Origin of the sequence: Streptomyces sp. BBFR51, from assembly GCF_044591655.1 — a bacterium.
GTDB lineage: Bacteria > Actinomycetota > Actinomycetes > Streptomycetales > Streptomycetaceae > Streptomyces.
On record NZ_CP172448.1, the window covers coordinates 8230609 to 8686144 of the forward strand.

General features: G+C 70.9%; 399 protein-coding genes, 27 pseudogenes and 1 riboswitch (2 of these 427 running past the window's edge). Of the genes and pseudogenes, 219 read left to right on the plus strand and 207 right to left on the minus strand.

What is annotated here, in order from left to right; genetic code table 11:
• Positions 1–662, minus strand: partial view of an endo alpha-1,4 polygalactosaminidase gene (locus ACGH7X_RS37420; protein WP_399894491.1) — the 5' portion only. Its footprint begins 166 nt before the window's first position; only the first 662 of its 828 coding nucleotides appear in the window; it begins with the start codon at positions 660–662; its stop codon lies beyond the left edge, outside the window.
• A gap of 372 nt (positions 663–1034) precedes the next feature.
• On the opposite strand from ACGH7X_RS37420, the gene ACGH7X_RS37425 reads away from it, so the two are divergent.
• A complete protein-coding gene (locus ACGH7X_RS37425; RefSeq protein WP_399894494.1) occupies positions 1035–1256 on the plus strand; it encodes a hypothetical protein in 222 nt (73 codons plus the stop codon).
• Between the two features lie 15 nt (positions 1257–1271).
• Here ACGH7X_RS37425 and ACGH7X_RS37430 read toward each other — a convergent pair whose 3' ends face one another.
• From ACGH7X_RS37430 to ACGH7X_RS37450, 5 genes are all read right to left on the minus strand, one after another.
• Complete coding sequence (locus ACGH7X_RS37430) at positions 1272–2693, minus strand: cellulose binding domain-containing protein (protein WP_399894497.1); 1422 nt, start codon at positions 2691–2693, stop codon at positions 1272–1274.
• Entirely contained in the window at positions 2690–4264 is a 1575-nt protein-coding gene (locus ACGH7X_RS37435) for a beta-N-acetylhexosaminidase (protein WP_399894500.1), read from the minus strand. The genes ACGH7X_RS37430 and ACGH7X_RS37435 overlap by 4 nt, the downstream gene beginning before the upstream one ends.
• Before the next feature lie 114 nt (positions 4265–4378).
• A complete protein-coding gene (locus ACGH7X_RS37440; RefSeq protein WP_399894503.1) occupies positions 4379–5230 on the minus strand; it encodes a carbohydrate ABC transporter permease in 852 nt (283 codons plus the stop codon).
• The gene (locus ACGH7X_RS37445) at positions 5227–6207 is read right to left on the minus strand and encodes a carbohydrate ABC transporter permease (protein ID WP_399894506.1); all 981 of its coding nucleotides are present in this window, start codon (positions 6205–6207) and stop codon (positions 5227–5229) included. Before ACGH7X_RS37445 ends, ACGH7X_RS37440 begins: the two co-directional genes overlap by 4 nt.
• A 39-nt stretch (positions 6208–6246) precedes the next feature.
• Positions 6247–7515: an extracellular solute-binding protein gene (locus ACGH7X_RS37450; RefSeq protein WP_399894509.1), complete on the minus strand. Its 1269-nt coding sequence runs from the start codon at positions 7513–7515 to the stop codon at positions 6247–6249.
• 247 nt (positions 7516–7762) lie between these two features.
• Here ACGH7X_RS37450 and ACGH7X_RS37455 point away from each other — a divergent pair, with 247 nt between their 5' ends.
• On the plus strand, positions 7763–8608 hold the full coding sequence (locus tag ACGH7X_RS37455) for a GntR family transcriptional regulator (protein ID WP_399894512.1): 846 nt from the start codon (positions 7763–7765) through the stop codon (positions 8606–8608).
• 136 nt (positions 8609–8744) lie between these two features.
• The gene (locus ACGH7X_RS37460) at positions 8745–10160 is read left to right on the plus strand and encodes a Gfo/Idh/MocA family protein (protein WP_399894515.1); all 1416 of its coding nucleotides are present in this window, start codon (positions 8745–8747) and stop codon (positions 10158–10160) included.
• A gap of 132 nt (positions 10161–10292) precedes the next feature.
• Here ACGH7X_RS37460 and ACGH7X_RS37465 read toward each other — a convergent pair whose 3' ends face one another.
• A complete protein-coding gene (locus ACGH7X_RS37465; RefSeq protein WP_399894518.1) occupies positions 10293–11057 on the minus strand; it encodes a hypothetical protein in 765 nt (254 codons plus the stop codon).
• A gap of 330 nt (positions 11058–11387) precedes the next feature.
• Here ACGH7X_RS37465 and ACGH7X_RS37470 point away from each other — a divergent pair, with 330 nt between their 5' ends.
• Positions 11388–11591: a cold-shock protein gene (locus ACGH7X_RS37470; RefSeq protein WP_003978336.1), complete on the plus strand. Its 204-nt coding sequence runs from the start codon at positions 11388–11390 to the stop codon at positions 11589–11591.
• 99 nt (positions 11592–11690) lie between these two features.
• Here the strand turns inward: ACGH7X_RS37470 and ACGH7X_RS37475 are convergent, their stop codons facing one another.
• From ACGH7X_RS37475 to ACGH7X_RS37485, 3 genes are all read right to left on the minus strand, one after another.
• Complete coding sequence (locus tag ACGH7X_RS37475) at positions 11691–12524, minus strand: alpha/beta fold hydrolase (protein WP_399894521.1); 834 nt, start codon at positions 12522–12524, stop codon at positions 11691–11693.
• 36 nt (positions 12525–12560) lie between these two features.
• Positions 12561–13376, minus strand: a complete 816-nt coding sequence (locus ACGH7X_RS37480) for an SAM-dependent methyltransferase (RefSeq protein WP_399894524.1) — start codon at positions 13374–13376, stop codon at positions 12561–12563.
• 96 nt (positions 13377–13472) lie between these two features.
• Positions 13473–14381: an SMP-30/gluconolactonase/LRE family protein gene (locus tag ACGH7X_RS37485; protein WP_399894527.1), complete on the minus strand. Its 909-nt coding sequence runs from the start codon at positions 14379–14381 to the stop codon at positions 13473–13475.
• Positions 14382–14466: 85 nt separating this feature from the next.
• Here ACGH7X_RS37485 and ACGH7X_RS37490 point away from each other — a divergent pair, with 85 nt between their 5' ends.
• A complete protein-coding gene (locus ACGH7X_RS37490; protein WP_399897614.1) occupies positions 14467–14904 on the plus strand; it encodes an Lrp/AsnC family transcriptional regulator in 438 nt (145 codons plus the stop codon).
• 42 nt (positions 14905–14946) lie between these two features.
• Here ACGH7X_RS37490 and ACGH7X_RS37495 read toward each other — a convergent pair.
• Positions 14947–15606 (minus strand): annotated as a pseudogene (locus tag ACGH7X_RS37495) (LuxR C-terminal-related transcriptional regulator); the annotation flags it as partial.
• Between ACGH7X_RS37495 and ACGH7X_RS37500 the strand changes: the two are divergent.
• Positions 15605–15847: pseudogene (locus tag ACGH7X_RS37500) on the plus strand (MBL fold metallo-hydrolase); the annotation flags it as partial. The pseudogenes ACGH7X_RS37495 and ACGH7X_RS37500 sit on opposite strands and share 2 nt — an antisense overlap.
• Positions 15848–15869: 22 nt before the next feature.
• On the plus strand, positions 15870–17357 hold the full coding sequence (locus ACGH7X_RS37505; protein WP_399894530.1) for a carboxylesterase/lipase family protein: 1488 nt from the start codon (positions 15870–15872) through the stop codon (positions 17355–17357).
• A 45-nt stretch (positions 17358–17402) separates the two neighbouring features.
• Here ACGH7X_RS37505 and ACGH7X_RS37510 read toward each other — a convergent pair whose 3' ends face one another.
• Complete coding sequence (locus ACGH7X_RS37510; RefSeq protein ID WP_399894533.1) at positions 17403–17987, minus strand: TetR/AcrR family transcriptional regulator; 585 nt, start codon at positions 17985–17987, stop codon at positions 17403–17405.
• 135 nt (positions 17988–18122) lie between these two features.
• Here ACGH7X_RS37510 and ACGH7X_RS37515 point away from each other — a divergent pair, with 135 nt between their 5' ends.
• Positions 18123–18860 carry an SDR family oxidoreductase gene (locus ACGH7X_RS37515; RefSeq protein WP_399894536.1) on the plus strand — a complete coding sequence of 246 codons (738 nt, stop codon included), beginning with the start codon at positions 18123–18125 and terminating at the stop codon, positions 18858–18860.
• A gap of 105 nt (positions 18861–18965) precedes the next feature.
• On the opposite strand, the gene ACGH7X_RS37520 is transcribed toward ACGH7X_RS37515, so the two are convergent.
• The 3 genes from ACGH7X_RS37520 to ACGH7X_RS37530 all read right to left on the minus strand — a co-directional run bounded on the left by ACGH7X_RS37520 (position 18966) and on the right by ACGH7X_RS37530 (position 21791).
• Positions 18966–19619 carry a maleylpyruvate isomerase N-terminal domain-containing protein gene (locus ACGH7X_RS37520; protein WP_399894539.1) on the minus strand — a complete coding sequence of 218 codons (654 nt, stop codon included), beginning with the start codon at positions 19617–19619 and terminating at the stop codon, positions 18966–18968.
• Positions 19620–19704: 85 nt separating this feature from the next.
• A complete protein-coding gene (locus ACGH7X_RS37525; RefSeq protein ID WP_399894542.1) occupies positions 19705–20796 on the minus strand; it encodes an AI-2E family transporter in 1092 nt (363 codons plus the stop codon).
• An 80-nt stretch (positions 20797–20876) separates the two neighbouring features.
• On the minus strand, positions 20877–21791 hold the full coding sequence (locus ACGH7X_RS37530; RefSeq protein ID WP_399894545.1) for an AraC family transcriptional regulator: 915 nt from the start codon (positions 21789–21791) through the stop codon (positions 20877–20879).
• Between the two features lie 117 nt (positions 21792–21908).
• Here ACGH7X_RS37530 and ACGH7X_RS37535 point away from each other — a divergent pair, with 117 nt between their 5' ends.
• On the plus strand, positions 21909–22874 hold the full coding sequence (locus ACGH7X_RS37535; RefSeq protein ID WP_399894547.1) for an SDR family NAD(P)-dependent oxidoreductase: 966 nt from the start codon (positions 21909–21911) through the stop codon (positions 22872–22874).
• Between the two features lie 12 nt (positions 22875–22886).
• On the opposite strand, the gene glpK is transcribed toward ACGH7X_RS37535, so the two are convergent.
• Positions 22887–24410, minus strand: coding sequence for a glycerol kinase GlpK (gene glpK, locus ACGH7X_RS37540; RefSeq protein ID WP_399894550.1), 1524 nt, complete (start codon positions 24408–24410; stop codon positions 22887–22889).
• Positions 24411–24435: 25 nt separating this feature from the next.
• Entirely contained in the window at positions 24436–25281 is an 846-nt protein-coding gene (locus ACGH7X_RS37545) for an MIP/aquaporin family protein (protein WP_399894552.1), read from the minus strand.
• Positions 25282–25627: 346 nt separating this feature from the next.
• Between ACGH7X_RS37545 and ACGH7X_RS37550 the strand changes: the two genes are divergently transcribed.
• Positions 25628–25822, plus strand: coding sequence for a fibronectin type III domain-containing protein (locus ACGH7X_RS37550; protein WP_399894555.1), 195 nt, complete (start codon positions 25628–25630; stop codon positions 25820–25822).
• 24 nt (positions 25823–25846) lie between these two features.
• On the opposite strand, the gene nadE is transcribed toward ACGH7X_RS37550, so the two are convergent.
• From nadE to ACGH7X_RS37575, 5 genes are all read right to left on the minus strand, one after another.
• On the minus strand, positions 25847–26683 hold the full coding sequence (gene nadE / locus ACGH7X_RS37555; protein WP_399894558.1) for an ammonia-dependent NAD(+) synthetase: 837 nt from the start codon (positions 26681–26683) through the stop codon (positions 25847–25849).
• A 134-nt stretch (positions 26684–26817) separates the two neighbouring features.
• Positions 26818–29787 carry a family 16 glycoside hydrolase gene (locus ACGH7X_RS37560; RefSeq protein ID WP_399894561.1) on the minus strand — a complete coding sequence of 990 codons (2970 nt, stop codon included), beginning with the start codon at positions 29785–29787 and terminating at the stop codon, positions 26818–26820.
• Between the two features lie 161 nt (positions 29788–29948).
• On the minus strand, positions 29949–31370 hold the full coding sequence (locus ACGH7X_RS37565) for a DEAD/DEAH box helicase (protein ID WP_399894564.1): 1422 nt from the start codon (positions 31368–31370) through the stop codon (positions 29949–29951).
• A 183-nt stretch (positions 31371–31553) separates the two neighbouring features.
• Positions 31554–31976 carry a PGPGW domain-containing protein gene (locus ACGH7X_RS37570; RefSeq protein WP_399897617.1) on the minus strand — a complete coding sequence of 141 codons (423 nt, stop codon included), beginning with the start codon at positions 31974–31976 and terminating at the stop codon, positions 31554–31556.
• A gap of 209 nt (positions 31977–32185) precedes the next feature.
• Positions 32186–32611: a MarR family winged helix-turn-helix transcriptional regulator gene (locus ACGH7X_RS37575; RefSeq protein ID WP_399894567.1), complete on the minus strand. Its 426-nt coding sequence runs from the start codon at positions 32609–32611 to the stop codon at positions 32186–32188.
• An 86-nt stretch (positions 32612–32697) separates the two neighbouring features.
• On the opposite strand from ACGH7X_RS37575, the gene ACGH7X_RS37580 reads away from it, so the two are divergent.
• The 3 genes from ACGH7X_RS37580 (at position 32698) to ACGH7X_RS37590 (ending at position 35836) form a co-directional block, all read left to right on the plus strand.
• Positions 32698–33381: an MBL fold metallo-hydrolase gene (locus tag ACGH7X_RS37580; protein ID WP_399894570.1), complete on the plus strand. Its 684-nt coding sequence runs from the start codon at positions 32698–32700 to the stop codon at positions 33379–33381.
• 311 nt (positions 33382–33692) lie between these two features.
• The gene (locus tag ACGH7X_RS37585) at positions 33693–35558 is read left to right on the plus strand and encodes a CocE/NonD family hydrolase (RefSeq protein ID WP_399894573.1); all 1866 of its coding nucleotides are present in this window, start codon (positions 33693–33695) and stop codon (positions 35556–35558) included.
• A 38-nt stretch (positions 35559–35596) separates the two neighbouring features.
• Positions 35597–35836, plus strand: a complete 240-nt coding sequence (locus ACGH7X_RS37590; RefSeq protein ID WP_399894576.1) for a DUF5302 domain-containing protein — start codon at positions 35597–35599, stop codon at positions 35834–35836.
• A gap of 78 nt (positions 35837–35914) precedes the next feature.
• Here the strand turns inward: ACGH7X_RS37590 and ACGH7X_RS37595 are convergent, their stop codons facing one another.
• Entirely contained in the window at positions 35915–36862 is a 948-nt protein-coding gene (locus ACGH7X_RS37595) for a methionyl-tRNA formyltransferase (RefSeq protein WP_399894579.1), read from the minus strand.
• Positions 36863–37038: 176 nt separating this feature from the next.
• On the opposite strand from ACGH7X_RS37595, the gene ACGH7X_RS37600 reads away from it, so the two are divergent.
• From ACGH7X_RS37600 to ACGH7X_RS37635, 8 genes are all read left to right on the plus strand, one after another.
• Entirely contained in the window at positions 37039–38397 is a 1359-nt protein-coding gene (locus ACGH7X_RS37600; protein WP_399894582.1) for a lysine N(6)-hydroxylase/L-ornithine N(5)-oxygenase family protein, read from the plus strand.
• Between the two features lie 11 nt (positions 38398–38408).
• A complete protein-coding gene (locus ACGH7X_RS37605; RefSeq protein WP_399894584.1) occupies positions 38409–39467 on the plus strand; it encodes a FecCD family ABC transporter permease in 1059 nt (352 codons plus the stop codon).
• 11 nt (positions 39468–39478) lie between these two features.
• A complete protein-coding gene (locus ACGH7X_RS37610) occupies positions 39479–40570 on the plus strand; it encodes a FecCD family ABC transporter permease (protein ID WP_399897619.1) in 1092 nt (363 codons plus the stop codon).
• 38 nt (positions 40571–40608) lie between these two features.
• A complete protein-coding gene (locus tag ACGH7X_RS37615; RefSeq protein ID WP_399894587.1) occupies positions 40609–41472 on the plus strand; it encodes an ABC transporter ATP-binding protein in 864 nt (287 codons plus the stop codon).
• An 87-nt stretch (positions 41473–41559) separates the two neighbouring features.
• Entirely contained in the window at positions 41560–42621 is a 1062-nt protein-coding gene (locus ACGH7X_RS37620; protein WP_399894590.1) for an iron-siderophore ABC transporter substrate-binding protein, read from the plus strand.
• A gap of 2 nt (positions 42622–42623) precedes the next feature.
• Positions 42624–44411: an ABC transporter ATP-binding protein gene (locus tag ACGH7X_RS37625; RefSeq protein WP_399894593.1), complete on the plus strand. Its 1788-nt coding sequence runs from the start codon at positions 42624–42626 to the stop codon at positions 44409–44411.
• A 70-nt stretch (positions 44412–44481) separates the two neighbouring features.
• Entirely contained in the window at positions 44482–55440 is a 10959-nt protein-coding gene (locus ACGH7X_RS37630) for an amino acid adenylation domain-containing protein (RefSeq protein ID WP_399894596.1), read from the plus strand.
• Positions 55427–57127 carry an ABC transporter transmembrane domain-containing protein gene (locus tag ACGH7X_RS37635; protein WP_399894599.1) on the plus strand — a complete coding sequence of 567 codons (1701 nt, stop codon included), beginning with the start codon at positions 55427–55429 and terminating at the stop codon, positions 57125–57127. Before ACGH7X_RS37630 ends, ACGH7X_RS37635 begins: the two co-directional genes overlap by 14 nt.
• A 47-nt stretch (positions 57128–57174) precedes the next feature.
• Here the strand turns inward: ACGH7X_RS37635 and ACGH7X_RS37640 are convergent, their stop codons facing one another.
• Positions 57175–58266, minus strand: a complete 1092-nt coding sequence (locus tag ACGH7X_RS37640; protein WP_399894602.1) for an alpha/beta hydrolase-fold protein — start codon at positions 58264–58266, stop codon at positions 57175–57177.
• Between the two features lie 89 nt (positions 58267–58355).
• Here ACGH7X_RS37640 and ACGH7X_RS37645 point away from each other — a divergent pair, with 89 nt between their 5' ends.
• The gene (locus tag ACGH7X_RS37645) at positions 58356–58568 is read left to right on the plus strand and encodes an MbtH family protein (protein WP_399894605.1); all 213 of its coding nucleotides are present in this window, start codon (positions 58356–58358) and stop codon (positions 58566–58568) included.
• A gap of 63 nt (positions 58569–58631) precedes the next feature.
• Here ACGH7X_RS37645 and ACGH7X_RS37650 read toward each other — a convergent pair whose 3' ends face one another.
• Both ACGH7X_RS37650 and ACGH7X_RS37655 read right to left on the minus strand, forming a co-directional pair.
• Positions 58632–61856, minus strand: a complete 3225-nt coding sequence (locus tag ACGH7X_RS37650; protein WP_399894608.1) for an alpha-L-rhamnosidase — start codon at positions 61854–61856, stop codon at positions 58632–58634.
• A gap of 108 nt (positions 61857–61964) precedes the next feature.
• Complete coding sequence (locus tag ACGH7X_RS37655; protein ID WP_399894611.1) at positions 61965–65264, minus strand: family 78 glycoside hydrolase catalytic domain; 3300 nt, start codon at positions 65262–65264, stop codon at positions 61965–61967.
• A gap of 368 nt (positions 65265–65632) precedes the next feature.
• On the opposite strand from ACGH7X_RS37655, the gene ACGH7X_RS37660 reads away from it, so the two are divergent.
• Complete coding sequence (locus tag ACGH7X_RS37660; RefSeq protein WP_399894614.1) at positions 65633–66352, plus strand: DinB family protein; 720 nt, start codon at positions 65633–65635, stop codon at positions 66350–66352.
• A 33-nt stretch (positions 66353–66385) separates the two neighbouring features.
• Here ACGH7X_RS37660 and ACGH7X_RS37665 read toward each other — a convergent pair whose 3' ends face one another.
• A complete protein-coding gene (locus ACGH7X_RS37665) occupies positions 66386–66892 on the minus strand; it encodes a MarR family winged helix-turn-helix transcriptional regulator (protein ID WP_399894617.1) in 507 nt (168 codons plus the stop codon).
• Between the two features lie 171 nt (positions 66893–67063).
• On the opposite strand from ACGH7X_RS37665, the gene ACGH7X_RS37670 reads away from it, so the two are divergent.
• Together ACGH7X_RS37670 and ACGH7X_RS37675 are read left to right on the plus strand one after the other, a co-directional pair.
• Positions 67064–68287 (plus strand): FAD-dependent monooxygenase, encoded by a 1224-nt coding sequence (locus ACGH7X_RS37670; protein ID WP_399894620.1) that lies wholly within the window; start codon positions 67064–67066, stop codon positions 68285–68287.
• A 243-nt stretch (positions 68288–68530) separates the two neighbouring features.
• Entirely contained in the window at positions 68531–69340 is an 810-nt protein-coding gene (locus tag ACGH7X_RS37675; protein WP_399894623.1) for a hypothetical protein, read from the plus strand.
• Between the two features lie 6 nt (positions 69341–69346).
• Here the strand turns inward: ACGH7X_RS37675 and ACGH7X_RS37680 are convergent, their stop codons facing one another.
• Positions 69347–69970, minus strand: coding sequence for a TetR/AcrR family transcriptional regulator (locus ACGH7X_RS37680; RefSeq protein WP_399894626.1), 624 nt, complete (start codon positions 69968–69970; stop codon positions 69347–69349).
• Positions 69971–70117: 147 nt separating this feature from the next.
• Between ACGH7X_RS37680 and ACGH7X_RS37685 the strand changes: the two genes are divergently transcribed.
• A complete protein-coding gene (locus ACGH7X_RS37685) occupies positions 70118–71302 on the plus strand; it encodes an FAD-dependent oxidoreductase (RefSeq protein ID WP_399894629.1) in 1185 nt (394 codons plus the stop codon).
• A 414-nt stretch (positions 71303–71716) separates the two neighbouring features.
• On the opposite strand, the gene ACGH7X_RS37690 is transcribed toward ACGH7X_RS37685, so the two are convergent.
• The 3 genes from ACGH7X_RS37690 to ACGH7X_RS37700 form a co-directional block, all read right to left on the minus strand.
• On the minus strand, positions 71717–72451 hold the full coding sequence (locus ACGH7X_RS37690) for a chitinase (protein WP_399894632.1): 735 nt from the start codon (positions 72449–72451) through the stop codon (positions 71717–71719).
• 66 nt (positions 72452–72517) lie between these two features.
• Positions 72518–73036: a lytic polysaccharide monooxygenase auxiliary activity family 9 protein gene (locus tag ACGH7X_RS37695; RefSeq protein ID WP_399894634.1), complete on the minus strand. Its 519-nt coding sequence runs from the start codon at positions 73034–73036 to the stop codon at positions 72518–72520.
• A gap of 273 nt (positions 73037–73309) precedes the next feature.
• Entirely contained in the window at positions 73310–74266 is a 957-nt protein-coding gene (locus ACGH7X_RS37700) for an alpha/beta hydrolase family protein (protein WP_399894636.1), read from the minus strand.
• Between the two features lie 138 nt (positions 74267–74404).
• Between ACGH7X_RS37700 and ACGH7X_RS37705 the strand changes: the two genes are divergently transcribed.
• A complete protein-coding gene (locus tag ACGH7X_RS37705) occupies positions 74405–74782 on the plus strand; it encodes a MerR family transcriptional regulator (protein WP_399894639.1) in 378 nt (125 codons plus the stop codon).
• Between the two features lie 46 nt (positions 74783–74828).
• Here ACGH7X_RS37705 and ACGH7X_RS37710 read toward each other — a convergent pair whose 3' ends face one another.
• From ACGH7X_RS37710 to ACGH7X_RS37730, 5 genes are read right to left on the minus strand one after another with little or no spacing between them, the layout of a single operon-like run.
• The gene (locus ACGH7X_RS37710; protein WP_399894642.1) at positions 74829–75611 is read right to left on the minus strand and encodes a class I SAM-dependent methyltransferase; all 783 of its coding nucleotides are present in this window, start codon (positions 75609–75611) and stop codon (positions 74829–74831) included.
• 17 nt (positions 75612–75628) lie between these two features.
• Positions 75629–77191 (minus strand): ABC transporter ATP-binding protein, encoded by a 1563-nt coding sequence (locus ACGH7X_RS37715; RefSeq protein ID WP_399894645.1) that lies wholly within the window; start codon positions 77189–77191, stop codon positions 75629–75631.
• Positions 77179–78015, minus strand: coding sequence for an ABC transporter permease subunit (locus ACGH7X_RS37720; RefSeq protein WP_399894648.1), 837 nt, complete (start codon positions 78013–78015; stop codon positions 77179–77181). The genes ACGH7X_RS37715 and ACGH7X_RS37720 overlap by 13 nt, the downstream gene beginning before the upstream one ends.
• A complete protein-coding gene (locus tag ACGH7X_RS37725) occupies positions 78012–78956 on the minus strand; it encodes an ABC transporter permease (RefSeq protein ID WP_399894651.1) in 945 nt (314 codons plus the stop codon). Before ACGH7X_RS37725 ends, ACGH7X_RS37720 begins: the two co-directional genes overlap by 4 nt.
• 1 nt (position 78957) lies before the next feature.
• A complete protein-coding gene (locus ACGH7X_RS37730) occupies positions 78958–80493 on the minus strand; it encodes an ABC transporter substrate-binding protein (protein WP_399894654.1) in 1536 nt (511 codons plus the stop codon).
• A gap of 225 nt (positions 80494–80718) precedes the next feature.
• A riboswitch (cobalamin riboswitch) is annotated at positions 80719–80847 on the plus strand.
• Positions 80848–80899: 52 nt separating this feature from the next.
• Between ACGH7X_RS37730 and ACGH7X_RS37735 the strand changes: the two genes are divergently transcribed.
• The 5 genes from ACGH7X_RS37735 to ACGH7X_RS37755 all read left to right on the plus strand — a co-directional run bounded on the left by ACGH7X_RS37735 (position 80900) and on the right by ACGH7X_RS37755 (position 86659).
• Positions 80900–82462 carry an ABC transporter substrate-binding protein gene (locus ACGH7X_RS37735; RefSeq protein ID WP_399894657.1) on the plus strand — a complete coding sequence of 521 codons (1563 nt, stop codon included), beginning with the start codon at positions 80900–80902 and terminating at the stop codon, positions 82460–82462.
• Between the two features lies 1 nt (position 82463).
• Entirely contained in the window at positions 82464–83411 is a 948-nt protein-coding gene (locus tag ACGH7X_RS37740) for an ABC transporter permease (RefSeq protein WP_399894660.1), read from the plus strand.
• Positions 83408–84247, plus strand: a complete 840-nt coding sequence (locus ACGH7X_RS37745; RefSeq protein ID WP_399894663.1) for an ABC transporter permease — start codon at positions 83408–83410, stop codon at positions 84245–84247. The genes ACGH7X_RS37740 and ACGH7X_RS37745 overlap by 4 nt, the downstream gene beginning before the upstream one ends.
• A complete protein-coding gene (locus tag ACGH7X_RS37750) occupies positions 84244–85836 on the plus strand; it encodes an ABC transporter ATP-binding protein (protein WP_399894664.1) in 1593 nt (530 codons plus the stop codon). The genes ACGH7X_RS37745 and ACGH7X_RS37750 overlap by 4 nt, the downstream gene beginning before the upstream one ends.
• Before the next feature lie 67 nt (positions 85837–85903).
• On the plus strand, positions 85904–86659 hold the full coding sequence (locus ACGH7X_RS37755) for an SDR family NAD(P)-dependent oxidoreductase (protein WP_399894666.1): 756 nt from the start codon (positions 85904–85906) through the stop codon (positions 86657–86659).
• Between the two features lie 8 nt (positions 86660–86667).
• On the opposite strand, the gene ACGH7X_RS37760 is transcribed toward ACGH7X_RS37755, so the two are convergent.
• Positions 86668–87165, minus strand: a complete 498-nt coding sequence (locus ACGH7X_RS37760) for a MarR family winged helix-turn-helix transcriptional regulator (protein ID WP_399894667.1) — start codon at positions 87163–87165, stop codon at positions 86668–86670.
• 185 nt (positions 87166–87350) lie between these two features.
• Between ACGH7X_RS37760 and ACGH7X_RS37765 the strand changes: the two are divergent.
• Both ACGH7X_RS37765 and ACGH7X_RS37770 read left to right on the plus strand, forming a co-directional pair.
• Positions 87351–87524: pseudogene (locus ACGH7X_RS37765) on the plus strand (phosphatase); the annotation flags it as partial.
• A gap of 240 nt (positions 87525–87764) precedes the next feature.
• A complete protein-coding gene (locus tag ACGH7X_RS37770) occupies positions 87765–88838 on the plus strand; it encodes a ferritin-like protein (protein ID WP_399897622.1) in 1074 nt (357 codons plus the stop codon).
• Positions 88839–88853: 15 nt separating this feature from the next.
• Here the strand turns inward: ACGH7X_RS37770 and ACGH7X_RS37775 are convergent, their stop codons facing one another.
• Entirely contained in the window at positions 88854–90359 is a 1506-nt protein-coding gene (locus tag ACGH7X_RS37775) for a SulP family inorganic anion transporter (protein ID WP_399894670.1), read from the minus strand.
• A gap of 281 nt (positions 90360–90640) precedes the next feature.
• Between ACGH7X_RS37775 and ACGH7X_RS37780 the strand changes: the two genes are divergently transcribed.
• Complete coding sequence (locus tag ACGH7X_RS37780; RefSeq protein WP_399897625.1) at positions 90641–91039, plus strand: MerR family transcriptional regulator; 399 nt, start codon at positions 90641–90643, stop codon at positions 91037–91039.
• An 18-nt stretch (positions 91040–91057) separates the two neighbouring features.
• On the opposite strand, the gene ACGH7X_RS37785 is transcribed toward ACGH7X_RS37780, so the two are convergent.
• Genes ACGH7X_RS37785 through aztA form a run of 3 tightly spaced genes read right to left on the minus strand, consistent with a single transcriptional unit; the run spans position 91058 to position 92525 of the window.
• Positions 91058–91444: a VOC family protein gene (locus ACGH7X_RS37785; protein WP_399897628.1), complete on the minus strand. Its 387-nt coding sequence runs from the start codon at positions 91442–91444 to the stop codon at positions 91058–91060.
• Positions 91441–91734, minus strand: coding sequence for an ArsR/SmtB family transcription factor (locus tag ACGH7X_RS37790; protein WP_399894673.1), 294 nt, complete (start codon positions 91732–91734; stop codon positions 91441–91443). Before ACGH7X_RS37790 ends, ACGH7X_RS37785 begins: the two co-directional genes overlap by 4 nt.
• A gap of 32 nt (positions 91735–91766) precedes the next feature.
• A complete protein-coding gene (gene aztA, locus ACGH7X_RS37795; RefSeq protein WP_399894676.1) occupies positions 91767–92525 on the minus strand; it encodes a zinc ABC transporter ATP-binding protein AztA in 759 nt (252 codons plus the stop codon).
• A gap of 14 nt (positions 92526–92539) precedes the next feature.
• On the opposite strand from aztA, the gene aztB reads away from it, so the two are divergent.
• Genes aztB through aztD form a run of 4 tightly spaced genes read left to right on the plus strand, consistent with a single transcriptional unit; the run spans position 92540 to position 96839 of the window.
• A complete protein-coding gene (gene aztB, locus ACGH7X_RS37800) occupies positions 92540–93391 on the plus strand; it encodes a zinc ABC transporter permease AztB (protein WP_399894679.1) in 852 nt (283 codons plus the stop codon).
• A 15-nt stretch (positions 93392–93406) separates the two neighbouring features.
• Positions 93407–94648, plus strand: a complete 1242-nt coding sequence (locus ACGH7X_RS37805) for a hypothetical protein (protein ID WP_399894682.1) — start codon at positions 93407–93409, stop codon at positions 94646–94648.
• The gene (gene aztC, locus ACGH7X_RS37810) at positions 94645–95640 is read left to right on the plus strand and encodes a zinc ABC transporter substrate-binding protein AztC (RefSeq protein WP_399894685.1); all 996 of its coding nucleotides are present in this window, start codon (positions 94645–94647) and stop codon (positions 95638–95640) included. Before ACGH7X_RS37805 ends, aztC begins: the two co-directional genes overlap by 4 nt.
• Positions 95637–96839 carry a zinc metallochaperone AztD gene (gene aztD / locus ACGH7X_RS37815; RefSeq protein WP_399894688.1) on the plus strand — a complete coding sequence of 401 codons (1203 nt, stop codon included), beginning with the start codon at positions 95637–95639 and terminating at the stop codon, positions 96837–96839. The genes aztC and aztD overlap by 4 nt, the downstream gene beginning before the upstream one ends.
• Positions 96840–96916: 77 nt before the next feature.
• Here the strand turns inward: aztD and ACGH7X_RS37820 are convergent, their stop codons facing one another.
• The 6 genes from ACGH7X_RS37820 to ACGH7X_RS37845 form a co-directional block, all read right to left on the minus strand.
• The gene (locus ACGH7X_RS37820) at positions 96917–98002 is read right to left on the minus strand and encodes a P1 family peptidase (RefSeq protein WP_399894691.1); all 1086 of its coding nucleotides are present in this window, start codon (positions 98000–98002) and stop codon (positions 96917–96919) included.
• 11 nt (positions 98003–98013) lie between these two features.
• Positions 98014–99633 carry a dipeptide ABC transporter ATP-binding protein gene (locus ACGH7X_RS37825; RefSeq protein ID WP_399894693.1) on the minus strand — a complete coding sequence of 540 codons (1620 nt, stop codon included), beginning with the start codon at positions 99631–99633 and terminating at the stop codon, positions 98014–98016.
• On the minus strand, positions 99630–100628 hold the full coding sequence (locus ACGH7X_RS37830) for an ABC transporter permease (protein ID WP_399897630.1): 999 nt from the start codon (positions 100626–100628) through the stop codon (positions 99630–99632). Before ACGH7X_RS37830 ends, ACGH7X_RS37825 begins: the two co-directional genes overlap by 4 nt.
• 5 nt (positions 100629–100633) lie before the next feature.
• Positions 100634–101632: an ABC transporter permease gene (locus tag ACGH7X_RS37835; protein ID WP_399894696.1), complete on the minus strand. Its 999-nt coding sequence runs from the start codon at positions 101630–101632 to the stop codon at positions 100634–100636.
• 4 nt (positions 101633–101636) lie between these two features.
• Positions 101637–103361: an ABC transporter substrate-binding protein gene (locus tag ACGH7X_RS37840; protein WP_399894699.1), complete on the minus strand. Its 1725-nt coding sequence runs from the start codon at positions 103359–103361 to the stop codon at positions 101637–101639.
• Positions 103362–103557: 196 nt separating this feature from the next.
• The gene (locus ACGH7X_RS37845) at positions 103558–103650 is read right to left on the minus strand and encodes an Ms4533A family Cys-rich leader peptide (protein ID WP_399894702.1); all 93 of its coding nucleotides are present in this window, start codon (positions 103648–103650) and stop codon (positions 103558–103560) included.
• Positions 103651–103995: 345 nt separating this feature from the next.
• Here ACGH7X_RS37845 and ACGH7X_RS37850 point away from each other — a divergent pair, with 345 nt between their 5' ends.
• Positions 103996–105255: a sulfite oxidase gene (locus tag ACGH7X_RS37850; RefSeq protein ID WP_399894705.1), complete on the plus strand. Its 1260-nt coding sequence runs from the start codon at positions 103996–103998 to the stop codon at positions 105253–105255.
• Positions 105256–105456: 201 nt separating this feature from the next.
• Here the strand turns inward: ACGH7X_RS37850 and ACGH7X_RS37855 are convergent, their stop codons facing one another.
• The 7 genes from ACGH7X_RS37855 to ACGH7X_RS37885 are packed head-to-tail and all read right to left on the minus strand — an operon-like array spanning position 105457 to position 109691.
• Positions 105457–106344 (minus strand): helix-turn-helix domain-containing protein, encoded by an 888-nt coding sequence (locus ACGH7X_RS37855; protein ID WP_399894708.1) that lies wholly within the window; start codon positions 106342–106344, stop codon positions 105457–105459.
• A 9-nt stretch (positions 106345–106353) separates the two neighbouring features.
• Complete coding sequence (locus ACGH7X_RS37860) at positions 106354–107190, minus strand: alpha/beta fold hydrolase (protein WP_399894711.1); 837 nt, start codon at positions 107188–107190, stop codon at positions 106354–106356.
• A gap of 55 nt (positions 107191–107245) precedes the next feature.
• On the minus strand, positions 107246–107575 hold the full coding sequence (locus ACGH7X_RS37865) for a putative quinol monooxygenase (protein WP_399894714.1): 330 nt from the start codon (positions 107573–107575) through the stop codon (positions 107246–107248).
• 31 nt (positions 107576–107606) lie between these two features.
• Positions 107607–108632 (minus strand): NAD(P)-dependent alcohol dehydrogenase, encoded by a 1026-nt coding sequence (locus ACGH7X_RS37870; protein WP_399894717.1) that lies wholly within the window; start codon positions 108630–108632, stop codon positions 107607–107609.
• Positions 108629–109258, minus strand: coding sequence for a metal-sulfur cluster biosynthetic enzyme (locus tag ACGH7X_RS37875; protein WP_399894720.1), 630 nt, complete (start codon positions 109256–109258; stop codon positions 108629–108631). The genes ACGH7X_RS37870 and ACGH7X_RS37875 overlap by 4 nt, the downstream gene beginning before the upstream one ends.
• Positions 109258–109401 carry an iron-sulfur cluster assembly protein gene (locus tag ACGH7X_RS37880; protein ID WP_399897633.1) on the minus strand — a complete coding sequence of 48 codons (144 nt, stop codon included), beginning with the start codon at positions 109399–109401 and terminating at the stop codon, positions 109258–109260. The genes ACGH7X_RS37875 and ACGH7X_RS37880 overlap by 1 nt, the downstream gene beginning before the upstream one ends.
• On the minus strand, positions 109335–109691 hold the full coding sequence (locus ACGH7X_RS37885; protein WP_399894723.1) for an amidohydrolase family protein: 357 nt from the start codon (positions 109689–109691) through the stop codon (positions 109335–109337). The genes ACGH7X_RS37880 and ACGH7X_RS37885 overlap by 67 nt, the downstream gene beginning before the upstream one ends.
• 8 nt (positions 109692–109699) lie before the next feature.
• Here ACGH7X_RS37885 and ACGH7X_RS37890 point away from each other — a divergent pair, with 8 nt between their 5' ends.
• A complete protein-coding gene (locus ACGH7X_RS37890; RefSeq protein ID WP_399894726.1) occupies positions 109700–110479 on the plus strand; it encodes a helix-turn-helix domain-containing protein in 780 nt (259 codons plus the stop codon).
• 32 nt (positions 110480–110511) lie between these two features.
• On the opposite strand, the gene ACGH7X_RS37895 is transcribed toward ACGH7X_RS37890, so the two are convergent.
• From ACGH7X_RS37895 to ACGH7X_RS37915, 5 genes are all read right to left on the minus strand, one after another.
• Positions 110512–111585 carry an ABC transporter ATP-binding protein gene (locus ACGH7X_RS37895; protein WP_399894729.1) on the minus strand — a complete coding sequence of 358 codons (1074 nt, stop codon included), beginning with the start codon at positions 111583–111585 and terminating at the stop codon, positions 110512–110514.
• Positions 111582–112448 carry a molybdate ABC transporter permease subunit gene (gene modB, locus ACGH7X_RS37900; RefSeq protein WP_399894732.1) on the minus strand — a complete coding sequence of 289 codons (867 nt, stop codon included), beginning with the start codon at positions 112446–112448 and terminating at the stop codon, positions 111582–111584. The genes ACGH7X_RS37895 and modB overlap by 4 nt, the downstream gene beginning before the upstream one ends.
• Positions 112445–113272: a molybdate ABC transporter substrate-binding protein gene (gene modA / locus ACGH7X_RS37905; protein ID WP_399894734.1), complete on the minus strand. Its 828-nt coding sequence runs from the start codon at positions 113270–113272 to the stop codon at positions 112445–112447. Before modA ends, modB begins: the two co-directional genes overlap by 4 nt.
• Positions 113273–113440: 168 nt before the next feature.
• Positions 113441–114079 (minus strand): HD domain-containing protein, encoded by a 639-nt coding sequence (locus tag ACGH7X_RS37910; RefSeq protein ID WP_399894737.1) that lies wholly within the window; start codon positions 114077–114079, stop codon positions 113441–113443.
• A gap of 121 nt (positions 114080–114200) precedes the next feature.
• Positions 114201–115205, minus strand: coding sequence for a GlxA family transcriptional regulator (locus tag ACGH7X_RS37915; protein WP_399894740.1), 1005 nt, complete (start codon positions 115203–115205; stop codon positions 114201–114203).
• A gap of 155 nt (positions 115206–115360) precedes the next feature.
• On the opposite strand from ACGH7X_RS37915, the gene ACGH7X_RS37920 reads away from it, so the two are divergent.
• Both ACGH7X_RS37920 and ACGH7X_RS37925 read left to right on the plus strand, forming a co-directional pair.
• Positions 115361–116191, plus strand: coding sequence for an alpha/beta fold hydrolase (locus ACGH7X_RS37920; protein ID WP_399894743.1), 831 nt, complete (start codon positions 115361–115363; stop codon positions 116189–116191).
• 13 nt (positions 116192–116204) lie between these two features.
• Positions 116205–117896, plus strand: a complete 1692-nt coding sequence (locus ACGH7X_RS37925; protein ID WP_399894746.1) for a SpoIIE family protein phosphatase — start codon at positions 116205–116207, stop codon at positions 117894–117896.
• A 13-nt stretch (positions 117897–117909) separates the two neighbouring features.
• Here ACGH7X_RS37925 and ACGH7X_RS37930 read toward each other — a convergent pair whose 3' ends face one another.
• Positions 117910–118524, minus strand: a complete 615-nt coding sequence (locus ACGH7X_RS37930; RefSeq protein ID WP_399894748.1) for a CGNR zinc finger domain-containing protein — start codon at positions 118522–118524, stop codon at positions 117910–117912.
• Between the two features lie 49 nt (positions 118525–118573).
• Here ACGH7X_RS37930 and ACGH7X_RS37935 point away from each other — a divergent pair, with 49 nt between their 5' ends.
• A complete protein-coding gene (locus ACGH7X_RS37935; RefSeq protein WP_399894751.1) occupies positions 118574–119503 on the plus strand; it encodes a ketopantoate reductase family protein in 930 nt (309 codons plus the stop codon).
• Positions 119504–119516: 13 nt separating this feature from the next.
• Here ACGH7X_RS37935 and ACGH7X_RS37940 read toward each other — a convergent pair whose 3' ends face one another.
• Positions 119517–120386, minus strand: a complete 870-nt coding sequence (locus tag ACGH7X_RS37940; protein WP_399894754.1) for an alpha/beta fold hydrolase — start codon at positions 120384–120386, stop codon at positions 119517–119519.
• A gap of 93 nt (positions 120387–120479) precedes the next feature.
• On the opposite strand from ACGH7X_RS37940, the gene ACGH7X_RS37945 reads away from it, so the two are divergent.
• Complete coding sequence (locus tag ACGH7X_RS37945; protein WP_399897636.1) at positions 120480–120998, plus strand: CGNR zinc finger domain-containing protein; 519 nt, start codon at positions 120480–120482, stop codon at positions 120996–120998.
• An 18-nt stretch (positions 120999–121016) separates the two neighbouring features.
• On the opposite strand, the gene ACGH7X_RS37950 is transcribed toward ACGH7X_RS37945, so the two are convergent.
• From ACGH7X_RS37950 to ACGH7X_RS37985, 8 genes are all read right to left on the minus strand, one after another.
• A complete protein-coding gene (locus ACGH7X_RS37950; RefSeq protein ID WP_399894757.1) occupies positions 121017–121838 on the minus strand; it encodes a siderophore-interacting protein in 822 nt (273 codons plus the stop codon).
• Between the two features lie 14 nt (positions 121839–121852).
• Positions 121853–124141, minus strand: coding sequence for a glycoside hydrolase family 3 N-terminal domain-containing protein (locus tag ACGH7X_RS37955; RefSeq protein WP_399894760.1), 2289 nt, complete (start codon positions 124139–124141; stop codon positions 121853–121855).
• Positions 124138–126072 (minus strand): cellulase family glycosylhydrolase, encoded by a 1935-nt coding sequence (locus ACGH7X_RS37960; protein WP_399894762.1) that lies wholly within the window; start codon positions 126070–126072, stop codon positions 124138–124140. The genes ACGH7X_RS37955 and ACGH7X_RS37960 overlap by 4 nt, the downstream gene beginning before the upstream one ends.
• Positions 126073–126137: 65 nt before the next feature.
• Positions 126138–127181 carry a LacI family DNA-binding transcriptional regulator gene (locus tag ACGH7X_RS37965; protein WP_399894764.1) on the minus strand — a complete coding sequence of 348 codons (1044 nt, stop codon included), beginning with the start codon at positions 127179–127181 and terminating at the stop codon, positions 126138–126140.
• A complete protein-coding gene (locus ACGH7X_RS37970; protein ID WP_399894766.1) occupies positions 127178–128005 on the minus strand; it encodes a carbohydrate ABC transporter permease in 828 nt (275 codons plus the stop codon). The genes ACGH7X_RS37965 and ACGH7X_RS37970 overlap by 4 nt, the downstream gene beginning before the upstream one ends.
• A gap of 14 nt (positions 128006–128019) precedes the next feature.
• Positions 128020–128961: a carbohydrate ABC transporter permease gene (locus ACGH7X_RS37975; RefSeq protein ID WP_399894769.1), complete on the minus strand. Its 942-nt coding sequence runs from the start codon at positions 128959–128961 to the stop codon at positions 128020–128022.
• Between the two features lie 73 nt (positions 128962–129034).
• Entirely contained in the window at positions 129035–130324 is a 1290-nt protein-coding gene (locus ACGH7X_RS37980; RefSeq protein ID WP_399894772.1) for an ABC transporter substrate-binding protein, read from the minus strand.
• A gap of 169 nt (positions 130325–130493) precedes the next feature.
• Entirely contained in the window at positions 130494–131393 is a 900-nt protein-coding gene (locus tag ACGH7X_RS37985; RefSeq protein ID WP_399894774.1) for an NAD-dependent protein deacetylase, read from the minus strand.
• A gap of 493 nt (positions 131394–131886) precedes the next feature.
• On the opposite strand from ACGH7X_RS37985, the gene ACGH7X_RS37990 reads away from it, so the two are divergent.
• Together ACGH7X_RS37990 and ACGH7X_RS37995 are read left to right on the plus strand one after the other, a co-directional pair.
• Positions 131887–132717 carry a PP2C family protein-serine/threonine phosphatase gene (locus ACGH7X_RS37990; protein ID WP_399894777.1) on the plus strand — a complete coding sequence of 277 codons (831 nt, stop codon included), beginning with the start codon at positions 131887–131889 and terminating at the stop codon, positions 132715–132717.
• Between the two features lie 50 nt (positions 132718–132767).
• A complete protein-coding gene (locus tag ACGH7X_RS37995; protein ID WP_399894780.1) occupies positions 132768–133760 on the plus strand; it encodes an MASE1 domain-containing protein in 993 nt (330 codons plus the stop codon).
• 84 nt (positions 133761–133844) lie between these two features.
• On the opposite strand, the gene rhaS is transcribed toward ACGH7X_RS37995, so the two are convergent.
• From rhaS to ACGH7X_RS38015, 4 genes are all read right to left on the minus strand, one after another.
• The gene (rhaS, locus tag ACGH7X_RS38000; RefSeq protein WP_399894783.1) at positions 133845–134924 is read right to left on the minus strand and encodes a rhamnose ABC transporter substrate-binding protein; all 1080 of its coding nucleotides are present in this window, start codon (positions 134922–134924) and stop codon (positions 133845–133847) included.
• Positions 134925–135232: 308 nt separating this feature from the next.
• Positions 135233–136654 carry an MFS transporter gene (locus ACGH7X_RS38005; RefSeq protein WP_399894785.1) on the minus strand — a complete coding sequence of 474 codons (1422 nt, stop codon included), beginning with the start codon at positions 136652–136654 and terminating at the stop codon, positions 135233–135235.
• The gene (locus ACGH7X_RS38010; RefSeq protein WP_399894787.1) at positions 136647–137093 is read right to left on the minus strand and encodes a MarR family winged helix-turn-helix transcriptional regulator; all 447 of its coding nucleotides are present in this window, start codon (positions 137091–137093) and stop codon (positions 136647–136649) included. The genes ACGH7X_RS38005 and ACGH7X_RS38010 overlap by 8 nt, the downstream gene beginning before the upstream one ends.
• A gap of 67 nt (positions 137094–137160) precedes the next feature.
• On the minus strand, positions 137161–138069 hold the full coding sequence (locus ACGH7X_RS38015; RefSeq protein WP_399894789.1) for an NmrA/HSCARG family protein: 909 nt from the start codon (positions 138067–138069) through the stop codon (positions 137161–137163).
• A gap of 133 nt (positions 138070–138202) precedes the next feature.
• On the opposite strand from ACGH7X_RS38015, the gene ACGH7X_RS38020 reads away from it, so the two are divergent.
• Together ACGH7X_RS38020 and ACGH7X_RS38025 are read left to right on the plus strand one after the other, a co-directional pair.
• Positions 138203–138766, plus strand: a complete 564-nt coding sequence (locus ACGH7X_RS38020; protein WP_399894790.1) for a TetR/AcrR family transcriptional regulator — start codon at positions 138203–138205, stop codon at positions 138764–138766.
• Between the two features lie 112 nt (positions 138767–138878).
• Entirely contained in the window at positions 138879–140354 is a 1476-nt protein-coding gene (locus ACGH7X_RS38025) for a hypothetical protein (protein ID WP_399894793.1), read from the plus strand.
• Positions 140355–140359: 5 nt separating this feature from the next.
• Here ACGH7X_RS38025 and ACGH7X_RS38030 read toward each other — a convergent pair whose 3' ends face one another.
• A complete protein-coding gene (locus ACGH7X_RS38030) occupies positions 140360–141235 on the minus strand; it encodes a class I SAM-dependent methyltransferase (protein WP_399894796.1) in 876 nt (291 codons plus the stop codon).
• Between the two features lie 71 nt (positions 141236–141306).
• On the opposite strand from ACGH7X_RS38030, the gene ACGH7X_RS38035 reads away from it, so the two are divergent.
• Positions 141307–141909: a TetR/AcrR family transcriptional regulator gene (locus ACGH7X_RS38035; protein WP_399894798.1), complete on the plus strand. Its 603-nt coding sequence runs from the start codon at positions 141307–141309 to the stop codon at positions 141907–141909.
• A 26-nt stretch (positions 141910–141935) separates the two neighbouring features.
• Entirely contained in the window at positions 141936–142364 is a 429-nt protein-coding gene (locus ACGH7X_RS38040; protein WP_399894801.1) for a DUF2809 domain-containing protein, read from the plus strand.
• Between the two features lie 28 nt (positions 142365–142392).
• Here the strand turns inward: ACGH7X_RS38040 and ACGH7X_RS38045 are convergent, their stop codons facing one another.
• From ACGH7X_RS38045 to ACGH7X_RS38055, 3 genes are read right to left on the minus strand one after another with little or no spacing between them, the layout of a single operon-like run.
• Entirely contained in the window at positions 142393–143250 is an 858-nt protein-coding gene (locus ACGH7X_RS38045) for a biotin-dependent carboxyltransferase family protein (protein ID WP_399894804.1), read from the minus strand.
• The gene (locus ACGH7X_RS38050) at positions 143247–143909 is read right to left on the minus strand and encodes an allophanate hydrolase subunit 1 (RefSeq protein ID WP_399894807.1); all 663 of its coding nucleotides are present in this window, start codon (positions 143907–143909) and stop codon (positions 143247–143249) included. Before ACGH7X_RS38050 ends, ACGH7X_RS38045 begins: the two co-directional genes overlap by 4 nt.
• Entirely contained in the window at positions 143906–144658 is a 753-nt protein-coding gene (locus ACGH7X_RS38055) for a LamB/YcsF family protein (RefSeq protein ID WP_399894810.1), read from the minus strand. Before ACGH7X_RS38055 ends, ACGH7X_RS38050 begins: the two co-directional genes overlap by 4 nt.
• A 243-nt stretch (positions 144659–144901) precedes the next feature.
• Here ACGH7X_RS38055 and ACGH7X_RS38060 point away from each other — a divergent pair, with 243 nt between their 5' ends.
• The 4 genes from ACGH7X_RS38060 to ACGH7X_RS38075 are packed head-to-tail and all read left to right on the plus strand — an operon-like array spanning position 144902 to position 148307.
• Positions 144902–145621 (plus strand): DUF969 domain-containing protein, encoded by a 720-nt coding sequence (locus ACGH7X_RS38060; protein WP_399894813.1) that lies wholly within the window; start codon positions 144902–144904, stop codon positions 145619–145621.
• Entirely contained in the window at positions 145618–146586 is a 969-nt protein-coding gene (locus tag ACGH7X_RS38065) for a DUF979 domain-containing protein (protein WP_399894816.1), read from the plus strand. Before ACGH7X_RS38060 ends, ACGH7X_RS38065 begins: the two co-directional genes overlap by 4 nt.
• Before the next feature lie 57 nt (positions 146587–146643).
• Positions 146644–147294 carry a pyroglutamyl-peptidase I gene (gene pcp / locus ACGH7X_RS38070; RefSeq protein ID WP_399894819.1) on the plus strand — a complete coding sequence of 217 codons (651 nt, stop codon included), beginning with the start codon at positions 146644–146646 and terminating at the stop codon, positions 147292–147294.
• Positions 147294–148307: a DUF2891 domain-containing protein gene (locus ACGH7X_RS38075; protein ID WP_399894822.1), complete on the plus strand. Its 1014-nt coding sequence runs from the start codon at positions 147294–147296 to the stop codon at positions 148305–148307. The genes pcp and ACGH7X_RS38075 overlap by 1 nt, the downstream gene beginning before the upstream one ends.
• 12 nt (positions 148308–148319) lie before the next feature.
• Here ACGH7X_RS38075 and ACGH7X_RS38080 read toward each other — a convergent pair.
• The 6 genes and pseudogenes from ACGH7X_RS38080 to ACGH7X_RS38105 all read right to left on the minus strand — a co-directional run.
• Positions 148320–148718: pseudogene (locus ACGH7X_RS38080) on the minus strand (alpha/beta fold hydrolase); the annotation flags it as partial.
• A gap of 58 nt (positions 148719–148776) precedes the next feature.
• Positions 148777–148947 (minus strand): 50S ribosomal protein L32, encoded by a 171-nt coding sequence (gene rpmF / locus ACGH7X_RS38085; RefSeq protein ID WP_399894824.1) that lies wholly within the window; start codon positions 148945–148947, stop codon positions 148777–148779.
• Positions 148948–149048: 101 nt separating this feature from the next.
• Positions 149049–150257: a MalY/PatB family protein gene (locus tag ACGH7X_RS38090; RefSeq protein ID WP_399894827.1), complete on the minus strand. Its 1209-nt coding sequence runs from the start codon at positions 150255–150257 to the stop codon at positions 149049–149051.
• Between the two features lie 2 nt (positions 150258–150259).
• Positions 150260–151921 carry a maltose/glucose-specific PTS transporter subunit IIBC gene (gene malX, locus ACGH7X_RS38095; protein ID WP_399894830.1) on the minus strand — a complete coding sequence of 554 codons (1662 nt, stop codon included), beginning with the start codon at positions 151919–151921 and terminating at the stop codon, positions 150260–150262.
• Positions 151922–152172: 251 nt separating this feature from the next.
• Positions 152173–153177 carry a helix-turn-helix domain-containing protein gene (locus ACGH7X_RS38100; protein WP_399894833.1) on the minus strand — a complete coding sequence of 335 codons (1005 nt, stop codon included), beginning with the start codon at positions 153175–153177 and terminating at the stop codon, positions 152173–152175.
• Between the two features lie 104 nt (positions 153178–153281).
• Positions 153282–157040 carry a S8 family peptidase gene (locus ACGH7X_RS38105; RefSeq protein WP_399894835.1) on the minus strand — a complete coding sequence of 1253 codons (3759 nt, stop codon included), beginning with the start codon at positions 157038–157040 and terminating at the stop codon, positions 153282–153284.
• A gap of 296 nt (positions 157041–157336) precedes the next feature.
• Here ACGH7X_RS38105 and ACGH7X_RS38110 point away from each other — a divergent pair, with 296 nt between their 5' ends.
• On the plus strand, positions 157337–158665 hold the full coding sequence (locus ACGH7X_RS38110) for an SGNH/GDSL hydrolase family protein (protein WP_399894838.1): 1329 nt from the start codon (positions 157337–157339) through the stop codon (positions 158663–158665).
• Between the two features lie 14 nt (positions 158666–158679).
• Here the strand turns inward: ACGH7X_RS38110 and ACGH7X_RS38115 are convergent, their stop codons facing one another.
• Positions 158680–159303, minus strand: coding sequence for a TetR/AcrR family transcriptional regulator (locus tag ACGH7X_RS38115; protein WP_399894840.1), 624 nt, complete (start codon positions 159301–159303; stop codon positions 158680–158682).
• 84 nt (positions 159304–159387) lie between these two features.
• Between ACGH7X_RS38115 and ACGH7X_RS38120 the strand changes: the two genes are divergently transcribed.
• Complete coding sequence (locus tag ACGH7X_RS38120; protein ID WP_399894843.1) at positions 159388–160332, plus strand: aldo/keto reductase; 945 nt, start codon at positions 159388–159390, stop codon at positions 160330–160332.
• Positions 160333–160407: 75 nt separating this feature from the next.
• Here the strand turns inward: ACGH7X_RS38120 and ACGH7X_RS38125 are convergent, their stop codons facing one another.
• The 4 genes from ACGH7X_RS38125 to ACGH7X_RS38140 all read right to left on the minus strand — a co-directional run bounded on the left by ACGH7X_RS38125 (position 160408) and on the right by ACGH7X_RS38140 (position 163350).
• Positions 160408–160941 carry a TetR/AcrR family transcriptional regulator gene (locus tag ACGH7X_RS38125; protein ID WP_399897639.1) on the minus strand — a complete coding sequence of 178 codons (534 nt, stop codon included), beginning with the start codon at positions 160939–160941 and terminating at the stop codon, positions 160408–160410.
• Between the two features lie 22 nt (positions 160942–160963).
• On the minus strand, positions 160964–161800 hold the full coding sequence (locus ACGH7X_RS38130; RefSeq protein WP_399894845.1) for an alpha/beta fold hydrolase: 837 nt from the start codon (positions 161798–161800) through the stop codon (positions 160964–160966).
• An 87-nt stretch (positions 161801–161887) separates the two neighbouring features.
• On the minus strand, positions 161888–162118 hold the full coding sequence (locus tag ACGH7X_RS38135; RefSeq protein ID WP_399894847.1) for a hypothetical protein: 231 nt from the start codon (positions 162116–162118) through the stop codon (positions 161888–161890).
• 188 nt (positions 162119–162306) lie between these two features.
• Positions 162307–163350, minus strand: a complete 1044-nt coding sequence (locus ACGH7X_RS38140) for a LacI family DNA-binding transcriptional regulator (RefSeq protein ID WP_399894850.1) — start codon at positions 163348–163350, stop codon at positions 162307–162309.
• Positions 163351–163598: 248 nt separating this feature from the next.
• On the opposite strand from ACGH7X_RS38140, the gene ACGH7X_RS38145 reads away from it, so the two are divergent.
• The 11 genes from ACGH7X_RS38145 (at position 163599) to ACGH7X_RS38195 (ending at position 175673) form a co-directional block, all read left to right on the plus strand.
• Complete coding sequence (locus ACGH7X_RS38145; RefSeq protein WP_399894853.1) at positions 163599–164801, plus strand: Gfo/Idh/MocA family protein; 1203 nt, start codon at positions 163599–163601, stop codon at positions 164799–164801.
• The gene (locus ACGH7X_RS38150; protein ID WP_399894856.1) at positions 164798–165721 is read left to right on the plus strand and encodes a PmoA family protein; all 924 of its coding nucleotides are present in this window, start codon (positions 164798–164800) and stop codon (positions 165719–165721) included. Before ACGH7X_RS38145 ends, ACGH7X_RS38150 begins: the two co-directional genes overlap by 4 nt.
• A complete protein-coding gene (locus tag ACGH7X_RS38155; protein WP_399894858.1) occupies positions 165715–166443 on the plus strand; it encodes a cupin domain-containing protein in 729 nt (242 codons plus the stop codon). The genes ACGH7X_RS38150 and ACGH7X_RS38155 overlap by 7 nt, the downstream gene beginning before the upstream one ends.
• A gap of 116 nt (positions 166444–166559) precedes the next feature.
• Positions 166560–167900 carry an ABC transporter substrate-binding protein gene (locus tag ACGH7X_RS38160; protein WP_399894861.1) on the plus strand — a complete coding sequence of 447 codons (1341 nt, stop codon included), beginning with the start codon at positions 166560–166562 and terminating at the stop codon, positions 167898–167900.
• Positions 167897–168865 (plus strand): carbohydrate ABC transporter permease, encoded by a 969-nt coding sequence (locus ACGH7X_RS38165; protein WP_399894864.1) that lies wholly within the window; start codon positions 167897–167899, stop codon positions 168863–168865. Before ACGH7X_RS38160 ends, ACGH7X_RS38165 begins: the two co-directional genes overlap by 4 nt.
• Positions 168862–169698 carry a carbohydrate ABC transporter permease gene (locus ACGH7X_RS38170; RefSeq protein WP_399894867.1) on the plus strand — a complete coding sequence of 279 codons (837 nt, stop codon included), beginning with the start codon at positions 168862–168864 and terminating at the stop codon, positions 169696–169698. The genes ACGH7X_RS38165 and ACGH7X_RS38170 overlap by 4 nt, the downstream gene beginning before the upstream one ends.
• Positions 169699–169702: 4 nt before the next feature.
• Positions 169703–170353 carry a hypothetical protein gene (locus ACGH7X_RS38175; protein WP_399894870.1) on the plus strand — a complete coding sequence of 217 codons (651 nt, stop codon included), beginning with the start codon at positions 169703–169705 and terminating at the stop codon, positions 170351–170353.
• A gap of 90 nt (positions 170354–170443) precedes the next feature.
• On the plus strand, positions 170444–172669 hold the full coding sequence (locus ACGH7X_RS38180) for an MMPL family transporter (protein WP_399894873.1): 2226 nt from the start codon (positions 170444–170446) through the stop codon (positions 172667–172669).
• 92 nt (positions 172670–172761) lie between these two features.
• A complete protein-coding gene (locus ACGH7X_RS38185) occupies positions 172762–173940 on the plus strand; it encodes a sensor histidine kinase (RefSeq protein WP_399894876.1) in 1179 nt (392 codons plus the stop codon).
• Positions 173937–174608 (plus strand): response regulator, encoded by a 672-nt coding sequence (locus ACGH7X_RS38190; RefSeq protein WP_399894879.1) that lies wholly within the window; start codon positions 173937–173939, stop codon positions 174606–174608. The genes ACGH7X_RS38185 and ACGH7X_RS38190 overlap by 4 nt, the downstream gene beginning before the upstream one ends.
• 57 nt (positions 174609–174665) lie before the next feature.
• Positions 174666–175673 (plus strand): homoserine dehydrogenase, encoded by a 1008-nt coding sequence (locus ACGH7X_RS38195; RefSeq protein WP_399894882.1) that lies wholly within the window; start codon positions 174666–174668, stop codon positions 175671–175673.
• A gap of 35 nt (positions 175674–175708) precedes the next feature.
• On the opposite strand, the gene ACGH7X_RS38200 is transcribed toward ACGH7X_RS38195, so the two are convergent.
• Together ACGH7X_RS38200 and ACGH7X_RS38205 are read right to left on the minus strand one after the other, a co-directional pair.
• Positions 175709–176698: an NAD(P)-dependent alcohol dehydrogenase gene (locus tag ACGH7X_RS38200; RefSeq protein WP_399894885.1), complete on the minus strand. Its 990-nt coding sequence runs from the start codon at positions 176696–176698 to the stop codon at positions 175709–175711.
• 558 nt (positions 176699–177256) lie between these two features.
• Positions 177257–177322, minus strand: coding sequence for a 4Fe-4S binding protein (locus ACGH7X_RS38205; RefSeq protein ID WP_399897642.1), 66 nt, complete (start codon positions 177320–177322; stop codon positions 177257–177259).
• A gap of 73 nt (positions 177323–177395) precedes the next feature.
• Here ACGH7X_RS38205 and ACGH7X_RS38210 point away from each other — a divergent pair, with 73 nt between their 5' ends.
• The gene (locus tag ACGH7X_RS38210; protein ID WP_399897645.1) at positions 177396–177500 is read left to right on the plus strand and encodes a peptidoglycan-binding protein; all 105 of its coding nucleotides are present in this window, start codon (positions 177396–177398) and stop codon (positions 177498–177500) included.
• Between the two features lie 79 nt (positions 177501–177579).
• On the opposite strand, the gene ACGH7X_RS38215 is transcribed toward ACGH7X_RS38210, so the two are convergent.
• The 3 genes from ACGH7X_RS38215 to ACGH7X_RS38225 all read right to left on the minus strand — a co-directional run bounded on the left by ACGH7X_RS38215 (position 177580) and on the right by ACGH7X_RS38225 (position 182395).
• Complete coding sequence (locus ACGH7X_RS38215; RefSeq protein WP_399894888.1) at positions 177580–180726, minus strand: discoidin domain-containing protein; 3147 nt, start codon at positions 180724–180726, stop codon at positions 177580–177582.
• A gap of 82 nt (positions 180727–180808) precedes the next feature.
• Positions 180809–181684, minus strand: a complete 876-nt coding sequence (locus tag ACGH7X_RS38220) for a GNAT family N-acetyltransferase (RefSeq protein ID WP_399894892.1) — start codon at positions 181682–181684, stop codon at positions 180809–180811.
• 96 nt (positions 181685–181780) lie between these two features.
• Positions 181781–182395: a dihydrofolate reductase family protein gene (locus ACGH7X_RS38225; protein WP_399894894.1), complete on the minus strand. Its 615-nt coding sequence runs from the start codon at positions 182393–182395 to the stop codon at positions 181781–181783.
• Between the two features lie 123 nt (positions 182396–182518).
• Between ACGH7X_RS38225 and ACGH7X_RS38230 the strand changes: the two are divergent.
• From ACGH7X_RS38230 to ACGH7X_RS38255, 6 genes and pseudogenes are all read left to right on the plus strand, one after another.
• A pseudogene (locus ACGH7X_RS38230) lies at positions 182519–183266 on the plus strand (DUF1838 family protein).
• A gap of 140 nt (positions 183267–183406) precedes the next feature.
• Positions 183407–183691: a hypothetical protein gene (locus ACGH7X_RS38235; protein WP_399894897.1), complete on the plus strand. Its 285-nt coding sequence runs from the start codon at positions 183407–183409 to the stop codon at positions 183689–183691.
• Between the two features lie 21 nt (positions 183692–183712).
• Complete coding sequence (locus ACGH7X_RS38240; protein ID WP_399894900.1) at positions 183713–184327, plus strand: transglutaminase-like domain-containing protein; 615 nt, start codon at positions 183713–183715, stop codon at positions 184325–184327.
• Positions 184328–184376: 49 nt separating this feature from the next.
• Entirely contained in the window at positions 184377–184910 is a 534-nt protein-coding gene (locus ACGH7X_RS38245; protein WP_399894903.1) for a GNAT family N-acetyltransferase, read from the plus strand.
• Positions 184911–185176: 266 nt separating this feature from the next.
• Positions 185177–186511: a diacylglycerol/lipid kinase family protein gene (locus ACGH7X_RS38250; RefSeq protein ID WP_399894906.1), complete on the plus strand. Its 1335-nt coding sequence runs from the start codon at positions 185177–185179 to the stop codon at positions 186509–186511.
• A 46-nt stretch (positions 186512–186557) separates the two neighbouring features.
• Positions 186558–187169: a DUF998 domain-containing protein gene (locus ACGH7X_RS38255; RefSeq protein ID WP_399894909.1), complete on the plus strand. Its 612-nt coding sequence runs from the start codon at positions 186558–186560 to the stop codon at positions 187167–187169.
• A gap of 3 nt (positions 187170–187172) precedes the next feature.
• On the opposite strand, the gene ACGH7X_RS38260 is transcribed toward ACGH7X_RS38255, so the two are convergent.
• Positions 187173–187535, minus strand: a complete 363-nt coding sequence (locus tag ACGH7X_RS38260) for a hypothetical protein (protein WP_399894912.1) — start codon at positions 187533–187535, stop codon at positions 187173–187175.
• Between the two features lie 105 nt (positions 187536–187640).
• Between ACGH7X_RS38260 and sigJ the strand changes: the two genes are divergently transcribed.
• On the plus strand, positions 187641–188540 hold the full coding sequence (gene sigJ / locus ACGH7X_RS38265) for an RNA polymerase sigma factor SigJ (RefSeq protein ID WP_399894915.1): 900 nt from the start codon (positions 187641–187643) through the stop codon (positions 188538–188540).
• Between the two features lie 182 nt (positions 188541–188722).
• Here sigJ and ACGH7X_RS38270 read toward each other — a convergent pair whose 3' ends face one another.
• The gene (locus ACGH7X_RS38270) at positions 188723–189121 is read right to left on the minus strand and encodes a GNAT family N-acetyltransferase (protein ID WP_399894917.1); all 399 of its coding nucleotides are present in this window, start codon (positions 189119–189121) and stop codon (positions 188723–188725) included.
• A gap of 110 nt (positions 189122–189231) precedes the next feature.
• Between ACGH7X_RS38270 and ACGH7X_RS38275 the strand changes: the two genes are divergently transcribed.
• Positions 189232–189834 (plus strand): GPP34 family phosphoprotein, encoded by a 603-nt coding sequence (locus ACGH7X_RS38275; RefSeq protein ID WP_399894920.1) that lies wholly within the window; start codon positions 189232–189234, stop codon positions 189832–189834.
• A gap of 30 nt (positions 189835–189864) precedes the next feature.
• On the opposite strand, the gene ACGH7X_RS38280 is transcribed toward ACGH7X_RS38275, so the two are convergent.
• Complete coding sequence (locus tag ACGH7X_RS38280) at positions 189865–190248, minus strand: toxin Doc (protein ID WP_399894922.1); 384 nt, start codon at positions 190246–190248, stop codon at positions 189865–189867.
• Complete coding sequence (locus ACGH7X_RS38285; RefSeq protein ID WP_385962930.1) at positions 190248–190487, minus strand: hypothetical protein; 240 nt, start codon at positions 190485–190487, stop codon at positions 190248–190250. The genes ACGH7X_RS38280 and ACGH7X_RS38285 overlap by 1 nt, the downstream gene beginning before the upstream one ends.
• 199 nt (positions 190488–190686) lie before the next feature.
• Here ACGH7X_RS38285 and ACGH7X_RS38290 point away from each other — a divergent pair, with 199 nt between their 5' ends.
• Entirely contained in the window at positions 190687–191772 is a 1086-nt protein-coding gene (locus ACGH7X_RS38290; RefSeq protein ID WP_399894925.1) for an NAD(+)/NADH kinase, read from the plus strand.
• A 72-nt stretch (positions 191773–191844) separates the two neighbouring features.
• Positions 191845–192516, plus strand: coding sequence for a YoaK family protein (locus tag ACGH7X_RS38295; RefSeq protein WP_399894928.1), 672 nt, complete (start codon positions 191845–191847; stop codon positions 192514–192516).
• A 38-nt stretch (positions 192517–192554) separates the two neighbouring features.
• Here ACGH7X_RS38295 and ACGH7X_RS38300 read toward each other — a convergent pair whose 3' ends face one another.
• Positions 192555–193295 (minus strand): alpha/beta fold hydrolase, encoded by a 741-nt coding sequence (locus ACGH7X_RS38300; RefSeq protein ID WP_399894931.1) that lies wholly within the window; start codon positions 193293–193295, stop codon positions 192555–192557.
• Positions 193296–193345: 50 nt separating this feature from the next.
• Between ACGH7X_RS38300 and ACGH7X_RS38305 the strand changes: the two genes are divergently transcribed.
• Positions 193346–193723 carry a winged helix-turn-helix transcriptional regulator gene (locus tag ACGH7X_RS38305; RefSeq protein WP_399894934.1) on the plus strand — a complete coding sequence of 126 codons (378 nt, stop codon included), beginning with the start codon at positions 193346–193348 and terminating at the stop codon, positions 193721–193723.
• Positions 193724–193895: 172 nt separating this feature from the next.
• Positions 193896–194360: a spore-associated protein A gene (locus ACGH7X_RS38310; protein ID WP_399897648.1), complete on the plus strand. Its 465-nt coding sequence runs from the start codon at positions 193896–193898 to the stop codon at positions 194358–194360.
• Between the two features lie 55 nt (positions 194361–194415).
• Here ACGH7X_RS38310 and ACGH7X_RS38315 read toward each other — a convergent pair whose 3' ends face one another.
• Positions 194416–194778, minus strand: coding sequence for a hypothetical protein (locus tag ACGH7X_RS38315; protein WP_399894936.1), 363 nt, complete (start codon positions 194776–194778; stop codon positions 194416–194418).
• A 381-nt stretch (positions 194779–195159) separates the two neighbouring features.
• Between ACGH7X_RS38315 and ACGH7X_RS38320 the strand changes: the two genes are divergently transcribed.
• From ACGH7X_RS38320 to ACGH7X_RS38335, 4 genes are all read left to right on the plus strand, one after another.
• The gene (locus tag ACGH7X_RS38320; RefSeq protein ID WP_399894939.1) at positions 195160–195939 is read left to right on the plus strand and encodes a DUF427 domain-containing protein; all 780 of its coding nucleotides are present in this window, start codon (positions 195160–195162) and stop codon (positions 195937–195939) included.
• A 94-nt stretch (positions 195940–196033) separates the two neighbouring features.
• Entirely contained in the window at positions 196034–196984 is a 951-nt protein-coding gene (locus ACGH7X_RS38325) for an alpha/beta hydrolase (protein ID WP_399894942.1), read from the plus strand.
• A 105-nt stretch (positions 196985–197089) separates the two neighbouring features.
• On the plus strand, positions 197090–197809 hold the full coding sequence (locus ACGH7X_RS38330; RefSeq protein WP_399894945.1) for an alpha/beta fold hydrolase: 720 nt from the start codon (positions 197090–197092) through the stop codon (positions 197807–197809).
• 140 nt (positions 197810–197949) lie between these two features.
• Positions 197950–200748, plus strand: a complete 2799-nt coding sequence (locus ACGH7X_RS38335; RefSeq protein WP_399894947.1) for an AAA family ATPase — start codon at positions 197950–197952, stop codon at positions 200746–200748.
• Between the two features lie 56 nt (positions 200749–200804).
• On the opposite strand, the gene ACGH7X_RS38340 is transcribed toward ACGH7X_RS38335, so the two are convergent.
• From ACGH7X_RS38340 to ACGH7X_RS38350, 3 genes are all read right to left on the minus strand, one after another.
• The gene (locus tag ACGH7X_RS38340) at positions 200805–201545 is read right to left on the minus strand and encodes a class I SAM-dependent DNA methyltransferase (RefSeq protein WP_399894950.1); all 741 of its coding nucleotides are present in this window, start codon (positions 201543–201545) and stop codon (positions 200805–200807) included.
• Between the two features lie 94 nt (positions 201546–201639).
• The gene (locus ACGH7X_RS38345) at positions 201640–202644 is read right to left on the minus strand and encodes a MerR family transcriptional regulator (RefSeq protein WP_399894953.1); all 1005 of its coding nucleotides are present in this window, start codon (positions 202642–202644) and stop codon (positions 201640–201642) included.
• 3 nt (positions 202645–202647) lie between these two features.
• Positions 202648–203319, minus strand: coding sequence for a HEAT repeat domain-containing protein (locus ACGH7X_RS38350; protein ID WP_399894956.1), 672 nt, complete (start codon positions 203317–203319; stop codon positions 202648–202650).
• Between the two features lie 130 nt (positions 203320–203449).
• Here ACGH7X_RS38350 and ACGH7X_RS38355 point away from each other — a divergent pair, with 130 nt between their 5' ends.
• From ACGH7X_RS38355 to ACGH7X_RS38390, 8 genes are all read left to right on the plus strand, one after another.
• The gene (locus ACGH7X_RS38355; protein ID WP_399894959.1) at positions 203450–204268 is read left to right on the plus strand and encodes an SAM-dependent methyltransferase; all 819 of its coding nucleotides are present in this window, start codon (positions 203450–203452) and stop codon (positions 204266–204268) included.
• Positions 204269–204272: 4 nt separating this feature from the next.
• Positions 204273–204782 (plus strand): 2'-5' RNA ligase family protein, encoded by a 510-nt coding sequence (locus tag ACGH7X_RS38360; RefSeq protein WP_399894961.1) that lies wholly within the window; start codon positions 204273–204275, stop codon positions 204780–204782.
• Between the two features lie 89 nt (positions 204783–204871).
• Positions 204872–205237, plus strand: coding sequence for a hypothetical protein (locus tag ACGH7X_RS38365; protein WP_399894964.1), 366 nt, complete (start codon positions 204872–204874; stop codon positions 205235–205237).
• A 251-nt stretch (positions 205238–205488) separates the two neighbouring features.
• Entirely contained in the window at positions 205489–206241 is a 753-nt protein-coding gene (locus ACGH7X_RS38370) for a (5-formylfuran-3-yl)methyl phosphate synthase (protein WP_399894967.1), read from the plus strand.
• A gap of 8 nt (positions 206242–206249) precedes the next feature.
• Positions 206250–207653 (plus strand): aldehyde dehydrogenase family protein, encoded by a 1404-nt coding sequence (locus ACGH7X_RS38375; protein WP_399894970.1) that lies wholly within the window; start codon positions 206250–206252, stop codon positions 207651–207653.
• A 1-nt stretch (position 207654) separates the two neighbouring features.
• Entirely contained in the window at positions 207655–208743 is a 1089-nt protein-coding gene (locus ACGH7X_RS38380; protein WP_399894973.1) for an NAD(P)-dependent alcohol dehydrogenase, read from the plus strand.
• Positions 208744–208769: 26 nt separating this feature from the next.
• Complete coding sequence (locus tag ACGH7X_RS38385) at positions 208770–209678, plus strand: class I SAM-dependent methyltransferase (RefSeq protein WP_399894976.1); 909 nt, start codon at positions 208770–208772, stop codon at positions 209676–209678.
• A 213-nt stretch (positions 209679–209891) separates the two neighbouring features.
• Positions 209892–211646 (plus strand): lysyl oxidase family protein, encoded by a 1755-nt coding sequence (locus ACGH7X_RS38390; protein ID WP_399894978.1) that lies wholly within the window; start codon positions 209892–209894, stop codon positions 211644–211646.
• A 29-nt stretch (positions 211647–211675) separates the two neighbouring features.
• On the opposite strand, the gene ACGH7X_RS38395 is transcribed toward ACGH7X_RS38390, so the two are convergent.
• Genes ACGH7X_RS38395 through ACGH7X_RS38410 form a run of 4 tightly spaced genes read right to left on the minus strand, consistent with a single transcriptional unit; the run spans position 211676 to position 213763 of the window.
• Positions 211676–211801: a VOC family protein gene (locus ACGH7X_RS38395; RefSeq protein ID WP_399897651.1), complete on the minus strand. Its 126-nt coding sequence runs from the start codon at positions 211799–211801 to the stop codon at positions 211676–211678.
• Positions 211802–211825: 24 nt separating this feature from the next.
• Positions 211826–212815 carry a sterol carrier protein domain-containing protein gene (locus ACGH7X_RS38400; protein ID WP_399897654.1) on the minus strand — a complete coding sequence of 330 codons (990 nt, stop codon included), beginning with the start codon at positions 212813–212815 and terminating at the stop codon, positions 211826–211828.
• A complete protein-coding gene (locus ACGH7X_RS38405) occupies positions 212809–213003 on the minus strand; it encodes a hypothetical protein (RefSeq protein WP_399894981.1) in 195 nt (64 codons plus the stop codon). Before ACGH7X_RS38405 ends, ACGH7X_RS38400 begins: the two co-directional genes overlap by 7 nt.
• A 58-nt stretch (positions 213004–213061) precedes the next feature.
• On the minus strand, positions 213062–213763 hold the full coding sequence (locus tag ACGH7X_RS38410; protein ID WP_399894984.1) for a haloacid dehalogenase type II: 702 nt from the start codon (positions 213761–213763) through the stop codon (positions 213062–213064).
• Between the two features lie 168 nt (positions 213764–213931).
• On the opposite strand from ACGH7X_RS38410, the gene ACGH7X_RS38415 reads away from it, so the two are divergent.
• The 8 genes from ACGH7X_RS38415 (at position 213932) to ACGH7X_RS38450 (ending at position 223544) form a co-directional block, all read left to right on the plus strand.
• Entirely contained in the window at positions 213932–215122 is a 1191-nt protein-coding gene (locus tag ACGH7X_RS38415; RefSeq protein WP_399894987.1) for a cytochrome P450, read from the plus strand.
• Positions 215123–215351: 229 nt separating this feature from the next.
• Complete coding sequence (locus tag ACGH7X_RS38420; RefSeq protein ID WP_399894989.1) at positions 215352–215828, plus strand: nuclear transport factor 2 family protein; 477 nt, start codon at positions 215352–215354, stop codon at positions 215826–215828.
• Positions 215829–215882: 54 nt separating this feature from the next.
• A complete protein-coding gene (locus ACGH7X_RS38425) occupies positions 215883–218063 on the plus strand; it encodes a hypothetical protein (RefSeq protein ID WP_399894992.1) in 2181 nt (726 codons plus the stop codon).
• A gap of 359 nt (positions 218064–218422) precedes the next feature.
• Positions 218423–219787 (plus strand): bifunctional o-acetylhomoserine/o-acetylserine sulfhydrylase, encoded by a 1365-nt coding sequence (locus tag ACGH7X_RS38430; protein ID WP_399894995.1) that lies wholly within the window; start codon positions 218423–218425, stop codon positions 219785–219787.
• On the plus strand, positions 219784–220929 hold the full coding sequence (locus ACGH7X_RS38435) for a homoserine O-acetyltransferase (protein WP_399897657.1): 1146 nt from the start codon (positions 219784–219786) through the stop codon (positions 220927–220929). The genes ACGH7X_RS38430 and ACGH7X_RS38435 overlap by 4 nt, the downstream gene beginning before the upstream one ends.
• Positions 220930–221025: 96 nt before the next feature.
• Positions 221026–221949, plus strand: coding sequence for a TIGR03564 family F420-dependent LLM class oxidoreductase (locus tag ACGH7X_RS38440; protein WP_399894998.1), 924 nt, complete (start codon positions 221026–221028; stop codon positions 221947–221949).
• Positions 221950–222015: 66 nt separating this feature from the next.
• Entirely contained in the window at positions 222016–222840 is an 825-nt protein-coding gene (locus ACGH7X_RS38445) for a DUF1684 domain-containing protein (RefSeq protein ID WP_399895001.1), read from the plus strand.
• Positions 222841–222938: 98 nt separating this feature from the next.
• Positions 222939–223544 (plus strand): hypothetical protein, encoded by a 606-nt coding sequence (locus ACGH7X_RS38450; protein ID WP_399895004.1) that lies wholly within the window; start codon positions 222939–222941, stop codon positions 223542–223544.
• On the opposite strand, the gene ACGH7X_RS38455 is transcribed toward ACGH7X_RS38450, so the two are convergent.
• Positions 223513–224082, minus strand: a complete 570-nt coding sequence (locus ACGH7X_RS38455) for a TetR/AcrR family transcriptional regulator (RefSeq protein ID WP_399895007.1) — start codon at positions 224080–224082, stop codon at positions 223513–223515. The genes ACGH7X_RS38450 and ACGH7X_RS38455 overlap by 32 nt on opposite strands.
• A gap of 78 nt (positions 224083–224160) precedes the next feature.
• On the opposite strand from ACGH7X_RS38455, the gene ACGH7X_RS38460 reads away from it, so the two are divergent.
• On the plus strand, positions 224161–225045 hold the full coding sequence (locus ACGH7X_RS38460; RefSeq protein WP_399895010.1) for a hypothetical protein: 885 nt from the start codon (positions 224161–224163) through the stop codon (positions 225043–225045).
• Between the two features lie 21 nt (positions 225046–225066).
• Here ACGH7X_RS38460 and ACGH7X_RS38465 read toward each other — a convergent pair whose 3' ends face one another.
• On the minus strand, positions 225067–227346 hold the full coding sequence (locus ACGH7X_RS38465) for an RICIN domain-containing protein (RefSeq protein ID WP_399895013.1): 2280 nt from the start codon (positions 227344–227346) through the stop codon (positions 225067–225069).
• 75 nt (positions 227347–227421) lie between these two features.
• On the minus strand, positions 227422–228807 hold the full coding sequence (locus ACGH7X_RS38470) for a ricin-type beta-trefoil lectin domain protein (protein ID WP_399895016.1): 1386 nt from the start codon (positions 228805–228807) through the stop codon (positions 227422–227424).
• A gap of 246 nt (positions 228808–229053) precedes the next feature.
• On the opposite strand from ACGH7X_RS38470, the gene ACGH7X_RS38475 reads away from it, so the two are divergent.
• Genes ACGH7X_RS38475 through ACGH7X_RS38485 form a run of 3 tightly spaced genes read left to right on the plus strand, consistent with a single transcriptional unit; the run spans position 229054 to position 231475 of the window.
• Positions 229054–229863: an alpha/beta fold hydrolase gene (locus tag ACGH7X_RS38475; RefSeq protein ID WP_399895019.1), complete on the plus strand. Its 810-nt coding sequence runs from the start codon at positions 229054–229056 to the stop codon at positions 229861–229863.
• The gene (locus ACGH7X_RS38480; protein WP_399897660.1) at positions 229863–231131 is read left to right on the plus strand and encodes a PP2C family protein-serine/threonine phosphatase; all 1269 of its coding nucleotides are present in this window, start codon (positions 229863–229865) and stop codon (positions 231129–231131) included. Before ACGH7X_RS38475 ends, ACGH7X_RS38480 begins: the two co-directional genes overlap by 1 nt.
• A complete protein-coding gene (locus tag ACGH7X_RS38485; protein ID WP_399895023.1) occupies positions 231128–231475 on the plus strand; it encodes an STAS domain-containing protein in 348 nt (115 codons plus the stop codon). Before ACGH7X_RS38480 ends, ACGH7X_RS38485 begins: the two co-directional genes overlap by 4 nt.
• Positions 231476–231488: 13 nt before the next feature.
• Here the strand turns inward: ACGH7X_RS38485 and ACGH7X_RS38490 are convergent, their stop codons facing one another.
• Positions 231489–231917: a VOC family protein gene (locus tag ACGH7X_RS38490; RefSeq protein ID WP_399895025.1), complete on the minus strand. Its 429-nt coding sequence runs from the start codon at positions 231915–231917 to the stop codon at positions 231489–231491.
• A 159-nt stretch (positions 231918–232076) separates the two neighbouring features.
• Between ACGH7X_RS38490 and ACGH7X_RS38495 the strand changes: the two genes are divergently transcribed.
• The 8 genes from ACGH7X_RS38495 (at position 232077) to ACGH7X_RS38530 (ending at position 240765) form a co-directional block, all read left to right on the plus strand.
• Positions 232077–233168: an MDR family NADP-dependent oxidoreductase gene (locus ACGH7X_RS38495; protein WP_399895027.1), complete on the plus strand. Its 1092-nt coding sequence runs from the start codon at positions 232077–232079 to the stop codon at positions 233166–233168.
• Positions 233169–233205: 37 nt separating this feature from the next.
• On the plus strand, positions 233206–233655 hold the full coding sequence (locus ACGH7X_RS38500; RefSeq protein WP_399895030.1) for a MerR family transcriptional regulator: 450 nt from the start codon (positions 233206–233208) through the stop codon (positions 233653–233655).
• Between the two features lie 36 nt (positions 233656–233691).
• A complete protein-coding gene (locus ACGH7X_RS38505; RefSeq protein WP_399895033.1) occupies positions 233692–235611 on the plus strand; it encodes an ABC transporter ATP-binding protein in 1920 nt (639 codons plus the stop codon).
• 341 nt (positions 235612–235952) lie between these two features.
• Positions 235953–237113 (plus strand): NAD(P)/FAD-dependent oxidoreductase, encoded by a 1161-nt coding sequence (locus tag ACGH7X_RS38510; protein WP_399897663.1) that lies wholly within the window; start codon positions 235953–235955, stop codon positions 237111–237113.
• The gene (locus tag ACGH7X_RS38515) at positions 237110–237364 is read left to right on the plus strand and encodes a (2Fe-2S)-binding protein (RefSeq protein WP_399895036.1); all 255 of its coding nucleotides are present in this window, start codon (positions 237110–237112) and stop codon (positions 237362–237364) included. Before ACGH7X_RS38510 ends, ACGH7X_RS38515 begins: the two co-directional genes overlap by 4 nt.
• Complete coding sequence (locus ACGH7X_RS38520; RefSeq protein WP_399895039.1) at positions 237357–238820, plus strand: FAD-dependent oxidoreductase; 1464 nt, start codon at positions 237357–237359, stop codon at positions 238818–238820. Before ACGH7X_RS38515 ends, ACGH7X_RS38520 begins: the two co-directional genes overlap by 8 nt.
• 44 nt (positions 238821–238864) lie before the next feature.
• Positions 238865–239761 (plus strand): dihydrodipicolinate synthase family protein, encoded by an 897-nt coding sequence (locus ACGH7X_RS38525; protein ID WP_399895042.1) that lies wholly within the window; start codon positions 238865–238867, stop codon positions 239759–239761.
• A 2-nt stretch (positions 239762–239763) separates the two neighbouring features.
• On the plus strand, positions 239764–240765 hold the full coding sequence (locus ACGH7X_RS38530; RefSeq protein WP_399895045.1) for a proline racemase family protein: 1002 nt from the start codon (positions 239764–239766) through the stop codon (positions 240763–240765).
• Here the strand turns inward: ACGH7X_RS38530 and ACGH7X_RS38535 are convergent.
• From ACGH7X_RS38535 to ACGH7X_RS38545, 3 genes are all read right to left on the minus strand, one after another.
• Complete coding sequence (locus ACGH7X_RS38535) at positions 240741–241475, minus strand: GntR family transcriptional regulator (RefSeq protein WP_399895048.1); 735 nt, start codon at positions 241473–241475, stop codon at positions 240741–240743. The two genes, ACGH7X_RS38530 and ACGH7X_RS38535, sit on opposite strands and share 25 nt — an antisense overlap.
• A gap of 299 nt (positions 241476–241774) precedes the next feature.
• On the minus strand, positions 241775–242923 hold the full coding sequence (locus ACGH7X_RS38540) for an RNA polymerase sigma factor (protein WP_399895051.1): 1149 nt from the start codon (positions 242921–242923) through the stop codon (positions 241775–241777).
• Positions 242920–243327: a YciI family protein gene (locus tag ACGH7X_RS38545; RefSeq protein WP_399895054.1), complete on the minus strand. Its 408-nt coding sequence runs from the start codon at positions 243325–243327 to the stop codon at positions 242920–242922. The genes ACGH7X_RS38540 and ACGH7X_RS38545 overlap by 4 nt, the downstream gene beginning before the upstream one ends.
• 166 nt (positions 243328–243493) lie before the next feature.
• Here ACGH7X_RS38545 and ACGH7X_RS38550 point away from each other — a divergent pair, with 166 nt between their 5' ends.
• On the plus strand, positions 243494–244135 hold the full coding sequence (locus ACGH7X_RS38550) for a nucleotidyltransferase domain-containing protein (RefSeq protein ID WP_399895057.1): 642 nt from the start codon (positions 243494–243496) through the stop codon (positions 244133–244135).
• Between the two features lie 33 nt (positions 244136–244168).
• Here ACGH7X_RS38550 and ACGH7X_RS38555 read toward each other — a convergent pair.
• The 3 genes and pseudogenes from ACGH7X_RS38555 to ACGH7X_RS38565 form a co-directional block, all read right to left on the minus strand.
• A pseudogene (locus ACGH7X_RS38555) lies at positions 244169–244846 on the minus strand (fumarylacetoacetate hydrolase family protein).
• A gap of 119 nt (positions 244847–244965) precedes the next feature.
• Positions 244966–245079: pseudogene (locus ACGH7X_RS38560) on the minus strand (oxidoreductase); the annotation flags it as partial.
• A gap of 72 nt (positions 245080–245151) precedes the next feature.
• Positions 245152–246078 carry a zinc-binding alcohol dehydrogenase family protein gene (locus ACGH7X_RS38565; protein ID WP_399895060.1) on the minus strand — a complete coding sequence of 309 codons (927 nt, stop codon included), beginning with the start codon at positions 246076–246078 and terminating at the stop codon, positions 245152–245154.
• Between the two features lie 92 nt (positions 246079–246170).
• On the opposite strand from ACGH7X_RS38565, the gene ACGH7X_RS38570 reads away from it, so the two are divergent.
• Positions 246171–246629, plus strand: a complete 459-nt coding sequence (locus ACGH7X_RS38570; RefSeq protein ID WP_399895063.1) for a MarR family winged helix-turn-helix transcriptional regulator — start codon at positions 246171–246173, stop codon at positions 246627–246629.
• Here ACGH7X_RS38570 and ACGH7X_RS38575 read toward each other — a convergent pair.
• From ACGH7X_RS38575 to ACGH7X_RS38585, 3 genes and pseudogenes are all read right to left on the minus strand, one after another.
• Complete coding sequence (locus ACGH7X_RS38575) at positions 246598–246834, minus strand: hypothetical protein (protein WP_399895066.1); 237 nt, start codon at positions 246832–246834, stop codon at positions 246598–246600. The two genes, ACGH7X_RS38570 and ACGH7X_RS38575, sit on opposite strands and share 32 nt — an antisense overlap.
• 28 nt (positions 246835–246862) lie before the next feature.
• Positions 246863–247081: pseudogene (locus ACGH7X_RS38580) on the minus strand (nuclear transport factor 2 family protein); the annotation flags it as partial.
• Between the two features lie 23 nt (positions 247082–247104).
• Positions 247105–248874: an ATP-binding cassette domain-containing protein gene (locus tag ACGH7X_RS38585; RefSeq protein WP_399895068.1), complete on the minus strand. Its 1770-nt coding sequence runs from the start codon at positions 248872–248874 to the stop codon at positions 247105–247107.
• A gap of 472 nt (positions 248875–249346) precedes the next feature.
• Between ACGH7X_RS38585 and ACGH7X_RS38590 the strand changes: the two genes are divergently transcribed.
• Positions 249347–250222, plus strand: coding sequence for a glycosyltransferase family 2 protein (locus ACGH7X_RS38590; protein ID WP_399895071.1), 876 nt, complete (start codon positions 249347–249349; stop codon positions 250220–250222).
• A 231-nt stretch (positions 250223–250453) separates the two neighbouring features.
• Positions 250454–251188 carry a maleylpyruvate isomerase family mycothiol-dependent enzyme gene (locus ACGH7X_RS38595; RefSeq protein ID WP_399897666.1) on the plus strand — a complete coding sequence of 245 codons (735 nt, stop codon included), beginning with the start codon at positions 250454–250456 and terminating at the stop codon, positions 251186–251188.
• A 79-nt stretch (positions 251189–251267) separates the two neighbouring features.
• Here ACGH7X_RS38595 and ACGH7X_RS38600 read toward each other — a convergent pair whose 3' ends face one another.
• Positions 251268–251612 (minus strand): hypothetical protein, encoded by a 345-nt coding sequence (locus ACGH7X_RS38600; protein WP_399895074.1) that lies wholly within the window; start codon positions 251610–251612, stop codon positions 251268–251270.
• Between the two features lie 131 nt (positions 251613–251743).
• Positions 251744–252232: a MarR family winged helix-turn-helix transcriptional regulator gene (locus tag ACGH7X_RS38605; RefSeq protein ID WP_399895077.1), complete on the minus strand. Its 489-nt coding sequence runs from the start codon at positions 252230–252232 to the stop codon at positions 251744–251746.
• A 64-nt stretch (positions 252233–252296) separates the two neighbouring features.
• Here ACGH7X_RS38605 and ACGH7X_RS38610 point away from each other — a divergent pair, with 64 nt between their 5' ends.
• Positions 252297–252677 (plus strand): 4-oxalocrotonate tautomerase family protein, encoded by a 381-nt coding sequence (locus ACGH7X_RS38610; protein ID WP_399895080.1) that lies wholly within the window; start codon positions 252297–252299, stop codon positions 252675–252677.
• Positions 252678–252821: 144 nt separating this feature from the next.
• Here the strand turns inward: ACGH7X_RS38610 and ACGH7X_RS38615 are convergent, their stop codons facing one another.
• On the minus strand, positions 252822–253547 hold the full coding sequence (locus ACGH7X_RS38615) for an SDR family NAD(P)-dependent oxidoreductase (RefSeq protein ID WP_399895083.1): 726 nt from the start codon (positions 253545–253547) through the stop codon (positions 252822–252824).
• 150 nt (positions 253548–253697) lie between these two features.
• Between ACGH7X_RS38615 and ACGH7X_RS38620 the strand changes: the two genes are divergently transcribed.
• The 4 genes from ACGH7X_RS38620 (at position 253698) to ACGH7X_RS38635 (ending at position 257486) form a co-directional block, all read left to right on the plus strand.
• Positions 253698–254330, plus strand: coding sequence for a TetR/AcrR family transcriptional regulator (locus ACGH7X_RS38620; RefSeq protein ID WP_399895086.1), 633 nt, complete (start codon positions 253698–253700; stop codon positions 254328–254330).
• 246 nt (positions 254331–254576) lie between these two features.
• On the plus strand, positions 254577–256007 hold the full coding sequence (locus ACGH7X_RS38625) for a hypothetical protein (RefSeq protein WP_399895088.1): 1431 nt from the start codon (positions 254577–254579) through the stop codon (positions 256005–256007).
• Between the two features lie 523 nt (positions 256008–256530).
• Positions 256531–257031, plus strand: a complete 501-nt coding sequence (locus tag ACGH7X_RS38630) for a MarR family winged helix-turn-helix transcriptional regulator (RefSeq protein ID WP_399895091.1) — start codon at positions 256531–256533, stop codon at positions 257029–257031.
• Positions 257028–257486: a MarR family transcriptional regulator gene (locus ACGH7X_RS38635; protein WP_399895094.1), complete on the plus strand. Its 459-nt coding sequence runs from the start codon at positions 257028–257030 to the stop codon at positions 257484–257486. Before ACGH7X_RS38630 ends, ACGH7X_RS38635 begins: the two co-directional genes overlap by 4 nt.
• A gap of 321 nt (positions 257487–257807) precedes the next feature.
• Here ACGH7X_RS38635 and ACGH7X_RS38640 read toward each other — a convergent pair whose 3' ends face one another.
• Complete coding sequence (locus tag ACGH7X_RS38640; protein WP_399895096.1) at positions 257808–258554, minus strand: phosphotransferase family protein; 747 nt, start codon at positions 258552–258554, stop codon at positions 257808–257810.
• A 296-nt stretch (positions 258555–258850) separates the two neighbouring features.
• On the opposite strand from ACGH7X_RS38640, the gene ACGH7X_RS38645 reads away from it, so the two are divergent.
• On the plus strand, positions 258851–259456 hold the full coding sequence (locus ACGH7X_RS38645; RefSeq protein WP_399895099.1) for a hypothetical protein: 606 nt from the start codon (positions 258851–258853) through the stop codon (positions 259454–259456).
• 662 nt (positions 259457–260118) lie between these two features.
• On the opposite strand, the gene ACGH7X_RS38650 is transcribed toward ACGH7X_RS38645, so the two are convergent.
• The 3 genes from ACGH7X_RS38650 to ACGH7X_RS38660 all read right to left on the minus strand — a co-directional run bounded on the left by ACGH7X_RS38650 (position 260119) and on the right by ACGH7X_RS38660 (position 262212).
• Positions 260119–260622: an SRPBCC domain-containing protein gene (locus ACGH7X_RS38650; protein WP_399895102.1), complete on the minus strand. Its 504-nt coding sequence runs from the start codon at positions 260620–260622 to the stop codon at positions 260119–260121.
• 54 nt (positions 260623–260676) lie between these two features.
• Positions 260677–261171 (minus strand): SRPBCC domain-containing protein, encoded by a 495-nt coding sequence (locus tag ACGH7X_RS38655; protein WP_399895105.1) that lies wholly within the window; start codon positions 261169–261171, stop codon positions 260677–260679.
• A 108-nt stretch (positions 261172–261279) separates the two neighbouring features.
• Positions 261280–262212, minus strand: a complete 933-nt coding sequence (locus ACGH7X_RS38660; protein ID WP_399895108.1) for an NAD-dependent epimerase/dehydratase family protein — start codon at positions 262210–262212, stop codon at positions 261280–261282.
• Between the two features lie 132 nt (positions 262213–262344).
• Between ACGH7X_RS38660 and ACGH7X_RS38665 the strand changes: the two genes are divergently transcribed.
• Both ACGH7X_RS38665 and ACGH7X_RS38670 read left to right on the plus strand, forming a co-directional pair.
• Positions 262345–263286 (plus strand): LysR family transcriptional regulator, encoded by a 942-nt coding sequence (locus tag ACGH7X_RS38665; RefSeq protein ID WP_399895111.1) that lies wholly within the window; start codon positions 262345–262347, stop codon positions 263284–263286.
• A gap of 17 nt (positions 263287–263303) precedes the next feature.
• The gene (locus tag ACGH7X_RS38670; RefSeq protein WP_399895114.1) at positions 263304–263723 is read left to right on the plus strand and encodes a hypothetical protein; all 420 of its coding nucleotides are present in this window, start codon (positions 263304–263306) and stop codon (positions 263721–263723) included.
• Between the two features lie 281 nt (positions 263724–264004).
• Here the strand turns inward: ACGH7X_RS38670 and ACGH7X_RS38675 are convergent, their stop codons facing one another.
• Positions 264005–264712 (minus strand): TetR/AcrR family transcriptional regulator, encoded by a 708-nt coding sequence (locus ACGH7X_RS38675; RefSeq protein WP_399895117.1) that lies wholly within the window; start codon positions 264710–264712, stop codon positions 264005–264007.
• A gap of 61 nt (positions 264713–264773) precedes the next feature.
• Between ACGH7X_RS38675 and ACGH7X_RS38680 the strand changes: the two genes are divergently transcribed.
• Positions 264774–265784, plus strand: coding sequence for a hypothetical protein (locus ACGH7X_RS38680; RefSeq protein ID WP_399895120.1), 1011 nt, complete (start codon positions 264774–264776; stop codon positions 265782–265784).
• A gap of 89 nt (positions 265785–265873) precedes the next feature.
• Here ACGH7X_RS38680 and ACGH7X_RS38685 read toward each other — a convergent pair whose 3' ends face one another.
• A complete protein-coding gene (locus tag ACGH7X_RS38685) occupies positions 265874–266806 on the minus strand; it encodes an NADP-dependent oxidoreductase (protein ID WP_399895123.1) in 933 nt (310 codons plus the stop codon).
• A gap of 75 nt (positions 266807–266881) precedes the next feature.
• On the opposite strand from ACGH7X_RS38685, the pseudogene ACGH7X_RS38690 reads away from it, so the two are divergent.
• A pseudogene (locus tag ACGH7X_RS38690) lies at positions 266882–267199 on the plus strand (winged helix-turn-helix transcriptional regulator); the annotation flags it as partial.
• A gap of 6 nt (positions 267200–267205) precedes the next feature.
• Here the strand turns inward: ACGH7X_RS38690 and ACGH7X_RS38695 are convergent.
• Positions 267206–268120: a LysR family transcriptional regulator gene (locus ACGH7X_RS38695; protein ID WP_399895126.1), complete on the minus strand. Its 915-nt coding sequence runs from the start codon at positions 268118–268120 to the stop codon at positions 267206–267208.
• Positions 268121–268218: 98 nt separating this feature from the next.
• Here ACGH7X_RS38695 and ACGH7X_RS38700 point away from each other — a divergent pair, with 98 nt between their 5' ends.
• Positions 268219–268710 (plus strand): GNAT family N-acetyltransferase, encoded by a 492-nt coding sequence (locus ACGH7X_RS38700; protein ID WP_399895129.1) that lies wholly within the window; start codon positions 268219–268221, stop codon positions 268708–268710.
• 27 nt (positions 268711–268737) lie between these two features.
• Here ACGH7X_RS38700 and ACGH7X_RS38705 read toward each other — a convergent pair whose 3' ends face one another.
• Positions 268738–269619, minus strand: a complete 882-nt coding sequence (locus ACGH7X_RS38705; RefSeq protein ID WP_399895132.1) for an SDR family oxidoreductase — start codon at positions 269617–269619, stop codon at positions 268738–268740.
• Positions 269620–269910: 291 nt separating this feature from the next.
• On the opposite strand from ACGH7X_RS38705, the gene ACGH7X_RS38710 reads away from it, so the two are divergent.
• The gene (locus tag ACGH7X_RS38710; protein ID WP_399895134.1) at positions 269911–270639 is read left to right on the plus strand and encodes an SDR family oxidoreductase; all 729 of its coding nucleotides are present in this window, start codon (positions 269911–269913) and stop codon (positions 270637–270639) included.
• 52 nt (positions 270640–270691) lie between these two features.
• Positions 270692–271315 (plus strand): NADPH-dependent F420 reductase, encoded by a 624-nt coding sequence (locus tag ACGH7X_RS38715; protein WP_399895137.1) that lies wholly within the window; start codon positions 270692–270694, stop codon positions 271313–271315.
• A 17-nt stretch (positions 271316–271332) separates the two neighbouring features.
• Here the strand turns inward: ACGH7X_RS38715 and ACGH7X_RS38720 are convergent, their stop codons facing one another.
• The 3 genes from ACGH7X_RS38720 to ACGH7X_RS38730 form a co-directional block, all read right to left on the minus strand.
• Complete coding sequence (locus ACGH7X_RS38720) at positions 271333–271911, minus strand: TetR/AcrR family transcriptional regulator (protein WP_399895141.1); 579 nt, start codon at positions 271909–271911, stop codon at positions 271333–271335.
• A gap of 420 nt (positions 271912–272331) precedes the next feature.
• Positions 272332–273249, minus strand: a complete 918-nt coding sequence (locus ACGH7X_RS38725) for a class I SAM-dependent methyltransferase (protein WP_399895144.1) — start codon at positions 273247–273249, stop codon at positions 272332–272334.
• A gap of 255 nt (positions 273250–273504) precedes the next feature.
• Entirely contained in the window at positions 273505–274476 is a 972-nt protein-coding gene (locus ACGH7X_RS38730; protein ID WP_399895147.1) for an SDR family NAD(P)-dependent oxidoreductase, read from the minus strand.
• Between the two features lie 62 nt (positions 274477–274538).
• Here ACGH7X_RS38730 and ACGH7X_RS38735 point away from each other — a divergent pair, with 62 nt between their 5' ends.
• The 9 genes from ACGH7X_RS38735 (at position 274539) to ACGH7X_RS38775 (ending at position 282542) form a co-directional block, all read left to right on the plus strand.
• Entirely contained in the window at positions 274539–275111 is a 573-nt protein-coding gene (locus ACGH7X_RS38735) for a TetR/AcrR family transcriptional regulator (RefSeq protein ID WP_399895150.1), read from the plus strand.
• 183 nt (positions 275112–275294) lie between these two features.
• Complete coding sequence (locus tag ACGH7X_RS38740) at positions 275295–275588, plus strand: hypothetical protein (protein WP_399895152.1); 294 nt, start codon at positions 275295–275297, stop codon at positions 275586–275588.
• Between the two features lie 565 nt (positions 275589–276153).
• Complete coding sequence (locus ACGH7X_RS38745) at positions 276154–276894, plus strand: DsbA family protein (RefSeq protein WP_399895154.1); 741 nt, start codon at positions 276154–276156, stop codon at positions 276892–276894.
• Between the two features lie 384 nt (positions 276895–277278).
• Complete coding sequence (locus tag ACGH7X_RS38750; protein ID WP_399895157.1) at positions 277279–277704, plus strand: hypothetical protein; 426 nt, start codon at positions 277279–277281, stop codon at positions 277702–277704.
• 137 nt (positions 277705–277841) lie between these two features.
• Positions 277842–278282 (plus strand): OsmC family protein, encoded by a 441-nt coding sequence (locus ACGH7X_RS38755; RefSeq protein WP_399895160.1) that lies wholly within the window; start codon positions 277842–277844, stop codon positions 278280–278282.
• Between the two features lie 374 nt (positions 278283–278656).
• Positions 278657–279643: a hypothetical protein gene (locus ACGH7X_RS38760; RefSeq protein ID WP_399895163.1), complete on the plus strand. Its 987-nt coding sequence runs from the start codon at positions 278657–278659 to the stop codon at positions 279641–279643.
• Between the two features lie 414 nt (positions 279644–280057).
• Positions 280058–280932 (plus strand): IS5 family transposase gene (locus tag ACGH7X_RS38765; RefSeq protein WP_399895166.1). Its coding sequence is split into 2 segments (ribosomal slippage): positions 280058–280796 and positions 280796–280932, totalling 876 coding nucleotides; the frame shifts between segments, so codons are not numbered across the junction.
• Between the two features lie 67 nt (positions 280933–280999).
• Positions 281000–281488, plus strand: coding sequence for a DinB family protein (locus ACGH7X_RS38770; RefSeq protein ID WP_399895168.1), 489 nt, complete (start codon positions 281000–281002; stop codon positions 281486–281488).
• Positions 281489–282317: 829 nt separating this feature from the next.
• Positions 282318–282542 carry a hypothetical protein gene (locus ACGH7X_RS38775; RefSeq protein WP_399895171.1) on the plus strand — a complete coding sequence of 75 codons (225 nt, stop codon included), beginning with the start codon at positions 282318–282320 and terminating at the stop codon, positions 282540–282542.
• A gap of 100 nt (positions 282543–282642) precedes the next feature.
• On the opposite strand, the pseudogene ACGH7X_RS38780 reads toward ACGH7X_RS38775, so the two are convergent.
• A pseudogene (locus ACGH7X_RS38780) lies at positions 282643–282785 on the minus strand (IS5/IS1182 family transposase); the annotation flags it as partial.
• Positions 282786–282894: 109 nt separating this feature from the next.
• Here ACGH7X_RS38780 and ACGH7X_RS38785 point away from each other — a divergent pair.
• From ACGH7X_RS38785 to ACGH7X_RS38795, 3 pseudogenes are all read left to right on the plus strand, one after another.
• Positions 282895–283248 (plus strand): annotated as a pseudogene (locus tag ACGH7X_RS38785) (transposase); the annotation flags it as partial.
• Positions 283249–283293: 45 nt separating this feature from the next.
• Positions 283294–283696, plus strand: a pseudogene (locus tag ACGH7X_RS38790) (IS5 family transposase); the annotation flags it as partial.
• Between the two features lie 271 nt (positions 283697–283967).
• Positions 283968–284351: pseudogene (locus tag ACGH7X_RS38795) on the plus strand (ATP-binding protein); the annotation flags it as partial.
• Between the two features lie 437 nt (positions 284352–284788).
• Here the strand turns inward: ACGH7X_RS38795 and ACGH7X_RS38800 are convergent.
• Positions 284789–285745 (minus strand): alpha/beta fold hydrolase, encoded by a 957-nt coding sequence (locus ACGH7X_RS38800; protein WP_399895174.1) that lies wholly within the window; start codon positions 285743–285745, stop codon positions 284789–284791.
• A 233-nt stretch (positions 285746–285978) separates the two neighbouring features.
• On the opposite strand from ACGH7X_RS38800, the gene ACGH7X_RS38805 reads away from it, so the two are divergent.
• On the plus strand, positions 285979–286173 hold the full coding sequence (locus ACGH7X_RS38805) for a hypothetical protein (protein ID WP_399895177.1): 195 nt from the start codon (positions 285979–285981) through the stop codon (positions 286171–286173).
• 13 nt (positions 286174–286186) lie between these two features.
• Here the strand turns inward: ACGH7X_RS38805 and ACGH7X_RS38810 are convergent, their stop codons facing one another.
• Entirely contained in the window at positions 286187–286660 is a 474-nt protein-coding gene (locus ACGH7X_RS38810) for a MarR family winged helix-turn-helix transcriptional regulator (protein ID WP_399895180.1), read from the minus strand.
• A 197-nt stretch (positions 286661–286857) separates the two neighbouring features.
• Here ACGH7X_RS38810 and ACGH7X_RS38815 point away from each other — a divergent pair, with 197 nt between their 5' ends.
• The 3 genes from ACGH7X_RS38815 to ACGH7X_RS38825 all read left to right on the plus strand — a co-directional run bounded on the left by ACGH7X_RS38815 (position 286858) and on the right by ACGH7X_RS38825 (position 290083).
• On the plus strand, positions 286858–287661 hold the full coding sequence (locus ACGH7X_RS38815; protein WP_399895183.1) for an SDR family oxidoreductase: 804 nt from the start codon (positions 286858–286860) through the stop codon (positions 287659–287661).
• Between the two features lie 35 nt (positions 287662–287696).
• Complete coding sequence (locus ACGH7X_RS38820) at positions 287697–288521, plus strand: hypothetical protein (RefSeq protein WP_399895186.1); 825 nt, start codon at positions 287697–287699, stop codon at positions 288519–288521.
• A 143-nt stretch (positions 288522–288664) separates the two neighbouring features.
• Positions 288665–290083: a sugar porter family MFS transporter gene (locus tag ACGH7X_RS38825; RefSeq protein ID WP_399889532.1), complete on the plus strand. Its 1419-nt coding sequence runs from the start codon at positions 288665–288667 to the stop codon at positions 290081–290083.
• Between the two features lie 63 nt (positions 290084–290146).
• Here ACGH7X_RS38825 and ilvC read toward each other — a convergent pair whose 3' ends face one another.
• Positions 290147–291145, minus strand: a complete 999-nt coding sequence (ilvC, locus tag ACGH7X_RS38830) for a ketol-acid reductoisomerase (protein ID WP_399895189.1) — start codon at positions 291143–291145, stop codon at positions 290147–290149.
• 336 nt (positions 291146–291481) lie between these two features.
• Here ilvC and ACGH7X_RS38835 point away from each other — a divergent pair, with 336 nt between their 5' ends.
• Both ACGH7X_RS38835 and ACGH7X_RS38840 read left to right on the plus strand, forming a co-directional pair.
• Positions 291482–292048: a ferritin-like protein gene (locus ACGH7X_RS38835; RefSeq protein WP_399895192.1), complete on the plus strand. Its 567-nt coding sequence runs from the start codon at positions 291482–291484 to the stop codon at positions 292046–292048.
• Complete coding sequence (locus ACGH7X_RS38840; RefSeq protein WP_399895195.1) at positions 292045–293907, plus strand: FUSC family protein; 1863 nt, start codon at positions 292045–292047, stop codon at positions 293905–293907. Before ACGH7X_RS38835 ends, ACGH7X_RS38840 begins: the two co-directional genes overlap by 4 nt.
• A gap of 14 nt (positions 293908–293921) precedes the next feature.
• Here the strand turns inward: ACGH7X_RS38840 and ACGH7X_RS38845 are convergent, their stop codons facing one another.
• From ACGH7X_RS38845 to ACGH7X_RS38880, 8 genes are all read right to left on the minus strand, one after another.
• Positions 293922–294755: an amidohydrolase family protein gene (locus ACGH7X_RS38845; protein ID WP_399895198.1), complete on the minus strand. Its 834-nt coding sequence runs from the start codon at positions 294753–294755 to the stop codon at positions 293922–293924.
• A gap of 9 nt (positions 294756–294764) precedes the next feature.
• Positions 294765–295547, minus strand: coding sequence for an SDR family NAD(P)-dependent oxidoreductase (locus ACGH7X_RS38850; protein ID WP_399895200.1), 783 nt, complete (start codon positions 295545–295547; stop codon positions 294765–294767).
• A 64-nt stretch (positions 295548–295611) separates the two neighbouring features.
• Positions 295612–296553, minus strand: a complete 942-nt coding sequence (locus tag ACGH7X_RS38855; RefSeq protein WP_399895203.1) for an aldo/keto reductase — start codon at positions 296551–296553, stop codon at positions 295612–295614.
• Positions 296532–297347: a ribonuclease activity regulator RraA gene (locus tag ACGH7X_RS38860; RefSeq protein ID WP_399895206.1), complete on the minus strand. Its 816-nt coding sequence runs from the start codon at positions 297345–297347 to the stop codon at positions 296532–296534. Before ACGH7X_RS38860 ends, ACGH7X_RS38855 begins: the two co-directional genes overlap by 22 nt.
• On the minus strand, positions 297344–299362 hold the full coding sequence (locus ACGH7X_RS38865) for a hypothetical protein (protein ID WP_399895208.1): 2019 nt from the start codon (positions 299360–299362) through the stop codon (positions 297344–297346). The genes ACGH7X_RS38860 and ACGH7X_RS38865 overlap by 4 nt, the downstream gene beginning before the upstream one ends.
• A 1-nt stretch (position 299363) precedes the next feature.
• The gene (locus ACGH7X_RS38870) at positions 299364–300323 is read right to left on the minus strand and encodes a carbohydrate ABC transporter permease (protein ID WP_399895211.1); all 960 of its coding nucleotides are present in this window, start codon (positions 300321–300323) and stop codon (positions 299364–299366) included.
• Between the two features lie 2 nt (positions 300324–300325).
• Positions 300326–301258, minus strand: a complete 933-nt coding sequence (locus ACGH7X_RS38875) for a sugar ABC transporter permease (RefSeq protein WP_362101779.1) — start codon at positions 301256–301258, stop codon at positions 300326–300328.
• A complete protein-coding gene (locus ACGH7X_RS38880; protein WP_399895215.1) occupies positions 301255–302532 on the minus strand; it encodes an ABC transporter substrate-binding protein in 1278 nt (425 codons plus the stop codon). Before ACGH7X_RS38880 ends, ACGH7X_RS38875 begins: the two co-directional genes overlap by 4 nt.
• A 136-nt stretch (positions 302533–302668) precedes the next feature.
• Here ACGH7X_RS38880 and ACGH7X_RS38885 point away from each other — a divergent pair, with 136 nt between their 5' ends.
• Positions 302669–303331 carry a GntR family transcriptional regulator gene (locus tag ACGH7X_RS38885; RefSeq protein WP_399895218.1) on the plus strand — a complete coding sequence of 221 codons (663 nt, stop codon included), beginning with the start codon at positions 302669–302671 and terminating at the stop codon, positions 303329–303331.
• A gap of 416 nt (positions 303332–303747) precedes the next feature.
• Positions 303748–306108: a carbohydrate-binding protein gene (locus ACGH7X_RS38890; protein ID WP_399895221.1), complete on the plus strand. Its 2361-nt coding sequence runs from the start codon at positions 303748–303750 to the stop codon at positions 306106–306108.
• A 129-nt stretch (positions 306109–306237) separates the two neighbouring features.
• Here the strand turns inward: ACGH7X_RS38890 and ACGH7X_RS38895 are convergent.
• Positions 306238–306595, minus strand: a pseudogene (locus ACGH7X_RS38895) (VOC family protein).
• 968 nt (positions 306596–307563) lie between these two features.
• Here ACGH7X_RS38895 and ACGH7X_RS38900 point away from each other — a divergent pair.
• On the plus strand, positions 307564–310305 hold the full coding sequence (locus ACGH7X_RS38900; protein ID WP_399895223.1) for an ATP-binding protein: 2742 nt from the start codon (positions 307564–307566) through the stop codon (positions 310303–310305).
• Positions 310306–310355: 50 nt separating this feature from the next.
• On the opposite strand, the gene ACGH7X_RS38905 is transcribed toward ACGH7X_RS38900, so the two are convergent.
• The 4 genes and pseudogenes from ACGH7X_RS38905 to ACGH7X_RS38920 form a co-directional block, all read right to left on the minus strand.
• Complete coding sequence (locus tag ACGH7X_RS38905; protein WP_399895225.1) at positions 310356–310859, minus strand: hypothetical protein; 504 nt, start codon at positions 310857–310859, stop codon at positions 310356–310358.
• 547 nt (positions 310860–311406) lie between these two features.
• A pseudogene (locus ACGH7X_RS38910) lies at positions 311407–311496 on the minus strand (S8 family serine peptidase); the annotation flags it as partial.
• A gap of 28 nt (positions 311497–311524) precedes the next feature.
• Complete coding sequence (locus ACGH7X_RS38915; RefSeq protein ID WP_399895228.1) at positions 311525–311716, minus strand: S8 family serine peptidase; 192 nt, start codon at positions 311714–311716, stop codon at positions 311525–311527.
• 182 nt (positions 311717–311898) lie between these two features.
• A complete protein-coding gene (locus ACGH7X_RS38920) occupies positions 311899–312162 on the minus strand; it encodes a DUF2630 family protein (protein WP_399895231.1) in 264 nt (87 codons plus the stop codon).
• 313 nt (positions 312163–312475) lie between these two features.
• Between ACGH7X_RS38920 and ACGH7X_RS38925 the strand changes: the two genes are divergently transcribed.
• The gene (locus ACGH7X_RS38925; RefSeq protein WP_399895234.1) at positions 312476–313363 is read left to right on the plus strand and encodes an aromatic prenyltransferase; all 888 of its coding nucleotides are present in this window, start codon (positions 312476–312478) and stop codon (positions 313361–313363) included.
• Positions 313364–313614: 251 nt separating this feature from the next.
• Here ACGH7X_RS38925 and ACGH7X_RS38930 read toward each other — a convergent pair.
• Positions 313615–314221, minus strand: a pseudogene (locus ACGH7X_RS38930) (SDR family oxidoreductase).
• 242 nt (positions 314222–314463) lie between these two features.
• Here ACGH7X_RS38930 and ACGH7X_RS38935 point away from each other — a divergent pair.
• The 3 genes from ACGH7X_RS38935 to ACGH7X_RS38945 all read left to right on the plus strand — a co-directional run bounded on the left by ACGH7X_RS38935 (position 314464) and on the right by ACGH7X_RS38945 (position 316843).
• The gene (locus ACGH7X_RS38935) at positions 314464–315054 is read left to right on the plus strand and encodes a sigma factor-like helix-turn-helix DNA-binding protein (RefSeq protein ID WP_399897669.1); all 591 of its coding nucleotides are present in this window, start codon (positions 314464–314466) and stop codon (positions 315052–315054) included.
• A 128-nt stretch (positions 315055–315182) separates the two neighbouring features.
• Positions 315183–316133, plus strand: a complete 951-nt coding sequence (locus tag ACGH7X_RS38940; RefSeq protein WP_399895237.1) for a Dyp-type peroxidase — start codon at positions 315183–315185, stop codon at positions 316131–316133.
• Positions 316134–316378: 245 nt separating this feature from the next.
• Positions 316379–316843, plus strand: coding sequence for a hypothetical protein (locus tag ACGH7X_RS38945; protein ID WP_399895240.1), 465 nt, complete (start codon positions 316379–316381; stop codon positions 316841–316843).
• On the opposite strand, the pseudogene ACGH7X_RS38950 reads toward ACGH7X_RS38945, so the two are convergent.
• Positions 316821–317309: pseudogene (locus ACGH7X_RS38950) on the minus strand (fumarylacetoacetate hydrolase family protein). The gene ACGH7X_RS38945 and the pseudogene ACGH7X_RS38950 sit on opposite strands and share 23 nt — an antisense overlap.
• A gap of 431 nt (positions 317310–317740) precedes the next feature.
• Between ACGH7X_RS38950 and ACGH7X_RS38955 the strand changes: the two are divergent.
• From ACGH7X_RS38955 to ACGH7X_RS38980, 6 genes are all read left to right on the plus strand, one after another.
• The gene (locus ACGH7X_RS38955; protein ID WP_399895243.1) at positions 317741–318487 is read left to right on the plus strand and encodes an IclR family transcriptional regulator; all 747 of its coding nucleotides are present in this window, start codon (positions 317741–317743) and stop codon (positions 318485–318487) included.
• A 168-nt stretch (positions 318488–318655) separates the two neighbouring features.
• Positions 318656–318991 carry a lysine transporter LysE gene (locus ACGH7X_RS38960; RefSeq protein WP_399895246.1) on the plus strand — a complete coding sequence of 112 codons (336 nt, stop codon included), beginning with the start codon at positions 318656–318658 and terminating at the stop codon, positions 318989–318991.
• A 429-nt stretch (positions 318992–319420) separates the two neighbouring features.
• Positions 319421–319783 (plus strand): WXG100 family type VII secretion target, encoded by a 363-nt coding sequence (locus ACGH7X_RS38965; RefSeq protein WP_360894269.1) that lies wholly within the window; start codon positions 319421–319423, stop codon positions 319781–319783.
• Positions 319784–319841: 58 nt separating this feature from the next.
• Complete coding sequence (locus tag ACGH7X_RS38970; RefSeq protein ID WP_109030543.1) at positions 319842–320168, plus strand: WXG100 family type VII secretion target; 327 nt, start codon at positions 319842–319844, stop codon at positions 320166–320168.
• A 49-nt stretch (positions 320169–320217) separates the two neighbouring features.
• Positions 320218–321576, plus strand: a complete 1359-nt coding sequence (eccD, locus tag ACGH7X_RS38975) for a type VII secretion integral membrane protein EccD (protein ID WP_399895248.1) — start codon at positions 320218–320220, stop codon at positions 321574–321576.
• Between the two features lie 28 nt (positions 321577–321604).
• A complete protein-coding gene (locus ACGH7X_RS38980) occupies positions 321605–324328 on the plus strand; it encodes a right-handed parallel beta-helix repeat-containing protein (RefSeq protein ID WP_399895251.1) in 2724 nt (907 codons plus the stop codon).
• Positions 324329–324387: 59 nt separating this feature from the next.
• On the opposite strand, the gene ACGH7X_RS38985 is transcribed toward ACGH7X_RS38980, so the two are convergent.
• Entirely contained in the window at positions 324388–325011 is a 624-nt protein-coding gene (locus ACGH7X_RS38985) for a hypothetical protein (protein ID WP_399895254.1), read from the minus strand.
• 180 nt (positions 325012–325191) lie between these two features.
• Here ACGH7X_RS38985 and ACGH7X_RS38990 point away from each other — a divergent pair, with 180 nt between their 5' ends.
• The 4 genes from ACGH7X_RS38990 (at position 325192) to ACGH7X_RS39005 (ending at position 346790) form a co-directional block, all read left to right on the plus strand.
• Positions 325192–325554, plus strand: a complete 363-nt coding sequence (locus ACGH7X_RS38990) for a WXG100 family type VII secretion target (protein ID WP_399895256.1) — start codon at positions 325192–325194, stop codon at positions 325552–325554.
• A gap of 2 nt (positions 325555–325556) precedes the next feature.
• Entirely contained in the window at positions 325557–325985 is a 429-nt protein-coding gene (locus tag ACGH7X_RS38995; protein WP_399895259.1) for a hypothetical protein, read from the plus strand.
• Positions 325986–330047, plus strand: coding sequence for a type VII secretion protein EccCa (gene eccCa, locus ACGH7X_RS39000; protein WP_399895262.1), 4062 nt, complete (start codon positions 325986–325988; stop codon positions 330045–330047).
• A 105-nt stretch (positions 330048–330152) separates the two neighbouring features.
• Positions 330153–346790, plus strand: coding sequence for a hypothetical protein (locus tag ACGH7X_RS39005; protein ID WP_399895265.1), 16638 nt, complete (start codon positions 330153–330155; stop codon positions 346788–346790).
• 104 nt (positions 346791–346894) lie between these two features.
• Here ACGH7X_RS39005 and ACGH7X_RS39010 read toward each other — a convergent pair whose 3' ends face one another.
• The 3 genes from ACGH7X_RS39010 to ACGH7X_RS39020 all read right to left on the minus strand — a co-directional run bounded on the left by ACGH7X_RS39010 (position 346895) and on the right by ACGH7X_RS39020 (position 349220).
• Positions 346895–347230: a YbaB/EbfC family nucleoid-associated protein gene (locus tag ACGH7X_RS39010; RefSeq protein WP_399895268.1), complete on the minus strand. Its 336-nt coding sequence runs from the start codon at positions 347228–347230 to the stop codon at positions 346895–346897.
• Positions 347231–347289: 59 nt separating this feature from the next.
• Complete coding sequence (locus ACGH7X_RS39015) at positions 347290–348231, minus strand: ricin-type beta-trefoil lectin domain protein (RefSeq protein WP_399895270.1); 942 nt, start codon at positions 348229–348231, stop codon at positions 347290–347292.
• A gap of 446 nt (positions 348232–348677) precedes the next feature.
• Positions 348678–349220, minus strand: coding sequence for a hypothetical protein (locus ACGH7X_RS39020; RefSeq protein ID WP_399895273.1), 543 nt, complete (start codon positions 349218–349220; stop codon positions 348678–348680).
• A gap of 271 nt (positions 349221–349491) precedes the next feature.
• Between ACGH7X_RS39020 and ACGH7X_RS39025 the strand changes: the two genes are divergently transcribed.
• Entirely contained in the window at positions 349492–350043 is a 552-nt protein-coding gene (locus ACGH7X_RS39025) for an EF-hand domain-containing protein (protein ID WP_399895276.1), read from the plus strand.
• 51 nt (positions 350044–350094) lie between these two features.
• On the opposite strand, the gene ACGH7X_RS39030 is transcribed toward ACGH7X_RS39025, so the two are convergent.
• From ACGH7X_RS39030 to ACGH7X_RS39045, 4 genes are all read right to left on the minus strand, one after another.
• On the minus strand, positions 350095–350922 hold the full coding sequence (locus ACGH7X_RS39030) for a MerR family transcriptional regulator (RefSeq protein ID WP_399895279.1): 828 nt from the start codon (positions 350920–350922) through the stop codon (positions 350095–350097).
• Between the two features lie 45 nt (positions 350923–350967).
• Positions 350968–351288, minus strand: a complete 321-nt coding sequence (locus ACGH7X_RS39035) for a nuclear transport factor 2 family protein (protein ID WP_399895282.1) — start codon at positions 351286–351288, stop codon at positions 350968–350970.
• Between the two features lie 30 nt (positions 351289–351318).
• Entirely contained in the window at positions 351319–352092 is a 774-nt protein-coding gene (locus ACGH7X_RS39040) for an SDR family oxidoreductase (protein ID WP_399895285.1), read from the minus strand.
• Positions 352093–352196: 104 nt separating this feature from the next.
• On the minus strand, positions 352197–353213 hold the full coding sequence (locus tag ACGH7X_RS39045) for a serine hydrolase (RefSeq protein ID WP_399895287.1): 1017 nt from the start codon (positions 353211–353213) through the stop codon (positions 352197–352199).
• A gap of 220 nt (positions 353214–353433) precedes the next feature.
• Between ACGH7X_RS39045 and ACGH7X_RS39050 the strand changes: the two genes are divergently transcribed.
• The gene (locus ACGH7X_RS39050; protein WP_399895289.1) at positions 353434–354234 is read left to right on the plus strand and encodes a PTS sugar transporter subunit IIA; all 801 of its coding nucleotides are present in this window, start codon (positions 353434–353436) and stop codon (positions 354232–354234) included.
• A gap of 16 nt (positions 354235–354250) precedes the next feature.
• Positions 354251–355801, plus strand: coding sequence for a PTS ascorbate transporter subunit IIC (locus ACGH7X_RS39055; RefSeq protein WP_399895291.1), 1551 nt, complete (start codon positions 354251–354253; stop codon positions 355799–355801).
• Between the two features lie 424 nt (positions 355802–356225).
• On the opposite strand, the pseudogene ACGH7X_RS39060 reads toward ACGH7X_RS39055, so the two are convergent.
• A pseudogene (locus ACGH7X_RS39060) lies at positions 356226–356945 on the minus strand (alpha/beta fold hydrolase).
• A 725-nt stretch (positions 356946–357670) separates the two neighbouring features.
• Between ACGH7X_RS39060 and ACGH7X_RS39065 the strand changes: the two are divergent.
• Positions 357671–357889, plus strand: coding sequence for a hypothetical protein (locus ACGH7X_RS39065; RefSeq protein WP_399895293.1), 219 nt, complete (start codon positions 357671–357673; stop codon positions 357887–357889).
• A gap of 428 nt (positions 357890–358317) precedes the next feature.
• On the opposite strand, the gene ACGH7X_RS39070 is transcribed toward ACGH7X_RS39065, so the two are convergent.
• A complete protein-coding gene (locus tag ACGH7X_RS39070) occupies positions 358318–358752 on the minus strand; it encodes a hypothetical protein (protein WP_399897788.1) in 435 nt (144 codons plus the stop codon).
• A 2-nt stretch (positions 358753–358754) separates the two neighbouring features.
• Positions 358755–359009: pseudogene (locus ACGH7X_RS39075) on the minus strand (alpha/beta fold hydrolase); the annotation flags it as partial.
• Positions 359010–359578: 569 nt separating this feature from the next.
• Between ACGH7X_RS39075 and ACGH7X_RS39080 the strand changes: the two are divergent.
• Positions 359579–360202: a transposase gene (locus ACGH7X_RS39080; protein ID WP_399895296.1), complete on the plus strand. Its 624-nt coding sequence runs from the start codon at positions 359579–359581 to the stop codon at positions 360200–360202.
• Positions 360203–360211: 9 nt separating this feature from the next.
• Positions 360212–360949: an endonuclease/exonuclease/phosphatase family protein gene (locus ACGH7X_RS39085; RefSeq protein ID WP_399895299.1), complete on the plus strand. Its 738-nt coding sequence runs from the start codon at positions 360212–360214 to the stop codon at positions 360947–360949.
• Between the two features lie 24 nt (positions 360950–360973).
• Here the strand turns inward: ACGH7X_RS39085 and ACGH7X_RS39090 are convergent, their stop codons facing one another.
• From ACGH7X_RS39090 to ACGH7X_RS39100, 3 genes and pseudogenes are all read right to left on the minus strand, one after another.
• Positions 360974–361888 (minus strand): MBL fold metallo-hydrolase, encoded by a 915-nt coding sequence (locus ACGH7X_RS39090; RefSeq protein WP_399895301.1) that lies wholly within the window; start codon positions 361886–361888, stop codon positions 360974–360976.
• Positions 361889–362133: 245 nt separating this feature from the next.
• Positions 362134–362481 (minus strand): annotated as a pseudogene (locus ACGH7X_RS39095) (cysteine hydrolase family protein); the annotation flags it as partial.
• A gap of 230 nt (positions 362482–362711) precedes the next feature.
• Positions 362712–363023: pseudogene (locus ACGH7X_RS39100) on the minus strand (transposase); the annotation flags it as partial.
• Positions 363024–363257: 234 nt separating this feature from the next.
• On the opposite strand from ACGH7X_RS39100, the gene ACGH7X_RS39105 reads away from it, so the two are divergent.
• Positions 363258–364078, plus strand: a protein-coding gene (locus ACGH7X_RS39105) for an IS5 family transposase (RefSeq protein WP_399895304.1) whose coding sequence is annotated in 2 segments (ribosomal slippage) — positions 363258–363603 and positions 363603–364078 — 822 coding nt in all. Because the reading frame shifts where the segments join, the coding sequence is not laid out codon by codon here.
• Positions 364079–364082: 4 nt separating this feature from the next.
• Here the strand turns inward: ACGH7X_RS39105 and ACGH7X_RS39110 are convergent.
• Complete coding sequence (locus tag ACGH7X_RS39110; RefSeq protein ID WP_399895307.1) at positions 364083–365063, minus strand: winged helix-turn-helix domain-containing protein; 981 nt, start codon at positions 365061–365063, stop codon at positions 364083–364085.
• Positions 365064–365151: 88 nt separating this feature from the next.
• Between ACGH7X_RS39110 and ACGH7X_RS39115 the strand changes: the two genes are divergently transcribed.
• The 3 genes from ACGH7X_RS39115 (at position 365152) to ACGH7X_RS39125 (ending at position 368112) form a co-directional block, all read left to right on the plus strand.
• Complete coding sequence (locus ACGH7X_RS39115; RefSeq protein ID WP_399895310.1) at positions 365152–366465, plus strand: MFS transporter; 1314 nt, start codon at positions 365152–365154, stop codon at positions 366463–366465.
• A 194-nt stretch (positions 366466–366659) separates the two neighbouring features.
• A protein-coding gene (locus ACGH7X_RS39120) for an IS5 family transposase (RefSeq protein ID WP_399897672.1) occupies positions 366660–367452 on the plus strand; the annotation gives its coding sequence in 2 pieces (ribosomal slippage) (positions 366660–367000 and positions 366999–367452; 795 coding nt in all).
• Positions 367453–367560: 108 nt separating this feature from the next.
• Positions 367561–368112 (plus strand): hypothetical protein, encoded by a 552-nt coding sequence (locus ACGH7X_RS39125; protein ID WP_382887809.1) that lies wholly within the window; start codon positions 367561–367563, stop codon positions 368110–368112.
• Here the strand turns inward: ACGH7X_RS39125 and ACGH7X_RS39130 are convergent.
• Positions 368060–368854 carry an IS5 family transposase gene (locus tag ACGH7X_RS39130; RefSeq protein WP_399892529.1) on the minus strand — a complete coding sequence of 265 codons (795 nt, stop codon included), beginning with the start codon at positions 368852–368854 and terminating at the stop codon, positions 368060–368062. The genes ACGH7X_RS39125 and ACGH7X_RS39130 overlap by 53 nt on opposite strands.
• A gap of 384 nt (positions 368855–369238) precedes the next feature.
• On the opposite strand from ACGH7X_RS39130, the gene ACGH7X_RS39135 reads away from it, so the two are divergent.
• A complete protein-coding gene (locus ACGH7X_RS39135; RefSeq protein WP_399892532.1) occupies positions 369239–369733 on the plus strand; it encodes a hypothetical protein in 495 nt (164 codons plus the stop codon).
• Here the strand turns inward: ACGH7X_RS39135 and ACGH7X_RS39140 are convergent.
• A complete protein-coding gene (locus tag ACGH7X_RS39140) occupies positions 369699–370481 on the minus strand; it encodes an IS5 family transposase (protein ID WP_399892535.1) in 783 nt (260 codons plus the stop codon). The two genes, ACGH7X_RS39135 and ACGH7X_RS39140, sit on opposite strands and share 35 nt — an antisense overlap.
• A 601-nt stretch (positions 370482–371082) precedes the next feature.
• Here ACGH7X_RS39140 and ACGH7X_RS39145 point away from each other — a divergent pair.
• Complete coding sequence (locus tag ACGH7X_RS39145) at positions 371083–371496, plus strand: hypothetical protein (protein WP_399895313.1); 414 nt, start codon at positions 371083–371085, stop codon at positions 371494–371496.
• 350 nt (positions 371497–371846) lie between these two features.
• On the opposite strand, the gene ACGH7X_RS39150 is transcribed toward ACGH7X_RS39145, so the two are convergent.
• Together ACGH7X_RS39150 and ACGH7X_RS39155 are read right to left on the minus strand one after the other, a co-directional pair.
• Entirely contained in the window at positions 371847–372038 is a 192-nt protein-coding gene (locus ACGH7X_RS39150) for a hypothetical protein (RefSeq protein ID WP_399895316.1), read from the minus strand.
• Between the two features lie 291 nt (positions 372039–372329).
• Positions 372330–372506 carry a type IV toxin-antitoxin system AbiEi family antitoxin domain-containing protein gene (locus tag ACGH7X_RS39155; protein ID WP_399895319.1) on the minus strand — a complete coding sequence of 59 codons (177 nt, stop codon included), beginning with the start codon at positions 372504–372506 and terminating at the stop codon, positions 372330–372332.
• 102 nt (positions 372507–372608) lie between these two features.
• On the opposite strand from ACGH7X_RS39155, the pseudogene ACGH7X_RS39160 reads away from it, so the two are divergent.
• Both ACGH7X_RS39160 and ACGH7X_RS39165 read left to right on the plus strand, forming a co-directional pair.
• A pseudogene (locus tag ACGH7X_RS39160) lies at positions 372609–372926 on the plus strand (dehydrogenase); the annotation flags it as partial.
• Between the two features lie 274 nt (positions 372927–373200).
• Positions 373201–373953 (plus strand): helix-turn-helix domain-containing protein, encoded by a 753-nt coding sequence (locus tag ACGH7X_RS39165; RefSeq protein ID WP_399895322.1) that lies wholly within the window; start codon positions 373201–373203, stop codon positions 373951–373953.
• A 162-nt stretch (positions 373954–374115) separates the two neighbouring features.
• Here ACGH7X_RS39165 and ACGH7X_RS39170 read toward each other — a convergent pair whose 3' ends face one another.
• Positions 374116–374268, minus strand: a complete 153-nt coding sequence (locus ACGH7X_RS39170; RefSeq protein WP_399895325.1) for an NAD(P)-binding domain-containing protein — start codon at positions 374266–374268, stop codon at positions 374116–374118.
• Positions 374268–375644 (minus strand): NADP-dependent succinic semialdehyde dehydrogenase, encoded by a 1377-nt coding sequence (locus tag ACGH7X_RS39175; RefSeq protein ID WP_399897675.1) that lies wholly within the window; start codon positions 375642–375644, stop codon positions 374268–374270. The genes ACGH7X_RS39170 and ACGH7X_RS39175 overlap by 1 nt, the downstream gene beginning before the upstream one ends.
• A 601-nt stretch (positions 375645–376245) precedes the next feature.
• Here ACGH7X_RS39175 and ACGH7X_RS39180 point away from each other — a divergent pair.
• The 3 genes from ACGH7X_RS39180 (at position 376246) to ACGH7X_RS39190 (ending at position 381879) form a co-directional block, all read left to right on the plus strand.
• Positions 376246–378420, plus strand: a complete 2175-nt coding sequence (locus ACGH7X_RS39180) for a thiamine pyrophosphate-dependent enzyme (protein ID WP_399895328.1) — start codon at positions 376246–376248, stop codon at positions 378418–378420.
• A gap of 10 nt (positions 378421–378430) precedes the next feature.
• Positions 378431–379753, plus strand: a complete 1323-nt coding sequence (locus ACGH7X_RS39185; RefSeq protein WP_399895331.1) for a dihydrolipoamide acetyltransferase family protein — start codon at positions 378431–378433, stop codon at positions 379751–379753.
• A 731-nt stretch (positions 379754–380484) separates the two neighbouring features.
• Positions 380485–381879, plus strand: a complete 1395-nt coding sequence (locus ACGH7X_RS39190; RefSeq protein ID WP_399895334.1) for a M24 family metallopeptidase — start codon at positions 380485–380487, stop codon at positions 381877–381879.
• Between the two features lie 192 nt (positions 381880–382071).
• Here the strand turns inward: ACGH7X_RS39190 and ACGH7X_RS39195 are convergent, their stop codons facing one another.
• Both ACGH7X_RS39195 and ACGH7X_RS39200 read right to left on the minus strand, forming a co-directional pair.
• The gene (locus tag ACGH7X_RS39195; protein ID WP_399895337.1) at positions 382072–383265 is read right to left on the minus strand and encodes an MFS transporter; all 1194 of its coding nucleotides are present in this window, start codon (positions 383263–383265) and stop codon (positions 382072–382074) included.
• Between the two features lie 720 nt (positions 383266–383985).
• On the minus strand, positions 383986–385353 hold the full coding sequence (locus ACGH7X_RS39200; protein ID WP_399895340.1) for a carboxypeptidase regulatory-like domain-containing protein: 1368 nt from the start codon (positions 385351–385353) through the stop codon (positions 383986–383988).
• 244 nt (positions 385354–385597) lie between these two features.
• Between ACGH7X_RS39200 and ACGH7X_RS39205 the strand changes: the two genes are divergently transcribed.
• The gene (locus ACGH7X_RS39205; RefSeq protein WP_399895343.1) at positions 385598–386167 is read left to right on the plus strand and encodes a TetR/AcrR family transcriptional regulator; all 570 of its coding nucleotides are present in this window, start codon (positions 385598–385600) and stop codon (positions 386165–386167) included.
• A 53-nt stretch (positions 386168–386220) separates the two neighbouring features.
• On the opposite strand, the gene ACGH7X_RS39210 is transcribed toward ACGH7X_RS39205, so the two are convergent.
• The 3 genes from ACGH7X_RS39210 to ACGH7X_RS39220 all read right to left on the minus strand — a co-directional run bounded on the left by ACGH7X_RS39210 (position 386221) and on the right by ACGH7X_RS39220 (position 388596).
• Positions 386221–386805, minus strand: coding sequence for a carboxymuconolactone decarboxylase family protein (locus ACGH7X_RS39210; protein WP_399895346.1), 585 nt, complete (start codon positions 386803–386805; stop codon positions 386221–386223).
• 89 nt (positions 386806–386894) lie between these two features.
• The gene (locus tag ACGH7X_RS39215; RefSeq protein ID WP_399895349.1) at positions 386895–387779 is read right to left on the minus strand and encodes an NAD(P)-dependent oxidoreductase; all 885 of its coding nucleotides are present in this window, start codon (positions 387777–387779) and stop codon (positions 386895–386897) included.
• Positions 387780–387789: 10 nt separating this feature from the next.
• Entirely contained in the window at positions 387790–388596 is an 807-nt protein-coding gene (locus ACGH7X_RS39220) for an SDR family NAD(P)-dependent oxidoreductase (protein WP_399895351.1), read from the minus strand.
• A 229-nt stretch (positions 388597–388825) separates the two neighbouring features.
• Here ACGH7X_RS39220 and ACGH7X_RS39225 point away from each other — a divergent pair, with 229 nt between their 5' ends.
• The 8 genes and pseudogenes from ACGH7X_RS39225 to ACGH7X_RS39260 all read left to right on the plus strand — a co-directional run.
• Complete coding sequence (locus ACGH7X_RS39225; RefSeq protein WP_399895354.1) at positions 388826–389677, plus strand: methylenetetrahydrofolate reductase; 852 nt, start codon at positions 388826–388828, stop codon at positions 389675–389677.
• Positions 389678–389736: 59 nt separating this feature from the next.
• Entirely contained in the window at positions 389737–391083 is a 1347-nt protein-coding gene (locus tag ACGH7X_RS39230; RefSeq protein WP_399895357.1) for an aminomethyl transferase family protein, read from the plus strand.
• A gap of 58 nt (positions 391084–391141) precedes the next feature.
• Positions 391142–391999 carry a formyltetrahydrofolate deformylase gene (gene purU / locus ACGH7X_RS39235; protein ID WP_399895360.1) on the plus strand — a complete coding sequence of 286 codons (858 nt, stop codon included), beginning with the start codon at positions 391142–391144 and terminating at the stop codon, positions 391997–391999.
• A 43-nt stretch (positions 392000–392042) separates the two neighbouring features.
• The gene (locus ACGH7X_RS39240; RefSeq protein ID WP_399895363.1) at positions 392043–392546 is read left to right on the plus strand and encodes a VOC family protein; all 504 of its coding nucleotides are present in this window, start codon (positions 392043–392045) and stop codon (positions 392544–392546) included.
• Between the two features lie 227 nt (positions 392547–392773).
• On the plus strand, positions 392774–395767 hold the full coding sequence (locus tag ACGH7X_RS39245) for a BTAD domain-containing putative transcriptional regulator (RefSeq protein ID WP_399895366.1): 2994 nt from the start codon (positions 392774–392776) through the stop codon (positions 395765–395767).
• A gap of 83 nt (positions 395768–395850) precedes the next feature.
• The gene (locus tag ACGH7X_RS39250) at positions 395851–396723 is read left to right on the plus strand and encodes a cupin domain-containing protein (protein ID WP_399895369.1); all 873 of its coding nucleotides are present in this window, start codon (positions 395851–395853) and stop codon (positions 396721–396723) included.
• Positions 396724–397054: 331 nt separating this feature from the next.
• Positions 397055–398023: an MBL fold metallo-hydrolase gene (locus ACGH7X_RS39255; protein ID WP_399895372.1), complete on the plus strand. Its 969-nt coding sequence runs from the start codon at positions 397055–397057 to the stop codon at positions 398021–398023.
• Between the two features lie 112 nt (positions 398024–398135).
• Positions 398136–398333, plus strand: a pseudogene (locus ACGH7X_RS39260) (peroxidase); the annotation flags it as partial.
• Here ACGH7X_RS39260 and ACGH7X_RS39265 read toward each other — a convergent pair.
• Entirely contained in the window at positions 398298–399149 is an 852-nt protein-coding gene (locus ACGH7X_RS39265; RefSeq protein WP_399895375.1) for a helix-turn-helix transcriptional regulator, read from the minus strand. The pseudogene ACGH7X_RS39260 and the gene ACGH7X_RS39265 overlap by 36 nt on opposite strands.
• Positions 399150–399368: 219 nt before the next feature.
• Here ACGH7X_RS39265 and ACGH7X_RS39270 point away from each other — a divergent pair, with 219 nt between their 5' ends.
• Both ACGH7X_RS39270 and ACGH7X_RS39275 read left to right on the plus strand, forming a co-directional pair.
• Positions 399369–400172 (plus strand): SDR family NAD(P)-dependent oxidoreductase, encoded by an 804-nt coding sequence (locus tag ACGH7X_RS39270; protein WP_399895378.1) that lies wholly within the window; start codon positions 399369–399371, stop codon positions 400170–400172.
• 855 nt (positions 400173–401027) lie between these two features.
• Complete coding sequence (locus ACGH7X_RS39275) at positions 401028–401708, plus strand: GntR family transcriptional regulator (protein WP_399895381.1); 681 nt, start codon at positions 401028–401030, stop codon at positions 401706–401708.
• 85 nt (positions 401709–401793) lie between these two features.
• On the opposite strand, the gene ACGH7X_RS39280 is transcribed toward ACGH7X_RS39275, so the two are convergent.
• Positions 401794–401970 (minus strand): hypothetical protein, encoded by a 177-nt coding sequence (locus tag ACGH7X_RS39280; protein ID WP_399895384.1) that lies wholly within the window; start codon positions 401968–401970, stop codon positions 401794–401796.
• A gap of 451 nt (positions 401971–402421) precedes the next feature.
• Between ACGH7X_RS39280 and ACGH7X_RS39285 the strand changes: the two genes are divergently transcribed.
• Entirely contained in the window at positions 402422–402916 is a 495-nt protein-coding gene (locus ACGH7X_RS39285; RefSeq protein WP_399892532.1) for a hypothetical protein, read from the plus strand.
• Here ACGH7X_RS39285 and ACGH7X_RS39290 read toward each other — a convergent pair.
• The gene (locus ACGH7X_RS39290) at positions 402882–403664 is read right to left on the minus strand and encodes an IS5 family transposase (protein WP_399892535.1); all 783 of its coding nucleotides are present in this window, start codon (positions 403662–403664) and stop codon (positions 402882–402884) included. The genes ACGH7X_RS39285 and ACGH7X_RS39290 overlap by 35 nt on opposite strands.
• A gap of 428 nt (positions 403665–404092) precedes the next feature.
• On the opposite strand from ACGH7X_RS39290, the pseudogene ACGH7X_RS39295 reads away from it, so the two are divergent.
• Positions 404093–404503, plus strand: a pseudogene (locus tag ACGH7X_RS39295) (transposase); the annotation flags it as partial.
• A 227-nt stretch (positions 404504–404730) separates the two neighbouring features.
• Here the strand turns inward: ACGH7X_RS39295 and ACGH7X_RS39300 are convergent.
• Both ACGH7X_RS39300 and ACGH7X_RS39305 read right to left on the minus strand, forming a co-directional pair.
• A complete protein-coding gene (locus ACGH7X_RS39300; protein WP_222515089.1) occupies positions 404731–405153 on the minus strand; it encodes a hypothetical protein in 423 nt (140 codons plus the stop codon).
• Positions 405154–405691: 538 nt separating this feature from the next.
• Positions 405692–406996 carry an epoxide hydrolase family protein gene (locus tag ACGH7X_RS39305; protein WP_399895387.1) on the minus strand — a complete coding sequence of 435 codons (1305 nt, stop codon included), beginning with the start codon at positions 406994–406996 and terminating at the stop codon, positions 405692–405694.
• 931 nt (positions 406997–407927) lie between these two features.
• Between ACGH7X_RS39305 and ACGH7X_RS39310 the strand changes: the two genes are divergently transcribed.
• Positions 407928–408200, plus strand: a complete 273-nt coding sequence (locus ACGH7X_RS39310) for a hypothetical protein (protein ID WP_399895390.1) — start codon at positions 407928–407930, stop codon at positions 408198–408200.
• 553 nt (positions 408201–408753) lie between these two features.
• Here the strand turns inward: ACGH7X_RS39310 and ACGH7X_RS39315 are convergent.
• A complete protein-coding gene (locus ACGH7X_RS39315) occupies positions 408754–409341 on the minus strand; it encodes a TetR/AcrR family transcriptional regulator (RefSeq protein ID WP_399895392.1) in 588 nt (195 codons plus the stop codon).
• Between the two features lie 128 nt (positions 409342–409469).
• Here ACGH7X_RS39315 and ACGH7X_RS39320 point away from each other — a divergent pair, with 128 nt between their 5' ends.
• Positions 409470–410648: a nitroreductase family protein gene (locus tag ACGH7X_RS39320; RefSeq protein ID WP_399895395.1), complete on the plus strand. Its 1179-nt coding sequence runs from the start codon at positions 409470–409472 to the stop codon at positions 410646–410648.
• A gap of 193 nt (positions 410649–410841) precedes the next feature.
• On the opposite strand, the gene ACGH7X_RS39325 is transcribed toward ACGH7X_RS39320, so the two are convergent.
• Genes ACGH7X_RS39325 through ACGH7X_RS39335 form a run of 3 tightly spaced genes read right to left on the minus strand, consistent with a single transcriptional unit; the run spans position 410842 to position 413425 of the window.
• A complete protein-coding gene (locus ACGH7X_RS39325) occupies positions 410842–411201 on the minus strand; it encodes a transposase family protein (protein ID WP_399895397.1) in 360 nt (119 codons plus the stop codon).
• Positions 411146–412129 carry a GNAT family N-acetyltransferase gene (locus ACGH7X_RS39330; RefSeq protein ID WP_399895400.1) on the minus strand — a complete coding sequence of 328 codons (984 nt, stop codon included), beginning with the start codon at positions 412127–412129 and terminating at the stop codon, positions 411146–411148. The genes ACGH7X_RS39325 and ACGH7X_RS39330 overlap by 56 nt, the downstream gene beginning before the upstream one ends.
• A gap of 42 nt (positions 412130–412171) precedes the next feature.
• Positions 412172–413425, minus strand: a complete 1254-nt coding sequence (locus ACGH7X_RS39335; protein WP_399895403.1) for an IS256 family transposase — start codon at positions 413423–413425, stop codon at positions 412172–412174.
• Positions 413426–413920: 495 nt separating this feature from the next.
• Between ACGH7X_RS39335 and ACGH7X_RS39340 the strand changes: the two genes are divergently transcribed.
• Together ACGH7X_RS39340 and ACGH7X_RS39345 are read left to right on the plus strand one after the other, a co-directional pair.
• Entirely contained in the window at positions 413921–414568 is a 648-nt protein-coding gene (locus ACGH7X_RS39340) for a cysteine hydrolase family protein (protein ID WP_399895406.1), read from the plus strand.
• Between the two features lie 318 nt (positions 414569–414886).
• The gene (locus tag ACGH7X_RS39345) at positions 414887–415282 is read left to right on the plus strand and encodes an AAA family ATPase (RefSeq protein ID WP_399895409.1); all 396 of its coding nucleotides are present in this window, start codon (positions 414887–414889) and stop codon (positions 415280–415282) included.
• A gap of 44 nt (positions 415283–415326) precedes the next feature.
• On the opposite strand, the pseudogene ACGH7X_RS39350 reads toward ACGH7X_RS39345, so the two are convergent.
• From ACGH7X_RS39350 to ACGH7X_RS39370, 5 genes and pseudogenes are all read right to left on the minus strand, one after another.
• Positions 415327–416831, minus strand: a pseudogene (locus tag ACGH7X_RS39350) (ISL3 family transposase).
• Between the two features lie 269 nt (positions 416832–417100).
• On the minus strand, positions 417101–417808 hold the full coding sequence (locus tag ACGH7X_RS39355; protein ID WP_399895412.1) for a TnsA-like heteromeric transposase endonuclease subunit: 708 nt from the start codon (positions 417806–417808) through the stop codon (positions 417101–417103).
• Between the two features lie 117 nt (positions 417809–417925).
• Positions 417926–420592: a Helicase associated domain protein gene (locus ACGH7X_RS39360; protein ID WP_399897677.1), complete on the minus strand. Its 2667-nt coding sequence runs from the start codon at positions 420590–420592 to the stop codon at positions 417926–417928.
• Positions 420589–421086, minus strand: coding sequence for a hypothetical protein (locus ACGH7X_RS39365; RefSeq protein ID WP_399897791.1), 498 nt, complete (start codon positions 421084–421086; stop codon positions 420589–420591). Before ACGH7X_RS39365 ends, ACGH7X_RS39360 begins: the two co-directional genes overlap by 4 nt.
• Positions 421076–421396, minus strand: a complete 321-nt coding sequence (locus tag ACGH7X_RS39370; RefSeq protein ID WP_399895415.1) for an ankyrin repeat domain-containing protein — start codon at positions 421394–421396, stop codon at positions 421076–421078. The genes ACGH7X_RS39365 and ACGH7X_RS39370 overlap by 11 nt, the downstream gene beginning before the upstream one ends.
• Before the next feature lie 266 nt (positions 421397–421662).
• On the opposite strand from ACGH7X_RS39370, the pseudogene ACGH7X_RS39375 reads away from it, so the two are divergent.
• The 3 genes and pseudogenes from ACGH7X_RS39375 (at position 421663) to istB (ending at position 424873) form a co-directional block, all read left to right on the plus strand.
• A pseudogene (locus ACGH7X_RS39375) lies at positions 421663–421958 on the plus strand (hypothetical protein).
• Positions 421959–422294: 336 nt separating this feature from the next.
• A pseudogene (locus ACGH7X_RS39380) lies at positions 422295–423982 on the plus strand (Helicase associated domain protein); the annotation flags it as partial.
• A 99-nt stretch (positions 423983–424081) separates the two neighbouring features.
• Positions 424082–424873, plus strand: coding sequence for an IS21-like element helper ATPase IstB (gene istB, locus ACGH7X_RS39385; protein ID WP_399896661.1), 792 nt, complete (start codon positions 424082–424084; stop codon positions 424871–424873).
• On the opposite strand, the gene ACGH7X_RS39390 is transcribed toward istB, so the two are convergent.
• Positions 424870–425649: a class I SAM-dependent methyltransferase gene (locus ACGH7X_RS39390; RefSeq protein WP_399895418.1), complete on the minus strand. Its 780-nt coding sequence runs from the start codon at positions 425647–425649 to the stop codon at positions 424870–424872. The two genes, istB and ACGH7X_RS39390, sit on opposite strands and share 4 nt — an antisense overlap.
• Positions 425650–426626: 977 nt before the next feature.
• Between ACGH7X_RS39390 and ACGH7X_RS39395 the strand changes: the two genes are divergently transcribed.
• Complete coding sequence (locus tag ACGH7X_RS39395) at positions 426627–428990, plus strand: dynamin family protein (protein ID WP_399879944.1); 2364 nt, start codon at positions 426627–426629, stop codon at positions 428988–428990.
• A gap of 403 nt (positions 428991–429393) precedes the next feature.
• Here the strand turns inward: ACGH7X_RS39395 and ACGH7X_RS39400 are convergent, their stop codons facing one another.
• On the minus strand, positions 429394–429717 hold the full coding sequence (locus ACGH7X_RS39400; RefSeq protein ID WP_399879947.1) for a hypothetical protein: 324 nt from the start codon (positions 429715–429717) through the stop codon (positions 429394–429396).
• A 44-nt stretch (positions 429718–429761) separates the two neighbouring features.
• A complete protein-coding gene (locus ACGH7X_RS39405; RefSeq protein WP_399879949.1) occupies positions 429762–430991 on the minus strand; it encodes an FAD-dependent oxidoreductase in 1230 nt (409 codons plus the stop codon).
• A gap of 54 nt (positions 430992–431045) precedes the next feature.
• Here ACGH7X_RS39405 and ACGH7X_RS39410 point away from each other — a divergent pair, with 54 nt between their 5' ends.
• Entirely contained in the window at positions 431046–431738 is a 693-nt protein-coding gene (locus ACGH7X_RS39410; protein WP_399895421.1) for a TetR/AcrR family transcriptional regulator, read from the plus strand.
• A 682-nt stretch (positions 431739–432420) separates the two neighbouring features.
• On the opposite strand, the gene ACGH7X_RS39415 is transcribed toward ACGH7X_RS39410, so the two are convergent.
• Both ACGH7X_RS39415 and ACGH7X_RS39420 read right to left on the minus strand, forming a co-directional pair.
• The gene (locus ACGH7X_RS39415; RefSeq protein ID WP_399895424.1) at positions 432421–433164 is read right to left on the minus strand and encodes an alpha/beta hydrolase; all 744 of its coding nucleotides are present in this window, start codon (positions 433162–433164) and stop codon (positions 432421–432423) included.
• Positions 433165–434025: 861 nt separating this feature from the next.
• Positions 434026–434751 carry a dienelactone hydrolase family protein gene (locus ACGH7X_RS39420; RefSeq protein WP_399895427.1) on the minus strand — a complete coding sequence of 242 codons (726 nt, stop codon included), beginning with the start codon at positions 434749–434751 and terminating at the stop codon, positions 434026–434028.
• Positions 434752–435202: 451 nt separating this feature from the next.
• On the opposite strand from ACGH7X_RS39420, the gene ACGH7X_RS39425 reads away from it, so the two are divergent.
• Positions 435203–435979, plus strand: coding sequence for an aminoglycoside phosphotransferase family protein (locus ACGH7X_RS39425; protein ID WP_399895430.1), 777 nt, complete (start codon positions 435203–435205; stop codon positions 435977–435979).
• Here ACGH7X_RS39425 and ACGH7X_RS39430 read toward each other — a convergent pair.
• From ACGH7X_RS39430 to ACGH7X_RS39445, 4 genes are all read right to left on the minus strand, one after another.
• Positions 435864–436328 (minus strand): DUF4267 domain-containing protein, encoded by a 465-nt coding sequence (locus ACGH7X_RS39430; RefSeq protein ID WP_399895433.1) that lies wholly within the window; start codon positions 436326–436328, stop codon positions 435864–435866. The genes ACGH7X_RS39425 and ACGH7X_RS39430 overlap by 116 nt on opposite strands.
• A 79-nt stretch (positions 436329–436407) precedes the next feature.
• On the minus strand, positions 436408–436794 hold the full coding sequence (locus ACGH7X_RS39435; protein WP_399895436.1) for a VOC family protein: 387 nt from the start codon (positions 436792–436794) through the stop codon (positions 436408–436410).
• A 91-nt stretch (positions 436795–436885) separates the two neighbouring features.
• Positions 436886–437236, minus strand: coding sequence for an antibiotic biosynthesis monooxygenase family protein (locus tag ACGH7X_RS39440; RefSeq protein ID WP_399895439.1), 351 nt, complete (start codon positions 437234–437236; stop codon positions 436886–436888).
• A gap of 53 nt (positions 437237–437289) precedes the next feature.
• Positions 437290–437736 (minus strand): anthrone oxygenase family protein, encoded by a 447-nt coding sequence (locus tag ACGH7X_RS39445; protein ID WP_399895442.1) that lies wholly within the window; start codon positions 437734–437736, stop codon positions 437290–437292.
• A gap of 90 nt (positions 437737–437826) precedes the next feature.
• Here ACGH7X_RS39445 and ACGH7X_RS39450 point away from each other — a divergent pair, with 90 nt between their 5' ends.
• Positions 437827–438405 carry a TetR/AcrR family transcriptional regulator gene (locus ACGH7X_RS39450; protein WP_399895445.1) on the plus strand — a complete coding sequence of 193 codons (579 nt, stop codon included), beginning with the start codon at positions 437827–437829 and terminating at the stop codon, positions 438403–438405.
• Between the two features lie 437 nt (positions 438406–438842).
• On the opposite strand, the gene ACGH7X_RS39455 is transcribed toward ACGH7X_RS39450, so the two are convergent.
• From ACGH7X_RS39455 to ACGH7X_RS39465, 3 genes are read right to left on the minus strand one after another with little or no spacing between them, the layout of a single operon-like run.
• Positions 438843–439139 (minus strand): muconolactone Delta-isomerase family protein, encoded by a 297-nt coding sequence (locus ACGH7X_RS39455; RefSeq protein WP_399895448.1) that lies wholly within the window; start codon positions 439137–439139, stop codon positions 438843–438845.
• A 41-nt stretch (positions 439140–439180) separates the two neighbouring features.
• Entirely contained in the window at positions 439181–440662 is a 1482-nt protein-coding gene (locus ACGH7X_RS39460; protein ID WP_399895451.1) for an MFS transporter, read from the minus strand.
• A complete protein-coding gene (locus tag ACGH7X_RS39465) occupies positions 440659–441567 on the minus strand; it encodes an alpha/beta hydrolase (RefSeq protein ID WP_399895454.1) in 909 nt (302 codons plus the stop codon). Before ACGH7X_RS39465 ends, ACGH7X_RS39460 begins: the two co-directional genes overlap by 4 nt.
• A 177-nt stretch (positions 441568–441744) precedes the next feature.
• On the opposite strand from ACGH7X_RS39465, the gene ACGH7X_RS39470 reads away from it, so the two are divergent.
• The 3 genes from ACGH7X_RS39470 to ACGH7X_RS39480 are packed head-to-tail and all read left to right on the plus strand — an operon-like array spanning position 441745 to position 443760.
• Positions 441745–442203 (plus strand): nuclear transport factor 2 family protein, encoded by a 459-nt coding sequence (locus ACGH7X_RS39470; protein WP_328661996.1) that lies wholly within the window; start codon positions 441745–441747, stop codon positions 442201–442203.
• A complete protein-coding gene (locus ACGH7X_RS39475) occupies positions 442200–443174 on the plus strand; it encodes a TIGR03619 family F420-dependent LLM class oxidoreductase (protein WP_399895459.1) in 975 nt (324 codons plus the stop codon). Before ACGH7X_RS39470 ends, ACGH7X_RS39475 begins: the two co-directional genes overlap by 4 nt.
• A 37-nt stretch (positions 443175–443211) precedes the next feature.
• The gene (locus ACGH7X_RS39480; protein ID WP_399895462.1) at positions 443212–443760 is read left to right on the plus strand and encodes a cupin domain-containing protein; all 549 of its coding nucleotides are present in this window, start codon (positions 443212–443214) and stop codon (positions 443758–443760) included.
• Positions 443761–443783: 23 nt separating this feature from the next.
• Here ACGH7X_RS39480 and ACGH7X_RS39485 read toward each other — a convergent pair whose 3' ends face one another.
• Positions 443784–445151, minus strand: coding sequence for a helix-turn-helix domain-containing protein (locus ACGH7X_RS39485; protein ID WP_399895465.1), 1368 nt, complete (start codon positions 445149–445151; stop codon positions 443784–443786).
• Positions 445152–445377: 226 nt separating this feature from the next.
• On the opposite strand from ACGH7X_RS39485, the gene ACGH7X_RS39490 reads away from it, so the two are divergent.
• From ACGH7X_RS39490 to ACGH7X_RS39535, 10 genes are all read left to right on the plus strand, one after another.
• A complete protein-coding gene (locus ACGH7X_RS39490) occupies positions 445378–445791 on the plus strand; it encodes a hypothetical protein (RefSeq protein WP_399895468.1) in 414 nt (137 codons plus the stop codon).
• Between the two features lie 84 nt (positions 445792–445875).
• Entirely contained in the window at positions 445876–447126 is a 1251-nt protein-coding gene (gene glgA, locus ACGH7X_RS39495; RefSeq protein WP_399895471.1) for a glycogen synthase, read from the plus strand.
• A gap of 53 nt (positions 447127–447179) precedes the next feature.
• Complete coding sequence (locus ACGH7X_RS39500; RefSeq protein WP_399895474.1) at positions 447180–448367, plus strand: low temperature requirement protein A; 1188 nt, start codon at positions 447180–447182, stop codon at positions 448365–448367.
• A gap of 14 nt (positions 448368–448381) precedes the next feature.
• Positions 448382–448849: a nuclear transport factor 2 family protein gene (locus ACGH7X_RS39505; protein WP_399895477.1), complete on the plus strand. Its 468-nt coding sequence runs from the start codon at positions 448382–448384 to the stop codon at positions 448847–448849.
• A 96-nt stretch (positions 448850–448945) separates the two neighbouring features.
• Positions 448946–449392 (plus strand): nuclear transport factor 2 family protein, encoded by a 447-nt coding sequence (locus tag ACGH7X_RS39510; protein ID WP_399895480.1) that lies wholly within the window; start codon positions 448946–448948, stop codon positions 449390–449392.
• Complete coding sequence (locus ACGH7X_RS39515; RefSeq protein ID WP_399895483.1) at positions 449392–450426, plus strand: ankyrin repeat domain-containing protein; 1035 nt, start codon at positions 449392–449394, stop codon at positions 450424–450426. The genes ACGH7X_RS39510 and ACGH7X_RS39515 overlap by 1 nt, the downstream gene beginning before the upstream one ends.
• Positions 450427–450476: 50 nt before the next feature.
• A complete protein-coding gene (locus ACGH7X_RS39520) occupies positions 450477–450785 on the plus strand; it encodes a muconolactone Delta-isomerase family protein (protein WP_328661977.1) in 309 nt (102 codons plus the stop codon).
• A 22-nt stretch (positions 450786–450807) separates the two neighbouring features.
• The gene (locus tag ACGH7X_RS39525) at positions 450808–451503 is read left to right on the plus strand and encodes an SDR family NAD(P)-dependent oxidoreductase (RefSeq protein ID WP_399895487.1); all 696 of its coding nucleotides are present in this window, start codon (positions 450808–450810) and stop codon (positions 451501–451503) included.
• Positions 451504–451621: 118 nt separating this feature from the next.
• Positions 451622–452128, plus strand: coding sequence for a nuclear transport factor 2 family protein (locus ACGH7X_RS39530; RefSeq protein ID WP_399895490.1), 507 nt, complete (start codon positions 451622–451624; stop codon positions 452126–452128).
• 50 nt (positions 452129–452178) lie between these two features.
• Positions 452179–453429, plus strand: coding sequence for an MFS transporter (locus ACGH7X_RS39535; protein WP_399895493.1), 1251 nt, complete (start codon positions 452179–452181; stop codon positions 453427–453429).
• Between the two features lie 71 nt (positions 453430–453500).
• On the opposite strand, the gene ACGH7X_RS39540 is transcribed toward ACGH7X_RS39535, so the two are convergent.
• Positions 453501–454499 (minus strand): superoxide dismutase, encoded by a 999-nt coding sequence (locus ACGH7X_RS39540; protein WP_399895496.1) that lies wholly within the window; start codon positions 454497–454499, stop codon positions 453501–453503.
• Between the two features lie 249 nt (positions 454500–454748).
• Positions 454749–455536, minus strand: partial view of a cation:proton antiporter gene (locus ACGH7X_RS39545; RefSeq protein ID WP_399895499.1) — the 3' portion only. Its footprint extends 460 nt past the window's final position; 788 of the gene's 1248 nt are visible here — the last part of the coding sequence; the start codon falls outside the window, past its right edge; it ends in the stop codon at positions 454749–454751.

Consider the following 455536-nt stretch of genomic DNA (forward strand, 5'->3'; position numbering starts at 1 on the left):
CACTCGTCCCACTCGCCGCACTCCTCGGCGACCGCGAAGTCCAGACCGTTCTCCTCGCGGTTCGCGGCCAGCTCGACGGTGTTCTTCTGGCCGATGGCCAGCCCGTCGGAGTGCGCGCGCTCGGCCAGCAGCTTGATCAGGCCCTGGGCGTCGGCGGCGTCCAGCAGATCGCCCGCACGGGTGTAGCTGTCGTAGTTGTCCGGTTCGACGGCCTGGAAGCCCTTGTCCGCGCAGCCGTCGATCCACGTGCCGACCTTCTCGGCGATGCGCTCGCGCTTGTCGGCGGTGCGGATGTCGAGGAAGGCCTCGCCCCAGTCGGTGTCGTACACGACGTCACCGTTCGCGTCGCGCAGCAGCAGGTCGTCGTCCCAGTCGTCCTCCGCTCCGGGCTGCGCCTGGAAGGCGTTGACGTAGCAGATGTTGTACAGGCCCGCCGCGGGGGAGGCCGTGTGGTCGCGGCTGATCACCCGCACTCCGGCGGGCGGGGTGTAGGCGCCGCCGATCTGGTAGTCGAAGTCCGCGTGGGCCGGGGGCGGGGCCGGGGTGGCCGCCTCGGCCGGGGTGCTGCCCGGGACGAGCGCGGCGGCGGTGACGAGGACGGCGGTGGCACATACGCCGGCCAGCACCGGCTTTTTGGGGGTGTGCACCTGGATACGGCTCATGGTTCGAGCTCCGGGGGGTGGTGGGCACGTCCCCGCCTCGGACGCGCGTGGCGGTCCTGGCGACTCAGTCCGGGCTCCTGGCGCGAAGCCAGCTACCGGCTGGGCGTACCTCTGCCGCCGATCACACGACATCGGCGTTGATCGGGAGTAAATCGACCGGATCCAGCCCCTGTCAAGAGTTCGAAACAAGGCAACTGGTGCACGAACATGATTGAAGAGAGCTTGTTCGACGCAGAAACAATCATGATGCGCCGCGTGTGGCGTGCCCGGGAACGACGGGAGCGAGCCGGGCGGGAGCCGTGATCACCGGGCGGCCGCGGGGCTGGTAGCGTCGCGTGGTCGCGGCGGGCGGCGCGAGAGAGGTGTCGGTGCGTGGGAGAGCGGCAGGACCGTGAGTGGGTGGCGATGACACCCGGCGACTTCGACCGTGACGCCCCGCTGGTCCTCAACGTGGGCACCGGGCCCGCCACCGTCCCCGCCGAGCCCGACGAGTACGGCACCGCCCCCCTGTTCGGGGAGGCGGCGCCCGCCCCGAGCGCCACGCGCCGGAAGGGGCGGGGACGGCCCTCACCCGCTCAGGAGCGGCTGTTCTGACCGTCCCCGCCGGGATCAGGGAGCGGGCACCTCGTCCACGAAACCGGTACCGGCGTCGCGGTACCCGGCGACCTTCGCGGCGACCTCGGCCGGGGTGAGCACCTGGTCCTTGACGTGCAGGACGTAGTCGACCTGCTGGTCGTAGGCGCGCGGCGTCGTCGACGTCTGGCCGTTCAGGTCGATCAGCCACTGGTTGAAGTTGATCGACATCGGCCGCTCGGGCAGGTACTGCGCGTCATGCGTGCCGAACGGCTGCCCGTCCACGTAGTACGTGATGGCGCCGCCGTCGATGGTCACCACCAGGTCGTGCCAGCCCGCGTAGCTCCGCCGCTGCTCGGAGTGCTGGTTGACGGCCTGCCAGGGGTCGGGGTTGTAGGTCTCCCAGGAGGTCGTGTACAGGATGTTCGACGGCTCGCCCCACCCTCCGTTCGGCAGGTACTCGAAGTCGTACTCGGCGTAGTCGTCGGCCATCGGGGCCTTGAGGTCGTTGATGGTGAAGAAGGTCTGCACCAGGTGGTCCCCGTCGGGTCCCGACTTGGGGGCGTCGGAGAACTTGACGCGAGCCGCGTACGTGCCGTCCTTGAACTTCATGGACTTGGTCAGGACCTCGGTCTGCGTGGTGGACGCGCCGGTGCCGGCCGTGGAGGTCTCCAGGTTCATCACCGAGTTGCCGCCGGCGGAGACGAAGGTGACCTTCGACGGGTCCCAGGTGGCGCCGGGGACGCCGGGCCCGCCGGAGTTGGAGCGCACGCTCCACCCGTGGGCGGAGATCGCGGGGTCGGTGTGCGAGGTGTAGTCGAAGTCGTCGAACAGGGTCTGCCCGCCGCCGGGCGGGTCCGTCGGGTCGGTCGGGTCCGTGGGGTCGTTGCCCTCGGGAGCCGCTCCCCAGACAGTGGCGCCGGCGAGCTGCGCGGTGACCTTGTCCCAGTTCGCGTACGACGTCTGCGCGCCGTTGAAGGAGTAGTCGTCGCTCTGCCGGAGCGTCTGCCAGGTGCTCTGGTAGAAGCGCAACTGCATGTCACCGGTGTCCGCGCCGGGCGCCAGGGTGCCGGCCGCCGACGTGAAGCCGATCTCCAGGTAGCGGTCGGCCGTCGCGGTGGGGTTGCCCAGGGTGCCGAACGTGCCGGTGATGCCGGCACAGCCGCGTACCGCCCAGGAGCAGGCGAAGCGGTAGGAGGCGGTCGGCGAGTCCGCCTTGAAGTAGTAGCGGATCTTCACCTGGCTCAGCTGCACGGTGGACGAGCCGGTGTTGCGGACCTTGAGCCAGGGCTCCGTCTGGTCCGCGGTGGCTCCGCTCGCGCTGGTGCGGTACTGGACGGTGAGGCCGTCGGCCGCGGGGGCGGCCTGGGCGGGGAGGGCGGTCAGGGCGCCGCCGCCCAAAGCGACGGCCACGGCGAGCGCCAGGCGGGCGCGGCCTGCGGTGGGTCGGTTTCTCATACGGGATCCTTTCGGCACGGCTCCTGCGTGCGCGGGAGCTTCGGTGGGTGGGCGTGCGGGACGCCCAGGGCGTCGAGGCGGGCCCGGTGGCCGGCCAGCCGGGCGGTGAAGTCCCGCCAGCCCGACGTTCCGTCCCAGACCCGGTCGGCGAGGGCGCACAGCCTCGGGAAGGTGAGGTACTCGATGTGCTCGGGGGTGCGCACGAACTCCGTCCACAACTGGCCCTGGGCACCCAGCACCCGGGACGCCGACTCCGGCGTCGGCGGCGCGAGGTCCACGTCGTGGACGGCGCGCAGGTCGACGATCTCGCCGGGCTGGGCCTGCGGTTCCTCGGGGCCGGGGCCGCGCGCGTAGTCGAAGTAGGTCGCGCGGTGGTCGGTGTGGACGACCTGGTGCCCGCGCAGTGCCGCCGCGCGGGCGTGTGCCGGTTCGCGCCAGCTCATCACCGTGCACTCCAGGGGGAGGGTGACGCCGCTCTCGGCCCAGACGACCGGCCGGCGGCCCGCCCGCACGAGATGCCCGGCCAGGCGGGCGATGAACCAGGAGTGCAGCGCGCGGGGCCCGGTCAGCCCCTCACGGGTGGCGCGGTCGCGCGCCGCCGGGCTCAGCTCCCACTCCGTGGTGGGGACCTCGTCGCCGCCGAGGTGGACGTACGGCGAGGGGAAGACGTCCATCACCTCGTCCAGGACGGTGCGGAAGAAGTCCAGGACGTGCTCGCCGGTGCCCAGGACGTTCTCGCACACGCCCCAGTGCGTCCACACGTCCAGGCGGCGCGTGGGATCGGTGCCCAGTTCGGGGTGGGCGGCCAGGGCGGCGCGGACATGCCCGGGAACACCGGTCTCCGGCAGCACGCTGACCCCGCGCTCGGCCGCGTAGGCGACCAGGTCCCGCAGTTCCGCCCGGGTGTAGGAGCCGGTGTGCGGCACGCCGTCGAACCGGTCGCCGCCCGCGGGGCCCACCATCGACTCCGCGCGCCGGCCACCGACCTCGGTGAGCCGCGGGTGTGCGGCCACGGGCATCCGCCAGCCCTGGTCGTCGGTGAGATGGAGGTGGAAGACGTTCAGCTTGTGCAGCGCCAGCAGGTCGACGTAGCGCCGCAGGTAGGACACCGGCTGGAAGTGCCGGGCCACGTCGAGCATGGAACCGCGCCAGGCGTGACGGGGGACGTCGGTGATCTCCACGGCGGGCAGGTCCCACGGCACGCCGCGCACCGGCCGCTCCGACAGGGCGTCGTAGGGCAGGAGCTGCCGCACCGTCTGCACGCCGCGCAGGAGGCCAGCCGGCCGGGCGGCGCGCAGCAGGACTCCCTGGGGGCTCACGGTCAGGCCGTACCCCTCGTCGCCGAGGCCGGTCAGGGCGGGGTCGAGGGCGAGCACGAAGGCGCCGTCGGCAGCGGAGTCCAGCCGCAGTCCGGTGGCCGGGGCGAGGAGGGTGCGCAGCAGGGCCGCGGCCGGACCCGCCCCCGGGGTGACCCGCAGCCGGGTCGTGCCGTCGAGACGGAAACGCCCGGAACGGGTGGAGAGGCGGCGGGGGCGGGGGACGAGGGCCAGTTCGGGGCGTGGCAGGTCCACGGGACGGCTCCGGTGGTCGGCGGTGCACGACGGCGGGGGAGAAGCGCGGCGGGGGGAGAAGCGCGGTGCGGGTGAAGGGCGGTGCGGGAGAAGGGCGGGCAACGGCGTGCGCGGTCAGCCCTTGACGCCTCCCGAGGCCAGCCCGGCCGTCACATGGCGTTGCAGGGCGAGGAAGATGATCAGCGCGGGGAGGGCGAAGAGCGTGGAGGCCGCCATGGTCGCGCCCCAGTCGGTACCGAAGGTCGACTGGAAGGAGGAGAGCCACACCGGCAGCGTGCGGCTGTCCTGCTGCTTGATGATGAGGAAGTTGGCGTAGGTGAACTCGTTCCAGGCGGTGACGAAGCCGAACAGCGAGGTCGCCATGAGACCGGGCGCGAGGAGCGGGAACGCCACCTTGCGGAAGGCACCGGCCCGGGTGCAGCCGTCGACCTGCGCCGCCTCCTCCAGTTCGGGGGGAATCCCGGCGATGAAGCCGCGCAGCACGACCACCGTGAACGGCAGCGTGATCATGAAGTAGATCAGGGTGAGCGTCGGAAGCCGGTCGAGCATTCCGGTGTCGCGGGAGATGATGTAGATCGGGATGATCAGTGACTCCCAGGGCGCCATCTGCGCGATGAACACCGCCAGCATGAACTGCCGGCGCCCGCGCCACCGCATGCGGGCCACGGCGTAGGCGGCGCCCAGCGCGACCACCAGGGCGAGCAGGACCGCGCTGAGGGTGACCAGGATGCTGTTGCGCCAGAACAGCGCGAAGCCGTCGGCGCCGACCGCCTTGTGGAAGTGGTCGAAGGTCCAGGCGCGGGGCACCAGATGGGGATCGTAGGACTGGATGTCCGTGGACGGCTTGAAGGCGGTCGTGACCATCCAGTACACGGGGAACAGGCAGATCACCACGGTGAGCGCGGCGGCGGCGTTGAGCGGGAGGCGGCGCAGCGCGCGACGCGCCGCGGGGTGCGAGGTGCTCACAGCTGCTCACCCTCCTGACGGAACAGTTGGCGGAAGTACAGGACGAGGACGCCGCTCATCAGCAGGACCGTGAGCATCGAGGCGGCGGAGCCCAGGTCGTAGCGCTGGCCCGCCAGCGCCCTCTGCACGGCGTACACCGGCAGGATGGTGGTGGCCTCGCCCGGCCCGCCGCGGGTCATCACCCAGATCTGCACGAACGCCTTGAACGTCCAGATCACTTCGAGGGACAGCACGAGCATGAAGATCGGCCGGATCAGCGGGAACGTGACGGACCGGAAGACGCGTACCGCCCCCGCGCCGTCCATCCGGGCCGACTCGTACAGCTCGGCCGGCACCGTCACCAGCGCCGAGTAGAGCGTGATCGCGGCGAAGGGCACGGACTGCCAGACGATCAGGACCACGACGATGCCGAACGCGGCACCGCCGTGCGCGAACCAGGGATAGCTCTCGTACGAGTCGAAACCGAGGCCCGTGAGGGTCTCGTTGACGATCCCGAACTCCGAGTGGAACAGCCACTGGAAGACGGTGGTGGCCGCGACCACCGGCACGGCCCAGACCAGCACCAGGGAGCTGAGGACCACGGTCCTGGCCGCCCTGCCCAGCCGCTCGGTCATCAGTGCCACCAGGGTGGACAGCACCATGATCGCGACCACGTTGATGCCCATGAACACGAAGGTGCGGCGCACCACCTCCCAGAACTCCGGGTCGCCGAGCAGCGTCCGGTAGTTGCGCAGCCCGACGAAGTCGGCGTCTCCCAGGATCAGTTGGCGCAGCCGGAAGTCCTGGAAGGAGATGAGCACCGCGCGGGCCAGCGGATAGAGCAGCAGATAGAGCATGCCCAGCACGGCGGGCGCGATCAGCAGGTACGGCCAGAGCGTGCCCCGGCGGGCCCCGCCGTGCCCACCGGTGCTCCCGGTGGCTGCCGGCGGGCGGGGGCCCGCCTTGCGCGGGACGCTGCGCTCACGGACGGTCGACACGACGTCTCCTGGTCCTCGTGGGGTCGGGGCCGGCCGCGCTCAGGAGTCGCTGCCCAGCGTGTCGGTGATGGTCCGGGACGCCTTCGCCGCCTCGGACTCGGCGTCGCCGCCGGTGAGTACGGCCGTCATGTACTCCTTGATCGGGTTCTTCGCCTCGACCGCGGCCCACTGGGGCGTGTTCGGGGTAGCGTGTCCGTTCACGGCGCCGGCCGCCATGGCCGCGGTGCCCGGGTCGGCGGAGACGGCCCCCGCCAGGGTGGTCTTGTTCGGTACGTAGCTCATGGCGACCGCGAGCTTCTTCTGCCAGGCGTCACCGGTCAGTTCGCGCAGGAACGTGAAGGCCTCCTCCTGGTGCGCGGCGACGGCCGGGACGACCAGGTCGGAACCGCCGGTGAAGACGGCACCCGGCCGCCCGGCCGTCTTGCCGGGGATCGGGAAGAAGCCGAGCTTTCCCTTGAGTTCGGGGTTCTTCTCCTCGATGACCTTGGCGCCGCCGGGGACGGCGACGATCTGGGCCACCTGTCCCTTCGCCATCACCTCGGCCTGCGGCGGCTGGGCCTCGTCCGAGTCCTTGGGGCCCTTGCCGAGGGCCTGGAGGCGCTGGTAGAAGTCCATCGCCCGCAGGGCTTCGGGGCTGTCCAGGCCGCCCTTCCACTCGCCGCCGGACTTCGTGGCGAGGTCGCCGCCCTCGTCCCAGACGAAGCCGGACAGGACGTACCAGTTCTGCCCCGGCAGGTAGATGCCCTGGGTCCCGCCCTTGTCGAGCTTGCGGGTGGCGTCGATCCACTGGTCCCGCGTCCTGATCCCGGCGGGGTCCACGCCGGCCTTCTCGAACAGGTCGGTGCGGTGGATCACGACCCGGTTGGCGGCGTAGTAGGGGATGCCGTACTGCTTGCCGTCGTACGAGCCGGGCTCCGCGAGGCCCTTCAGCCAGTCGCCCCCGCCCAGTTCCTCCACCCGGTCCGTGAAGTCGGTGAGGCCGCCGCTCTGGGCGTACTGGGCGACCTGGGTGTTGCCCACCTCGATGACGTCCGGGGCGTCGTTGCTGGCCAGGGCGGCGGTCACCTTCTCGCCGATGCCCTCCCACTCCTGGATCTGGATCTTGAGGTCGATGTCGGGGTGGGCCTTCTCGAAGCCCGTCTCGAACTCCTTCTGGAAGCCTGCCGAGACACTGTCGCGCATGAGCCACACGTCGAGAGCGGTCCTGCCGTCGCCGGCGCCGTCCGAGGTGTCGCCGGACGACGAGCAGGCGGCGAGTCCGGCGCTGAGCACCAGGGTGGAGAGCAGGGCGAGCGAGCGGTACTTCACGGTTCACCTCTGGGAGAGCTGGGAGAGCTGGGAGGGCTGGGAGGGGAGGACGACACACCCACACTTGACCAGTAAGGGTCGCAAGACTTACCAGTCGGCGTTGCTCGAAGGTGGCATGGACCAATGAGGGCGTCAACCCCTCCCGTATGTATCGGATTTCGGCCGCTCGGTCACCGATGTGGCTGGTTCACGGCCGAGGTTGACAGGTAAGCTCGGCTGACCAGCAGACCAGTTACGGGAGTACTGCATGGAGATCGACGCCGCCGCCTCCGGTGCGGTGCTCAAGCGGGAGCGCGTCCGCGACGCCATCCTGGAACTCATCGAGGAACGGCGCCCGGGGGACGCGATCCCCTCGGAGCGCACCCTGTGCGCCGAACTCGGGGTGTCCAGGCCCACGTTGCGTGCCGCGGTCGACGAACTGGTGGTCGCCGGACTGCTGGTGCGCGAGCACGGCCGGGGCATGTTCGTCGCCGCCGAGAAGATCACCCAGGAACTGGTCTCCGACCGGCGGGCCTTCAGCCTTCCGCAGGCAGCCGGAGCCTGGACCAGCAGGCTCCTGGAGGTGCGCACCCTGCCCGCGGGCGCCCGGGTGGGCCGCAAGCTGCGCATGTCGCCCGCGGCGCGGATCCACTACGTGGCGCGCCTGCGGCTCGTCGACGGTTCGCCCATGGCCATCGAGTACCTGCACATGCCTGCCGACCTCGTCTCGGACCTGACCAGTGAGGAACTGGAGCAGGGTGACCTCTACGAGCACCTGGTCGAGCGGCACGACGTCCGGGTCAGCGAGGCCGTGCAGTCGATCGAGCCCACCGTGGTCACCCGCGCGGAGGCCGACCTGCTCGACGTGCCGGAACTCTCCCCGGCGCTGCTCTTCGAGCGCCTGACCATCGACACCCGGGGCCGGCCCGTCGAGTACGTGCACTCCCTCTACCGAGGCGACCGCTACCGCATCGTCTCCCGGCTCACCCTGGGCCCGCGTGACCAGGCACCGCCTCCGGGCGAGGGGCATCATCCGGGCATTCCGCCGGGGGACTTCACCACCAAGGACCCCGTCACGCTCTCGACGCGGGGGGTGGTGCAGGACGGGATGTAGCGGCACCTTCGGCTTCTCGGTGCGCGGAAGTGCTCGGAACTGCTGTGTATCAAGCACGTATTGACATGTCACGGCAGAGCCCGCAGAGTCATGCCCCGACTGTGATGCCGACCGCCCCACGAGGAGTGTTGCCGTCATGTCCCAAACGCCCGCTGTCTCACGCCGACTGCTCCTGGGTTCGGCCGTCGCCACCGGCGCGCTCGCGGTCGGGACGACCGCGTCCGCGTCGGCCGCGGCCGGGCAGGCGCCCCGCCGCAGGCCCGGCCAGAAGTCGATGATCGGTGTCCCCTTCGACGCCCACCGGACCGTGCGCGTGGGCATCATCGGCCTCGGCAACCGGGGCGGCAGCATGATCACCGGCTGGGCGGCCGTACCCGGCTGCACCGTGACCGCCGTCTGCGACATCCGCGCCGACCGCGCCAAGAGCGCCGCCGACCGCCTGGAGGGCAAGGGCAGCCCCCGCCCCGCCGAATACGGCGGCTCCGCCGACTCCTACGCCCGGATGCTGCGGCGCGACGACATCGACCTGGTGTACGTCGCCACACCCTGGGAGTTCCACCACGAGCACGGCCGGGCGGCGCTGCTCAGCGGCAGGCACGCCGTGGTGGAACTCCCCGTCGCGACGGAGCTGCGCGAGCTGTGGGACCTCGTCGACACCTCCGAGCGCACCCGCAGGCACCTGCTCCTGTCCGAGAACTGCAGCTACGGCCGCAACGAGCTGGCCATGCTGAAGGCGGCGCACGACGGCCTGTTCGGAGACATCACCAACGGCCACGGCGGCTACCTCCACGACCTGCGCGAACTCCTCTTCTCCGACACCTACTACACCGACTCCTGGCGACGGCTGTGGCACACCCGCAGTACCGCCTCCTTCTACCCGATGCACGGGCTGGCCCCGATCGCGGCGGCCATGGACGTCAACCGCGGCGACCGCATGACCACCCTGAGCGCCACCACGACCGCCCCGAAGGGGCTGGCCGACTACCGCGCCCGCTTCGTCCCGCGGGACCACCCGTCCTGGAAGGAGACCTACGTCAACGGCGACCTGGTCACCTGCATGATCGAAACCGCGAAGGGCCGGACGATCCGCGCGGAGCACGACGTCAGTTCGCCCCGGCCCTACAGCCGCATCAACACCCTCGCCGGCAGCCGCGGCACAGTCGAGGACTACGCCGGACCCGCACCGACGGGCGCCCGCGTCTACGTCGAGCCGGACCACAGCGGCCACACCTGGCGCGACTTCGACGCCTACCGCAAGGAGTACGACCACTGGCTGTGGCTGAAGGTCGGCGACGACGCCGCGAACAACGGCGGCCACGGCGGCATGGACTACGTCCTGCAGTGGCGCACCGTCCAGCTGATGCGGGCGGGTCTTGTACCGGACATCGACATCTACGACTCGGCCGCCTGGTGCTCCGCCGTCCCCCTCAGCGTCACCTCGCTGGCCAGGGGCGGCCGCCCCGTCGAGATCCCCGACTTCACCCGGGGCGCCTGGCGCGAGCGCAGGCCCGGCCTCGACTCGGCGCCCACCGACATGCCGCCCGTCGGCTGAACCCGGCACGCAGGCACCGGTCCCGTCGCGCGCCTGCCCGTCGCCGCCCACCGTTCGGGCAGGCGGGCCCCTCCAGGGTCCGGGCGGCGCGGCGGACAAGGCCGTCAACGCCCCCCCCCGCCCCGAGCCGGACTACCGGTCCAGGACCTCCTTCGGGCCCATGACGACGACCGGCTCCTTGTCCGGGTCCAGGGCGGTCAGCAACGCGCGCATGTGCTCCTCGCTCAGGGACACGCAGGCGTTCGTCGGCCCGTCGTGGTCCACATGGATCCAGACCCCGCCGCCCTTGTCCTCGCCCATGGGCCTGGTCCTGTCCAACGGGGTGGTGCCGGACACCCGGTTGTAGTCGATGGCGACCACGTAGTCGAACGACCCCTCCAGCGGCTCGCCCAGATACCCCGTGCCCGACACGGCGAACTCCGGGTCCTGGTCGTAGGGGAGCAGGGTGCCCGGATCGGGCAGCCGGCCACCGGCGTCGCTGAGGCCGAAGACGCCGATCGGCGTGTGCAGGTCGCCCGCCTCGTGGTCGTCGGTCCAGCCGCGCAGGCCGTTGTGGGCGGGCCAGGGACCGGCGACCGCGCGCCAGCCCTCGGCGGGGAACCGCTCGTAGAGCACCGCCCGCGCCTGCGACGAGTCCTCGGTCTCGCCGGTGACCACCAGCGCCTGCCGGGAGCCTGCCGGGAGCCGGTCCCGCATGACCGGCCCGACCCCGGGCAGCGGGCGGGGGAAGGAGCGCGGGGGAGCGGCGCGCGGGGACGCGGGCGGTGCCGCGGAACTGCCGGGGGCGTGTGCGTCCTGCGAGGAGGCGCCCGCGTGCTCCCGGGCGCAGCCGGTTCCCAGCACGCCGGTGCACATGACAGCGCCGATCACCAGGGCCAGCGCTTTCCTGACGGTCATATCGATCTCCGACTCCGTGTGTGGACTACTCATAGCTAGACCACTAACGGAACCGGGTTGTGCGGCCGCCTCGCGGTCTCCCCCGTATGGCGCAGAAGCGACCCCCACGGCAGCGGCCGAGGGTGCCGCTCGACAACATCGTTCCCGCTCACACCCCTTACTCACTGGTGAGGCTCGGACATGCCGTGTAGCGTCAGCAGCAGATGTCGTGGTTCGCCCAGACCGCCCGCCCAGGAGTGCGGGCGGTTTGCTGTGCAATGCCGGAGGACCAGGACGACCACCTCCGGGTTCGCGCGGTGCGGATCCGATAACGGCTGAAAGGCAAAAGGCATGGCCAGCGGAACTGTCAAGTGGTTCAACTCTGAAAAGGGCTTCGGCTTCATCGCGCAGGACGGCGGCGGCCCCGACGTCTTCGCGCACTACTCCAACATCAACGCTCAGGGCTACCGCGAGCTGCAGGAAGGCCAGGCCGTGACCTTCGACATCACCCAGGGCCAGAAGGGCCCGCAGGCGGAGAACATCACCCCCGCCTGATCGGGAGACCGTTGCACGGGGCAGGGTGCCCGGGAAGTGAACTTTCCCGGGCACCCTGCCCCGTGGCATGCCGCCGTGCGCGTGCAGGACGCGCGACCCTCAGGGGAGGCGGCCGAGGAAGGCGAGCAGTGCGGCCGTCAGCTCGGCGGGAGCGTCCTCCTGGACGAGATGACCCGCGTGGGCGATCGGCTCCCATCGTGCGCCCGGGACACGATCGGCGAGTTCGCGTCCCCTCGCCACGGGAATCCAGGCGTCCTCCTCGCCCCAGCAGATCAGCGTCGGCACACTGATGCCGGCGTAGCGGTCCTGGATCTCGTCCGTGTACCGCTGGTCGGCCTGGGCGATCTGCCGGTAGAAGGCCGGCTGCCCGGACTCGCCGAGCCAGGGCTCGACCAGCCGCTCCAGGACCGCCGGGTGCGGCCCGGGACCGCCGGTGGACGCCACGTACTCGCGCACCAGGGCCTGATGGAGCGCCGCCGGCAGCTGCTCGAAGACCTCGGCGTGCTCGCGGACCAGCCGGAAGAACGGCGACCCCCAGGGCGCCAGCGCGACCGGATCGACCAGGGCGAGCGCCCGGTAGGCCGCGTCGTGCAGCAGATGGGCCCGCAGGGCTACGGCGCCGCCGAAGTCGTGGGCGACCACGAGGGGCTCCGCCAGGCCCCAGTGGTCCAGCAGCTCGGTGAAGACCCGGCCCTGGGCGGCCAGGGACACGTCCTGTCCCGCGTACATCTCCGACTGCCCGTAACCGGGCATGTCCCAGACGAACACCCGGTGGTCGCGCGCCAGCGAGCGGGCCACCGTACGCCACACGTACGACGAGAACGGCGTTCCGTGCAGAAGGACGAGCGGGCGCCCGTCCGCTGGGCCCAGCCGGTTCCAGCGGACGGTGCCCGAGCTGCTCGCAAACGACTCGGGCAACGGCCATGCGGACATGGGAGGGTTCCTCTCGGTCGGGCGCCGCTCAGGGCGTCACGGCTTGCGGGCGAGCCCGCCGTGCTCACCGATGGGCTCGGGGGCGGGAGCACCGGGCTCCGGACGCCACAGCGGCACCGGGACGACGCCGGGCTCCACCAGCTCCAGGCCTTCGAAGAACGCCGTGATCTGGTCGACGGTGCGCAGGATGTACGGCGCCGCACCGCTCTCGTTGTAGGCGTCCTGGGCCCGTTCGAAGCCCGGATCGATGCCGCGCGAGCCGTCGTTGACGGACAGGTAGCTGCCGGACGGCAGGGCGGCCAGCAACCGGGTGACCACGGAACGCGCCTGGTCGTAGTCGGCGATGTGGCCCAGGATGTTGCTGAGGACCAGAGCGATGGGCCGGTCGAAGTCCAGCGTCTCGGCGGCGGCCGCGAGGACGGCGTCCGGGTCGAGTACGTCGGAGTCGATGTAGGCGGTCGCCCCCTCGGAGGTCGAGTAGAGCAGCGCGCGGGCGTGGGCGAGGACCATCGGGTCGTTGTCGACGTAGACGATCCGGGTCTCGGGCGCGATGCGCTGGGCGACCTCATGGGTGTTGTCGGCGGTCGGCAGACCCGTCCCGACGTCGAGGAACTGCCGGATGCCCGCCTCGGCGACGAGGTAGGTGATGTTGCGGCGCAGGAAGGCGCGGCTGCTGCGGGCGATGGTGACGATGCCGGGGAAGACGGCGGTGTACGAGTCCCCGGCCTCCTCGTCGACCGGGTAGTTGTCCTTCCCGCCCAGCCAGTAGTTCCAGATCCGGGCCGAGTGCGGCACCGAGGTGTCGATCTTCTGGTGGGCCGCGTGGCCCGGGGTCGTCGCAGGGTCGCTCATGGATACGGTCCGTCTTTCAGCCGAGGCGTGGGTGCTTGCCCACAACTTACGTCGCAACGGCCCCTTCCTGTACACCGGTTCACCGACGGGCGGGCTCTAGAGGCGCGGCGCGCCCGTCACCGACATCACCAGCGAGTACAGGGACGTGGTGGCGGTGATGAACAGGCGGTTGTTCTTCGGGCCGCCGAAGGCGATGTTGGAGACGGGCTCGGGCACGCGGAGCCGGCCGATGAGGGTGCCGTCGGGGTCGTAGCAGTGGACGCCGTCGTCCAGGGCGGCGGCCCACAGGCGGCCCTCGTCGTCGAAGCGGATGTTGTCGAAGTGCACGTCCCCCCGGGCCTCGGCGAAGACCTTTCCGTCGGACAGCGTGCCGTCCTCCTGGACGTCGAAGGCGTGGATCCGGGCGGCCCGGGAGTCGGAGACGAACAGCCGTCGCTCGTCGGGGGACAGGATCACGCCGTTGGGCCCCTCGAAGCCGGCGGCGGCGAGCCGCACGTCCCCGGAGGCCGGGTCGATCCGGTACACGTTGCACGCGCCGATCTCGGACTCGGCGCGGTGGCCCTCGTAGTCGCTGGTGATGCCGAAGTCCGGGTCGGAGAACCAGACGGTGCCGTCGGAGCGGACGACGGAGTCGTTGGGGCTGTTGAGCCGCTTGCCGGCGTAGTGCTCGGCGAGGACGGTCACGGTCCCGTCGGGTTCGGTGCGGGTGACGCGCCGGTTGCCCTGTTCGCAGGTGACCAGGCGGCCCAGGCGGTCGAGCGTGTTGCCGTTGCTGTGGCCGGCCGGGGAGCGGAAGACACCCACCGTGCCGGTGGCCTCGTCCCAGCGCAGGATGCGGTCGTTGGGGATGTCGCTCCAGATCAGCTGACGCCAGGCGGGGAGGTACAGCGGGCCCTCGGCCCAGCGGCAGCCGTTGTGCAGGACCTCCAGCCTGCTGTCACCGTTCGTACAGCGTCCGGTGCGGAAGCGGTCGTCCAGGATCTCGTACGGGCTGTCGGTGGACATGATGTCCTCTCAGCGGAAGTGATCAGAACGTCATTCAACGTAGCACGCACCCTGCCGAATCAGATACGGTCCATGGATGAAGTCAGTGGATGAGATCGACCGTCGGCTGATCGCGTTGCTCCAGCGGGACGCGACCCGGCCGTACGCCGCACTGGGCAAGGAGGTCGGCCTGTCGGCGGGCGCCGCCCACGAACGCGTCCGCAAACTGCGCGAACAGGGCGTCATCAGGGCCACCACGGTCGACGTCGACCCCGAGGCGCTCGACCGCGGAGTCCTCGCCTTCGTGCTGGTCGACTCCACGACGTGGATGGGCGACCGGGCCGAGGACTTCGCCGCCGTGCCGGAGATCCAGGAGGCGCACGTCATCGCGGGCAGCGCGGCGGTCCTGGTGAAGGTGCGCACGGCCGGCACCGAGCGCCTCCAGGACGTGCTGCGCCGTCTCTACGCGATCGACGGGGTGAGCGGGACCCAGGCGACGGTGGTCCTGGAAACGTTCTTCGAACGCCCGCTGAACGCCGGCTAGCGGACCTGCCCGCGCCGGCTCCGGGCCCGCCCGTCGGGAGGATCACCGCCCTCGCGGCCCCGGGGCCGTCGCGAGGCCGCCCTCGACGAGGTCGCGGAGCTGGGAGCGGGCGGTGATGCCGAGCTTGGGAAAGCTCCGGTAGAGGTGTGAGCCGACCGTGCGCGGGGAGAGGAAGAGCCGTTCGCCGATCTCGCGGTTGGTCAGGCCGCGGGCGGCGAGCCCGATGATCTGCCGCTGTTGCGGGGAGAGCTCGGCCAGCGCGTCGGGGGCCGCGTCGGTGACGTCGAGTCCGGCGGCCCGCGACTCGGCCCGGGTCCGTTCGATCCACGGGCGGGCGCCCAGCCTCCGGAAGGTCTCCAGGGCCTCGGCGAGCGGCCCGCGAGCCTCCGCGCTCCTCCGTCGGCGCCGCAGCCACTCGGCGAGATCCAGCAGGGTCTGGGCGCGCTCGAAGGGCCAGTGCTCCAGGGCCGGGTCCGCCGGCGCCGCCCTGAAGTGCGGCTCGGCGTCCGCCGGGTCCGCCGGCAGACCGCGGGCCCGGTCGATCAGCGCGCGCAGGCGGGGCGAGGCGTTCCGGGCGAGTTCGCGCGAGCAACGCTCCACGATCGCGGCGGCCTCCTCGCGCCGGCCCGCGCGCACGGCGGCGGCCGGCTCCGCGAGTGCCGGGTAGGAGGCGTGGTAGTGCACGGGAGAGCCGTCCGTCGTCGGTGACCTGCTGCACAACCCGGTGCAGATCCTGGAGCCGGACCACAACAGCTGCTTCTGCGAGGACCCCGCGGGGGCCCGTGCCACCCGCCGCAGGCTCCTGGGCTGGGCCGCCGACCACAACGCCCTCCTCTTCCCCGCCCACCTGGGCGGCCACGGAGCCGCCGAGGTGACACGCGAGGGGGACAAGTTCGCCATCAAGGGCTGGGCACCCTTCACCCCGTACACCGAGCAGCGCTGAGGCCGCCGGAAAGGCCGCAGAAGTGAACCACCACCACCCCGTCGTGACCACCGCCCGGGGAACCGTACGAGGCATCCGCCAGGACGGCACCGCCGCCTTCCTCGACATCCCCTACGCGGCCCCTCCGCTCGGCGCCGGGCGGTTCGCGGCGCCCCGGCCGCACGCTCCGTGGGACGGCGTACGGGACGCCACCCGGCCGGGTCCCAACGCGCCGCAGTCCGAGCGCCGGCTGGGCAGCGTCGACATGTCCCCCTACTTCGGTCCCGGCTGGGCACGCGGCGACGACTACCTCACCGTCAACGTCTGGACGCCCGAGGCCGGGAGCGGCGGGCTGCCCGTCATGGTGTTCGTCCACGGCGGGCGATTCGTCGCCGGATCGACACGGTCCCCGATGTACGACGGCTCCGCATTCGCCCGGGACGGCGTCGTCCTCGTCACCCTGAACTACCGGCTGGGCATAGCCGGGTTCCTCGACCTGCCCGGAGGGCCCGCCAACCGCGGCCTGCTGGACGTCGTCGCCGCGTTGCGCTGGGTGCGGGAGAACATCGCGGCCTTCGGCGGCGACCCGGACCGTGTCACCCTCTTCGGCCAGTCGGCCGGCGCGACCGTCGTCGGTGGTGTCCTCGCCACCCCGGGGGCCGCCGGACTCTTCCGCCGGGCGATCGTCCAGAGCGGCAGCGGCCTGGGCGCGTTCACCACCGAGCAGGCCGCCCGCGTCACCGGCGCGGCGGCCGAAGCCCTGGGCGTCGCTCCCCGGGCCGGCGCCTTCGCCGAGATCCCCGACGAACGCCTGGTGGAGGCCGCCGCCGGACTCGCGGGCATCGACCTGCGCACCAGGACGCACCGTGACCCGCTGATCGGGCTCAGCCCCTTCAGCCTGGTCCTCGACACCCAGCCCGCCGCGTCCGTCGCCGCCGGCCTGGGCGCGGACGTCGACCTGCTCGTCGGGACCACCACCGAGGAGGGAAACCTCTACCTGGCTCCCGTCGGCCGGTACGCCACCTCGCGTGCCGAAGACGTCGAAGCGGCGGCGGCCCTCTCGCACCCGGATCCGGCGCGGCTGGTCGAGACGTACCGCAGGGCCCGCCCCGACGCGTCCTTCGGCGAACTGCGCTCCGCCGTCATGGGCGACGCCCTCTTCGGCGCCGGCAGCAGGGCCCTGGCCGACGCGCACGCGGCGCACTCCGCATCCGCCACCCACGCCTACGAGTTCGCGTGGCGCTCCCACGGCCTGGACGGACAGCTCGGCGCCACCCACACGATGGAGCTGCCCTTCGTCTTCGACCGGACCCACCTGCCCGAGCTGCACGGACCCATCGGTCTCCTCGGCCCCGACGAGCCCCCCGCGGACCTCTCCGCCCGCACCCACGCGGCCTGGATCCGGTTCGCGAGGACCGGCGACCCCGGCTGGGACCCGTACGCCACCGGGCGCCGGGCCACGATGCGCATCGACACGCAGTGGAGGCAGGTCGACGACCCCCGCGGGGAGGAACGCCGGGCCTGGATCTGACCGCACCGCCCGGCCACCGTGGCGATTGCCCGAGGACGGTCGCCGTCACACGGGGCGCCGGGCCACGGGCCGCAGTCCGTCCAGGACGAGGTCGAGGAGGCGTTCGGCCTGCTCGCGCTGTTCGGGGTGGGCCGAGGTGAGGGCGATGCCCGCAAGGGCGGCGAACATGTCGGTGGGCCTGATGTCGGACCGGATCTCGCCGGCGGCCACCCCGGCGTCCATGAGGGACGAGAGGGCCGCCTGGATCAGCTCCCGGCTGTCCGCGTACGGATTGCCGCCCGAGGCGACGACGGCCCGCAGGGCGTCCGCCATGCCGAACTTCGCGGTGGCGTAGTCGATGAAGCGGCGGGTCCACGCGCGAAGCGCCTCGGCCGGGGACAGGTCCGCCAGCAGGCCGGGGACGGAGTCGCACAGCCGGGCCACCTCGTTGCGGTACGCGGCCTCGATCAGGGCCTCACGGGTGGGGAAGTTCCGGTAGAGGGTGCCGCTTCCGACGCCCGCCTCCTTGGCGATGCGCTCGAGGTGCGCGTCCAGTCCCTCTTCGCTGAACACCCGCACGGCCGCGACCAGGATCTTGTCCCGGTTGCGCTGCGCGTCGGCCCTCAGCGGACGTTTCGTGGCTCCGGACATGGATGGCTCTCCTCGTCACCGGTTGCTAAGTGGAGGCGTCCCCGCTTACTGTGGGTTGAAGTGGCGGCGCCTCCACTTACCACTCTAGGGCACGACAGAGATGTGCCCCCATCCCGTCCGGAAGGACTGCTCAGCATGTCTGGAATCGAAGGCAAGGTCGTGGCGATCACCGGTGCCAGTGGCGGCATCGGCGAGGCGAGCGCCCTGCTGCTCGCCGAACGCGGAGCCAAGGTCGTCCTCGGGGCGCGCCGCCCCGACCGTCTCGAAGACCTGGCCCTGCGCATCGAGAAGAACGGCGGCGAGGCGGCCTGGGTCCGCACCGACGTGACACGGCGCGAGGACCTGGCCGCTCTCGTCGGCCTGGCACGTGAGCGGTTCGGCAGGCTCGACGTCCTCGTGAGCAATGCCGGGGTCGGCCTGATCTCGCCGCTGGACGAACTCCGCGTCGACGACTGGGAACGGATGATCGACGTCAACCTGAAGGGCGTCCTGTACGGCATCGCCGAGGCCCTGCCCGTCTTCCGGGAACAGGACTCCGGCCACTTCGTCAACATCGTGTCCACGGCCGGACTGCGCATCAGCCCGCTCATGTCGGTCTACGCCGGAACGAAGAACGCCGTTCGCACCGTGTCGGAGGGCCTGCGACAGGAGGCCGGCGACAGCCTCCGTGTCACCGTGGTCTCCCCGGGCTTCGTCCACACGGACTTCGCGGACGGCGTCACGGACCCCGGGGCCAGGGCCCAGATCCTCGACACCAGGGACAGGATCGCGATCCCGCCGCAGGCGGTGGCCCGCGCGGTCGCCTTCGCCGTCGAGCAGCCCGCCGGGGTCGACGTGGGCGACATCGTCGTCCGGCCCACCGCGCAGGACTAGGGGGTGTCGCAAACGACACCCCCTAGACGGCAAGAGGTCGCTCGCGACGGCGACCGCACGCACCGGGACGTCGTGGACGCCCCCGCGGACCAGGCATCCGGCGGGTCAGCCGACGGGGAAGGGGAGCCGGGCCGCCCACTCGCCCAGGGCGGCCTTCTCCGCCCCGGTCGGCGCACGTCGCCCGGTGCCGACCAGCAGCGCGTCCCGGTCGGTGAACGACACGGGAAACGTCATTCCGGCGACCCCTTCCAACAGCTCGCGCGAGAACGCGAGCCCCGCCGCGGGCGGAGCCGCCGCCTCGGGCAGGTGCGCGATCAGGTCGAGGTGGTGAAGGGTCCATTCCAGGACGTACGCGCAGAGGTAGTCCGCCACCGTGAGCACCTGTTCCTGGGTGCCGACCCGGCCCGCGGGATCCGCGAGTTCGGCGGCGCGGCCCGCGGCGGAACCGACGTCGTCCAGGTGGAACCTGAGCAGCCACGGCTCCTCGTACGCGGCGGCGAGGCGCACGATCAGCGCGTCGAGCGGGTCGTCACCCGTCGGGGTTTCGACCACCCGCCAGTAGGTCACCGCGTTCCGGGTCGGCTCCGCTTCGGAGGGGGTGGCCAGGGTGATCAGGACGTCCTGGGCGTCGATGACCAGGTGGCACACCAGGTCCCGGACGAGCCAGCCGGTGCAGCCGGACGGACGCGCGAAGTCCTCGTCGGAGAGTTCGGCGACCGCGGTGCGCAACGCCGACCAGGAGCTGGAGAAGAGATCCACGCCCGACAGCCAACAGCACCGACCGCCCGGCCGCGACCCAATTCGCGGCGGCGGGACGGGAATGCCGCCCACCCGGCCCCCCGGCTCAGCCGTCGGCGGTCGCGGCGTCCTCGGGCGGGTCGACCAGTTGCTCGCGTACGTAGTTCCAGACCACCGCGATCAGCGCGGCCAGTGGGACGGCGAGCAGACTGCCCACGATCCCGGACAGGCTGCCGCCCAGCGTCACCGCCAGCAGGATCACCGCCGCGTGCAGACCGAGACCACGGCTCTGGATGATGGGCTGGAAGACGTTGCCCTCCAACTGCTGCACCACCACGATGATCGCGAGCACGATCACGGCGTCCGTCAGGCCGTTGGACACCAGCGCGATGAGTACCGCCACGAAGCCCGCGAACAGGGCGCCCACGATGGGCACGAAGGCGGACACGAACGTCAGTACCGCCAGGGGCAGTACCAGCGGCACGCCAAGGATCCACAGCCCGAGGCCGATGAACACGGCGTCGAGCAGGCCCACGAGCGCCTGCGACCGGACGAAGGAGCCCAGGGTCTCCCAGCCGCGCAGGGCGACGACCGGGACGTCGGTGGCCAGCCGGCCGGGCAACTGACGGGTGAGCCACGGCAGGAACCGCGGCCCGTCCTTGAGGAAGAAGAACATCAGGAAGACGCCGAGGACCGCGGTGATCAGGCCGTTGACCACCGTGCTCACCCCGGTCGCCACCGCGGTGGTGATGCTGCCGACGCTGTCCTGGATGCGCGCCACCGCCGAGTCGACCGCACCGGTGATCTGGTCGTCGCCGATGTTCAGCGGCGGTCCCGCGGCCCACTCGCGCAGTCGCTGGATGCCCTCGACCACGCCGTCGGTCAACTCGTCGGTCTGGGAGGACATCGGCACCGCGATCAGTGCCACGATGCCCATGACGACCAGCAGGAAAGCCACCGTCACCGCCGCCGCGGCCAACGCGGGACGCCACCCGTGCCGCCGCAGGAAGCGGGCCGAGGGCCAGGTCAACGTGGTCAGGAGCAGACCGACTATCAGCGGCCACACGACCGACCACATACGACCGAGGACCCACAGGGCCACCGCGAGCATGACGAGTATCAGCAGCAACTCGCCCGAGACACGCGCACTGGTGCGCAGCGCGGCCCGGGTCCGCGCGGCACTCAATCTGGCAGACATGGGGTCACCCTATGGGGATGGCCCGGATGCCACGGTGCGACCCGGGTATGGAGTGGCAAGTCACGCGAAGGCGGGGCCGGTCACCCCGCCCTGTGCTGGTTGCGGTATGTCCGGGGTGAGGTGCCGGTGATCCGCTTGAAGGCGGAGCTGAGGGCGCTTTCCGAGCCGTAGCCGACGGCGCCGGCGATCGTGGCGAGCGTTTCGGTTCCCCCGCGCAGGCGCTCGGCGGCCAGTTCGATGCGCCATTGGGTGAGGTAGTCCAGCGGCCCCTGGCCGACCGTGTCCTTGAACCGCGCGGCGAGGGTCGAGCGGGAGACGGCGCCGACCCGGGCCAGCTCGGCCACCGTCCAGGGGCGCTCGGGCGCGGTGTGCATCGAGGTCAGGGCCGTGGCCACGACGGGGTCCGCCAGGCCGGCCGCCCACCCCGACACGGCGTGCGGCTCGCGGGCGAAGTGCAGCCGCAGTACGTGGACGAGCATGACGACCGCGAGATGCCGCGCCACCAGCGTCGACGCCATGGGGCGCTGCCGCAGCTCCCGGTCGATCTGGCCGAGCGCCCACTGGAGGGTGCCGGCCTCCCCGGAACCCGCCGGGACGTGGATGACCGGGGGGAGCGCGTCGAGCAGCAGGGCGCGCGCCCGGTCGCCGAACGAGAAACTCCCTCCCACGAGGAGGACGTCCTCGCCCTCTCCCGTACGCGCCACGCCGTTCTCGGCGGCGGCGAAGACCGGGCCGGCCTCCACCGCAACGGCGTCGGCGTCGCTGGAGAGCGTGAATTCGAGTGGCCGGGTCAGCAGGTAGCAGTCCCCCTCGGCCAGCTGAATCGGCTCGTCGGCTCCCGCGACGCGAAGCAGGCAGCCGCCGCGCCGGACGGCGTTGAACTTCACGCCCTCCGGCGCCTTGAAGCGCACCGCCCACCTGCCGCCGGCCACCAGGCTCGACGACAGGTGGCTCCTCGTGTCGAGGAGCGCCAGCACGTCCTCGAGCGGATCCATCACATACCCCCGTTTGGACGATTGAGCAAGTAATCTGGATGTTTCAGTATAGCTACTCCAGCGCGGCTCTCGTACTTTGGTGCAGTGAGCACAGTCCACAACAGGAAAGATCCGGTCGTGAACCCCACACCTCTCCTCACCACCCCCTTCCACTCGCACGCCACCGCCACCGAAGTCCTCGACGGTGTGGACCTCACCGGTCGGCGCGTGGTCGTCACCGGCGGCGCTTCCGGCATCGGTGTCGAAACCGTCCGTGCTCTGGCCACCGCCGGCGCGGAGGTCACCGTAGCCGTCCGGAACCCGGCCACGGCCGAGCCGCTCGTCCGGGACATCGCCGCACTGCCAGGCCCGGGTTCGGTGCGGGCGCAAGCCATCGACCTCGCCGACCTCGGGTCGGTCGCCGCCTTCGTACGGGGATGGCAGGGGCCGCTCGACGCCCTCGTGGCCAACGCCGGCGTCATGGCCCTCCCGGACCGGCAGGTCACCGCCGAGGGCTGGGAGATGCAACTGGCGGTCAATCACCTCGGCCACTTCGCCCTCGCCCTGGGACTGCACGACAACCTGCGCGCGGCCGGTGACGCTCGTATCGTCGTCGTCAGTTCGGGCGCCCACCGCAACGCGGCCTTCGACTTCGACGACCCGCACTTCGCGCACCGCCCCTACGACCGCTGGGCCGCCTACGCGCAGTCCAAGACGGCCGACGTCCTGTTCGCCGTGGGCGCCCGTCGCTGGGGCGCGGACGGCATCACCGCCAACGCGCTCAACCCCGGCTGGATCAGCACCAACCTCCAGCGCCACGTCGACGACGAGACGATGCGCGCCCTGGGCGCCATGGACGAGGACGGGAACATCATCGAGCAGCCCTACTACAAGACACCCCTCCAGGGCGCCGCGACCTCCGTGCTGCTGGCGGCGTCCCCCCTGGTCAACGGTGTCACCGGGCGCTACTTCGAGGACAACCAGGAGGCGCCGACGGTCCCCGCCGACGACACGGAACACGTCGGCGGCGTGGCCCCCCACGCCCTCGACCCGAAGGCCGCGGACCGTCTGTGGGACTACGCCGCCGACGTCATCGGCCGGTGACCCGCGCCGGGGTCACTCCTCGGGAACCTTCACCCAGTCCAGGGTGCGCTCCACCGCCATCTTCCATCCGGCGTAACCCTGCGCGCGCCGGTCCTCGGACCACTGCGGCTCCCAGCGCCTGGACTCGTGCCAGTGGGTGCGCAGTTCGTCGGTGTCGCGCCAGAACCCCGTGGCCAGCCCCGCCGCGTAGGCCGCGCCGAGGGCGGTGGTCTCCGCGACGACGGGGCGGCTGACGGGGACGCCGAGGATGTCGGCCTGGATCTGCATGCAGAGGTCGTTCGCGGTCACACCGCCGTCGACCCTGAGCACGTCCAGATGGACCGAGGAGTCCTGTTCCATGGCCTCGACGACGTCGCGGCTCTGGTAGCAGATGGCTTCCAGCGTCGCCCGTGCCAGGTGCGCGTTGTCGTTGTACCTGGCGAGGCCGACGATCGCTCCCCGGGCGTCGGAGCGCCAGTAGGGGGCGAACAGGCCCGAGAAGGCGGGGACGAAGTACATGCCGCCGTTGTCCTCGACCGTACGGGCGAGTTCCTCGCTCTCGGCCGCGGTCTTGATGATCTTCATCTGGTCGCGCAGCCACTGCACGGCCGATCCCGTCACCGCGATGGACCCCTCGAGCGCGTAGACGGCCGGACTGTCGCCGAACTGATAGGCCACGGTGGTGAGGAGCCCGTGCTCGGAGCGGACCAGCTCCGTGCCGGTGTTGAGCACCAGGAAGTTGCCGGTGCCGTACGTGTTCTTGGCCTCGCCCGGACTGAAGCAGACCTGCCCGACCGTCGCCGCGTGCTGGTCGCCGAGCACCCCGCAGATGGGAACCGCGGCGCGCAGCGGCCGGGACGTCCGGGTCGTGCCGTACGCCTCCCGGTGCGAGGAGGGGTTGATGGCGGGCAGCATGCTCCGGGGGATGTCGAAGAAGCCCAGCAGCTCGTCGTCCCAGTCGAGCGTCTCCAGGTTCATCAGCATGGTGCGGCTCGCGTTGGTCACGTCGGTGGCGTGGATGCCGCCGTCGGGACCGCCGGTCAGGTTCCACAGGACCCAGGAGTCCGTGTTGCCGAACACCGCGTGTCCCTGTTCCGCCGCTTCGCGCACCCCGTCGACGTTCTCCAGGATCCACTGGATCTTTCCGGCGGAGAAGTACGTCGCGGGCGGCAGCCCCGCCTTGCGCCGGATGACGTCGCCCCGGCCGGAGCGTTCCAGGTTCGCCGCGATGGCGTCGGTACGCGTGTCCTGCCACACGATGGCGTTGTAGTAGGGACGGCCGGTGCGCGGGTCCCAGACCACGGTGGTCTCGCGCTGGTTGGTGATGCCGATGGCCGCCAGGTCGGTGCCCGACAGGCCGCCGTTGCGAAGGGCGTTCTGCATCACCGAGTTGGTGCGCTCCCAGATCTCCACCGGGTCGTGCTCCACCCACCCGGAGCGGGGGAGGATCTGTTCGTGCTCCAACTGGTGCTTCGCGACCTCGTTGCCGCCGTGGTCGAAGATCATGAACCGGGTGCTGGTGGTCCCCTGGTCCACCGCGCCGATGAAGTCCGCCATGGTTACTCCGCCTCTCCGGCCGGTGTCATTCTTCGGGTGCCGGGACGCGCCCCGGTAGCTCGGGCTCGGCGGCCGGCAGGAACCGGCCGATGAACACCTTGTACAGCCCCGCGCCGAGCAGGCCGCCTACCAGTGGGCCGACGATCGGCACCCAGAAGTAGAAGTTTCCGTACTGATCTCGCCATGCCCCGCCGTACCCGGTGATGAAGCTGGCCAGCCGGGGGCCGAAGTCACGGGCCGGGTTGATGGCGTATCCCGCGTTGGTGCCGAAGGCCATGCCGATCGCAACCACGACCAGGCCGATGACGAAGGGCGCGAGGTTGGCGCCCGGCGGCGAGTTGAGCAGGTCCGTCAGGGCCAGGATCAGCAGCAGCAGAATGGCGGTGCCGATGACCTGGTCGCGAAAGGCGCCCCACTCGTGGACCGGCAGCGCGGTGTTGCCGTTGGCGGGGAGTGTGGAGAACACGAACTGCGTCTTGAGGGTGTGGCCGGGGTCGGCCTTCGCCAGTGCTTCGGTGTAGTTCCAGCGGACCAGGAGGGCGGCCACGAACGCGCCCGCCGTCTGGGCCAGGGTGTAGGGAATCACCTTGCGCCACGGGAACCCCTTGAACGCGGCGAGGGCGACCGTCACCGCGGGGTTGATGTGCGCACCGCTCAGCCGCGCGGCCACGTAGACGCCCAGGGTGACACCCAGCCCCCACGCCCAGGCGATGCTGTCGTGGTCCCCGAGGCCGCCCGCCGGGTCCGTGAGGGCCCCGCCCGCGACCACCTGGGCGACCACGCCGCAGCCGAAGAGAATGAGGATCATCGTGCCGGCGAATTCGGCCGACAGTTCACCGATCAGACCGGATCTTTTGAGCCGCTCAGCCATGGAAGCTCACCTTCCGCCGGCTTGACCGGCCGTCGACTGTTCGAGCATCTCCTCGGACACATTAAGGTGACTTCCGGCAAACCGCACTTAAAGGACATCCGGGAGTGTAGTCGCCTCGCGCGGTGCCGTGCGGCTGGGTTTCGTCCAGCGGGGCGTCCAAGGCGGCCAGGTCGTCCGCGTCCAAGACGTCGGTGGCGTGGGAGCGCAGCTTGGCCAGGCAGATCTGGGCGTAGGAGCCGGCCCATTCGTGCGGCGGCCTGCTGGTGCAGGCGGTGCAGCATCTGCGGGGAGATGTCCGCCGCCGTCACGTGCACAGAGGGGAACTGCCGGGCGAGGGCGAGACCCCGTGACGGGTTACCTCGTCACCACCTGGCAGGGCGACGACAGGATCGGCACCAGAACGGTTGCCAGGGACCTGCTCGAGACCGTCGTCGACGGACTGAAGCCGGGCACGCGGTACCGCTTCACCGTAGCGGCGACGAATCTGCAGGGAACGGGAGAGGAGTCCGCACCCACGGAGACCGTCACGCCCGTGGGCTGACGAGAGGTGAGCGCCGGCTGCTCCTCATGGCCGCGGAGCGATCGGCAGCCGGCGCTTGTGGTCGGTGTGGCGGTAGCGGGTGACGATCGTGTCGAAGGCCCGTTCCTTCACCGGCCTGCCCTCCAGGAAGTCGTCGATCTCCTCGTAGGTGACACCGAGGGCGTCCTCGTCGGCCTTGCCCGGGTCGAGGTTCTCCAGGTCGGCCGTCGGGACCTTCCGCACCAGCTCGGCGGGCGCGCCGAGGGCGTCCGCGACGGCGCGCACGCGGCGCTTGGTGAGGCCGGTCAGCGGTACGACGTCGGCGGCGCCGTCGCCGAACTTGGTGAAGAAGCCGGAGACCGCCTCGGCCGCGTGGTCGGTGCCGACGACCAGGCCGCCGTGCGCTCCGGCCACGGCGTACTGCGCGATCATGCGCTGGCGCGCCTTGATGTTGCCGTGCACGAAGTCCTGGTGCCGTTCGTCGCGGAAGGCCACGTCGGCGGCGAGCAGCGCATCCAGCGCCGCGTCGCTCGCGGGCTTGATGTCCACGGTCAGCACCTGGTCGGGCCGGATGAAGGAGAGCGCGAGCTGGGCGTCGTGCTCGTCGGCCTGGACGCCGTGCGGCAGCCGCATGGCGTAGAACCGCGCCTCGTGTCCCGCGTCGCGGGCCCGCTCCACGGCGAGCTGGCACAGCCGGCCCGCGGTGGTGGAGTCGACCCCGCCGCTGATGCCGAGCACGAGGGCGCGCAGACCGGTGGAGGTCAGCCGCTCGGCGAGGAAGGCCACCCGGCGCTCGATCTCCCGTTCGGCGTCGAAGGTCTCCGCGACCTCCAGTTCCCGGGCGATCTCCAGTTGCAGGGCGATGGACGCCGGCTCGCTCAATTCCGCTCCTCGTTCGATGCGCGGGGCATGTCTCGTTTCACCCTACCCAGAGGCGTCGGGGACCCGGACCGAGGCGGTGTCGTGGAGCGGGAGGTGCGGGGCGGCCGGCAGGGGCCGCCCCGCACGCTTTCGGGTCAGTTCAGCGGCTCCACCCGGATGTTGCGGAACCGGACCTTGTTCCCGTGGTCCTGCAGCCGGATCGCCCCGGCGAGGGCGACGTCGTCGTGGACCTTCTCGCCGTTCCACACCACCGTCACCCGCGCGTCGGCGGTCTTGGCTCCGTTCTCGTCGTAGCGGGCGGCGCGGAAGACGATGTCGTACGTCTGCCAGGTCTCCGGCGCCGCCGCCGCGTTGGTGTCGGGTGCCTTCTGCAGATAGATCGCCCCGGCCTCGTTGGTGTCCAGGGTGGTGTCACCGTAGGAGTCGAGGATCTGCAGCTCGTAGCGGTCCTGGAGGTAGATGCCGCTGTTGCCGCGGTCCTGGCCGGTTACGTCGTCCGGCAGCAGGGGGACGCGGAACTCCACGTGCAGCTTGAAGTCCTGGTAGGCGTCCTTGGTGCGGATGTCGCCGCAGCACACCTCCATGGACCTCTCCTCGGCCAGCGGCCACGCCACCTGCCGCCCGTCCGTGTGCTGCCACTGTTCCTGCGAGCCGGCGGTGCCGTCGAACAGGGCGACCCGGGCGCCGTGCGGGTGCACGGTGATCAGGTCGAGGTTGACGTGTCCGGTGTCACCGGGGTCGTAGCGGTAGGAGAGGGTGTTGTGGCCGGCGCGCAGCCGCAGCGGCTCGGTCCGTGTGGACCAGGTGTCCCAGTCCCCGGTGGACGCGAGCTGTGTCTGGCGCACCTTCTTCCCGCCCGCGTACAGGGAGAGCGACTTGGTGCCCTCGAAGGGGTCGGGGCCGTTGGAGTAGCGCAGGCCCACGTCGTAGGTGCCGGCCTTCGGGACGGTCACGTCGAACGTCGTGGTGACCTTGCCCTCGGTGGCGTAGCGGTCGACGAAGCCGCTGCCGGAGTAGCCGGAGTGGTCGGTGTTGATGCCGGCCTTCCCCGTCAGACGCGCCTCCTCGGCCTCGTACAGGGTGGCCGCCGGCGGCTGCTTGCCGGGCATCTCGTTGAGCGTGTACCAGGCCTCCGTGCTCCACAGCGTCTCACCGGAGGCCGAGGCGAAGGGCCGCGGGGAGCGCACGTGCACCACGCGGTCCGGCTTGAGGCCGTCCAGGCGCAGCCGGACGGTCCGGCCGTCGTGCGAGAGCTTCGCCGACCGCACGGTCAGCTCCTCCTCGGCGATCTTCGGGCCGCCGTAGTCGGCGGTCGGCGTGTAGCGCCACTGCTCGACCTCGTAGCGCGCGGCGAGTTCGGCGGCGGTCTCCTCGGACACCGGCTGGGTGTACGTCAGGTCGAAGCCGCCCGGCACGGCCCGCATCTTCTGGATGTCGAAGGTGTCGCCGCCGTTCGGCGTCAGCTTCTGCAGACCGAACTTCAGCTTGCCCTCCTGCCCCCAGTTCCCGTCGGCGCCCAGGCCACCGGTGTAGATCGCGCCGTCGGGGCCGAGGGAGACGCGGTTGACGCCCGCCTCGAGGCCCTGCGTGTAGCGGAAGACGGCGCCCTGGTACTGGCCCTTCACCTTCTCCAGGTAGGCGCGCTGCAGGCCGCCGTAGGTGACGTCGCCGATCAGCATCTGTCCGGCGAACCTGCCCTTCCTCAGGTACAGCGGGGTGGAGGGCGAGTTGCCGATCTCGTTCTGCGGCAGCCACAGCACCGGCTCGGTGACGGGGGAGCCCTCGAAGGGTCCTGCGGGCTCCGTGTAGTGGTTGAAGAAGCGGTCCTGCTTGATCTGGACGAGCTTCGAGGCGGGCAGCCAGCCGCCCTGGTTGTCGGTGGTGAAGATGTCGCCGCCCGGGCCCCAGCCGATGCCGTTGGGCGTGCGCAGCCCGCCCGCGATCGGGCTGATCTTCCCGGTCTTCTTGCTGATCTTGTACGTCGTCCCGCGGTTGGGCGCCGGCTGAGGGTTCGTGGTCGCGCCGCCGAGGTCGATGGCGACGGAGAGGTTCACGTAGAAGTAGCCGTCGCGGTAGAGCAGGCCGAACGCGAACTCGTGGAAGTTGCCGCCGTACGGCCACGTGGCGACCGTGCGGTACTCGTCGGTCACGTCGTCGCCGTCGCTGTCGACCAGCCGGGTCAGTTCGTGCTTCTGCGAGACGTAGAGCGAACCGTCCACGTACTTGATGCCCATGGGCTCACGCAGCCCACTCGCCACCTTCTCGACGCCGACCTTGTCGCGACTGGTCTCACCGGTGACGTTGTCGAGGAGGTACACCTCTCCGGCAACGTTGTCGGTGCCGCCCCACGTGCTGATCGCGAGGCGTCCGTCGGGCAGCCAGTCCATGCCGGTGACCTGCGGTTCGAAGCCGTCGGGGCGCAGGTCGGTGAGCGTGAGGTCGGGGCGCACCGAGGCCAGCGGCAGACCGTCCCCGGGGGTGTCGCGCCCGGCCTCGCACTCCTTGCGGCCCGGAGCCGTCACCCGGACGACCCCGGCGTCGGTGCTCAGCGCCTCCCGGGGCACGACGGAGAACTCGCTCTCACCGGGCGGCATCCAGGACAGTTGCAGCTGCTGACCGCCGCCGCGGTCGAAGTGCTCGATGCGCAGCGGGTGCGCTCCCGCGGTGAGGTCGACCGTGCCGTCCTTGGGCTCCGCGCCATGGAGTCCGTCGTGGTCGATCACCGTGGCGTCGTCGAGACTCAGCCGTGATCCGTCGTCACTGACGAGCCGGAACACATAGGTCCCGTCACGCGGCGCGACCAGGTAACCGGAGGCCTGAGAGACGAAGTTGTCGGCGATCCCACCGAAGTCGGCGGTGGTGGACCAGTCGACCGTCGGCATCAGCTTGTCGTGGTTGGGGGTCTGGCCCGGCTTGAGGGTGCACAGCTCGTTCAGCGGCGTCTGGACGTCGAACACACGCAGCGTGACCCCGGGCTCCTGCGGCGGGATGTCGGCCGTCGCGGCGGAGGACGCCGGGGCGGCCCAGGCACCACCGATCGATATGGCCGACGTCAGCAGGAGGATGAGGTGTCTTCGGGCGCGCGAGAACAGCCGTGGGTGCATTGGTCCTCCGGAATGTGGGGACCGGACCGTGCCGGATATCGCTCCGGTCTTGAGCGGTATGACGGAAGTTCCGCCGCCAAGGTAGGAGACTTCCGCTTGACATGTCCATACTTTGTCATCGCTGTGTTCAAAGTTCTTTGCGGCGGGGCCCGTTGGCGCGGTCAGCGGCCCCTGCGCACCCGGGCCGCCGCGCGGGCCTCCGCGGCCTTGCGCGCCTCGACGGCCTTGCGGGACCCCTTCGCGGCGCGGCCCGGGCGGGTGCCCATCCCGCGGAAGGGGGCGTTGCCCCCGTCGGTCCCCGGTCCGGCCGGCGGGCGCTTCGCACCGGTGATGGCGGTCAGCTTCTGCTCGCCGGAGCGCACGGGGGTCACCGTCGGCCGGATCCCGGCCTCGGACATCATCCGGTTCACCTCGCGCCGCTGGTCGGGGGTGACGAGCGTGACCACGCTCCCGGACTGACCGGCCCGCGCCGTACGCCCGCCACGGTGCAGGTAGTCCTTGGCGTCGGCCGGCGGATCGACGTTGACGACGAGGTCGAGGGCCTCCACGTGGATGCCCCGGGCCGCGACGTTGGTGGCCACCAGCACGGAGACGTCGCCCTCCACGAACCGGGCGAGGGTGTGGGTGCGCTGCGGCTGCGACTTCCCGCTGTGCAGGGCGGCGGCGGACACCCCGGCGGCCCGCAGGTGCCGGGTGAACCGGTCGACCCCGGCCTTGGTGTCCAGGAACATCAGCACCCGGCCGTCCCGGGCGGCGATCTCGGTCGCGGTCGCGTACTTGTCGGCGGGGTGGATGGTCAGCACGTGGTGCTCCATCGTGGACACCGAGGCGGACGCCGGGTCGACCGACGCGAGCACCGGGTCGTGCAGATGGCTTCGCACCAACGCGTCGACGTCGCCGTCGAGCGTGGCCGAGAACAGGAGGCGCTGCCCGTCGGAGGGCACCTGGTCCAGGATGCCGGAGACCTGCGGCAGGAACCCGAGGTCGCACATCTGGTCCGCCTCGTCCAGCACCGTGATCCGCACGTGATTGAGGTGGCAGTCCCGGCGTGAGACCAGGTCGGCCAGCCGTCCCGGCGTCGCGACGACCACTTCGGCGCCGCCGCGCAGCGCCTCCGTCTGCCGGTTGATCGACAGACCGCCGACGACCGTCGTCAGGCGCACGTTCAGCGTCCGCGCGTACGGTGCCAGCGCCTCGCTCACCTGCTGGGCGAGCTCGCGGGTCGACACCAGGACGAGGGCCAGCGGCCGCTTCGACTCCGCACGCCGGCCGGCGATCCCGACGAGCAGGGCGAGCCCGAAGGCCAGCGTCTTGCCGGAGCCGGTCCGCGCGCGGCCGAGGATGTCGCGCCCGGCCAGCGCGTCCGGCAGGGTCGCCGCCTGGATCGGGAAGGGTTCCGTCACCCCGAGCCCGGCCATCGTCTCCACCAGCGCCGTCGGCAGTCCGAGGGCGTCGAAGGACGCGACCGGCGCAGGGTCGGGCGTCACCGGCCGCGACATCCCGGACCCGCCCCGGGGAGCTGTCGTACGCCGGGACCTGCCGGACCCGGAGCCTTCGTGGGCCGACGGCGGCTTCGCGTTCATGGGGGACCTTCCTGATCAGGCGCCCGGAACGCGACCGGGTCCGTACCCCTCGGTACGGACCCGGGCGCCTCAAAGCGTGCGGCCCATTTTACCAGCGGGCGCCGCCGCGCCGTACGGCCGACCGGGCAGGGCCTACTGGGACTCGACCCGTCCGAGCAGGGGCGGCCCGGCCGTCGGGCGCGTTCACCGCGAGGCCTGTGACGAGGCGCGCGCCGCCCGGACGCGGCGGTGGCTCCACGCGAGCAGCGCGAACAGGACCATTCCGGAGATGATCAGGCTCGCCCCCGTGGCCCATCCGGAGTACGGCACTTGCGGAACGAGGCCCCACACCACGCCCGCGGTGACGAGGAACACCCCCACCAGCACCGAACCGGCGATCCGCCATCGGGAGGAGACGCTCTCCTCCGCCGCACGCATCGCCCGGGTCCGTACGGGGGCGACGAACCGGTCCAGTGCCGGGACGGCGCGCGACAGCAGCACCACGCCGGCGAACACGAGCAGCAGACCAGGCCCCGGCAGCACCAGCAGAGCGACGCCGATCACCACAAGGATGCCGCCGAGGACACCCAGGAGGGTTCGCCGGATCGATTCGACACCGCGCGCCATGGCGCCCCACTCTCCTGCGGTCGGCAAGGACTCCGGTTCCGTCGGCGTGCCCCACCCTAGGCAGGGATCGCGGCGCGGGCGATTCCGGCGCAGTCGGGTCGGCCGGGCCGGATCTCGGCCTCCCCGGTGAGTTCCCCGTACCCCGGGCCGGACGTGGGGGCCTCCCGGCAGCGAGCGGTTGACGCGCTCGGCCGGCCGCTCCCGAACGGTCAGCGTCCGGTGAGACGGGCCGTCAGGCGGGACAGCAGGACGACGGACTCGCTGAGCCGCCGCCTTTCGTCGGGGTCGAGGGTCTCGCGGATGGCGGCGCCCAGGGCACCCGCGCGCAGAGTGCGTTCCCGCTGGAGCCGGGAGCGGCCGGCGCCGGTGAGGTGGACCAGGAGCTTGCGGCCGTCGTCGGGGTGCTGCTCGCCGTGGACCAGGCCGGCGGCGGAGAGGTCCTTGACCGACTTGGCGGCCGACTGGTGTGTGACGCCGCGCAGTCGGGCGAGATCCGCCGTGGTCAAGGGGCCGCCGCGGTCGAGGAATCCGAGAACGGCGGCCTCGCCGGGCGGCATGGTGTCCGCGGCTCGTACCGCCCGGACCAGTTCGCCGATCGAGTGCCGCAGCTCCTCGGCCAGCTTGTCTTCGTCCATGAGGTCATCCTAGCCGCAGCTTTCACATCAAGTTGTACAGTCAGGTTGTACAAATTGGTTGGCTGAAGCGAGAGGGCATTGCGGTCATGGAACTCACCAAGTTCGGGCATGCGTGTGTGCGGCTCGAGAAGGACGGGCGCCGCCTGGTCATCGACCCGGGCGGTCTGACCGACCCCGGGGCGTTGGAAGGCGCCGACGCCGTACTCGTCACGCACGAGCACTTCGACCACTTCTCGGAGGAAGTGCTGCGCCGGGCGGCCGCGGCGTGTCCCGGGCTGCGCATCTGGGCCGACCCCTCCGTGGCGAAGCGGCTGGACGGCCTCGGCACGCAGGTCACCGCCACTGGGCACGGGGACGCCTTCGGCGTCGCGGGCTTCGACATCCAGGTGCACGGGGCCTGGCACGCGGTCATCCACCCGGATGTCCCACGCATCTCCAACGTCGGGTTCCTGGTGGACGAGACCCTGTTCCATCCCGGCGACGCCCTGACCGTTCCCGGCACCCCGGTCGGCACGCTGCTGCTGCCGGTGCACGCTCCCTGGTCCACCGTGGGTGATCTGATCGACTACGTACGCGAGGTCGCTCCCCTCGACGCCTACGCCGTGCACGACGGCGCCCTCAACGACGTCGGCACCGCGATGGTCGAGGGCTTCCTCGGAGAGCGGGGCCCCGGGGTCCCGGCCCGTTACCGCCGCTTGGCCCTCGGTACGAGCGTCCGGGTCGACCGAGGGCCGGCTCACGTGCCCGACCGCGCGTCCCGGCGACGGTGAGGGCGCAGATCGCGGACGTACGCGGTGATGTCGTCGGCGAGCAGGGCGGGTTCCTCCTGGGCGGCGAAGCACGGTGCGCGTCGTCTCGCGGGCGCACGGGCCCACGGGCTCGCGACGGTGCCTGACGCTCACGGGGGTGGGGATTCCGGCCGGCCCGCCGACATCGGAACCAGGGGTCCATGGTCCGGCGCAGTGGGTCAATGCCCGGCCTGGCACGGGAAGTTGCGGGGAGGCCCCATCGACGTGGGCGGACTTCGCTGCTAGACCTGCACCACCCGCACCACCTGCACCCACCGTCCAAGGAGGAGCATGTGAGAGCACGTCGCGCGGTCGTCAGGACCGCCTCGGCACTGGTCGCCGCCCTCGCCCTGACCGTCGGCCTCGGCGGCCCGGCCGCCGCGGCGCACGAGGCGGAGGCCGGGCCGGCCGCCACCGGGTCCGGCCCCGTCACGCACGAGGAGAACGACCGCGTCCCAGAGGGCTCGGTCTGGACCCAGCACTACTTCCCGTCCTCCGACCGCTCCGGCACCCGCCTCCACGCCGACGTCCTGCTGCCCGAAGGGCTGAGACGGAAGGAGAAGGTGCCGGTCATCCTGTCGATCGGCCCGTACTTCGCCCACACGGGCCAGACCGGTCCCGAGGGCTGGACCCACACCGGCCCGTCCGCCCGCTTCCAGGACTTCATCGAGGGCACCGACCTGTTCGACCAGGGGTACGCCTTCGTCATGGTGGACCTGCGTGGCTTCGGCGGCTCCACCGGCTGCCTCGACTGGGGCGGGCCCGGCGAACAGGCCGACGTCGGGGCCGCCGTCGACTGGGCCGCGAAGCAGCCGTGGTCCACCGGCGCGGTCGGCATGTACGGCAAGTCGTACGACGCCGTCACGGGCCTCATCGGCAACAACCTGGACCAGCGCGCGCTCAAGGCCGTCGTCGCCCAGGAACCCGTGTGGGACATGTACCAGTACATCTACTCCAACGGCGTGCCCCGCCCGAACGTGACCGGTACCGCCGACGCGTACAACTCCATCGCCTCCATGCCGCCGATGGCGGACGACGATCCGCGCTACCGGGCGAATGCCCGGTACGAGGAGAGCCACCCGGAGTGCCTGACGGAGAACTCGGCCGGATACCGGATATCCGACCAGCGGGACAGGCACTGGACCTCCCGTGACCTGGCGAGGATGGCCCGGGGCAGCGACACCCCGCTGTTCGTCACGCAGGGCTTCGTCGAGAACAACACCAAGCCCGAGGAGATGGAGGAGTACCTCGACAACCACAAGGGGCCCGAGCGCGGCTGGCTCGGCCAGTGGGACCACGTGCGTGGCGGGGACCGCACCAGCGACGGACGTCTGGCGATGGGCCGCGAGGGCTGGTACGACGAGACCCTGTCCTTCTACGACCAGTACCTCAAGGGCACCGGGCCGACGGTGCGTTACCCGGCCTACGCCGTCGAGGACTCCACCGGTGCCTGGCGCGCCCAGCGCACGTGGCCCGTCACGGAGCGCTCGGTCGACCTCCCGCTCGGCGGTGGCTCCTACGTGGACGACGGCGGGGCGTCGGCCCGCGCGGGGCTGACCGCGTCCGGCCGTGCGACGCCGCAGCCGCCGGCACAGCCCACCGGCAAGTGGGACATGGAGAACGCGCCCGCCACCGAGCAGCGGGCCCCGGCCGGCCTGGCCGCGGAAGCGGCGGAGAGCCAGCGCACCGGCGAGGTCGCCTCCAGCTTCTTCGTGTGGTCGAAGCCGCTGAAGAAGGCCGCGCGCGTCACCGGCACCCCGCAGGTGTCCTTCACGGCCCGCGGCGAGGGCAACGTCATGCTCAAGCTGTACGACGTCGCCCCGGACGGCACCGCCGTCATGTTCGACGAGCAGGTCTCCCTGGTGGACCGGGGCCGGATGAGCGTCGATCTGAAGGCGACCGACTGGACGCTCGCCGCCGGGCACGTCCTGGCCGTGGAGATCGGTTCCATCCAGACCGGCTCCTGGCGCGACACGCCTTCGGGCGAGACGATCACGATCAGGGGAGCGAAGCTCGGGCTCGCGTTGGACGACCCGGCCGACGACGTCGCCACCCAGGGCGACCGGTCGCCGTACCTGGACACCTACCTGCGCCAGTACACGGTGAGCCTGCCGGCCGGCCCGGGGACTTTCTCGGTGGTTCCGGGCGGCCGGCCGTGACAAGCTGTGCTCTTGTTGTCCGAGCCCAGGAGGTCACCATGACTGAAGAGTCTTCATCGCAGGCAGGTTCGGAACCGGCGGAGGACGAGAACCCCGCCCTGACCCCCGACGAGAACGGTCAGTACGACCTGAAGGGCAAGTTCCGAGAGGCACTGGAGCGCAAGCGCGGCAAGCAGGCGGAGGCCGCGGCGCTCGCCGCGAACGCCGACGTGGCGAAGATCCGCGGCGCCCATGGGCCCGCCGCCAGCCAGCGGTCGTTCCGGCGCAAGAGCGGCTGAGACGCGACCGGCCGTACGTGCACAGGGCCCGACCGTGGCAACACGGTCGGGCCCTGTCTGTCGGTCGCGGGGGTCCGGTCAGGGGCGGCCGGTCAGATAGCCGCCCATGGAGGTGAAGTACTCGGCCGCGGACAACTCCCGTCCGTCCTCGGTCCGTACGCGCGTGACGGCGAGGCCGTGATTGCGGCCGCTGCGCGCGTCGGCTCCGGCGACGATCACCACGCCGTCGCCCTCGCGGTAGAAGATCCGGCCGGGCGTGCCGCCGTAGCGGCCCCGGGAGACCACGGCGGCCAGGACCTCGAGCCGCCTGCCGCGGTGGAACGTGAAGGCGCTGGGGTACGGCTCGGACTGGGCCCGGACCAGGCGCTCCAGATCCTCGGCGGGCCAGTTCCAGTCGATGCGGATGTCCTCGGCGGACCGCTTGTGGAAGAAGGTCGCCCGGGACCGGTCCTGCCGGGTGAACTCCGTCTGCCCGGCGGCGATGAGGCCCAGCGCGCCGATGGTGACGGGGGCGATGAGGTCGACGGTCTTGTGGAAGAGATCGGTGGCCGTGTCCGTCGGTCCGACCGGCACCGCCTCCTGCCGGACGATGTCTCCGGCGTCCAGCTCGTCGTTCATCATGTGCGCGGTGACGCCCACCTCGGTCTCGCCGTTGATCAGTGCCCAGATCAGCGGGGAGAATCCGGCGTACTTCGGCAGCAGCGAGTCGTGCACGTTGAGCGTGCCGTGGCGGGGGAGGCCGAAGACGTGCGGCGGGATCCAGGTCCGCCAGTTGTTGGCCACGATGATGTCCGGGTCGGCGTCCTTGAGGCGTTCGAACAGCTCGTCGTCGTCGGGGCGGTTGCGGAGCAGCACCGGGACACCGTGCTCCTCGGCGAGGTCGGCGACGGAGTCGCTCCAGATCTTCTCGTACGCGTGATCACTCTTCGGATGCGTCACGACCAGGACCACGTCGTGTTCGGAGTCCAGGAGGGCTCGCAGGGTGCGGTGCCCCCAGGTCTGGTAACCGAACATGACGACCCGCATGGGGGTTCCTCCTCAAGGCAGGGGTTCAGCCGGGCAGTTAAGCAAGGCTTACCTTAGTGCGTAACATCCCTCCGCGACACTCCAGTTGACGTGAATCATCTCCTGGAGTGCCCTATCGACAGTCGCATCTCGTTAGCTTAGGCTCACCTAAGTTTCCGGCGCACGATGGGAGTGACATGTCACAGGTTCTTCCTGGTGACGCAACGCTGGTCCACGACCTCATTGGGATCGGCTTCGGACCGTCCAATGTCGCCATGGCGATCGCGATCCGCGAACACAACGCACAGGCGGCCGACGGGCAGGAGACGGTCACCGCCCGCTTCTTCGAGCAGCAGCCACGCTTCGGCTGGCACCGCGGCATGCTGATCGACGACGCGACCATGCAGGTGTCCTTCCTCAAGGACCTGGTGACACTGCGGAATCCGGCCAGTGAGTTCAGCTTCCTCTGCTACCTGCAGAGCAAGGGGCGGCTGATCGACTTCATCAACCACAAGAACCTCTTCCCGCTGCGGGTGGAGTTCCACGACTACTTCGAGTGGGCCGCGACCAAGGTCGACGACCTGGTCTCCTACGGCCACGAGGTCGTCGGCGTCGCGCCCGTCGTGCGGGACGGAGCCGTGGACCACCTGGAGGTGACGGTCCGTTCGGGGGAGGGGCTCGAGGTCCACCGGGCGCGCAACCTCGTCATCGGCACCGGCCTGCGTCCCCTCGTGCCAAAGGGCGTGGAGCGCGGGGACCGCGTCTGGCACAACTCCGAACTGCTCGCCAAGGTCGACGCGTTGGAAGGCACCTCGCCCTCCCGTTTCGTCGTCGTCGGAGCCGGGCAGAGCGCCGCCGAGAACGTCGCCTACCTGCACCGCCGCTTCCCCGGGGCCGAGGTGTGCGCGGTCTTCACCCGCTACGGATACAGCCCCGCCGACGACAGCGGGTTCGCCAACCGGATCTTCGACCCGGCGGCGGTGGACGACTACTTCACCGCGCCCGGCAGCGTCAAACGCCGGCTGATGGACTACCACGGCAACACCAACTACTCCGTGGTGGACATCGACCTGATCGACGACCTGTACCGGCAGATGTACCGGGAGAAGGTCCTGGGCACCGAGCGGCTGCGCTTCCTCAACGTGTCCCGGCTCACCGACGTCAAGGAGACGCCCGACCGGGTACGCGCCACCGTGACATCCCTGGTCACCGGCGAGGAGACCCTGCTGGACGCGGACGTCGTGGTCTTCGCCACCGGCTACGGTCAGGCCGACCCCCTCGGTCTGCTCGGCGAGGTCGCGGACCGCTGCCTGCGCGACGACGAGGGCCGGGTGCGCGTCGAGCGCGACTACCGGATCGCGACGGACCCCGGCCTTCCCTGCGGCATCTATCTGCAGGGCGGCACGGAGCACACGCACGGCATCACGTCGTCGCTGCTGTCCAACACCGCGATCAGGGTGGGCGAGATCCTGGAGTCGCTCCTCGACCGCGGTCTCAAGTCCGCCTCCGACGAGGCCCGTACGGTCGCCGACGGGACCGGGGGTACCGCGCGTTAGTGTACGTCGCCATGACCACGACTGCGGTTGAGCGCCCCGCGCCCAGGGGCCCGACAGAGGCCCGTCGACGACGGGTCGCCGGCTTGGGCGTACTCGCGGCGCTTCTCGTGGTCGCGGCCGCGGCGTCGCTGGCCGTCGGGGCGCGTGCGCTGAGCCCCGGCGAGGTCTGGCACGGGCTGTTCGCGGGGCCCGAGTCCGACCAGCGGCTCACCGAGATCAGGCTCATCGTGCAGACCGTGCGGGTGCCTCGCACGGTGCTCGCGGTCGTGGCCGGCATCGCCCTGGGCGTCGGCGGCGCGCTGATCCAGGGGTACACGCGCAATCCGATCGCCGACACCGGTCTGCTGGGCGTGAACTCCGGCGCGTCGTTCGCCGTGGTGACGGGGATCGCCGTGTTCGGGTTCACCAGTCCGTTCCAGTACGTCTGGTCCGCCTTCCTGGGCGCGGCCGTCGCCGGTGTCGTCGTGTTCGGGCTTTCGAGCATCGGCCGGGGGGCGGGCAACCCGTTGACGCTCGCCCTGGCCGGGCAGGGCGTCACGGTGTTCCTCGCGGCGATGACCACCGCGGTCGCGCTGACGGACAAGGCCTCGCTGAACGCGCTGCGGTTCTGGAACGCGGGCTCGCTGACCGGCGTCGGATTCGACGTGATCTGGCCGGTCTCCGTCTTCATCGCCGCCGGGCTGCTGCTGGCCCTGACGACGCTGCCCGCCGTCAACCTGCTCAACCTGGGCGACGACGTGGCCCGGGGGCTCGGGGTGAACATCGCGCTGAGCCGCACCGTCGGCGTCGTCGCCATCACCCTGCTGGCCGGCGCCGCGACGGCCGCCTGCGGTCCCATCGCGTTCCTCGGCCTGATGGTGGCCCACGTGGCCCGGTACCTGACCGGGCCGGACTACCGCTGGCTGGTGCCGTACGCCGGACTGCTCGGGGCCGTCGTGCTGCTGGTCTGCGACGTCGTGGGGCGCCTGGTCGTCCGGCCGGGGGAGCTGGACGCGGGTGTCGTCGTCTCCCTGCTCGGCGCACCCTTCTTCGCCGTCCTGGTGTGGCGCGGAAAGTTCAAGAACGCGTGAACGGGGCGGATGTGAAGGCGAACGGGGCGGGTGCGGCAGTGGACGCGAAGGCGGATGTGCGGGCCTCGGTGGCGCCCGGTGTGCGGCTCGGCAGCGTGTCGTTCGTGTGGCGGCCCTGGGTCGCGGGCGTCACGCTGCTGCTCGCGGTGGCGAGCTTCCTGGTGTTCTGCCTGTCCATCGGCGTCGGGGACTTCCCCATCGGCCTGCCCCGGGTCGTCGCCACGATCCTCGGCCGGGGTGAACAGGTCGACGAGTTCGTGATCATGGATTTGCGGATGCCCCGCGCCCTCGCCGGGCTCGTCGTGGGCGTCGCGCTCGGGGTGTCCGGCGCCCTCACCCAGTCGATCGCGCGCAATCCGCTGGCCAGCCCGGACGTCCTCGGCATCACCAGCGGTGCCGGCGCGGTCGCGGTGTTCCTGGTGACGGTGTCGGGCGGCGCCGCGACGGCCGTGGTCGACTCCGTGGGGCTGTCGGCGGCGGCGCTCGCGGGGGGCCTCGGCACCGGTCTGCTGGTCTACTTCATGGCGTGGCGCCGGGGAATCGACGGCTTCCGGCTCATCCTCATCGGCATCTCGGTGAACGCCGTGATGCAGGCGATCACGACGTGGCTGCTGGTCACCGCGGACATCAGGGACGTGGCCCGGGCCCAGGCCTGGCTGGTCGGCTCGCTGGACAACCGGTCGTGGGGCGAGGTCGAAGTGGCGCTGTGGTGCACGCTGGCCCTCCTGGTCGTCGTGGCGTGCGTCGCCTTCCAGTTCAAGCCGATGCACTTCGGCGACGAGGTCGCGGCCGGTCTCGGTGTCCGGTACGGGGCGGTGCGCGCGGTGCTGCTGCTGTGCGCGGTGCTGCTGGCCGGCGTCGCGGTGAGCGCGGCCGGCCCGGTGCCCTTCGTCGCCTTGGTGGCGCCGCAGGTGGCGATGCGGCTGGCGCGGTGCCCGACGCCGCCGTTGGTGGCCTCCGGCCTGGTGGGGGCGCTGCTGCTGACCGGCTCGGACCTGCTCGCGCGCACGGTGCTGCCGGTCTCCCTGCCGGTCGGTGTGGTCACCGCCGCGATCGGCGGGCCCTTCCTCGTCTATCTGCTGGTGCGGGCGAACCGCAGATAGCTGGTACAAAGTAAGGCGAGCCTAATCGAGGGGGCCTTGTGGTCGTTCAGTCCATCACCGGGACCGAAACGGGAGTTGACGGCGCCTCACGGCTGGCGGCCAGGGGAGTCACGGTCGGGTACGGTGCCCGTTCCGTCATCGACGGTCTCGACGTGGCGATCCCGCCCGGGGTGATCACCACGATCATCGGCCCGAACGGCTGTGGGAAGTCGACGCTGCTGCGGACGCTGTCGCGGCTGCTCAGGCCGACCAGCGGCACGGTCGTGCTGGACGGCGAGGACATCGCGGCGCTCAGGACCCGGGACGTGGCGAAGAAGCTCGGTCTGCTGCCGCAGGCGCCGGTCGCGCCAGAGGGGCTGACGGTGTCCGACCTGGTCGCCAGGGGCCGCCATCCGCACCAGAGCTGGCTGCGGCAGTGGTCGTCGGACGACGCCGACGTCGTACAGCGCGCGCTGGCCATGACGGGCGTGTCGGACCTCGCGGACCGTCCGGTCGACTCGCTGTCCGGCGGGCAGCGGCAGCGCGTGTGGATCTCGATGACCCTGGCCCAGGGCACCGACCTGCTGCTCCTGGACGAGCCGACCACCTATCTGGACCTGGCGCACGCGGTGGACGTGCTCGACCTGGTGGACGACCTGCACGAGTCCGGGTGCACCGTGGTCATGGTGCTGCACGACCTCAACCTGGCCACCCGATACAGCGACAACCTCGTCGTCATGAGGGAGGGCGCGATCCTGGCGCAGGGGCACCCCCGCGACGTGATCACCCCCGACCTGCTGCACGAGGCGTTCGGACTGCGCGCCAAGGTGATCGACGACCCGGTGGGGGACCGACCCCTCATCGTGCCGATCGGGCGCACCCACGTCGAACTCGACAGGACCGTCACCGAGTTGTCGAAGTGAGGGTAGGCTAACCTCACTCGGACGCGGTAAGGTTTGCTGCCCTCAGACGGGGCGCAGTGAACGGCGCGACAGCAAAGGGATCTCCGGATGCTCCTCAGAACGACGCGTATGAAGCCCTGGCGGCGATGGGCGGCGGCAGTGTCCGCCGCCGCACTCGGCGTCGGCCTCCTCGCGGGGTGCGGTTCCGACTCGGACGACTCGGGCGACTCGGCGGACAAGGCGGGCAACGACACCTCGGCGACCGCCGGCGCCTTCCCGGTCACCGTGGAGCACGCGTTCGGAACGACGAAGATCGACAAGGCGCCCGAGCGGGTCGTCTCCGTCGGTTACACGGACGACCAGACCATCCTGGCCTTCGGCATCAAGCCCGTCGGCATGGTCGACCAGTACCCGAACCCGGCCGGTCAGAGCCCCGACATCAACACCCAGTGGCCCTGGGTGAAGGACAAGTGGGGTGACACCAAGCCCGAGGTCATCATGAAGAACGGGGACACGGGCCCCAACTTCGAGAAGATCGCCGCCCTGCGCCCGGACCTGATCGTGGCGGTCTACTCCGAGATCGACCAGGCCGCCTACGACAAGCTCTCCAAGATCGCGCCCACGGTGGGTCGCACCAAGGCCGAGAAGGAGCCGTTCAGCGCTCCGTGGCAGGACAACGCGCTCCACATCGCCAAGGCGCTCGGCAAGGCCGAGGAGGGCGAGAAGATGGTGGCGGACATCCAGGGCAAGCTCGACGCGGCCAAGCAGGCGCACCCCGAGTTCGCGGACCAGACCGCCGTGGTCCTGTCCTGGTACAAGGACTCGGTGGCCCCGTTCACCTCCACCGACGTACGCGGGCGGCTCGTGACGGGCATCGGCTTCAAGTACCAGACCGAGATCGACAAGATCGCCGACGGCGACTTCTACACCACGCTCTCGCCCGAACGCGTCGACCTGGTCGACGTCGACCGCGTCTTCGTCATCAACGACGAGGCGGACCAGGACGCGCTGAAGAAGTTCAAGCTGTTCACCAACCTGGACGCCGTCAAGAACGGCAAGGTGTCGTACCTGCTGGACAGCGAGGGACCGGCGGTCGGCGCGGCCATCTCCCAGGGCACCCTGCTGTCCATGCCGTACGCCGTGGACGAACTCGTCAACTCGGCCGGGTAGGTGTGAGCGGCACCGACACCCGCCTCGCCCCGCCCAAGCTGCGTACGGCGACCGGACGCGAGGCCACCCGATGGGTCGGCGCACACTGCCGCGAGGTGCCCTGGCTGACGGCGACCACGGTGCTCACCACCGTGGCCGGAGCCGCGCTCCAGGTGCTCCCGGTGCTGCTGCTCGGCCGGGTGGTCGACGCGGTGGTCGGCGACGAGTCGCAGTCGGTCCTCGTCACGATCGGCGCCCTGATGGTCGCCGCCGCGCTGCTCGGCGCGGCGGCGACCGCGGTGTCGACCTATCTGATCGGACGGCTGGGCGCCGATCTGCTCGCCCGGCTGCGGGAGGGCGCGGTCCGAGCGGTGCTGGGGATGCCCAGCGCCCGCGTCGAACAGGTCGGCCGCGGAGACGTGCTGTCCCGGGTCGGCGACGACGTCGCCGTGCTCTCCAACGGCATCCGCACGGCCGTTCCCACGGTGTTCTCCGCGGGAGTCCTCGTCGCCATCGCCACGGCCGGCATGTTCGGCCTCGACTGGCGGCTCGGTCTCGCGGGCGCCGGCGCGCTGCCCGCGTACGCGCTGGCCCTGCGCTGGTATCTGCCGAGGTCGGCCCCGCTGTACCAGAAGCAGCGGGTGGCCCAGGCCGACCGTGCGCAGGCCCTGATCAGCGGCCTGAACGGGATCGACACGGTGCGGGCGTACCGGCTCGAGGACGCCTTCCGCGAGCGGGTCACCCGTGAGTCGTGGCGGGTGCGCGATCTCGGCGTCGAGGTGTTCCGGTTCTTCGGCCGCTTCGTCGGCAGGGAGAACCGCGCCGAGTTCATCGGGCTGACCCTCATCATCGTGGTGGGGTACGCCCTGCTGGAGGCGGACGCCGCCACCCTGGGCGAGGTGTCGGCGGCCCCGCTGCTGTTCCACCGGCTGTTCACCCCGCTGGGCGCCATCATGTTCACCTTCGACGAGGCACAGAAGTCGGGCGCGAGCCTGACCCGGCTGGTGGGCGTACTGGGCGAGGACGCCGAGGACCGGCTGGTGGGCGACGTGTCCGTCGCGCCGGCGGCGGCCGGGGCGTACCCGGTGACGGTGCGGGGGCTGACGTTCCGATACCCGGGTGCCGAGGAGCCGGTCCTCAGGGACGTGGACCTGACGATCCCGGCGGGCGGTTCGCTCGCCCTGGTGGGGGCGACGGGCGCGGGCAAGACGACCCTGGCCGCCCTGGTCGCGGGCATCGGGACGCCCCAGGCGGGGTCGGTGCGCGTCGGGCCGACCGACCTGGCCGGGCTGGACGAGGCCGGGGCGCGGGCGCTGGTGAGCATCCTGACCCAGGAGACGCACGTGTTCTCCGGGGCGCTCGCCGACGACCTGCGGCTGGCCGCGCCGCAGGCGACCGACGCCGAACTCCTGGACGCGCTGCGCACCGTCGGTGCCGGCCAGTGGGTCGACACCCTGCCCGACGGGCTGGACACCCTGGTCGGCGAGGGCGGCGAGCGTCTCGACGTGACCAAGGTCGCCCAGATCGCGCTGGCCCGGCTGGTGCTCGGCCGCTCGCCGGTGGTGGTGCTGGACGAGTCGACCGCGGAGGCGGGCAGCGAGGGAGCCGCCGAGCTGGAACGGGCCGTGCTGGCCGCCTGCGCGGGCCGCACCACGCTCTTCGTGGCGCACCGTCTGACCCAGGCGATGGCGGCGGACCGGATCGCCGTTCTGGACGCCGGGCGGGTCGTGGAGGAGGGCACGCACGAGGAGTTGGTCGCGCTGGGCGGGCGGTACGCACGGCTGTGGCGGGCCTGGAGAGAGGGTAGTTAGGCAGGGTGGTTAGGTATGCCTAACTTAGGTTAGCCTGCCTTCATTCCTTGGAAGGGGCGTTGAGTCTTCGATGATGGAACCGACCGCTCGTCTCGTACGGCTTTCTCCCGGGCACCTGACCGACATACGCCGGCGCACCGGCGACTTCTCCGACCAGGCCGTCGCCGAGGCGTGCGCCATCGGGCTGTCGTACTGGGCCACGGGCCGAGGCCCCGCAGGACTCGACCTCACCCCGGCCACCCTGTTCACCGACGTGCTCGGCCGGGTCGGCAACGCAGGTGCGGCGCCCGGCGGTTGGAGCATCGGCGAGGACGGCCGGAGCATCACCCTCCCGGACGGCGTGGTGCCGGGCGAAGCGCAACTCGCACTCGACGACCTGGCCGACTTCCCGGACCGCCCCCTGGGCACCATCGGCCCTTCCGGAGCGGCCGCGCGGCTGGCGGACCTGACCAGGTGGAACGACACCGGCGCCGACCGGGTCCGCCCCACCCTGGTGGAGATGTTCCGCGAACAGGCACGCACCAGGCCGGACACGGTGGCCGTCGTCGACGAGCACCGATCGCTGACCTACCGTCAGGTTGCCGACCTTTCTTCCCAGTTGGCCCACCACCTGATCGAACGCGGGCTCACCGCCGAGCAGGTCGTCGGCATCTCCCTGGAACGCTCCGCCGACATGGTGATCGGGCTGCTCGGCGTGCTCCGGGCGGGCGGCGCGTTCGTCCCGCTCGATCCGCACTGGCCCGCCGAGCGCCGGGCCGTCGTCATCGAGGACGCTGGGGTGGTCGTCCAGCTCAACGGTTCGGGCGAGCACGCCCCGGACGAACCGGACGCCGTGGCCGTGGACCTCGGCGACTGGCGGTTCGCCGCCCACTCCACCGACGAGGCGGACGTCACCGTGCACGGCGACGCCCTGGCGTACGTGATCTTCACCTCCGGTTCCACCGGGCGGCCCAAGGGCGCCATGATCCGGCACGAGGCGATCAGCGAGCGCCTGCTGTGGCAGATCCACGAGATCCTGGGCTTCGGCCACGACGACGCGTCGCTGTTCAAGGCACCGCTGTCCTTCGACATCTCCATCAACGAGATCTTCCTGCCCCTCGTCAGCGGCGGCCGGCTCGTCGTCCTGCGGCCCGGCGGCGAACGCGACCCGCACCACCTGCTCGGCGTGATCGCCGAACAGCGCGTCACCTTCACCTACCTGGTGTCCTCCATGCTGGACGTGCTGCTGGAGATGGCCGGCGACTCGGGGCGTCTCGACAGCCTCCGGCACGTCTGGTGCGGCGGCGAGGTGCTCACACCCGAACTGTACGAACGCTTCCGCACCCGGCTCGACATCCCCCTCTACCACGGCTACGGACCCGCCGAGACGACGATCGGCGTCTCCCACGTCATCTACCGGGGCGAGGCCGAACGCCTGTCGACATCGATCGGCAGGGCCAACCCCAACACCCAGCTGTACGTCCTGGACGAGGAGCTGCGCCCGGTCCCCGTCGGCGTCGGCGGCGAACTGTACGCGGGCGGCCTCCTCCTGGGACGCGGCTACGTGGGCGCCCCGGGGCTGACCGCCTCCCGGTTCGTGGCGAACCCCTTCGCCGACGACGGCTCCCGGCTGTACCGGACCGGTGACCTCGCGCGCTTCGCGCCCGACGGCTCACTCGACTTCCTCGGCCGGGCCGACAACCAGATCAAGATCCGCGGCATGCGCCTGGAGATCGAGGACGTCGAGATCGGCCTCGCGGAGCACCCCGGAGTACGCCACACCTGCGTCGTCGCGAAGAAGAACACGGCGGGCGGCACCTACCTGGTGGGATACGTGATCCCGGCCGCCGGCCACGAGGACCTGCGCGCGGACGAGGTCAAGGCCTGGGCCGGCGAACACATGGTGGAGTACATGGTGCCCACCCACGTCGTCGTGCTGAAGGAGTTCCCGCTCACCGCGAACGGCAAGCTCGACCGGAACGCACTGCCCGAGCCCGTCATCGGCACGGCCTCCGTACTCCCGCCCGGCACCGACAACGAGCGCGCGGTGTGCGCGGCGGTCGCGGCGCTGCTCCAACTGGACCAGGTCGGGGTCGACCAGGACTTCTTCCAGCTCGGCGGGGACAGCATTCTGGCGATCTCGCTGCTGAGCGCGCTGCGCGACGCCGGTCTGTACGTCACGGCACGGCAGATCTTCACCCACAGCACCGTCGGAGCGCTGGCGGCGGTGGCGAGCCGCGAAAACACCACGACCGTGGACCACCGCGACGTCGCGACCGGCCCCGTCGTGGGATCGCCCGTCGTGCAGTGGCTCGGCGAGACCACGGACGCCATCGACGGCTTCGTGCAGTCCGTCGTACTGAACACCCCGGCGGACCTGACCGCCGACGCCCTCGACGCGATCCTCGCCGCCGTCGTCCACCGGCACCCCATGCTGCGCGCCGGGCTGGTGCGCGGCGACCGCTGGAGCTTCGACATCCCCGAGGCGGACCCGGCCGCGGCCCACTGGCAGGAGAGCGACCGGCCGCTCGACGAGTGTGTCGCGCTCGCCACCCAGGGACTGGACCCGGCGGGCGGGGTGATGCTGCGCGCCGTCTGGCGCCGCGAGGCACGGCAGTTGGCCGTCGTCGTCCACCACGTGGTGATCGACGGAGTGTCCTGGCGGGTGCTGATGGAGGACCTGGCCACCGCGTGGCGGCAGTTCACCTCGGGCGCACCAATCGAACTGCCTCCGGTCGGCACGTCGTTCAGGCGCTGGACCCAGTTGCTGGAGCGCGCGGCGTTCGACGCGGACAGCGCCTACTTCCGGCGCCCACTGCCGGGCACGGACGAACCGCTCGGCCGACGCGCGCTGTCGGAGGACGACACCGTCGCACGCGAGCGGACACGAACCGTCTCGATCGACGCCGAGACCACCGCCGCACTCCTCGGCGAGACACCCGCGAGGTTCCACGCCGGCGTCAACGACGTACTGGTGACGGCGCTCGCCGTCACCCTCGCCCGTTGGCGCCGCGACCTCGGCCAGGACCAGACCTTCGCGCACATCGAACTCGAGGGCCACGGCCGCGAGCCGGAGTTCGTGGCGCCGTCCGCCGGTTTCGAGCCGGAACTGTCACGGACCGTGGGCTGGTTCACGACCCTGTTCCCGGTGACCGTCGACCCCGGCACCGCCTCCGACCCCACCGCACCCGAGTACCTGGCCGCCGCGCTCAAGGCGGTCAAGGAAGACCTCGCGCGAGTACCGGACAACGGCGTCTCCTACGGCGCCCTGCGTCATCTGGCCCAGGCCGCCTTCGACGCGCCCGCCCCCCAGGTGCTATTCAACTACCTCGGCCGCTTCGACGCGGGCACACCGGGCGACTGGCAACTCGCCGGCACCACGGGCCGGCTGGGCGAGAAGCGCGACCCGGGCATGCGGCTGCCCCGCGCCCTGGAGTTCAACGCGATCGCCGAACCGGCCCCCACGGGCGAGTACGAGCTGGTCACCGCCATCTCCTGGCCCGACGGCATGTTCACCGACGCGGACATCACCACGCTCGGCACCTACTTCCGACAGGCCCTGACCGGGCTGGCCGCGCTCGACCGGGGCGGCCACTCGCCCAGCGACTTCCGCCCGCTGCCGCTCACCCAGGCCGACGTCGACGCCCTGGACGGCCCGGCGCTGCGGGACATCCTGCCGCTGACCCCGTTGCAGGAAGGCCTGTACTTCCACTCGGTCTACGACGACGCGGGCGGCAGCTACGTCGAGCAGCAACTGCTGACACTGGAGGGCGAGGTGGACGCCGAGCGGCTCGCGACGGCCGCCACCCGCCTGCTCACCCTCCACCCCAACCTGGCCGCCCGTTTCGTGGCCCTGGCCGACGGCCGTGTGGTCTCCGTGCTGGAGAACGGCGTCGAGGCGCCCTTCACCACGCTGGACCGCCCCGGCATCTTTGACGACGAACTCCGCACCCTCGCCGAGCGGGACCGCCGCGCCGGGTTCGACCTGGCCACCGGTCCACTGATGCGGTACACACTCGTCCGCACCGGAGCCGGCCGGCACGTCCTGGTGCAGACCGTGCATCACATCATCGCCGACGGCTGGTCGGTGCCGCCCATGCTGCGCACCCTCCTGGCCGAGTACCACAAGCCGGGCAGCGGGTACCCGCTCGCCGGCTTCCCGGACTACGTACGCCTGCTCGCCGCCCGCGACGACGAGAAGAGCGACCGGGTCTGGGGAGAGCAGCTCGCCGAACTCCCCGGCCCCTCGCTGGTAGCCGAGGGACACACCCCCTCCGACCGGTTCGCCGACACCGCCGTGGCGGCGGACACCGACATCGACGCGGCCGCCCGGTCGGCCGGTGTGCCGCTGAGCGTGGCCGTGCACAGCGCCTGGGCCCTCACCCTGGGCGGCATCCTGCACAGCAGGGACGTGGTGTTCGGTTCCACGGTGTCCGGCCGTGACGCGGACCTCGCCGGCATCGAGGACATGGTGGGCCTGTTCATCAACACCATCCCCCTGCGCGCCCGGTGGGCCGCCACCACCACCGCGGGCGAACTGCTCGCCTCGGTCCGGGCGCACCAGAGCGCGGTGCTGCCGCACCAGCACGTCTCGCTGGCGAGGATCGCCCGCCGGGCCGGTGCCGGGGCGCTCTTCGACACCCTGGTGGTGTTCGACGTGGCGACCGACGCGGACGGCCTGCGGCGGGCCGGCGACACGCTGGCCATCACCGACATCGTGAACGAGGGCGCCCCGCACTACCCGCTCACCCTGGTGGTGGAGCGCACCCCCGACGGCCGGCCACGCTTCAACCTGATCTACGACGGTGAACTGCTGCGGGAGACCAACGCCCAGGAGATCCTGCGCACGTTCACCCGGACCCTCACCGGCCTGCTCACCCGGCCGGACACCCCGGTCGACGCACTGCCGTCCGGGGAAGCGGGACACCTCGAGCCGGTCTCCCCGACGACCCTGGGCGACCTGTTCGACGCCGCGGCGCGCCGAGCCCCGGGTGCCACCGCCGTCACCCAGTGCGGCCTCGACGGCACGACCCGGTCCCTGACCTACGCCGAACTGGCCCGGGCCAAGGACGAGATGGCATCAGCCCTGCACGCGGCCGGTGTCGGTCCGGGCAGGCGGGTCGCCGTCGCCGTCCCACGCTCCGTCGAGCAGGTCGTCGCCCTGGTCGCCGTCGTCGGCGCGGGCGGCGCATACGTACCGCTCGACCTGGCCTACCCGGACGAGCGACTGGAGTACGTCCTCGCCGACGCCGCTCCCCAGGTCGTCCTCGTGGACCCGGAGCAGCGCGACCGCTTCACCCGGCTGCTGGCCCGGGCGGGCGTGCCGGCCCGCGTGCTCGTACCGGGGGACGAGCACCCGCCGGTCACCACGGCCACGGAGCCCGGGCACGGCGCCGGCTGGCACGACCCCGCGTACGTGATCTACACGTCCGGATCGACCGGCCGGCCCAAGGGCGTCGTCGTCCCGCACTCCAGTGTGGTGACGCTGCTCGCGAACACCCGCCGCCACATGGCCTTCGGCCCGGACGACGTGTGGGTCCAGTTCCACTCCTTCTCCTTCGACTTCGCGGTCTGGGAGCTGTGGGGAGCGCTCGCCCACGGCGGTGAGCTGCTGGTCCCGGAGTACGCACTGACCCGCTCACCGGTCGACTTCCACCGGCTGGTCCGCGAGCGCGGGGTGAGTGTCCTCAACCAGACGCCGTCGGCGTTCTACCAGTTCGCCGAGGCCGACCGGTACGCGGGCGAACCGCTGCCCGCCCTGCGCCGGATCATCTTCGGGGGAGAGGCGCTCGACCTCGGGCGACTGCACGGCTGGGTCGAGCGGCACGGCACCGACTCGCCCGAGCTGGTCAACATGTACGGCATCACCGAGACCACCGTCCACGTCACCCACCGGGCGCTGACCGAGGCGGACTTCGCGCCCGGCGGCCCCGTCAGCCCGATCGGCGGCCCGATCCCCGGCCTCGTCACCCATCTGCTCGACGACCGTCTCCGGCCGGTGCCGCCCGGTCGGGTGGGCGCCATCTACGTCGCCGGCGACCAGGTGTCCCTCGGCTACCTGGGCAGGGCGGGGCTCACCGCGGGCAGGTTCGTGGCGAACCCGTTCACGGCGGACGGCTCCCGCATGTACCACACGGGCGACCTGGGCCGCCGCACGCTCGACGGCGAGCTGGAGTTCGCCGGCCGCGCCGACGACCAGGTGCAGCTCAAGGGATTCCGCATCGAGCCGGGCGAGGTGGAGTCCGCGATCCGGGACCTCGACGGAGTGACCGATGTGGCCGTGACCGTCGCGGACACCGAGGACCACCTCGTGGCGCACGTCGTGGGCCGGGTGCCCGACGACCTCACCGCGCTCCTGTCGGCCAAACTGCCCACGCACATGGTGCCGGGCCGCGTGCTGCCGCTGGACGTCCTGCCGCTGACGGTCAACGGCAAGCTGGACCGCCGGGCCCTGACCGAACTCGCCGGGGCGACGGCCGAGAAGAACACGACCGGCCGTGACGCGCCCGCGCCCGACTTCGCCGGGTCTGGGGCGGCGCTTCCCGCGGGCAGGCCCAACGACCCCGTGCTCGCCTCACTCGTCGACATCTTCGCCGAAACGCTGCCCGGCTCCGCCCCGGACGCCGACACCGACTTCTTCACCGCCGGAGGCGACAGCATCGTCGCCATCACCGTGATCAACCGTGCCAGGGCGCTCGGCCTGCCGATCGCACCGCGCGACGTGTTCCTGCTCCGGACCCCCCGTGCTCTAGCCGAACACCTGGGCATCCGCACACCGGAGCCCGAGACCTCGGCGGCACCCGCTCACCACAGGGACGGGCCGCTGCCGCCCACGCCGATCATCCTGCGCCAGCGGGGACTGGGCGGCTCGCTCGCCCGGTTCGCCCAGGCCAGGACGCTGGTGGCACCCGACGGGACCGGGTTCGCCGACGCGCGGCGGGCCGCGCGGGCCGTCGTGGACGCGCACCCGGCCCTACGGCTGCGACTGCACGTCGAGCACGGCGTCTGGTCGCTCTCGACGGAACCCGTCCGTGAGGTCACTGTCGACCGCGCCGCGGCCGGGACCGACGCGACGGCGGCGGCCGACGAGGCAGCCGCCCGGCTCGACCCCGAGTCGGGCGACATCGTCGCGTTCACCTGGCTGGAGGCGAGCCGGACCCTCGTGGTCACCGTGCAACACCTCGCCGTCGACGCCGTGTCCTGGCTGATCCTGCTGGACGACCTCGCTGCCGCGATGCGCGGGGCCGCCCTGCCGGCGCCGACCACCTCCTACGCCGAGTACGCCGAAGCACTGACGTACCGCGCCGCGCACGCGAGCGACGACCTGGACCAGTGGATCACCACACTCCGGGCCCCCGCACCGCTGCCCGTCGCCGAGAACCTCCGTGAGACCACGGTCGTACTCGCCCCCGGCGTGAGCGACCTCGTGACCCGTACCGCGCCCGCCGCACTGGGCCTCGGTCTCACCGAACTGCTCTGCGGCGCGCTGCGCACCGCGCTGACCCGCATCCAGCCGACGCCCACCGATCTGGCGGTCGAACTGGAGCGGCACGGCAGGGTCCCGGCCCTCGACCACCACGACTACACGCGCACCGTCGGCTGGTTCACCTCCGTCGCGCCCGTACGGCTCACCCCGCACACCGACCCCGTGGCCGCCGCGCGCGAGGTCGCCGAACGCCAGCCGGACGAGCACGCGCACGTCGCCTACGGCGGGCTCAGGTACCTCAACCCGCAGACCGCGCCGCTGCTCGACGGCCGCCCGCAGGTACTGTTCAACTACCTCGGCCGGGGCGCCGAGTCCGAGGCCCTGCGTCTCACCGCCGGCGACCAGGGCAGCCCGTACGCCGTCGAGGTGAACGCGTGGACCGACGCGGCCACCGGCAGCCTGCACGCGGCCTTCACCCTCGCCGAGGGCGTCCCCGACGAGATCACCGGACACTGGCGCCGCGCACTGGAACGCATCGCGGACGCCGCCGCGACGGCCGAGCGCACGGCACCCGTCACCCCCCTCCAGCGGGGCCTGTTCTTCCAGGCACAGCTGACGGGCCCGGCCGGGCACTACGTCGCCCAGAGCTACTTCACCTTCGAACGGCGCCTGGACACCGACGTGTTGTCCCAGGCGATGGCCCACGTGATCGCACGGCATCCGGCCGTGGGCGCGGGCTTCACCACGGACGCGGACGGAAGCCCCGTCCAGGTCCTCGCCGCGGGACGGCGGGTCGACGTCCGCACGGTCGAGGCGGCCACGGACGCGGAGGTCGAGGCCCTGCGGCTCGCGGACCGCGACACGGGATTCGATCCCGGCGAGCCGCCGCTGATCCGGCTGACCGTGGTGCGCCTGCCCGACGACCGCGACGGACTGCTGCTCAGCTACCACCTGCTGCTGTGGGACGGCTGGTCGCGGGAGATCGTGCTGCGCGACCTGTTCGACGCCTACCGGGCCGTCCTCGAGGGCACCCCCCTCGACGCGGTCCCGGCGACGCCGGCCTTCGAGGACCACGCCCGCGCCCTCGCAGCCAAGGACCCCGCCACGTCGGAGCGCTTCTGGGCACAGCACCTGGCCGGCCTCCCGGGTCCGACCCTGCTCGCCGGACCGGCGCCGTCCCTCCCCGACGACCTGCCGCGCGCGCTCGTGCACACCCTGACCGCCGAACGGTCGGACGCGCTGAGGGACGCGGCCAGGACGCACGGCGTCACGCTCAACTCCGTGCTGACCGGCGCCTTCGGCCTCCTCCTCGGTGCCCGCACCGGTCGCGCCGACGCCGTGTTCGGGGTGACCGTCTCCGGCCGGGAGGGCGAAGGGCTGTCCGACGTCGTCGGCGTACTCCTCAACACCGTGCCCATGTGGACGCGGGCCCGGCCGCACGACACGGTGCGCGCCTACCTGACGGCCGTACAGGCGGCCAGGGTCGAGGCCATGGAGCACGAGCACCTCGGTCTCGGCGAGATCCAGCGGGCCGGCGGCCACGACACCCTGTTCGACAACCTGTTCGTCCTCCAGAACTTCCTGGACATGGACGCCTTCGCCGACATGAACGCCCGGCACGGCATCACCTCGGTGCGGGCCGACGACTCCACCCACTATCCGTTCACGTGGGTGGTCACCCCCGGCGACCGGCTCACCGTCAAACTGGAGTACCGCGACCACGACACCGGGCACGCCCGGGGTCTCCTCGACGAGTACCTGCGCGTCCTCGACGACCTGACCCGGTCCACCGGACCGATCGGCGCCCTCCCGGGCCCGGTGCCCGCCCCCGAGCCCGCCGAACGCACCGACGTCGGCACGGACACCGTCGTGGACCGCTTCGACCGCGCGGCGGACCGCGCCCCCGAGCGGGTGGCCCTCGTCGCCCACGGCTCGACCATGACCTTCGCGCAACTGCGGGACCGCAGCCGGGCGGTGGCGGGCGTGCTCGCCCGGCGCGGCATCGGCCCCGAGACGACGGTGGGTCTCGCGATCCCACGCTCCCTCGACTCGATCGTGGCCCTGTTCGCCGTACTGCGCGCGGGCGCCGCGTACGTGCCGCTGGAACTGGACCACCCCGACGAGCGGATCGCCGCGATCGTCGCCGACGCCCGCCCAGACGTCGTCCTCACCGTGAGCGCGGTGGCGCACCGGCTCACCGGCGACCTGATCGAGCTGGACCGTCCGCTGCCCGGGGCCGAGCCGCTCGTGACGTTCGCGCCGGACGATCCTGACCGGCTGCGGCACCCCGCGTACACGATCTACACCTCCGGCTCGACCGGGAAGCCCAAGGGCGTGGTGACCGAGTACGCCGGACTCACCAACATGCTGGTCAACCACCGGCGCCGGATCTTCGAGCCGGTGCTGGCGCGGCACGGCCACCGGACCTTCCGCATCGCCCACACCGTGTCGTTCGCCTTCGACATGTCGTGGGAGGAGCTGCTGTGGCTCGCCGACGGCCACGAAGTGCACATCTGCGACGAGGAGCTGCGCCGCGACGCGCCCCGACTGGTCGAGTACTGCCTGGAGCACGGGATCGACGTCGTCAACGTCACCCCGACCTACGCGCAGCAACTGGTCGCCGAGGGACTGCTGGAGGACCCGGACCGCCGGCCCGCGCTGGTGCTCCTGGGCGGCGAGGCCGTCACCCCGACGCTGTGGCGGCGGCTCGCCGAGACCGAGGGCACCGTCGGCTACAACCTGTACGGACCCACCGAGTACACCATCAACACCCTCGGCGTCGGCACCTTCGAGTGCCCGGACCCCGTGGTGGGCGTCGCGATCGACAACACGGACGTGTACGTGCTGGACCCGTGGCTGCGGCCCCTGCCCGACGGCGTCCCGGGTGAGCTGTACGTCGCGGGCATCGGCATCGCGCGCGGCTACCTCGGGCAGCCCGCCCAGACCGCCCACCGCTTCGTCGCGTGCCCGTTCGGCGCACCGGGCGAGCGCATGTACCGCACCGGGGACCTGGTCGTCAGGCGGCCCGACGGGAACCTGACGTACCTCGGCCGCACCGACCAGCAGGTCAAGATCCGGGGCCACCGGGTCGAACTCGGCGAGGTCGAGGCCGTGTTCGCCGCCCACCCGGCGGTGCGGTTCGCCGCCGCCGTCGCCCAGCCCGACCCGCAGGTCGACGGCGCGTACCGGCTGGCCGCCTATCTCGTGCTGGACGGCGCCGACCTGGCCGAGGTCGCCGCCGAAGTGGGCGCCGGACTGCCGGACTTCCTGCGCCCCACGCACTACGCCCAGGTCGACGCCATCCCCCTCACCGTGAACGGGAAGGCCGACACCTTGGCACTGCCGGAGGCCAAGCCGCTGGGCGCGCTGACCACGGCGGGGGAGCGCGGCCCGCAGACGGAGACCGAGGCGACCGTGTGCGAGGTGTTCGCCGAGGCACTGGACCTGGACGACGACGAGGTGAGCGCCGTGAGCGACTTCGTGTCCCTCGGCGGGCACTCCATGCTGGCGGTCCGGCTGACCGGGCTGCTCCGCCGGGAGTACGGTCCAGTGATCACGATCCGCGATCTGTTCACCCTGCGAACCCCGGAAGCGATTGCCCGCCACCTCGATGACAACTCCTGACACGCAGCGGCCCCGCCCGGGGTCCGACATCCTGCGCACCGCCCTGCGGCGCAACCTCGGCGCGATGGCCTGGGGAACCGTGCTCATGGGCCTCTACCAGGCCGGTGAGACCGCCTTCCCCATCGCGCTCGGCCTGATCGTCGAACACACCATGCGGGACCGGAGCCCCGAAGCGCTGGGCGTCTCCATCGCCGCCCTTGCCGTGATCATCACGAGCGTGTCGCTGTCGTGGCGGTTCGGGATGCGGATCCTGCAGAAGGCCAACACGACCGAGGCGCACCGCTGGCGGGTCCGGGTCGCCGGCTGCGGACTCCAGCCGGTGGCCAGGGACGTCGACCTGAAGTCCGGCGAGGTGCTGACCATCGCCACCGAGGACGCCGACCAGACCGCCGACATCATCGAGGTGGTGCCGCTGCTGATCAGCTCGCTGGTCGCGGTGCTGATCGCGGCTCTCGCGCTGGGCCTGGCCGACCTGCGGCTCGGACTGCTGGTCATCGTGGGAACCGTCGCGATCCTGTCGATCCTGAGCGTGATGTCCAAACGGATCGGCTCCAGCACCCGCGAGCAGCAGGCCCGGGTGGCGCGGGCGGGCGCCAAGGTCGCCGACCTGATCATCGGCCTGCGCCCGCTGCACGGCTTCGGCGGCAACCACGCGGCGTTCGGCTCCTACCGCCGGGTGAGCACGGAGGCCAAGCACCAGTCCATCACCGTCGCCCGGGTCAACGGCGCCTACGCGGGCACCGCGCTGGCCCTCAACGCGGTCCTCGCCGCCGCCGTGACCCTCACGGCGGGATGGCTGGCCTTCGAGGGCCGGATCAACATCGGCGAACTCGTCATGGCCGTGGGCCTCGCGCAGTTCATCATGGAGCCGCTGAAGCTCTTCTCTGAGATGCCGAAGTACGTGATGATCGCCCGCGCCTCGGCCGAGCGCATGGCACTGGTCCTCACCGCGCCGCCGGTCACCGCGCCGGGGACCGGGCGGCCGGCCGGGGACGCGGATCTGGAGGTCGACTGCGTCCGGCACGGGGCGCTGCGCAAGGTGCGGTTCCGGGTGGCCGCCGGCGAGTTCGTGGCCGTCGCCGCCTACCAGCCGCGCGCGGCGGCCGACCTCGCGGCGATCCTGGCGCTGAACGTCCCGCCCGACGCGTACGAGGGCGCGGTGCGGGTCGGCGGCCGGGACCTCGCGGACCTCGCGGTCGAGGCGGTGCGCGAGCAGCTGCTGGTCAACCCGTACGACGGGGAGATCTTCGCGGGCACCCTGCGTTCGAACATCGACCCGTCGGGCACCAGCCGGACGGTCCCCGAGGCCGTGGAGGCGTCGATGCTCACCGACGTCGTCGACCTGCACAGCGAAGGGCTCGACTACGCCGTCCGCGACCGCGGCGCCAACCTCTCCGGAGGCCAGCGCCAACGCCTGTCGCTGGCGCGCGCCCTGGCCGCCGACACCGACGTCCTCGTCCTGCGCGACCCGACGACGGCCGTCGACGCGGTCACCGAACAGCTCATCGCGCGGGGTGTCGCCAAGCTGCGCCGGGGCCGCACCACCCTCGTGATCACCAGCAGCCCCGCCCTCCTCGACGCCGCCGACCGCGTCCTCGTCCTGGACGAGGGCGTCGTCACCGCCGAGGACACGCACCGCAACCTCCTCGCCACCGACGAGGAGTACTGCCTGGCCGTGGCCCGGTAGCACGGGCCGGGCAACGTTCGACAGGGCGCCCCGGCCGCCGCCGGTCCCTAGGCGAGCGCCCAGGCGACGTCCCGCAGCAGCGCGTGCCGCCAGCCCGCCCGGTCGTGGTCCGATGCCGACCGGGAGACCCGCACGGTCGCGCCGGCCCGCTCGGCCAGGGTCTCCACCAGGGCGCAGTGGGGGAGCATCCGCGTCTCGTGTTCCCCCACGTCGAAGGCGACGCGCAGACCGGACAGGTCGGGCCGTGCACGCAGGCGTGCCGCGACAACGCCGCCGACCGGGCCGCCCAACGGGTCCGCCAGGTCCCCGGCGTCGGGCGTCCACCACACTGACGCCGACTGACAGGCGACGCGGGACACCAGGTCCGGGAACTCCAGCGCCGCGTACAGCGCGCTCAGACCGCCGAGGCTCTGCCCCGCGACCACCAGCCGCTCCGGGTCGGCGGGCACGCCGGACTCCGCCACCAGCGGCAGCAGTTCGTCCCGGACCGCCTCCCACAGCGCGGGCCGGCATCCGAACTCGGCCATCCGGTCCCTGGCGGGGAGGAAGACGAGGGTGACCGGTGGCATCGCACCGCTCGCGACGGCGGAGTCGAACGCGGCCGACGCCGGGTGCAGGTACAGCCAGTCGTCCCCGTCGAGCAGCAGGACCACCGGCCCGCCCCCGCCCACCGGATGGGCCCGCACGGTGCGCCGCCCGCCGAGCCGTTCGCTGTTCCAGCGCAGCCGGGTGCGGGGCAGCGGCAGGACGTCGTCGGCGCCGACGAGGGGCCAGTGCGGCTGGGACGGGGCGTCCGGAGTGGCGGCGATGGAGCGGTCGCCGCCCGCGCCCGCCGGGTTCAACGGGTCGGCGTACGCCGCGTCTCGCACCAGGAACTGGTACGTCACCCGCAGCCGCGCGGGCATGCGCACCTCGGCGTACCAGCAGTCCGTCTCGCCCCACCGCAGCAGGGGCACCGGCTCCGACCAGCTCTCGAAGCCGATGCTCGCCGCCTCGGACCCGCGCCGCACGAACAGCATCGCCCACCCGTCGCCGTCCGGTATCGCGGCGGGCGACCTCACCGCGTCCCAGAAGGCGTCACTGCCGGGCGCTCCGGACAGTCCGAACGCGGCGAAGGTGTCTTGCCCCACCCACCTCATGAACGTCTCCTTGTGGAGCGGAAAGTCGGAAGGCTAAGCTCATCGCCCATTAGGCGAGCCTAACCTAATCTTCCTGGGAGGCACCGCACATGAGTACCAACCCCTTCGACGACGCCGACGGCCGTTTCCTCGTCCTCGTGAACGACGAGGGTCAGCACTCGCTCTGGCCGTCCTTCGCGGACGTGCCCGGCGGATGGACGACCGTCTTCGGGGAGAACACCCGGGACGCCTGTCTGGAGTACGTCGAGGCCAACTGGACCGATCTGCGCCCCCGTTCCCTCGCCGAGTCCATGGATGCCTGACGTCCTGACGTCGGCCACGGGTGGGCGCACAAGCCCACCCGTGGCTCAGGGCCTGTTCCGCGCCTATCGAGCGGTGAAGCGATGCGTGCCGGAACCGACCCGGTAGACCGCGCAGCCGTCGTCCAGGCGCAGGAACGTCCCGTCGGCGCGGGAGACCGCCTCCCGGCCGGACGCGGGGACCCACACCTCGGCGGTCGTGTTGGGCGGCACCTCGCAGGTCAGCGTGAAGCGTCCGGCCCGCTGCCGCCACCGCGTGGAGACGGGTCCGTAGACCGAGGTGAACGTGGCCCGGACGGCGGAGACGGATCCGCCCGGACGCGGACGGACGACCGTCTCCCGGTAACCGGGACGGCCCGCCGCGATGCCGGCCAGGTTCGTGTACATCCACTCGCCCACGGAGCCGTAGGCGTAGTGGTTGAAGGAGTTCATGTCCGGGGTCTGGAAACTGCCGTCGGGCCGGATGGAGTCCCAGCGCTCCCACATCGTGGTGGCGCCCTTGTCGATCTGATACCCCCAGCTCGGGAAGGAGCGCTGTTCCAGCAGGCGGTGGGCGACGTCGGTGTGCCCCGTGTCGGTCAGGACCGGCAGCAGCCGGGGCGTGCCGAGGAAGCCCGTCGACAGATGCCAGTCCTTGGCCCTGATCAGAGCGACGAGCCGGTCGGCCGCGGCCTTTCTGGAGGCGTCCGGCAGCAGGTCCATGGACAGGGCGAGGACATAGGCCGTCTGGGTGTCGCCCTTGACCCTGCCGTCGGAGCCGACGTACGCCTTCTGGAACGCCTCCCGCACCCGGCCGAAGAGGTCGAGGAAGGGGGCGGGGTCCTCGCCCAGTTCCCGGGCCGTGCGAGCGGCCAGGTCGGCGCCGTGCGCGAAGTACGCGGTGGCGATGACGTCCTTGGGGGTCTCGTCCTCGATGTTCAGCCAGTCGCCGTACCCCTGGGCCGGGCGCAGCAGGTGGTCGCTGTTCTTCTCCAGGTACGTCAACCACGCCTGGATGGACGGCCAGGCGTCCTCCAGGACCCGGCGGTCGCCGTAGGCCTGGTAGAGGGACCAGGGGACGGTGACGCCCGCGTCGCCCCAGCCGGCCACACCGTGGCCGACCGTGCCCACCATGGGCGCCACGTCCGTGAACGCGCCGTCCGAGGTCTGGGAGTCGCGCAGGTCACCGAGCCACTTGGTGAGGAAGCGGGCCGACTCCATGGTGTAGGAGGCCGTGGGCGCGAAGACGTTGATGTCTCCCGTCCAGCCCAGGCGCTCGTCGCGGGCGGGCGTGTCGGTGGGCACGGAAAGGAAGTTGCCGCGCTGCCCCCACGTGATGTTGCTGTGCAACTGGTCGAGCATCGGCACGTCGGTCTCGAACTTCATGGTGAAGGGCGCGGACGTGTGCATCACCCGGCCGGTTACCGCCTTGGCCGAGGGGGTGCCGGGAAAACCGGTCACCTCGACGTAGCGGAAGCCGTGGAAGGTGAAGCACGGCTCGTAGGTCTCCTCTCCGTGACCCCTGAGGGTGTACGTGTCGGTCGCCGACGCGGTCCGCAGGTTCGCGGTGTAGAGCGTGCCGTCGTCGTTGAGCACCTCGGCGTGTCTGAGCCGGACGGTCGTTCCCGAGGGGCCCGACACGCGCAGGCGTACCGAGCCGACCATGTTCTGCCCCAGGTCGAAGACGAAGACTCCGGGCTCGGGTTCGGTCATCTTCCTGGGGGTCAGTTCCTCGGCCACGCGTACCGGGCCGTCCACCTGTGCGACGACCAGTTCGGGACCGACGCCGTCGGCACCGCGCACACCGAGCCAGGCCCGGTCGTCGAAGCCGGGTGAGGCCCAGCCGGGCAGCTCCTTGCGCGCGTCGTACTTCTCGCCGTCCAGGATGTCGGCGGAGACGATCGGCCCGGACGCGGCCCGCCAGTCGGTGCCCGACGCGACGCGCTCGCTCGTGCCGTCCGCGTACTCCACCTCCAACTGCGCCAACAATGCCGGGCGTTCGCCGTACTGATGCGGCCCGAACATGCCGACGTTGCCCGCGTACCAGCCGGGCGCCAGCTGGGCTCCCAGGGCGTTGCCGCCGGGCCGCAGCAGCTTTGTGACGTCGTACGTCTGGTACTGGACGCGCGTGCGGTAGTCCGTCCAGCCGGGGGCGAAGTGGTCACGGCCCACGCGGCGGCCGTTGAGGTGGGCCTCGTACAGGCCGAGAGCCGTGGTGTACAGGCGCGCGCGGGCCACCCGCTTGCGGGGGAGCCGGAACTCGCGCCGCACCAGGCTGACGGCGTAGGACGAGGGAATGACCCTTCCCCACGGGCCGCCGCCCCACGGGGCCGCCTCGCGAGCCGCCGGCCAGGCCCCGTCGTCGAATCCCGCTTCGCGCCAGTCGGCTGAAGGTTCCTGGTCGGCGGCCTTCCAGCTGCCGTCGGTGACCACCCGGTGCTCCCCGGCAGCGGTGTGGACCGAGAGCACGGCGATGAGCCCCGCCGGGCCCTCGGTGGCGTTGGCGGCGCGGACGGCGAGTACGTTCTTCCCGGCCCGTATCCACTCCCGTACGTCGATCACGCCCGGGCGGCGCCAGCCGTCGTGGTCCGTCTCCAGGTCGGTGTGGGCCACCTCGACCCCGTTGACGGAGACGGCATAGACGTTGTCCGCGCTGATGGCCAGGGTGGCCGCCGTGATCCCGTCGGGGAGCTCCGCGGTCCCGCGGAACCAGCGCGTGGCCGCCGGAGCGCTGACGGCCGGATCACCCTCGGGGTACCAGATCCAGAAGCTCCCGTCGAAGGAGGGCGCGTCCGTGAGGCTCGCCGGCGCCGAGATCCAGTCGGCACGCCACTGGCCGGCGTCCATCAGCCCGGTCTCCCACCACGAGGGCGTGCTCCAGCCGGAGACCCGGTCGTCGCCGTCCCACACGCGTACGGACCAGTGGTAGCGGGTCCGGGGGCGAAGCGCCGGGCCCGCGTACCGCACGAGGACGGATTCGCCGGACACGACCTTGCCGCTGTCCCAGACGTCGGGGTCGGACAGGCCGTCCGGGGTGGTGGCGACGCGGACCTGATAGGCGCTCTGGCGCATGTCCGGCTTCCCGGACGCCAGCGGCCAGCTCAGCCGGGGGCGTGGCACGTCGAGCCCCAGCGGACGCCGGACGTACTCCACGGTCGGCGAGGTGACCCGCAGGCCACCCCGCCGTGCCTGCGCCGCGACCGGTCCGGACACCGGCGCGGCTACCGGCGCGGCCACGGCGGGTACCGCGCCCGCAGTGGCGGCCGCGGCTGTCGCGGCCGCGCCCGCCAGGATGTTCCTTCTGCTGATCATGATGACTCCTCACCTTGGGGATGAATCGATTCATGTCGGAAGGGTGTGAATTGCCGAACTGCCGAACCGACGAACCGGCGAATTGACGTCCCTGACGTCCGGGCCGGGTCACGCGGCTCCGGTGAACTCCCAGGTGCCGTGGCCGACCCGGTGGAGGTCGAAGCCGGGCACCGACCGCAGGAACCTGGCGCCGCCGGGTGCGGTCGCGCGCGTCCCCTCGGCCACGGGGACATGGACCTCCGCCTGTGACCCCACGGGCACCCGGACCGTCAGCCGGAGCGTGCCGGCGACGGCGGACCACGCCACCGCTGCCTCCCCGCGCACGGTGCGCACCGAGGTACGCGCCCAGTCCACACCCGTACGGGCGTCGGGGCGGACGGTGAAGGTGCGGTATCCCGCGTCTCCCGGCCTGAGCCCGGCCACGTTCTCGTACAGCCACTGGGCGGCGGTGCCCTGGAAGTAGTGGTCGCGCGAGCGGGAGTCCAGCGGCCACATCTCCCACATCGTGTCGGCGCCGTTGTCGTGCCAGTAGCCCCAGCTCGGATACGTGCGCTGGGTCGCCACCGCGTGGGCGACCTCCGGGCGGCCGTGCGCGCACAGCACCCGCAGCAGCACGCTCGTGCCCAGAGCGCCCGTGTTCAGGTGGTCCCCGCGCTCCTCGATGTCCGCCACCAGGCTCTCCAGGACCGTGGCCCTGGCACCCGGCGGAACCAGCCCGAACGCCAGCGGTATCGCGTTGGACGTCTGCCGGTAGTCCGGGTCCTTGGCCGTGCGGTAGTGACCGTCCGGGCCGAGGAACGCCGCGTTGAACGCGCCGCGCAGACTCTCGGCGGCGGTCCGGTAGCGCTCGGAGACATCGTTGTCGCCGGGCAACCCGGAGAGTTCCTCGCCGAGTTCCGCCGTGTACAGCAGCGCCCGGTGCAGATACGCCGTGGCGGTGAGCCGGGTGTCCTCGGGCGGGTTGCCGCCGTATCCGGGCGCCAGGTAGTCGCCGAGCGCGGTGACGGCCAGGCCGTCCCGCAGCCGGCTCAGTTCCCAGTCGAGGTAGCGGGTCAGGGTCTCCCAGTGCTCCCGGGCGGCCCGCTCGTCCCCGTACACCCGGTACAGCTCGCGGACGACGAAGGGATAGACGGTCGTCCACTCGGGGGACGGACCGAGATCGCCGTAACCCCAGCCGCCGCTGGGCACGATCACCGGGAGCTGTCCCTCGTCGGTCTGGCTGTCGGCGAGGTCGCCGAGCCACTTGGAGAGGAAGCGCTGCATCCCGAAGGCGTACGTCATGACGGGCGTGCCGAGCTGCGCGTCGCCGGTCCAGCCGTTCTTCTCGTACATCGGGGTGTCGGTGGGGATGCCGTGCAGGTTGTTCAGGACGGTGCGTCGCATGGCCTTGTCCAGCCACTCGTAGAACGGCTCGGAGCAGGAGAAGGAGCTGACCTCGTCCACCCGGGAGTGCACCAGGCGGCCGAGCACGTCCCCCGGGTCCGGACGTCCGGGCAGGCCGTGCACTTCGACGTACCGGAACCCCTTGTAGGAGAAGGCGGGTTCCCACACCTCCTTGTCCCGGCCGGCGCTCACGTATTCGTCGGTCTGGAAGCGGCCCGGTACGTGCCCGGTCTCGGCGTGCACACTGCCGTCGTCCTTGAGCTTCTCGCCGTGGACGAGCCGGATCACGGTGCCCTCGGCGGCCCCCCGCACGGTGAGGCGGGTCCAGCCGGCCATCGTGCGGCCCATGTCGACCACGTACACGCCGGGGCTCAGCTCCTCGATCGCCTTCGGGCGGACCGTGTCGACGACCTCGATCGGGTCGTGCGGCTGCGCACGCAGCGTGCCGCCGGGCGCCTCGCGTACGCCGGCCGGCCGCCACCCCGAGTCGTCGAAGCCGGGCCGGGACCAGCCGTCGGGTGCCCTGCGGGCGTCGTAGGTCTCCCCGGCGTACAGGGAGTTGGAGAGGGTCGGCCCCTCGGTGATGCGCCACTCGCCGTCGGAGGCCACGGTGGTGCGGGTCCCGTCCGGGTGGTCGATCTCCAACTGGGCGAGGAGACGGGGTTCGCCGTGCCAGGGTGCACGGTGCCAGTTCCAGACGTTGGGCGTCGTCATACCGTAGAAGCCGCGTCCGAGGGTGACCCCGATGGCGTTCTCACCACGCTTCACCAGCTCCGTCACGTCGTGGACGGCGTACAGCACCGTCTCGTCGTAGTCGGTGAAGCCGGGGTCCAGGACCTGGGTGCCGACGCGGCGGCCGTTGATCTGCGCCTCGTAGTAGGCCAGTCCGCTGATGTGCAGGCGGGCGCGCGCGACGCGCCCGCGTACGGTGAAGGCGCGGCGCAGCAGCGGCGCGGGCGCCTCGGGCGTGGCGACGGTGACGCCGCCGCCCCAGGGCCCCTGGCCGTAGGGCGCCAGGACGGCGGCCGGTTCCCAGTCGCCGTCGTCGAACCCGGGCCGCTCCCAGCCCTCTTGCACCTGGCCGGTGGTGCGCCAGCCGTCCCCGGTGTGGAGTTCGTGGGTGTGTCCGTCCTCGGTCTCCACGAGGAGGCGGACCAGGAGCCCACCGGGATTCACGCTGGCGCCGGGCCGGTTGGTGGCGAGGACGGCGATCAGGATCTCGTCGCCTGCCGAGCGCGTGAGCTCCGTGACGTCGGCGGTGCGGCCGCTGCGCCAGCCGTCGGTCTGCTGGGGTGCGTGCAGCACCTGCTGTCCGTGGGCGTACAGGGTGAAGTCGTCGTCGGCCGTGGCGGTCACCACTGCGCGCTTCACCACGAACCCCTCCGGGAGGGTGAGGGCGGCGCGGAACCTGCGGGTGCCTTCCGGGGCGTCCGACGAGGTCGCGCCGGGGGACCAGATCCAGGAGGCACCCTCGAGAGAGGGCGGCGCGGGCGGCTCCTCGGCGCCGATCCAGCTCGCCCGCCACCCGTCGGCGGGGAGCGCGGTCTCCCACCAGCGGGTCTCGCTCCAGCGGGAGCGGCGCCCCGCCGCGTCCCAGACCCGGACCTGCCAGTGGTAGCGGGTACGGGGGAGCAGCGCGGGCCCGCCGTAGGGGATGCCGACGCTGCGGTCGGAGGCGACCCTGCCCGAGTCCCACACCGTGTGGGTGTGCGGGCCCCGGCCACCGGAGTCCCGGGTGACCCGGATGTGGTAGGCCGTCTGCCGGGCGCCGTGTCCGGGAGCGGCCAGCTCCCAGGACAGGCGGGGGAGTTCGACGTCCGTGCCGAGCAGGTTCTCGGCGTACTCGACACCGGTGCGGACGACGCGGAGCCCCGCCTTCGTCTCCGGCCGGCCGTCGGCCGCCCCGGCACCGGTCGCCCCGGCTACGCCGCCGGTGGACAGCGCAGCGACACCGGCGCCCGCGGTCGCCACGGTGCCGCGGAGAAAGACTCTGCGGTTCCAGCCCTCGGTCGTGTCCTCGGTCATGTGCATCCGCCTTTGCTCGCCGTGCCGACGCAGCGGGAACGAACCGCGCGTGTGCCTCGCGTCGGCTGCCTGAACTCGCTTGAAACGATTCAATTCTCGTCGTCACGATCCTATGCACGCCCTGTGGGCCGCATCAAGGGATGTGACAGCGGTCGTGCCGTGGGACCGAGGCCGTGGGGCCGAGGACGAGAACCCATGACGTCGGCCGAGCGATGACCGTCACGCGGTCCGCGCGTCAAGGCCCTGCCCCGGCAGGGCTGTTGCCGTACTCCTTCGCGGGCGGGAAATGGGTCGCGCCCGTGTGACGCGAGTCGTTAGCCTCCGCATGGGCGCAGTGTGGCGCGGGTGCACCGCGAAAGGAGCCGGGCATGGAGATCGAGGGCGCGCGGACCGACCGGTTGGGTTTGCTGCTCGACCAGTTCGACCAGGCCAGGGAGATGGCCGAGGTGCGGCTGACGGGGCTCGGCGACGAGGAGTACCTGTGGGAGCCGGTGCCCGGCTGCTGGTCGGTCCGGCGTCGGGGCGAGGCGGTCACGCCCCGGGCGTACGGGCCGGGCGAGTGGGTGCTCGACAAGGGCGCCCCCGACATTCCGTCGAGTGAGTACGCCGAGGTCGCCCGGCAGGCCGCCGGCGGGATGCCGGTCGCCAAGATCGCCGACGACTGGAGCGTGAGCGTCGAGCGGGTCGAGCAGGTCCTCGCCCACACCGGTACGCCGGAGCCCGACGAGACGCCGGTCACCACCATCGCCTGGCGGCTGGCGCACCTGCACTCCTGTTTCGCGGGCCAATGGGAGTGGACCTTCGGCGAACGGCGCCAGGATCCGAAGCTGCTGGTCGACTTCACCCCCTCCGCCACCCTGGCCCTCGAGGGGTTCTGGGCGGTGATCGACCGCTGGCGCGAAGATGTCGCCGCCGTCACCGACGAGCAGCTCGACACCGTCGGCTTCTCCCAGTACCCGTACGGCTCGGATCCCGACGACCCCTACATCGGCGTCGTGGCCGGGGACAATCTCGAGTTCATCCACCACATGGCCGAGATCGCGCTGCTTCGCGACCTGTGGCGGGCCCGCTCCCGCACGGCCGGGTAGGCCCTCCCCGCCGCCCTCGGGTGCTCTCCTGCCTCATTCCTCCGTGTCGAAGCGGGCCAGCCGCGCCGTCACGTCGTCGGCGAGACGGGTGAGGAGACGGGTGAGGTCGTCGCGGTCCTGCTGGGGCCAGTCGGCGAGCGCCTCGGCGAACCAGCCCAGCAGGGAGGTCACATAGCGGTTGGCGGCCTCCGTTCCCGCTTCGGTCGGTTCGATGAGGCTCGCCCGGCGGTCGTGCGGATCGGCGACACGCCGCACGAGACCGCGCTTCTCCAGGGCCTGGACCTGCCGGGTGACGTGCGGGCCCACGACCTGCATCCGGTCGGCGATCTCGCCGATCCGCAGCGGCGCGTCGGCCGTACGCAGCGCCAGCAGCACGCCCATGGCGGGGCGGTCGAGGGCGAGGCCGGCCGCGTCGGTGGCACGTTCGGTGAGCCGTCCCTTGGTGAAGGCGGCGCTCAGCTGGGTGAGCCGGGGCAGCACGGCGAGCAGGTCGGCGTGCGGGTTTTCCGGTCCGGGGGATCCGGAGGGCTCGGGGGTCATGAGGTCTCCATTTGCATACCTGAGTTAGGTATCTATATCGTGGGGAGCGGCCGGTGCCTGGAGGGGTGCCGTATGGCCTCCATAAAGATACCTAAGGTACGTATGTTTGCGCTCCATGCGGCGCGTACCTCCGTCCTTCCGGGGCCCGCCCCGGCGGAAAGGTGAGAAGCCATGATCCACACGTCCCGTCCCGCTCGCCGCGTACTGATCTCCGGAGCAAGTATCGCGGGCCCCGCGCTCGCGCACTGGCTCGACCGCTACGGCTTCGAGGTGACCGTCGTCGAAAAGGCCGCCGCCGTCCGCGGGGGCGGGTACGCGATCGACATTCGCGGCACGGCCCGTGAGGCCGTGGACCGCATGGGTCTGCTGCCGCGTCTGAGCAAGGCGCACGTCGACAGCCGGCGGATCACCTTCGTGGGCGCGGCGGGGGAGACGGTCGGCACGCTGCAGCCCGAGCAGCTGACCGGGGGAGAGGCGGGCCTCGACCTCGAAGTCCGGCGCGGTGACCTGGCCGACGCGCTCTACACCCCGCTGCGGGACCGGGTCGAGTTCCTCTTCAACGACTCGATCGCGACACTGGACGACACCGGGGACGCCGTACACGTCGTCTTCGACAGCGGGATACGCCGCACGTTCGACCTCGTGGTCGGCGCGGACGGACTGCACTCGAACACCCGCCGGCTGGTCTTCGGACCCGAGGAGCCCTTTCACCTCTACCTCGGATACGTCTTCGCGGGCTTCACGCTGCCGAACGAGTTCGGGCTCGCGCACGAGGCCGCCATCTGGAACGATCCGGGACGCAGCGCGGTCCTCTACGCCCACGAGCCCTCCGACCGGGTGCACGGCTTCCTCACCTTCACCCGCGACACCCCGCCCCTCGACGCGTTCCGGGACCCCCGGGCCCAGCGGGACCTGGTGGCGGCGCGCTTCCCCGAGCAGGTCTGGCACGTGCCGCGTCTGGTCGAGGGCATGCGCGAGGCCGACGACCTCTTCTTCGACGTCGTGAGCCAGATCCACATGCGTACCTGGTCCCACGGGCGCGTCGTCCTGGCGGGCGACGCCGCGCACGCCACGTCGTTCATCTCCGGCCAGGGGTCCAGCGTCGCGCTCGTCGGCGCGTACGTCCTGGCCGGCGAACTGGCCACGCACGCGGACCACACCGAGGCCTTCGCGGCCTACGAGCGCAGGATCCGTCCCTTCGCGGAGCGCAACCAGGCGCTGGCCACCAGCGGCGGCCCGGCGGTCACCCCCGCGACGCGGGAGGATCTCGAGGCCCGCAACGCCCTGCTCCGCGACCCGGAGGCGGCGGCTGGGGCGCTGGTGACCGAGAGCGCGCTGGAAGGGCGCGCGGCACACTCGGCGATGGAGCTGCCCGACTACCCGCGGGCCGCCTGAGGGCGGAGCCCACGGGCGCGGGTGCGGGTGACCCGCGAGAGCGCCCGTGGGCTCGGTCCCGGACGGCCCGCGGGTGCGCCCGGGGCTCCGTCCCGGGCCGTCCGGGCTGTCCCCGATCGTCGTCGCCCGCAGGCCGACGTTTCCGTGATCCGGCAAGACGAAGAGGCGTGTTCTGCCGGTGGTGGGCATGGGTGGCCTTCCGTCCGGTGTGCTCGAATACGCGGAGCGAACGGGGGAGGCGCGGTGAGATACAAGGCGGCGGCACGGTCCGTGGTGTGGCTGCTCGTCGCCGTCGCGACTCTCGTGACGGGGGTCGTGGCGGCCGGGCAGATGGGCCGGGCGCTGGACCGGGAGCGGGAGTACCGGGCCGCGCCGGCCTGTGCCTCGGTCCCGGTGCGGGCGGCGGGGTGTCTGTGGGAGCAGGAGTTCACGGTGCGGACGGCAGACACGCACCGCGGTGAGCGGGGTCGGTCGCCGGAGGCGGAGTTGTTGCCGCCTTCCGGCAGGTCGTGGGAGGTGACGTTCCGGGCGACCGACCCGGTGCTGTCGGAGCTGGAACCGGCCGACAAGGTCGTCGGCGTCATCTGGCACGGGCGGGTCGTGGAGGTGCGGGACGCCGACGGCCGCCGGCAGCAGACGAGTGCGGGCCCCGTGGGAATGCCGGAGGGTCACTTCGGCGGCGCGCTCGCCTGTCTCTCGGTCGGCCTGACCGCCCTCGTCGGTGGCCTGTGGCCCCTCTTCGCCCGGAGAGACCCACGGCACGCGAAGGCGGCGGCCGTGGTGCGGTGGCATGGTGTCGGCATGGGTGGCGCGGCCGTCCTGACGCTCTGGGCCCAGGAGTCCAACGACTGGCCGCTGTGGGCGATCCCGGCGATCTGGGGACCCCTCGCCCTCCTCGCGTCCGCCTCGATGGTGGCCTTCGCCGTCGCCGCCCTGCGCGGGGACCTGGACGACGAGGCCACGCCGACCCCACCGGTGCCGGTGGCTGCCCGGCCGCCCTCGGCGGGCGGGCCGGACGGGGCGGCGACAGGGAAGGAGCGCGGCAGCTCCTGAGGTGGGTCAGCCCGCGGAGGTGCCCGCTGCGGCACCCGGACTTGAGGAGTGGCCCGGCGCCGGCCAGCCGTGCGTGAGCAGGTCGAACACCGTCTCCACAGTCGCGCGCGGATCGTGCCGCCCCGCTGCCAGGGCCGGCACTTCCAGCACGAACCGTGCGAGCGCCGAGCAGGCGAGATCGTCCGCCTCCCGGCCGAGTTCCTCGGCGATCGCGGCGCTCAGGGCGCCCGCATGCCGCATCCACATCCGTTCTCCGTACTCGCGGAGCGCGGGCGTGCCGTTGACCAGCGCGGTGAATCGGTCGCGTCGTGGGTCCGACGCGACCGGCACCCAGGACCGCAGCGCGTGGGCGCGCAATGCCTCGACCACGTCCTGGCCCGCGGGCCGTTCGCGGACGGCGGCCGTCAGCCGTGCCTCCACGTCCCCCTCGCGGTCGAAGACCAGTGACTCCTTGCTCGGGAAGTGCGCGAAGAGGGTCGTTGTCGACACATCGGCTTTCTCGGCGACGTCGCGGACGCTGACCCGGTCGAAACCGTGCTCCAGGAAGAGTTCCAGGGCCGCGTCGGCGATGGCCTGCCTGGTCGCCGCCTTCTTGCGCTCGCGACGGCCAGGGTTCGGAGAGTCGGGCATGACGCCACTCTAACGCACAACTGGAACGAAGCAGAAACTGGCGCGAGATCGAAACTGGAACCGTTGCAGTTTCTTATTCGTTTCTGCTTTAGTGGTTTCGGCGGGTCGCGGCATCGCCGCAGGCCCCACCCACGAAAGGAACCCACCATGAACGCTCCGACACCGGCGGGCGCACGCATCAGCGTCATCGGTGCGGGCCCCGGAGGCCTGACCTGCGCACGCGTCCTGCGGCAGCACGGCATCGCCGTGACGGTGTACGACCGTGACCCGGACGCGTACTCCCGCGACCAGGGCGGCTCGCTCGACCTGCACGAGGAGGACGGCCAACTCGCCCTTCGCGAAGCGGGCCTGCTGGAGGAGTTTCTCGCGCTCGCCAGATGCGAGAGTCAGGAGATGCGCCGCTTCGACCCGGCGGGGCGCCTCCTCGGCCACCACCTGCCGGACGCGGGCGAGACGTCCCGCCCCGAGATCGACCGCGGTCAGCTCCGGGACCTGCTGCTGCGATCGCTCGACGCCGGGACGGTGCGGTGGGGGCACACCCTGGAGTCGGTGAGCGGGCCGGCCGACGGGCCGCGGACACTGACGTTCACCGACGGGAGCACCGTGGAAACGGACCTCGTGATCGGAGCGGACGGTGCCTTCTCCCGCGTCCGTGCGGCGGTTTCCGACGCCGTGCCGCGCTACACCGGGGTCGGCTTCCTGGAAGCCTGGTTCGACGACATGGAATCCGCACACCCGGAGCTGTCCGCACTGGTCGGCCAGGGCAGCGCCCACGTGGCAGACGGTGAACGCGGCCTGTTCGCGCAGCGCAACAGCGGTGGTCACATGCGGGTCTACATCATGCGGCGAGCCCCGCTGGACTGGATCACCGCGAGCGGGCTCGCTCCGCAGGACACCGACGGCATCCGCGCACATCTCCTCGACGAGTACGCCGGCTGGGCGCCGCGCATACTCCGGATGATCACCGAGAACGACGGGGTGTACGTCGACCGTCCGCTGTTCGCCCTGCCGGTGCCGCACACCTGGCGGCACTCGCCCGGCGTGACCCTCCTGGGAGACGCCGCACACCTGATGCCCCCGCTCGGCGTCGGCGTCAACCTCGCCATGCTCGACGCCGCGGAACTCGCGCTCGCCCTCGCCGGTTCCGCGACCGTCGACGACGCCGTGCACACCTACGAGAAGACCATGCTCCCGCGCTCCGCCGAAACCGCCGCGATGCTCGAGGGCGGCGCCGGGTTCCTGCTGGAGGAACCGGACGCCGACGAACTCGCCCGGTTCGGAGAGCCCGGAGCGGGCCCCGGGCACGGGGAGCAGCCCGTGGTCGGCCATTAGTCTCATGCCATGGCCGCGCTCCTACCGTTCGTGATCCTCGCCGGAGGCCTTGTCGTCGTCCTCGGCCTCTTCACCTGGCTGGCGGCACGCATACGCCGCCGGGGTACGGCGGGCGGTGCGATGAGCGCGGCCCTGGCCTCCTACGAGGAGGCGTTCCGCGTCACGGCTCACGAAGCCCATGTGGAGATCCGGGCTCAGACGGACCGCAGGGCCCCGCTCCTTTCGCCCGACGACCACCGGGGGCGAAGCCCCGCTGTCACGGACGGGGACAAAACGGGATCTCGTCGCACGACGCGACGGGATCCTCGCCGCTCGCGACGCGGCCGCCTCGGCCGCTGGTTCGGCCGACGGCCCCCTCGCGACCGGGATCGCCGGTGATCACGAGGGGGCGGGCGTCACACGCCTCGGCGCCTCCTAACAGCTGAGGTTGCCGCCGGGCTCGACGCCGAGGAGCTGGGTGAAGCGCTCGTAGTTGTCGATCCGGCTCTGGACCTGCCCGGGATTGCCCCCGTCGCACTCCAGGCTGCCGTTGATGGAGCGGATGGTCTCACCGAATCCGGCACCGTTGACCATGGCGTCGTGCGGGGTCATGGTGCCGGGCCCGGTCTGGGTGTTCCAGTACCAAAGGCCGGTCTTCCAGGCCACGGCCGAGTCGTTCTGGACCAGGTCGGGGTTGTTGAGCAGGTCGATGCCGAGGGCGTCTCCGGCGGCCTTGTAGTTGAAGTTCCAGCTGAGCTGCACGGGCCCGCGACCGTAGTACTTGTCGTTGCCGGCCGGGCAGCCGTACGGCTGGGTGGCATCGCAGTAGTGCGGGTAGTTGGCGGTGTTCTGCTCGACGACGTGCACCAGTCCGCCGGTTTCGTGGCTGACGTTGGCGAGGAAGGCCGCGGCCTCCTGCTTCTTCACCGTGTCGCTGCCGGTGTTCGAGAAACCCGGGTAGGCGCTGAGCGCGGCGGTGAGACCGCTGTAGGTGTAGAAGGAGTTCCTGCTCGGGAACATCTCGTTGAACTGGCCCTCGCTGACCACGAATTCGGCGGCGGAGGCCCGGGTGTGGGACTTCTCCGCGACGGCCGACGGCGCCATCGTCAGGGTGCACAGGGCGGCGGCCGCGCCGGTGGCGGCCAGCAGTGCGAGTTTGCGGTGCTGCACGGTATCGACTCCTGCTCGGTGGGGGGAACGGCGTGGGGGGGAGGGCGGTCTGCTCCACCCGGCCCGTCAGCCGCCGACGTTGACGTCGATGCAGGCGTAGAACGCGTTGCTGGTGTCGGCGACGTTCCACACGGCGAGGACCTTCTGCTGTCCGGTGAGCCCACCGAAGTCGACCTGGTGGTTCACCACCGCTCCGGGCTTCGCGCCGCCGTCGTCGAACAGCGCGATGCGCTGGCCGCCGACGTAGTACTCCCAGGTGCTGGTGGCGTGCTGCGCGGTGAGCTGCCACGAGAACGTCGTGTTCTTCGACACGGGGGTGACGGTCCAGCCCTTGCTGTCGTCGTCCAGCTCCGCGAAGCGGCTGTTGCCGCCGCTGCAACTGCTCAGGCCCTTGGGGCCCTCGACGCTCTGGGGCTCGTACGTGATGTCGCCGCAGGACACCGTGCCCGCGGCGCACTGGGCCTGACGGCTGGGCGGGTCGGAGATGTAGCCGTGCGCGCTCGCCGAAGAGGCGGGCAGGCTCACGGCGACCACGGGGGCGAGGGCCGCGCCGATCAGGGCAGCGGTCTTCCGACGTGCGTGCATGGGGAACTCCTTCACATCAGGCCGTCCCGGGGCGCGCGCGGTCATGTGTGGGGGGACCGCGCACGCCGCGTACGGCCTCTCGTGGGTGGGGCCAAGAGGCGCGAAGGTGACGCGCACTCACCGTCCAGGCGGGGAATCGGGGCCCCGGCAAGGATCAACTCCGCAAGCGGAGCGGCGAGTTCTGTTGGACTAGACCATACAAGCGGTCGACGTGACCGTGTCAAGAGTGTGTGACCGGCGAACCGGAGCCCGGCCGGTCGGTCCGGCCGGACCCTACTTGGATTCGAGCCGGCCGAGTGGGTGGGTGTCCCCGGCGAGAGCCTTCCGCGTCGCCGTCCAGTCGGTGCTGTCGATGTCGAGGGCGTGGCGGAGGTAGGCCAGGGTGACCCGCTGGACCAGGGCCACGTGGGCGGGGTTCTCGTCGGTGGCCTCCGCGGCGTCGTAGCCGGAGATGCCGCCGAGGAAGTGTTCCGCGCCGAAGAGGGTGAGGAGGCTCTTCCCGCCGGGGCTGAGCACGTACGGGTCGGCCGTCCAGTCGGCGCCGCGGACGGTGAACGGGAGGTCGTCCCGGTCGCCCGCGACCACGAGGGCGGGGGTGGTCATGTGCGTGAAGTCGGGATCCCTGAGCCACGGGAGGTTCTCCGCCGCGAAGGGTGTCAGGTCGCTGCCGCCGGTGCCGGCAGTGGCGAGCAGCACACCCGCCTTGACCCGGGGGTCGGACAGGTCCTCCGCCCTTCCGGTCTCGGGGTCGCGGACGCGCAGGCCCAGCAGGATGCCCGCCGTCTGGCCGCCGAAGGAATGGCCGGCCGCCGCGACACGGTCGCGGTCCAGGCGTCCGCGGAGACCGGGGACGGCCGCCTCGACCACGTCGAGGTCGTCGAGGACGCGCTTCATGTCCTCGACGCGGAATCGCCACATCCGTGGCCTGCGGGGGTCGTCCGCGGCAAGGGCCAGTGTCCTGGAGTCGAGATGGGTGGGCTGGATCACCACGAAGCCGTGGGCGGCCCAGTGGTCGGCGAGCGGGCCGTAGCCGTCGAGCGACGAGCCGAAGCCGTGCGCGAGAAGGACGACGGGCAGGTCGTGCCCGGTCACCGGCGCGGACACGCGCAGGCGCAGGTCGTCGCCACGCTCCGGTGCGTGGAGCACGACGGGCTTCACCGAGACGACGGGGTTCACCGAGGCGACGGGTGCGGCGGCGGGGGCACCGGTCGCCATGTCTGATGCGGTCATGATGGGGCGCTTCTCTCTGTCGGCGGACGGCGTGGGAGAAGGGCTCAGGGGTGGTGTCGAGCCCTCTTGGGTTACGCTAAAACCTCACGTTGACGTGAGAGGCAAGTCGTCCGACGGACCCACGAGAGGAGGCGCGGGATGCGCATCGGGGAGCTGGCCGGCAGAACGGGCGTCAGCGTGCGGGCGCTGCGCTACTACGAAGAACAGGACCTGCTCGTTCCGGAGCGCAGTCACAGCGGCCAGCGGCAGTACCCCGAAGGCGCGGTCGACCACGTCCGGCTGATCCAGCAGCTCTACGCCGCCGGCCTGTCGAGCAGCGCCATCGTCGAGCTCCTGCCCTGCGTCGTCGACGGCAACGCCACGCCGGAACTGCTGGACCGGCTGTCCAGGGAACGGGACCGCATCGACGGCCGGATCACCGAGCTGGTCGGCACCCGGGACAGACTGGACTCCGTCATCACCGGCGCCACGACCAACCTGCGCACGGGCCGGTCGTGCCGCGCCCGGACGGGGTGAGGCCGCTCAGCCAGCGTGCCCCGCCCGGCCCCTGTACCGCCCCCGTTCAGCGCAGCGCGGCCACCAGCGCGTCGCTCGCCGAGCACCACAGCTGTCGTACCTCGCCGAACCCCTGCTCCCGCAAGGTGTCGACGTGCCAGCGGGTCGCGGTCGGCCGGTCCCCGCGCTCACCGGCCGGGCGAGGCTCGCGCGGATCCCCCAGCAGGGCGAACCGGCGCACCGCCGGTTCGGCGAGTACCGGGTCGACGGCCACCTCGTGCCACCAGTCGGCCCAGTCGAGGGCTCCCTGCCGGCGCTGCCGCTCCTGGCGTGCGGTGTGCAGGGTGTGCAGGGCGGCGTTGAGCGCGGGCGCGGACTCGTCGGTCATGTGGTCGGCGTTGAGGAACACCCCGCCCTCACGGACCACGCCGGCCAGCGTGCCGTAGAGGCGGCGCAGCGAGTCCGTGTCCAGCCAGTGCAGGGCCGTGGCGGTCACCACCGCGTCGTAGGACGCGTGGGGAAGCCGGTCGGTCCAGTCCGGGTCGGTCAGGTCGGCCTCGGCGAAGGTCACGCGCTCGTCCCCGGCGAAGTGGCCGCGGGCGATGGCCAGCAGGGCCGGGTCGATGTCCACGCAGACGGTGGTGGCGCCGGGCAGGCGGCGCAGCAGGCGGTCCGAGATGCTGCCCGTTCCGCAGGCGAGGTCGAGGACGCGTGGCGCGGGGCCGGTCACCGCCTCGACCGTGTCGAGCATGACCCGGAAGCGCTCTTCCCGGTCCGGCATGTACCACTCCTGCTGACGGTCCCAACTGGTCTGCCAGCGCTGCCAGTCGGACGCGGCGGTGGTTGTCATGGGATGGGGTGTTCCTTTCACTTGGCCGCCAGGTGCCTCGAGCGCAGCAGCAGGCGGGTCGTCTCGGAGCGGGGAGAGGTCAGGACGGTGTCGCACGCGCCGCTGTCCACGACGGTGCCGGCGTCGAGGACCACCAGGTCGTCGGCCAACTGCTCGACGAGCGCGAGATCGTGGCCGATCCACAGCACGGCCGTGCCCCGCTCCGCCCTGAGCCGGGCGATCTCCGCCACGACGAGTGCCGTGCCGGCGGCGTCGAGGGCCGTGGTGATCTCGTCGCAGATCAGTACGTCGGGTTCGGCGAGCAGGGCCCGCGCCAGGGCGGCCCGTTGCAGTTCGCCGCCGGACAGGGACGCGGCGTGCCGGGACGCGTGCTCCGGTGTGAGACCGAGCCGCTCCCACATCTGCAGCGCCTGCTGTCCGGCCTGTGCGGGCGCCAGTCCGCGCAGCCGTACGGCGGTGCGGGCGACCTGTTCGAGGACGGTGCGGCGTTCGTCGAAGGAGTTGCGCACCTCCTGCCAGACGTACTGCACCGCACGTGTCTGGCGCGGGGTGCGGTGGCGCAGCACGGGAAGCGGTGCGCCGCGGAACGCGACCTGTCCGCGGTGCCGCTCGTGCAGACCGGCGAGGCACCGGGCGAGGAGGGTCTTGCCGCTGCCCGACGGGCCGACGACCGCGGTGCACCCGCCTTCGCGCACGCCGACCGTCACGTCGTGCAGTACCTCGCCCCGCCGCCCGGCGCGCAGCCATGCGGAGAGGCCGCGCGCTTCGAGGACGGGGGCGGCGGTCCCGGCGTCCGGTGCGGCCGGCCCGTCCGGCGCGGAGGGAACCCGGGCAGTGGGCGGTGCCTGCGCAGGCAGTACGTCCGCGGTGGGGCCCGCGGCGGTGACGCGGCCCCGGTCCAGGAGGACCGTGCGGGTGGCCACCGCCCGTACCAGGCCCAGGTCGTGGCTCAGCAGCAGGAGGGTGAAACCGTCGGCCACCAGCCGTGACAGCTCGCCCGCCAGCCGCAGGCGCGCCACGGTGTCGAGGCCGGTGCTGGGCTCGTCGAGCACCAGGACCCGCGGTCCGCAAGCCAGTACCTGTGCGAGCGCCACCCGTTGCCGCTGGCCGCCGGAGAACTGGTGGGGAAAGCGCCGCCGGGTCGCCGCGGTGTCCGGGAGCCCGGCGGTCCGCAGGGCCGCGGCCGCGTGGTCCGGCGCGGCGGCCCGGCCGCCCTCGGTGTCCGGACGGTGCAGACGGGCGAGTTCGGTCAGGACCGAGCCGATCCGCCGGGCCGGGTTCAGGGCGTGGGCCGGGTGCTGCGGCATGTAGGCGACGACCCGGCCGCGTACCTCCGCCGCCGAGCCGGTCGGCCCACCGGAGTCGACCACCTGGGTGCCCGACACCCGCACCGTGCCGGTGAGCCGGACCCCGGGCGCGGCCTCGCCGAGCAGGGCGAGCGCCGCGGTGGTCTTGCCGCTGCCCGAAGGCCCCACCAGGGCGGTCGCCTCGCCGGGCTCGACGGTGAACGCGACGCCGTCCAGCAGCATGGCCCCACCGGCGCGTGCCGTCAGGCCGCCGACCTCGATCACCGGTTCCACGCCGCCGCCTTCCCCTCGGTTGTCGCGGCGCGCGGCAGCAGGCCGTCCGCCAGCAGATTGGCGCCGACCGTGAACATCACCAGCATCAGTGTCGGCGCGCAGACCGCCCAGGGCTGCACGAACAGCGCCTCCCTGCTCGCGGCGATCACCACACCCCAGTCCGGCGAGGTCGGGTCCAGGCCCAGCCCCAGGAAGTTGGCGGCGGCCACCGTGAAGACCGCGGCGCCGACCCGGGTGCCCGCGTCGGCGGCGGCCACCGGCAGCACGGCCCGTCCGACGTGCCCGAACAGAATCCGCGCCGGCGACTCGCCCTGAAGCCGCATGGCCTCGGCGACGGGGCCACTGGCCGCGTCGAGCGCCGCCGCCCGCAACAGCCGCGCCACGGCCGGTACGTTGAGGGCGGCCACCGCCAGTGCCACCGCGACCGGGTCCCCACGCCAGCCGACTCCCACCACACTGATCACCAGAAGCGAGGGGAGCGGCAGCAACAGCTCCACGGGCCGGATGAGCAGGTCGTCGACGAAGCGGCTGCGAGAGGCCGCGGCCGCCAGCCCGAGCACCCCGCCGACGAGCACGGCCAGGGCCACCGCGGCGCACGCCACGCCCAGGGCGCTGGCCCCGCCACGCAGCACCAGCGACAGCACGTCCCGGCCCAACGCGTCGGTGCCCAGCGGATGTCCGTCACCGAGGGCGTACGGCATTCCGTCGGAAGGGATGTCGGCGGACGTCACCAGCGGGCCGACGACGGCCGTCGCCACCGGCGGCGCCAGGAGCACCGCGCCGCCCCACACCCGCCGACGGGGCCGGGACCGTATGCCGCTCATCGCAGCACCTCCGAACGGGGAGCCAGGCGCTGGGTGACGAGATCCGCCGCCAGATTGAGCAGACAGGCGACGGCGGCGAGGGTCAGGGTGAGCGCCTGGACGGTGGGCACGTCACGGTTCTGCACGGCCGCCACCAGCGCCGTCGCGGTGCCGGGAACGGCGAACACCGCCTCCACGACGAGTACACCGCCCAGCAACTGGTCCCCGGTGCGGGCCAGTTCCTGTACGCCCGGCACGGCTGCATTGGGCAGCACGTGCCGCAGCACCAGCCGCGTCGGCGGCACCCCCAGACGGCGGGCCTGCACCGTGTAGCCGGAGTTGAGCGACGTGATCGTGCCGGCCCGGATCTGCCGCGACAGCACACACACGGTGCGGGCCAGCAGGACAGCCACCGGCAGCACGAACAGTTCCGGGCGCTGCCACCAGCCGTCGTCGGCGCCCACCCACGTGGAGGGCAGCCAGCCCAGCCGCAGCGAGAAGAACGCCACCAGCAGCAGGGCCAGCACGAAGTCCGGTATCGACGTCAGGGTCAGCGTCACGGCGGACACCACACGGTCCGTACGGCCGCCGGCCCGCAGCCCCGTCAACAGGCCGACGGCGACGGCCAGCGGGACCAGCAGCAGGAGTGTGACGCCGGCCAGCGTGGCCGTCACCCCGACGGTGGAGAACAGGGCGTCGCTCACCGGACCGCCGCCCACCAGCGAGGTGCCGAGGTCACCGGTGAGCAGGTCCCCCGCCCAGTCGACGAAGCGCTCACCCAGCGGCCGGTCGAGACCCATCTGCTCGCGCAGCTGAGCCACCTGGTCGAGACCGGCCTGCTCGTTGAAGTCGACGGTGGCCGCGTCGCCCGGCAGCAGATTGGTCAGCAGGAAGACGACGACGCCGAGCACGGCGAGCTGGACGACGGTCCACCCGCACCGCCGCAGCGCGTACCGCAGCACCTCAGTCCAGCCAGACCGTGTCGAACCGCGCCCAGTCCACGGTGTTGGGCGGAGCCTCCTTCACGCCCCGCAGTGTGCGGGAGACGGCGTTCAGCCACTCCGGGTGCGCCCACAGCGCCAGGCCGCCACGATCGCGGAGTGTCGTCTGCACCGACCGGTACGCGCGGGTGCGTGCCGCGTCGTCGGTGACGGCCCGCGCGGCGGCGAAGGCCTCGTCGAAGTCCCGGCGCTCCCAGGCGGTCGCGTTCTGCGGCGCGTCGGTGAGCAGCCGTTCGCTGATGTAGGTGGGGATGGGCATGGCCCCGCACCGGTGGTTGGTGACGGTGCCCTTGCTCAGGACGTCCGTGAAGTAGGACTCCGGGGGCCCGTTGACGATCTCCACCCGCAGTCCGGCCTCACCCGCCTGCTCGGTGAACAGGTGCGCGGCCTGCGCGAAGCCGTCCGCGGCGGTGGAGGTGTAGAAGGAGACCTTCTTGTTGTACAGGCCGGTACGGCGCAGCAGCCGCCTGGCCTCCGCGACGTCCCGCTCGCGCTGCTCCAGGCCGTCCGGGTAGTACGTGAACCCCTTGCCGTACAGGTCGTTGCCGATCTCGGCGCGGCCCGCGCAGACCACGTCCACGAGCCGCTCGCGGTCGAGGAGGAGCTTGACGGCCAGCGCCGCGTCCGGGTCGTCGAACGGGGGCCGGTCCGTCTTGAGGGCGAAGCCCTGCACCCCGCTGCGCGCGGTCGCCACCACCCGTACCCGGCTGTCGTGTTCGACCGTACGGGCGAAGGTCGGCGTCATCTCGTGCGCGTAGTGCACCTCGCCCGCGCGCACGGCGGCGGCCCGCGCCTCGGTCTCGGCGGACAGGATGTGCACCTCGTCCAGGTGGGCGGCGCCGCCCCAGTGGTCGTCGAACCGGCGGCCGGTGAACTCGCGTCCGCCGGTGAAGGACACGAAACGGAACGGGCCGGTGCCGACGGGGCGCCCCGGGTCGTTCCAGCCGTCTCGGACGACGGCCGTGCCGGTCATGGCCAGCAGTGTGGGCAGTTCCGCGTTGGGCCGGGTGAGGGAGATCTCGACGCCGTGCCGTCCCACGGCGCGGCAGTTGGCGAGGTCCACGTGGGACAGCGACTTCTTCGCCAGATGGTCCGCGGCGTCGGGGTCGAGGATCCGGGAGATGCTGTACAGGACGTCCTCGGGGGTGAGGGCGTGCCCGTCGTGGAAGCGGGCCTCGCGCAGCTCGAACCGCCAGACGCGGGCCGAGTCGTCACTGGACCAGGAACGCGCCAGCCGGGGCACGGGCCGCAGGGTGGCGTCCAGGTCGACGAGCTTGTCGAAGACCGCCTTGTGACGGGCGATGTCGACGAACTGCCGCTGCGCGTGCGGATCCATCGTCTCCTTGACCCCCGCGCCCGGGAACACGGCTCGCAGACTCCCGCCCTCGCGGGGCGTGGAGGAACCCGAACCGCCCGACGCCTGGCAGCCCGTGAGCAGACCGGCACCCGCGGCGGCGGCCGCCGCGAGGACGCTGCGGCGGGACAGGGGGACCGGCATGCGTACGCACCTTCCTGCTGACTGTCTGCTGATCGTTTCGACGGATCAGCATATGCATTCAATAAGTTGTTGCGACAGTCATGCAATAGTGCCCGGAGGTGGGATGGAGCACTCGGGGCGGCCCGGCGGCTCGGGGATGTGCACGGACCGGGGAGGCGCACGGACCGGCCCCGGTCGCGGACCGCACCCCCGCGTGGGCCAGAATGGGCGCAAGAGGCGACGGGGACCAGGAAGCCGGTGCGAGTCCGGCGCGGTCCCGCCACTGTGACCGGGGAGCGATCCTCCTGCACGCCACTGTCCGCGCGAGCGGACGGGAAGGCGGAGGCGAGCGACGATCCGGAAGCCAGGAGACTGACCCGTCGCCGGTCCGCAGGCAGGGGCGAGGACACCCCGGAGAGGATCGGCTGTGACGACGCATGCCCGCACGGAGACCGTACGGCGGCCCGAACCCGGCAGACGGGGGGTGCTGGCCGCCTCGGGCGCCCTGGCGCTGACCGCGTCCGGTCTGCTCACCGGCTGCGCCGGGGACGGCAAGGACGGAGCGAGCGGCGACCGGTTCCGGGCCGCGTTCACGGCCGGCGGCTCCCAGGAGACCCTCGACCCCCATGTCGCCCCCAACTTCGTCGACCAGGCCCGCGCCAAGGCCCTGTACGACACGCTGGGCACGTACGCCGACGACATGTCCGTGCGCGAGCGGCTCGCGGAGTCCTGGGAGAGCGACGCCTCCGGCACCCGGTGGCGCATACGGCTGCGCAAGGCCGCGTTCCACGACGGGAAACCCGTCACCGCGAAGGACGTGCTCTACAGCTACCGCCGGGCCGCCGACCCCGCCACCGGCTCACCCTCCCAAGTGCTGCTCTCCGCGATCGACTTCGACGCGAGCGCGGCCGACGGCGAACGCTCCGTCGTCCTCGTGCTGAAGGCCCCGAACTTCGAGTTCCCCACCGCCTTCGCCGGCCCCGGAACCGAGATCGTCCCCGACGGGACGACCGACTTCCACGAGCCCGTGGGCTCCGGCCCCTTCACCTACGTGTCGTTCACGCCCGGCGGCACCGCCCGCTTCCGGCGCTGGGCGGACCACTGGGACGGCGCCCCGCACATCGCCGAGCTGGAGATCGTCCCCGCCAACGAGGAGTCGGCCCGGCTCAACGCGCTGCTGTCCGGCCAGGTCCACTACGCCGCAGACATGGCGGGCGCCTCCGTGGAACGGCTGAAGCAGGACGGCTCGACACGGCTGCTGACCGCGCGGCGCGCCACCGCGCAGCAGCTCCTGCTGCGCACCGGCCGCACGCCGTTCGACGATCCCCGGCTGGTGCGGGCCGTACAACTGGGCATCGACCGGGAGGAACTGGTCAGGGTCGCCCTGGCCGGCCACGGCGAGGTGGGCAACGACCTGTTCGGACTGGGCCTGCACGGCTACCCGGACGACCTCGGCCCCCGCGAACGGGACGTCGAGGAGGCACGGCGGCTGGTGAAGCAGGCCGGTGCGCAGGGGCTGCACCTCACCGTCGAGACCAGCTCCGTCGACGCCGCCTGGGAGCCGGCCGCGGACCTCATGGCGGGGCAGCTGCGCGAGGTGGGGCTGCGGCTGACCGCCAACACCCGGGCGTCCAGCACGTACTTCAGCGAGATCAAGACCAAGGGTGTCGCCGCCTTCAACACCACCTCGACCCTCCCCGTCTCCGACTTCCTCGAGCAACGGGTCCGCGGCGGCGCGGCCCGCAACCAGACGCAGTACGCCTCGAAGAAGTTCGACGAACTGCTGGAGCGCTCCCGCACCAGCCGGGACGAGCGGCAACGGCTCGCGCTCCTGACCCGTGCGCAGAAGATCGCCCGGGACGCGTCGGGGCTGCTGGTGTGGGCGTTCTCCGACGCCAACGACGCCGTCGCCCGGTCGGTGAGCGGCCTGCGCGCCGCCCCGCCGAACTCGCACGACTGGGCCCGCTTCGACCGGGTCCGCGTCGGCTGACGTGCGCGCCTACGTCCTGCGCCGCTCCCTGTTCGCCGTCCTCCAGTGTCTCGTGGTCCTGGTCGCCGTGTTCGCCGTGGGCTCCCTGCTGCCGGGCGACACCGCCGACGTGCTCCGGGGCGAACTGGGCACCCCCGAACAGGTGGCCGCGCTCCGTACCCGGCTGGGCCTGGACGAGCCGGCCTGGACGCGCTTCGGCCACTGGCTCGGCCACCTGGTCACCGGCGACCTCGGCACCTCCCTGACGACCGGGCTGCCGGTGGGCGACGACATCGGCCGCCGGGCCGGAGTGACGCTGCTGCTGGGCCTGCCGGCGCTGCTGCTGGTCACCGTGCTGGCGCCGCTGCTCGGCACGGTGTCGGGGCTCAGGGAGGGCAGCCGGGTGGACCGGATGCTCAACACGGCGGCCGTGGTGCTGCACGCCGTCCCGGAGTTCGTGCTCGGCCTGCTGCTGGTCGCCTCGGTGTCGCTGTGGGCCGGACTGCTGCCCGCCACCGCCGTCGGCATGGACACGGCCACGCTGCTCGCACAGCCAGCCGTACTCGTGCTGCCCGTCACCGTCCTGACGGGCCGTCACCTGTGCGACCTGGCCCGGCAGATCCGCGCCGGGGTGGCGGCCCAGCGGCACGGTCCCGTCGCCCGCCACCTGCGGCTGCTGGGCGTGCGGGAGCGGACGGTGGTGCTCCGTCATGTGCTGCCGGGCGCCCTCGGCCCGGCCGCCCAGCAGTTCGCGCGATGTGTGGAGGGGCTGCTGGGTGGGGCCGTGCTGGTGGAGGCGGTGTTCGGCTTCCGCGGCCTCGGCACCGGCTTCGTCGAGGCGGTGCAGAACCGGGACCTGCCCCAGGTGCAGACGTACGCGCTGTTGTTCGCCGGCACCGCCGTCGCGGTGAACCTCGCCGGTGACCTGGTCGCCCACCGGCTGGCGCCGCGCCGGGAGGTGACCGCGTGACCCCGTGGACGAAGGACGCCGTCGCACGTGCCGCCGCCCCGGCCCGCGGCCGCCCGTGGACCGCTCTGGCGCTGCTGGGCGTGCCGGTCCTCGCCGCCTGTCTGGGCCCGCTGGTGGCCGGGGACGCGCCCTCGACGCGGGGCGCGCTGCCGTCACGGCCGCCGGGCGCCGGGCACCCCCTCGGCACGGACGTCATCGGCCGCGACGTGCTCTGGCTCGTCCTGCACGGAGGAGCCTCGGTACTGGCAAGTGCCCTCGGCGCACTGCTGGTCGGCCTGGCCGCCGGGGTGCCGCTGGGACTGCTGGCGGCCGGCCCGGGACGCCGCCTCGACGAGACGGTGATGCGCGCACTGGACCTGCTGCTCGCCTTCCCGGGACTGCTGGTGCTGATGACCCTGGCCGCGACGGGACACCGTGACTGGTACTGGCTGGTGACGGTCGCCGGAGTGCTGCAAGTCCCGGCCGTCGCCCGCCTGGTGCGCTCGGCCGCCCTGTCCCCGGGCTCCCGGACGGTCGTCGAGGCGCTGCGCATGCAGGGGCGCGGCTGGGCCTACATCCACTTCCGCCACCTGGCACGGGAGTTGGCGGCACCCCTGGCGACCGACGCGGGCGGCCGGTTCTCCGTCGTGCTGTACCTGCTGGCCTCCGCCAACTTCCTCGGTCTCGGCCTGCCCGCGTCCTCCCCGGACTGGGCGGTGCTCATCGAGCGCAACAGCGACGCCCTGTTCACCCAGCCCGCCGCCGTGCTGGTGCCCGCCGGTCTGCTGACGGCACTGTGCGTCGGCGGCAACCTTCTCGTGGACCACGCCCTCGCCCACCACAGGAGAGACCGGTGACCGCTCCCGGCGCCCACGTGCCGCTGCTCGACGTCGCGGAGGTCTGCGCGCATGCCGACGGGGCGGCGCGTCCCTTGCTGGACCGGGTCGCGCTGACCGTCGAGGCGGGCCTGGTCACCGCCGTCGTCGGCGCGTCGGGCAGCGGCAAGACGACACTCGGCCTGGCCGTCCTCGGCGCCGCCGCGGACCGTGTGCGACTGACCGGACGCGTCCTCCTCGCGGGCACCGACCTGCTGCTCCTGCCTCCCGGCCGGCGCCCCGCGGCCCGCGCCGGAGTGGCCGCGCATCTGCCCCAGCACCCCGAGACCGTGCTCGACCCCGTCCGCCGGGCCGGCGGAACCCTGACCGAACTGGCCGCCCTGGGGCACCCGGGCCGGACCGAACGCAGGGCCGCCGGGCGCCGCGCGCTGACCTCGGCCGGTCTGGACTGGGAGACGGTCCGCCGACGCTTTGCGCACCAGCTCTCCGGCGGCCAGCAGCAGCGCCTGGCACTCGCCTCCGCCCTGGTCACCGGGGCGCGGCTGCTGGTGCTGGACGAGCCGACGAGCGGCCTGGACCCGGCCCTGACCCGGGCGCTGGGGCACACGGTGCGCGCCCTGGCCGACGACGGCGCCGGCGTGCTGCTCCTCAGCCACGACCTGGCGTTGGTGCGGGAGACCGCCGACCGGGTCGTCGTACTCGAGCACGGCCGCCGCGTGGACCACGGGCGGACCGCGGACGTCCTCGGCAACGGCGGCCCCGGCCCCGGCACCGGCGGCCCGAGCCCCCGTACCGGACCGGCCGCCGCCCGGCATCGGGCCACCCGGGACCTGCTCGCCGCCGAACGCCCCACCGGGCCGGTCCCGGGGGCCGCCGGGGCAGTGCCCGCCCCGGCTCCGGACGCCCTCGGCGAGGTCACCGCCTCGGAAGTCGCCGTACGCCGTCGCACCGGCGACCTGCTCACCGGGCCGGTGTCGATGGCGTTCGCACCCGGCAGCAGGACCGCGCTGCTCGGACCCTCCGGTGCGGGCAAGACGACCTTCGCCCGGGTGCTGGCCGGCCTGACCACGCCGACCCAGGGGGAGGTACGGTTCGCCGGGCGCCCGCTGCCGCGCCGCCTGGACCGGCGCTCGACCGCCGAACGCCGCGTCGTCCAGTACGTGCACCAGAGCAGCGCCGGGTCCTTCGAGGCGCACCGCCCGGTCCTGGACCAACTCGCGGACACGGCGCGGCTGCTGCGCGGCCTGCCGAAGGCGGAGGCGAGGGCCGGGGCGACGGAGGCGGCCGAGGAGCTGGGGCTCGACGAGGGGCTGCTGCGCCGGACCCCCGACCGGCTCTCCGGCGGCCAGCTCCAGCGCTGTGCGCTGGTGCGGGCGCTGACGGCACGCCCCGCGCTGCTGGTGTGCGACGAGGTGACGTCGGCCCTCGACACCGTCTCCCGGCAGCGGGTCCTCGACGCGCTGCCCCGCCTGCTCGCCCCGGCCGGCACCGCCCTGCTGTTCGTCAGCCACGACCTGCCCGCGGTGCGGGCGCTGGCCGAGGAGGCCGTACTGCTCGAGGAGGGCCGCTGTGCGCGGCGCTGTGAGGTGTCCTCCCTTTGCACACCCTGACGTCAATATGTACTGTGCATATCGAGTGCATAGTGCACATGCGATACACGGAGCAGGGGAAGCAGCCATGAGTTCACCGGGCCTGCGGGGCAAGTCCGCCATCGTCACCGGCGGTGCCTCCGGCATCGGCGGGGCCATCACCCGACTGTTCGTCGCACGCGGTGCCCGGGTCGTCGTCGTCGACCTGCGGCAGGAGGCCGGGGAGGCCCTCGCCCGTGAACTGGGCGCATCGGTCGTCTTCCGGTGCGGCGACGTGTCCGACCGGGCCGTGGCCGACCTCGCCGTCGCGACGGCCGTCGAGCACTTCGGCGCACTCGACGTACTGGTGAACAATGCGAGTGTGTCGCGGCAGAAGCCGTTCGAGGAGCAGACGGACGGGGACTGGGACCTCGCCATGAACACCGGTCTGTACGCCACGCGCAACTTCATGCTCGCCGCCCTGCCCGAACTCAGGAAGTCCGGCAACGCGTCGGTCGTCAACTTCGGTTCCGGTGCCGGGCTCGACGGCCAGCCCAACCAGGCGTCCTACGCGGCGGCGAAGGAGGCCATCCGCGGCCTGAGCCGGGTCGTGGCCAACGAGTGGGCGCCGCTGAACATCCGCGTCAACGTGGTCTGCCCGATGGCCCTGACGGCGGGCGTGGCCCAGTGGGCCGAGGCCCGGCCCGAGCAGTACGCGCAGTCCGCCGCGAAGGTGCCGCTGGGCCGCTTCGGCGACCCGGACCGCGACGTCGCCCCGGTCGTCGCCTTCCTCGCGAGCGACGACGCCCAGTACATGACCGGCCAGACGGTCATGGCCGACGGCGGCGCGATCAAACTCCGCTGAGCCGTACCTCAGTCGCCGGGGGAGGAGGGCTGAGCGCCGCCGCCCTCGCGGGACCACGCGAGTCCCTCCAGGTGCTCGATGCCCTGGTTGAGTTCGATCAGCAGATCGAGGAACCGCTGGGTCTGCTCGCCCGCCCAGCCGGACGCCTCGACGAGCCGTGCGGTCCCGGCGCGGCTGATGGCCCGGTCCGCCTCCAGGCGTTCCAGGCCGAGTGGGGTGGGCCGGAACTTGCGCGCCATCCCGCCCTCGGGGTCGGGGATGCGCTCCACCAGGCCGTTGCGGAGCATGGCGCTGACCTGGCGGTTGATGGTGGAGACGTCCACCTGGAAGGTGTGCGCCAACTCCTTGAGCGTGAGTGGCTCCCCGGTCTCCAGCCGGGTCAGCAGCACATAGGCCGAGCGCTCCAGGCTCTGGCCGATGCGGGGGCCCCGCGAGGCGACGAAGTGCCGGGTCAGCAGGGTGAGTTCCCGTTCGAGATCACTCAGCCGGCGCTCTTGATCGCTCATGTCCGTCCCGGTCCTGTCCCGCCGCCGTTGCCCGCTCGTGCCGCGTGCATGGTACACATGCCGCCGGTGTGCGAGGCCTGCCGACCGCCACCCCGCATACCGTGATCGACTCATCCGCGAGCCACGACGACACCGACGTCGCGACGGCCGACGCGACGGGCACGACACGCCGATGGAGCCCACCGCGGCCGCGCGTCGTGTCCACGACGCCGGTGCCGGCCCGGGTCGCGACAGGAAAGCGCGCCGCCAATGTCACCGATGGTGCTGACCTGACCGAGGGGGTGCACTGCGCCGCGGGCATCGCGCTGTGCCGGGCGGCCGACGCCGGGACCCACGGCCTGCCGCTGTCGGCGATCCGGAGCGCTCCGGCGCCGACCGCGACCGGCGTCCGTAGGGCCGACCGGGTAGAGGATGCCGTACTCGGCGCCGTACCCGGTGCCGCACGCCGGAGAACGACCGTGCCGCTGCTAGTTTCGCCAGCCGTCGGAGAAATCGGACGTCTCGGTCGGAGACGTATGCCGTTCGCAGAGGGAGCACGGGTGACTGGTGTGCGCGAGGACTCATCGGGGACGGGCGCCCCGTTCGGGCGAAGGACCTTCGTGGCGTCGGCCGTTCTGACGGCCGCCGCGCCCGTCTCGGCCGCCGGCCCCGTCCGGGCGGCCGAGTCGCCGAAGAGCGCCCCGTCCGGCCGCCGTTCGGTGGCGCGGCTGCTCGCCGTCCCCGAGAGCGGCCGGGGCGTCGACTGGCTGAGGGAGGCACTCCAGGTCGCCGTAGCGCTCGAACTCGCCACGATCCCGCCCTACCTGTGCGGATGGTGGTCCGTCGAGGACCGCGGGAGCCACGCCGCACGCCTGATCCGGCGCATCATCGGCGACGAGATGTACCACATGGGAGTGGTCTGCAACCTGCTGGTGGCCGTGGGCGGCCGGCCGCGGATCACGGACGCGGCCCTCGCCTACCCCGGCCCCCTGCCCGGCGGGGTGCGCGACGGAGTGAACGTCTACCTCTCGGGTCTCACCAGGCCCTTCGTGCACGACGTGATGATGGCGATCGAGGCACCCGAGGCCCCCCTCGCCCGCAGCGTGAACAACTCGCCCAGCATCGGCCACTTCTACGACGACCTGCTGGCCGCCTTCAGGTCCACGGCACCCGAACTCTCGGCCCGCGGGCAGTTGTCCGAGCGCATCGGTTCCGACGTCCTGGAACCCGTGGCCGACCTCGACGGCGTCGAGCGCGCGATCGAGGTCATCAAGGAGCAGGGCGAGGGCACCACCAGTTCCCCCGAGGACGCCTTCCAAGACGACTACCCGGCCCACTACTACGCCTTCGGTGAGATCTACCACGGGCGGCAGCTGCGCCAGGAGGACGACGGCTGGGAGTTCACCGGCGCTCCCGTGCCCTTCCCCGAGGCGCGCCCCATGGCCCGTGTCCCGGCCGGCGGATGGCCCGACCCGCCGCAGCGCGTCAAAGACCTCCTCGACCGGTTCGACTCCGCCTACGCCAAGGTGCTGAGCACCCTCGAGGCGGCCTGGGCCGACGGCGACGCGCGCACGCTGGGCTCGGCGGTACGGACGATGCGCGGGCTGGAGAGCCCCGCACTGGAGCTGATGGAAACCACCATCCCGGGCGCCCCCGGCAACTACGGCCCCCAGTTCCGCCCGCCGCGCACGTGACGCCCGGCGGGACGGTCAGTGGTGGCCGGCGAGGTCGCCGCCGAGCCGTGCGCGCAGGAGGGCGCTGTGCTCGTTGAGTCCGACGATCTCGACCCGCTTGCCGCGCTGCGCGTACTTGGACTCGATCGCGTCCAGGGCGGCGACGGACGAGGCGTCCCAGATGTGGGTGGCGGACAGGTCGATGACGACACTGTCGGGATCACCGGCGTAGTCGAACCGGGTGACCAGGTCATTGCTGGAGGCGAAGAACAACTCGCCGGTCACGGAGTAGACGACTTGGCCGCCGTCCGGGTCGGTGACCGACGTGACGTCGGCCAGGTGCGCCACCCGCCTGGCGAAGATCACCATCGCGGTGACGGAGCCGACCACGACGCCGATGGCGAGGTTCTCGGTGGCGACCACGACGGCGACGGTGACCGCCATGACGAGGATCTCGCCGGCGGGCATCCGCCTCAGGGTCCTCGGGGCGACGGAGTGCCAGTCGAACGTCGCGAAGGACACCATCACCATCACCGCGACCAGGGCCGCCATCGGGATGTCGGACACGATCGGCCCGAAGACGATGCACAGCACCATCAGGAACGAGCCCGCCAGGAACGTGGACAGGCGGGTACGCGCTCCGGACACCTTCACGTTGATCATCGTCTGGCCGATCATGGCGCAGCCGCCCATGCCGCCGAAGAAGCCGGTGACGATGTTGGCGATGCCCTGACCGATCGACTCACGAGTCTTGTCGGAGCGGGTGTCGGTGATGTCGTCCACCAGCTTCGCGGTCATCAGTGACTCCATGAGCCCGACCAGGGCCATGGCGAGCGCGTACGGGGCGACGGTCGTCAGCGTGTCGAGGGTGAACGGCACGTCGGGCAGGCCCGGCACCGGCAGCGCGTGGGGCAGCTCCCCCTTGTCGCCGACGGTGGGCACCGCGATGCCGGCCGCGAGGGTGATGACGGTCAGGACGACGATCGAGACCAGCGGCGCCGGGACCACCTTGGTGATCCTGGGGAAGAGCACCATCAGCACGAGCCCGCCCCCGACGAGCGGGTAGACGGGCCAGGGCACGTCGGTCATCTCGGGCACCTGCGCCATGAAGATGAGGATGGCGAGGGCGTTGACGAAGCCGACCATCACCGAGCGCGGTACGAACCGCATCAGCTTCGCCACGCCGAGCGCGCCGAGAACGACCTGGAAGACGCCGGCGAGGATGACCGCCGCGACGAGGTGGCCCAGGCCGTGCTCGCGGTTCAACGGGGCGATCACCAGCGCGACGGCGCCGGTCGCGGCGGAGATCATGGCGCGGCGACCGCCCACGACCGAGATGGTGACGGCCATGGTGAAGGCGGCGAACAGGCCGACCTCCGGGTCCACCCCGGCGATGATCGAGAACGAGATCGCCTCGGGGACCAGGGCGAGGGCGACGACGAGTCCGGCGAGGACCTCGGTGCGCCACACCTTCGGGTCGGAGATCCAGTCGGGCCTGAGGCCGCGCAGCCGCGCGACGGGGGAGAGCGCAGGAACAGACAAGAGGGCGGTACCTGTCATGGTCGGGCACGCCCGGCAGCGAGGGACGTGCGGAAGAATGCGAGGACGGGACCGGACCCGACCGGTGCGGGGCCCGAGCGGCACCGGGGGCTTCCTCGGCCCCGGCAGGGCATCACGGGTCGGGTCTCCCGCATCATGTGGAGTGCCGAACGGCACGGCGGCCCGGCACCCGGGCAACTCTACCCTAACGTTACGGTAGAGATCGAAGCCGCTGCGGCGGCAGGGCGGACGACGAGGAAGGCACGCGGGTGAGCGACGGGCACATGCAGATCGGCGAGGTGGCGTCGAGGACCGAGTTGTCACTGCGCACGATCCGGCACTACGAGGAGACCGGCCTGGTCGTCCCCTCCGCCCGCTCCCAGGGCGGCTTCCGTCTCTACACGGAGACCGACGTCGCCCGCCTCATGGTCGTCCGTCGTATGAAACCGCTCGGCTTCACCCTCGACGAGATGCGCGACCTCCTGGCGGCCACCGACCGCCTGGACGGCGATGACGCGCGGCTGTCGGCCGGTGAACGCGAGGAGCTCCTCGAGCGGGTACGCGCCTTCGAGCGGGCCGCCCGGCAGCGGGTCGCCGACCTGCGGACCCAACTGGCGCGGGCGGAGGAGTTCGCCGCGACGCTGGCCGACCGCCTCACGGGCGCGAGCGCCCCCCAGGGATGAGCCGTGCGGCCGGGCGCCCTATCCGCCCTGCATGATCTGGATCAGGTTGCCGCAGGTGTCGTCCAGGACCGCCGTGGTGATCGCGCCCATCTCCAGCGGCTCCTGGGTGAAGCGCACCCCGAGTCCGCGCAGCCGGTCGAACTCCGACCGCACGTCGTCCACGGCGAAGGAGGCGGCCGGGATGCCGTCGTGCGCCAGCGCCGTCCGGTACGGCCCCACCGCGGGATGGCCCGAGGGCTCGAGCAGCAGCTCGGTCCCGTCCGGAGCCTCGGGCGAGACCACGGTCAGCCACCGGTCCGTACCCACCGGGACGTCGTGCTTCTTCACGAAACCCAGCGTCTCGGTGTAGAAGCGCAGGGCGTGCGCCTGGTCGTCGACGAAGACGCTGGTGAGGTGGATCTTCATGAGGTGTTCTCCGGTGAGTCGGGGCTGAGCCATCGGGTCAGGATGCGCTCGAGGGGGTCGGTGTCGAGGTCGTGGAACTTGTAGCGGCCCTGGCGTCGTGACACGACCAGACCCGCGGATTCCAGCACGGCCAGATGCTGACTGATCGCCTGCCGGGACAGCCCCAGACCGTGCTTGGTCGCCAGCCGGGTGCATATCTCGAACAGGCTCTGGCCGCCGCGCTCCGCCAGCTCGTCGAGAATGCGCCGACGGGTGGGGTCGGCGAGTGCCTTGAAGACATCCTCCGTCATGACCACACCATAGGCAAGCGTTCACTTGCCTATCAAGCGGCGGAGTGCCCGGTCGCTGCCCAGACCTCGGCCAGTGCCGACGTGGTCAGCACTCGGTCGGGACGCCCGTGTCCCGCCAACATCCCCTCGCGGAGCAGGAGGCAGGCCTCGGCCGAGCGTGCGGCCTCCAGGTCGTGCGTGGCCTGGACCACCGTCACGCCGTCGGCCACCAGTTCGGTCAGGAGTGCGGTGATGCGCTCCCTGGCTTCCGGGTCGAGTCCCGTGGTCGGTTCGTCCAGGAGGAGCAGGTCGGACCGCTGGGCGAGCCCCTGGGCGATGAGGGCGCGCTGCCGCTGCCCGCCCGACAGCTCCCCGAGCTGGCGCGGGGCGAGACCCCCGATGCCGAGCCGGTCGAGCGCCGAGTCCACGATCAGCCGGTCCCGGCGGCTCAGTCCGCGCCACGGCCCGCGCTCGCCCCAGCGCCCCATCTCCACGGTCTGCCGGACGGTCAGGGGGAGGGTGTCCGCGACGGCGCCGCGCTGCGGCACGAAGGCCGGTGGCCGTTCGCCGTCCCGGCGGAGTTCTCCCGATGTCGGGCGGATCACACCGGCCAGTACGCCGAGCAGTGTCGACTTGCCGCTGCCGTTCGGTCCGACGAGGGCGGTCACGGCCAACGCCGGTATCTCGGCGGTGAGTTGATGGAGCACCGTACGCCCTGGATAGCCGGCGCACAGTCCGGTGAAACGGACATGTGCCGCCCGCTGCGGCGTAGGGAGGGGCGAGGGGCGGGATTTATTGAACATGATTTTCATTGTAGTGTCCTCGCATGGATTGGTTGACGGCCCCGTTCGAAGTGACCTTTGTGCAACGCGCCCTGTGGGGCGGCATCCTGGTGTCCGCGATCTGCGCACTGGCCGGCACCTGGGTCGTGCTCAGGGGGATGGCCTTCCTCGGCGACGCCATGTCCCACGGGCTGCTGCCAGGGGTCGCGCTGGCCGCACTGCTCGGCGGAAACCTGCTGGTCGGAGCAGTGGCCAGCGCGGCCGTCATGGCGGCCGGCGTCACCGTGCTCGGGCGCACCGCGAGGCTCTCCCAGGACACCGGCATCGGACTGCTCTTCGTCGGCATGCTCTCCATCGGCGTGATCATCGTGTCGCGTTCGCAGTCCTTCGCCGTGGACCTGACCGGATTCCTCTTCGGTGACGTCCTCGCCGTCCGCGAGCAGGACCTGCTCCTGCTGGGCGTGGCGCTGCTGGTGGCCCTGCTCGTCGCCGCACTCGGCCACCGGGCCTTCCTCGCCCTCGCGTTCGACCCGCGCAAGGCCCACACCCTCGGCCTGCGCCCGCGTCTGGCGCACGCGGTGCTGCTCGTCCTGCTGGGCCTCGCGATCGTGGCCTCGTTCCACATCGTCGGCACGCTGCTCGTCCTCGGCCTGCTCATCGCGCCGCCGGCGGCCGCCCTGCCCTGGGCGCGCACCGTCCGCGGCGTCATGGTGCTCGCGGCACTCCTCGGCGTCACCGCCACGTTCGGCGGGCTGCTCCTGTCCTGGCACCTGAGCACCGCCGCCGGTGCGACCGTCTCGGCCGTCGCGGTGGCCCTGTTCTTCCTCTCCCACGCGGCGTCCGGCCTCCGGCACCTCCGTGCGCGCCCGGCCGCTCCCGTCCCGACAGTCGACTGAAGAAAGTCAGAGGCGATGGTCCCCACCGTCCGTACAAACGCAACTCCCTGGGCCTCGGCCGCACTTGTCCTCACCACGCTGCTCGCCACGGCCTGTACCGGGCAGGCGGACACCGGGTCCGGCCCGGCGGCGACCGAGTCGTCCGCCACCCCCCACGGGTACGTCGAAGGAGCGCGGGAAGCGGCCGAGGAACAGACCCGGCTGCTCCTCGGCGACCCCGGCACCGGAGCGGGCCGGGTGCTCGACCTCGTCACCGGCAAGGTGCACCGGACCGCGTCGGTGTCGGGCGCGGCCCGGCTGAGCACGGACGGCCGCTTCGGCTACTTCCACACCGCCCAGGACACGCATGTCGTCGACGGCGGTGCCTGGATGGTGGACCACGGCGACCACGTGCACTACTACCGCGCGGCGATACGCGACGTCGGCCACATCCCGGCCGGCCCGGGCGCCGAGGTCCGCAGCGACGCCACCGTGACCGCGGTGACCGGCACGGACGGCCGGACCGCGCTGTACGACCGGACGGCACTGGAGAAGGGCGAGGTCAAGTCCGTCCGGACGCTCGGCGGGGCGCACACCGGCGCCGTCGTCCCGTACGAGGAACACCTGGTCGCGCTCACCGGGGACGACGACTTTGCCAAGGTCACGGTGTACGACCGTGAAGGCAGGCGCGTCGCCTCGCCGGACGCGACGTGCGAGCGGCCGCGGGGCGATGCCGTCACCCGTCGCGGAGTCGTCCTCGGGTGCGCCGACGGGGCCCTGCTCGTCCGCGCCGAGGACGGGGCGTTCACGGCCGAGACCATCCCGTACGGACAGGACGTGCCGGAGAAGGAACGGGCAACGGCCTTTCGGCACCGGGCCGGCAGCGACACCCTGACGGCACCCGCCGGTGAGCGGGCCGTGTGGGTACTGGACGTGACCGACCGGACCTGGACACGCGTGGAGACGGGGCCGGTCCTGGCGGCCAACACCGCGGGGGAGGGCTCCCCGCTGCTCGTCCTGGAGACCGACGGAGCGCTGCACGGCTACGACATCGCCGCCGGCGAACACCGGTCCCGGACCAAGCCCCTGCTGACCGCACCCGACAAGAGCGCCACCGACGGCGGCGGACCGGTCGTCGAGGTGGACCGCAGCCGCGCCTACGTCAACGACCCCAACGGCAAACGCGTGTACGAGATCGACTACAACGACAACCTGCGCGTCGCGCGCTCCTTCGACCTCGCCATCGAACCGGGCCTCATGGCGGAGACCGGCCGATGAGCGGGGCGAGGCGCACACGGGCACGCGTACGGGTCGCACGGCTGCGCAGCCTGCTGATGGGGCTGCTCGCCCTGGCCACCGTCGCCACCGCCACCGCCTGTGCCGGTACGCAGGACCGGCCCGGCATCGTGGTGACCACCAACATCCTGGGCGACATCACCCGTCGGGTCGTCGGCGACCAGGCGGACGTCACGGTCCTCATGAAGCCGAACGCGGACCCGCACTCCTTCGGCCTCTCGGCCGCGCAGGCCGCCCAACTGGAGCGCGCGGACCTCGTGGTCTTCAACGGCCTGGGCCTGGAGGAGAACGTGCTGCGCCACGTGGACGCCGCCCGGGAGGCCGGCGTGGCCACCTTCGAGGTCGGCAGGGCGGTCGACCCGCTCACCTTCCACACCGGCGACGACGGCGGCCCCGACGAGGAGGCGGGACAGCCCGACCCGCACTTCTGGACCGACCCCGACCGCGTGCGCAAGGCCGTCGGCCTCATCGCCGACCGCGTCACCGCACACGTGAAGGGCGTGGACGACGGCACGATCCGTGCCAACGCCACCCGCTACGACAGGCAACTGGCCGACCTCACCACCTTCATGGAGAAGTCCTTCGACCGCGTCCCCGACAACCGGCGCAACCTGGTCACCAACCACCACGTCTTCGGCTACCTCGCCGACCGGTTCGGATTCCGCGTCATCGGCGCCGTGATCCCCAGCGGCACGACGCTGGCTTCCCCCAGCTCCTCCGACCTGCGCTCGCTCACCCGGGCCATGGAGAAGGCCGGGGTCAGGACCGTGTTCGCGGACTCCTCCCGGCCCAAGAGGCTGGCCGAGGTCCTGCGCGGCGAACTCGGCGGCCGGGTGCAGGTCGTCGAGCTGTACTCCGAGTCGCTGACCGCCGAGAACGGCGGCGCCGCCACCTACCTGCAGATGATGCGCGCCAACACCACCGCCATGACCGACGGACTGACCGCCGGCAGCCCGAAAGGAACACACCGTTGAACAAGTCGATACGCACCAGGACCCTCACGGGAACCGCACTCGCCCTCGCGGTGGCCACGGTCCTGACCGCCTGCGGAGGGGAGGACACCCCCGCCACCGACGCCAAGGCCGGCGACACCGCCCGCGCCAGGCCCGCGGCCCAGGTCGAGGACCCACTGGTCGCCACCTTCGACGGCGGGCTGTACATCCTCGACGGGGAGAGCCTCGAACTCACCGAGACCGTCGACCTGCCCGGCTTCAACCGTGTCAACCCCGCGGGGGACGAGGACCACGTCGTCGTCTCCACCGACAGCGGCTTCCGCCTCCTGAACGCCACCGCCCAGACGCTCACCGACATCGAGTACAAGGGCGCGAAGCCCGGCCATGTCGTGCGCCACGCAGGGAAGACGGTGCTCTTCACCGACGGCACCGGCGAGGTCAACGTCTTCGAGCCCGACGACCTGAGCGACGGGAAGAAGCCGCAGGGACGCACCTACACCACCGCCGAGGCCCATCACGGCGTCGCCATCGAACTGAGCGACGGCCGCCTCCTCACCACCCTGGGAGACGAGGAGAAGAGGACCGGCGCCGTGGTCCTGGACAAGGACGACAAGGAGGTCGCACGCAACGAGGACTGCCCCGGCGTGCACGGCGAGGCCGCCGCCAAGGGCGAGGCGGTCGCCGTGGGCTGCGAGGACGGCGTCCTGATCTACCAGGACGGGAAGTTCACCAAGGCCGACGCCCCCGACGCATACGGCCGCACCGGCAACCAGGCGGGCAGTGAGGAGTCCGCCGTGCTCCTGGGCGACTACAAGACCGACCCGGACGCCGAGCTGGAACGGCCGACCCGCGTGTCCCTGATCGACACAGGGACGGCGAAGCTGCGCCTGGTCGAGCTGGGCACCAGCTACTCGTCCCGCTCCCTCGCCCGTGGCCCGCACGGCGAGGCGCTCGTTCTGGGCACGGACGGTGCCCTCCACGTCATCGATCCGGACACCGGCAAGGTCGAGAAGAAGATCCCCGCCGTGGGCGAGTGGCAGGAGCCGCTGGACTGGCAGCAGACCCGGCCCACCCTCTTCGTCCGCGACCACACCGCCTACGTCAGCGAACCGAGCAGGAAGGCCGTGCACGCCATCGACCTGGAATCCGGCAAGAAGCTCACCTCGGTGACGCTGCCGAAGGCAACCAACGAACTGTCGGGCACGGTCGCGGGCCACTGACCGGCGCGTCCACCCGGCTCCGGCGGTGACCGGGGGCAGCCCGGCCCAGTCGGGCTGCCCCCCTCGCAGCCCTCCCGTCAACCGTCGCCGGGCGGCGGGGACCATGGCCCGGTGACGGCGGCGGCCAGCAGATCCGCAGGGAGCGCGGGTACCGTCCGGCCGCCGAATCCGGTCGTCGTGTCCGCCGCGAGCAGGGAGTTGAGCACCGCCTCCTCGACCCCGTCCAGGACCGCCTCGAACAGCGGACCCAGCTCCGCGTCCGCAACCGGGTGACCGGCGTCCGGCCGCGTACCGAAGGCGACGGCGTAGTCCCCGCTGCCGTGGCTGTACGCCGCTCCCGTGCGGGCCAGCGCGAACACCGCGCGCCGTGCGACACGGGTGAGCTGCCGGGCGTCGAGGGGCGCGTCCGTGGCCACCACGATCATGCAGGAGCCCGTGTCCGCCGCCGGCCCCGGACCACCCGCCCCCAGGCCCAGCGACCGCGGGGTGAGGGCCCGGCCGAGTACGCGCAGCGTGCCGCCGAAGTTGGCCTGCACCAGGACGCCCGCCGTGAAGCGCCGGCCCTCCAGGTCCATCATGCGGGAGGCGGTGCCGATGCCGGCCTTGAAGCCCAGCGCGACGGTGCCGGTTCCCGCGCCGACGCATCCCTCGGCCACCGGCCCGTCCGAGGCCGTGTCGAGGGCGGCCCGCACGTGCTCCTCGTGGACGGGCCGGGCCCGGATGTCGGACAGGAAACCGTCGTTGCACTCGCCCACCACCGGATTGAGGCTCCGCACCTGCTCGCATCCGGGCCGCCGGAGCATCCAGCCGACGAGGGCGTCGGCGACACGGAACGCCGAGAGGGTGGAGGTGAGCAGGACGGGTGTCTCCAGCGTGCCGAGTTCGGTGAGCTGGGTGGTGCCGATGAGCTTGCCGTAGCCGTTGCCGGTGAACACCCCGGCCGGCAGGGGTGAGCCGGGACCGACGAGGTCCGGCACGACGGCGGTGACCCCGCTGTGCACGTCGGGCGGCCGGCGAACGGTGGTGTGTCCGACGCGGACCCCCGGCACGTCGGTGATCGCGTCGAGGGGCCCGGTGACGCCGCACCCGACGACGACCCCGAGGTCACGCGCCCGGCGCGGGGTGGCGCCGGGCGCGCGGTGCGGTTGAGGCAGTGGTTCCATACGGCCGGACGTTACGCGTCCGACGCGGCCGCCAACTCCCGGCGCTCCGTGCGGCGCAGCGCGGCCAGGCCCGGGTCGAGAGCCGGTACGGCGGCGAGCAGCTGCCTGGTGTAGGCGTCCCGCGGCGCTTCGTAGACCTCGTCGGCGGGGCCGTACTCCACCACGCGGCCGCCCCGCATCACCGCCAGCCGGTCGCTGACCTGACGTACGACGGCCAGGTCGTGGGCGATGAACACCAGGGCGAGCCCCAGTTCGCGCCGCAACTCGTCGAGCAGCCCGACGACCTGGGCCTGCGTGGTCACGTCGAGCGCGGAGACCGGCTCGTCGCACACCAGGACGCGCGGCCCGGCCGCCAGCGCCCGGGCGATGCCGATCCGCTGCCGCTGCCCTCCGCTGAACTCGTGCGGATAGCGGTCGTAGTGGGCGGGTTCGAGACCGACCCGCTCCAGCAGTTCCGCGACCCGGGCACGGACGGCCGGATCCCGCTCGCCGCGTGCCCGCAACGGGTCGGCGACCGACTCTCCCACGCTTCGGCGGGGGTTGAGCGAGGAGACGGGGTCCTGGAAGACCATCTGGACGTCCGGTCGCACACCGGTCACGGCCACACCGCCGCGGCGGACCTGACCGGCCGACGGTTCGAGCAGCCCCACCAGCATCCGGCCGAGCGTGGTCTTGCCGCTGCCGCTCTCGCCGACCACGCCCAGCGCCTCCCCGCGCCGCACCTGCAGCGACACGTCGTCGACCGCCGCGAACGACCTCGACCCGCGCCCGAAGACACGGCGCAGACCGACCGCCTCCAGCACCACCGGCCCGGAGTCCGGCTCGCCGGGGGTATCGGCCGGGCGCCTGGGCCTGGGTACGTCGACCCGGGGCACCGACTTGAGCAGCTGTCTGGTGTACGTCCGCGTCGGAGAACCCAGGACCGAGGCGACGGGGCCGTGTTCGACCGCACTGCCGTGGCGCATCACGAGGACCTCGTCGACGCTCTCCGCGGCGACCCCCACGTCGTGCGTGACGAGCAGCAGGCCCATCCCCGTCTCCTCGCGCAGCGTGTGCAGCAGGTCGAGGATCTGGGCCTGCACGGTCACGTCGAGGGCGGTGGTGGGCTCGTCCGCGATGAGGAGCTCGGGCTCGCAGGCCAGCGCCATGGCGATCAGCGCGCGTTGGCGCATGCCGCCGCTGAACTCGTGCGGGCGCGACCGCGAGCGTCGTGCCGCGTCGGCGATGCCCACCCGGTCCAGCACCTCGACGGCACGGGCACGGGCCGCCCGCCGCGACCCCCTGTGGTGCACGCGGTACACCTCGGCTATCTGGTCGCCGACGGCGTAGTACGGGTCCAGGGACGACAGCGGGTCCTGGAAGACCATCGCGGCCGTCTTGCCGCGCAGCCGCCGCAGTTCCTCCTCGGACGCCGATCCCACGTCGACCCCGGCGACCCGGACCGTGCCCTCCACGACGGCGCCCGTGCCCCGGTGCAGCCCCAGCAGCGCGGACGCCACCGTGGACTTGCCGGAACCCGACTCGCCGACCAGGGCGAGCGCGGCCCCCTTCTCCAGCCGGAAGGACAGCGCGTCCACCGCGCGCACGGAACCGAACCCGACCGACAGACCGGTGACTTCGACCAGACTCACGACAGCACCGTCCTTCGGTCGGCCACCGCGTACAACACGTCCGCGACGGCGTTGGCGAGCACCACGAAGAAGCCGGTCAGTACCACCATGCCGACGACCACCGGCAGGTCGACGACGTTCACGGCGTGCACCAGCTCGCGCCCGATCCCGGGCAGCCCGAAGAGCGACTCGGTGAGCACGGCCCCGCCGAACAGCGACCCCAGGTCGTTGGCATTCAGCGCGATCAGCGGCCCGACCGCGCCGCGCAGGGCGTGCCGTCCGACGATGGCGCGCTCCCCGACGCCGTAGGCACGGAAGGTGCGCACATGGTCCTCGGCCAGCGTCTCGAGCATGGCCGACCTGGTCAGGCGGGCGTACTTGGCGGCCTCGATCAGGGCCAGCGACAACCAGGGCAGCAGCAGGTTCCACGCCCACTGCTCCGGATCGTCGGTGAACGGCACGTACTGCGGGAACGGCAGCAGCTGCAACTGCCCGCAGACCACGATCATCAGCAGCAGTCCGATGACGAACACGGGTGTGGCCCAGCCGGCCAGCGTGATGCCCGTCAGGATCCGCTCGTCCAGCCGGCCGCGCCGCCAGGCGGCGAGCACGCCGGTGCCGACGCCGAGCAGCAGCCACAGCACCATGGCACCGAGCGCGAGCGAACCGGTGACCGGCAGCTTGGTCAGGATCAGCTGAGTGACCTGCTGGTCGCTCTGGTACGACAGCCCCAGGCACGGTGCCGAGCAGTGTTCCACGGAGGTGCCGGTGGAGTAGTCGTGGCCGACGAACACGCCCTGGAGGAAGTGCAGGTAGCGGACGTACAGCGGGTCGTCCAGCCGCAGTTGCCCGGCCACCTGCTGGACCTGGGCCGGGGAGCAGCGGGGCCCGCAGGTGATCTGGGCGACGTCGCCGGGCGCGGCGTAGAAGACGACGTACACGATCACCGAGATCGCGAGCAGCGTGACGATCGCGCCGAGCGTGCGGCGCAGGGCGAAACCGAGGAAGCCGTGCAGGGCGTTCACGCGCGTGCCTCCTTGCGGCGACCGGTGCCGACGGCGAGCCGCGAGGCGGCGCGCGGGTCGAGGGCCCGGCGTACCCCGTCGCCCAGGACCGTCAGGGCGAGCACGGTGACGAACAGCATCCCGGCCGGCAGCAGCAGGTACTGCGGTGCGGCCTGGTACCAGACGTTCGCCGACGTGAGCATCTGGCCCCAGGACGGCGTCGGGGGCTTCACCCCCGCGCCCAGGAAGCTCAGCGCGGCCTCGGCCGAGATGTTCACCGGGACGAGCAGCGCCGAGTAGGTGATGACCGGCGCGGCGAGCGCGGGCAGCAGCTCACGGCGGGCGATCCGCCAGGAGCCCCAGCCGCTGAGCCGGGCCGCCGCCACGTGGTCGAGCTGCTTGAGCGTCATCGTCTGCGCCCGCACGATCTTGGCGACGGTCCCCCAGCCGATCAGCCCGATCACGCTCGCCACCAGAACCGGACGCGGAAAGCCGCCGGGCACGATTGCGAGCAGCGCGAGGGACATCACCATCAGCGGCAGCGCCACCACCACGTCGGTGAACCGGCTCAGCGCCTGGTCGACCCACCGGTTGCCGAGCCCGGCCGCGATCCCCACGACGAGCCCGATCGCGACCTCCACCAGCGTCGCCGCCAGTGCCACGCCGAGCGAGACCCGCGCGCCGTACACGAGGCGGGCGAACAGGTCGCGCCCCGTCTGGGGTTCGACACCGAGCCAGTGCTCGGCGCTCATGCCGCCGAAGGTGCCGACCGGCACACCACCGCGGGCCGAGTCGACGAGTTCGGGGTGGTACGCGGTCGGGTTCTGCCCCTCGATCGCGGTGAGCAGGGGTGCGGCGAGCGCGACCAGGACGAGCAGCGCGACGACGAACGCCGCGACGAGGGCGGCACGCTGCACACGCAGCCGCCGCCAGAACTGACGGGCCCCCGAGGCGGGGGCGAGCACCGTGCCGGTGCCCGCCCGCGCGCCCTCGGAGACCAGTTGGGCCTCACTCATGGAACTACTTCACCGCGACCTGGGAGACGTCCAGCACACCGGTCCAGTCGCTGATCACGACGTTCTTGACGTCCTTGCCGTACAACCGCTTGTACACGGGGTGGAACAGCGGGACCGTCAGCGCCCGCTCGCCGATCTTCTTGTCGAGGGCGCCCCAGCGCTTGGCCGCCTCGTCGAGGTCGGTGAGCTTGTTGATGGCGTCGATCTCGTCGTTGACCGACTTGTCGTCCAGGAAGCCGGTGTTGAAGTTGGCGCCGTCCTTCACGATCTGCCGGCCGTCGAAGATCGGCGCCAGGAACGGGCCGCCGGAGGGCCAGTCGGCACCCCAGTGGGCCAGGAAGAACCCGGGCTCGGTCTTGGCGCTGTGGATCGTGTCCTTGTAGTCGTTGTCCTCCAGCCCCTCCAGCTTGACCGTGATCCCGGCCTTCTTCAGGGCGTCCTGAAGGGCGGTGGCGATCTCCGGGCTGGTCTCGAAGTCCTTGGAGTTGGAATGGGTGAGCGTCACGGTGAGCCCGTTCGCGTAACCGGCCTCCTTCAGCAGTTCCTTGGCCTTCGCCGCGTCGCCGGATCTGCCGGCCGGGAAGTGGTCGTACGCCGTGTAGCCGAAGGACTCCTGGTTCGGCAGGTACGTCGTCGCGGGCTCCGCCAGCGAGGAGCCGCCGGCCGCGTTGACCACGGAGGTGCGGTCCACGGCGTAGGCGATCGCCTGGCGCACCTTGGGGTCGTCGAAGGGCTTCACCTTCGGGTTGAAGGCTATGTAGTTGGTGTAGCCGAAGTGGCCGGTGCCCACCCGCGCCGCGAGCTCCTTGTCGCCGGTGACCTTGGCGAGTTCGGCCGGTCCCAGGTTGGTGTCGGTGGTGACTGCGGCCGAGTCGGCGCCCTGGGAGGCGGACAGCCGCTGGTTGATGACCGAGGAGTCGAGGCCGGAGCGGACGTCGATCCGGTCCGGGTACGCCTTGCGCTCTTCGTCGGTCTTGGCCGACCAGTGCTCGTTGCGCTCCAGGACCAGCCGCTCACCGTCGTTCTGGTTCTCGACGACCTTGTAGGGACCGGAGGAGACCGGGTGCTCCTCGTACTTGGTGCCCTTGTCCGCGGCCTTGGGCACCGGAGTGAACTGGGTCTGGGTGGCCAGGTAGGGGAACTCGCCCTCCGGCTTGTTCAGACGGAAGACGATGGTGCGCTCGTCCGGAGTCTCGATCGATTCGAGCCCCTTGCCCTTGTCCTTGTACGGGCCCTGGTAGTCGGCCCCGCCGATCAACCAGTCCCGCAGATACGGGGCGCCGCCCGACAGTTCGGCGGCGAAGGACCGCTCGATGCCGTACTTGACGTCGGCCGAGGTGATCTTCGTGCCGTCCTCGTACTTGAGCCCCTCCTTGAGGGTGTACGTCCACACGGTGGCGTCCTTGTTCGGGCGACCGGTGTCCGTGGCGAGGTCGGGCACGACCTCGGCGCCCTTGGCACCGTCCTCCCGGTTGCGGGTCGTCAGGGTGCGGAAGACGAGGGAGGGGACGTTGCCGCCGCCGGAGGTGTAGAGGCGCGCGGGGTCGAAGTCCTGCTGCGGCTGGGAGTTGAGGACCGTGAGCGTGCCGCCCTTCTGGGGCTCGGCGTCGGCGCTCTTGCCCTTGGCATCGTTGTCGTCGGGCCCGCAGGCGGCCGCACCGGCCGTCACGATCAGGCTGACGGTCAACGCGGCGGTGGCGCGGCGCGTTCTGGGGGACGAATGACGCATCGGAAGACGACCTCTCGGATGAGCCGCCCGGTGATCGGGGCGACGGTGACACGGGGAGCAGCTGTCGGAGGGGTCCGCCCCGGCGCGGGCACAGCGACCGCCGGACACCGGATGTCCCGTTGGCACGGGTGAGAGGTATCAGGGGAGCAAGAGCCGTGAAGGTCGAAGAACGCGACGTACGCGCCGAAGGCGGACGTCAGCGACAGAGAATGTCGGCCACGCAGAGCGGGGTCACGCCGATCAGCGCCAGCTCGATGGCTGCGCGTGCGCAAGCGTGGACGGACGACATGCATAGGAATATGAACGAACTGGCGAAGGATGTCAAAGCGGCGACCGGCGGCCGCCCGCCGTGCCGGCGCGGGGAGCTTGTCGATATCCGCCCGCGGCGCGTGCCCCCTCCGTACGATGACGGCATGATCCGCAGCCGACGCCGCCTCGCCGCCCCGCGGCCCCGCGTGCTCGTGCTCGTGCCGTACGGCTGTTGTTGATCCTCACCGCGTAGACCCCCTGGGGCAGGCAGGCCCGGTTCGCCGCTGTGCCCCCGCGAGCAGTGCCGTCTCCTCACTCCGCCTCGGGCGGGCACCCCTCCACCCGCGCGGGACCGTCCGCGCTTCCCTGTGAAAGGCAGGCCGTCATGCGTACTCCCGAATCCGCCTACGACCGACGCAGACTCCGCCAGTGGCTGGCCGGCGAGGCCCGGGCCGACGGTGTCTCCCGGCGTGACATGCTCCGGCTCCTCGCCGCGGCCGGGCTCGCCGGTGCGGCGTCCGTGGCCCTGGACACGCCCGCCGCCGCCTCCACCGCGCCCACCGCGCCCGGCATCGTCAAGCCCCTGCCCGAGGACCTGTTCACCGTCCGGGGCACGAACGCCGAGACACGGTTCGCCTCTTTGGCGGGCACCGGCTACCACACGCCCAACGACCGCTTCTTCGTCCGCAACCACACGGCGACCCCGGTCCTGTCGGCGGCCGACTGGACCCTCACCGTCTGGGGCGACGGCCTCACCCGGGACCGCGCCGTCGACTTCTCCCTGGCCGACCTCAAGAAGCTGCCGTCGGTGTCGCACAGCGCGTTCGTGGAGTGCGCCGGCAACGGCCGCAGCTTCTACACGAGTCAGCAGGACCAGACCGTCAGCGGAACGGCCTGGACGCTGGGGGCGATCGGCGTCGCGCGCTGGCGCGGAGTCCGTCTGGCCGACGTCCTGAAGCGGGCCGGAGTCAGCCGCCGGGCCGTCGACGTCCTGCCCCGGGGCCTCGACGCCGCATACGTCACCGAAGGAGTCGACCTCGGCCGGGTCCGGCGCCCGCTCCCGCTGTCCAAGGCGCTCGACGACGTCCTGCTCGCCTACGAGATGAACGGCGAACCGCTCCCGCACGACCACGGGCACCCCGTGCGCGTCCTCGTCCCCTCGTGGATCGGCATCTCCTCCATCAAGTGGGTCGGCGACATCGAGGTGTCCGCCCAGCCGCTGTACTCACCGTGGAACACCGACTTCTACCGACTGTTCGGCGCCGCCCACCCGGACGGCGGGAGCGCCCCGTTGACCAGGCAGACCATCAAGAGCGCCTGGGAGCTGGACGCGCAGGCCAACCTGAGAGCCGGCGTCGCACACCGCCTCACCGGGCGCTCCTGGTCCGGCGCGGGCCGTGTCGTACGGGTGGACGTCAGTACCGACGCGGGAGCCACCTGGAGCGCGGCCCGACTCCACGACGTGCCCCGGCGCGACGGCTGGGTCCGCTGGTCCACCCACTGGCGGCCGGCGACACCCGGCCCGTACACGCTGCTGGCCAGGGCGACGGACAGCACGGGCCGGACCCAGCCGGACACCACCGTCCACAACACACAGGGCTACCTGTTCGACGCGGTCGTACGCCACCCCGTGAACGCGGTGTGACACGCGTTTCCGGGCGGCGGACCCGCCGCACCGCCGGCCGGTGCGGCCGGCGGTGCCGTGGTCAGGACTGGGGCAGCCGGCCGTGGTTGGCGGCGTGCTTGCGACGTGCCTTCTTCTTCCGGCGTCGTTTCGAGGACATGGAAGCCTCCTGGGGAAGACGCTTTCTCGGGGTGCATCCGCGCATGCCGTCCCTCCACGATTTCACGCACGGCCGGGCGGTGCCATTCGACGGGGTGCGGACACCGTGGACCCTGCCGGTGACGAGGCCGGCCACGCGATGTCGTCGATCGCGAGCCACGGTGCGCAGGCCACGGCCGTGGGCGTGAGCCCGGTGAACGCCGTGACCTCCCGGTGGAGGTGGGACTGGTCGGCGTAGCCGCTCTCGGGCGCGACGGCGACCGGGGCGAGGCCCGCGGCGAGCAGATGGGCGGCGTGGTCGAAGCGCACCAGCCGGGCGGCCCGCTTGGGTGTGATGCCGAGCTGGGCCCGGAAGCGGGCCCACAGGCGCTTACGACTCCAGCCGACCTCGTCGGCGAGGCCGTCGACCCGTACCCTGCCCCGGCCGGCGAGCGTCGTCCGCCAGGTGTGGGCGACCTCCGGATCGACCGGCGGGCGGTCCGCCATCCGGCGGCGGAGGATTCCCGTCGCGACGGCGAACCGCTCGTCCCACGACCCGGCGGCGCGCAGCTCGTCCTGTGCCCGCCCCGCCTCGCGGCCCCAGACGTCCTCGAAGGACTCCACCCTCCCGGTGAGCGCGGTCGACGAGCCGAGCACCGCGGCCGCCACGGCCGGTTCCAGCCGGATCTGGAGACACGCGCCCACCCGGCCGGCCGCCCTGAGCCCGCCCGGGGCGAGCCCGACGACGAAACTGCCGTGCCCGTGCCGGCCGCGCGCGCCGTACAGCAGACCCTCGCCCTCGCTCAGGTCGATGAGCAGGGTGACGGACGGATGCGCCACCATGGCCATGTCCACGAAGGCGGGCACACGCTGACTGAACCCGGCCATGCTGATCCCCGGCAGCCGGGCCGAGGGCCGCGGGACCGCGATGTCCACGCTTGCCCAGTCGGGTGGTGCCCCGGTCGACAACACGTGACCAGTCTAGGTCTCGGGGATCGACGGGCGGGACGCCGGCGCCCTTGCCGCCAGGCCCAGCAGCAGTTCGCCGGTGGCCTCGGGCGCTTCCAGCGGGGGCAGGTGCCCGACCCCCGGCAGCAGCTCGACCCGCGCGTTCGGCACGGCGTCGTACCGGTGGGCCGACGACGGCTCCCAGCGGGGGTCGGCGGCACCGAAGAGCACCAGCACCGGGACGTCGAGCGCGGCCAGACGCTCGGGCACGCTCCGCTCGGCGAGATAGGCCGTGTTCCCCCGGGCCACCGTCCTGAAGGCGCGGTACGAGATGCCCCGCAGGTCGTCGAGCATGTCGCCCGGGACGTCCACGGGGCCGGCGGCCGTCGCGCGGATCGCCTTGCGGAGCATCGCGTCCGTGCGCCGCGACCACAGGAGCGGGCCGAAGGGCGGAGCCAGCAAGACCCGGAGGATCAACGGCTGCGGAAGGAACGCGTCGAGACCCGGACCGGTGCTGACCAGAGCGATCGCCCCCACCAGATCGGGGCGCCGCTCCGCCAGCGCGGTGGCGACGTAACCGCCGCTGGAGTGTCCGACCACGGTCACCGAACGGAGCCCGAGGTCGTCCAGGAGCGCCGCCACCCGGCCCGCCTGCACCGGCACGTCGTACGGCTTCGTGGGCGGGGACTTGCCGCAGCCCGGGAGGTCGACGCGCAGGACGTGACGGCGGCCGGCGAGGGCCGGGACGACGGGGCCCCAGGAGGCGCCCGAGGCGCCCGATCCGTGGATGAGCAACATGGGCGGCGCCTGCGGCGGGCCGTCGTGGACCACATGCATTCCGTGCGAGAGTTCGGCGTCGTACTCACTCATGCCGGGAATGGTGCACCGGGCACCGGCCAAGGGTCTTGTACAAATGTCGCCGGCGTCAGCCTTCGTCGACCGCCATCTCACCCAGCAGCGACCAGTCTTCCTGGGACACCTTCGCGTTGACGATTTTGGGTGTCGCGGCGAGATGCGGCGGCAGGGTCCGCCGCGCCGCCTGGAAGTGCGCCGAGCCCACGTGCGCCGCACCCGCCTCGTCGTCGCGGAAGGCTTCCACCAGAACGTACTCCGTCGGGTCCTCGAGGCTGCGGGACCAGTCGAACCACAGGCATCCCGGCTCGGCACGCGTCGCGCGGGTGAACTCCTCCACCACCTCCGGCCATCGGTCGGCGTACTCGGGAAGGACACGGAACTTCGCGGTGATGAAAATCAAGGGTCTGCTTCCTTCGTTGTTGAGGGCACGGTCACGGGGTGAGGATCGCGCGGCCCCGGATCCGGCCGCTCCCGAGATCGTCCAGGGCGTCCTGGAAACGGTCGAGAGGGTACTTGGCGGTGTGCAGGCGTACGCGGCCCCGCGCGGCGAGGACCATCAGCTCGCACAGGTCGTTGTAGGAGCCGACGAGGTTGCCGATGAAGTTGATCTCGGCGGAGATGATGTCGATGGTCGGGACGTCGATGTTCTCGCCGTAGCCGACCACGTGATAGTCACCGGCCTGGCGCAGCATGCCGACGCCGTCCTTGGTGGAGCCGCCCTCACCGACGAAGTCGACGACCGCCTCCGCCCCGTGCCCGCCGGACAGCTCGCGCACCCGGTCCACCTGGTCGCCGTCGGCGAGGACACCGTGGTCGGCGCCGACGGAGAGGGCCAGGGCGACCGCGTCGGGGTTGCGGTCGACGACGACGATCTCGGCGGCGGTGAGGGCCTTGAGTACCTGCACCCCGATGTGCCCGAGGCCGCCCGCGCCGATCACGACGCAGCGGTCTCCCGGCCGGAGCCTGCGGGCCGCCTTGGCCGCCGCGTGGTACGCCGTCAGGCCCGCGTCGGCGAGCGCCGCGACGTCCGCCGGTTCGAGGGAGTCGTCGAGCCGCACGACACTGCGCGCGGAGGTCTTCAGGTACTCGGCATAGCCGCCGGCCGTGTCGATACCGGGGAACAGGTTGTGCTCGCAGTGCACGTCGTCACCGGCCCGGCACGCCCGGCACAGCCCGCAGGTGATCAGCGGGTGCACGATGACCTTGTCGCCCTCGGAGACGTTCGTGACGGCGCTGCCGACCGCGTGGACCCAGCCGGCGTTCTCGTGCCCGATCGTGTAGGGCAGCTCCACCCCCGACTTCTCGGCCCACTGCCCGTCCAGGATGTGGATGTCGGTACGGCACACACCGGCACCGCCGATCCTGACGATCACGTCGTACGGGCCGACGACCTCCGGAGCCGGGACCTCGGCCATTTCGAGGTTCCGGCCGTAGCCGACCACCTGGACTGCTTTCACGAGACGTTCTCCTTCGGTGGTGCGGTGCGCTGGAAGAGGTCCCCCGCCCGCACGGGCTCTCCCGCGCGCACGGGTTCCCCCGCTGCCGGAAACTCATCCATGCGCGGGGACTGGTCGGCCGCGGACCGCGGATACCGGGTGCGGAGCAGGCCCCGGCAGAAGTGCGCGTTGCCGTCGATCGACACCCGGACCGAACGGGCGAAACGCAGCCGGAGCGGGATCTCCTCCGGTGGGTGGCGCCGCCCGTCCTCGTCCACCAGGACCGGGTCGGACGGTGCCACCCCGAGGCCCAGCGCCGCGCGCCGGCGCAGCAGCGCACCGGACGCCGCGGTCTCGGGGAGGTCGCCGAGCACCACGCCGTGCAGGTCCTCCTCCGCGAGGTCCGGGTCCTGCCGGAGCAGGAGGGCAAGCGCGCGTTCCATCGCCGCGGTGTGGGCCTTGCGGCGGAACGTCAGCCGGAGCGCTTCGAGGTCCTTCTCCGCCTCGGCCCCGAACGTCCCGCGGTAGCCCGCGTCCGCGGCCAGCCCGCGATTGATCAGGTCCGAGTCGTGGTGGTCGTCGAGCAGCACCACGACCTCCCGTGTCCAGGGCAGTGCCGTCAGCGCGTCCTTGGAGTCCGAGGCCATCAGGTACGCGAAGTTGGCGAGCAGAACGACGTGGGGAGCCTGAGACGTACGGTGAGCGCCCCGTCGGGGGCCACGGTCACGGAGCGTACGAAGCCGAGGTCGGTGATCGGCTCGTCCAGCTCCGGGTCGAAGACCGTGTCCAGCGCCGCGCGGGCGGACCGTTCCCATGAGCCGGCGGGCATGTCAGGGTGGCGATCCAGCAGAAGTCCTCCAGCCGGGGCAGGCCGCAGTGCTCGACCACGAAGTTCAGGTCGGTGAAGTCGGTGGCGGCCGCGTCGACGTCGGCCACGTCGAAGGCGTCCCGGTCCAGGGGCCGGATGGTGGGGCCCTTGTGGATGTGGATGTTCCTGATGCCCAGCTCCCGGCAGGCCTCCAAGTAGCGGTAGGTCCAAGGGTCGGCCGCTGCCGGGTCTGGTCGGAACGGACCCGGCATGGAACACCGTGTCCCGTACGGTCTCGCGCTGCGCCCGCGAACGGACACCGCTCCTGCTCCACGGCGAGACCGGAACCGGGAAGGCCACCCTGGTCCGCGCCGCACACGCGCTGACCGGGTCGGCCTCGGCACCCGTCGTCGTGGATGCCGCGGGTCCCGGGGCCGCGAACGTCGGGAACGACCTGTCGGCCGCCCTGCTCGCGGCACCCACCGGACCGGGCCGCGCCCTGGTGCTGCGGAACGTCGACGCGGTGGCTCCCGAGCAGGGACCCGCCGTCGCCCGGGCGCTGGACACCGCGGCGGCCCGGGGCACCTGGGTCGTCGGCACGCTGCACCGCGCATCGGGCGTACCGGAGTCGCTCAGGCGCTGCTTCCTCCAAGCGGCGGCGGTACCCGCGCTGCGGCACCGTCTCACGGACCTCCCGGCCCTGGTCGACTGCCTGCTGCGACGCATCGGCGCGGGCGTGGAATGCGCCCCGGAGGTCCTGCCGCCGCTGCGCCGGTACGACTGGCCCGGCAACGTCCGCGAACTGAGTCTCGTCCTGAGCAAGGCCGCCGCGGCCCGCCGTACGTACCGGATCGAGCTCCGCGACCTGCCGCCGTCCCTGCACAGCGCGGGCAGCCGGTCCCTGAGCCCCTGGGAGGAGTCCGAGCGCGACACCCTGGTCCAGGCCATGCTGGAGGCGGACGGCAACAAACTGCTCGCGGCCCAGCGGCTCGGGATCTCCCGTACGACGATCTACCGCAAGATGAGGGCCTACGGCATCACGCTTCCCGGACGCGGCTGAGACGGGCCGCAGGCGGCGGCGGAGCGGGGACTTCAGGCGTGGTAGGCATGGGTCTGGGTGGCCTTGACGGTGGCCCAGACGGCGACGCCGGGGTGCAGGTCGAGTTCGGCGGCGGCGACCGTGGTCAGGTCGGCGGCGAGCGGGAGTTCGCCGGTGAGGTCGGCGCGGATCTGGTCGCCGTGGGTCTCCAGCCCGGCCACTTCGCAGCGCCACAGGTTGCGTGCGCTGGAGCCCGTCGGGCGGTCCCGGTGCAGGGTGACCGCGCTGGGCGGGAAGGCGACGAACACCGGTCCGGTCAGCTCCTCGGTGGTCGTGATCGGGGGCCCGTCGTCGAGGCGTACCGCATGCCCCTCGGCCTGCCCCCGGTAGAGGTTGAGGCCGACCAGGTGGGCGATGTAGTCGGTGCGCGGGTGGCGGGCGATGTGGGACGGGGCGCCTTCCTGCACGACGTGGCCGTCCTCCACGACGACGAGGTGGTCGGCGAGGACCATGGCGTCCAGCGGGTCGTGCGTGACGAGTACGGCGACGGCCTCGAAGTCGGCCAGGTGGCGGCGGAGCTGGGCGCGGACGTCGAGGCGGGTGCGGGCGTCGAGGGCGGCGAGCGGCTCGTCGAGGAGCAGCAGCCGTGGGTGGGTGGCCAGGGCGCGGGCGAGGGCGACGCGCTGGGCCTGGCCACCGGAGAGCCGGCGCGGTTTCGCTCCCGCGTGGTCGGCCAGGCCCATGCGGTCCAGCAGTACGGCGGCCTGCGCCCGGGCCTCAGCCTTGCCCGTGCCGCGGCAGCGCGGTCCGAAGGCCACGTTGTCCAGAGCGGACAGGTGCGGGAAGAGCAGGTAGTCCTGGAAGACCACCCCGACCGGCCGGGACTCCGGCGGCGTACGGTCCAGCTCCACGCCGTCGAGCCGTAGATGGCCGCCCGAGAGGGGGACGAGGCCGGCGAGGGCGCGCAGGGCGGTGGTCTTGCCGGCGCCGTTGGGGCCGAGCAGGGCGACCACGTCGCCGGGCGCGGCCGTCAGCCTCACGTCGAGGCGGAAGGTCCCGCGCTCCACTTCGAGCCGTGCGTCGAGCCCGGCCGTGTCGGAATCGGGCGTCATCTCGATCTCGGTCATGAGGTGGTCATCCAGCGGTCGCGCAGCCCGGCGAGGACCGCGATGGACACGGCCAGCAACACCAGGCTCAGGGCGATGGCCGCCTCGGGATCGCTCTGCAGGGCGAGGTAGACAGCCAGCGGCATGGTCTGGGTGCGGCCGGGGAAATTGCCGGCGAAGGTGATCGTCGCCCCGAACTCGCCGAGCGCCCGGGCCCAGGCCAGCACGGCACCGGCCGCGATGCCCGGCGCGATCAGCGGCAGGGTGACCCGGCGGAAGGCGGTGAAGCGGGAGGCGCCGAGGGTGGTGGCCGCCTCCTCGTAGCGGGGGTCGGCGGCGCGCAGGGTGCCCTCGACACTGATGACGAGGAACGGCATCGCCACGAAGGCCTCGGCGAGGACGACGCCGGTGGTCGTGAACGGCAGCGTGATCCCGAACCAGGAGTCCAGCCACTGCCCGACGACACCGTTGCGGCCCAGCGCCATGAGCAGGGCGACACCGCCCACCACCGGCGGCAGCACCAACGGCAGCGTCACCAGGGCCCGGACCAGACCGCGGCCCGGGAACTCCACCCGGGCCAGCAGCCAGGCCAGCGGCACGCCGATCACCATGCTCACCACGGTCGCCACGGTGGCGCAGATCAGCGACAGCCTGAGCGCCTGCCACACCTCGGTACTGGTCAGCAGCTCGGGCATGCTCGCCCAGGGCGCCCGGATGAGCAGCGCGACCAGCGGGAGCACCAGGAACGCCAGACCGATCAACGCGGGTACGAGCAGGGGGAGGGGAGCTCCGCCGCGCATTCCCGTTCCCGTCCGGACGCGGCGGCGCCGCGGCCCGCCTGTGCGGGGGGCGGTCGCGGCACCGGTCTTGTGCGGCGAGGTCACGGCGCGGTGAACCCGGCCTCGGTCAGCACCTTCTGGCCCTCGGCCGACCGCACCAGCTCGATGAACGCCTTGCCGACCTCGGCGTTGGGGGCGTCCTTGAGCAGGGTGATCGGGTAGTCGTTGACGGCCTTCGCCGACTCGGGGAACTCCACACCCTCCACCTTGTCGCCGGCCGCCTTCACATCCGTCTTGTAGACGACCGCGGCGTCGGCCTCCTTGAGCACCACCTTGTTGAGGGCCGACTTCACGTCCTCCTCGTACGAGACCGGGGTGAGCTTCAGATCGGCGGCGGTGAGCGCCTTCTGGGCGGCGGCCCCGCACGGCACCGCCTTGTCGCACAGCACGACCTTCAGGTCGTCCCCGGTGAGGTCCTTCAGTGAGGCGATCCCGTCCGGGTTGCCGGGAAGCGTCGCGATCTCCAGCTGGTTGCGGACGAAGGTGGCCGGCGTCCCGGCCGCGGCCTCGGCGTCCGTGACGACCTTCATCGTCTTGGGGCTGGCGGAGGCGAACACGTCGGCCGGGGCGCCGCTGGTGATACCCGCGGCGAGCGAGTCGCTGCCGCCGAAGTTGAAGGTCACCTTCGCGTCGGGGTGCTGCTGCTCGAACTCCTTGCCCAGCTTCGTGAAGCTCTCCGTCAGTGAGGCCGCGGCGAAGACGTTCACGGTCCCGGACAGCTCGTCCGGCCCTCCGGACGAGGAGGAGGCACCCGACTCGGCGTCGGACTCGGCGTCCGACGACGAGCAGGCGCTCAGGGCCAGCAGGGCTGCGGCGCCTGCGCCGGTCACCTGAAGTATCCGGCGGGTCCGGCGCGCGGAACGGGTCATCACGGGTCCACTCCCTCGTCAGCTGTGCGTGCGCAGATGATACTGCCGCAGATGCAAGGCAGAAGTCACCTGTCACTTCGCATGAGCCGGATCATCGAATCCCTGGCCTGGCATGTGCGTATGCACGGACCAGCCGGCCGTCGCCCGAGGTCGCGTCCCCGGGGAGCGTCACTCGGGCCAGGCGGAGTTCTCGATGACGTCGACGAAGTCCGTGCGTCGGAAACCGGGCACGAAGTGCTCCAGGACGTCCGCGTTCACCGTGCCGAAGGTGGTGTCCGGACGGTGCCTGAACCCGTCGGTGAACGCCTGGAGGATCTGCTTCTTGAAGTCCGGGCGGGGATGGGCGGCGGTGACCGCGTCGATCTCCGCCCGGGTGATGCGGCTCAGGTGCAGGCCGAGTACGTCCGTCTCGACGCCGGCCGTGGTCGCCGCGATCTCCGGTGCCAGCTTGTAGGGGACCTCGGGGGTGGTGTGCAGCGCGACGGCGGTCCATACGGTGCCCGCGTCGGCCTCGGACACGCCGTGGGCCCGCAGGAACGCCCGCGCCTGGTCGGCGCCGTCCATCTCGAAGCGCTGGTCGTCGCCGCGATAGGGCGGCACCAGGCCGGTGTCGTGGAAGAGCGCGGCGACGTACAGCAGCTCCGGGTCGGGCCGGATGTCCCGGGCGGCGGCCTGGAGACTGCCGAAGAGATAGACGCGGCGCGAGTGGTGGAAGATCAGCGGCGGTGTGGTGTCGCGGATGAGTTCGGTGGCTTCCCGCGCGAGGGCGCTGTCGGGGATCTCGATGCCGGCGATGGTCTCTGTCATGACTTTCCTCCGTCGTGTGGTCCGTCCTGTCTGTTCCCACCCTGCGTGGGACGGGCCGCCCGGGTCCGCCACCCGATGGCCAACAACCCCTCGGAACCGGTCATCGCCCCTCGCGGCCGCGTCAGCCGCGGGCCACCGGAGGCCGACGGCCCGGCGTGGTGGTGGGGTGGGTGGTGGCGAAGCGGCGCTGGTAGCCGATGGGCGACAGCCCCAGGTGACGGGCGAAGGCCCGGCGCAGGCTCTCGTAGCCGGGAAAGCCCGAAAGGGTGGCGGCCTCCGTGGCGTTGTGGCCGGCGTCGAGCAGGGCCTTGGCCATGTCGAAGCGGATCAGTTCCACGTACTTCATCGGCGTGGTGTCCAGCTCGGCCCGGAACATGCGGGTCAGATGCCGTGGACTGACCCGCACCCGCGCGGCCAGCGCGTCCAGGCCGTGGTCGGCCGTCGGATCGCCCTGCACCGCCTCCTGGACCAGGCGCAGCACCGGGGTCCTGGGGGCCGGGCCCTGGAGCGAAGCGGAGAACTGGGACTGCCCGCCGGCCCGCTGCATGTACACCACCAGCGAGCGGGCGACCTGACGGGCCAGGGCGGGGCCGTGGTCCTCCTCCAGCAGGGAGAGGGCTAGGTCGATGCCCGCGGTCACGCCGGCCGACGTGTAAGTGGTGCCGTCCTTCACGAAGAGCGCGTCGGCCTCCACCCGCGTCGAGGGGCAGCGCCGGGCCAGCGTGGCGGTGTGCTGCCAGTGCGTCGTCGCGCGCCTGCCCTCCAGCAGTCCCGCGGCACCCAGCACGAAGGCACCGGTGCACACCGAGGCGATGCGCCCCGCCCGGTCCGCCAAGCACTTCGCGGCGGCGCCGAGAGCGGGATCCACGGGGGAGTCGGGCAGCGCGTCGCCGCCGACGACGACGAGCGTGTCGTAGGCCGCGGCGGCCTGCGCGTCCGTGTCGGCCGGTACCCGCATGCCGATGGACGAACACACCGACGCCCCGTCCGCCGAGACGATGCTCAGCCGGTAGTCCGCGCCGAACCGGTTGGCCTCGCTGAAGACCTCCGCCGGCCCCGACAGATCGAGCAGCTTCATCCCGTCGAACACGAGGACACCCACGCTGTGCGGCCGCCCTGTTGCCATCGTTTCCTCCGGTTTTTAATCAGTATGGGTGAAAAATGAGATATGCCGGTAATCGGCGTAAGGTTGCTCGCACGGCCCCGGTCGCGGCCCCATCGCGGGCCCGGGTGTCTCCGCACGACCGAGCCGCCTCAATCGCATCCGCGGAAGGATTTGCCATGGCCACGGTCACCACCTCCGACGGCACGAACATCTTCTACAAGGACTGGGGCCCGCGCGACGGCCGACCGGTCGTCTTCCACCACGGCTGGCCGCTCAGCGCCGACGACTGGGACAACCAGATGTTGTTCTTCCTCTCCCACGGCTACCGGGTCGTCGCCCACGACCGCCGTGGCCACGGACGTTCGAGTCAGCCCTCGACCGGCCACGACATGGACACCTACGCCGCCGACGTCGCGGCGGTGACCGATGCCCTCGACCTGCGGGACGCCGTGCACATCGGGCACTCGACCGGCGGCGGCGAGGTCGCGCGCTACGTGGCGCGTGCCAAGCCGGGCCGGGTCGCGAAGGCCGTACTCGTCAGCGCCGTTCCGCCGGTCATGGTGAAGTCCGAAAGCAATCCCGGCGGTTTGCCGATCGAGGTCTTCGACGAATGGCGTGCGGCCCTCGCCGCCAATCGCACGCAGTTCTACATCGACGTGCCGTCGGGTCCCTTCTACGGTTTCAACCGGGAGGGTGCCACGGTCTCGCAGGGGCTGATCTACCGCTGGTGGCTCCAGGGAATGATGGGCGCGGCCAACGCCCACTACGAGTGCATCGCGGCGTTCTCGGAGACCGACTTCACCGACGACCTCAAGCAGATCGACGTCCCGGTCCTCGTCGCGCACGGCAAGGACGACCAGGTCGTGCCCTACGCCGACGCGGCGCCGCTGTCGGTCGAACTCCTGAAGAACGGCACCCTGAAGTCGTACGAAGGGCTTCCGCACGGCATGCTCTCGACCCATCCCGAGGTCGTCAATCCCGACCTCCTGGCCTTCGTGAAGTCCTAGCCCCCGCCGGCTCATGGAATCAGCGCAAGAGGCGGGCCCGGCGCTGCACGCCCTGCTGACCGACTCGGTCGTCGGGCTCGCCGTCTGGGACACCGACCTGCGGTGCATCTGGGTCAACGACGCCCTCGAACGCTACGACGGGATCACCCGGGAGCAGCGGCTGGGCCGCCGGCCACGGGAGTCACTGACCGGGGACACCGACGAACTGGAAGCGCTCGTACGGCGGGTGCTGACCACGGGCCGCTGTGTCACCGGCCGTGAGTACCGTGTTCCGACGGAGGCCGGCAGACGTCGCGACCGGGCCTTCTCGGCGTCCTTCCTGCGCCTGCACGACGCCGAGGGCCGCACCCTGGGTGTGTGCATGGTGATGCTGGTCGTCACGGACCGGCGGTGGGCCGGCGACCGGCTGGCCATGGTGAGCGAGGCGGGCACCCGCGTCGGCACCACCCTGGACGTCATGCGCACGGCGCAGGAACTGGCCGATTTCACCGTGCCGTTGATCGCCGACTACGTGACCGTCGACCTGACGGAGGCGGTACGGCTCGGCGAGGAGCCGCTGGACCGGCTGGGCCCGTCCCAGGGGCGGGTCCCCAAGTTCCGGCGAGCGGGCAGGGCCTCGGTGCACGCCGGTGCCCCGGAGTCCCTGTGGTCGCGCGGCGAGGTGGTGTACGTCCCCGAGCCCTCCCCGTTCATGCAGGTGCTGTCCACCGGTCGCCCGCTCCTTCAGCCCCTGATCGACCCCGCCCACGACACCTGGCTGGCCCACGACCCGGCACGGGCCGCGAAGATCCGCGAGTTCGGCATGCACTCCCTGCTGATCCTCCCGGTCCACGCCCGCGGCGTCCTGCTGGGCGTCGCGGTGTTCGTACGGACGTCGAACCCGACGCCGTTCGACGAGAACGACCAGCTGCTGGCGGAGGAGTTGGTGGCCCGGGCCGCGCTGAGTCTGGACAACGCCCGCCGCTACACCCGGGAGCGGAACACCGCGCTCGCCCTCCAGCGCAGCCTGCTGCCGCGCCGTGTGCACGGCGGAACGGCCATGGAGGTGGCCGCCCGCTACCTTCCGGCGGACGCGGAGGAGGGCGTCGGCGGCGACTGGTTCGACGTCATCGGTCTGCCGGGCGACCGCCTGGCACTGGTGGTGGGCGACGTGGTCGGGCACGGAGTGCACGCCGCGGCCACCATGGGGCGACTGGGCATGGCCATCCGCACCCTCGCCGATCTCGATCTGCCGCCCGGGGAGGTCCTGGCCAGACTGGACCGGACGTTCATCCGGTTGACCGAGGACGAGGAGGCGTCCGCCCCGGAGGTCCCGGGCATGAGCGCCACCTGCGTCTACGCGGTCTACGACCCCACGACCCGGACGTGCACCCTGGCACTGGCCGGGCATCCGCCGCCCGCCGTCGTCCATCCGGGCGGCGACTTCTCGTTCCCCGAGCTTCCGCACGGCCTCCCGCTCGGAGTCGGCCTGCTGCCGTTCCCGTCCACGGAGCTGGAACTGCCCGCGGGCAGTCTGCTCGCCCTGTTCACCGACGGGCTGGTCGAGGACCGGCACGAGGACATCGAGGTGGGACTGCAACGGGTGGGCCGCGCCCTGACCCGCAAGGCCTCGTCCCTGGAGGAGCTGGGCGCGGCGGTGATCGGCACACTGCCCACCACGCCCCCGCCCGACGACGTCACCCTGCTGCTGGCCCGCGGCCTGTGAGCGGCGCGACGCCTCAGCGCGTCGACGCCTTCAGCCGGTGGCCGGCCGCCTTGGCCTGATTGCCGCAGCGTCGCATGGAACACCACTTGCGGGGCCGGCCGCCGCCGGAGTCGAGACAGAGCATCCTGCACACCTCGGAGGCGCAGGCGGTCAGCCGCGACCGGCGACCGGCGTCCGTCATGAGATCGATCAGGTCCCGTGCGACGAGCGACAGCAGCGCCTCCTTGGTGAGCGGGCGGCCGCCCTGCGCCGCCCACTCGCCGCCGGCCGACAGCTCCAGCTGCGCCACCGGCGGCTCGGCCCTGGCCAGGAGATTGACCAGGTCGACCGAGTGCGGCCGCGGCCGGTGCGCGTCGAGGGCGGACGAGGCGACGTCGTAGGCGGCCGCGCGCAGTGCGTGCAGCGAACGCAGAACGTCCTCGGGGTCGTACCCGTCCTCCAGCGTCACCCCCACACCTCGGCACCAGGCTTCGAGGCGCTCGGCGTCGCCCATCCGCTCGATCGGGACTTCGGGCCTGCGGCCCACGGTGGCCACGAGGTCGAGGCACAGTGTGCCGGCGTCGAAACGAAGCTCCCGGACCCGCGCCGTGACCCTGGTGCGGGGCGCGCCCTGCCTCACGACATCCATGGTTTCATAGTAACCACTTAAACGGTTACTAAGGGAGTGGGGCGGAGCCATGCGCATCGCAGTGATCGGGGCGGGCGGCGTCGGAGGCTACTTCGGAGCCAGACTGGCGGCCGCCGGGAACGAGGTCACCTTCGTGGCGCGCGGCAGACACCTCGAGGCCATACGCCGCTCCGGGCTGGTCGTCCACAGTCCGCTGGGGGAGTTCCGCACCTCACCCGAATCCGTCGTGGCGAGCATCTCCGAACTCGGCCCCACCGATCTGGTCCTCGTCGCCGTCAAGCTCTGGGACACCGAGTCCGTCGCCGAGCAACTGCGTTCCTCGGCGGCACACGAGGCGCCGGTGCTGTCCCTGCAGAACGGGGTGCACAAGGACGCCGTCCTGCGTGGCCGGCTGACGGACGAACAGGTACTGGGCGGCGTCTGCTTCATCTCCGCGTTCATCGAGGAACCCGGCGTGGTCAGGCACAACAGCACCCTGCAGAGGGTGGTGCTCGGCCCCTACCGAACCGGCCGGTCAGGGATCAGCCGGACCGTACTGGCCACGCTCCGTGATGCCGGGATCGACGCGGAGGAGAGCGACGACATCGAGAGGGCGATCTGGGAGAAGTTCGTGTTCCTCGTGGGCCTTTCGGCGACCACGGCGACGATCCGTCAGCCCATCGGCGTCGTCCGTGCCGACGAACGGAGCAGACGTCTCCTGCGCGACATCATGGCCGAGACGGTGGCCGTGGCGAAGGCGTCGGGAGTGCGGCTGGACAGCGGGTTCGCCGACGCCCAACTCGCCTTCTGCGACACGCTTCCCGCAGGCATGACCTCCTCCATGCACAACGATCTGGAGAAGGGCAACCGGCTGGAACTGCCCTGGCTCAGCGGGGGAGTGGTGGATCTCGCCGGTCGCCTGGACGTTCCCGCACCGCGCAACGGGACGGTGACCGACATCCTCGCGCCGTACGTCCTCGGCCGGCCGGCCGGGTCGTGACCCGCGCGGCGCCCTATGCCGCGACCCGGGCGAGGAAGCCCCGGATGTGTCCGGTGATCTCCTCCAGGTGACTTTCCAGGGCGAAGTGCCCGGTGTCCAGGAGGTGGATCTCGGCGTCCGGCAGGTCGCGCAGGAACGCGCGCGCCCCGTCGGGGCCGAAGATCTCGTCGTTGGCCCCCCAGACGGCCAGCAGCGGTACCTGGGACTCGCGGAAGTACTGCTGGAGCCGGGGATACAGGGCGACATTGGTCGGGTAGTCGCGGAACAGCGTGAGCTGGACGGCGTCGTTGCCCGGCCGGTCCAGCAGGGCCTGGTCGAGCGCCCAGGTGTCGGGGCTGACGACGCTCTGGTCGACGACTCCGTTCACGTACTGCCAGCGGATCATCTCGGGGCTGAGCGCTTGCCGGACCGAAGCCTCCGTCTCGGGGGTCGGGTCGTCGGTGTAGGCGAACAGCCCGTCCCAGAAGGTCTTGACGAAGCCGTCGGTGTAGGCGTTGCCGTTCTGCGTGATGATCGCGGTGATGCGGTGCGGTGTCCGGGTGGCGATCCGCCAGGCGACCGGCGCCCCGTAGTCCTGCACGTACACCGCGAAGCGCTCCACGCCGAGGTGGCCCAGGAGGGCGACGGTCACGTCCGTGAGGGCGTCGAAGCCGTAGTCGAACGCGTCGGTCGTGGGCATGGCCGAGTACCCGAAGCCGATCATGTCGGGTGCGATCACGTGGTAGGTGTCGGCGAGCCCGGGGATCAGGTTCCGGAACATGTGGGAGCTGGTCGGGAAGCCGTGCAGCAGCACGACGGTCGGTGCCTGCGGGTCGCCGGCCTCCCGGTAGAAGACGTCCAGGCCGTCGACGGTGGTGGTCCGGTGATGCACGGTGGTGTTCATGCTAACTCCTTTGGCGTCTGTTAGTGGTTAGCCAAAGTTCAGCACTCCTGGAGTAACCTGTCAATGTCTCGGAGACGGTTAGGGGTGGATGTGGTGACGGACCGGGCCCGAGAGGATGCGCTCGTGGAGCTCCTCAATACGACGCCGGTGGTGCAGGGCTCCGTGAGCGATGCTCTGGGTACGCCCGCCGAAGGCCGTGCCTGGGCGCGCGGTCACGGCGGGACCGGGTCGGCCGAGGAGGTCGCGTTCCTGCTGGCGGCGCGAAGCGCTCTCCAGGACGTCGTGCGGGGGCGGCGCGATCCCGAGTGCCTGGGCGAGTTCCTCCGGGGCGTCAGCAGCGTGCCCGACATCAGGGACGGCAGGCTGGAATGGACCCTCCAGCTGCCCGATGCGCACCGCCTGGCGGTGGAGCTGGTGCTGACCTGGGCGCACGTCGGGGAAACCCGGCCCGGTCGGCTCAAGCCGTGCGGCAATCCCGAGTGCCGGCGCTTCCTGCTGGACCGGAGCAAGCCCAACAGCGCCCGTTGGTGCTCCATGGCCGAGTGCGGGAACCGGATGAAGGCACGGCGGCACTATCGGCGCGTGAAGGAATCCCAGGAATCCCAGGCCTAGAGGGCGGAGCCTGCGGGGTCAGGCCGCGGCCACCGCCGCCTCGTGCTTCCAGAATCCCGAGAAGGTGATGCGCTCCTTCGGCAGGCCCAGGCGGTGCAGGTGCCTGCGTCCCTCGGTGGCCAGGGTCGACTCGCCGACGACGAAGGCGTATCCCGTCGCCTCGGCGCGGGCGAGCCGGCGAAGCTCACGGAGCGCGGCCGCGCCGGGGACCGAGGCGCTGTCCCGGCGCACGACCCAGGAGACGGTCATCCCGGCCGGGGCGTCCAGCTCGCGGCGGTCGCCGTCGGTGGGGATCTCCTGGATGAGCCGCCCCACGGTGTCCTCGGGGAGTGAGCGCAGGATGCTCGCCGTGGCGGGCAGTCCGGTCTCGTCGGCCGCGACGATGACCTCGGAGGCGTCGTGCGGGCGGTCGAAGAGGATGCCCTGGTCGAGCAGCGCGAGCGCGTCCCCGGGCCTGGCGGCGCAGGCCCAGATCGCGGCCCTGCCCTCGATCTCGCCGGTGGGGCCGCGGTGGACGACGAAGTCGATGTCCAGCTCGGCCGTCCGCCGGCGGTAGTCGGCCACGGAGTAGTTGGCGCAGTGCGGCCGCTCGTCCTGAGGGATCGCGAGGTACGGCTGCCACCACTGGGCACCGGTGAACTCGGGGAGGCGCAGCTCGCGTTGATGGGGGAGCTGGAGAAACAGCCGGAACCAGTGGTCGTACCCCAGCCACGGAAAGCCGCCGAGTCGCGGTCCGGTGACCGTGACGCGCTGCATGGACGGGGAGACCCGCTCGCTGCGCACCACGCGGGCGCGGAACATCTCCGGGTGCTGCGGCGTGAGCCGACGAACCTTGGCCATGAGGCAAGGCTAGCCTAAGTTCCGTTCGATTCCGAGTCCGTGATCTCCAGGCGCGCGCCCCGCGTCCGGTCGGACGCCGGGCCCGTCTCCAGTTCGACCACCCCCGCCTCCACGGCGAGGCGCAGGTCGCGCCCGACCGAGGCCAGCGTGTCGGGGCCCACCTCGAAGACCGCGTCGGCCTCGTCGCCGGGCGCGACGCGCAGACGGACGAAGCCCCGCAGCTCGCGCACGCGCGGCCAGGACGTGCCCCCGGACAGGCGTCGCACGTACAGCTGGACCGTCTCCTCGGCCGACCGGGCGCCGGTGTTGCGGACCGTCACCCGGCAGGTCAGGTGCGGTGCGTCCGCGCCGACCCGGGACCGCGACAGGCGCGGTGCCCCGTAGGTGACGCTCGTGTACGACAGACCGTGCCCGAAGGCGTAGAGCGGCCGGGCGCTCTGGTCGGCGTATCCGCGGTAGCGGTGGTCCTTCCCGTTGTAGTAGACGGGCAGTTGGGCGGCCGAGCGGGGTACGCAGACCGGCAGGCGTCCGCGGGGTTCGGCGTCGCCGAACAGCACCTCGGCCACGGCACGCCCGCCCCGCGGCCCCGGATACCAGGCGCTCAGCACCGCCGCGGCGGGCGCGGCCGGCTCGGGCAGCGCATGCGGGCGGCCCTGAACCAGCACCACCACCACCGGGGTTCCGGTCGCCGACACCGCCGCCAGCAGAACGCGTTGGGCCGCGGGCAGCGTCAGGTCCGCCAGGTCGACCCCCTCCCCGCAGGTCATGTCGGACGGGGTCGCGCCCCCGGTGACGGCCGCCCCGTTCGCGTCGAAGGCGGTGTCCGAGGAGCGCGCGCTGGAACCGCCGAGCACCAGGACGGCCACGTCGGAGCCCGCCGCCAGCGCGACGGCGGCCGGGACGTCCGACACGTCGTCACCCACCAGCTCGCACCCCCGGCCGTGCACCACCTCGGTGCCGGGCGCGACCGCCGCGCGGATGCCCTCCAGCACGGTGATGCCGCCGCCGGGCCGCTGCGGCGCCGTGTAGTCGCCGAGTTGCTGCGCCAGACTGTCGGCGCCCGGACCGAGGACCGCGATCCGCCGCACGGTACGGGACAGAGGAAGGACGCCGCCCTCGTGGGAGAGCAGGGTCACCGACGCACGGGCGAGGCGCTCGCCCAGTTCACCGGGGTCCGGAAGACCTGCGGTCCCGAACTCGGCCGGAGGCAGCGGCTGTTCGAACAGGCCGAGGCGGAACTTCAGGGTGAGGACGCGGGCCACCGCGGCGTCCAGCGCCGACTCGGACACCAGGCCGCGTTCCACCGCCTCGCCCAGCCGGGTGAAGCAGTCGTCCCACAGGCTCAGATCACAGCCGGCCTCGAGGGCCAGAGCCCCGGCCGAGACCGGATCGCCGGTCAGCCGCACCAGCCGGTCCACCGCGGTGCCGTCCGCCATGACGACGCCCTCGAACCCCCACTCCTCGCGCAGCAGGCCGGTGAGCAGATACCGGTTCGCCACGCACGGCAGGCCGTCGAACTCGTTGTAGGCGGCCATCACCCCGGCCGCGCCCGCCGCCACCCCGGCCCGAGCCGCGGCGAGATGCACCTCGTGCAGTTCCCGCGGCCCCAGTTCCGTCGCCGCGCTGTTGCGGCCGCCGATCGTGGCGCCCTGCCCGGCGAAGTGCTTGAGCACCACGGCCACCCCCGCCCGCCGCGCCCCCTCGACCAGCGCCTCCGTCAGCCGTGCGGCCAGGTACGGGTCCTCGGCGAAGCACTCCTCGCTGCGCCCCCAGCGCGGATCACGCACCAGGTCGAGGGCGGACACCAGCGCGATGTGCGCGCCGCGCGCCCGCAGTTCGGCGGCAACCCCGGCCACCGCGTCGGCGTACAGCCCCGGATCCCAGGTCGCCCCGACCGCGAGGTTGACGGGGAGCACCGTGCCGTCCAGCGCCTGGTGGCCGTGCGGCATCTCCTCCACCAGCAGGACCGGGATGCCCAGCCGGGTGTTGTCCAAGACATGCCGCTGCACTTCGGCCGCCGTCCGCGCCCCGTCCCGGGCGTCGAGGCCGTCCGCGAAGCCGACGCCCGACCAGGCGTCGGCGCGTTGCAGTCCGTACAGCGCGCCCATGCCGTCGAACGCGGCGACCTCCGCGCGGAAGGCGTCGGTGAGGCGATGGCCGTCGCCGGTGCGCTCGTAGGCCTCCCAGCCGTACATGCGCTGGTTGACCTGCCCGACCTTCTCCGCGAGCGTCATACGGTCCAGCAGGTCGCGGACGCGTTCCGGCACCGGCGCCGCCGGGTCGCGGTAGCGGGGGACCGTCATCGCAGCTCCAGCACGGCGACGCCGTACGCGTCGAGGTGCACGTCCTCCACCGGCTCGCCGCCGGCCAGGCCGTGCAGCTTCCCCTCGGCGACCGGACGGACCACGAGCGGCTCGGGACTCTGACTGACCAGCCACACGAAGCGGCGGCCGTCGGCGTGCACCAGGACGTCCGCCGAGACATGCGGATCGGCGACCGTGACGGGCCGCCGTACGCCCGCCACCCGCGCCAGCGCCGCGTACAGGCGCTGTGTGGCGTCCGGGTTGACGTGTGCGGTGCGGGCCGCCATGTGCTCCAGCGGATAGGTGGCAAGCACCGTGCGCCCCACCCCGGTCTCGTGCACGATCAGGGCCGGCCTGCCGTGACCGTCCACGGCCACGACCCGCCCCGCACGCGGGACGACGGGCAGGTAGGCGCGGCTGTCCTCGTTGCCCGCGACCGGGACGCGCAGCACCTCGCCGGCGCGCAGGTCGCCGAAGTCCTCGGTGAACGTCATCTCCAGCACGTCGTCCTCGATCGGCTCGGCGACGCCGTAGGACAACTGCAGCTCGACGCCGAAGAGCCCGTCGAGGTCGTCGAACCAGGGGCCGCGGGTGACGGGGTGTTCCCCGGAGCAGAACGACAGGTACACGGTGGCGCCCTCGGCGGCCCGGCGGGCCAGCTCCCTGCGGGTGCGGGTGGTGAGCTGCCGGGTGGCCGGCAGCAGGTACAGCGACGCCTCACCGGGCAGCCCGTCGGCCTCGCGGGTGAGGGCCACGGGCAGGTCGGCGGCGCGTGCGGTGACGTACCCCTGGTGCAGGGACGTGAAGATGAGCGGCCGGTCGGCGACGCGGCTGTAGGGGTAGCCCCGTTCCAGGAAGGCGGGGACGACCAGCGCCGCGTCGGCGTCCGTCCGGACACAGCGCGGGAAGTCCACCGCCTTCAACACCTCGGCGAAGGCGGCCAGTTCCCGCAGCGGCTCCTTGGGTGCCCCGGTGGAGTCGGTGATGCCGAAGTGCATCTCGAAGGGGTGGTGGTCGTAGGGTGACTGGTCCCACAGGTCGTCGTAGTCGGTGTTGTTCCAGGCGATCCAGCCCGTGGCCCCGCCCAACAGGGAGTTGTGCAGGGTCTGGCGGTAGAAGTGACCCGCGTTGGCGGCCGAGACCGTGTCGGTCGACAGTCCGAACTCCTCCAGGACGACCGGCTGCCCGGTCACCGCGGCCAGCTCGCACTCGAAGGCGGCGCGGTAGTGCTGCCGCGGCCGGTCGGTGTCCGAGCGGTACACGTGCGGGCCCACGAAGTCGACGTACTCGGCCGTCTCCCGCAGCGAGAAGCCGTTGTCGCGGCCGGTGACCTCGATGCCCCACGCCCCGTCGCCCAGCGACACCGGCTGCGTCGCCCCCGTCGCCCGCACCGCGTTGCACATGGCCTGCGCCCACGCGGTCACCACCTCGGAGGAGGGCGGGTCGACCTGGTGGATCCGCCCGTACCCGGGCATCTCGTTGGTGATCAGCCAGCCCGTGACCGCCGGATGGTCCTTGAAGCGGCGCGCCATGCGGGAGACGAACCACGCCTGGCGGCCGACCATCCACACGTCCTCGTACAGGTCACGGTTGCCGCGCCAGGCCGGGTCCCAGTTCTCGCCCGACATGTGGCCGACGATGAACGTCGGAATGGTCCCCATGCCCGCTTCCACGTGGGCGTCGAGGAAGTCCTCGAAGCGCGCGCACAGTTCGTCGTCGACGCGGTCGGGCTCCGGGTGGAAGTCGGGCCAGTAGAAGAAGGACCGCGTCAGGTTCAGGCCGTGGTCGGCGAGCACGCGCAGTTCGTCGCGGACGGTCTTGGGGTCGTAGTTCCGCCACATCAGCGGGCCGCCGGTGCGGGACCAGAAGTTGGCGCCGAGCCAGGGCAGGACGTCGGGGTGGTGGGTGAGCTGGGCGCTGTGGCGTCGCATGGTCCTTCTCGGGTGGTGGGGGTGCGGATGGTGCGTGGCCGAGGCGGCGCGCCGCGGCCGGGTGGTCAGCCGGGGGCGGGCCCCGTGGACTCGCGTACGACCAGTCGGGGCCGCTCGGCGAGGGCCCGCTCCTCGACCTCCTCGCCGCACAGGGCCAGCAGCATGCGCGCGGCGGCCGCGCCGACCCGCTGCACCTGCTGGTCGACCGTGGTCAGCCGGGGATGGAGCCAGCTGCCGAGCGGCAGGTTGTCGTAACCGACGACGGACAGGTCACGGGGGACGGCCAGCCCGGCGCGCTGCGCGGTGCCGATGCCGCATACCGCCATCGAGTCGTTGGCGTACACGATCGCGGTGGGCCGGTCGGCGGCGTCCAGGAGTGCCTCGGTGGCGCCGACCGCGCGCCGCTCGCTGAAGTCGGTGGGCAGGACCGCGAAGGGGCGCAGGCCCGCCACGCGCAGGGCCTCCTCGAAGGCCGTCCTGCGCACGCGCGTGTGCTGGAGCTCGGGCGGCCCGCTGACATACGCGACACGCCGGTGGCCGAGGCCCAGCAGATGCGCGACGGCCTCGGCGATCCCCGCCCCCTGCTCCCGCAGTCCGACGCGCGGCACGACGGCCGTGTCGTCCGGCGAACCGAGCAGCACAGCGGGCAGCCCGAGTCGGGCCAGCAGCGCGGGCCGGGCGTCGTCGTCGCGGGCGTCGGTGAGGACGGCGCCGTCCACCCGGCCCTCGGCCGCGAGCCGCTCGTACAGCGCGTTCTCCTCGCGGTGACCGCTGACCAGGTGCAGCAGCAGGCCGTAGCCGCGGGGCGCCAACTCCCCTTCTATGCCGGTGATCAGCTCGCTGAAGTGGGGGTCGGAGCCCAGCACGTCCGTGGGGCGCCGCACCACGAGGGCCAGGCTGCGGGTACGGGCGTTGCGCAGGGCGGCGGCGGAGGCGCTTGGGGACCAGCCGAGTTCCAGCGCGGCGTCCAGGATCCGGCGGCGGGTCGCCTCGGACAGCCGGCCCTTGTTGTTGAAGGCCTGGGACACGGCGGCCGTCGACACGCCCGCCGCCGCCGCGACCGCCTTGATGGTGGGCCGGCGTCCCGCCCGCTCGGTGGAGACGCTCACATCTTCACCGCCCCGCTGACCAGGGCCTGCTGCATGCGCTTCTGGAGCAGTGTGTACACGATCCACACCGGTACCAGGGTCAGCACCGTGCCCGCCGTGAGCACGCCGTAGTCCGTGCCGGTGATCGACTTGAGTGTGGGCAGCGCCACCTGGACGGTGCGCTGCGCCGGGTCCGGACCGATGATGACCAGCGAGTACAGGTACTCGTTCCAGAAGGTCAGGAAGTTCAGCAGCAGCACGGTCGCGATGCCCGGCAGGCACATCGGCATGTACACGTGCCGCAGCACCGCGAAGGTCGACGCCCCGTCCAGCCGCGCCGCCTCCTCCATCTCCGGCGGGATGGTGCGCATGAACTGCACGAGGATCACCACCGACAGCGGCAGCGCCGTCGCGGGCAGGAACAGCACCATGAAGATCCGGGTGTGGAACAGCCCGGTGGCCGCCGCGAGCAGGAAGGTGGGGAAGAGCGCCGCGAACGTCGGGATCAGGAAACCCAGCGAGAAGACCTTCTCGACCACTCCCGCCAGCCGCCCGGTCGAACGCGCCAGGGCGAACGCGGCCGGAATCGCCAGCAGCAGGGTGAGCGCCAGCGAGAACATCGTCACCAGCGTGGAGTTGACGACCGCGAGCCCGAGGTCGGCGCTCTCGAACGCGGTCCGGAAGTTGTCAAGACCCAGGGAGCCGGGCGGGGCGAAGGGGTGGGCGAAGATCTCCTCGTTCGACTTGAACGCCGAGGCGAGGAAGTAGTAGAGCGGGACGACGAGCAGCACCGCGTACGTCCACACCAGGATGTGGGCCGGGAGCCAGCGCTTGCCGAGCTTCATGAGTGCTGCTCCGATCAGTGGTTCTGGCGGAAGACGCGGCGGATCGTCAGCAGCCCGACGAGCCCGGCGAGGAAGAGGAGGACGCCGACGGTCTGGCTGTAACCGAGGTCGGCGGCGATGAACGCCTTCTGGTAGACCAGGAACGACAGCGTGGTCGACGACGTGCCCGGACCGCCCTGCGTGAGCAGCAGCACGTGCTGCGCGGAGCCGAACAGCGTCCACAGGAACTGGAGCATCGTCACCACGCCGACGTAGTCACGGATCACCGGGAAGTGGACCGACCACATCGTCCGCCAGTGCCCCGCCCCGTCCAGCTGGGCGGCCTCGCCGAGTTCGTCGGGCACGCTGCCCAGCCGGGCGGCGAAGAGGACGGCGGTGAAGCCGATGCCGGCCCAGATGTCCAGGGCGATCAGACACGCCAGAGCCGTCGACGGGGAGGCCAGCCAGGCATCGGTCAGGGAGCCCAGGCCGATGCCCTCAAGACCGCCGTTGACCAGGCCGTCCGGTGACAGGGCCGCGTAGAAGACCATCGCCTTCGCCGGCGTCGAGATCAGCCCCGGGATGAAGAGCAGATACCGGATGACCCGGTGCCCGGGCGGCCGCTGGGCCACGTAGTACCCCAGCATGAACGCGCAGACGATCATCACCGGCAGGGCGACGGCCAGTTGTACGGCGGTGTTGCGGACCGCGTCCCAGAACACCGGGTCGTCCAGCACCACCCGGGCGTTGTCGAGGCCGGCGAAGGACACCGGCTGGAGCATGCCCGGCCAGTGCAGGGCCGCGATCACGAAGATGGCGAGCAGCGGCCCGACCATGAAGACCAGGTACCACACCAGTGCGGGCACCGCGAGGACGGTCCCGCCCTGCCGGGGCCGGCGCGCGGCCGGGGCGGGTGAGGAGGGCGGGGCGGACCGACGGGCCGCGCTGCCGTCCGGCGTCGTCGTGAGCGTCGTCATGCGGTGACTCCCGGAGAACGGGTGAGGGGGACGAGGAGGGGCCGGGCGGCGGGGGAGAGGAGGACCGGGCGGCTCATGCGGACCGGTACGCGGACTCGAGGGCGGAGCGCACGCGGGCCGGGCTCGTGCCCCGGGTGAACGACGTGCTGGTCGCGGTGATCAGCGGTTGCGCGGCGGCGGGCGGAACGTACACGTCGGGCAGGAGCACCTGGCTCACCTCGGAGCCGAGCCGCTGGGCCGCCCCGACCAGCGGGAAGCCGGTGCTCACGGCGGCCGTGCGCAGGGCCATGTCCCGGCCGCTCTCCGTCACGAACCGCGCCACGATGTCCGGGCGGTACATGAACCGCAGGAACCTCTCCACGTGCTCGATCTTGCGGACGCCGTTGGGGCTGATCCAGAACCCGATGAGGGTGTAGGCGCGGATGACGGTCGGGCCGTCGTGCGCCGCCCCGTCGGCCAGGGGCCAGCCGCCCACCTCGGTGTGCCGGGCCACCTTCTCGGGCACCTTGGCCAGGGCGGAGGACATCGCCGACTGCACGGCCGCCTCCTCGGTGTTGAACTGCGTGGTCATCGAGTCGGACGTGAGGCCCTGGGCCTTGTCCGCGAACACGCCGGCGTCGCGCAGGTGTGTGAAGTACTCGATGCCCCGGCGCGCGCCGCGCCCGCCGAAGTCACCCGTGGAGTAGACGTGCCGAGCCTCCTCCTCGGACAGGAACGTCTGGATGATCTGCGCCAGCAGCTTCTGGCCGGTCCAGTCGTTGCCGCCCACGGTCACCGGGGCGATCCCCTTGGCGCGCAGCTTGCGGGCCGCGGCGATCAGCTGGTCCCCGGTGGTGGGGATCTCGTCGACCCCGGCCCGGTCGAGCAGGGCGCGGTTGTAGGCGACGGGCCAGTTCGTGGCGAAGTAGGGAAAGGCCCGGACCCTGCCCTCGTCGTCGGTCCAGTCGGCCAGGGCCTCGGGCAGGACGCGCCCGCGCAGCCCCCAGTCGTCGAGGTAGCGGCCGACGTCGACGGTCGCGCCCACGTCCGTCCAGGCCAGCGTCTTGTCGTAGAGGTTGACCATCACGACGTCGGCCTCCTTGCGGGCCAGCCGGGAGGTCTCGTAGACCTGGCCGAGGTCGTCGCCGTTGATGAGGTTCTTGACCTTCACCCCCGGGTTCTCCTCGTGGAAGCGGTCCACGGCGGCCAGGTAGGTGGCCGAGCCCGGCGCGGTGGTGCCGAGCTGGGTGTGGACGACGAGGGTGTCCGGGTCGGAGTCCGCCGACGCCAGCGACGAGCAGCCGGACAGAGCGGGCAGGGCAGCGGCCGCGGCCAGACCGGAACCGGCGGCGAGCAGGTCGCGCCGCGTCAGCGATGAGCGCACAGGGGTGGTCTCCAACCAAGCGGTTAACGATTGGTTAATCGATGTACCTCATGAGGTGCGAGGACCATATGGAGTGGAGCGAGTGCGGTCAAGGGGGTGGCTCGGGGAGTTTCGCGGCCACGCGCCGATGCCACGTGCCGGTGCCTCGCGCCGGTGCCTCGCGGCCCGATCAGGCCGTCGCCTCGTCGCCCAGGGGGACGCCCAGCCGGTCGGCCACGGTGGTGAGGGCCGTTCCCAGCGGGAGCGCGACCCGGGTTGCGGCCTGCCGGTCGCCGCGGGTGGGGTCACGGTTGACGATCAGTACCGGCTTCTCGGCCTCGGCCGCCTGGCGGACGAACCGGAGCCCCGACATCACCGTCAGCGAGGAGCCGAGGACCAGCAGCGTGGACGCCTCGCGCACCAGCTCGCGGCAGTGCTCGACGCGGCGCGGCGGCACGGCCTCGCCGAAGAACACCACGTCCGGTTTGAGGATGCCGCCGCAGACCGTGCAGGGCACCACGCGGAAGTCCCCGACCTGCTCGTCGGTGAGGTCGGCGTCGCCGTCCGGGTTGATGCCGGCGGCCACCGGGGCGAAGCCGGGGTTGGCCTCCGCCAGCCGCCGGGCGAGCTCGCCGCGCGGGCTGAAGGTGCCGCAGGACAGGCAGACGACCCGGGCCAGGCTGCCGTGGAGTTCCACCACGTCCTCGCTGCCGGCGGCCTGGTGCAGCCCGTCGACGTTCTGGGTGATCACGCCGGTGAGCAGGCCGCGCCGCCCGAACGCCGCCACCGACAGGTGCCCCGCGTTGGGGCGGGCGCGGCCGAAGGTGCGCCAGCCGAGGTGACTGCGCGCCCAGTACCGGCGGCGGGCGTCGGGGTGCGCGGTGAAGTCCTGGTAGGTCATCGGCGTGTGCCGGCTCAGGCTCCCGCCCTCACCCCGGTAGTCGGGTATGCCCGACTCCGTGGAGATGCCCGCCCCGCTCAGCACCAGCACCCCGCCGGCGCGCAGCGCGTCGGCGACGGGCTCCAGGTCCGTGGTGCCCGGCGGCAGGTCCGCTCCCGGGGTCCAGCTCAGAGTGGGGCGCATGCGCATGCGGCAAGGGTACGGAACGCGCCGCCGTCCTTGGCGTGGCGGGGCGTGGCGGGGGCACCTGCCGCCGCCACGACCGCGCCCGCCGGACGCACACCGCGCCTGCCGCCGCGCGCCCGCCGGAGGCATGCCGTGCCTGCCGCCGGACCCGTGCCCGCCGGAGGCACGCGCCTGCCGCTGCGCGCCCGCCGGGACCGCGCCCGCCGGAGGCACGCCGTGCCCGCCGCTGCGACCCGTGCCCGTCAGAGGCACGCGCCCGCCGGAGGCATGCCGCGCCTGCCGCCGCCGCGACCGCGCCCGCCGGACGCACACCGCGCCTGCCGCCGCGCGACCTCCGGACGCACACCGCGACCGCCGCGCCAGCCGGGCGCACGCCGGGCCCGCGAGCGCCGGACGGCTTCGGCATGACCTTTCCCGTGCCGGGTGACAGACTTGCACTGTCCAGGGTGCCGAGAGGCTCCCGCCTGCGAGAGGCGGCCTGGCCCGGGAGTGGTCGATGTTCCGCAAGCGTCCCGCACCTGACGGCGAAGAGCTGCTCGCCCGGCTGTCGTCGCTGACCACCCGGGCGAGGGAGCTCGCCGAACTGCGGCGGTCGCAGGTGGAGCTGGCGATCGCCCTCCAGCGCGACATGCTTCCCAGTGACCTCCCCGCCGTTCCGGGCATCCATCTGGCCGCGTGCTACTCGCCCGCGTACGCCGGACTCAACGTGGGAGGCGACTGGTACGACGCCTTCACCCTCCCCGACGGCCGCATCGGCCTGTCCGTCGGCGACGTCCAGGGGCACGCCATCGACGCGGCCGCCTTCATGGGCCAGGTCCGGGTGGCCCTGCGGGCGCTCGCCTCCGTGACGAGCGAGCCGGGCGACCTCCTCGCCTGCACGAACGAGCTGCTCCTCGCCCTGAACAAGGATCTCTTCGCCACCTGCACCTTCATGCGCCTCGACCCGGCCACCGGAGTACTGGAGAGCGCCCGGGCCGGACACATTCCCTGCGTCCGGGCCACGGCCGACGGCAGGGCGGAGGTCTGCCGGGACGAGGGGGGACCGCCACTGGGCGTCATGGCGGGAACCGAGTACCCGGTGACCCGGTACCGGCTCGGCACGGGCGGAGTGTTCGTCCTGGTCACGGACGGCGTCGTGGAGGGACCGTCGCTGAGCGTCGACGAAGGTCTGGAGAGGGTGGTGCGGCTGGCGGGCCTCGCCGCCGTCGTCGGCATGGAGGCGCACGCGCTGGCGGCCGGTGTGCTGAAGAACGCCGAGCGGATAGGACACGAGGACGACGCGGCCGTACTCGTCGTCGGTCATGACGGGCGTGCCGTTACCCCGTAGGGCGGGACGCCGCGGCTCCCGCCTCGCTGATGCGGCCGCACCGGTGTCTGATGGCTGCTGTGGTGGGAATCCGTGCGTGGCCGAGACCGGTCGTCCTGGCCTGTGAGACGCTGCTCGTCGCCGCCTGCTACTACGCGGCGGGGCGGCTGGGGCTGTCGCAGCGACTGACCGCCGACGGGGCGATCGTCACGCCCATCTGGCCGCCCACCGGCCTGGCGGTGGCCTGTCTGCTCCTGTTCGGCCCGTGGTGCGTGCCGGGCATCGCCGTCGGCGCGCTCCTGGTCATCGTCTCCCTGGGGCAGCCCGGGGCCGAGGCCGTCGGGATCGTGGCCGGCAACACCGCCGCCCCGGTCTGCGCCTGGCTGATGCTGCGCGCGGTGGGGTTCCGGCTGAGCCTGAGCCGCCTGCGCGACGGACTGGCGCTCGTCTTCCTCGGGGCGCTGGCCGCCATGCTGATCAGCTCGGGAGCGGGCGTCGGCATGCTCGTGCTGTCGGACAAGCTCCCCACCCACCATCTCGGGCTCATCTGGCTGGCGTGGTGGGTGGGCGACGCCATGGGCGTCGTCCTCGTCACTCCGCTGCTGCTCCTGCTGTACCGAGCCCGCCTGCCGCCCCCGTCGTCGGTTCGCTGGGGCGAGGCCCTCGGCCTCACCGTCGTCGTGTGCGTGGCGGTGCCGCTGATCATGTACAGCTCGGTCAGCGTGCTGTTCCTCGCCTATCCGCTGCTGATCTGGTCCGCGCTGCGCTTCCAGCTGGCGGGCGGCATACCGTGCGCCCTCTTCGCCTCGGTGATGGCCACCGTCGTGGCCCGGCAGGAAGCCGGCTCCTTCGGGAAGCTGACCGAGATCGAGACGATGATGAAACTCCAGGCGTTCAACGGGACCCTCGGACTGACCGCGCTCCTGCTCTCCGCGGTGATCAGCGAACAGCTCAACACCAGACGGTCGGTGGAAGAGGCCTGCCAGGAGCTGGTCGAGGCGCTGCAGCACCTGAACGCCGGCGGCTCCGCGAACCCCGGGGCGCCCGGAGGACAGGCGCGGTGAGCCCGGCGGCGGATTCCCCGCCGCCGGCACCACCGCCGCAGGCCCGGCGCCGGAGTCACCCCCACGCGGACGTGCGTGCGGAGGTCAGAAGTCGTAGTCGTCGATGTTCCCGGCGTCGAAGACCGTCGGATCGCCGAGGGTGATGACGCCGTTCCCGCCGAGCTTGAACCAGCCCATGTCCCCGGCCAGGAACATCTGCCCCTCCCGGCCGGTGATCTGCCCGGAGGCGAGGGCCACCGCGGCGTGACCGGCCAGCTCGCCGAGCTTGGCCGGGTCCCACAGCACGAAGGCCTCCACCGTGCCGTCCTCGACGTAGGGGCGCATGTCGTTGGGGGCGCCGAGGCCGGTGAGCTTCACGTCGCCCTTGGACTGCGACTGGGAGAGGTACTTCGCGGCTGCCTTGATGCCGTTGGTGGTGGGGGAGATGATCCCCTTCAGGTTCGGGTGCTCCTCGAGGAGCCCTTCGGCCTCCCGGTACGACTTCTCCGCCTCGTCGTCGCCGTAGACGACGTCGACGAGCCGCATGTCCGTGTACCGCGCGTCGTCCAGCTCCTTCTTGATGCTCTTGATCCAGGCGTTCTGGTTCGTCGCCGTCCGGGCGGCGGACAGGATCGCGATGTCGCCCTTGTAGTCCATCTGCTCGCCGAGCAGTTCCAGCTGTCGTACGGCGATGTCCTCGGAGCTCGCGGGGGAGACGAAGGCGTAGCGGCACTCGGGCTTGGTGTCGGAGTCGTAGGTGACGACCTTGATGCCCTCCGCCATGGCCTGCTTGAGGGCGTCGCACAGCGCGTCGGGGTCCAGCGCCGAGACGGCGATCGCGTCGGCCTTCTCCTCGGTGAGGGCGTTGATGTGGGAGACCTGACCGGCGGCGTCGGAGCCCTGGTCCGTGCCCACTTCCTTGAACGTCGAGCCCAGCTGCTTGACGGCCCGCTCACCGCCCTCGTCGGCCACCGTGAAGTACGGCGTGTTGACCTGCTTGGGCAGGAAACCGACGTTCAGGCCCGTCTTGGTGGGCGCGTTGGGCGACGCCTCGGCGTTCTTGGCGTTGGCCGTACTGTCGCCGTCCGCCGATTCGTCCGTGTCACCGCACGCGGCGGTGAGCAGACTGAGCGAGGAGACGGCGGCGAGCAGTACGGAGGCGCGACGTGAGGGGGATGTGCGCATGTGCTTCTTTCGGTGAGTCGACGTGCGGCACCCGAGGCCGTTCGCCGGGGGCGTTCGGCCGGGGGAGGGGCCTGCGGGTGCGTGAAAGTCGCGTGGGGGTCGCCCGAGCGTGGGGCCAGGGCACTGAAAGGTTTCAATGGGCTTGACCGGGACGTTAGGCAGAAACGACGTTGTGGTCAATGGACTTGCGGGAAACAGTTCTTGTGCCCGCGGCCCCTCGGTCCTGCCCCTCGGGGGATTGCGAAACCGGCGCCGGGATACGGAGGTTGCGCCTGTCGACTCGACGCGGCCGTGCTCCCGCACCACCGCTACGTCGTTGCCCGCGCGTCCGTTGCCCCCGTACGGCCGAGGGTGCGGTCGAAGAGCGTCAGCAGCAGGTAGAGCACGCCGGCGCCGAGCATGACCCAGGCGAGCTGGTGCAGGCCGCCGGTGTCGGCGTGCTGCCCGAAGGACGCGGCGGTCGCGGAGGAGGCGACCATCGAGCCGATGTAGGCGAAGGTGCGCAGCAGTCCGGCCGAGGAGGCGGTGCGCTCGGGGTCGGCCTGGAAGTAGACGGAGTTCTGCAGGGCCAGGTTGTTCAGCCCCTGCGGCACACCGAATATCAGGGCGACCACCAGCAGCATCCACAGGGGGCTGTTCCCCGTGAGCGTGAGGATCACCAGGCAGGCGACGATCTGTCCGACCGCGCCGAGCAGCAGCTTCCCGCGCACGCTCCCGCTGCGGCGCCCGGAGAGTATGGAGACCCCGATGGCCAGCAGGAACATGGGGATCTGGGCCAGCCCGGCGTGAAAGGGCGTCAGCCCGAAACCCTCTTCGGTCCACTGGGTGAAGCCGTAGAGGAAGGCGTACGCGACGACGTACGCGACCAGCGCCCGCCCGTAGGTGGCCAGGAGCGGGGTGTTGCCGCCGAGGACCCGCAGATCGATGAACGGGGTCTTGGCCCGCAGCTCCCGGACCGCGAACGCGGCCCCCGCGGCGGCGGAGATCGCCAGCAGGTACCAGTCGCGCAGGTGCAGGTTCATCAGGAAGAGCAGCAGCGAGACGAGCATCGCGGCGAACAGCCCCATGCCGGGCAGGTCGAGCTGGGCGGTCAGGCGCCCACGCCCCGGGGAGCCGGCGCTCCCGGACGACTTGGGCAGCCGCAGCATCCCGAGCAGCACCGCCGCGACGGCAAGCGGCACGTTCAGCGCGAACGTGGCGCGCCAGCCGCCCGCCGCGATCAACAGGCCGCCCAGCAGCGGGCCGACGACGGCGATGGTCTGGTTGGCGACCGCCAGCGCGGTGAGCACCCCGCCCGGACTGTCCCGTCCGGTGCGCTCGGCCTCGCTGCGCACCAGTGCCATCGCCGCGGGATAGCCGGCGCAGGTGCCGAAGCCGAGCAGGACGCGGGCCGCGATCAACACGCCCAGGTTCGGTGCCAGGGCGCCCACGACACCGGCGACGCCCACGAGGCCGGTGCTGAGGAGGAAGAGCCTGCGCGGGCCGAACAGGTCTATGAGCCGGCCCACGACCGGCTGTCCGAGCGAGGTGGCCAGGTAGAGGGCGGAAACGAGCCACGCGGTCTGCGACGCCGGTGCGCCCAGGGCCCGGCCGATGGGTACGAGGGCGACGGCGATGACCGTCGAGTTGATCGGGTTCAGGACCGAGCCCAGCAGCATCGGGGGCAGCAGCCGACGGTCGAAGCGCGGCTTGTCCGTGTCCCCCCTCAAGGCCGCCTTCGCGTCAGTCACGGGTCAGTCGCTCCAGCACGGCCATGGTGGTGATCACGGCCCGGCGTTCCTCTTCGGTGCACTTGTCCTGCAACTGGCCGGCGAGCCATTCCGTCCGGGCCTGCCGCCCTTCCTCCACCCGGCGTTGGCCTTCTTGGGTCAGCGTGATCAGCAGACGCCGCCCGTCGTCCGGGTCGGGGCGCCGCTCCAACAGGCCCATCGAGGCGAGGGACGCGACCGTCGCCGTCATCGACTGGTGCCGCACCCCTTCGGCGGCGGCGAGTTCACTGGCCGTGACGCCGCCCTTGCCGGACAGACGGGCCAGGACCGAGGCCTGGCCCAGGGTGATGTCCTCCACCTCGGAGGCCTTCAGGATGCGGCGCCGCAGGCGGCTGATGACCGCGCGGACCTCGCGCGACGCCTGAATCGCCGACGGCGACAGGCTCTGGTTCTCGCTCATGTGCGAGAGCCTAGCTTCTACAGATTCAACTGTACAGGTGTGCCTGTATAACGTGTCGAGCGTGTCGTCAGGCCGCGACCGGCATGCGCTCACGCACCCACGTCTCGAAGGAGGTGGGTGACAGTCCCAGCTTCCGCGCGAACTCCGGGAGCGCGGGCTGGGGGGACTCGTTGAGATGCGACTGCCCGAACCCCATGTCGGGCATGCCGGCGGCGACCGCCTCGTCCTCGGTCAGGTCGGGTGCCGTCAGGGTCGTCTTCAGGTGGCCGGAAAGGATGGTGGCGATCTCCGTCATGCTCAGGTGGTCGCTCGCCAGTTCCAGCTCGACCCCGTCGAAGCGCTCCGGCCTGGCCACGGCCGCCGCCGCGGCGGCCCCGATGTCGTCGACGGCGACGAGTGACAGCCGGGTCGTGGGCTTCAGCAGGCTCACCAGACCGCCCTCCAGGCCGCGCGGGAACATGATGGCCTCCGAAGGGAGGAAGTTCTCCATGAAGAAACCCGGCTTGATGAGCGTCCAGTGGGCGAAGCCCGCCTCGCGCACCCGGTCCTGGATCCCGGACTTCGCCGCATAGTAGGGGCTCATCCAGGCCCAACGGCCCTTCACCCAGCTCGTGTGCTGTCCGGCGCCGGAAACGGAGGTGTGCACGAACTGGGGTACTCCGGCCGCCCTGGCGCCCTGGATCAGGTGGACGGCCTGGGCGACCTCGCCCTCGAAGCCGCGCCCTTCGAGGTCGGGCATCTGGACGGAGAAGACGGCACGGGCCCCCTCGGCGGCCCGGGTCACGGAGTCGAGGTCGTCCAGGTCCCCGGCGACCAGTTCGGCTCCGAGCGCCTCGACCGCCGCCGCCCGGTCGGTCGAGGGATCGCGGACCAGTGCGCGGACCGCGATGCCCGACCTGAGCAGGGCGCGGGTGGTGGCGCCGCCCTGCCGGCCGGTCGCGCCGGTGACCAGAACGGGTGCGGAAGCTGTGGGCATGGTGTCCTCCGGGACCGGGACGGCGAAATATAAATGGCGGGGGCCGCCACTTATCTCCTGGGTACGATACGGAGGACCCCGCCACTTAGCAATCCCGATCAGCCATCCCGATCGGCAATCCCGAAGGGACGCCATGCCCGAGAACCAGCGCGCGGACGCACGGCGCAACTACGCCCGGATCCTGGCCGTGGCCGAACAGGAGGTCGCCGCCCACGGCGCCGACGCGTCCCTGGAACGGATCGCCCGCATCGCCGGTGTCGGCTCGGCGACGGTGCGCAGGCACTTCCCGAGCCGACGCGCCCTGCTGGAGGCCGTGTTCGGAGAGCGGATCGAGGCCCTGTGCGCCCGCGCCACCGCGTCGGCCGAGGCGGCCGACGCCCGGACCGCGCTGTTGGACTGGCTGGGCGCGCTCACCGAGTACGCCGCCTCCGCACGGGGCATGGCCGAGGCGCTGGCCCAGGACCGGCTGGTCGACCCGGAGCATGTGAACGTCTGCTCCGTGAAGCTCGGCGGCGCGGTCGAACCGCTGGTGCGGCGCGCCGCCCAGGAGGGGGTGGTGGCGCCGGGCGTCACCCCCGCCGACCTCGTCGCGCTGGTCACGGGCATCGCCCTGGCCACGGAGCACCATCCGACCCCCGCCGCCGAGGCGCGTCGACTGCTGGACCTGACCGTCGAGGGCGTCAGTCCGCCGAGGTGAGCGGGGTGCGCCGCCCCGGCGTCACCTCGTCGGCAGTCGGCAACCCCGAGGGGCACACCCCGGGACGGCGCCACGTGGCTCACCACACCCCGTTCCCGGCACGAGCGCCGACGTGCGCCCCGACGTGCGCGCCGACGTGCGCGCCCGTCCGCGGCCGTCGGCCGACTCCGCACGGGTGGCGAGCCTGCCCGGACCGACGTCCGTCCGCGTGGCCTGCCGGGTCGACGGCGGTCCGGTCGAGTACGACGGCTACAGCAACGACGCCCGCTCCCAGACGTCCGCTCCCAGGAGTGCCCACATGCCGACCCCTCCCACCCGGTACCCGAGTTCCGCCCCGCGCCGCGGCCGGCGGCCCCCGCGCGCGCTGGGCGGCACGGTGTGCCTGCTCGTCCTCGCCGGTACGGCTCTGTCCACGGCGCCGGCCCCGGCCGCCGAGGCCGCGCTCCCGCCCGGCCCGGTGTCCTGGCACCCGGACCTGTCAAGGACGGGCGGCGACGACGTCAACGTCCGCTACGACGCGGGCGCCCTGCGGGTGCGGGACGGCTCCGTCAGCCCCGCTTCCCTGGGCCGGGACCGCGGCTACGCCTCCGCCGTGCTGGAGACGCACCACATCGACCGGCCGGTGAACCGGGTCACCGCGAGCCTCGACGCGACGGTGCCCGAGGCGGCGGACGTCCAGGTCGACGTACGGGGACGCGCGGCCGACGGAACCTGGACCGAGTGGCGGCGGGCGGCGCCCGGCGCCCCGGCCCGGCTGCCCCGCGACGTCGTCGACGTCCAGGCCCGCCTCACCCTGTGGAACGCCAAGGGCGAGCCCACGGCCGCCGTGCGGGCGGTGACCCTGACGGCGGACGACACGCGGAGCGTCCCCGCCGAGCCCGCACCCGCCTCCGCCTTCTCGGCCCGCGTCTACGCCACCCGCGAGGGCCTGGTGGGACACACCACCGCCAACGGCCACGTCATCCGCGAGAACGACCACTTCGTGGCCCTCCCCTCCCGGCGGGCGCTCTCGCCGAACGGCAGCGGACAGTACTCGGTGCAGGTGTGCGGGCCGGCCCGCTGCGAGACGGCGCCGGTGTGGGACGTCGGTCCCTGGAACACGCACGACGACCACTGGAACCCCGCCGCGCAGCGCGAGCAGTGGAAGGACCTGCCGCAGGGCCTCCCCGAGGCGCAGGCCGCGTACGAGGACGGCTACAACGGCGGACGCGACGAGTTCGGCCGGCAGGTCGCCAATCCGGCGGGCATCGACCTGGCCGACGGCACCTTCTACAACGTCGGCCTCGACGACAACGGCTGGGTGACCGTCACCTATCTGTGGACCGACGGCGGCGGCGACACCAAGTCGTTCCCGACGTGGGGCACCGACGTGAGCGTCCGGCAGCAGGCGACGGCCACCTCCACCCGCGTGGCCGGCCTGCCCGGGCCCACGACCGTGCGGGTGCGGTGCCAGGTCCACGGCCAACTTGTCACCTACGACGGCTACGGCAACGACGCCTGGTCCTACCTGCCCGACTACGGCGGCTACGTCTCCAACATCTTCATCGACGTCGCCGACTCATGGCTCCCGGACGTGCCCACCTGCTGAGCCGGTCACAGGGCGTCGGCGCGTACGGCGGTGGTCGCCAGCGTGGTGTAGTGCATCGTGAAGCGGCCCCCGAGCGCGTCGACGGCGCGGCCGACCGCGCCCAGTATCCCGTCCAGCTGACCGGGACTCAGCCGGGTGAGGCCGCCGGTGGTGGGGAGCAGGTCCAGCCACTGGTCGCGCGTGTAGGACCGCTGCCAGTCGAACCGCCACTGCTCCGGGTCGTGGAACCGCCCGGTCTCGCGGATCCTGTCGGCGAACTTCGCGTACCCCGCTTGATACATCTCCAGCGGACGCCGAGCCGGCTGGTCGCTGAACGGGGAGTCGGGCGCCACCCGCCGGCAGGCCGCGGCGAACGGCTCGGCCACCTCGGCGGGCGGTTCGAATACGTGCCCGAAGATCGTCAGGCGCCCCTTCGGACGCAGCACCTGGGCCGCCTTCGCGGCGCCGGCGACCGGATCGACCCAATGCCACGACTGGGCGGCCGTCAACGCGTCGAACGTCCGGCCTGCCGGTTCCCAGGCCTCGAAGGTCGTCACCTCGACCGGCAGACCGCGGGCCTGCGCGAGGCCGGCCATCCGCGCGTCCGGCTCGATGCCCAGCACGGCGCAGCCGGCGGCCAGGAACTGGCGGGCCGCGATGCCGGTGCCGCAGCCGACGTCGAGCACGTCGGGCCCCGGGCTCCCGGAGACGACACGCGCCACCAGGTCGTCGGGGTATCCGGGGCGGGCCCGGTCGTAGCGTTCGGCGTCCGTGCCGAAGGATTCGGCCGTTTGCCGGGCCTGATGCGACTGCGGTGGGGGCGGCGACTGCGGTTGGGGCTGAGCCGGTTGGGGCCGAGCCGGTTCGGGCTGGGCGGGCTGCTCTCGCGGTAGAGTGGGCATGCGTTCACTTTAGTGGGCAAGCGCCCACTTGCCAACGGTGCCAGGAGCCTGGCCCGCGAGAGGAGCCGCAAGTGCCGACCGGGGTTCACCTTCGCGACGCGCGGCAGCAGCTGTTCGACGCCGCCGAACGCGTGCTGCTGCGCGACGGCCCGGACGGGCTGACCAGCCGGGCCGTCACCGACGAGGCGGCCTGCGCCAAAGGCCTCCTGCACCGGCACTTCACCGACTTCGAGGCCTTCCTCGCCGAGCTGGTGCTCGACCGCGCCGCACAGCTCGAGACGCAGGCGCACGCGCTGCGCGAGACCGTCGGCACCGGCACCGTGGCCGACAACCTCACGGGCGCGCTGACCACCCTGTTCGGGCCGGTTCCCGTGGCGATCATCCCGCTCATCACCTTCCGGGACGAGTTGCGCGCGCGGCTGCGGCAGACGAAACCCGGAGGCGGCATCGCGATCCTCGCCCAGGTCACGACCGCGGTCTCGGACTACCTGGCCGACGAGCGCGCCATGGGCCGCATCGCGGCCGACGCCGACATCGACTCACTCACCCTCTCCCTGGTGGGCGGCGGCCATCTCCTGTTCGCGGACCGCGACCCCGGCCCACCGACCACCGCGACCGTCAGCAAGCTGGTGACCACGGTGCTCGCCGACGTCGTGCAACGGCGGCCGCGCTGACCCGGCCCGCGGCCCGCGAGGACCGCATGGACTCGACGTGCGGAACCCGCACCGACGCCCACGGCGACCCGACGCGGACGCGCCTTGCCGCGGCGGTGGCCTCGGCCGTGATCGTCGGCGCCGGACTGGCCCTCAGGGCCGCGGCGGCGGGAGACGTGGCCAAGTACGGCGGAGACGCGCTGTACACCCTGCTGGTCCTCGCCCTCGTCTTCGTGGTGGCGCCGTCGACGTCACCGGCGAAGGCCGCCGGCGCCGCTCTGGCCGTGAGCTGGGGTGTGGAGTTTCTTCAGCTCACCGATCTGCCGGCCCACCTCGCCCGGCAGAGCACGGCCGCTCGGCTGGTCCTCGGTTCCACCTTCAACGCACCGGACCTCTTCTGGTACGCGGTCGGCGCGGTGGCCGGCTGGTCCGTCGTGACCCGGATGCGCAGGGCAGGTGCGCGCCCGCCGCGGTGACCCCTCGTAGCGCCGCCGGCCGGCCGGCTCAGCCGAGCGTGAACCGCACCGGTGTCCCGGCCGCGGCCTGGGCCACCGCCGCCAGGGCGGGTTCCGCGACGACCGCGACGACGGGGTAACCCCCTGTCGTCGGGTGGTCGTGCAGGAAGATCACCGGGCGTCCGTCCGGCGGGACCTGGACGGCGCCCAGCACCATGCCCTCACTCGGCAGTTCACCCGTCCGCGCCCGCTCCAGCGAAGGTCCCTCCGTACGCAGGCCGATGCGGTTGCTGTGCGGGGAGACGCGGTACGTGGCCGAGGTGAGCGTGCGCAGGGCGGCGGGGGAGAACCAGTCGGCGCGGGGACCCGGGCGTACGGGCAGGACCAGTTCGGCGGGCGGCGCGGGCCAAGGGGCGGCGACGGGCAGCGCCACCGGCCGGGCCGGGGCCCCCACCTCGACGACGTCTCCGTCGCGCAGGGGCTCAGGTCCCAGCCCCGACAGCAGGTCAGTCGAGCGGCTGCCCAGCACGGGTTCGGCGGCGACGCCGCCCGCGAAGGCCACGTACGAGCGCACGCCGGCGGTCACCGCCCCCACGTCCAGCACCGCGCCCGCCGGCACCCGCACCGGAGCGCCCCAGGCGGCGGGCCGGCCGGCCACAGTCACCGGGCAGGGCGCGCCGCCGACCACGGCGGTGATGTCGCGGTCGGGCCGCAGGGCGCACCCCGTGAGGGTGGTCTCCAGGACGGCCGCCCCCGGATCGTTGCCGAGCAGCCGGTTGGCGAGCCGCATCGCGGGGGAGTCCAGTGCGCCGGAGCGGGGGACACCCAAGTGGGCGTGGCCGTGCCGGCCCGAGTCCTGCACCGTCGTCAGGGCACCGCGGCGCACGGTCGTGAGCTTGGCCGTCATGCCCCCGCCTTCGCGGGGATGCCGTCCGCCGTGACGAAGCGCACACGTGTCCCCGGCGCGAGGAGGGCCGCGCGCTCCCGCGTGGGGTCCCACAGCGGTCGCGGGTCGGGCATGGTGCCGATCAGCTGCCAGCCGCCCGGCGTGGAGCGCGGGTAGACGGCGCTGTACGGCCCGGCCAGTGCGACCGCCCCGGCCGGCACACGGGTCCTCGGGGTGGACCGGCGCGGTACGTGCAGCCGGGGTGGCAGTCCGGTCAGGTAGCCGAAGCCGGGCGCGAAGCCGCAGAACGCGACCCGGTAGGTGCGGGAGGTGTGGCGGGCGGCGACCTCTTCGGGCGCGACGCCCCACAGGGCCGCCACGTCGGCCAGGTCCGGTCCGTCGTAGCGTACGGCGATCTCCACGACGTCCCCGTCGTCCGCGCCACCCGGCGGTACGGCCCACTCGGTGAGCGTGCGGGCCAGCGCCTCCGGATCCGGCACCCCGTCCAGCAGTACGGTCCGTGCCCCCGGCACGATCTCCCGCACCGGCGGCAGCGTCCCGGCGGCGCGTCGGCGCAGCACCTCGGCGTGGAAGGCGGCGGTGCCTTCGGCGTCGGGCAGCTCGACGAGGAGTGCGTGACGCCCGGCGGGACGCGCCGAGAGGGGCGGGCTCCCTGTCATGCGAACGCCTCGATCCCGACCCCCGAGGCCTCCAGCGCCTCGCGCACCCGCGCCGCGATCCTCGACGCGTTCGGAGTGTCGCCGTGGACGCACAGCGAGCGGGCGGCGACCGCGACGGTCGTCCCGTCCACGGCCTCGACCGTCCCCCGCACGGCGAAGCCCAGCGCTTGCCGTACCACCGCCTCCTCGTCCGTCACGACGGCGTTCGCCTCGCGCCGGGGGACCAGGGTGCCCCTCGGCGTGTAGGCGCGGTCCGCGAAGGCCTCGGGCACACCGGTGAGCCCGGCCTCGCCGGCGGCGGTGAGCAGTCGCGAGCCGGGCAGGCCCAGCACCGGGAGCGCACCGCCCGCGAGCCGGATCCCGGCCACGACGGCACGGGCCTGCCCGTCGTCGTGGACGGTCCGGTTGTAGAGCGCGCCGTGCGGCTTCACGTACGCCACCTCCGCCCCGGCGGCCTCGGCGAACACCCTGAGCGCGCCGATCTGGTACGCCACCTCGGCCGCCAGCTCGTCCCCGGGCACCTCCATGGCGCGTCGTCCGAAGCCCGCCAGGTCGCGGTAGGACACCTGGGCGCCGATCCGCACCCCGCGCTCGGCGGCGAGATCGCACACGCGGCGCATCACCGAGGGATCGCCCGCGTGGAAGCCACAGGCGACGTTGGCACTGCTGACGACGGAGAGCACGGCGTCGTCGTCGGTGAGGGTCCAGCGGCCGAAGCCCTCGCCGAGGTCTGCGTTGAGGTCGATCACCTCTTGAAAGTAGACGATCGTTGAACGATCCGACAAGAGATCGATGCCCCTCCGTGGTGGTGGCGGCGGTGGTGGCGATGGTGGCGGTGGGACGAAATCAGCCTCTTGTTAGATCGTTCAACGATCGCTAGTGTCCGTGCATCTGCCACGTATCCGGAGCTATGGTCCGAGGACCGTTGAAGCCGCGGCTCCGAAGCTCCCGGATCCGTGCCCTGCCCCCTCATGCCTGAAGAAGGCCACCGAATGATCGTTCTTCTCGGTGTGGTCGTGGTGATCCTCGGATTCGTCACGCGCCGCAACCCCGTCCTCGTGGTGGGCGTCGCCGGTATCGTCACCGGTCTGCTCGGCAAGATGAACCCGCAGGAGGTCCTCGCGGCCTTCGGCCGGTCCTTCGCCGACAGCCGCTCGGTCACCGTCTACGCCATCGTGCTCCCCGTGATCGGGCTGCTCGAGCGCTACGGCCTGCGCGAACAGGCACGCAACCTCATCGGCCGGCTGGGCAGGCTCAGCGCCGGCCGGTTCCTCACCGTCTACCTGCTGGTCCGGCAGGTCACCGCGGCCTTCGGCCTGAACAGCATCGGCGGTCCGGCGCAGACCGTGCGGCCCCTGGTGGCGCCCATGGCCGAGGCCGCCGCCGAACGCACCACCGGGGCCAAGCTGCCCGACCGCCTGCGCGAGAAGGTGCGCTCCTACTCGGCGTCGGCCGACACCGTGGGCGTCTTCTTCGGCGAGGACTGCTTCATCGCCATCGGCTCCATCCTGCTGATCACCGGCTTCGTCAACTCGACGTACCACCAGCACATCGAACCGACCCAGCTGGCCCTCTGGGCGATCCCGCTCGCCGTCTGTGCCTTCCTCATCCACGGCGCCCGGCTGCTGCTCATGGACAAGCAGCTCGAGCGCGAGATCGCGCTCGCCGCCGCCGAGCACGACCTGCCGCTTCCCGAGGAGGCCGCCAAGTGATCAAGGTCGAATGGCTGTACTGGCTGATAGGCCTCGTCTTCGTCGTCATGGCCGTGCAGATGGCCACCGACCGCAGCAACCCCAAGCGGTGGACGTCCGCGGCCTTCTGGGGCCTGCTCGGACTGACCTTCCCCTACGGCACCGGCGTGGCCACCGCCGGGAAGGGCGGCTGGACCCTGCCCGCCGAACCGCTCGGCGTCGCCGTCCTCGCCCTGATCGTGCTCGCCGGCTTCAACTTCCTGGGCAAGGGCGTCCCGGTCACCACCACCGGCGAGCAGCGCGAGGCCGCCGCCGACCGGCTCGGCAGCAAGATCTTCATTCCCGCGCTGACCATCCCGCTCGTCGCCATCGTCTGCGCCTCCGTGCTGGACGAGTCCGGGCTCTTCGAGTCGGGACAGGCCACCCTCCTCGGGCTCGGCCTCGGATGTGTCGTCGCGCTCGTCGTCGGCATGCTCGTCACCGGCGAGAAGAAGCTCTCCGTCCCGATCCACTCCGGCCGCTCCATGCTGGAGGCGATGGGCTCCGCCCTGCTGCTGCCCCAGCTGCTGGCCGTGCTCGGCTCGATCTTCGCCGCCGCCGGAGTCGGCGACCAGGTCGGCGACATCATGGACAAGGTCCTGCCGGACGACTCCAAGTACCTCGCCGTCATCGCGTACTGCGTCGGCATGTTCCTGTTCACCGTCATCATGGGCAACGCCTTCGCGGCGTTCCCGGTGATGACCGCGGCGATCGGCTGGCCGGTGCTCATCCAGCAGATGCACGGCAACGAGCCCGCCGTCCTCGCGATCGGCATGCTGGCCGGCTTCGCCGGGACGCTCTGCACGCCGATGGCCGCCAACTTCAACATCGTCCCGGCCACCCTGCTCGAACTCAAGGACCAGTACGGGCCGATCAAGGCGCAGCTTCCCACCGGCGTCGCGCTGCTCGGCTGCTGCACCGTGATCATGGCGCTCTTCGCCTTCTGAGCCGCAGCCCGGGCCCCTCGCCCGGCCCCGCACCCGTCCGCCCCGCAAGGAGTGCTCATGACCCGTGTCCTCGTCACCGGCTTCGCCCCCTTCGGCGGTGAGCGCGTGAACCCGTCCTGGCAGGCCGCGTCGCTGGTGGCGGCCGAACCGCCCGCCGGGCTCACGGTCACCGCCGTCGAACTGCCCTGTGTCTTCGGCAAGTCCCTCGACGCCCTGCGCGACGCCCTCCGGGCCGAGAACCCCGACCTGGTGCTCTGTCTGGGCCAGGCGGGCGGCCGCCCCGGGGTCACCGTCGAACGCGTCGGCCTCAACGTCGACGACGCACGCATCCCCGACAACGCGGGGCGGCAGCCCATCGACGAACCTGTGATCCAGGACGGTCCCGCCGCCTACTTCTCCACCCTCCCCGTCAAGGCCTGCGTCGCCGCGATGCGCGAAGCCGGTGTCCCGGCCGCCGTGTCCAACACGGCCGGCACTTTCGTCTGCAATCACGTGGCATACGGCCTCGGCCATCTCATCGCCACCGAGTTCCCCCACATACGCGGCGGGTTCGCGCACGTCCCCTGGGCGCCGGAGCAGGTCCCCGACGGGACCGCGCCCTCCCTCCCGCCCGCGACCGTCGCCCACGGCCTGCGCGCCCTGCTGGCCGGCGCCGCCCGTACCCCCGCCGAGCAGGACCTGAAGGTCACCGAAGGAGCCACGCACTGATGCCGCTGAGCACCCACGCGGCCCGATTCGCCGGGCTCGCCCTCGCCAACATCACCCGCGAGTACCCCAACTTCCCCGCCCACCTGATCACTTCGCCCGACGAGCATCTCGAACCCCGCTCCCTGCATCCCGCCTTCTACGGCGCCTACGACTGGCACTCCTCGGTCCACATGCACTGGCTGCTCCTCCGCGTGCTCCGCCGCCACGGCGGCACGCCCGCCCTGCCGGACACCGGACCGGCCGTCGAGGTGCTCGACCGGCACCTCACCCCCGGCCATCTCGCCGCGGAAGCCGCCTACCTCCGTGACCGCCCCTCCTTCGAGCGGCCCTACGGCTGGGCGTGGCTGCTCGCGCTCGCCGCCGAGTGCAGGGCCTTCAAAGGCGAGAGCGGCGAACGCTGGGTCGCGGCACTGGCGCCTGCCGTGGACGCCGTGGACGGGCTGTTGGCCGACTGGCTGCCCAAGGCCACGTATCCCGTGCGCCACGGCAACCATCCCAACAGCGCCTTCGCGCTGGGCCTCGCACTCGACTCGGGAGAGCTGTCCGCGGCTACCGACCTGGCCGTGCGGGAGCGCCTGACGGCCTGGTTCGCCGACGACCACGACGCCCCCGCGCACTGGGAACCGTCGGGGCAGGACTTCCTGTCCCCGGCGCTCAGCGAGGCCGACGCGATGCGCAGGGTGCTGCCGAAGGAGGGGTTCGCCGAGTGGCTCGACCGCTTCCTGCCCGCGCTCGGCTCCGGCGCCCCCTGCCCGCTGCTTGAGGTGCCGGTCGTCTCCGATCACGCCGACCCCCAGATCGGCCACCTGCTCGGCCTGACGCTCAGCCGGGCGGCCGCCCTGCGCTCCGTCGCCGACGCCTTGCCCGCCGGAGCGGTCCGCGACCGCCTGGGGGAGGCGGCCGAGGCGCACCTCTCGGCAGGCCTGCCCGCGGTGGAACGCGGCGACTTCACCACCGACCACTGGTTGGCGACCTTCGCCGCACTGGCGCTCGACCCCGTCGCCGGGCGCTGACCCGGCCGGCGGTCAGGTCGGCGCGCGGTCGTCGGCGCCGGAGGCCGGCGCGCGCCGAACGGGCATCAGCGTCTCCACCGTGCCCTGCCCGAGGTGCTCCAGGATCAGCCGGTCCACCAGGACGGGCTTCTCCAGCGGTACCAGGTGGGAGGCCCCCGCGACCCCGGCCGACGGGGACCCCGGGACCCCGGGATCGCCCGGATACGGCCCGGCTCCTCGGCGGTGAGCCTCGTCGGGCGTCATCGCGTCGAGCGTCCGCGGCTCGACGAAGGACTCGGCGGCCGGGCGGAGGTTGGCGCCGATCACCACGAACCGAGCGCACCAGGTCGGGCCTTGCCACGGCGACGAGCAGCGCGGCGACGCCTCGTCGCTCGAGCCGACGAGGTGCGCGGGGCCGCCCACCATCCTTTCCGGCGGCGAGTTCGGCACGCAGGTTTCCGCCGCGGCACACGCACCCGCAACGCCGGGCTCAGCCCTCCGGCCGCAGCAGGCCGCGCCGGTAGGCGGGCACCAGGTGCCGTGGGACGCGGTAGGTCACCCCGTCCACCGTCACCGGCACCAGCGCGGGTGCGGCCGCCTTCCACTGGGCGCGCCGGTGGCGGGTGTTGCTGCGGGACATCTTGCGCTTGGGAACGGCCATGGGACGGGTCCTTTCAGCAGACGGCTGACCGGCTCCGCGCGCGCTCACCGAGCGGCGGAGCCGAACTGGACCACGACGCTACATGAAAACGGTGTTCATTGTTAATTGGTGGTGCCGACGCGCCGCAGCGCCCGCACCAGCGCCTCGACGCCCGCCTCCGCCTTGGACCGGGGGCAGCCGACGTTGAGCCTTACCCGTCCCGGGGAGCCGTAGGCGGCCCCCGGCATGACGGCCACCTTCTCCACCTCCACCAGCTCGCGTTGGAGCACGGCGTCGTCGACGCCCAGGGGGCGCAGGTCGAGCCAGGCCAGGTATCCCGCCTGCGGGGGCTCCCAGCCGAGCCGCGGGAACTCCGCGCCGAGGCGGTCGGCGACCATCGCGAGGTTGCCCGCCAGATAGGTGCGCAGGGCGTCCAGCCAGGGCGCCCCCCTGCGGTACGCGGCGATGTGGCCGACCAGTGACAGCACCGCCGGGGAGGAGAGGCCGTCCGCGTCCTTGAGTTGCCGCAGGTAGGCGTCGCGCGACGGGGCGTCACCGATGATTCCGTAACTGCCCGTCAGAGCCGGGATGTTGAAGGACTTGGACGCCGAGGTGACCACGGCCCACCGGCCGTCACCGCCGTGCCGTGCCCAGGGACGGTGGACGTGCGGGGCGTACGCCAGGTCGGAGTGGATCTCGTCGCTGATGACCGCCACGTCGTGCCGCGCGCACAGCCGGGCCATCCGGTCCAGCTCCTCGGCGGTCCACACCCGGCCCGTCGGGTTGTGCGGTGAGCACAGCAGCAGTACGGCCGTGTCGGGGAGCGCCAGGAGCCGTTCGAGCTCCGCCCAGTCGTCCAACGGGCAGCCCCGCAACCGCCGTCCGCCCGCCGCCACCGTCTTGGGGAAGGCGTCGTACATGGGGGTGTGGGTGACGACGCCGTCACCCGGCCGCGACCACAGCCGCAGCAACTGCGAGATCTGATAGACGACGGAGGGCGCGTACACGACCGACCCGGGGTCCACGTCGGTCGCGTGGCGCGAGGCGTACCAGTGGACGATCGCGGAGAGGAAGTCGTCCTGGCGCCACCGTGAGTAGCCGAGCACCCCGTGGTCCAGCCGTTCGCGCAGCGCCGCAAGGATCTCCGGGGCGGTCTCGAAGTCCATGTCGGAGATCGTGAACGGCAGCAGGTCCGGGACACCGAACCGGTCCTGTACGTAGTCCCACTGCGTGCACCAGGTACCGCGCCGGTCCACCGGGGTGTCGAAGTCGTACGACAGCGACGGGGGCGGCGTTCGGGCCCCGTGGACCGGGGAGGAGGGCGACGTCATGGTCAGCCCACCGGGATCATCGTGGCGAGGGCGTCCTTCACCGACTGGACCTGCGGGCCGATGACGACCTGCACGTTGTGGCCGTCGAGCTTGATGACGCCCACGGCCCCCAGCTTCTTCAGCCGTGCCTCGTCGACCCGCTCGGCGTCCTGGACCGTCATGCGCAGGCGGGTGATGCAGTTGTCCAGGGAGCGGATGTTGCCGGCGCCGCCGATCGCGTCGAGGATGGCGACGGCGTCGTACTTCCCGGCCACCAGCTCACGCGCCGGCCCCGGCACCTTGTCGGAGCCGGCCGGCGCGCCGCCGTCCCGCTGGTCCTCGCCCCGCCCTTCCGCGTCCTGCTTCTCCGAGTCCTGCTCCTCCGCCTCCTGCTCCGGGGCGTCCTCGCGGCCCGGAGTCTTCAGGTCGAAGCGGGTGATGGCCCAGCGGAACAGGAAGTAGTACACGGCGAACCACACCGCCGCGATCACCGGCACCAGATACCACTTGGTCGTCGAGCCCTGGAGAACGCCGAAGACGAGCCAGTCGATGACATTGCCGTCGGTGTTGCCGATGAAGACGCCGAGCACGGCCGCCGTGAGGAACCCGAGTCCCACCAGGACGGCGTGGATGGCGTACAGCCACGGGGCGACGAAGAGGAACAGGAACTCCAGCGGCTCCGTGATGCCGCCCACCACGCAGGCCACGACGCCGGACACGAGCAGCGCCTTGATCTCCGGGCGCATCCGCCGCTTCGCGCAGTGGTACATCGCGAGCGCGGCGCCCGGCAGGCCGCCCAGGTAGGCCGCCATCTTCCCCTGGGAGAGGAAGTGCGTCGCGTCGGTGACCGCGGAATTGGGTGCTGCCGAGCAGTCCAGCTGGGCGTAGAACAGGTTCAGGGCGCCGGAGACGTGGTCGCCGCAGACGGCTCCCGAGCCGCCGACGTCGGTGAAGCGGAACATGGCGACGAGGATGTGGTGCAGGCCGATCGGGCGCAGCAGCACCTCGCCCATGCCGAAGAAGAACGGCCCGAAGACCCCCGTGTGTCCGATGCCCCGGCCCACGGCGGTGATCCAGCCGTTGAAGGTCGGCCACACCAGCGGGATCAGCAGACCGAGCACGCTCAGCACCAGGGCCGAGATGATCGGGACGAAACGCAGCCCTCCGAAGAAGGCCAGCGCGTCGGGCATCCGCTGCGTGCGAAAGCGCCGGTGGAGGAGGCTGACAACGACGCCGACGGCCACGGCGCCGAGCAGGCCCGTGTCGATGGACTGCACACCCAGCACGTCGGCGATGCCGTAGTGCTCGATCGCCTTCTCGTCCTCGAAGTCGACACCCTTGGCGGTGAGGTAGAAGTTCACCGCGAGGTTCATGGCGGCGAAGCCGACGAAGCCCGAGAACGCGGCCACGCCCTTGTCCTCGCGGGCGAGACCGAGCGGGATCGCCATGGCGAACAGGACGGGCAGGAACGTGAAGGCGACCAGACCCGTGTTGGCCATCCAGGTGAAGACGAGGTGGAAGCCCTCGCCCTTCAGGAAGGCAACGTTGTCAGTGACGGCTTCGCTGGACAGGGACGAGCCGATGCCCAGCATGATGCCGCAGAACGCGAGCAGGGCCACCGGGAGCATGAACGTCTTGCCGAGCCCCTGGAGGAATTCCCAGAGAGCGGCCTTGGTCTTCTGCATGTGAACGGAACTTTCGAGCCTGGGGGGACGGACCCGATCGCTCGCAGTGGCGAGGCGGGCCGGCGGGCGCAACGAGCGGCGGAAGACATGACGAGGGGGTCGGCCCGACCTCGCGTGAGGCAACCCGGGGATCGCCCGGTGACCACGCCAGGCAGAACCGTTCCGCCGCACGGATCACATCACAGCGGGTCGGTGGCTGTCCACGGCGTCCCCCGCCGCCCCGCGGGCCCGGACACCCGCCGGCCCGCCGGTCACAGCCAGCCCCGCCGCGCCGCCTGCCAGGCGAGCTGCATGCGGGTCTCCGCGTTGGCGCGCTCCATCATGCTCTGAATACGGCGCTGGACCGTCCGGCGGCTGAGCTGCATCTGCGAGGCGATCGCCTTGTCGGCCACTCCCGCCACCAGCAGGGACAGCAGTCTGCGGTCGGTCGGGGCCAGCGCGTCGGGCGCACCGGGGCCGTCGGTCCCCGACAGCTCGCCCGTGTCGTCGACGTCCAGCGGGACCGCGTCCTCCCAGTAGCGTTCGAACAGCGCGATGAGGGCGGCCAGCAGATTGCTGTCGCGGACCAGCGCCGTCGTCGGCTCCTCCGGACTGCCGTGCGGACCGCCGGAGACGAGGGGGAAGACGGCCACGGTACGGTCCGCGATCGCCAGGCGCAGCGGCAGTTGCGGCACGGCCCGGGCGACCTCACCCGCCCGTACACCCGACACCACGTTGTCGACCGCGCCCTCGTCGTCGAAGAACGCCTTCTCGTACAGCACCCGGTAGCGAACGCCCCGGGCCAGCGCCTCGAACTCCTCGGTGTTGCTGCCCGACGGCATGGCCACGTACTGGGCCTTGCAGAACCAGAGCATCTCCTCGCGCACACTGGTCTGGATCTGCCGCAGGTGCTGGCGCAGGGCCTCGGCGCCGGTGATCACCTCGAGGAGCTGACCCGCGTCGCGTCTGCGCATGGTGTCCCGGTAGGACTCGATCAGCCTGGCCGCCTCGTGCTGGGCCAGGTCGAGGGCGTCGGCGCTGCGCTTGAGGCGGGGCAGCAGGGCGACGTCGGGCGGAGCGGCCTGGTAGCGCCGGGGCGTGCCGTCGGTGGGACTGGCCAGCCCCTTCGCCGTGAGCGATTCCAGCACGTCGTCCATCCGCGCGACCGTCAGACCGCCGCGCTCCGCCAGGTCGGCTGCACCGGCCCGGCCGGACGCCACGAGCAGTGCGTACACGGACTCCTCGTCGGGCGACAGCCCCGCGATCTCCAGCACCACGAACGCCCTCCCCGGATCCTGGGCTGCGACGGTTGAACACCGTACTGCACAGGCGAGGAGGGCGCGTTGGGGGTGTACGGCATCGCCGCACACCCCCTGCCGGGCTACCGGCGTACCGCGTAGGCGCGTTGCACCGTCTGCCGCACCGAGTTGCCCGCCGAGTCGCGCGCCGTGACACGGAGCGTGACCCACGTCTCCTTGTGGCCCGGCGGGGTGAGCGAGGCCCGGAAGGCGTTGTGGCCGTGGGCGTTCACCCGGGCCGTCGACCACGTGCGCCCGTCGTCGTAGGACGCCTCGACGCGGACGCTCACGCCGCGCGGAACGGCGAGCCCTTCCTGGGCACGGACCTGCACGCCGATGCGGTGCGAACGGGTGCCGCGCACGGTGTTCCGTACGTCGACGGGTACGTCGTAGTCGAGTTGGAGCAGCGACAGCGGCGTGGCCGAGTCCGTCCGGCCCGACTCGAAGGACCACGACGTACTGGTGGCCACGCCCATCCTCCAGTCCTCCGAGGCGCGGGAGGTCTCCATGTCCAGCCGGTAGTGGGCGCGTCCGGCAGGGACACCGACGTTCTGCCAGGCGCTCTCGACGTCGTCGACCCGCTTGCCGTCCCGGTACAGCACGGCACTCGCGGCATCACCCGCGGTGACCGTGGCGGAGGTGCCGAAGCCGCCGCCTCCCGAGGCCGGCGACCAGTGGCCCGCCTGCGAGTCCGTGAACTCCGGGACCCTGAGGCGCATCACGTTGCCGTCCCGCACGGTCGGCGTCGTGGTGCCGGCGGGGATCGACGGCCGGACGACCGCGCCCTGCCAGCTCTCCCGGGGCTGCACGCCGGCCCGGTAGGTGCGCGGATTGTCACGCATGCCGGCGACGAGCGGCTGGTCCACGTCGAACGTCGTGGTGTGGTGCACCCGGTGCTGCCAGGCGGTGCCGTTGGCGCTCACGTACTCGGTGCGCGCGAAGCCCAGCGGCGCGAACCGGGTGTACTGCAGCCAGGCCGTGTTCTGGTAGGGCCGCCAGCCGAAGCGCTGCTCGCTCGCCCAGCCCGTGACGCCGTTGTCGGCGTAGGTGGACCGGACGACCGCGCTGTTGCGCGCGGACACCGAGTGGACGACCTTTTGGGGCACCCGCTGCTTCGACACCTGCATCACGTCGTACAGGTACGGGCTGCGCGCGGTGCCGGAGAACTTCACCGAGGTCGAGCCGTGCGCGACGCGTGCGAGCAGTTCGGCCCCCTTGCCCTTGCCGATCCGCAGCGTGGGCAGGGCCGTACGGTCGCCCGTCGGCCTCCAGCGGGTCCAGCCCGTGTCGTTGAAGTGGATCAGGATCACCGCACGGACACCGGCCGCGGCCGCCCGCTCGACGAGGGCCCTCTCGCTCGCTCCCGTCGGGTTGTTCACCACCGCGGCCTTTCCGCGGGCCCGGCTGAAGTCGGCGTTCGCCGCGTCGCCCGCGTCGACCGCGGTCAGTGTCGCGCCGCGCTCGGGGAAGAGCGGCGAGGCGGGCATGTAGTAGGCGCCCAGGTCGAACTTCGAGCGGGACACCTTCGCCTCGATGAGCGGGGCGACGAGCTGCCAGCGGGAGGCGAACTCGAAGGTGCCCTCGGTGACCTCGGCCGTCGGACTTATGTACAGCCGCTTGGCGATGTCGAAGTACATCGTGCCCTGCGTCAGGCTGCGGCCCCCGATCTCCCGGTAGGTCTGGTAGCTCATGATCCCGCGCTGTTCCGCGGGTTGGGGCGTGCGGATCTGGACGGGAACCGTCTTGCGGGCGTCCAGGGTGACGGTCATGTCCTTGGTGACCTTCACCTCGGGCAGCACCACGTGGCGCAGCTCCTGGCCGTCGTCCGCCGACGTCGTCCAGCTGGTGTTGAGCTGGTAGACGCCCTCCTCGACCTCGGCGACGGCCGCGGCGGAGTCGGTGTAGCCGACGAAGCCCTCCGCACCCCAGATGGTCGGCAGGTCGTGGACCTGCTTGCCGTCCTTGTCGATGGTCTTGACGGTGATCCGGTGCGTGGGGCCGTGCACCACCAGGCTCAGCGTGGTGTGCGCCGCCACCGAGCCGTCGGCGTGCCTCGCGGTGACGTAGCCGTAGAACTTGCCCTGCCCGGCACGGGCGGGATCTACGGTCAGCGGGACCTCGGCCGAGGCACCGGCCGGGACGCGTACGGAGTCGGCACCGAGCCGCGCCGATCCCTCGGCGGGCGCCTTGCCCCCTTCCGTGGCCAACTCGACGGCGAGCGAGAGCGTGACGTCCTCGTCCGAGGAGTTCGTGTACCTGACCCCGGAGGTCACGGGCTCGGTGTCCTGCGACGTGAACGGGCCCATGACGAGGGTGCCGGTGGCGGTCACGGCGCCGAGGCCCGCGGCGGGGACGTCGATCCGTCCGCCGCCCTGTTCGGTGACCTTCTGGCCGTCCACCGTGACCGCGGTGCTGATCAGCGCGTCCTTCAACTGCGCGCCGGTCCAGTCCGGATGGCGCTGGGCGAGCAGCGCGGCGGCGCCCGCCACGTGCGGGGTCGCCATCGAGGTGCCGGAGGCGGCGGTGTAGTGCTCGTCGACGGGATCGCCCATGGCGGACCCGGCCGCCCGTGCTGCCACGATGCCGACACCGGGAGCCGTCACGTCGGGCTTGACCGCGTCGTCACCGAGCCGTGGGCCGCGGCTGGAGAACGGGGCGAGGGAGTCGTCCCGGTCCACGGCCCCGACGGTCAGGGCGGCGTCCGCGGCGCCGGGCGAGCCGACGGTACGGGGGCCCTGCTCGCCCTCGTTGCCGGCCGCCACCACGAACAGGGTGCCGGTGCGCCGGCTCAGGTCGTTCAGCGCCTGGCTCATGGGGTCGGTGCCGTCGGTGGCCGTCGAGGAGCCGAGGCTCATGTTGACGACCTCGGCGCCCTGGTCCGCGGCCCACTCCATGCCGGCGATCACCTGCGACTCGCTGCCGAAGCCGTCGTCGCCGAGCACCTTGCCGACCAGCAACTGCGCGGCGGGCGCGACACCCTGGCGGCTCCCGCCGGACGCGGCGCCGCTGCCACCGACGATGGAGGCGACATGGGTGCCGTGCCCGAAGACGTCCCCGGTGCCGGAGCTGCCGGAGAAGTCCTTGGCGGCGACGACCCGGCCGGCCAGGTCGGGATGGCTCTGGTCGGCGCCGGTGTCCAGGACGGCGACCTTGACGCCCTCGCCCCGGTAGCCCGCCGACCACACGTCGGGGGCACCGATCTGGGCCGTACTGCGGTCGAGGGAGGCGCCCACCCGGCCGTCCAGCCACACGCGTGGGGTGCCGGCCCCGCTCTGCGCGCGCCGCCCGTCGCCGGGGGAGACCAACTGCTTCCAGAACCTGCCGAGGTCGGCGTCCTCGACCCGCACGGCACGCGCGTCGATGCTGTCGAGCCTGCGGACCGACGCGTCCTGCCCCAGATCGGTCAGGGCGTTCACGGAAGAGGCCGCCACCCCGTCGGCCTGTTCCACGATGAGCGGCAGCGCGTCGATGTGCGCGGTGTCGTACTGCTGCGCGAGGAGCGCGGTCACGTCGAACAGGTCCTGGTCCAGCCGCCCCGCGGCCACCAGGGCGTCGGCGTCGGACGGCAGGACCGTCACGTGGCCGTCCTGCTCGAGGGTCCGGAAGAGGAGACCCCGCCGTCCGGGCCCCGGCGTGACGGACGCCGCCTGGCGGCCGTCCGGAGCCCGCGTGAGCGTCACACTGTCACCGGTGATCAGCCTGACCGTCGCCGCGCCGTGGTCCGACGGGGTCGCGGCGGCGCCCTGACGCGGTGTGGCCGCGAGCGCGGGTACGGGTGCCACGGCGCCGGCGGCCAGCGCCAGACCTGCCGATATTGCTGCCAACAGGCGGATCCGTCTCATCAGTGCGCTGCCTTCCCATGCGTGAGATGCAAGTTCATACGTTGGCCAGAATGAGCTTGCCGAAGACGGGGTGTCATTGGATTCCGGTGGCACAGGTGGGACATGTCGCAACGGCGACACCCTCCCGCCGAGGCCCGCCGCTACGGCGGTCGGCGACCGCGACTCGGTTACGGGGGAGTGGGGTTGGTGTCCACGGGGCGCACGGCATCGGAGCGCCGCGAGTGGCGTGGGCGCAGGGAACGCCGGGGAGGATCCAGTCCTGCACCCGTCCAGTCACGTCGGAAAGGCAGGCACCGATGCACCGTCTCCTCGCCCGAGTACTCGGCCCCGACCGGGCACACCTGGCCAGAGGTGTCGCGGCCGCCCTGGCCCTCACCCTGGCCTCCTCCGCCCTCGCCGCGTCCGCGTCCACCGCCGCCGCCCCCGCGGACGCCGGGTCGGGCCGCGGCCCGGGAGGCAACGCCTGGTTCACGTCATGGGCCGGCTCGCAGCAGAGTCTCGCGCCCACCCCCGTACGCGACCAGTCCATGCGCATGATCACCCACCTGAGTCAGGGGGGTGACGCGCTCCGGATACGCGTCCAGAACACCTTCGGCGAGACACCGCTGACCGTCGACGCCGCGACGGTGGCCCACAGCACCGGAAAGGACGCGGCGACGGAAGGCCGCCCGCGGCCCGTCACGTTCGACGGCCGGCGCGAGGTCGTCGTCCCGGCCGGCGGGGAGGTGTGGAGCGACACCGCCGTACTCAGGACCGCGGCCCAGGACGACATCGCGGTCTCGCTCTCCGTCTCCGGCACGGTGTCCCCGGGACGGCACGACAGCGCCTTCCGTACCAACTACCTGACCCCGCCCGGCTCGGGCGACCACACCACCGACACGGCGGGCTCCGCGTACACCGAGACGACCGGATCCACCTACCTGGTCAGCGCGGTCGACGTGCGCAACCCGCGGCTGCGGGGCAGCCTCGTCGCCTACGGCAGCTCGGTGGTCGACGGCACCGGGTCGACCAACTGCGGCCAGGACTGCACCCGTCCGGGCGCCGACCTGCGGTGGACGGACGACCTCGCCCGGCGGATCACGTCGGAACTCCCCGCCGCCCGGCAGTTCGCCGTCGCCAACGCGGGCATCGGCGGCACCACCAGCGCCGCGACCTGCCCGGGCATCGGCGACGCCGTCCGCGGTCTGGACGCGTCCGCCCGGCTGGAACGGGACGTCCTGTCGCTGCACGGGGTCACCGGGGTCCTCTACTACTACGGGACCAACGACCTTCCGGCCGGGTGCGACGCCGCGCAGATCGAGACCAGTTACCGCGAGGTCTTCCAGCGGCTGCGGGCCGCGGGGATCAAGGTGTACGTCACGCCCATCACCCCCCGGCCGGGCTACACCGACCAGAACAACCGGGACCGGCACGCCGTCGGCACGTTCGTCTCGAAGTGGAACAGCTGCGGCGGCACCTGCGACGGGGTGCTCCCCTTCGACCAGGTGCTCGAGGACCCCGTGCGGCCGAACAGCATTTACCCGCCGTACGACACGGGCGACGGAGTCCACGCGAACATCGCGGGCCAGCAGGCGCTGGCCGACATCATCTCGCTCCCGATGCTGGCGGCGTCGGCCCGGCGGTGATCCCAGGGCCCGGGTCATGAACTCCCGTGCGGGCGCAGGGCGTCGACGACGAGGTCGAGCAGGCGGTCCGTCCGCTCCGGCTCGTCGTCGGCGGCCGTGGAGAGGAAGACGCCGAGGAGCATCGCGGTGACGTCGTCGGGCGCGACGTCCGCGCGCAGCGAGCCCGCGCGTACTCCGTGCGCGAGGATGGCGCCGATCGCGGCCGTGATGCGTTCGCGGGTGGCGGGTGTCGCGAGACGCCCCGAGGCCCAGCCGCTGTGGAGGGTGTTGAGCATGGAGCGTTTCGTCGCGACGAACGCCGCGTAGCGCTCCATCCACGCGCGCAGGGCCCGCTCGGGCGGCAGTTCGTCGAGCAGCGCGGCGGCGCCGGCCGTGACGTCGTCCAGTTCGGCGGCGTAGACGGCCTCGACCAGCGCCTCGCGGGTGGGGAAGTGCCGGTAGAGCGTGCCGATGCCGACACCTGCCTCGCGGGCGATGCCCTCGAGGGGGACGGAGTCGTCCGCGGCCGTGAACGCGGCTCGCGCGGCGGCGATGAGGTTCTCGCGGTTGCGTCGCGCGTGCGCGCGCAGCGGACGCTCGGCGGGGGCCGGCGGGTCGGGTCGACCGGCGGCAGGGCTCGGTTCCTGGTCCGGACTCAAAGCGGAGGGTCCTCCGGTAGTGCTACAGTGGGCAAAGCGGAGGATCCTCCGCTTCTGCCATCTTCTCATGAGGACGGACTTCCCATGACGTCAACCGGCACCTCCTCCTCCCACGTAACGGCCGCAGGCACTCCTCGCCCCGGCGGGGCGGGCCTGCTCGCGGGCCGGACCGTCTCACGGATCGGCTACGGCGCGATGCAGCTCGAGCGCCTGCACACCGACCGCGACGCCGCCGTCGCGCTCGTACGACGTGCGGTGGAACTCGGCGTCGACCACTTCGACACCGCCCAGTTCTACGGCGACGGCTTTGTCAACGAGGTCCTCCGTGAGGCTCTGTCCGCAACGGACGACGCCGTGGTCGTCAGCAAGGTCGGCGCCGATCCCGACCCCGGCGGCTCCATCCCGCTGCGCCTCGCGCAGCGGCCCGAGGAGCTGCGGGCGAGCGTCGAGGACAACCTCAAGAGCCTCGGCACCGATCGGCTCGCGGTCGTCAACCTGCGCCGCGCCGACACCGGTCCCGGCCTCCGTGCCGCGGGCGACCAGCTGGTCGACCTCGACGACCAGCTCGCCGTGATGACGCGGATGCGCGACGAGGGCAAGATCGGTGCGATCGGCCTGAGCAGCGTGACCGCGGACGGACTGCGCCGGGCCCTTCCCGCGGGCATCGTCTGCGTCCAGAACTCCTACAGCCTGGTCAGCCGCGGCGACGAGGACATGCTCGCGCTGTGCGCGGCCGAGGGCATCGCCTGGGTGCCCTACTTCCCGCTCGGCGGCGCCTTCCCCGTCATGCCCAAGGTCGCCGACGAGCCCGCGGTCCACGCCGTGGCGCAGACCCTCGGCGCCACCCCGGCACAGGTGGGTCTCGCCTGGCTCCTGCACCACGCCCCGAACGTGCTGCTCATCCCCGGCACCGCCGACGCCGGCCACCTGGACGCCAACATCGCCGTGGGCGGGCTCGCCCTCGACGAGACGTCCCTCGCCGCGCTCGACGCCGTGCAGAGCCGCTCCGTGGACGTCCGGCTCGACTGACGCGGGCGGGCCCGGCGGGCCCCCTGCGCGCCGGCACGGCGCGGGGCGTGGCGAAGGGGGCCCAGGGCGGTGGGCTCACATCGCGCGCAGGCCCCGGTCGGCGAAGGCGATGAGCCACTCGAAGCTCTCGTCCACGTCGGTGCCCCACTGGAAGCCGTCGGCCGCCTGCAAGGTCGCGAAGCCGTGGCACAGACTGCGGAGCATGCGCAGGGCGTGGTTCACGTCGCGGTCCGCGATCTCATAGCCGCGCAGCACCGCGGTGAACGCGCCGAGCAGCCGCTGCCCGGCCGCGGCCATCGGGTCGTCCGGTCCCGACGGTTCCTCGCCGATCGTCGCGGTGTACCGGCCGGGGTGCTCCAGTACGAAGCCGCGGAAGGCGCGCGCGGCCGCTGCCAGGGCGTCACGGCCCGCGTATCCCTGGACCGCGCCGCCGACGGCTTCGGCGGCCTCGTTGAGGGCCAGGGCCGCGATCCGCCGGTTGAGGTCGTCCTGCCCGCCCACGTGCTTGTAGAGGGAGGGGGTGCGCACACCGACCCGCTCGGCCAGCAGGCCCATCGTCAGGTTGGCGAAGCCCACCTCGTCGGCGAGGGCGGCACCGGCCGCGACCACGGCCGCCGGGTCCAGGCCCGCCCTAGGCACGGGCCGCGTCCGAGCGCAGGAAGCCGAGCGTGAGCGCGACCACCTGGTCGGGGAACTGGTCGTGCGGGTAGTGACCGGCACCTTCGACCATCTCGAGGCGGCCGAGGCCGGACGGCAGGGCGTCGACGATCGCCGAACCCTCCGCGTGCGGGTCGGCCCAGTCGGGATCGAGCGTGCCCATCACGATCAGGACCGGGCAGCGGACGTTGCCGAGCTGGGCGCCGGCGTCCGTCGGCGCGCTGCGCCCCATACTCTGCATGGCCTTCATCCGGCCCGGCTCGCGCAGCAGGGAGTCGATGCGGCCGAGCCGCTCGGCCCAGTGGGCCGGCTTCACGCCCGGGTACGCCACGTCGAGGTACGAGCGCCAGAGCGGCAGGCTGCCGAACACGCCCGCGCCGAGCAGTCGCAGCATGCCCCGGCGGAACCGCTTCACCCGCAGGTCGCCGAGCCGGACCGACTGCTTGCGGGTGAACGGCGCCAGCTCGACGACGGAGGTGACCAGCGAGGGCTCCCGCGCCGCGGCGATCGTGGCGGCACCGCCGGAGACCGAGTGGCCGACCAGCACGGCCGGGCCGCCCAGGTGGCGGATCAGGGCGAGCAGATCACCGGCGATGGCGGTGCGGCTCCAGTCCGGCCAGTCGACGCCGGACTCGCCGCAGCCGCGCAGGTCGAGCGCGGCGACCCGGTAACCGGCTGCCGCCAGCTGCGGGATCACGGCACGGTAGGCGGCGCGGCTGTCGCCCATGCCGTGCGCGAGAACGATCAGCGGGCCCGACCCCGTCACCTCGTACGCGATCGTGCCGCCGTCAACAGCGAGGTACTCGGTCATGCTCACTCCCTCAATAGGGCTAACAGCTTTAGCTAAAAGCTACTGTCGTTAGCCAAAGCTGTCAATGGGCCCGCCGGGGGTGCGGGTTCAGTCCGCCGGCGTGCGTCGTCCCGCCGCGCGCTGTACGGCCAGTTCCACTTCGCGGCGCGGGACACCGACCTCGTCGGCGTAGGCGGTGATGCCGTGGGTGAGGGCGGCGGTGGCGTCCGACCAGACCGCCAGGGCGACCGTGGCGTTCTCGCCGGAGTTGCTGCGGTACCGGTTGTCCGCGGCCTCGACGGCACGGCTGAGCTCGATGAGACGTCTCGGGATTTCCATGATCAAAAGCCTAGGGCGGCAGGGTGTGCGCCTCAGTGTCTCGTCGAGCGGGAGTGTTCTCGGTGAGGGCACTCGTCCTTGCCCTCGCCGGTGCCCATGCGGTCCGGTGGCCGGGCGGGCCGACCTTTTCAGAGACGCGCCGGCAGCTTCAGCGACGTACCGGCAGCTTCAGAGACGCGCCGGCAGCTTCAGAGACGTACCGGCCGTCTCCCGCCGAGGGTGGACTCCCGCTCCTCCAGCCAGTGCGGCGCCACGTGCACCTCGAACGGCAGGGGCGAGCGCGCCCGTATCCGGGACGCCAGGCACTTCACGGCCAGCGAGGCGATGGCGGCCTTGTCGGGGACCACGGTCGTCAGGGACGGCGTGCTGTACAGCGCCTCCTCGGAGCCGTCGATGCCGGCCACGGCGACATCGTCCGGGATGTCCAGTCGCGCCTCGTGCAGGGCGCGTTGCGCGCCGACGGCCAGCAGATCGCTGAAGCAGAAGACCGCGTCGGGCCGTACTCCGGCGGGCAGCGAGGCGAGCGCGCGCATCGCCAGGAGTCCGTTGTGGCGGTCGAACTCCTCGACGCGGGGCGCGAGCCGGGGATCGAAGGGCAACCCCGCTTCGTGCAGGGCCCGCTGGTACCCCTCCAGGCGCTGACGGCTGGTCGCGGACCCCTGGCGGTCCACGCCGATCGCGGCGATCCGGGTGCGCCCGAGGCCGATGAGATGGGCGGTGATGTCACGGGCCGCGGCGACGTTGTCGATCAGCACGTGGTCGGCGACGACGCGGTTGCGTCCGTAGGTCCGCTCGCCGAGCAGGACCAGCGGGAACTCGTCGGTGACGGAAGCGAGTTCGTCCGGCGTGACGCGCAGCGGGGAGAGGATCACGCCGTCGAGCAGCGAGGCGCCGACCCCGTTGGCCAGCCGCAGCTCCTCGGCCGCGTCCCCCAGTGACTCCTCGATCAGGACGGTCAGGCCGAGCAGGGTGGCCTCCCTGCGCACGTGATGGGCGAGTTCGGCGAAGTAGGGCGTCGCCAGTTCCGGAACGACCAGGGCGACGAGGCCGCTGCGCCCCGTGCGGAGCCTGCGCGCCGAGGGGTTCGGCCGGTAACCGAGCTCGTCCACCGCCCGCATCACCCGCGACCGCGTGGCGTCGGACACGCGCGGGGCGCCGCGTACAACGTTGGACACCGTCTTGATCGACACCCCCGCGCGCTCCGCCACGTCCTTCAGTGTCACCGCGGCCACAGCCCGCCCCCTTGCCGAAGTTTCCGCAGAGTATGCACCTGCGTGCGCCACCTGTCAGCAGGTGCGCCGGCCGCCGACTCTTTTCCCGACAGAGGGTTGACCTTGCGGACGCACGCCGGTTACAACGTTGGAACACCACGATAGCAAGCGGTTGCTGCGAGGCGGTGCCGATGTCTCCGCCTGACTGCGCACGCCCCACACCACGTGTCCCGCAGCACCCGGCCCGTCCCGCTCACGAGAGGGTCCGCATGTCTTCGCACGTTCCCAACGCCCCGCTGCGCACAGCAGTGGTCGGCACGGGGTCCATCGCGCGGTCCAGTCACCTGCCCGCCCTCCAGAAGCTGGCCGCCGAGGGCGAGGTGGAGGTCGTCGCCGCGGTCGATGTGGACGGCACGGCGGTGCGCGCGTTCGCCGACGAGTTCGGGATCCCGCACGCGTCCACCGACCTCGACGCGATGCTGACCGCGGTGCGCCCCGACCTCGTGGTGCTGTGCACACCGCCCGCCGTGCACCGCGAGCAGTCCGTGGCCGCGCTGCGGGCCGGGGCCTGGGTGTGGTGCGAGAAACCGCCGAGCCCCTCACTGGCCGACTTCGACGCCGTCGCGGCGGCCGAAGGGGACGGTGACGGCGAGGCGGCGGGACGGGGCGGTGGCAGTGACGCGGCCGAACGGGGCGACGGCACCGGGCCGTACGCCTCCATCGTCTTCCAGCACCGCTTCGGGTCCGGGGCCCGCCACGTACGCGCGCTGCTGCGCGGCGGTGCGCTGGGCCGGCCGCTGGTGGCCCACTGCCAGACCACCTGGTACCGCGACACGGCCTACTACGCGGTTCCCTGGCGGGGACGCTGGGCGACCGAGGGCGGGGGCCCCGCCATGGGACACGGCATCCACCAGACGGACCTGCTGCTGGATCTGCTGGGCCCGTGGGCCGAGGTGCGCGGCATGGCGGCCCGGCTCGTGCACGACGTGGAGACCGAGGACGTCTCCACCGCACTGGTCCGCTTCGCCGACGGAGCCGTCGCCACCCTCGTCAACAGCGTGCTGAGCCCGGACGAGGTGAGCCGGATACGCATCGACTGCGAACTCGCCACGATCGAACTGACCCACCTGTACGGCTACCGCAACGCGGACTGGCGCATCACCCCGGCGCCCGGCGTCCCCGAGGAGACCGTCGCCGCCTGGCGGGACTTCGGCGCCGACGAACCCAGTTCACACCTGGCCCAGCTGCGCGTCCTGGTCGACGACATCAAGAGCGGCCGGCGCCACACCACCAGCGGCGCGGGCGGCCGGCGGACCCTGGAGTTCATCACCGCCCTGTACAAGTCCGCGTTCACCGGCACGACCGTACGCGCGGGCGACATCGGCCCCGGCGACCCGTACTACACCGAACTGCACGGCGGAGCCCCCGGCTGGGCCCCGGCCGCCACCGTCAAGGAAGAGGACCACGCATGACGCTCTCACTGACCCATGTCCACGGTGACCGCGTCACCGTGGCCCACGGGACGGCCGGCACCGAACTGTTCTCCTACGTGTACCGCCCCGAGGCCGACTGGGAGGCGCCCAAGCCGTACCTGCACCCGGTCCGGACCCTGTCCGGGGGACTCGTCACCGACTACCGGCCCAACGACCACCGCTGGCACAAGGGGCTCCAGCTGACCGCCTCCCACCTCTCCGGACAGAACCTGTGGGGCGGCAACACCTACGTGCACGGCGAGGGTTACCTCGCACTGCCGAAGAAGGTCGGCTCGATGGCCCACGTGGCCTTCGAGGAGGTCAGCGCCTCGGCGGAGCGCGCCGTCATCGCCGAGAAGCTGACCTGGCATCCGCACGGCGGCGAACTGTGGGCCGAGGAGGAGCGCCGCATCGAGGTGCGCGACGTCGACCCGGAAGCCGGCAGCTGGACGCTCACCTGGACGTCGGCGGTCACCAACCGGCGTGCCGAACCACTGCGGTTCGGCAGCCCCACCACCCACGGGCGCCCCGCCGCCGGCTACACCGGACTGTTCTGGCGCGGCCCCCGCGCCTTCCGTGACGGCACGGTCTTCACCGCGGAGTCGTCCGAGGGCGACCTCATGGGCACCCAGGCCTCCTGGCTGGCGTACGTCGGCGAGCACGACGGGTGGGACGGCCACGCCACGGTCGTCTTCGAACACGCGCCCTCCAACGACCACTTGGGCGAGAAGGGCACCCACCCGGCGCACTGGTTCGTGCGCAGCGACCCCTTCGCCGCGGTCGCACCGTCCTGGGCGTTCCACGAGGAGCTGGTCCTGCCGCCCGGCGAGACCCTCGCCCGCGGCTACCGCGTGCTCGTCGCCGACGGCGCCTGGGACCGGGCGCGGGTCGCCGCCCACCTGGACGGACTCACGTGGTGAGCGCCGCGTACGACGGCTTCCCGGGAGCGGTGGGCGTGTCCCGACTGACCGTCTACGACTGGCCGACCGTCGAGGGACTGCCCGGCGGAGGCACCCCCCACCTGCACCTCACCTGCAGTGAGGGGTACGTGGTCACGTCGGGCCGGGGCGCGGTGCAGACCCTGACCACCTCGGGCTTCCAGGAGACCCCCCTGGAGCCGGGCACGGTCGCCTGGTTCACGCCCGGCACCATCCACCGGCTGATCAACGACTCGGGCCTCGAGATCACCGTCGTGATGCAGAACAGCGGTCTGCCCGAGGCGGGCGACGCCGTCCTCACCCTGCCCGAGGACCTTCTCGCCGACCCCGACACGTACGCCGACGCGATCCGCATCCCCGCCGACGTCCCCGAGGCCGAGCAGGTGAGGGTCGCGCGCGCTCGCCGCGACCTGGCGACCCGGCGCTTCCTGGAGCTGCGCGAGGCCACCGAGAGCGGCGATCCGGAGCCGCTGGCGGCCTTCCAGCGGGCGGCCGCCGAGCTGGTGCGGCCCCGGCTGGAGGAGTGGGAGCGGCGCTGGCGCGACGGCGCGCACGCCGCCGCCGAGGCGACCGGGACCCAACTCGACGCCCTGCGCGGCAGGAACGACGGGCACCTGGCCGACGCCAGGGTCTTTGCGACCGGGCCCAAGGCAACCGGACGCTTCGGAATGTGCGGCCGGCTGGCCGTCTACCCGGGCATCTGACCTCCGCCCCGTCGCCCCTCGGCGCGCCCTCCCGCGTTCTCCCCCTCTTCGGAACGGCAGGCGTCGCCCGAGCCGCAACCCCCACCCATCCCCGCACTCCCTGGGAAGGCCCCCCCATGCCCGAGCCCCGAAGCGGCCGGCGCCGATTCCCGAGCCGCCGGGCCGTCCTGGCCGCGGCCGCCGTCGGTCTCAGCACCGCGCTGACGGCATCGCTCAGCGCGTGCTCCTCTTCCTCCGGCGACGTGTCGTCCGGCGGCGTGACCCTCACCTTCTCCTGGTGGGGCAACGACGACCGCGCCGAACGCACCAAGAAGGCCGTGGAACTCTTCGAGAAGGAACACCCCGGCGTCACCGTCCGCACGTCGAACGCCGACTTCGGCTCGTACATGCAGAAGCTGGCCACCCAGGCGGCCGGCGGCGGCATCCCGGACGTCGCCCAGCTCGACTACCGGCAGATCTCCCAGTACTCGGGCGGCGGCGCGCTCCTGCCGCTCGACGACGCCGTCGACAGCGGCGCGATCCGTACCTCCGAGATGGACGAGGAGTTCCTGCACACCGGCACCTACGAGGGTGAGCAGTACGCCGTGCCGATGGGCCGCGGCATCACCGGCTACGCCTACGACTCCAAGATCTACCGGCAGGCCGGCATCCCCACGCCCCAGCCCGACTGGACCTGGCAGGAATGGGCCGAGGCCAACCGGAAGATCACCGCCCTGGGGCTCGAATCCCCCGACGGACGTGACGTGGTGGGCGCCAACGACAACGGCGTCAACGAGGACATCTTCGAGGACTGGCTCCGCAGCCGCGGCGGGAAGCTCTACGCGAGCCAGACGGAACTGGGCTTCACCGAGGACGACCTCACGGAGTTCTGGACGTTCTGCGACAAGCTGCGCGAGGAAGGCGTGGTCGCCGAGGCCGCGGACACCTCACAGGCCAACACCACCGAGATGTCGCCCATGGGCCGCGGGCTCGCCGCAGCCGACTTCACCTGGGACGCCCCGTTCCCCGGCTACACCGCACTGCTCGGCGACCAGGTCCACTTCGCCCCCGTCCCCACCGCCGACGGGCGCCAGGGCGCCTACTTCAAACCCTCCATGCTCCTCGGCGTCGGGGCGAACAGCGACCACCCCAAGGAGGCCACCGCACTCGTCGACTTCCTCCTCAACGACGAGCGGGCCGGGGACATCCTCGGCTTCACCCGCTCCACACCGCCCAACCGGAAGGTCGCCGCCCGCGTCGCCAGGACACTGGAGGGCGCGGAACGGGAGATCTACCAGTACGCGCAGAAGATGGAGAAGTACGGCCTGGACGCGCCGCCCACCGCGCCACCGCGGGGCGACGTCGCCATCCAGACCGCCTTCAAGCGCGCCTACCACCGTGTGATGTACGAACTGACCTCCCCGCGGGATGCGGCACGGGAATTCATCGACGAGGCCAACCGGGAGCTGAGGTCATGAGCACGGTGTCGACCAGGGCGCCCGCGAGCGCCCACCCCGCGACGGAACCACGGCCACCGGCCAAACGCCGCCGCGGCCGCCGCGAACAGCAGTGGCCCGCCTACGTGTTCCTCACCCCGTGGATGCTCGGCGCGGCCGTCCTGACACTCGTGCCGATGGCCGTGTCGCTGTACCTGTCCTTCACCGACTACAACCTGTTCGACCCGCCGCACTGGGTGGGCCTGCGCAACTACAAGGAGATGCTCACCGAGGACCCCCGCTTCTGGCGGTCCGTCGGCACCACACTGCTGTACGTGGTCGTCGCCGTACCGCTGAAGCTGATCCTCGCGCTCGGGGCGGCGATGCTCCTGAAGAACCTCGGCCGCGGCCGCGCGTTCTACCGCTCCGCCTTCTACGCGCCCTCGCTGCTCGGGGCGAGCATGTCGATCGCCCTGGTGTGGCGCGCCCTGTTCAACGACGGCGGCTCGGTCTCCAGTGTCCTCGGCTCCCTCGGCATCGACCTCGGCGGCTGGGTCGGCAACCCGGACCTCGCGGTGTACGTCATCGTCCTGCTGACGGTGTGGCAGTTCGGCGCGCCCATGGTGATCTTCCTGGCCGGGCTCCAGCAGATCTCGCCCGAACTGTACGAGGCGGCGGCGCTGGACGGCGCGGGCCGCCGGCGGCAGTTCGTCTCGGTCACCGTGCCGATGCTGTCCCCGGTCGTCTTCTTCAACCTGGTGCTGGAGATGATCCAGTCGTTCCAGGTGTTCACCCCGGCCTTCGCGGTCAGCGGCGGCGAGGGCGGTCCCGCCGACTCGACCATGTTCTACACGCTGTACCTCTACGAACGCGGCTTCACCGCCTCCCACATGGGCTACGCGGCGGCCATGGCCTGGCTGCTGCTCATCGCCATCGGTGTCATCACCCTGATCCTGTTCAGGACCTCCAGGTCCTGGGTCTTCTACGCGGACGAGGAGGGACGATGAACCTCACCACCAGGCGATGGCTCCCGCACACGATCGCCGTCGTGGGCCTGCTCGTCCTGCTGTACCCCCTGGCCTGGCTGCTCGCCACGTCGCTCAAGCCGGCCGACGAGGTGGTGACCAGCCTCGACCTGTGGCCCAGCCACCTCCAGTGGTCGAACTACACCACCGCCCTGGACGGAGTGTCCGGAGTCCCGGTGAGCCGGCTGCTGTGGAACTCCCTGCTGATCGCGGGCGGCGCCGTCATCGGCAACGTGGTGTCCTGCTCCCTGGCCGCCTACGCCTTCGCCCGGCTGCGCTTTCGCATGAGCAAGGTGATGTTCGCCTTCATGGTCGCGACGCTCATGCTGCCGCACCACGTCGTGCTGATCCCGCAGTACATCATCTTCAACCGGCTCGGCATGGTCGACACCTACTGGCCGCTGATCCTGCCGAAGTTCCTGGCCACCGAGGCGTTCTTCGTCTTCCTCATCGTCCAGTTCATGCGCGGTCTGCCGCGCGAGCTGGAGGAGTCCGCCCGCATCGACGGCTGCGGCGCCTTCCGCACGTACTGGTCGGTCACGCTGCCGCTGAGCCGGCCGTCCCTGATCACCACGGCGATCTTCACCTTCATCTGGACGTGGAACGACTTCTTCACGCAGATGATCTATCTGTTCGCCCCGGAGAAGTTCACCATCACCCTCGCCCTGCGCAGCTTCGTCGACCAGTCCAGCACCTCCGCCTACGGTCCCATGTTCGCGATGTCCGTGATCTCCGTGCTGCCGATCGTGCTGTTCTTCTTCGTCTTCCAGCGCTACCTGGTGCAGGGCATGGCGACCTCCGGACTGAAGGGCTGACACCATGACCCAGGCACCCACCCTTTCGCCCAGCGACCGCAGGGAACCCGGAGAGGTGTTCTCGGCCGGCTTCACCCTCTTCGCCGACATGCTGCTGGTGGGCCTGCTCACCGGCGTCGCCTGCCTCCCCGTCGTCACCGCGCCGGCCGCGTTCGCCGCCGCGTCGGCCACCCTGCGCCGGGCGGCCGAGGACGCGGTGCCCGTCAAGGCCGGTACGTACGCCGCCCAGCTGGGTGCGCGGCTGACCCGGGGCTCACTCGCCGGCGGTCTGGCCGTGCCGCTCCTCGCCGTCATCCTGCTGGTCGACCACGCGCTGACGCGCAGCACCATGCCCGGCGCGGACGTCGTGGCCCCCGCACTGGTCCTGCTCGCCCTCGGCAGCGCGGTGGTGGCACTGCGCACCACCGCGCTGCCTGCGCCGCACACACTGTCCCTGCGCGAGGGTCTCCTCCGCTCCGTCGCCGACCCTCGCGGCAGCCTCCTGCTGACCGGCGCGGTCGTACTGGCCGCGCTGCTCGTCTGGTCCATCCCCGTACTGATCCCCCTGCTGCCCGGCCCCCTGGCCTTCGCCGCCACCGTCGTGGACATGCGCTTCGCGGGGGAGGGACGAGCGGAAGACTCCCCGGAGCCGGAGGCCGGCCGTACTCGAAACTGAGTACACGCGACGGTCGGTGCGAACGACGACGGGGCGGGCCCGCCCGGTGAGGCTGGAGAGGTTCCCCAGATCAGATGCGGAGACCTCTCCATGGCAATCCTGTTGTACCGGTTGGGACGTGGCGCCTTCCGACGGCGCCGGTGGGTGACGCTCCTGTGGGTGGCCGTCCTCGCCGTCGTCGGACTCGGCGCCATGAGCGCAGGCGAGGCGGGTGAGGACTCGGACTCGATGCCCGGAATCGAGTCCCAGCAGGCGTTCGACCTCATCAACGAGCGGTTCCCGGACGCCGAGGCGGAGGGCTCGAGCGCCCGGATCGTCCTCGTCGCACCGGACGGCCGCAAGGTCACGGCGACCGAGTACCGGGCCGCGATCGACACCCTGGTGGCCGAGGTGGCCGACGGGCCACAGGTCGCCGCGGTGTCGGACCCCCTCGAGGGGACGACGGTCAGCGAGGACGCGTCCACGGCGTACGCCACCGTCACCTACAAGGTCACCGACGACGACGTCACCGACGCCGACAGGGCAGATCTCACGAAAGCCGTGGAGGAGGCCCGGCACTCGGGCCTGACCGTCGAGGCCGGCGGCGACGCCCTGGAGGGGGAGCCGTCGACCGGGATCGGCGAGTTCCTGGGCATCGGCGTCGCCGCGGTGGTTCTCCTGGTCACCTTCGGATCGCTGGCGGCCGCCGGGCTGCCGCTGATCACCGCCGTCCTCGGCGTGGCCCTCACCCTCACCTCGATCATCGCGCTGGGCGGCGCCCTCGGCCTGTCCTCGACCGACAGCGAACTGGCGATGATGATCGGCATCGCGGTGGGTGTCGACTACGCCCTGCTCGTCGTCTCCCGCTACCGCGAGGAGCGGGCCAGGGGGCACCACGCCCAGGAGGCCGCGGGGCTGGCCGCGGGCACGGCCGGATCCGCGGTCGTCTTCGCCGGACTCACCGTGGTCATCGCGCTGGCCGGCCTGTCGGTGATCGGAGTCCCGTCCCTGACGCGGATGGGTCTGGCCGCCGCCGGCGCGGTCGTCTTCGCGGTGCTGATCACACTGACCCTGGTGCCCGCGCTGTTCGGCTTCTGGCCCGATGCCCTGCTGGCCCGCCGTGTCCGCGAGGGGACGAAGCCCCGCCCCGCCCGGCGGGTCCGGGAGACCGGGGAGTGGGGCGCCCGCTGGGCCCGGTTCGTCCGGCGCCGCCCGGTGCCCGTACTGCTCGGCTCGGTGGCCGTGCTGGGCGCTCTCGCCGTACCGGCGCTGGACCTGCGGCTCGGCATGCCCGGTGACGAGGCCAAGCCCACCTCCACCACCGAGCGCCGGGCGTACGACGCCCTCGCGGACGGCTTCGGCCCCGGGTTCAACGGCCCGCTGACCATCGTCGTGGACGCCCGGCAGGCCGACGACCCGCGCTCCGCGGTCACAGCAGTCTCCAAGAAGGTCGCCGGCACCGGGGGAGTGGTCTCCGTGTCGCCGCCCCGGTTCAACGCCGTGAAGGACACCGCGATCATCCAGGCCGTCCCGTCCACCGCGCCCACCAGCGAGCGGACCAAGGAACTCGTCCACACCATCCGCGACGAGCGCCCCGCGACCCAGGCCGCCACCGGCGCGACCTTCGAGGTGACCGGTACCACCGCGCTCAACATCGACGTCGCCCAGAAGATGACGGACGCCCTGATCCCGTACCTGCTGGTCGTCGTCGGCCTGGCCTTCCTCCTGCTGCTGGTCGTCTTCCGGTCCGTACTCGTACCGCTCAAGGCCGCCCTCGGCTTCCTGCTGTCGGTCGGGGCGTCCTTCGGCGCACTCGTCACCGTCTTCCAGAACGGCCACGGGGCCGGACTCCTGGGCATCGACGAGACCGGACCGATCATGAGCACCATGCCGCTCATGCTGGTGGGCATCGTCTTCGGCCTCGCCATGGACTACCAGGTGTTCCTCGTGTCGCGGATGCGGGAGGCCTTCATCCACGGGGAGCCGCCCGCCGAGGCCGTCGTCACCGGGTTCCGCCACAGCGGCCGGGTCGTGACCGCCGCCGCGGTCATCATGATGGCCGTCTTCGCGGGCTTCATGACCGGCGGCGAGACCCTGCTCAAGATGGTCGGCCTCGGCCTGGCGCTCGCCGTCCTGTTCGACGCCTTCGTCGTCCGCATGGCGTTCGTGCCCGCCGTTCTCGTCCTGCTCGGCGAGCGGGCGTGGTGGCTGCCACGCCGGCTGGACCGGCTGCTCCCGCGGGTCGACGTGGAGGGCGAGGCCCTCGGCCGCCGGGCGCCCGCCCCGGCGCTCGCGGCCCGGCCCGGTGCCGAACAGCAGGACCCGGTGCGCCTCTGAACCGCACCCCGGGAAGGCCGCCCGCGCGTGACCCGGGCGGCCCTCCTGACGTGCGCGGGCCGCATCGGCGATCCTGGTCCGAGGAGGAACTCATGCTCAGCAGTTGGCGACGGTACGCCGATGGCCACCCCCACCTCGTCGAGGCGGCCTTCCTGCTGCTGGCGTTCGTCGCCACCAGCCGGCAGTACGTGGAGGGAGACGTCGGCTGGTGGGCGGGCCAGCCCCTGGCACTCGCGGCCACCGCGGGCCTGTTGCGGCGCCGCGACCACCCGCGAGCCGCGGTCCTGACGACCGCCGCCTGTGCCGCCGTGTCCGTGGCGGTGGGCTATCCCGTCCTGCCGCTGCTGCTGACGCCCGTGCTCGTCGCGCTGTACGAAGCGGCCGCCCGCACCCCGCAGCGAGCGGCCTACGTCGCCTACCTCGGAGCCGTCGCGCTGATCATCCCGGCCGCGCTGCTCTCCGGGCGCAACGGCCGGCCGTTGGTGGCAGAGGGCTTCGCCCCGGCCGCCTGGATGCTGTTTCCCGTTCTGGCCGGCGCAGCGGTCAGAAGCCGCCGCGCCTACGTCGACGCCGTCCACACCCGGGCCGAGCACGCCGAGCGCACCCGCGAGGAAGAGGCCCGCCGGCGCGTCGCCGAGGAACGCGTCCGCATCGCCCGCGAACTGCACGACGTCGTCGCCCACCACATGGCGCTGGCCAACGCCCAGGCCGGCACCGCCGCCCACCTCGCCCGCACTCACCCGGAGCAGGCTCACGAGATCCTCTCGCACCTGACGGGCACCACCGCATCGGCACTGCGCGAACTGAAGGCCACCGTCGGTCTGCTGCGCCGCTCCGACGAGCCCGAGGACGCCCTGCAACCCCCGCCCGGACTCGGCCGGCTCCCCGAACTGGTCTCCGCGTTCGGCTCCGCCGGACTCCTCGTCACCGTCACCACCGAGGGTGTGCGGCGCCCCCTGCCGCCCGGAGTGGACCTGACCGCCTTCCGGATCGTGCAGGAGGCCCTCACCAACGTCACCAAACACACCGACGCCGGCACGGCGGACGTGCACCTCGCCTACGCCCACGACCGGCTGACCCTCACCGTCGCCGACGACGGAGGCGCCACCCCGCGCCCACCGGGCCCCGACGGCGGCTTCGGCCTCGTCGGCATGCGGGAACGCGCCCAGACCTCCGGAGGCCGCCTGCGGGCGGGCGCCCTGCCGGAAGGCGGCTTCGCCGTCACCGCCGAACTGCCCGCGCCTCCTCCACCAAGGGAACAGCCCCAATGACCATCCGCGTGCTGCTCGCCGACGACCAGGCTCTGCTGCGGGCGACCTTCCGGATCCTCATCGACTCGAGCGAGGACCTGGAAGTCGTCGCCGAAGCCGCCGACGGTCAGGACGCCATCGCGCTGACCCGCACCCACCGCCCCGACATCGTCCTCATGGACATCCGCATGCCAGGCACAGACGGCCTCGCCGCCACCGCCGCCATCTGCGCCGACCCCGACCTCAAGGACACCCGGGTCCTCGTCCTCACCACCTTCGAGACCGACGAGCACGTCGCCCGAGCACTGCGCATCGGCGCGAGCGGCTTCCTGGGCAAGGACGTCACGGCCGAGGAACTCCTCGACGGCATCCGCACGGTGGCCGCCGGCGACGCCCTCCTGTCCGCCGCGGCCACCCGCAGCCTCATCACCCGGTTCCTCGATTCCCCCGACCCCGCAGCCTCCCCCGTGCTGCCCGAGGACCTGGCCGCTCTCACCGCCCGTGAGCGACAGGTGACCGCCTTGGTCGCGGACGGGAAGTCCGACAAGGAGATCGCGGCCGAACTGTTCCTCAGCCCGCTGACCGTACGCACCCACGTCCAACGCGCCAAGACCAAACTCGGCGCCCGCGACCGCGCCCAACTGGTGTCCCACGCCTACCGCTCCGGCCTGGTGAGACCACCGCGCTGACGGGCCGCCTCTGACGGGCCGCGTCACGTTCGGTCGATGTGAGAGGATCCCGGATCCATGGGTGAAGCGACTCGAACCGACGTGGTCCTGTCCGGGTACGGCCCGGTCGGGCAGGCTTTCGTCGACAGGCTGGCCCGGCACGGGGACGCGCTCGAAGGCCGTTACGGCATACGTCCGCGCGTGGGTGCCGTGCGCGCGAGCTCGGCCCAGTGCCGGCCGGGTGACGACGGGGCCGTGCCGCCGCGCTCGGAGTGGGGTCCGCCGAGACCGTTGGACGAGACGTTCGACCGGACCGGCGCGCGCGTGTTCGTCCAGGCCCTCCCCTCCTCGCCCGAACTGCGGCAGCACGCGGCGCAGGAGGCCGTGACCGCGCTGCGCCGGGGGATCCACGTGGTGACGGCCACCAAGAGCCACCTGCTCACGCACTGGCGGGAACTCGACGAGGCCGCCCGGGCGGGCGGCAGCATGATCAGGATCTCCGGGGCGACCGGATCGGCGCTTCCCGCGGGCGACCTGGCGCGAACGTCCCTGCGCGGCCTGGACTGCCGGACGATCCGGGCGTGCCCCAACGGCACCGTGACCTTCGTCCTCGACCGCCTCGCCGACGGCGACACGCTGAGCGACGCCATCCGTGCCGCGAGACTCCGGGGCATCGCGGAGGCGGATCCCTCGGCGGACCTGTCGGGCGAGGACGCCGCCACCAAGGTGCGGCTGCTGGCGGCACTGGCCTGGGGATGGGACCCGGCGACGGTGCGGGTGCGGACGGAGCCGGTGGACGAAGGCACCGCCGGCAGAGCCCGGGACGCGGCCTCCCGGTCCCGTCGGCTGCGGGCGGTCGCCGCCGCGTCGGCGGACGAGCCCCACGTGGTGCGCGTACGCCTGGAGGAGACCGGACCGGGGGATCCTCTGCACGCGCTGACCGGGCCCGAGAAGGCCGTCGTCTTCGGCTGCCCCGACGCGGGCGACGTGACCGTGAGCGGCGGACGGTCGAGCCCGGTGGGGGCGGCGCTGGCCCTGCTGAAGGACACCATCGAAGTCACGGCTCCCCGCACGGGGTTCTGCTGAAGCGCGGTACGGCGACCCCGCCCGGGGCGTTTGGCCTACGGCACCGTGATGACGGTCTTGCCGCAGGCGTGCCCTTCCTCGACGTGCCGTACCGCCTCCGCGGTGTCGGCCAGGGCGTAGGTCCGGCCGACCACGGGCGTGACCTGCCCCGCCTCGACGAGCCCGGTGACGGCGAGCAGGTCCTCGCGGGCCGGCCCGTCCGGGGTCGCCGGGAGGATCGGGCGCAGCCGCTGCCGGGTGAGGGCGTTGACGGCCGCGAGTTTCAGCATGGCGCCGATCGCCCCGAACACCCGGCCGGGGGAGCCGCCGCCGTTGGCCACCAGGACGCCCGCCGGAGTGAGCGCGCGGCGCAGCCGGCCCAGCGGGTGGTTGCCCACGTTGTCCAGGATGACGTCGTAGCGCTCGCGTCCGTCGGTGAAGTCCTCGAGGGCGTAGTCGAGGACGTGGGCGGCGCCCAGTGAGCGGACCAGGTCGGTGTTGCGTGCGCTGCACACCCCGGTGACCTCCGCGTCCAGCACCGCCGCGAGCTGCACGGCGAAGGTGCCGACTCCGCCGCCCGCCCCGTTGACCAGCACCCGTTGCCCGGGACGCACCCGGCCCACGGTCCGGACGCCGCGCAGCGCGGTCACGGCCCCCACCGGTACGGCGGCCGCCTGCTCGAAGGTCAGGCCGGCGGGCCTGGGCACCAGCAACTCCTCGGTGGTGCACGCGTACTCGGCGAAGGCCCCCGGGCAGAAGCCGAGCACCGGATCACCGGGCAGCAGCCCCCGCACACCGGCACCGACGCTCTCCACCACCCCGGCCGCGTCGAGACCGGCCACCCGGCACTTCGGACGGGTGAGCCCCATGCCTCCCAACAGCCGTGCCGCGTACGGGTCTCCGCGCAGCATGTGCCAGTCGTACGGATTCACCGCGGCGGCGTGCACGCGCACCAGCACCTGGCCGGCCCCGGCGCGGGGCCGGTCGACCTCCCGCAGCCGCAGGGTGTCCGGCGCGCCGAACCGCTCCTGGACCACTGCCTTCATCGCCCTGCCACCATCCCCTCGGGACGCCCCGGGACCGATCGCGGGTCGCGTGGTGAGGGCAACGTAGGGGCACGGCGTACGGCCGTCAATGGCCGTACGGGGGCTACTTCACACGTGCCGACGGCGCCTGATCCCGCCGTGTGATGTCCCGCCGCGTCCCGCGGACGCGTCATCCGGGGCGGCGAACGCGCAGGTCGGGCCCGGGGCGTCCCCGTCCCGCGCCATGTTCGCGGCGGATCTGGCGGGACTCGCCGGCCGGCCCTCATCGTCGTATGTGCCGCTCCGCAGGGACGGCAGGAGGCAGGACTCCGACGCACGACGACCCACAGGGGGAACAATGCGAATGAACACGATGACGAGGACGATCGTGGGCCTCACCGCCGCCGCCGGTGTCGCGGCCGGCGGCCTTGCGGGCGCCGCGACCGCGACCGCGCAGCCCGCCCGGTCCGCGCCCGCCGCGGTCAGCACCAAGGACGCCGCTCCGCTGGCGGTGAACAACCTGGGCCTGAGCACGACGCAGGCCAGGTACGTCCAGTGCTGGATCAAGGACAAGTGGAACTACAACGGCGCCCTGGACGGGCAGCTGGGCACGCAGAGCTGGCAGTCGCTGCAGCGCTGGCTCAAGAAGCACTGGGGCTACGACGACAGGATCGACGGCATCGTCGGCAAGAACACCGTCAGCGCCCTGCAGCGCGACCTGAAGAAGTACCACGGCTACAAGGGCAAGATCGACGGCATCGCCGGAACGAAGACCAAGGCGGCCTTCAAGGACTTCGCGGCCGACTCCAAGCCGTACTGCTGAACCGGCCCGAAGCGACAACGGCCGTCCGGTGCGCCTCTGGGAGCGCGCCGGACGGCCACGCCGTGGAACGGGAGCCCGCTCACCCCACCGAGAGCCGGGTCAGCCCGTCGTGTGCGTGCGGCGTGCCCACCACCGTGACCGCGACGTAGCGGACCGACCCCGCACGGGTCAGCCGGCGTACGCGGCCGCGGCCGTCCAGGGACCCCACGCGCTGATAGCGCACCCCGTCGTTGCTGAACTCCACCCGGGCGGCCGGGGCCGCCCCAGTCGTCCACTGCGCCTCCACCCACCGCACCTGGCTGCGCGCCCCGAGGTCGACCACCATGCGGCCGTCGCGGCCCGGCCGCCACACCGTGTCCGGGTCGCCGTCCACGGCGGCGCCCGGCCCGGTCGTCCCGGGCGGCAGCGGATTGGTCGGGAAGGTGTTCCGTCCCAGGGCGAGGTCGTGGTGCGGGTACGGCTGTGCGCCACGCACCGTGACACGGGTCTCGCGTCCGTCGCGCACGGTCGCGTCGGTGCTGCGGCCCCGGGCCTCGATCCGCAGCCGGCAACGGGCGCCGGACAGGATCAGGGTCGCCCCGTCGGCCACCCGCACCCGCAGCCCCGGCGGCAGCGTCCGCCCCGACAGCGCGGTGAGGGTGAAGCGTGGGGGAAGCAGCAGGGCGGACGCGGCGTCCAGGCGAGCCCGGTAGCCGATGCCCTCCCGGGTCACCGTCTGCTCGCCCTCGTAGACCTGTCGGCGCCGGCCCTGCTGCGGCACCTCGACCCGTGTGTCCACCTCGTCCGCCGACAGATTGAACAGGCTCAGGTACCCGTCCACCCGCGCCGTGCGGACCCGGTCGTCGTCGGCGGCGGGTGCGGCAGCGCGCGCCAGCTCGCGCAGCTCGTCGGAAGAGACCCCGCAGTGCCCCTCGACCACGAGCGGGTCCCGCGCCCCTTCGGCCAGGGCGATCGTGTCCCCGTACACGGCCAGCGCCTGCTCGCCGCCCCGAACGACCAGCCCCGCGCGGCCGTCGACGTCGAGCCAGCCGCCCCGGCTGCGCAGCGCCGGCGCCGGCCCGGTCGCCAGGTCGGTCCACCGCTCGCCGTCGGACGACCCCTGTACGCGGTAGGAACGGCCGGCGGCCGCCTCCCAGCGCAGCGTCACCCGGTCGAGCGCACGCTCGGACCCGAGGTCCACCGCCCACCAGCTGTCCGCCCGCTTCCGGTCCTCGCGGGAGACCGCCCAGCGGGTCTTCGCGTCGCCGTCCACGGCCAGCTCCGGCGTCATACCGGCCGACTGCGACGAGGCCGTCGCCGTTCCGCCCCGCGCGAGGTCGGGGGAACCGGCCCCGTCGCGCGCCTCGACCGCGTACAGCGAGTACCCGTACGTCGGGTCGGGTTGCACGCCCAGCATCCGCAGGTGACGCACCGTCGCGCGGGCGAAGGTCAGCTCGTCGACGCGTCCCGAGGCCGAGGGCGTGGCGTCCTGCGCGCGGACCGTGGCCGAGCCCTCCGCGAAGCGGTAGGTGCGGCTCCCGTCGAGGCCCGCCACACCGGGCATGGTGAGGTTGTGCACCTCCAGCCGTGAGCCGCCCGCGTCCGGCCCGTCGCAGGCGTAGACGACCCCGCCCGAGGGGAGCGTCGCGTACCCGGCGAAGCGTTCGCCCAGGCGCAGCACCGTGGCGCTGCCGTCGAACCCGTCCCGCAGTGCCGTGTGCACACGGACCGTCCGGCCGGTGACCGCCGCGGCGGTCGAGGGCAGGAACATGGGGGTCTTCCCGCTGAGGCGGAACAGCCAGTCGTCGTGCCCCGGCTGCCAGGCGAACTTCACGAACCCGGGCTTCGTCACCACACCCGCCCAGGCGGCGGGAGACTGGTGGGACACCAGTCCCGGGCCGGTCCCGAAGTCGGTGACACCGGACGCGTACGCGAACAACTCCTCGCGGGACATCGGGCGCACCCGCCGGCCCGCGTGGGGCCACACGTGCAGCAGATAGCTGATGGCGAGTTCCGCCCGTGCCTCCGGCTCGTACTTCGGCTCGCCCGAGAACTTCGCCAACCGGTACTCCGGCGGATACGCCTGATACGCCTCCAGACGCGCGGCCAGCTCCGTCTCCGCGCGGGCCGCCGCCCGGTCTCCCGCGACCCGGGAGAGGAAGGCCAGCGGTATGACGTCCCTGCCGTACAGGTGCTCGCGGTCGTCCACCATCGGCATCAGCGGCTCGCCCGCGTCCGACATGACACCCAGCAGCGTCCGCCACAGCGGCTCCGCGTTGGGCTGCTTGGTCAGCACCTCGGGCAACGGCTCGCCCGCCGCGAGGAAGTGCGCCGCGTTACGCGCCGAAGTGCGCCACATCTCCTCCTGATAATGCGGTCCGAAGGAGCCGTGGTTCTCCACGATGAAGGTGTCGTACGTGTTGTGCGCGGTGTTGCGCGAGACCGGAACACCGTCCACCCGCGTCGGGTTGGCCAGGTCGGCGGGCGGCAGACCGCCCTCGTTGCGCGACCAGGTGCCGTAGTCGGTCGCCCAGTCGGCGCGGCGCCGGTCGTCCGGTGCCCAGGCCAGCGCGGGGGCGAGGGTCTGCGCGTAGAGCCCCATCTCCTCCAGCTTGGTGTCACCGACGTAGCCGCCCTCGAGGCCGTTCGGGGTCCAGTCCCCGGAGGCCGGGTCGTCGCCCGTGCCCAGGGAGTGCGTGTACGCCGCCTGTTCGCGGGTGATGGTGTCCACCGCGGAGCGGGTACCGGCGTCGAGCTGGTCCCACAGCAGGTGTGCGGCGAGGATGAAGTACGACTGGAAGGTGGTGTCGAAGAACAGCGTGCGGCCCCACTGGGTGCCGCCCATGAGCCGGTTGGAGGCGGCGAAGTGCCGCAGCGTCGCCAGGGTCCGGCTCCTGAGCGTCTCCCGGTCGATGCCGGCCGCTTCCTCGTCGAAGGTCCCGTGCGTCAGCAGCACGGCGTGCCCGAGGACCACGGCGAAGCCGAAGTACGCGTCGGTGTAGGTCCCCTTGGCTTCGTCCCACTGCGTCTCGGACCAACGGGTGTGCCGCAGGAGAACGCGGTGGTACGTGGCGGCGACGTCGTCCGGCGGGTCACCGGTCCGGTCGGAGCCGGTGGCGGCGGTGGGGGCGAAACCGGCGGCGGCCGAAGGGGAACCCAGCGCAGGCTGGAGGGCGGCCGCGACGCCGGTCGCCCCGAGCACTCGCAGCAGGAGCCTGCGGCCGACAGGGAGGGAAATGGGTCCCATGATGGTCCTCTTTGCCAGGCGACAACGTTGTCAACAAGGTCATCCTTGAACGACTCGGACAGGTGTGTCAATGGCGATGCGCCTACGGCTGCCGACCGGTGTGGGTGAAGTCGTAGCCGGTGAAGTCGGCGAGCGGGACATATCCGATGCGCCGGTAGAGGGCGTTGCTGGTGGGGTTGGCAGGGTCGGTGAACAGCACGACCTCCGTCGCGCCGGCCGCGAGCGCGGCACGGCTGACCTCGACCGTCACGGCGCCCGCGTAGCCGCGTCCGCGCAGCGGGACCGGGGTGTACACGGGGTCGATCCGGACCTGCCCGCCGACCAACGGGTTCGCGCCCGCCATGGAGACGGGCGTGCCGTCCTGGGTTTCCCAGTAGGTGTAGCGCTTCTCCGCGAAGCGCGTGCCGGCCCAGGACGCGGCGTCGATGGTCACGTCCTCACCGACGTCCGCGGCGAACTCGCGGCACCAGCGCATGAGGTGCTCGTGCTCCCGCTGGCCCACGAGCCGGCCCCGGCCCGCCGGAACGCGCTCCGGCGGGGTGAGCGCGGCGAGGCGGTGGAGACGGGCACCCCAACTGCGCACGGGTTCGGCCCCCGTGTGCCGTTGCCAGGCCTCGGCGAAGGCGGTGGCGGTGTCGTGGTCCGAGAGGACGCCGGAGGGGGAGTGGCCGAGACCGACGAGGTGGGCGGCGAGGGCGTCGGCCTGCGCGGGGGACAGCGCGGTGAGGGTCAGCCGGCGGGTCGGCGGGCGAAGGAAGACGGCGCGGACCTCGCCGCCGGCCTCCAGCCGGCCGAAGACGGTGGTTCCCGGCCCGAAGGCGTCCGCGCCACGCGTTCGCAGCTTCTCGACCGTCGTCAGCGGTGTGGTGTGCAGGGCGGGGCGCGAGCACAGGAAGTCTCCCGCCCGGGCGAGGAAGTCGTCGAGGTCTTCGGTGAGGTGCCAGCTGTCCGGTCGCATGCCTCATGATCCCTGAACCGCCCGGCCCGGGGGAGCCCTTGCCCCTGCTCGCCCCTGAATCATGAGGACCCTCGTACGTCAGAGGACCCTCGTACGTCAGAGGATCTCGTACGTCAGATGTGTCGCCGTCGACGTCGCGTTCGCGCCCCGCTGGACCAGCGTGCGCGGTGGTCCTCCGACGAACAGGGGCGTCCCGGAGCCCAGAATCACGGGAGCCAGGTGCAGCGACAGCACGTCGACCAGCCCCGCGTGGAGCGCCGAGCCGACCGTGACGCCACCGCCCATGACGACGACGTCGAGGTCCTTGCCACCGGCCGCCGAAGCCGCCTCGGCACGCTCGCGGGCGGCGGCGACGGCGTCGGGCAGACCGGTCGTGACGAACGTCCAGTCGAGGCCGGTGAGCCGCACCGACTCCGGCGCCGAGCCCGTCACGACGACGAACGGGGGTTTGCCCACCTCCGCGGCGCCGTAGCCGATCGTGTCGTCCCAGCCGCCCGGCCCGTCGACCACGTCGAAGAGCCGGCGGCCGAGGACGACGGCACCCGAGCGGGCGGTCGCCTCACGCACGATCCGGCGGTCCTCGGGGTCGTCGGAGAACGCCCAGGTGTGCAGGGCCTCGCCGCCGGTGCCCAGACCGTTGTGCGGGCCGGGATCGGGCCCGGTGACGAAGCCGTCGAGGGAGACCGAGATGTCAGCGATGATGCGAGTCATACAGGGTGGACCCGGTCCGCCGCCGGAAGTCATCGCCGGAGTCCGCCTCTGTTCCGGCCGTTTTCGGCCCCGGACCCGGTGTTCTGCGCCCGGCCGGGGCGGCCGTCGCGCAGAGTACTGTCCATGACGACACCCGCGGAACCGCTCCGCTCCCTCGCACGCACCCGGGCCTCCCTCGACGGCGAGGAGGTCACCTACTGGTGGTCCGGAAGCGTGTACACCTGGGCCCCCGACGAACCCTACGAGCGCGTCTTCGGCTTCGAAGGCGTCAACGTCGCCCGCCTGGTCCACGAAGCCGACGACGGCCCGGACACCTTACCGGCTGCTCACCCGCGAGGCCGCGTTCTACCTGGACCCCGCCACCGGCGAGATCCTGGAAACCTGGCAGGACCTGCCGGTGGTGCACATCTGGAACGACCCGGCGAACCAGAAGTGGCGCCCCTTCCCGATCCCGACGACCGACCTCGGCGGACAGGTCTGCTTCAGCCTGGAGATCCCGCTCGCCTACCCCTCGCCCCTGCCGGTGGCCCAGTACCCGGTCCACTCGGCGGGCGACACGTACAAGGCCCTGGAGCTCTTCCAGTTCTTCGCCCACCGCGCGGACCTGGCAGGACCGGCCCCGAGCGTCCCGGCCACCATGTCCTGGACCCGGATGTCCCCGTGGGCCCCGTGGATGGCCCGCGGCCAACGGCCCGGCGGCCTCACTTATCACTGTCGGGGCCGCAAGCTCGACTCGTACGCCGAGGTCCCCGAGCGCACCCGTGCCCACATCGCCGACCACCACCCGGAGTTCGCCCGGGCTCCGGAGCAGTGGAGCGAGCCGAACGAGACCAGTTGGACCTACTTTCGTAAACTCAACCCGCCGAAGTGAGCGGTCGCGGCGGACGGCCCCGGGAGATCAGAAGGCGCGATCGGTCCGCTCTGGACAGGTACGGGGAGATTTTGGCACGGTGACGTGCACCGGACGCCCGGCGACCGAAGCCGTGTCCGCTGTTCCCTGGGGGTCCGGCCATGCCATCCACGCGCCTCGGACGGGACGCGGCTTCCTTCTACACGGCGCACAGTGCCTTCTCCGATCCCCGTGAACTCGTCGGGCTCTATGCAGGCCTGCCGGACGATCCGGCACAGCTCGCCCGCACAGCGCGGGACCTGATGGTCCACCGTCTGGAAGGCGACCTGTTCCGTCATGCCGTCCCGCCGGACCGCCTGCACAACGACGCCGAGACGCGCTATCTCGACGACGTCCTGCGGATCGTCGTCGAGCGGAACGACGCCCCGTTGACGCGGCGGCGCTAGGTCGGTGACCGGTTCGTCGGAGTGTGCCGCGACTTCGCGCTGCTGTACTGCTCGTTCCTGCGTCACGCGGGCATCCCCGCACGACTGCGCTCCGGCTTCGCCGACTACTTCGGTCCGGACGGATTCCACGGCGACCACGTGGTGACCGAGTACTGGGACCCCGCGCGCGGCTGGCTGCTCGCCGACCCGCAGCTGGCCGACCCGGTGGTCTGCGAGAGGTGGAAGGTGGACTTCGATCCGATGGACGTGCCACGGGACCGCTTCATCGTCGCCGGCAAGGCGTGGCGGGCCATCCGGGCGGGCGACGCGGACCCCAGGACCTTCGGGCTCCATCCTCCGCAGGAGGGGCCGATGTTCGGCGAGTGGTTCGTGGCACACGACGTCCGGATCGATCTCGCTGCGCTGAACAAGGTGGAGACGCTGCTGTGGGACACCTGGGGAGCGGGGGCGGGCGGCGAGACGGAGATGAGCGACAGCGCCCGTGAGCTGCACGACCGGGCCTCGGCGGTGGCGGGCGACGACGTACCCTTCGACGCGGCGCGCAAGCTGTTCGCGGAAAGTGAGGAGCTGCGCACGCCGCGCACCGTCCTGTCGTTGGCGCCGTTCAACGGTCCGAGCGAAGTCGCACTCCGGTGAGGAACGGCGACCGCATCACCGACGGCGAACGCCCTGGGGCGGGCGCGGTATGAGCCGCCTCTCGGCCGAGGCCATCGGCACCGGGCGGCTGGACCTGGAGCCCCTGCGCGTCGATCACGCCGATGAGATGGCCCGGGTGCCGGCCGATCCGGCTCTGCACACCTTCATCGGTGGCGTGCCGGACACCCCGCAGGCCCTGCGTTCGCGGTACGAGCGCCTGGCCAAGGGCTCACCCGACCCGGCCGTCTCCTGGCTGAACTGGGTGATCCGGCTCCGTGCGCAGGAGTGCCTGACCGGCACGGTGCAGGCGACGGTCCGCACCACCGGGCAGGGACTCGTCGCCGAGATCGCCTGGGTGGTGGGCTCTGTGTGGCAGGGCAGGGGCATTGCCACCGAGGCGGCCCGCGGACTCGTGGGCCGCCTCGCCCGGCAGCGGGTGCGGAGCGTCATCGCCCACATCCACCCCGAACATCACGCCTCCGCCGCCGTCGCCCTGGCCGCCGGGCTCACGCCGACCGGCCGGTGGCACGACGGCGAGCTGCGCTGGCAGCGGAGCTTCAGTCGGGTTCCGACGCCGGACTGAGACGCCCCGCCGACTTGCCGACTTGCCAACCCGCCGACCCTTCGACCCGCCGACCCTTCGACCCGCCGGCCCTTCGACCTGCCGACCCGCCCCGCAGTTCCGCCGGCGGGCGACCGGGCGGGCAGGGGCGGCGGTCCGGATGGGAAAGCCCGAAGGGCAGCGTTCGAGGCCGCGGGGCCGGCGGCCGTCCACGGTCCGCACGGAGGCCGTAGGCTGCCCGGCGGCTCCCCCTCGCCCGGAGCCTCGGTGAAGTGGGGAGCGCGCAGGTGAGCAAGGTCGATCCGTCGGACAGAGCCCGTTCGCTGGCCCGTTACGCGTTGCTCGCGGCCGCGGCGGCGGTCCTCGTCGTCCTGCTGTCGCTCGGCGACGGCGGTTCCCTCGTCCTCCTGGGAGCACTCGCGGGACTGGCGGTGTGCGCCGTCGGCGCCTGGTGGTTCCTGGCCCACCGGGGGCCGTTGCGGGTGCTGGGCGCCGGGCTCGCCGTGGCGGCTCCGGTGGCCGTGCTCCTGCTGTTCCTGAACGGCGGCATGTGGTTCACCGCACCGGCCGCGATCCTGCTGTGGGGCGTGGCACTGGCCTGCGCGCGCGGCGCCCTGCGGGCGGAGCGCCGGCCGGAGCCGGCGCGGACGGCCGTCCGCCCGCACCGAGCGCCCGGACGGCCGGTCCTCATTATGAACCCGGCTTCGGGCGGCGGAAAGGTGGAGCGGTTCGACCTCGTCGAGCGGGCCGAGGCCCTCGGCGCCCGGGTACTCCTCCTGGAGCCCGGCACCCACACGGACGTCGGGGAACTCGCCCGGAACGCCGTCGCCGAGGGCGCCGACCTGCTCGGCGTCGCGGGCGGCGACGGCACCCAGGCACTGGTCGCCGCGGTGGCGGCCGAGCACGGCCTGCCGTTCCTGGTGATATCCGCCGGCACCCGCAACCACTTCGCCATGGACCTCGGCCTGGACCGCGCCGACCCCTCCCGGTGCCTGGACGCCCTCACCGACGGGGAGGAGCTCAGGGTGGACCTGGGTGACGTGGCGGGCCGGGCGTTCGTCAACACGGTGTCGTTCGGGGTGTACGCGGCGATCGTGCAGCGCCCCGAGTACCGCGACGCCAAGACCGGTACCGCGCTCGACGCGATGCCGGACCTCCTGGCGGGTGGAGCCGGCGAGCGTCTCGACGCCCTCGCCGACGACCGGGCCGTCGACGGACAGCAGGCCCTGCTCGTCAGCAACAACGCCTACGCGTCGTCCGATCCGCTCGACCTGGGGCGCAGGCCCCGGCTGGACCGGGGCGAACTCGGAGTGCTCGGTGTCCGCGTGGACGGTGCGGCGCAGGCGGCCGACCTCGCGGTGCGGCGCTCCCTCTCCCCGGCGCTCACCATCCTGACATCCCGCCGGATCGAGGTCACCGCCGACGCGGGGAGCATCCCGGTGGCCGTCGACGGCGAGGCGCTGACGCTGCCCACGCCCGTGGTGTGCACCGTCCGGCCGGGCGCGCTGCGCGTCCTGGTCCCGCGGGACCGGCCGGGTACGGTGCCCGCGGACCCGCCACTGGACTGGCGTCGGATCGTGACCGTGGCCCTCGACCGGCCAGGGCGCCGCGCGGATCGCTGACCTCGTCCTCGCTGCGTCGCATGGTGGGCCGCTTTATGGTTGCCCGATGCGATTTGTTCCCCGATGGGTCCTGCTCTCGTCAGGGTGTGCGCCCGTCCTGCTGATCGCAGGCTGGACCGTGGCCGCGCTGTTCGAAGGGTCTTCCTACGATCCCGTCACTCAGACGATCAGTGTCCTGGGGGCGTACGGGGCCTCCGGATTCTGGGTGATGACGGGGGCCTTCCTGACCCTGGGCATCTGCCACCTGCTGACCGCCTGGGGACTGCGGCCGGCCGCCACCGCCGGGCGCGTGGCGCTGGCGGGCGGCGGGCTCGCCGCGCTGGTCCTGGTGGCGCTTCCCGCGCCGAGCAGCGGGGGCTCTCTGCGCCACGGCGCGGTGGTGGTGGTCGGATTCACCCTGCTGGCGGTGTGGCCGGTCCTCGCCGTCAACGGCGGTTCGGCCGCCCCCTGGGCCCTGCGACGCGCGCCGTCGATCGTGGCGACGAGCCTGATGGCCGCCGGCGGAGTGTGGTTCCTGATCGCGGTGCAACGACAGGGTGGCGCCGGTGTCGCGGAACGCGCCGTGACGTCCGTCCAGTCGGTGTGGCCCTTCGTGGTCGCCGCCTCCTGCCTCCGGCACCCCCCGGACCGGGACGAGCGGACCGCCCGTGCCCGGTGACGGTCAGCGCCGGGCCAGCGCGAGCAGGCTCAGCCCGAACATCAGGACACCGAGCGGGAGATGCACCGACGGTATGTGGGCGATGCCGAGCACGACCTGGACCGAGGCGAGGACGAGGAAGCCGGAGGCGTGCCAGACGGGCCGGGGCGAGCCTCCACCCGGCTTCCACGCCAGCACCGCCGCGAGCAGGTACAGCATCGACGCCCCGTACATCACGCGCGCTCCTGCACTGTGCAGGGTCTCTCCGTAGGACGAGGTCAGCAGCAGTCCGGCGGAGACCGCCTGAAGGAAGATGGTCAGGGTCTGCAGGGCGATCGTGATCCGCAGAAACGAGAATCGGCGCCGCGCCGCCACCTGGGTTGCCATGCCACGTCCCCTGTTCCGCCCCCCGGGGGCAGTAGATCGGTAAGGTCTCACCAGCCCGACGACGCGGGCCGGTGAAAGGTAAGGCGGGCCAGGGGGCGCGGGGGCATGGGGACAGCCGGAAGCAGTACCGACGCGGCAGCCGCCGAGCGGCGCCAACTGATCAATGTCGCCTACCGGTTGCTGGGTTCGCTGGCCGAGTCCGAGGACGCCGTGCAGGAGGCCTACGCACGCTGGTACGCGCTGCCCCGGAGCCGGCAGGACGAGATCGTGGCGCCGGGCGCCTGGCTGACGACGGTGACCGGCCGCATCTGCCTGGACGTGCTCGGCTCGGCGCGGGCCCGGCGTGAACGCTATGTCGGCGCGTGGTTGCCCGAGCCGCTGCCCGACCACGCCGAGTGGCACCACGGCCACGGCGCCGACCCCGCCGACCCCGCCGATCAGCTGGTCCTGGACGAATCGGTGACCATGGCCTTCCTCGTCGTCCTGGAATCGATGACACCCGCCGAACGGGTGGCCTTCGTGCTGCACGACGTCTTCCGCTATCCCTTCGCGGAGATCGCCGGCATCGTCGGCCGGACCCCTGCCGCCTGCAAGCAGCTCGCGGCCTCCGCCCGGCGGCGGGCGCGCGTGGCGCGGGCCCCGGTGACGGCGGCCGTGCGGGCCGACGTGGTCCGGCAGGTCAAGGAGGCATGGGAGAGCAAGGACATCGCGGCCCTCGTCGACGTCCTCGACCCGGCCGCGGTGATGACCGCCGACGGCGGCGGACAGGTCGGTAGCGTCCTGCGCCCGGTCGAAGGCGCAGCGCGCATCGCCCGGTACATGGTCGCCATCGCCGACAGGGCACCGGGGCTCGAACTCCTGGAGCGGTCGGTCAACGGAGTGCCGGGCCTGGTGGCCCAGCGGGCCGGCGTCGTCGTGACCGTAGCCGCGTTCGATGTCGCCGAGGGACGCGTCACCCGGATCTGGGCGGTCCGCAATCCGGAGAAGCTGCGGGCGTGGAGCTAGGGGGTGTCGTTTGGATCATGCCGGGGTCGCGGGGCCTGGCACGCACATCTTCGGCGTTGTCGTCGGTTGCCAACGCTCCGCGTTGTCGCCCTCCTCCGCCTTGCAGCTGCACGCACCAGGCCCCGCTCGGGTCGGCAACAACGCAACGTTGGCTGGAGCCGGCCCGATCCAAACGACACCCCCTAGGACAGGGCGATCAGCCCCGCCGCCGTCTCCCGGAAGCCACAGGTGTCGACGTAGAAGGATCTCAGGTGCTCTTCGAAGTCGACATGCAGCCACTCGCATCCCGCCGCACGGCATCCCTCGGCGGCCGCCTCGAGCAGCGCGGCCCCCACCCCGTTCGAACGACGGCGCCGAGCCACGACCGTGTCCAGGACGAACGCGTGGACTCCACCGTCCCAGGCGATGTTGACGAATCCGATCAGAGCGCCGTCTTCCACCGCGCAGACCCAGCCGAGGCTGTGCCGCCGAAGCCTCGCACGCCAGTCCGTCCGCTCCACCGGATGACCGAACCCTTCGGCGTGCAACTCGTCGAGAGCCTCGTTGCCGACGTCGCCCCGCCACTCGTACGTGATCGTCATGGGCCGAACCTAGCGGCCGCCTGACGCGGGCCGTACGACGGGCGTGGGTAGGCTGACTCGGATCAAGGCCGCCGTATCGCAGCAGATGTGACAGATGTGGAGCTTCCGCCATGACCACAGCGCACGACCTGACGATCGTCTCTCTCGAGGTCGGCTCCGAGTATCCGGTGGAGCGGGGTGACCTCTCGCTGGCCCTTGCCGGTGCCGAACTGGTCGACCTGCTGGACGCGGGGAGGGTGTCGCTGGACGGGCTCCGTCTTCGGCCGGCGTCGCCGTCTCAGTCCGGTGACCCACTGCTCGACGCGGCCGCCCTGCTCGTCGCGGAGGAACCCGCCGAGTCCGTGGAGGACTGGCTGTGGCGCCGGGGGCGCGGCCTGGCGGTGGAGTACCTCGCCGCCGCGGGGGCGGACGACGGCGGCCGCAGGCGATCGCGATGGACCGTACGGCGTACCGCCGACCGGCCCGCCCCGGCCGATCCCTCGGCCCGGCGGAAGGCCACCGAGCGATGGTCCTTGGGCGATCCCGTGCTGGTGGGTCTCGCGGCCGCGGTGGGAATCCGGCACGAGTCGGCCGACCAGGTGGCGGACCCCGAGGACGACGGGATCGCGGCCGTGCTCGCCACCGTGAACGACGCGGTGGTGGAGCTGGCCGCCATCCGGCAGCGCCGCAGCATCGAGGAGGCGGCGTTCGACAACATCTGGCGCGGCATGTGACCGCTTCGCAGACGTCCGGCCGCGGCGGTGTCAGATGCGCCAGGAGCGCAGCGCGTCGGCGATGTCGTAGATGCTCAGCCGGGTCTCGCGGACCTTTCTGATCAGGTCGGACAGATCCCCGTAGGGCGGGTCGATCCCCTCCCCGGACTGGTCCATGTACTGACCGGTGACGAAGGCGGCGAAGAGGCTGTTGCGGTGGGGGAGCGGCTCGAGACGCACGATGGTGTGCAGGAGGGCGGCCGCCCGCCACGCGCTGTCGGGATTGGACGCGGCCAGGGTCGGCATGCGGGTCTTGTGCCGCGCCACGGCCGCGACGAGGGCGGAGTAGTCCGTGACCGACACGTCCTCGTTGTCGAGAGCGGCGTCCTGGACGTCCAGGAGCCAAGGGACATCGATGTACAGGGGCTCGCTCATCAGGCGGCGGTGACTCCCTCGCCACGCTGGGACGGGGGGATCTCGTCGGGGAACGCCTCGTCGAACTCGGCACGCAGCCGGTCCGCCCACGAGGTGGCGCCGGCGACGAACCGTTTGCGCTGCATCTCGCGGACACCCAGGTCGTGCATGTACTGCTTCAGGCTCTTGCCCTCGGCTGCGGCAGCGGCACGCACGCCTTCCATTTCTTCCTCGGTGAAGGTCACGTTGAGCGATGGCATACCCGCATGGTACCTACTCGGTACCTGACACGCGACCCGCCGGGTGAGCGGCGGGCCCTCCCGTCTCCCGACCCGGTCGCCCCGCCTCGGCATGTCGCGGCCCGCCTCGCGGTGACGGTCGGCGAGGATTCCGTCGTTCCGGATCGACGCGAGCCGAGCACACCTCGGGCAACCCGTACGAACGCGCAGGGAGGCAGTGGTGACGATCGAGCGGGTCGGACTCGTGGTGCACGGTGGACGCGAGGGCTCCGCGCAGGCCGCACGGGAAGTGCGTGAGTGGTGCGACGAGAACGCCGTGGTGTGTACCGACATCGACGTGTGGAGCGGCGACGGCCGCCACAGCGCCCGGGAGGAGGTGGACGCGGCGGGCGACCCGGACCTCATCGTCACCCTGGGAGGCGACGGCACCTTCCTGCGCGGCGCCCGGTTGGCGGCCGAGAACGACGCCCTGATCCTGGGCGTGGACCTGGGAAGGGTCGGGTTCCTGACCGAGGTCCCCGCGCCCGCGGTGCGCTCCGCCCTCGATGCCGTCCAGGGTGGTGATCTGGAGCCGGAGAGCCGCATGCTGCTCACTCTGCGGACCTCCCGCCTGCTGGAGATCCCGTCGGAGATGGAGGCGCTCATGCGCTACGGGCGGGGCCCGTTGCTGCCGCCCCCTCGGGTGCGTCCCGATTGCGAGAGCGGCGACGAATGGGGCATCGCCCTGAACGTCACGGCGCTCAACGACGTGGTGCTCGAGAAGCTGTCGAGGGACCGGCAGATCTCCGTGGGCGTCTATGTCTCCGGCCGGCTGCTGGCCTCGTACTCCGCCGACGCGCTGCTGGTGGCCACCCCGACGGGCTCCACCGCCTACAGCTTCGCCGCGGGCGGCCCGGTCGTCTCTCCCCGGGCCGAGGCACTCGTCTTCACGGCGGTGGCCCCGCACATGACGTTCGACCGCTCGGTGGTCACCGCACCGGACGAACCCGTCGGACTGCGGATCCTCGAACGCTCGGGCCGCGCCGCCGTGAGCATCGACGGGCAGCTGCGGGGCGTACTCGATCCGGGCGACTGGCTCGGCGTCTACGCCGCTCAGCACCGGCTGCGGGCGGTGCGGCTGGGGCCCATGGACTTCTACGGCCGGCTGCGGGAACGCATGCGGCTGACCGACGCCCCGGCCGCGGTCGCCGACGGCACGCCCGCCCCCCTGTGGCCGGTCAGTACACCCCCACCGGGAGACCTCGCACACCTGGCGATGCCCGTGCCGCCGGCCGACGCGGCGCACGAGCGCGGGCGGCGACCATGAGCTTCGGTGAGGGCGGGCGGCCGGCGGGACGAGGAGAGGACCGCGGAAGGGATCCGTCGGCGGGATCGACCGGTGCGTCCACGGCAGCGTGCTGAGGCGTGGGCCGCGCGGCTGCTGACGGTCTCCGCGGGCGCGGTCAACGCCTTGGGCTTCCTCTCCCTCGGCGGAGTCTTCACGAGCGTGGTGACCGCCAACTCGGCGATGTTCGGGATCGGGTTGGGGAGCGTCGACCGGGAACTCGGTGGACTGGCCGGCCTCGCGGTGCTCTGCTACGTGCTGGGCGCGGCAGCAGGCAGCTGGGCGGCCGCCCGTGCCCAGCGGGGCACGCGGTCCCCGGCGGCCGACTTCCTGCTCCTCGAACTCGTACTGCTGTGGACCGTCGCCGCGTGGTGGCTCTCGGCGGCCGGTCACCCGAGCGGCTGGGCGCGCACCGTCATGCTGGGCACGGTGTCGGCGGCGATGGGGTGCCAGAGCGCCGGTGTGCGCGTCACCCTGGGCGCGAAGGTGACGACCGCCTACTTGACGGGACTGCTGACCCAGGCCGTCGCGGAGGCGGTGACCGCACGGCGGCCGCCGCGACGGGCCCTGGTCACCATGGGCCTGCTGGTTCTGGGCGCCGCCGCGTTCACCCTGCTGGAGCGGTGGCTGCACGGTGTGTCCGCCGTGTTCCCCGCTCTCCTGGTGACGGCGGCGTGGCTGACCACGCACGTGGGGCCACGAGGAGAGGCACACGTTTCCGCCTGACACCGAGGTGCGGAGAACCGGGACGCCGGTCGGCTCCGTCAGCCGGCCTTCAGCAGGAGTTCGGTCAGTTCCTCCGGCACGGTGACCATGCAGTCGTGGCCGCTGCGCAACTCCCACACCCGCGACGGAGTGCCGTCGGGCTGTGTCTCGGGGACCGGGCGGCGGGTGACACCCTCGGGCGTGCTGCCGACGCAGTGGATGTGCGTCCGGGGGATCGCGTCCGCGGCCGGGTTGTCCAGCCGGACCGGCTGCTGGAAGCAGCGCGCCGACTCGTCCGAGAGCATCGTGCGCAGCCATGCCGCGTCCGCCGGGTCGGTGACCCCGAACAGGCCCGCGGGCGCCGGGCGTTCCGGCAGCGGCGGAACACGCCACGGGTCGGCGGAGGCGGCGGCGAGATCGAGCAGGTGCCGGGTCGCGGGCATGACGTCGAGCACGGTCTCACCGTCGTCCGGAACCATCGCGTCGACATGGACCAGACCCGCGATCCGGTCCGGCACCTGATGGGCCACGGCGGATATGACCATCCCGGCGTAGCTGTGCCCGACCAGCACCACGTCGGTCAGCTCCTCCTCGGCGAGGAGTGCGACGACGTCGGCGACGTGGGTGTCGAGTCCCACGTCGGGACCGAGCAGGTGCTCCTTCTCGCCGTGGCCGGTCAGTGAAGGGGCGAACACCCGGTGACCTGCCCCGGTCAGCAGGGGCGCCACGCGGTCCCAGACGTGACCGCTGTGCCAGGCACCATGGACAAGGACGTAGACCTTCGCATGCGACGTGTTCATGGGACAGGACGCTACGGATCCGATGGGTACCTTTTGGTAACCTTCGGCTCATGCGCGACTCCGCGGGAAGCGTCTTCCTCGCCGACTGCCCGGCCCGGCTGGCCATTGAGATCATCACCAACAAGTGGGCGGTCGTCGTCCTGTTCGCGCTCAGTCGCGGGCCGTGCCGGCACGGCGAACTCGTCGATCTGGTCGGCGGCATCTCCCGCAAGGTGCTCACCCAGACACTGCGCAGGCTTCAGGGCTACGGCCTGGTCGAGCGCCGCGCCTACGCCGAAGCGCCGCCACGGGTCGAGTACAGCCTGACCGACCTCGGTCTGACGCTCGTCGAACCCATCGCGGCCCTGACGGACTGGGCTAGGTCGTACGGTGACGCCGTCGTCAGCTTCCAGGTGGCGACGGAGGACGGCTCGGCGACCGGAAGCTGACTCGTCCCTCCGCCCGGCGCGGAGCGAGCTTGCCGATCTTCTCCGCGAATGGCTGTAAACAGCCGTCAACGGCGTACAACCACCGAAGGGGTGCAAAGGTCTCACTGGGTGGCTTCAGCAACACCATGGGGAGGCCAGTCCATTCACGGATCGAGGTGCCATGAAGCGTTCCATGCAAGCCGTGGGGGCGTCGTTGATCGCCGTCGGAGCCATGGGGGCGGGGCTGCTGGCGACGGCTCCCGCCGCAGGCGCCGCGACCACCGGTACGACCGCGTCGTACAACGGTGTCTGCGGCTCCGGCTACAAGGTGGTGAACTCCATGCCGATCGGCGGTACCGGCACGGTGTATCTCACCTACAACTCGGCAACGGGCAAGAACTGTACCGTGACCATCCGCAACAGCACCGGCGCACCGAAGTACATGGTGGCCTACGTGCGCAACGTCGACAGCGGCGAGGACCAGTACGACGAGGGCGACTACCGCTCCTACGCCGGACCGGTGTACGTGTCCGCGCGCGGCGCCTGCGTCGAGTGGGGCGGCGTCATCGACAACCTCCAGGCCTGGAACTACGGCTCCAACTGCGGCGCACTCGCGGCCAAGACCCCGCAGAAGGACTGGTTCGCCGGCGAACGCTGACCGACAACGCCGAACGACCGGGGGCTCCACCGCGACCGGAGCCCCCGTTCGTCTGCTAGACACCCCAGTCGAGCTGGTACTCGGGTGTCCCGGCCGCCCGGCCCCAGGCGACCGCTTCGGCTCTGCCCGCATGGTCACCCACGCGGTAGCGGAAGAAGCGTCCGGCGAACACGATCACGTGGTCGGTGTCGTTCACGGTGAAGTCGGCCCACCATCCAAGGTCTGGTTCAAGGGCACCGGCGAGGCCGTGCGCGAGTTCGCCGGCGACGGAGTCCGGGGCCTCGAAGTCGATGAACGTCCAGGTGGTCGGCTGACCGCTGACCGCTCCGTGCTGGTCGCCGCCCGAACGTTCCTCAGCCGGCCGCGTCGACGCGGCCACGTCGTGGCGGCCGAGCCGGACAAGTCGGAGCCCTGCCACCCGAATGTCCGCGCCGGTTCGCAGACTTTCAGCGATGATGCGTCCTCGAATCATGGACCGATCATGGCTGGTGAAGGGCCTGCCGACCAATGCGCATGACGCACGGGCGGGTGCGAACTCGTCCGCAGGGCCCCAGTAGTCGAAGAGATGGGCCGGCGTGATCGTGCGCAACACCGCGGTGGCGGCCTCGTCGGCGAGCCTGCCGAGAGTACGTCACGCCTTCCGATGCTCCGTCGGCGTTCGGCGCCGATGAAGAGAGAACACAACATGTCGTCACACTGATATCCGTGACGGCGCCGTCACAGCGAACGGGACACAGTGTTATGACACACTCTTGGCACGCCCCGGCGCACAGTCGGCGAACCGATCAAGGTGATCACCATGGCAACCGAAAGCATCCTGCATCCCGGCCTCATCGTCCCGGTCGGGCACGTCGAGCCCGTGCCGCGCCGCATCCGGGGTCTGATCAATGGCCGCATCGTCTTCGACACGCGTCGCGCGCTGTACGTGTGGGAGTGGCGGGCCTACCCCCAGTTCAGCATCCCGGTCGCGGACCTGGTGGACGGTGTGCTCCACGACGACGGACACGCCGAGCCGCTCGGTGCGGGCCCCGCACACCGGCACACCCTTCACGTCGGCTCCGAGGTCCGCGAGGGCGCGGCATGGGTCTGGGGTGACGGCGCCCCACAGGCCCTGCACGACACCGTGCGCTTCGAGTGGGAGGCGATGGACTCCTGGTTCGAGGAGGACGAGCCGGTCTTCGTCCATCCCAGGAGCCCGTACTCCCGCGTGGATGCCCTGCGCTCGGACAGCACCGTCCGAGTGGAGCTGGACGGTGTCGTGCTGGCCGATGCCGCCACCTGCGTCAAGCTGTTCGAGACGGGACTGCCCACCCGCTACTACCTCGACCGCACACACATCCACTGGGCCCGGCTGCGGCACTCGGACACGGTGACCCGATGCCCGTACAAGGGCACCACGAGCAGCTACTGGTCCTTCGACAGCGAAACCGCTTCTCACGAGGACATCGCCTGGACCTACGACTTTCCGACGATCCACGCCAATCGCATCGCCGGCATGAGTGCCTTCTACAACGAGCACGTCGATCTGTACATCGACGGCGACCTGCTGCCGAAGCCCCCGGACCGGCCAATTCCCTGAGGTTTTCACCGTGGCACGTCACACATCGACTCCCGGCTCGGTCTCATGGGGTGAAAGGCACACAAACGTCATAGCCGCCCCGAAGGAGCACGCCGTGAGTGACGTCAATCTCGAGCCCGCCGCGCAGGAATTCGCCGACGCGACCGCCAAGCCGCCGCTGCTGTACGAACTCGGCGTCGACGGTGCCCGCAAGCTGCTCGACGACGTGCAGGCACAGCCCGTCGAAAAGCTCGACGTGGACGAGAAGTGGATCACCGTCCCGGCCCAGGTCGGCGACGTGCGGGTACGCATCGTCAAGCCCGTCGGCACCACCGGTGCCCTGCCCGTGATCCTCTACGTGCACGGCGGCGGCTGGATCCTCGGCAACGCCGGTACCCACGACCGTCTGGTGCGCGAGCTGGCCGTGGGGGCGGAGGCGGCCGTGGTCTTCGTCGAGTACGACCGTTCCCCGGAGGCGAGGTACCCCGTCGCCATCGAGCAGGCGTACGCCACCGCCCAGTGGATCACCGCCAAGGGCGCCGGCGAGGGCCTGGACGCCTCCCGGCTGGTCGTCGCCGGTGACTCCGTCGGCGGCAACATGACCGCCGCCCTCACCCACATGGCCAAGCAGCGCGGGGACGTCACCTTCCTGCACCAGTCGCTGTACTACCCCGTGACCGACGCGGCCCAGGACACCGAGAGCTACCGCACCTTCGCCCACGGGCCGCACCTGACGGCGAAGGCCATGGAATGGTTCTGGGACGCCTACACCAGCGACCCGGCCGAGCGCGCACAGATCACCGCGTCGCCCCTGCGCGCTACGCTGGAAGACCTCCAGGGCCTGCCGCCCGCGTTCGTCGTCGTCGACGAGAACGACGTGCTGCGCGACGAGGGCGAAGCGTACGCGCGCAAGCTGATCCAGGCCGGCGTGCCGACCACGAGCATGCGCTACAACGCCACCCTGCACGACTTCATGATGCTGAACCCCGTTCGCGGGACGCAGGCCTCGAGCGCGGCCGTCGAGCAGGCCGTTCACGTGCTGCGCAAGGCGCTCGGCACCAACTGACACACACGTCGGGGGACGAAATGCCGAGTCGTCGTCGAGAGCGAATTCGGCTCAGTTCATACGCGCGACGGCGCGCGTATTCCACGGATGGGAAAGGTCAATCCGATGAGTGCACAGAAACCGACCATCGTCCTCGTCCACGGCGCGTTCGCGGACTCCTCCAGCTGGAACGGCGTCGTGGACAAGCTCCAGTCCCACGAATACCCGGTGGTGGCCGCAAGCAACCCGCTGCGCGGACTGACCAGCGACGCCGAGTACGTCAGGCAGCTCGTGGCCTCCATCGACGGCCCGGTCGTCCTGGCCGGCCACTCCTACGGCGGCTCGGTCATCAGCAACGCCGCGAAGGGGCTCGACAACGTCAAGGCGCTCGTCTTCGTCGCCGCCTTCGTGCCCGACGAGGGCGAGAGCGCGATCACGCTGTCCGGCAAGTTCCCCGGCAGCACACTCGCAGAGGCGCTCCGCCCGGTGCCGGTCACACTGTCCGACGGCAGCCAGGTCGCGGATCTCTACATCGAGAAGAGCAAGTTCCCCCAGCAGTTCGCCGCCGACGTCCCCGAGGAGACCGCGGTGGTCATGGCCGCGACCCAGCGGCCGGTGACCGATGCCGCACTGGGGGAGGGGGCCTCGGCCCCCGCGTGGGCGGACATCCCCTCGTGGGTTCTCGTGGCCACCGAGGACCGCAACATTCCGCCGCAGGCGCAGACCTTCATGGCCGAGCGTGCGAAGGCCACGACCGTGAGCGTCTCCGCCTCCCACGCGGTCGCCGTCTCGCGTCCCGGCGACGTCGCGCGGCTGATCAACGAGGCGGCTCAGGCCACCGCCTGAGCGGCCGGCGCTCCGCACAGCGCCGGCGGGCGGCCGATCGAGGGCGATCGGCCGACCCGGCGCTCGCGGAACCCGCGAAACAGGGCCGCACCGAATCATCCACAGCCGCACACGGACAGGCCGCGCGGAGTAGGCTCGATATGGTCGATGCCTTTTTGCACAGTGCGGGGTGTTACGTGGTGCTCGGCCGTAGACGTGAATCCCGGATGCTCGACCAGCTGGCGGCGAAGGTACGCGAGGGGCGGAGCGCCGCTCTCGTGGTGCGCGGAGAGCCCGGCATCGGCAAGACCGCCCTGCTGGACCAGCTGGCCGCCGCCGTGCCCGACTGCCGGACGGCCCGCGCCGCCGGCAGCGAGGCCGAGATGGAACTCCCGTTCGCCGGACTGCACCAGCTGTGCGGCCCGCTGCTCGACGACGTCGACCACCTCTTCGATCCGCAGCGCGATGCCCTCGACGTGGCGTTCGGCCTGACCAAAGGGCCGCCACCCAACGCGTTCCTGCTGGGTCTGGCGATCCTGAACCAGTTGGCCGAGGTGGCCCGTCAGAAGCCGCTGATCTGCCTGGTGGACGATGCCCAGTGGCTCGACCGCGCCTCACTGCAGGTTCTCGGCTTCGTCGCCCGGCGCCTCAAGGCCGAGTCGGTCGGCCTGGTCTTCGCCGTACGGGAACCGGACGACGAGCGGCTCCTGGACGGGCTCCCCGAAATGACACTCACGGGCCTCGACGAGGACGACGCCGGCGCCCTGCTCCGGTCGGTGCTGCCCGGGGCGCTCGACGCGCACGTCCGAAGCAGGATCCTCGCCGAAGCCCGGGGAAACCCACTCGCACTGATGGAACTCCCGCGCGGGATCACGGCGGCCGACCTGGCAGGCGGTCTCGCCCGACCGGCCGCGCAGCCCTCGGCCGCCCGGATCGAGGAGAGCTTCCGCAGACGGGTCCAGTCGCTGCCGCCGGCGGCCCGGCGACTGCTGCTGATCGCGGCCGCCGAGCCGATCGGCGACATCACCCTGCTGCGCCGCGCCGCACAGCGACTCGGAATGGACCTGGACGCGGCGTCACCGGCGCTGGCACTCGGACTGATCGAGTTCGGCGGCCGGGTCCGGTTTCGCCACCCGCTCGTACGCTCGGCGTCCTACCGCCACGCGACCCAGGCCGACCGCTCCGCCGCCCACCGGGCGCTGGCCGAGGCGACGGACCCGGCGCAGGACGCGGATCGCCGCGCGTGGCACCTGGCCCTCGCCGCGGTGCTCCCCGACGAGAACGTGGCCACCGAACTGGTGCGCTGCGCGGATCGGGCGCGAGACCGGGGCGGGCTCACCGCCGCGGCGGCCTTCCTCGCGCGCGCCATGGAGCTGACCTCGGACTCCTCGCTGCGTTGTGAGCGGGCACTGATCGCCGCCGAGGCGAAGTTCGAGGCGGCGGAGGTGGAGTCGGCGTATCAGCTCGCGAAGGCCGCCGAGACAGGACCCCTGGACCGTCTTCACCGTGCCCGGCTGGCGCGGTTGCACGCCCGGATCGTCTTCGCCCGCAGCCGCGGCAGCGAGGCGACGCCCCTGTTCCTGGAAGCCGCCAGGCGCCTTGAGCCACTCGACGCGGTGCTGGCCCGCGAGACGTATCTCGAAGCCCTCGCGGCAGCCGTCTTCGCCGGGCGGCTCGAAAGCGGGACCACCGTCCAGGACGCCGCGAAGACCGCCCGGGCCGCGGCGCGCACATCCGGGTCCCCCAGCCGGACGGATCTCCTTCTGGAGGGCGTGTCGACCCGCTTCACCGCGGGCTACGCGGCCGCCGTGGGACCGCTGCGGGACGCCCTGCGGGCCTTCCGGTCCGAGGCGGGGGACGGACACGGCGACACCGCACGGTGGCTGTGGCTGGCATGCCCCGTCGCACCCGAACCCATCGCCCCCGAGCTGTGGGACGACGAGGCGTGGCACGACCTGGCCGACAGCGCCGTCAGGCTCGCTCGTGGCGCCGGGGCTCTCGCCTCCCTGCCCGTCGCGCTGACCTACCGCGCGGGTGTGCACCTGCAAGCCGGCGAGTTCGCCGAGGCGTCGGCCCTGATCGACGAGGCGGACACGCTGACCGCCGCCACGGGCAACGCTCCGCTCGACTACACCTCCCTGATGCTGGTGGCCTGGCGCGACGACGAGCGCCGGGCCATGAAGGCGATCGAGCAGGCGATCCGCACCGCGACCGACAAGGGCCAGGGGCGGGCCCTGGGCCTGGCCCACTACGCGACGGCCGTCCTGCACAACGGCCTGTCCCGGTACGACGTCGCCCTCGACCGGGCCCGGCGCGCCTGTGAGTACGAGGACCTCGGCTTCTTCGGCTGGTACCTCGTCGAGTCGGTGGAGGCGGCGGTGCGGTGCGGTGAGCGGCACGAGGCGGTTGCCGCGCTTGACCGGCTGGGCGAGGTGACGGGGGCGGCGGGCACGGACTGGGCGCTGGGTGTTCAGGCGCGGTCACGCGCGTTGGTGAGCGAGGGGGAAGCGGCTGAGGGGTGGTACCGGGATGCGATCGAGCGGCTGGGGCGTACCCGCCTGAGGGTGGAGCTGGCCCGGGCCCACCTGGTGTACGGCGAATGGCTGCGGCGGGAGAACCGGCGCAGCGACGCGCGTGATCAGCTGCGGACGGCACACGCGATGTTCACCGGGTTCGGTGCGGGCGCGTTCGCGGGACGCACCGCCCGCGAGTTGCAGGCCACCGGAGAGGTCGTGGCCCGGCGCGGGGTGGCGAATCCGGCGGCGCTGACCGCGCAGGAGGCGCAGATCGCGGGTCTGGCCGGGGAAGGGCTGACCAACCCGGAGATCGGCGCGCAGCTGTTCCTCAGCCCGCACACGGTCGAGTGGCACCTGCGCAAGGTGTTCGCCAAGCTCGGCATCACCTCCCGCCGGCAACTGCGCACCACCCGCACCGAGCGGTCGTCCGCCACCCCGGCCTGAGGCCCGGATGCCGCCCGGGCCGGTCTCGGACCGGCATGCGCTCACCTGGCTTGCGCTCACACCGGCTTGCGCCACACGGAGATGTGCTTCGCGGAATCCTGGGTGAACGGCTCCCCGCCCCAGTCCCCGACGCGACGCTCCCGCTCGAGCCCGGCGAGCCGTGCCATCAGGTCGAGCTCCGCCGGCCAGGCGTACCGGTGCCGGGAGTGGTCACGGCGGTAGCCGCCGTCGTCTCCGTCACGGGTGAAATGGTGCGAGACGAGAATCTGCTCGACCAGGTCGAAAGTGTCGAAACCGAGATGCCGCTCGGATACGTCGAACGGCACCGCGACCTGGCCGGGCGGCAGAAAGCGCAGCGGCGGCACGCCCAGCTCGATGACGAACCGGCCGCCGGGCCTCAGATGGCGTGCCGCGTTGCGGAAGCACTCGACCTGCTCGTCCTGCGTGAGCAGGTTCGTGATGGTGTTGTAGACGAGATAGACCAGGGCGAACTCGCCGGGAACGACGGTCGCGGCCATGTCCCCGATGGTCACCGGCAGCGTGTCCTCGTCGACCTTGCGCCGCAGGACCGCGGCCATGGGTTCGGACAGTTCGATGCCCACCACCGGCACGCCGCGTTGCCGGAGCGGCACGCCCACTCGTCCGGTTCCGATGGCGAACTCGAGCGCGCGGCCGTCTCCGGCCAGCTCGGTGAGGAAGTCGAGAGTCGGACCGAGGACGGCGGCCGAGGACATCTCGGTCTCCTCGGCGTCGTAGCGGTCGGCGGTCGCACGGGTCCACAGCTCACTGCTCGTCACGGGCGGCCACTCTGCCGGGTGCGGCGGGGCGCTGTCGACGCATTTACGACCACCGGCTCCGCTCACGCGGTGTGTCCGCCGGCGGGCGGACGCGTCACCGGGACTCGCGCAGCCGAAGCAGGTACGCCGCGGTCAGCGCGACGGCACGGTCCTCGTCGCGCGACAGCTCCACCAGGGCACTGGACGCCCTCGCCCCCGGGATGCCCGCCAGTGCCTGGGTCAGCCGTCCGCGTGCGGGCGCCGCGGTGGCGTCGTGGGCGAGGCGGCCGACGAGCCCGGTCGCGATCTCATCGGCCATCGCGGCCTCGCCCGCCAGCACGCTCAGCGCGTCGGCCGCATCGGTGTCGTTCCTTCCCGCCACGATCATGTCGATGAGCGTCGGGACCGCGTCGGTCACCCCCTGCGTCCCGAGCGTCAGTGCCGCATACCCGCGGACCACGACGTCGGGATGGGCCAGCGCGCCCCGCAGATGCGCGGCGGCCTCAGCGCCGGGCATCTCGGCGAGGGTCTGAACGGCCCGTTCCCGCACCGCCGCGACCGGCGAGCCGAGGCCCTCCGCCAGCAGTGCCGTGCCGTCGTCGCCCGACCGGGCCAGCGCCCACCGAAGGGCTCCGGCGACGTTCGGATCCGCCTCGCTCAGTGCCGCCTCGACCAGTGCCTCCACCGGCACCACGGCCTCGTGGACCGAGGACAGGGCCGCCCGCTGGCGCGCGTCGGCGCTCTTGGAGCCCAGCGCCTGGAGGAGCGCGACGACCTGGAGGACGTCCTCCCAGCCGGCGGGGTCCGCGGCATCGATCCGGCGCAGCCGGGTGAGCAGCTCGGTCTCGGCCGCGATGCGCTCGTGGGTCTGCCGGACGAGGTCGTCGACCAGGGCCGACGGCGTGAAGCCGGGTTCGTCGAGCGCACGACCGATCTCCCGCAGTGACAGCCCCAGCGACCGCAGGCTCTCGACATGGAAGATCCGCCGGATGTCCGCACGGGAGTACTCCCGATAACCGGAGCCGGTGCGACCGGAAGGCCGTACCAGGCCGAGCGACTCGTAGTGCCTGAGCATGCGGGCACTGACCCCGGACCGTCGCGCCACCTCACCGATCAACACGCTCTATCTTCCCTCCTCGCCGGACCCGCCGAGGGCCACGACGCGCTTCGCCTCCTCGATCGCGAACTCGAATCCGGCGTCGGGGTCGCGCAGCAGCCGCTGGGTGGCGAGCGCGTGTGCGCGTACGTGCGGGGAGGGGGCCGTCGTCGCGGCACGCAGAACCCCCTCAACCGCCTCACCCAGCGCGACCAGTGCCCGGCTGAGACTCAGGTGCGTCTCCCGGTCACCGCGCCCGAGCTGCGTGGCCAGCACCGAGGCCAGGGCGGACTCCTCGCCTTCCGGTACGAGCACGACCGCGGCCCGCCAGGCGCTGCGCGCCACCTCGTCGTCGGCGTCGCGCAGCACCGCCGGTGTGATCGCCGGCCACGCCTGCCGGTCCCTGATCTTGGACAGTGTGTGCAGCGCCTGACTCCGTGCCTGCGCGTGCTCCGAACGGACTTCACCGACCAGCCGGGGGAGCGTCAAGGACACCGGGTGGCGGGTCAGCGCCCAGGTCAGCATGTCGCGGACGAAGAACTCCGGCTCGATCGCGGATCGCTCGACGAGCTTGCCGACGAAGCGCGGGTCGGGCGCCGTGCCGACCGCCATGGCCGCCCGCAGCCGCACGGACGAACGACTGTCCTCCAGACCCTGGAGCGCTCGCAGCGCGTCCGCGTCCTGTCTCGTCATGGTCATCGGGACCACCTCCCTGGCAGCAGTGAAGGCCTTGTCACCGTGTCAAGGTCAAACACAGCCCGCGCCACCTCCCCGCGACGGTTGCCGAAGTGGTGGTCGCGGCGCTTCGCGTCGGGAGAAGATGGGTGCCATGACGGGAGCCAGTTCCTCCATCGACCGCACCAGGCCCAGCATCGCCCGCGTCTACGACTACCTGCTCGGTGGCAAGGACAACTACGCCGTGGACCGGGAGATCGGTGACGTGTTCAAACGTGACCTTCCCGGGTCGGTGGCGATCGCCTTCGCCAACCGCGCGGCGTTGACCCGGGCGGTGAGGGAGATCGTGACGACGACCGGGGTGCGCCAGTTCATCGACCTGGGCAGCGGTCTTCCCACGGCCGACAACGTGCACCAGGTCGCGCAACGGCACGCTCGGGACACCCGGGTGGTGTACGTCGACACCGACCCCCAGGTGCTGGTCCACGGGCGGGCGCTGCTGGAGGAGAACGACCGGACGCGGGTCGTGCCGGTCGACGTCCGCGACCCCGAGGGAGTACGGCGCCACCCGGACACCCAGGAGCTGATCGACTTCGATCGCCCCGTCGCCGTCATGCTCAGCGCCATCCTGCACCACGTCAACGACGAGGAAGACCCCGCCGGGATCGTCCGCCACTGGCGTGATCACGTGCCGTCCGGAATCTACTTCTTCGTCAGCCACTTCCGTTCCGGGAACAACCCGGAGACGGCGGAGGCCGAGAAGGTCCTCCAGGGGACCTTCGGCCGCGGCAGGTGGCGCAGCGACGAGGAGATCGCGGCCCTGCTGGACGGCCTGGAGATTCTCGAACCGGGGATCGTACCGGCGTCCGTGTGGCGTTCCGAGGCCGCCGGCAGTACGCGGAAGGGCGACGCCGAAGACGAACTGACCGTCTGGGAGCGTCTCATCGCCGCCGGCCTGGCCCGGAAGCCGTAGAGCGTTGGTCCGGATCGGAACGACGGCGGTACTCGCGATGATGCCGGACGCCGGGCCGCTGTTGCGGTCGGCCGCCGAGGTGGACGCACGGGCGGTGCGACCAGGTGTGCCCGCACACGCCGCGCTGCTCTACCCGTGGCTGGCCGTCGACGAGGTCGGCGAACCGGAGCTGCACCGGCTACGGGTCGCACTACCCGTCGGCCGAGTCCACGTCCGGATGTCCTCGGTCGAACGAAGCGGTGGCTTCGTCGGCGTCCCGGTGCCCGAACTCGGCGCCGTGGCCAAGGCCGTTCGCACCGCCTTCCCGGAACATGCCCCGTACGGCGGCCGGTTCGGCCCCAACCCGCCGGTGCACGTCACCGTGGCCCTGGACGCGGCCCCGGAACCCGCCGCCGACATCGCCCGCCGCACCGCTGCCGCGCTGCCGATCACCACCGAGATCGACTCGTTGCACGTGGTTGCCCTCACCCCCACAGGGTGGCGACACCTCACCGAACTGCCCCTCGTCCGCTAGGTCGTGTCCCACAGCGGTAGCCTGTCGCGGCAGTCGCAGGTGACAGTGCCGAGCGAACGAAGTTCCAGCCGGGGGGCCACGTGGTGCGCATGCTCAGGGCAGTACTCCCAGTCGTTGTCCTGGTGGCGGTGGGTGCGGGGTGCTCCTCGTCCGAGGGCCGGGACGAGCAGCGGCTGACCGAGCAGCGGGAGAACTACTGCATGCAGGTCGGCGAGTGGCAGAAGGCGCGGAACGCGGCGGGCACGGACACGCCGGACCCGTCCGAGTACGACGAGGTCGGCGCCGCCGCTCAAGACGCCTTTCTCGCGCTGCGATCGCTCCGGGACGAGCCCGTCGGCGGAGGACGCACCCTGGGTGAGGCGACGGCGGCGGCGATGAACAACAGTGACCCCGAGGCGGAGGGGATCGTCGTGCAGTACTGCGGAGATGTCGGCTTCGAGACGCTGACGCGCTAGGACCGCCGACCGATTCCCCAGACGGCCGCCTTCGAGCGGTTCACGCGCCGAGGAGTGCACACGCGCGCCGCCGACTCGGCGCAGACGGCGCACCGGGCGGGGCGCGGACCGGCCGTGGCAATGACCCATTCGTCACTCCGCGCGCCCTGCCGAGGGCCGACGGCCGCGGAAATGATGTGCGGACCGCACGTGAACCAGGCGAATCCGCATACCTGCCTTCGGCAGGTGACGGGCAGGGGAAGGATTCCACCTTGTTGCTCCTCATCTCTCCGGACAGTGTCGAGGAAGCCCTCGCATGCGCGAAGGCCGCCGAACACCTCGACATCGTCGATGTCAAGAAGCCCGACGAGGGCTCGCTCGGTGCGAACTTCCCGTGGGTCATCCGCGAGATCCGGGCCGCGATCCCGGCGGACAAGCCGGTGTCCGCCACCGTGGGCGACGTACCGTACAAGCCCGGCACGGTGGCTCAGGCGGCGCTCGGGGCGGCCGTCTCCGGAGCCACCTACATCAAGGTCGGCCTCTACGGGTGCACCACGCCCGAGCAGGCCGTCGACGTCATGCGAGGGGTCGTCCGGGCGGTGAAGGACTACCGGCAGGACGCGTTCGTCGTCGCCTCCGGCTACGCCGACGCCCACCGGGTCGGCTGCGTCAACCCGCTCGCGCTGCCCGACATCGCCCGCCGCTCCGGCTCCGACGCGGCCATGCTCGACACCGCGGTCAAGGACGGGACGCGGCTGTTCGACCACGTTTCCCCCGACGTCTGCGCGGAGTTCGTGCGACTGGCCCATGGGGCCGGCCTCCTCGCCGCACTGGCGGGCAGTGTCAAGACCGGCGACCTGGGCGAACTGGCGCGCATCGGGACGGACATCGTCGGCGTGCGCGGCGCGGTGTGCGAGGGAGGCGACCGCAACTCCGGCCGGATCCAACCGCGTCTGGTGGCCGCGTTCCGGGCGGAGATGGACCGGCACGTCCAGGAACACGCGGCTCCCGCCGCCGCGAGCTGACCGCCGCCATGCGGGCAAACGGCTTCCGTGACGCGCCCACAAGCCACGCCGGGCGCCTCGCCGTCGTCGATCCGGCGACGGGCGTGGCCTTCGACGAGGCGCCCGACCAACACCCCGACGAGCTGGACGCCGTTGTCGAACGGGCGCAAGCCGCTTGGCGCGACTGGCGAGCCGACGCCGCCACACGTACGGCCGCGCTGCTCGCTGCGGCCGACGCCGTGGAGGCGGCCGCGGCCGATCTCGCCCCGCTGCTCACCCGTGAACAGGGCAAGCCCGTGGCCGAGTCGTACGCGGAGGTCGCCCGAACGGCCGCCCGACTGCGCTACTTCGCGGAACTGGTTCCGGAGCCACAGCCCATCTCGGACGGCCGACCGGTGCGCGGCGAGATCCGCTGGCGACCGCTCGGCACCGTCGCCGCGATCGTCCCGTGGAACTTCCCGCTCCAGCTCGCGTCGGCAAAGTTCGCGCCGGCGCTCGCCGCGGGCAACACGATGGTCCTCAAACCCTCCCCGTACACCCCCCTTGCCACGCGGCTACTGGGGTCCGTCGTCGCCGGCGCCCTGCCCGAGAACGTCCTGACGATCGTCACCGGTCGCGAACCCCTGGGCGCACGACTCGCGTCGCATCCGGGGATCCGCCACGTGACCTTCACCGGTTCGATCCCCACCGGACGGGCCGTCGCCGAGAGCGCGGCGGCCTCGCTCGCCCGGGTCACCCTGGAGCTGGGCGGCAACGACGCCGCCGTCCTGCTGGAGGACGTGGACGTGGAGCGGATCGCCGACCGGCTGTTCTGGGCGGCGTTCCGCAACTGCGGTCAGGTCTGCATGGCGGTCAAGCGCGTCTACGCACCGGCCCGGCTCTACTCCCGGGTGGTCGAGGCCCTCGCGCACCGGGCCAAGACGGCCGTGGTCGGAGCGGGGCTCGACCCGGGCTCACAGCTGGGGCCGCTCAACAACGGCCCCCAGCTGGCACGGATCGAGCGCTACACGGCCCAGGCGCTCGCAGACGGTGCCCGAGCCGCGGCCGGTGGCCACCGCCTCGACCTCTCGGGCTACTTCTTCGCCCCGACCGTCCTGGCCGGCGTGCCGCCCGACAGCCCGGTGGTGACGCAGGAGCAGTTCGGCCCGGTCCTGCCGGTCCTGCCGTACGACCGTGTCGACGAAGCCGTCGAGGCGGCCAACGGCACCGGGTTCGGACTGGGCGGCTCGGTGTGGGGGACCGATCTCGAACGCGCCGAGGCCGTGGCGGACCGCCTGGAGTGCGGAACGGCGTGGATCAACCACCATGCCGAGCTGTCCCTCGCCCAGCCCTTCGCGGGCATCAAGGAAAGCGGTGTCGGAGTGGCGGGCGGTCCGTGGGGCCTCTACGGAAACCTCAGACCGTTCGTCGTGCACCGCCGGGAGGAGGCCTGACATGAGGTTTCCCGCGGCGGTACTGCGCTCCTACGACAGCCGGTTCGCCGTCGAGGAGGTGATGCTGAACGCCGGTCCGGCCGAGGGCGAGATCCTGGTCCGCATCGCGGGCTGCGGCATGTGCCGGACCGATCTCGCGGTGCGGCGTTCGGCGGGCCGCTCCCCGCTGCCGGCGGTGCTCGGGCACGAGGGAGCCGGAGTCGTGGTCCGGACGGGCGGCGCGGACACCGGTTTGGACATCGGCGACCATGTCGTACTGAGCTTCGACTCCTGCGGACACTGCCACAGCTGCTTGGGCGCGGCCCCCGCCTACTGCGACTCCTTCGCCTCGCTGAACCTCTTCGGCGGGCGCGAGGAGAACGCCGCACGGTTCACCGATGCGAGCGGGGGCCGACTGGCCCCTCGATGGTTCGGACAGTCCTCGTTCGCCGCGTACGCGATGGTCTCGGCACGCAACGCCGTGCGGGTCGATCCCTCGCTGCCCGTCGAACTGCTCGGGCCGCTCGGCTGCGGCTTCCTGACCGGAGCCGGAGCGGTCTTCAACTCCTTGCGCGTCGGCCCCGGTGACGCCCTCGCCGTCTTCGGCGCGGGAGCCGTGGGGCTGGCCGCGGTGATGGCGGCCACCGCGGCCGGGGCGGCGACCGTGGCCGTCGACCGGCACCCCGAACGCCTGGTCCTCGCCGAGCGATTCCACGCCATCCCCCTGCACGCCGCGTCCACCGACCTGCCCGCCCGCATCCGGCGACTGACCGGCGGCGGCGCGCAGTACGCACTGGACACCACGGGCTCCACCGAGCTGATCAACGACGCACTACGGTCCCTGCGCCCAACCGGTCACCTCGGCCTGGTGGCACGCCTCCACACCGCCCTGCCGCTCGAACCCGGAGCACTCGACCGGGGCCGCGGAATCTCCCACATCTGCGAGGGCGACGCGGTCCCCGGGCTTCTGATCCCGCGGCTGACCGCGCTGTGGCAGGCCGAGCGGTTCCCCTTCGACCAGCTGATCCGCACCTATCCGCTCTCCGACATCAACGAGGCCGAACGCGACTGCGACGCGGGCCGCGTCGTCAAACCGGTCCTGATCCCATGATCTCTGGTCACACCGAGGGAGAACACATGGTCGACACCGCACAGCGAAACACCGGTGTGGAAGGCGTGGAAGGAGGCGTCGGCCTGACCGCACTCCTGGTGGCGGCGGCCCGGGCGATCGAGACCCACCGCCCCGACAGCCTGGCCCAGGACGACTACGCGGAGCACTTCGTACGCGCCGCACCCGCGTCCGCCGGCTGGCCGGTGCGCATCCGCCAGGTCCCGGACGGGGACTCGAACCCGCTGTGGGGACGATTCGCTCGCTACTTCGGCCTGCGGACCCGGGTCCTCGACGACTTCCTGCTCCAGTCGGTGCACGCGGGCGGCGCCCGCCAAGTGGTGCTGCTCGGGGCGGGGCTGGACTCACGGGCGTTCCGACTCGACTGGCCTGCCGAGTGCGTGATCTACGAGATCGACAGGGAAGGGGTGCTGGCGTTCAAGCACAAGGTCCTCGGGGAACTGGCGGCCACACCGAAGACAACACGCGTACCGATCCCAGCCGATCTGCGCACCGACTGGGTCAGCGCGCTGGCAGCCGCCGGCTTCGACCCGGCGGCACCCACCGCCTGGCTGGCGGAGGGGTTGCTGTTCTATCTGCCCGGCGCGGCCGAGACCTCTCTCATCAGTACGGTGGACCGATTGAGTGCGGAGGGAAGCGCGCTGGCATTCGAGGTCAAGCTCGACAAGGACCTGCTGGAGTACCGCGACAGCCCGCTCTACACCTCGACGCGTCAACAGCTCGGCATCGACCTGCTCAGCCTGTTCAGCCGAGAGACGCGCCCCGACTCCGTGGCCCGTCTGACGGACCAGGGCTGGTCCACAACGGTCCACACGCCCTTCGACTTCACCCACCGGCACGGGCGGGGCCCGCTGCCCGAGCGGAACGACGCACTGGCCGGCAATCGGTGGGTGTTCGCGACCAGGCCGAACCCCTAGCATTCCCACGGGCGGCCGCCGCCGGACCTTTTACCAAACGGCTCGTCACCGAGTGCGCCATGTCCGCGACTTCAGCCTGATTTCGTCTGCGACCGAGCGATCCGGCCAACATCCCGCGGTTTTCCACCTTCCGGACAACCGGGTATCCGGTCCCTTCCTCTCACAGCGCGGGCACAGCAAGTGTCCCGTCACACTGCCAGGGACGAGGGATCGATGACCAGAACGCACAACACCCGGCTGCGGCGTCCGCTGCTCGCCGGCACCACGGCCGTAGCCGCCCTGGCCGTGACGGCCGGGCTCGTGGCGGCCACCGCGGAGCCGGCGACGGCGGCGACAGGGCCCGAACTGAGCCTCATCGCCGCTTCCGCCTCGATCACGCTCACCTCCTGGAAGGAGGACCCGGGCGTCTACCTCGACCTCGGCACCTACCTCACCGCCGAGGGGACGCCGCTGGAGCTGCAGGTCACCCGGAAGTCCTACAAGGACCCCGTGACCATCACCCAGACCGTGTACGAAGGCGGCAAGGCCAAAGCCAAGGCGCTGCCCAAGGGCACGGTGAAGGACTTCTCCGGACTGCCCGGCTTCGCGGAGATCACGGTCACGGACAAGGCGGGCAAGAAGGTCCTCAGCCGTAGCGAGGACTTCTGCCCGAACAACGCCAGCGGCCGAGTGCGGCCCGACGCCCCCGCCACCTCCAGGTATCCGGAGAGCTGCCCCACCAATCCGTTCACCCTCGGTTCGGTATGGGGCGTGGAGAAGGGCTGGGCGGCCAACACCTACGCCGGTTCCTACACCGAGGCGGTGAAGCTTGCAGCCGGCAGCTACACCGCCAAAGTCGGCGTCGCCAAGAAGTACCGTGACCTGTTCGGCATCGCCGACAAGCCGGCCACCGTCAAGGTAACGGTGCAGGAGCGGAGTTACGAGGACGAGCAGAGCGCCACCGAACCCGCTTCCCGGTCCGCGGCGGCAGGCCGGCACGCCGGACACGGAGCCGCCCACCAGGCGCCGACCGCGCACGCGGGCCACGGCCCCGGACACGCCCCGACGCCCGCGCAGTCCGCCGCGCCGGTCACGAGCGGCGCCGGCCCCTCGTACAACGCGGGCCACGGACCCCTGAAGGCGGCGCCGCCCGCCCTGCCGTGGGCGCTGAAGAAGCAGCAGGCCGCGCGCTCGACGCGGGTCGGCGACACGGGTGGCCAGACCGACGGATCGCGCAAGGCCCCGGCGCTCCAACCGCTGTCGAAGCGGCCCGCCGGTACGGCCTCCGTCCCGGACGTGCCCAAGCCCGACCTGCGCTCGCTGCCGGCCTACGGCATCGTCGTCAGTGACGGTGAGCAGGACATCCCCGGCAAGGACTATCTGGCCTTCAGCGCCAACGTGTGGAACGCCGGTCCGGCGCAACTCGTGGTGGACGGCTTCCGGTCGCCCGGCAAGGACAAGATGGACGCCTACCAGTACTTCTACGACGCCAAGGGCAAGCAGGTCGGCTACACCCCGACCGGCACCATGGAATGGGACCCGCGTCCGGGCCATGTGCACTGGCACTTCACGGACTTCGCGAGCTACCGGCTGCTGAAGGCGGACAAGAAGGAGGCCGTGCGCAGCGGCAAGGAGGCCTTCTGCCTGGCCAACACCGACGCGATCGACTACACGGTGAAGAACGCCAACTGGCATCCGTTCAACACCGATCTGTCCACCGCCTGCGGCGAGGAGAACTCGATCTCCGTGCGTGAGGTGCTGGACGTCGGCTCCGGGGACACCTACTCACAGGACCTGCCGGGCCAGTCTTTCGACATCACGGACGTGCCCAACGGCACGTACTACATCCAGGTACTGGCCAACCCGGAGAAGCGGCTGAAGGAAACCGACGTCGACAACAACAGCGCCCTGCGCAAGATCGTGCTCGGCGGCAAGCCCGACAAGCGGACGGTGACCGTACCGGCCCACGACCTGGTCGACGCGAACTGATCGCCCGTCGGCCGCCTCTCACCGACGCCCTACGAGCCGAGCCGGAACAGGCACAACTCGTTCCCCTCGGGGACGGCGAGCACGGTGTTCTCCTCGTGTCGCGCCAGTACGGTGGCGCCGAGATCGACGAGGCGGCCGGCCCCGCACTCGGCCAGAAGGCCGCCGCAAGGGGGGCGCGTTCAGAAGGCGGGAAACGCCCGGCCGCCGGGGTAGAAGGGTTCGCGGTCGGCGCGGAAGGCCCGGGTGGTGCGGGCCAGCGCACCGGCCCGCGCTTCCCGGACCAGGCCTGCGGCCGCGAGGGACGCGAGTGTCGTGCCCCCGAGGCAGGCCGCCGCGAGCGCGGCCGCGGTGAGATGGAGGTCGGCGGGGGCCTGCGTGCGCTCGCAGGTGACCGCGTCCGGCTCGGCCCGCAGCCGGTATCGTCCGGTGTTCCGGGGACAGAAGTCGTCTTCGACGTCCAGGACGACATCCAGCGCGGTGGCGTAGCGGCAACCGGCCAGGGCACGGTCGACGTCGACCAGTCGCACCCACAGCCGGTCGACCACGGTCGAGTGGAGTGCCCGTGGATCCGTCAGCAGGTGTGGCAGCGGTTCGTCCGCGGCGGCCTCGTACTCGATCCATGGCACCAGGTCGATGCCGGCGAGGAAGCGCCACAGCACGGCGTAGGCCTGCCGACCGGCCGCCGCCGGCTCCACGACCCGCACCGCGCTCGTGTCGCCGCCCAGTGCGTCACGCGCATCGTTGATCCGGTAGAGCGCGTAGCCGGTGGCGTCGCCGCGATGGTCGAGGTGCACGGCGCAGCGCAGCGCCGTGGCGCCCCCGCGCGCGTGCGGGGCGTCGTCGAGCCGGCTGTCCCAGAACCGATCGGCCCGGTCGGGCCAGCCGATGGAGGTGGTGCGGACGCGGTCGTAGACCGGCTCGATCAGGGGCCGGGCCGGGCCGGGCCGGGCCGGGTCGCGGTCCAGGAGCCGGACGGTCCCGTCGGCGAAGTCGGTTCCGGGGCGGAAGAGCATGGACCGCTTCTCGCAACGGAGCTGGTTCCCCACCGTGGCCGGCCCGTAGCCGAAGCGGCCGTAGATCGCGGCCTCGGACGGGCGGAGTACGGCGATCGGCTCGCCGCCGGCCTCGTGCAGGCCGATCAGCTGCCTGCGGGTCAGCGAGGTCAGGATGCCGCGGCGGTGCCTCCCACCGGCTGCGCACCCTCGAACGCGCCGATCGCGCGGTCCAGTTCGATGGCGGCGCGCTCCCCGGCCAGCTCCTCGTCGGACAGGTCATTGCCGTAGGTGTCGGCGAACACGCGGGCCCAGAGGGCGAAGTCGTCGCCGGTGACGGGACGGAGAAGACAGGGATCGGTCACGGCCCCTGTGTAGCGGACATCGAGCCGCGTCGCGATCGAATTGTCGTCGCGCCGGGCGTCACGTGAACGTCTGGGCGTCACCGAGTTGGCCGGCCAGGTCGGCCAGATCGTCGGCGTACAGGTCGAACCGGTCGGAGGAGGCGGGCGGGTCACCCACGGGGCGGGCAACGTAGGCGGTGCGCAGGCCGAGGCTCTGTGCGGCGCGCAGGTCCCAGGCGTGGGCAGCGACCATCAGGAGCCGCTCCGGCGGTCGCCCGGAGACGGTGACGGCGAGCTGGTAGACCGCCGGGTCCGGCTTGTAGGTCCGGGCGTCTTCGGCGGACAGGGCCTGGTGCCAGCGCAGTCCGGCATGGGCGTTGAGTCCCAGCAGCGCCGTCCGGCTTGCGTTGGAGAGTCCGATCAGTGGGAACCGTTCGGCGAGTCGCGCGAGCCCTGCCACGGTGTCGGGCCACGGCGGCGGCGTGCGACCGGACAGCGCCAGCGCCCCGACCGCGGCAGGCCCGTCGACTCCGGCGGCATCGGCGACGATCCGGGCGGCTTCCAGGTCGAGGGCGTCACTGGGGACATGGGGCCGGACGCCGCCGAGGATGCGCCGTTGCTCGCGGTCGACGTGCTCCTGCCACAGCGACACAAGCCGCTCGACCCCGGGATCGTCGAGCGATGGGTCGAGCCGACGAACGCCGGCGCGCATACCGGCAGGTTCGTCGACGAGCGTGCCGAGCACGTCGAACACGAGGACATCGATCTCCGGCTCTGACATGGGAGGCCTCCTGGACGAAGCAGAAGCAGAAGCAGTGACGAAATTGGAAGCACTGGCGGAAGGCTGACGATGAGACGAACACAGTGGGGCGGCACCCGGATTCCCCGACCGCACCGGGCCTCGACCCTCGCGGTGTTCCGCACCGGGCGGCAGAAGTAGACTCAACAGATGGTCGTGAACGGGGAAACCGCAGCGTACGGGGCCGCGGACGTCTCGTTGGCGTCTCTCGCGGAGGATCCGCACCCGCACCTGGCCGCGCTTCGCGCACAGGCCCCCGTCGCATGGGTGCCGGCCGTCGGCGGGTGGATGGTGACCGGACGGGACCCCGCCCTGGCCGCGATGCGGGACGCCGGGACGTTCACGGTGGACGACCCGCGGTTCACCACCGCGCGGGTCACCGGTCCCAGCATGCTGTCGCTCGACGGACCCGAGCACGCCCGGCACCGTGAGCCCTTCACCGAACCCTTCCGTCCGCGCGCGGTACAGTCCTCGTTCGCCGGGACGGTCGGCCGCGAGACGGACCGGCTGCTCGACGGCCTGGCGCCGCTCGGCGGGGCGGATCTGCGCAGGCAGTTCGCCGGGCCGCTCGCCGCCGTGGTCATGGCCGAGGTCCTGGGCCTGCGCGACGTACCCGTGTCCGGCATCCTCGCCTGGTACGACGCGATCGTGAGCGCCGTCGACGCCCTGACCCGCGGCCGAGCGGCCGGAGACGAGGGGGCTGCGGCGTACACCGCGTTGCGCGCGGCGGTCGCCGGCACCGTGGACGCCGGGCGCGAGGACTCCCTGCTCGTCCGGGCCGCCACGGGCGCTTTGCAGACCCACGAGATCGCCTCGAACGCCGCCGTGCTGCTCTTCGGCGGCATCGAGACCACCGAGGGCATGATCACCAACGCGCTGCTGCACATACTCGGCACCCCCGGCACGGACGAACTGCTGCGCCAGCAGCCCGAAGTGCTCGACAACGTCATCGAGGAGTCGCTGCGGCTGGAGCCCGGCGCGGCCGTGGTGGACCGCTACGCGACACGTGACACGGAACTGGCGGGCGCCCACATCGCCGCCGGAGACCTGGTCGTCGTCTCCCTGGCCGGCGCCAACCGGGATCCCGCGGTCTTCGCCGACCCCGACCGTTTCGACCCGCGCCGCCCCAACGCCCGCTCCCACCTGGCCTTCGCCCATGGCCCCCACTACTGCCTGGGCGCCCACCTGGCACGCCTGGAGGCCCGCGTGGCCCTGCGCGCCTGTCTCGACCGTCTGCCGGCCCTGCGCCTGGACGACCGGTCGACAAGCTCCCCGTACGGCCTGGTCTTCCGCAAGCCCCAACGCCTCACGGCCCACTGGGACGTCCGAGACGCCAACTGAAAGGACTGCCGCCGCATCGAGTCGGTCGGCGGGCCGGTGCGTTGATTCCACCGTCCTGACGGTATGCGGTATGCGGTATGCGGTACGCGAGACGCCGATCAAGACCTGTGCTGGTCGGCGCGGCGCTTGCCCCCCTACCCCGCAGGTAATCGCCACGCGCGGGCCGCGTCGGCAAGATGGGCGATCTCTCCGCATCGACGGGATGCGGGCCAGGAGGGAGAGGCCGGCCATGTCCACTGACACACCCAAGAACACACGCACGGTGATTGAGGAACTGCTGCGCAGGATCGGCGAGGGTGACCCCGAGCGCATCGCCGAGCTGTACGCCGAGCAGGGCGACTGGAAGCTCGACTGGCCGGAGGCCGAGCACGGCCGTTCCGCGACGCCATGGATCCGCCATCGGGCCACCCGCGCGGACGCGGCGGCCCACTACCGCGAGCTTGCCGAGCACCATCTGCCGGAGGGGGTGGCAACCGAGGTCGAGCGGATCCTCGTCGACGGGAACGACGCGGTCGTGCTCGGCGAGATCCGCCAGACCGCCCGGCCCACCGGCCGTGCGTATCGCGCGCGGTTCGCTCTGCACCTCACGGTCGAGGGCGGCCTCGTCACCCGGCACCACGTGTACGAGGACAGCCTCGCCGTCGCCCAGGCATTCGAAGCGGTGGCCCCTTCCGGTCCCCGGCAGGCTGCAGTCGTCAGCCGCTAGGGTTGCGGAGACCTGCACCGCACCCCCATCCCCATCGCGACAGGAGCAGGACGGATGACCGAGCACGTGATGGCTGCCACCGACGCCTCCGGCAAACGCCTCGCGGAACGTGTCGCACCCGCGGCGCCGACCCTCGACGAAGCCGCCGCATACGGCAACAGCCACCGCGTGAACTACGTGTCGGTCCGTCACGGCCACGACATCACGCTCTACGGGAAAGACGCCACCGGCACCTGGTCGGTCCTCGCCGCCGATGCCCCGGCCCCCGTCGTCGTGGAGATACGCCGCGGACATGATGCCCAGTGCCGGCCGCGGCCCGCCCGGGACGACGGACCTCAGGTCGGCTTCGAGTACGAGCCCACCCCTGAAGGCGACTACGTGCTGACCGCAGTCGACGTGGACGGAGAACCCTACGGGGAGCGCGTCAGCGCCTCGCCACCCACGCTCGCCGAGGCAGCCCGACTCGGCGGTCTCCACGAGACGAACTACGTCGTGGCCGGCGTGGACGGCGCCGACGTGGTCACGCTCTACGGGCGGGGCGCCGGCAACTCCTGGTCGGTGATCGCGGCCGACGTCGATGTCGAGACGGCCGAGGAGGTGTGCCTCTGGTTCGACCTCACCCAGCACTACCAGGGCCCGGTGCCGGCCGTCACCGATCTCGGCGGTGACGGCGTCGGTCACCCTCTCGACCATGTCCCCACGCCCGAGGGCGGGCGGATGGCCGCGGCGCGGGCGATCTCACTGGTCGTGGACCGGATCAGAGGCCGACGCCTGGACTACCCCACCGAGGGGCTGGCGGCGGACCGTTTCGAGGCGGGCTGGAGCGTGTACGCCCCCGTGGACATCGACGAAACAGACCCGATGGCGTTCCTGGACATGCCGGTGGGCCGGTCGGTGTTCCTCGTGAGCGACATCGGACGGGTCAAGGAGATATCGAGCTCGATCCCTCCGCAGCAGGCGCAGGACATGTTCACCGCCGAAGAAGCGTACGTCCGCCGCACGCCCGCCGAGGAACAGTCCATGGCCGACCTCTGGGACGAGGTCACACGGCTCGACTCCGCGTCGCAGGGCTCCGCGGGTATCAGCTCGTTCACCATCGACGCCCCCTCCCAGGAGGTGGCCGCGGCCAGGGCGTCCCGGCTTCTCGCCCCGATCACACAGCAGTTGGCCCTGCTGGGCCCGGCGGCCGGCTGGGACCGCTTCGCGGCCGTGTTCTCCTTCACGGTCTCGGGCGAGGTCGCCCAGCTGCGGTTCTGGTCCGGAGACCGGAGCACCGAGGTTCGGGTCCCGGAGCAGACGGCCCTGCTGGTCCGCAGGCAGCGACACCTGGCCGCGCGCATGCCGGCCGGCCCGTGGTGGCGTCTGCTGCTCACCGTCAGCCACAGCGCCGGATCGAGCGCCCAGATCACCACGGACTACGACTACGGCGACCAGCGCCTCCCGGACGATCACCTGCTGAGCCCCGAGCACTACCGCGACGACCTCGCCGCCTACCCCCGCGCACAGACGCCGGCGTGGCTGTCCGCGTACGTCGCAGGCGACAGCGAGGGCCGGCAAGGTCCCACGCCCCGCACGGCACCGCGGGCCACCGGTGGGAGGACGCCGGCATCCGACCAGCGACAGGACCGCGCGGTAGCCTCCCCGACGGGTCCGGCGCAGTCCCCTCCGGTGCCGGTCCTCGACACACGGATCGGCCGGAAACGTCTCTACGCCGACCCGCAGGTGATCACCTTCGGCAGACACTCGCTCGCCCTCGACGAGGTGGAATGGGTCGGTTATGCGGCGACCCACACCGCCACCAAGCGCTTCCTGTTCCCGACGACCCACGACAGTACGTGGGAGTTCGCGGTGGGCAGGTACCCGTACTACGGCGGGCCCGTGATCCGCGTGCCCTTCTACCAGGGAGGACGGCGAGCCGACCAGCCCGCGGAGTGGACGTTCCTGGTGAACCTCGTCAGGCAGTACCTGGAGCCCCGGCTGCTCACCGACCTCGTGGCCCGGGTCCGGCGTGGTGAGACCATCACGGTCGGCGGCAGCCTGAAGGTGAACCGGAGCGGCATCACGTGTGCGAAGCCACGGCTCACCCTGCCCTGGGAGTCGATCGGCGCCACGCAACTGTCCAACGGCATGATCTGTGTCTACCGGGCAGGCGTCGAGAAGCCGGTGCTGACCGTGCCTCTGAGCCACCCCAACGCGTCCTTGATCCCGGACCTCGTCGCCGCGCTCGGCGCCTGAGGGACGCGTCTCATGGCGGTTGTGTTGCGGGCGTATGGCGGGGGAGCGGGTAGGCGCCCCTGTACTGGTGCTTCGGCTTCGGCGTGTGGTTACCTGGCCTCATGACCGTGCTCGTGACCCGCCGCCACGTCGACTACGCGCGTGTCACCACCACGGGTTGTACTGCCCGGAGCTGACGCTTCGCCCGGGCATCCGCCCCACCTCCTTCCCACCGCGCCGCGCCGACCGCCGGCCTCGCGCAAGTACGAGACCAAGACCGGCGGTTCCTTCCTCACGCGCCCGGAGCGCGCCGCTCTGCCGTGCGCGCGGCGCATACCCCGCGTTCTCCACTCCGCCTTCCCCCCCAAGGGAGCAGCACCATGAGCCAGCAGCCGATCGACTCCGTCACCGCCCATCACGCGCCCGACGCGGAGTCCGCCGGGCCCGACACCTCGGCGTGGTCCTTCGAGACCAAGCAGGTCCACGCCGGTGCCGAACCGGACCCGACGACCGGCGCCCGAGCGACACCGATCTACCAGACGTCGTCGTACGTGTTCCGGGACACGCAGCACGCCGCCGACCTGTTCTCGCTCGCCGAGCCGGGCAACATCTACACCCGCATCCACAACCCCACCCAGGACGTCTTCGAGCAGCGCGTCGCCGCGCTGGAGGGCGGCGTCGCGGCGGTGGCCCTCGCCTCCGGGCAGGCGGCGGAGACCCTGGCGATCCTCACGCTGGCCGGTTCCGGTGACCACGTCGTCTCCAGCGCCTCCCTGTACGGCGGCACGTACAACCTGTTCCGTCACACGCTGCCCAGGTTCGGCATCAACGTGTCCTTCGTCGACGATCCGGACGACGTCGAGGCCTGGCGGGCGGCGATCCGGCCCGACACCAAGGCACTGTTCGCCGAGACGCTGGGCAACCCGCGCGGGAACGTGCTCGACGTGCGGGCCGTGGCGGACGTCGCACACGACGCGGGCGTCCCGCTGATCGTGGACAACACGGTGCCCACGCCGTACCTTCTGCGGCCCATCGAGCACGGCGCCGACATCGTCGTGCACTCCGCGACCAAGTTCCTGGGCGGCCACGGGACCACCATCGGGGGCGTCGTCGTCGACGGCGGGACCTTCGACTTCGGCGCCCACACCGAGCGCTTCCCCGACTTCACCGAGCCCGACCCCAGTTACCACGGGCTGCGGTACTGGCCCGCCCTCGGTCCCGGCGCCTTCGCCGTCAAGCTGCGGGTCCAGTTGCTGCGCGACCTCGGCCCGGCCATCTCCCCGCACTCCGCGTTCCTGCTCCTGCAAGGCGTGGAGACACTCAGCCTGCGCATCGAGCGGCACTCCGCGAACGCCCAGGACCTGGCCGAATGGCTGGAACAGCGTGACGAGGTCGCCGCCGTCCACTACCCGGGACTGCCGTCCAACCGCTGGTACGACGCCGGGCAGCGGTACCTGCCGCGGGGTGCAGGCGCCGTCGTGGCCTTCGAACTGCGGGACGGCGCCGAGGCGGGCAAGCGATTCGTCGACGCCGTCGAACTGTTCAGCCACCTCGCGAACATCGGAGACGTCCGCAGCCTCATCATCCATCCCGCGTCCACCACCCACAGCCAGCTGGGCGAGCAGCAGCTGGAGGCCGCCGGCGCCTCGCCCGGCCTGGTACGGCTCTCCGTCGGCATCGAGAACCTCGCCGACCTGAAGGCCGACCTCGAGGCCGGGTTCCGGGCCGCGAAGGGCGCGTCCTGAACACCGTACGGACGCCGTCGCGGGTCCCCCTCCCACCGTCCTGCGGGGCCTGGCAGGAGGGGGACCCGCCCGGGCGTCGCCAGTGGTACGAGCGCCAGGCGCCGTTCCGTCTGGAGGCAGGCGGTCAACTACCCGGGCTGCGGCTCGCGTTCGAGACCTGGGGACGGCTCGCGCCGGACCGCTCCAATGCCGTACTGGTCCTGCACGCCCTCACCGGTGACAGTCATGTGGCCGGACCCGCCGGCGCCGGCCATCCGACCCCCGGATGGTGGGACGGGCTCGTCGGGCCGGGGCGGGCGCTCGACACGGACCGCTGGTTCATCGTCGCCCCCAATGTCCTCGGCGGCTGTCAGGGCAGCACCGGTCCGTCCTCTCCCGGACCCGTCGGACGCCCCTGGGGCGGCGACTTCCCGTTCCTGACGCAGCGTGACCAGGTCGCCGCCGAGGCCGGTCTGGCGGACGCGCTGGGCGTCGAGCGCTGGGCGTTGGTGGTGGGAGGCTCGATGGGAGGCATGAGGGCGCTCGAATGGGCCGTGGCACATCCCGAGCGGACCGGAGCGCTCCTGCTGCTCGCCACGACGGCCGCCGCGAGCGCCGAGCAGATCGCCTGGGCCGACATCCAGTTGCACGCCATCCGCTCCGACCCGCACTGGCGCGACGGCCACTACCACGCCACCGGGCAGGGGCCGCACGCAGGACTCGGCCTCGCCCGACGGCTCGCCCACGTCACCTATCGCAGTGAGACCGAACTCCAGGCCCGCTTCGGACGCTCGGCACAGGGCCAGGAAGATCCCTGGTCGGGCGGGAGGTATCAGGTCGGGTCCTATCTCGACCACCACGCCGCCAAGCTGGTGCGCCGCTTCGACGCGGGCAGCTATGTCGTGCTGTGCGAGGCCATGAACAGCCATGACATCGGCCGCGGTCGCGGAGGCGCGCCGGCCGCGCTGAGACGGGTGACGGCCAGGACTCTGGTGGCCGGGGTCGATTCCGACCGGCTCTACCCGCCCGCACAGCAGGCGGAGTTGGCGTCCGGCATCGGCACGGCCGACGCGCCCCGGACCATCGAGTCTCGCCACGGTCACGACGGCTTCCTGCTCGAGGTGGAGCAGGTCGCCGCGCTGGTGGCGGAACTCCTGCCCTGAGCCCCGGGGTCTGGACCGTCCCCGTACACACGACTGACAAGAAGCTGTCACACAGGGACCGGAATGCGGTGCCGGCAGCGGGAGGTTTTCACCCACATGACTGTAGGAGTAGCGCTCAACGCAACCGACGCGCCGAACCAGGTCGACGCGTCCGTGGAGCTGGCCCGCGAGGCCGCGGCCGCGGGCCTGCGTTCCGCCTGGTTCGGGCAGACCTTCGGCGCGGACTCACCCCAGCTCGCGGCGATCGTCGGGCGCGAGGTGCCGGGGCTCCACGTGGGCACCTCCGCGATCCCCGTCTTCGGGCGGCACCCCCTGCTCGTCTCCAGCCAGGCCCAGACCGCGCAGGCGGCCACACACGGCCGCTACCACCTCGGACTGGCGCTGGGCACCAAGCTGCTCACCGAGGGCGGCTTCGGCCTGCCCTTCGAACGGCCCGTCGCCCGGCTGCGCGAGTTCCTCACCGCGCTGCGGCAGTTGACGCAGACCGGGACCGCCGACTTCCGGGGCGAACTGCTCACGGCCGTCACGCCGACCCCCGCCCGCGTACCCGGCGCGGAATCGGGTGTCCCCCTGCTGGTGGCGGCGATGGGGCCGCAGGCACTGCGAGCCAGCGGTGAACTGGCGGACGGGATCCTGCCCTACCTGGCGGGCCCACGCGCACTGGAGACGCACATCGTTCCGGCCCTCACCGCCGCGGCAGCGGCCGCGGGCCGACCCGCGCCGCGGATCGTCGCCCTGGTGCACGGCGTGGTCACCGACGACACCGACGTGGTGCGGGCGAAGGCGACCGAGAAGCTGGCGTTCTACGAGCAGATCCCGTCCTACGCACGGGTCATCGAGCTCTCCGGGGCACGACGGGCGTCCGACGTGGCCGTGATCGGCGACGAGAAGACGGTCGCGGCCGAGCTTCGGCGCTACCGGGACGCCGGAGCGACGGAGGTGGTCTTCTCCGGCACGGAGATCGCCGGCGAAGCGGACCGGCGACGTACCTGGGCACTCCTCGGCGAACTGGCCGGATGAGGCGCACCGCCGGACAGGAACCGCAGGGTGCCGCGAGGCACACCCTTCCCGGACAAAGGAGTACACATGACCACACAGGTCACCACGGCAGACCTCCGCGCGTTCACCGAGGAATGGCTGGTCTGGTACCGCGCCCAGGAGGAACGACTCGCCGCCCCGCACGGATTCCTGTCGATAACGGCTCTGCACTGGCTCGACGAGACACCGCAGCGCTTTTCCGACGCCCCGGGCGCGTGGTGGGCCGACGCCGACGGGATCACCGTCGCTCTGGACGACAGTGAGGAACTGGACGTCGACGGAACCACCGTCAGGGGCGAGCACCACTTCGGAGTGCTCCCCGAACGCGGTGGCATCGACGTGACGTGGGGAGACGCCGTGATCGAGGTGGCCAAGCGCGGCGGACACGACATCGTGCGCCCCCGGCACCCGCACGCCCCGCTGCGGACCGCCTTCACCGGGACGCCTGCCTACGCACCGCATCCGCGCTGGGTGGTCAGGGGCCGCTACGTCGCGTTCGACGTGCCGCGGCCGACCGCTGTGGGCGCCGCGGTCGAAGGTCTGGAGCACGTGTACGACGCCCCGGGCCGTATCGAGTTCGAACTCGCCGGGCGGCCACTCTCCCTCACCGCGTTCCCCGGGCACGCTCCGGGCCGGCTGACCGTGCTCTTCACCGACGCGACCTCGGGCGTCACCACCTACGCCGCCAACCGCTCCCTGAGCGTGGCCCCACCCGCCGCCGACGGCACCGTCGTCCTGGACTTCAACCGCGCCGCGAACCTTCCCTGTGCCTACACGGACATGGCCACCTGCCCCCTGCCACCGCCGGAGAACCGCCTGCCGGTGCCAATCGAGGCGGGCCTCATGATTCCCCGCGAACGGGGCGGGGCCTGAAGAACTGTCGGACACGCTCGCGGCACGGTCGGCCCCGTGCCGCAGATACCATTCCAACGCTGCGGCCGACGACGCCCATGGCCGGGGGGAGAGAGATCGTGCGCCGACCACTGCTGTTCCTCGACGTGGACGGCCCCCTCAACCCCTATGCGGCCAAGCCCGAGAGGCGCCCCGCCGGCTACACCACGCTCAGAGTGCCCCGCGGCGGCGGAACTTCAGAGGTGCACCGGACCACCTCCTTGCGTCGGCGACCCCTGCGGGTCTGGCTCAACCCGGCACACGGACAAGCCCTGCTCCGGCTTGACTACGAGCTGTGCTGGGCCACCACATGGATGGCGGATGCCAACCGGTGGATCGCCCCGGCACTCGGTCTCCCTGAACTTCCCTTCGTCGACTTCGGCGACGCCTTGCTCCAGGACCGGCCCGACGGAGTCCACTGGAAGACAGGGCCGCTGGTGGACCATGCCAACGGACGTCCGTTCGTATGGGTGGACGACGAACAGAGCGACGCGGACCAGGTGTACGTCAGCACGCACCACCGGGCACCTGGACTTCTCCACCACGTCGACCCGCGGATTGGGCTGCGCGAGGACGACTTCCGGACCCTTGCCGACTCCGCCCCTTCTTCGGGCACGTCACGAGCCACCGGCCGAGGCCGGCTTGCGGGAGGGGTCAGCCCGCCGAGGGGGTTCCGGTCGGCCTGAACATGATGCCGGCCAGTGCGCCGAAGGTGTCTTCGGGATTCCGCCCCTCCAGGGGGCCGTCGAGGTTGTGGGAGAGCAGTAGCGTCGCGAACCCGTGGGCCATCGACCAGGCCGCCATGAAGCCGACGGCCGGATCGTCGCCATGGCCCGTCACCGCCGTACGGAGCATGCTCCGCGTCCGCTCCCGCGCCGCGAGGAGCTCCGGGTCGTCCGGGCGCAGAAGTTCCGGCTGGAACATGACCTGGAAGTGCGCCGGGTGCGCGATGGCGAAGCGCACGTACCGGACGCCCAGGTCCCGCAGGTCCTCCGTCTCGCCGAGAGTGGTGGACAGGAGGCCGTAACCCTCCGTGGCGATGGCGGTGAGCAGGCCCGCGCGGTCCTTGAAGTGGTGTGCGGGCGCGGCGTGCGAAACGCCGGCGCGGCGGGCCAGGTCGCGCAGGGAGAGGGCGGCCGGCCCGTGGGTGGCGATGACGTCGAGGGCCGCGGTGAGCACGGCCCGGCGCAGGTCTCCGTGGTGGTAGGAGCGTTCCGTGGACATGATGAGCAGCGTAGCGCAATCTTGGCATTGACAAGATGGCGTGGTGAGGACAGTCTAGGCAGTGACAAGATGCAGGGGATGGAAAAGGGAGTCGTCTTGAGCAACGACAACGGGCGCGTAAGGCAGATGTGGCACCTCCTGGAGCCCCTGCACGCCGTCCTCTACTTCGCGCCACAGGTCTTCGAGGAGGTCGAGTCGCTCGGTTACGACACCGGTGAGCGCTGGCCGAGCTACTTCGCCCTGCGGGCGGCGCCACTCGGGGCCCCGGGGCCCCGCCAGGTGGCGTCCGCGTTCTACAGTTTCAGCCCGCGCACGGTCGCCGAGCACATCCCCGCCGCCTGGGACGTCGCCGCACCGGACAAGGTGATCGAGGCCCGGACACGCGGCATCGACCTGGCCTACCGCGCCCTCTTCGGCGAGCGGACGGACGGTCCCGATCTCGCCGAGGCCGCCGCGCTCGCCCGCCGGGCAGCCGAGGCCGCGCCCACCGAGGGCCGTCCGCTCGCCGCCGCGAACGCCGAGTTGCCCTGGCCCGAGGAGCCGCACCTCGTGCTGTGGCAGGCCGCGACGATCCTGCGCGAGCATCGCGGCGACGGCCATCTCGCCGCGCTGCTCGCCGCGGGCCTCGACCCGGTGGAGGCACTGGTGTCCTTCGCCGCCGTCGGCGCGGCGCCGGCCGCCGTCTTCGCTAGCCGCGGCTGGACCGAGCAGGAGTGGTCGGCCGCCGGTGAACGGCTCTTCGGCCGGGGACTGCTGAACGCCGACCACACCGCGACCGACGAGGGCCGCGCCCTGCGCGCCGAGATCGAGCGCCGCACCGACGAACTGGCCGCGGCGCCCTGGCGGACTCTCGGCGACGAAGGCATCGCGCGGCTGGCCGAACTCCTCGGACCGCTCTGGCTGGAGGTCCTGGGTTCGGGAATGCTGCCCCGCGAGACCACACTCGGCATCGGGAAGGTCTGACACCTCGGACCGGGACGTTCCTTACGGGTAGCCGGCCAGGTTGGCGACGTTGTTGCTGGAGTTGGACGGCCCACCCCGGTCGTTGATCACATGACGGATGGTCCCGGTGCCGCCGAGGGAGACGGTCACCATGTTCCGGAAGCGTACGTTCGGGTTGTCGGGCACCTCGAAGGCGTGCTCGGCAACGACGCCCGGATTGACGTTGAAGTAGCAGTAGCTTCCGAGACCGTAGGCTTCATGGCTGGTGACGGAGTCCGCGACCTTGTACGCGGCGTAGCCCTGGGTGGAACCGTTCATCCAGGCAGCCTGGTTGGGCGGATCGTAGGGCATCTCGTTCTGATAGAAGTAGGTGCGGCCGCCGTTGCCGTTCCAGACGGTCTGGTGCCTCTGGTAGTGCTCGACGAACAGGCCGTACATCGTCACGTCGTCGCCGTTCACGACGAGCCCGGTGTCGGCGGTGTTGGTGTTCCATCCGACGCCGCTGCCGTGGTCCGCGCGCCAGATCCACATGTGGTCGCCGATGACGTCGTCACTGTTCACGACGAGGCTCGTGGTCGCCTTGCCGACGGCGGCTCCGCCGACGCGGAAGTACACGTCGTGCAGGGACGTGGGATTGGCTCCATGGTCGGCCGACGCACCGGCCGGGCCCACCTCCACGAGCGTGGGTGAGTTGGTCGTACCGGCGTCGAAGAGCACTCCGGCAATCTTCACCCCGTCCACGTCGGCGACCGTCATGGCCGTGACGCCGTTGTCGGGGACGAAGGTGGCGAGCCCGAGCCCGAGGACCACGGTGTCGGGGCGGGTGACCCGCAGCGTCTGGTCCAGGTGGTAGACGCCGGGCGTGACCAGGAGGTTCTTGCCCTCGGCGAGGGCGGCGTTGATCTGCGCGGCGCTCGCCCCGGGCTTCACCACGAAGAACCGGTCCATGCCGAGCGAGGCCCCGCTCGCGGTGCCGTTCGCCCAGGTGCTGCCCGTGGAATCGGTGCGCACGGAGGGCACGAACACCTTGTACGCGCCCGCGCCGTCGACGTAGAGGAAGGGCTTCTCCCGTACCGTCGGCGTCTGGTTCACCGCGGTGTAGGGCGGGTTCGGGAAGGTGTTGCCCGGAGTGCCCTGGCTGCCCACGAAGACCATGTTCCAGTTGGAGCCGGTCCAGCTGCCGAGCTGCGAGTTGCGGGTCAGCCACTGTTGCTGGGTGCCGGAGCGCACCTGGCCGTCGATCTTGCTGTCCGCCATGAATCCACCGCTGGACCAGCCGCCGTCGCTCAGTTCCAGGTTGCCGCGCACATGCATGCGCCGGTACGCGGACGCCTGCGAGACGGCCCAGCGGTCGGTGCCCCCGGCCGGGTTCACGGACAGGTTCTCGGCACCGCGCCAGAAGTTCTGGGTGGCGTTCTGCGGAGGGAACCAGTCCGCCTCCACGTGTACGGCCCCGTTGATCGTGACCGAGTCGGGCGACTGGCCCAGGCCCAGTACCTGGGTGTAGAAGCCCACGTTGACGTCGTTGCTGTAGGTGCCCGGCTTGAACAGGACCGCGTAGCGCTGGGAGCCGAACTGGTTGGTCTCCTGCTGCCGGAATATCGCGTCGAGGCGGCTCTGGATGGTCGACGACGGCATCGAAGGGTCGAAGACCGCCACGTTGGGGCCGAGATCGACGTCGCCGGGCGCGGTGCTCGACGGCGTGACCTGGAACCTCTGTGCCGCCGTGCCGTTGCAGGCGTACTGGACCAGTTGGACGCCGTCGGTCGTCGAGGCGGACGGGACGTCGAGACATTTGCCGCTGTTCCGGTTGACGAAGTGATACGCGCCGCCGCCCTCGTCGACCGGCCGCCACTGCTGGTTGGCGCCGCCGCCGTACGTCCACAGGTGCACGGCGGCGTTGTCGGCGGTGGACACGTCACTCACGTCCACGACCTGCCGCACGTCGTTGCGGTTGCCGATCTGCACGAAGCCGTCGTCGGTCGGTGTGAGGGCCCACTGCTGGGCAGCGGAGTTGTTGCAGGTGTACTGCTGCACCGCGGTGCCGTTGACGGTTCCGGCAGCCCTGGCGTCCAGGCACTTGCCGCTGCCGCTGTTCACCAGGGTGGACCAGCCGGCCGGCAGCGCCGCGGCGGCCGCCGATCCGGCGGACGTGCCGCGGGGCTGCGCGGGAGCGGCCTGCGTCGGCCCCGTGGCGAGGACCGAGGCGACCGAAGCCGCGATGACGGCGGCCGAGAGCACGGCGCTCCGCGGGCGACCGGTACGGCTCACCGGGGAGCCGCCGGAGCGGCCGCCGACGGGTGGGCGCGGGATTCGAGGCATCGTGTCGTCTCCAGTGCCGCCGGAGCGGCTCGGGTAGGGGAGTGGAGGAGGGCGCCGGTGCGCGGTGGCACCGGGTCAGCCGTTGTACTGGGAGAAGACACGGGTGAAGTCCCAGGGCTGCTGGGAGACGCCCGAACAGGTGTCGGCCCCGCCGCCGGTGCAGGGCCGGTCGCGGTTGACCGACCAGAAGGTCAGCCGGGCCAGGTGACGCTGCTGCGCGTAGGCGAGGATGGTGCGGAAGTCGGCGACGGTCACCGTCTCGCTGTTGTCGGTGATGCCGTTCATCGAGGAGATGCCGGTGTGCCGGTAGGCCTGGTCGTCGGAGTAGCCGTAGGCGTTCTTCACCGCGGTCTTCAGGCCCTCGGCCGCGCGGACGGTGAGCTGTCCCATGTTCTGCCCGGCACCGCCGAAGTTGAACGGCATGATCGTCCAGCTGTCCACCGTCAGGCCGGACGCGGCGGCCTTGCCGATGAGGCTGCTGTCCGGGCCGTTCTGGCCGGTGCCGAAGGTGACGTACACCTTGAGACCGGGGTTGTTCGCCTTCACCGACTTCAGCGCGTCGACCGTTCGCTGCTGCACGGTCGGGCTGTCGTACGCGGCGGCCTCGATGTCGACGTCGATGGCCTTGAGACCGTACGCGTTGATCACCTTCTGGTAGGCGGCGGCCAGTTCACCCGCGCTGCCGCAGGAACTCTCCAGCTTGTTTCCGCTCCAGCCGCCGAAGGACGGGACGACATCGCCGCCCGCGGCACGGACGGTGTTGACGGTCTGCTGGTCGACACCCCCGGCCAGTGGCCGGCTGCCGTCCCACTGCGGATCGCAGTAGCCGTTGCTGAGGACGAAGGCCAGGGTGAACCACTTGACGCCGGTGGCGTTCATGACGGTGGTGGGGCTCGGGGGACTGCCCCATCCGTTGTAGAGGTAGGGCGCGACAGCCATCGAACCGGGGCCGGGTGCCGGGCCGCCACCGCTCGGGGCGCTCCACTTCTGGTTGGCGGCACCCGTGCACGTCCAGATCTGCAGCGGGGTGCTGTTGGCGGAGCTGTTGCCGGTGGCGTCCAGACACTTGTCGGCCTGGGGATTGACGATGTCCCGGGCCGCGGTGACGGTCCACTGCTGGGCGGCACTGCCGTTGCAGTCCCACAACTGGGTGCGGGTGCCGTCGGAGGTGCCGCCCGACGTGACGTCCAGGCACTTGCCGAGCGCACGGATGGTGCCGTCGGCGCCGACGTTCCACTGCTGCGCGGCGCTGCCGTTGCAGTCGTAGAGCTGCACGGCCGTGCCGTTGGCGGTGCCGGCGCCCGCGACGTCCACGCATTTTCCGCCGATGCCGGTGATCTGCCCGGTGGCCTGCGCGGCAGCTCCGGCGGGGAAGGAGCCGAGTCCGGCGACAAGGGCGGCCGCGGCGGCGGCGCCCAGAACTCGACCTGATGCTGGTCTGCGAAGAGGTGGCGTGGTCACGAGTGGCTGTCCTGTTCTGCCGCCGGAACCGGGCCCCTGGAGAGCGATGCTCCCGGGTGCGGGGTGGTTGTTCGGGCGGCGACGGTGGGGGAGGAGACAGGAAACCTTACTAACTTCAACACGTGATTTAAGAAGTGAGACAAAGGTCTGTCAAGAGCCTGGTGCAGACCAATGCCCGGAGTGGGGCCGGCCCACCGTGGCCCGTCGGGGACCGCCGATCCGAGCAAGTCTGGGAGAATGGGTTGAATGGACGCGCGCGGCAGGAACCATGTGACGGTGACCGGTCGGACCGGGGGGCCGGTGGTGATGCTCGCGCACGGGTTCGGGTGTGACCAGAACCTGTGGCGTCTGGTGGTGCCCGCGCTGGAGCGCGACTTCACCGTGGTCCTGTTCGATCATGTCGGCGCCGGGAACTCACAGCTGTCGGCGTGGAGCAGGGAGCGCTATTCGTCTCTGGACGGCTATGCCGACGACGTGCTGGAGCTGATCCGGGAGCTGGCACTGGGACCCGTCACGTTCGTGGGGCATTCGGTGAGCGCGATGATGGGTGTGCTGGCCGCCGCGCGGGAGCCCGAGGCGTTCGCCGGGCTGGTGCTGCTCGCTCCGTCGCCGTGCTTCATCGACGATCCGGACGCCGGTTACCGCGGCGGGTTCAGCACCGAGGACATCGATGAGCTGCTGGGATCGCTGGACGCGAACTATCTGGGCTGGTCGGGCGCCATGGCCCCGGTGATCATGGGCAACCCGGACCGGCCCGAGCTGGGGGAGGAGCTGACCAACAGCTTCTGCCGCACCGACCCGGAGATCGCGCGGGTCTTCGCCCGAGTGACGTTCCTGTCCGACAACCGTGCGGATCTGGCGTCGGTCACGGTGCCCACGCTGGTCGCCCAGTGTTCCAGCGATGCGCTCGCCCCGCCGGAAGTCGGCGCGTTCGTGCATGCGCAGATCCCGGGAAGCCGTCTGATCACGCTGAACGCGACAGGACACTGCCCCCAGCTCGCCGCCCCCGAGGAGACCGCCGCGGCCATCGCCGCGTTCGCGGGAGCCGCCGGATGATGTGCCGGGCGGACAACGACGAAGAGGGCAACCGGAAGGACGAACGCGGACCCGTGGATGAGCAGGCGCAGTTCTCCGCGTTGCTGGAGGACAGCGCCGAGGATCTGTACGAGCACGCGCCCTGCGGGTACCTGTCCACCCTGCTGGACGGACGGATCGCGAAGGTCAACGGCACGCTGCTGGACTGGCTCGGCTACGAGCGCGGTGACCTGGTGGGCCGTAAGCACTTCTCCGACCTGCTGACCGTGGGCGGCCGGCTCTACCACGAGACTCACTTCGCCCCGCTCCTGAGGATGCAGGGCGAGATCAGTGGCATCGCCCTGGAGATGAAGGCCGCAGACGGTTCCCGGCTGCCGGTGATGGTCACCTCGACGGTGAAAACGGGCAGCGACGGGCAACCGCTGCTCGTTCGCACCACCGTCTTCGACGCACGCGAGCGCCGCGCGTACGAGACCGAGCTGCTGCGGGCCCGCAAGGAAGCCGACGAGGAGCGCGACCGCCTGAAGGTCCTGGCCGCCACCCTGCAGAGGACACTGCTGCCCCCTGCGCTGGCCGGCGTGCCGGGCCTGGACGTCGCCGCGCACTACCACATCGCGTCCGTCGACGAGGTAGGCGGCGACTTCTACGACCTCTTCCCCCTCGCCGACGGTAGCTGGGGACTGTTCCTGGGCGACGTGTGCGGCAAGGGCGCCGCCGCCGCGGCCATCACCTCCCTGGCCCGCTACACGCTGCGTGCCGCCGCCGTCTACGACCCCGACCCGGCCGCCATCCTCGGCAACCTCAACACGGTCCTGAACCACGAGTACAACGGCGATGACCCCCGCTTCTGCACCGTCGTCTTCGGCCTGCTCACCCCCGACACCGGCCGCGGAGGCTTCCGCATGACCCTGGCCAGCGGCGGCCATCCCCCGGCCCTGCTGATGCGCGCGGACGGCACCGCCGACTTTCTGCCCACCCCGGGCGGACAGCTCATCGGCGTGCTGCCCGACGCGCACATCGCCACCACCACCGTCCATCTCGCCCCCGGCGACACCCTGCTCCTGCACACGGACGGCCTGACCGAAGCGCACACCGCCGCGACCGGGGGCGGGGACCGCTACGGTGACGACGCCCTCCTCGACTTCGGGCGCGACCTCGCCCCCACCACCGCCGCGGACATCATCGACGCGGTACGCGACCTGCTCGACACCTTCGGCACCGGCGTGGACGACGACACCGCCGTCCTGGCCATCCACGTGCCCCGACCCTCCAGTGAAGAGCAGCAGTGACCAAGAACCTGTCCCTCCACATCCGCGCCACCACCGCGGGAGCGGTCCTCGAACTGACGGGAGACCTCGACCACCACACCGCGCCCGAGGTCCGCGCCGCGCTGCCCGGAATCGACCTGCGTCCGGATCAGCAACTCGTCATCGACCTCGGAGGTCTCACGTTCTGCGACTCGAGCGGTATCAGCGTACTGATCGCCGCCCGCAACCACACGCTGGCGGCCGACGCGGGTATCGCGCTGGCCGGAGTCCCCGGCCGTGTCAGCCGGATCTTCGGCATGGTCGGCCTGGACCAGGTCTTCCGGACCTATCCCACCGTCGACGCCGCCGAAGCCGCCTCCGGATGATCCCGGACGAAGCTCAGTCGAGGCAGAACTCGTTGCCCTCGACGTCCTGCATCACGATGCACGAATCACTGCCGTCATACAGCAGCCGCACGCGTACGGCGCCCAGCGGGAGCAGCCGTGCGCACTCGGCTTCGAGCGCGGCGAGACGCTCCTCACCCACGAGGCCGGTGCCGACCCTCACATCGAGGTGCACCCGGTTCTTGACGACCTTGCCCTCGGGAACACGCTGAAAGAACAGTCGCGGGCCCACCCCCGAGGGGTCCCCACAGGCGAACCAAGAACCCCGGTCCTCAGGAGCCCGCGAGTGGTCGAACTCGTCCCATGTGGCGAACTCTCCCGGTGGCGGCGAGACGACGTACCCCAACACCTCGCACCAAAAGCGGGCGACGCGCTCGGGTTCCGCGCAGTCAAAGGTGACCTGGAACTGCTTGATCGATGACACGGGCGCACCATAACAGGGGGACTCTCTCGCCCAACTCCGGTTCCAGGACGGGGCGCGTCAGCGCACCTTCGGCCCGCCGCCGGCGAAACAGCGGGCTTGCCCCTGACCCACGCGTCAGGGTTTAGCGTCGGCTCCCACTCACTCGCAGGAGGCCGCCCCATGACCACGGTTCTGCCCCGGACCAGCCGCGAGGTACGGCTCGCCGCCGTACCTCAAGGGCTCCCCGAACCGAGCGACTTCACCGTCGTCGAGACCACGCTGCCCGACCCGGCGCCCGGCCAAGTCCTGGTCCGCAACCGGCACTTCCAGGTGTTCGGAGGCCTGCGCACCCTGCTGGGCGGAGCGGCCGAAGGCACGCCCGTGCCCGGACTGCGCCCGGGGGAGGCGCTGTTCGGGCCGGCCGTCGGCGAGGTCGTCGCCGCGCCGCCCGACGGCCCGCCGCGCCCCGGCGACCTGGTCACCCACCTGCAGGGCTGGCGCGAGTACGCCCTCGTACCTGTGGCCCAGTGCGCTCTGGTCGACTCGGCCCTGCCCGATCCCGTCGCCCGGCTCTCCTCCGGCTCCGCCGCGTACGGGGCGCTGACGCGGCTCGCCGACGTAGGTGAGGGGGACGTCGTCCTGGTCACCGGAGCGGCGGGCGGCGTGGGCTCACTCGCCGGACAGATCGCCCGGCTGCTCGGCGCCGCCCGGGTCATCGGGAGCACGGGCTCGCCGGACAAGGCAGGTCGGCTGACGTCCGAGCTCGGCTACGACGCCGTACTGACCGGCGGCTCGTGGCGTGAGCGGCGGGACGGCTCCGACGACCGCTCCGACGACGGCGCCGCTTACCGCGCGTTCTCCGCGCAACTCGCCCGGGCCGCGCCGGACGGCATCGACGTCCTCCTGGACAATGTCGGCGGAATCCAGCTCACGGCGGCCGTGGACGCCGCACGGCACGGGGCCCGGTTCGCGCTGGTGGGTGCCCTCTCCGGGCAACTCGCCGCGCAGGGCACCGGCGCCACGGCGCCGACCCGGATCGACGCCTTCCGGGCCGTGGTCAAGGGCATGTCCGTGCGGGGATACACCGGCGTCGACCACCCCGACGTGGAGGCGGAGTGGACCGGCCGCTTCGGCGGCTGGCTGCGGACCGGCGAGATCCGGCTGCCGCTGACCCGGTTCGAGGGCATTGCACGGGCTCCGCAGGCGTTGTGGGAACTGACCCGGGGACAGACATTCGGCACGGTCGTCGTCGACCTTCCCGGAGACGACTGACGACCGCGGCCACGAGGAGGGGCGGGAGGCATCCACCATGCGGATCGGGGACGCCGCGGCAGCGGTCGGCGCGACACCGAGGGCACTGCGCTTCTACGAGCAGCGTGGGCTGCTCCCGCCACCGCACCGCACGAGGGCGGGCCAGCGCGACTACAGCCCCGAAGACCTCGCCGTGCTCCGCGTCATCCGGCACCTCCTCGGCCTCGGCCTCACCGTCGAGGACCTGGCCGGCATCGCGGAGCGCCTGCCGCTGCTCGCCGTCCACCCGCCGAGACGCTGCGACCCCACGGCGCCCGGGGAGCCTGCCCTCGTCGGCACGGCCGTGGTGCGGCGGCGCATCGCGGTACTCGACTCGGAGATCGAACGCCTCACCCGGCTGAGGGACACCCTGCAAGCCGGACTCGACCCGGCACCGCGCCCCGGCACGGGTGCGGTGTCCGGTTCTCGCCGGTCCGCGGTAAATGCCTGGACTGAGATCGTCCCCTGACGGGAAACTTCCGACTTCCGAACCACCGGGAGTGTGATGGGGACAACAGACACGCAAGGGCCGACGCCGGGCAGGAGCGCGGTCGTTCTGGCACTGCGCCACTACGGCCGGGAACTGCTGCGACTACGACGACTGGCCCTGCCCGCGCTGCTGCTGCCGGCCGTGGGCAACATCGGCATCCGTTACATCGCCCCGCTGCTCATCGCCAAACTCGCAGGCCAGGCCGCCGACGACGACGGTCTCACCCTCACCTCGGCAGTGCCGTACGTGCTGGGCTTCGGCGTGACGCTGCTGGTGTCCGAGGCGGTGTGGCGGGTCGGGCAGCACTGCCTGAACCGCGTGGACGCCCTCGGCATGGAACACCTGTACGTCAGCGGCATGGACGAACTCCTCGCCAAGGACGCGGCGTTCTTCCACGACAACTTCGCGGGCTCCCTGACCAAACGGGTGCTCAGCTTCGGCAAGCGCTTCGAGGACTTCGTCGACACGGTGACGTACCGGATCGTGGGCAGTCTCATCCCCCTGGTCTTCGGTGCCGTGGTGCTGTGGAGCTACGAACCGATGCTCGTCGCCGGCCTCCTTGTGATGATCGCGCTGACCGTGGTGGCCGCGACACCGCTGATCCGCCGCCGGCAGAGACTCGTCAACGACCGCGAGGCGGCGATCGCCCGCGTCTCCGGCCACGTCGCCGACAGCCTCATGAACATGGAGACCATCCGCGCGTTCGCGGCCGAGCGGCGGGAGGCCGACGAACACCGCAGCCGTGTCGCGGACTCGCGGCGGCTGACGCTGAGGTCGTGGGACTACGGCAATCTGCGCGTCGACGTCCTGATCGCGCCCATGTCCGTGCTGACCAACGTGCTGGGCCTGTTGGTCGCCGTCGCCTTCGGTGGCTCGGGCCAAGGCGTGGAGGAGGTCGTCGTCGCCTTCACCTACTACTCCAACGCCACGCAGATCATGTTCGAGTTCAATCAGATCTACCGGCGTCTGGAAAGCTCGATGACCGAGGCCGCCCAGTTCACGGAGCTGTTGCTGGATCCGCCCACCGTGCTGGACCCGCCGTCGCCCGAACCGTCGGCGCCGCGGGACACCGGCATCCGCTTCGAGGCGGTGACCTTCGCCCACGAGGGTGCGAAACCGATCTTCAAGGGACTCGACCTGGACGTTCCCGCAGGCGCGCGGATCGGTCTGGTCGGCAGGTCCGGCGGCGGCAAGACCACCCTCACCCGGCTCCTGCTGCGGATGTCGGACATCGACGACGGACACATCCTGATCGGTGGTCAGGACATCAGCCGGCTGCGCCAGAGCGACCTGCGCTCACTGATCGCCTACGTCCCGCAGGAGCCCGCCATGTTCCACCGCAGCCTGCGGGACAACATCGCCTTCGCCCGGCCCGGCGCCACCGACGACGAGATCCACGCCGCGGCCGAGGCCGCGCACGTCACGGAGTTCGCCGATCAACTCCCCGACGGCTTCGCCACGTTGGTGGGGGAGAGGGGAGTCAAACTCTCGGGCGGCCAGCGCCAGCGCGTCGCCCTCGCCAGGGCCATCCTGCGCGACGCCCCGGTCCTGCTGCTCGACGAGGCGACCAGCGCGCTGGACTCGGAGAGCGAGCTCCTCGTCCAGGACGCCCTGTGGCGGTTGATGGACGGACGTACGGCCCTCGTGGTCGCCCACCGTCTGAGTACCGTCGCCGGCATGGACCGTCTCGTCGTCCTCGACCGCGGAAGCGTCGTCGAACAGGGCACCCACAAGGAGCTGCTCGCTTCGAAGGGCGCCTACGCCAAGCTGTGGCAGCACCAGTCGGGCGGTTTCCTCGGCGAGAGCACCGAGTCGGCCCCCGGAGGCCCGGTCCCAAGAGCGGTCCCCAGCGGGCTGCCCGGACCGGCCGTTCCGGCGCCGGACGGGGACCATGAGACGTCGTCGCACGCGCGTACGGGCACCGGCGCCACGTGACCGCACTGTCGTGCCCGGTGCGTCTCGGAGTCACACCGGGTCCGGCCCGACCGCAGAACATCGAGGCTGTTGTGGCCGACCACGGTGGCCAGCGGGCCGCCGAGGTCGTCGACGCTGTCCGTGTCGCCGGCTCGGCGCCACGCCCACGGGAAGATCGTGGTCACCCTCTGGCTCCTGCCGTGGGCAGTTCCACGGTGACGCGGAGCCCGCCGGCAGGGCACGGGGCGCGGGACGCGGAGTGAGGAACCAAAGTCACGCCGCAGACGGCGTTGTCCCGGGTCGGTCGGATGTATAGCCTGTGCAATGTCATGTGACATTGCACAGAGGGGAGTCCCGTGGCGCTGAAGGTCGTCGTCGTGGGCGCGGGCGTCGTCGGAGCCGCCTGCGCCTTCCACGCCGCCTCGGCAGGCATGGACGTCACGGTCACCGACCGAGGCCCCGTCGGCGCCGGGACGACCAGTCGTGGCGAGGGCAACGTTCTCCTCTCCGACAAGGAACCAGGCCCCGAACTCGACCTGGCGCGGCTGAGCCGCACGCTGTGGGACGAGGCCGGCCAGGAGATCGGGGCGGACTCGGTCGAGCTCGAGTCGAAGGGCGGCCTGGTTGTCGCGAGCAGCGCCGAAGCCCTCGCGGCGCTCGGAGAGTTCGCCGCGCGGCAGGAAGCGGCCGGTGTCCGGGTCGAGCCGATCGACCAGGTGCGGGACCTCGAACCCCACCTGGCGTCCGAGGTCCCCGGTGGCGTCCACTACCCGCAGGACGCCCAGGTGCAGCCGGTCCTGGCGGCCGTCGCGCTGCTGCGCGCCGCCGTGCGGCACGGCGCACGCTTTCACACGGGCGAGGTCGTCGGCGTGGAGACCGGCCGGGACGGCAGGATCACCGGCGTCCGGACGGCTGCCGGTGAGGTCCTGCCCGCCGATGCCGTCGTCAACGCCGCCGGAACCTGGGGCGGTGAGGTCGGGCGCCGGCTCGGCGCGCCCATCGAGGTGCTCCCACGTCGTGGCTTCGTCCTGGTGACCGAACCGCTGCCGCCGATGGTCCGGCACAAGGTCTACTCGGCGGACTACGTCGCCAATGTCGCCTCCTCCGACGCCGGGCTGGAGACCTCGTGCGTCGTGGAGGGCACACGGGGCGGCACGATCCTCATCGGTGCCAGCCGGGAACGCGTCGGCTTCGACATGACGATGAACACCGCCGTGGTCGCCAGGCTCGCGGCACAGGCGTGCCTGCTGTTCCCCTTTCTGCGTCAGGTCCACCTGATCCGTGCCTATCGCGGTTTCCGGCCGTACTGCCCGGACCATCTGCCCGTCGTCGGCCCCGACCCACGGGTGCCGGGGGTCGTCCACGCCTGCGGCCACGAGGGGGCCGGTATCGGCCTCGCCCCCGCGACCGGCGCGCTCGTGACGGCGCATTTGCTCGGCCGTCCCTGGCGCGGCGCCGATCCGGCCGCGCACACCGGGCTGCTCCCCGACCGCTTCCTCACCCCCGGAGGTGTGCCGCGGTGAGCGAGATCATCGTCGACGGCGAACCCCTGCCGTACGTCGAGGGGCAGACCGTCGCCGCGGCCCTCGTGGCCGCCGGCCGGGTCGCCTGGCGCACCACCCGCGTCGGACACCGTCCACGCGGCGTCTTCTGCGGGATCGGAGTCTGCTTCGACTGCCTCGTGACGATCGACGGAGCCGCGGGCCTGCGCGCCTGCCTGGTACCGGCACACGCGGGTATGACCGTCACGACCGAGGAGAGCGACGATGAGTGAATCGGCAGACCTCGTCGTCGTCGGCGCCGGACCCGCCGGCATGTCCGCCGCGGCCACCGCCCTCGCCGGAGGGCTGCGCGTCGCCCTGGTCGATTCCGGCACGGCCGTCGGCGGTCAGTTCTGGCGGCACCCGCCGGAGCACGCGCGGCAGTCGATCCCGACCGAGGACCTGCACCACGCACTGCCCGAGTACCGCGCCCTGTGCCACGCGCTGTCGGCGGCCCGGGCGGCGGGACGGCTCGACCTGCGCCTGGCACACCACGTGTGGTCCGCCGTCCGCGAGGACGACGGATTCGCGGTCCACGTGGTCGACCGTCGACAGGCGCCGCGGGAGATCGCCCTGGCCCTGCGCGCGCCGAAGCTCCTCGTGGCGACCGGGGCCTACGACCGGCAACTGCCCTTCCCCGGATGGGACCTGCCGGGTGTCCTCACCATCGGCGGCCTCCAGGCCCTGCTCAAGGGCGGTGGCGTCGCGGCCGGGAACCGCGTGGCGCTTGGAGGCACCGGCCCCTTCCTGCTGCCGGTGGCCGCCGGCCTCGCCGCGCGCGGCGTCGAGGTGGTCACGGTCTGCGAGGCCGCCCACCCGGCGGCATGGCTGCGCCACCCCGGCCCGCTCCTGCGCAACCCCCGCAAATGGGCCGAGGGAGCCGGGTACGCCGCCGCCCTCGCACGCCATCGCATCCGGGTCCGCCCGCGCACGGCGATCGTCGGCGCCCAAGGACACGACCGGGTGACGTCGGTGCGGATCGCCTCTCTGACGTCGGACGGCAGACCACGACCGGGCACGGAACGACACGTCGCGGTCGACGCCGTCGGTGTCGGATGGGGATTCGCACCACAGCTCGACCTGCTCGTCCCCCTGGGCTGCGCGCTCACGGACTCCGCTGACGGCAACGCGGTCGTCGCGGTCGACAGGGGGCAGCGCACCACCGTTGCGGGGCTCTACGCCGCGGGGGAGACGTGCGGTGTGGGCGGGGCGGCACTCGCGGTGGGCGAGGGCCGCCTGGCCGCGGAGTCCGTCCTCGCCGACTCCGGAGCCGCCCCCGTGCTGCGCAGGAGACAACTGGCCGCGGTGCGCTCCGCGGTGACCGGGCAACGCGCCTTCGCCCGGGCCCTGGCCCTCGCGCACCCCATCCCCGCGGCATGGTCCTCATGGCTGACCGACGAGACCGTCGTGTGCCGCTGCGAGGAGGTGACCGCGGGCGCGGTCCGGACCGCCCGCGCCGAGGACGGTGCGCCCGACCACCGGCAGATCAAGCAACTGACCCGCGCCGGCATGGGCTGGTGCCAGGGACGCATGTGCGGTCCGGCCGTGCAGTGCCTCGCCGCACAACAGCGGTCCTACGAGCCCGCGGAACGGCTCGTCGCGACCCCCGTCACCCTCGGCGCTCTCGCCGGCCTCGACGAACTGGATGACATCGACGACCTGGACGACCTGGACGACCTCAAGGAATGACCGTCGCACTCGACGGACACCAGGAAAGCCGACAAGGAGTGCTCATGAGCGAGACCCGCAAGGCCTGGCACGGCGTCGTCGTCGCGACCAGCCTGCCGTTCCACGACGACCTCACGATCGACTTCGGCGCCTACGGCGAAAGCGTCGCCCGGCTCGCCGCGGAGGGGATGCACGGCGTCGCACCGAACGGCTCGCTGGGGGAATACCAGACCCTGACGTACGAGGAGCGCGACCGTGTCGTCGAGACGGCCGTGGCGAACGCCCCTGACGGGTTCACCGTCATGCCCGGTGTCGGCGCCTACGGTGGCGTCGAGGCCAAGCGGCACGCCCAGTTCGCCAGGGACGCGGGCTGCCAGGCCGTCATGTGCCTGCCTCCCAACGCCTACCGCGCCGACGATCGCGCGGTCCTCGAGCACTTCGAGCTGGTGGCCTCGGCCGGCCTGCCCGTCACCGCGTACAACAACCCCATCGACACCAAGGTGGACCTGCGCCCGGACCTGCTGGCCAAGCTGCACGCCGAAGGGTTCGTCGTCGGTGTCAAGGAGTTCTCCGGCGATGTCCGGCGCTGCTACGAGATCTCCGAGCTGGCACCCGGCCTCGACCTCATGATCGGCACCGACGACACCGTGCTGGAAGTCGGCCTCGCCGGCGCCAAGGGCTGGGTCGCCGGATACCCGCAGGTCTTCCCCCGGGCCTGTCTCGCACTGTACGAGGCGTCCGTCGCGGGTGACCTGGAGACGGCGCTGCCGCTCTACCGCCGGCTCCACCCGGTCCTGCGGTGGGACAGCAAGACGGAGTTCGTCCAGGCCATCAAGCTCGGCCAGGAGATGACCGGCCGCCGCGGTGGCGCGTGCCGACCGCCGCGACAGCCACTCGGCCCGGAGACGGAGGCCGTCGTACGTGCCGCCACCCGGGCCGTCATCGACGCCGGGACGAACTGACGATGCGCTCCACCGTCTGCTATCACGCCGTCGACTCGCACACCGAGGGAATGCCCACCCGCGTGATCACGGGAGGTGTCGGCGTCCTCCCCGGCGCGACGATGTTCGAGAGACGACAACGCTTCGTGGCGGAACGCGACCACCTGCGCACCCTGCTCATGTGCGAGCCGCGCGGGCACGCGTCGATGTCCGGGGCCATCCTGCAGCCCTCGACCAGGCCGGACGCCGACTACGGCGTGCTCTTCATCGAAGTCTCCGGCTGCCTGCCGATGTGCGGGCACGGAACCATCGGCGTCGCCACGGTCCTCGTCGAGACCGGAATGGTCGACGTGGCCGAGCCGGAGACCCTGGTGCGGCTCGACACACCGGCCGGACTGGTCACGGCCCGGGTACGGGTGCGCGAGGGCCGCGCGGAATCGGTCACCCTGGAGAACGTCGCGTCGTACTGCCACGCACTCGACCAGGTCGTCGACGTGCCGGGATACGGGACGGTGCGCTACGACATCGCCTACGGGGGCAACTTCTACGCCTTCGTCCGGACCGAGGACCTCGGGATCCCCTTCGACCGGGCGCACAAACAACGGCTGCTCGACGCCGGACTGGCCGTCATGGACGCCGTCAACCGGCAGAACCCGGTGTCCCACCCGGAGAACCCGGAGATAGACGTGTGCCACCACGTCTATCTCGAGGCCCCCGGATCGACCGCGGAACACTCACGACACGCCATGGCGATCCATCCGGGATGGTTCGACAGGTCCCCCTGCGGCACGGGCACCAGCGCACGGATGGCGCAGCTGCACGCCCGCGGGCAGCTGCCGGTCGGCCGCGACTTCGTCAACGAGTCGTTCATCGGCTCCCGGTTCGTCGGCCGCGTCCTGGGGGAGACCACCGTCGGCGATCTGCCCGCCGTCCTGCCGTCCGTCACCGGCCGCGCCTGGATCACCGGCACCGCGCAGTACCTTCTCGACCCGTCCGATCCCTACCCGGCGGGATTCACCCTCTGAGCCATCGGTGTCTCGTGCGCCCCGGGGCGGGTGAGCTCTTCGTCGTCCGTCCGGCCGTCCGCCCACAGGGTGCGCACGTGCGCGAGATGGCGACGCATGCACTCCTCCGCCTCCTGAATCCGGCCGCTCACCATCAGATCCAGCAGTGCGACATGCTCCTGGGCGGAAGCGACCAGCCGCCCCGTCCCGTTCAGCGCGCCCAGTCCGAACAGGCGCGAACGCTTGCGCAGGTCCGCCACCACCTCCACGAGATGGTGGTTGCCGGCCAGCGCCAGCAGCTCAAGATGGAACCGGTGATCGGCTTCCAGGTACTGGAGCACGTCGTGCTCCCGGGCCGCTGTGACGATCCGCTGCGCCAGGGGACGCAGGGCTTCCAGCTGCTCGACGGTCGCCGTCGCCGCGACGCGCCCCACGGTGGGGACCTCGATCAGGGTTCGGATCTCGGTGAACTCGTCGAGATCCTGCTCGGTCATCTCCGTGACACGGAACCCCTTGTTGCGTACCGCTTCGACCAGGCCCTCCCTGGCCAGATCCAGCATGGCCTCGCGCACCGGAGTGGCCGACACACCGAGTTCCGCCGCCAAGGTGGGCGCGGAGTAGACGACACCCGGACGAAGCTCGCCCGCGATCAGGGCAGCCCGAAGCGCATTGGCAACCTGATCGCGCAGATGTGTCTGGACGGAGATCGCCTGGGCTTTGAGATGAGGCATCCCTGCTCCTCCGTACGACCAGCCAATGACCTGCCACTATACAATGTCACGTTGTTCCAAACGCTCGGACGGCCGCCGGATTCACCGTCGTTGAGCGGGCGCGCAGGGCGGCTCCGGAACCCGGCATGGCCGCTCTTCGGGGCACGACGACGCGGGTCCTGGCTTCCGCATGGGCCCGCGACCACGATCGCCGGGGTGTTCGAGACCGACCCACCGCCGATGATCGGCCTCGCGCAGCTGTACCGGCGGGAGGTGCCCGACCCACGTCTTCGCCTGCCCCGGCCGGGGTCGCCGTCGGCTCAACCGCGCAGCCGCGTGTTGAGCCGAGCGGCCTGGCGCGTGAGGTGGTCGCGTTCGGGGATGTTGGGCGCCGACCGGGCGGCCCGGGCGTAGAGGCGTGCCGCGGTCGCTGGATCTCCGTCGCGCTCGTGCAGGTATGCCGCCACGGCGGTGTGCCGGGGCAGACGGGGGTCGAGCTCCGCCAGGGCGGCCAGGCCGGCCCGCGGACCGTCGGCTTCGCCCACCGCGACGGCCCGGTTGAGGCGGGCCACGGGGCTGTCGGTGAGACCCACCAGTTCGTCGTACCACTCGACGATCTGCACCCAGTCGGTCTCCTCGGCGGTCCGGGCGTCGGCATGGAGCGCCGCGATGGCCGCCTGGGCCTGGAACTCACCCAGGCGGTCGCGTGCGAGAGCGGTCTGTAGTATCCCGACGCCCTCGGTGATCAGCCCGGTGTTCCACCGGCTGCGATCCTGCTCGGCCAGCGGTACGAGCCTGCTGTCGGGGCCGGTGGTCCGTGCCGGACGCCGCGCGTGGTGAAGCAGCATGAGCGCCAGCAGGCCCGCGACCTCCTCATGTCTGGTCCTGGCGGCCAGTTGGCGCGTGAGCCGGATCGCCTCGGAGGCGAGGTCGACGTCGCCGGAGTACCCCTCGTTGAAGACGAGGTAGAGCACGCGCAGCACCGTGCCGACGTCGCCGGGCTGGTCGAACCGGACGCCGGAGACGGTCCGCTTGGCCCTGCTGATCCGCTGGGCCATCGTCGCCTCCGGCACGAGGTACGCCCGCGCGATCTGCCGCGTGGTCAGACCGCCGACCGCTCGCAGCGTGAGCGCGACCGCCGAGGCCGGTGTCAGGGACGGGTGCGCGCACAGGAAGTACAGCTGAAGCGTGTCGTCGACCCCTTCGCCCGGGCCGGGGACGGGCTCGGCCTCGACCAGTTCCTCTCGCCGCCGCCGGGAGGCGTCGGCGCGGGCGGCGTCGAGGAACTTGCGCCAGGCCACCGTGATCAGCCAGCCCTTGGGGTCCCTCGGCGAGTCGTCCGGCCACGCGCGCACGGCCTCGATCAGGGCGTCCTGCACGGCGTCCTCGGCCGCCGCGAAGTCGGCTCCGCGGCGGACGAGAACACCGATCACCGCCGGCACCAGCTGCCGGAGCATGGCCTCGTTCACTCGGTGGCCGTCGCCTGCTCGGCGTAGAACGGGCGCACCTCGAGCCACTCATGGATCGGCTTGCCACCCGCACCCGGAGCCGCGGACAACTCGCCGGCCAGCTCGAGCGCACGCTCGTAGGTCTCGACGTCGATCACCATCCAGCCGGCGATCAGGTCCTTGGTCTCCGCGAACGGGCCGTCGGTGACCGGTGGCCGCCCCTCGCCGTCGTAGCGGACGAAGGTGCCCTCGGGAGAGAGCGCCTGACCGTCCACGAACTCTCCGGTGTCCTCCAGCCGGGCGGCGAAGTCACGCATGTACTGCATGTGAGCCGAAACCTCCTCCGGCTCCCACTGGTCCATCGGCACGTCGTTGACCGGCGCCGGCGCGCCCCGGTAGTGCTTGAGCAGCAGGTACTTGGCCATCATGTTCTCCTTGGTGAGGTACGGCCCATTGTGGCCGTGTCCGCTCCTGGGACGGAGCAACGCGCGTGTTCTCGACATCGTCCGCTAAGAATTTTCCGGCGCAGTCGCATGCTGCTGCCGGCCACCGGGCGGCGCCTCGGCCGGATCACGGCAGTAGGTTGTTGCGATGACCGCTTCTCTGCCGCCCGGCGGCGCCGTCCTTGACGCGGACGCACTGGAGTCCCGGTGGGCGGATGCCTGGCGGCCGGAGCAGGTCGCAGAGCGACTGGACGGGGTCAGCGCGCCTTGGTGCGTCGTGGCGGGGTGGGCGCTGGACCTGTTCCGCGGAAGGCGCTCGCGGCCCCACGGCGATCTGGAGATCGCGGTGCCCGCCGCGGGATTCGCGGAGATTCGCGACCGCTTCCCGGAGTACGTGTTCGACGCGGTGGGTTCGGGACGGGTCTGGGCGGGCGCGCGAGCCGAGACGCTCGGGGCCACCTACCAGACCTGGCTGCGGGATCCTACGAACGGTCAGTTCCTGTTCGACGTCTTCCGCGAGCCGCACGAGGGCGGGACGTGGATCTGCCGGCGGGACGAGAGCCTGCGACTGCCCTACGAAGCGATCATCGAGCGGACGGTGGACGGCATTCCCTATCTGGTTCCGGAGGTGGTGCTGTTGTTCAAAGCGAAGGCGGCACGGCCCAAGGATCACGCGGACTTCGACGGTGCCCTGCCGCTGATGAACCAGGCACGGCGCGACGTTCTCCGCGGGTGGTTGGAGCGCATGCACCCCGGACATCCCTGGCTGGCGCGACTGGCGCGGCCGTGACCTGTGATCAGCCTCCTCAAGGTGCGGGGTTGCTCACGGTCGCTCCCGGGACCGGCGCCTGGCGAGCGGCAGCGGGACCGGTTCCAGGCCGGGGACGACGGTGTTGGTGAGGTGCCGATGCCCTCGACGGTGAGGGTGACGGTGTCGCCGGGCTTGAGCGGCGGCGCGGACTGCTCCCCGTGTCGCCCCCGGAGTTCGGCGAGGCAGCCGCCGTTGCCGCAGGTGCCGGAACCGAGGACGTCGCCGGGGACGAGACGGGTGCCGCGGGAGGCGTAGGCGGTCATCTCCTCGAAGGTCCAGCTCATGTTGGACAGCAGGTCCCGGCCCACCCTCTCGCCGTTGATCTCGACGGTTGAAGACGGTGTAGCCGACGATGTGCTCGCGGGCCTGGTCGGGGGTGAGGTCTCGGCCCTCGCGGCCGATCACGGCGCCCACCTCCAGTTCGAAGTCCAGCACGGCCGAGCCGGGCGGCACCGGTACGTCCTCGAACCGACGCGGGCCGGAGCGGGGCCGGCAGCCGGACCTGGGAGACATGCGGCCCCGGGGGTACGGTGAGGGCCGCCGAGCCGGCGGCGAGGAGTCCGGGAAGGCCGCCGGTCTCCCGGGTCAGTGCGGTGAGGGAGGTGACGCCGGGCAGCGGGAAGAGGGTGCCGTCCTCCTCCACCACGCCACCCGACGGCGCTGTTGGTGTTCGTAGGCGGCGAAACGCATGGTGCGGCTCCAGCGGAGATCAGGTGAGGGTCGCGGTTGAGGTCGGTACCGGGACCCGTCAGCACGCGTCAGGGCAGGGGCCGTGTTGCCGCCCGCGCCCCCGGAGTCGACGGGACCGTTCAGACCGGTGGGGCGATGAAGACGCCGCGATCGGGGTCGTTGAAGGACTCCTTGGCGACCAGTTCGTTCATGGGGTTGGCGGTGCCCCACTGGTCGGTGACCTCGGGCCGCGCACCGCGGGACAGCCGGCGCCGTGTTCGCCGAGCAGTACGGGCTCACGTACCCCAAGCCGGCAAGAACGGCGGTCAGGACATGTGCAGCAGCACCCTGCCCCGGTTGCTGCGGGATTCGATCAGCCCGACGGCCTCGGCGATCTGATCGAGCGGCAGAGCCTGATGCGCCGGGCGCAGGCGGCCGGCGCCGTGCAGGTCCCAGAGCTCGGCCCTGCGCTGCTCGATCAGTTCGGGCTGCCGGTGGCTGATCAGCCCGACGGAGAACCCGATGACGGACTTGAGGCCGCCGAGAAGACTGGCGGCGTCCACGGTGCCGCCGCCCGCGCTGAACGCCACGAGCCTGCCGTGGGGCGAGAGGACGTCCACGCCCCGCTGCACCAGATCGCCGCCGACTCCGTCGAGGACCAGGTCCACCGGGTCGCCCCAGGCGCCCTGTGCATAGAGCGCCACCTCGTCGGCGCCGCACCCACGCACGAAATCGGCCTTGTCCGCCGACCTGACCGCCGCGACCACACGGCCCGCACCCAGCGTCTTCGCCAACTGCACGGCCAGGTGCCCGGTACCGCTGGCAGCCGCGGTGACGAGGACCGACTCACCCGGTGCGAAACGTCCGGCACGTAGTGCGCTCAGCGCGACCAGTCCGCCGCGTACCAGTGCCAGTGCCTCGGCCGCGGTCACTCGCGCCGGTACAGCGGTGACCATCGCGGGCAGGGCGAGCACCGACTGAGCGTAGACGTCCTCGAACACCACCCCGCCCACCCGGTCTCCGACCCGGAAGCCCTCAACCCCCGCGCCCAGGGCAGCGACCCGCCCCACCATCTCGCCCCCGGGTCCGGCCGTCGCCACCGTGCCTTCGCGCAGCATCCTGACCAGGCCCAGGCTCACACCCACGACCTCGGTGTTCACCAGCAGCTGTCCGGGGCCCGGGGCCGGCGCCGCCACCTCGTCGATCCTGAACGGCTCGGCGGTGTCGAGCGGTTGGAACCTGACCTTGCGCATGTGTGTATCCCTCCCTCTCAGCAACCCGTTGGGTGACCCAACGATAAAGGTGTTCCGTTGGGAGGTCCAACGAATTCGGCTAGGCTGGACCCATGGACGCAACCCCCGCGCCGCTCAGCCGCTTGCAGACCCTGCCGAGTTGGCTGCTGGGCCGCGCCGCGACCCTCGGACACCGCCTGGTCGGCGAGCGGCTGGCCGAGGAGGGCATGCGGATGCCGCACCACGCCGTCATGTGCGGCATCGCCGAACTCGGCCCCATCGCCCAGGCCGAGTTGTCGCGGACCGTCCGGATCGACCCCAAGGACATGGTCACGGTGCTCAACGAGTTGCAGGCCAAGAAGCTGATCAGCCGCACCAGAGATCCCCGCGACGCCCGCAAGAACGCCCTCGCGCTCACCCCGGACGGCCGGGCACTGCTGCACCGGCTGGAGGCACTGGGCGACCGGGCCAACGACGATCTGCTCGCCCCGCTGACCCCGGCCGAACGAAAACAACTCACCGCCCTACTGGCCCGACTGATCACCACGGAAAGGATTCGTCACCGCTCGTGACGACCGGCTCGTCCAGCCGGCAGTCGGTCAGCGGGCCGGTCCGGCGCCAGACGCCGACCAACGACGCGAGGATGATGTCCCGCGCCGACCGGACCGACTGCGCGATGGCGGCCGGATCCCGGCCGATGCGTTCGGCGCCGGCGCGCATGACGCCGGACAACAGCTCCACCGCTGGGTCCTGAGACCGCTCGGCGATCGCTGTCACCCGTACCAGCATGGGCCGGCTCGCCCGCTCACCCGCTCGGCCAGCGCGCGGCCCAGCGTGTGCTTGTCGCGCGCGCAGTTGTAGAGCGTGTTGCGAGCGAGCCCTCCGCCGGGAGCCAGTGCTCGGCACGCACACGTGCGTGGATCTTCGCGGTGTCGCCGTAGAGGTCGATGACGTGTCCGCTGACGACATGGTGGGTCGCCATGAAGGGCGCGGAGCCGCCGCGGAGGATCTCGACGAGGGGGCGGCTCCCACGGGCGGGCGAGGTGGCTACCGGTCCTGGGAGAGCTCCAGGAGCTCGGCGAAGGTTCCACCGGCGTGGACGAGGTCGTCGTAGTGACCCTGCTCGGTGATCCGGCCGTGTTCCATCACGACGATGTGGTCGGCGATCCGCGTGTTCTCAAGACGGTGGGTCACCACGATCGTGATGCGGTCGGCGGCGATCGCTTTGATCTGTTCGAAGATCTGGTGTTCGCCACGCGGGTCCATCTGCGAGGTCGGCTCGTCCAGGATCAGCAGGTCAGGGCGGCGGTAGAGGGCCCGGGAGCACGCGATGCGCTGCCATTGGCCCCCGGAGAGTTCCAAGCCGCCGAAGACGTCACGGGAGAGCAGGGTGTCCAGGCCTTCCGGGAGGTCGTCGACGGCTTCCCGCAGACCGACCGCGTCGATGGCCTCCCACACCGGGGTGTCGTCGTGGGTACGGGGCTGACCGAGGGTGACGTTCTCGCGGACCGGCATCGGCCACTGGGCGAAGATCTGCGGCACCAGACCGGTGTGCGCCCAGACGGAGGCGGGGTCCACCGCGGCGAGGTCGGTGCCGTTCCAGGTGACGCGTCCCTTGTCCGGAAGATAGATGCCGGTGAGCAGGCGGGTCAGAGTGGACTTGCCCGAGCCGTTCGCGCCGACGACGGCGAGGATCTGGCCTCGCCGAAGGGTGAGGGAGACGCCGTCGACGGCGGGCTTGTCCTTGCCCGGGTACTGGTAGACGACTTCCTCGAGCCGGATCTGCTCGGTCGGCGCGCTGTGCCTGCCGGGTCCGCGCTCGGGGGTGCGGGCCGCGGCATCGTCGAGGAAGACCTGCATGTCGCTCAAATAGAGGCTGGTGTGGAAGACCGCGGCGCCGTTGACGACGACCTGGGAGAGCGCGGCGAGTGTGGTCTGCACGGCGATGACGGCCGTGGCCGCGACCGCGAGGTCGATCCGGCCCGAGATCGCCAGCCAGGCCAGTGCCGACCAGGTCGCGACGAGGAAGACACCGCCGGCCAGGGCGGAGAGCACCGCGATCCGCAGGGTCCGCGGCGCGGCGGCCAGGGTGCGCCGGTCGCACCGGTCGGACAGGGCCCGGTACCAGTAGACGAGGTAGTCGGTCATCGAGTTGGCGCGAACCTCGTCGCCGTACTTCGACGTCGTCGCCCACCAGCGCATCATGCCGCGGACGTTGCGGTCGGCGATGTTGGCGTAGTGGACCTCGTAGTCGACCCGGGCGGTCAGTACCGCACCCGCGCCGGCCGGCAGCACGGCCAGCAGGAGCAGCGGCAGCAGCAGCGGGTTCAGCACCGACAGCACACCGCCTGCGGTGACCATCCGGATCAACGCCGACAGAAACCGCTGGGCGTCGGCGACCATCACCTGGGTGCGGATCACTCCCATCTCGGCCGCCTCGTGCCGGTCCGAGAATCCCTCCTCCGCATATGCGGACGCTTCGACCCGGCACACCGCCTCGACCAGAGCGCTGTCCGTCTCCGTCGTCAGCCGAGGCGTGATCCGCCGCTCCGCGTACGCGGCCACCGCCGCCGCACCGCGGCCCAGCGCGGCAGCGACCGCGACCACCAGCAGCGCCGGGAGAGCCCCATGCAGCCTGTCGCCGGCGGAGGCGCCGCCGAGGAGGGGCGTCATCGCACGGGCAGTGGCGGTCAGCAGTACGGCGGCTGAGACACCTGTGACCACCTGGCAGCCGAGCAGCAACTGCACGGCCCGCCGGTCGGTCCGCCACGACAGTCGAACGATCCTGCCCAACACGGCCGGGATGTGCCCGCACATCCGTCCAAAGGAGACCTCGGCGAGCGGGTTGACGGAGTACTGACCGCTATAGGTGATTTCCGCCGGGGGCGGCGGAGGGGGAGGCGCGGCAGCCGGCTGTCCATTCGTAGCGTTCGAGGTCAACGTCGGTCCCCTTTGACAATCGTCCAGCGTGGTCGTGGAGCTCAACGACCAGGCAGACATATCGAACACATGTGTTTCGGTCGCTCCCGAAATCCCGGGACGGAGCGCGTGGCGGCGTGTGGTGGATGCATGGACCCAGACACGGCAACGGGTATGCAGAGCAGGGCGGTTGGCCGAATCGCCGACGTTGGCGTGCGCAGCGCCGAGACGGTAGGTGGGCTCGGCGAGGGGGAGGGGGAGGTGGAGGGGCAGACGGGCCGGGGGGAGGTGCAGCGCGGCGTGGAGCGAGCGGGGCCGGGGCGGTGGCCCGGTAGGCTGCGTCGGTCGAGAAGTCGATCGGAGTTCACCCGTGAGTCATCCACGTCTGGGGATCGCGATCCTTACCATGGGCAACCGGCCCGCCGCATTGCGGTCGCTGCTGGACTCGGTGGCGCATCAGACGCTGCCGGCCGCGCGGATCGTGGTGGTGGGCAACGGCAGCCCACTGCCCGAACTGCCCGCAGGTGTGGACGGGGTGGAACTGGACGAGAACCTGGGCGTGTCCGGCGGCAGGAACGTGGCCATCGCGCACCTGCGGGCACACGGTGACGTGGACGTCGTCGTCGACCTGGACGACGACGGACTGCTCACGGACACGGACGTGTTCGAGAAGCTGGCCTCGATGTACGAGGGCGATCAGCGGCTGGGGATCGTGTCGTTCCGGATCGCCGACGAGCGCGGCCGTACCCAGCGCCGGCATGTGCCGCGACTGCGGGCGAAGGACCCGATGCGCGGCGGTGAGGTGACGACTTTCCTGGGCGGCGGGCATGCGCTGTCGATGCGGATGCTCGACCGGATCGGCGACTGGCCGGACGCGTTCTTCTTCGCGCACGAGGAGACCGATCTGGCATGGCGGGCGCTGGATGACGGATGGCGGGTGGTGTACGAGCCGTCCCTGCTGCTCCAGCACCCCTGGACGTCACCGGCCAGGCACGCGGTCTACTACCGGATGACGGCCCGCAACCGGGTGTGGCTGGCCAAACGGCACCTGCCCGCCCTGCTGGTCCCCGCCTACCTCGGGGTGTGGACGCTGCTGACCGTGGCGCGGACGCGCTCGCGGGGCGGGCTGCGGGCCTGGGCGGCGGGCTTCGCCGAAGGGGTGCGCGCGTCGGGCGGCCCGCGTCGCCCGATGCGGTGGGCAACCGTGGCACGGATGACACGGTTGGGCCGCCCACCGGTCATCTAAAAGGGTGCTGAGCAGCCACAACGGCGCGGACGCCGCTGCCTGACCGGCAGCAACAGCTCGATCCGCCCCCACAGGTCATCCGGCACGAGCCAGCCAGCACGGGGACATCTCTACGACCAGGCTTTCCATCAGGTGCTCTCTCCCGCAGCTGACGGCCTGGAAATTGTGGTGCGGTCGGCTGAGCTGGGGTGATAGGGAAGCGATGCGACAGAGAGTCTCGAGTATTCCGCCCTGCTGCAACTGATCGACGAGCGGTCGGCCGCGTTCCGGAGTGCGGTTGCCGCCGCGCCCAGCCTTGACGCGCCGGTGCCGTCCTGCCCCGAGTGGACGTTGTTCGATCTGGTGCGGCACCTGGGTACGGGCCAGCGCTGGTGGGCCGCGATCGTCGCCGCAGGCCCGGCCGAGGCTCCGCCGTCCAAGGAGGCTGCGGAGGTGCCGCGCGAGTTCGAGGCGCTGCTGGCCTGGTACGCCGAGTCGACCGAGCTGCTGCTGAGCACGCTGCGCGAGGCCGACCCGGAGCGCGAGTGCTGGACGTGGTGGAGGGCCGGCCTGTCGCCGGCGAATGCCTGGGGCGTTGCCCGGCGCCGGGTGCACGAGGTGCTGGTGCACACCTACGACGCCCAGCTCGCCGCAGGCGCCGTGCAGCCGATGCCGGCGGACGTCGCGCTCGACGGCGTGGCCGAGTTCCTCGACACCTGCAACTCCACCCCGGCCGCCTGGCCGCACGAGGCCGCCGCCATCCACTACCACGCCACCGAGGGCCGCTCCTGGCTCCTCTCGCTTGACGACACCGGCGCCTGGCCCGCACCTCTCACGGACGACGCCGCGCCCGCCTCCGCTTCGGCCACGGGCACGGCCGAGCAGCTGCTCCTCTTCGTCTGGGGCCGCCTCACGCTGAACGACTTGAAGATCGAGGGCGACCGGCAGGTGTTCCAGCAGCTGATCGCCTGGGAGCCCGAGGAGTAGCCAGTCAACGCCGCCGGTGGACGGCCAGTACGGCCTCGTACAGCTCGGTCGTCGCGTTCCCGTAGTGCCGGATACGCACTCAGTCCTCCGCGTCGAAAAACCTCTGCGCGAGGTCGCGATGCGTGTCTGCTGCCAGCTTTGCCTGGGCGGGGCTGATCGCTGATCCCGGGACGCGGCTCAAGCGGACGACCTGGTCCGCGAAGCGCTGGTGCTCGCGCCGCGCGTGCTCACGACAGGCGAGGCAGGTGACACGATCCGGACGCGAAGAGGTCATCGCATACGGCACCCGCAGCCCGCATCCAGTGGTGACGAGGCTTGGCAGGTCTCCGGCCAGGCCGAACGTGGCTGCCACCGTGTTGCGGACAGCGGCATCACCGGCCACCGCCTTCGACTGAACATGGATGTGCGGATCGTTCTCGCTCATGGGCCCTCCCCGCTCCCGCGACTGGACTCACCGAGGGTGCTGTCGCCCGGCAGCGTCCTGCGGTACGAGTCTGCCAAGTAGTTCCACCCCGCAAGGTGCGGCTGGCCGGTGTGCCGACTCGGCCAAGCCGGCTAACGCGCCTGCGCGTTCCGCTGCTGGTCGCTTGGCTGCTCCAAGGCGTCCTCGTAGGCGTGCAGGGCGGCGATGACCGTGGTGCGTTCCGCGGGGGCGAGACCGCGCATGACGCGAGTCCAAGCGGAGGCGCTGCCGGCCAGCCATTCGCCGATCGGTCCGGCGTAGGCGGGAGTGATGGCGACGATGCGGCGGCGGCGGTCGGCGGGATCGACGGCGCGCTCCAGGATGCCAGGCCGTGACAGCTCGCCGACCATGAGGCTGACGGTCGTCGGGGCCACCTCAAGCCGGGCAGCCAGATCGTTGACGCTGGTGGGGCCGTCGTACTCCAGGTGCGCCAGCAGCGCGAGGTGTCGTGGCGCCAGGTCCATGCCCTGGAGCGCCGGAGGAATGGGCAGGCGCTTGGCGCGCCCGACGAGCCGTGGCATGAGCAGCAGCAGGGTGCGGACGGCCTCTTCGACGGCCGGGCCGTCCGATTCCGTGGACATCAGCGATCTCTTCCAAGTATCTTTGCAAACAAAGGCTTTAGATCCAAAGGGAACGAGGTCCACTATGCCGCACCTGACCGTCCACCTTCCAGAGAGCAGGCTGACCGGTAAGGAACCCCTGCTCGTCGCCGCGCTGACCGACGCGATCGTCGACGTCTACGGCGACTGGGCCCGTGACCTCGTGAGCGTCCGCCTGGCCGGAGTGCCCGCAGGACGTTTCGCGCAGGGCGGCAAGGTCGTGGAGACAAACGCCTCGGTAGTCCTGGGCGTTCGCGCCGGCGTCTTCGACCGCCCCGACGCCGCTCAGGTCACCGCGCGCCTCGGCGCCGCGCTCACCGACGCGATGGCTCGCGTCATCGGCGACGACCTCCGCTCAGGCGCCATGGTCGAACTCGTGGCGTCACCACCGGAACGAACCTTCGTCGGTGGCGCCCTCGCGGTGTGATCCTCGTCTGCGTCATTTCACGAACTGCCCTTTCGGAAACCGTTGATCGACGCCACAGCCGTTTGAAGTAGCGCGGTGGCTCGCCACACGCGACGAGAAGACCGCCACCAGGCTGGTGCCTCGGTCGGACAACCCGGCGTTGCACTACAGGCTTTGAGGCTGAGGGTAGAGCTGCTCGATCCGATCGCGTTTGGTGTACATGTCCCAGTACTGCTCGGCGAGGTCGTCGGGGTCGACGACCGGGAACTCCACGGTCGGCTCCGCAGGGGTTCCGGCCTCGGCGATGAGTGCACTCAGCTCGCTGCGGGCGATCCCTGCCGCGACGGAAAGGGTTCCGGCGTAGATGCCCGTGTCGGCCAGCTCGCCGTGGAGTGAGTAGAGGTAGTTGCGGGCGGCGGCGCCAAGGGGTGCCAGGCCGCTGAGCCCGGGCATGGGGTGGACGGCGGAGGCCCCGGTGGTCAGGAGGAAGGCTCCGTCGCCCCGCTCCGTCCACTCCGGCAGCACCGCGCGAACCACCTCCACGGGCGTCAGCAAGAACATCGGGAGCCCCTTCTCCAGGAAGGCGGCATCCATCCGGGCGGCCGGGATGAGGTTCTGTTCGGTGCTGAACGGCCCGTACTCGATCACGTCGATGCGGCCGAAGCGGTCCCGGATGCGCTCGATCAGCGCCGGAACTTCGGCGGGCCGGGACAGGTCGGCGGGGAACGCGGCTGCTTCGATACCGTCCGCCGTCAACTGCTCGACCAGGGCGTTCAGGCGCTGCCGGCGGCGTGCCACCAGGGCGACACGGAAGCCCTCGCGGCCGAAGCGGCCGGCGACGGAGGCGCCGAGACCGGTTCCGGCCCCGAATACGGCGATCACTTTGGGCATGAGGATGCTCCTTGTTCCAGACATCTTGACCGGCGGGTCAACTTGTGATTCGACGGTAGCATGCAGATTGACCATAGGGTCAAGTTCTATCGACGGGCAGGGCGCGGCGAGCGAGCCGTACAACCGGCCGGAACCAGGAGGAATCAAGGCATGCGGGCTGACGCGCAACGGAACGCGGAGAAACTGCGAGCAGCCGCCGCCGAGCTCTTCCAGGAGCGAGGCCTGCAGGTACCGCTGAAAGAGATCGCCCGCCGGGCAGGGGTGAGTCACGGCACGCTCTACAACCTTTTCGGCACGCGCGAGGCACTCATCGACGAGGTGGTGACCGACCGTGCGGCGCACCTCCTGGAGGAGGCCGCTCGGAAGGCCCTGTCCTTCGAGGACGCCTGGGAGGGCTTCGCGTACTACGTCGAGAGGCTCTGCGAACTCCAGGCCACCGACCCAGCCGTCGCCGACGTGGTCAGCGGTCGCTATCCGGGCGCGGAGCGCCTCATGACCGCCTGCGGCCGCACCATCGACGCCGCGCAACAGATCGTCGGGCGAGCCCAGGAAGCCGGCGCTCTCCGCCCCGACTTCACCAACGCGGACCTGGTGTTCGCCTTCGCCGCCAACGCCCTGCTGGCCCGCGCCACCACCGAGACCGTCCCGAACGCCTGGCGCCGCCAGGCCGCCTTCCTCCTGGACGGTCTGCGGGCCGAGGCCGCCCGCGGCCCCCTGCCCGCGGACGAGCTGACCCAACAGCACGTCTACGACGCCTTGGGAAGACTGTGGGGCAAGGCATAGGCGGGACATGGCATACGCGGTCCGTCGTCCCCTCTTCTCTCCAGCAGCCACTCGGCCCGCTCCGCCAGGCCGCCATGCATTTCCATTTCCGCCGCGGGGAGCGGCGGGAAAGGGCGGCACGGGAGACGACACGTCTCTGAGACGTTCGGGCGTACCAGGACGCGTTGACCAGCGGAATTTCACACGACCCGGGTACACCCCGGCCCTTACGCTTCTCTCGGCACGATCGGTGAACGGGGGGCGGGGATGTGTGAGGAGCTCGAGGGCGGGACAGCGGTGGCGGTGCGCCTTTCGGCAGGTGCGCCGCTGCGGGACGCGTTGGGTGGTGCCGGTCCCGATGACTGGCTTGTGCTGGACGCGGCGGTGCGGCAGCCGGCCTGGTACCGCTCGCAGTCGTTGCCGGAGTGGGAGCTCACCGCTCCGCTGCCCGCCGATCTGGCGCACCTGGACGAGTCCCGGCTCGCGCTCGCCTTGTGCCACCGGGACGGGCGGATACGCGAGGCTGCGGTGCGCCGGTCGGCGCGCTACTCCGGCCTGTTGCCGCTGATCGTGATCCGCTGCGCGGACTGGGCGGAGCCGGTGCGTGAGCGCGCCCGGAAGCTGCTCCGCGAGGCCCTGGACGAGGACACCGCCGTCGTCCTGGCGGCGCTGATCCTGCACGTTGGCCGCCGCGACCGGGGCGCCTTCGCCATCGCCCTGCTCGAGGAGGCCCTGGGCGGGGAACCCCGCGGGCGGCTCACCGCCCTCTTCGCTCACCCCGACCGCACGGTGCGGCGGTTCGGATTCCGGCTGGCCGTCGAACACGGGTTGCTGGGCCCCGCCGAGCTGGCCCGTGCGGCCGCACAGGACCCGGACACGGTGGTCCAGGACCTATGCGCCACGGCGGCACTGGCATCCCTGCGGGACGAGGAGGGCGCCTACGACGAGGTGCTCGGACCACTGCTGGCCGCGCGGGGCCCGCGTACCCGTGCGGCCGGCGTCACCGCGCTGCGGCGGGCGGGAAGGCCCGAACAGGCGGAGCCGTTCCTGGCTGACCGCTCCGGCCTGGTACGCGCCTGCGCCCGCTACGTGGTGCGCCGGCACGGGGACGAACCGGCATCCTGGTACCGGAGGCAGTGTGCGTCACCGGGAGCGGCTGGCCGCGGACTGCCGCCGGGTGCGGTCATCGGGCTGGCCGAGTGCGGGCACCGCGCGGACGCCGACCTGCTGTGGCCACTGCTCGCCCACCCGGTGGCCGGGGTGCGGGCACGGGCGGTGGCCGGGCTGCGGGCGTTGGACGTCGGGGAGGTGGAACGCCTGCGGCCGCTGCTCGACGACCCGGCGCCGGCGGTCGTCCGTGAGGCGACCGCCGCCCTGTTGCCGTCGGTGAAGCAGCTGTCCGTCGACTGGCTGTCGCAGCGCACCGGATCCGAGCGGCCGCGGCATGTCCGCCTCGCCGCGTTCCGGCTTCTCGACGCCTACGGCGGGGTCGTGGCGCTGCGAGCTGCGGTCGGGCTGCTGGACGACCCGGACGGGAAGCTGCGTACGTGGGCCGAGCAGCTGGTGCAGCGCTGGCATCCGTCGGCGCAGGTGCGGCGCGCAGACGCGGAGGTGGGGGAGCTGCTCGACCGCAGCCGGCACCTCTTCAGCGATCACGTGCTGCGCCGGCGCAAACGGGAGGCCGGATTGGACGGCTGAGTTCATCCGGAGTCGACCCTCGCAGCCAGCGCCGAAAACCCCCGGTCCCAGCGCGGCCGTGCGGCTGTACGCGACTTCGAGCAGCACGTCGACGTGGAGGTGTTCGATGTTCATGAACAACGACGGCACACACTGATTCGGGGGCGCAGCAGTCAGGTGGGTTGAGGGGTCATGCGCTGGTTCATGCAACAGGTCGATGAAGAGATCCGTACCTCCCGTGCCTGGATGCGGCTTGGACCGGAGCTCGTCGAGATCATCCACCAACTCCGTCAGGAGCACGTGGGGCGCCATCGACGATGACGACTTTCCGCAGGTTCTGGCGGGGACCACCCGCAAACGCCCCAGCCCGTAGACGGTCAAGGCGACACCGCCTATGGCCTGACTTGAGTCTTGATCATGCGATGGGCGGGGGCGGTCCCGCTGGAGGCGTTCCGTCAGCCCGTCACGGTGCCGAGCAGGTATGCCGTCGCATCCGCCAGAAAGATAATAGCCATGGACATAGTAGCCATGTAATCTATCCGGCATGAGCACGAGCAAGGGTTCACCGGGCCCCACACCCGGCTTCCTGGTGTGGCGGCTCGCCAACAAGTGGCGCGTCGCGGTCGATCGCGCGGTGGCTCCGCTGGGCCTCACCCACGCGCAGTATGTACTGGTCGCGTCGCTGCACGGCATGCAACGCGTCGGCGAGCGACCCAGTCAGCGGCGACTCGCCGAACACGCCGGTCTGGAGGCGCTGTACGTCTCGAAGCTGGCGCGTGCCCTGGAGTCAGCCGGCCTGATTGAGCGCACCCGCGACCCCCGCGACCCGCGCGCGGTGCAGCTCGCCCTCACCGAGCAGGGGCAGGCGGTCGTGCGGCAGGCCATCGTGGTGGTCCAGGAACTGCTTCAGCAGCTGCTGGATCCACTCGGCGGCCTCGACACCCCGCGGACGCGCGCGTTCACCGACGAGCTGACGACCCTGCTCGACGCACCTCTCACCCCATCCGTACTGAACGACGAGAGCACTCAGGGGAGAACACCATGACCACCAGTGCATCCACTACCACTGAACCCGTCGCCAACGCCCGCACCCTCGCCCTCGCCCACTACGCCGCCCGCGGCGTCCTGGAGCACGTCCTGGCCCGGCACGGCAGCACGTTCCAGCAGCAGATCGTCCTGCGCGCCGCCGTCACCACCGAGGCTCCGCAAACGCCGGACGATCTCGTCGCCCAGGCCCAGGGCGCCCTCAAGGCCGATCCAGCCGACATCCGCGCCACTCTCGACGAGCTGCTTGCCAAGCAACTGCTCGATGCGGACGGCTCGCACCTTCGCCCCACGGACGCAGGGCGCGAGCTGATCGCCGCCGTCGGCGCGGAGACCGCCCCCATCAGCGCCCGCATCTGGGGCGAGATACCCGCGGAGGACCTGAGCGCCGCCGGACGCGTCCTCGCCCTGGTCACCGAGCGCGCCAACACGGAGCTTGCGGCGCTGACCACCTGACCCCCCGAACAGTCCCGTATCTATCTGTGATCAAAGGGCGGCCTTCCGCCGGACCCGGTGTCGGCACCGGAGACGGCGTCGCTCTTACCCGGCGGAGTCGCTGTCGTCGGATCGCCCGTCTTGTCCTTGCGCGCTGCCCCTTTGGCCGGGCCTTCTCCTCCTCGGCGGCCTTCTCCAGGGAGGACAGAAAGTCCTCGCTGAGCTGCATCCCGGCGACGTCGTGCGTATGCACAGCCTTGTCGGGGCTCGGCAATAGAGGGCCCCAGAGACGACCTGCTGGATGCGTCAGAACGCACGCGTAGCCGTCGGGCGCCGGCAGTGTCACATCCGGGATCTCAGCACGTCGACTTCACAGCCCGGTGCGGTCGGGTCGAAGCCGTGCTCGACCAGCCAGCGAACCACCAGCAGGCTTCGCAACGACCACCACGCACGGATCACGTCGAGGTCGACGTCGGTGCCGTAGCCGGCGACGATGTCGCCGAGGTGCTCCTCGTGTCCCAGGCTCAAGGTGGCGAGGTCGGCCAGGGCGTCACCCGGGCCCGCCTCGGACCAGTCGATGATGCCGGTGATCTCGTCGCCGTCTACGAACACATGAGTAATCTGCAGGTCGCCGTGCGAGAACACCGGAGTGCACGGCCGGAGCGCGGCATCGGCGACCTGGCGGTTGCGGGTGACCAGGTCGGCGGGCAGGACGCCGTGCCTCACGAGCAGCTCGCACTCCACGTCGAGATCCGCCGCCAGCTTGTCGAGGTCCAGGCCGCTCCGGCCGCCCCAGGGCGGCAACGGCGCGTCGTGCAACTTCCTGATGGCGGCCCCCGCCGCCGCCCACGCCGCCGGGGACGCGGTCGACGGTTCGCCGAGCCGGCCGAGCGCCTTCCCCGGGACCGCGGCGATCGCGAGCACGGGCGGCTTGCGCCACAGAACCTTTGGGGTCGGGACCGGCGCCAGGGCCATCGCCTCGACCTCGACGTCGATACGCGCCTGATCGGCATCCACTTTCAGGAACACGTCGCCGACGCGCAGGGTCGCGCGCTCGGAGTGGGCGACGACGACTTTGACCTCATCCATGGGCGACCACTATCCCCGGGACGATCGTCGACGTCGCGGGATTTGTCGCGTGCTTGACCGCACCGCTACCCGGCGGCCTCGTGCGCGTCACCGACCGCTACCAAGATCAAGTTCATCCCTTTGGTTTCGGCAGCCGCCCGCAGACGCCCACCCCGGACGGCCGGGGCAGGGCGCCGGTGAGAGGCCACGGGGTGTCAATGCCTGCCGGCAGGTGCCAGATGTGGTGATCACCTGGCAGCCTTGGTCGTGGCGCCAGCAAGGGGTTGGCGGCATGGGGGCCGGCCCTGGAGGAGCATATGTTGCGCGGCATATGGGTGTTCGTCGCGGTGATGATCGCTTTATTGGCGACTCTGGCGATCTTGGATTTGAGCAACGACCCCGAGCCGCGCAGGTCCTCGGTGACCTTTCCGGACCGGCCCGCTGAGAACCCGTGTCCCTCCGAGCTTGGCGACAAGCCGCGCCGTTCGAAGTACACCAATCATGCAGCACCCTATGGGGGACCGGCCCCACACCCCGTCAAGGTGGTGAACGCGAACGGGTTTTCCGCGGCGAACGCTCCGCATCGGACACTTCCCGACGGGTGGGAGGCGACCTACAACAGCTTCGAGACCCAGCTGGTCGTCTGCGAGTACCTGATGTCGACCGGAGCGAAGGGTGACTCATGCAAGTACCTCGGCGACCACTTCGTGTCGCTCGTCAGCGCCACGTGGACCTACCGGGTGCTGACTGCCAGAACGGCTGAACGGGTCACGCAGTTCACCCTGAAAGGGAACGACACTTGTCCCGACGAAATCGAATATCGAGAGGGGAACATCCCGTCGGAGACACCACAGTCCGTCCGCACCGAGGACCTGGAGAAGGCTCTTCAGCCGTTCGTCGCACCCACGCGCCGAAGCCACTGAGAAACGATGGTGCCGGGCGCTTGACCCGGTGTACGGCTCCGTTGCCTGAAACTACAGCGGCAAGACCTGGGCGGTCGAACGCCCCGAGGACGGGGAGCCGGCCCGTCAACACTCCGTCAAGTGCCCAGCGTGCGCGGTAACGCTGTCCTACGCCGTGCACAGTCTCGCGGGGACGCGGCGCAGGCGTGCCCGCCGCTGGATCGCGGCCGTAGCCAGCCTGATTGCCGCAATCCCCCTGTACGGTCTGATCGCGCTGGACCCAGGTAGTGTCCAGTCCGCCCTGCCCGGCTACCCGAAGCACAAGCTATTTTCTCGAACGCCGAGGGCGATCGCTGGATTTGGCGGGCGGGAGTCCATCTTGCCGGGCCTGCCACCCTCTCTGGTGCCGCGGATCACGAACTGCGTACTTCGCACGGGTTGCACTTTGCGTCCAAGAAACGAACCGTCTTGCGCAATCCGTGGAGTGCCGTGACGCCGATGAGCGGGAGACTGGCAGCCTGCGCGTTCGCGATGTCGTCGGGCACCCCCAGGCCGTCCTCGACGACCCGGCGAAGTCCCAGCGTGTTGGATGGTGGCACTGTTTTGTGGAAGGGCAGTCGACCTCCCGGAGACCGTTGCGTAAGGGATGGGGCGACTCGCCGACGTGCCTGCGTTCGTGCGGGTCAGGCCGAACGATTTGCCACTTCCGCCTCTGCGGCACGGGCGAGGCGCTCGACCCAGTCCTGGTGGTAGCGGTACAGCGCACCGGGATACTTACGCCCGAGTTCCTCGACGAAGAAGGCGCCCTGCTGTGTTTCTTCGGTCAATACGTGGCAGCCGTCGTCCGTGGGCGTGATGACCCAGCCGTGGTACGCGCTGGAACCCGTTTCGTCGCCGTCCACTGTCGTCGCCCATGAGAGCCTGGTGAATGGCTCGTACTCTGTCACGTTCAGAGTCATGGGAAATCCAACCGTCACTCGGCTGAACCTGGTTCCGGTGGCCAGTTCCGACTCGCCGGTGAGGATCTTGACGCGATCTTCGGGAGGGAAGTAGCTCGACCAGTTCTCGGCGTCGACGAGCAGCCTCCACACCACCTCGGGCGGTGCCTTCACGTCGATGTCATTGAGCGCGTAGAGAGCCGACAACTTCGGGTCGTACTGTTCGGGCCAGATTACCTTGTCATACATGAGACTTTGTTCCTTTTCGAGCGTTTGGCGAGAGAAGTTCAACGTGTCCGTGGGTCAACCAGCCTGCCTGGAACGCTCGTTGGCTACACTGGCGAGCGCCGCGAGAAGGTTCTCGTGCGTGCGCCAGAAGACTTCAGGATCCTGCTTCGCCAATTCGATCCAGAGCGGGCCTTGCATTGTCTCCTCGGTCCAGAGGTGGCTGCCCCGGGGCGTGGGTGTGATGATCCAGGCGTGATAAGCCTTGGAATCTTCGGACGCCTTGGGGTAACCACCCCAGGCGATACGCGTCTCGGGCTGGAACTCCTGTACGGACGCGAAGACGTCCTGGCCGGCCAGGTTGGTTTCGAATCGGGTCCCGAGGCGCAGCGAGTCGTGCCCGTCAAGCAACTGCACGTGTCCGACGCCCGGGTAGAAGGTGGGCCAGGTGCGTGGGTCCACGAGCAGAGACCAGACCGTCTCCGGAGAGGCTTCGACCTCGAGCTCGTTGGTGAAGTGGATGGGGGAGCGACTGGGAGTCATGGCCGCCGGCCAATTTATCGCTTCAAACATGGGAATCTCCAAATGTGATTCATTGTCTGGAACAGTCACATGGTGTGCCGTCCGCAGGCCGGCCAGGACGTTGACCCACGCCGGAAAGAGGTTGGCGATTCATGCGCGTCATGCGCGGCTGAGTGCCACCGAGTTCCTGACGGCGTCCAGGCCGGCGGCGTGCTTGACGACGGGCTCGTATCCGAGCTCGGATACGGCCTTGTCCGTCCGCAGGGTGCACTGCTGCCCGAGGAACCATCGGGCGGGAACGGGGACCTCGCCGGCAGCGGTCTCGGCGTCCACGTCGGGGATCGGGACGTCGACGCCGTAGATCTCGAACTGGGTCTCCAGGAACTCGCGGAGGGCGACGCGGTGCCGGTCGGTGATGAAGTAGGCCTGACCCGGTCGGCCGCGCTGCCATCCGAGCACGAGTCCCTCGACGGCGTTCTCGACGTATGTGACGTCGGTCGTGTGCCGGCCTCCGTCGATCCAGGCGAACTGCCCCGCCTTCGCTGCCGCGACCAGGCCCTCGACGAGGAAGCTGTCGGGGCCCCAGACGAACCGCGGGCGAATCGATACCGTGGCGAAGTCCGTGGTGTTCGCGTCGAGCACGATCTTCTCCGCCACGGCCTTCACGGCACTGTAAGCGGCTTCCGAGTCGGGCCGCAGCGGGGCGGTCTCGTCGACGTCCACGAGCGGGGCACCGGCGAGGAGCGCGGCTTCGCTCCCGCAGTGGACGAAACGCGGAACCCGTGCGTATCGGGCAGCGTCGAGGGCTGCCTGGGTGCCGCGAACCGTCACCAGCTCATGGCGCTCACGATCAGCGCTGACATCCGTCTCGGCGGCGAGGTGGAACACCACTTCACTGCCCGCCGCATCATCCCGCCACGTCAGCGGGTCGGTCAACTCGCCCCGCACGGGCTCCGCTCCCAGTGCCGCGACCTTCGCAGCCGATGCCTCACTTCGAACCAGGACAGCCACCGAGTGCCCCGCGCCGAGGAGTCGACGTACCAGCACCTGGCCGATGAACCCGGAACCCCCGGTAACGAACGTCCGTGCCATGAATCTCTCCTTCGCTCTGTGAGCCCCTCGCCGGTCCTGGGCGAGAAGGTCTCGTGGGTTAGAGCAACGGCAGGCCCCGAGGGCTTCCCTCAACTGTGTTCATGCTTCGAAGGCCTGCGATAGAATTCTTGGATGGCTTCTCTACGGGCACTTGAGTGCCTTGTCGCCGTCGCGGACTCCGGATCGATCACCCAGGCCGCGCTGCTGCTGCATTCGTCGCAGCCCGCTGTCTCTCACCAGCTCGCTTCGTTGGAACGCGAGACTCGTACGGCCCTGCTTCGCCGCGAGGCCAGGGGGGTCAAGCTCACTTCCGCGGGCCGTGCCGCCGTCGCGGATGCCCGACGAGCGATCGAAGCGGCCGCTTCCGCGGTGCGGTCGGCACGTGCGGCGGGTGAGGCGGCTGGGGGTGTCCTGCGACTGGTCTGTGCGCAGAGCCTCACGGTGCCGCTGCTCGCTGGTGTCATGCGGCAGTGGCATCGCCGCCAGCCAGAGGTCGCGATCACGCTGCGCGAGTCCACGGCGATGGACGAGGCGCTCGGCCTGGTCGACTCCGGCGAAGTCGACGCAGCAGTGCTGACCGCTCCCTCGGCCGGCCGTTTCACGATCACCGCCCTCGCGGAGGAGGAGATCGTGTTGGCGACGCCCGCCGACCATGTGCTGGCCGGGCAGGCCGTCGTACGGCTGGAGGATCTTGAAGGTGCCCCGCTCGTTCACTTCTCACCGGACAACGGCCTCAGCGCCTGGCTCGACCAGTCCTTCGCCCGCGCGGGAGTCCACCCGGAGACGGTGATGAGGACATCGGTGACCGCGACGGCACCGCAGCTCGCGGCTGCCGGGCTGGGAGTCGCCGTGTGTCCCGTGAGTGCGATCAGCCCCGGCTTTCCGGGAGCAGTGCGCTCGTTCTCTCCGCGGTGGGTCAGGCAACTGGTGGCGGTGACGTCCGCGGAACCGGATCCGCTCGTCGCACGTTTCATCGGCGATCTGCGCAGTCACGGCATGAGTGTGCCGGGCGATGTGCGGACTCAGCTCGCCCAGGCAGGTCCTCCGGACGAGACACCACGGCCGTCCCCGTGACGTACGCACGGGGAGTCATGCGTGACGAACGAGGGCGAGTCGCTGCGGTGGGGTTGCGGGGGGTGGTCTCGGCGGTCGCGGTCGCGGTGTTGATGCCGGCCACGGGGCGCATGTGGCAGCAGCAGAGACTGGCTCGGGCCGACATCGCAGGCACCTGGACCGGGGGCGATGCCGGGGCCCTGCGCTTCAAGGACGATGGCACCGTTGTCGTGACCAACCTTGCCGAGTACAACAACGACGGCGACAAGGTGTCGGAGTGCAGCGGCACCGGCGAGTGGGGCGTGTATCCCGACGACAAGGCAGCGAAGCTGTTGTGGACCAGCGTCTGCGACGGCAACCCGTGGGAATTCGGCGGCTCGAAGGCGCATCCGAAGATGCGGCGCAGCGTGGGAAATCCTGAGCACGGGAACTTCCAAACCCCCAGCCGCGAGGAGTGAAAGAAGTGTCGGAGCCGCGGGCTTTGACGAGGTCGTCGACCGAGCGGGTGGACACGCCCACTCAACCGCGGAGATCCCCTACACCAGGCAGCGGGGCACCGTCGGCTCGGGCGGACGCGAGTGTGCTTCCAAGTAGTTTGTTCAGGGATGGCGCTGTGCCGCGCGGGAGGTAGGCAGGCCAAGCAGGACAGGGTGGCGCATCTGCGGGGCGGTGGCTTCGGCGATGCATCGGCACGTTCCGGAGCTTCTGTTTGCCCGGCGGACACCCGAGGGGGTCGTCTTCACGGTTGGGTGCGTCGCTCGGCGGCGTCGAACGCGGGCGCGAGCGGGGCCAGCGCCGCGCCGAGTTGGTCGGGCAGTGAGCCGGAGGCCACGACCAGTCCTCCGGCACCGAAACTCCCGGCGGCCTCTGCTTTCCCCGCCGGCCGGAGCCAGCCCTCCAACGCGATACGAACCGCCGCGGCCACGCTTGCCGCGAGAACGCGGGCCGTGTGCGCTCCGGCGTCACCCAGGCGTTCGGCGATCACCGCCGTGAGAGGGGGCTCGATGTCGGCGGTGGTGTTGAGGAATGCGTCGCGCAGCGCGGTCTGGGTGGTGACCAGCAGCAGTGCCTGGTGTTCGCGCTCACCGGTGTTCGTGTACTGCTCGACCACTGCTTCGGTGACGGCGTCAGCCAGACGCACCCCTGCGGGCCGGGCAGCGACCGCCGCCGCGATCCGCGCCTCCCGGTCCGCGGTAACAGCGGAGACGATCGCCTGCTCGCGGCTGGCGAAGTAGTTGTTGTAGGTGCGCGGCGAGACCCCGGCCGCCTCGGCGATGTCCTCGACCCGCACCTGGTCCGGTCCGCGCTCCACGGCCAGGCGCAGGGCCGCCTCGCGCAGCGCCTCGCGCGTGGCCTGCTTCTTCCGCTCCCGCAGCCCTGGTGGTGTCGTCACGGTGTCAGCGTTCCACACATGACTGCGTGCACGCAAACTTGCGTGCACGCACATTTCCTGTCAGCCTCGGCCGACCGAGACCGGCAGAGAGGACGCCACTATGCGAGCAAGAGGAATGACCTACGACACCGGATTCGTCGTGCACGGCCAGACATCCCGCGAGCACTTCGACCCCGCGGTGGTCCGGCGCGAGCTCACCATCATCCGCGACGACCTGCACTGCAACGCGATCCAGATCATCGGCGGCGACCCGGACCGACTGGAGCTGGCCGCCGGCACTGCCGCCGAGCTCGGCCTGGAGGTCTGGTTCTCGCCCTATCCGCTGGAGCTGGACCCGGAGCAGATCCTCACGCTCTTCCGCGACTGCGCCGAGCGAGCGGAACGGCTCCGGCAGCAGGGGGCCACGGTCGTATTCGTCGCAGGGGTCGAACTGAGCGTGATGAACCACGGGTTCCTGCCCGGAGAGACCCCCGAGGAGCGGGTCGAGCATCTGCTGAGCCAACCCGAGCGGCGGGCCGAAGCGATGCGCGAACTCGGCGTGCGCATCAACGCATTCCTCCTCGATGCCGCAACCACGGTCCGCGAGCGCTTCCAAGGCAAGCTCACCTACGCATCCATCCAGTTCGAGCAGGTCGACTGGGCTCCCTTCGACATCGTGACGTTCGAGCTGATCCGCTCGGCCGAGGTCGCCGACCGGTTCCGGGACGCGGTGCGCACCTTGGCCCAAGGCCCGAAGCCGCTCGCCATCACCGGGTTCGGCACCGCCGCCTACCGCGGCGCGGGAGACCGCGGCGGGCGGGTGCTGGAAGTCGTCGATTACGACCCGGAGACCAGGGCCCCCGTACGGCTGAACGGCCTGTACGAGCGTGACGAGGCAGGCCAGGCCGCATATCTGAACGAGCTGTTGGAGATCTTCGAAACCGAGGGCGTGGACAGCGCGTTCGTGTTCCTGTTCGCCTTGCCCGGCTACCCGCACCGCCCGGACGGCGATCCCAGGAACGACTTGGACCGGGCAGGTCTGGGTATCGTCAAGCTCCTCGAAGGGCGCCGGGGGCAGACCTACCCCGACATGGAATGGGAGCCCAAGGCCGCCTTCGCGGCAGTCGCGCAGCGGTTTCGGAGGTGACAGGCCCCGCGCCCGGCACGACGACCCCTGCGGTGTTGTCGGCCCACGGCCTGAGGGACGACGCCATGTCAGGGATCGAACCGTGGCTTTCAAAGGCTGAGGACGAGCTTGCCCTGGAGATGACCGCCGTCGAGCAGCCGGTGCGCGTCGGCCACACGCTCGAACGGGAACGTCTCCTGCACGTGGACCCGGAGCCTGCCCTGTTCGACGAGTTGCACGAGACCGCGAAGGGCGACCGGATCGGGGTCGACCGCGATACCGCTGAAGCGCATGCCGGCCGCCTCGTACTTGGCCGTGAGCTCCGCGTCCCCCTCGGCGACCGCCGTCACCAAGTGGCCGCCAGGGCGGAGCACTTCGAGCGACCGCTCGACGGTGTCGCCGCCGATCGTGTCGAGCACGACGTCCATGTCGCGGACCACCTCGGTGAAGTCGACCGCCGTGTAGTCGATCACTTCGTCGGCGCCGAACCCCTCGACGAACTTCCGCTTGCTCCCGCCGGCGGTCGCGATCACGTGCGCGCCGAGCGCTTTCGCGATCTGGATCGCGACGTGTCCGACCCCGCCACCACCGCCGTGGACGAGGACGCGGTCGCCCTCGCTCACGCCGGCGAGGTCGACGAGGCCCTGCCACGCCGTCAGCCCGACGACCGGCAGCGCCGCCGCCTCGACATACGAGAGCGACGCCGGCTTGCGTACCAGGTGCAACGCCGGCGCCGACACGACCTCGGCATACGCGCTCGCCGCCCGCGGGAACAGCGGCATCCCGAACACCTCGTCGCCGGGCCGGAACCGATACGTCAGCGGCCCCTGTTCGACGACGCCGCTGATGTCCCAGCCGAGGACGAACGGCGGCCGGCCGAGCATCGGGGGGAACTCACCTGCGCGCAGGAGCGCCTCGATCGGGTTCAGCCCGATCGCCTTGACACGGACGAGAACCTCCGTCGGGAGGGGATGAGGCTCGGGCGCGTCCACGATGGTGAGCACCTCGGGACCGCCGAGCGCCTGCTGGGTGATGACTCGCATGACTCTCCTGGCTGTGAAGGGGGGAGAGATCCCAGGCTATGTTTCTGACAGGAACCCGCAGGTACCGTTGGCGCCATGAACGCTTTCGGTCCTGGTGGTCCCTTCCTCGCCGACTGTCCGGGGCGTCTGACGGTCGAGCTGATCGCCGACAAGTGGACGGTGGTCGTGCTCTACGGCCTCAGTAGGGGCCCGGTGCGCCATGGCGAGCTGATCGAGCTGATCGGCGGCATCTCCCGCAAGATGCTCACCCAGACGCTCCGGCGGCTCGAGGCGCACGGCCTCATCCGCCGCCACGCCTACGCCGAGGTGCCGCCCCGCGTCGAGTACGAACTCACCCCGCTCGGAGCGACGCTGATCGAGCCGATCCACATGCTGACCGAGTGGGCGAGGGCCGCCGCCTCATCGGCGAGGACGCCGGCTCCCGGCGTGACCCATGGAGGTGGATGCCGCGAGGAAGGCTTGTACGAGGGGTCGGTCGTCTCCTCGGCGGGTGGCCATGAGGATCTGGCTCACAGTGGGGGGTCCGTCGAGTTCGAGCCTTCGGGCGCCTGGGGGAAGCAGTGCCGTGACGCTGTACGGGGCGATGCTGACACCGAGGCCGGCCGCGACGAACGTGACGATGGTGTGCCAGTGCGAGCACTCCTGCGCGGCCCGGACGTCGATGCCGACGTCCCGCAATGGCTGCGTGTTCGTGTCGAACGCCTTGGGTCCCGCTGAACGCGGGAAGAGGATCAGAGGGTCGGCGGTCAGCGCTCGCGCGTCCACCCGGTCGCCCTCGGCAGCGGGGTGATCTGCGGGGACGACGGCGACGAACCGTTCGGCTGTCAGGAGGGAGAGGTCGATGTCGTCCCGCTTCTCCGCATCCCGGACGATTCCGACGTCAGCTGTGCCTCGCTCCAGGGCCGCCAGGACGTCGGTGGTGAAGCCGTCGTGGAGCTTGACCTGGACCTCGGGGCGGCGGCGGGAGAATTCACGCAGGTGCTCGCCGACGATGGTGGTGGCGGAGGTGATGAAGGCGACGTCCAAGCGGCCGGCCTCACCGCGGCCGACACGCCCCGCCTCGTCGAGGTCGGCCGCCAGAGTGTCCAGAAGATTCTGAGCCCGTGGCTGGAAGGCGGCCCCCGCTTCCGTGAGGCGGACGCTTCGGGAGGTCCGCCGGAACAGTTCGACGCCGACGATCTTCTCAAGCTGCCTGATCTGCTGCGACAGGGCCGGCTGAGCGATGTGCAGCCGGTGCGAGGCGCGACCGAAGTGCAGCTCCTCGGCCAGAGCCAGGAAGTACCGCAGATGGCGAAGCTCGATTCGCTGATCCATAGACTCAGCTTATTGATCGGCACCAACGAGTGTATTGGACATATGGGTGACTGAGGTCAGAGGCTGTGGGCAGCGCCACCGGAAAGGGAGCCCGTCTCATGTCGTACGCCGCTGCCCCCGTCGAGGTTTCCTCGATCGCCTCACAAAGTGACGCCGAGGCGTTCTACGCGCTGAACGAGGAGTGGATCTCGCGCCTGTTCACCCTGGAGGACGAGGACCGAGCCGTGCTCGGCGATCCGTTCGGCCGCATCGTGGCCACGGGCGGCGACGTACTCGCGGCGCGCGAGCCCGGCAGTGGGGGAGTGGTCGGCTGCATCGCACTTCTGGCCTATCCGGACGATGTGTTCGAACTGGCGAAGATGGCGGTGGCTCCGGCCACGCAGGGACGCGGCATCGGCCGCCTGCTCGTCGCCGCGGCGATCGACCGCGCCAGGGCCCTCGGTGGCACACGGCTGTTCCTCGGCACGAACGCCAAACTGGCCCCCGCCATCCACCTCTACGAGGACGCGGGGTTCGTCAGAATCACCCGAGACCGTCTCCCCGTGACCGACTACTACGCCCGCGCCGACGTCCTCATGGAACTGATGTGAACTCCCGGCCCAGCGCCCCGGCGCCGGTCAGGGCTGGATGTTCTCCAGGTCCTGCAGAAGGCGTGGGTGCTTCGGCTCCCAGCCGAGTGCCTGCCGGGTGTGGGTACTGGACGAGGGCTGATCGGTCGCGAAGATCGGGCCGAGAGGGCCGTAGGTCTCCGACGGCACCGACTCGACCGGCAGTCCGAGCCGTCGCCCGATGACAGTGGCGATGTCCCGCACCCTGTCTCCTTCGTCGGCCACGGCATGCCAGCAGGTACCGGCCGGGGCCACTTCCAGGGCGAGCCGGAAGAGGACGGCCGCGTCGAGCACGTGCACGGCAGGCCAACGCTGGGTGCCGTCGCCCGGGTAGCCGGACACCCCGCTCTGTCGTGCGATGCCGGTCAGCATTCCGGCGAATCCGCCCGAGCCTTGGTTGTGAACCGTGCGCGGCAGGCGTACGGCCACGCTCCGGACTCCTTTCGGGGCCAAGCCCAGCACCGCCGTGACCGCGCGCCCTCGACCGCCGACCGGACCGTCGGTAGATACCGGGTCGGCCTCGGTGGAGGCGCGGCCCGGCGCGAGGGGCGTACCCGAGACGGTGACGAGGGGGCGGTCGCTGCCTACCAACTCCTCGCCGAGGACCGCGAGGGCGGCACCTTCCTCCGCGACCGACCTTGCGACGGCGTCGGAGCTGCTGAAGTCGTTGCCGAACGCCAGGTGGACCACCCCGTCGGCCCGCGCGGCGCCGGCGCGAAGGGCGTCCAGATCGGTCAGACCTCCCCGGAGCGGCTCGGCGCCGGCCGCCTCGGCTGCCCGTGCGGACGTGTCGGAGCGGGCGAGTGCGAGGACGGTGTGTCCGGTTCCCAGCAGTTCGGCGACGACCGCGGAACCGATCAGACCGGTGCCGCCGGTGACAAAGACGCGCATGGGCCTCTCCAGCATGTGATGGGACTCCTGTCCCATCACTCTAACAGGATGACGGGACAAGAGTCCCATCACTAGGAGGCTCCCGAATGGCTCAGGGCTCGCGGCGTCGGCGCCGTCACCGTGAGCTGCCGGGGACGGAGAGGCCGCTCATCGTTCTGACATGAGAAGAATTTATGGCAACGCGCATCCTTATCGATGCTCGGACGGGAAGGGTAGTACCTCCCCGCCTGTTGGACTCTCCGACGGGGACGGGTACACCGCCTGTCCCGCGGAACACGCGTGGAGCGTTCGATGCCGTATTCACTGAAGGACAAACGCGTTCTCATCGTCGGAGGCGGCTCCGACATCGCTGCTGCCCTGGCCACCGATCTCCTCGAGGATGGCGCACGGGTCACCATCGCGGGCCGGAACATCGAGAGAACGGCCGCTGCGGCGAAGGCCGTCGGGGACACCGTCCGGCACATCGCACTCGACCTGTCGGACGAGGAGTCGATCCGGGCAGCCGCGGACCAGGTCCGGGTCGCCGGCGGGCTCGATCATCTGGTCAGTGTCGCCACGGAACGAGGCAACGGCCCAGTCGCCTCCCTTGAGCGCCGCGCGCTGCTCGCGGCCTTCGATGCCAAGGTCGTGGGCCCCATCCTGCTGGCCAAGCACTTCGCCTCGTTGATCGCAGAGGAGGGGTCGCTGCTCTTCTTCTCGGGCCTGGCCGCCTGGCGGCCGAAGCCGGGACACGTCGCGATGGCAGCCACCAACGGCAGCGTGAGCACACTTGCGTCCGCCCTCGCGGTCGAATTGGCGCCCACACGTGTCAACGCCGTCTCGCCCGGCGTGATCGACACCAGCAACTGGGACACCGTGGTGCCCGACAGACAGGAGTTCTTCCGACACGTCGCAGCCTCCGCGCCGGCGCGCCGTGTGGGGGATCCCTCCGACGTCTCGGCCGCCGCCCGCGCGTTGTTGATCAATCCGTACATCACGGGCGAGACCCTCCACGTCGACGGTGGAGCGCGCTGGTCCTGACCGGCAACGCGACACAAGTGAAAAGGCAGCACCACAAGAAGGAGTACTCACCATGAGCAACATCAGCATCATCGGTCTGGGACAGATGGCCCGCGTTCTCGCTGCCCGCGCGCTCGACGGCGCCAACACCGTCGAGGTCATCGGCCGTGACGCGACCAAGGCCGCGGACGTGGCCGGCGCGCTCGGCCGCGGCGCCACGGCGGGAACAGTGGGCGCGGCCCCGGCCGGAGACATCGTCATCCTCGCCGTGCCCCACGACAGCGCCGTGCCGCTCGTCAGCCTGTACGGGGACGCACTGGCCGGCAAGGTCATCGTCGACATCACGAACCCCTTCGACTCCAGTGCCACTGGCGTTGTCACCCCCGACGGCACCTCCATAGCGCAGGAGATCGCCAAGGCCGCCCCGGCGAGCGCCCACGTCGTCAAGGCGTTCAACACCGTCTTCGGCAATGTCCTGACCCAGGGACGTCCGGTGGACGTGTTCCTCGCCGGTGACGACGCGCGAGCCAAGGCACGCACGTCAGCGTTCATCGAGAGCATCGGACTGCGCCCGATGGACACCGGAGACCTGAGGATGGCGCAGTGGCTGGAGGGAGCCGGCGTGCTGATGATGGGCCTGGGACGCCATGGAGTGGGCAACTACAACTTCTCCCTCGGCGTCGACATCGCCGACTGAGCATCCCTGCGGCAGGATCAGCTCAGCGACGCGGTGGCCATCCTGAGGTCCTCCAAGGCCGCCAGTGCATGCGGGGCGAGCCCTTCCGCGTCATCACGATCGCCTTCGGACCACTGGGCATAGCCTCGTTTGAACGCGAGTACGCCCAGCTCGGCCGCGAGGTGCGCTGTTGTGTCGGGGACACCTCGGGCGACGAGTGCGGCTGTCATGGCGGCCGCGAGACCGACGCTCTTGAGGGCGTCGCGCTCCTGGAGTTCCGTGCTGGCCGCCACCGCCGCTTCGATGCGGGGGCCGAGCTCACGGTTCGCCGGACCCATCGCGCTGGAAGCGCACTCGAGGCCGGCTGCCACCGCCTGGAGCGGGGTGGCGTTCGCAGGCGCCTCGGTGATCCCGTCCGCGAGCAGCCTGCTGAGCGTCTCCTGCCCGGCCACCAGTAGCTCGCGCTTGTCGGAGAAGTGCCGGAAGAAGGTGCTCTTGGTGACGCCGGCACGCTCGGCGATCTGAGCCACTGTGGTGGCGTCGTATCCCTGCTCGGTGAACAGGTCTACGGCCGCAACGACGAGTCGTTCGGTCGCCCCCGGTTGCCATCTAGCCATGAGACCAGGATAGGTGAAGGGACAGTTGTCCCGTCATCGTGCGGGGGCAACGATGGGACGAGGGCCCCTTGCTCTCGGTGCCGCACACGACATTCCGGCGACGTGATCGGCCGGCGTGCGGACCGAGGCGCCCGTCGCCTCACGGGACGAGGCAGCGACGCACCCGTACGGCGGACCTCGGCGTCGGCACGGGCCTCACCGCAGGGACGCCATGTGCTCGACGCGCAGGCGGAGGTCATCCACCCGCGGGAGATCGTCCGGGCGCCTCAACCGCCTGCCTGATTACGCGGTCATGGACCGCTCCGCCAGGCAACTTGGTCGCCGGACACCTCATCTGACGTGCGTCTTGGCCGAGGGGTTGTTCACTCCGCCAGCGGCCGTAGCAACTCCATGGGCGCGACAAAGGCGGTCCGGTTCACGTCAGTTGCTCTCTGCGACGACTACGCGACCCGTCTTCAAGGAGGTCCGCTCCCGGGCGGAACCACCGAGGCTGCGCGTGAGGGTGAGGAGGGTGTCGTCCGACACTACTCGCATGCCGTACTCGGCCAGGGCTGCGGCCATCTGTCGCGGCTTCCACAGCGAGCGCCACGGCTCGCCCGAGCTGGCGGAACTGCCGAGCGCACGCGTCAGCAGCCGCCCCGCCGTCGCCTTCACCGACCGCGTCTGGTAGTTGACGATGAGCGCGCTGCCAGGAACCGTCCGGGCGGCGAGCGCGGCCAGCGTGGCGCGCACCTCCTCGCGGGTGAGGTACGGAACGACGCCCTCCCACAACCATGTGGTCGGCGCGGACGGTTGATGCCCGGCGGCGTCCAGCGCCGCACCGAGATCATCGACGGCGAAGTCGACCGGCGTGAACCGTACCGAGCGGGCAACGGCCGGCAGCTCTGCGGCGGGACGACTGTCCGCATCCTGCCCGCGGCCGTCTTGAACCGCCTCGGCAAGGCGGGCCCGCTTGTCCTGCTGGGAGGCGGGATGGTCGACCTCCCACACATCGGTCCGGGCGAGCTCGGACAGGCGCCACGCGCGCGTATCCAGACCCGCGCCGAGGATCACGAGCTGGCCGGTCACACGTGTGCGCAGGGCCAGGTCGATCGCGACCGTTCGAGGGACGACAACCTCGGAGCACGCCCGCACCGTCTCATAGGCCATGCGCGCCTGCCAGCCCTGTGGCGGAGCGCCCGCCCGCACCTCGTCCACGACCCTGCGCTCCGCAGCGCGCAGCAGCCGTGCCGCCACCGGATCCGAGAACCGGCCCGTAGCGGCCCTGCCGTCCGCGGCTGCTCGCCCCTGGCAGACCAGAACCGCCGTCCGGCTCGCCGCACGCCCACTCTTGTCCATGCGGCCGTATTCAACACCAACGGAGGGATCGGTTCACAAATCGGCGCCAGAGGTCGTACGCCCGCGTCCGCTGTTGGGGGATGGCTCCGCTGGTTGGGCGTGGGGGCGCATTGACCTCTGCTCACCGACCTGCTCGGCAGCGGCCGGGTCCGAGCCGTCGGGTCGTCGAACGTCCCGCCGTCCTCGAGCGTCGAGGCGCGGTGGGCACTGCGCCGTGACGATGACCGGGGTGTCGCCCGTGATCCGCCGAGGGGGTCAGCTGCGCAGCAGGTCGGCCGACACGGCCCACAGACGCTCGGCGGTGACAGGGTCGAGTGCCCATTCCTTGACACCGTGCGGGTGCCTCGCGAGGTCGGCGTCGTTCGGCACGGTGTAGGCCTCTTGCGCATCGTCGAGGTAGTGGCCTCCGGAGTGGGCGAACTCGGGGGCGACGGCCGCGACGAGGGTAATGGCGGCCCCCTGCCCCACCGTCTTGTACGTGAAGACTCCTGCGGCCTCGGCCGCGTGGAGCGACGCCCTCTGCCGTGCGGTGAAGTTCCGCTGCAGTCCCGTCGCGACACCCCCGGGGTTCACCGCATTGGCGACGATGCCGTCGCGGGCCCAGCGGCGGGTCGCCTCGACGGCGAAGAGGGAGTTCGCCGTCTTCGACTGGGCGTAGGCGATCTGGGGATCGTAGCCACGACGCTCGAAGTGGAGGTCGTCGAAGTCGATGCCGGAACGCATGTGCGCCGTTGAACTGACCGACACGATCCGTGCCCCGTGGCGATCGGACGCTCCCTTGGCCAGAGCGTCGTGAAGGCCGGTGGCCAGGGCGAAGTGTCCGAGATGGTTCGTCGCGAATTGCAGTTCCCAGCCCTCACGTGTCCTTTCGAGGCCACCGGTGACCACTCCCGCGTTGTTGATCAGCAGGTGCAACGGCTCGGTCCACGTGTGCACGAACCGGGCGACGGAGCTCCGGTCGGCGAGGTCGAGGCGGACGACCCGGGGGCGGATGTGTCCGCTCGACTTCGCGATCGTTTCGGCGGTGGCGGCACCGGCGGCTGTGTCGCGGACCGCGAGCGTCACTTCCGCCCCGGCGGCGGTCAGTACACGAGCCGTCTCGGCCCCGAGCCCCGAGGAGGCTCCTGTCACGATCGCCCGGACGCCGGTGAGGTCGACGCCGCGCACCACGTCGTCCGCGGTGCTGGACGCGGTGAAGGGCGTGGAGATGCGTTCGTGGGTGTCCATGCTGCGACTATACGCACTGAACGATAATTGTATAGTTCGGTTTTCACTCGTATGCTCGTTCCATGAGCAGTCCTGATGTCGGCCGTCCGCCGTCGACTGTCGCCGACACCGACCGTCGAACCACGGTGCTGGACTCGGCCATGGCCACGTTCGCGCGCTTCGGCTACAGAAAGACCTCGATGGAGGAGGTGGCGAGAGCGGCCCGCATCTCCCGGCCCGGGCTGTACTTCCTGTTCTCCTCCAAGGAGACGCTGTTCCGTGCCGCGGTCACCCAGACCCTGGATCGCGACCTCACCGCCGTCGAACGCGTCCTGACCGACAGCGGCCGTCCCCTTGCGCAGCGCCTCGTCGAGGCGTTCGACCAGTGGGCGGGGCGCTACATCGGCCCGCTGGCGCGTGATGTCGTGGCGGTTGTCGAGGCCAGTCCCGAACTTCTGGGAGAGATCGTCGAGACCGCACCGCGACGCTTCGAGGAACTGGTCACCGATGCGATCGCCGTCGAGAAGGGGCAAGAGTCCGCCGGCCCGGCGGCGCAGACGATGATCAGCGTGTCGATCGGCCTGAAGCATCAGACGGCATCCCGGGAGGTCTACCTCGAACGGCTGGAGGCCGCCGTGGGTCTCCTGATGCGCTGAGGGTGCTCCGGTGCTCCTTCTGTGGCCGCTCGCAGTCTCGAGCGGTGACGGGGAGTCCGGAGTCCCTCTCGGGCTCGTCGGCTACGGCGGGCAGGCGGCGAGGTGGTTGCTCGCTTGTTGGGTTCGTCGATGGAGAAGACGTGATCCGGCTTCGGCCTGCCGCAGCGCTCGTAGGATGCCTGGATGCCGAAGCCGATAAGGATGAGCCGCCGCATGTGGGGTGCCGCGTGGGCGGTGCTGTGCGCAGCCGGCCTCGCCGCCACTGCCGGACTGAACGCTTCTTCGGTTCCGGACCAGCGGCCCGAGAAACCGGTCAGTGCCGAGTGCGCCGAGTACATCGCCGACATTGAAATGCGGCTGGCCGAGGCCAGGCGGGAAGGCGGGGGCGGCGACGTGCTGGCCTTCTCCCGGGTCCAGGCCGGCACCGGGAGCGACTGCGGCGAGGAACTGCGTAACCACTTCGGGGGCGCTCGGTGAACCGCGGTGCCTGGCAGGCCGCGTTGGCGGGGCTCACCGTCGTCGGCGTGGGGGCGATCATTGCGGCGGAGGCTATGGCGGAGCCGGATCCGGAGCCGCGGCCTGCGCCGTCGCGGGTGTACTCCTCGTGCCTGGCGGCCGACACCAGGCCGGTGCCCGCGGGCGACGACCCGTGCGAGGGACCCTGACAGGGGCTGTGCGATTGGCCGTTGAGGCCGGGGCGAACATCCGAAGGAGGGCGGTGGGCACAGGGGCACGCGCGAACTGCCCGGGGTTTCGTCGGGCAGCGCGCCAATGATCAGCGGCACTCCGTAGATCACTCATCCGGTGCCCAGGATCGCACCGGGCGGGGGGAGCACGCCGAGGGGAGCGTGTTGAGTTGAGGGCGCGTGGGTCTGTGTGCGTGGTGCGGGCGTCCGGTCCCCGGTAGTGGTCGGCGTCGATGAGTTCGGCAGTGCCCGAGCCGCGTGGTCTGGCGTTGTTCGTTAACCGGCAGTGGGAACGGCGATGTGTCCGGCTCGCGGATGATCTATCGTCTGCATGTTCTCTGGGGAGGGGATGACGCATGGTGCGTAGGGGGCGGTGGGTCGTGTTGTGTGCGGCCGTGGTGCTGGCGCTGGCCGGCTGTGGGGAACGGGCGGTGGAGGCGGAGCCGGACTTCGCGGGAGTGCACGAGCTGCCGGAAAGGCTCGGCAAGGACGGTGTCACCATTGTGGTGGGTGATCCGCAGGCGATTACGAGGGTGCGGCTGTACGAGGATCCGCGCTGCCCGGTGTGCGAGGAGTTCGAGACCGCAGGCGGCTCTCCGCAGTTGCGGGAGGAGATGCTTTCCCGTCGGGTGAGAACCGAGTACACCCTGGCTTCCTTCCTGGACGACCGGGTGGGCGGCACCGGGTCGAAGAAGGCGGTCAACGCGCTGCGTGCCGCGCTGGACGAGGGCAGGTTCGTGGAGTACCACGAGGTGCTCTACGCCAACCAGCCGGAGGAGAGCGTGGACGGCTACACCGACGCCTTCCTGCTGGAACTGGCCGGCCGGGTGGAGGGGTTGCGAGGCCCCGCGTTCGACACGGCCGTGAAGACGATGAAGTACCGCTCTTTCGTCACAGCCTCGGAGAAGGCGTACGAGCGGGCCGGCGGAACAGCGAACCCCCGGGGACCGGGGACACCCACCGCCGTGATCAACGGCAAACAAATACCGACGTCGTACAACGGCATGCTGTTCGACCCCGAGGTCTTCGAGGACCTCCTGAGGGACATACACAACGATCCTCAGCAGTGGGAGGAGTTCGTACTGGGCCCGTACTGAGAGCCGGCGAAGCGACTTCGCAGTTCCGTCTGGAGGATTGTTCCGCAGGCGCTGCGCGGCAGGCGGCGAGTTGTAGGGCGCCGCCGGACGGCAGGAAGCCGTCGGAGGGAAGAGAGGGGGTTAGGTGGGGTGGGCCGTGGCGTCGTCAGGCTACGCTCTTGGCGACCAGAGCTTCGAAGTCAATGTTCCAGCCGTGTTACATGCTGGCGCGGCCTTCTTGCCGAGGCCGCCGCTGCGGAGCGAGGGGCGAGGAGTGCGTGCGGGCGGCGGGCGAGGCGATGGCTTTGGCGCGAACCGAAGCGGAGGCCGCAGGGATGGCGCGCCTGTCGGCTGGGTACGACTGCTGATTCCGTGCACGGTCGGCTCCGAGGGGGACGGACAGACGTGAATCAGGCCGCAGTCGTGATATCGGGCGTCGCCCTGCTGATCAGCCTGTGCTCGCTCTACCGGTCGGTCAGGAGCGACCGCCGGGACGTCACGCTAAGGCTCTACGAGTCGCTGATCGACCCGAAGCTCCAGTCCGGGCGGAAGGTGCTCCACGAAATGCAGGACGTCGCCAGTCTGACGTCAGAGGAGTACGAACTCGCGAACCGGGCCCTGGCAGCCCTGGACATCGCCGGCTTCTACTGCGCGAAGAAGTATGTGAACGAGAAGGACTTCCTTGATCTGTGGGCGCCGGCGCTCGTGACCCTCCAGCGTTCTGCAACGCCGTTTCTCGCCCATCGCGACGCCCAGAGGCCGAAGCCCGTCTGGCCCTATTACAGGCGCCTGACTCAACGGGCTGAGGAACATCTGCGCGACAGGGAATGAGCGTCGGACTCGGACCGGGGCCGGCCTGCGCCGTCTGCAAGATCGCATGCCCACGGGCGGCCTCAGGAGCTCGCTTCACCCGGCGCTGCCGGGTCGGCGCCGTGGGCCCGAGCGTCGATGTGGCTAGTGTGCATGGCATGAGCGAACACTCGGAGCGTTCCGTCGTCGTCGAACGCACCAGCGGCGGCCAATTCGTGGCGACCAACGCCCGCGGCGGATCAGTCAGTTTCGGCACGTCCTCGGACAACGGCCAGGACACCGGGTTCACCCCGGTCGAGTTGTTCCTGGCCGCGATCGGCGGCTGCACTGCTGTGGACGTCGACGTCGCCACCGGCCGTCACGCAGAGCCCGCCCGGTTCTCCGTGACGGTCAGGGGGGACAAGGTGAGCGACGACCTGGGCAACCGTATGACGAACATCGAGGTCGCCTTCACCGTGGCTTTCCCGGACGGCGAGGAAGCGGAGCGCGCACGTGCGATCCTGCCCCGCGCGGTCAAGGCTTCCCACGACCGTCTCTGCACCGTGAGTAGGACCGTCGAGATCGGCACTCCGGTGACCACGACGGTCACCGACGCCTGACACTCGTGCCGTGTCCGCCCGGCGGGCAGGAGAAGCGGCATGCTCCCCCTCGGTGTGATGTGCTCCCGCGCCCTTGCTTCAGCGGCTCCGGCACCGTGTCCCGCGCTCGCAGGCCATGCGGCCAGCACGCCGCCTGTCGGCGTGGCCGCCGGCGGCGTCCACGCCGCGAACCCACCTCGCCAACCGACCAGGCAACCCATTCGGCCCCGTGCCGGTCCGCGCCCACTGACCCGTCTCAGGAGCGCTCGCCCCGGCTCCCGGGGCGCCGGAGCTTCGCCGCAGTGCTCCGCGAACTCGGCCCCGCCGACCCACCCGCGCAATACTGGAACAAACGGGATGAAATTTCGAAAGGGCGAGTTCGCGGAGGCGTAGCGATGCAGCAGGACGCCGGGAACGGCGGCGGCCACACGACGGGCGCCGCGGAGGAGCAGGAGCCGTACGACGACGAGCTCTATGAGGACGGGGCCGACCAGTCCGGGAACGACTCGGCATACGAAGGCGCGGTGGTCCAGGAGGACGATTCGGCGGCGGGGCTCTCGCAGGGGCGCGACCCCGACGTCTTCCTGGACGTCCCCCAACTCAAGGTCGATGAGCTCAACCTCGACGTGGAGAACCTGCGGGCCAGGGTGTCCCTCCAGGCCGAGGTGCTTGACCTGCTCAAGCTGAACGTCGGCGCCGACGTCGCGCTCGGCGAGGTCCACCTCGGCATCTCCGGAGTCGAGGCACAGGCCCAGCTCAAGGTCCGGTTGGACAACGTCGCGCTGATCATCAACCGGGTTCTCACCACGCTGGACCGCAATCCGCAGATTCTGGAGGACCTGGCCCGCGGCGTCGGCTCGGCCGTACACGACGTGGGCCGGGGCGCCGGAACCGCCGTGCAGGAGGTCGGAGAGGGGGCCGGGTCTGCGGTCGAGGACGTCGGCAGCAGCGCAGGCGAGGCCGTCGGCGAGGTCGCGCAGGGCGTCGGCGAGGCCGTCGAGGGCGTAGGAGGGAGTGCGGCGGAAGCTGCCGACGAGGTCGGCAGGGCCGGCGTGGACGCTGGCGACGAGGTTCGGGAGACCGGACCGGCCGCCGGGCGCAGTGTTCGACACACCTCGAAGGAGGCCGGGGCCGGGAGGGCGGCCGGGAAGACCACTCCTCGGGCCGGTGGAACGGCTGGTTCCGGCACTCGCTCGGGCCATGGCACGAGTCGCACCGCCTCCCAGGGCGGCGCGGGGCCGCGGCGGACGCCCGGACGGACGGGCTATGACGCCGAGGACAAACGCTCCGTCGGCCGACGCCGCACGCGCGACGACGAGGCCGGGGCGACGCGACCCACCGGCGGGCGCCGGGGTGTCAGCAAGCGCGAAGAGCCGCCGTGAACGGGCACGCCGCCGTCGGCCGCTGAGACATCCGCCGGGCGTCCTGCGGGCCCCGGCGCTGACATCACGTTCGAGGCGGTCGTCAGCGGCGACCGTCTGCGCTTCGAGGAGGCGCCACGGGCGCGAGTCTCCTTCCCCGGCACCGGAGCGCGCGAGTCGGTGTCCCGCGCGGAGCGGACCAACCTGCCCCAACGGGTGGCACCCGGGCAGGACTACCGCGGCGTGAGCGTGAACTACCACCTCGTCAGCCGTCTCACTGGAACCCCGGAGAACGGGCGGATGCGGGACGAGGACGGGCGGCGGGGCGAGTCGAACAACTCCGATGCGGCGTTTGGCCCGGTCGGACCGGAGCGAACACGCGACGACTAGAGCGTGTATCAAAATTGGATCTTGAGCTGTGCATGATCACGGTTCATGGGACGGGGAGATCTCACGGATGAGCAGCGGGCAACGCTGGAACCGTTGTTGCCGCGGGGGACGAAGACGGGGCGGCCGCCCGTCTGGCCTCGGCGGCAGCTGATCGACGGCATCCGGTTCCGGGTCCGGACCGGTGTTCCGTGGCGGGATGTGCCCGTCGAGTACGGGCCGTGGAGCCGGGTCTACGACCTCTTCCGCCGGTGGCAGCGGGATGGCACCTGGTACCACATCCTCACCGGGCTCCAGGCCCTGACCGACGCGAAAGGCGCGATTGCGTGGGACCCGAGCGTCGATTTCACGGTGTGCCGCGCCCATCGGCATGCGGCCGGGGCCCGCGAGCAGGGCGACATGCAGAAGGAACCACCGGGCGGCGTGTTCACCGAGCCCGGAGATCACGGACTGGGGCGCTCGCGCGGCGGGTTCACGACCAAGCTCCACCTGGCTGTCGCGCAAGGTCACAAGCCGATGTCGATCGTGGTCGCGGCTGGGCAGCGCGGTGACTCGCCGCAGTTCGAGCCCGAGCTGGAGAAGGTCCGCGTGCCTCGCATTGGACTGGGCCGCCCACGCGACCGCCCCAATCGGGTCCGCGCGGACAAGGCGTACGCCTCCCGCAAGAACCGTGCCTACCTGCGCCGCCGCGGAATCCGCTGCACCATCCCCGACAGGGCTGACCAGGCCCGCAACCGCCAGAAGCTCGGCTCCCGCGGCGGCCGGCCACCGCGCTTCAACCGGTCGACTACCACGAGCGTCATGCGGTGGAGTGCGGGATCAACCGCCTCAAGAGGAACCGTGCTGTCGCCACGCGCTACGACAAGCTGGCGGTCCGATACGAGGCGACCATCCTTGTCGTTGCCATTGACGAGTGGCTGTGACCCGCCCTCGTCAAGCGGTGGGCGGGCCGCTGCCGCGCTTGTCAGTGGCTCCTGGCACCATGCGCCCATGAACTCCGATGACACGGAAAAGAAGACTCTGTCGGTGTTCCTCGCGGCACAGCGAGCCAGCGTGCTGGCCATTGTCGACGGGCTCGACGCGCAGGCACTGACCACGTCGGTTCTGCCCTCCGGGTGGACACCCCTCGGACTCATAGAACACTTGGGGCACGCTGAGAGGCACTGGTTCCAGGAGGTCGTCACCGGAACTGCCGAGCCGTTGCCATGGCCCGACGACCATGCCCCGCTGACGACACCACGAGATCCGGAGGTGGTCTTCGCCTTCTACGACGACCAGTGCCGCCGTTCCGATGCCGTGATCGCCCGCACGCCGTTGTCGGCACCCCCGCGGGGCCGTCACCCCGAACCTCTGGGAGACGAACTCGCCGACCTGCGCGGGATCATCATTCATGTCATCGAAGAGACCGCGCGTCACGCCGGTCACTTGGACATCGCCCGCGAACTAATCGACGGACGGACAGGACTTGGACCTCGCTGAGCACCGGCCCGCAGCCCGGACCCGGAACCCAGCCTCCACCATCGCAACACGCCCCAGCCATCGGCGTGAGCCGAGCCGTGAGCACGTGGTCGACGAACTGCCCTGACCGCGACCTCAAGCCACTGGTGGGTTTGGTGGTGGGTACGGAAGGGCTGGTGGGTGGGAGTGGGTGCCCTTGTCAGGTGTGCGGGTGACGGCTGTGGGGGTGGCTGGGGTGCGGGCGCTGGAGGCCGAGCGGGGGAGTGCGCCGTTCCGTGGGCCGCCGGCGCGGGCCGTGGACACCGCTGGCGGTCTGTGGCCTTCTTCGGCGTCGTTGTGCGGTGACGGAGCTGCGAGACGTTGCCGGCCGGCTGCGAGCGGGTCAACGTCGCGGTGGATCCGCGTGAGGACCGGCCTGGCGTGCCGCCCCCGCGCCTTCTGCCACCACGCCGGCTGGTGCATGGCGGCCGTCTGCTCCAGGTCTCTCACGCCATGCCGCTCCCTCCGGCCAGACCAGACAAAAGCTGTACTGACCGGGCGCCCACCGGAAGGCCGGGGCCTCCCCAGGGGCCGTCATACTTCGGCCAAGTGCCCCCGGACACCCGCCCGGGGGGCCGCCCCGACCCTTCGCCGCGCCCCAGGCGTGAACGAGGAGCCTTCAATGTGGGGTCGGCATGAAATGTGAGAGGCCGGTGAGGAAGGGGCACCCGCGTTGGGCGCTCGTGCTCAGTTCTTGCTCAAATGCTCTCCCGGACGATGGGTTGCGCGATGATGATCAAACGTAAACCGAACGAGAGCGACGGAGTACTGATGGCCCAGCCACGGTGCTGTGCATAGCAAGGGGGATGCAATGGCCAAAGCGGTGCGGGTCTCACTGGGAGAGATGTGGATCACATGTCAGGTCTGTAAGAGCGATCTCTTCCGTGAACGGGGGGTGAAACTCAACAGTACAGGCGGGGAGTTGTTCAATCTGGCCTGGGCAGATGAGACCGCTACTGGGCTGATCTGCCTGCGTTGCGGTTTCGTGCACCTCTTCGTCAATCAGCAGATACAACTGCACCGCGCCAAGGACTGATGCCCTGTGTTCGTGCCGAACACAACCGCACGAACACCTCGGACGTCCGCCGCGCGCCGACTACCGGCTACTCGACGCCTCGACCGTGTCGGCGAGTGGTCCCGTGACGGTCGATGATCACATGGAGTTTCGAGTCGGGGCGGGTCCGGTCGACGGGCGAGGGGCCGACGTGATCCCCCTCTGAGGGCCCGGACGCGTGAGCCGTCCACGGACGTAGTCGTCAAGGTCCAAGAGGTCGTTGCGGAATGCCGTGGGGACATGCAGGCATCTCTGGACGAGCCCGATCCCTGGCGCGTGCTCAGCGGCGCCGTACATAGCTTCGCGGAGCACCGGTTGCAGGACCGTGGGCGCCTCCGCCCTGCGACTGCTGCGGCGGGTACCAGTGCCGACGGTGCGGATCCCGCGAGTGATCGGGGTCGACGATTTCGCCCTGCGGCGCCGGCACAGCTACGCCACGGTCATCATCAACGCCGAGACCGGTGAGCGAATCGAGGTACTCCCGGGCCGCGACGCCGTCACTCTGGAAGCCTGGCTGCGCGGACATCCGGGCATCGAGGCCGTGTGCCGGGACGGATCGGCCACCTACGCCGAGGCGGTCCGCCGAGGCCTGCCCGACGCGGTCCAGACCAGCGACCGCTGGCACCTGTGGCACAACCTCGCCGAGGCCGTCCGCAAAGAGGTCGCCGCGCACAGCACCTGCTGGGCAAAAACAGGCCCGCCCCCGGAAAGTGGTGGGCTCGTTGGGTCGTTCGTGGTGCGTCGTCATGAGCTGACCGATGAGTTGTGGGCGGTGATCGAGCCGTTCCTGGCTCCGCCGCGGATGGGCCGTCCGGTGCGCGATCGCCGTCAGGTGGTCAACGGGTTTCTGTGGAAGCTGTCCACGGGTACGGCTTGGCGGGACCTTCCCGAGCGGTACGGGCCGTGGGAGACGGTTTACAAGCGCTTCCGCCGCTGGTCGGCCGACGGAGCCTGAGACCGGCTCCTGGCCCACGTCCAGCGGCGCTGTGACGCCGTCGGTGGGGTCGACTGGACCGTCACGTGTCTCGACTCCACGACCGTGCGAGCCCACCAGCACGCGGCCAGGGCCCGAAAGGGAGCTCCGGCCGGGCGAGGCGATCGGCCGGTCCCGCGGCGGGCTGACCACAAAGATCCACCGGTGTAGCTCTTCATCACGGTGACCGAGCCGTCGACTCCAGTCTTCGATTCAGGAGTTGAGTCATGCCCCTCTGCGGTGACACCGCGCCGCTGAGATGCGGATGCTCACCACGCACGGCACCGCGACGCTCGGCGGATCAGGTCGACGCTCCGATGGAATGCGTGGACGAAGAACATGGATGAGCGGTACTCCCCGGCGAAGGCGGACATGGTGCCTGACATCGCGCCCTTGCGGGGCGACACGGCGAGTTGGCGGAGCTGGAAGCGCTGGTGAGCCGTGCCCGAGGCGGCCGCGCCGGTGCACTGGTCGTCTCCGGTGAGGCCGGTGTCGGCAAGACCGCGCTCCTGGACCACCTCCTGGCACGGGCCGCGGCACACGTCCGCACCGAGCGCGTCGGCGCCTCCCAGTCCGAGATGGAACTTGCCTACGCCGGCCTCCAGCAGCTCTGCGGACACATGATGGGTTCCGCCGCCCGGTTGCCGGTCCCGCAGCAGGAAGCGATCGAGGTGGCGTTCGGCCTGCGCAGCGCGGCCGCCCCGAGCCCGTTCCTCGTTGGGCCGGCCCTGCTGGGGCTGCTCACCGAGGCTGCCGAGGAGCAGGCACTGCTGTGCGTCGTCGACGACGCACAGTGGCTCGACCAGGCGTCCGCACACGCCCTCGCCTTCGCCGCCCGCCGTCTGGACGCGGAGGGCATCGCCCTGGTGCTCGCGATGCGGCAGCCCGACCCGGTGTTCGCGGGCCTGCCCCACATGACCGTCGAAGGACTCGATCACGAGGACGCGTGCGCACTGCTGCGCCTGGCCGTACCCGGTGGCCTCGACCTGCGGGTACGCGATCAGTTGATCGCGGAGGCCCGCGGCAACCTCCTAGCCCTGCGTGAACTGCCCCGGGCCCTGAGTCCGGCCCAGATCGCCGGCGGATTCACCCTGACAAGTTCCCTGCCGCTGGAAAGCCGCATCGAGCAGAGCCTTGTCGTCCAGCTCGCCCCGCTGCCCGCCCCAGCGCGCCTCCTGCTGCTGCTGGCGGCCGCCGAGCCGACCGGTGACCCGGGGCTGAGGACGACGGGTAAGCAGGAGACCGGGCGCCGGAGCTATGGGTTCCGCGGCCCGCGGACGACCCCTTGGGCGTGGAGGAACGCGAGGACGGAGGCGTCGAACCGTGCGGGCTGTTCGAGGTGCACGAGGTGCCCGGCCTCCTCCAGGACCGTCAACTCGGCGTTTTCCAGGCCCTCGTGCAGCAGGGCGGCCCATCGTGGCCCGCAGATGAAGTCGTGACGGCCCGCCAGGACCAGGGCCGGTGGGGTGAGGAGGGACAGCTCGTCCCGGACGTCGAAGGGAGATTCCTCCCCCAGGGAGGGGGCCGCGTACATGCGCAGCGTCCGACGAGCGGGCGCGAACTCGGCTTCTCTGCCCCAGTAGTCGTAGAGATAGGCCGGCATCAGTGTGCGCAGGACGGCGGTGGCGCCGTCGTCGTCCAGCAGGCCGAGGCGCGTGGTGAGGGTGGCCACGTAGTCCGCGACGTCCCCATGATCCTCGACGTGGTCCTTCACGAACCGTTCCATGGCGGTGACTGCCGCCGACCAGAACTCCTCGTCCGCGACCGGTGAGGTGTCGTAGAGAACGAGGGCAGTGACCTGTGCGGGATGGTCGAGGGCGTACCGCTGGGCCACGAAGCCACCGTGGGAGTGACCGAGCAGGGCGAACCGTGGCACGTTCAGGTGCTGGACCACGGCGTGCAGGAAGTGCGCGTACGTGGCCACGGTGTAGTCCCGCGGATCCGGGAGCCGACCGGAGTCGCCCGTGCCGACCGGTTCGACGTAGACCATGGTCAAGGAGTCCTCGAGACCGGGCATGCGCAGGTAGTCCCAGCCGATGCCCGGTCCGCCCGAGTGGGCGAGGCACACCGGGCCCGAGCCTGCGACGTGGTAGCGCAGTGCGACGCGGGCGGGACCGTGTGGAACGGTGATCGTGTGCGTGCCTGGAGACAGGGGGACGGAGGGGTCTTCGGGTGTGCGCGGGAGAGTCCCCGGCCGATGCGTGTGCTTCACGTCATCCCATGATCCGTGAGGGGCGGCAACCTCGCAAGGAATAACACAACGAGTGATCACACTGTTATGCACTGCGTCATGGCCGAGTGATGCCTCGCCGTCCCCTCTTTCGCGAGCGGGAGATGGCTGGAGCACACCATGGATGCGAAGGACGAGGCCGAGCGCGCCTGACGGTCATTCAGGACTACCTGTACTGGGACTCCCACCGCCGGGTGCCGGAGTTCGCCGCACACGTGCCCGGACTCAGCGAAGAACAGAAGACCGTCCTGGAGTGGTGGTACGTCGAGGAGCAGATCAGGGTCTCCCGCGCCATCGCCCATCACCTCACCGAGCAGATCACGACGGTGGAGGCGCGGCACACCAGACGCTACGCCCGAGCGGCTCGGTCCCGCCGCGTCCGCCGGCTCACTCCGACGCCCCCAGGATGAGCAGCAGTTTGCGCTACGCGCCGACGACGACCCGCTCCCGCGCGTCGAGCACGGACAGCAGCTCACACTCCACAGCCAGGTGACTCTCCAGCCGGCGGTCGAACTCCTCCCGCCCCTGCATCGTCAGGCTGACCAGCGAGCGCGGCCGATCGTCGGGTGACGCGGTCCGGACGATCCAGCCGTCACGCTCCAGCCGGTTGAGGCGGCCACTGAGACCGGTCGAGGAGACCACGAGGTGCCGCATCAGTTGCCCCGGCGTCAGGGCGTGCCCGGGAGCCGCCTGGCGCAGGGTCTGCAGCAGGTCGAAGTCCCCGACGTTGGTGATGGTCCTGCCGGGCTGACGGCGCAGCCGCTCCTCGAACAGTTCCTCGGCCAGGCGGGCCGCGCGCAGCCTTGGCGAACACGGATCCCATGGCTGGGGAGGCCGCCACGCCGCCCTGGATCCTGCGTCGTGCGACGTACCGGTCGCACCGGTCGAGTTTACCATTGACACTGTTCCCTTCACTTCACATCGTGATGTCGTCCCGCTCAGTGTGAGCCATCGCCGACCGGGGCGTTCTCCGTGTCACACATCGGCCACCCGTCCGGTCAAACGCTCAGCCGATCGCCGGTGAACGCACCGACACCGTCCCGTGGCTGCTTGCACGGTCCGGTGGGCGGCACGAGGCCGGGAGGGTTACTCGTATGAAGGTCGTGGTGGTCGACGGTGGAGGCCTCATGGGCGTCGAGACCGCGCTCTGGGTCAGGGACCACGGACATGAGGTCGCCCTCGTCCAGGCCCCTGGCGACCCGCACGCGCCCACCTCCGACGAGGTCGCCGAGGCACTGCGAGGCTGCTCCGTGCTCGTCGACCTCGCCCATCAGCCGTCCGCCGACATCGGCACCTTCTCGCAGGACCACGGTCTGGTCGTGGACGAGGCGGCCCTTGTGGACTCCTGGGCCGGATCCACTGGCGCACTCCTCAGAGCCGAGGCCGCCGCCGGTGTCCGCCACCATGTGTGTCTCTCCGTCGTCGGCGTGGACCGTGTCGGTAGTGAGGGGGTGTTCCGGGCGCTCAGGAACCGAGAGGCCATGGTCCGACGGTCCGGGATCCCGTACTCCATCCTTCGCGCCACACAGACCTTCGACGCGGCGGAGGACATCGCGACAGCGGCCACCGAGGACTGGATCGTGTGGGTTCCGCCCGCCGAGGTGCGCCCGATCTCCCTCACCGACGTGGCGACGCTGCTCGCGCACACCGCCGTGACGCGGCCTGTGAACGGGGTCCGTGAGATCGCGGGTCCCGAGCAGTTCCGGCTGGACGCGTTCGTGCGCACTGCCCTGCTGACGGAGGCGGAGTACCGGCAGGTCCGTACTGACGCCCTAAGCCCTTTCTACGGCGCGCGGCTCCGGTACCGGGACCTGCTGCCGGGCCCCGACGCCTTCATCGCGCGAACCACCTACCGGGAATGGTTCGCCGGCCGGCCCGCGCCGGACACCACCTCCTGACCCGACGACACGAACGGCACGAGAGAGAACCGCTGATGACGACCCTCAACCTCACGCTGCTCGGCGCGTTCCGCGAGATCACGGCCGCTGAACTGCCTCCCGTCACCTCCGCGCACAGCGGTCGGCTCCTGCGCCGGTACGCCCTGCAACTGCACGTGCCCGACGAGCGGCACCAGGAACTGGACGCCGAACTCAACGCGGCCGCCACGCCGGACGGAGACCACTTGCAAGGGAGCGACGCGGCGTGGCGCGTCTCGGAGGGCTGGACCGCATCCTCCCAGGGCCGCCGGCCCGAGATCTACGTCTACCGGATCGAGATCCAGGAGGTCGAGATCCTGTATGCCGAAGCTCTCGAGGTCGAGGGACTGCGCATCGTCCCAGGCATGTACAGGGAACGAGCCGACGAGGACACCATCAGGGTGACGGTCGTTGCGGCGCTGAGTGGTGAGGACGACGAGCACCTGGAGGAACTCCTCAGGGAGCCCGGTGCCTGGTACGACGTCACACGCCGGGGCATCAGCGACACACCGGTGCGCATGCGCTTCGGACGTTGTGTGTGGCAGCGGACCGAGGAAGGGGGCCGGCGGCATCACTTGGAACTCGTCGGCGACGAGGGCAACCCCGAAACGGCACCCTCTGCGCTGGACCTCGCAGCCCGGCCGCGGCTGGACCGGGCCCTGGAACAGGTCGCGGCGCACACCTTCGCCCTGTCCCGGCTCCTTGAGGAACTGCGCGCCGGGGGAGTACTGAGCGAGGACGCGGTCAAGGCCGTCGAAGCGGCCGCGGCCCCGCGCCCGTTGACCCCGTGGGAGCAGCGTGAACTGTCCCGTACCGATCGACTGAGCGACTACTGGAGCTGAGTCGCCTTCGGGAGACTGGCGCCGATACACTCCGCGCAAAGCGGAACATATATGTCACATCGGTCGGGCGAAGATGGTCTTTAGGGACGAGAGTTCGCCCATACCGCCCCGGCGGCGTTGCCGGTAGCCCGAGGAGTACACACGTGGCCAGCACATCGCAGGCACCCAACCCAGGAGCCAGGACGGCTCATCCCGATCATCTCGGGCACGTCATCTTCATCGCGGCGGCGGCCGCGATGGGCGGTTTCCTGTTCGGCTACGACAGTTCCGTGATCAACGGCGCGGTCGAGGCCATCCGGGACCGCTACGACGTCGGCTCCGCGGTGCTGGCCCAGGTCATCGCGATCGCGCTGATCGGCTGTGCCATCGGTGCGGCGACCGCGGGCCGCATCGCCGACCGCATCGGCCGTATCCGCTGCATGCAGATCGCGGCGGTCCTCTTCACCGTCAGCGCCATCGGTTCCGCGCTGCCCTTCGCGCTGTGGGACCTCGCCATGTGGCGTGTCATCGGCGGCTTCGCCATCGGCATGGCCTCGGTGATCGGCCCGGCCTACATCGCCGAGGTCTCCCCGCCCGCCTACCGCGGCCGGCTCGGCTCCTTCCAGCAGGCCGCGATCGTCATCGGTATCGCCGTGTCGCAGCTGGTCAACTGGGGTCTGCTGAACGCCGCCGGCGGTGACCAGCGCGGTGAGCTGATGGGCCTGGAGGCCTGGCAGGTCATGCTCGGCGTCATGGTGATCCCGGCCGTCCTGTACGGCCTGCTGTCCTTCGCGATCCCCGAGTCCCCCCGCTTCCTGGTCTCCGTCGGCAGGCACGAGCGCGCCAAGGAGATCCTCGAAGAGGTCGAGGGCAAGGACGTCGACTTCGACGCCCGCGTCGCCGAGATCGAGCACGCCATGCACAGCGAGGAGAAGTCCTCCTTCAAGGACCTCCTCGGCGGCAGCTTCTTCTTCAAGCCGATCGTCTGGGTCGGCATCGGCCTGTCGGTCTTCCAGCAGTTCGTCGGCATCAACGTCGCGTTCTACTACTCCTCGACGCTGTGGCAGTCGGTCGGCGTCGACCCGTCGCAGTCGTTCTTCTACTCGTTCACGACGTCGATCATCAACATCGTCGGCACCGTGATCGCGATGATTTTCGTGGACCGCATCGGCCGCAAGCCGCTCGCCCTGATCGGCTCCGTCGGCATGGTGATCGGTCTCGCGCTGGAGGCCTGGGCGTTCTCCTTCGACCTGGTCGACGGCAAGCTCCCGGCCACCCAGGGCTGGGTCGCCCTGATCGCCGCCCACGTCTTCGTCCTCTTCTTCGCCCTCTCGTGGGGTGTGGTCGTCTGGGTCTTCCTCGGCGAGATGTTCCCCAACCGGATCCGCGCCGCCGCCCTGGGCGTCGCCGCGTCCGCGCAGTGGATCGCCAACTGGGCCATCACCGCGAGCTTCCCGTCGCTGGCCGACTGGAACCTCTCCGTCACCTACGTGATCTACACAATCTTCGCCGCGCTCTCCATCCCCTTCGTACTCAGGTTCGTGAAGGAGACGAAGGGCAAGGCCCTGGAGGAGATGGGCTGACTCGGAACGACCACCGGGCCGGTGGGCGCGCCGCCGCGGCGCGCCCACCGGCCCGCCCGGATGTCACGCCTCTTCGTCGACCCAGCTCATGAGCTTGCGCAGCTCCTTGCCGGTGGTCTCAAGGAGGTGCTCGGAGTCCTGCTTCTTGTACTCGTCGTACTTCTTCAGACCGCCGTGGTACTCGTCCATCCAGTTCTTGGCGAAGGTGCCGTCCTGGATCTCGGCGAGGATCTGCTTCATCTCGGCCTTGGTGGCGTCGGTGATGATCCGCGGGCCGCTGACGTAGTCGCCCCACTCGGCGGTCTCGGAGATCGACCAGCGCATCTTCTCCAGGCCGCCCTCGTACATGAGGTCCACGATCAGCTTCAGCTCGTGCAGGCACTCGAAGTAGGCGATCTCCGGCTGGTAACCGGCCTCGGTCAGCGTCTCGAAGCCCGCCTTGACCAGAGCCGTGGTACCGCCGGCCAGGACGGCCTGCTCGCCGAAGAGGTCGGTCTCGGTCTCCTCGGTGAAGGTCGTCTTGATGACGCCGGCGCGGGTGCCGCCGATGCCCTTCGCGTACGACAGGGCCAGCTCGAGGCCCTTGCCCGTGGCGTCTTGTTCCACCGCCACCAGACAGGGCACCCCGCGCCCCTCCTCGTACTGACGGCGCACCAGGTGGCCCGGGCCCTTGGGGGCGACCATGCAGACGTCCACGATGGCCGGGGGCTTGACGAAGCCGTAGCGGATGTTCAGGCCGTGGCTGAAGAACAGCGCGTCGCCGTCCTTCAGGTTGTTCTTGATGTGCTTCTCGTAGACGTCACCCTGAATGGGGTCGGGAATGAGCACCATGATGACGTCGGCCTCGGCGGCGGCCTCGGCCACCGACACGACGCGCAGGCCCTGCTCCTCGGCCTTGGCCTTGGACTTGGAGCCCTCGTGCAGACCGACGCGCACGTCGACGCCCGAGTCGCGCAGCGACAGGGCGTGGGCGTGGCCCTGGCTGCCGTAACCGATGACCGCGACCTTGCGGCCCTGGACGATGGACAGGTCCGCGTCGGCGTCGTAGAACAACTCAGCCATGAGACAACCTTTCGGAGAACTCCCTGGGCGGGGGACGGAGGAACAGGCCCAGACGGGCCCGGGCCACAGATTTGACCAGCGGAACGAGGCGGGGAACCGGGGCACGGCCACCCGCCGGCCGACGGGCATGACACTATCTCACGTGCACAGTGCATCGAAATGAGCAGGTGACGTGCTCGAAACAGTGTGAACAACCTGCAGAGTTCCGGGTCCGTGTCACAGATGTCCGGCTTCGCCGGTCAGAGCGGTGACCCCATCGGCGTGCCCGTTCCGTCGGCTTCCGCTGATGCCCGGCGGCCGGAGCCCCTTGCGCTACGACACCCAAATGAGCCCCCCATGTCTCAGGACCAGACCGACACGCTCGACACCGCATCGGCGACCGGCATCGCGACGCTGGACGATCTGCGCAGGCACCTGCAGTGGGTCATCGAGGTCGAACACTCCACGCTGCCTCCCTATCTGACAGCCCTCTACTCCCTGGACGCGGAGCGGAACGCGGACGCCGTACAGCACATCAGCGGTGTCTTCGTCGAGGAGATGATCCACCTCGCGCTGGCGGCCAACCTGCTCAACGCGGTCGGCGGCCGACCTGTCCTCGACGCCCCCCACATGCTGCCGCCCCACCCACGGACGATGCCGCACGCCGACCCGTCCATCGAGCTGTCACTCCTGCCGTTCGGCCAGGAGGCGCTCAGGCTGTTCCTGCGCCTGGAACAGCCGGCCCACCCCGGCGACCCGGCCGAGGGTGATCACTACGAGACGATCGGCCAGTTCTACGACGCGATCGAGGGGGGCCTGCGGCACCTGTGCGCCGAACTGGGTGAGGACCAGGTCTTCCTCGGAGACCCGGCCCGTCAGGTCGCCGGCGGCCCGTTCGTCCACACGGCGGGGCACCACCCATGAACCGCGCGGCCATGGTCCGCGCGTCCGTAGCGCTGTCCCTGCCGCTGGCGGTCGGGATCACCGCAGTGCACCCCGCCTACGGTGCGGTGGCGTCACTGGGTGCTCTCAACGGTGTGATCGGGGACACCGCCGCCGCCTACCGACTGCGCGTGCTCAACATCGCCGTTCCCCAGGTGACCGGTGCGGCGGGCGTCGTGGTGGGTTCACTCGTCTACGACAGCGGTTGGACCACGGTCGCCACCCTCACGGCTGTCGCCCTGATGTCTGGAATGATCTCCACGATCGGTGCGGTCGCCTCGTCCTCCGGACTGCTGCTGCTCCTCAACGCGGTGATCGGTGCGGGACTTCCGCTCCCTGGCGCCTGGTGGGCCGCACCGGTCCTGTTGAGTCTCGGCGGGCTCGGGGTCCTTGTACTGGCACTGCTGGCCTGGCCACTGCGAGCCGGCACCGCGGAGCGCGCGTCAGTAGCGGCCGCCTACCGCTCCGTCGCCGAGTTGCTTGCCAGTGGAACCGACCCCGACCGGTACGGTGCCGCGCGCACCGAGGTCACCCACGCACTCAACCACTCCTACGATCTTCTCCTCGCCCGTCGCGCTCGCCATCACGCCCGCAGTCGGGAACTGACCCGCCTGGTGACCCAGTTGAACGCCATCAATCCCGTGGCCGAGGCGGCGCCCACCCTCCTCTTGGCCTCCCGGGCTCTTCCACCGGAGGTACCCGACGCGCTACGGCTCCTGGCCGACGACATCGAGGGGGGCCGCACCGAGCCCAGGCGGCCGGCCCTGCCCGCCCCCACCACCGACGCCGGACGCGCCGTCGAGCACGCGCTGCACCACGCGGCCGAGGTGGTGGCCGATCCCGACGTCGACCCATGGGGTCTGGACTACCGCACCAGCGGACCGACCCGCCTGAGGGTACGCACGGCACGCGCGGTGCGCGAAGCGTCCCTGTCCGCCGGCTCCTGGCGGTACGGGCTTCGCCTCGCCCTGTGTATTGCCATCGCACAGGGATTCGTGTCGCTGGTTCCGGTGCCGCGTTCCTACTGGATCGCTCTCACCGTGACCTTCGTTCTCAAGCCCGACTACGGGTCGGTGTTCTCCCGGGCGGTGCTGCGGGCCATGGGCACCGTGGCCGGACTCCTGCTGGCGGCGGCGGTGCTGGCGGGTGTGCCGCGCGGCTGGTGGGACGTGCCCGTCCTGGCGGGCCTGGCGGCGTTGATTCCGGCTCTGTCGGCACGCGGGTACGGGTACCAGACCGCGGCGATCACCCCGGTGGTCCTCCTCCTGTCGGACGTTCTCAATCAGAACGGCACAGGTCTCCTGCTGCCCCGCCTGTTCGACTCACTGCTGGGCTGCGCGATCGTGGTCGTCGCGGATTACGTCCTGTGGCCCGAGAGCTGGGGCACCCGAGTCGGCCACCGTCTGGCCCAAGCTGTCACGGACACGGCTGCCTACGTGGACGCCGCCTTCGGTGCAGGCGTCGACCCGTCCGACCGCACCCGTATGCGCCGCCGCCTCTACCGAGATCTCTCAAGCGTTCGCACCGAATTCCAGCGGGCCCTGACCGAGCCACCGCCCACGGGCCGTCGGGCGGCGGCCTGGTGGCCACTGGTCATCGCCGTCGAGCGCATCGTGGACGCGACCACCGCAGCCCGCATCAGCGTTCATCACGGTGCGCCGTCCCCGTCCGCGGCCGAGACCCGGCAGGTGTCCCGGCAGTTGCGTGAGCTGGCGGAACATCTTCGGAAACCCGAGGGCACGACGACGCTGCCCCGCCACTCGACCAGTCGCGCGAACAGTGTTCTGGACTCAGTGCGCCACGAGGTCGCGGCAGCCAGATCACTCGCCGGACCTCGTTGAACCGACGCCGGCGGTCACGCGCCGATGCCGTACCAGCTGGCGGCTGTGGTGCCGAAGACCGCCTCGCGTTCCTCCGTTCCGAGCCCCGCGGTGAGGGTCTCGGCGAGCGCGAGTACCTCGTCGTACCCGGCAGCCGGCAGGCACACCGGCCAGTCCGAGCCGTACATGAGACGTCGCGGACCCAGGGTGGACAGCAGCACGTCGGTGAACGGACGCAGCGCGCGGACCGGATCCCCGGTGATGCGGGTCACCAGACCGGACAGTTTGACCGCGACGTTGGGGCAGACCGACAGAGCTGCCATGTGCCCCGCCCAGAGGGCGAACGCGTCCGGGTCGGTCACCGGGTTGCCCGCGTGGTCCAGGACGAAGCGGACCTCCGGCAGTTCCCGTACCGCGCGTACCGCGGCCGGCAGTTGGTCCGGGCGGACGAGCAGGTCGTGGACGAGGCCCGCGTCGGCGGCCGCACGCAGCCCGCGGCGAACCTCGGACCGGGCAAGCCAGTCCGGGTCCGCCTCGTCCGTCACCGGGTGCCGCAGGCCCACCAGGGCCCGGCCGCCGGGACCCTCGCGCAGCGCGGCGAGGCGGTCGGCGACGGCCGGGGCGGTGAGGTCGGCCCAGCCGACGACCGCCCTCGTGTGCGGGTCGTCGGCGGCCAGGGCCAGCAGCTCCGCGGTCTCCTCGGCCACGGCACACGTCTGCACCACGACGGTGGCGTCGATCGCGTTCCGCAGCAGGGCCGGGCGCAGGTCGTCGGCCGTGTAGGTGCGGTGCAGGACCGGACTGCCGTGGGTCCACGGCAGGTCGCGGACGGCCAGGTCCCACACATGATGATGGGCGTCGACGCGCACGGAGCCGGCTCACCCCTTCTTGCGCAGCCGCAGGCCGTCCATGCCGCCGTCCACGGCCAGGCACGTGCCCGTGGTGGACCCGGCGGCCGGCGAGGCGAGGTAGGCGATCGCGGCGGCTACCTCGTCGGCGGCGACCAGGCGGCCGTGCGGCTGCCGGGCCGCCAGGGCGGTGTACTCGGCGGCGGGATCGGCGGCCCGGTCCAGCAGCCGGCCGATCCAGGGCGTGTCCGCGGTCCCGGGGTTGACCGCGTTGACCCGGATGCCCTCCGGCAGCAGGTCGGCGGCCATGGCCCGGGTCATCGCGACCACGGCGCCCTTGCCGGCCGAGTACAGCACCCGCTGGGGCAGCCCGGCGGTGGCCGCGATGGAGCCGACATTGACGACCGCCGCGTGGGCGGAGGCCCGCAGGGTGGGCAGCGCGGCCCGGGTGATCCGGACCATGCCGACGACGTTGGTGTCCAGGACGCGGTGCCACTCCTCGTCGGAGTTGTCCTCGACGCCGCCCTGCGCCCCGATCCCCGCGTTGTTGACCACGACGTCGAGTCCGCCGAGCCGGGAGACCGCGGCGTCGACGGCGGCCACCACCGAGGCGTCGTCGCGTATGTCCGCGCGCAGGGCCGCCGCGAAGTCGGCGCGCTCCGGTTCGGACAGGTCCAGGACGGCCACCCGGGCGCCCTGGGCGGTGAGCAGCCGGGCGGTGGCCAGGCCGATCCCGGAGGCGCCGCCGGTGACCAGCGCGGTGAGACCGGCGAAGGGCACCGCGCCGGGTAGTGCGGAACCGGTCGTTGTCATCTGTGTTCTCTCCCCATGGTCTTCGGTCCTGGTCCTGTGTCTGCTCGTGGCCCGGTGCCCGCTGTCACGGCACCGGGACGGCCGGCTCGAGCAGGTGCGCCTCGCGCAGTTCCGCCCACATCGCGGCCGGGATCGGGTGACCGGCCAGTTCGAGATTGTCCGTCACCTCCTGAGACGACGCGGCGCCCACGACGACGGACACCACGGCCGGGTGTCCGAACGGGAACTGCTGGGCCGCGGCCCGCAGCGGCACCCCGTGCCGCGCGCAGACGTCGCCGAGCGCCAGCGCTCGCCGCAGCACGTCGTCCGGTACGGGGTGGTAGTGGTACGGCGCGCCGGGCCGGGGGTCCGCCAGCAGCCCGGAGTTGAACACGCCTCCGGCGATCACCCCGACGCCCCGTTCGGCGCACAGGGGCAGCAGGTCGGCCAGCGCGGGCTGCTCCAGCAGTGTGTAGCGGCCCGCGATCAGCACCACGTCCAGGTCGGTGCGCCGCACCAGCTCCGCCAGCGGCGCGCTGTAGTTCATCCCGGCGCCGACGGCGCCGACGACTCCTTCGTCCCGCAGGCCCTGCAGCGTGGGCACGGCGTGCCGTACCGCCTCGTCGAGATGGTCCTCGGGGTCGTGCACGTGCACGACGTCGAACCGGTCGACACCCAGACGTTCCATGCTGCCTTCGAGGCTGCGCAGGATGTCGTCGCGGCCGAACGCGTGCCGGGGCTCGGCGCCTTCGGCAATCTGCCAGCCGACCTTGGTGGACAGCTGGAACCGGGCACGGCCCACGGTGGCCAGCGCCCTGCCGACGCGTCGCTCGGACAGGCCGTCGCCGTACAGCGGAGCCGTGTCGATCAGCGTGGCCCCGCCGTCCACGGCGGCGTGCACGGTGGCCGCGGCGACTTCGGGGTCCACCTCGTGGTAGAGATCGCCGATCGGGGCGCACCCGAGGCCGAAGCGGGGCAGGGCGAGCCGTCTGCCGTCGGCCGGGGTCACCGCTTCGAGGCGCGCCACTGCTCGTACTCCTCCCTGCTGTCGGGGCTCAGGGGGTAGTAGTCCGACAGCCGTGCGCCCTGGTCGATGCGCATCCGGCTGAACTCCTCCCACTGCTCGTGGTCAAAGGCGCTGTCGACGATCTGCTGGGCCTTGGACACCGGGACCACCACGGCGCCGTCGTCGTCGGCGACGACGAGGTCGCCGGGCAGGGTGAGGACGCCGCCGGCCGCCACGGGCACGTCGTAGGCCCAGGGGAACAGCTCGGACTGGGAGGCGTAGTGCGGGGTGGTGCCGGTGCACCAGATCGGGACGCCGAGTTCGCGGACCCGGGGCGCGTCCCGGATGCGCCCGTCGACGACGATGCCGGCGCCGCCCTTGCGCTTGAAGTAGCGCACCAGCATGTCGCCGAGGCAGCCGGTGAAGGCGCTGCCGTAGGCCTGGACGACGAGGACGTCGCCGGGCTGGACCTCTTCGAGGACCGCCCACAGGGCCGTGCTGCGCTCGACGTACTCCTGGGCCAGGCCGCTGGCGACGTCCTCGCGCTGTGGCATGAACTGGAGGGTGCGGGCCGGGCCCGTGACCTTGTTGCCGAGTTCCAGGGCGGTGGGACCGGACAGGTAGCTGCGGCGGATGCCGAGTTCGTGGAGCTTGGCGCAGGCGGTGGCGGAGCTGACCCGGTTCAGGCTCCTCACCAGCTCGCCGTCGGGGCGGTCCCAGGGATCACCGTGCACGGGCAGATCCCACACGGGCCTGGCGTCAGCCGCAGCGCCGCCGGCCTCGTGGCCCGCGGGACGGGGGAGTGACATGGTCATCGGGTTCTCCGGAAGGTCGTGGGGGATGTGTGGTGGGCGAAGGGGCGGGCGTTGAGCCGCATGTCCAGCCGGAGCCGGATGCGGCGCCCCGGGGGCAGGACGATGTGGAGGCCGTTGTCGTCGACCGGTGCCGAGTGCTCGGTCTCGGGGCCGGTCGGCAGGTGGTAGTCGTGGGAGTCGCCCGGATACTGCTCGCCGCCGCCGGTCCAGTGGGCCTCGGTGATCAGGTGCTCGCCGAAGCCGCCCGCGAGCAGCCGCAGCCGGCGTGTGTGCACCGTACTGAGGTTGACCAACTGCACGGTGGTGCCGGCGGCGTCGAGTTGTTCGACGAGGGCGGCGACGTCCCAGGGGAGCCCCGGGCGGGCGGCGTCCAGGTCGTCGTAGCGCACCCGGGCGAGCGGCAGGCCGCCGTTGTAGAGGGTCTGCGGTGCTCCGGTCGTCAGCTGGGTGAGCACCTCGGTGACCACCGGGTTCACCCGCTGCCACTTGTGCAGGTCGAGGTCGTCGGTGTCGGCGTCCTCGGCCGTCATCAGGGCGGTGCGGTGGGCGACCTGGGCGAGGGCCATGCGCAGGGCCCGCTCGGGGTAGTCGGGGTTGTCGCCGTCGAGATAGGCGAGCCACGGCGCCTCGTGCCCGGCCTCCTCCTTGTCGCGGAATGCGTGCACCTCCCGCCAGTCGTAGCCGGAGTGTTCGCGGACCCGGTCCAGACGGGCGCGGTCCTCGTCGCGCATGCCGAACCACCACAGCCAGGTCCAGTAGGCGACCTGGGCGGGTTGGTGGTCGAACCATCCCTCCGGGCCGACCCGGGTCGGCAGCGCGTTGACGGTGCGTCCCTCACCCAGGCCGAGGACGTGGGCCCAGCCGGGGCGGCGGGTCGCGCCGGTGTCGTACGGCATGGCGGTGCGACGCTGCTCCCAGACCTGGTCCAGGGGCCGCCGGGCGAGGTCGAGCCGGGCGTCGGCGCGGCCGAGCATGCCGGCACTGATGGCTCCGACCAGCGTCGCCGCGCCGATCGAGTGCACGCCGTGCGGCCAGGTCCAGCCGTAGTGGCCGCCGTACCAGCGGCCCCCGTGGTCCTCACCGACCTCGCCGGAGGGTCCGACGTTGTCGGGCATGGCTGCGGCGGCGGCCGCGCGTTCACGCCAGGCGTCGACGTACTCCAGGACCCAGTCCGCCAGGCGCGGGTCGTGGTCGTACAGCCAGGCGTTGACGACGAGAGCGGTGGCGGCCAGGTCGACGGCGGTATCCCCGCGGCCGAGCCGGTCGCGCATCGCGTGGCCCATCCGCACGGCGTTGTCCTCGTCGGCCAGGTCGTCCCAGGAGGTGATGCCGGGGACGTCGCGCAGGGGCAGACCGTAGGGGCGCATGCCCTGCTGCTCGTGCCCGAACCGGTCGTCCCACTGGGGGCCGAGGCCGGGCCGGGGGCCGTCCGAGCCGTTGTGCGGGGCGCGCAGGGTCCGGGTGGCGGGGTCGTAGTTGCCGGTCGCGCTGACCGCGACGTACTGCTCGGCGAAGCGCCGGGCCCGGTCTCGGAAGCGCTGGTCGGTGGGGTCGGCGGCACAGATGCCGTAGAACATCAGCAGGGCCTCGCCCTGGTGGAACCAGTCGTAGCCGCGCTCGAACTCGTTGCGATACAGGCCCAGTTCGGTGAGCTGGGCGGTGACTCCTTCCCAGTGGTGCTTGACGGCGGGCAGCAGGTCGGCGGCGCCGCCCAGGCGGTAGAGGGCGGGCCAGTTGAAGAACGCCTCGTAGAAATCGTCGGCGCCGTCCCGGTCGGGGATGGTGCCGGAGAAGCGCAGTCGGCCGTCGGGTTCGGTGTATCGGTCGCTGAACAGCCGCCAGGCGCCGTCGAGTTCGTCGAAGAGGTGGCGTTGCAGCACGGCCCAGGCGGGCGGCGGCCCGGTGGGGAGGGTGGCGGTGATCTCGGTGGGGCGGGTGTCGGGGGACGTGCTGCCGGACGCCGATGTCCCGACGGGCCTCGCCCCGGTGGCGGGGGTGTCGTGTCGTGTGCTCATGTCAGCCCTTCAGGGCGCCGGAGGTCAGGCCGCTGATGATGTGCCGCTGCATGATCGCGAAGAAGGCGAGTGCCGGCGCGACGGCGAGGAGCAGGTTGGGGAAGACCACGGCGTAGTGCGTCGAGTACTTGCCGACCGCGGCGTACACCCCGGTGGTGACGGTGTAGAGGCCGCTGCCGGGGCCGAGGATGATCTGCGGGTTGGCGAAGTCGTTCCACACGCTGAGGCTGTGCAGGATCACGGCGGTGGCCACCATGGGACGCATCAGCGGCAGCACGACGAGCTGGAAGGTCCGCAGCCGTCCCAGGCCGTCCACGGACGCGGCCTGGTCCAGCTCCCTGGGGATGGTCCGGATGTAGGCGCTGTACAGGAACACCGACACGGGCAGGGTCAGCGCCGTCTCGAAGAGCACGAAGCCGGGGATGGTGCCCATCAGTCCGAGGTACTTGAGGACGTAGACGACCGGGATCAGCAGCACCTGGCTGGGGACGAACGTACCGGCGACGAAGAGCAGCAGCAGCGCCGTGTGCCAGCGGGTGGTGCCGCGGGCGATCACGTACGACACCGGGGCCGACACCAGCAGGGACAGGACGTTGACGAGCAGCACGAACAACAGCGTGATCCCGTAGGCCCGTACGACGTCGAAGTCCGGGTTGGAGAACGCGTCGCGCAGCGGCCGCAGGCTCAGCCGGGTCAGCGGCAGGCCGAACGGGGAGTCGCGGATGTCCTGCTCCGACTTGAAGGCGTTGACGACCAGCAGCCACAGCGGGATCACCATGAACGAGGCGGACACGAGGAGCAGGGGCAGCTGCCACAGCGAGGTTCCCGGTACGGTGCCGCTCGCGCGCCGTCGCGTCCGTGAGGCGGGCGCCGGGCGCTGCGGTCGCTGGTTCGGAGCAGTGGCGGGGGCCACTGGGCCGATGACGGGCCGGCGAGGGCTGGTGGTGGGTTCGGTGGGCATGGTCAGGCCCCCGCTCTCTCGTCGGCGCGGCGCCGCAGGAAGGTGATCGCCAGGGCGGCGATGCCGGTCACCACCGTCAGCACCATCGACTGGGCGGAGCCGTACCCCAGGGCGTTGTTCTGGAACGACTGGGCCAGGATCAGATAGGCGGCGGTCTGGGTGGAGCCGGCGGGACCGCCTCCGGTCAGGGAGAGCACCAGGTCGTAGGAGCGCAGCAGGGTCACCAGGGTCAGCACGATGTTGACGGTGACGACCGGCGCGATCATCGGCAGGGTCACACTGCGCAGGGTCCGCCACCGGCCGGCGCCGTCGATCCGGGCGGCTTCGAGCAGCGAGGCGGGGACGGTGTGCAGTCCGGCGATGTACAGCACGAGGGTGAATCCGAAGCCGGACCACACCACGACCCCGATCAGGCTCGCCAGCGCCCAGCCGGGCTGGGACAGGAACGGCAGTCCGGCGTGCCCGGCGGCGCGCAGCACGCTGTTGACCGCGCCGTTGGTGGACAGCAGCGCCGACCAGAGGAAGCCGATGATCAGCGCACTGATGACGTACGGGTAGAAGAAGACGGTCCGCAGCACGGTATTGGTGCGGCTGGGAGTGGAGATGGCGAGGGCCAGGGCGAGTCCCACGGCGTTGACGGCGAGGGTGCCGATCACCGCCAGCAGCACCGTGATCCAGGCCGCCTGCCGGACCTCCGGATCGTCCAGGAGGGCGCGGTAGTGGTCGAGCCCCACCATCGCGGGGTGTGCCGTGTAGCCGTCCCAGTCGGTCAGACTGAGATAGCCGGACAGCACCAGGGGCACGACCATCATGACGAGGAAGAGCGCGACCGCGGGAGCGGTCATGAGCAGCCCCGTCAGCCGGTCCCGGCCGCGGGCGGTGGCGAACAGGTCGCGCACGGCCCGCGCCGGCCGGGAGGTGGTGGGCAGACTCATTTCGTGTGCGCCTTCAGCCAGGTGTCCACGTTCTTCAGCCCGTCGGCGGCGTCGCCGCCCGTGTAGAGGCTCTGCACCTGCTTGTTCTGTTCGGCCTCGAAGCCGGTCGGCATCTGGTACTCGCCGCTGCCGGCGATGGCCTGGTGGTTGGTGGACTTGTCGAGGAGCGCCTGCACCTCGTCGGCCAGCGGGGAGAGCTTGTAGGGGTACCCGGTGCGGAACGAGGAGTCCTGCTTGAGCTGGCCGGCCACGGCGGCACGGTCGGTGGTCAGGAACTGGACGAGCTTCTCCGAGGCCTTCTGGTGCTTGCCGGCCTTGAAGATGCGGTAGTTGGCCCCGGGGGTCACCGAGAGCCTCGGAGTGGAGGGGTCGTTGAGCTGGGGTGAGGCGAAGACGCCGACCTCGAAGTCCTTCTTCGCCTGTGCCTCGGCGGCTACGAACCAGCAGCCCATCGGGTACATCGCGGCCTTGCCGGACAGGAACTCGGTCTCCGCGTCGGCGTACTTGGTGCCCAGGGCCTGCTTGTCGAGATAGCCCTTGTCCAGCCAGTCCTTGTACAGGTTCAAGGCCGGGCCGAGGTCGGTGCTCAGGGAGCGCTTGCCGGCGGAGGCCTGCTTGAACCAGTCGGGCTCGCCGGTGGTGGCGGTCGGTGCGAAGAGCATCATGACCTGTGCCTGCGTGACCCACTCCCCGGCGGTCTGCATGGGCAGGAATCCGGCGGACTTGAGCTTCCGCATCGCCGCCGTCAGGTCCCGCATGGTGGCGGGCGGCTCGGTGATGCCGGCCTTCTCGAAGGCCTTCTTGTTGTAGAAGACGAGGGACTGGACCTGCTGTCCGATCGCCACGTCGTACAGGTGGCCGTCCAGTCGCTGGGCGTCCGCCATGGGCGCGTCGGCCGCCCAGCTCAGGTCGGACAGGTCCCTGAGATAGGGGAGGACCTTGTCGTTGTGTGAGCCCTCGACGACGTCGGGGGCGTTGCCTGCTGCCAGCAGCTGCTGCAGGGTGCTGTCCACGGAGCCGTCGGCGGCCGTGGGCGAGTCGATCTGTACCTTGATTCCGGGGTTGGCCTTCTCGAAGGGAGCGACCAGCTCCCGCCAGTACCCCTTGGTCAGATTCGGTGTGATGTTCACCAGCATCCGTACGGTGCCGGTGGCACCCGAGTCCGGGTCGGCGGCCGAGTCCGCCTCGAACCCGCCACTGCCGCCGCACGCGGTGGTCAGGGCCAGGCCCAACAGGATGCCTACCGCAGCGTTGATGGATCTTCTCCGGGCCATGTCGCCCTCCCTATCGATTATGTTCTATCGATAGGCGATATGATGACTCCTGTTAGGTGGTTGTCAAGAGCCTGCAACCACTGACACACGATCATCGATAAGATGCGAAGACGTTCTACGAACCTAGGGGGCCGTCATGGCGGGCGTCGGTGAGCCGCTGACCCGGGTACTGCTGTCCGATCAGGTGTACACCCGGGTGCGGGGTCTCATCGTCAAGGGGGACCTCAAAGCCGGCGACCGGCTGGTCGAGGCCGAGATCGCCCGTGATCTCGGGGTCAGCCAGGCGCCCGTACGGGAAGCCGTCAAGCGGCTGGTTCACGAGGGCCTGGCCGACCACATCCCGCGGCGCGGCAGCTTCGTGGCCGACGTGTCCTCGCAGGATGCCGACGCCGCGCGGGCGGTGCGGGTCATCATCGAGGAGTTCGCGGCCCGCGCGGTCACCGAGCGCGCCGACCCGGAGTGCGTCGATGCGCTGCGCGCCAAGGTGCAGGACATGCGGGAAGCGGCCGAGGCCGGTGACATCGGACGCTTCCGGGACGCCGACATCGCCTTCCACCGGATCCTGTGCGAAGCGAGCGCCAACCCGTTCCTGTCCCGCATCTGGAGCCTGATGGAACCGAGCCTGCGTGCGCTGCGCGTGGTCTCAGACCCCCTGTTCACCGGTGACTGGGCCGAGATGGCAGTCCAGCACGGCGTATTGCTGGAGACCCTGGAGTCAGCCGACGCCGACCGCGCAGCCGCCGCGTTCGCGGCACACGCCCGGGGGGACGAGGGCGTCCCGCGCCTCGGCCACGGCTGAGCGGGGCGCGTCCACCGGACACCGCCTGGCTCCCCGCTCGGCCTGTCCGGTCGACCGACTCGGCCTGTCCTCCCATCATGGGGACGGTCTGCGGCCCGCAGACCGTCCATTCTTTCCTTGCGATTCCGGCGTTACGTGCCGTCCCGCCAGTTCGTGGCCTTCCGGCCGTTCCGTCCTTCCGCCGCCCCGGACCTCCAGATCGTTCGTGGGCGCCCCGCGTTCCGTGACTCCGCCCGAAGCGCGTGCCTGACGACACCCGCTTCCGGGACGCCCTCGCGGGTCGCCCGGCCTCCGGCGTGGAGCGTCCCTCGCACTCCGCACCCCCACAGACCCGCGCCTCCCACTCCTTACGCGATCGCTCCGCGGGACCTATATTGATCGCCGACTCGCGATTATCGATAGGCGATGGGAGATCCATGTACTGGAGACGTAGTGCTCTGGTCATCGGAACCGCTGCCGCGACGGTGCTCACCGCACTGACGGCCGCCGTTCCGGCATCAGCGCACACGAAGGGCACCACACGCTATGTGAGCGTCACCGGTTCCGATGCGAACCGCGGCACCAGGCAGTCCCCGTTCAGCACCGTGCAGCAGTGCGCCGACGTCGCACAGGCCGGCGACACCTGTGTGATCGCCGCCGGAACCTACCGGGAGACCCTGACGCCGCCGCGCGACGGCACGGCGTCCGCCCGGATCACGTTCCGCGCCGCCCCCGGTGCGCGCGTCGTCCTCGACGGCAGTGCCCCGGTCGACGGATGGGCGCAGGTCAGTGCCTCCGACCTGTCGGCACTGCAGGCCGCCGACCCGACGCTGAGCGGCTCGGACTTCGCCACGGCCGCCACGGCCGGGAAAATATACCGAACCGACATCGTCCTGAACCCCGCGCTGCCCGGCAACCAGCTCTTCGTCGACGGCACGATGCTGGGCGAGGCCCAGTGGCCCTACCCAGGCACCGAGCCGACGCGCCCCGACTACAACTCCGCGGACGCCGGCACCAATGACACGCTGTACGACGACACCCTGACCCAGCCCGCCGGGTACTGGAAAGGGGCCCGCCTGACCTCGCACAACTGGTTCGTCAGCCAGACGGGCACCGTCACCTCGTCCGCGACCGGCTCCGTGACCGCCTCGGGGCTGGCCACCTCCTGCGTCGGCCTCAGCCCCAACCAGCAGAACCTCTACTCGCTCACCGGCAAGCTCCAGGCGTTCAGCCATGCCGGCCAGTGGTTCTACGACGCCGACGCGCAGCGCCTCTACGTGTGGATGCCGGATGGTACGAGCCCGGCGGGGCACACCGTCGAGGCCAAGCAGCGCAACGTCGCCGTCGACCTGTCCGGGCGGTCCTACGTGTCCGTGGTCGGCCTCGGTGTCCGGGCCGCCACGGTGGTGACCTCGTCCACCTCCACGCACAACGTGCTGGACGGCATCGACGCCACGTACGTCTCGCACTACATGGATCTGAAAGTGGACCCGGGCAAGGTCACGCCCGCCGACCCCTGCGACGTGCTGACGGCGGGTGAGACCACCAGCGGCATCCTCCTGAAGGGCACCGCCAACACCCTGAGCAACAGCAGGATCGACCACAGCGCCGGAAACGGGGTGCTGCTGGCCGGTTCGGGCAACACGGTGACCAACAACCTCATCACCCGCGTCGACTACCGCGGCAGCTACGCCGCAGGGATCAACGTCCTCGGCAGCGACCAGACGATCACGCACAACACCGTGACCAATAGTGGCCGCAGCAACATCAACATCGACAACAAGGTCGCCGGGACCACGGCCTCCGGTCACGAGATCGCCTACAACGACCTGTCCGACTACGGCAACCTGGTCGTGGACGTCGGCGCGATCTACATCTGTTGCCAGGTGAACCTGGCCGGCACCGAGATCCATCACAACAAGCTCCACGACGCCGCACTGTTCGCGGCCAGCGCGCCCGCGCCCGGCGTGTACCTCGACCTGTCCACGTACAACGCCACGGTCTACGACAATGTGGCGTGGAACCGCACGACCTACGGCGTCGTCCTGATCAACCCCAACGGCGGCACGACCAGCGGCAACCGCGTCTACAACAACACCAGCGGCACCGACCGCAAGTCCGTGAGCCTCTTCCCGGGCACCTACTCGGACACCGAGGTGGCCAACAACATCGGCGACGCCGACACCATGGCCGGAGTGTCCTCCACGAACAACCTGCCCATGGCCGACGGTCCGCAGTTCACGGGCCCCGCGCACCACGACTACACCCTCCGCTCCACCTCACCGGCACGCAACTACGGCCTGGTGCGGCCCCCGGCCACGGACGGCTACACCGACCCGCAGCCCAGCGCCGGCGCCTACCAGTACGGTGCGACGCCGTGGCAGGCCGGAGCGGCCATGCAGCGCACGACGGTCCAGGCCGAGTCGTACGCGGAGGGCGGCGGCGTCGCCACCCACGCCGCCGGAACCGGCTCGGTCCTCGGCAGTTTCGACGGCGGCGACTGGGTCCGCTACGACGACGTGGACTTCGGCACCGGCCGGAATCTCCTGGTCGCGAGCATCGGCAGCGAGCGGCCGTACGCGGGAGGCCGGTTCGAGGTCCGGCTCGACTCGGCCACCGGCCCGGTCGTCGGCACCGTGCGGGTGGAGAACACGGGCGGCTGGGACACGTACCTGGACCAGACGTTCACGATCAGTCCGACGAGCGGCACGCACGACGTCTACCTCAAGGCTCTCGGTACCGCACCGGGCGTCGCGAACATCGATCACTTCTCGGTGGAGAAGATGATCTCCCAGTAGGGCGCTGACGGCTCCGTTCACCGTCGGTCAACGGCCCCGGCCGCCGCGCGGGCCCCGGCGCGGGGGCCGGAGCCCGCGGAGGATCGGCAGCAGAGGGCGGGACCCACGAACGGGACGCACGACGAGGCCCTACGGGTTAGGCACCTCCTGAAGGACCCAGCCATTGCCGTCCGGGTCGGTGAAGTCCGCGTAGGTGCAGTAGTTGCGGCGTTGAGGGTCGGGTCCGCTGATCCACTTCTCGCCCGTGCAGCGACGGAAGATGTCGCTGGTGTCGTGATAGACCTCGCCCACCTCCGCACCTCGGCCGACCAGCTCGTTCCGGGCCTCGAAGATGTCCGAGACGATGAGGTGGAGGCCCTTGGACGACCCGGTAGGTCTCGTCCGTGACGTGGTCGGCGTCCAGGCGGAACCCGACCGCCTCGTAGAATGCCTTCGCCCGGTCGACGTCGGAGACGGGCAGTACCAGGACTTCCAGTTTGAGATCCACTGGTCGTCACTCTCTTACGTTTCACCGTGGAACGGTGCCATGGGATCAGGCGGCATACGCCCGCCCTTTCGAGTGAGTGGTCCCCATCGCCCTCCATCACACGGTGCAGCAGGATGCCGCCCCGACCCGCGACACACGAACTGACGGCGGAAGCGTCTTGCGGGGCCGAGGTTCCGAATCGGCCAATCGGGGCGGCAACCCATGCGGCGCGAGAGATGAGGCTTGCCGACCTGTTGATCAATGTGACACGTGTCACATATTGTTCGTATGCGTCGTCGCGTACAGCCGGCGTCGCACTGCTGAGGCAAGGAGAGGTCCCACATGACATCTCTGGGCTTGAAGAAGAAACCTGTCTCCGCGGGCCTCGTCGCGCTGGGTGCGACGGGCGTCACGTTCGGAGGAGCCGCAGCCACGCACGCCGACACCATGATCGGGCTCTAGGACACGCAGGCTCAGTGCCTCGCGGTGAAGGTCGTCTACCAGAGCAACGACCCGGGCGGCAGCTACTACTGCGACAACGACCACGAGGCCGGCGTCTGGTGCCTCCGGAAGCGGTAGGCACTTCGGTTCACCCGGTTTCGCGTGTCGGCCCACCGACCCGGTCGGTGGGCCGACGGCGTTCCACGCGTACGACCCCCCCTGACCCCTGCCCTCCCGCGGAGGCCACGCGATGACCCTGTGCCCGCAATTCGACACGGTCCGCGATTCCACTGTCGCGACGAGGAGGAGCGGCGGAGGAGAGCGGTCCGGGGAAGTCGTGGACAGAGAGTCATCAGGTAGTCATTCGACTGATGACTGAACCGGACCCACCTCAGCGGAGGAGGGCATGGACAGATAAAATCCGGAAGCGTGGCCGACATCAGAGGTGTGCAGCAGAGGCTCAGCCCGGTACGAACGGCGGCTGCTGAGCAGCCGACCACGATGCGACTGAGGGTTGTCCTGTCCGGACCGGCATCGGTGCTCGCGGCATGATCGGTCGGGACAGAGAACTGGAGGTTCTGCACGGCCTGCTCTCGAGCACGGTGGCAGGCAAGGGCGACGCGCTGCTCGTCCGCGGAGACCCCGGGGTCGGCAAATCCTCTGTGCTGCGCACGTTCGGTTCTCATGCCTCGGACCAGGGGGTCAGAGTCCTTCGCACCTCCGGCGTCGAGACCGAACAGTGGCTGCCGTTCGCCGCGCTGCACTTGCTGCTCCAACCGGTTCTCGGCGGGGCCGAGACGTTGCCGGCCCCCTACCGGAAGGCCCTCGGTGGCGCCTTCGGGGCCAGTGATGGAGAACCCGAGATCTACCGGGTCGGGATGGCGGTGCTCGAGCTGCTCGCCGACGCCGCCGACAGCCAGCCCCTCCTGCTGCTCGTCGATGATCTCCAATGGGTCGACTCGTCGAGCCGTGACGTGCTCGGGTTCGTGGCCCGGCGTACCCGGGACCTCCCCATCCTCGTGATCGGTGCGGCAAGAACCTCGTCACCGGGCACGTACAGCCTGGGGACTCACGCCGAACTCGTGCTGGAGCCTCTCCCCCCGGCCGCGGCGGCCGAACTGCTCGATGCCGACGCCCCCGGCCTGGCGGACGCGGTGCGGGCCCGCATCCTGGAGCGCGCCGCCGGCAACCCTCTCGCGCTCGTCGAACTGCCGAGGGCGGCTCAGGGCATGTCACCCCGGCTCGACGATCTGCCTCTGACCCAGCGACTGGAGTCCGCGTTCGCCTCGCGCACGGACTCACTCACCCGCGAGTGCAGGACGCTCCTCCTGGTCCTGGCAACGGAACCCACCGCGCCACTGAACCAGCTCCTCGACGTGGCAAGTCGTCTCGCGGGATCGGAAGTCTCCGTGTACGCCCTGCAGGAGGCCGTCGACGCCGGATTGGTGGTTCTGACCGGTCGTACCCCGGAGTTCCGGCACCCCTTGATGCGCTCCGCGATCTACACACGTGCCACCGTCGCCGACCGGTTGTCCACCCACAGCGCCCTGGCCGAGACGCTGGAGGGATCACCTGGGCGGCGGCTCGTCCACCTCGCCGCGGCCACGCTCGGTCCGGACGACGAACTGGCCGGCCAACTGGAGCGCTTCGCGGACGACGCCCAGAAACGGGGCCAACTGGCCGCGGCTGTACCCGCCCTGCGCCAGGCAGGCGAGCTGGTGCACGACGCACGCCGCCAGACCGGCCTCCTGGTCCGTGCGGCCGAGCTGGCCAGCGAGATCAACGACCGCGTGCAGGCCCAGATCCTGCTGGACAGGGCCGACCTCGCGGAGTTGGGCTCCACGGAGCGGGCCCGCCTCATGCTTGTCTCCGACAAGGCCGCGTTCGAACCCGATGAGCCTCAACGCCGCATTCAGGACATGATCGACGCGGCAGCCGGGGCGTTTGACGTCGGCAGTACGAACGTCGCGGAGAACCTGCTGTGGCGTGCGGCCGCCCGATGTTTCTTCCAGGACGGCGACGCACGCGTGCGTGCTCAGGCCGCTGCCGAACTGGACCGGTGGAAGCCCGACCCGGACGCCCCTCACGTCCTGACGGTGCGGGCCTACACCGAGCCGTACCGCCATGGGACCGACCTGATCGCACGGCTCGAAAAGCTCAAGCCGGACCGCGAGGACGGCCAGCTGCTGCACTACCTGGGCAGCGGCTCGATGGTCATCGGTGACGTCGGCCGCGCCACTCGTTACCTGGCCCAGGCGGCCTCCGTGTGGCGGTCCCAGGGCCGTCTCGGCCTGCTCGCGCGATCCCTGGCAGGATCCTGGCCACGTCTGTACCTCGGGCAGTTGGCTCAGGCCCGGGAAGAGGCCGCAGAAGGGATCGCGCTCGCCGAGGAGACCGGGGAGTGGATCGTCTGGCTCGGCCTCAAGGCCACGTCGGCACTCGCGGCGGTGCTGCGGGGAGAACGCGAAGCCGCAGCTGGGAGTGTCCGGGAGCTGAGAGCGCACAGCCTCTTCCCCGTCATGCCCTTCGCGAGCGTCATGGCGCAGCAGGTCGACGGTCTCCTCGCACTGTTCGACAGCCGTGCCGTGGAGGCGTACGACGTCCTCGCGCGTGCGTTCGACAAGACGGACCCGCACTACCACTCGACCAGTCGCTGGCTGATCGTCCCGGATCTGGTGGACGCGGCCGCGGCTGCGGGCCGAACCGAACAGGTGCGAGAGCTGTTGGCAGAGCTGCCCGAACTGGCAGACCGGCTACCCTCGGAAATGATGATCGTGGCCCGGACCTACAGCGCGGCAGTCCTCGCTCCGGACGACACCGCCGAGGAGTACTACGACTCCGCGCTCTCCGCATTGCCGGACACGTGGCCGCTGTCGCGTGCCCGACTTCATCTGCAACACGGCAGGCGACTGCGCCGACAGCGTCGGAACGTGGATGCGCGCAAGCCTCTGCGGCTCGCACGTGACGAGTTCGACCGAGTCGGTGCGCAACCCTGGGCCGACATGGCCCGTGAGCAATTGCGGGCAGCGGGGGAGTCGGACGGACGACGGCGCCTGAGCAAGGGCGAGAGTCTGACAGTCCAGGAAAGGCAGATCGCCGAGTTGGCCTCACAGGGTCTGAGCAACCGGGAAATCGGCCAGCGCCTGTTCATCTCGCACCGGACCGTGGGAGCCCATCTGTACCGCATCTATCCACGCTTGGGCATCACCAGCCGCGGCAGGCTCTCCGCAGCGCTGGCCGCGCTCGGAGACGACCGGACGACCTCGGGTTCAGCCGACCCGGCCGGATGACGGTGCGCCGCGAGCCGATGCCCCTTCGGACCCGCGCGGCCGGGACGGCATCACACGAAGGCGCCGCTTTCCTGGCGGAGCGCCGCCACCAGACGGTCTAGTTCCTGGTGCGTGTTGTACAGCGTGGGGGCCACCCGGACAGCGCTGCCCTGTGCGATACCTGTGCGCGCGACCGTGAGAACACGGTGTTTCTTGAGCAGCAGCGTCGCCATCTTCTGTGCCTGCGTGTAGTCCCTCATCGCAGGAAGCCGGAAGCTGGTCACCGCTCCGTGGCGTGCCGTGTCGTCGGGTGTGAGGATCTGCATGCCCGGGAGGTCCCGTACGCGCTCCACCCAGTAGTTCCGGAGCGACTGCAGGTGTAGTTGTTTCCGCGATCCCTCGATACCACGGTGAAACTCGATGGCTTTGGGAACGGTTGTCAGGCGGATCTCGGGGTCGCCGAGCAGCGCCATGCCCCACGAGTGGGGGCCATGGACGCCGGGGACGGGCTTGAAGGCGAGGGCCGAGTAGGTGTCCTCCTGCAGGTACAGCTCGGTCGTGCCGCTGTCGCCCACGAGGACGGGGAGGGACTCGGAGCCCCCCCGACTTCAGGAGGTCGAACACGCTCGGCATGGGGTTGCCGTCCGCGTCCTTGAAGTGCACCGTCAGCTTGTGCCGGACCGGGCCCAGGGATACCGCGGTGTGCGCCACGCTCCGCGTGTCGGCGTCCGTCGCGAGGATCTGACCGCTATAGGTGCGGCCACCGGCCGAGCCCGAGCCGTCGATCGTCAACGTGACACCGGCGGAGCCGTGCGCCGGCACGGTGACCCGGGAGGCCGACAGCCGGAACATCCCCTCGGGTGCGTGTGTCGCCGCGACCGACAGATCCAGGGTGACCGCGGCGCCGGTGGTGTTCGTGTACGTCACCGGGCGCTGCACGGGGCCGGGTGAGCTGCCCGGGGCGTAGGCCGTCGCCGAGGCGTACACCCCGGCGCGCACGGCTGCGTCGACGTCCACCCGGCCGCTGCCGGCCTGGAAGGCGTCGTACTGCGGAGTGCGGTGCGAACTGCTGGCGAGGACGTCCTTCAGGGCGCTGCCGGTGAGGTCAGGACGTGCGGCGCCGGTGACGTGCGGCGTGGCCATCGAGGTGCCGCCCAGGCTCTGGTACGCGCCGTTGCCATTGGCGGCGAAGGAGGAGTTGGCGGCGAGGATGCCGACTCCGGGGCGGTGATCTCCGGCTTCAGCGCGCTGTCGACCCGGGGGGCTGGCTGGAGAACGGGGCGACGGTGTCGGTGGAGTGCACCGCGCCCACGGTCAGCGCGGAGGTGGCCACACCAGGGGCGCCGATGGTGCCGGTCTCGCCCGCGTTGCCCGCGGCGACGACGAACAGCGCGCCGGTCTGGGCGCTGAGCCGGTCCACGGCCTGACTCATCGGATCGCTGCCGTCCGACTGCTCACTCCTCGGACCGGCCCGGACGCCGTCCCCGAACGTCGCACGATCGTGGGGACGTCCGAACTCCCGCCGTCTGTCACACGGCGCCGTTCACTGCTCACCGACCGCTGGATACCTGCCCCGGACACCTCCCTGTGTCAGCCGCGGTAGTCGGCTCCGCTTCAGGAGAGGTAGTGCTCGACCTGCGAGGCGGGCCGAACGCGCACGTTGCCGGGATCCTGACCTGCGGCGACCCGCGCCTTTCGCTGCCGGAGCAGGTCCCAGCACCGGTCCAGCTCGACCTCCAGACGGGCCAGACGAGCGTGCTCGGTCGACTCGTCGATCACCTGCTCTGCGAGCTGCTCCCGCAGGTCCTTCTCCTGACGGATCATTTCGTTGATGCGACCGAGGATCTGTCCCTCGGCGTCGGCTTCGGAGCCGGTCATGATTCTCCCTGGACGTTGGGTTGCCGCTGTGGGTGCGGCCGACGGGTCAGTCGGTCGCACTCTTCATTGTCATCCCGGTGGTCGTGTCCGTGCATCAGCAAGGTGACCGCTCCCACCGGGAAGTGGGTGGGGCACAGACAGTGTGAAGAAGTCCCAGTATGGTGTGGTGGTCGAGCGACCCGGATGAGGCTGAAGTAACACTGTGTCAGACTGACGGCAAGGCGGCCGCGGACGCGTGACTGTTGCGTTCATGGACCACGAGCGAGTCATGCGGCCAAGCACCCCTATGTGATCCGGAAGAAGCAGGAGAGCAATGCCTACTGGAAGAACGACGGATCTGGCTCGGTTCCTTTCCGACCTCGAGGCGTACGCGGAGCTTGCCGAGGTCGACTTCGACAACCGAGCCGTCGAGCAGGTGGTTGACGTCTTCGCGGAGCAGTTCGCCACGGGAACCATCACGGTCCGCACGACGACACACGAACCCTCCGTCCGCAGTGTGAACTTCCGTTACATGTACCCGGATTCGCCCCATGTTCCGGTCGAGATCGCCAGGGAACACGGACTTCTTCCCGACGCCGATCCTGCCGTCATGTCGCTGCTCGCGGAGGTCACCGACAAGATCCCCCTGTGGTGGGGGCTGGACGCGTCGGTGGGACACGGCGTACAGAAGGTCTGGGCGTTCTTCGAGCGGCCCCTGGAATTCGGTGAAATCGCTTCGCTCGAAAACATCCCCCATTCCCTGCGTGACCATCGTGAACGTTTCGGCGAGGCTCGTATCGAGAAATTCGCGATCATGGGGTTCGATTTCCGCAACAACACGACGAACCTCTACTCCGAGATGGTCAGTCCCGGCTACTTCGACCAGGAGGACATAGCCAGGATGATCCGAGACATGGGTTCTCGCCCGCCGGACATCGAGGAGATCGGGCGTTGCCGGGGAGCGATCAACGTCTACTACACGTTCGACTGGAACTCCCCGCGGGCCCGCAGGCTCTGCTTCGCCGTCCCGTCGAGGGAAGGGGAGTTCCCCTCCCACCTGCACCCGCTCGCCGCCCGCTTCGCCGCCGAGGCTCCGGTTCAGGCGGAGCGGAGGGACCTGATCTTCAACCCCACCTTCGGTACCCGTGGAAAGTACCTGAAGATGGAGGCGGACTACACCGGTGACGCCGCGTCCCGGGTTTTCGGCTACTGGAACCGCTGACCGTCCCGTCCCTCGAACGCATCCCTCGCAGTCACGGCCCCGGAGGCAACGTTCCGTGGGGCCGCGATTGTCGGTGAGCACCAGCGTCGACGGTTCCATGGGGGGCGCAGCCGGGGTCAGTCAGGCGCCCGGCTGACCCCGGCTGCGCCCCTGTGGGGCCAGCAGCCGGACCTGCGGGAGCACAGCCGTACCTCCACCGCCCGCGGACCGCACAGCCGACCGGTGATCCCACTGGTTCCCGGAACGCGGGACTAACGCTGCCCTGCGGCCCACTCGTCGAAGTGGGTCTCCGCGATGCGGGCGCCGGCGCCGGGGAGCAGATCCGACTCCTGGAGTGCGATACCCCAGTAGAGACCGTTCGGGTCCGTCACGACCGTACGGGTGTCCTCCCGCACGGCCAGGCCCTTGCGGATGAAGTCCTCCATCCGGAAGACGTCGGGGCCCGCGACCTCAGTTGTTGATCATGTCCTCCCGGGCCTGCTTGGCCTGGAAGTAGCCGCTCGCCTGAAGACGGTCGGTCCCCACGACGGAGAGCGCCACATGGTGGGCGACACCGGCCTCCGCCTCGGCCTTCAGCAGGTTGGTCGTCGAGACTCGGAAGAACTCCTTGACCGCGTCGTCCGCGAACGACGGAGAGTTCGACACGTCGACGACGGAGGCGCCTCGCAGCACCTCGGCCAGGCCCTCGCCCGTCAGCGTGTTGACACCGGTGTTCAGGGAGGCCGCGACCGCCTCGTGCCCGTGCTCGCCCAGCCTGGCGACGACCTGCGAGCCGATGAGCCCGGTTCCGCCGACAACTACAACCGTGCAGGAGTGCCACCTGTGACAAGAGGGGCGAGCGGGGGCTGTTCTCCGCAACCTCTCCCTGATTCCTCCACACGCTGCTTCCTCCGCCAGAGAATGACTGCCGAATGACTGTCGCCCCCTCAGTGCGCGCCATCGCCCCCGGCGGCGGCGTAGGTTCGGTCATGAAATACCACGACGTCTGAACGAGGCCCTTGGTCGGTTACTCGTCTCGGGAAGGAAACGTGGAAGCGATGGGCGCCAAGAGGGTTGAGGAACACAGTGGGGTCGACGAGCGGGGACGTGCGCATCGTTCGCTGCCAGCGCATGAGCCACCCGCCGGTCCGCCTGGTCGGGGAGAGGAGGTCTTCGCACGGCAGGGGCCGCGACTGTTCGGGATCGCATACGGCATGCTCGGCAGCGCTGCCCTGGCAGAAGACCTCGTGCGGGACGTCTGGCAGCGCTGGCAGACCACCGACCGTGCGGTGGTCGCCGATCCGCGGGCATACCTGATCATGGCCACGACCCGGTTGTCGATCGACGTCGCACACTCCGCGCGGTTGCGGCGCGCGTCCTACGTCGGCCCCTGGCTGCCCGAGCCCCTGGACACCGGCGATCATGCCGGGACCGGCGCCGCGCGCGCGGCGCCGGTCGAGTTCGACGTTCTGGTCATGATGGAACAGCTGGACCTCGTGGAACGCGCGGCCTTCGTGCTGCGGGAGACGCTGGCTTCCCCCTATTCCGAGATCGCTGCCTTCCTCGACATCGACGAGGCCCAGGCCCGGCACCTGGTGCACCGAGCGCGACGGCACCTCGCCACGGACCGCGTCGCGGACAGGCAAGGCCGTGAGGACGCCGCCGGTCAGACGCGCGGGGGTGACGGGGCCGAGGATTACGAGGCCGCATGACCGGGCGGGCGCTTGCCGACCGTCCGCGACGTCGTGCCTCTCGCGGGTACCGTCGGGGACCCGTGCGCACCACACTGATGTGACATGGTGTGTGGAGGTACGAGTCAGTCGTGGGAGGATGTTCGTTCATGGGCGGAGAAGTCGAGGAGCCGGAGCCCCAGATGGTTCTCTCCCCGCTGACCAGTGCGGCGATCTTCCTTGTCGTCACGATCGACAGCGGCGGGGAGGACACCGTACGGGACCTGCTGTCGGATGTCGCCTCGCTGGAGCGAGCTGTCGGGTTCCGGGCGCAGCCAGACGGCAGGCTGAGCTGTGTCACCGGCATCGGTTCCGAGGCCTGGGACCGTCTGTTCTCGGGGGCGCGTCCGGCCGGGCTGCATCCCTTCCGGGAGCTGGAGGGGCCGGTGCACCGGGCGGTCGCCACCCCGGGTGACCTGCTCTTCCACATCCGGGCTTCACGGCTGGACCTGTGCTTCGCACTCGCCGCCGAGATCATGGGCCGGCTGCGCGGAGCGGTCACCCCTCGGGACGAGGTGCACGGGTTCAAGTACTTCGACGAGCGCGACATGCTCGGTTTCGTCGACGGCACGGAGAACCCGACGGGAGCCGCGGCACGCAGGGCCGTCCTCGTCGGTGCCGAGGATCCGGCCTTCGCGGGCGGGAGCTACGTCGGCGTGCAGAAGTACCTGCACGACATCGACGCGTGGGACGGGCTCTCCGTCGAGGCCCAGGAGCGGGTGATCGGCCGCCGCAAGATGACCGACGTGGAGCTGTCCGACGACGTCAAGCCGGCCGACTCGCACGTCGCCCTCACCAGTGTCACCGGTCCGGACGGCAACGATCTGGAGATCCTGCGGGACAACATGCCCTTCGGGTCGGTGGGCCGCGAGGAGTTCGGCACGTACTTCATCGGCTACGCCCGCACCCCCGAGGTGACGGAGACGATGCTGGAGCGGATGTTCCTGGGCACCGCGTCGGCACCGCACGACCGCATCCTGGACTTCTCCACCCCCGTCACCGGCTCGCTGTTCTTCACACCGGCGGCGGACTTCCTGGAGGACCTTCCCGCTCGGCCCTGAGCACCGAGCGGCCCGACCCGCGCCCGTCGGCCATGACAGAGAGGCCGGGGAGCTCGACGCGGCACTGTCGCCGACGGGGCCCATCCTCACGTCAGCGGCGATGCGCGAGTGGCGACTTCTGGTAGAACCGGGCCGTGGTTCCTCGGAGCCAGCCCAAAGACGTCTTCGTCCGACAGCGGCCCGTCCGCTGCCCCGGACCACACCTGGAGCCCGCTTTGTCCTTGCGAACAGCTCGCACCCGACCCGTGTCCCTTCTCCTGGCGACCGTGCTGGTGACCTCGGCGCTCGCCGGCTGCACGCTGATGGATCTCGCCCAGGACTGCGAGGGGACCGACGCCCGGGTCGAGAAGACGGCGGCGCTCCACATCCTTGACTCCCGGCCCGACGCGGCCACCGTCGCCCGGGGCTTCGAGGAGGTCGACGCCGGCTGCTGGTCCGACAGCGGCGAAGTCACGGTGTATGCCGAGCGGACATACGCCTTTCCCGGCACCCGAGCCGACGTGGCAGCGCATTACCGGACAGCAACGCAACAGGACGGATGGAGCCCCGACCCCGACGCCGCGCCCGACGACCTGAGCTTCGTCAAGAGGGCCATGAACTTGCGGATCAACTTCCTCACCGCCGAACTGCTCACGGAAGAGGGCCACGGAAGCCGCCCCGACCTCAGCACCGGTGCCGGCTACTCGATCACCGTCGACTCGTACGCATAGCGGCACTGAAGCGGGCTGCTGGACGTCGGTGTCGAAGAGAGGTCCGCGACCGACGATCCCGTGGAGATCCGGCGCGGTCAGGAGGAGCGGAGCGTCTGGCGCTGGCGCCGTTGGACCACTGTCCGCCGGAGTGCTCCGGCTGGAAGTCGCGCTCGGAGACGTCGTTGGAGACCGTGTAGCCGGCCACGTGCTCCAGGGCCTGCTAGGGGGAGTTCAGGTAGTGCGTCGTTCGGCTGATGACGACGGCGAGTTCGACCTCCCAGTCGGTCTTGGTGGAGCCGCGGGGGATTTCCACCTCGTCGTACGGGCCGACCACCGTGTTCGGGGGCTTGAGGAAGATGATCGGGCGGGTGGGCGGCGCACTGTCGGACTCCGCCGCGTGGGCCGCGTAGTTCTGCCCGATGCAGACCACCGTGCCGGGCCGGGCGACGGGCGGCCCGAGGCGCAGCCCTTCGGCCTCCAGCACGGGCAGCGTGCCCTCGGCCAGGGCCCGGCGGGTGCGGGCGATGCCGTCCGCGGCGAGGAAGGCGCCGTCGATGTCGGGGGTGAGGGGGAGAGGTCCCGGGTGGTGCCCCGGTCGTCGATGACGGCGGGGCGTTCCTGCCCGGGGTCTCCGAGCCGTACGAGTTTCATGTGCCGCATTCCTTGGTCGAGGGCCGGTTCGGGCCGTGGCCGCCGGTCGCGTCCGCTGCCGACCGGACGTGGAGGGGCGTGGGTGGTCGCGCCGTCGTGACGAGGCATTGTCCGTCTTCGTCAGCGCGCGAGTGTGTGCCGTGACGGCGCCGTCGTGGCGGCCGCCGCTCCGGTGCTTGCCGGCTCAGTATCGGTGTGAGGCACCACCCTTTTGTCAATGGACTACGTGGTCTGTCAACTCACTGACAACTAGGGCGGGGTAGCATGAGTACTCGGGACGGATCGGTATGGGCCAGTGCCGCACCCGCGCCGGCGGACGCCCGCGGCCGTGCGCTGTCGTCCGCCCAACTGGCCGCCGCCGCGGGGGGCATACCGCGCGCGTCCGTCGTCAACATCTGCGCGGCCCTGCACGAACGGGAACTCGTCCGGGTCGTGGACGGCGGCTTCGCGCTCGGCCCGGGCCTGCTGCGACTCGCCCAGTCCTACCTGGACGCCCTCGATCCGGTACACGCCTTCCGGCAGCAGGTGGACCGCCTCGGCGACCGGGGGGAGACGCTGCAACTGGCCACCATGGACGGCACGGACGTCGTCTACCTGGCGGTGCACGAGGGCACCGTCCTGATGCGCCTCACCAGCAGGGCGGGCGCGAGGCTCCCGGTCACCTGCACGGCGCTGGGCAAGGCCATTCTGGCCGGCCTGGACGACACCGCCGTGCGTGAACTGCTCGCGGAACGCGAACCGTTCGAGGTCCGTACGCCCTGGTCGATCACGACCCTCGACGCGCTGCTCGCGGACGTGCGCGAAGCACGCTCGGCCGGTCACGCCGTCGACGACCAGGAGATCGCCGAGGGCATCGTCTGCGTCGTGGCAGCCGTGCCCGGACCGCCGCCGGGCGGCCGACCCTTCGCCGTCGGCTCCTCGCTGCTCAAGTCCCAGGCCACACCCGAGCGGGTGGCGGCTCTCGCCGCACTCATCGAGGATCTCGTAGGACGGATGGGCGGAGCGGCCTGACCGTTCGGCGCGCGCCTGGCTCCGGCGTTCCGGGCAGGGCGAGGTCGTCCACCCGGTCGGCTCCGGGCAACACCTCACGAGCGGGCCTGCAACCCTTTCCGCTCGGTGAGGGTCCTCCCCAACGAGTATCTCCGGGGGACCGATCGCGAGCGTGGGAGGGGCGGTCACATGGGCGTCTGCAGAGCGGCCCGGAATATCGGTGAATTCCTGGCCGACACGGTGGGCGAGGCCGTCGCCGAGGTGGTCCTCGGCCTGCTCGCCTGCCTCCTGCTGGGCTGCGTGGTTCTGCTCGCCTACCTGAGCTGGTCCTTCGACCCACGCCTGACCGTCGCAGGAGCCGGGTTCCTCAGCCTGCTCCTCGCCCACGGTGCCTGGCGGACCTTCCGCGCCCCGCCGAACGGGAGACGGCGGGGCCTTGCCGCCCTGGCCGCCACCGTCTTCGGCGCGGCCGCCGCGACGGCTCTCTTCCTGCTGCTCTACGCCACCGACTGCGGCTGCCTGTGACGCGGCCGGTCGGCCAGGGCAGGACAGTGTCGTCGGTCACGGCGGGACCGCATCGTTCGCGCCCATCGAGGCGACGACGTTCCGCCTCCGTACCCCGGTGCTCTGAGCGCACGTCGAGCCGACCTGCTGTCCGAGCTGGCACGACGCGACGGGTACGGCTGGTATACGGGCGCCTCACACTGTATGTCCGAAGGTGTGGACGTGTGTGACAGTGAGCCAAGCCAACATTAACTTGGCCATCCACTGACAGGTATACCGTTGTTTTCCCCTAACATTGGTTTCACGATCAGCCGTTCGTGTGCCGGTCGGGTGGATTCCGCCTGTCCGACGGACAGTTCCGCCGACGGCTGTCGGTTCCGCGACCTCTCCTACCTGCCCGGCGCGCCGGGCAGGTAGGCCACCGAATCGAGTTAAGGAAGGCGGGGCCTCATGGCGACACCCGACGGAGGGCAGGGCGGTTTCAGGGGCTCGGACGGCGTCCTGTACAAAACGACACCGGAGGATCTGAAGGCCAAGGCCCTGGACATTCGCACGACCGAACAGATTGTGCAGGCAGAACTCGATGCCCTCAAGAGCTACGTCGTCGCGATGGAGGCGAACTGGCAGGGCGTCGCCTCGAACACCTTCCAGGAACTGATGAGGGAGTGGGACGTGTACGCGGCACAGCTCCAGAACGCGCTGCTCGCCATCGCGGGCGGCCTGGACTCCAGCGCCGGCAACTACCTCGGCTCCGAGCACTCGAACCTGGCGAACCTCAACAACGTGTCACTTCCGAAGGCCAACCTGTCCTGATCCCGGCCTGCGTCCGCACGTCCGCTCGCCGCACCCACCCTCCGAGGAAGGAATCGCGATGCCCGATATCGAAAGTGTGCCGATCTATGTCGGCCAGGGCCTGGAGACCGCCGGCCAGGACATCAACGCCGCGGCCCAGCACATCATGGGTGAGCTGCACGCCCTGAAGAGCCGGATCCAGTCGCTGATCGACACCTGGAACGCCCAGTCGGCGACCGACTACCAACTGCGCATGCACGAGTGGGACATGGCCGCGGTGGGCCTCTTCGGCAGCGAGGAGGACGACGGAGTGCTCGGCGAGATCGCCCACGTCATGCGGGTGAACTGGGGCAACTACGTCGGTGCCGAGGAGGCCAACATCAGGACCTGGAACTCGGTGCACTGACCCCGCCCCCTCGACAGGCCCCGGCTACGTGTGACAAGGAAGACATCCAGTGGAGAATGAACGCTGTCATGTGACCGTGGTGGGAGCACGGCGGCGGGTCGATCTCGCGGTGCCCGCGGACGCGGCCATCGCCGAGTACACCCCGGCCCTGCTCACGCTCGTGGGGCAGGTGGAGCTGGACGAGACGTTCCCCCCGGTGTGGTCGCTGGCCCTGCCCGGCGCCCCGCCCCTCGCGCCCGAAGCCTCGCTGCGGGAGGCGGGCGTCGCGGACGGCGCCACGCTCTACCTCCGGGACGTGGCAGCGGGCGAGTTCGACGAGCCTGTGGTCACCGATCTGGAGGAGTCCGTCGAGAAGACCCGCGACGGTGTCACCGCCTGGGGCCGACGGGTCCGCGCCTACACCACACTGGTCCTGGCCGTCCTGGGTCTCATCGCGGCCTTCGTGGTAATGGCGTGGTCGGGTTCCGCGGACTCCTACCGTCCCGGCACCGGGATCGGCGCGATGGTCGCGGCGTTCGCCCTGACCCTGCTGGCCTGGCACTCCACCCGCCAGAGCTGGTCGCTGTCGCTGGGCTTGAGGCTGACCATGGCGCACGCGGGAGTACCCTTGCTCGCCACGTCCGCTGCCTGCCTGCCGGTGGCGAGCGCGAGCACCTCCGGTCTGCTCCTGGCCCTGAGTGTGGGTGCCCTGGTCGGAGCCCTCGCCGGGCTGCTGGCCGTCCGTCACGTCACGACGCTGATGGCCGTGGCGATCACCGGCATCACCCTGTTGCTGACTGCCGCTCTCAGCCTCGGCCGTACCTCGCTGCTCGAGTCGGCGGCCGTGGTGTCCGTCACCACCATGGGCGTGCTCGCCGCCGCACCCAAGGCGGCCGGGCACCTCGCGGTGCTGGCGGGCTCGCGGGCGGGCGGCACGGACCCCTACGCCGACGACGCGGACGTCCTGCGGCTGGTGAAGCGAGGGCAGCGGGTGCTCATCAGCACGAACGTACTCGGCTCGGCCGTCGCCGCCGCGTGCCTGGTAATCCTGGGCTCGGCGGGCCAGGCCTTCGCGGTCGCGCTCACCGCCTGCCTCGGCCTCGCGCTGATCCTGCGAGCCGGGCGGCTGACGATGGCGCCCGCCGTCGTCCCGATGGTGGCCGCCGGGACGCTCGGCCTGGCCGTGGCACTGGTCCGGGCCCCGGGCAACTCCGGGGCACCGGCGTGGACCGGGCCCGTCGCCCTGCTGGGCGCGGCCGTGCTGGCGCTGGTGTTCGGCCTCGGCGGCGCGTTCCGCGCCGACTCGGACGAGGAGCGGCCGACCTGGATCGACACACTCGCCGGGTTCTTCCTGCTGGCCTCCGTACCGGTCGCGGTCGGCGTCTTCGGCGTCTACACCTCGCTGCTGCAGTCGGGGCAGACTCCGTGAGGGGCCCCGAGGCCGGAGCGGTACGGCGGTGAAACGCAACGCCCTCAGGGTGGCGGGCCGGGGCTGGGGCACACATCGCACCGTCACGGCCGCAGTTCGCGCGGCCGGTGAGGGCGCGGTCATCCACGTCCAGCCCGGGGACTACCGCGAATCCGTGGTGCTGGACCGCGACATCACCCTGATCGCCGAGAAGGGCCCGGGAACGGTGCGCGTCGTCGCCGCCCACGGACCCGCGATCACGGTGCGGGGCGGTACCTGCGAACTGCGTGACCTGACGGTCGAGGGCACCGCCGACCGCGAGCCGGCCGTGCTCGTCCGCGGCGGCCGAGCCGTCCTCGACCACTGCGCCGTCTCCGGCGGGCGCGTCGAGATCGGCCGCGGAACCGTCGAACTGCGCACCTGCACCATCGAGAACGCCGAGGGCTCCGGTGTCCTCGTCACCGGCACCGCCCACGCCGTCCTGGAGGAGTGTGTGATCCGCTCGATGGCGGGGCACGGCCTGACACTCAGTGATGCCGCCCGCGCGGAGGTACGGCACACCACGGTCGAACGTGCCACCGGTTGCGGCATCGTGCTGACCGGCGAGTCGCAGGGCATCTTCGAAGCCTGCACGGTCCGCCGCGTCGGCGACGCCGGTCTGCTGGCGCAGACCCGGTCGCGCCCGCTCCTGCGGGACTGCCGGCTGCACGACGTCAGGACGCAAGGCGTACGCGCCGCCGACGGCGCCACCGCGGCGGCCGTCACCCCCGCGGCCGAAGAGGGGGAGCACGCCGCAGCGGCCGAGCGCGGGGCGCCCCGCATCAGGCTGGAGACGTGCGAGATCTTCCGCACCGGCAGCGAGGGCGTCCTGGCGGGCGACGCGGCCCGGCTCCAGATGGACGACTGCCAGATACGGGAGACCGGCGGCGCGGGCGTCATCGCCACGGGCACCGGTCGCGTCGAGATGGACCGCGTCCGCGTCGTCGACGTACCCGGAACCGGCCTGGCCGTCGTGGAGGACGCGGAACTGCGGGTGCATGGCGGCACAGTGGCCCGGACCGGGGCCAACGGCGTGCACGCCACGGACCGGTGCACCGTACAGCTCACCGAGTGCGAGATCTCCACCACGGCCTACACGGCCCTGCACATCGCCGACAACGTCCGCGCCGAACTGCGCTCCTGCACCGTCCGGGACAGCGCCCAGCACGCCGTGCGCGTCGAGGGTGCCGCCGACCTCACCGCCGAGGACACCCGCATCGAACGAGCCCGGATGACGGGCGTGGACGTCAAGGACGCCGACGCCGTACTGCGCGGGCTCGTCGTCGCCGACACGGCTACCGGCATCCGTCTGGACAGCCGACACCGGCCGCTGCTGGCCGACTGCGAGGTACTGCGGCCCGCCAGGACCGGCGTCGAGATCGCGGCGGGCACCAGCGCCCTGCTGGTGGGCGGCCGGATCGAGGGGTCGGGATCGGCCGGCGTCTTCCTCGACGAACGCAGTGAGGCCTGGATCGAGGACCTCACCATCTTGGACGCCCAGGGCAGTGGCCTGGTGATCTGGGCCGGAGCCCGGCCCCGCGTCCGCTCCGTCACGATCGCGGGCACCACCAAGAACGGTGTGTACGCGGGCGACGGGTCCGAGGGTCTGCTGGAGGACTGCACGATCTCCGCCACCGGCTATCCGGCGGTGTACGTGGGGTCCAAGGCGGCCCCTATCCTGCGCCGCTGCCTGGTGCGCGACACGGACGAGGGCCTGTCCCAGGCCGACGACGCGGTGGCTCGGTTCGAGCAGTGCCGCACCAGCGGCGTCACGGCCTCCACCCTGCCCACGGCCGACGAGGACGACGGCACCGGACCGGCCCGCGCGGCGGACACGGAGGGCAGGACCGCGGGCGTACCCGCGACCGGCCCCGGCACGGCATCAGGCACGGCGCTCGCCGTCCGGGAAGGAACGGGCGAGGACCGGCTGCCGGAGCTGCTGGCCGAACTGGGCGACCTGGTGGGCCTGGAGAGCGTCAAGCGCGAGGTGGAGTCCATGGCCAAGCTGATGCAGTTGGTCAAACGGCGTCAGGAGGCGGGCCTGCAACCGCCGCCGCTGAGCCGCCACCTGGTCTTCGCGGGGAACCCGGGCACGGGGAAGACGACGGTGGCGCGACTCTACGGACGGCTGCTGGCCGCTCTCGGACTGCTGACCGACGGGCACCTGGTGGAGGCCGACCGGGGCGCCCTGGTGGGGGAGTACGTCGGCCACACCGCGCCCCGGACCACCGCCGTCTTCAAACGGGCGCTGGGCGGGGTGCTGTTCATCGACGAGGCCTACTCCCTGGTGCCGGCCGGGCAGAGTACGGACTTCGGGCAGGAGGCGATCTCCACCCTGGTGAAGCTGATGGAGGACCACCGCGACGACGTGGTGGTGATCGCGGCCGGATACCCGGAGGACATGGAGCGCCTCATCGACTCCAACCCCGGCCTGGCCTCGCGCTTCACCCGGACCCTGCGCTTCGACGACTACTCGTCGCGGGACCTCGTGCGGATCGTGGAGCACCAGGCGGCCCGGCACGAGTACCGGATCGGCGACGACACGGCCACGGCGCTGCTGGACCACTTCGGCTCGATCGCCCGGACCGAGCGCTTCGGCAACGGGCGTACCGCCCGCCAGGTCTTCCAGCAGATGACCGAACAACACGCCATGCGGGTGGCCGACCTGTCCGACCCGGACGTCGACGACCTCACGGTGCTGCTGCCGGCCGACGTCCCCGCGGCGGTGTCCTGATGGCGGGCCGTGGTGTGTCCGCCCGACACACCGGCGCCGGGCGGCATACCGTGTGCTGTTCAGCTCGTCACGGGACCCGGAGGCTCCGGGAAGTGCGAGGCACGGTCGAGACGGGAGTAGGACTGGCCCGAGCTGTTGATGAGCGCGATGTAGTTGCCCAGCAGCGCGAGGGCGTTGGCCTGCAGGGCCAGTGCCTTCTGCATGGCCGGGTTGATGTGGGCGGCGAACTCCTCACCGATCTCGGCGACGATGCGCGCATCGTTGTCGTTGGTCTCCTGCACCGTCGGGCTCCAGCCGGTGCCCCCGGGCGTCGTGGGGCCGTACGAACCCGAGGAGATGGCCGGCTTCGGCTTGGCCAGCGCCCAGAACTGCGAGTGCACGGCGGTGTCGACCCTGGCCCGCAGGGTCTCGTAGTTGCTGACCGCGTTGCGCCCCTGGGCCAGCAGGGTGGTCTCGGTCGCCCGGACGGTGGTCGCGTCGAACATGATCGGGCCGCTGTCGGCGACTTCGGTCGCCGATTCGCCGCCCGATCCGCCGCTCGGGTCCTGGTTGAAGCTGGGCGGGGTGTCCCAGCCCACCGACATGCCGGGGACGAGATGGCCGAACTCCTTCACGTTGTCCGGATCTTCGGCGGCTCCGCCGCCCTCGCCGCCCGGGGCGGGTTCATTCTGGGGATTGGGCATTCTCTGCTCCCATGTGAGCGTCCGTCGGCGACAGACAGCCGGCGGTCTGGTCGGACGATGCCGACCCTCGCAATGTTGTCACACCGAGCTCCGGCGGTGAAAGCGTCGGATCCCATGTCCGGGAGGCCGCCCGGCTTCCGTGTGCCGTGGACGGCGGTCAAGGTTCAAGGAGTGTCAGTCATGTCAACACCGGCCGGAAACAACAGTGGTTCGGACGGCGAGGGTTCGGGCGGTCACGGCGGCGGCATGTCTCCGGAGGAGTTCCGGGTCGCGCTCGGCGAACTCAGGCGGGCGATCGGAGCGGTGCGCGGCGAGAGCGAGCACATCGCGGGACTGATCGGTCAGGTGGAGGCCCGCTTCGAGGCGGCGCAGACCCACTGGCAGAGCCCCGCGGCCTCGACCGCCGAGGTGATGACCAGTTGGTTCGCCAGGGCCTCGCACGATCTGGAGGAACTGCTGCGCGAGATGGCGCACCGCATGCAGACCGCCTACGACAACTACGCCTCCGCCGAGCAGGCCAACACCACCAATTCCGGAGGCTGACGATGCCCGAGAGCGCGAACTACGACGCCGTCACGATAAAGATCGATCCGCCGGCACTCGGCACGGAGGGCACCACACTCGTGTCGCTCGCCGGCGAGATCGGTGAGTCGATCATGCGTGTCAACGACATCGCCGCCGGGCTGAGACTCGGCTGGGTCGCCCCGAGCGCCACGGAGGCCCAGGAATTCGGCGACCGCTGGACGCGTGTGATGACGGAGATGTTCGGCCAGGAGGGCGGCCAACTCGGCGTCCTTCCCGCCATCGCCGGAGGAATACTCGGCGCGGCCGTGGGCTTCAGCCATCTGGAGAACGAACTGTGGTGGGCCTTCACCAACTTCTCGAACGAAATGGCTGTCCCCACCGGTGACGGCGGCGGGCCCTCGGACCACCTCGGACCCGAATTCCCCTTCACTCAGGACTTCCCCAACTAAATGACCAGGACAAGCTTCCACCGCCCGGCCAGGACGTTCCCGACCTCGGTCCCGGAGCAGCAGGTCTCGCTGGCCGCGCCTCCGCAGAAGGCCGCGCAGAACCAGGCGCAGACCTGGCTCTACATGCTGCTTCCGCTGCTCAGCAGCATCAGCATGGCCGCCTACATGGTCACCTTCGGGCGACCCTGGATGATCATGCTGGGCATCGGCTTCGTCGTCGTCTCCATCGGTGTGACGGTCGTCGTCAGGACCCAGACCAAGAACGCCGGCCGGCGCACCCAGTACCGGCAGCGCGACCGGTACGTCGAGTACCTCGGGGACATCCGGAACCAGGCCCGCGAGTCGGCGGCGGCGCAGCGCGCGGTCAGCGCCTTCGTCCACCCGAGCCCCCGGCGCCTGTGGGCGATCGCCACCACCGGCCCGCGCCGGGTGTGGGAACGCAGGCCCGCCGACGCCGACTTCATGAAGCTCCGGCTCGGCATCGGCCGTGGCGCCCCAGCGATGCGCATCGCGCTGAGCCGGCACAGCGACCCCACGACGGAACACGACCAGGACGCCCGCCGCCGGGCCGAGAAGCTGTCCCGCGACTTCGAGACCGTCGGACTCCAGTCCGCCTTGGTCGACCTCGCGGGCACCGGCGTCCTGAGCCTGCTCGGCCCCGAGGAGCGCACCGCCGAGCTGACCGGATCGCTGCTGCTGCAACTCGCCGTGCTGCACGCCCCCGACGACGTGCAGATCGCGGCCCTCGTCCAGGACGAGGACCGCTCCTGGGCCTGGGCGAAGTGGCTGCCGCACGCCCGCCGGCCTGGCCGGGGCGGCTCGGCGCCCATGATCGCGCTGAGCATGGACGGTCTCGCAGACATCCTCCAGTCCCACGTCGACCGGGTGCGTGAAGAGCGCACCGAGCGCGCCGGCTCGCTCGGGATACGCCGCGAGCCCAGGACCGTACGGCATCTGGTGGTCGTCCTCGACGGCTTCCGGCCCGACGCGGACTGGGCCGGGCTGCCCCTGGTGTCCGACCTGCTGGCGGAGGCGGGCCCGGACAGCGGCCTGCATGTGGTGTGCGTGGTCGCCAAGGAGAGCGAGGAGCCCAGCCGGGTCGACGCCCGCGCCCGGGTGGACGCCGAGGGCGCTCTCACCCTGGAGACGCGGCACCCCGCGCTGGTCCAGACCGCCGAGGACGCGATTGCCGACGTGTGCCCGCCTCCGCTCGGCGAGCAGACGGCCCGCGCGCTGGCGCCGCTGAGGCTGTCCGGCGAACACGAACAGGTCCTCGCGCGTACCGTCGCCCTGCCCGAGATGCTGGGCGTGTCGGATCTCGGCGCGTTCGACCCCACCGCGCTGTGGCGCGAGCCCGACGACGAGGCGCTGCTGCGGCTGCCGATCGGCTTCACCGGGGGCGGCTCCCCGCTCGTGCTGGACCTCAAGGAGTCCGCGCAGGGCGGCATCGGCCCGCACGGCCTGGTCGTCGGCGCCACCGGCTCCGGCAAGAGCGAACTTCTGCGCACCCTGGTGACGGGCCTGACCATGACCCACGCCCCCGAACACCTGAGCTTTGTCCTGGTCGACTTCAAGGGCGGCGCCACCTTCGCCGGCGTGACCGAACTCCCGCACGTGGCAGGTCTGATCACCAACCTCGCCGACGACCTGGCCATGGTCGACCGGGTCCGCACCGCCCTCCACGGCGAGCAGCAGCGCCGTCAGCGGATGCTGCGGGCGGCCGGCAACGTGGACTCGGTGCGCGAGTACCAGATCCTCCGGGCGAACGGCGGCACCGACGAGGACGGCAGGCCGCTGGAGCCGATGCCGTACCTGATGATCGTCGTCGACGAGTTCGGTGAACTCCTCACCCAGCGCCCCGACTTCATCGAACTGTTCGTACAGATCGGGCGAGTCGGCCGAAGCCTCGGCATGCACCTGTTGCTGGCCACCCAGCGGCTGGACGAGGGAAGGCTGCGCGGGCTGGAGTCACACCTGTCGTACCGGGTGTGCCTGCGCACCTTCAGCGCCCAGGAGAGCCGGGCCGTGATCGGGACCATCGACGCCTACCGGCTGCCCTCGATCCCGGGCTCCGCCTACCTCAAGGTCGACGAGTCCGTCTACGAACGCTTCCGCGTCGCCCACATTTCCGGCGCCTACGAGGAGGCCGACGAACACGTGACGCAGACCGGGCCACCCGCGGTGCCCGTCCCCTTCGGCCTGCGCACCGCCGAGGACGCCCAGGAGGAGGACGGCGAAGAGACCGAGCCCTCGGCCTCCCTGCCCCGCACGCTGCCCGGCCGGCGCACCGAGATGCAGGTCGTCGTCGAGCAGGTGAAGGCGCACGGCAGCCCCGTGCACCAGGTGTGGCTGCCGCCCCTGCCTCCGATGATCGAACTCGAATCGGTGCTCGCCCCACTGGAGAGCGACGACGAGCGGGGACACCACTCCCTGCTGTGGCCCCAGGGCGGCGGACTCACCTTCCCGGTCGGCGTGGTGGACCTCCCGGCCCGCCAGGAACAGCGCGCGCTGCTCCTCGACCTGTCCGGCCAGCAGGGGCACCTCATCCTGGTCGGTGCCCCCCAGTCCGGCAAGAGCACCTTGCTGCGCTCCCTCATGCTCAGCGCCATGCTCACCCACACCCCGGACGAACTCCAGTTCACGGGCATCGACTTCGGTGGTGGCAGCCTCATCGGCCTGGAGAACGCACCGCACGTGTCGGGTATCACCACCCGGCACGACGAGGCGCGCACCCGGCGCGCCCTCGCGGTGGTCCGCCGACTGGTCGACGAACGCGAACGGCTCTTCCAGGAACTGCGCGTCGACTCCGCGGCGGACTTCCGCCGGCTCCGCGAGGAGAAGTCCCTGCCCGCCGGGGTCAACGCCGCCGACGTCGTCCTCGTCGTGGACAACTGGAGCGCGCTGCGCGGCGCCGTGGAGGAGGCCGAGGCGATCGTTCCCGACATCGCCGTACGCGGCCTCAACGTGGGCGTCCACCTGGTCCTGACCGCCAACCGCTGGGCGGAACTGCGGGCCAACCTGCGCGACACCATCACCGGACGCCTCGAACTGCGGCTGGCCGAACCCGCGGAGTCGGAGATCTCCCGGCCCTTGGCCAAACAGGTGCGCGCCTTCGTCCCGGGGCGCGGCCTCGCGGCACCGGGCAGCTTCTTCCAGGCAGCGCTGCCCCGCCTGGACGGCGCCGCGTCCGTCGACAACCTGACCAAGGCACAGGAGACCGCGGTCGCGGATCTCGCCACCGCCTGGAAGGGCGTCGTGGCCCCGCCGCTGCGCGTGCTGGCCGACGTGGTGACGCCGAAGGACCTGGCGCAGGCCGTGGAAACCCTCCCCGGAGGCGCCGAGGCGCTGCCCGCGGGCGCCGTGCCGATCGGCATCGGGGAACTCGACCTGGCCCCCGCGGTCATCGACCTGGAGACGGACGGGCCGCACTTCCTGGTCTACGGCGACTCCGGATCGGGCAAGACGTCGTTCCTCCGGTCCTGGATGCGGCAGACGGCCGCGCGCCGGTTGCCCTGGGACGTGCGGTTCATCGTCGTCGACTACCGGCGCGGACTGCTGGGTGCCGTACCCGACGACTACATGGGCGCGGTCGCCGGCGACCCGGACACCGCCACCGCGTACCTCGGGCAGGTCGTGGAGAAGCTGAAGGAGCGCATCCCGCCCCCCGGCATCACCCCGCGCGAGCTCAAGGAACGCGACTGGTGGGCCGGACCGGAGCTGTACCTGGTCGTGGACGACTACGACCTGGTCGCCCCCGCCGGGGCGGGCGGACGCGGGCCACTGGCCGCGATCGGCGACTATGTGACCCAGGCCGCCGAGATCGGCTTCCACGTGGTGCTGGCCCGCCGCAGCGGCGGACTGTCCCGCTCCCTCTCCGACCCGGTCGGCGGACGCATCCGTGAACTGGGAGCCGACGGGCTGCTGCTCTCGGGCGACCCCCGCGAGGGGTCCGTCCTGCACGACCAGCGGGCCCGGCGCCTCCCACCCGGCCGCGGCCTCTTCGTCTCCCGCCGCACCGGCACCGCCCTGCTGCAGACCGTCTACGACCCGGCCGACGACTAGCAGGTGCGCGGGGTCCTCGGCCCCACGCACCACCGAGACCGACACGCGAACCTCTTGACCGGACCGCGGTTCCCCGGCCCAGGCCACCGCTTGTGAGGACACACCATGCCAGTCCACTACGACGACGCGCACATCCGAGAACTCGGCCAACTGTGGATCTCCACCGGCGAGATGCTGCAGGACGCCGTCGGGGTCATGGACGGCGCCGTGGGTTCCATGGCCGGAGGCTGGACGGGCAAGGCGGGCCACGCGGCGGAACTCGTCTGGAACGGCGTCGCCGACCACAACATCCGGCACGCGCTGCTGGAGGCGGGCACGGTGGCGGTCGAGATCGGGCAGGCGATCATCAACTACGCCGACGAGTTGCAGAAGGCCATCGACGAGATCAACCGCGCGGCTCTCATCGGAGCACTGACCACGATCTTCGGCATGGTTCTCGGCGTCGCCTCGTTCGGCATCGGTGCCGTCCTGGCGCGGCTGACCTCGCTCGTGGGCCAACTGGTGCAGAGCATCGCCTCCAGCATCTCCCGGATCGCCGCCGCGGCCGCGAACGTCGGGCGGGCGGCGGCGTTCACCGCGGACTCGGTGCTCAACGCGGGCGTGACCCTCGGCACCGACCTGTTCGCGGGATGGCTGGGCTCCAAGGCGGGGCACGGGCCGATGCACATCGACTGGGAGTCCGAGGGCATCAACATGGGCCTGGGCGTGTGGACGGGCTGGGGGATGGGCGGAGTCGACATCCTCAAGGGCCCGAACACCGCCGCGGGCGGCAAGGGCCTGCCGAACATCGCCACCCCCGGCCCCGCCCCCAGCCCCAGCAAGGCGTCCAGCCTCTCCGTGCCGCACGCGGGCGACAACATCCCGAACGTCGGGCTGCCACACGTGGGAGACCTCGCCCCCTTCCCGAACTCGGTCGTCCAGACCAACCACGCACCGCCCACCGGCGCCGGAGTCACCAACCCCGTGACCGCCGCGCCCGGACCGAACGCCGGGGCCCCGGGCAACACCACCCCGCTGCCGGGCACCGTGCGCCCGGGGCAGGAGCGGTCGGGCACGCAGACACCCGGCACGGCCCGGCCGGACTCCCCGGTGCCCCAGCCCCTCCCCACGCCCTCCGCGGGCCAGACCGCGGGCGGCGGACAGCGGCCCCACACCGTCCGGCCCGGTCAGGTCCACCCCGAGGGGACGTCCCCGGCGGTGTCGGGACCGAACACGCCGGTCACCCTGCGGCCGGGGGAGGTCCGTTCCGGCGGGAGCTCGCCCGCCGCCACGGCTCCGAACACGCCGGTCACCCCGCGGCCGGGCAACCAGGTTCCCCACACCGCAGGCAACGACCTCGCCACCGGCAACGGCACAGCGCCCGCCGCCGTACGCAGCGGTCCCTCCGCCCCTCAGACGCCGCACGCCTTCCTGGACGGTCCGCGCAGCGCCGGCCTCCCGGACGCCCTGGAGGTCTCCCCGAGCCCGCACGGCGGCGCCGGAGCGGTGCGCGAGACCTCCCCCGCCGGCCCCGGCGGCGTGCCCCGCACGAACAGTCCCCGGGGCGAACAGAACACCCCCACCGCGACGACACACGCCCCGGGCTCGGGGGAGACGACCCCGCGCAACACCGTCACCTCGCACGCGGGCAACCCTCAGGCCCCCCTCGCCGAGGGCGCCGCGGGCGCGGGCGCCGGACGGACCACGACGCCGACGCCGCAGGGCACGCCCGCCGAGGGAGCCCGCGTCACCCAGCCCCCCGCCCGCGGCACCGGCACGCCCGAACCCACCCCCGTACGCCCGGGCACGCCCGCGTCCGGCACCGGCGAGCGCTCCGCGCAGGGCACGCCGGTGCGGACGGCGGCGAGCGTCGAAACCCCCGCGGCCCCCGTCCGCAGGCCGGCCTCGGTGTCCTCCTCGGCCAATGAGGCTCCGGCGCCCGCCCACCACGAAGCGGGAGCGGGCACCACGGCCCACGACGGACCCCAGGGAGCCCCGCACCGCGGTGCGCGTCCCGTCCAGCCCGGCCACGAGGCCGCCGCCCTGCCCGCCCGCCCCGACCGTGCCGCACAGGACACGCGCGGCCCCCAGAGCCCGCGCACCCCCGCCCCCGACGGTGGCGCGACGCCAGAGCAGCGGTGGCACACCTACCGGCAGGAGCAGAACGAGCGGACCCCGCCCGTCGTTGAGGCAGAGGCCCGGCTGGAGTTCCGCGGGGAGGAACTCACCGCCTCATGGAACACGGCGTACGACACGTTCGCCGAGAACAACGTGTTCGGCGGCACGCGCATCGCCCGGGACGGGCCCCAGATGCGCAACGCCCACTGGCAGTGGCGCCACGACATCACCCAGCAGTTCCGGGCCGAGGTCGAGAGCACGGGACGCGTCTCCTCCGAGGCGTTCGACCGCATCGTCCACGACGCCAGGGCGAGCACCCACAACTACATCGTGCGCGCCGACCAGAAGGAGAGGTTCGCCGCTGTCGTCAAGGAACGGATCGACTCCTACAAGGCGAACCGGTTCGGTGACGGGGAACTGCTGCCGGACTTCCAGCACGCGCCCACGAAGTCCGTCTTCGACAAGGACCTCAACCGATTCGTCAAGGACGACAGCAAGCTGTACGGCCACCTCGACGACGGCACCACCGCGCCCGCCGACCCCTTCCGTGACCGGTCGCACGACTACAACGTGCTGGAGCAGTACTACCTCACCAAGGAGGCCCAGCTCGACGGGATCCTCGACCGGTACCTGCACCGCGGGGAGACCGGCGGGGGACTGCCCGCCCGCACCGGCCGCCAGATCGACACCCTCGTGGAGGGCGTGTCCGACGACATCGGGGCCATCGCATCCCGGGAGCGGGACATCCGGACCGCGACCGGCGAGCAGTTCGACGACGTCATCCGGTGGAACTCGCGGGGCCGCGACGTGCTGTCCGAGGACTTCCTGGCCAAGGTGCGCCAGGACTTCGAGTACGACCTGCGCATCGACCACGACCTCGTCTTCCGTCACGGCGACGGAGACGGACCCCGCGCGCTGTGGGACCTGAGGACGAGCCGGGCGATCGACGAACTCCCCGGCCGCATCGCCAAGGAGCACTTCGTCCGTGCCCGGGTGACCGAGGAGGCCGCCTTCGCGCAGAACCACCTGTCCCAGTTGGGCGAGGACTTCCTCGGCCGCTTCGGTGAGGGCGGCCGCGAGCGCGTGGTCGCCGAGTACCTCGACGCCGTACGGGCCACCGCCCAGCGGCACTTCGACGAGCGGTTGGACAGCCCGGCGAAGGCAGGGGAGAGCGCTGCGGACTGGTCCGGCGCCCGCGACGACCTCCGTACGTCGGTGCCCGACCGCATCCGGCACGAGGGCGACCTCCAGGCCGTCGTCGGCGAGGCCGCACACGCCTTCCACGAGATCGCGGGCCACCCCGGCAGCACCGAGGCCTTCCCCCTGCACGAGGACACCCTCAGCAGACTCGGCAACGACTTCCGCACGGAGCGCGTCACCCGGTACGACGAACTGTTCGCCCCCGAGGGGCACCGGACGTCGGCCTGGCTGTCGCACGAGTCGCGCGGCGAGGACGGCTTCCAGGCCCGCCTCGACGACCTGCGCGACGGCGACTTCGTGCCCGAGTTGCGGAGCTGGTCCTACCCGGCCTTCCGGGACTGGCGCGCGGATCTGGTCCCGTCCGCCGAGGGCCGCCCGGACACCCCGGCCCGGCCCGTCTCCGGGGACGGCGACGCCGCCCCCGGGCACCGGACACCCGCCCCCGCACACGACGCGGCCTCCGACGCACCGGTCCCCTCGCCCTCGCGGACACCGGCGCCCCCGCGGACGGACCCAACCGAGCACACGCAGGCGTCCGCGCAGCCGAAGTCAGAGGCACCCGGACCCGCACGCACGCAGGTCACCCTGGACCGGGACGCGGCCGGCACGCCCGGGACCGCGGTCCGCACACCCGAGGCGAGCGCCCACGGCTCGGAGCAACAGCACCGAGCGCAGCAGCCGGCGCACGCACTTCTCCAGGACGCCGCACAGACCCTCGACCTGCCCGCCGAGGTAGGTCGCATTGTCCGGGAGTCCTCGGAGTTCACCGGCACCCGGGCCCAGGCGGAGCACGCCCACCAGCGGCTGCTGGAGCAGCGTCCCGACGTCGTGAAGCTCCCCGTCAAGACGCAGGCGACGTTGGTCGCCGACGAGATGGTGCGCTCCCAGGAGCAGATGCGGAGGGCCACGAGCCAGACGCTCCTGCGGTACACGGACCGTTATCCCGACAACCAGCGGATCCACCAGGTGCACCAGGAACTGTTCGAGCAGTTCGGCACCGAGTTCCAGGACCTCTCGCCCGCCCAGCGGGCGGACCTCGTCGTCGCACGGACCCTGGACGAGAACTTCGGGAGGCCGACGGCGGCCCCGCACCACCCTGTCTCGTCCGTCGACCCGGCCGAGCCGACGGAGACCATCCGGGGCATCCTGGCAGAACGCGGCATCGAGGACCTCCCGGCCGACCGGCTCGACCGGGCTCACGAGGACCTGCTGAACGTCGGCATCCTCACCCCGCAGTCGACACTCGCCGAACGCGCCGCGGTCGTGGCGGACTTCGTGACCGAGAGCGAGCGTCTGACCGACGCTGTCAACGACGAGCTGGGTGCGAGGGCCGGCCGACCGGTGTCCTACGAGGAGGTCGGCGACGCGGCGTGGCAGCTGGCGTCGGAGACCGGCGAGGCGTTCACGTCCCTGTCGGCCCCCGCGCAGGTGGAGGCCATCGCCGACCACATCCTGGGAACGCTCCGGCAGGACCGGGCCGAGACCACGGCAGCGCGCACGGCGGACAAGGGCAAAGCCGTGGACCGCGGCCGGGACGCGGACCCGCGGGAGCGCACCCAGGGGCCGGAGGACGGCTTCGACCAGGAACGGGCCCTTCGCGAGCTGCAGACGCAGGACCCTCTGCTGCGCGACCTGACCCCGGGCGAACTGCGTGACGCCTTGCGCATCCAGGAGCACACCGATCCCGCCGTCGCCGGCGCGGATCGGCTCACCCGTCTGCACCACCTGGGCCGGATCGGCCGCGAGCTGCACCTGCACGGTGCCGAAGCCGCCTGGGACCTGGCCGGACGGCTGGCCGAACACGGAGACCGAACGGGCCTGTTCGGCGGCAGCTCCGAGCAGGCGGCGACCTCGACCGCCGGTCAGTCCGCAGCTCCTTCGGGCGGCACGCAGACCACTGCGCAGGCGCACTTCGCACATCCGGAGGCGCACCTGAGCGCCGACCCCAAGTCGTTCCTCGGAGCACACGTGCTGTCCCTGGACATGAAGACCGGTCTCGAGACCCATGCACCGGGTCTGGGACCGAAGGACCTGGACGACTTCATCAACGCCCTGTCGATTCTGCCGAGCCACGCGGGGCACCTGTCCGAGCACCGCTTCGTACTGTCGCAACGGGGCGTGGACACCGTGGGGAAGGCGGTGTTCGCGCTGGCCCCGGCGGTCGAGTGGTACGTCGGGCACTACGGCGCCGACCGCTTCTCCTTCAGCGAGGACACGGTCCTGCCCGCCCCGAGGCCCGAGGGCGAGTACGTGAACGCCGTCTTCGTGCCCTACCTGACGCGCGGCTCGGAGGACTACGCGGACAACGTCGGTCACGCGGACGTGCTGGCACATCCCGGCCTGTCGGACCCCCGCCTGGTGCTGACGCCGACGATGAACGGCTGCGCCTACGCCGTCACACCCTCGGCGCGGGAGGGCCGGATCACGGTATGGCACTACCAGTCGCCGGACACCAAGATGCCGGCCCCGGTGGTGTTCCGCAGGGAGCAGCGGCCGACGGACTGGTACGGCGCGGGCGAGTACTACGGGGGCGGCACGGAAGGGCAGCTCTTCGAGGTCGCCAATGTGATGGCGTACGGCAGGGACGGATGGGAGTTCGTCAGCCAGGAGACCCACACGGGGGCGACGGACACCACGACGACCCTGGCCCGCGTCCGCAGCCGCGCGGTGCACACCGAACCGGGCCACGAGCTGACGTACACGAAGACCGCCTACCAGAGCCTGGTCCACAGCGAACTGCACGACTGGGACCTGCCGCAGGCGCTGCGCAACATCGAGGGCGTGCGACCCCAGGGCCCGGACACCGGGATGCTGCGCGCACTGCACGACCGTATCGCCGCGCACATCCAGGGCGAGATCGACCGGCTCGGCACGCCCACGACGTTCGACGCACTGCGCGGCCTCGCGGACACGTTCTCGAACGGGCGGGCCGCGTTGAAGACCGTCCTGGAGGAGCAGGTCGCGCGGGCCGCCGCCGAGGCCGCCTCGTGGGCCACCACGGAGAAGACCAAGGCGGCGGTCACGGCGCGGCGCGACCACGCCGAGCGGATGGTCGACCAGTTCGTCAACCGGCCCGGCCAGGACTGGATCGAACAGTTGCGCGGCGAGTCGGCCCCGGAGAATCCACGGACGACGGCCGCGTCGTACCAGCGCAAGGCGCGCACCGAGCTGAACAGCGTCTTTTCCACGGTGAACATCGAGATCAACCGCGCCCTGGGCGCCAAGCCGAAGGGCACGGTGGCGAAGACCGTCTCCGACCTCGCGACCTCGGTGCGCGGGCAGATCGGGCGCGAGATCGACCGGCTGGGCCGGGCGCAGGACTTCATCGTCCTGCGGGGTCTGGCCGACCGGTTCGCGGCGGAGCGCGGCGACCTGCGCATCACCGGAGAGGCGGAATACCACGCCAGGACTCGCCTGGAGAAGGACCGCAAGCAGGTGGAGAGGTTCCTTCCGCCGGTCCGGAACATCCTCGACGCTCTGGTCACCCCCCGGCTGGAAGACTGGATCAAGGGCTTGCGTGAGGAGACCGCCGCCGTGACCGGCGCCAGCGCCTGGCAACGGCTGCCGCACGACGAACAGACGGAACTGGGCAGGCAGGTCCAGAGCCGGCTGCCCCGGGGCGTCAGGGAGGACGCGTTCTTCGACCTCCGGGTCCGGGACGCCTACGACGGACTGGACGACGCCGTACGCAACGGGCCGCCGGCCGACCGGGCGAACCGGATCGCCGACACCCTCTACGGAGGGCCCCGGAACCCCGACGTGGACGATCTCTTCGTCCACTCGGTCAACGACCTGCTCACCGGCATGGGCCGGGAAAGGGTGTCGGCCTGGCGGGTGCACCAGACCCACCGGAGCCTGGAAACCTCGAGTGGAACGGCCTTCTCGCGAGGCAACAGCGTCTACCGCGCGGAAGCGGTCGCCACCCGTCTCGCGGGCCTGCCCCAAACCGCTCGTCCGGGAGGGGCACGCGACGACTCCGAGCAGCAGCCCCCGCGGTCGGGGGCGGACGACACCACGGCCGTCGGCAAGGGCAAGGGCAAGGGCGTCGCACAGGACCAGGTGGGCGAGGACCCGGAGTTCGTCCAGGGTTCGGCGAGTTCGGGCCGCGTACTGGAGCCCGACCGGGAAAGGGTGACCCTCGACCAGGCCCTGCGGGAGGCCCACGAGGACGAGCCCTTGCTGCACGGACTGCCGCTGGACGCGACGCGCGAGGCCTTCCACATCCGGCAGTCCGAGGGATCCTGGGTCCCCGGGATGCGGCACCGGGAGCGACTTCGGGAGCTGGCAGACATCGGCTGGGAGTTGCACCGCAACGGTCCCGAGTCCGCCCGGGAACTGGCCGCCAGGCTGGCCCGGGACGGCCGCCGGGTCGACACGGACCGGCGGGCCCCGGTGTCGCAGCAGCCCCCGCAGGCCGCCGTCCCGACGGTCACCGAGGATTTCCATGTCCCGGTCACCGTGTGGAGGTACGACCGTACGGCCCTGCCGCACACCCACACCGGGCAGCGGGGCGGTGGTCTGTGGCGGGACGTCCGCAATCCGTCCCGTACCGCCACCTCGGAGCAACTGGGGATCGGGCCCGGCCACCGGGAGCACGGCGACCAGTTCGACGAGGTGACGGACCGCGCCTACGGCAGCGGAAACGTCAAGATTTCGACGCTCGGCGAGATCGCGGCGCCCGATCGCTGGCCCAACACGGTGCGCCGGGTGCTGCCCGACACCAAGCGGCGGGTCGAACTGGCCCTGCGGGAGCTGCGCGCCGCCGACGGCACTCCCCAGGGGGCGCTGCTCGATGCGCTGACGAGCAGCTTCCCCCTGTTCCAGCGGGCGACACCGCAGGAGGCCGCCCCCTTCCTCGCCCACCTCACCCAGGTGCTGGAGCGGGTGGGCGCCGGACTGGACTCCGGCACGGCGGCCGTCACCCTGGTGGGCAGGACCTCGTACCACCTGGCCGCGGCGCTGGCTGAGAAGGCCGGCGCGGTGGGCTGGGTCGACCCCGTCGCCCGTGACGTGACCGGCCGTCTCCTGGACCCCCACCGGATGAAGCGCGACGAGATCGCACCAGTCTTCGCACGCAAGGGCCCCATCCACCTCACCAAGGCGAACGACAAGGACTGGGACCTGGCGTGGACCCTCGTCCACGAGGCCACGCACCGGTACGCCGGAACGGACGACTACCAGTACAGCAGCTACGAGATGGAGCGGGTCGAGGACGCTCTCGGCACGCCGAGGCTGGAGAACCGGCAGGCCCGCGATCCGATGACCTACACCGGGTCGGACGAGTCGGTCCTCCCCGCGAAGCAGCACAACTGGTACGCCATGGGCAGGCGTTCGCTGATGAACGCCGACTCCTTCGCGCAGTTCGTCATGACCCTCACCGGGGAGCGGCACGCCGGACTCGGCCGGTGGTACGGCGGACCGGGTGTCTCCCGCGTGCTGGGTCTGGACGCGGACCTTACCCACAGGGTCAACCGGCGGCTGACGCGGCTCGGGCACGAGCCCGTCGACGCCGAGCGGGCCATCGAGGCATACCGGGAGCTGGGATCGGTCGGGGACACCTTCGCGCACCTGGACTTCCGGGCGCGGGTGGAGAGGACCGCGCGGCTCATCGCGGGACTGGAGAGCGACCTCACGCCAGGTGGTGCCAAGACGGACGGGCACGGCGTGGCGGCGGGGCAGGCGGCGCCCGACCACGCACCCGAGCGGGCGGCGTCGTTCCTGCCGACCACCGAGGGCATCCCCGGTCACCCCCCGCGCAACGGCACCGCCGCCGACGTCACCGTCCCGGCCGGGGCCCCGGAACGCCTGCTCGACGCCGCTCCGTTGGAGACCGTCCCCGAGGTGGAGGAGACTCCAGGGGCCGTCCACGAGACCCCCACGGCCACGACCCGGCCCGCGACGATCGGCGTGGACCTGGAAGAACGCCGGCCGCCGCGGCTCGACCGCGAGCTGCCGCCCGCGCCGACGACCACGGGTCCGGTGAAGTTCAGCGACGGCACCCGGCTGCCCGTTCAGATGGCCGAGGGCGTCGGCACCCGGCTCACCGAACTGCCGCCGGACGTCGTACGCCGCTCGTTCGCCTTCGGCCAGAGCAACCCCCGACTGCGCGGCATCGACCAGGTCGTGGGCGAGCTCGGCCGGGAGCTGGCGACCCGGGAGAGCACCCGTCCCGCGCTGCCCGAGGGACAGAAGCAGGGCACCCCCGTCCTGCTGGAGCAGGTGAGCCGCGCCCTGCGCGACGACACACGGGGATTCTTCGGCGACGGCAAGACGTTCGGCTACCGGACGGCGAACGGCAGGACCCGCGTCCTGCGGATCACCGCCCGGCCCTACGGCACCTGGGAACGGTTCACCTTCGGCTACGCGAACCCGGTCAAGAACGACGTCATGCGCCGGTCGACCACGACCGGTGGCCAGGTCAAGGCCAACGGCACCTCCTTCGGTCTGTCCCCGAGTGTGCCCCTCGGCCCTCTCAAGTCGTTCCTGTCACCGTGGGCACGGCTGCACGCGCAGGTCAACTTCGGCAAGCAGGTGAAGTACAACCAGCAGCGCCAGGTGGTCAACCAAACCGAGTCCCGCGCCTCGGACGCCTCGCACCTCCATGTCGACGACGTCTGGTACGAGTTCTCGGTCCACGACCAGCGCGGTCGGCCTGTCGACCTGAACGGCAAGGCGATCACCGACGGAGACACGACCCGGCAGGCCACCGGGTTCGGCTTCGCCGTGCGCGACGGCCTCACGGTGCGCATCCCCGAGTCGTCGACCAGCGGTGCGCCGCCCGCTGGCGAGCTGCCGGAACGCCTGACCATGACGGGCGACGCCCGCTACCGGCTGGTGAGCACCGAGGACTTCGGTCCGGTGGGCCACATCCACGACTGGGTGGTCGAGCAGGCCGGTGTGGGCCCGGACACCATGGCCGCGGAACGCATCGGCGCGTTCTTCTCCACCAGCGGCTTCCACGCGATGTCCCGCGTACTGAACTCCGGCCCCGTGTTCACCCCGCCACTCCTCGGCGGCACGCACGGTGCCGACCCGCTCGGCGTGTTCTCGGTGCGGGTCGAGTCCGGCGAAGCGGTCCTGATCAGCGAGACGAAGGCGGCGGAGCTGCGCGACATCGCGCAGAGCACCTCGCGCAACGAACGGCAGGTCGGCAAGGCGCGGACCGTCGACGTCGGCGCCGTGCTCGGCCCCGCCTTCCAGTTGTTCGACCTGGACGGCGGCGCGCTCAACCTGCGGGCGCAGGCGGGACTGACCGCGCGCTACGCCGCCGCGCGCAACCGCGGCACCGTCTCGGGCGGGACCGCCGCCGTGAAGATCACCGGGCAGGCCAAGACCACCGACACCGGCCTGTACCTGGTGCACAAGAAGGTCACGGTGACCGCGCCGCCGAACAAGCGGGCCGCGCCGCTCAGGTCCGGCCCGGGTGAGGGGGACCGCCCAGGCAGGCTGCGCAAGCACTCACCGCGGAAGTGGAGCGAGGAACCGGCCACCCGGGTCTTCGACACCTACGCCATCGAACGGATCACCCGCACCGAGGCCCGGCGGCTGGCAGGGCTGGACAGGACACCCGAGCGGACGACGCCGGAACCGCGGGCTCCGCGCTATCTGACGGAGAACGATCCGACGACGCTCGGCATGAGCCGGGTCGAGGAGTTCACGTTCCCCGACGGAACCGTCAGCAAGGTCGTGGACGGCAGGACGGTGACGTTCCCCGAACACTTCGCCGACGCCGTGCTCAAGGAGGTCGGCAGGGCCTATCCGGACATGGTCGCCCCCCTGCGGGAGCTGAACCCGTTCAACCCCCGCTGGCGCGGCGCCGACCACTTCAAGACAGTGCTGAACAACACCCTGGAGATCTACAACCAGCTCGCCCACCACAGCCTGGCGACGAACGTCGAGACGATGATGACCACCGGGCTCCGCATCGACCTGGTGGAGTCGGCCACGCTCTCCCGCGGCCACCGCTACGTGTGGATCGACGCCAAGCTGACCCGACGGCGCTACGAGGGGGACCAGCAGGACCTGCGGGTGCGCCTCAGCGCTCCCGGCACCGAGGTCGTCGGCGGCCAGCGCAGCGGTTCCCGCGGCGGCCAGGTGGGGGTGGAGGGCATGCTCTCGCTGAGCGACACCACCCCCAGCGACCTGGGCGGCGTACTCCAGACCGGCACCCTCTCGGCAGGCGTCCGTGCGGGTGGGCGGACCGACTCCGAGAGCGGCTACGGCATGTCCGCGGCCAACGAACAGATGTCGTACAACACCGGCGGCGCCCACCTCTACAGTTACGACCTGCGCCTTGAGGCCAAGCGCGGCGGCTACTCCCGCCCCCGCCGGTGGATGCGGGGCCTGGTGCTCCTGAACGTGCTGGGCACCCAGCCCTTCGTGTTCGGCGAGCCCGAGAGCCCCCTGTTCACCCCCCGGCCGGGCACGGAGGTGTCGGCGGGGCTGGGCAGGGTGCTGCTGAGCGTCCCGGTCGAGCACGCCCCGGCCGCCACGTCCGTCACCACCACACGGCCCGAGTCCGGCCCGCGGACGCGGGACGTCCCCGAGGCGGCACCGGAGATGACCCGGCAGGAGGCCCTCGACCTGGCGTTGGGGACGGACAAGGCGCTGGAGGACGCGGCAGGCAGGGAGGACTCCGTGCTGGCGTCGCATCCGCACCAGACGGTATCCGTCACGTCCGGCCCCGAGATGACGCGGGCACTGGAGACGACGCTCGACAAGGCCACCGGGCGTTCCTGGACGGCCGGCCGGAAGGGCGCCCCGGTCCACGACGCCGCGATCCAGCTCACCGACAGCAAGACGCTGCGGGCCAACCACGACCAGGCCTCCACCCCCATGGGCTGGCGGGCGCCGGAGCTGTGGGCGGCGGCACCGTACCTGAACCGTTCGACGTGGCTCGCCCACCGCACGACCGTCCTGCCGGGCCTGACCGCACTGACCCGGGCGGAGACGATCAACTCCGACTCCGTCGTCGGCAGCACCCTTCAGGCGTCCGGCCGCAGCGCCCGCACCACTACTCTGTTCTTCGGCGGCCAGGTGGGCTTCCGCAGGACCCACGACGCGGGAACGGGCGTCACCGGCAACTACGGCCTGGTCCTCAGCCCCTACCGGCGGGACCTGTCCACGTCGGTCACGGTGCAGCGCTCCGCGGTGTCGGAGGTCACCCGCAGGGACAGCGGGCGCCACGCCCTGGTGGCCGCCTCGCTCCTGCACGAGTTCGCGGCCGCCTCCGACCGGCTGGGGACCTGGGCGCACCGCGTCCCCCACATGCCGACGTCCCTTGCCTCGGCCGCGGGGAGCCGGGTCGTGGTCCCCGACGGCCTTCTGGTGCACGTCCCCGAGAAGAACGCCCACCGGCTCGGGGCCCTCAAGGACGCCTTCGGCGACGTACCCCTGTACAAGCAGCGTTCGTGGTCGCCGTTCCCTTGGCTGCGCGGGGCGTTCGGCGGCTGGCCGGTCAACCCGCTCAACACGGCGGCGGCACTGAAGCGGTTCGAGGAGCAACTGGCGCCCCTGGGGCTCACCACACAGGACCGGGAGCAACTGCGCCGGCTCGTCTCCGGTCGCGTGATGCGGGCCGTCGGCAAGGAGATGAGCGGCGGCACCGGCGCCTCCGTGCCCGCCCGCATCGGCCGCTGGGGGGCGGAGTGGGCCGAGACCTGGGTCGGCCACCGCCAAGTGAGGCTGCGGGCCCAGCTCGTACCCGTGCGCGCCACCCCGGACGGCTTCGGCGGCCTGGGCCACAGCGTGGAGCTGGAAGAGGCCCGCCACGCCGTGGAGTCCGTCCAGCGCGCCGAGGGGCGCAGCACGGGCCGGATGATCGGCATCGCCGCGACCGAGGGCGCCCACACCGGTGACGCCGCGGTCCCGATGGCGGGACCCTCGTACACGCAGACGGGCTCCTCGACGCAGACCCGGGCGCAGACGTGGAGCGAGGGCACCGTCGACATCTCGACGGTCGCGATCTCGCAGGCCCACGGCGAGTACGCCACGCAGTACGAGCTGAGGCTCGACCTGGAGATCACGGACTCCGCACCCGTCACCCCGGCAGCGGCGCGGCGCGGCGGCGCGGAGCGGGCGCTGGACGCGGCCGGCGACTGGTGGCGCACGTGGACGGGGCGGCGCAAGCACAGCATCTCCGCCCAGCAGAACGTAGGACGGCTCGTCGAACACCTGCCGATGAGCCTGATGCGCCCCGATCCGCGGCCCAGCGACGGGCATGCCGCTGGAGTGGCGACGGCCGACCGCCCCGATCCGCTGGCGCCGCCGGAGCTGGACGAGCACGCGCAACCCCACAGGGCCGAGCTGCCGCGGGCGTTCGGTGCGGGCGGCTGGCACGAGGTCGCCCACCCGGGCCGCGACCCGCGGACCAAGCCGTTCGAGATGCCCGAGCAGGGCTTCTCTGTACGCGGCATCGTTGGACTGGAGGGGTTGCACGCCGCCAACACGCTCGCGCTGGGTGCCGCCTACGACGCGTCCCTGCCGGTGCCTGCACACGGCCCGCTCGGCCCCGACCTGCTGGTGCGGGCACAGGACACGCCACTGACCCGGGCGGGCTCGGGACCGGCCCAGAGCCTGGAGGACGGCACGTCCAACGGCGCGCTGGCCGCGTTCTACGGGCAGACGCTGACGCCGGACGGCTACCAGGTCGCGGGTCTCACCGACCGCGGCTTCTGGGGCGGAGCGGACGGCAGCCTCACCCTGTACTCCAAGCCGGACCTGTCCGGGGCGCGGCTGCTGACCGTCACGGACGGCGCGAAGTTCGAGCACGCCCACCGCAGCACGCAGGGCGCGGGGGCGTCCGCCGACCGGGCCGGGGCGGCCGAGCACGTCCTGCACGCCGGTCCGACGACCACCTCCCCGGCGCTCGGCACCAACCAGATCGGCAGCGGGTCGGGGGCGCAGGGGCTCGACTCGGCGGCCTCGGGCCAGACCGGCGAGCAGCTCGCGTCGGTGAACATCAAGCCGGACAAGGCCCGCACGTTCCTGTTCGCCATCCCCACCACGTGGATGTCCGTCGCCCACGTGCGGCACCACGTCACGGACAGCACCCCGGCCCGGTTCGTCCGCAGCGCCTTCGGCAACCCGCAACGGCTGCCGCAGGCGGTGGAGACCGGGGCCACGGTGCTCGCCTGGGTGCGCGAGGACGTCGCCCGGCAGCTCGGCCTGATCGACGACACCCTCTTCCCGGCCGACGTGTCCGCGTCCTGGGACGCGGTGGCCGACGCGGAGAGGGCCTGGACCACCGCCGACGAGAACTACTGGAACCTGCGCCGCGGCGACGGCTTCGAGCGCGAGACCGCACTGGCCGCCGCCGAACGCACCCTGGCCGGACTCAACGGCGGCGGCCCGCCACCCGCGCTGTCCGTCGAGGACGCCCGCGCCGCCCTCGACGCCCTGGAACGGGAGGACTTGGTCGCCGAACCCTCCCACGACGGCTGGGCCGAGGTGCGCGATGAGCGGATCGAGCTGGCCCGGGCGCAGGTGGAGCGGGCGGTGGCGGAGCAGCGGCTGAACGAGGTCAAGGAGGACTTGGAGGCGCTCCGGGCGCACGCCGACGGTCTGGCGATCACCTACGCCGGGGTACGCGAGGCCACCGACCGCCTGACGAACTGGCACCAGCTCAACGCCACCCCGCAGGGGCGCATCCAGCTCGCGGACACGCCGGCGCCGCCCCGGGCCGTCTTCACGGAACCCGCAGCATCCGGACTGGCGAGCCGCAAGCTCCCTGCAACCACGGCGCAGGACCCGACCGCGCAGCCCCCGAACGAGGCGGCCGTGAAGGGGGAGCCGTCCACGGTGGCGACAACCGCCGGACAGGAAGACGAGACACGGCCCGCGTACTCCGACGCACCCTGGCAGCGAGGGCAGGGCAGCGAAGACTCCGTACAACACCGGCATTTCGACGCCGCGTCCGATCATCGCAGCATCACGGCCACCGAGCCCGACGGCCGACGCGTGCTCTTCGACCTGCACCGGCCCGAGGGCGACGGCAACGGGTTCTACGCGGCGGTCCTCGCGGCCAGGGGAAGCCGGACCGGCGACCCTGCGCGCCTGGCCGCACAGGTCTCCCGCAGCTCGCACATCCCGGACGGTCTCAGCCTCGACCCGCAGGCCGTCTTCCACACCAGGGAAGTGGCCGCCGCACTGGACCGGGCCTTCCGGGGCGAGCCGGGCCTGCGGGAGCGGATCCGCGAGCGGATGTCGGCCGACGGCGGGCGACTGCCCCAGGCGCTGCGCTCCCGGCTGACCTCGCAGGAGACCCAGGGGCTGGTCCGCCGGAACCTGCGCACGGCGCGAGGCTGGAACGCTCAGACGGCGGACGCGGCCGCCCGGGCGACCGCGCGGACCCTGGCCGTGAACCTGACCGTCGTCGAAGAGAACGGCACCCACACGTCGTACCCGGGAGCCGTCGAAGACACCTCCGGCCCCCTTCCCGAGGTGACCGTCTACCGAAGGGGCGACGCCTACCTCGCCGCCGTCCCACGCACCGCCCGGACCGCCACGAAGCCAGGTGCCGGGCGGCAGCGGGCGGCACCGCCGGCCGGTCCGGCCCGGTACAGCCGGACGGCGGACGATGCACGGATGTATCTCGTTCCCCCAAGACCTGTGGGCCGCGTGGTCGCCCTGCCGTTGGCCGAGGAACACACCGCGACCGACACGCCGGTGACCGACGACGGGACCGAGCCCGCCGAGGCAGCGGCGCTCACCCAGGAAGCGGCGCTCACCGAGGAGGCGGAGAGCGTCGATGAGGACGATCTTCTCGACTTGGAGCGGTTCCGACAGCAGACCACGGATCCGGCGGCGTCCGGCCTCCGGTCGCTGTCGCGGGTGGCGGATCTCGACCGGTTGCTGAACGAGTACGGGCGGAACGACGCCGACGACCACGCCCTTCGCGCGCAGGCCCTCGATCGGCTGGCGGACCGAGCCCGTGCCTACGCGACCACCACGAAGGACGAGACGCGCCGCCGGGTCGTCGGCCGACTCGCCGAGCAGGCGGAGGCCAGGGCCGCCCGGCACCGACGGCAGGCCGAACAAAGGTCCGTCGACCCCATGGAAACGGCGTCCACCGGGCCGCTCGGCTACCGCGAACGCATCGCGCTGGCCAAACGGACATGGCAGGGGCCGGTGACCGAGGAGGTGGCACGAGTGGAACGACTGCTGCTGGAGGCGGGTCCCGGCGCCCGCTCGCTCGTCCTGGGAGCGGTCCCCGGCGACCAGGTGTGGGCGATGAACATCATGGGCGAGATCCGCTGGTTGGAGCAGTCCACGGCTCAGGTGACCCGGGCGCCGCAGACCGCACAGGGCAACGTGATGTCGATCGACCTCGATCCACAGGCGCGGGTGATCAAGCCGGATCCTCGGCTGCTGGCCGCCGAGGCAGGCGGCGGAGCGGCCCGCTTCTGCGAATTGGTGCTGGGCGGGAACCTGAAACACGTCGTCTGAGGACAGGGCCCCCGCGCGAAAACGCCGGGGCCGCCCGGACCGTGGCAGGGTCCAGGGCAGCCCCGGCATCGTGGTGACGCGCTGCCGTGCGAGGTCGCGGCCGATCAGCCGGGGAAGTTGCCGAGCTGAGAGTCGAGTGACTTCAGCAGCGGCACGAAATGCTCCTCGTGGCGCACCGCCAGCGCCCGCTGGGCCTCCCGTACGGCGGCCAGGACCAGGTCGGCCAGGCCCTGGGCATTGTCCGGGGCGGCCACGGCCGGGGTGATCCGCAAGTCGGTGAGTACGCCGTTGCTGTCGACCGTGGCCTTCACCGCGCCGCCCCCTGCCGTGCCCTGTACGGTCAGCGCGCTGAACTCCTCCTGGGCACGGGCCAGGTCCTGCTGGAGCTGCCGGGTGTTGTCGAGGAGTCTCTGAAGGCCGGGGCCGCCGTCGAGGTTCACGTCTGCGTTCCGATCGTCTGAAGGCCCGATAGGGGGTGGGGCGCTGGTCCGGCGCCGGGTCAGCGCTTGCTCCACTTCTGGTTGTCGGTGCCGTAGCAGGTCCAGAGCTGGAGTTTTGTGCCATTGGCGGTGTGCTTGTCGGTGATGTCCACGCACTTGCCGATCACGGTGTTCACCAGGTCGTGGGACTTGTTCACCTTGAACTTCTGGGCCCAGCCGCCGTTGCACCGGGCGAGCTGGACGGGGGTGCCGCTGCCGTCGGAGGCGCCCGCCAGGTCCATGCAGAGGCCGTACACCCGGGCCGTGCCGTCGGAACGGAAGTCGATCCTCTGGGAGGAACTGCCGTCGCAGTCCCAGATCTGCAGGCGGGTGCCGTCCTTGGCGGCCGGTGCGGAGATGCAGCGACCGCTGTCGTGGCTGTAGACGGAGATGCCCGGCGCCACGTCCGACTGATCCCGCTGGGTGCTGTTCTGCGGGTTCGTGTCGGTCGAATCGCCCGAGGACGAACCACCGTTGGAGCCGCCCGAGGCCGAACCCGATCCGGAGGCGGGACCGGCGCCGGCCGGGGCCGACGGCGGGGCCGCGGCCTCCGACGGGTCCGCGACGTCGCCACCTGTGCCACCGGATCCCTTCGTGACCGGCAGGCCGTAGGAGCCGCCGCCCGAACCGCCGGTGCCGGGCGCGGCAGCCCTGCCACCGTCCGACTTGTCCGGCGCGGACGCGGTGTTGTGCGGTGCGGGAGTCGCGGCGGCCGGTGAGACGACGTCGGCCGCTGTGGTCTTCTTCTTGCCGGCCGAGTCGGACGGGAGGTTGGCGACGGCGAAGACGACCAGGACCGCTACCGCGGTGAGGGCGCCTGCGGCGACCAGCCACTTCCACGGCCGGGGGCGTGGGTTGGTGCCTTGTGAGGACTTCGTCGTGCGCCGGACGAACGCATCGGCGAAGCGCGAGGAGGCCCCGTCCAGGAGCGAGGGGTCCTGCGGCTTGGGTTGGGGAGGCACTCAGTCTCCTGTGAACTCGGAAACCACGGAGCGGTCATGGAAAAATGATGAGCCGACTGTCGCAGCGTAGCTTAGCGTTCGAGCGCCGTACGACGCACACGGTGTGATGCCGTCTTGAGTCCCTGCGCTACCGGGCGATCACAACAGTGTTCACCCAGTGTTGTGCCGTGCGCGTGTGCTGGTTGACTCGGGTGCTTGCCGCCACAGGTCCGGCAGGGCGAAGGGCCCCTGCTGTCACTCACACAAGTGAAAGGGGTACGGACCGCATCCGTCCGTCCGACCGCAGCGCAAGTGCGAGCGAGGGTGACTCCCCGTGGCCCTCACCGCCCCTGGCCATTGCCGAAACGGCTCCCCCCGGCCAGGGGCGGCCCCCGGTCCACCGACCGCCTCGCTCTGATGATCTACCGGGCCGGATGCGTCGGGAGCCGGTGGTGGCGCGTCACCCCTCACGGCGCGGTCGAGTCGGCCGTGTCCACAGGGAGGGCGGGCAGATCGTCAGGGCCGCGCTGCCGGTAGCCTCCCTCGGCTGGCGTGGCGGGGGAGCGCCGGCCCCCGGCAGCGGGGGTGTAAGTGAGATGTACGGGGGAGAGGCCACCGAGATCGGCCAGGAGGAAGGAGTGGTCCTCCACGATGAGGGGCGAGGACCGCAGTTGCAGGACCGGCCACCGCTCGCAGGAGGAGCCTGTCCGGGCCGTGGGCACGGGTCCGGTCACGCCGTGGGCGGAGACGTCGATACGGTGCGCGGCATCGTCGGGACGCAGCAGGTCCCGGCTCGCCGCCTCCGAGATCCACGGCGCGAGCAGGTACCGGGCGGATCCGCCGCCCGCCGAGACGGTGATCGCGGCCGCGGTGGTGACGCTGGACGAGGAGCGCGCCGGACGCGCCCAGGCCGCCACCGCGCGGGCCACCAGTTCGTCGTCGTCCGCCCGCTCACCGCGGGCCGGCCAAGCGCTGAAGTCGACGCGTGAAGTGTCGGCCCAACCCGGCATGCCACGTCCACCAGACGGACTGGAATATCCCGGTCCGTCTCGTCGAGGGAGCGAGCGGCCGGCTTCCCCTCGTCCTGACCGGCGTCGACACTGCCTGACCGGTCGGTGTCCGGCGGCCCGGAGGAGGGCGCGCCACGCGTTCAAACCGGCGCTCGGCGCACGGGCAGGGCGCTCGGCGGCGTCGCTGTGACACCTCGCGCTCTCACACGCTGTTGGATGGCCCACGCGCGCGGACAGCATCCTTTCAGCACCGCGAGAGAAGGGGCTTGTGATGGCCAGTGAGTTTCAGCGGACCAAGCTGCAGGACATGTTCAACGCCTTCGATGTGAACGGCGACGGCTGCCTGGAGGAGGCGGACTTCGCGGCCCTCGCGACCCGGTGGAGCCGGCTGCCCCGCGTGCGGGCGGACGACGCACTGGCCGCGCGGGTGGAGGACGTGTTGCTGGGGTGGTGGCAGCACCTCTCGGAGGCCGTCGACACGGACCACGACGGCAGGATCGACATGGACGACCTCCTCGCCATGGTCGACCGGCTGCCCACCATGCGGGACGCGGTGGCCGCCACCGCCGATACGGTCTTCGACGCGGTGGACGAGAACGGTGACGGCCGCATCTCGAGGAACGAGCACCAGAGGCTGATCGACCTGTGGCACGGGCAGGGGATCGCGACCGGTGATGTGTTCGACCGTCTCGACCAGGATGCCGACGGTCACCTCGGCCGGTCCGAGTTCGCCGCGCTGTGGATCCAGTTCTGGATCAGTGACGACCCCGCCGAGCCGGGCAACTACGTGTGCGGGCCCGTCGCGGGCCACTCCCTCCGCTGACCGCGGCCCCGGGCGGCCGAGCGGGCGGCGGACGGCACCGTTCGCCGGGGGTCAGCCGTTCTCCGGAGCGATCAGCCAGGCCACGAGGGTGCGCCACCGCTCGGGCCGGTCGGTGTCGCGCGGCCCTACGAGGTAGACCTCCTCGACGAGGTCCTGCGAGCGCAGGTCGTTGCGGGCGGCGAAGGAACCCACGGCGCCGTAGGTCAGGTCGAGGTCGTCGTGCCGTCCCTGATGGGTGGCGACCGCGGCCGTACGCCGCGGCAGGTGCAGCTCGCGCACCGTGCCCGGCACTTCCGGCGGCAGCGGTGCTTCGAAGGGAACGTACACGGTGGCGCGGCCATGGCCTTCGGTGAACAGGGTGTGCTCGTACCGACCGCCCGGCGGCAGGACGGACCGCTCTCCCGCTGCCGCGTCCAGGTCCCGCATGGCTTCGTCGTACCAGTCGAGGCCTGCTCCCTCCGGTACGTCGAGGGACACCGCCAGGACGCGCCGAGCGGGGAGTTCCTCCAGGGCCACCGCCCGCTCCGCCTCCGGGCCGAGGAGTTCCCGGAGCGCTTCGACGGCCCGCTGAGTGCAGCCGAGCCGGTCCTCGAGCCTGCGGAGGTGGGCCGCCACGACCTGCTGCGCGGTGCCGTCGTCCGGCCCGTCCGCGGACTCGGCGGCGAGGAACCGCCGCAGATCCGCCAGCGGGAGGTCCAGGTCACGGAAGCGCCTGACGGTCAGCGCCGGCCGGATCTGCGTGGGGGAGTAATAGCGGTAGCCGGTGTCCGGGTCGACCTCGGCGGGGACGAGCAGGTCCTGCTCGTGGTACCGGCGGAGCATGCGGATACTCAGGTGCGTGATGCGGGAGAACTCCCCGATCGTGAGTCTGTCCGCCATGGTGCGCTCCTCCTCGTGGGCGGCCCGTCGTCCGGCCGCGCGGGGTCAGGGGGTGATGGTCAGCACGCTGATCTTCCCCCGTGCGTCGCGCTCGAAGGCGAAGCGGAGGGTGACCGGGCTGCCGGGGAAGTCCCCGGAGGCCTGTGCGACGGCTCGGCAGGCGGTAGGAGTGCCGGCCACCTCCAGGAGGTCGTAGTCGACGTTCGGCGTTTCTTCGCGCCACCGCCGCACTTCCGCGAGCCCTCTCAGGCTGCGCCCGTCGTCGTGCACGGCGGCGTCTTCGTGGAACAGAGCGATGTAGTGCTCGTGGTCGGGACCCGTCGCCGCGGTGAGGTACTCCTCGACGAAGGCACGGATGTCCTGCACGGCTGTCTCCCATGTCGTGACGGTGAAGGTTCACACGGTGCGGATGGTGCCGCCGTCTACTACGAGCTCGGATCCGGTGATGCCGCCGGCACGGTCCGAGACCAGGAACGCGATCGTCTCGGCGACCTCTTCGGGCTCCGCGGGCCGTCCCAGCGGGATGCCGCCCAGTACCCGCATCAGCTCGTCGAGCGCGGCCTCGCGGGTGATGCCGTTCTCGCTCATCCGGCGTGCCAGCAGACCCTCGGCGCCGTCGGTGCGGATGAAGCCGGGAGCGACCGAGTTGACCCGGACACCCGCCGGGGCCACCTCGTTGGCGAGACCCTTGCTGTACGTGGTCAGAGCACTCTTGGCCGCGGCGTAGGCCAGGGTCGAGTCGTGCAGCGGCATCCGGCGCTGGATCGAGGTCACGTGCACGACCGCGCCCGAACCACGAGCCACCATGCCGGGGACGATCGCGCGGTCGAGCCGGACCGCGGGCAGAAGGTTGAGTGACAGTTCCTGCGCCCACCGCTCGTCGTCGAGCACCGCGTATCCACCGGCCGGAGAGCGGGAGCCGCCCACGACATGCACCAGGATGTCCGGCACGCCGACCAGCTCGGCCACGGCCTGGGACGACGCCTTGACGCCCTCGGATGTACTCAGGTCGGCGGGCACGAAGACCACGTCGGCCGTCTCCGGAGCCGTGCGGGCGATGGAGACGACCCTCGCGCCCGCCTCCCGCAGCAGCCGTGCCGTCGCCAGCCCGGCTCCCTTGCTGCCGCCCGCCACCACGGCGACGCGTTCGTCGAGATCATTGCTGTTCATGTCCGCCAGCGTGGGCCCTCTCCCGGGGGGAGACTCAAGCCCGGCAGCGGCCTGGCTCCGATCCCGTCGAGGCGTCGACACGGCCCCGGGTTCTGGTCGGGGCGTCAGGCAGTGGGCTTCTCCCCGAGTTTCCGGGAGAACGCCGTAGCGGACGCACGCGACGCCTGCTCCACGATGCTGATGCCGACCTCCTGGGTGCTGCAGCCGTTGAGAAGTACCGCCATCAGATAGACGCGGCCTTCATGCTGTATCCGACCGATGCTGTTGACGTCCCATTTCTTGGTCTGGGTCCGCTTGAGCCACCCGTTCTTCAGTGCGGTCGTGCCCGAGTCGGCTGCTGCGGACACGCCCCAGGTCTGGCTTCCCACGACGTGCAGCATCAAGTCCTGGATGTAGGCCCGCGACGCCTCGCTCAGGGGCGACTTGTCGCCGAACACGGACTGGAGCAGGCGTATCTGGTCTTCGGCTGTGGTCTGGGTAACGCCCCACACGGTCCCTGACCCGCCCTGTGTCTGGAACAGGCCGAGCCGTTCGTTGGCGGCGTCGAGCCCCGAGGCGCTGCCTGTCCGGGTCCACAGCGCACTGGTGGATTCGTTGTCGCTCTTCTGGATCATGGCAGCGGACTGGGCGCGCTCCTCGGTGCTCAACCTCCGACCCTGGTCCTGCGCTTGAAGCAGCAGGGTCGCCAGGATGTCCACCTTGACGATGCTGGCGGTGTCGAAGGCGTCGTGTCCGTACGTCGCCATGGCACCGCTCTCGACATCCAGCATCGCCACGGACATCCGGTTGTCGCCGAAGAGCGCGGTCACGGGCGCCAGAGCCGGTCCGAGATCGAACGGTTTCCCTGTCGAGGAGGGCGACGGCGACGGTTTTGGCGCGTCCGCAGGCGCCTCGCCTGCCTTCGCCCGGGCCGAGACGGCCGATGGGGACGGAGCCTTTGGCCGGGCGGACGCGGACGACTCACCGGAGTCGCTCCCGGTGATGGCATAGGTGGTGGCACCGCCGATCACGATCACGACCGACGTGACGGTCCACGTTATGCGGCGTCGCCTGGCCCTGCGGCGACGTCGTTGCTCCCGGCGAGAGCGGCCGCGTCGCCGAACAGGTGGGGTCTCATGCACGGGTGAGATGATAATCGAATCAAAGTTCGAGATCGCTAGGCATCTCGACGGCGCGTCCATTCCCGGTCGTCGCCCGTTTCCCCGTTCCGAACGGCGAGAGACACCTCACACTTTACCGGCGTCACATATCAGGTCACGGATGGTCCAGTAGGGGTGTAACGGCGGAACAGTCATGAGCTGGGACCGACCGACTTACGCCCACGAAGGAGGTTCCACTGTCATGAGCGCACTCACCGACCTTCTGTCGGTCGACGGCATCCGGCTCGACGTAGAAGCGGAGGACTGGAGGTCCGCCGTTCGCGCGTCCGGGCAGGTGCTGGTCGACGAGGGCATCAGTACGGCCGAGTACACCGAGGCGATGGTACGGAACGTCGAGGAGAACGGCCCGTACATCGTCATCGCCCCGGGGTTCGCTCTGGCCCACACCCGCCCCTTCGAGGCGGTGCTGAAGACCGGCATGTCCTGGGTGAGGCTGGCCTCCCCGGTGGCCTTCGGTCACGAGACCAATGATCCGGTGCAACTCGTCGTGGGGCTGGCCGCCGTCGACTCCCAAGCGCACACGGCGGCGCTTGCGGCGCTGGCGAAGATACTCGCCGACGGCGACAACGTCCGTGCCCTTCAGCAGGCGACGAGCCCCGGGGAAGTGCTGCGGGTGCTCGAGGGCGAGTCAACCGGCGCCGACGGCCAGGGCGGCTCGCGGACTGCCGCGGCCAAGGACGCCGCTCCGGCCCCTTCGGAGCACAAGATCCTCACCGTCTGCGGCAACGGCGTGGGAACCAGTCTGTTCCTGAAGAACACCCTGGAGCAGGTGCTCGACCGCTGGGGCTGGTCCCGTCAGGTGTCGGTGGAGGCCACCGACACCATCTCCGCCAAGGGTAAGGCGTCGGAAGCCGTCGCCATCCTCACCTCTCAGGAGATAGCCAGAACGCTGGGTGACGTCGGCATCCCTGTGAAGGTCGTCCGCGATTTCAGCAGCACCACCGAGGTCGACGCGGTCCTGCGCGACACCTACGACGTGTGACAAGAGAGAACCTGTCATGGACTGGGTCATAGACATAGCGAAGTTTCTCGTCAACGAGATACTCAGCCAGCCCGCCTACCTGATCGGCATCATCACCGCGGTGGGGCTGGCCGCTCTGAAGAAGTCCGTCGGACAGACGGTCGGCGGCGCCATCAAGGCGACCTTGGGCCTGCTGCTGGTCGGGGCAGGCGCGGGGCTGGTCAGCTCGTCCCTGGATCCGCTGGGCCGGATGATCCAGGGCACCACCGGCACCCACGGGGTGATTCCGACCAACGAGGCCATCGTCGGCATCGCGCAGAGCGAGTTCGGTGCCCGGGTCGCCTGGCTGATGATCCTCGGATTCCTGGTCAGCCTGGCACTGGCCCGGTTCACGCCGCTGCGCTACGTGTTCCTCACCGGCCACCACATGCTGTTCATGGCGACGCTGCTGACCATCGTCATGGCCACCGCCGGGCAGGGCTCGGTCGCGGTGGTGCTCGGCGGCGGCGTGCTGCTGGGCATCCTGTTGGTCGCTCTCCCGGCCTTCGCCCATCCCTGGACGAAGAAGGTCACCGGCAACGACACATTGGCCATCGGCCACTTCGGCACCGCAGGCTACATCGTGTCCGGCGCCACGGGGCAGCTCGTGGGCAAGAACAGCCGCAGCACCGAGGAGATGAAGCTGCCCGAGGGGCTGCGCTTCCTGCGTGACTCCATGGTCGCCACCGCTCTGTCGATGGTTCTCATCTACCTGGTGATGTCCCTGCTGTTCCTGGCCAAGGTCGGTCAGGACGCGGCGTTCAAGGCGTTCGCCGGAAGCGGCGGTGACCCGGCGGCCAACGTGGGCAACTACATCATGCAGTCGGTGATGCAGGGCCTGCAGTTCGGTATCGGCGTCGCGGTCATCCTCTTCGGTGTCCGCACCATCCTCGGCGAACTGGTGCCCGCCTTCCAGGGCATCGCCAGCCGAGTGGTGCCTGGTGCCAAGCCAGCCCTGGACGCCCCGATCGTCTTCCCGTACGCGCAGAACGCCGTGCTGATCGGGTTCATCTTCAGCTTCCTGGGCGGCCTGACGGGTCTGGCGGCGCTCATCTGGGTGTTCAACCCGGCCTTCGGGCTGGCCCTGGTGCTGCCCGGCCTGGTGCCGCACTTCTTCACCGGTGGCGCGGCCGGTGTCTACGGCAACGCCACCGGCGGACGTCGCGGCGCCGCGGTGGGCTCCTTCCTCAACGGTCTGCTGATCACGTTCCTGCCGGCGATCCTGCTCAAGGCGCTCGGCTCGTTCGGAGAGGCCAATACGACGTTCGGCGACGCCGACTTCGGCTGGTTCGGTGCCGTGCTCGGCAGCATCGGCAAGCTCGACGGAACCGTGGGTCTGATCGGCATGCTGATCTTCGGTCTGATCATCCTGGCCGGTGCCTGGATCATGCAGACGAAGGTCGTGGACCGTGGCTGGATCCCGGGCGGTGGCATCACCGCCGCCCCCGCGGAAGCGGCCGCCGTCGTTCCCGCGCAGGCTGCGGGGGCGGCGACGTACGCGAAGGTCGCCCCACCGCGCGGCGCTCCCACACCACCGCCCGCTCCCTGAGCGGTCGTTGTCGCTTCGCCGGGTGGCGGCCGGACGCGAAACACGCCCGGCGCGACTGACGGAGCCAGGCACTGGGGGCGTCGCGCTCTACGGGGATGGCCGGGGCAGGCGCTGTGACGTCTGCCCCGGCTCACGCGGTGCTGGTCTCCGCTTCGGGGCCGGGTGCGGGCGAAACTCGGCGGACAGCCAGCTCTGCCGGCTCCGGGAACGCGGGACGGCCCGCCGCGTGTCAGCGGCTGGCCTCGAGGAATGCGATGTGGTGTGACGTATCCGGCGCCCTTCGGACCGCAAGCGACGCCTCAGACACGTTGAGCGGATGGTCTGCAGCCGGTGAGTAACCCCTTCACTCACCGTTTCGCCCGTCGGGCGGCCGGGGGCTCTCCCGGCCGACCGCCCGACGGTGCTCTGTGTGAGCGTCGGGCACTCAGGCGGTGGCCTGCGCCGCCTCGTTGATGAGGCGCGCGACATCGCCGGGACGCGAGACGCTGACCGCGTGCGAGGAGGTGAGGCTCATGACCGTGGCCTTCGCACGTTCGGCCAAGAAGATCTGGTTCTGCGCCGGGATGTTGCGGTCCTCGGTGGCCACGAGAACCCACGAGGGGATGTCCTTCCACGCCGCGGTCGAGGCGCCCTCCCCCAGCGCGGCATCGGCCACGGGCCGCTGGATGGCTGCCATGACCGCGGTGATATCCGCGGGGACGTCAGCGGCGAGACTGTTGATGGAACGCGCTCTGCTCGATGTAGAGGTCCGCGGCCTGGCTTCCGTCGAGCAGCGTGACAGGCACCGGGCGGAGCACGTCTGCGAGTGTGCTGCCGGGGAACTTGCCGGACAGTGCGACGGCGCTCTCACCCACTTCGGGCAGGAAGGCCGCGGCGAAGACGAGCGCCTTGACGTTGTCCAGTCCCTTCGCGGCGACGCTCATGACCGAGCCGCTGTAGGAGTGGCCCGCCAGGACCACGGGGCCGTCAATGGCGGCCACGAGTTCCCTCACGTACGCGGCGTCGCTGGTCAGGCCGCGCAGCGGATTGCTTGCGGAGACCACCTTGTAGTCATGGGACTGGAATATTTCACCCCGCCGTTCCAGCTGGACGAGTCCGCGAAGGCGCCGTGGACGAGTACGACGGTGGGCTTCCCTGATGTCATCGGGTTGATCTTTCCATTGTCCGTGCGAGGACTGTGTCACTCATGGCATGCCCTCTCGGGTAAATGTTCCGGAACATCCTTTTCACCCCATGAGACCGCACGGAGGTTTGATGTGTGACGCACCCCGCTACCGGAGATGTCCGTGGCGCGTTGGGTACACCGTCACAGCCGGAGGTTGAGCGCCCGGCCAGCCACCTCCGGGCCCGGTCTGCCTGATGGCCGACGGTCGCGTTCCATGCGCCGAGGAGAGCGTGCTCGCCACCGCGGGCTTCGGCCTGGCCGCCGGCGGACTGAGTCTCGTCAGGATGTCTTCGCCGAGTTCGCGGCCCGTGGTGGCAACGGGAGAAGGCACTCTCCACGGAGTACCGGATCCTGCACCTTGAAGAGCAGGGTGACAACGCCACCGCGATGCTCTACCGCCGCATGAGCGACTCCGCCGCCCCCTTCATTTCGGGCCGTCAAAGGTGTTGCTGTGACGGCCGTGCCCTCCGGCACCTCGAAACTCGGCGAAACCTTGTCACAGACGAGGCCCTTGATCGGTCCGTACAGTGACTCCGAGTGGGACAGGTGACACTGTGCGTTTGGCTCTCTTAGTTTCCCGTGCATCAGGGATGGCGCGCGCGGCACATCGAGCTGCGATGGCTCTCCGCGTGACTGTGCGGGGCCGGGCACCGCGCTCGGAAGCCTCGGTCGGCAGCATCACACCGGGACCGGGTTGGCAGCACGTGGGCGGTCCCTTCCTCAGCCGGGCCCACTGTCTCACCGCGCTGGAGGCCTACCGGGCCCACGACCCGGGACGCGCGTACCGGTACGGCACAGACGGCGAGGGCACCTGGAATGTGTATCTCAAGGCGCTTCCGACGTACGGGCCGGACGGCACCGGCACCACGTCGAGCGGGCGCGGCCGCCCGGCCCTGCGGATCGTCCGTCCCGAAGAGCACTGACCGACGGCCGCGACGGTTCCGGGCCCGAAGCTCACTCCTCCCTCCGGTCAGGCCCCCGGGGCTACGGAACCGCCACGGTCGGCCCGCCCGGGGCTACGGATGCGCTAGAGGGCCTCACGTATCGGCCCACGGCATTCCAAGGGCGCCGCAGGAGGACACAGGGCGTGTACTGGGAGAAGGAATGGGCGGAGGCCGGACTCACCCACCCTCCCAGCGACCGCTTCGCCCGCACGACAGCACGAGGAAGGCGATCCGCCGGTCGGCACTGCAAACGCCCCGTGTCTCTCAAGAGGGACGGTAACCAATCCAAGGGGTAGACCAGAAACGGCGCCGTCGGATCAGCCTACGGAACTCGCGCCTCGTTCCTCGGAGCGTGGTCGCGCCCCGACCACCGGGAGCAGCACTCGTTGGGCATGTCGGTGCTGACGTCACCCGGCAAGTGCCGGGCCGTCGCGGAGCCGTCCGGTGAGCGTCGGCACGGGAACCGGTGGGAGGGCGGCGAGACGTGCTTCGAGCTCCGCGTACGCATCGGCGCCGGGCGCGAAGCCCAGTCGGTGCCGGTAGAAGTGGACCACGACGTCGGTGTAGTCGGGGTTGGCGAAGGCCCTCGCGGGCCGATCCAGGTCGCGTGCGTGGAAGGCCCACCCGGGAGAGTTGTGCTCCCAGATGACCCGAGCGACCTCCCGGGGATCGGCGGCCAGACCGGCACGGCTCCGTTCGGTGAGGAAGGAGCAGAAGTACCAGAAGCCCGCCTCGCGTTCGGGCGGGAGGGGCCGCGTCGCGGCTCCGATTCCTGAATGAGATAGCCGTTCACCGAGACCAGGCCGAGGACGCGCTCGGGCCACAGGGGTGCGGGGACGCACGCGGTGCGCCCTCCCCAGTCGTAGCCCGCGAGATAGGTCCGTTCGACGCCCAATGCGTCCATGAGGGCGAGGACGTCGGCGCCAAGCGCTGCCTGTTGTCCGGAACGGGGAGTCGACGGCGACAGGAAGGCCGTGGGTCCGTGGCCCCGCAGGTAGGGGACCACGACGTGGAAACCGTGTCCCGCCAGCAGCGGGGCCACGTCCACGTAGCTGTGGACGGTCGTAGGGGAAGCCGTGCAGGAGCAGGACGGTGTCACCGTCCTCGGGGCCCGCCTCGTGGTAGGCGACGTTCAGGACGTCCGCACGCGCCGGAGGGGGTCAGTGTCTGGCGTTCTCGCATGGTGCTCCTCTGCGCTCCGCGTCAGGGGGGACGGGCTGGAAACCTCGCCGAACAGCTCCTCGGGAACGGCGAGGTTACGGATCACAGACCCCATACTCGTCGCAAGAGTGACAAAGGGGTCGACACCAGGGGCGGGAGAGGGACATCGAGCTCTGGTACCCCGACGAGCAGGGACCCGTGCCCCGCATGGTGACGAAGCACCTCGCCGACACCGTCGGACACGGCCGTCGGCGTGGGGTTCTGTTCCGGTCCTTCGGGCGAAGTCACAGGCTTTCGCCGCCGCCGACGCCACCGAGCGTTCGGGGGCCGTCGCTCGACCGTTTGCCCGCCCACATGAAATCGGCCCGTCCTCCCACGGGGGCAATGCATCCCCTACGGACCCACCAGGGGGCCACCACTCAGTTACCACGGACTTCCCCTGGCGCGGGTTTCCGGCCCGTCGTGCGGCCGAGCGCGACGAAGCCGCAGTGGCCGGCTGGGTGAAGGATGTATGGCCGCACGTGGAAACACCGCGGCGGCGCTCGAGGCCTGGATCGTCTTCGAGGACGAAGCGGGGTTCTCGAGACGCCGCCTACCTCACGCACCTGGAGCCAACACGGCACCACACCGGTCATCCGGCTCCGCGGCCGTTCCCAGCGCCGCTTCTCCATCGCCGCCCTGTGCTGCTACAAACCCGGCGAGCGCTTCCGCCTCATCTACCGGCCCAGACAACATGCAGATCACAAGAGCGCAGGCCGCAAGAGCTTCGCGTGGACCGAACACCGCGACCTGCTCATCGCCGCCCACCAGCAACTCGACGCACCAACCGTCCCCCTCTGGGACCACTTGAACGTGCACAAAGACCGCCGCACGCTGGCCTTCATCGACGCGCAGGACTGGCTCAACGTCTGCCACCTGCCGTCTTACGCACCCGACCTCAACCCTGTGGAAGGGATCTGGTCGGTCCTCCGCCGAACCACCCAGGCCAACACGGCCTTCACCGATCCGAACCACCTCATACGCCGGCTCCGACACGGCCTCCGCCAAACTCAATACCGCAGCGACATCATCGACGGACGCCTCACCGGAACCGGGCTCACACCGACTACACCACGACTACAACCTCAGTAACCAGCCGAGTTGGCGGAGCTGCTGGGTTACCACGTGGTCTTCGGCGCCAACATAGACAACAGCCCGCCCGCGCCCGGCGGCCACCGCGTGCAATACGGCACCGCGATCCTGTCACGCTACCCCATCACCGCCTCGGACAACACCTGGCTGTACAAGTCGCCGGGCCAGGCCCAGCGTGGTCTCCTGCATGCCACGCTCGACGTCCACGGCAAGAAAGTGGAGTTCTACAACACGCATCTGGCCGCAAGCTCACAGGCCGACCGCATGCAGCAGACGGCTCAGGTGGTGGATCTGATGGGCACGACGAAGCCGGGGATCCTTGCGGGCGATTTCAACGCCCTGCCGGCCGCTCCAGAGTCACAGCCCCTGCAGAAGGCGTACACCGATACCTGGGCCAAGTCCCGGCACGCGCGTGGAGACGGGACAACCTACCCCGCCCAGTCGCCGACGGAGCGCATCGATCTCACCTACGCGATCCGTAAGGTGACGCCTCTGCTCACTCAGGTCCTCAAGGACGACCCCACGGCCTCGGATCACCGTCCGCTCCTCAGCAAGGTGCTCGTCACGCCGTCGGGGCCTCTCGCAGAGGAACCGTCCGGTGCACGGCGCGATCACCGGGCACCGGACGACGGAGGCGTCGGGCATCCGACGGGGCTTGGTGATCGGGGCACGGTCCGAGCTGCGCGGGCAGGCTGCGGCGTCCGCGCAGCCTGCCCCCCATCCGCCCCGCCCAGGCCCTCAGGCTGACGGAACCGGCAGCGATGCCGAGACTCAGTAGTCCCAGACCGTCGGCACGAAACGGAAGGCGTTGCCTGCGGTCGCCACGTGGCAGACGGACGGGAACGGTAGATGGCTGGCCATCAGGTGCTCACCGCTCGCCGCCATCTCCTTCAGCAGACGCATCCGGACCCGAGCCGATTCCTCGGGGTCGTGTTCGAAACCGTTGTACCAGCCGGGCTGGTCGAACCCGCACTGGAAGACAGCGTCACCGGCGAACGTCAGCCGCTCCCCACCCGACTCCAGACGGACGATGCTGTGACCGGGGGTGTGACCGCCGGTGCGCTCGATCAGAACGCCGGGCGCCACCTCGAACTCGGTCTCGAAGGGGCGCAACTGGCCGCGGTAGACATCCAGGAACCGCGCGGCGGTCGTGACGAGCGTCTCGGGCACTGGCGCCGGCATGGCGGTGCGGGAGAAGTCGGGCGCCTGCCAGAACTCGGCTTCGGCGGCGGCCAGGTGGACCCGGAGGTCCTTGCGCAGTCGGCCCCTCAGGCCCTCGACGAGCAGGCCCCCGATGTGGTCCATGTGCAAGTGGGTGAGCACCACGTCGGTCACGGACGCGGGATCGATCCCGGCGGCGTCCAGCCTCATGGCCAACTGCCCGGCCCGGGGGAAGCCCGGGAACTCCGTACCCAGCCCGGAGTCGATGAGGATGGTTCGGTCCCCACTGCGGACCACGGACACGTTCAGCGGGTAGTCGATCACCTCGGGCGGGAGGAAGTTGTCACGGAGCCAGGCCGACAGCTCGGCCTTGTCGGCATTGGTGGCCAGCGTCGCAGGGTTGATCGCCAGTACCCCGTCACTGATCACTGTGACATCGATGTCGCCGACTTTCAGCGCGTAGCGAGACGGAACTGCCTCGTCCCTCATCGGTGCGTGCGGGTGTGCGACGTTGATCTGGTTCATGTGGTCGTCCTTTGGAAGGCCTCGACAGAAGTCATCGACGAAGTGACGAGATCACTCCGTCCTACTCTCTCCAAGACAGTTCACGATCGACGCTTGTGACGACCCATCACGCAATCCCCACGATCGTGTGGAAGTCACCGCCGTGTCCTCACATCACGATCACGTAGGCGCCGTGAGCAGGACGTCAGGGAACGGCACGGCCTTCGGGCGTGACAGGGTGACCAGCCGCTCAGGCGTCCGGCGTCTCAGGTGAGTGCCGCGCGGACGGCCTTCAGGTACTGATCGACGTCGTACACGGCGTGGGAGACGGCCGGATAGCGTTTGATCATCGCGTCGCAGGCCTCGGGCCCCACGTCCGAGGCGGTGGCGCCGGTGAACATGGTCACGTCATATCCGCGTTCCATGCAGCTACGGGCCGTGGACTCGAAGCACATGGTGCCGATCGTCCCGGCGATGGCGACGTATTCCACCCCGTGCTGACGGAGCTGCACGTCAAGGTCGGTCGTGGCCAGGACGTCGATGCTCTTGTGCGGCGCGATGACGATCTCTCCCCGGGCGGGAGAGAGGTTCGGGTGGCACTCCGCGCCCCAGCTGGCCCTCCTCGAAGACGCGGTTCTCGAGCATCACCTGGTGGATGCCGGCCGGGCCGTCGTACTCGATGCAGGAGCCCAGGATCTCGCCTGCCTCCGCTGTCCTCGCCGACGGTCTCGGCGGCGTGCACCGACTGGCTGTCGATGATCCCCGCACTGGGCTCGGCGTTGCGCCCTGCGCGCTGCCTTGCCGAGTGTCGCAGGCGTTCGTACAGCTCACGCATGTAGTCGTAGGACCGCCGGCGGCGGAAGAAGTCGTAGACCGCCCGCCAGTACGGGAAATCAACAGGCAGGGCCATCCACTTCACACCGTTGTCGACGAGGTAGCGCACGGCGTCGAGCATCTCGCGATGGCGCAACGCCTTGGGGCGCCCGCCCCGCTTGAGGAGCCAGGCCGATACCGGCATCGCGGAGCGGACCTCGGCCCACTCCGCATCCGTCATCACTCGGACAGCAGGCTGCCCGCCGCCCCGCAGCGATCGAACCGAACCGATGCACGTAACAGTCACACCCAGGGTGACCCTGGTGGACGCAGGCACGGACATACTGCTCAACTGGGCGGACAACGGGCTTCCTTGGTCGTGCTGGTGTTGTAACCGGGTCACTACCAAGGGGCCCGTTCTTTCATGCCCGCGGCCGCACCCGTACCTCTGTCCAAATGATCACCCCGCCGCACACCTCGGACGAGATCCGGTTTGCCACAACGCACTTAGAACTCCTAACAAAATGATCTTCGAGGTGGTTGGATCACTCCGGGACTGTTGATCCGGGGGTGCGGAGTGGCGCGGCCGAAGCGTTGGGAAGTCGACGACGAACTGTGGGCGGTGATCGAGCGGCTGCTGCCGAAGGTGGAGCGCCGAGCCCGCCATCCCGAGCGGAAGCGGCATCCGGACCGGCTGGTTTTCCAGGGCATCTTGTTCGTGCTGCACACGGGGATCGCCTGGGAACACCTGCCGCAGGAGCTCGGCTTCGGTTCGGGGATGACGTTCTGGAGGCGCCTGGCCCAGTGGACCGAGGCCGGTGTGTGGCCCCGGCTGCACGAGGTCCTCCTCGCCAAGCTTCGCAGTGCGGACGCCCTGGACTTCTCCCGGGCCGCAGTCGACGGCTCCCACATCCGCGCGCTAAAAGGGGCTCCAAGACGGGACGAAGCCCTGTTGACCGGGGCAGAAGCGGCAGCAAGCACCACCTGGTTACCGACGCCACCGGCACCCCGCTCGCTGTCACCCTGACCGGCGGCAACCGCAATGACGTCACCCAGCTCATCCCGCTGCTTCAAGCGGTACCACCCGTGGGCGGCAAGCGCCGTCGACCGCGCCGCCGCCCGGACGTCGTACTCGGAGACCGCGGTTACGACCACGACAAGTACCGTCGGCTCGTCTGGGACCTCGGCGTGAAGCCGGTCATCGCCCGCCGCGGCACCGAGCACGGCTCCGGCCTCGGAACCCAGCGCTGGGTCGTGGAGCGCGCATTCGCCCACCTGCACTGGTTTCGCCGCCTGCGGATCCGCTGGGAGATACGGGACGACATCCACGAGGCTTTCCTCACCCTCGGATGCGCAATCATCTGCTGGCGGCGCCTCAAGAAAGCAGTGCTGATCTGAGCCTTCAGCCCGTACCGGCGACCAGTGCCTCGCCGAGCGGGGTGCGGCGGTAGAGCACGGACCGCCCGGACCGGGCGCGGACGAGCAGTCCAGCGCCTCGCAGGATGGCGAGGTGGTCTCCTACCGCGCCGGGTGCCATGGCGAGGCTTCGGGCGAGGTGGCTGGTACTGGCCGGGGCGTCCAGCGCCAACAGGAGCCGGGCCCGGGCCCGGCCGACCAGAGCGGTCAGGGCATCCGGTCGGGGGACGCTCGTCTGTTCGCCCCACAGGGCGGCGGTGCCGCGGGCACGATAGATCAAGGTCCTGGGCCAGGGGTCTTCCAGGTGGGCGGCGATATTCGCGACGAAGACCGACGGGATCAGCAGGAGCCCGTCGCCGGCAAGGCGGACCGGTCCGACTTCGGGGAAGTGGCCGACCTCGATACCGCCCGCTTGCCAGACGATGCTCGGGTGCAAATTCTCGATGGCCGTGACCCATCCTTGTTCGCCGAGCACACCCACCCGGTGCACGACGTCGCGCTCACAGATCGCGCGCAGCTGCGGCCAGTCCGTGGCGAGCAGCTCGTGCCACGCCTGGTCCATCGCCTCGGCGATCCTGGAGACGGCGGCCGTCGAGTCAAGTACTGCGCGTACGCGGGGGTCGCGGGCGGACGGGCCGGTCGCGGTGGTGGCGCATTCATGGCGGGCGGCTTCCAGAGGTGTGGCCCGGATCATGGCCAGGTCGTCCGCCCAGGTCTGGTTGAGGCCGCGCGGGGGCGGGGCGACAAAGTTCGGCCCGGATCGGGGGTTGTGCAGGGCGAGGACGGCGTCCAGTTCGGTCTCGCGGCGAAGCCGTTCGAAGACCGGCAGGAGCCGGGTGGCCCAGGCTCGCGGCAGTGGCCGGTCCTGGCCCGCGAGCGAGCGCAGCAGGAAGCAGAGGTCCATCGCGGGAGAGAGTGCGAAGCGGCTGCGCAGCAGGGCCTCGACGGAGACTTCGAAGCGGAGCACCCTGCGACGTTACCGCAGGAAGTCCGCTCCGATTCGTCGAGCGACGAATCATTGTCGGTGGGGTGGGCGCACGGCGAGGCTGGCCGTCATGACCCCAACCGCCTCACCCGCGCAGGCCAACCACCGGGCCACCTACCGGGAAGTGCTGGCAGAGCCACGATTCCGGCTGCTCTTCTCAACCCGCACGGTCGCGATCACTGCGGACGCGCTGCGGATCACCACGTTCTCGGTGCTGGTCTTCTCGGCCACCGGCTCCGCGCTGCTGAGCGCACTGGCCTTCGGCATCGGCTTCATCCCGCAGCTGTTCGGCTCGCTGCTGCTTGGCTCACTGGCCGACCGACTGCCGCCCCGCGCGCTCATCACCGGCGGCTACGCCATGACGTGTGCCGCCGCCCTGCTGCTCGCCCTGGTGCGGATGCCGATCGCGGCAAGCCTCGGTGCCGTGGCGCTGGTCGCCCTCGCCACACCGGTGTTTCACGGCGCGTCGAGTCGCCTGGTCGCGCAGTCGCTGGAGGGCGATGCCTATGTGCTGGGCCGTTCACTGAACAACATCGCTGCCTCCGGCGCGCAGTTGTTCGGTCTGGCACTGGGAGGTGCGGTCGTCGCGGTACTCGGCCCGCACCGGGCGCTCGCGGTAAGCGCCGTCCTCTACTTCGGCTGCGCCCTCGCCATCCGCATCCGGCTGCCCCGGCTGCAACCGGGAGAGTTCGGCGGGACACCCGGCAGCGCTCCAGGCGAGGGCGGGGCCGTCCGGGCAAGCCTGCACGGTGCCGGCCTGCTGCTGCGCGGACTCACGGTGCGACGCCTGATGCTGGCCCAGTGGCTGCCGCCCGCTTTCGTAGCGGGCGCGGAAGGTCTGATCGTCGCCTACGCGGGAGGACGCCACTTCGCGCCCGGCCGGTACGCGGTGCTGATGGGCTGTCTGCCGGTCGGCATGCTGGTCGGTGACCTGCTGGTGGGCCGACTCCTTCTGCCACCCAATCGGGAGCGACTGGTAGTCCCGTTGATCGCCCTAATGGGACTGCCGCTGGTCGGCTTCGCCGCCGAGCCCGGAGTGGGGGTCTCGTCCTGTCTGCTGCTGCTCTGCGGCTTCGGATTCGCCTACGGCCTCGGCCTGCAACGGCCATTCCTGGACACCCTGCCGCAGGATGGCCAGGGCCAGGCCTTCGGCCTGCTCGGCTCCGGCAGCATGACGCTGCAGGGCGTGGGGCCGGCCTGCTTCGGCGCGGTGGCCGCAGTCATCGGAACAGGCGGCGCAATCGCCCTGGCAGGCGGCGCGGCGGCACTTACCGCCGGCTGGATTCTCACCTGGCACCCGCCCACCTCCCCGACCCCCGTCCCGAACCACTCAACGGGATCAGAGAACGGCACCGAAGAGCATGCGTGTAGCTCTCCTGCGTAGTAACCGGCGCAGGTGGGGTCGGCCGCGAACCTCACCCACCCCTCACCCACCCCACGCCTTCCTGGCAGACAGTCATTTCCGATAGCTCATTGTGTTAGGAGTTCTTAGAGGTCCTAACAGAACCTGTTTATCATGTGACTGTCGGCTCGGTTGCTCGTTGGTCTGGTCGTGGGAAAGAGGGAGTTGCGTCCTGGATCGTGTCGGACGAACTGTGGTCGCTCGTCGAGCCGTTGCTGCCCGAGCCGGGTCCCAAGCTGGTGGAGGGCAGGCCGCGGGTCCCCGACCGGCAGGCACTGTGCGGGACTCTGTTCGTGCTGCACACCGGCATCCAATGGGAGTACCTGCCCCAGGAACTGGGCTTCGGATCCGGCATGACGTGCTGGCGGCGCCTGACCGCCTGGAACGAGGCCGGCGTGTGGGACGAACTGCACATGGTGCTGCTGCAGAGGTTGCGGGCCGCGAAGAAGCTGGACTGGTCGCGGGCGGTGATCGACTCCTCCCACGTGCGCGGGCCGCTCGGCGCGGCCCAAAAGCGGACCCAGCCCGGTCGACCGTGCACGGCCGGGCAGCAAGCACCACGTCCTCACCGACGGCCGGGGCATCCCGCTCGCGGTGTCGCTGACCGGCGGAAACCGCAACGACGTCACCCAGCTGCTGCCGCTACTGGACAAGGTCCCGGCCGTGGCCGGCGTCGTGGGCCGGCCCAGACACCGACCAGACGCGCTCCTCGCCGACCGCGGCTACGACCACGACAAGTACCGCCGCCTGCTGCGACAGCGAGGGATTAGACCGGTCATCGCCGAACGAGGCGTCGAACATGGCTCCGGCCTGGGCGTCTTCCGCTACGTCGTCGAGCGCACCATCGCCTGGCTCCACGGCTTCCGTCGACTGCGGATCCGCTGGGAACGACGCGACGACATCCACGAAGCCTTCCTCGGCATCGCCGCCTGCCTGATCACCCACCGCCACGTCCAACGTCTTTGTTAGGACCTCTAAGAAGCCGTATCTCAACCGAACGTGATCCCTTGATTCCTGCTGTTCAGGCATGGTTTCGCTCGGGTTGAGGGAGGCATCGCGACGTCTTGTGTCCGCTTCATGGTCGAGGGGTGCGCGGTGGCGTCGGTGCTGGGAATGCTGGAGGAGCGAGAGGCGGCTGCCCGTGTGCGGGTGGAGGGCTTGCGGGAGGAAGTCGCGCGGTTGGCTGAGGCGTTGGAGGCCGCGGAGATCGAGCTGGACCGGCGGGTGATCGCGCGGGAGGAACTGATCGAGGCCCTGGCAGTATCTGCGGCCGAGTCCACTGCCGTGACCACGACCGAGGCGGAGGAGGAAGCGGCACCGCCGCTCGCCCCGGTGCCCGGCTCGACGGTGCCGCCCTGGCGGGAAGGGCTGCCGGTGACGGCTTTGGCGCCGGACTATCAGCGGATTGTGGGCGTGCTGGAACAGCAGCGGTCCATGGGTCACGGGCCGCTTCGGGCGAAGGAGATCGCGGTGGAGCTGGGCCTGGGGGCGACACCGGCGAAGGTCGAGGGGGTGCGGTCGAAAGCCCGGCGCCTGGCGGAGCGCGGGTGGCTCCTCCTGGAGGCGTCGGGGGCATTCAGTGCCGGACGGCGGCCCGTGGCCGTGCCAGACGCCGGCTCATCCGCGTGACCATCGACCACCGGATCATCGCCTCGCTGCTGGCCGGCAACGTTTCGTAGTCCCGGGCCAGACGGCGGGAGTTCATCAACCATGCGAACGTGCGCTCTGCCACCCACCGCCTCGGCAGCACCACGAACCCTGTCATGTCGTCGGTGCGCTTGACGATCTCCAACGTCAGGGCGAGTTTGTCCCGGCACCAGCCGACGAGGGAGCCGGTGTAGCCGCCGTCGGCCCAGACGAGGGTGATATCGCGGTTCAAGCCGCGCAGCCTGGCCAGCAGGCCCGCCGCGGCGTCCCGGTCGCCGATGTTCGCGGCAGTGACCGCGACGGTCAGGAGCAGGCCGAGCGTGTCGGTCACGATGTGCCGCTTGCGGCCCGGCACCTTCTTCCCGCCGTCGTAGCCGCGGGAGGCGGCCGGCACCGTCGCGGCGGCCCGCACCGACTGCGCGTCGATGATCCCCGCCGTGGGCTCGGCCTCACGACCTTCGCGTTCCCGGACCCTTCCACGCAGCCGATCGTGGAACTCAGTGATCAGCCCGTGCTCGCGCCAGCGGCGGAAGAAGGCGTAGACCCGGCCCCAGTCGGGAAAGTCAGCGGGCAGCGCCCGCCACGAGATCCCGCCCGCGACCAGGTAGCGGACCGCTTCCAGCAGCTGGCGGTGGCAGTAGCCCTCAGGCCGTCCGCCCCGCCCTTGGAACCAGCCCGGCACCGGCAGCAAAGCCCGGACAGCCGCCCACTCCGCGTCCGTCATGTCCGACGGATACCGGCACACCCGATCCGGATGATCGGCCGCGTTGCCGTACACGTGCGCGAGGCAGTCACACGATGGTGCTGCCGAGTTGAACTGGACGAGCTCGGACACGTACAACAAGGACACCAGGGCCTCCCGGCACTGCTCGGTCAGATTCGCATCCCCGAGCTACCGAGAGGCCCTGTCTCCATGCACGTACAGCAGGAAGTTCACCCAGGCGGGAAGCCCGTTCGAACCGCACGTTCCGTCATCGGTTGAGATACGGCTTCTTAGAAGCTGTTGTCTTTCCGAGAGTGCGGGTGTGTTTGCGCTGGTCAGGTGTAGGGGTGGTGTTTCGGCGGGAGGGACGGGTTGTTGTGTCGTCTCTTCGATGGAGGTGCCGGGATGCCGTCGGTGATGGGGCTGCTGGAGGAGCGTGAACGCGTCGCTCGGCAGCGGGTGGATGCTCTCCAGGCCGAGTTGCGGGAAGCGGAGGCGGTGTGGGAGCGGTTCGTGATTGCCCGTGAGACGGTGGGTGAGGTTCTGGCGGAGCCTCGCGGAGGCCAGGACGTGGTGCCGGTTGTGGTGGCCGGTGAACGGCCGGTGCAGGTCAGGCAGGCGGTACCCGGCTCAGTGGTGCCTCACTGGGAGGAAGGGGTCGCCCCGGTGGTTCTCGCGCCGGACTACCAGCGGATCATGGCCGTGCTGGCCGGCGGGAACGGGATGCGCGGGGAGACGATGGACTGTCGTCAACTCGCGGTCGGCCTCGGGCTGGAGCCGGTCCCGGCGAAGGTGGAAGGGGTGCGGTCGAAAGCCAAGCGGCTGGCCGCGCGGGGCTGGTTGGCGGAGGAACGTCCGGGGCTGTTCAGCGTGCCTGTCGGGCGAGGCGGCGGCTCATGACCGTGCTCATCGCCCACTTGATCACTGCCTCCGAGGTGTCGGTGCGCGTCTCGTAGTCGCGGGCCAGTCGGCGTGAGTGCATCAGCCACGCGAACGTGCGCTCCACCAGCCACCTCTTCGGCAGCACGGTGAAACCGCTGGTGTCGTCGCTGCGTCTGACCACGGTCAGCGCGATCCGCAAGGCGTCGCGGGCGAGGTTGACCAGGCGCCCGGTGTAGCCGCCGTCGGCCCACACCCGCGTGACGCGCCAGTGCCGTTCACGCAGCCGGGCCAGGAGTGTCTGCCCTGCTTCCCGGTCGGTGACCGAGGCCGCGGTCACCATCACGGTCAGCAGCAGTCCGAGGGTGTCCACCACGATGTGCCGCTTGCGGCCGTTGACCTTCTTCCCGCCGTCGAATCCCCTGGTCGCGCCCGGCACCGACGCGGCTGCCTTCACCGACTGCGCATCGATGATGCCGGCCGTCGGTTCCGGGTCCCGGCCCGCGGCCCGGCGGACCCGGTCGCGCAGCCGATCGTGGAACTCGGCGGTCAGGCCCTTGTCCCGCCAGCGCCGGAAGAACGCGTAGACGCGGTCCCACGCGGGGAAGTCCGCAGGCATCGCCCGCCAGGTGATGCCGCCTGCGACCAGATAGCGCACTGCATCGACCATCTGCCGGTGGCAATAGCTCTCCGGTTGCCCGCCGCGGCCCTCGAGCCAGCCGGGAGCCGGCATCGCGTCACGTACGACGGCCCACTCCGCGTCGCTCATGTCGGACGGATACTTCGGTCGCCTGTACGGCCGGTCCGCGGCGTTCCCGAACCGGTGAGCGAGACAATCACACGACGGAGACACCGAGTTGGACGCCATCGATGCCGGCACGGAAGACTGCAGCACCAGGGGCCTCCTGTTGCTCGTTTGGATTCGACACCCTCGAGCTGTGCGGGAGGCCCCGCTTTCATGCCCGGTCGGCCACGAGATCACCCGACCGAGTCGACGACCTCGAACTCACGCCCACCAAGATCGATAAAGCAACAGCTTCTAAGACGTCATCTCATTTGGCCCAGTAGGCTGCGGTCGTGGTTGGTTTAGTGGTGACATCACAGGAATGTGTTTGAGTGGATGAGCGGGTCTTGGATTCGGAGGGACGGCATCGGTGTGTTTTGTCAGCACAAGGAGGCCCGATGGAAGGACCGACTTAGGCCTCAGCTTCAGCAAGGAATCGGAGACGCCGTCCGTCGGGTTCAATGGTGGCGTCTCCTTCATGAGCAGCAACGCCACGACTTCGAGCAGCTCAGAGGAGACGGCTGGGGCGGCACCCTCACCGCGGCATACGGTGCGGGTGCGACAGTCAGCCACGAGAGAGCGGTCGGTGCTGCGAACAATCGCGGTGAGTCAGTGGGTGCCTGTTGGCCTCGTCGGAGGCTTGGGTGTCGAGGCGGTCGCAACCACCTCGCATGGTACGCAGGTTGGCCGAATTAGCGATATAGGCATGGTGGATAATTGGTATGGGATGAATCAGGTCGACGTGATTGAACTTGCAGGGCGTGTCTCTTCCGATATGAGTGTGGCGCAGCTCGTGATCTGGGGAATTGCGTTCCCTCTAGGGCTAGTCACCGTTCCGAATATCGGACAGGTGGCGGATCGGATATTTCTGTTCCTGGCGGGTGTTCTACCCGGCCCTACTGAAAGGGCTAGCCCGAGGTCGATACGGTTCGCCGCTGGGATCATCACCTTCCTGTCACTGGTGGGTGCGGTGCTCGAGATTCGGATGGGTCTCACCTGACGCGAGGACCAGGCGAGATCAGGGAGACGGCCACCAGGCTGCCTCCCAGATCTCGCGTCCGGGGCAGGACCCGATGAGGCGCTTCAGTTCCTTTGGCCGTCTACCTGCTCAGGCATTGTGAGCGGTCTGGAACGCATCGAGTGTGCTGGCGCTCGCGAGTGCTGGTCTCACCGAGGACCTGCAGCCCGTGGTGGATTTTGCTGACGCTGGACACTCCGGCCATGCGCACGCTGGACGCCGCGGCAGCAGGGTCTTTGAGAAGTGATCGGAAGGGCCCGCGCACCGACAGCTGGGCGAAGAAGAACCGGCCCGCTGGCTGGCTACTCCTCAGTCGGCAGCACGAGCAGAGGCTACGCGCTCTCCAGAGCCTTGATCACGTGGTGCAGTTCCTCTGGCATGACCGCGATCAGGACCTCGCCGTCGGACGACTCGCATTCGACGATCCGGGATCCCGGGTTGACCGCCACCGCCTCACCCAGTGAGGGCGAGCGGACCCCGGCCTGACACAGATCGGCCGGCAGAGCGGCTTCCTGCTTACCCAAGGAAGGTTTCCAGACGAGGGGGCCAGCACTGATCAGCAGGCGTCCCGCCCTCCAGCGAGAGCCCTGAGCAGACCACTTGAGCATGCAAGGCACCCCGGCCGGTTCCCCGGCGGATATTGCGGTCGACCTCTGCTGCCGCTTCCGGCCCATCAGCCACCCAACGAGACTTGCAGCCACCGCAAGAAACGCTAGTTCGATCACACTCGCATTCAAGCAGGCGGAGAACGCGGGCGGAGCACATCACCGAACATCAGGGCCCTGGGCCTTCAACCCGTACTTAATTGGAGGGCGTTAAGTCCGTTTCTGGTAGCGGCCGCGTCCGGGTTGTTCGAGGAGTCCTTGGCGGACGAGTCGTCCCAGGCGGGAGCGGGTGACGTTGATCGAGGGCTCGTCGGTGGGCAGACCGAGATGCTCGTGCAGATCGCGGACGCGGAACACCTGTCCGGGGTGCTCGTTGAACGTGGTCACGAAGTGCTGGTAGACGGTCGCCGTGGCGGTCTCTGCGAGGGCCGTTGCGTGGTCGGGAGGGGTGAGGCCCGTCGATGACCTTGCGGGTGGCGGCGAGCTCGGACCTGTGTGAACGCCGTCCTGCCCGGAATGCGGGAGCTGGGACGCGGCACGCTGCTGTTCGTCAACGGCGCCAGCGCAGTGCGCCCGAACCCCAAGGTCGCCGGGACGTCGATCGCGTTCGCCGCAGAGAGCGCCTACGCCGCGATGCTCCACCGGTCCCTCGCACCGGAGAACATCCACGCCGCACAGTTGATCATCCCCGGCGCGATCAGCCCGGACGCCGAGCACTCCAGCCCCGCGGTGCTGGCCGAGCGGCTGCACGCGATTCACACCGAACGCGGCGACTTCCGGCACTACGCCGAGCCGCTACCCGCATGACCTCGGAGAAGCAGTCGCGCTCCGCGCATCTCTGTGTGCCGCTAGCAGCGGGCCAGGGCGGTAGCCCGGCGGGGCGACGCAACTGAGGGCATCGCTGCTTCCGACAGAGACAGAGCCATACCCGGCCCTCTGGCGGGGGCACGCGTGTTCAGCGGCCGTATTCATCTGTACAGTGACACTCAACATTGTCGGCGGGCACCGCCTCTGCCGGACCGGACCGCGCGTGATCGGCTGCAGCGTTCTACGACGAGGTCGTCACGGTGAGGGAGATCGCGTGAACAGCACAACGGGCCGTGACGGAGCACGGTCGGCGACATCCGCAGAACAGCGCATCGGTCCCGCGGTGCGGGCCGCACGCGAAGCCCGCGGGATGTCACTGCGGGCGCTGGCGCGCCAGATCGGTGTCTCCCCGAGCTTCCTCTCCCAGCTCGAACGCAACAAGACCAATGCGAGCGTGGGTACCCTCTACACCCTGGTGGAGGCCCTCGACCTGTCTCTGGACCATCTCGTGTCGGCGGATCCCGGCTCGCCGGGAGCGGCTCCGCCCACGCCTCCGGCAGCCGAACCGGACTCGCCGCCCCCGGGCGTTCCGAGTGCCGTGGTGAACCGGTTCGGAGCAGTGGACAGTCCGGTGCTTCACCTCCCGGACCGGGCGCGGATCCGGTTCCCAGGAGTGGTCTGGGAGCGGCTGACGCAGGCGTCGGACCCATTCGTGGACTTCCTGCACGTACGCTACGAGCCTGGTAGCGCCTCGTGCGCCCCCGACGACATGATGCGGCACGGCGGCCGCGAATACGCCTTGATCCTGTCCGGCCGGATCCGTGTCCAGATCGGCTTCGAGACCTACGACCTGACCGAAGGAGACTCGGTCACGTTCGACTCCATGACGCCTCACCGCCTGAGCAACGAGTCCGATGCGCCCGTCGAAGCCGTGTGGTTCGTCGTCGGCGGGCGGAGCGACGAGCGGGCCAACACGGCAGCCGCCCCCGCACCCGACGTCACGCACCTGCCCTCGCTGCGCACCTGAACGCACCGGCTGGGTATCGTCGCCGTGCTCCGGGCCGCACCGCCGGAGGCGGCCCACCGCGAATTCGCCATCACCGCGCAGGGTGTGCGCCGGTGAGCACCGCCGTGACCGCGTCGTCGTCGGACAGCATCGAAAACGACCCCGGCGCCGCGAGTGCCTCGGTCACCGAGGCGGAGGCACGTGTCCCGGCCTCACCAACTCCGTGAGCGGCTCGGCGGACCGGTTCCACGCCACGACGTCGAGACCCGCTGAGGCCAGTCGGCCCGCGATCGCCGACCCCGTCGTCCCTGTCCCAACGCAGCCGATCGTCACCATCAGCCCTTCCAGACGGCCTTGAGGTTGCAGAACTCGCGCATCCCTTCAGCGGCCAGTTCCCGGCCGATGCCGGAGTTCTTGGTGCCGCCGAAGGGCAGTTCAGGATGAGACACGGTCATCCCGTTGACGAATACCGCACCGGCATCCAGGCCTTCGACGAGGAGACGCTCCTCGTCCGCATCCGTGGTCCACACCGATGAACTCAGTCCGAACGCCGTGTCATTGGCCACCGACACGGCCTCCTCCACATCAGCGACCCGGAGGATGACCGCTACCGGCCCGAACGCCTCCTCCCGGTAGAGCCGCATCTCGGGCGTGACGTTCTCCAGCACGGCGGGCTCGAAGAACCATCCCTGCCCCTCGATCGCCGCGCCGCCGCACCGCAGTCGAGCTCCGAGCGAGACTGCGTCCTCCACCAGCTCGACCAGTTCCCTGCGGCCCGTCTCGGTCGCGAGCGGTCCGACGTCCGTCGTCTCCTCCATCGGAGCGCCCACCACCAGTGCCTTCGTGCCCTCGACGAACGCCTGGACGAAGGCGTCGTAGATGTCGGTGTGGACGATGAAGCGCTTGGCGGCGACGCAGGACTGTCCGTTGTTCACCGTGCGGGCCGCGACAGCGGTGCGCGCGGCAGCCTGGACGTCCGCGCTGGGCAGCACCACGAAGGGGTCGGAACCGCCGAGTTCCAGCACGGTCTTCTTCACCTCTGATGCGGCCACGGCTGCGACGGCACGCCCGGCCGGCTCGGAACCGGTGAGCGTGACGGCGGTCACCCGCCGGTCCCGGACGATCCGCTCCACCTCCGACGAGCCGATCAACAGGGTCTGGAAGGCGCCCTGCGGAAAGCCGGCTCGAGCGAACAGATCGTCCAGGTAGAGGGCTGTCTGCGGCACGTTGGAGGCGTGCTTCAACAGTCCGACATTGCCCGCCATCAGGGCGGGTGCGGCAAAGCGGATCACCTGCCACATCGGGAAGTTCCACGGCATCACCGCGAGGACGGCGCCCAACGGCTCGTAGCGTGTGAAGGCGGCCGAAGCACCGACCGCCGCGGGATCGCCCAGTGGCTGGTCGGCGAGCATGTCCTCGGCGTGATCGGCGTAGTAGCGCATCGTGCGGGCACTCTTCAGGACCTCGGCACGGGCCTGCGTGATCGGCTTGCCCATCTCCTCGGTCAGCAGGCCGGCGGTGTCCCGTGACTCGGCCGTCACCAGATCGGCGGCGGTACGCATCCACGCGGCCCGCTGGGCGAAGGTGGTCCTCCTCATCTCCCGAGCCGCTTCGGCGCTCAGCGCCAGCCGCTCCTCCACCTCCTCCGGGCTCATCGAGGGGAAGGACCGGACTAGCTCACCGGTGGCCGGATTGACAGTGGCGATCGGCATGAGGCTCTCCTTGATGTACGGCGGCACGGCTTGATTGGATCCAACATAGTACGACGCTCTCCTGTCGTCAGGAGAGGAATCGATCAGTTCGCGGCGTGGAGTGAGCTCGCGATTGGATCCTTGAGTGATATCGCCGCTATTGCCCGGGCTCCGAGCGTGCGCTTCCTGGCACGTGCTCCGGATCTGGCGCGGCGCCTCGTCGGTGGGGCTCTTGCGGCGGCCGGTCGAAGGCGTGCGGGTCCTGGCCGCCGCGCCGAGATCGTCCACGTAGAACGCCAAATGGTGGCCTCCAGCAGCGCTGTTGAGGGGCGGCACCGAAGCGGCTGCCGAGGCCTCGTGGATGAAGGCATCGAGCACCGCCATGCCCGCCCAGCCGGAAGAAGGGCAGCTCGCGCATGGCGGTGTCCTCGGCGACGCCGAGCCGCGCCGCCGTCTCGGGCGACGGCCCGAAGGGGCGGAGTCGGAGCAAGTCTCTCGCCCTCGCCCGTTGCATTGGATCCAATCATCGTCCTAAATTAGCCGGACCTCACCCATCGGGAACCCGTGAAAACTCAGCCCTGGGCCACCCGTATTGGATGCATCGAGACGAGAGGGGCTCATCGTGGCCAAACATTCCAAGCTCTCCGCGGCGCAACCGTGGGTCGAGCTGAGCCTCACCGCAGCGGACCGGAAACAAGCCGATCCGGACGTGGTGCTTCGCATGCTGGCCTTCACCCAGTGGGTGCGAACCTTCGAGGAGTACGTCCTGGAACTCGCCGCCAAGGGCCTCGTGCACGGTCCCGCTCACTCCAGCATCGGCCAGGAGGGCGGTGCCGTCGGCTCCCTGCTGGACCTGCGCTCCGACGACTTCGTCAACGGATCGCACCGCGGCCACCACCAGTTCCTCGCCAAGGCGTTCGGTCACGTCGTCGCACCGGGGACCGGCCTGCCCGAACTGACCGGCGAGGTCAAGGACGTGCTGCGGCGCACGCTCGCGGAGATCTGCGGACTGGACCAGGGCTGGAGCCGGGGCCGCGGTGGGTCGATGCACCTGATGTGGCGGCAGGCCGGCGCGATGGGAACCAACGCGATCGTCGGCGGCGGGGTGCCCCAGGCCGCCGGATTCGCCTGGAACCAGCGCCAGGCAGGCACCGACGCGGTCACCGTCACCTACTTCGGCGACGGCGCCGTGAACATCGGCTCGGTGCTGGAGACGTTCAACCTCGCCGCGGCCTGGAAACTGCCGCTGTGCTTCTTCGTGGAGAACAACCTCTACGCCGTCTCCACCCACGTCGCGGACGTGACCGCGGAGCCCCGGCTCTCGGCCCGCGGCCCGGGCTTCGGCATCCCGTCCTGGCGGGTGGACGGTATGGACCCCCTCGCCGTACGCGCGGCGATGGCGGAGGCCGTCGAACACATGCGGGCGGGCAACGGTCCGACCCTCGTCGAGGCCGAGGTCTACCGCTACTTCCACCAGAACGGCCCCTTCCCCGGCAGTGCCTTCGGGTACCGCAGCAAGGCCGAGGAGAAGGAATGGCGCGACCGCGACCCGCTCACCAGGCTGCGGACCCACGCTGTCGAGGCCGGACTGCTCACCCAGGAGGAGGTGAGCGCGCTGCGGACACGAGCCGCCGAAACCCTGGCGGAGATCGGCGACTCCTTCCTCGAATCCGTGCCCGGCGGCAAGCCCGGCGAGAAGCGCATCATCGGGGACCTGTGGCCGGACGCCGCCTTCGTCGACGTCGGCGTACGCGGAGAGCTCTCCGAGCTGAAGGGGCTCCGATACGCCACGGACGAACCGGCGGGGGAGAAGGAGGAGATGCGCTTCATCGACGCCGTCTCCGGCGTACTGGCCCGGCACATGGAACAGGACGACCGCATCGTGATCCTCGGGGAGGACGTCCACCGGCTCAACGGCGGGACCAACGGGGCGACCAAGGCACCCCTGCAGGGCTTCCCCGAGCGGGTGCTGGGCACCCCGATCAGCGAGAACGCGTTCACTGGTCTGGCGGCCGGGATGGCGATCGACGGACGCTACCGGCCCGTCGTGGAGTTCATGTACGCCGACTTCATGTGGGTCGCGGCGGACCAGTTGTTCAACCAGGTCGCCAAGGCGCGGCACATGTTCGGCGGCACCACCGCCGTGCCTTTCGTACTGCGCAGCAAGCTCGCCGCCGGGACAGGCTACGGCTCACAGCACTCCATGGACCCGGCCGGGATCCTCGCCACCGCTCCCGGGCTGAGGATCGTGGCACCTTCAATCCCGGCCGACTACATCGGCCTCATGAACACGGCGCTCGCCTGCGACGACCCGGTCGTGGTCCTCGAGCACGTCGACCTGTACCCGACCGCGGGCCAGGTGCCGGCCGGCGACCTGGACTACGCACTGCCGGTCGGCCGGGCGGCCGTGCGGCGCCACGGCGACGACGTCACCGTCATCTCCTACCTGAGCATGGTCGGCCACTGCCTGGAGGCGCTGGACGTCGTCACCGACGTGCAGGCCGACCTCATCGACCTGCGGTGGCTCGACCGCGCTTCCCTGGACTGGACGACGATCGAGAAGAGCGTACGCCGTACGAACCGTGTCCTCGTCGTCGAACAGGGCGCGCGAGGTACCTCGTACGGAGCCTGGCTGGCCGACGAGATCGCCCGGCGCCTGTTCGACTGGCTCGACGCCCCCGTGCAGCGGGTCACCGGAGGAGAGGCGTCCCCGAGCATCAGCAAGGTCTTGGAACGGGCCGCCGTCGCCCGAACCGACGAAGTGGTGGCCGCTCTGCGAGCCGTCAAGAACGCCTGAGGTGGAAATCATGGCTGAACTCATGCGTGTCCCCGAGGTCGCGGCCGGAGCCACCGACGTGATCATGGGTGAATGGCTGGTGGCCGAGGGCGCGGAACTCACCGCGGGCGCCCCGCTCGCGGTCGTCGAGACTGACAAGGCGCAGGTCGAGGTGGAGGCGGAAACGGAGACGGTGCTGCTGCGCACCCTGGTGCGACCGGGCACACGTGTCCCTGTCGGCGCGCCGATGGCGCTGCTCGGCACCCACACCGAACGGGACTTTGACCTGGACGCCGTCCTGGCCGGGCTGGGTGTCGAAGCCGTCGGCACCCCGGATGAGGCAGGTCCCGAGGTACCTCCTGCCCAGGACGCGCCACCCACGGACTCCTCGTCCGTGTCACCCGAAGAGGCTCCGGAACCGGTGGGCCCGCAGGAGTCCGGCACTGGCGTCTCAGGCGGCCGTCGTTTCGCCAGCCCGCTCGCACGTCGGCTGCTGCGCACCGCGGGCATCGACATCGCCACGGTGACCGGCAGTGGACCGGGCGGACGCATCGTTCGGCGCGACGCCGAAGAGGCGGTCCAACGGGCGGCGCAGGCAGCGGCACCGCCCGGGCCGCCGACGCCCGCGGTGGCAGCCGGTGGCACAGGTATACAACTGCCCCTGGGGTTCGGTGAACCGGCCCGGGCCACACCGCACAGCCGACTGCGCCGCGCCATCGCGACGAGGCTCGCGCAGAGCAAGCGCGAGGTGCCCCACTTCTACCTCAAGAGGTCGGTCGAGGTGGACGCGTTGCTGCGGCTGCGCGCGGACCTCAATGCCGGTGCGGGCGTGCGGATCTCGGTCAACGACCTGCTGGTCAAGGCCGTCGCCACGGCGCACACCGCTGTACCGCAGGCCAACGTGGTGTGGACCGAGGACGCACTGCTCCACTACGAGTCGGCCGACGTCGCCGTCGCGATCGCCTCCGCGCGCGGGCTGGTGACGCCGGTGCTGCGCGACGTCGGACACAAGTCGGTCGGTTCAGTCTCCGCAGAGGTGCGCCGGTTCGTCCGCACGGCGGAAGAGGGATCCTTGCGGCAACGGGACCTGGAGGGCGGGTCGATCACCGTCACCAATCTCGGCATGCACGGTGTCGACGAGTTCTCGGCCATCATCAACCCGCCGCAGTCGATGATCCTCGCCGTGGGCGCGATCCGACCCGTGCCCGTGGTGCGCGAGTCCGAGGTCGTCGCCGCCTCGTCCATGTCCCTCGTGCTCTCCGTCGACCACCGCGCCGTGGACGGTGCGCTCGCGGCGCAGTGGCTCGACGCCCTGGTGGACGCCGTCGGCCGGCCGTACCGGCTGCTGGTGTGACTCGACAGGTCCGGGCCGCACCTGCGGCCCGGACCTGTCGCCGACGGATGCTCCGTCAGGCCCCCGCCGGTCCGTCGTTCGACGCAGGCGCGGGTTCGCTCGTGTCGGCGCATGCGATCGAGCACCGTCACCAAACGGGCACTGCCCTCGACGACCCCGCCCAAGCGGCCGAGGCCGCCCTGCGCCGCCTGGGCCGACGGATCCTGGCCCTGACCGGGGAGATCGACGAGTTGGAGGCCGAACCGAAGCCGCTCAGTACGGGGACCGTCACCGGCTCGACTGCGGCGGCGACCGCGCCGCCAACCGAGACCTGCACACCATTGCGTACCACCCGCTGGGTGCGGACCGCCTCGACGTTGGCGTCCCGACTCTTAGGCGTGCTGGTGGCCCGGCCGGAAGCGACCGCTTCGGCGGCGGCAGGCGAACCGAGCCGGTGCCGTGACGAGCCAGTGATCTCGTGCACGTCTCCTCGTGGGACGCTCCTGGGTATCGAGCTTGCCGAAGTGTTCAGTGGCACGCAACACAGTCAGTGCCGCCACCCTCGCCGTCAAGGTTGGTCCATGGGGGATAGCGTCGATCGCATCCTCCATGACGTGTTGTGTTGCGGTGCAGCGCGGCGCCGGAAGAGCATCGCGCTTCAGCCTTGCGGTGAGTTCTTACACCTCATACTGTTCAGTATCAGCACACAGTGTGAATGGGTTGAACGGGTCAGTCAGCGAGGAGAGCTTCACATGATCAGCAGCGTGGCCAGCACGGGAATCAACGCGGTCGACTGGGAGGAGAGGATCGACTACGCGCGCCTGCGCGGGGACCGACTGGCGCGGCTCAAGGCGCAGCTCGACGCTTCGGACTGCGGGGCCGTACTGGCCTTCGACTTCTCCAACATCCGGTACATGACCGCCACACACATCGGCACGTGGGCGATGGACAAGCTCATCCGCTTCAGTCTGCTCACCCGGAAGACCGACCCGATCTCCTGGGACTTCGGCTCCGCCGCCAAGCACCACCAGCTGTACAACCTCTGGCTGTCGGAGACCACGGCCGAGGCCGACGCGGACCCGCACGCGCCGCACCACGGTGCGGTGCGGCCGCGTGCCGAATCCGGCGCAAGGGCCGGTATATCCACCCTCCGCGGGGCCATCAGCCCCGACGCGGAGATCGCCCGTTCGGTGGCCCGCAAGATCAAGAGGGAGTTGGAGAAGTACGGTCTGGCGAACGAGCCGCTCGGCGTGGACGTCATCGAGCTTCCGGTCCTCTTCGCGCTGCGCGACGAGGGCATCGACGTCGTCGATGGACAGCAGATCTTCATGGAGGCACGGCGGATCAAGAGCCACGACGAGATCGCCCTGCTGACCCAGGCCGCCTCCATGGTCGACGCCGCCTACGACGAGCTCTACCGGTTCCTCCGCCCGGGCGTACGGGAGAACGAGTGCGTCGGCCTGGTCGCCAAGAAGCTCTACGACCTCGGCTCCGAATACGTCGAAGGCGTAAACGCCATCAGCGGTGAACGGTGCTCGCCCCACCCCCACGTCTTCTCCGACCGGCTCATCCGCCCCGGCGACCCGGCCTTCTTCGACATCCTGCACAGCTTCAACGGTTACCGCACCTGCTACTACCGCACCTTCGCGGTCGGCTCCGCGAGCCGGGCCCAGCACGACGCCTACAAGCGGACCCGGGAGTACATGGACCAGGCGATCGCACTGGTACGCCCCGGAGCCACCACTGCGGACATCGTCTCGGTGTGGCCCACGGCGCAGGAGTTCGGCTTCCCCGACGAGGAGGCGGCGTTCGCGCTCCAGTACGGCCACGGCGTCGGCCTGTCCATCTGGGAGAAGCCGATCTTCTCCCGGCTGGTCTCGCTCGAGCACCCCGAAGTGCTGCAGGAGGGCATGGTGTTCGCCCTGGAGACCTACTGGCCGTCGGCGGACGGCGTGGGTGCGGCACGCATCGAGGAGGAGGTCGTGGTCACCGCCGACGGCTGCAAGGTGATCACGAAGTTCCCCGCCGAGGACCTCATCGTCGCCGGGCAGAGGTACTACGCCGTGGGTGGGGCGCTGCCGACCCTGCGCGACTCGCAGTCCCACCTCAACACGACCGCCGACGGAGGGACGAACGCACCCCGCTGACCACCATCAGCGCTGGTGCGACGTCATCCCGCTCTCAGGGGGCCAGGTCGCCGTCTACGGCATGAAGGAGAAGTCGTGCGGCACGTGCCCGTACGCGCTGTACGGACTGACCACCCGGATCTGCTCCATCGCGCGGACAGACGCGGCCCGCCTACCGTCACGACGGCAGGCGGGCTGCGCCACTGACAGGCGCTATGCGATCTGCCGGCCCTTGGTCTCAGGGAGCCCCAGCACCCCTATGATCACCAGTACGTATCCGAGGGCCCCGACCCCCATCGCCGCCTTCAGCCCGAACACGGGGGACAGCGCCCCGACCAGGGAGGGGAAGAACGCGGCGACTCCGCGGCCGAAGTTGTGGACGACACCGACTCCCGTGCCGCGCACCCGGCTGGGAAACAACTCGCTGAAGAACACGCCCGTCCCGGCCAGGGATCCGCACGCCGCCACTCCCAACGGCACGCCCAGTACCAGCAGCAGACCGTTGGCCCCCTGCGGTATCCAGGTGTAGGCCACGACGCACAACACCCCGCTGACCGAGAACAGGATGAACGTGGCCCGGCGGCCGAGCCGGTCGTGCATATGCCCGGCACAGACATAGCCGAGGAAGCAGCCGACGATGACGACGGAGAGGTAGCCGCCGGTCCCGACGACCGTCAGTCCGCGCTCCGTGTGCAGATAGGACGGCAACCAAGTGAACACGGCGAAGTACCCGCCCTGCACACCGATCCCAACCAGAACCGCGAGCAGCGTGGTGCGCCGCAGGTCGCGGTGGAAGAGGGCGCCGAGGCCGCTCCAGAGTGAGGTGGTCTGCCCGGCGGCCAGGCGGCGGTTCTCCTTCGACGCGTCGGAGTCCTTGACGTTGCGCCGCACGAACAGCAGCGCGAAGGCCGGCAGGATCCCGAGGAAGAACAGGTAGCGCCAGGCATCAGGTCCGGCGTGGCTGAAGATCAGTGTGTAGGCGAGAACGGCACAACCCCACCCGATCGCCCAGGAGCTGTGGACATAGCCCAGCAGTCGGCCGCGCTGCTCGGCCGGGGCCACCTCGGCGATCAGTACCGCACCGGCCGCGAACTCACCGCCGAATCCGAGACCCTGAAAGCCCTTGAACACCAGCATCTGTTCGTAGTTCTGGGACAGGCCGGACAGCGCGGTGAACACCGCGAAGGTCGCGATGGTGATCATCAGGATCCGCACCCGGCCCAGCCGGTCCGACAGCAGTCCCGCCAGGGCCCCGCCGACCGCCGAGGCCAGCAGGGTCACCGTCATGATCCAGCCCGACTCCGTGGAGCTGAGGGAGAAGGCCGTGGCGATCGCCCCCAACGCCAGCGGGAGGGTGTTGAAGTCGAAGGCGTCCAGACCCCATCCCGCGAATCCGGCCCAGAACACGGGTCGGTGCTCCCGCGAGAGGGAGCGGTACCATCGAGGAGACCTCACATCCGGGGGTGCTGTGTCCGCCGACTCGGTCGGGGATGGCGATTGCGTCATCACGTTCTCCTGGAGGTCGGGTTCGAAAGGGCCGTCCCGGTGATCCCGGTGACGAGGGGCCGTTCGGCGACCAGGCGGAGTCGTGGTCAGGGCTGAGTACGGTGTTCCTTTTCCGAGCGGCGAGTCGAGACTCTTTCGAGGCGCTGCCCCGGTCTGCCGTGGGCCAGCCCGAGTGTGGTGAACCGGGTGTTAATCCACAGGAAATCGCGGCGCGACCCACGGCGGCACGATCGTCGCGCCGGCCCGTCCAGTGGGGTCGGCCCTGCGGCTGTCGCCGTGCCCTCCGCGGGGGCCGGGGGAAGCAGCGTGGGATCCGTGGTGGCCGAGATGAAGTCCCAGACGGTGCGGGTACGGGTCGAGTACGGGGGGTGGTGCTGCGCGGCTGGTACGAGCGCGCAACGCCCCGCTGGCCCGGGTCGGACCTGGAGGCGAAGGCTTGACCGGCCGGCCCGTCACCGCTGACGACAACGTGCCGACCTTCGCCCCCGCTGAACCAGACGCCGGTCCAGTCCTCCTGCACCTCTGTCCGAACGAAATTGCTGACCGGCCTGTGCACGTCACCGTGGGTCGACCTGGACGACGGCCCCGCCTGTGTCCCGAAGCCGGGAGCCGGTGCCCGTTTCAGTGCTGCGGCAGCAAGGGGGACGGCGGCCAGGGGGAGCGGGTGTCCAGGAGGAAGTCGGCCCGGACGGCCACCCCCGACTGCAGTAGCTTCTGGTGCACGACGGGACTGCGGCCGGGGCAGGAGACCACCACGGTGATGTATCCCTCGGGCAGGCCGGTCACGGCGTACTCGCCCTGGTCGTTCGTCGCGGTTCGCACCAGTTGGTGACCCCGGGTGTCCATCACGGTCACGGCGGCGTGGCGGACGGGCCGGTGGCCGACGTCCTGGACGCTGCCCTCCAGCATCGGGAGTGCCTCGCCGAAGTGGTGGTGTCGGTGCACCGGCAGCGCGGTCGGCATGGGCGCCTCCAGGGACGGGTCCTCCACGGGCGGCTCGGGAACCTCCTCCTCGTCGTCCGCTTCGCCGCGTACCGCCTCGCGGTGGTGCCGCCACGCGTCGAGACCCAGCAGGGCGAGACCCACCGCCACCCATGCGCACAGCACGAGGACCGGCCTCAGGACGCCCGCGCCGTCGAAGTACAGGACGCCCTTCAGGGCGTCAACCGCGTTGCTGAGCGGCATGAAGAGGTGCAGGTCCTGGAAGAACATGGGCAGCAGGGGGACGGGAGCCACGCCGCTGGTGGGCACGCTCAACACGATGAACAGGCCCATGCCCACCAGGGGGAAGAACTGTTTGGTGAAGGGCGCGACCCCCGCGGAGAACGTGGCCACGGCAGCGGTGAGCAGACAACCGATGGCCAGGGCCGAAGGCTCGTTCGGAACGTATTCCAACCATACGCCGGCGAGGTACCCCACGGTGCCGAACAGCGCCGAGACACCCGCGATCGTCATCAGCTTCCTGCGGCGGTTGAAGGTCACCGCCCGCAGCAGGGTCGTCGCGAGGATGTAACCGGGGACGCTCCACGCGACCCCGAGATAGACCAGGGTCGTGCCGTTCCGGTCCTCGCGCACGGTGGGCGCCACGTCCTGCACCGTGAGCTTCCGGTGGTCGTGGGCCGAGAGCCGGGTGAACCCCTGGGTCAGCGCCTGCTCCAGGGACATGCCGTTGGCCTGGGCCATGTAGAGCACGCTGTGCGTCCCCTCGACGGCGTAACCCGCCACCGCGTCCCGTTCCAGCACCGCCCGCCGGGCCTCACGGGCGTCCGCCACGGCGGTGACGTCGAAGCCGCCGGGCTGTTCCCGCCGCAGCACGGTGTCGACCTGGCGTTGCAGGGCCGGCTGAGCCACGACGACCTTCGTGTGGTGCGGCTGGGGGGCGTGAAACGCGGCCGAGAAGCAGAACAGGAGGCCGAGGAAGAGCACGGTCGGGAACATGAGGATCTCGGCCAGATGCTTGGCCCGCGACACGCCCCGGGGACGCTCCATCCGGTGCTTCACAGCCCCACCACCCGCATGCCGCCGACCTGCCCGCCACCGCATCTCCGCGGCATCGCGCCAGCGGGCCCTCCCGCCCTGCGCTCCGTGATCGTCCCTGGCAGTGCGGCCAGTTCCATGAGGCCCCTCTACGTACTCCGCGCTCGGCCGTCGCCGCAGCGTCGGTCCATTAATGAACCGATCGGATCATTAATACGTGGGGACCTTACGCGTACCGACCGGTACAGTCAAAGCCATGCCCCGCCCCGTCAATGTCGCCAAACGAACCGATCTGCTGCTGCAGGTGGTTTCCTACCTGCAGCAGCATGGCGTCGCGCAGATGTCGTTGAGCCCGCTCGCCGAGGCCGTCGGCACCACCAAGCGCATGCTCCTGTACTACTTCGGCAGCCGGGAGAACCTGCTGGCGCAGGCACTGCTCGCGAACCGTCCCGACGCCCGCGCGATGTTCGACGACGTCCATGACCACGCCGGCCTCCGGCGGGCCGCACACGCCCTGTGGGAGACGATGACCGCCGGGGAACAGGCCGGGGCGGTGCGCATGCTGCTGCAACTGCTGAGCCTGGCCACCACGGATCCGCGGCAGTACGGCGACCTCGCCGCCGACACCGTCGAGACGATGGTCGCCCCGATCGCCGCCGCCTACACCCGGTTGGGTCACCCGCCGGAGCAGGCACGGGCCGACGCCACACTGCTCGTCTCCGGGCTGCGTGGGCTGTGCCAGGACCGTCTGGTGACCCACGACGTCGCCCGGACCGACGCAGCGGCCCGTCGGCTCATCGACGGCGCGACCGTGGCGCCCGGCTGACAGCCCGGCGTACGCCGCCGCCTCGCTCGGCCGGGAGACGGCTCCGCACGTGCTCAGACGGCGGCGTCCACCGCGGCCGGCGGCTCGCCGAGGTCGAGATCGAGGTCCAGCACCCGGTGAAAGCGGGTGAGGGCGTTCCACAGGCTGACGGACATGACGAACTCCACCAGAGCCGGGGGCTCGAAGGCGTCCCGAACCTGTGCCAGCAACTCGGGATCGACGCCGGTCACACCGGCGTCCCTGCCGGTCACGGGTATGTCGAGCGTCAGCGCACGGGTGAACCGCAGGGCGAGCTGCTCGGTGCCGGAGAACGACGCGAAGTCCCCGGCCGCCAGCCGCTCCAGGTCGGCCTCGGTGACGCCCTTGCGCAGGGCGGAGTAGCAGCGGTGGCTCGCCGAGTACCGGCAGTGGTTCAGCAACGACACGTAGACGGCGGTGAGTTCCTTGACCCGCCCGTCCAACGCACCGGGACCGGTCACGGAACGGATGAAGGGCAGGTACGTCGAGAACATCCCGGGACAGTTGGCGATGGCCAGCCAGGTGTTCAGCAGCGTGCCGAACGACTCCTCGCCCGCCTCGATCAGGGGGAGATCGGCCGCGTCCACGCGTGCCTTGGGAACCAACGGTACGAGTGCCATGTCAGCACCCTCCTCGTATCAGATGGGGGTCCGGCCCGGACGGATCCGCGCGCGGGGCCGGACGGGGGTGGTGGATGGAACCGCGGGGGTCAGTCCCCGCGCAGCACTTCGGCGATGGACGCCCAGTCGTGGTCGGCCAGGCCCCGGTCGGCGGCCGTTGCGAAGGTCTCGCGCAGCGCGGACAGCGTGGGCAGCTCCAGTCCGGCCGACGCGGCCGCGGCCCCGGCCAGAGACAGGTCCTTGCTGCCGAGCGCGGTGCGGAAGCCGGCGGGCAGGTACACGCGGTCCGCCATCGCCCTGCCGTAGCCCTCGTACACCGCACCGGGGAACACGGTTTTGACGATCAGCTCGTGCAGGTCATGCGCGTCGACGCCGTGCCGCTCCGCGAGGGTGAAGCCCTCCGCCATCGCCTCCAGCGCGTGGATGATCAGAAGATTCGTGGTGATCTTGACGACGTTGGCCTGCCACGGCTGGTGGCCCACCTGCCAGGTCCGCCGGCCGAGCGAGGAGAACACGGGCCGCAGCGACTCGATCAGAGCGCTGTCGCCGGCGGCTAGGAGATTGAGCTGCCCCGCCTCCGCCACCGACGGGCGCCCCAGCACCGGGACCGCCAGATAGCGGACCCCGGCCACCGCGTGACGCTCGGCCAGGGCGCGACAGGCGTCGACCGAGATGGTCGACATCCCGACATGGACCGCGTCCGGCCCCGCCTGGGCCAGCACGGACTCGTCGAACACCTCGGCCACGGCGGTGTCGTCGGACAGTACCGACAGCACCGGCCCGGCGGCGAACAACTCGGCGACGGTCCCGGCACGTTCGGCACCCAGCGCCACGAGTTCGTCCACCCCCGCGGGCGAGCGGTTCCAGACCGTCACCCCATGCCCTTCCGCGAGCAGACGGCGGGCCATGCCGCGGCCCATGTTGCCGAGACCGGCAATCGACACGTGTGTCATGCGAAGCTCCTCACTCGCCACTCACCGGCCGTCAGATGACGGACTTGCCGAGCCCGCCGTCGACCTGGAGGGTCTGGCCGGTCACGTACGAGGAGAGGTCCGAAGCCAGGAACAGGGCGGCGGCCGCGATCTCCTCGGGGCGTCCCCAGCGGCCCAGCCGGATGCCGAGGTTCTCGACCATCCCGTCCCGCACCTGCTCGGGGGTGATGTCCTTCGCCTTCGCGGTGGCCGCGTGCCGGTCGTGCCAGACCTGGGTCAGGGTCATGCCCGGCGAGATGCCGTTCACGAGGACACCGTGGGGGGCCGCCTCGGCGGCGAGGTAGCTGGTCAGGGCGACGACGGCGCCGTTCACCACCGCGGCGACGCCGATGTTGGGAACGAGCACGTGCGCCGCCATGCCCGCGACGTTGATGATGCGCCCCGTGCCGCCCTTCTCGATGAGGGGCAGCGCGGCGCGGGCGACCCGGTGGTAACCGACGGTCTTGGCGTTGAGCGCCTCGCTCACGACCGCCTCGTCCGCGTCCGCCAGCGGGCTCACGGCCAGCAGCGGTGCCGCGCAGTTGATCACGATGTCCAGCCGGCCCTGCCACTCGTGCACCTGGCGCAGCGCGTCGGTCACCGCGTCGTCCTCGTTGACGTCGGCGACCACGGAACGCACGCGGCCGTCGCCGCGCGCCGCGATCTGCCGCTCGGCGGCGTCCAGCTTGGCCTTGGTGCGCCCCAGTACGGCCACCGCGGCGCCCTGTGCGTGCAGGGCCTCGGCCATGGCGAGGCCGAGGCCGCTGCCGCCGCCCGTCACCAGCGCCGTCCGTCCGTCCAGTCGAATCCCAAGAGTCATTGCTGAGGTCTCCATTCGCGGATTGCTTGCGCGGTGGTCGGCACCGCCACCGCGAGCGTCTCCGGGGGAGCACTCGTGCGGCAAGGCCGGCTAACGGCTCCGCTAACTCGGCGTGGATTCGATTAACAAGTGTCTAACGTGCGCTGCTCTAAGGTCACTTGCATTCTCTTCGGTGTTCACCGCATGAGGGACCCCGATGTGCTTCAGCTCAAGAAGGCGGAGAACCGCAATGGCGCATTCTGCTGACCCGGACCTTCCGGTCGACGAGCTCGTCCGCAATTCGAGCATCGAGATAGTCCCGCTGAAAGGCGCTCAGGAGAAGGTGGACGCCGTACCCGTCGGCACCACCGTCAGCGTGACCTGTTCTCCCCGGTTCGGTCTTGCGCGCACACTCGATCACGTCGCCGCTGCCCGCCGCTCCGGGCACCGGGTCGTGCCGCACCTGGCGGCACGCATGGTGGAGGACCGGGCCGCGCTCCGCGACTTCGTGCGAGGGGTGACCGATCTCGGGGTCGAGGAGCTCTTCGTCATCGGCGGCGACGGCGAGAAGCCCGTCGGCCGGTTCAGCGAGGCCGCGGAAATCCTGGAGGAACTGGTCGAGTTCGACCACGGCCTGTCCAGGATCGGCGTCGGCTGCTATCCGGAAGGGCATCCGAAGATCGCCGACGACGTGCTGTTCGAGGCTTTGCTGCGCAAGCAGCAGCACGCCGACTACATGGTCAGTCAGCTGTGCTTCGACGCCTCCGCACTGGCAGGCTGGCTGCGTTCCGCCCGCGAACGCGGCGTCACCCTGCCTTTGCGCATGGGCGTCGCGGCCCCGCTGCAGATCAGGAAACTGATCGAACTCTCGGTCAAGATCGGGGTTGGTCAGTCACTGCGATTCCTGTCCAAACAGCATGGAATGGTGGGCAATCTGCTGCTCGGACGCGCCTATGAGCCGTTGGATCTGCTGCTGGCCGTCCGAGAGGAAATCTCCTTCACCGATCTCTCGGTGGAAGGGCTGCATCTCTTCTCCTTCAACCAGGTCGACACCACGCTCGACTGGTTGTACTGCGCGAGCGGTGTGGAGAAGGCCGGCTGACGTCACTGAACGGAAATTCCGGCACAACCGAGTCCGCGGACAGAGGAACGAGGGTGTTCATGAATCTGGAAGAAAAGATCCAGAAGTCCGGAAGCGTCGTGGAAATGCTGCGCAACGCTCCGCAGGGTCCCTACGTGTACCCCATGCGCGCCGAGTACACGAACTGGCGGGACGAACAGCGTGCGTGGCGGGAGACGGCGGTGCTCTTCGACCAGTCGCACCACATGACGGACATATACTTCAAGGGCCCGGACGCGTTGCGGCTGATGTCCGACCTCGGCGTCAATGGATTCAAGAACTTCGGCAGGAACAAGGCGAAGCAGTTCGTGGCGTGCAACCACGACGGGTACTTCGTCGGGGACGCCATCCTGTTCGCCTTCGAGGACGACGAGTTCAGCCTGGTGGGGCGGCCGGTCGCACCCAACTGGGCCGCCTTCCACGCCGAGAACGGCAACTACCGCGTCACGGTGACGCGCGACGAGCGGTCCGTGGCCAACAACGGCAGGCGCCTCACCTTCCGGTTCCAGCTCAACGGCCCGGCGACCCACCGGATCGTCGAGAAGGCGGTGGGTGCGCCGCTCCCGCGGATCAGGTTCTTCGCCATGGGCGAGTTCGAGATCGCGGGAGTCCCCGTCCGCGCTCTCAACCACACCATGATCGGGGCGCCCGGGGAGGAGTTCACCGGACTGGAACTGGTCGGCCCCTCGGAGCACGGCGAAACGGTCCGCGAGGCGCTCCTTGCGGCCGGCGAGGAGTTCGGTCTGCGCCTGGGCGGTTCACGCGCCTACCCCTCCACCGCCATCGAGTCCGGCTGGATCCCCGCGCCGGTGCCGGCCATCTACACCGGGGAGTCGACAAGGCCGTTCCGGGAGTGGCTGTCCGCGGACGGTTTCGAGGCCAACGCGTCCGTCGGCGGCAGCTTCGTGTCGGAGAACATCGAGGACTACTACGTCACGCCGTGGGATCTCGGCTACGGCCGGGTGATCAAGTTCGACCACGACTTCATCGGGCGCGAGGCACTGGAGGGGATGGCCTCCAAGCCCCACCGCCGGAAGGTGTGGCTGCGCTGGAACGACCGGGACACGGCCGAGCTGATCGCCGACAGCCTGTTCGGCTCGGGACCGCACGCGAAGTACCTGGAGATGCCGGTGTCCAACTACGCCACCGGGTCCTACGACCGGATCCTCGTCGACGGCCGGTCCGTGGGCATCTCCGCGAACGCCGGGTACACCGTCAACGTCGGGGGCTGGTCCTCGCTGGCCATGGTGGACGAACACGAGGCCGTCGACGGCCGCGAGGTGACGATCGTGGTCGGTGAGCCGGACGGCGGTTCGGCCAAGCCCACCGTCGAACCGCACGTCCAGCGTCACATCCGCGCCACGCTCCGCACCCGGCCCCTGGTGTGACCGTGCCACGCCAGGACCCTCCGGGCTCCGCCCCTCATCGTGGAGGACGTGATTCCTCATGACCGCATCCCGCTACGTCCTCACCCTGAACTGCCCCGACCGGCCGGGGATCGTCCACGCCGTCTCGACGTTCCTGCTGGGCAACGGGTGCACCATCGTGGAGAGCCAGCAGTTCGGCGAGCGCAGTGCAGGCACCTTCTTCATGCGGGTCGAGTTCGAGCCGCTCGATCCTCTGACCACGATCGACGCGCTGCGCGACGGATTCACCAGCGTCCCGGAGCGGTTCTCCATGGAATGGCGGCTGATCGACGCCTCCAGGCCCCAACGGCTCCTGATCATGGTCAGCCGGTTCGGCCACTGCCTCAACGACCTGCTGTTCCGGGCCTTCAACGGCGGATTGAACGCCGAGGTCGCCGCCGTGGTGTCGAACCACCCGGACCTGCGGCACCTGGCCGAGACGTACGACGTCGACTACCACCACATCCCGGTCACGCCGGAGACCAAGCCGGCCGCCGAGAAGGAACTGGTCGGCCTGGTCGAGGACCTCGGGGTGGACCTCGTCGTCCTGGCCCGCTACATGCAGATCCTCTCCCCGGAACTGTGCAAGAGGCTGGAGGGGCGGGCCATCAACATCCACCACTCGATGCTGCCCAGTTTCAAGGGCGGACGCCCCTACCACCAGGCCCATGCGCGAGGGGTGAAGCTCGTCGGGGCCACCGCTCACTACGTCACCCCCGACCTCGACGAAGGCCCCATCATCGAGCAGGAGGTGGCGCGCATCGATCACTCCATGAACGCGGCCGACGCCGCCACCCTCGGCCGGGACGTCGAATGCCTGGCACTGTCCCGAGCGGTGCGCTGGCACACGGAGAACCGCGTCCTGCTGGACGGGAAGCGCACCGTCGTCTTCCCGTGAACCGCCCGGACCCGCAAGCAAACCGCATCACACGGAGGCATCGATGCCCATACCCGGACTGACCCGTGCCGATCATTTCGGAATCACCGTCCCCGATCTGGACCAGGCGCGCGAGTTCTTCGAAGACGTGCTCGGCTTCACCTATCTGTACCGGCTCGGACCGCTGCGTGACGACGAGGGCCACTGGATGAGCGAGCACCTCAACGTGCACGACAGGGCCGTGTCACCGCGCATCTTCTTCTTCGGAATCGGCGGCCATGCCGTTCTGGAGGTCTTCGAGTACCAGTCTCCCGACCAGAGGCTGGAGCCCCCACGCAACAGCGACATCGGCGGACACCACCTCGCCCTCTACGTCGAGGACATCGATGCGGCGGTGGCCGACCTGCGGCGGCGCGGTCTGGTCGTGCTCGGGGACCCCACGGACAGCAAGGGTCCGCACGAAGGACAGCGGTGGGTGTACTTCCTCTCGCCGTGGGGGCTCCAGTGCGAACTGGTGTCGTACCCGAACGGCAAGGCGTACTTCCGCAGCCCGGAAGCCTTCGCCTGACCCGCCCGAAAGCAGTGGTGTCGCTCCCGGCCCGTGCCGTTAATCCCGGGGAAACCGGGCTTGACCGCTGCCACGGTGTTCTCGACCATGACACCGTGGGGTCGTTCGGGCGACACGTGGCATCGGCCTGCCGGGGCCGGTGCCGCCCCGGCGGCACGGTGTTCTGACTTCGAGTTGGGCGGGCCACATTGCACGACGAGCAGGGGCTTCACGCGAACGGCCGGCGGATGGTGATCCGGCGGAAGCTGACCGCGCCCGAGCCGGGCGACGACATCGTTCGGCGCGACCGCCTGACCGAGCGGATCCGCTCACTCGTCGACCGTCACCCCGTGGTCACGGTGTGTGCCACCGCCGGCGGCGGCAAGACCACGGCCGTCGCCGTGGCCCTGCGGGACCTCGGCCGTCCCGTCGCCTGGCTGTCGCTCGACGGTACGGAACAGGCCCCGGGACGGCTGCTGGTCTACCTGGAGGCAGCGGTCGAGGGCCACGTCCCCGCGGCGGGTCACGTCGCCACCGACGCCCTGCGCGACGGCATCCAGACCGGCGAGGCCGCGGGCCTGCTCGCGGAGAGCCTCCAGGGCAGCGAACTTGTACTGGTGTGCGACAACGCCGAACGCATCACCTCCGACGAGGGATGCGTCGCCGTCCTGTCCGCGCTGGCCCGGTACTTGCCCGCCGGCGTCAACCTGGTCCTCGTCTCCCGCACCCGCGTTCCGCTCGTCTTCGGGTCGATCGGCGACGTCTTCCGCGTGGGCGAACTGGGCGAGGAGGATCTCGCCTTCGACGCCGACGAGGCCGCGGAGGCCCTGCGGCTGATCGGCGAGTCCGACGCGGACGTCGAGGGAGTCGTCGGTATGACGGGCGGCTGGGTGGCAGGGGTGCTGTTCGAGGGGTGGCGGTCGGCCGAGGCGACCGACGACAGGTCCGACGCCCTGCGGGATTACCTCTCCGCGAACATCCTGCGCGCCCTTCCGGCCGACGAACGCACCTTCCTGCTGCACACCAGCCCCCTGGCCGAGATATCGGTCGCCGACGCGGTGGCGCTCGGCCAGAGCGACGCGGCCCGGCTGATGACCCGCCTGCGGTCCCAGCGGCTGCCGGTGCTCTGGTCGAGGGACGGGACCCGGCTGACCCCGCACCCCCAGTTCCGGGAATTCCTGACCGGGGAACTCGAGCGGACGGAGCACCCGGAGAAGGTGCGGCGACTGCACCGGCTCCACGCCGACCTGCTGGTGCAGCAGGGCGCGTTGGAGGAGGCCGTGGACACACTCCTGCGCCTGGGGGACACAGAGGACGCCTGGCGGCAGGCCGCGGTCGCCCTCCCCGACCTGGTGGCGCGGATGGACTTCGCCTCGGCGGCCCGGTGGCTGGACGCGATGGACGCCTCCCGCAGGACGCCGACCCCCGAGGTCGGCACGGTGGTCCTGCGCGTCTCCTTCGCCCTCGAACAGTGGGGCCGCTGCAACGAGTTGCTGGACCGGCACGGCTACGACTGGCTCCCGGGGCCCGAGTCACCGCACTTCGAGGAGGCGCTGCTGCTGACGACCTGGTGCCTGTGGCACTCCGGCCGCCTCGCCGAGGCGCGTACCGTGGCCGACCGGCTGCCCGTCGGCCGGGCACGGGAGGGCGCCGACAACCTCCTGGCGCTGTCCGGTGGCGACGCGCCGCCCTTCCCCGACCCCGTATCGGCGTCCTCGGGCACCGTGGACGGTCTGCTCATGCGGATCGCCTACTTCCGCGGCCGGCTCGGCGGGCTCGAACGGCCCGGGGTGTTCGACCCGTGGAGGTCGGTGCTGGGCGCACCCTGGATCATCGCCGGGCTGCGCGCGACAGGCCGCCTGGACGAGGCCATGGAGATGTACGAGGTGCGCCGGGACTCGTGGCAGCCGCCCTGGCTGCATGCGTTCGACGCCGTAGACCTGATGGTCGACCTCGGACGGCCGGACGAGGCGTGGGCCGCGCTGAAACGCGGCCGGCGGCTGATCGCCGAGACGGGTTCACGCCTCTACCACGTCTTCGGCCTGCTCAACGAGGCGAAGCTCTGCCTGCGCCTGAACCGCGACACCGACGCGGCCGACCGCGCCCTCGCCGAGGCGGAGGCGAGCGGCGCCTCCGAGCACGCGTTCAGCAGGGAACTGGGCCAACTGTGGCGCGGACTCAGCCTCCTCATCCGCAACCGTGACACCGAGGCGTGCACCGAACTGGAGACCTGCGTCGCCGGAATGCGCAGCGGTGACCGGCGGCTCGAACTCGCCACCGCCGCCGCCTACCTGGCGGAGGCGTACTGGCGGCTGGGCGAGGAAGAGGCGTCGGACGCCGCCGCCGAACTCGCCCTCACCGAATCCGCGGCACAGGGTTCCCAGCACCTGCTGCTGGCCGCGCTGACCGACGTGCCCGCCGTCGCGGTGCGGGAGGCGGACGCCTCACCGACCCGGATGTCGCGCTGGCACGAACTGATCGCCACGCTGTCCAGCCAGGCCCCGCTGCGGGTCACCGCGCGGGCGCCGCGGCTGTCCCTTGAGGAGTTCGGCGAGCCCGTGCTGACCGTCGACGGGCGGGAGACCGCGCCGCGGCTGAGCAAGAGCATGGAACTGCTCAGCTATCTGCTCGGGGCCCGGCGCGAGGTGCCGCGCCAGGAACTCCTGGACGCGCTGTTCGACGGCCGTGACAACGCGGCCGGGCGCAGCTACCTGCGGCAGACGCTCTACCGCCTGCGCGAGGTGCTGCCGGAGGAACTGGTGCCGCACCAGGACGGCGACCGGTTCTCCCTCGCCTGCCCCGACCTGGTCAGCGGTACCGCGCAGGTCGTGCTCGACTCACTCGTGCAGGCGGACCACCAGGACGGCGAGATCCGGCTGCGCACCATGACCGAGGCGCTGTCCCACGCCGACCGGGGGCCCTACCTGGAGCCCGTGTCCAGCCTGTGGGTGGAGCAACGCCGGTCCGAGATCGACGAACGCGTCACCGGTGGCCGGATCGAGGCGGCGCGACTCGCGTTCCGGCTCAGTAGGTACCGCGAGGCACGGCGGCTCGTGAACGAGGTGTTGAGGACGAGCCCGCACCGGGAGCAGGCATGGCAGGTGGCCATCTCCCTGGCCCACGCCAGCGGCAGCGACGACTCGGTGCTCGGGCTGTACCGGCGGTACACCACGGTGATGCGCGAGTTCGGCGTCGCGCCGTCCGCCGAGGTGCGCCGCCTCGTGTCCCGGCTGCGCCGCTGAACGGTCCGCTCGGTTTCCGGGGGATTAACACCCCGGCGACCACACTCGGTCCCGCCACTACGCACCAACCGTGGAGGGAACTCATGGCTTACCACATTTCACGTGCCGCCGAACGCGAATGGATCGACGTCAAGGACGTGCCCGGACTGCGCCAGGCGCTGATGGTCGGCGAGGTCCACGGGTCGCACCACATGGAGATCTCCCTGTACGAACTGGCACCCGGCGCCACCCTCGGCTGGAACCGCTGCCCGTTCGAGGAGTCGTGGTTTGTGACGGCGGGCAACGGCCGCGCGGCCCTCGCGGGCCTGGAGTACGACCTCGGTGCCGGTGACTACGGAGTGGCCCCCGTCGGCATGCCACACTCGCTGTCGGCCGGCGACCAGGGCCTGAGCTGGTTCTCGGTCCGGGCGCCGAAGCCTCCGACGTTCGACGGCGCGCGCAGCCACATCTCGACCGAGCCGCTGTCCGGCGAGTACCTGGGACGGCCGTCGGAGAACGACCCGCGGCACCGGTTCGTCGGCCACTACAGTGAGTCGACCGACGTGGTCCCCTTCGGCGACCTGTCCATGCCGGGCTATCACGGGCCCAACATCAAGAACATCGGCATCCGCATGATGGTCGACCAACTGCTGGGCGCGCAGCACCACACGACCTTCATCGCCAGCATCGCCGGACGCTCCGGGCCGGGCCGGGCCGCGAAGGTCCACTACCACCCCTTCGAGGAGATCTACTACTTCATCGGCGGCGGCATGCGCGGCTGGATCGACGGCAACGAGGAGGTCACCCAGACCGGCGACCTGGTCTGGGTCAGCACCGACGGCACCCACGGATTCGTCAACGAGCGTGACGAGCCCGCCCGTTGGATCGAGGTCCAGTCGCCGGTGCCGCCCACCTCGGACGCCTTCTTCTTCCCCGACGACTGGCGGGCCCTGCCCGAGGCCGGAGAGACCCGGTGACGTACGAGTCGATCCGCCCCGTGCTCCCGGTACGGGGCGGCGAACCCGTCGTGCTCCGGTAGGGCCACGCAGACGGCCCGTCCACCCGGCGGGAGAAGCCGACGTCTCCCCGCGGCCGGTCCCGCCGGGCCGTCCGAGGTCCTCGACCGCCGGTCGTCGGTCCGCGTCACCTCGCGGCCGGTGGCCGGCCGCGGCCCGTGCACGGACCGCAGTCGCAGCTCAACCGCCCGCAGGACCGGATCACCGGCCGACGCGAGCGTCCCCACACCGTGCCGGGGCCACCGCCAGCAGGCCGAGCCCCGGCGAACCGTCTGTTCCGAAGGAAGAAGCGATGACGCAGACAGCCCGTGGATTCGAGATCCCACCGGTTCCCCGGAACGCGATCGGCCCCAGGGTGCCGGCGCGCGGGTACCTGGTCGAGGAGATCACCGGCGGCGTCCACTGGGTGACGGACGGGGGCTACCAGTGCGCGTTCGTGGTGCACGACCACGGAGTCGTCGCCATCGACGCGCCGCCCTCGCTCGGCGGACTCGTCACCCGGGCCATCCGGGACGTGACCGACAAACCCATCACCCACGTGGTGTACACGCACTACCACGGCGACCACATCGGCTCCGTGAACCAGTTTCCGGACGACGCCGTCCGCGTCGCGCAGCAGGAGACGCACTCGATGCTGCGCGAGCACAGCGATCCGCTGCGCCGACTGCCCGACGTGACCTTCAAGGACTCGTACCGGCTGGAGGTGGGCGGCCAGGTGATCGACCTGCACTACAAGGGGAGCAATCACGCCCCGGGCAACAGCTTCGTCCACCTGCCGCAGCAGCGGATCCTGATGCTGGTCGACGTGATCTACCCGGGCTGGGTGCCCTTCACGAACATCGCCCAGTCGAAGAACATCCCGGGCTTCATGGCGCACCACGACCACGCGCTCTCGTTCGACTTCGACACGATGATCACGGGGCACCTCACCCGTCTCGGCACCCGGGAGGACATCGAGATCCAGCGTGAGTACATGCACGACGTCCGCGACGCGGCCCGGCACGCCCTGGAGATCACGCCGCAGAAGCGCGAACTGGCTCGTGACACGGTCGGTCTTGACCACATCTACGTCTACTTCAAGACCATGTACGAGGCGGCCGCCGCGGAGGCGTCGAAGCCGCTCCTCGAGAAGTGGTCCGGGCGGCTGGCCGGGGTGGAGACCCTCGGGGTGAACCACACGCTCACGATGTACCACAGCCTTCGCCTGGACGAGAACGCCGAGCCTCAGGTCGTGTTCTTCCCGCCCACCGAAACGGTGTGAGCGGCTCCGGTGACCTCCCCGGCCGCCGTCCGCGGGTCACCGGTCGGTCCTGGTTCCCGCCCTCCCTCCCGAGGGCGGGAACACGGGCCGGTGCACCGGACGGTCGCAAAGCGGCTTCAAGTACTTCGACGACGCCACATGCTCGGTTTCGTCGACGGCACGGAGAACCCGGAACCCGACAGGAGCCGCGGCGCGCAGGGCCGTCCTCGTCGGTGCCGAGGATCCGGCGTTCGCGGGCGGGGGCTGTGTCGCCGCGCAGAAGTACCTGCGGGGGCTACGCCCGCACCACGGAGGTGACGTGCGTCGCCAGGCGCAGCAGGCGGTCGATGTTCTCGCGGCTGCGCCTGTCGGTGGGGGTGTGGACGACGAGGCGGACGCCGGGGTGGTCGGTCAGTTCCATGCCTGTGGCACGCAGGCTCACTTCGCCGATCCCCGCAACGTCGTAGCGCTTGTCGCACAGGTGCGGTGGAGCGACGTCGCGCGTGGCCCAGAGCCGGGAGAACAGCGGGCTGGCGGTGCACAGACGGGTGACGAAGTTTTGCCATTGCGGGTCGCCCACGTTCTGGCTGTAGCGATAGCGGAACCCTGCCGCGGCCTCGGCCGCCCGCTCGTCACGGTTGACGATGTGGTGCTGCCCCTCCGGTGCCGCGAAGAGGTGCCAGAGGGTGTTGCGCTTGCCGGGCGGAGCACTGACCAGAGCGGGGTGCAGGGCCGCGTATGCGCGGTTCCAGCGCGGTGCGGGCGTTGTGACCAACATGGCGGGCAACGGGTCCAGGGCTCCCAGGACGGTGTCGAGGTCGCCGGGGAGCTCGGTCGGCGGAACGCTGGTGACCGGAGACTGGGGGACCTCGGCCAGACGGTAGAGGTGGTCGCGCTCAGCGGCATCCAGAGACAGCGTGCGGGCCACCGCGTCGAGCACCTGGGAGCTGACGTTGATCGGCCGCCCCTGCTCCAGCCACGTGTACCAGGTGATGCCGACACCGGACAGCTGGGCGACCTCCTCGCGGCGCAGTCCGGGGGTGCGCCGACGGACTCCCGGGCGTATGCCGACTTCCTCGGGTGTGACCCGCGCGCGTCGTGAGCGCAGGAACTCCCGTAGTTCGGTCCGGTTCGTGGTTGGCGGCACAGGCCCACTGTGCCAGAGCCGGGAGGCGTCGGCATGGTGCTGCCACTACCAGTATCAGCAGGCTTCTGGAACCGGTGTCCGCACAAGGCGCAGGGTCGTTCCGCCCTGTGTTCCTCAGGACGTTTCCGGGGCGTCTTGCAAGACGTTCCTAGGGACGGCTGCCCAGATGAATGGACGACGAGTTCCACGAGCAACGCGTTTCACAACAAGGTCGCGGTCGTGACGGGCGGGAGTGCCGGTATCGGCCACGTAACCGCACGGAAGATCGCCGAAGGGGGCGGCACCGTCTACATCACGGGCCGGGACCAGAACGCCCTGACAGCGGCGGCCGCGGACATACCGGGTGATGTCATTGGGGTGCGGGCCGACTCGCGCTCGGCCGACGACCTTGACCGGCTCTTCGCGCAGGTGGAGCGCCGCAGCGGTCGGCTGGACCTGCTGGTCGTCAACGCGGCGGCGATCGCGACCGCACCGCTGAAAACCATCACTGAGGACGTCATCAGGACGGTCCTCGACGTCAACATCACCGGAACGATCATGACCGTCCAGAAGGCGCTGCCGCTGCTGGCGGAGGGTGGCGTCATCGTCCTCACCGGCTCGATGGCCGGGCACAAGGCGTCGCGCGGGCGGAGTCTCTACGCAGCCTCCAAGGCCGGGGTTCGCGCCCTCGCCCGTACCTGGGCCCTTGAGCTGACCCCACGCGGGATCCGGGTGAGCGTGGTGAGCCCGGGCCCGACGGACACGCCCGGTATCGCACAACTGGCCGCCACCGCCAAGGAACGCGAGGCGCTCTTCGCCACGATGGGCACCGGAACGCCGATGACCCGGGCCGGGACCGCGGAAGAGGTCGCTGCCGTCATCGCGTTCGTAGCCTCGGACGCGGCCTCCCACGTCAACAGCGCCGACTACCAGGTTGACGGCGGATACGGCCAGGTCCGACACCCTCACGGGGCCGTCACAGACTACCTGGACACGGCCGAATCCTCCTTGCGGTGCCCCTCGGGCCAGCGGTTGGTGGTGTAACGCCAGTCCTCCACCGTCCGGCGCTCGACGCCTATGTCGTCGGCGAACATCTGCAACGACTCCGTCACGGTGAACAGGTCCTCCGTGCCGTTCGGCATCGACCCGCCCACCGACCTCAAGGGCTCGATCTCACCATCCACCGTGACGCGCACGCGACACGCCGGGGCAGGGCGTGAGCCAGGGGCGCTCGAAGCGCTCGACAATAGTTCCCAATTACCTTGCAAAATCAGGGGCGTTCGAGAGGTCCGCGAGGCGTTCGGATAGGGCGTTTCTGTAACGCCGTTCCGCGACGCCCGCCGCTGACGGCAGGCCCGCACCCGGCAACGGTCCGAGCACTGCACCGCTGCCCTCGACCGCTCCGCTCCCACCGTCCACGAGCGCCCGCACACCGGGCACTCCGCCTGCTGTCCCCGCTTCACCGCAGCCACCCGCTGCCGGGTCCGTTGAAGCCTCCGCCACTGCCGTGACCTGCACCGACCCGAGCAGAACACCGCCTCCGGCGCCATCGTCTGCGGTAGCGGATCATCACACTCCCGGCAGTACCGCCGAGCCGTCCCACCAACCCCCTACTGGGCACGGCTTCGGCATTGCGCGACCGTATCCTGGACTTCTCCACCCCCGTCACCGGCTCGCAGTTGATCACACCTGCGGCGGACTTCCTTGAGGACCTTCCCGCTCGGCCCTGAGCACCGAACGACCCGGCGTGCCCGCGGGCCCAGCCGCCCGGCCGTACCGGCTGCCCGTGTGAGCCGACGGGGCCGGGCGCGACACCTCGGGGCCCCGCCCGCATGAGGCCGTGTCCTATTCTTGCAGCGGGGTCCATCACGGACCCCGACTGCTTGGAGGTGACCGCTCTTGACTCCTGTACGCGCCGTTGGTCCGGGTGGCTCGGAAGGCGTCAGGAGCCGGCACATCGCCGACATCCTGCGAGAAGAGATCCTGGCCGGAGAGCTGACCCCCGGTACCTGGCTGCGCCAGGACGAACTCGCGGCACGTCTCGGCGCCAGCCGGATCCCGGTCCGAGAGGCGTTGCGGATCCTGGAGTCGGAAGGACTCACGGAGTCGTTTCCCAACCGGGGTTCACGCGTACCCGTGCTCAGCCTCGAGGACGTGCACATCCATTACCGCATGCGTGAGCGCCTCGAGCCCCTGACCCTGACGGAGAGCCTTCCCCGTCTCACCGCCGACCACCTGGCCGCCCTGGAACGCATCCAGACCGAGATCGAGAGCCAGAGCGACGTCAAGCGGTTCCTGCTCCTGGACCGGGACTTCCACATGACGACCTACGCCGCCTGCCCCAGCGACCACCTGCTCGCCATGACGGAGCGGCTGTGGAACTCGACGCAGCACTATCGCCGGGCGTTCATGGAGCTGGCGGAACCGGGGCGGGCCGCCGTCGTCAACGCGGAACACCGGCTGATCCTGGACGCCGTGCGGCGCCGTGACGCCGAGGACGGTGAGCGATACCTCACGGGGCACATCCGTCGCACCCGGGTCGAACTCACGGCGCATCCCGAACTCTTCGCCGGAGGCTGACACCGGTCCAGGACGTGCGGACCGACGTCTCCGGCGGCGGTGGAGGGCCGGCCGTGCTGCGCCGGTCCCAAGCCGCCAGGCGTACCTACGCGGTCGACAGAAACAGCGCGGCAGCCGCGTAACCGGCCCGCCGTCGCTCCGCTCGCAGTGCGGTCCCGGCCGCGACGACACCGCCGAGAGAGAACACCTGGGGCCAGCGTGGGGGGATCCGTACGGCGAGCGCGAGCGCCGACAGTCCCGCGACGGCGGGTACGACGCACACCAGCTGCCGTGTGGTGCGTCCGCCAACCCACGGACGCTCCAGTCGTGCAGGCCAGGGCCGCGGCGTGGACGAGGACGAGGGGCGGCGAACGGGCGGAGCCCCGCCCGGACCGCGGCGGCCCCGAACAGGAGAGGTCCACGCGCCGTTCATCGAAGGATGTGCCACGGCGCCCGCCGGAGCGAGGTTCCGGCGCTCCGGGTAGGGCGAGGCCGTCAACCCGGTCGGCTCCGGCGACTGGACGTTCGCGTCGGTGTACGCGCCCGGCGCGTCCTGACTTCCCCGGCGGCACGCCCGCATCCTCATCGCGCTACAGGCACTGGCCACCGGTCCGCCCTGTGAGAAGCTGTTGTCTTTCCGAGAGTGCGGGTGTGTTTGCGCTGGTCAGGTGTAGGGGTGGTGTTTCGGCGGGAGGGACGGGTTGTTGTGTCGTCTCTTCGATGGAGGTGCCGGGATGCCGTCGGTGATGGGGCTGCTGGAGGAGCGTGAACGCGTCGCTCGGCAGCGGGTGGATGCTCTCCAGGCCGAGTTGCGGGAAGCGGAGGCGGTGTGGGAGCGGTTCGTGATTGCCCGTGAGACGGTGGGTGAGGTTCTGGCGGAGCCTCGCGGAGGCCAGGACGTGGTGCCGGTTGTGGTGGCCGGTGAACGGCCGGTGCAGGTCAGGCAGGCGGTACCCGGCTCAGTGGTGCCTCACTGGGAGGAAGGGGTCGCCCCGGTGGTTCTCGCGCCGGACTACCAGCGGATCATGGCCGTGCTGGCCGGCGGGAACGGGATGCGCGGGGAGACGATGGACTGTCGTCAACTCGCGGTCGGCCTCGGGCTGGAGCCGGTCCCGGCGAAGGTGGAAGGGGTGCGGTCGAAAGCCAAGCGGCTGGCCGCGCGGGGCTGGTTGGCGGAGGAACGTCCGGGGCTGTTCAGCGTGCCTGTCGGGCGAGGCGGCGGCTCATGACCGTGCTCATCGCCCACTTGATCACTGCCTCCGAGGTGTCGGTGCGCGTCTCGTAGTCGCGGGCCAGTCGGCGTGAGTGCATCAGCCACGCGAACGTGCGCTCCACCAGCCACCTCTTCGGCAGCACGGTGAAACCGCTGGTGTCGTCGCTGCGTCTGACCACGGTCAGCGCGATCCGCAAGGCGTCGCGGGCGAGGTTGACCAGGCGCCCGGTGTAGCCGCCGTCGGCCCACACCCGCGTGACGCGCCAGTGCCGTTCACGCAGCCGGGCCAGGAGTGTCTGCCCTGCTTCCCGGTCGGTGACCGAGGCCGCGGTCACCATCACGGTCAGCAGCAGTCCGAGGGTGTCCACCACGATGTGCCGCTTGCGGCCGTTGACCTTCTTCCCGCCGTCGAATCCCCTGGTCGCGCCCGGCACCGACGCGGCTGCCTTCACCGACTGCGCATCGATGATGCCGGCCGTCGGTTCCGGGTCCCGGCCCGCGGCCCGGCGGACCCGGTCGCGCAGCCGATCGTGGAACTCGGCGGTCAGGCCCTTGTCCCGCCAGCGCCGGAAGAACGCGTAGACGCGGTCCCACGCGGGGAAGTCCGCAGGCATCGCCCGCCAGGTGATGCCGCCTGCGACCAGATAGCGCACTGCATCGACCATCTGCCGGTGGCAATAGCTCTCCGGTTGCCCGCCGCGGCCCTCGAGCCAGCCGGGAGCCGGCATCGCGTCACGTACGACGGCCCACTCCGCGTCGCTCATGTCGGACGGATACTTCGGTCGCCTGTACGGCCGGTCCGCGGCGTTCCCGAACCGGTGAGCGAGACAATCACACGACGGAGACACCGAGTTGGACGCCATCGATGCCGGCACGGAAGACTGCAGCACCAGGGGCCTCCTGTTGCTCGTTTGGATTCGACACCCTCGAGCTGTGCGGGAGGCCCGCTTTCATGCCCGGTCGGCCACGAGATCACCCGACCGAGTCGACGACCTCGAACTCACGCCCACCAAGATCGATAAAGCAACAGCTTCTGAGATACGAGGGTGCTGGCGTGGCTGTGGTTGCACTCACGGGGCTTTCCGCCTGCTCCGTCGCGGGCGTGGGCGGGTTTGGAGACGTGCGACGAGGCCTTGCGAGGCTCCGTCGTGTACGGGTCGGCTGCCGAGGGGCGATGCCGCACGACAACCGTGGGCCCAGCCTGGTCGGCCGTGCGCGGCCGGACAGCAAGCACCACGTGCTCACCGACGGCCAGGGCATCCCGCTCGCCGTGTCGCTGACCGGCGGAAACCGCAACAACGTCACCCGACTGCTGCCGCTGCCGGACAAAGTCCCGGCCGTGGCCGGCGTCGTGGGCCGGCCTCGACACCGGCCGGATGCACTCCTCGCCGACCGCGGCTACGACCACGACAAGTACCGCCGCCTGCTGCGGCAACGCGGGATCCGGCCAGTCATCGCCGAACGAGGGCAGGAACACGCCAGCGGCCTGGGCACTTTCTGCTACGTCGTCGAGCGCACGATCGCCTGACTGCACAGCTTCCGCCACCTACGCATCCGCTGGGAACGACGCAACGACATCCATGAAGCCTTCCCCGACCTCGCCCACCTGTCTTCACTTACCGCCACGTCCAACGCCCTTGTTAGGACCTTTTATTACAGCGCTGCTCGAGGGTGGGTGGGCCATCGTGACAGCGGGGATGCCGTCGCCCGTTACCTCCCGGAAGTGCTGTCGCCGCCAGAACGGGGCGCGTGTCCATGAGGACGTGAGCACTGCTGACGCGGCGCCCTTTCCCGTGTCATGCATGGACCGCTGCGCCCCGTTGAAGGCGCTCAGACGGTCTGCCGTGGAGGCAGGAACGCGCCTGCAGTCTCCGGGTCCGGCCAAGGCGTTACGGTCTCGCCGGCGACGAGCCAACCGCGGACACCGCCGCGCTTGAGTCGCAGCTCGTAGAGGAAGGGTGCAGCGGACTCGCTCATGCGGCGGTAGAGAAGCACAGTGGCGTCGTCGCCCTGCTCCTCCAGGTGCAGAATGCGGTACTCCGTGGACAGGGCCCTTTCCCCGTTACTGCCACGGGCCGCGAACTCGGCGAAGACATCCTCGCGCGGTGCCGCGACGATCGAGCCGTCCTTGCTCGGGAACAGGATGGCCATATCGGCAGCGTAGAGCTTGTCCATTTCGTCCATCCGATAGTTGCTTCCATCCTCCACGACGTAGCGGATGAATTCCTCGATTTCCTTGTTGACCGTGCCCATAGTTTCCTCCAGGAAGCTTCTGGCGTGCCGAGTCCGGGCAATCAATTGCCCGAAGGTCGGCGGTGCGAGTGTTTGCCTGCTGTGCGACGCGAACGTAGACGAGTGAGTCCACTCAGTCGTCGGCGGTCGATGGTTGTTAGCCCGACCCCCACAGGGCAGGTATCACTGGCGCGACCGCATCTTTACGTGCGACCGCCCAGACCCTTGTTCGGCGCCTATCGAACAAGCTACCTTGTTCATTCGGTATTCGTCGAACGTTGCGCCTGTGGCAAAAGCCACAACGTGGAATTGCTCAATTCGGCCTTCTTGGAGACGTCGGGAGGACGACCGACCAGTTCCGATTTCGATCACCGTGAATTCCGATCATGAACCCCCAGGGGCGCACGCCCTGCGGGCGCGCTTGCTGGGGCATGGAGCGAAGTTCCTGGAGGACTCGGCCTGGTGGCGACCGGACTCCCCGCGGGCGGCCGATATGAACCGATGGCAATGACGGCGCCGTGCGTACAGTTCCGTCACCTCGTAGTCGCGCGCATACGGATCACGCGCCGCGGAACAGGCGACCGAACTTGCGCATTTCCTCCGCGAAGATCACGGGCTGCTCGAAAGCTGCGAAGTGACCCCCCTTGCTGGCCTGGTTCCAGTACACGAGCTTGGAAAAGGCCCTTTCGGCCCACGCGCGAGGCGGCGTATAGAATTCCTTGGGGAACAGTGTGACGCCCATCGGGATGTCAATTTCTACGGCATTCATGGTGACGTCAGAATTCTCCCAGTAGAAGCGTGCAGCCGATTCAGCGGAATTCGTCAGCCAGTAGAGGGTGATGTCGTCCAGCATTTCATCCAGAGTCCAGATGGACTCGGGATTCTTGTTGCTGTCGCTCCACACTCCGAACTTCTCGTAGATCCAGGCAGCCTGACCCACGGGCGAATCCGCCAGCGAGTAGGAAACTGTCTGCGGCCTGGTCATCATTTCAAGCTGATAACCGATCTCGTTCTGCTGCTGCCGGTTCAGCTGATCCATCGCGACCTGTTCCTCGGGAGTCAGGTGATCGAGGTCGAGATCGGGCGGCACGATCTGCGGGAAGTTCAGGTGGATGCCCAGCAGCCCCTTGGGCCGCAGCACACCCAACTGGGTGTTGACCGCCGCTCCCCAGTCGCCGCCCTGGGAGAGGTAGTGATCATATCCGAGGCGCGGCATGATCTCAGCCCATGCCTTGGCCGTCCTCACACGCCCCCAGCCCAGATCGTCGGGCTGGTCGGAGAACCCGAACCCTGGCAGAGAGGGAACGACCACGTGGAAGGCGTCGCGTCGTGATCCACCGAATTCGGTGGGATGCGTCAGACGCCGGATCACGTTACGGAATTCCAGAACGGATCCCGGCCAGCCGTGGGTCAGCATGATGGGCATCGCCTCGGCGTGCGGTGACTTGGCGTGCAGCAGGTGGATGCTGACCCCGTCGATAACCGTGCGGTACTGACCGAAGCTGTTGAGCAACGACTCCACCCTGCGCCAGTCGTAGTGCCGCTTCCAGTACTCCACGAGGTGCTTGACGCGCCGCAGAGGGGCTCCCTGCGACCAGTCGTCCACCAACTCTTCCGCCGGCCACCGTGTCATTTCCAGCCGCTGCCTCAGATCGCGCAGCATGCTCTCGGGCACGTGAAGCCTCATGGGAACAACGGCATCATTCGGCGGGCTCGGCAGGTACAGCTCCGCAGCTGTAGTGCCTGATTTTGGGGCTGCCTGGACGACTCCGGGGGTGATCACTGAAGCTGCGGACCCCGCCCCCAGGGCGCCCATGGCGTACAGCAGTCGCCGACGGCTCAGAACACTTTCTCGATTCGGCATCAGCTTCTTATGCTCCTGTCGGTACGTTCTGGCGACCGCGGTACTCCGGCGGCCTGCATGACCAGAACAAGCGCTGGGCACCCCGGTCCGGATCCCACACACCGGGCCCCTCATGGACCTGCGGTCGGTTTGCGCTCTGGGACTCACGGATCGTGAGTGCGAGTCGCCAACTCGACTTGCAGGAAGCCCTGTACAAGCACCTGCACGTGCCGTCCTGTCGTCCAGGTAACGACGAGGGCGCATACCTGACGCATCGGTCCCGGGCGTTCGGAAGGCTTCGGACCGCATTCAAAGAAGGCAGTCGTGACGCGGGCGACGAGCGCCCGCCCGGCAACCCGATGCCTGGAACGTCCGCGCAAGCAGTTCTACAGAGACTAATGTTCGTTATCCATCGAACATACCTGGAAACGTACCACGGCCATCGTCCGTGCGGCATCTGACAGCCGTGGCATCAGTCACAGCGTGAGCGCCCTGCGGAATGGATGGAGATCGGCAGCAGCTTCTCCGTGCTGCACCTCCGTCATCCGGACGGGTGTGATCTGCCTCCGGGCAGGCCATCGCGTGAGGCATGCCGGTTCGGAGCGCGTCCAACACTCATGTAGATTGTTCGACGCGTTTCGAACACTTCGCATCGTGTGAGGGTGGCGGTGCGCCACCGCAACCTGGCCTGGTCCCGGGTCGAGTGCATGTCGGCGCTCCGGCGACGGCGGAGCCGCAGAGAGGACGGTCAGTGACGGCTGGAGGAGCAATGCGACCTGCCTGATCGTCGCCTCGGGCCGCGACTCGTACAGCGCGACCGCGTCCGCCTTGAACTGCGGCGGATAGTTCTTCATGACCACGAGATGTCCGTTCTCAGATCCTCAGGATCCAGTGTCTCGTGTGTCCAACATCAAGGGTCAAGGCCCGGACGCTGCAACTCCGGGACCTGGCCATGCAGGTCGGCCTGAGCCAATCCGCAACAAGCCGTCTGGTGATCCGGTTGCGGGATCGGGGCCTCATCACCACGAGCACTCCCGCGCACGACCACCGCAGAGTCGAACTCCGGCTTACCACCGTCGCACAGAAGGTGCTACGGGTCGGAACGCCGGTGCTCACCGACGCCGTTTGCGACGCGGTGCGAGACCTTGCCGAGAAGGACACCGACCGCGCCCTGCTGCGCTACCTCCAGGAGGGCCCCGGCCATGGGGGCGACGCGCAGAGGTGAATTCGACCTTGCCGCAAGACACCGTCAGCACGTCATCCCCGAGCCGAAGCCCAGCTCCTGGGGCAGCTACTCTCACTGGATGCCGGAGTGCAGGACGAAAGGAATCCCGCACAGCGCCTGCCGGTCCGGCACCCGCGGCCGGCCCTCGACCCCAGCTTCGGCAACAACGCCGCGGACCACGGAGATCGTAATGACCGCCGAGGAACTCTCAGAGCTGGAGGCTGCGGTTCAGCCCGGCGCCGTCAGCTACACGCCGCAGCAACTGGCCTCACCCGACCGCTGAGCCAGCGGCCTGGGCGACCGCCGTCCCGGCGTCCGCCAGTACGGATCCAGCCGCACCGGCCGGCCTCCACAGCAAGGTGAACCCGCTCCAGGCCGGGGCGCCACTGGGTGACCAGGCCAGGGCACCCGGTTCGAGGTGTGGGGCCGCCTGTGATGCCAACTCCCCTTATTCGGACTCACCAGGACGGCCCACTCCACGGTCAACTCGGTCCGTGGGGTTCTGACCAGTGCTTGCGATGTGGGGGTCTCTCGCCGCGCGCCCTTCGAAATTTCACGCGTGCCCCTCTTCGGCCGCGCCCTTCCCGCGGTGGCCGTTGAGGAAGGCGGCGACGGCGGCGTCCAGGTCGCTGTCGCACGCGGTCACGGCGTACCCCGCCCGGTCCCAGAGCCCCGACGCCATCAGGGGCGCGATCAGCGTCAGCACCATGTGCATCGGATCGCCGGGAGAGATACGCCCTTGCTCTTGATGCGCCTTGATCACCTGTGCTGCGCTGCGCATGTTCGGCATGAGGGCCTCCATCGCGTCGCGCAGTTCGGGGTGGCGCGATACGTCGGTGAGGAGGCTGAGAATCGCGGCACCGTACTGCTCAACCGATTCGGCGTAGGCACGAGCCATGGCGACGAGGTCGGCGACCACGTCGTCCGTGACCGTTAGCCGGGCGAATGACGAACGAGCCAGCGCGTGCGTGAGAGCCCTGTTGAGCAGGGCTGCCTTGCCACCGTAGCGGCGGAACAGTGTTGCCTCGTTCACTCCGGATCTTCGCGCGATCTCCTGAGTGGTGCAGGCCGAGTACCCGCGCTCGGCGAAGACGGTGACGGTGGTCTCGAACAGCCTGTCCACGTCGATCTGCTTGGGCATATGTCTCCAGGTCGCCGTCTCTGCGGGGATTCTAGCCCCCATCTATTGCAAGTGTTCGCTTGCAATAGACGGGGCTGCGTGTCTAGCGTGCGGATGCGATGCGTCACAGGACTGACCGAAGGGGCTTCATGACTCATCTGCGACTGGGGCAACGGGCCAACCGCGGACTGCCTCCCCACAATCGCCGACACGGCTTCCTGAAACGGACCAAGCTGAGACTGCAGTTCACGGGATGGTTGCAGTACATCCCCACGGCTGCGGCCGCGGTCCTCCTTCTGGCCGCTGCGCTCGCGGGAAGCTGGATCGGAATCTGGCAGGTCCTGCTGGTCCGGCTGCCGTTGGGCATCGGCATCCTGTTGCTCGGCGCACTCTTGGTCGATCTGGTCACCGTCAAGCTGGGAGTGCGGCCCTTCGAACCGGTACCCCGTCGCCTTGACGAACTCGACACCTTCGGTGTCATGCACAAACGGCGGTCCTGCCGGTCCTTCCAGAACCGCGACCTGACCGTGTCGGACCGGGAAGAGTTGATGCGCGCGGTCCACCGGCACACTCGACCGACGCATCTGATCGGCACCCGGCCGATCCGGCTGGAATATGTCGCCGCTCCTCTCAAGGTGTGGCCGGCCGTAGGGGCACGCGAGTTCATTGTCGCCGTCGCTCCGCGCACCTACGACCGCCTGTCGGTCATCGACGTGGGCAGAAGCCTGCACAAGGTGGTTCTGCACGCCACCCGGATGGGCGTGGCAACGTGCTGGATCGGAGCAGGCGCCGACCAGACCAGCGTCGTCTCCCATTTGGGAGGCCGATTCGATCCTGCGGAGGAGCACGTCATCTGCGTCTGCGCCGTGGGCTATCGATCGAGATTCAAACCGATTGTGGTCCGAGCCATCGAGTTGGTACAACATCGGCGGTTGCCTTTGGCGTCGCTATTCTTCGCTTCCCCCAGCTTCGACACGCCACTCAAGGTTGACCGACCACCCTTCTCGCCCTTCAGGCGGTGCTACGAGGCGTGCCGGTGGTCGCCCTCCTCCCTCAACACCCAGACCACCCGATGCATCGGGACAACGGATGACAGTGGCCGAGCCATGGCACGGTTCGACTTCTGCACCACCACAGCATCCCGCTACTACGCCCCCCTGGGTCTGGGTATCTGGTGTGCGAACTGGGAAGTCGGCTGCGAAGCCCTCGGGCTGCCCGGGCACCTGCGGGTACTCACATCGGACGAACAAGGGGAGCTCGACACTCCGGAACCGCCCGGTTATGGCGTGAGTTGGATCGCTGACCCGCTCGGAGCCTCTACTGCGTGACACTTTCCCAAGTGGGGCGAGCGCCCGAGGCCGAAGCACGCCTGCGTCAACGCGTGCGCCACGCCACACCATGTGCGTCCATCCACCCACCATGCCCAGGAACAGCCGAACCTCAGACCTAGTAACGGAGGCCTACTAACGAGCTCGTGCACGGTAGCGATGAGGCGTCGAGGATGGCGGCCGGTCTCGGTGTTCAGCTCTGCCGTGTCGACGTCAGGTCCGCGGTCTGCTGATGGGACAGCAGACCGGCGACGGCCTGGATGGTGTCGCTCATGTGCTCGCTGCGGCCGAGGTGGCGGGCCAGGGCCCGCCAATTCTTCAGATGGGCGATGCCGTGCTCCACACGGATACGACGTGAGGAGTGTGCCTTGCGCTGCCGCTCGTGCATCTCCTCGTACCAGTCCGGGGCGTTCTTCTTGAACTTGCGATGCGGTGGTGTCACCACTGAGGCATTGTCAAATCCTGTGGACTGACCAGACAGCCCAATGGCTGGTCGATCAAGCAAGCGGCTTGCGGTAACGGATGTACTCGTTCTGCCGCCGGAACCCCACACTCTCGTAAAGGTCGTAGGACCGGTGTGGATTTGCCGTGCCCGTGAACAGCCGGGCGGTCGTTGCACCCTGTTCACGAAGGCTTCGCAGCCCGTCCAGCAGCAGGGCCCGGCCGATTCCGAGGCGTCGCTGGTCCGTCCGGATACTCAGCTCATCGACCTCGCCCACGGTGCGGTCGTGGCGGCGGATGGAGCAGAGGGCGACGCCGACCATGTCCTGCCCGTTCCATGCAGCCCGCCAGCATGCGGGGTCGGCGGTGTCGACGAAGTCCTGGAAAGACCATTTCTGAGTGAAACCGGTGTCCGTGTACGAATCGACGACCGTCCTCCAGGCTGCACGGTAGTGGCTTGTCCCGATCGGCCCTGTCCGTATCCCGGCTGGCAGTTCGCTGCCCGGCTCGGGCATCTGCTGCAGATCGCCTAGCTCCAGCTCGACCAGGCTGAAGACACGTCGGTAGCCGGCTGCGCGCAGAAGTGCCGTGGCGTCCTGCTCGGAGGTCATGGCGTTCGCGCCGATCACTGCCGTCCGCGCCGTTCCATGCTGTTTGACGAGCTGGCGGATCCGCTCTTCGGCCCAGCTCAGCATGGCTGAGCCGATGCCCTGGCCGCGATGCTCGGGCAAGAGGTAGCCGCGGTGCAGGTAGAGCCACGTATCGTCCCGCTCTTGCCACCACCGGATCGTCGAGTAGCCGACGACGCTGCCGTCGAGCACCACCAGGATCTGGTTCTTGGACGGCTCCTCCAACTTGGCAGAAGCTTCGGCGATCTCGGCCGCTGTCGGGAGCCCTTCTACTACCGAATGGGCCTCGACCTGGTCCTGTTCAGCACAACCCCGCCGCACCGCGGCCATGGCGCCGTGGTCTTCGTCGCCATGATACGGCCGGAACCCGAAGCCGACCGGAAGGTCCTGTCCTGCCGTGCCATCCAACATGACCGGATGATCTCGAACTTCGAGGCAGGTCCGCCACCCTATTCACGCCGCGGTCGTCTGCGGCCGTTCCACGAGCAGGCCGCGTTCGAAGCGGGCCCCGGCGCGGACGAGGGCAACGAGGTGGGGTGCATTCACGGCTCGCCAGCGGGCCTGGGCGGACTCGACGAGCTTGAAGACCGTCGCCAGGGCGGCGGCCCGGGAGCCAGCGCCCTTGGTGACCTTGGTCCGCAGCCGGACGGTCGCGAAGGTCGACTCGATGGGGTTGGTTGTCCGCAGGTGGATCCAGTGCTCAGCGGGGAAGTCGTAGAACGCCAGCAGCTCGTCCTCGTTATCGACGATCTTCTTGACGGCCTTGGGGAACTTCGCGCCGTACTGCTTGGCGAACGCTGTGACCGCGGCGGCCGCGTGCTCCTTGTCCTCGGCGTTGTAGATGTCCTGGATGGCCTTCTTCGCTGCGGGCTGGGCCGACTTCGGGAGGCTGTCGAGGCAGTTGGCCGTTTTGTGAACCCAGCACCTTTGGTGCCGGGTTTCGGGGAAGACCTCGCTCAACGCGTTCCAGAAGCCGAGGGCTCCGTCGCCGACGGCGAGGATGGGAGCGCGCATGCCGCGCCGCTGGCAATCCCGCAGCAGGCTCGCCCAGGACTCCGAGGACTCGTGGTAGCCGTCGGCCATCGTGATCAGCTCCTTGGTTCCGTCCGAGTGCACGCCCATGACGACCAAGACCGCGGCCTTCGCCTCCTCCAGCCGTATCCGCAGGTGAATACCGGTGGCCCAGACGTAGACGTAGTCCGTGGCGGACAGGTCGCGCTCGCTGAACGTCTTGTGGTCGGCCTGCCACCGAGTGGTCAGCCGGGTGACGGTGGCCGGTGACAGGCCAGCCGAGGAGCCAAGGACCTGCTCGAGCGCGGGCACGAAATCCCCGCTGGACAGCCCGTGGAGGTAGAGAAGCGGCAGCACCTCGCTGATCTTCGGGGACTTGCGGCACCACGGCGGCAGGATCGTCGAGGAGAACCGCTTGCGCTCCCCGGTTGCCTCGTCGATGCGCTTGTCGTTGATGCGCGGGGCCTTCACCTCGACCGTCCCGGCCGCAGTGGTCACCGAGCGGGGCTGGTGATAGCCATTGCGTACCACCAGGCGACGCGCGTTCTCGTCTCGCTGGTCGGCCAACTCGGCTATATAGGCGTTGACTTCAGCCTCCAGGGCGGCGGCCAGCATCCGCCTCGCGCCCTCGCGGACGATGTCGTCGATCAGGGAGCCGGTCTCGGTCGTTGCATCGGCATTCACTACGCTCAGCACGGGCGTGCCTTCCCGACCGACGGCGCAACGTCGGCCTACTCGATGACCAGAAGTCGATCACCCGGGAAGGTACGCCCATCGCGTCCAACCCGAGGCCGATCCACAGGTCATGAGCATTGCTCGATGCCAAGGGTCTCCACGCAATTCCGGAGCTGGGCCTGGTTCCACATGCCGCTCGGTGTGATGTGGACATCGTGCTTGGAGTAGTCCGCGAACGGTCGGTCCAGTTTCGTGATCCCCTTTAGGCAGCAACTCCTCGGTCCTGCAACTGCCTCAACTTCTTCAGCCGGGACGCCCGGCAACGGCTCCTCTGGTTCATCCCGGCTGTCGGCACGGACGGCGCCGGCCTGCTGCTGGCGGCCGTCGGGACGCAGGAGCTCGTCGAACCGTCCAGCGACGACATGTACTGTGAAACCAAACCGGACCGCTCGTGTGTGAACGCGATGCAGGTTGCCACGCCGGTCCAGCACCGTACTGCCCCTCAGAGGACCTCGCATGCCTGATCAGCCGTTCTTGGACGCGCGGCGCACCAGTCTGCTTGTCCTGGACTACCAGCACGGCATCGTGCAGCAGCTGTCGGACGCTGACGGTCTGCTCAACCGCGTCAACGCAGCCATCGCCGGCGTTCGCTCCCACGGCGGTCACGTCGCGTGGGTACGGGCCGCCCTCGACGACGCCGACTTCGATGCCATTCCTGAGTCGAGCGTCATGGCGCCCAGGGCGGCTCCACAACATCGTCTCCTGCTGCACGCTGACGCGCCCACCACGCGGATCGATGAGCGTCTGGTCCCGCAGCCGGACGACATGATCGTCCGTCGCCCCCGGATCGGTGCCTTCACCACAAGTGATCTCGACGAACAACTGCGTAGCCGGGACGTCACCACGGTGATCCTTGCGGGCATCGTCACCAGCGGAGTCCTGCTCAGCACCGTCTTCGAGGCGCTCGACCGAGACTATCGCGTCGTCGTTCTGCACGATGCCAGCGGCGACCGTGACCCCCAAGTGCACGAGTTCCTGACCGAGAAGATCTTTCCCAGGTACACGGTCGTGGTCAGCGCTGACGAACTGAACTCGCTGTGGCTGATGAGCAGTCAAGAGCAAGCGGTGGCAGAGGCACACGGCGACGCGCCCCGCACTCAGTGACTGCCAGAGGTGCGGAGCCCGTACAGGTGAAGGGTCAGCTGTGCGAGGCGTACGGCACGAAGTTCCCCTCCCACGCGTCGGGCATGAGTGCCGGGCGAGGGCCCTCGGTGTGCTTGAAGCCGCGGACGTGGACGGTGCCGGGGGAGCGTCCAGGCCGAGCTCGCACGCCGTGCCCCGGCCGACTGGCGCACCCCGGCTTTCCTGACCGCGCCGACCACACCAGGCCCGCCCGTCCGGTACCCGTACGACCGTGACCACGCTTCAGCCCCGGACGGCCGCGACAGGCGGGCCGCACCTCCACCACCGGTGAAGACGGAGATGCCTCGTGACCGCGGCCACCTACCGGTACGTCGACCTGCCCGACGCATCCGTGGTCACCACCGCGCGCTGTCGGCGGCGCCGGAGAACATCTCCGACACGGTCGCGGCCCGCGCGATGATGTGCATCCATGGCGGCGCCGGCTTCGGCAAGACCCTCGCCGTCAACATCTGCCTGCGCGCACTCGTACCCGGCGAGGACGTCCGCAAGATCACCTTCCGGGCCCGTCCCACCGCCCGCGCAGTGCGCGACGAACTGTTCACCGTGCTTGACCTCGCCGGCGAGCCGCCGCGTCACCCCAGCGAGTTGGACCGCCTGCTGAAGACCGCCCTGGCCGACTGCCCCCGCACCTTCCTGGTGGACGAGGCGCAGCGTCTTCCGGGGCCGGGACTGTAAATCGTTCGGCTCTGCCTCACATTCGGTGGTGACGGAGAGTGTCGCTATCCGAGGAGGATGCGGTGGCGGAGCAGGGTGAAGCCTGCTCGTCCGTGCATCTGGCGTGCGATCCGCTTGGTTTTGGTGTTCACGCCCTCGGTGGGGCCGTTGCTGTACGGAAGCGTGAGCGCGGCGATCACGGCGTCGCGGTCTCGGTCCAGGCCGCGGGTGAAGGCGTGCAGATGAGGCAGATCGGCTGTGCGGACCTGGGTGATCCAGCAATCGAGCTTGGCGGCATGTTCTGGGCGAGGAGTCAGGAGTTCGGCGAAGTCCCCGATGCAGGCGGCCAGTTGGGTCATCTCATGGCAGGCGGCGGTGAGCCGGGCCAGAAGATCGCGATACTCGGTCTTGAGGTTGTCGGGCCGGGTGAGCAGCATCCGAGCGAGGCGGCGCGGGGAGATGTGGCTGCGGTCGGTATCCGCACGGCCCTGGTTGATGTACTTGTCCAGGAGGTTCAGGCAGCCGGTGAACCCGAGGGCCTTGATCTCTTCGAAGAGGTGCTGGACGGGGACGCCGGGTTCCTCGGCCCGGCGTTTGCGCAGGTGCTCGCGGTAAGGCTCGACGAGGCTGGCGCGGTACTTGGGGACGCGGAGCATGCGCTCGGGCCGGTCGGCTCGCGCGTAGCGTTTGACGGTGTTCAGGGCCAGTTCCAGGCGGCGGGCGCATTCGAGCAGCACGCCCTGATCGAGCAGGCCGTGGACCTGGTGCCAGCGTTCCAGGGTCGTCTGCGCGCGGGGTCCCTCGTAGATGGGCGCGTCCAGCACGGCGGCCCAGCAGGTGCTGTGCGCCTGACCTCGCTCAAGACGGCTTCGCACAAGTTGTGCCACAGATGCCACCGATCACCGACCTGCGTCGCACGGGGCAGGGCACGGCGGATGGCCTCGGCGTAGGTCGCGGAGCCGTCGCGGCACACGACGTCGATGCCCGGATGCTCACGTAGCCACGCCTCCAGGGTGACTGCCGTGCGGTCGGGCAGCACGTCGATCCGCTCATGCGTCTCGGCATCGATGATCACGGTGGCGTAGCGGTGCCGCCGGCGCAGAGCGAAGTCGTCGACGCCGATCACACGGGGCGTCCGCCCTGCGGGCAGCGGGATGCGCAACAGGGCACGCAGAGCCGTGTGACGCGAGACGCCCGCCGCGGGTATCGCCAGCAAACGTGCCCCCGCCCGGCCCGCTAACTCCTTGACCACGGCCTTGACTTGCCTGGTCAGACAGGTGGTGCGTCGCTGGTATCGGTCCAGGACTCCGGGCACCTGCTCGCGGAAAGTATGTCGGCAGCCGCGAGTGGGGCACACCAGACGCCGCACCCGCACACGGACCACCACCCGTCGGCTGTCGACCGGTACGTCAGCCACAGTCCGCCAGTGGTAGCCGTGCACCCGCCCCGACGACGCCCCGCACACCGGGCAGACCGCCGTGTCCTGCGGCGTTCGTGCCCGGACCACGATCAGCTCGCCCTCGTCGGCGACATCCGCGATGACCAGCGGGGACAGGCCCGAAAACACCATCTGGACGAGCTCGTTGACATCTTTCACGTGACTATCAACGAACCTCACGACTCTCCGTCACCACCGAATGTGAGACAGAGCCGTTCGTTTGACAGACCCCGCATCGGCGAACAGCAGCGACAGCAAAACCGCCGCTACCTCGCCGTCCTCGGCGACCAGCCACCCCTGACCGCCAGCAAGCGCCCTCACCGTCCAGGCACGCCCCCCGAACCGCACCTGGCACCCCAGCCTCACCACCGGCCTGCCCGGCACCCCGCCTTTGGCCGCCCTCACTCTGCCGCCTGCGCCCACACCGGCATCCGCTCATGCACCGGCGCCGCCAAGTCCGCCGTCAGCCGTCCCGCCCACAGCGCATGGAACAGCGCGGGAAGCACGAGCAGCGGATCCCCGACCCTGCGTACGCCCTCCGACAGCGGCGCCGGTTCAGCGAACGCCTCCTGCAGCGCGACAGCCAGCAACCGATCACCGTGGTGCCGCGGGTGCCGGTATCCGGCCAGCCAGGTCACATTGCGCCGGTAGATCGAGTCGACAGGCCCGAGCACCCAGTACCGCCAGCCCACCGCCGCACAGACCTCTCCGACCACCGCAGCAAGAGACCGCTGCCGCCGAGACAGCTCCCCTCTCCCTGTGCAGTCGGCAAGCACTCCCTGGCCATCGGCCAGCCGGAGCATCAGCTGCGGAGCATGCGCCCGCACCTCGCTCGGCCCATGCCACCGCAGTTCAAGTGGCCGGGCGGCCAGACCGCTGACACGCGGGTCGCGGTCGAGGAGCATCACGTGCAGCCGCATCGCCGCGGACCCGTAGTGCACCAGCCGTCCGGTGGTGGCCGACCACCACCATCCCGGTGCCAGCCGCTTGCCTTTGCGGACTGGGAACGATTTCAGCGGCGGACAGCTTTCGAAGACCACCTCGGCGGCGGCCGACGACCACCTCGAACACTCCGCCGCTCCGCCCGCAGCCCGGAACAGCACATCCACCGACTCGACTTCTGGCCGCCGTGCCCTCGCTCCGCTCCGCCCAGCATCCTGCATACACAGCCAAACGGTTTATCGCCCCATCCGGTAATGGGCGACGCGCGGCCCATCGGCGAACGTTCAGCTGCGCCCGGATTGCTCTGCAGCCCAGGCGTAGCCCAGCTCGGCGAGGGCGGCCCGCTGTGTCGCATCCAGCCGGTCACGCCTGGCTTTCTGGTTACTCAAAAACACACCCAGCTTGATCGCCGAACCGTCCGGCAACTTCTCAACGTGCGCCCGCCCAACGACGGTTCTGCCCTCGCGCTGGATGTACTGGGCTAGGGCGGCCAGCCCGCGCTGGAACGCCTGCTGCGCCTTGGACGGCCCCTTCGCCGCGCCCTTGACCGTCGGGGTGGGAGGCGGCTCCTGGTCGGGCTGCACGCCCAGCTTCGACAGCCGTTCCCGCTGCTCGGTGGTCAGCAGTCTCCAGTCCCGGCGTTGTCGTTGGAGCCATCGTCCGATGTCGTCGCCGTCGAAGGTCACGCCGGGTGTGATGTCGGGCAGTGTTCCGTCGGGTTCGTCGGCGGCGAGATCGGCGAGGTGGCGGTAGTGACGTTGCCAGTCGAGTGGCCAGGGGCAGTTCCAGTCGGGATCGATCGCGGTCAGCTGCGCCGCGCGTGCAGCCGCACGCTCGGTGTTCTTGCCGAGGCCGCCCTTGCGGCGGAGATTGGCGATGTGCTGCCCGATGGGTACGGGCCCGTCGCCGGCCGGATCGTCCCAGACCGCGTCCTGGCGGGGCGCGAGGTGCCCAGTGGCACGCCGATGGGCCCGGAACACGGCGAGCTTGGTCTCCCAGGCTTCCTCGCCCGGTTCCCAGACCATCCCGGCCTCCGGGGCGTCGAGGAGCTTCTTGCGCCGCTCCTCCAGCTCTCCTGCCCGCAGCGCCTTCCGCTGCTGGTGCACCCATCGCCCAAGGGGAAAGGACTTCGTCGCTCCTACCTCCGTCTCGACGTCATAGGGGACGGCGTAGAGACCGGTGATCTCGCGTTCCTTCCGCCAGCGGAGCAGGGCTTGGTAGCCCTCGAGCCACACGAGGGATTCGGGTCGGTAGACGCGGGTGCGCAGGAACGCTGCGATGGTCGCCGGGTCGCGTGGGGTGGAGAAGTGCAGCAGCGCCGACTCGACCGCACCGTCGTCGCCGGACTGCTCCTCGGCCCCCGCGCCGTCGGCCGTGACGATCCGGCCCTCGGTGTCGCGTTGGATGTGGGTCTTGCGCTTGCCGCTGGTGAGCGCGCGAGAGGCGAGCTGTTCCACGAGTCGTTCATCATGCGAACGCAGGCCTTGGAGCACAGCGACCAGCCCGGCATACGAGGCGCTGGCGATCATGTCGGTGGGGTCCTCACCGGGTTCGAGGAAGACGGGCACGATGATCCGCGCGACCTTCGTGGAGCCGTCCCGATTGGGCCGAAGGGCCCGGCCGATGTTCTGCACGATCTCGACCTGGGAACCGCGGGTGTCCGCGAAGCAGACGGCCTCCACGCCGCGCTCGCCGGTGATGTCGACGCCTTCCCCGAGGACGCGGCAGCTGGCGAGGAACGCCCGGTGGACCCTGTGCCCGGTGGCGTCGATGCCGTTGGCGAACTGCTTCAGGGCTTCGCGGCGTTCGGTGACGAGGTGGTCGCCGCACAGCCACGCCGACCACACCCGCTCCGGCGGCACGTGCCGGCCGACTTCCAGCTCGTAGAACTGAGCGCCGATCGACGACGCGGGCAGCTCGCCTGCGGTCGCCAGGTCCTCGCCGGTGGCATCACGTGCATACAGCTCACCAGCGGTCTCGGGCAGCTTCTCCGCAAACGCTGCGGCCTCTTCCACCCTCTGGTGGAAGGTCATGACCGTATGCAGGTTGCACGCCGCGGCGTGCTCCAAAAGTGCGGTCTGCAGGAGCGCCAGGCGCCGGCCCCGCCGTGCCTCCTCTGACTCCCCGACGATGGGGGAGGGGTCGTGGATCTCGAGGACGTCGATCTCGAATCCAGCGAGGACGCCCCGCTCGATCGCCTCCGAGAGCCCCAGTTCGGCGCCGGGAAGCCACGCCCCGAAGGTGCCGTCCGGATCGTCGGCCATGCTTGCCAGCTCCACCTCCATTCCGCCCGCGCCCTTCTGCGGGCGGGGTGAGGCGAGGATCCGCGGCGTGGCGGTGAGGTACAGCCGGAAGTCCGCCGGGATGCGGGCGTTGTCGTGGATCGCCGCCCACGGCCGGCCAAGATCACCCGCGGTTGAGTGGGCCTCGTCCACGATGGCGAGGTCGAACGGGGCCATCCGCTGGCCGTAGAGCCGTTCCCCGCCCGCCAGAGCGGTCTCCAGCGGCCCGCGGACCTTGCGCTGGCCCGTCGGGTCCTCCGGGTCCTCGCGGTCCACGAGGGAGGCGTACGTGGCGAACACGACGACCGGCCCGGACCCGGCCCACAGCGCCAGCTGGATCGCATTGGTAGTGGTGCGCACCCCCAGCGAGGTGAGGACGGGATCGTTCTCCAGCGAGCACACCGCCACCATCGCCGCCCGATGCCCGACCGCCCGCCACGCCTGGGCGGTCTGTGCGAGCAGGTCCAGGGTCGGCACGCTCACCAGAATCCGGCCGCCCGGGAAGCACTCCAGCCCGCTCGCTGCAGCCGTGATCGTCTTGCCCGAACCGGTGGCGGACACCAGTGTGCCCCGCGCCCCTTCAGCAGGAACAGATGATCTTGCAAAGAATTTGACCCATTCCCGGATTGCGGTTTTCTGGGTCACCTGATGTTCCCGGAGGCTGATCACGACATTCGATCCCTTCTTTTTCCGGGCGAAATCAGGTTTCTCCACCACGAGCTCGCGGAAGCACCGGACCCGCCAGAGCCAGAGCCAGAGGCGGGGAGCGGGTACCTGTCGATGCCGCCGCGGGCGGGCAGCTCGTCCTCGAAGTCGCAGGCGGCTACGGCCTTGAAGCCCCCGCGCCACAGTGCTCCGAGCACGGCTGCGACGGCCTGGACCACCTCCTCGGCCGGCGCTCCCGCAGTGGCCTCGCATTCCAGCACGGTCGGCCACTGAAGGAAGTCGAAGGGGTGGGCGCGCCGGCCTGTGGCGTAGTCGTTGGGCTCGCCTTCCACGCGCACTGGCCCGACCACCAGTTCCGCGCCAGCGTCCTCGACGAGGCCGAGCAAGTCTCGAAGCCGGCCTACGACCCGCGGAGCGGCCTCCGCGTCCACGTAGATAGAGGCATCCCTGTAAGCGGAGTCTGGATCGAGGGGCGAAGGCCCGCGGTCATTCGTCACGCGCACTCCCTGGAGTCTCCGCCGGGGCCAGGGCCAGGGCGAGGAAGCGCTGGAGCAGCCGCTTGATCGGCTCGTGGTGGTAGTACTCGGCGACCTGCAGGGGCGTCTCTCCGTCGATGGCTGGCAGACGCGGATCAGCACCGTAGGCCAGCAGGATCGCGGTGGAGGCCGTATTCAGGGGGTAGTCCGTCTGTACGTGAGCGTCGCCTTCCAGGCCGATCGCGTGAGTCAGCAGCGTGAGCCCGAAACACACCTCGTCCGGATCGGCCCCAGCGTCCAGGAGCCTGGCGAGAGTCTCATACTCACTCATCTCTACGGCCTCGTGCGCCGGCGTCCACGGCTCCACTTTGGGAAAAGAGCTCGGCCTCAGCGCATCGGAATCCACCATGTTTCCCTCTCCGCCGGCCTTGCCAGGACGTTGCGGACACCTGCCTACTGGGGTGTCCCTACCTTACGCCAATGCTACATGCTGCATCACATTGAGATGTGGACTTGCGGGCCCCCCTCGACAGATCCCCTTCCACGAGGTCCCGTCCGACCCTGATGGCCGGCGTGCCTCGGGGTACATGGTGCCGCATGGCACCGAAGACCGAACGCATCCAGTTCCTGCGGGCCGAGCGGCAACTGCGCCGTATCCGCTCCTTCTACACTGCGGCCATCCTCCTATGGGCAGGGTCCGCGGCCTGGACCGGCTGGCAGGCCCGGGGAGCCGTCAGATGTGGGTGTCCGTCCTCCTCCTAGCCGTCTTCACCGTCCTGCTCGTCACCGCGAGCCTCGCCCTGCGGCGCCTCGCCGTTCCCGCCACAGGCCGGCCCGTACACCACGCTGCCCCGCACAGGCTGCCGAGCACCCGCCGTCACGCCCCTGCCTGAGGGCCCATCACTCTTCCCACGAGTCAATCCGAGCCCCGACTCCGCCTCACCGGGGGCGGAGTCCACGGTCTGCTGACAGTCCACTGCCGGAGGACCACCCCCACCCCTGTAGATGCCCGGGCCGAAGGCCCGTTGACGAGCCCGCGCAGCCTCGTCCGTCTTGTGGCGCGCAGCGCCACCAGGTGGCTGGAGCGCAGCGGAAGCCCCCACCAGGGGCGCAGGCCCCCGTGACTCCGGGAGCGCAGCGGACGGAGCGTCACCAGACCGGCGCAGCCGGTCTGGTGAGCGGCGGGACGCGCAGCGTCCCGCCAGCGCTCACGCTCCGCGTGAGCGTTCTACGGCCAGCGCATGGACGGTTTTTCGCTCGCGATCGTGGATGAGGCCCACGGCACCGCCGGTGATCTTGGCCGTCCGTGGGCCGCGATCCACGACAACGCCCGCATCCCGGCGGACTTCCGGCTGTACCTGACCGCCACACCGCGCATCCTCGCCGCGGCTCGCCCGCAGAAAGGTGCGGACGGCCAGGAGGCGGAGATCGCGACCATGGCCGACGACCCGGACGGCACGTACGGCGCCTGGCTCGCGGAGCTGGGTCTGAGCGAGGCGATCGAGCGGGAGATCCTTGCCGGGTTCGAGATCGACGTGCTGGAGATCCGCGATCCCTCGCCGGTCCTCGGGGAGTCGGAGGAGGCGCAGCGGGGCCGGCGCCTGGCGCTCCTGCAGACCGCGCTCCTGGAGCACGCGGCGGCGTACAACCTGCGTACGGTCATGACGTTCCACCAGAAGGTCGAAGAGGCCCGAGCGTTCGCGGACATGCTGCCCGATTCGGCTGCCGCGCTGTACCTGAACGACGCCTCCGACGCCGATCTGGCCGCCGCCGACAAGCTGCCGAAGTCGTCGATCGACGCGGAGTTCTACGAGCTGGAGGCCGGCCGCCACGTCCCGCCGGACCGGGTGTGGTCGGCGTGGCTGTGCGGAGACCACCTCGTTGCCGAACGGCGGGAGGTGCTGCGCCAGTTCGCCAAGCATCAACGCCGCCGGGCGCCGGGTGCACCGCGCCTTCCTCGCCTCGGTTCGTGTGCTCGGTGAGGGCGTGGACATCACCGGCGAGCGGGGAGTCGACTCGATCTGCTTCGCCGACACCCGCGGCTCCCAGGTCGAGATCGTCCAGAACATCGGCCGGGCCCTCCGGCTCAACCGCGACGGCTCCACCAAGGTCGCCAGGATCATCGTGCCGGTCTTCCTGGAGCCCGGCGAGGACCCGCAGGACATGGTCGCCAGTGCCAGCTTCCGTCCCCTTGTAGCGGTCCTCCAGGGGCTCCGCTCGCATGATGATCGACTTGTTGAGCAGCTCGCTTCCCGTGCGCTCACGAGCGGCAAGCGCACAGTCCACGTCAAGCGTGACGAGGACGGACAGATCGTCGGGGCCGGCGGCGCAGGCGACGGCGAGGACCAGGAGGAGGACGACAACCAGGCCGCCGCCGAAGCCGCCCTGCTCCACTTCTCCAGCCCGCGCGACGCCGCGACCATCGCGGCGTTCCTCCGGACCCGGGTCTACCGGCCGGAGTCCCTGGTGTGGCTGGAGGGCTACCAGGGACTGCTCCGGTGGCGGAAGGAGAACGAGATCACCGGCCTCTACGCCGTTCCCTACGACGTCGAGGTCGAAGTCGGGGCGACGAAGGCGTTCCCGCTTGGCCGGTGGGTGCATCAGCAGCGCAAGGCGCTGCGGGCCGGGGAGCTGGAGGAGCGGCGCAAGACGCTGCTGGACGCACCCGAGGCCGGGATGGTCTGGGAGCCGGGCGAGGAAGCCTGGGAGAACAAGCTCGCCGCGCTCCGGTCCTACCGGCGGGCCACGGGACACCTCGCGCCACGCCAGGACGCCGTGTGGGGAGAGGGCGAGGCGATGGTGCCCGTCGGCCAGCACATGGCGAACCTGCGCCGGAAGGACGGCCTGGGCAAGGACCCGCAGCGGGCCGCCGCACGCGCAGCAGCTGACGGAGATCGACCCGGACTGGGACTGGCCTGCCGGCCGACACACGGCCGCTGCCTTCGGTGGCCCCCTACGACCAGCTGCTACGACACCGCCGCCCAGGCGGTGCCCCTGCCACCGAGGGAGAAGCGACGTGAGTGCCCAACGCCATCACGGCCTGACCGAACAAGCCGCCGACACCGCCATCGACCAGGCATGCCGGATGCTGCGGCTGCCCACCATCCGGGGCCAGTTCCCCGACCTCGCCGAGGCCGCGAAGCGCGATCAGATGTCCTACAAGGGCTTCCTCGCCGAACTGCTGCTGGCCGAGTGTGACGACCGGGCCCGCCGCCGCTCGGAACGGCGGATCAAGGCCGCCGCGTTTCCGCGCGAGAAGTCACTGCGGGCGTTCGACTTCGACGCGAATCCCAACGTCGACGCCGCCGCGATCAACACCCTCGCGACCTGCGAGTGGGTCAGGAAGGGACAGCCGCTCTGTCTGATCGGCGACTCGGGCACCGGGAAATCGCATCTGCTGATCGCGCTGGGCACGGAGGCCGCGATGAAGGGCTACCGCGTCCGCTACACCCTCGCCACCAAACTGGTGAACGAACTCGTCGAGGCGGCCGACGAGCGGCTGCTGACCAAGACGATCGCCCGCTACGGACGTGTCGATCTCCTCTGTATTGACGAATTAGGCTACATGGAGCTTGATCGCAGGGGCGCCGAGCTGCTGTTCCAGGTCCTGACCGAGCGCGAGGAGAAGAACAGCGTCGCCATCGCCTCCAACGAGAGCTTCGGCGGCTGGACGAAGACGTTCAGTGATCCGAGGCTCTGCACGGCCATCGTCGACCGGCTCACCTTCGACGCGGCCATCATCGAGACCGGCACAGACTCCTACCGCCTCGCACAGACCCGGGCACGGGCCGGTGCGACAACTGGCTAAGCATCGACGACCCCGACACGTCCCACCAGCGTGGACACCCTCACGTGCTCGGTGAACCGCTCGTCCGCGGGGAGCGCTTGCCGGATACGTTCGGCGAAGACAGCGCGTTCGTCCGGCCCGGGCAACTGGTCGGCGGGAATTGCTGAGCAGACGCCGCCGAACAGCTGATCGAAGGTCAGTTCACCGCTGTATTCGACTACGATCTCCCGCACATCGACGAAGCCCGCGGACTCCAGCGCCTGCGCATACCTCAGCCGGTCGCGGCTGCTGGTGCCGCAGGACGCTTCCAGCGTGATTCCCAACCACTCTTCCAGACAGCCACACAGAGCTCGAGACCATGCACTGTCCTGCAGCCACAGCGGCGTTCCGTTCGAAATCACCGCGATACCTCCGCCTACGCGGAGCAGCGGCGACACAGCACGGAAGAGTTCTTCGTGCTGCATCCAGTGAAGAGCCTGTCCGATCACCGTCAGTGCCAGCGACCGCTCTCCCATCAGGGCTCCAAGCGCCGGAACGTCGGTGTCGGAGCCAAGGATCCAGGTCGCGTTCCTGATTCCCTGGTCGCCGGCTGCAACGCTGGCCAGCCGCAGCATGTCCGGCTCGGGGTCCACTCCCACCACGGAACGAACCCGGGAAGCGAAAGGAAGGGCAAGCTGGCCAGTGCCACACCCCAAGTCGAGTACGACGTCGGCTTCCGACAACTCGAAGACTTCCTGCAATGCGTCGAAAACCTCGGAGGGGTACCCGCGCCGGAACTCTGCGTAGTACTCGGCCACTGCGCCACTGAATCCCACAGTCATGTCTCCACCCTGCCGGGCATCCGCCACGCCGGGAACCTCTCGCACCCGATGATCGCTATCCGCTGAACCTGAGACAGAACCCGGACAACCTGAGGGCAGCGCATGCCTCCCCCAAGGTCACGTGCTGCCCAGCCATGTCTACGACGCCCCGGCGCTTCGCGCCGGGAGAATGCTCTCCGCGGTCTCCGGATGCCTTGCCAGAGCGTCCGAGTGACATCGAAACTCACCGATATTCCAAGCCTCGCGGGCCCTCGGAGGACATCCGAACTCATCGACAAACGACACTCGTTGAGAGCTATGCAGCCAGTCATACGTCTCCTCATCACCCCACGAGGCCTAGATGGCGTCCGGCATCATTACGTTGCCCTGGGTGTCGTCGGCGGCCGGCAGTACGCCGTCGGTGCTCGGCACGGTGGCGGGGCAACGTACGGTCGAGCGGTGGCTGCGTAGCTTGAGCTCGGTGCGCAGGGTGGGCCATGTTGCTCGGGTCCGGGTGTTCCTGTCTCGGTTTTTGGCGCTGCCGGAACGGATTGGGCGGCTTCATTGCCGCTTTCTGCGGTGCTTGGTCATGGGCCGGTGGTGGACGTGGTTTCGGGGTGGCCGGCCGGCCGTATGTGTCCCTGATCGCAGGGCAGGGGGTCTGCGGGTCGCGTCGCTGTACCCGGGGGGTCTGGCGTCCTGTGTCAAGGGGGGCTGCTGCTGTCGGGCGCAGGCGAAGCCGGGCCGGCCCGATGGCGCTCATGATCCGGGTGACGCGTTTGTGGTTGACCGTCTCGCCCTCCGTCGCGGAGTTCGGCGGTGGTCCTCGGGGCGCCGTAGGTGCGGTCCGGGGCCCGGTGGACGGTGTGTGTCCGGGCGGCGGGCCGTGCGGCGGCCGCCCGGCGGGCTGTCCCCAGCGACGCTGTCCGGCGCCGTAGCAGTATGTCGATGGGGTCAGGGGCAGGACATGGCACATGCTCGGCCAGGTGTCCGGCCGGCTCCCTGAGTGGGCGGTTCACAGTTCCTTTCCCGCGCGGCGGCTTCCCTGCTCGAGCTTCTCCGGTCACGGGATCCTGCCGTCCGGCAGGACCGCACGCTGGGACACGACGATCCGTCGTCCGGTCACGAAGGGCAATGGTGCGCGGAATCACCAGCACGCGGCCAGGGTGGCGCACCTCTTGCGCAATCACGTACCTGTCTGCGCCCGCGCTGTGCCGGGGGAATCTTGTGAACGCTCACGCTGCCTCGCCGGCCTGGGTTATACCTGTGCCGTGACTGTGCCGAGGGACGTAGACGAAGTACGCGACGAGTTGCGCGCTGTTCTCGATCGGTGCGAGGTGTGGCTTCGCGCCGCGTCGGCCGCTCCCGAGACTCCGGTGCAGTGGCCGCAGGAGGTCCTCGGCGACGCGGGCACGATGACTCGGCTGAGGACACGTGCGGCCTCGGCCCTCATCAACGTGGCGCTGCTGGGTGCTTTCTCGTCGGGCAAGAGCTTCCTTCTCAGTGGCCTGCAGGGCGGGCTTGAGCTGGTCGAGGTAGCGACCGCCGACGGTCACACGGCGGACAAGTTCGTGGGCCTGCTGCCTTCGTCTCCCGTTCCCACCACTGCGTGTCCCGCCAGTGTGGTCCCGGTGGAGGACCAGTCCAGCGTCGACGCCGGGGGCACCGGTTATCTGCGGGTGCGTTTCACGGATTCCGGTGAGGACGGGTGGGAGGAGGTGGGAAATTCCCCGGCGCCCTCTGTCGTTGCGGCGTATGCGATGCAGGAAGCGGACGTGACCGACCGGCTCAGGCCTCACCGCGGACGTGAGGTGGCCGAACTCGAGATCATGCTCGCCGGCGCCAAGCTTCCGGCGAAGCTCTACGACCTGCCCGGCTACGGTTCCCCGAATCCGGTCCATGACATGATCGTCCGGACGGCGATGGCCGACGCGGACTGCTTCATGTATGTGTCGCATGCCAGCCGCACCCTCTCGGAACGTGACCTTGATCTGATCCGGTTCCTGTACGACCACTACCTGTTGTCGGGCAAGCGGGTGGTGTGGGTGGTCACCGCCATCGACGCGGCAGCCAATCTCGACCTCCGGAACGTCCCGGAGTGGAAGGCGACGATCGCCCGCAACAACACATACCTGCGGGACAATTTCACGCTGGCGAACGGCCAGCCGGATCTCGGCTTCATCGGTGAAGGCTTCCTGCCCGTCTCCCCGGCCCTGGAAGCACGTGCGGACAAACTCAGCGGACAGGGAGCGGAGGCCGCAGCACAGCGGCAGCGTGCCGGAAGCCGCATGGAGACATTGCGCCAGGCGATCGAGGACCTGATCAGTACCGGGACCGGCGCCCGGCACATCGCTGCGGTGGCGGCGGAGGCCCGGACCCTGATGGCCCCGCGGCACCAGGCGCTTGCCGTGCGGCTGCGCGACGAACGCCTTGAGATCGACGAGCTCAAGGAGTTGCTGAAGAGTGAGCGGCAACGACTGGAGCTCCTCGATTCCGCATTGCCGCGCATGCGCGAGGATCTTGAGCGCAAACTCCACAACCGCATCGCGCGGACCGTTCGCCCCTTCACCCGGCTGCCCGCCCATCTCCACGCCGAGCTGGACGATGTCATCAGGGCCACGGACCTCAACAGGCCCACCAAGGCGAACCAGGTTCAGGTGTCGAAGGCCCAGACGCTGCGTACCTGGATCGAGGAACCTGCCGGTCCGGCGACGCTGTGGACCGAGGAGTTCGAGAACTTCAGGAAGGACCTGGTCCAGGCGGTGGACCAGGTCTTCGGCGACAAGGATCTCGCGGGACGGCTTCCGGACTTCACTCTTGACGTGAACAGCCTCTCGCTTCCCCAGCAGAGCCCGCGTTCGACCACCCGCCACGACGTGGTGCAGCGGGCAGCGGCGCTGGTCGGCATCGTCACACCCGTCGCAGCCAGCGGGGGCTGGCTGTACGGTCTGGCCGCGGCCGGCACACTCTTCCCGCCTGCCGGCCTGGTCGCCGGGGTCGCCGCTCTGGTCTTCCTCGGTGTTCAGCGCCGCAAGGGCCGGATCAGTTCCCTGCATGTCCTCCAGGACGAGTGGATCGGCGCGTTGGACACCGAAGCCGCCGCGATCAAGGAGCAGTTCATGCTGGCAACGGGTGTTCAGGGCACCGATGTCGTCGATCATCTGATGGACAATCTGGCGCAGTACCGGGAGCAGCTCGAACAGTCCCGCGACCGCATCAGCGAGCGCATCACGAACCCAGAAAACCAGGTCCGGCAGGAACTCATCGACCAGCTCGAACCGCTGTGCGCCGAAGCCGGCATCCTCGTCGAGTCCCTCCGGGCTTCGGAGTTCCTCTGACCCGGCTGCGGCATGCGCGTCGCGACGGAGCCCGGCCCGGGCCGAGTCCCGAGCAGGCGTCGCGAGCGCGCCCCAGGCTGCGCCCGTGATCTGTCATCTGTGGCATGGCCGGGCCACGGGAACAAGCGCCGACGCGTATGAGCGCGCATCGCCCCGGGGGGGCCCGGGGCGAAGAACGGCACATCCCCCGCGGCCGCCCGGGCCGTGCCCTGGGACCACGAAGAGCGGTCAGGCCACTTTGAGGTACTCGACCGCCGCCGGCAGTCACACCGAGCACATCCTGCGCACCGCTGCCCGGAGCGGGTCGGTCCCTGCAGAAGAGCCGCACCCGACCCCGTTGGCCTTTGGTCAGCGGCACCGCCCGCCCAGGCGGGCCACGCTGCGTTTCCTCCAGTGCACCGACTCAGGTCACGGGAGGCTGTCCAGGAGAGCCAGGCGGAGTCACTGCGGTGCCCGTGCCGACCAGGAGCCCGATGGTCCCCAGATCCAGCTGGGTGCCCTTCAGGAAGTACAGCACGGCCGGCGGGAGATACACGCCCGTGCCCAGCGATTCGACAGCCACCGCGGCCAGCAGAGACCGGCGCGTTCGCCTGCGGTAACGGCCGAGATCGAGGTCAACGGAGCTGGTGGGTGCACCGGAGCCGGCGTCGTCCTGGAGGACGAGTTGGGCGAGGAGCGGGTGCACCGGGCGCGCCGTGCTCTCGCGCCTGGCTGTTTCAGCGGCCACTCTGCGTAGTGGCCGCTGAAACAGTCAGAAGGGGCCGGACCTCGTCAGGGCTGGACCTCGTCGAAGAGGGCGAGGGCCTGTGAGGGGTCCGGGCTCACGAGGCGTTCCAGACCGGCTGTTGTGATGCTCGCCCACTTGCCGGCGCGTGCCCACATCTTTTCCTCGAAGGCGCGGACGGTCCTGTCCAGGTCCCCGGGCCCGGAACCGGGTCCGGGGGCGGCCGCGATGGACTCGGCGAGTTCGGCGCCGTCGAGCATCGCGAGGTTCGCGCCCGCTCCCAGCGGGGGCATGAGATGGGCGGCGTCGCCCAGGAGAGTCACCCCGGGAACGTGGGTCCAGGTGTGGGCCACGGGCAGGACGTACAGGGGGCGGGGGACGAAGGCCGTGCCGTGGCGCAGGAGGTCCAGGACGGGGGCCGCCCAGCCGTCGAACTGGGCCAGCAGACTTGAGCGCACGGCCTCGGTCTCGGCCTGCTTCCCGGCGCCGGTGGGGCTCAGGTCCCGGTCCGCGTGCTGGTCCCGGTCCGCGTGGCCGTCCGGGCCCGTGTGCCAGTCCAGGCCGGTGTGCCAGTCCGGGCCCGTGTGCCAGTCCTCCGGCCCGCGGAACCGGGCGTAGACCTTGACGTGGCCGCCGCTGCTGCGCTGGGCGACCAGTGCCCGGTTCACGCCGTAGACGGCCACGGAGCCGTCGCCGACCAGTCGGGCGAGGCCGGGGTGGCGGGTGTCGATGTCGTCCAGAGAGGTCTCGACCGTGGTGACGCCGGTGTACTGCGGTGTCGCGGTCGAGACCGCGGCACGGACCCGGGACCAGCCGCCGTCCGCGCCGATCACGAGGTCGTAGGATTCCTGCCGGCCGTCCGCGCAGTGGACCAGGACGCCGCCGGGGCTGTCGGGCACCACCTTCGTCACGGCCCGCCCCCACTGAACGTCCAAAGGGCCGAGCAACAGGTCACGGAGCTGCCCGCGGTCGATCTCGGGATTGGCCTGCTCGTCCGGGCGGGGACGCCAGTCACGCAGGACGGTCCCGTCCGTGTCCAGGATGCGCATGGCCTGCCCCTCGGGACGGGACAGGGCCCGGAACCTTGCGAGCAGCCCCGCCTTCTTGAGCGCCAGCTGGCCCAGCCCTTCGTGCAGGTCCAGCGTGCCGCCCGGGGGACGGGCGTCGCGGGAGGCATCGCGTTCGAGGACGGTGACGGGGTGGCCGTGACGGTGCATGACGCGGGCGAAGGCAAGCCCGGCGGGACCGCTCCCGACCACTGCAATACGGGGTCTCATGTTGATACACCGTATTGCTCGTCTACGATGCATCGCAACGGTACGGTGTCACCTATGACTGTGTGGGACCGGCCGGAGCCGCCGACTCACCCCGTGCCGCTCGACCGGGAGCGGATTGTCGCCGCCGCGATCGCGCTGGCCGACGAGGGCGGGCTGGAAGCGGTGTCGTTGCGCAAGGTGGCCGCCCGGCTGAACGCCGGCCCGATGCGGCTGTACAGGTACATCTCCACCAAGGAGGAGCTGTTCGACCTCATGATGGACGAGGTCCAGGCCGAGATTCTCCCCGAGGAGCAGCCCGGTGACTGGCGAGAGGCGCTGCGCATCCTCGCCCATCGCACCAGGCAGGCCGCTCTCCGTCACGAATGGCTGGCCGACCTGCTCGGCGGCCGCCCGGCCCTGGGCCCGAACAGCCTCGCCGTGACCGAGACCACGCTGGCCGCCCTCGACGACCTCACCGACATCGACACCGTCATGCGCGCCGTGGAGACTGTCAGCGCCTACTTCACTGGCGCGATCAGGCGCGAGATCGCAAACCTGCGGGCCGAGCGCGTCACGGGTCTGTCCAAGCAGGACTGGCGGCGCGCCCACGGCCCGCATGTGACAGGCATGTTGGCCACGGGCCGCTTCCCCGCGCTGGCCAAGGCGGTGTACGACGGCACGGACGTGGACGCCGAGACCGCCTTCGCGACCGGCCTGGACTGGGTCCTCGACGCCGTGGCCGTCAAACTCACCCGGCCGCCGGCGTGACGCTTGGCTCTTGCCCAGGCGTCGGTCGTGGGCGTGATGCCGGTGGTCATACGCGCACTGCGTGGCCGTGTTCTCGGCGACCGGGGCCGGGGTGCGGAGAAGGGCGGGTATACGGAGCACGGGCATGCCTCGGGGGTCGGGGCCCGTACGCGGAGCACGGTCCACGGTCGTCACTCCGCGCCAGAGTGCGAAGGTGCCGGCAGGTCTTCGGAGCCGGGTTCGTCCGCCGGGGCGTCTGCTTCGTTCGCTGGGGCGCGTTCGCGGCCTGCCTCGGCCTCGGCCTCACCCGCCTCTACCCGAAATCCGGGCACGGCGGCCGGCCCGAACGCGAGCAGGCCCATCAGCTGCACACCGACATCGACGGTCGTCCCGGGAAACGACCCGGGCTTCCTGTGGATCCCGAAGAAGCCCGGCCGCGAGCGCACCGGCGTCCAGCCGCCGACCCGGCCTGACCGGCCGCGGTACGCACCCTGCACTCCGCGCACCGCGCCCTCGCCCTCGCCCTCGCCCTCGCCCTGCGGGTTGATCGGGGTCCCCCTGCACCCCTGTGCCCTCCTTCCCCGCCGCCGGCCCGGCCGCCGTCCCCGCCACCGTCCCCGCCACCGGCCCGGCCACCGTCCCCGCCGCCGACGCTGCTGCGGCACCACCGTCCGCCGGCGGACCGACGGCGGGGAACCGTCGGCTACCGGCTCAGATGCCGGGTGAAGAACTGGGCCGCGGCGTCGCCCGCGAACTGCGGGACGCCGGTGTGCCCGCCCATGTTCGCCTGCAACGTCTTCTCCTTGGACCCGAACGCGTCGAACAGGTCCAGAGCGGCCCGCCGGTCATTGCCCTCGTCGTCCCACTGCAACAGGACGTGCAGCGGAATGGTGACCCGCCCAGCCTCCTCGAACATGGCGCGAGGCACGAAACTGCCGGCGAACAAAACGGCCGCCGAGATACGCGGCTCGACCACCGCCAGCCGGACCCCGATGGAGATCACGCCCCCCGAGTATCCGACCGGGCCGCCGACCTCGGGCAGCGCAAGGAGGGCATCCAGGGCGGCCTGCCATTCCGGGACCGCCTTGTCGACCAGCGGAAGCATGAGGGCGTCGACGATCTCGCCGCCGACCGGCCCGCCGGCCTCCAACGCCCGGCGCAAGTCGGCGCGGGCCTGCTCGGCGGCCGGCCAACGGGGCCTCTCACCGCTTCCGGGAAGCTCGACGGTGGCCGTGGCGAAGCCCTCCGCCGCGCAGTGCCGGGCCCGGGCCACCAGCCGCGGGTACACCAAACGCAGCCCCATCGGAGGGTGGCCGAGCAGGACCAGCGGCACCGGTGCGGACACGGACGCCGACGCGGGCGTCCACAGAATGCCGGGGATCTCACCGAGGGTGAATTCACGTTCGAGGACGCCGTCTTCAAGGCGCTGCTCGGAAATGACATGCATGGTCGTGCCTTTCGGGAGTGCACTGCAACGGCGCTCCCGGACGACCTGCTGTCTATCGCCCGACCGTGACCCCGCAGAGGAGCACCCATGTCGATACTGCGTCCACGGCTACCACCCCCTCGTTCCCTCACACGGCCTGAGAAAGCTAACAGTGGACACCGTGTTCCGCCAACGGGATTTCACACAGACCCCGCACACCGGCCACGACCCGAGCCGGTGTCCTCACTACCCGGCAGCCAAAACGCTCCCGGCTTCGGCGAAGACACCCCGGATCCCCTCCTCACCCAGACGACATACCCTGGGGCAGGTACTCGGCGTCGGCTCGGGCATGACCTGCCGGCCGCGTCTTGCGGCCTGGAACGAGGCCGGCGCCCGGGACCAGTTGCACGTACTGTGCTGGAGAAGCTCCGGTCGAAAAACCAGCTGGACTGGGAACAGGCAGTGATCGACTCCTCACTCGTGCGGGCCGCCCGACGGGACCCAAACACGGGCCCGGCCCGGTCGACCGCACACGGCCGGGCAGCACGCACCACCCCGTCGTCGGACAGGGCATCCCGCTCGCGGTGTCGCTGCCCGGCAAAAACCGCGGGCGACGTCACCCGGCTCGAACCACCGCTCGACAAGATCCCGCCGTCGCCGGCCAGGCCGGCAGACCCCGCCGACGCCCCGACACACTGCCGGCCGACCGCGGCCACGACCACGACAAGTACCGCCGCCTGCACATCCACTGGAACAACACGACGGCATCCACGAAACATTCCTCGGACCGGCCGTCTGCCTGATCACGCACGCACGCGAGTTACCGAGCAGCCCCGATCGACCGACTTGACCGGCAATCCCAGATCGTGGTTGCCGACGAGATCACTCCGTTATGGGCAGGCACTCGGCGAGCAGGTCGACGACGTCCCGCCAAGCTCGCTGCGCGTGCTGAGGGTGAAAACCGACCCCAGGACGCACGATGTGGTCGACCGGTGGGTGATGGAAGGCGTGCAAGGCGCCGCCGTAGACCACGAGGCGCCAGTCAACGCCCGCAGCCTGCATCTCGGCAGTGAATGCGTCCCGTTGCGCGGGCGGCACGATCGGGTCCTGCGACCCGACCCCGGCCCACACCGGGCAGTGGATGCGCGCCGTCTCGCCCGGCCGGCCCGTGGTCAGTCCGTTGACTGTCGCGATCGCGCGCAGGTCGACGCCGTCGCGCCCGAGTTCCAGCGCGATTGCGCCCCCGGTGCCGTAGCCGACGGCGGCGATCCGGTCCGGGTCGGTCCGCGGCTCGGCGCGGAGCACATCGAGCGCCGCGTGGCCGATACCTCGCATCCGGTCGGGGTCGGCGAGCAGCGGCATGCAACGGGCCAGCATCTCCTCGGGATCGCTCACATAGCGCCCGCCGTGGAGGTCGAAGGCCAGAGCCACGTATCCCAGCTCGGCCAGCGCATCGGCCCGGCGGCGCTCGACGTCACTGAGCCCCACCCCCTCGGGCCCGACCAGGACCACGGGCCGGCGGTCGACACCGGCCGGCAGCGCGAGATGCCCGGTCATCGTCAGACCGTCGGCCGCGTATTCGATCGTGCGCGTTGCAACCGTCTTCATGAGCCTGGACTGTAGCGATCGTCGAGCCCGGTCGGGCCAGTGTTCTGCCGCCGGCAGAAGACAGGTCTCTGGCGTCACCCGGAACCACCTTGTCAGCGGTTCAGCCCAGAACCTGTGAACAACCGCCGTCCGCCCGAAAGAACGGGCGCACCGAACGCCGCTGCTCACAGACAGGGTTGGTCCACAGACCCCAGGTCGTCGCGACCGGCAACGCCTCCTGCCCCGACATGCTGTTCGGCCGCGAGGGACACCCCACCCCGCCGGGGCAGGCATTCACCGATTACGGGACCCCGATGCGCCGGAGGCTGACAAGGACAAGAGCGGCCGGAAGTGAGCCAGGGGCACCCGAAGGCCGTCGACGCTGTTGTCCGTGAAGGGGCATGGAGTCTCCCCTCCATAAGATGAACCCGACTCCGGAAACGGTACACACAAACAGAACCAGACTCACCTTATGGAGACCGTGGACACGATCGCGGGGCGTTCATCGCGGCCGGAGGCTCAGGAACCAGCCACGCTTGTGGGCACGGTCCAGCCGGGAGTGCAGGTGAGCCGGCGTGCGTGGAGTCTGGCCGAGGTCACGGCGCTGCTGCGGGACCTGCGGGCCGCTGCTCCCGCGCCGGGTGAGCACTCGGCACTGCGGCTTCTCTCACACCGCATCGACTTCGTGGTCGATTTGACCGACCGCAGGCTGGCAGCGGGCGACGTGAACGACCCGGCTGGCTCGAAGGTGCTTCGGCAGGCGCGAGCGGCAGCTCTGGAACTTGCCGGCAACGGGCCTGTGGGACTCGTGCACGGTGATCTCCATCCGGCCAACGTGCTGTCTGGTCCGGGCGCCCGCATGGTGGCGATTGATCCGAGGCCGACGTGGGGCGACCCGGACTTCGACGCCGTGGACTGGGTGCTTGAAGGAGTTGCGGGCCCAGCCGTGCTGGAGCAGAGGATCGAGGAGCCGGCGGCGCTGGTTCCTGGCATGTCTCCTCGCCGTGTGCTGGGTTGGTGCCGAGCCCTGGCCGCCCTCATCGCGGTCCCCCGCAGGTGTGCGGGGCGGGACGACGCAGAGACTCGGTTCCTCATGGCTCTGGCCGACAGCCGGCGGTGTTCGTACGCAGCTGTCAGGCGGGCTGCTCGGCGGGCGCCGGCGCGGGGGCCTTGCGGGCCGTATGGGACTTGCCGGCCTCGTTGGCCTCGTTGGCCTTGCTGGTCTCGCGGAGGAAGAGCAGGCCGGTGATCGCGATCAGCGCCGAGGTCAGGCCGTGGATGGCGAACGCGGCGGCGACGGAGCCGTGGTGGGCCAGGACGTCGATCATGTCGCCGAACGGGGCGACGGCCTCCATCAGCAGGACCAGGCCCAGGGCGCGGCGGTGGCCCGTCACCAGCAGGATGCCGATGACCAGGCCCATCGCGAATTCGCGGATGCCCTTCATGGTGAGGAAGCCGCCGCCGTCGCCGTCGGGCCAGTTCGGCAGGCCGACGCCCGGAGTGGACGTCTGGGGGGTCAGGATGAAGGACAGCCCGAGGTAGAGGACGAACAGGGTGACGGCGGTGGCCAGGACGGTGTTGACGTTCTTCAGCGACATGGTGCCTCTCCTTTGACGTTCAGCCTGGGGTGGGGGCAGGGTGCGGCGACGCACACGGCTGGGGCGGCCGCCGTCGGTCTCACGAGCCGGCGCCGCCCGGGGTGAGGATTTCCATGAGGTGTCCGTCGGGGTCGTGGAAGTAGGTGCCCCTGCGGCCTGCTATGCGCTCGCTGTGATAGATCTGCCCGTCATCTCGGCATGCGGGGTCGGCGTAGTGGGTGAGTCCGCCGTGCTGGATGCGGGCGAGGGCGGCGTCGAACTCCTGCTCGCTGACCAGGAACGCGTAGTGGTGCGGCTCGAAGTCGTCCAGCCGGTCGTAGTCCAGGCTGACCTGGTTGGCCAGCGTGAGCGGCGTGAAGTGCGCCAGCGGCGGATCGACGCCCAGGCCGAGGATCCCGGCCAGGAACCGCGCCGAGGCTTGCGGGTCACGGGCGGGGACGATGGTGTGATTCAGTTCCACGGCCACAGGGACTCCTTGTCGGGGGCGGGGGCTACGCGCGGTGGGTCGGCCGGCGGTCCCGGCGGTCCGTCGACATGGTCCGGACGCGGCCGCCGTGTCATGCGTCGATCTGCTCGAAGATGTGCGGGTACGACACGATGTCGTCGGGGAACTCGGCAGCCATGCGCTGGAACTCCGGGCTGCCGAACGCCGTGGCGAGCGCCTCGGTCGATTCCCAGACCGCGACGTTCATCAGGAGCCGGCTGTCCGCCGTTCCCTTGTGCATCTGCAGGGAGACGAATCCCGGCTGGGCCTTCATGAACTCGGCCTGCCTCCCGAAGAGGGCCAGGAACGCTTCCGTCCTCTCCTTCGGGACGACGAAGGTGTTGGCCAGGACGACGGGCCCGGTCTTCTCCTCGAACTGCGCGAACATCGGCGTCTGCGGGTCGAGACTCTGCAGCTCGGCCATCTTCGGTACTTCCTCTCGCTGTCGGTCGGTGGGTGTCGCCGAGACCCGCGGGCTCAGGCGAGGGCGGCGACCAGGAGGGTGAAGGCGGCGACGATGACGGCGACGCGGACGTAGTGGTAGCGGTCCCAGCGGTTCATCTGCTCCTTCCAGTCCTCGGGCCGGTTCTCGGGGGTCCACGTCCTGCCCCGGTTGTTGATCGGGACGAGCAGCAGGACCGACATGATCACGCTGACGAGCAGCAGCGCTCCGGCGGTGACGACGAGGCCGGTGCCGGGGTCGTGCCATCCGGCGATGGCCCAGGCCGCGACGAGGACGAGCGAGCCGATGTACCAGACCGGCATCACGGCACCGAGCATCCGGCCCCCGTGGGCGCGGCCGAGTTGGCCGCTGTCCTCGGGGAGTGCGTTGAAGATCCGGTTCATGACGAAGGCGACGGAGAACTCCACCCCCACCATCAGGCCGACGGCCACGGTGGTGACGACCTGAAGTGCGTTGAGCATGACGACCCTCTTCACATCTAGTGCTGCTAGCTGATGTGGCAACGCTAACCCTACTGCCGCTTGATTGTCTAGCGGTGCTAGGATCGAATCATGTCGGTACAGGAACGCAAGGAGCGCGAACGGGCGGGCCGCGAGCGTCTCATCGTGGCCACGGCCCGAGAACTCGCCGAGCAGCAGGGCTGGGGCGCGGTCACCACCCGCCGGCTCGCCGAGCGCATCGAGTACAGCCAGCCCGTTCTCTACAGCCACTTCCGAGGCAAGCGCGAGATCATCGGCGCCGTCGCGCTGGAGGGCGCCGCCGAAATGGCCGCGGCGGTGCGGGCCGCGACCTCGGCCGCGGACGGCCCGCGCGAGCGGGTCGCCGCCCTCGCCCGCGCCTACCTGGACTTCGCCGAGCGCAACCCGGCGGTCTACGACGCCTTGTTCCAGCTCGACGGCGGCCTGGCATACGCGCAGGAGGACACCCCCCAGCCGCTCAAAGACGCCTTCGCCGCGCTGCTGGAGACACTCGGCGAGGTCGCCGGGGACGGCGTCCACCCGGCACTGTTCACCGAGACGTTCTGGGCGTCCCTGCACGGACTGGCCACCCTGACCCGGGCACGACGGCTGCTGCCGGAGGAAACCGAGCAGAGGCTGGAACTGCTGGTGGACCGCCTCGCCGTGCTCTGACGCACAGAGCACGGCAGCGTTGGATGCCTCGGCGACCCGCCCCTACTCGGCGGACGCCACAACGCTGTTCGCGCAGACACACACGTCGGCCCGGACCGCGTGGTCCGGGCCCACACCGCAACTTCTCTTCCCTGCTCTGCCCCCAGCCCGGGCCGGGCCCGGAAGCAGGCCAGTCCATGACATGCGCGGGCGCCGGTCTCGTTGTCGGCGGAGGCGTCCGCGGCCGGACCCAACGGGCTCTTCGACTCCTGCTGTCCGCTGCCGAGGAGGCCGTCGACCGGCCCAGGAAGCACAGAAGGGTAGAGAACCTGTCCGGGGATGCACGGTCCGCGGCCGTCGTGGACCGGAGCGCCCATGCTGACGTCCCACGCCGTAGAGGCCGGACGGCCGTGCTGCGCCCCCGCCTGTTTCACCAGGCGGGGGCGGTTCTTGCCGCGCTAGTCGTGGTTGTCCGCCGCTTCCAGGGTGAGGGGGTGCGTGGCCAGCGGGGTCACCTTGATGTCCGCGTGGGGGCGGATGGGCAGTGAGGCCAGCACCTGCTCGAGTGCGTCCGCGTCGGTTGCCGACCAGATGCCGACGTTGCCGCGCTGGCCGGGCAGCCGCCAGATGTGCTTGAGCACGCCGGTGGCCATGAGTTCGTGTGCGTGTGCGTGTTCACGCTTGACGACCTCGTCGCGTTCTTCGGCAGGCAGTTCGTAGACGCGGGAGCCGTCGAGGTGGATCATGAAATCCATGGGACCAGTCCTCCTTGGGTGAGTTGTTCCGGTGCCGTCCGTCAGCGTGTGTGCGGTCCGTCGGGGTGGGCGGGGACCGGGTCGGTGCCGGCCTTGCCCGGTGGGGGTTGCGGCGCGTTCATGTGCTGGTGGCCGGCGGGCAGGTAGCGGATGACGCCCAGCGTCGTGGCCACCAGGACCGCGGCCCCGATGACGAGGCTGATGCGCATGCCGGTCATGAAGTGGGCCGAGTCGGCGATCAGTGCGCCCAGCAGGGCCACGCCGATGGCGCCGCCGAACTGGCGGGCCGCGCTGAGGACTCCGGAGGCCAGGCCCGCCCGCTCGTGCGGGACGGATTCCAGCATGGCCGTCGTCAGGGGCGGTACCGCCAGGCCGCCGCCGATGCCCAGCGGAACGAGCAGCAGCAGGAGCAGGGGGGTGGGAGTGTCCTCGGTGACGAGGAGCAGTCCGAGGATGCCCAGTGTCTGGATGACCTGGCCGGTGACCAGGGGGAAGCGCGGTCCGTGGCGGTTGGTGAGCTTGCCCGCCAGCAGGTTGACCAGGGTGGTGAAGGCGGTCATCGGGATGAACATGAGGCCCGCCATCAGGGCCGAGGCGCCGCGGTGCTCCTGGAAGAAGATCGTGAAGACGAAGACCAGTCCGTAGTAGCCCAGGTTGAGGGCCAGGCCCGCGCTGGTGCACACGGCCACCGCGGGGTTGCGGAACATGGTCAGCGGTACCGCCGGGTTGCTCTGGCGGGACTCGGTGGCGAGGAAGGCGGCGGCGGCGATGACCGCGACCGCGAAACCGGCGATGGTGACCGGGTTCGTCCAGCCGTCGGAGCCCGCGTTGATCACGGCGAAGACCAGGGCCGCGAGGGCCAGGACGGCCGTGATCTGGCCTGCCGGGTCCATCGGAGCCTGTCCGCGCGGGGACCGTGGTGCCCGGAGCATGCCGACGAGGGCGACGATGCCGACGGGGATGTTGATGAAGAAGATCCAGCGCCAGCCCAGCCCGGTCGTGAGGGCTCCGCCGACGACCGGGCCCGCGGCGACGGCCACCCCACCGCCCGCCGTCCACCAGGCGATACCGCGGGCGCGCAGCGACGGGTCGTCGTAGGCCTGGCGGACCAGGGCGAGCGAGGCCGGCATCATCACGGCCGCGCCTGCCCCCTGCATCGCCCGGGCGACGACGAGGACGTCGAGGCTGGGGGCGAGTCCGCACAGTGCGGAGGTCAGGGTGAAGACGGACAAACCGATCGTGAAGGCCCGGCTCGCGCCGATGCGGTCCGAGATCGCACCCGCCGACAGCAGCAGTGCGGCGAAGAGCAGGGTGTACGCCGTCACGACCCACTGCAGTGCCGAGACCTGGCCGTCCCACTGCGCGCCGATGCTCGGGAGCGCCACGTTCACCACCGTCGTGTCCAGCGTGATCACGAAGAACGCCAGACAGGCGACGAGGACGGTGGCGTTGGGGCTCAGCGTCGGGCGGGCGTCGGCCGCCGTGGCCCCGGGGGGCGAGCCGGCGGCAGGTCGCCCGCTCACAGTGTCCTTTCGAAGTGGGCCCTCGCCGAGTCCAGGGCCCGGGCGACCGTCGGTTCCTGGTCGTAGAAGTCGAACTGGGTGCCCGTGGTCCACCGCAGTTCCTTGGGCGCCGTCAGCGCCTCGTGGAAGCGGCGGGCGCCGTCCGGGACGGCGGCGTCCGGGCTGTGCAGCATGAAGGTGGGTGCCGTGCACCGGGGGGCGACCGCGATGGGGTCGAAGGTCAGCCACTCCGGCCAGCTCATGACGGCGAACCGGTTGCCCCACTGCGGGACGGCTCCCCGGTCGGCGTTCAGGTAGTAGTCGAAGGGGCCGTACATGGCGGCCCGTTCGTCGGTGTCGCTGGCTGCCGGGATGTAGTCGACCTCGCCCGCCGTCTCGTACTTCGCCCGGGCCGCCTCGCCCAGGGTCATCCGCTCCCGGATGCCGTCGGGGCCGCCGTAGATGTCCTGGACCAGGGCCCGGTCGTGCAGCCAGGGGGCGACCATGGCGACGGAGCGGATCTCCGGGTCGCGTGATCCGGCGACCGCGATGTACCCGGCGCCGGCGCAGATGCCCAGCGCACCGATCCGGGCCGGGTCCACTTCGGGCCGGGTCTTGAGGTACTCGACGGCGCTGCCGATGTCCGCGATCTTGCGCTCCGGCGATTCGAAGTCCCGCGGATCGCCCTTGGACGTCCCGTAGCCGCGGAAGTCGAAGGCGAGCGCGGTCAGGCCCCGCCGGGCGAGTCCGGCGGCGTAGCGGCCCGCCATCTGTTCCTTGACCGTGAGCCAGGAGCCGGCCACGAGTACGGCGGGAGAGGCCTCTCCTGCGGGCTGCGACGCCGGCAGGTAGAGGTCGCCGCGCAGTTCGACCCCCTCGCTGGGGAGCGCCACCCCCTCGACACGCACATCACCGTTGGGGTCCATGGGTCTCCCTTCCTGGTCCTGCCAGCGCTCGCTGCGCTCCGCGATGGATGATAACCAAGACGATTGACTGCCTGTCAAGTCGAGAGTCATATTCTGTTGATCGGAAGTGACCTACTTGTTGACACCCCGTCCGTTGCGGAGTCACTCTCGACCCGGTCACCGAACAAGGAGTCGACTATGACGCAGGGTCAGCTCGCCCCGCCGCGTGACGCGCAGGCAGTGGGGCGCCATTTTCTGGACCAGATCGGCGGCGGGCGGCTCGAAGCCGCGTTCGCCTGCCTGGCCGACGACGTCGTGATGGAGATGCCGTTCGCCCCACCGGGCAGCCCGACCCGGCTGGAAGGGGCCGACGCGCTGCGCAGCCTGTACACGGGGGTCGTGGGCGCGGCACTGTCGGTCGAACTGCCGGTGAGCGCCACATGGCCCTTCGCCGACCCCGAGTGGGCGCTGGTCGAGTACACGGGTCGGATCGTCCAGCCCGGCGGCCACGAGTACACGAACGTCTACCACGGCCTGTTCCGGGTCGTGGACGGGAAGATCAAGCTCTTCAGGGAGCTCTACGACACCTACCGGTTCGCCGAGCAGGTGCCCCTCGAAACCCGCCGGGCGATGTTCCCGACGACCGACGAGGGGTGAGCGAGGTGTCCGAGTCCGCCACCCGTGCCCTCGGTGTCGGAGTGCCCCTGTCGGGAGCGTGGGCGACACCCGCCACCCAGGTGCGGGTCGCCCAGCAGGCCGAGGCGCTCGGCTACCAGTCCCTGTGGACCTTCACCCGTCTGCTCTTTCCCATGCAGAGCGACGACGCCGAGTGGTCGTCCGACTTCCAGCCGGCCTTCCACCACGGTGTGGCGGAACCGCTCATCACGCTCGGCTATCTGGCCGGCCGCACGGAGCGGATACGGCTGGGCATATCCGTGCTCAACGCGCCGTTCTTCGCCCCCGCGGTCCTGGCCAAGCAGCTCATCCAGCTCGACCGGGTGTCGGCCGGGCGGCTCGACACCGGCCTTGCCCAGGGCTGGTCCGAGGAGGAGTTCCGGGCCGTCGGCCTGCCCATGGAACGGCGAGTGGCCCGCACTCTGGAATACGTCGAGGTGCTGCGGCGGATGTGGGAGCAGGACCAGACGGAATTCCAGGGCGAGTTCACCGAGCTGCCCCGCACCCTGGTCCGCCCTCGCCCCGTCCAACCGCGCTTCCCCCTGCTGTTGGGCGGCTCCACCGAGAAGGCCTGGACGCGCGCGGGGCGCCTGGCGCAGGGCTGGGTCAGTCCGGGTTTCGTCACCGTGGCGGAGGTCGCCGAGGCCGCGTCCGGAGTGCGCGCGGCCGCGGAACGGGCCGGGCGCTCCCCCGACGGGCTGCGCATCGTCGTGCGGGCCACCGTCTTCCTCGGCCCCGCGCTCGGTTCCGGGCGTGCCCCCTTCAACGGTTCGATCGCCCAGATCCGGTCGGACATCGAGCAGATGCACGATGTCGGAGCCACCGAAGTCTTCCTCGACTTCAACTTCGATCCGCGGATCGTCGGTCCCGACGCGGACCCCGCCGACTCCCTCGGCCGGGTCGGGGAGGCGCTGGGTGAACTGGCTCCCGCCGCGCTCCCCGCCGCGCGGTGAAGCGTGTACGGCGTACCCCAGGAGACTTGGAGGCACCATGATCGATGCGATTTCGCGGCTCGTCGCGGGCTGCCGGCCCGACGGCACCTCGGTGGTCGAGGCGAACGGGACGGTCGCCCCGGTGACCGTGGGCGCGCTGCCCGGCGTCGAGTTCTACCAGGTCTGGGGGCAAAACGACACTCCGTCGACAGGCGACGGCGGCACCGAAGCGGCCTTCGTTCCCTACTTCCCCGGGGCCGACGGGACCCGCTTCGTGATACTGCGCTGGCCCCCGGAGACCGGGCAGAGCCCGGAAGGTGATCCCGACGCGCTCTCCGCCGAGGTCGAGCAGGTCTTCCCCGGACTGCTCCAGGCCCTGGCACCGGACGAGGAGGGCCACCACGCGACGGACACCGTGGACATGTCGATCGTCCTCGAGGGCGAGCTCTGGCTCCAGCTGGAGGACGGCTCCGAGTCCCGGCTGACGCCCGGCAGCTGCGTCGTCCTGCGCGGCAACCGGCACTCCTGGTCCAATCGAAGCGCCGAGCCCGCCGTCATGGCCAGTGTCTTCGTCGGCGCGAAGGACGGCTTCTCCAAGGCCGGCTGACCCGGCAGCGCCCGGCCGCGTGATCAGACGGCGGCCTCCTGGGCGGTGCCGGGGGCTCCCGCCCGGTCGGTGGGGGCGGACAGGCCGGGCAGGCCCGCGTCGTTGAGGGCCTGCTGGTACGCGGCGGTCGCCTCGGCCACGTACCCGTGCTGCTGCCAGATGTCCGCGATCCGGCGCCACACTGCGGCCGACGAGCGGGCCGGGGGCAGTTGGCGAAGCTGCTCCGCCGCGGCCCGCAGCGTCTCCTGTGCCTGCCCGCTCCCGCCCGCCGTGAACTGGGCCTGGGCCAGCACGGCACGAGCCTCGACCGACTCCGGGCGCGGCTCGTCGCGCAACAGCGCCAGCGCCCTGGAAGCGTGCTCCTCGGCCTCGGCGGCCAGGTCCAGCCGCAGGCACGCCAGCGCGAGACCGGTCTGCGCCGACGCCTGTTCGACCGGCGTTCCGACGTCCACGAGCCGGGCGTGCGACTGCTCGAGCAGTTGACGGGCCCGCTCGGGGTGGCCGGGGTCGGAGCGGAGCAGCAGCCTCCCGTAGACACCGCTGAGCAGGGCGTGGTGACGTACGTGGTCGCTCTCGGCCAGCAGTGCGCGTGCCCGGTCCGCCAGGGCGAGGGCCTCGTCGGTGCGGCCCTGGGACTGCGCCACGAGAGCGGCGTTCCAGTAGGTCTCCCGTTGCGCCGTCCGGCCGCCGTGGTCGTCGGCGACCCGGAGCAGACGGTCGGCCAGGAGGCGGGCCTTGGCCAGGTCGCCACGGGCCCGGTAGCAGCCGACCAGAACGGCTCCCAGCTGGATGTGGTCGTCCGTGGCCTCCAGTCCGAGCCGGTCGAGCCGGCGCAGGGCGCGCTCACCGATCTCGACGCTGAGGACCTGGTCGCCCAGAGCCTGGTGGCAGCGGCAGAGCGCCGTGGCCAGACGGCTCCACTCCGCCGAGCCGGCAACGCACTCGGGGTCCTCGTACAGCAGGGTGAAGGCCTGGACGGCGGCCTCGAGGCGGCCGAGCCGCTCCAGGGCGAGCGCCTGGCCCAGGCGTGCCAGGCGCACGGTGGCCGCGGGCAGGACGGGCGCGGACGCGAGGGCCTCGCTGAATGCCTGCAGTGCCTCCCCATGGGCACCGTTGTGCAGGGAGAGGTCGGCGAACGCCGTCTTGAGCTCCAGCTCGCGTGTACGCGTGTCGTCCTGGCCCGTGAGCAGGTAGCCGGTGGTGCAGCCGAGGCGCTCGGCGAGGAGCGCCACGACCGCCGCCGAGGGGGTCCGCTTGCCGGACTCGATCAGCGAGATGTAGCTCACCGAGACGTCGTCGCTGGCGAGGTCCTGCTGCTTGAGACCACGAGCACGGCGGAGTTCCCGTAGCCGTCGGCCGGTGCCTTCACCGTCTTCGGCGGTGCTGTCCACTGTGTCTCCTCACGGCCTGCTGGTGTGCTGTCGACGGGACGGGTGAGATTTTACAGGAAGTTTGACAACTGTCGCTATCTGCCGTGAAGGAAGTCACTTCGAAGTCACTTCACTTCTGCCGCCGTCGTGACTTCAGGTTGTACAACGTCTCTTCTCGCAGCCTCCCTCGGGCCTTGGTTAAGGTCACGCGGAGTGACGGCGGTACACCGCATGACAGGAGTGGGCCATGTTCCGACCGACGCGGCGTGCGGCCTTCTTCGACCTCACCCATCCGCAGTGCCCGGTGGACGAGGACCCGGCCCTTCGGTACGCGCTCGCGGACCACCGGGCCGAGGGGGACCTCGTCGTCCTGGTCGTGGACGCCCACCGGCGGTTGCCGCAGCGGCTGCCCCCCGAGGGCACCCTGCTGCGGCTGCCTCCGTCCGCCGCCCGCGACATGGACAAGTGCACGGTGGTCGTCGAGACGATGACCCGCCTGTGCATCGACCCGGCCAGCTGTTTCGGCTACGGGGACCTGTGCACCGGGACAGGGCTGCTCAGCGTCGTCGGCAACCCGCGCGTCATCCCCTGCAACGCCGACGGCGCAAGGCTTGCCCAGGAACGGGGCTGGCCCGTCCTCGTGCCCTCTTCCGCCGCGTAGGTGTCGGGCGGCCGGCCTCGCCCGCCCGCCCGCCCGGAGAACTCGCCGAAGCCCGCAAACGTCCACGGATTCCAGGAAGTCGCCATGCATGCGCAGCAGCCCGCTGATCCGGCCCGCATACGCGTCGATCTGCTCACCAAGGAGTTCCCTCCACAGACCTACGGAGGTGCCGGCGTCCACGTCGCGGAACTCGCCGGGGAACTGCGCGCGCTGGTCGATCTGGAGGTGCGCTGCTTCGGTGCCCCGCGCGACGCCCGAAACGTGACCGCCTACCCGGAACCCGAACTGCCGCAGGGGCGGAACCCCGCCCTGCGCACCCTCGGCGTGAACGTCGAGATGGCCGCGGCATGCGCGGACGCGGATCTGGTCCACAGCCACACCTGGTACGCCAACGGGGCCGGCCGGCTCGCGCAGGTGCTGTACGGCATCCCCCATGTCGCCACGACCCACAGCCTCGAGCCGCTGCGCCCCTGGAAGGCCGAACAACTGGGCGGCGGATACGCGCTGTCGTCCCTGGTGGAGCGTTCGGCGCTGGAGAGCGCGGACGCGCTGATCGCCGTGTCGCACGGCATGCGCCAGGACATCCTCCGCGTCTACCCCGAGGTGGACCCGGACCGGGTGCACGTGGTGCACAACGGCATCGACACCCGGGGGTACCGCCCCGACCACGGCACCGCGGCGCTCGAACGGCACGGGGTGGATCCCGACCGGCCCATCGTGCTGTTCGTCGGCCGCGTCACCCGGCAGAAGGGGCTGTCCCAACTGCTGCGCGCGGCATTCGGGTTGGACCCCCGCGCCCAGCTCGTGCTGTGCTGCGGGCAGCCGGACACCCCCGAGATCGGTGCCGAGACCGCGGCACTGGTCGACGAGCTGCGCCGGGTGCGGGACGGGGTCGTACGGATCGACGGGATGCTCGACCGGACCTCGCTGCTGCAGTTCCTCACCCATGCGTCCGTGTTCGTCTGCCCGTCCCTGTACGAGCCGATGGGCATCGTGAACCTGGAGGCAATGGCCTGCGGCACGGCCGTCGTCGCCACTGCGACGGGCGGGATCCCGGAGGTCGTGGCGGACGGCGAGACGGGGCTTCTGGTACCGATCGAGCAGGAGCAGGACGGCAGTGGCACCCCCCTGGACCCCCGACGGTTCACCTCCGACCTCGCGGCCGCGGTGAACCGGCTCCTCGCCGACCCCGACCATGCCGCCCGGCTCGGCGCGGCCGGCCTCGCACGGGCTCGGAAGGAGTTCGGCTGGGACGTGGCGGCGGAGCGGGCACACGCCGTCTACCGCTCGGTGCTGCATCGGCGACCGCGGGGCTCCCGTGGCCCGACCTCATGATGTGTGCGGGATTCCGTTGACCCGTCCACCGCTTTCGCCGATATCTTCCAGACATGTCTCAAACGACTTCCGCGCACCCGCTAGAAGGCGTCCCGGAGCATTCGAGACCCACGCACGGAAACTCCCCGAAGAGCGGTACTCGAGTCACCACCCTGGAGTTGTTCTTCGACCTGGCGTTCGTCTTCAACTTCACGCAACTCGCCCGGGTGCTCAGCCGGGACATGACGCTGCGCGGAGTCGGCCAAGTACTGCTGGTCTTCTGGCTCCTGTGGTGGATGTACGGCGGATACGCCTGGCTGACCAACCACCTTCCCCCGCACCGCAGGCACCACCGGGTCCTGCTGCTCCTCGGCATGGCCTCCTTCCTGATCATCGGCCTGGCCACGCCGAACGCCTTCGACGGGGACGGCGTCGCGTTCGGCATCGGATACCTGCTGATCGTCACCGTGCACGCCGCGCTCTTCGCGTTCGGCGGCCCGGGAGCGGCCCGCAACATGCTGCGCATCGCGCCGTTCCACACGGTGGGCGCGCTCCTCATCATCTGCGCCGGATTCCTCGACGGATGGGCCGTGTACGCCCTGTGGGCCTCGGCCGTGGGCCTCGAGGTCATCGCGCCGGTGCTGACGGGCGTGTCCGGCTTCGAGCTGAAACCGGGCCACTTCGTGGAGCGGCACGGGCTGCTCATGATCATCGCCCTGGGGGACTCCTTCCTGGCGCTCGGCATCGGTACCGACGGTGGCCAGGCGGGGCCGTCGGTCGTGACCACGGCGGTTCTCATCTTCGTCATCCCGGCCGGCCTGTGGTGGGTCTACTTCGACGAGTCCGAGAAGGCCTGGCGGGCCGAGCTCGCCCTGGAGCGCCAGGACGCGCTGCGCCGCTCGCGGCTCGCACTCGCCGCGTTCTTCTACGCCCACGTCCCGATGCTGCTCGGGCTGATCCTCATCGCCGCGGCCGTCAAGAAGACCATCGTGCACCCCTACGACCCACTGGCCACCGCTCCGTCCGTCGCGCTGGCCGGTGGTGTCGCGCTGTATCTCGGCGGGATCGCCTGGTTCCACGGAATCCTGAAGATCGGCCCACAGCGTTTCCACTTCACCGCCGCACTGGTCGCCGTACTCACCATTCCGGTGGGCCGGGCCGGATCAGCGGTGGCCGAAGTCGTCCTGCTCGGTGTCCTCATCGGCGCCGCCCTGCTCAGCGACCATCGCTGGACCAAGAAAATGGCACATCTCTATCACTGAAGGAAGAAGACTCCATGAGTTCTGTGGCCGACCGGCTGGACATCGTCGAGACGTGCACCCGCATGGGCTGGTACATCGACCAGCGCGAGTGGGAGTCGCTGGAAGACGTCTTCAGCGACGAGATCATGCTCGACTACACCAGCCTCAACGGCGGTGAGCCGGGCCCCGTGTCCAGGAAGGACCTGATCGGCGCCTGGTCGGGGCTGCTCGGCAACTTCGCCGCCACCCAGCACCTGCTCAGCAACTTCCTGGTCGACGTGCGGGGCGACAGCGCGGTGGCGACCGCGATGTTCCAGGCCACGCACCGCATGCCCAACGAGCACGGCGGACCGCTGTGGACGCTCGCCGGCACCTACCGCATCGACCTGGAGCGGACGGCGGACGGCTGGCGTATCAACGGCATCGTGATGACGGCGACCTGGGCCGACGGCAACCAACACCTCTTCGCCCGCGCCGCACAGGCTCAGTCCACCGATTCCTGAGCGGAGATATCAGAAAGTCGACCACCCGTTTCTTGCTGGCTCCTGAGTTCATCACTCAGGATTTCTCCGGGATTCCTTCCATTTCTAGGAGAGTTCATGAGCAACGCCACGGAAGAGACCAGAAAAGTCGTTCAGCGGTGGTTCGACGCACTGACATCGGGCGATTTCGAGACCGCCCTCGACACACTCGCCGAGGACGTCGAGTGGATCAACTACACGCCGGTGCCCGGCTACAACGACGACATGGAGTGGATCGGCAGCTACCGCGGCCGAAACGCCGTCCTCGAGACCCTGAAGATCTTCACCGGTGCCGTGGACGTCCGCTCCGAGAAGTTGGTGAACCTGGTCGTCGACGGCGACCAGGCCGCCGGGGTCATCCACGAGATGTCCACCGTGCGGGGCACCGGCGTCGCCTTCGAGATCGAGTTCATCCAGTGGCTGACGGTGCGCGAGGGCAGGATCACGCGCTGGAAGTCCTACACGGACCCGTCGCAGATCATCCGGGCCCTGCGGGGCGACGAGTCGGGGCAGGAGGCCGCCTGATGAGCGCCGAACTGATCGCCGCCGTACGCGACCGGGACACCGCACGGGTCACCGGCCTGCTCGTGGCCGGCGCCGACGCACGCCACCGGGAGCCCGGCACCGGGCTGACCGCCCTGATGATCGCGGCGGGACAGGCGGACGCACCCACGGTCCGTGCCCTGATCGACGGCGGCGCCGACGTGCTGACCGCCGACACCCGGGCCGGCGCGACCGCGCTGCACAAGGCGTGCCAGGGCGGCAGCCTCGACGTGGTGAAGGCGCTCGTCGAGGCCGGTTCCTTCGTGGACGCGGTGGCGCCCACCACGGGGCACACCCCCCTGATGGACGCCCTCTGGTACAAGTACCCGGACATCGCCGGGTACCTGCTGGACCGGGGCACCGCGCTGCAGGTCCACACGCACTACGGATTCTCGCTGGAGCAGCACTTCGCGTACGAGCTGAACGTCAACACGTTCGGCAAGGACAGGCTGCTCGAAGCCGAGGGGCACCTCAACGCCCGCCGGGCGGGGGACGAGCGCGCGGTGGCCGGGCAGGAGCTGATGGCGGCGACCGCGGAGGGCGACACCGAACGGGTGCGCAAGCTGCTCGCGGGCGGCGCCGCGGTCGACGAGCGCTCCCCCAACCTGAGCGGCTTCAACGACAGTCACACCCCGCTGCTGGTGGCCTGCCGCGACGGGCACGACGAGATCGTGCGGCTGCTGCTCGCGGCCGGTGCGGACGTGAACGCCGTCGAGCCCACCTTCGGTGCCGTGCCGCTGCACAAGGCCGTCTACAACGGCCACGCCGGCATCACCGCCGACCTGGTCCGTCAGGACGGCGTCGACCTCGACTTCCAGGGCGCGACCAACGGCTACAGCCCGCTGCACGACGCGCTGTGGCACGGCTACGAGGACTGCGCGCGCACCCTCGTCGAGGCCGGTGCCCGACTCGACCTGCGCGGTCACGACGGCAAGACGCCCCTCGACCTCGCCGTCGAGGTCTTCGGCGCCGATCACGCGCTCACCGGACTGATCCGCTCCCCCGGCGTCCGCTGACGGCCCGGCGCCCCACGCCCGACAGCCCTTCACGAAGACGGAGTCGAAGCATGCTGTTCTACGTCCAGATGAAATGGAAGCACGAGGGACGCATCACCCTCGAGGAGCTGTGGGAGCTCGAACAGGACGAAGCGGTGCACGCCCAGGAGACGGTCGACTCCGGCTTCTGCGTGGGCATCTGGAAGGTCGCCGCGCAGAAGCGGGTCATCGCCATCATCGACTCGCCGGACGCCGAGGAGCTCGACCGCACCGCTCTGGGCCGGCTCCCCATGCGGGAGTACCTGGAGTTCGAGACCGTGTGGCCGCTGCGCGACTACCTCGGCTTCGCCGAGGACGTCAAGCAGCGCTACAAGGTCTGACCACGGCGAGGAGTCCGAGCACGTGAACCGGGAACAGGACCGCACCGCCCTCGTCACGGGCGCCAATCGCGGCATCGGTCTCGAGACCGTCCGCCGGCTGGTTCTGGCCGGCCTCGACGTCGTACTGGCCGCGCGTGATCCCGCGCGCGGCCGGGACGCCGCGCGCACACTGGGCAGCCCGCGCGTGCGGGTGGAGAAGCTGGACGTCACCGACGCCACGAGCGTGGCGGCATGCGCCGAGCGGCTGGCCGACGACGGCATCGCCGTGGACGTCCTGGTCAACAACGCCGGAATCTACCCCACCGACGGGCTCTTCTCGCTCGACGAGGACACCATGGTCCGGGCCCTGGACGTGAACCTCATGGGGGCGTTCCGCACCTGCCGGGCGTTCTGCCCCGGCATGGCGCGGCGTGGCTACGGCCGGGTGGTGAACGTGTCCTCCGGACTCGGCGCGCTCACCGGCAACGTGCCCTCCCCCGCGGCCTACGGCGTCTCCAAGGCCGCGCTCAACGCGCTGACCCTGGTGGTGTCCGCCGCGGTGCCGGAAACCGTCAAGGTCAACGCGGTCTGTCCGGGCTGGGTCCGTACGGACATGGGGGGCCGAGGGGCACCGACCAGTGTCGAGCAGGGCGCCGACACGGTGACCTGGCTGGCGCTGCTGCCGGACTCCGGGCCCACCGGGGGGTTCTTCCGCGACCGCGCGAGGATCGACTGGTGAGGGCGGTCCGGGTCGCCGCGGTCCTCCGGACCCGCCACACGTTCCGCGCCGGCCACGACGTGATCGCCCGGGGCACGCCGCCCCCTGCCCGCCCCCCGTCACCCCGAGGAGACCGCCCGTGCCCTACCGCCCCATGACCCCCGCTCTCGCGCTGGCCGCCCTGCTGCTGGCCGGCTGCTCCGACGGATCCGACGGCTCCGAGCAGGCCGGCAGCCCACCGCGCACCACGCGGCAGGCGACACCGGACCCGGCGAAGGAGACGACCGGACGGAGTCCCGGCGACGCCGCGGACGAGGACCCGAAGGACACCGCGGTGGACCCCGCCGCCCAGGCCTACGTCGACGCCGTGGCCGACGAGGACCTCGACGCGCTGGTGGACGCGTTCCATCCCGACGCCCGGCTCGTCGACGTGGACCGGACGTTCGACGGACGCGACGAGATCCGCGACTGGGCCCGCGACGAGGTCATCGGCGGCCGGCTCACCGTCCTGAAGAACACGCCCAAGGACGACGGCACGACGCTGCTCGTGCGCTTCGCGCCCGGCGGCACCGGCGGTTTCGAGGCCAACTACACGTTCGACGTCCACGACGGCCGGATAGCCCGCCTCGATCTGCAGTACGCCTGACAGCGCCTTCGCGCCCTGCTTCCCTTCCCTTCCCAAGGAGTGGCCCTCCCATGAGTACCGCCACCGCATCGGGGCCCGGCGAGACCCGCAACAACATCGCCCTGGGCGCCCTCGGCCTGGGCGCCTTCGCCATCGGCACCGCCGAACTGGTCATCGTCGGAGTGCTCAACCTCATCGCCGACGATCTGGACGTCTCACTGAGCACCGCGGGCCTGCTGGTCACCGCGTACGCGCTGGGCATCTCCATCGGCGGCCCGGTCGTCACGGCGGCCACCATCAAGGCACGTCGCCACACCCTGCTGTGCGCGGCGCTGGTCGTCTTCGTCCTGGGCAACCTGGCGGCGGTCTTCGCCGGCGTCTTCGGTCTGCTGGTCGTCGCGCGCGTGCTCTGCGGCGCCCTGCACGGCCTGTTCCTCGGCGCGGCCTCCGCCGTCGCCACCGGTCTGGTCGCCCCCGAGCACCGTGGTCAGGCCGTCGGCCTGGTCTTCGGCGGCATCTCCGTGTCGACCGTGTTCGGTGTGCCGCTCGGCACCCTGCTGGGCCAGAACCTCGGCTGGCAGGCCACGTTCGCCGGGGTGGCCGTCCTCGGTGTCGTCGCCCTGGTCGTGATCATGGTCTGGGTGCCGGCGGTCAGGAGCAGCGGCTCGGGCGGTCTGGGCTCCCAGGCCCGGCACGCCCTCCACCCCCGGGTGCTGGCCATGCTGGCGGCCCAGGTGCTGCTCATGGGGTCGCAGTTCATCGCCTTCACGTATCTGGCGGCGTTCCTGGAGGACGTCACCGGCATCAGCGGCGCCATGGTGAGCGTCTTCTTGATGATCTTCGGCGTGTTCAGTGCGATCGGTACGTTCGCGGGCGGGCGGCTCGCCGACGTCAACGCCTCGCGGACGCTGCTGGTGGGCAACGCCGTCCTCGTCGTGGGCCTGCTCGGCCTGTACGTCTTCGGGGAGAGCCGGCCGCTGGTCGGTGTGGCCCTGGCGCTGTGGGGCCTCGTCGGTTTCGGTGTCACCCCGGCGCTCCAGCTGCGTGTCATCTCGCTGGCCGGGGAGGGCGCCGACCTGGCCGCCACCCTGGGCGCGTCCGCCGCGAACGTGGGTGTCGCCGCGGGTGCGGCGGTCGGGGGCTGGGCCCTGGCCTCCTTCGGGGTGGAGGACGTCCCGCTGACCGCGCTGGTCTTCGCGGTCGTCGCCCTGCCCGCGGTGTGGGCCACCCGGTTCCTCAAGGTGCCGGCCGCCCAGACTCCGGCGGCGGGCGCGGCGCCGACTGCCGCGGGCGACACCACGCCCGTCCCCACCGGCGGCTGAACCGGCGGGCGACCGGCGGTCCGGCCCGTTGCCGCGGCGTCCTCGGCCGCCGCGGCAACGGGCCTCGTCGTTCAGACACCGCTCACCCTGGCCACCGAGAACGGCAGGTCGAGCGTGGCGGAACCGAACTGTGAGCGCAGCACGTGCAGGGAACCGCCCAGGCGCACGATCGCCGTCGGGTGTTCGAGGGCCTGGTCGGTGAGGTGGACGGCGACGGTCGCGGACGTGCGGTCGGCGGAGAGCGCGAGCCGGCTGATGCCGTCCGAGCCGAACTGGACGACCCACAGCTGGTCCTTCTCCCAGAGCAGGCCGTCGGCGGAGACGGGGCTGCCACCGGTCACCGTCAGCTTGCGGATGCCGCCGGTGGCGGGCTCGAGCCGGAAGAGATCGCCGGAGGCCATGTCGGCGGTGATCAGGTAGGTTCCGGTCGCGTCCGACTCGATGCCGTTCAGGGTGACGGCGCCCTCCGGGTGCGGGGCGATCACGTCGTTCAGGTCGAACCCGGTGGTCAGGGTGGTGGTGCCGCGCGAGGCGATGGTGTCCTCGACGGTGGCGGCGGGCAGGCGGTAGACGAGCTGGAGCAGCGAGTCGGTGATGTACGCGGTGCCGTCGGGCGTGAGGTCCAGGTCGTCCAGGAGCGACGTGCCGGGGGTCGGGCTGACGAAGCGGGCCAGGCGCGTGCCGTTCGCCGTGTCGTACACCGTCACGCCGTTCGCGTCGTTGACCCAGAGCCGGCCGTGCGGGTCGACCTCGGTGCCCATGGCCTGGGTCCGGCCGTCCGTTCCCGCTGGCAGGAAGACGGTGGCCTCGCTCTGGCCGGCGGGTGCGCGGTAGACCGCCCCGGTGGTGAACGAGGTGACGTAGAGGTCGCCGGTTCTCGGGTCGGTGGCCATGCTCTCCGGGTAGGCCTGGTTGCCGGGCAGGGTGATGGCCGGGTCGACGGTCAGGGCCCGGGCGGTCGAGGCGTCCGCGCGGGCGTCGGTGCCGGGGGCGGTCACGGCGACGGCGAGGGCGCAGGTGAGGGCGAGGGCGCAGGCGGTGAGTCGTCGGCGGGCGTGGGTGGTGTCCATGGGTCCTCTTCTCGGAGCGACGCGGAGCGCCGGGCGTGCCCCGGCGGGCGTCGAGGACCATAGGCCGCACGCGGGCCCCGGTGGGGCCCCTCCAGGACCCCTACGCAGTCGGCTGACGGGAGAAGGCCGAGGTCAACCGCCCGGTCGGGGAGCGTGGTCGAGCCCGGGAGCAGCCGAAGACGACGGCGACTTTGGTACGTGATGGACGGCGTTCCGGATGGTGGCGGGAGTTCCGTTTCGGCCACCGCGTCAGTCGGATGCCGCGGCCGTGGGCTCCGGTTCGACCGGCCGGGGCGCCATGGGCCGTCGCCCGGGAGCCGCTCCGGGGTACTCCTTGCCGCGCCACAGGGTGATTCGCCGCGCGATCGGTTCCGTGAAGCGGGCCGCCAGGGGGCCCAGGACGACGAGCAGCAGGACGTAGGCGGTGGACATGGGGCCGAGGGAGAGGTCGACCGCGCCCGCGGAGACCGCGAGTCCGGCGATGACGATGGAGAACTCGCCCCGCGCGACCAGGGCGCCGCCGGCCCTCCACCTGCCCCGCTCCGCGATGCCGGACCGTCTGGCGGCCCAGTATCCGGTGCCCACCTTCGTCAGGACGGTGAGCACGGCCAGCACGACCGCGGGCAGCAGCACCGACGGGATGGTGCTGGGGTCGGTGTTCAGGCCGAAGAACACGAAGAACACCGCGGCGAACAGGTCCCGCAGCGGCATCAGCAGGTGGTGGGTGTTCTCGGCCACCTCTCCGGACAGGGCGATCCCCACGAGGAAGGCGCCCACCGCCGCCGAGACCTGCAACTGCTGGGCGACCCCGGCGACGAGCAGTGTCGTGCCCAGGACCACGAGCAGCAGTTTCTCCGGGTCGTCGCTGGACACGAAGCGGGAGATGACCCGCCCGTAGCGCACCGCGACGAGCAGGACGGTGCCGACCGCGGCGAGGGCGACGGCCAGGGTGAGGCCGCCCGCCAGCCAGCCCGAACCGGCCAGCACGGCCGTCAGGATGGGCAGGTAGAGCGCCATGGCGAGGTCTTCGAGGACGA

Bases quoted from the DNA above. Each gene is read 5' to 3' on its own strand.
- ACGH7X_RS38675 (WP_399895117.1), bottom strand. From the start codon at position 264,712: ATGTGCGTGCACGCAAGTTTGCGTGCACGCAGTCATGTGTGGAACGCT.
- ACGH7X_RS39225 (WP_399895354.1), top strand. From the start codon at position 388,826: ATGGCGCATTCTGCTGACCCGGACCTTCCGGTCGACGAGCTCGTCCGC.
- ACGH7X_RS37755 (WP_399894666.1), top strand. From the start codon at position 85,904: ATGAGTTCACCGGGCCTGCGGGGCAAGTCCGCCATCGTCACCGGCGGT.
- ACGH7X_RS37480 (WP_399894524.1), bottom strand. From the start codon at position 13,376: ATGAGCGACCCTGCGACGACCCCGGGCCACGCGGCCCACCAGAAGATC.
- eccCa (WP_399895262.1), top strand. From the start codon at position 325,986: ATGACCAGGACAAGCTTCCACCGCCCGGCCAGGACGTTCCCGACCTCG.
- ACGH7X_RS37510 (WP_399894533.1), bottom strand. From the start codon at position 17,987: ATGTCCGGAGCCACGAAACGTCCGCTGAGGGCCGACGCGCAGCGCAAC.
- ACGH7X_RS39185 (WP_399895331.1), top strand. From the start codon at position 378,431: ATGGCTGAACTCATGCGTGTCCCCGAGGTCGCGGCCGGAGCCACCGAC.
- ACGH7X_RS37485 (WP_399894527.1), bottom strand. From the start codon at position 14,381: ATGTCCACCGACAGCCCGTACGAGATCCTGGACGACCGCTTCCGCACC.
- ACGH7X_RS38745 (WP_399895154.1), top strand. From the start codon at position 276,154: ATGGTGCGTAGGGGGCGGTGGGTCGTGTTGTGTGCGGCCGTGGTGCTG.
- ACGH7X_RS38530 (WP_399895045.1), top strand. From the start codon at position 239,764: ATGCGCTCCACCGTCTGCTATCACGCCGTCGACTCGCACACCGAGGGA.
- ACGH7X_RS38190 (WP_399894879.1), top strand. From the start codon at position 173,937: ATGACCATCCGCGTGCTGCTCGCCGACGACCAGGCTCTGCTGCGGGCG.
- ACGH7X_RS39520 (WP_328661977.1), top strand. From the start codon at position 450,477: ATGCTGTTCTACGTCCAGATGAAATGGAAGCACGAGGGACGCATCACC.
- ACGH7X_RS38965 (WP_360894269.1), top strand. From the start codon at position 319,421: ATGGCGACACCCGACGGAGGGCAGGGCGGTTTCAGGGGCTCGGACGGC.
- ACGH7X_RS38180 (WP_399894873.1), top strand. From the start codon at position 170,444: ATGGCAATCCTGTTGTACCGGTTGGGACGTGGCGCCTTCCGACGGCGC.
- ACGH7X_RS39490 (WP_399895468.1), top strand. From the start codon at position 445,378: ATGTTCCGACCGACGCGGCGTGCGGCCTTCTTCGACCTCACCCATCCG.
- ACGH7X_RS37515 (WP_399894536.1), top strand. From the start codon at position 18,123: ATGTCTGGAATCGAAGGCAAGGTCGTGGCGATCACCGGTGCCAGTGGC.
- ACGH7X_RS37650 (WP_399894608.1), bottom strand. From the start codon at position 61,856: ATGATCAGCAGAAGGAACATCCTGGCGGGCGCGGCCGCGACAGCCGCG.
- ACGH7X_RS37655 (WP_399894611.1), bottom strand. From the start codon at position 65,264: ATGACCGAGGACACGACCGAGGGCTGGAACCGCAGAGTCTTTCTCCGC.
- ACGH7X_RS37785 (WP_399897628.1), bottom strand. From the start codon at position 91,444: ATGAAGATCCACCTCACCAGCGTCTTCGTCGACGACCAGGCGCACGCC.
- ACGH7X_RS37530 (WP_399894545.1), bottom strand. From the start codon at position 21,791: ATGGATCCGCTCGAGGACGTGCTGGCGCTCCTCGACACGAGGAGCCAC.
- ACGH7X_RS38995 (WP_399895259.1), top strand. From the start codon at position 325,557: ATGCCCGAGAGCGCGAACTACGACGCCGTCACGATAAAGATCGATCCG.
- ACGH7X_RS37860 (WP_399894711.1), bottom strand. From the start codon at position 107,190: ATGAGTGAGTACGACGCCGAACTCTCGCACGGAATGCATGTGGTCCAC.
- ACGH7X_RS38875 (WP_362101779.1), bottom strand. From the start codon at position 301,258: ATGAGTCTGCCCACCACCTCCCGGCCGGCGCGGGCCGTGCGCGACCTG.
- ACGH7X_RS38170 (WP_399894867.1), top strand. From the start codon at position 168,862: ATGAACCTCACCACCAGGCGATGGCTCCCGCACACGATCGCCGTCGTG.
- ACGH7X_RS38045 (WP_399894804.1), bottom strand. From the start codon at position 143,250: ATGACGGCCAAGCTCACGACCGTGCGCCGCGGTGCCCTGACGACGGTG.
- ACGH7X_RS39440 (WP_399895439.1), bottom strand. From the start codon at position 437,236: ATGGCCGAGCTGCAGAGTCTCGACCCGCAGACGCCGATGTTCGCGCAG.
- ACGH7X_RS37950 (WP_399894757.1), bottom strand. From the start codon at position 121,838: ATGGCCAAGGTTCGTCGGCTCACGCCGCAGCACCCGGAGATGTTCCGC.
- ACGH7X_RS38385 (WP_399894976.1), top strand. From the start codon at position 208,770: ATGGTCGACACCGCACAGCGAAACACCGGTGTGGAAGGCGTGGAAGGA.
- pcp (WP_399894819.1), top strand. From the start codon at position 146,644: ATGACCCGTGTCCTCGTCACCGGCTTCGCCCCCTTCGGCGGTGAGCGC.
- ACGH7X_RS37885 (WP_399894723.1), bottom strand. From the start codon at position 109,691: ATGCCGGGTCCGTTCCGACCAGACCCGGCAGCGGCCGACCCTTGGACC.
- ACGH7X_RS38165 (WP_399894864.1), top strand. From the start codon at position 167,897: ATGAGCACGGTGTCGACCAGGGCGCCCGCGAGCGCCCACCCCGCGACG.
- ACGH7X_RS37620 (WP_399894590.1), top strand. From the start codon at position 41,560: ATGCTCCTCAGAACGACGCGTATGAAGCCCTGGCGGCGATGGGCGGCG.
- ACGH7X_RS37475 (WP_399894521.1), bottom strand. From the start codon at position 12,524: ATGTCCGCATGGCCGTTGCCCGAGTCGTTTGCGAGCAGCTCGGGCACC.
- ACGH7X_RS38015 (WP_399894789.1), bottom strand. From the start codon at position 138,069: ATGCCCACAGCTTCCGCACCCGTTCTGGTCACCGGCGCGACCGGCCGG.
- ACGH7X_RS38050 (WP_399894807.1), bottom strand. From the start codon at position 143,909: ATGACAGGGAGCCCGCCCCTCTCGGCGCGTCCCGCCGGGCGTCACGCA.
- ACGH7X_RS37970 (WP_399894766.1), bottom strand. From the start codon at position 128,005: ATGAAGCTCGGCAAGCGCTGGCTCCCGGCCCACATCCTGGTGTGGACG.
- ACGH7X_RS38120 (WP_399894843.1), top strand. From the start codon at position 159,388: ATGACGTCAACCGGCACCTCCTCCTCCCACGTAACGGCCGCAGGCACT.
- ACGH7X_RS38225 (WP_399894894.1), bottom strand. From the start codon at position 182,395: ATGACTCGCATCATCGCTGACATCTCGGTCTCCCTCGACGGCTTCGTC.
- ACGH7X_RS38705 (WP_399895132.1), bottom strand. From the start codon at position 269,619: ATGCGCGTCTTTGTCACCGGCGGCACCGGTCTGATCGGTTCCGCGGTC.
- ACGH7X_RS37570 (WP_399897617.1), bottom strand. From the start codon at position 31,976: ATGGCGCGCGGTGTCGAATCGATCCGGCGAACCCTCCTGGGTGTCCTC.
- ACGH7X_RS39030 (WP_399895279.1), bottom strand. From the start codon at position 350,922: ATGGCGGACAGACTCACGATCGGGGAGTTCTCCCGCATCACGCACCTG.
- ACGH7X_RS38145 (WP_399894853.1), top strand. From the start codon at position 163,599: ATGTCTTCGCACGTTCCCAACGCCCCGCTGCGCACAGCAGTGGTCGGC.
- ACGH7X_RS37710 (WP_399894642.1), bottom strand. From the start codon at position 75,611: ATGACAACCACCGCCGCGTCCGACTGGCAGCGCTGGCAGACCAGTTGG.
- ACGH7X_RS39345 (WP_399895409.1), top strand. From the start codon at position 414,887: ATGCCTCGTGACCGCGGCCACCTACCGGTACGTCGACCTGCCCGACGC.
- ACGH7X_RS38715 (WP_399895137.1), top strand. From the start codon at position 270,692: ATGAGCAACATCAGCATCATCGGTCTGGGACAGATGGCCCGCGTTCTC.
- ACGH7X_RS37705 (WP_399894639.1), top strand. From the start codon at position 74,405: ATGCGCATCGGGGAGCTGGCCGGCAGAACGGGCGTCAGCGTGCGGGCG.
- ACGH7X_RS38375 (WP_399894970.1), top strand. From the start codon at position 206,250: ATGCGGGCAAACGGCTTCCGTGACGCGCCCACAAGCCACGCCGGGCGC.
- ACGH7X_RS39330 (WP_399895400.1), bottom strand. From the start codon at position 412,129: ATGTTGGATGGCACGGCAGGACAGGACCTTCCGGTCGGCTTCGGGTTC.
- ACGH7X_RS38425 (WP_399894992.1), top strand. From the start codon at position 215,883: ATGACCGAGCACGTGATGGCTGCCACCGACGCCTCCGGCAAACGCCTC.
- ACGH7X_RS39255 (WP_399895372.1), top strand. From the start codon at position 397,055: ATGACGCAGACAGCCCGTGGATTCGAGATCCCACCGGTTCCCCGGAAC.
- ACGH7X_RS37960 (WP_399894762.1), bottom strand. From the start codon at position 126,072: ATGCGACGCCACAGCGCCCAGCTCACCCACCACCCCGACGTCCTGCCC.
- ACGH7X_RS37685 (WP_399894629.1), top strand. From the start codon at position 70,118: ATGAACGCTCCGACACCGGCGGGCGCACGCATCAGCGTCATCGGTGCG.
- ACGH7X_RS39320 (WP_399895395.1), top strand. From the start codon at position 409,470: ATGACTCATCTGCGACTGGGGCAACGGGCCAACCGCGGACTGCCTCCC.
- ACGH7X_RS37915 (WP_399894740.1), bottom strand. From the start codon at position 115,205: ATGGCAACAGGGCGGCCGCACAGCGTGGGTGTCCTCGTGTTCGACGGG.
- ACGH7X_RS38770 (WP_399895168.1), top strand. From the start codon at position 281,000: ATGAACTCCGATGACACGGAAAAGAAGACTCTGTCGGTGTTCCTCGCG.
- ACGH7X_RS38030 (WP_399894796.1), bottom strand. From the start codon at position 141,235: ATGCCCACTCTACCGCGAGAGCAGCCCGCCCAGCCCGAACCGGCTCGG.
- ACGH7X_RS37720 (WP_399894648.1), bottom strand. From the start codon at position 78,015: ATGAGCGGCATACGGTCCCGGCCCCGTCGGCGGGTGTGGGGCGGCGCG.
- ACGH7X_RS39040 (WP_399895285.1), bottom strand. From the start codon at position 352,092: ATGAACAGCAATGATCTCGACGAACGCGTCGCCGTGGTGGCGGGCGGC.
- ACGH7X_RS38410 (WP_399894984.1), bottom strand. From the start codon at position 213,763: ATGTCAGAGCCGGAGATCGATGTCCTCGTGTTCGACGTGCTCGGCACG.
- ACGH7X_RS38330 (WP_399894945.1), top strand. From the start codon at position 197,090: ATGAGTGCACAGAAACCGACCATCGTCCTCGTCCACGGCGCGTTCGCG.
- ACGH7X_RS38320 (WP_399894939.1), top strand. From the start codon at position 195,160: ATGGCAACCGAAAGCATCCTGCATCCCGGCCTCATCGTCCCGGTCGGG.
- ACGH7X_RS39535 (WP_399895493.1), top strand. From the start codon at position 452,179: ATGAGTACCGCCACCGCATCGGGGCCCGGCGAGACCCGCAACAACATC.
- ACGH7X_RS37995 (WP_399894780.1), top strand. From the start codon at position 132,768: ATGGCTGCTGTGGTGGGAATCCGTGCGTGGCCGAGACCGGTCGTCCTG.
- ACGH7X_RS38840 (WP_399895195.1), top strand. From the start codon at position 292,045: ATGAACCGCGCGGCCATGGTCCGCGCGTCCGTAGCGCTGTCCCTGCCG.
- ACGH7X_RS38270 (WP_399894917.1), bottom strand. From the start codon at position 189,121: ATGACGATCACGTACGAGTGGCGGGGCGACGTCGGCAACGAGGCTCTC.
- rpmF (WP_399894824.1), bottom strand. From the start codon at position 148,947: ATGGCCGTTCCCAAGCGCAAGATGTCCCGCAGCAACACCCGCCACCGG.
- ACGH7X_RS39540 (WP_399895496.1), bottom strand. From the start codon at position 454,499: ATGGACACCACCCACGCCCGCCGACGACTCACCGCCTGCGCCCTCGCC.
- ACGH7X_RS38365 (WP_399894964.1), top strand. From the start codon at position 204,872: ATGCTCAGGGCAGTACTCCCAGTCGTTGTCCTGGTGGCGGTGGGTGCG.
- ACGH7X_RS37460 (WP_399894515.1), top strand. From the start codon at position 8,745: ATGTCCCAAACGCCCGCTGTCTCACGCCGACTGCTCCTGGGTTCGGCC.
- ACGH7X_RS39210 (WP_399895346.1), bottom strand. From the start codon at position 386,805: ATGGCACTCGTACCGTTGGTTCCCAAGGCACGCGTGGACGCGGCCGAT.
- ACGH7X_RS38565 (WP_399895060.1), bottom strand. From the start codon at position 246,078: ATGCGCAAGGTCAGGTTCCAACCGCTCGACACCGCCGAGCCGTTCAGG.
- ACGH7X_RS39250 (WP_399895369.1), top strand. From the start codon at position 395,851: ATGGCTTACCACATTTCACGTGCCGCCGAACGCGAATGGATCGACGTC.
- ACGH7X_RS38925 (WP_399895234.1), top strand. From the start codon at position 312,476: ATGCCTACTGGAAGAACGACGGATCTGGCTCGGTTCCTTTCCGACCTC.
- ACGH7X_RS39230 (WP_399895357.1), top strand. From the start codon at position 389,737: ATGAATCTGGAAGAAAAGATCCAGAAGTCCGGAAGCGTCGTGGAAATG.
- ACGH7X_RS38760 (WP_399895163.1), top strand. From the start codon at position 278,657: ATGCAGCAGGACGCCGGGAACGGCGGCGGCCACACGACGGGCGCCGCG.
- ACGH7X_RS38755 (WP_399895160.1), top strand. From the start codon at position 277,842: ATGAGCGAACACTCGGAGCGTTCCGTCGTCGTCGAACGCACCAGCGGC.
- ACGH7X_RS37940 (WP_399894754.1), bottom strand. From the start codon at position 120,386: ATGAACACCACCGTGCATCACCGGACCACCACCGTCGACGGCCTGGAC.
- ACGH7X_RS38585 (WP_399895068.1), bottom strand. From the start codon at position 248,874: ATGTGCGGGCACATCCCGGCCGTGTTGGGCAGGATCGTTCGACTGTCG.
- ACGH7X_RS37845 (WP_399894702.1), bottom strand. From the start codon at position 103,650: ATGTCGTCCGTCCACGCTTGCGCACGCGCAGCCATCGAGCTGGCGCTG.
- ACGH7X_RS37850 (WP_399894705.1), top strand. From the start codon at position 103,996: ATGCGTACTCCCGAATCCGCCTACGACCGACGCAGACTCCGCCAGTGG.
- ACGH7X_RS38200 (WP_399894885.1), bottom strand. From the start codon at position 176,698: ATGAAGGCAGTGGTCCAGGAGCGGTTCGGCGCGCCGGACACCCTGCGG.
- ACGH7X_RS38135 (WP_399894847.1), bottom strand. From the start codon at position 162,118: ATGGAAATCCCGAGACGTCTCATCGAGCTCAGCCGTGCCGTCGAGGCC.
- ACGH7X_RS37930 (WP_399894748.1), bottom strand. From the start codon at position 118,524: ATGGATGTCGTGAGGCAGGGCGCGCCCCGCACCAGGGTCACGGCGCGG.
- ACGH7X_RS39415 (WP_399895424.1), bottom strand. From the start codon at position 433,164: ATGCATGTCATTTCCGAGCAGCGCCTTGAAGACGGCGTCCTCGAACGT.
- purU (WP_399895360.1), top strand. From the start codon at position 391,142: ATGACCGCATCCCGCTACGTCCTCACCCTGAACTGCCCCGACCGGCCG.
- ACGH7X_RS38445 (WP_399895001.1), top strand. From the start codon at position 222,016: ATGACCACACAGGTCACCACGGCAGACCTCCGCGCGTTCACCGAGGAA.
- ACGH7X_RS39370 (WP_399895415.1), bottom strand. From the start codon at position 421,396: ATGAGTGAGTATGAGACTCTCGCCAGGCTCCTGGACGCTGGGGCCGAT.
- ACGH7X_RS38305 (WP_399894934.1), top strand. From the start codon at position 193,346: ATGCGCGACTCCGCGGGAAGCGTCTTCCTCGCCGACTGCCCGGCCCGG.
- ACGH7X_RS38735 (WP_399895150.1), top strand. From the start codon at position 274,539: ATGAGCAGTCCTGATGTCGGCCGTCCGCCGTCGACTGTCGCCGACACC.
- ACGH7X_RS38175 (WP_399894870.1), top strand. From the start codon at position 169,703: ATGACCCAGGCACCCACCCTTTCGCCCAGCGACCGCAGGGAACCCGGA.
- ACGH7X_RS38130 (WP_399894845.1), bottom strand. From the start codon at position 161,800: ATGACCGAGTACCTCGCTGTTGACGGCGGCACGATCGCGTACGAGGTG.
- ACGH7X_RS37595 (WP_399894579.1), bottom strand. From the start codon at position 36,862: ATGCGGGTCGTCATGTTCGGTTACCAGACCTGGGGGCACCGCACCCTG.
- rhaS (WP_399894783.1), bottom strand. From the start codon at position 134,924: ATGCGCACATCCCCCTCACGTCGCGCCTCCGTACTGCTCGCCGCCGTC.
- ACGH7X_RS38020 (WP_399894790.1), top strand. From the start codon at position 138,203: ATGCCCGAGAACCAGCGCGCGGACGCACGGCGCAACTACGCCCGGATC.
- ACGH7X_RS38235 (WP_399894897.1), top strand. From the start codon at position 183,407: ATGCCATCCACGCGCCTCGGACGGGACGCGGCTTCCTTCTACACGGCG.
- ACGH7X_RS38960 (WP_399895246.1), top strand. From the start codon at position 318,656: ATGGGCGTCTGCAGAGCGGCCCGGAATATCGGTGAATTCCTGGCCGAC.
- ACGH7X_RS39500 (WP_399895474.1), top strand. From the start codon at position 447,180: ATGTCTCAAACGACTTCCGCGCACCCGCTAGAAGGCGTCCCGGAGCAT.
- ACGH7X_RS39005 (WP_399895265.1), top strand. From the start codon at position 330,153: ATGCCAGTCCACTACGACGACGCGCACATCCGAGAACTCGGCCAACTG.
- ACGH7X_RS39425 (WP_399895430.1), top strand. From the start codon at position 435,203: ATGGAGACCGTGGACACGATCGCGGGGCGTTCATCGCGGCCGGAGGCT.
- ACGH7X_RS39135 (WP_399892532.1), top strand. From the start codon at position 369,239: ATGCCGTCGGTGATGGGGCTGCTGGAGGAGCGTGAACGCGTCGCTCGG.
- ACGH7X_RS38500 (WP_399895030.1), top strand. From the start codon at position 233,206: ATGCGGATCGGGGACGCCGCGGCAGCGGTCGGCGCGACACCGAGGGCA.
- ACGH7X_RS39020 (WP_399895273.1), bottom strand. From the start codon at position 349,220: ATGCCGGGTTGGGCCGACACTTCACGCGTCGACTTCAGCGCTTGGCCG.
- ACGH7X_RS38730 (WP_399895147.1), bottom strand. From the start codon at position 274,476: ATGGACACCCACGAACGCATCTCCACGCCCTTCACCGCGTCCAGCACC.
- ACGH7X_RS37790 (WP_399894673.1), bottom strand. From the start codon at position 91,734: ATGACGGAGGATGTCTTCAAGGCACTCGCCGACCCCACCCGTCGGCGC.
- ACGH7X_RS38900 (WP_399895223.1), top strand. From the start codon at position 307,564: ATGATCGGTCGGGACAGAGAACTGGAGGTTCTGCACGGCCTGCTCTCG.
- ACGH7X_RS38775 (WP_399895171.1), top strand. From the start codon at position 282,318: ATGGCCAAAGCGGTGCGGGTCTCACTGGGAGAGATGTGGATCACATGT.
- ACGH7X_RS37985 (WP_399894774.1), bottom strand. From the start codon at position 131,393: ATGCGCATGCGCCCCACTCTGAGCTGGACCCCGGGAGCGGACCTGCCG.
- ACGH7X_RS38260 (WP_399894912.1), bottom strand. From the start codon at position 187,535: ATGGCAACCCAGGTGGCGGCGCGGCGCCGATTCTCGTTTCTGCGGATC.
- ACGH7X_RS39305 (WP_399895387.1), bottom strand. From the start codon at position 406,996: ATGCCGAATCGAGAAAGTGTTCTGAGCCGTCGGCGACTGCTGTACGCC.
- ACGH7X_RS38475 (WP_399895019.1), top strand. From the start codon at position 229,054: ATGGACGCGCGCGGCAGGAACCATGTGACGGTGACCGGTCGGACCGGG.
- ACGH7X_RS38915 (WP_399895228.1), bottom strand. From the start codon at position 311,716: ATGAGTCAGGCCGTGGACCGGCTCAGCGCCCAGACCGGCGCGCTGTTC.
- ACGH7X_RS37635 (WP_399894599.1), top strand. From the start codon at position 55,427: ATGACAACTCCTGACACGCAGCGGCCCCGCCCGGGGTCCGACATCCTG.
- ACGH7X_RS37600 (WP_399894582.1), top strand. From the start codon at position 37,039: ATGTCACAGGTTCTTCCTGGTGACGCAACGCTGGTCCACGACCTCATT.
- ACGH7X_RS37580 (WP_399894570.1), top strand. From the start codon at position 32,698: ATGGAACTCACCAAGTTCGGGCATGCGTGTGTGCGGCTCGAGAAGGAC.
- ACGH7X_RS37780 (WP_399897625.1), top strand. From the start codon at position 90,641: ATGCAGATCGGCGAGGTGGCGTCGAGGACCGAGTTGTCACTGCGCACG.
- ACGH7X_RS38665 (WP_399895111.1), top strand. From the start codon at position 262,345: ATGGCTTCTCTACGGGCACTTGAGTGCCTTGTCGCCGTCGCGGACTCC.
- ACGH7X_RS39090 (WP_399895301.1), bottom strand. From the start codon at position 361,888: ATGAACCAGATCAACGTCGCACACCCGCACGCACCGATGAGGGACGAG.
- ACGH7X_RS37695 (WP_399894634.1), bottom strand. From the start codon at position 73,036: ATGCACGCACGTCGGAAGACCGCTGCCCTGATCGGCGCGGCCCTCGCC.
- ACGH7X_RS39340 (WP_399895406.1), top strand. From the start codon at position 413,921: ATGCCTGATCAGCCGTTCTTGGACGCGCGGCGCACCAGTCTGCTTGTC.
- ACGH7X_RS37805 (WP_399894682.1), top strand. From the start codon at position 93,407: ATGGTCCCCACCGTCCGTACAAACGCAACTCCCTGGGCCTCGGCCGCA.
- ACGH7X_RS37575 (WP_399894567.1), bottom strand. From the start codon at position 32,611: ATGGACGAAGACAAGCTGGCCGAGGAGCTGCGGCACTCGATCGGCGAA.
- ACGH7X_RS39465 (WP_399895454.1), bottom strand. From the start codon at position 441,567: ATGGACCCCAACGGTGATGTGCGTGTCGAGGGGGTGGCGCTCCCCAGC.
- ACGH7X_RS38110 (WP_399894838.1), top strand. From the start codon at position 157,337: ATGCACCGTCTCCTCGCCCGAGTACTCGGCCCCGACCGGGCACACCTG.
- ACGH7X_RS37605 (WP_399894584.1), top strand. From the start codon at position 38,409: ATGACCACGACTGCGGTTGAGCGCCCCGCGCCCAGGGGCCCGACAGAG.
- ACGH7X_RS37920 (WP_399894743.1), top strand. From the start codon at position 115,361: ATGGCCACGGTCACCACCTCCGACGGCACGAACATCTTCTACAAGGAC.
- ACGH7X_RS38150 (WP_399894856.1), top strand. From the start codon at position 164,798: ATGACGCTCTCACTGACCCATGTCCACGGTGACCGCGTCACCGTGGCC.
- ACGH7X_RS38700 (WP_399895129.1), top strand. From the start codon at position 268,219: ATGTCGTACGCCGCTGCCCCCGTCGAGGTTTCCTCGATCGCCTCACAA.
- ACGH7X_RS39395 (WP_399879944.1), top strand. From the start codon at position 426,627: ATGCTCGGCCAGGTGTCCGGCCGGCTCCCTGAGTGGGCGGTTCACAGT.
- ACGH7X_RS38040 (WP_399894801.1), top strand. From the start codon at position 141,936: ATGGACTCGACGTGCGGAACCCGCACCGACGCCCACGGCGACCCGACG.
- ACGH7X_RS37730 (WP_399894654.1), bottom strand. From the start codon at position 80,493: ATGCCGGTCCCCCTGTCCCGCCGCAGCGTCCTCGCGGCGGCCGCCGCC.
- ACGH7X_RS37895 (WP_399894729.1), bottom strand. From the start codon at position 111,585: ATGACCGAGATCGAGATGACGCCCGATTCCGACACGGCCGGGCTCGAC.
- ACGH7X_RS38075 (WP_399894822.1), top strand. From the start codon at position 147,294: ATGCCGCTGAGCACCCACGCGGCCCGATTCGCCGGGCTCGCCCTCGCC.
- ACGH7X_RS39420 (WP_399895427.1), bottom strand. From the start codon at position 434,751: ATGAAGACGGTTGCAACGCGCACGATCGAATACGCGGCCGACGGTCTG.
- ACGH7X_RS38245 (WP_399894903.1), top strand. From the start codon at position 184,377: ATGAGCCGCCTCTCGGCCGAGGCCATCGGCACCGGGCGGCTGGACCTG.
- ACGH7X_RS37935 (WP_399894751.1), top strand. From the start codon at position 118,574: ATGCGCATCGCAGTGATCGGGGCGGGCGGCGTCGGAGGCTACTTCGGA.
- ACGH7X_RS37665 (WP_399894617.1), bottom strand. From the start codon at position 66,892: ATGACCCCCGAGCCCTCCGGATCCCCCGGACCGGAAAACCCGCACGCC.
- ACGH7X_RS38465 (WP_399895013.1), bottom strand. From the start codon at position 227,346: ATGCCTCGAATCCCGCGCCCACCCGTCGGCGGCCGCTCCGGCGGCTCC.
- ACGH7X_RS38440 (WP_399894998.1), top strand. From the start codon at position 221,026: ATGACTGTAGGAGTAGCGCTCAACGCAACCGACGCGCCGAACCAGGTC.
- ACGH7X_RS37455 (WP_399894512.1), top strand. From the start codon at position 7,763: ATGGAGATCGACGCCGCCGCCTCCGGTGCGGTGCTCAAGCGGGAGCGC.
- ACGH7X_RS38970 (WP_109030543.1), top strand. From the start codon at position 319,842: ATGCCCGATATCGAAAGTGTGCCGATCTATGTCGGCCAGGGCCTGGAG.
- ACGH7X_RS38600 (WP_399895074.1), bottom strand. From the start codon at position 251,612: ATGAGCGAGAACGATCCGCACATCCATGTTCAGTCGAAGGCGGTGGCC.
- ACGH7X_RS39205 (WP_399895343.1), top strand. From the start codon at position 385,598: ATGCCCCGCCCCGTCAATGTCGCCAAACGAACCGATCTGCTGCTGCAG.
- ACGH7X_RS37840 (WP_399894699.1), bottom strand. From the start codon at position 103,361: ATGCGTCATTCGTCCCCCAGAACGCGCCGCGCCACCGCCGCGTTGACC.
- ACGH7X_RS38860 (WP_399895206.1), bottom strand. From the start codon at position 297,347: ATGACCATGTCACTCCCCCGTCCCGCGGGCCACGAGGCCGGCGGCGCT.
- ACGH7X_RS39510 (WP_399895480.1), top strand. From the start codon at position 448,946: ATGAGCAACGCCACGGAAGAGACCAGAAAAGTCGTTCAGCGGTGGTTC.
- ACGH7X_RS37470 (WP_003978336.1), top strand. From the start codon at position 11,388: ATGGCCAGCGGAACTGTCAAGTGGTTCAACTCTGAAAAGGGCTTCGGC.
- ACGH7X_RS38495 (WP_399895027.1), top strand. From the start codon at position 232,077: ATGACCACGGTTCTGCCCCGGACCAGCCGCGAGGTACGGCTCGCCGCC.
- ACGH7X_RS38725 (WP_399895144.1), bottom strand. From the start codon at position 273,249: ATGGACAAGAGTGGGCGTGCGGCGAGCCGGACGGCGGTTCTGGTCTGC.
- aztA (WP_399894676.1), bottom strand. From the start codon at position 92,525: ATGAAAATCATGTTCAATAAATCCCGCCCCTCGCCCCTCCCTACGCCG.
- ACGH7X_RS37640 (WP_399894602.1), bottom strand. From the start codon at position 58,266: ATGAGGTGGGTGGGGCAAGACACCTTCGCCGCGTTCGGACTGTCCGGA.
- ACGH7X_RS37910 (WP_399894737.1), bottom strand. From the start codon at position 114,079: ATGACAGAGACCATCGCCGGCATCGAGATCCCCGACAGCGCCCTCGCG.
- ACGH7X_RS38710 (WP_399895134.1), top strand. From the start codon at position 269,911: ATGCCGTATTCACTGAAGGACAAACGCGTTCTCATCGTCGGAGGCGGC.
- ACGH7X_RS39410 (WP_399895421.1), top strand. From the start codon at position 431,046: ATGACTGTGTGGGACCGGCCGGAGCCGCCGACTCACCCCGTGCCGCTC.
- ACGH7X_RS38275 (WP_399894920.1), top strand. From the start codon at position 189,232: ATGACCACAGCGCACGACCTGACGATCGTCTCTCTCGAGGTCGGCTCC.
- ACGH7X_RS39175 (WP_399897675.1), bottom strand. From the start codon at position 375,644: ATGCCGATCGCCACTGTCAATCCGGCCACCGGTGAGCTAGTCCGGTCC.
- ACGH7X_RS39450 (WP_399895445.1), top strand. From the start codon at position 437,827: ATGTCGGTACAGGAACGCAAGGAGCGCGAACGGGCGGGCCGCGAGCGT.
- ACGH7X_RS39245 (WP_399895366.1), top strand. From the start codon at position 392,774: ATGGTGATCCGGCGGAAGCTGACCGCGCCCGAGCCGGGCGACGACATC.
- ACGH7X_RS37670 (WP_399894620.1), top strand. From the start codon at position 67,064: ATGATCCACACGTCCCGTCCCGCTCGCCGCGTACTGATCTCCGGAGCA.
- ACGH7X_RS38920 (WP_399895231.1), bottom strand. From the start codon at position 312,162: ATGACCGGCTCCGAAGCCGACGCCGAGGGACAGATCCTCGGTCGCATC.
- ACGH7X_RS39115 (WP_399895310.1), top strand. From the start codon at position 365,152: ATGACCCCAACCGCCTCACCCGCGCAGGCCAACCACCGGGCCACCTAC.
- ACGH7X_RS38415 (WP_399894987.1), top strand. From the start codon at position 213,932: ATGGTCGTGAACGGGGAAACCGCAGCGTACGGGGCCGCGGACGTCTCG.
- ACGH7X_RS37990 (WP_399894777.1), top strand. From the start codon at position 131,887: ATGTTCCGCAAGCGTCCCGCACCTGACGGCGAAGAGCTGCTCGCCCGG.
- ACGH7X_RS37975 (WP_399894769.1), bottom strand. From the start codon at position 128,961: ATGACGACGCTCACGACGACGCCGGACGGCAGCGCGGCCCGTCGGTCC.
- ACGH7X_RS38955 (WP_399895243.1), top strand. From the start codon at position 317,741: ATGAGTACTCGGGACGGATCGGTATGGGCCAGTGCCGCACCCGCGCCG.
- ACGH7X_RS39125 (WP_382887809.1), top strand. From the start codon at position 367,561: ATGGTCGAGGGGTGCGCGGTGGCGTCGGTGCTGGGAATGCTGGAGGAG.
- ACGH7X_RS37875 (WP_399894720.1), bottom strand. From the start codon at position 109,258: ATGGCCTCGGACTCCAAGGACGCGCTGACGGCACTGCCCTGGACACGG.
- ACGH7X_RS38720 (WP_399895141.1), bottom strand. From the start codon at position 271,911: ATGGCTAGATGGCAACCGGGGGCGACCGAACGACTCGTCGTTGCGGCC.
- ACGH7X_RS38610 (WP_399895080.1), top strand. From the start codon at position 252,297: ATGCCGCACCTGACCGTCCACCTTCCAGAGAGCAGGCTGACCGGTAAG.
- ACGH7X_RS38525 (WP_399895042.1), top strand. From the start codon at position 238,865: ATGAGCGAGACCCGCAAGGCCTGGCACGGCGTCGTCGTCGCGACCAGC.
- ACGH7X_RS37760 (WP_399894667.1), bottom strand. From the start codon at position 87,165: ATGAGCGATCAAGAGCGCCGGCTGAGTGATCTCGAACGGGAACTCACC.
- ilvC (WP_399895189.1), bottom strand. From the start codon at position 291,145: ATGGCTGAGTTGTTCTACGACGCCGACGCGGACCTGTCCATCGTCCAG.
- ACGH7X_RS39315 (WP_399895392.1), bottom strand. From the start codon at position 409,341: ATGCCCAAGCAGATCGACGTGGACAGGCTGTTCGAGACCACCGTCACC.
- ACGH7X_RS38355 (WP_399894959.1), top strand. From the start codon at position 203,450: ATGACGGGAGCCAGTTCCTCCATCGACCGCACCAGGCCCAGCATCGCC.
- ACGH7X_RS38185 (WP_399894876.1), top strand. From the start codon at position 172,762: ATGCTCAGCAGTTGGCGACGGTACGCCGATGGCCACCCCCACCTCGTC.
- ACGH7X_RS37925 (WP_399894746.1), top strand. From the start codon at position 116,205: ATGGAATCAGCGCAAGAGGCGGGCCCGGCGCTGCACGCCCTGCTGACC.
- ACGH7X_RS38605 (WP_399895077.1), bottom strand. From the start codon at position 252,232: ATGTCCACGGAATCGGACGGCCCGGCCGTCGAAGAGGCCGTCCGCACC.
- ACGH7X_RS38310 (WP_399897648.1), top strand. From the start codon at position 193,896: ATGCAAGCCGTGGGGGCGTCGTTGATCGCCGTCGGAGCCATGGGGGCG.
- ACGH7X_RS37700 (WP_399894636.1), bottom strand. From the start codon at position 74,266: ATGACCGCATCAGACATGGCGACCGGTGCCCCCGCCGCCGCACCCGTC.
- ACGH7X_RS38660 (WP_399895108.1), bottom strand. From the start codon at position 262,212: ATGGCACGGACGTTCGTTACCGGGGGTTCCGGGTTCATCGGCCAGGTG.
- ACGH7X_RS38740 (WP_399895152.1), top strand. From the start codon at position 275,295: ATGCCGAAGCCGATAAGGATGAGCCGCCGCATGTGGGGTGCCGCGTGG.
- ACGH7X_RS38645 (WP_399895099.1), top strand. From the start codon at position 258,851: ATGTTGCGCGGCATATGGGTGTTCGTCGCGGTGATGATCGCTTTATTG.
- ACGH7X_RS38890 (WP_399895221.1), top strand. From the start codon at position 303,748: ATGTACTGGAGACGTAGTGCTCTGGTCATCGGAACCGCTGCCGCGACG.
- ACGH7X_RS37565 (WP_399894564.1), bottom strand. From the start codon at position 31,370: ATGAACGCGAAGCCGCCGTCGGCCCACGAAGGCTCCGGGTCCGGCAGG.
- ACGH7X_RS38520 (WP_399895039.1), top strand. From the start codon at position 237,357: ATGAGTGAATCGGCAGACCTCGTCGTCGTCGGCGCCGGACCCGCCGGC.
- ACGH7X_RS38460 (WP_399895010.1), top strand. From the start codon at position 224,161: ATGGAAAAGGGAGTCGTCTTGAGCAACGACAACGGGCGCGTAAGGCAG.
- ACGH7X_RS37660 (WP_399894614.1), top strand. From the start codon at position 65,633: ATGGAGATCGAGGGCGCGCGGACCGACCGGTTGGGTTTGCTGCTCGAC.
- ACGH7X_RS38455 (WP_399895007.1), bottom strand. From the start codon at position 224,082: ATGTCCACGGAACGCTCCTACCACCACGGAGACCTGCGCCGGGCCGTG.
- ACGH7X_RS39285 (WP_399892532.1), top strand. From the start codon at position 402,422: ATGCCGTCGGTGATGGGGCTGCTGGAGGAGCGTGAACGCGTCGCTCGG.
- aztB (WP_399894679.1), top strand. From the start codon at position 92,540: ATGGATTGGTTGACGGCCCCGTTCGAAGTGACCTTTGTGCAACGCGCC.
- ACGH7X_RS39480 (WP_399895462.1), top strand. From the start codon at position 443,212: ATGATCGATGCGATTTCGCGGCTCGTCGCGGGCTGCCGGCCCGACGGC.
- ACGH7X_RS37465 (WP_399894518.1), bottom strand. From the start codon at position 11,057: ATGACCGTCAGGAAAGCGCTGGCCCTGGTGATCGGCGCTGTCATGTGC.
- ACGH7X_RS38300 (WP_399894931.1), bottom strand. From the start codon at position 193,295: ATGAACACGTCGCATGCGAAGGTCTACGTCCTTGTCCATGGTGCCTGG.
- ACGH7X_RS39455 (WP_399895448.1), bottom strand. From the start codon at position 439,139: ATGGATTTCATGATCCACCTCGACGGCTCCCGCGTCTACGAACTGCCT.
- ACGH7X_RS37630 (WP_399894596.1), top strand. From the start codon at position 44,482: ATGATGGAACCGACCGCTCGTCTCGTACGGCTTTCTCCCGGGCACCTG.
- ACGH7X_RS38835 (WP_399895192.1), top strand. From the start codon at position 291,482: ATGTCTCAGGACCAGACCGACACGCTCGACACCGCATCGGCGACCGGC.
- ACGH7X_RS38060 (WP_399894813.1), top strand. From the start codon at position 144,902: ATGATCGTTCTTCTCGGTGTGGTCGTGGTGATCCTCGGATTCGTCACG.
- ACGH7X_RS37820 (WP_399894691.1), bottom strand. From the start codon at position 98,002: ATGGAACCACTGCCTCAACCGCACCGCGCGCCCGGCGCCACCCCGCGC.
- ACGH7X_RS38815 (WP_399895183.1), top strand. From the start codon at position 286,858: ATGAAGGTCGTGGTGGTCGACGGTGGAGGCCTCATGGGCGTCGAGACC.
- ACGH7X_RS38255 (WP_399894909.1), top strand. From the start codon at position 186,558: ATGCGATTTGTTCCCCGATGGGTCCTGCTCTCGTCAGGGTGTGCGCCC.
- ACGH7X_RS38535 (WP_399895048.1), bottom strand. From the start codon at position 241,475: ATGCCTCATCTCAAAGCCCAGGCGATCTCCGTCCAGACACATCTGCGC.
- ACGH7X_RS39025 (WP_399895276.1), top strand. From the start codon at position 349,492: ATGGCCAGTGAGTTTCAGCGGACCAAGCTGCAGGACATGTTCAACGCC.
- aztC (WP_399894685.1), top strand. From the start codon at position 94,645: ATGAGCGGGGCGAGGCGCACACGGGCACGCGTACGGGTCGCACGGCTG.
- ACGH7X_RS38380 (WP_399894973.1), top strand. From the start codon at position 207,655: ATGAGGTTTCCCGCGGCGGTACTGCGCTCCTACGACAGCCGGTTCGCC.
- ACGH7X_RS39080 (WP_399895296.1), top strand. From the start codon at position 359,579: ATGTATGGCCGCACGTGGAAACACCGCGGCGGCGCTCGAGGCCTGGAT.
- ACGH7X_RS37680 (WP_399894626.1), bottom strand. From the start codon at position 69,970: ATGCCCGACTCTCCGAACCCTGGCCGTCGCGAGCGCAAGAAGGCGGCG.
- ACGH7X_RS38985 (WP_399895254.1), bottom strand. From the start codon at position 325,011: ATGCCCAATCCCCAGAATGAACCCGCCCCGGGCGGCGAGGGCGGCGGA.
- ACGH7X_RS38810 (WP_399895180.1), bottom strand. From the start codon at position 286,660: ATGGTAAACTCGACCGGTGCGACCGGTACGTCGCACGACGCAGGATCC.
- ACGH7X_RS38655 (WP_399895105.1), bottom strand. From the start codon at position 261,171: ATGTTTGAAGCGATAAATTGGCCGGCGGCCATGACTCCCAGTCGCTCC.
- ACGH7X_RS39470 (WP_328661996.1), top strand. From the start codon at position 441,745: ATGACGCAGGGTCAGCTCGCCCCGCCGCGTGACGCGCAGGCAGTGGGG.
- ACGH7X_RS39240 (WP_399895363.1), top strand. From the start codon at position 392,043: ATGCCCATACCCGGACTGACCCGTGCCGATCATTTCGGAATCACCGTC.
- sigJ (WP_399894915.1), top strand. From the start codon at position 187,641: ATGGGGACAGCCGGAAGCAGTACCGACGCGGCAGCCGCCGAGCGGCGC.
- ACGH7X_RS38195 (WP_399894882.1), top strand. From the start codon at position 174,666: ATGGGTGAAGCGACTCGAACCGACGTGGTCCTGTCCGGGTACGGCCCG.
- ACGH7X_RS38350 (WP_399894956.1), bottom strand. From the start codon at position 203,319: ATGACCATGACGAGACAGGACGCGGACGCGCTGCGAGCGCTCCAGGGT.
- ACGH7X_RS38550 (WP_399895057.1), top strand. From the start codon at position 243,494: ATGACCGCTTCTCTGCCGCCCGGCGGCGCCGTCCTTGACGCGGACGCA.
- ACGH7X_RS37525 (WP_399894542.1), bottom strand. From the start codon at position 20,796: ATGTCTGCCAGATTGAGTGCCGCGCGGACCCGGGCCGCGCTGCGCACC.
- ACGH7X_RS38885 (WP_399895218.1), top strand. From the start codon at position 302,669: ATGGCGGGCGTCGGTGAGCCGCTGACCCGGGTACTGCTGTCCGATCAG.
- ACGH7X_RS37560 (WP_399894561.1), bottom strand. From the start codon at position 29,787: ATGCACCCACGGCTGTTCTCGCGCGCCCGAAGACACCTCATCCTCCTG.
- ACGH7X_RS37835 (WP_399894696.1), bottom strand. From the start codon at position 101,632: ATGAGTGAGGCCCAACTGGTCTCCGAGGGCGCGCGGGCGGGCACCGGC.
- ACGH7X_RS38630 (WP_399895091.1), top strand. From the start codon at position 256,531: ATGAGCACGAGCAAGGGTTCACCGGGCCCCACACCCGGCTTCCTGGTG.
- ACGH7X_RS39050 (WP_399895289.1), top strand. From the start codon at position 353,434: ATGAGCGCACTCACCGACCTTCTGTCGGTCGACGGCATCCGGCTCGAC.
- ACGH7X_RS39430 (WP_399895433.1), bottom strand. From the start codon at position 436,328: ATGTCGCTGAAGAACGTCAACACCGTCCTGGCCACCGCCGTCACCCTG.
- ACGH7X_RS37545 (WP_399894552.1), bottom strand. From the start codon at position 25,281: ATGGCTGAGCGGCTCAAAAGATCCGGTCTGATCGGTGAACTGTCGGCC.
- ACGH7X_RS39170 (WP_399895325.1), bottom strand. From the start codon at position 374,268: ATGGTGACGATCGGCTGCGTTGGGACAGGGACGACGGGGTCGGCGATC.
- ACGH7X_RS39300 (WP_222515089.1), bottom strand. From the start codon at position 405,153: ATGGGCACGGTCAACAAGGAAATCGAGGAATTCATCCGCTACGTCGTG.
- ACGH7X_RS38430 (WP_399894995.1), top strand. From the start codon at position 218,423: ATGAGCCAGCAGCCGATCGACTCCGTCACCGCCCATCACGCGCCCGAC.
- ACGH7X_RS39445 (WP_399895442.1), bottom strand. From the start codon at position 437,736: ATGCTCAACGCACTTCAGGTCGTCACCACCGTGGCCGTCGGCCTGATG.
- ACGH7X_RS39190 (WP_399895334.1), top strand. From the start codon at position 380,485: ATGATCAGCAGCGTGGCCAGCACGGGAATCAACGCGGTCGACTGGGAG.
- ACGH7X_RS38820 (WP_399895186.1), top strand. From the start codon at position 287,697: ATGACGACCCTCAACCTCACGCTGCTCGGCGCGTTCCGCGAGATCACG.
- ACGH7X_RS38420 (WP_399894989.1), top strand. From the start codon at position 215,352: ATGTCCACTGACACACCCAAGAACACACGCACGGTGATTGAGGAACTG.
- ACGH7X_RS39220 (WP_399895351.1), bottom strand. From the start codon at position 388,596: ATGACTCTTGGGATTCGACTGGACGGACGGACGGCGCTGGTGACGGGC.
- ACGH7X_RS38870 (WP_399895211.1), bottom strand. From the start codon at position 300,323: ATGCCCACCGAACCCACCACCAGCCCTCGCCGGCCCGTCATCGGCCCA.
- ACGH7X_RS37645 (WP_399894605.1), top strand. From the start codon at position 58,356: ATGAGTACCAACCCCTTCGACGACGCCGACGGCCGTTTCCTCGTCCTC.
- ACGH7X_RS38940 (WP_399895237.1), top strand. From the start codon at position 315,183: ATGGGCGGAGAAGTCGAGGAGCCGGAGCCCCAGATGGTTCTCTCCCCG.
- ACGH7X_RS38695 (WP_399895126.1), bottom strand. From the start codon at position 268,120: ATGGATCAGCGAATCGAGCTTCGCCATCTGCGGTACTTCCTGGCTCTG.
- ACGH7X_RS38545 (WP_399895054.1), bottom strand. From the start codon at position 243,327: ATGGCCAAGTACCTGCTGCTCAAGCACTACCGGGGCGCGCCGGCGCCG.
- glpK (WP_399894550.1), bottom strand. From the start codon at position 24,410: ATGGCGGACTTCATCGGCGCGGTGGACCAGGGGACCACCAGCACCCGG.
- ACGH7X_RS38505 (WP_399895033.1), top strand. From the start codon at position 233,692: ATGGGGACAACAGACACGCAAGGGCCGACGCCGGGCAGGAGCGCGGTC.
- ACGH7X_RS38850 (WP_399895200.1), bottom strand. From the start codon at position 295,547: ATGACAACGACCGGTTCCGCACTACCCGGCGCGGTGCCCTTCGCCGGT.
- ACGH7X_RS38620 (WP_399895086.1), top strand. From the start codon at position 253,698: ATGCGGGCTGACGCGCAACGGAACGCGGAGAAACTGCGAGCAGCCGCC.
- ACGH7X_RS38865 (WP_399895208.1), bottom strand. From the start codon at position 299,362: ATGAGCACACGACACGACACCCCCGCCACCGGGGCGAGGCCCGTCGGG.
- ACGH7X_RS38335 (WP_399894947.1), top strand. From the start codon at position 197,950: ATGGTCGATGCCTTTTTGCACAGTGCGGGGTGTTACGTGGTGCTCGGC.
- ACGH7X_RS39405 (WP_399879949.1), bottom strand. From the start codon at position 430,991: ATGAGACCCCGTATTGCAGTGGTCGGGAGCGGTCCCGCCGGGCTTGCC.
- ACGH7X_RS38280 (WP_399894922.1), bottom strand. From the start codon at position 190,248: ATGAGCGAGCCCCTGTACATCGATGTCCCTTGGCTCCTGGACGTCCAG.
- malX (WP_399894830.1), bottom strand. From the start codon at position 151,921: ATGCAGAAGACCAAGGCCGCTCTCTGGGAATTCCTCCAGGGGCTCGGC.
- ACGH7X_RS38390 (WP_399894978.1), top strand. From the start codon at position 209,892: ATGACCAGAACGCACAACACCCGGCTGCGGCGTCCGCTGCTCGCCGGC.
- ACGH7X_RS39140 (WP_399892535.1), bottom strand. From the start codon at position 370,481: ATGAGCGACGCGGAGTGGGCCGTCGTACGTGACGCGATGCCGGCTCCC.
- ACGH7X_RS38010 (WP_399894787.1), bottom strand. From the start codon at position 137,093: ATGAGCGAGAACCAGAGCCTGTCGCCGTCGGCGATTCAGGCGTCGCGC.
- ACGH7X_RS38480 (WP_399897660.1), top strand. From the start codon at position 229,863: ATGTGCCGGGCGGACAACGACGAAGAGGGCAACCGGAAGGACGAACGC.
- ACGH7X_RS39130 (WP_399892529.1), bottom strand. From the start codon at position 368,854: ATGACGGACGCGGAGTGGGCGGCTGTCCGGGCTTTGCTGCCGGTGCCG.
- ACGH7X_RS38215 (WP_399894888.1), bottom strand. From the start codon at position 180,726: ATGGGACCCATTTCCCTCCCTGTCGGCCGCAGGCTCCTGCTGCGAGTG.
- ACGH7X_RS38285 (WP_385962930.1), bottom strand. From the start codon at position 190,487: ATGCCATCGCTCAACGTGACCTTCACCGAGGAAGAAATGGAAGGCGTG.
- ACGH7X_RS37590 (WP_399894576.1), top strand. From the start codon at position 35,597: ATGACTGAAGAGTCTTCATCGCAGGCAGGTTCGGAACCGGCGGAGGAC.
- glgA (WP_399895471.1), top strand. From the start codon at position 445,876: ATGCATGCGCAGCAGCCCGCTGATCCGGCCCGCATACGCGTCGATCTG.
- ACGH7X_RS38650 (WP_399895102.1), bottom strand. From the start codon at position 260,622: ATGTATGACAAGGTAATCTGGCCCGAACAGTACGACCCGAAGTTGTCG.
- ACGH7X_RS38090 (WP_399894827.1), bottom strand. From the start codon at position 150,257: ATGACGTCGCCCTCCTCCCCGGTCCACGGGGCCCGAACGCCGCCCCCG.
- ACGH7X_RS38680 (WP_399895120.1), top strand. From the start codon at position 264,774: ATGACCTACGACACCGGATTCGTCGTGCACGGCCAGACATCCCGCGAG.
- ACGH7X_RS39200 (WP_399895340.1), bottom strand. From the start codon at position 385,353: ATGGAGCGTCCCCGGGGCGTGTCGCGGGCCAAGCATCTGGCCGAGATC.
- ACGH7X_RS38635 (WP_399895094.1), top strand. From the start codon at position 257,028: ATGACCACCAGTGCATCCACTACCACTGAACCCGTCGCCAACGCCCGC.
- ACGH7X_RS38105 (WP_399894835.1), bottom strand. From the start codon at position 157,040: ATGAGACGGATCCGCCTGTTGGCAGCAATATCGGCAGGTCTGGCGCTG.
- ACGH7X_RS39310 (WP_399895390.1), top strand. From the start codon at position 407,928: ATGCAGGTCGGCCTGAGCCAATCCGCAACAAGCCGTCTGGTGATCCGG.
- ACGH7X_RS38160 (WP_399894861.1), top strand. From the start codon at position 166,560: ATGCCCGAGCCCCGAAGCGGCCGGCGCCGATTCCCGAGCCGCCGGGCC.
- ACGH7X_RS39505 (WP_399895477.1), top strand. From the start codon at position 448,382: ATGAGTTCTGTGGCCGACCGGCTGGACATCGTCGAGACGTGCACCCGC.
- ACGH7X_RS38685 (WP_399895123.1), bottom strand. From the start codon at position 266,806: ATGCGAGTCATCACCCAGCAGGCGCTCGGCGGTCCCGAGGTGCTCACC.
- ACGH7X_RS39290 (WP_399892535.1), bottom strand. From the start codon at position 403,664: ATGAGCGACGCGGAGTGGGCCGTCGTACGTGACGCGATGCCGGCTCCC.
- ACGH7X_RS38670 (WP_399895114.1), top strand. From the start codon at position 263,304: ATGCGTGACGAACGAGGGCGAGTCGCTGCGGTGGGGTTGCGGGGGGTG.
- ACGH7X_RS39515 (WP_399895483.1), top strand. From the start codon at position 449,392: ATGAGCGCCGAACTGATCGCCGCCGTACGCGACCGGGACACCGCACGG.
- ACGH7X_RS38220 (WP_399894892.1), bottom strand. From the start codon at position 181,684: ATGCGACCGGACAGCTGGCACCTCACCGAAGACCTCGACGACTTCCTC.
- ACGH7X_RS38990 (WP_399895256.1), top strand. From the start codon at position 325,192: ATGTCAACACCGGCCGGAAACAACAGTGGTTCGGACGGCGAGGGTTCG.
- ACGH7X_RS37430 (WP_399894497.1), bottom strand. From the start codon at position 2,693: ATGAGAAACCGACCCACCGCAGGCCGCGCCCGCCTGGCGCTCGCCGTG.
- modA (WP_399894734.1), bottom strand. From the start codon at position 113,272: ATGACCCGTTCCGCGCGCCGGACCCGCCGGATACTTCAGGTGACCGGC.
- ACGH7X_RS39055 (WP_399895291.1), top strand. From the start codon at position 354,251: ATGGACTGGGTCATAGACATAGCGAAGTTTCTCGTCAACGAGATACTC.
- ACGH7X_RS38570 (WP_399895063.1), top strand. From the start codon at position 246,171: ATGGACGCAACCCCCGCGCCGCTCAGCCGCTTGCAGACCCTGCCGAGT.
- ACGH7X_RS38640 (WP_399895096.1), bottom strand. From the start codon at position 258,554: ATGGATGAGGTCAAAGTCGTCGTCGCCCACTCCGAGCGCGCGACCCTG.
- ACGH7X_RS38615 (WP_399895083.1), bottom strand. From the start codon at position 253,547: ATGCCCAAAGTGATCGCCGTATTCGGGGCCGGAACCGGTCTCGGCGCC.
- ACGH7X_RS38880 (WP_399895215.1), bottom strand. From the start codon at position 302,532: ATGGCCCGGAGAAGATCCATCAACGCTGCGGTAGGCATCCTGTTGGGC.
- ACGH7X_RS38625 (WP_399895088.1), top strand. From the start codon at position 254,577: ATGTGTGAGGAGCTCGAGGGCGGGACAGCGGTGGCGGTGCGCCTTTCG.
- ACGH7X_RS37955 (WP_399894760.1), bottom strand. From the start codon at position 124,141: ATGACGGTCCCCCGCTACCGCGACCCGGCGGCGCCGGTGCCGGAACGC.